The sequence below is a fragment of the Pseudomonas sp. Ost2 genome, assembly GCF_018326065.1.
In the GTDB taxonomy this organism is placed as follows: domain Bacteria; phylum Pseudomonadota; class Gammaproteobacteria; order Pseudomonadales; family Pseudomonadaceae; genus Aquipseudomonas; species Aquipseudomonas gingeri.
The window spans coordinates 130,001-591,373 of the sequence record NZ_AP021904.1; the positions used below are offsets into that span (position 1 = coordinate 130,001).

382 protein-coding genes, 3 tRNA genes, 3 rRNA genes, 9 pseudogenes and 1 riboswitch (2 of these 398 only partly in view) are annotated in these 461,373 nt (G+C 63.2%); of the genes and pseudogenes, 217 read left to right on the forward strand and 180 right to left on the reverse strand.

From position 1 onward, the window contains the following. From KI243_RS00615 to KI243_RS00630, 4 genes are all read left to right on the forward strand, one after another. Positions 1 to 579 (forward strand): 23S ribosomal RNA (locus tag KI243_RS00615) (it extends 2,313 nt beyond the left edge of the window). Between the two features lie 169 nt (positions 580 to 748). Continuing rightward, positions 749 to 864, forward strand: a 5S ribosomal RNA gene (gene rrf, locus KI243_RS00620). Positions 865 to 975: 111 nt separating this feature from the next. Next, a 5S ribosomal RNA gene (rrf, locus tag KI243_RS00625) occupies positions 976 to 1,091 on the forward strand. Positions 1,092 to 1,318: 227 nt separating this feature from the next. Continuing rightward, entirely contained in the window at positions 1,319 to 3,199 is a 1,881-nt protein-coding gene (locus tag KI243_RS00630; RefSeq protein ID WP_177083809.1) for a methyl-accepting chemotaxis protein, read from the forward strand. Between the two features lie 92 nt (positions 3,200 to 3,291). Here KI243_RS00630 and KI243_RS00635 read toward each other — a convergent pair whose 3' ends face one another. From KI243_RS00635 to KI243_RS00650, 4 genes are read right to left on the reverse strand one after another with little or no spacing between them, the layout of a single operon-like run. Then, positions 3,292 to 3,759: an SRPBCC family protein gene (locus KI243_RS00635; protein ID WP_212810328.1), complete on the reverse strand. Its 468-nt coding sequence runs from the start codon at positions 3,757 to 3,759 to the stop codon at positions 3,292 to 3,294. A gap of 26 nt (positions 3,760 to 3,785) precedes the next feature. Then, positions 3,786 to 7,220, reverse strand: coding sequence for an amino acid adenylation domain-containing protein (locus KI243_RS00640; RefSeq protein WP_212810329.1), 3,435 nt, complete (start codon positions 7,218 to 7,220; stop codon positions 3,786 to 3,788). Between the two features lie 14 nt (positions 7,221 to 7,234). Next, positions 7,235 to 8,164 (reverse strand): diiron oxygenase, encoded by a 930-nt coding sequence (locus KI243_RS00645; protein WP_177083803.1) that lies wholly within the window; start codon positions 8,162 to 8,164, stop codon positions 7,235 to 7,237. Beyond that, a complete protein-coding gene (locus KI243_RS00650) occupies positions 8,161 to 8,937 on the reverse strand; it encodes a DUF3050 domain-containing protein (protein WP_177083801.1) in 777 nt (258 codons plus the stop codon). Before KI243_RS00650 ends, KI243_RS00645 begins: the two co-directional genes overlap by 4 nt. A gap of 145 nt (positions 8,938 to 9,082) precedes the next feature. On the opposite strand from KI243_RS00650, the gene KI243_RS00655 reads away from it, so the two are divergent. Further along, a complete protein-coding gene (locus tag KI243_RS00655) occupies positions 9,083 to 9,295 on the forward strand; it encodes a hypothetical protein (RefSeq protein WP_146049261.1) in 213 nt (70 codons plus the stop codon). Between the two features lie 408 nt (positions 9,296 to 9,703). Here KI243_RS00655 and KI243_RS00660 read toward each other — a convergent pair whose 3' ends face one another. Beyond that, entirely contained in the window at positions 9,704 to 10,387 is a 684-nt protein-coding gene (locus KI243_RS00660) for a GntR family transcriptional regulator (RefSeq protein ID WP_178991136.1), read from the reverse strand. Positions 10,388 to 10,856: 469 nt separating this feature from the next. Here KI243_RS00660 and KI243_RS00665 point away from each other — a divergent pair, with 469 nt between their 5' ends. From KI243_RS00665 to KI243_RS00680, 4 genes are read left to right on the forward strand one after another with little or no spacing between them, the layout of a single operon-like run. Beyond that, positions 10,857 to 11,753, forward strand: coding sequence for a TauD/TfdA family dioxygenase (locus KI243_RS00665; protein ID WP_178991138.1), 897 nt, complete (start codon positions 10,857 to 10,859; stop codon positions 11,751 to 11,753). A 25-nt stretch (positions 11,754 to 11,778) separates the two neighbouring features. Beyond that, positions 11,779 to 12,816 carry an ABC transporter substrate-binding protein gene (locus KI243_RS00670; RefSeq protein WP_212810330.1) on the forward strand — a complete coding sequence of 346 codons (1,038 nt, stop codon included), beginning with the start codon at positions 11,779 to 11,781 and terminating at the stop codon, positions 12,814 to 12,816. Between the two features lie 5 nt (positions 12,817 to 12,821). Continuing rightward, positions 12,822 to 13,676, forward strand: a complete 855-nt coding sequence (locus tag KI243_RS00675) for an ABC transporter ATP-binding protein (RefSeq protein WP_177083797.1) — start codon at positions 12,822 to 12,824, stop codon at positions 13,674 to 13,676. Positions 13,677 to 13,695: 19 nt separating this feature from the next. Then, positions 13,696 to 14,562, forward strand: a complete 867-nt coding sequence (locus KI243_RS00680; protein ID WP_212810331.1) for an ABC transporter permease — start codon at positions 13,696 to 13,698, stop codon at positions 14,560 to 14,562. Positions 14,563 to 14,674: 112 nt separating this feature from the next. Here KI243_RS00680 and KI243_RS00685 read toward each other — a convergent pair whose 3' ends face one another. Then, the gene (locus KI243_RS00685; protein WP_212810332.1) at positions 14,675 to 15,388 is read right to left on the reverse strand and encodes a DUF3142 domain-containing protein; all 714 of its coding nucleotides are present in this window, start codon (positions 15,386 to 15,388) and stop codon (positions 14,675 to 14,677) included. Between the two features lie 6 nt (positions 15,389 to 15,394). Further along, entirely contained in the window at positions 15,395 to 17,572 is a 2,178-nt protein-coding gene (locus KI243_RS00690; protein ID WP_177083791.1) for an outer membrane assembly lipoprotein YfiO, read from the reverse strand. A 213-nt stretch (positions 17,573 to 17,785) separates the two neighbouring features. Here KI243_RS00690 and KI243_RS00695 point away from each other — a divergent pair, with 213 nt between their 5' ends. Genes KI243_RS00695 through KI243_RS00710 form a run of 4 tightly spaced genes read left to right on the forward strand, consistent with a single transcriptional unit; the run spans position 17,786 to position 22,507 of the window. Next, positions 17,786 to 18,568, forward strand: a complete 783-nt coding sequence (locus tag KI243_RS00695) for an efflux RND transporter periplasmic adaptor subunit (protein WP_017124787.1) — start codon at positions 17,786 to 17,788, stop codon at positions 18,566 to 18,568. Further along, positions 18,565 to 19,887: an HlyD family efflux transporter periplasmic adaptor subunit gene (locus KI243_RS00700; RefSeq protein ID WP_177083790.1), complete on the forward strand. Its 1,323-nt coding sequence runs from the start codon at positions 18,565 to 18,567 to the stop codon at positions 19,885 to 19,887. The genes KI243_RS00695 and KI243_RS00700 overlap by 4 nt, the downstream gene beginning before the upstream one ends. Further along, positions 19,887 to 21,983: a biotin/lipoyl-binding protein gene (locus KI243_RS00705; protein ID WP_177083788.1), complete on the forward strand. Its 2,097-nt coding sequence runs from the start codon at positions 19,887 to 19,889 to the stop codon at positions 21,981 to 21,983. The genes KI243_RS00700 and KI243_RS00705 overlap by 1 nt, the downstream gene beginning before the upstream one ends. Positions 21,984 to 22,012: 29 nt before the next feature. After that, entirely contained in the window at positions 22,013 to 22,507 is a 495-nt protein-coding gene (locus KI243_RS00710) for a GNAT family N-acetyltransferase (RefSeq protein ID WP_177083786.1), read from the forward strand. On the opposite strand, the gene KI243_RS00715 is transcribed toward KI243_RS00710, so the two are convergent. Together KI243_RS00715 and KI243_RS00720 are read right to left on the reverse strand one after the other, a co-directional pair. Beyond that, positions 22,500 to 22,811 (reverse strand): hypothetical protein, encoded by a 312-nt coding sequence (locus KI243_RS00715; RefSeq protein ID WP_017124782.1) that lies wholly within the window; start codon positions 22,809 to 22,811, stop codon positions 22,500 to 22,502. The genes KI243_RS00710 and KI243_RS00715 overlap by 8 nt on opposite strands. 134 nt (positions 22,812 to 22,945) lie before the next feature. Beyond that, complete coding sequence (locus KI243_RS00720; protein WP_177083784.1) at positions 22,946 to 23,536, reverse strand: tail fiber protein; 591 nt, start codon at positions 23,534 to 23,536, stop codon at positions 22,946 to 22,948. Between the two features lie 222 nt (positions 23,537 to 23,758). On the opposite strand from KI243_RS00720, the gene KI243_RS00725 reads away from it, so the two are divergent. From KI243_RS00725 to KI243_RS00755, 7 genes are all read left to right on the forward strand, one after another. Further along, positions 23,759 to 25,345, forward strand: coding sequence for a glycosyltransferase family 39 protein (locus tag KI243_RS00725; protein ID WP_212810333.1), 1,587 nt, complete (start codon positions 23,759 to 23,761; stop codon positions 25,343 to 25,345). Positions 25,346 to 25,511: 166 nt separating this feature from the next. Continuing rightward, complete coding sequence (locus tag KI243_RS00730) at positions 25,512 to 26,357, forward strand: sulfotransferase (RefSeq protein WP_177083780.1); 846 nt, start codon at positions 25,512 to 25,514, stop codon at positions 26,355 to 26,357. Between the two features lie 48 nt (positions 26,358 to 26,405). Continuing rightward, positions 26,406 to 32,453, forward strand: coding sequence for an Ig-like domain-containing protein (locus KI243_RS00735; RefSeq protein ID WP_212810334.1), 6,048 nt, complete (start codon positions 26,406 to 26,408; stop codon positions 32,451 to 32,453). Positions 32,454 to 32,549: 96 nt separating this feature from the next. Continuing rightward, positions 32,550 to 34,046 carry a TolC family protein gene (locus KI243_RS00740; RefSeq protein ID WP_177106878.1) on the forward strand — a complete coding sequence of 499 codons (1,497 nt, stop codon included), beginning with the start codon at positions 32,550 to 32,552 and terminating at the stop codon, positions 34,044 to 34,046. After that, a complete protein-coding gene (gene cysC / locus KI243_RS00745) occupies positions 34,030 to 34,629 on the forward strand; it encodes an adenylyl-sulfate kinase (RefSeq protein ID WP_177128047.1) in 600 nt (199 codons plus the stop codon). The genes KI243_RS00740 and cysC (KI243_RS00745) overlap by 17 nt, the downstream gene beginning before the upstream one ends. Next, entirely contained in the window at positions 34,626 to 35,414 is a 789-nt protein-coding gene (locus KI243_RS00750) for an aspartyl/asparaginyl beta-hydroxylase domain-containing protein (RefSeq protein WP_042934754.1), read from the forward strand. Before cysC (KI243_RS00745) ends, KI243_RS00750 begins: the two co-directional genes overlap by 4 nt. After that, complete coding sequence (locus KI243_RS00755) at positions 35,402 to 36,334, forward strand: sulfotransferase family protein (protein ID WP_212810335.1); 933 nt, start codon at positions 35,402 to 35,404, stop codon at positions 36,332 to 36,334. Before KI243_RS00750 ends, KI243_RS00755 begins: the two co-directional genes overlap by 13 nt. Before the next feature lie 4 nt (positions 36,335 to 36,338). Here the strand turns inward: KI243_RS00755 and KI243_RS00760 are convergent, their stop codons facing one another. Then, on the reverse strand, positions 36,339 to 37,052 hold the full coding sequence (locus KI243_RS00760) for a slipin family protein (RefSeq protein ID WP_244861878.1): 714 nt from the start codon (positions 37,050 to 37,052) through the stop codon (positions 36,339 to 36,341). A gap of 50 nt (positions 37,053 to 37,102) precedes the next feature. Next, positions 37,103 to 37,588 carry an NfeD family protein gene (locus tag KI243_RS32775; protein ID WP_017124772.1) on the reverse strand — a complete coding sequence of 162 codons (486 nt, stop codon included), beginning with the start codon at positions 37,586 to 37,588 and terminating at the stop codon, positions 37,103 to 37,105. A gap of 216 nt (positions 37,589 to 37,804) precedes the next feature. Here KI243_RS32775 and KI243_RS00770 point away from each other — a divergent pair, with 216 nt between their 5' ends. The 10 genes from KI243_RS00770 (at position 37,805) to KI243_RS00815 (ending at position 47,218) form a co-directional block, all read left to right on the forward strand. Continuing rightward, a complete protein-coding gene (locus KI243_RS00770) occupies positions 37,805 to 38,266 on the forward strand; it encodes a YbaK/EbsC family protein (protein WP_017124771.1) in 462 nt (153 codons plus the stop codon). A 181-nt stretch (positions 38,267 to 38,447) separates the two neighbouring features. Further along, a complete protein-coding gene (locus KI243_RS00775; RefSeq protein ID WP_017124770.1) occupies positions 38,448 to 38,693 on the forward strand; it encodes a DUF2789 domain-containing protein in 246 nt (81 codons plus the stop codon). A gap of 153 nt (positions 38,694 to 38,846) precedes the next feature. Further along, positions 38,847 to 39,305: a MarR family transcriptional regulator gene (locus KI243_RS00780; protein WP_017124769.1), complete on the forward strand. Its 459-nt coding sequence runs from the start codon at positions 38,847 to 38,849 to the stop codon at positions 39,303 to 39,305. Next, a complete protein-coding gene (locus tag KI243_RS00785) occupies positions 39,302 to 41,395 on the forward strand; it encodes an FUSC family protein (RefSeq protein ID WP_212810336.1) in 2,094 nt (697 codons plus the stop codon). The genes KI243_RS00780 and KI243_RS00785 overlap by 4 nt, the downstream gene beginning before the upstream one ends. Next, positions 41,392 to 41,601, forward strand: coding sequence for a DUF1656 domain-containing protein (locus KI243_RS00790; RefSeq protein WP_017124767.1), 210 nt, complete (start codon positions 41,392 to 41,394; stop codon positions 41,599 to 41,601). The genes KI243_RS00785 and KI243_RS00790 overlap by 4 nt, the downstream gene beginning before the upstream one ends. After that, positions 41,598 to 42,497, forward strand: coding sequence for an HlyD family secretion protein (locus KI243_RS00795; RefSeq protein ID WP_042934751.1), 900 nt, complete (start codon positions 41,598 to 41,600; stop codon positions 42,495 to 42,497). Before KI243_RS00790 ends, KI243_RS00795 begins: the two co-directional genes overlap by 4 nt. Next, positions 42,494 to 43,930 (forward strand): efflux transporter outer membrane subunit, encoded by a 1,437-nt coding sequence (locus KI243_RS00800; protein ID WP_017124765.1) that lies wholly within the window; start codon positions 42,494 to 42,496, stop codon positions 43,928 to 43,930. Before KI243_RS00795 ends, KI243_RS00800 begins: the two co-directional genes overlap by 4 nt. Before the next feature lie 68 nt (positions 43,931 to 43,998). Next, positions 43,999 to 44,649: a hypothetical protein gene (locus KI243_RS00805; protein ID WP_212810337.1), complete on the forward strand. Its 651-nt coding sequence runs from the start codon at positions 43,999 to 44,001 to the stop codon at positions 44,647 to 44,649. 165 nt (positions 44,650 to 44,814) lie between these two features. Then, positions 44,815 to 45,450, forward strand: coding sequence for a hypothetical protein (locus tag KI243_RS00810; RefSeq protein ID WP_042934750.1), 636 nt, complete (start codon positions 44,815 to 44,817; stop codon positions 45,448 to 45,450). A gap of 256 nt (positions 45,451 to 45,706) precedes the next feature. Next, entirely contained in the window at positions 45,707 to 47,218 is a 1,512-nt protein-coding gene (locus KI243_RS00815) for a YdgA family protein (protein ID WP_177119442.1), read from the forward strand. A 106-nt stretch (positions 47,219 to 47,324) separates the two neighbouring features. Here KI243_RS00815 and KI243_RS00820 read toward each other — a convergent pair whose 3' ends face one another. Next, positions 47,325 to 48,044 carry a response regulator transcription factor gene (locus KI243_RS00820; RefSeq protein WP_177083759.1) on the reverse strand — a complete coding sequence of 240 codons (720 nt, stop codon included), beginning with the start codon at positions 48,042 to 48,044 and terminating at the stop codon, positions 47,325 to 47,327. Positions 48,045 to 48,240: 196 nt separating this feature from the next. Here KI243_RS00820 and KI243_RS00825 point away from each other — a divergent pair, with 196 nt between their 5' ends. The 8 genes from KI243_RS00825 (at position 48,241) to KI243_RS00860 (ending at position 64,062) form a co-directional block, all read left to right on the forward strand. After that, positions 48,241 to 48,510 carry a hypothetical protein gene (locus tag KI243_RS00825; protein ID WP_017124761.1) on the forward strand — a complete coding sequence of 90 codons (270 nt, stop codon included), beginning with the start codon at positions 48,241 to 48,243 and terminating at the stop codon, positions 48,508 to 48,510. Between the two features lie 306 nt (positions 48,511 to 48,816). Next, on the forward strand, positions 48,817 to 49,830 hold the full coding sequence (locus KI243_RS00830) for a FecR domain-containing protein (protein ID WP_017124760.1): 1,014 nt from the start codon (positions 48,817 to 48,819) through the stop codon (positions 49,828 to 49,830). A gap of 35 nt (positions 49,831 to 49,865) precedes the next feature. Continuing rightward, positions 49,866 to 52,181: a CHASE2 domain-containing protein gene (locus tag KI243_RS00835; RefSeq protein WP_212810338.1), complete on the forward strand. Its 2,316-nt coding sequence runs from the start codon at positions 49,866 to 49,868 to the stop codon at positions 52,179 to 52,181. 169 nt (positions 52,182 to 52,350) lie between these two features. Further along, a complete protein-coding gene (pgaA, locus tag KI243_RS00840; protein WP_177119438.1) occupies positions 52,351 to 54,834 on the forward strand; it encodes a poly-beta-1,6 N-acetyl-D-glucosamine export porin PgaA in 2,484 nt (827 codons plus the stop codon). 12 nt (positions 54,835 to 54,846) lie between these two features. Next, entirely contained in the window at positions 54,847 to 56,844 is a 1,998-nt protein-coding gene (pgaB, locus tag KI243_RS00845) for a poly-beta-1,6-N-acetyl-D-glucosamine N-deacetylase PgaB (protein ID WP_042934774.1), read from the forward strand. Between the two features lie 3 nt (positions 56,845 to 56,847). Continuing rightward, positions 56,848 to 58,200 carry a poly-beta-1,6-N-acetyl-D-glucosamine synthase gene (gene pgaC / locus KI243_RS00850; RefSeq protein ID WP_212810339.1) on the forward strand — a complete coding sequence of 451 codons (1,353 nt, stop codon included), beginning with the start codon at positions 56,848 to 56,850 and terminating at the stop codon, positions 58,198 to 58,200. Further along, a complete protein-coding gene (pgaD, locus tag KI243_RS00855; protein WP_017124755.1) occupies positions 58,197 to 58,709 on the forward strand; it encodes a poly-beta-1,6-N-acetyl-D-glucosamine biosynthesis protein PgaD in 513 nt (170 codons plus the stop codon). The genes pgaC and pgaD overlap by 4 nt, the downstream gene beginning before the upstream one ends. A gap of 106 nt (positions 58,710 to 58,815) precedes the next feature. Further along, a complete protein-coding gene (locus KI243_RS00860; protein ID WP_212810340.1) occupies positions 58,816 to 64,062 on the forward strand; it encodes a DUF6543 domain-containing protein in 5,247 nt (1,748 codons plus the stop codon). 99 nt (positions 64,063 to 64,161) lie between these two features. Here KI243_RS00860 and KI243_RS00865 read toward each other — a convergent pair. Next, positions 64,162 to 64,238 (reverse strand) — tRNA-Arg (locus KI243_RS00865). 253 nt (positions 64,239 to 64,491) lie between these two features. Between KI243_RS00865 and KI243_RS00870 the strand changes: the two genes are divergently transcribed. From KI243_RS00870 to KI243_RS00885, 4 genes are all read left to right on the forward strand, one after another. After that, positions 64,492 to 64,806 carry a RebB family R body protein gene (locus tag KI243_RS00870; protein WP_212810341.1) on the forward strand — a complete coding sequence of 105 codons (315 nt, stop codon included), beginning with the start codon at positions 64,492 to 64,494 and terminating at the stop codon, positions 64,804 to 64,806. A gap of 313 nt (positions 64,807 to 65,119) precedes the next feature. After that, positions 65,120 to 66,562 (forward strand): NADP-dependent succinate-semialdehyde dehydrogenase, encoded by a 1,443-nt coding sequence (gabD, locus tag KI243_RS00875; protein ID WP_177083741.1) that lies wholly within the window; start codon positions 65,120 to 65,122, stop codon positions 66,560 to 66,562. A gap of 183 nt (positions 66,563 to 66,745) precedes the next feature. Beyond that, the gene (gabT, locus tag KI243_RS00880; RefSeq protein WP_177083740.1) at positions 66,746 to 68,026 is read left to right on the forward strand and encodes a 4-aminobutyrate--2-oxoglutarate transaminase; all 1,281 of its coding nucleotides are present in this window, start codon (positions 66,746 to 66,748) and stop codon (positions 68,024 to 68,026) included. Between the two features lie 132 nt (positions 68,027 to 68,158). Beyond that, positions 68,159 to 69,370, forward strand: coding sequence for a response regulator (locus tag KI243_RS00885; protein ID WP_212810342.1), 1,212 nt, complete (start codon positions 68,159 to 68,161; stop codon positions 69,368 to 69,370). Positions 69,371 to 69,389: 19 nt separating this feature from the next. Here the strand turns inward: KI243_RS00885 and KI243_RS00890 are convergent, their stop codons facing one another. Beyond that, positions 69,390 to 70,379: a sensor domain-containing diguanylate cyclase gene (locus tag KI243_RS00890; protein ID WP_212810343.1), complete on the reverse strand. Its 990-nt coding sequence runs from the start codon at positions 70,377 to 70,379 to the stop codon at positions 69,390 to 69,392. A 149-nt stretch (positions 70,380 to 70,528) separates the two neighbouring features. Beyond that, positions 70,529 to 71,713, reverse strand: a complete 1,185-nt coding sequence (gene desA, locus KI243_RS00895) for a delta-9 fatty acid desaturase DesA (protein WP_017124748.1) — start codon at positions 71,711 to 71,713, stop codon at positions 70,529 to 70,531. Positions 71,714 to 71,880: 167 nt separating this feature from the next. On the opposite strand from desA, the gene dibA reads away from it, so the two are divergent. The 6 genes from dibA (at position 71,881) to KI243_RS00925 (ending at position 78,219) form a co-directional block, all read left to right on the forward strand. Then, the gene (gene dibA / locus KI243_RS00900; protein WP_212810344.1) at positions 71,881 to 73,800 is read left to right on the forward strand and encodes a phosphodiesterase DibA; all 1,920 of its coding nucleotides are present in this window, start codon (positions 71,881 to 71,883) and stop codon (positions 73,798 to 73,800) included. Between the two features lie 288 nt (positions 73,801 to 74,088). Next, positions 74,089 to 74,271 (forward strand): sulfur starvation response protein OscA, encoded by a 183-nt coding sequence (oscA, locus tag KI243_RS00905; RefSeq protein ID WP_007945260.1) that lies wholly within the window; start codon positions 74,089 to 74,091, stop codon positions 74,269 to 74,271. 158 nt (positions 74,272 to 74,429) lie between these two features. Beyond that, positions 74,430 to 75,440 (forward strand): sulfate ABC transporter substrate-binding protein, encoded by a 1,011-nt coding sequence (locus KI243_RS00910; protein WP_017124746.1) that lies wholly within the window; start codon positions 74,430 to 74,432, stop codon positions 75,438 to 75,440. A gap of 82 nt (positions 75,441 to 75,522) precedes the next feature. Beyond that, on the forward strand, positions 75,523 to 76,341 hold the full coding sequence (gene cysT, locus KI243_RS00915) for a sulfate ABC transporter permease subunit CysT (protein WP_017124745.1): 819 nt from the start codon (positions 75,523 to 75,525) through the stop codon (positions 76,339 to 76,341). A 12-nt stretch (positions 76,342 to 76,353) separates the two neighbouring features. Continuing rightward, on the forward strand, positions 76,354 to 77,226 hold the full coding sequence (gene cysW, locus KI243_RS00920; protein ID WP_017124744.1) for a sulfate ABC transporter permease subunit CysW: 873 nt from the start codon (positions 76,354 to 76,356) through the stop codon (positions 77,224 to 77,226). Between the two features lie 3 nt (positions 77,227 to 77,229). Continuing rightward, positions 77,230 to 78,219, forward strand: a complete 990-nt coding sequence (locus tag KI243_RS00925) for a sulfate ABC transporter ATP-binding protein (RefSeq protein ID WP_017124743.1) — start codon at positions 77,230 to 77,232, stop codon at positions 78,217 to 78,219. A 159-nt stretch (positions 78,220 to 78,378) separates the two neighbouring features. Here the strand turns inward: KI243_RS00925 and KI243_RS00930 are convergent, their stop codons facing one another. Next, on the reverse strand, positions 78,379 to 78,903 hold the full coding sequence (locus KI243_RS00930; protein ID WP_212810345.1) for an Mpo1-like protein: 525 nt from the start codon (positions 78,901 to 78,903) through the stop codon (positions 78,379 to 78,381). An 86-nt stretch (positions 78,904 to 78,989) separates the two neighbouring features. On the opposite strand from KI243_RS00930, the gene KI243_RS00935 reads away from it, so the two are divergent. Next, positions 78,990 to 79,676: a Crp/Fnr family transcriptional regulator gene (locus tag KI243_RS00935; RefSeq protein WP_017124741.1), complete on the forward strand. Its 687-nt coding sequence runs from the start codon at positions 78,990 to 78,992 to the stop codon at positions 79,674 to 79,676. A 295-nt stretch (positions 79,677 to 79,971) separates the two neighbouring features. Here KI243_RS00935 and KI243_RS00940 read toward each other — a convergent pair whose 3' ends face one another. Then, the gene (locus KI243_RS00940; RefSeq protein ID WP_017124740.1) at positions 79,972 to 80,976 is read right to left on the reverse strand and encodes an AraC family transcriptional regulator; all 1,005 of its coding nucleotides are present in this window, start codon (positions 80,974 to 80,976) and stop codon (positions 79,972 to 79,974) included. 96 nt (positions 80,977 to 81,072) lie between these two features. On the opposite strand from KI243_RS00940, the gene KI243_RS00945 reads away from it, so the two are divergent. After that, positions 81,073 to 82,146: a fatty acid desaturase gene (locus KI243_RS00945; protein ID WP_042934744.1), complete on the forward strand. Its 1,074-nt coding sequence runs from the start codon at positions 81,073 to 81,075 to the stop codon at positions 82,144 to 82,146. Between the two features lie 149 nt (positions 82,147 to 82,295). On the opposite strand, the gene KI243_RS00950 is transcribed toward KI243_RS00945, so the two are convergent. Genes KI243_RS00950 through KI243_RS00960 form a run of 3 tightly spaced genes read right to left on the reverse strand, consistent with a single transcriptional unit; the run spans position 82,296 to position 86,330 of the window. Next, the gene (locus KI243_RS00950; RefSeq protein WP_017124737.1) at positions 82,296 to 83,906 is read right to left on the reverse strand and encodes an arylsulfatase; all 1,611 of its coding nucleotides are present in this window, start codon (positions 83,904 to 83,906) and stop codon (positions 82,296 to 82,298) included. Between the two features lie 13 nt (positions 83,907 to 83,919). Next, on the reverse strand, positions 83,920 to 84,735 hold the full coding sequence (locus KI243_RS00955) for an ABC transporter ATP-binding protein (protein ID WP_212810346.1): 816 nt from the start codon (positions 84,733 to 84,735) through the stop codon (positions 83,920 to 83,922). Then, entirely contained in the window at positions 84,732 to 86,330 is a 1,599-nt protein-coding gene (locus KI243_RS00960) for an ABC transporter permease (protein WP_212810347.1), read from the reverse strand. Before KI243_RS00960 ends, KI243_RS00955 begins: the two co-directional genes overlap by 4 nt. 322 nt (positions 86,331 to 86,652) lie before the next feature. Between KI243_RS00960 and KI243_RS00965 the strand changes: the two genes are divergently transcribed. Beyond that, a complete protein-coding gene (locus tag KI243_RS00965) occupies positions 86,653 to 87,678 on the forward strand; it encodes an ABC transporter substrate-binding protein (RefSeq protein ID WP_212810348.1) in 1,026 nt (341 codons plus the stop codon). A 35-nt stretch (positions 87,679 to 87,713) separates the two neighbouring features. Here KI243_RS00965 and KI243_RS00970 read toward each other — a convergent pair whose 3' ends face one another. Further along, a complete protein-coding gene (locus KI243_RS00970; RefSeq protein WP_103032478.1) occupies positions 87,714 to 88,634 on the reverse strand; it encodes a LysR family transcriptional regulator in 921 nt (306 codons plus the stop codon). A 183-nt stretch (positions 88,635 to 88,817) separates the two neighbouring features. Between KI243_RS00970 and KI243_RS00975 the strand changes: the two genes are divergently transcribed. Continuing rightward, positions 88,818 to 89,723 (forward strand): TauD/TfdA family dioxygenase, encoded by a 906-nt coding sequence (locus tag KI243_RS00975; protein WP_042934737.1) that lies wholly within the window; start codon positions 88,818 to 88,820, stop codon positions 89,721 to 89,723. 60 nt (positions 89,724 to 89,783) lie between these two features. On the opposite strand, the gene KI243_RS00980 is transcribed toward KI243_RS00975, so the two are convergent. After that, the gene (locus KI243_RS00980) at positions 89,784 to 91,388 is read right to left on the reverse strand and encodes an alkaline phosphatase family protein (protein WP_212810349.1); all 1,605 of its coding nucleotides are present in this window, start codon (positions 91,386 to 91,388) and stop codon (positions 89,784 to 89,786) included. A gap of 210 nt (positions 91,389 to 91,598) precedes the next feature. After that, positions 91,599 to 92,546 carry a LysR family transcriptional regulator gene (locus KI243_RS00985; RefSeq protein WP_017124732.1) on the reverse strand — a complete coding sequence of 316 codons (948 nt, stop codon included), beginning with the start codon at positions 92,544 to 92,546 and terminating at the stop codon, positions 91,599 to 91,601. Positions 92,547 to 92,699: 153 nt separating this feature from the next. On the opposite strand from KI243_RS00985, the gene KI243_RS00990 reads away from it, so the two are divergent. The 8 genes from KI243_RS00990 (at position 92,700) to KI243_RS01025 (ending at position 102,162) form a co-directional block, all read left to right on the forward strand. Further along, positions 92,700 to 95,072: a TonB-dependent receptor gene (locus KI243_RS00990; RefSeq protein WP_212810350.1), complete on the forward strand. Its 2,373-nt coding sequence runs from the start codon at positions 92,700 to 92,702 to the stop codon at positions 95,070 to 95,072. Between the two features lie 209 nt (positions 95,073 to 95,281). Further along, the gene (locus KI243_RS00995; protein WP_017124730.1) at positions 95,282 to 95,605 is read left to right on the forward strand and encodes a hypothetical protein; all 324 of its coding nucleotides are present in this window, start codon (positions 95,282 to 95,284) and stop codon (positions 95,603 to 95,605) included. A 486-nt stretch (positions 95,606 to 96,091) separates the two neighbouring features. After that, complete coding sequence (locus KI243_RS01000; RefSeq protein ID WP_212810351.1) at positions 96,092 to 96,910, forward strand: energy transducer TonB; 819 nt, start codon at positions 96,092 to 96,094, stop codon at positions 96,908 to 96,910. A gap of 43 nt (positions 96,911 to 96,953) precedes the next feature. Further along, positions 96,954 to 97,679 (forward strand): MotA/TolQ/ExbB proton channel family protein, encoded by a 726-nt coding sequence (locus KI243_RS01005; protein WP_017124729.1) that lies wholly within the window; start codon positions 96,954 to 96,956, stop codon positions 97,677 to 97,679. 1 nt (position 97,680) lies between these two features. Further along, positions 97,681 to 98,082, forward strand: a complete 402-nt coding sequence (locus KI243_RS01010; RefSeq protein ID WP_017124728.1) for a biopolymer transporter ExbD — start codon at positions 97,681 to 97,683, stop codon at positions 98,080 to 98,082. A gap of 1,441 nt (positions 98,083 to 99,523) precedes the next feature. Then, on the forward strand, positions 99,524 to 100,105 hold the full coding sequence (locus tag KI243_RS01015) for an alpha/beta hydrolase (protein ID WP_103033142.1): 582 nt from the start codon (positions 99,524 to 99,526) through the stop codon (positions 100,103 to 100,105). A 56-nt stretch (positions 100,106 to 100,161) separates the two neighbouring features. After that, positions 100,162 to 101,058, forward strand: a complete 897-nt coding sequence (locus KI243_RS01020; RefSeq protein WP_212810352.1) for a sigma 54-interacting transcriptional regulator — start codon at positions 100,162 to 100,164, stop codon at positions 101,056 to 101,058. Positions 101,059 to 101,379: 321 nt separating this feature from the next. Further along, a complete protein-coding gene (locus KI243_RS01025; RefSeq protein WP_177083713.1) occupies positions 101,380 to 102,162 on the forward strand; it encodes a MetQ/NlpA family ABC transporter substrate-binding protein in 783 nt (260 codons plus the stop codon). Between the two features lie 467 nt (positions 102,163 to 102,629). On the opposite strand, the gene KI243_RS01030 is transcribed toward KI243_RS01025, so the two are convergent. After that, positions 102,630 to 103,790, reverse strand: a complete 1,161-nt coding sequence (locus tag KI243_RS01030; RefSeq protein WP_017125372.1) for an AAA family ATPase — start codon at positions 103,788 to 103,790, stop codon at positions 102,630 to 102,632. 151 nt (positions 103,791 to 103,941) lie between these two features. Between KI243_RS01030 and KI243_RS01035 the strand changes: the two genes are divergently transcribed. From KI243_RS01035 to KI243_RS01045, 3 genes are read left to right on the forward strand one after another with little or no spacing between them, the layout of a single operon-like run. After that, complete coding sequence (locus KI243_RS01035) at positions 103,942 to 105,042, forward strand: efflux RND transporter periplasmic adaptor subunit (protein ID WP_212810353.1); 1,101 nt, start codon at positions 103,942 to 103,944, stop codon at positions 105,040 to 105,042. Next, the gene (locus KI243_RS01040; RefSeq protein ID WP_177107912.1) at positions 105,039 to 106,121 is read left to right on the forward strand and encodes an efflux RND transporter periplasmic adaptor subunit; all 1,083 of its coding nucleotides are present in this window, start codon (positions 105,039 to 105,041) and stop codon (positions 106,119 to 106,121) included. Before KI243_RS01035 ends, KI243_RS01040 begins: the two co-directional genes overlap by 4 nt. Beyond that, the gene (locus tag KI243_RS01045) at positions 106,118 to 109,171 is read left to right on the forward strand and encodes an efflux RND transporter permease subunit (RefSeq protein ID WP_017125369.1); all 3,054 of its coding nucleotides are present in this window, start codon (positions 106,118 to 106,120) and stop codon (positions 109,169 to 109,171) included. Before KI243_RS01040 ends, KI243_RS01045 begins: the two co-directional genes overlap by 4 nt. A 152-nt stretch (positions 109,172 to 109,323) precedes the next feature. Here the strand turns inward: KI243_RS01045 and mgrA are convergent, their stop codons facing one another. Both mgrA and KI243_RS01055 read right to left on the reverse strand, forming a co-directional pair. Further along, a complete protein-coding gene (gene mgrA, locus KI243_RS01050; RefSeq protein WP_212810354.1) occupies positions 109,324 to 110,361 on the reverse strand; it encodes an L-glyceraldehyde 3-phosphate reductase in 1,038 nt (345 codons plus the stop codon). Positions 110,362 to 110,807: 446 nt separating this feature from the next. Continuing rightward, positions 110,808 to 111,698, reverse strand: coding sequence for a LysR family transcriptional regulator (locus KI243_RS01055; protein ID WP_177083703.1), 891 nt, complete (start codon positions 111,696 to 111,698; stop codon positions 110,808 to 110,810). A 127-nt stretch (positions 111,699 to 111,825) separates the two neighbouring features. On the opposite strand from KI243_RS01055, the gene KI243_RS01060 reads away from it, so the two are divergent. From KI243_RS01060 to KI243_RS01070, 3 genes are all read left to right on the forward strand, one after another. Next, positions 111,826 to 112,566 (forward strand): SDR family oxidoreductase, encoded by a 741-nt coding sequence (locus KI243_RS01060; RefSeq protein ID WP_212810355.1) that lies wholly within the window; start codon positions 111,826 to 111,828, stop codon positions 112,564 to 112,566. Between the two features lie 106 nt (positions 112,567 to 112,672). Next, on the forward strand, positions 112,673 to 113,569 hold the full coding sequence (locus KI243_RS01065) for an SDR family oxidoreductase (RefSeq protein ID WP_177107915.1): 897 nt from the start codon (positions 112,673 to 112,675) through the stop codon (positions 113,567 to 113,569). 128 nt (positions 113,570 to 113,697) lie between these two features. Then, on the forward strand, positions 113,698 to 113,955 hold the full coding sequence (locus tag KI243_RS01070) for a hypothetical protein (RefSeq protein ID WP_017125364.1): 258 nt from the start codon (positions 113,698 to 113,700) through the stop codon (positions 113,953 to 113,955). Between the two features lie 176 nt (positions 113,956 to 114,131). On the opposite strand, the gene betT is transcribed toward KI243_RS01070, so the two are convergent. Both betT and epsC read right to left on the reverse strand, forming a co-directional pair. Next, positions 114,132 to 116,093 carry a choline transporter BetT gene (betT, locus tag KI243_RS01075; RefSeq protein ID WP_017125363.1) on the reverse strand — a complete coding sequence of 654 codons (1,962 nt, stop codon included), beginning with the start codon at positions 116,091 to 116,093 and terminating at the stop codon, positions 114,132 to 114,134. Positions 116,094 to 116,551: 458 nt separating this feature from the next. Then, positions 116,552 to 117,481 carry a serine O-acetyltransferase EpsC gene (gene epsC, locus KI243_RS01080; RefSeq protein WP_212810356.1) on the reverse strand — a complete coding sequence of 310 codons (930 nt, stop codon included), beginning with the start codon at positions 117,479 to 117,481 and terminating at the stop codon, positions 116,552 to 116,554. A 190-nt stretch (positions 117,482 to 117,671) separates the two neighbouring features. On the opposite strand from epsC, the gene KI243_RS01085 reads away from it, so the two are divergent. From KI243_RS01085 to KI243_RS01140, 12 genes and pseudogenes are all read left to right on the forward strand, one after another. Then, positions 117,672 to 118,667, forward strand: coding sequence for a D-cysteine desulfhydrase (locus tag KI243_RS01085; RefSeq protein ID WP_177146818.1), 996 nt, complete (start codon positions 117,672 to 117,674; stop codon positions 118,665 to 118,667). 308 nt (positions 118,668 to 118,975) lie between these two features. Next, positions 118,976 to 119,770 carry a cystine ABC transporter substrate-binding protein gene (gene tcyJ / locus KI243_RS01090; protein ID WP_177083695.1) on the forward strand — a complete coding sequence of 265 codons (795 nt, stop codon included), beginning with the start codon at positions 118,976 to 118,978 and terminating at the stop codon, positions 119,768 to 119,770. Beyond that, on the forward strand, positions 119,770 to 120,435 hold the full coding sequence (tcyL, locus tag KI243_RS01095; RefSeq protein WP_017125359.1) for a cystine ABC transporter permease: 666 nt from the start codon (positions 119,770 to 119,772) through the stop codon (positions 120,433 to 120,435). The genes tcyJ and tcyL overlap by 1 nt, the downstream gene beginning before the upstream one ends. A gap of 3 nt (positions 120,436 to 120,438) precedes the next feature. Next, the gene (gene tcyN, locus KI243_RS01100; protein ID WP_212810357.1) at positions 120,439 to 121,188 is read left to right on the forward strand and encodes an L-cystine ABC transporter ATP-binding protein TcyN; all 750 of its coding nucleotides are present in this window, start codon (positions 120,439 to 120,441) and stop codon (positions 121,186 to 121,188) included. Between the two features lie 489 nt (positions 121,189 to 121,677). Continuing rightward, positions 121,678 to 122,432 (forward strand): annotated as a pseudogene (locus KI243_RS01105) (hypothetical protein). Between the two features lie 209 nt (positions 122,433 to 122,641). After that, on the forward strand, positions 122,642 to 123,883 hold the full coding sequence (locus KI243_RS01110; protein WP_177083691.1) for an SfnB family sulfur acquisition oxidoreductase: 1,242 nt from the start codon (positions 122,642 to 122,644) through the stop codon (positions 123,881 to 123,883). Between the two features lie 20 nt (positions 123,884 to 123,903). Further along, a complete protein-coding gene (locus KI243_RS01115; RefSeq protein ID WP_103032816.1) occupies positions 123,904 to 125,100 on the forward strand; it encodes an SfnB family sulfur acquisition oxidoreductase in 1,197 nt (398 codons plus the stop codon). Next, entirely contained in the window at positions 125,100 to 126,470 is a 1,371-nt protein-coding gene (locus tag KI243_RS01120) for an LLM class flavin-dependent oxidoreductase (protein WP_212810358.1), read from the forward strand. Before KI243_RS01115 ends, KI243_RS01120 begins: the two co-directional genes overlap by 1 nt. Before the next feature lie 109 nt (positions 126,471 to 126,579). After that, the gene (locus KI243_RS01125) at positions 126,580 to 127,389 is read left to right on the forward strand and encodes a MetQ/NlpA family ABC transporter substrate-binding protein (RefSeq protein WP_017125353.1); all 810 of its coding nucleotides are present in this window, start codon (positions 126,580 to 126,582) and stop codon (positions 127,387 to 127,389) included. Between the two features lies 1 nt (position 127,390). Next, entirely contained in the window at positions 127,391 to 128,512 is a 1,122-nt protein-coding gene (locus KI243_RS01130; protein ID WP_212810359.1) for an ATP-binding cassette domain-containing protein, read from the forward strand. Beyond that, positions 128,502 to 129,146, forward strand: coding sequence for a methionine ABC transporter permease (locus KI243_RS01135; protein WP_177083680.1), 645 nt, complete (start codon positions 128,502 to 128,504; stop codon positions 129,144 to 129,146). Before KI243_RS01130 ends, KI243_RS01135 begins: the two co-directional genes overlap by 11 nt. A gap of 283 nt (positions 129,147 to 129,429) precedes the next feature. Continuing rightward, on the forward strand, positions 129,430 to 130,059 hold the full coding sequence (locus KI243_RS01140) for a class I SAM-dependent methyltransferase (RefSeq protein ID WP_017125350.1): 630 nt from the start codon (positions 129,430 to 129,432) through the stop codon (positions 130,057 to 130,059). Positions 130,060 to 130,275: 216 nt separating this feature from the next. Here KI243_RS01140 and KI243_RS01145 read toward each other — a convergent pair whose 3' ends face one another. Next, positions 130,276 to 131,718 (reverse strand): MFS transporter, encoded by a 1,443-nt coding sequence (locus tag KI243_RS01145; protein WP_212810360.1) that lies wholly within the window; start codon positions 131,716 to 131,718, stop codon positions 130,276 to 130,278. A 129-nt stretch (positions 131,719 to 131,847) separates the two neighbouring features. Here KI243_RS01145 and KI243_RS01150 point away from each other — a divergent pair, with 129 nt between their 5' ends. Further along, the gene (locus tag KI243_RS01150) at positions 131,848 to 132,477 is read left to right on the forward strand and encodes a metalloregulator ArsR/SmtB family transcription factor (protein ID WP_017125348.1); all 630 of its coding nucleotides are present in this window, start codon (positions 131,848 to 131,850) and stop codon (positions 132,475 to 132,477) included. Between the two features lie 369 nt (positions 132,478 to 132,846). On the opposite strand, the gene KI243_RS01155 is transcribed toward KI243_RS01150, so the two are convergent. The 8 genes from KI243_RS01155 to KI243_RS01190 form a co-directional block, all read right to left on the reverse strand. Beyond that, entirely contained in the window at positions 132,847 to 133,062 is a 216-nt protein-coding gene (locus tag KI243_RS01155; RefSeq protein WP_017125347.1) for a TOBE domain-containing protein, read from the reverse strand. A 41-nt stretch (positions 133,063 to 133,103) separates the two neighbouring features. Beyond that, positions 133,104 to 133,910, reverse strand: coding sequence for an aliphatic sulfonates ABC transporter ATP-binding protein (ssuB, locus tag KI243_RS01160; protein ID WP_177083674.1), 807 nt, complete (start codon positions 133,908 to 133,910; stop codon positions 133,104 to 133,106). Further along, positions 133,907 to 134,698, reverse strand: coding sequence for an aliphatic sulfonate ABC transporter permease SsuC (gene ssuC / locus KI243_RS01165; protein ID WP_017125345.1), 792 nt, complete (start codon positions 134,696 to 134,698; stop codon positions 133,907 to 133,909). The genes ssuB and ssuC overlap by 4 nt, the downstream gene beginning before the upstream one ends. A 9-nt stretch (positions 134,699 to 134,707) precedes the next feature. Continuing rightward, positions 134,708 to 135,856 (reverse strand): FMNH2-dependent alkanesulfonate monooxygenase, encoded by a 1,149-nt coding sequence (gene ssuD, locus KI243_RS01170; protein WP_017125344.1) that lies wholly within the window; start codon positions 135,854 to 135,856, stop codon positions 134,708 to 134,710. Between the two features lie 25 nt (positions 135,857 to 135,881). Next, entirely contained in the window at positions 135,882 to 136,847 is a 966-nt protein-coding gene (locus KI243_RS01175; protein WP_212810361.1) for a sulfonate ABC transporter substrate-binding protein, read from the reverse strand. A gap of 92 nt (positions 136,848 to 136,939) precedes the next feature. Next, a complete protein-coding gene (gene ssuE, locus KI243_RS01180; RefSeq protein WP_042935066.1) occupies positions 136,940 to 137,533 on the reverse strand; it encodes an NADPH-dependent FMN reductase in 594 nt (197 codons plus the stop codon). A gap of 287 nt (positions 137,534 to 137,820) precedes the next feature. Then, positions 137,821 to 138,459, reverse strand: a complete 639-nt coding sequence (locus KI243_RS01185; RefSeq protein ID WP_017125341.1) for a peroxiredoxin — start codon at positions 138,457 to 138,459, stop codon at positions 137,821 to 137,823. 321 nt (positions 138,460 to 138,780) lie between these two features. Continuing rightward, positions 138,781 to 140,175, reverse strand: a complete 1,395-nt coding sequence (locus KI243_RS01190) for an OprD family porin (RefSeq protein WP_177083670.1) — start codon at positions 140,173 to 140,175, stop codon at positions 138,781 to 138,783. A 682-nt stretch (positions 140,176 to 140,857) separates the two neighbouring features. Here KI243_RS01190 and tauA point away from each other — a divergent pair. The 4 genes from tauA (at position 140,858) to tauD (ending at position 144,417) form a co-directional block, all read left to right on the forward strand. Next, positions 140,858 to 141,835, forward strand: a complete 978-nt coding sequence (tauA, locus tag KI243_RS01195) for a taurine ABC transporter substrate-binding protein (protein WP_017125340.1) — start codon at positions 140,858 to 140,860, stop codon at positions 141,833 to 141,835. Between the two features lie 44 nt (positions 141,836 to 141,879). Continuing rightward, a complete protein-coding gene (gene tauB / locus KI243_RS01200; protein WP_103032818.1) occupies positions 141,880 to 142,674 on the forward strand; it encodes a taurine ABC transporter ATP-binding subunit in 795 nt (264 codons plus the stop codon). Next, positions 142,671 to 143,501 (forward strand): taurine ABC transporter permease TauC, encoded by an 831-nt coding sequence (tauC, locus tag KI243_RS01205; protein WP_017125339.1) that lies wholly within the window; start codon positions 142,671 to 142,673, stop codon positions 143,499 to 143,501. Before tauB ends, tauC begins: the two co-directional genes overlap by 4 nt. Positions 143,502 to 143,583: 82 nt before the next feature. Continuing rightward, positions 143,584 to 144,417 (forward strand): taurine dioxygenase, encoded by an 834-nt coding sequence (gene tauD, locus KI243_RS01210; protein ID WP_017125338.1) that lies wholly within the window; start codon positions 143,584 to 143,586, stop codon positions 144,415 to 144,417. 249 nt (positions 144,418 to 144,666) lie between these two features. On the opposite strand, the gene KI243_RS01215 is transcribed toward tauD, so the two are convergent. After that, on the reverse strand, positions 144,667 to 145,305 hold the full coding sequence (locus tag KI243_RS01215) for a TetR/AcrR family transcriptional regulator (protein WP_017125337.1): 639 nt from the start codon (positions 145,303 to 145,305) through the stop codon (positions 144,667 to 144,669). Between the two features lie 287 nt (positions 145,306 to 145,592). After that, positions 145,593 to 146,969, reverse strand: a complete 1,377-nt coding sequence (locus tag KI243_RS01220) for a glutamine synthetase family protein (RefSeq protein ID WP_042935063.1) — start codon at positions 146,967 to 146,969, stop codon at positions 145,593 to 145,595. A gap of 278 nt (positions 146,970 to 147,247) precedes the next feature. Between KI243_RS01220 and KI243_RS01225 the strand changes: the two genes are divergently transcribed. The 9 genes and pseudogenes from KI243_RS01225 to KI243_RS01265 all read left to right on the forward strand — a co-directional run bounded on the left by KI243_RS01225 (position 147,248) and on the right by KI243_RS01265 (position 156,498). After that, on the forward strand, positions 147,248 to 148,024 hold the full coding sequence (locus KI243_RS01225; RefSeq protein ID WP_017125335.1) for a gamma-glutamyl-gamma-aminobutyrate hydrolase family protein: 777 nt from the start codon (positions 147,248 to 147,250) through the stop codon (positions 148,022 to 148,024). Positions 148,025 to 148,065: 41 nt separating this feature from the next. Next, positions 148,066 to 149,423 (forward strand): annotated as a pseudogene (locus tag KI243_RS01230) (glutamine synthetase family protein). Between the two features lie 55 nt (positions 149,424 to 149,478). Then, positions 149,479 to 150,843, forward strand: a complete 1,365-nt coding sequence (locus tag KI243_RS01235) for an aspartate aminotransferase family protein (protein WP_017125334.1) — start codon at positions 149,479 to 149,481, stop codon at positions 150,841 to 150,843. 188 nt (positions 150,844 to 151,031) lie between these two features. Beyond that, positions 151,032 to 152,123, forward strand: coding sequence for a polyamine ABC transporter substrate-binding protein (locus KI243_RS01240; protein ID WP_017125333.1), 1,092 nt, complete (start codon positions 151,032 to 151,034; stop codon positions 152,121 to 152,123). Between the two features lie 40 nt (positions 152,124 to 152,163). Then, positions 152,164 to 152,337, forward strand: a complete 174-nt coding sequence (locus KI243_RS01245) for a hypothetical protein (RefSeq protein ID WP_017125332.1) — start codon at positions 152,164 to 152,166, stop codon at positions 152,335 to 152,337. A 39-nt stretch (positions 152,338 to 152,376) separates the two neighbouring features. After that, positions 152,377 to 153,471 carry a polyamine ABC transporter substrate-binding protein gene (locus tag KI243_RS01250; RefSeq protein WP_042935057.1) on the forward strand — a complete coding sequence of 365 codons (1,095 nt, stop codon included), beginning with the start codon at positions 152,377 to 152,379 and terminating at the stop codon, positions 153,469 to 153,471. An 80-nt stretch (positions 153,472 to 153,551) separates the two neighbouring features. Continuing rightward, complete coding sequence (gene potA, locus KI243_RS01255) at positions 153,552 to 154,694, forward strand: polyamine ABC transporter ATP-binding protein (RefSeq protein ID WP_017125330.1); 1,143 nt, start codon at positions 153,552 to 153,554, stop codon at positions 154,692 to 154,694. Continuing rightward, complete coding sequence (locus KI243_RS01260) at positions 154,691 to 155,611, forward strand: ABC transporter permease subunit (protein ID WP_017125329.1); 921 nt, start codon at positions 154,691 to 154,693, stop codon at positions 155,609 to 155,611. Before potA ends, KI243_RS01260 begins: the two co-directional genes overlap by 4 nt. Beyond that, positions 155,608 to 156,498: an ABC transporter permease subunit gene (locus KI243_RS01265; protein ID WP_017125328.1), complete on the forward strand. Its 891-nt coding sequence runs from the start codon at positions 155,608 to 155,610 to the stop codon at positions 156,496 to 156,498. The genes KI243_RS01260 and KI243_RS01265 overlap by 4 nt, the downstream gene beginning before the upstream one ends. A gap of 247 nt (positions 156,499 to 156,745) precedes the next feature. Here the strand turns inward: KI243_RS01265 and KI243_RS01270 are convergent, their stop codons facing one another. Then, positions 156,746 to 157,387 (reverse strand): HD domain-containing protein, encoded by a 642-nt coding sequence (locus KI243_RS01270; RefSeq protein ID WP_017127071.1) that lies wholly within the window; start codon positions 157,385 to 157,387, stop codon positions 156,746 to 156,748. Between the two features lie 205 nt (positions 157,388 to 157,592). Further along, entirely contained in the window at positions 157,593 to 158,279 is a 687-nt protein-coding gene (locus KI243_RS01275) for a M24 family metallopeptidase (RefSeq protein ID WP_042935674.1), read from the reverse strand. 251 nt (positions 158,280 to 158,530) lie between these two features. On the opposite strand from KI243_RS01275, the gene KI243_RS01280 reads away from it, so the two are divergent. After that, the gene (locus tag KI243_RS01280; protein ID WP_017127069.1) at positions 158,531 to 159,496 is read left to right on the forward strand and encodes a DJ-1/PfpI family protein; all 966 of its coding nucleotides are present in this window, start codon (positions 158,531 to 158,533) and stop codon (positions 159,494 to 159,496) included. Between the two features lie 372 nt (positions 159,497 to 159,868). Here KI243_RS01280 and KI243_RS01285 read toward each other — a convergent pair whose 3' ends face one another. Next, positions 159,869 to 160,210, reverse strand: coding sequence for a carboxymuconolactone decarboxylase family protein (locus tag KI243_RS01285; RefSeq protein ID WP_017127068.1), 342 nt, complete (start codon positions 160,208 to 160,210; stop codon positions 159,869 to 159,871). A gap of 114 nt (positions 160,211 to 160,324) precedes the next feature. Between KI243_RS01285 and KI243_RS01290 the strand changes: the two genes are divergently transcribed. Then, positions 160,325 to 161,233, forward strand: a complete 909-nt coding sequence (locus KI243_RS01290; RefSeq protein ID WP_212810362.1) for an AraC family transcriptional regulator — start codon at positions 160,325 to 160,327, stop codon at positions 161,231 to 161,233. A gap of 226 nt (positions 161,234 to 161,459) precedes the next feature. Here the strand turns inward: KI243_RS01290 and KI243_RS01295 are convergent, their stop codons facing one another. After that, positions 161,460 to 163,826, reverse strand: a complete 2,367-nt coding sequence (locus tag KI243_RS01295) for a penicillin acylase family protein (protein ID WP_212810363.1) — start codon at positions 163,824 to 163,826, stop codon at positions 161,460 to 161,462. A gap of 119 nt (positions 163,827 to 163,945) precedes the next feature. Next, a complete protein-coding gene (locus tag KI243_RS01300) occupies positions 163,946 to 164,560 on the reverse strand; it encodes a DUF6436 domain-containing protein (RefSeq protein WP_177128013.1) in 615 nt (204 codons plus the stop codon). A 75-nt stretch (positions 164,561 to 164,635) separates the two neighbouring features. Between KI243_RS01300 and KI243_RS01305 the strand changes: the two genes are divergently transcribed. After that, entirely contained in the window at positions 164,636 to 165,574 is a 939-nt protein-coding gene (locus KI243_RS01305) for an alpha/beta hydrolase (protein ID WP_177083652.1), read from the forward strand. 26 nt (positions 165,575 to 165,600) lie between these two features. Continuing rightward, a complete protein-coding gene (locus tag KI243_RS01310; RefSeq protein WP_017127063.1) occupies positions 165,601 to 166,029 on the forward strand; it encodes a thioesterase family protein in 429 nt (142 codons plus the stop codon). Here the strand turns inward: KI243_RS01310 and KI243_RS01315 are convergent. From KI243_RS01315 to KI243_RS01400, 18 genes and pseudogenes are all read right to left on the reverse strand, one after another. Then, on the reverse strand, positions 166,014 to 166,670 hold the full coding sequence (locus KI243_RS01315) for a response regulator transcription factor (protein WP_042935672.1): 657 nt from the start codon (positions 166,668 to 166,670) through the stop codon (positions 166,014 to 166,016). The two genes, KI243_RS01310 and KI243_RS01315, sit on opposite strands and share 16 nt — an antisense overlap. Before the next feature lie 160 nt (positions 166,671 to 166,830). Next, positions 166,831 to 167,886 carry a chemotaxis response regulator protein-glutamate methylesterase gene (locus KI243_RS01320; protein ID WP_017127061.1) on the reverse strand — a complete coding sequence of 352 codons (1,056 nt, stop codon included), beginning with the start codon at positions 167,884 to 167,886 and terminating at the stop codon, positions 166,831 to 166,833. Next, a complete protein-coding gene (locus tag KI243_RS01325; RefSeq protein WP_017127060.1) occupies positions 167,883 to 168,374 on the reverse strand; it encodes a chemotaxis protein CheD in 492 nt (163 codons plus the stop codon). The genes KI243_RS01320 and KI243_RS01325 overlap by 4 nt, the downstream gene beginning before the upstream one ends. Next, complete coding sequence (locus KI243_RS01330) at positions 168,371 to 169,183, reverse strand: protein-glutamate O-methyltransferase CheR (protein ID WP_017127059.1); 813 nt, start codon at positions 169,181 to 169,183, stop codon at positions 168,371 to 168,373. The genes KI243_RS01325 and KI243_RS01330 overlap by 4 nt, the downstream gene beginning before the upstream one ends. A gap of 1 nt (position 169,184) precedes the next feature. Then, a complete protein-coding gene (locus tag KI243_RS01335; protein WP_177083648.1) occupies positions 169,185 to 169,712 on the reverse strand; it encodes a chemotaxis protein CheW in 528 nt (175 codons plus the stop codon). A 10-nt stretch (positions 169,713 to 169,722) separates the two neighbouring features. Then, positions 169,723 to 171,360, reverse strand: a complete 1,638-nt coding sequence (locus KI243_RS01340; protein WP_177083646.1) for a methyl-accepting chemotaxis protein — start codon at positions 171,358 to 171,360, stop codon at positions 169,723 to 169,725. A gap of 67 nt (positions 171,361 to 171,427) precedes the next feature. Beyond that, positions 171,428 to 173,392 (reverse strand): annotated as a pseudogene (locus tag KI243_RS01345) (chemotaxis protein CheA); the annotation flags it as partial. Between the two features lie 3 nt (positions 173,393 to 173,395). Next, positions 173,396 to 173,713 carry an STAS domain-containing protein gene (locus KI243_RS01350; RefSeq protein ID WP_017127055.1) on the reverse strand — a complete coding sequence of 106 codons (318 nt, stop codon included), beginning with the start codon at positions 173,711 to 173,713 and terminating at the stop codon, positions 173,396 to 173,398. 7 nt (positions 173,714 to 173,720) lie between these two features. Beyond that, the gene (locus tag KI243_RS01355; protein ID WP_017127054.1) at positions 173,721 to 174,086 is read right to left on the reverse strand and encodes a response regulator; all 366 of its coding nucleotides are present in this window, start codon (positions 174,084 to 174,086) and stop codon (positions 173,721 to 173,723) included. Between the two features lie 35 nt (positions 174,087 to 174,121). After that, the gene (locus tag KI243_RS01360) at positions 174,122 to 175,210 is read right to left on the reverse strand and encodes a methyl-accepting chemotaxis protein (protein ID WP_042935669.1); all 1,089 of its coding nucleotides are present in this window, start codon (positions 175,208 to 175,210) and stop codon (positions 174,122 to 174,124) included. Positions 175,211 to 175,658: 448 nt separating this feature from the next. Further along, the gene (locus KI243_RS01365; protein ID WP_017127052.1) at positions 175,659 to 176,570 is read right to left on the reverse strand and encodes a hypothetical protein; all 912 of its coding nucleotides are present in this window, start codon (positions 176,568 to 176,570) and stop codon (positions 175,659 to 175,661) included. 237 nt (positions 176,571 to 176,807) lie between these two features. Next, the gene (locus tag KI243_RS01370) at positions 176,808 to 177,278 is read right to left on the reverse strand and encodes a YMGG-like glycine zipper-containing protein (RefSeq protein ID WP_103032674.1); all 471 of its coding nucleotides are present in this window, start codon (positions 177,276 to 177,278) and stop codon (positions 176,808 to 176,810) included. Between the two features lie 207 nt (positions 177,279 to 177,485). After that, positions 177,486 to 178,568, reverse strand: coding sequence for an NAD(P)/FAD-dependent oxidoreductase (locus KI243_RS01375; RefSeq protein ID WP_212810364.1), 1,083 nt, complete (start codon positions 178,566 to 178,568; stop codon positions 177,486 to 177,488). Next, positions 178,569 to 180,593, reverse strand: coding sequence for a LodA/GoxA family CTQ-dependent oxidase (locus KI243_RS01380; protein ID WP_212810365.1), 2,025 nt, complete (start codon positions 180,591 to 180,593; stop codon positions 178,569 to 178,571). It lies immediately after the preceding gene. 488 nt (positions 180,594 to 181,081) lie between these two features. Beyond that, positions 181,082 to 182,791: an ATP-binding protein gene (locus tag KI243_RS01385; RefSeq protein ID WP_244861879.1), complete on the reverse strand. Its 1,710-nt coding sequence runs from the start codon at positions 182,789 to 182,791 to the stop codon at positions 181,082 to 181,084. 208 nt (positions 182,792 to 182,999) lie between these two features. Then, the gene (locus tag KI243_RS01390) at positions 183,000 to 185,348 is read right to left on the reverse strand and encodes an FdhF/YdeP family oxidoreductase (protein WP_017127046.1); all 2,349 of its coding nucleotides are present in this window, start codon (positions 185,346 to 185,348) and stop codon (positions 183,000 to 183,002) included. Further along, the gene (gene fdhD / locus KI243_RS01395; RefSeq protein ID WP_212810366.1) at positions 185,345 to 186,184 is read right to left on the reverse strand and encodes a formate dehydrogenase accessory sulfurtransferase FdhD; all 840 of its coding nucleotides are present in this window, start codon (positions 186,182 to 186,184) and stop codon (positions 185,345 to 185,347) included. The genes KI243_RS01390 and fdhD overlap by 4 nt, the downstream gene beginning before the upstream one ends. A 95-nt stretch (positions 186,185 to 186,279) precedes the next feature. Further along, entirely contained in the window at positions 186,280 to 187,167 is an 888-nt protein-coding gene (locus KI243_RS01400; protein WP_017127044.1) for a LysR family transcriptional regulator, read from the reverse strand. A gap of 137 nt (positions 187,168 to 187,304) precedes the next feature. Here KI243_RS01400 and lysM point away from each other — a divergent pair, with 137 nt between their 5' ends. Continuing rightward, on the forward strand, positions 187,305 to 187,745 hold the full coding sequence (gene lysM / locus KI243_RS01405) for a peptidoglycan-binding protein LysM (protein WP_177083631.1): 441 nt from the start codon (positions 187,305 to 187,307) through the stop codon (positions 187,743 to 187,745). 136 nt (positions 187,746 to 187,881) lie between these two features. On the opposite strand, the gene yrfG is transcribed toward lysM, so the two are convergent. Further along, positions 187,882 to 188,544: a GMP/IMP nucleotidase gene (gene yrfG, locus KI243_RS01410; RefSeq protein WP_103032670.1), complete on the reverse strand. Its 663-nt coding sequence runs from the start codon at positions 188,542 to 188,544 to the stop codon at positions 187,882 to 187,884. Positions 188,545 to 188,775: 231 nt separating this feature from the next. Here yrfG and nudE point away from each other — a divergent pair, with 231 nt between their 5' ends. Next, positions 188,776 to 189,342, forward strand: coding sequence for an ADP compounds hydrolase NudE (gene nudE / locus KI243_RS01415; RefSeq protein WP_017127042.1), 567 nt, complete (start codon positions 188,776 to 188,778; stop codon positions 189,340 to 189,342). An 11-nt stretch (positions 189,343 to 189,353) separates the two neighbouring features. Further along, on the forward strand, positions 189,354 to 190,181 hold the full coding sequence (gene cysQ, locus KI243_RS01420; RefSeq protein WP_212811159.1) for a 3'(2'),5'-bisphosphate nucleotidase CysQ: 828 nt from the start codon (positions 189,354 to 189,356) through the stop codon (positions 190,179 to 190,181). Between the two features lie 37 nt (positions 190,182 to 190,218). Here cysQ and KI243_RS01425 read toward each other — a convergent pair whose 3' ends face one another. Genes KI243_RS01425 through rfbB form a run of 7 tightly spaced genes read right to left on the reverse strand, consistent with a single transcriptional unit; the run spans position 190,219 to position 197,311 of the window. Further along, a complete protein-coding gene (locus KI243_RS01425) occupies positions 190,219 to 190,674 on the reverse strand; it encodes a YiiD C-terminal domain-containing protein (protein ID WP_212810367.1) in 456 nt (151 codons plus the stop codon). 22 nt (positions 190,675 to 190,696) lie between these two features. Next, positions 190,697 to 192,088: a sigma-54 dependent transcriptional regulator gene (locus KI243_RS01430; RefSeq protein ID WP_212810368.1), complete on the reverse strand. Its 1,392-nt coding sequence runs from the start codon at positions 192,086 to 192,088 to the stop codon at positions 190,697 to 190,699. Then, a complete protein-coding gene (locus tag KI243_RS01435; RefSeq protein WP_177083629.1) occupies positions 192,085 to 193,899 on the reverse strand; it encodes an ATP-binding protein in 1,815 nt (604 codons plus the stop codon). Before KI243_RS01435 ends, KI243_RS01430 begins: the two co-directional genes overlap by 4 nt. A 37-nt stretch (positions 193,900 to 193,936) precedes the next feature. After that, positions 193,937 to 194,821, reverse strand: a complete 885-nt coding sequence (gene rfbD / locus KI243_RS01440; RefSeq protein WP_177119740.1) for a dTDP-4-dehydrorhamnose reductase — start codon at positions 194,819 to 194,821, stop codon at positions 193,937 to 193,939. Continuing rightward, complete coding sequence (gene rfbC / locus KI243_RS01445; RefSeq protein ID WP_017127036.1) at positions 194,818 to 195,363, reverse strand: dTDP-4-dehydrorhamnose 3,5-epimerase; 546 nt, start codon at positions 195,361 to 195,363, stop codon at positions 194,818 to 194,820. The genes rfbD and rfbC overlap by 4 nt, the downstream gene beginning before the upstream one ends. Further along, positions 195,360 to 196,232 (reverse strand): glucose-1-phosphate thymidylyltransferase RfbA, encoded by an 873-nt coding sequence (gene rfbA, locus KI243_RS01450; protein ID WP_017127035.1) that lies wholly within the window; start codon positions 196,230 to 196,232, stop codon positions 195,360 to 195,362. Before rfbA ends, rfbC begins: the two co-directional genes overlap by 4 nt. Further along, a complete protein-coding gene (gene rfbB, locus KI243_RS01455; RefSeq protein ID WP_212810369.1) occupies positions 196,229 to 197,311 on the reverse strand; it encodes a dTDP-glucose 4,6-dehydratase in 1,083 nt (360 codons plus the stop codon). The genes rfbA and rfbB overlap by 4 nt, the downstream gene beginning before the upstream one ends. 185 nt (positions 197,312 to 197,496) lie before the next feature. Here rfbB and KI243_RS01460 point away from each other — a divergent pair, with 185 nt between their 5' ends. The 4 genes from KI243_RS01460 (at position 197,497) to KI243_RS01475 (ending at position 203,060) form a co-directional block, all read left to right on the forward strand. After that, positions 197,497 to 200,409: an aminotransferase gene (locus tag KI243_RS01460; RefSeq protein ID WP_212810370.1), complete on the forward strand. Its 2,913-nt coding sequence runs from the start codon at positions 197,497 to 197,499 to the stop codon at positions 200,407 to 200,409. Positions 200,410 to 200,622: 213 nt separating this feature from the next. Further along, positions 200,623 to 201,501, forward strand: a complete 879-nt coding sequence (gene aguB / locus KI243_RS01465) for an N-carbamoylputrescine amidase (protein ID WP_177118519.1) — start codon at positions 200,623 to 200,625, stop codon at positions 201,499 to 201,501. Positions 201,502 to 201,506: 5 nt separating this feature from the next. After that, complete coding sequence (gene aguA, locus KI243_RS01470; RefSeq protein ID WP_017127030.1) at positions 201,507 to 202,613, forward strand: agmatine deiminase; 1,107 nt, start codon at positions 201,507 to 201,509, stop codon at positions 202,611 to 202,613. Positions 202,614 to 202,859: 246 nt separating this feature from the next. Then, entirely contained in the window at positions 202,860 to 203,060 is a 201-nt protein-coding gene (locus KI243_RS01475; protein WP_042935701.1) for a hypothetical protein, read from the forward strand. Positions 203,061 to 203,122: 62 nt separating this feature from the next. On the opposite strand, the gene KI243_RS01480 is transcribed toward KI243_RS01475, so the two are convergent. Continuing rightward, positions 203,123 to 205,216 carry a TonB-dependent siderophore receptor gene (locus KI243_RS01480; RefSeq protein WP_212810371.1) on the reverse strand — a complete coding sequence of 698 codons (2,094 nt, stop codon included), beginning with the start codon at positions 205,214 to 205,216 and terminating at the stop codon, positions 203,123 to 203,125. A gap of 450 nt (positions 205,217 to 205,666) precedes the next feature. Between KI243_RS01480 and KI243_RS01485 the strand changes: the two genes are divergently transcribed. From KI243_RS01485 to KI243_RS01495, 3 genes are all read left to right on the forward strand, one after another. Beyond that, the gene (locus KI243_RS01485) at positions 205,667 to 206,953 is read left to right on the forward strand and encodes an OprD family porin (RefSeq protein ID WP_017127027.1); all 1,287 of its coding nucleotides are present in this window, start codon (positions 205,667 to 205,669) and stop codon (positions 206,951 to 206,953) included. A 142-nt stretch (positions 206,954 to 207,095) separates the two neighbouring features. Beyond that, positions 207,096 to 207,998, forward strand: a complete 903-nt coding sequence (locus KI243_RS01490) for an alpha/beta fold hydrolase (RefSeq protein ID WP_017127026.1) — start codon at positions 207,096 to 207,098, stop codon at positions 207,996 to 207,998. 174 nt (positions 207,999 to 208,172) lie between these two features. After that, entirely contained in the window at positions 208,173 to 210,236 is a 2,064-nt protein-coding gene (locus KI243_RS01495) for a multicopper oxidase family protein (RefSeq protein ID WP_212810372.1), read from the forward strand. 368 nt (positions 210,237 to 210,604) lie between these two features. Here KI243_RS01495 and KI243_RS01500 read toward each other — a convergent pair whose 3' ends face one another. From KI243_RS01500 to KI243_RS01530, 7 genes are all read right to left on the reverse strand, one after another. Next, positions 210,605 to 211,378: a hypothetical protein gene (locus KI243_RS01500; RefSeq protein ID WP_017127024.1), complete on the reverse strand. Its 774-nt coding sequence runs from the start codon at positions 211,376 to 211,378 to the stop codon at positions 210,605 to 210,607. 13 nt (positions 211,379 to 211,391) lie between these two features. Then, positions 211,392 to 212,207 carry a phosphatase PAP2 family protein gene (locus KI243_RS01505; RefSeq protein ID WP_177108100.1) on the reverse strand — a complete coding sequence of 272 codons (816 nt, stop codon included), beginning with the start codon at positions 212,205 to 212,207 and terminating at the stop codon, positions 211,392 to 211,394. Between the two features lie 35 nt (positions 212,208 to 212,242). Continuing rightward, complete coding sequence (locus KI243_RS01510; RefSeq protein WP_177065136.1) at positions 212,243 to 213,088, reverse strand: MipA/OmpV family protein; 846 nt, start codon at positions 213,086 to 213,088, stop codon at positions 212,243 to 212,245. 105 nt (positions 213,089 to 213,193) lie between these two features. After that, entirely contained in the window at positions 213,194 to 214,228 is a 1,035-nt protein-coding gene (locus KI243_RS01515; protein WP_212810373.1) for a DUF1254 domain-containing protein, read from the reverse strand. Positions 214,229 to 214,393: 165 nt separating this feature from the next. Beyond that, the gene (locus KI243_RS01520) at positions 214,394 to 215,377 is read right to left on the reverse strand and encodes an AraC family transcriptional regulator (RefSeq protein WP_212810374.1); all 984 of its coding nucleotides are present in this window, start codon (positions 215,375 to 215,377) and stop codon (positions 214,394 to 214,396) included. A gap of 274 nt (positions 215,378 to 215,651) precedes the next feature. Further along, a complete protein-coding gene (locus KI243_RS01525; RefSeq protein WP_212810375.1) occupies positions 215,652 to 216,665 on the reverse strand; it encodes a hypothetical protein in 1,014 nt (337 codons plus the stop codon). 657 nt (positions 216,666 to 217,322) lie between these two features. Further along, a complete protein-coding gene (locus KI243_RS01530) occupies positions 217,323 to 217,730 on the reverse strand; it encodes a hypothetical protein (protein ID WP_177108104.1) in 408 nt (135 codons plus the stop codon). A 405-nt stretch (positions 217,731 to 218,135) separates the two neighbouring features. Here KI243_RS01530 and KI243_RS33145 point away from each other — a divergent pair. From KI243_RS33145 to KI243_RS01550, 4 genes and pseudogenes are all read left to right on the forward strand, one after another. Next, positions 218,136 to 218,289 (forward strand): annotated as a pseudogene (locus tag KI243_RS33145) (toxin-antitoxin system HicB family antitoxin); the annotation flags it as partial. Between the two features lie 699 nt (positions 218,290 to 218,988). After that, on the forward strand, positions 218,989 to 220,206 hold the full coding sequence (locus KI243_RS01540) for a DUF262 domain-containing protein (protein ID WP_212810376.1): 1,218 nt from the start codon (positions 218,989 to 218,991) through the stop codon (positions 220,204 to 220,206). Beyond that, the gene (locus KI243_RS01545; RefSeq protein WP_212810377.1) at positions 220,206 to 220,982 is read left to right on the forward strand and encodes a HEPN domain-containing protein; all 777 of its coding nucleotides are present in this window, start codon (positions 220,206 to 220,208) and stop codon (positions 220,980 to 220,982) included. The genes KI243_RS01540 and KI243_RS01545 overlap by 1 nt, the downstream gene beginning before the upstream one ends. Before the next feature lie 826 nt (positions 220,983 to 221,808). Then, positions 221,809 to 222,915, forward strand: coding sequence for a hypothetical protein (locus tag KI243_RS01550; RefSeq protein ID WP_212810378.1), 1,107 nt, complete (start codon positions 221,809 to 221,811; stop codon positions 222,913 to 222,915). 495 nt (positions 222,916 to 223,410) lie between these two features. Here KI243_RS01550 and KI243_RS01555 read toward each other — a convergent pair whose 3' ends face one another. The 4 genes and pseudogenes from KI243_RS01555 to KI243_RS01570 all read right to left on the reverse strand — a co-directional run. Beyond that, on the reverse strand, positions 223,411 to 224,169 hold the full coding sequence (locus KI243_RS01555; protein ID WP_212810379.1) for a hypothetical protein: 759 nt from the start codon (positions 224,167 to 224,169) through the stop codon (positions 223,411 to 223,413). Positions 224,170 to 224,321: 152 nt separating this feature from the next. After that, entirely contained in the window at positions 224,322 to 225,476 is a 1,155-nt protein-coding gene (locus KI243_RS01560; protein WP_212810380.1) for a PIN domain-containing protein, read from the reverse strand. 66 nt (positions 225,477 to 225,542) lie between these two features. Then, positions 225,543 to 225,884, reverse strand: a pseudogene (locus KI243_RS01565) (integrase); the annotation flags it as partial. A gap of 2 nt (positions 225,885 to 225,886) precedes the next feature. Beyond that, positions 225,887 to 226,103, reverse strand: a pseudogene (locus KI243_RS01570) (IS21 family transposase); the annotation flags it as partial. 104 nt (positions 226,104 to 226,207) lie between these two features. On the opposite strand from KI243_RS01570, the pseudogene KI243_RS01575 reads away from it, so the two are divergent. Continuing rightward, positions 226,208 to 226,741 (forward strand): annotated as a pseudogene (locus KI243_RS01575) (phage portal protein); the annotation flags it as partial. On the opposite strand, the gene KI243_RS01580 reads toward KI243_RS01575, so the two are convergent. Further along, positions 226,701 to 227,615, reverse strand: a complete 915-nt coding sequence (locus tag KI243_RS01580; RefSeq protein ID WP_177108108.1) for a DUF5677 domain-containing protein — start codon at positions 227,613 to 227,615, stop codon at positions 226,701 to 226,703. The pseudogene KI243_RS01575 and the gene KI243_RS01580 sit on opposite strands and share 41 nt — an antisense overlap. A gap of 52 nt (positions 227,616 to 227,667) precedes the next feature. Here KI243_RS01580 and KI243_RS32790 point away from each other — a divergent pair. Next, positions 227,668 to 227,799, forward strand: a pseudogene (locus KI243_RS32790) (Presumed portal vertex protein); the annotation flags it as partial. Positions 227,800 to 227,896: 97 nt separating this feature from the next. Beyond that, positions 227,897 to 228,481, forward strand: a pseudogene (locus KI243_RS01585) (ImmA/IrrE family metallo-endopeptidase); the annotation flags it as partial. 98 nt (positions 228,482 to 228,579) lie between these two features. On the opposite strand, the gene KI243_RS01590 reads toward KI243_RS01585, so the two are convergent. The 6 genes from KI243_RS01590 to KI243_RS01615 all read right to left on the reverse strand — a co-directional run bounded on the left by KI243_RS01590 (position 228,580) and on the right by KI243_RS01615 (position 233,982). Further along, positions 228,580 to 230,220, reverse strand: coding sequence for an anti-phage dCTP deaminase (locus KI243_RS01590; RefSeq protein ID WP_212810381.1), 1,641 nt, complete (start codon positions 230,218 to 230,220; stop codon positions 228,580 to 228,582). Positions 230,221 to 230,252: 32 nt separating this feature from the next. After that, positions 230,253 to 230,426: a hypothetical protein gene (locus KI243_RS01595; protein ID WP_212810382.1), complete on the reverse strand. Its 174-nt coding sequence runs from the start codon at positions 230,424 to 230,426 to the stop codon at positions 230,253 to 230,255. 834 nt (positions 230,427 to 231,260) lie between these two features. Next, positions 231,261 to 231,614 carry a hypothetical protein gene (locus KI243_RS01600; RefSeq protein WP_177083580.1) on the reverse strand — a complete coding sequence of 118 codons (354 nt, stop codon included), beginning with the start codon at positions 231,612 to 231,614 and terminating at the stop codon, positions 231,261 to 231,263. Further along, complete coding sequence (locus tag KI243_RS01605; protein WP_178992177.1) at positions 231,614 to 232,120, reverse strand: type II toxin-antitoxin system antitoxin SocA domain-containing protein; 507 nt, start codon at positions 232,118 to 232,120, stop codon at positions 231,614 to 231,616. The genes KI243_RS01600 and KI243_RS01605 overlap by 1 nt, the downstream gene beginning before the upstream one ends. A gap of 263 nt (positions 232,121 to 232,383) precedes the next feature. Continuing rightward, a tRNA-Thr gene (locus KI243_RS01610) sits at positions 232,384 to 232,459 on the reverse strand. An 83-nt stretch (positions 232,460 to 232,542) separates the two neighbouring features. Beyond that, positions 232,543 to 233,982: a PLP-dependent aminotransferase family protein gene (locus tag KI243_RS01615; protein ID WP_212810383.1), complete on the reverse strand. Its 1,440-nt coding sequence runs from the start codon at positions 233,980 to 233,982 to the stop codon at positions 232,543 to 232,545. 165 nt (positions 233,983 to 234,147) lie between these two features. On the opposite strand from KI243_RS01615, the gene KI243_RS01620 reads away from it, so the two are divergent. Both KI243_RS01620 and KI243_RS01625 read left to right on the forward strand, forming a co-directional pair. Then, positions 234,148 to 234,624, forward strand: a complete 477-nt coding sequence (locus tag KI243_RS01620; protein WP_177108112.1) for a carboxymuconolactone decarboxylase family protein — start codon at positions 234,148 to 234,150, stop codon at positions 234,622 to 234,624. Next, on the forward strand, positions 234,614 to 235,066 hold the full coding sequence (locus KI243_RS01625) for a GNAT family N-acetyltransferase (RefSeq protein ID WP_177083572.1): 453 nt from the start codon (positions 234,614 to 234,616) through the stop codon (positions 235,064 to 235,066). The genes KI243_RS01620 and KI243_RS01625 overlap by 11 nt, the downstream gene beginning before the upstream one ends. Positions 235,067 to 235,372: 306 nt before the next feature. On the opposite strand, the gene KI243_RS01630 is transcribed toward KI243_RS01625, so the two are convergent. The 5 genes from KI243_RS01630 to KI243_RS01650 all read right to left on the reverse strand — a co-directional run bounded on the left by KI243_RS01630 (position 235,373) and on the right by KI243_RS01650 (position 239,761). Next, positions 235,373 to 236,584, reverse strand: coding sequence for a methyltransferase (locus tag KI243_RS01630; protein ID WP_212810384.1), 1,212 nt, complete (start codon positions 236,582 to 236,584; stop codon positions 235,373 to 235,375). A 192-nt stretch (positions 236,585 to 236,776) separates the two neighbouring features. After that, the gene (locus KI243_RS01635; RefSeq protein ID WP_178989933.1) at positions 236,777 to 237,466 is read right to left on the reverse strand and encodes an ABC transporter permease; all 690 of its coding nucleotides are present in this window, start codon (positions 237,464 to 237,466) and stop codon (positions 236,777 to 236,779) included. After that, complete coding sequence (locus KI243_RS01640; RefSeq protein WP_017127000.1) at positions 237,466 to 238,158, reverse strand: ABC transporter permease subunit; 693 nt, start codon at positions 238,156 to 238,158, stop codon at positions 237,466 to 237,468. Before KI243_RS01640 ends, KI243_RS01635 begins: the two co-directional genes overlap by 1 nt. A 66-nt stretch (positions 238,159 to 238,224) precedes the next feature. Next, positions 238,225 to 238,974: an ABC transporter substrate-binding protein gene (locus tag KI243_RS01645; protein ID WP_017126999.1), complete on the reverse strand. Its 750-nt coding sequence runs from the start codon at positions 238,972 to 238,974 to the stop codon at positions 238,225 to 238,227. Positions 238,975 to 238,987: 13 nt separating this feature from the next. Then, positions 238,988 to 239,761, reverse strand: a complete 774-nt coding sequence (locus KI243_RS01650; protein WP_177106402.1) for an ABC transporter ATP-binding protein — start codon at positions 239,759 to 239,761, stop codon at positions 238,988 to 238,990. Positions 239,762 to 240,295: 534 nt separating this feature from the next. Here KI243_RS01650 and gabP point away from each other — a divergent pair. Further along, entirely contained in the window at positions 240,296 to 241,687 is a 1,392-nt protein-coding gene (gabP, locus tag KI243_RS01655) for a GABA permease (RefSeq protein WP_178989932.1), read from the forward strand. A gap of 198 nt (positions 241,688 to 241,885) precedes the next feature. Here gabP and KI243_RS01660 read toward each other — a convergent pair whose 3' ends face one another. The 6 genes from KI243_RS01660 to KI243_RS01685 form a co-directional block, all read right to left on the reverse strand. Continuing rightward, a complete protein-coding gene (locus KI243_RS01660) occupies positions 241,886 to 242,290 on the reverse strand; it encodes a hypothetical protein (RefSeq protein ID WP_017126996.1) in 405 nt (134 codons plus the stop codon). Between the two features lie 132 nt (positions 242,291 to 242,422). Beyond that, a complete protein-coding gene (locus KI243_RS01665) occupies positions 242,423 to 243,361 on the reverse strand; it encodes an alpha/beta fold hydrolase (protein ID WP_177118541.1) in 939 nt (312 codons plus the stop codon). Between the two features lie 156 nt (positions 243,362 to 243,517). Beyond that, positions 243,518 to 243,593 (reverse strand) — tRNA-Phe (locus KI243_RS01670). Positions 243,594 to 243,696: 103 nt separating this feature from the next. After that, positions 243,697 to 243,969, reverse strand: a complete 273-nt coding sequence (locus tag KI243_RS01675) for an oxidative damage protection protein (protein ID WP_017126994.1) — start codon at positions 243,967 to 243,969, stop codon at positions 243,697 to 243,699. After that, positions 243,966 to 245,033, reverse strand: coding sequence for an A/G-specific adenine glycosylase (mutY, locus tag KI243_RS01680; protein WP_177118542.1), 1,068 nt, complete (start codon positions 245,031 to 245,033; stop codon positions 243,966 to 243,968). The genes KI243_RS01675 and mutY overlap by 4 nt, the downstream gene beginning before the upstream one ends. Continuing rightward, positions 245,030 to 247,252 (reverse strand): AsmA family protein, encoded by a 2,223-nt coding sequence (locus KI243_RS01685; RefSeq protein WP_177118543.1) that lies wholly within the window; start codon positions 247,250 to 247,252, stop codon positions 245,030 to 245,032. Before KI243_RS01685 ends, mutY begins: the two co-directional genes overlap by 4 nt. A 525-nt stretch (positions 247,253 to 247,777) precedes the next feature. Here KI243_RS01685 and KI243_RS01690 point away from each other — a divergent pair. From KI243_RS01690 to KI243_RS01720, 7 genes are all read left to right on the forward strand, one after another. Continuing rightward, entirely contained in the window at positions 247,778 to 249,439 is a 1,662-nt protein-coding gene (locus KI243_RS01690) for an OFA family MFS transporter (RefSeq protein WP_017126991.1), read from the forward strand. A gap of 280 nt (positions 249,440 to 249,719) precedes the next feature. Continuing rightward, positions 249,720 to 250,313 carry an imidazoleglycerol-phosphate dehydratase HisB gene (hisB, locus tag KI243_RS01695; protein WP_007909204.1) on the forward strand — a complete coding sequence of 198 codons (594 nt, stop codon included), beginning with the start codon at positions 249,720 to 249,722 and terminating at the stop codon, positions 250,311 to 250,313. Next, positions 250,313 to 250,951 carry an imidazole glycerol phosphate synthase subunit HisH gene (hisH, locus tag KI243_RS01700; RefSeq protein WP_017126990.1) on the forward strand — a complete coding sequence of 213 codons (639 nt, stop codon included), beginning with the start codon at positions 250,313 to 250,315 and terminating at the stop codon, positions 250,949 to 250,951. The genes hisB and hisH overlap by 1 nt, the downstream gene beginning before the upstream one ends. Then, a complete protein-coding gene (locus tag KI243_RS01705) occupies positions 250,952 to 251,212 on the forward strand; it encodes a DUF2164 domain-containing protein (protein ID WP_017126989.1) in 261 nt (86 codons plus the stop codon). A 41-nt stretch (positions 251,213 to 251,253) separates the two neighbouring features. Then, positions 251,254 to 251,991 (forward strand): 1-(5-phosphoribosyl)-5-[(5-phosphoribosylamino)methylideneamino]imidazole-4-carboxamide isomerase, encoded by a 738-nt coding sequence (hisA, locus tag KI243_RS01710; RefSeq protein ID WP_017126988.1) that lies wholly within the window; start codon positions 251,254 to 251,256, stop codon positions 251,989 to 251,991. A 9-nt stretch (positions 251,992 to 252,000) separates the two neighbouring features. Continuing rightward, positions 252,001 to 252,771, forward strand: a complete 771-nt coding sequence (gene hisF / locus KI243_RS01715; protein WP_017126987.1) for an imidazole glycerol phosphate synthase subunit HisF — start codon at positions 252,001 to 252,003, stop codon at positions 252,769 to 252,771. Positions 252,772 to 252,844: 73 nt separating this feature from the next. Continuing rightward, entirely contained in the window at positions 252,845 to 253,600 is a 756-nt protein-coding gene (locus KI243_RS01720) for an ABC transporter substrate-binding protein (protein WP_177118544.1), read from the forward strand. A 17-nt stretch (positions 253,601 to 253,617) separates the two neighbouring features. Here KI243_RS01720 and KI243_RS01725 read toward each other — a convergent pair whose 3' ends face one another. From KI243_RS01725 to gpmI, 4 genes are all read right to left on the reverse strand, one after another. Further along, positions 253,618 to 254,409 (reverse strand): divergent polysaccharide deacetylase family protein, encoded by a 792-nt coding sequence (locus KI243_RS01725; protein ID WP_017126985.1) that lies wholly within the window; start codon positions 254,407 to 254,409, stop codon positions 253,618 to 253,620. Between the two features lies 1 nt (position 254,410). Then, positions 254,411 to 255,733 (reverse strand): S41 family peptidase, encoded by a 1,323-nt coding sequence (locus KI243_RS01730; protein ID WP_177058134.1) that lies wholly within the window; start codon positions 255,731 to 255,733, stop codon positions 254,411 to 254,413. 31 nt (positions 255,734 to 255,764) lie between these two features. After that, positions 255,765 to 257,060 (reverse strand): murein hydrolase activator EnvC, encoded by a 1,296-nt coding sequence (locus KI243_RS01735; RefSeq protein ID WP_017126983.1) that lies wholly within the window; start codon positions 257,058 to 257,060, stop codon positions 255,765 to 255,767. A gap of 139 nt (positions 257,061 to 257,199) precedes the next feature. Then, positions 257,200 to 258,735, reverse strand: coding sequence for a 2,3-bisphosphoglycerate-independent phosphoglycerate mutase (gene gpmI / locus KI243_RS01740; RefSeq protein ID WP_042935650.1), 1,536 nt, complete (start codon positions 258,733 to 258,735; stop codon positions 257,200 to 257,202). Between the two features lie 148 nt (positions 258,736 to 258,883). On the opposite strand from gpmI, the gene KI243_RS01745 reads away from it, so the two are divergent. The 3 genes from KI243_RS01745 to secB are packed head-to-tail and all read left to right on the forward strand — an operon-like array spanning position 258,884 to position 260,077. After that, entirely contained in the window at positions 258,884 to 259,297 is a 414-nt protein-coding gene (locus tag KI243_RS01745; protein ID WP_017126981.1) for a rhodanese-like domain-containing protein, read from the forward strand. A gap of 1 nt (position 259,298) precedes the next feature. Further along, on the forward strand, positions 259,299 to 259,553 hold the full coding sequence (gene grxC / locus KI243_RS01750) for a glutaredoxin 3 (RefSeq protein ID WP_017126980.1): 255 nt from the start codon (positions 259,299 to 259,301) through the stop codon (positions 259,551 to 259,553). A gap of 41 nt (positions 259,554 to 259,594) precedes the next feature. Next, positions 259,595 to 260,077 (forward strand): protein-export chaperone SecB, encoded by a 483-nt coding sequence (secB, locus tag KI243_RS01755; RefSeq protein WP_017126979.1) that lies wholly within the window; start codon positions 259,595 to 259,597, stop codon positions 260,075 to 260,077. 160 nt (positions 260,078 to 260,237) lie between these two features. On the opposite strand, the gene KI243_RS01760 is transcribed toward secB, so the two are convergent. Beyond that, a complete protein-coding gene (locus KI243_RS01760; RefSeq protein WP_017126978.1) occupies positions 260,238 to 260,693 on the reverse strand; it encodes a tRNA (cytidine(34)-2'-O)-methyltransferase in 456 nt (151 codons plus the stop codon). Here KI243_RS01760 and KI243_RS01765 point away from each other — a divergent pair. Next, positions 260,692 to 261,132, forward strand: a complete 441-nt coding sequence (locus KI243_RS01765; RefSeq protein ID WP_177083550.1) for a hypothetical protein — start codon at positions 260,692 to 260,694, stop codon at positions 261,130 to 261,132. The two genes, KI243_RS01760 and KI243_RS01765, sit on opposite strands and share 2 nt — an antisense overlap. A 754-nt stretch (positions 261,133 to 261,886) precedes the next feature. On the opposite strand, the gene ntrC is transcribed toward KI243_RS01765, so the two are convergent. The 7 genes from ntrC to glnA form a co-directional block, all read right to left on the reverse strand. After that, a complete protein-coding gene (gene ntrC, locus KI243_RS01770; protein ID WP_017126976.1) occupies positions 261,887 to 263,323 on the reverse strand; it encodes a nitrogen regulation protein NR(I) in 1,437 nt (478 codons plus the stop codon). Next, positions 263,320 to 264,405, reverse strand: a complete 1,086-nt coding sequence (gene glnL, locus KI243_RS01775; RefSeq protein ID WP_017126975.1) for a nitrogen regulation protein NR(II) — start codon at positions 264,403 to 264,405, stop codon at positions 263,320 to 263,322. The genes ntrC and glnL overlap by 4 nt, the downstream gene beginning before the upstream one ends. A 251-nt stretch (positions 264,406 to 264,656) precedes the next feature. Further along, positions 264,657 to 265,310, reverse strand: a complete 654-nt coding sequence (locus KI243_RS01780) for a DUF4124 domain-containing protein (RefSeq protein WP_212810385.1) — start codon at positions 265,308 to 265,310, stop codon at positions 264,657 to 264,659. A 7-nt stretch (positions 265,311 to 265,317) separates the two neighbouring features. After that, positions 265,318 to 265,845: a DUF4124 domain-containing protein gene (locus KI243_RS01785; RefSeq protein WP_177127975.1), complete on the reverse strand. Its 528-nt coding sequence runs from the start codon at positions 265,843 to 265,845 to the stop codon at positions 265,318 to 265,320. A gap of 83 nt (positions 265,846 to 265,928) precedes the next feature. Next, on the reverse strand, positions 265,929 to 266,495 hold the full coding sequence (locus KI243_RS01790) for a chorismate mutase (RefSeq protein ID WP_017126972.1): 567 nt from the start codon (positions 266,493 to 266,495) through the stop codon (positions 265,929 to 265,931). 142 nt (positions 266,496 to 266,637) lie between these two features. After that, the gene (locus KI243_RS01795) at positions 266,638 to 267,054 is read right to left on the reverse strand and encodes a cupin domain-containing protein (protein WP_017126971.1); all 417 of its coding nucleotides are present in this window, start codon (positions 267,052 to 267,054) and stop codon (positions 266,638 to 266,640) included. 246 nt (positions 267,055 to 267,300) lie between these two features. Then, the gene (gene glnA, locus KI243_RS01800; RefSeq protein WP_017126970.1) at positions 267,301 to 268,707 is read right to left on the reverse strand and encodes a type I glutamate--ammonia ligase; all 1,407 of its coding nucleotides are present in this window, start codon (positions 268,705 to 268,707) and stop codon (positions 267,301 to 267,303) included. Positions 268,708 to 269,038: 331 nt separating this feature from the next. Between glnA and thiI the strand changes: the two genes are divergently transcribed. Continuing rightward, entirely contained in the window at positions 269,039 to 270,493 is a 1,455-nt protein-coding gene (thiI, locus tag KI243_RS01805; RefSeq protein WP_103032930.1) for a tRNA uracil 4-sulfurtransferase ThiI, read from the forward strand. Positions 270,494 to 270,631: 138 nt separating this feature from the next. Next, positions 270,632 to 272,452: a translational GTPase TypA gene (gene typA / locus KI243_RS01810; protein ID WP_017126969.1), complete on the forward strand. Its 1,821-nt coding sequence runs from the start codon at positions 270,632 to 270,634 to the stop codon at positions 272,450 to 272,452. A 254-nt stretch (positions 272,453 to 272,706) separates the two neighbouring features. Here the strand turns inward: typA and KI243_RS01815 are convergent, their stop codons facing one another. Next, positions 272,707 to 273,141, reverse strand: a complete 435-nt coding sequence (locus KI243_RS01815) for a YkgJ family cysteine cluster protein (RefSeq protein WP_017126968.1) — start codon at positions 273,139 to 273,141, stop codon at positions 272,707 to 272,709. A gap of 265 nt (positions 273,142 to 273,406) precedes the next feature. Between KI243_RS01815 and KI243_RS01820 the strand changes: the two genes are divergently transcribed. The 5 genes from KI243_RS01820 to KI243_RS01840 all read left to right on the forward strand — a co-directional run bounded on the left by KI243_RS01820 (position 273,407) and on the right by KI243_RS01840 (position 282,883). Then, positions 273,407 to 275,857, forward strand: coding sequence for a glycogen/starch/alpha-glucan phosphorylase (locus KI243_RS01820; RefSeq protein WP_042935647.1), 2,451 nt, complete (start codon positions 273,407 to 273,409; stop codon positions 275,855 to 275,857). Positions 275,858 to 275,976: 119 nt separating this feature from the next. Continuing rightward, complete coding sequence (locus KI243_RS01825; RefSeq protein ID WP_017126966.1) at positions 275,977 to 279,609, forward strand: DUF2339 domain-containing protein; 3,633 nt, start codon at positions 275,977 to 275,979, stop codon at positions 279,607 to 279,609. Continuing rightward, positions 279,606 to 280,967 (forward strand): DUF3999 domain-containing protein, encoded by a 1,362-nt coding sequence (locus tag KI243_RS01830; RefSeq protein WP_103032932.1) that lies wholly within the window; start codon positions 279,606 to 279,608, stop codon positions 280,965 to 280,967. Before KI243_RS01825 ends, KI243_RS01830 begins: the two co-directional genes overlap by 4 nt. 298 nt (positions 280,968 to 281,265) lie before the next feature. Next, positions 281,266 to 282,276: a class 1 fructose-bisphosphatase gene (locus KI243_RS01835; protein ID WP_017126964.1), complete on the forward strand. Its 1,011-nt coding sequence runs from the start codon at positions 281,266 to 281,268 to the stop codon at positions 282,274 to 282,276. Positions 282,277 to 282,280: 4 nt separating this feature from the next. Continuing rightward, entirely contained in the window at positions 282,281 to 282,883 is a 603-nt protein-coding gene (locus KI243_RS01840; RefSeq protein ID WP_017126963.1) for a DUF924 family protein, read from the forward strand. A gap of 187 nt (positions 282,884 to 283,070) precedes the next feature. Here the strand turns inward: KI243_RS01840 and KI243_RS01845 are convergent, their stop codons facing one another. Then, positions 283,071 to 284,963 (reverse strand): methyl-accepting chemotaxis protein, encoded by a 1,893-nt coding sequence (locus KI243_RS01845; protein ID WP_017126962.1) that lies wholly within the window; start codon positions 284,961 to 284,963, stop codon positions 283,071 to 283,073. A 273-nt stretch (positions 284,964 to 285,236) separates the two neighbouring features. Between KI243_RS01845 and bamE the strand changes: the two genes are divergently transcribed. Both bamE and KI243_RS01855 read left to right on the forward strand, forming a co-directional pair. Continuing rightward, on the forward strand, positions 285,237 to 285,491 hold the full coding sequence (bamE, locus tag KI243_RS01850) for an outer membrane protein assembly factor BamE (RefSeq protein ID WP_017126961.1): 255 nt from the start codon (positions 285,237 to 285,239) through the stop codon (positions 285,489 to 285,491). Positions 285,492 to 285,521: 30 nt separating this feature from the next. Continuing rightward, a complete protein-coding gene (locus KI243_RS01855) occupies positions 285,522 to 286,079 on the forward strand; it encodes a lipocalin family protein (RefSeq protein WP_042935645.1) in 558 nt (185 codons plus the stop codon). Positions 286,080 to 286,223: 144 nt separating this feature from the next. Here the strand turns inward: KI243_RS01855 and KI243_RS01860 are convergent, their stop codons facing one another. Then, positions 286,224 to 287,588 carry a formimidoylglutamate deiminase gene (locus tag KI243_RS01860; RefSeq protein WP_212810386.1) on the reverse strand — a complete coding sequence of 455 codons (1,365 nt, stop codon included), beginning with the start codon at positions 287,586 to 287,588 and terminating at the stop codon, positions 286,224 to 286,226. A 145-nt stretch (positions 287,589 to 287,733) separates the two neighbouring features. On the opposite strand from KI243_RS01860, the gene hutC reads away from it, so the two are divergent. From hutC to hutG, 12 genes are all read left to right on the forward strand, one after another. After that, positions 287,734 to 288,444 (forward strand): histidine utilization repressor, encoded by a 711-nt coding sequence (hutC, locus tag KI243_RS01865; RefSeq protein ID WP_177083827.1) that lies wholly within the window; start codon positions 287,734 to 287,736, stop codon positions 288,442 to 288,444. Next, positions 288,441 to 289,019, forward strand: a complete 579-nt coding sequence (locus tag KI243_RS01870; protein ID WP_017126957.1) for a HutD family protein — start codon at positions 288,441 to 288,443, stop codon at positions 289,017 to 289,019. Before hutC ends, KI243_RS01870 begins: the two co-directional genes overlap by 4 nt. 479 nt (positions 289,020 to 289,498) lie before the next feature. After that, on the forward strand, positions 289,499 to 291,199 hold the full coding sequence (gene hutU, locus KI243_RS01875) for a urocanate hydratase (protein ID WP_017126956.1): 1,701 nt from the start codon (positions 289,499 to 289,501) through the stop codon (positions 291,197 to 291,199). A 120-nt stretch (positions 291,200 to 291,319) separates the two neighbouring features. Continuing rightward, on the forward strand, positions 291,320 to 292,789 hold the full coding sequence (locus KI243_RS01880; RefSeq protein ID WP_103032933.1) for a cytosine permease: 1,470 nt from the start codon (positions 291,320 to 291,322) through the stop codon (positions 292,787 to 292,789). A 118-nt stretch (positions 292,790 to 292,907) separates the two neighbouring features. Beyond that, positions 292,908 to 293,876 carry an ABC transporter substrate-binding protein gene (locus KI243_RS01885; RefSeq protein WP_017126955.1) on the forward strand — a complete coding sequence of 323 codons (969 nt, stop codon included), beginning with the start codon at positions 292,908 to 292,910 and terminating at the stop codon, positions 293,874 to 293,876. Between the two features lie 71 nt (positions 293,877 to 293,947). After that, positions 293,948 to 294,799, forward strand: coding sequence for a proline/glycine betaine ABC transporter permease (locus tag KI243_RS01890; RefSeq protein WP_017126954.1), 852 nt, complete (start codon positions 293,948 to 293,950; stop codon positions 294,797 to 294,799). Further along, entirely contained in the window at positions 294,796 to 295,626 is an 831-nt protein-coding gene (locus KI243_RS01895; RefSeq protein ID WP_017126953.1) for a glycine betaine/L-proline ABC transporter ATP-binding protein, read from the forward strand. The genes KI243_RS01890 and KI243_RS01895 overlap by 4 nt, the downstream gene beginning before the upstream one ends. A gap of 113 nt (positions 295,627 to 295,739) precedes the next feature. Next, positions 295,740 to 297,263 carry a histidine ammonia-lyase gene (hutH, locus tag KI243_RS01900; protein WP_212810387.1) on the forward strand — a complete coding sequence of 508 codons (1,524 nt, stop codon included), beginning with the start codon at positions 295,740 to 295,742 and terminating at the stop codon, positions 297,261 to 297,263. Between the two features lie 108 nt (positions 297,264 to 297,371). After that, on the forward strand, positions 297,372 to 298,910 hold the full coding sequence (gene hutH / locus KI243_RS01905; RefSeq protein ID WP_177083532.1) for a histidine ammonia-lyase: 1,539 nt from the start codon (positions 297,372 to 297,374) through the stop codon (positions 298,908 to 298,910). 350 nt (positions 298,911 to 299,260) lie between these two features. Continuing rightward, on the forward strand, positions 299,261 to 300,670 hold the full coding sequence (locus tag KI243_RS01910) for an amino acid permease (RefSeq protein WP_177083530.1): 1,410 nt from the start codon (positions 299,261 to 299,263) through the stop codon (positions 300,668 to 300,670). 16 nt (positions 300,671 to 300,686) lie between these two features. Next, positions 300,687 to 301,892: an imidazolonepropionase gene (gene hutI / locus KI243_RS01915; protein ID WP_103032934.1), complete on the forward strand. Its 1,206-nt coding sequence runs from the start codon at positions 300,687 to 300,689 to the stop codon at positions 301,890 to 301,892. Positions 301,893 to 301,902: 10 nt separating this feature from the next. Then, positions 301,903 to 302,706, forward strand: coding sequence for an N-formylglutamate deformylase (gene hutG / locus KI243_RS01920; protein WP_212810388.1), 804 nt, complete (start codon positions 301,903 to 301,905; stop codon positions 302,704 to 302,706). Positions 302,707 to 302,807: 101 nt separating this feature from the next. On the opposite strand, the gene KI243_RS01925 is transcribed toward hutG, so the two are convergent. Continuing rightward, a complete protein-coding gene (locus KI243_RS01925) occupies positions 302,808 to 303,728 on the reverse strand; it encodes a hypothetical protein (RefSeq protein WP_212810389.1) in 921 nt (306 codons plus the stop codon). Between the two features lie 250 nt (positions 303,729 to 303,978). Between KI243_RS01925 and pip the strand changes: the two genes are divergently transcribed. From pip to KI243_RS01950, 5 genes are all read left to right on the forward strand, one after another. After that, the gene (pip, locus tag KI243_RS01930) at positions 303,979 to 304,950 is read left to right on the forward strand and encodes a prolyl aminopeptidase (RefSeq protein WP_177063455.1); all 972 of its coding nucleotides are present in this window, start codon (positions 303,979 to 303,981) and stop codon (positions 304,948 to 304,950) included. Next, on the forward strand, positions 304,947 to 305,384 hold the full coding sequence (gene dtd, locus KI243_RS01935) for a D-aminoacyl-tRNA deacylase (protein WP_177083525.1): 438 nt from the start codon (positions 304,947 to 304,949) through the stop codon (positions 305,382 to 305,384). The genes pip and dtd overlap by 4 nt, the downstream gene beginning before the upstream one ends. Before the next feature lie 266 nt (positions 305,385 to 305,650). Then, on the forward strand, positions 305,651 to 307,456 hold the full coding sequence (locus tag KI243_RS01940; protein WP_280529436.1) for a glucan biosynthesis protein G: 1,806 nt from the start codon (positions 305,651 to 305,653) through the stop codon (positions 307,454 to 307,456). Next, the gene (gene mdoH / locus KI243_RS01945) at positions 307,449 to 310,019 is read left to right on the forward strand and encodes a glucans biosynthesis glucosyltransferase MdoH (RefSeq protein ID WP_017126942.1); all 2,571 of its coding nucleotides are present in this window, start codon (positions 307,449 to 307,451) and stop codon (positions 310,017 to 310,019) included. The genes KI243_RS01940 and mdoH overlap by 8 nt, the downstream gene beginning before the upstream one ends. Positions 310,020 to 310,282: 263 nt before the next feature. Then, positions 310,283 to 311,083 carry a transporter substrate-binding domain-containing protein gene (locus KI243_RS01950; protein ID WP_017126941.1) on the forward strand — a complete coding sequence of 267 codons (801 nt, stop codon included), beginning with the start codon at positions 310,283 to 310,285 and terminating at the stop codon, positions 311,081 to 311,083. Positions 311,084 to 311,086: 3 nt separating this feature from the next. Here KI243_RS01950 and KI243_RS01955 read toward each other — a convergent pair whose 3' ends face one another. From KI243_RS01955 to ubiE, 11 genes are all read right to left on the reverse strand, one after another. Next, entirely contained in the window at positions 311,087 to 313,042 is a 1,956-nt protein-coding gene (locus tag KI243_RS01955; RefSeq protein ID WP_017126940.1) for a methyl-accepting chemotaxis protein, read from the reverse strand. Positions 313,043 to 313,213: 171 nt separating this feature from the next. Next, positions 313,214 to 315,130, reverse strand: coding sequence for a methyl-accepting chemotaxis protein (locus KI243_RS01960; protein WP_103032935.1), 1,917 nt, complete (start codon positions 315,128 to 315,130; stop codon positions 313,214 to 313,216). A 107-nt stretch (positions 315,131 to 315,237) separates the two neighbouring features. Further along, a complete protein-coding gene (locus KI243_RS01965; protein ID WP_017126939.1) occupies positions 315,238 to 315,945 on the reverse strand; it encodes a 16S rRNA (uracil(1498)-N(3))-methyltransferase in 708 nt (235 codons plus the stop codon). Then, positions 315,942 to 316,733, reverse strand: coding sequence for a twin-arginine translocase subunit TatC (gene tatC, locus KI243_RS01970; RefSeq protein WP_017126938.1), 792 nt, complete (start codon positions 316,731 to 316,733; stop codon positions 315,942 to 315,944). Before tatC ends, KI243_RS01965 begins: the two co-directional genes overlap by 4 nt. After that, a complete protein-coding gene (tatB, locus tag KI243_RS01975) occupies positions 316,730 to 317,221 on the reverse strand; it encodes a Sec-independent protein translocase protein TatB (protein ID WP_017126937.1) in 492 nt (163 codons plus the stop codon). The genes tatC and tatB overlap by 4 nt, the downstream gene beginning before the upstream one ends. Before the next feature lie 10 nt (positions 317,222 to 317,231). Further along, entirely contained in the window at positions 317,232 to 317,525 is a 294-nt protein-coding gene (locus KI243_RS01980) for a twin-arginine translocase TatA/TatE family subunit (RefSeq protein ID WP_017126936.1), read from the reverse strand. Positions 317,526 to 317,550: 25 nt separating this feature from the next. After that, a complete protein-coding gene (locus tag KI243_RS01985) occupies positions 317,551 to 317,883 on the reverse strand; it encodes a phosphoribosyl-ATP diphosphatase (protein WP_017126935.1) in 333 nt (110 codons plus the stop codon). 2 nt (positions 317,884 to 317,885) lie between these two features. Continuing rightward, on the reverse strand, positions 317,886 to 318,278 hold the full coding sequence (gene hisI / locus KI243_RS01990) for a phosphoribosyl-AMP cyclohydrolase (RefSeq protein WP_017126934.1): 393 nt from the start codon (positions 318,276 to 318,278) through the stop codon (positions 317,886 to 317,888). Between the two features lie 80 nt (positions 318,279 to 318,358). Then, positions 318,359 to 319,963: a ubiquinone biosynthesis regulatory protein kinase UbiB gene (gene ubiB, locus KI243_RS01995; RefSeq protein WP_017126933.1), complete on the reverse strand. Its 1,605-nt coding sequence runs from the start codon at positions 319,961 to 319,963 to the stop codon at positions 318,359 to 318,361. Further along, complete coding sequence (locus tag KI243_RS02000) at positions 319,960 to 320,577, reverse strand: SCP2 sterol-binding domain-containing protein (RefSeq protein ID WP_212810391.1); 618 nt, start codon at positions 320,575 to 320,577, stop codon at positions 319,960 to 319,962. Before KI243_RS02000 ends, ubiB begins: the two co-directional genes overlap by 4 nt. Beyond that, on the reverse strand, positions 320,577 to 321,347 hold the full coding sequence (gene ubiE, locus KI243_RS02005; RefSeq protein ID WP_017126931.1) for a bifunctional demethylmenaquinone methyltransferase/2-methoxy-6-polyprenyl-1,4-benzoquinol methylase UbiE: 771 nt from the start codon (positions 321,345 to 321,347) through the stop codon (positions 320,577 to 320,579). The genes KI243_RS02000 and ubiE overlap by 1 nt, the downstream gene beginning before the upstream one ends. Before the next feature lie 157 nt (positions 321,348 to 321,504). On the opposite strand from ubiE, the gene KI243_RS02010 reads away from it, so the two are divergent. The 3 genes from KI243_RS02010 to KI243_RS02020 all read left to right on the forward strand — a co-directional run bounded on the left by KI243_RS02010 (position 321,505) and on the right by KI243_RS02020 (position 323,292). Next, positions 321,505 to 321,780, forward strand: coding sequence for a polyhydroxyalkanoic acid system family protein (locus KI243_RS02010; RefSeq protein WP_017126930.1), 276 nt, complete (start codon positions 321,505 to 321,507; stop codon positions 321,778 to 321,780). A 161-nt stretch (positions 321,781 to 321,941) separates the two neighbouring features. Beyond that, positions 321,942 to 322,364, forward strand: a complete 423-nt coding sequence (locus KI243_RS02015; RefSeq protein WP_017126929.1) for a phasin family protein — start codon at positions 321,942 to 321,944, stop codon at positions 322,362 to 322,364. Positions 322,365 to 322,374: 10 nt separating this feature from the next. Continuing rightward, positions 322,375 to 323,292 carry a phasin family protein gene (locus tag KI243_RS02020; RefSeq protein ID WP_212811160.1) on the forward strand — a complete coding sequence of 306 codons (918 nt, stop codon included), beginning with the start codon at positions 322,375 to 322,377 and terminating at the stop codon, positions 323,290 to 323,292. Between the two features lie 121 nt (positions 323,293 to 323,413). Here KI243_RS02020 and KI243_RS02025 read toward each other — a convergent pair whose 3' ends face one another. The 10 genes from KI243_RS02025 to KI243_RS02070 all read right to left on the reverse strand — a co-directional run bounded on the left by KI243_RS02025 (position 323,414) and on the right by KI243_RS02070 (position 336,413). After that, positions 323,414 to 324,034, reverse strand: a complete 621-nt coding sequence (locus KI243_RS02025; RefSeq protein WP_017126926.1) for a TetR/AcrR family transcriptional regulator — start codon at positions 324,032 to 324,034, stop codon at positions 323,414 to 323,416. Between the two features lie 63 nt (positions 324,035 to 324,097). Then, positions 324,098 to 325,780 carry a class II poly(R)-hydroxyalkanoic acid synthase gene (gene phaC / locus KI243_RS02030; RefSeq protein ID WP_177083503.1) on the reverse strand — a complete coding sequence of 561 codons (1,683 nt, stop codon included), beginning with the start codon at positions 325,778 to 325,780 and terminating at the stop codon, positions 324,098 to 324,100. 219 nt (positions 325,781 to 325,999) lie between these two features. Beyond that, entirely contained in the window at positions 326,000 to 326,857 is an 858-nt protein-coding gene (phaZ, locus tag KI243_RS02035; protein WP_103032937.1) for a poly(3-hydroxyalkanoate) depolymerase, read from the reverse strand. Between the two features lie 151 nt (positions 326,858 to 327,008). After that, positions 327,009 to 328,688: a class II poly(R)-hydroxyalkanoic acid synthase gene (gene phaC, locus KI243_RS02040; protein ID WP_017126924.1), complete on the reverse strand. Its 1,680-nt coding sequence runs from the start codon at positions 328,686 to 328,688 to the stop codon at positions 327,009 to 327,011. 242 nt (positions 328,689 to 328,930) lie between these two features. Then, entirely contained in the window at positions 328,931 to 329,311 is a 381-nt protein-coding gene (locus tag KI243_RS02045; RefSeq protein ID WP_017126923.1) for a DUF971 domain-containing protein, read from the reverse strand. A 109-nt stretch (positions 329,312 to 329,420) separates the two neighbouring features. Then, complete coding sequence (gene hslU, locus KI243_RS02050; protein ID WP_212810392.1) at positions 329,421 to 330,758, reverse strand: ATP-dependent protease ATPase subunit HslU; 1,338 nt, start codon at positions 330,756 to 330,758, stop codon at positions 329,421 to 329,423. A 56-nt stretch (positions 330,759 to 330,814) separates the two neighbouring features. Then, positions 330,815 to 331,345, reverse strand: a complete 531-nt coding sequence (gene hslV / locus KI243_RS02055; protein ID WP_042935626.1) for an ATP-dependent protease subunit HslV — start codon at positions 331,343 to 331,345, stop codon at positions 330,815 to 330,817. A 175-nt stretch (positions 331,346 to 331,520) separates the two neighbouring features. Then, positions 331,521 to 332,231, reverse strand: a complete 711-nt coding sequence (locus tag KI243_RS02060) for an SPOR domain-containing protein (RefSeq protein ID WP_177083501.1) — start codon at positions 332,229 to 332,231, stop codon at positions 331,521 to 331,523. A gap of 1 nt (position 332,232) precedes the next feature. Then, a complete protein-coding gene (gene argS / locus KI243_RS02065) occupies positions 332,233 to 333,969 on the reverse strand; it encodes an arginine--tRNA ligase (RefSeq protein ID WP_103032939.1) in 1,737 nt (578 codons plus the stop codon). Positions 333,970 to 334,193: 224 nt separating this feature from the next. Further along, positions 334,194 to 336,413 carry a primosomal protein N' gene (locus KI243_RS02070; protein WP_103032940.1) on the reverse strand — a complete coding sequence of 740 codons (2,220 nt, stop codon included), beginning with the start codon at positions 336,411 to 336,413 and terminating at the stop codon, positions 334,194 to 334,196. A gap of 164 nt (positions 336,414 to 336,577) precedes the next feature. Between KI243_RS02070 and rpmE the strand changes: the two genes are divergently transcribed. The 3 genes from rpmE (at position 336,578) to KI243_RS02085 (ending at position 339,086) form a co-directional block, all read left to right on the forward strand. Then, entirely contained in the window at positions 336,578 to 336,796 is a 219-nt protein-coding gene (gene rpmE / locus KI243_RS02075; RefSeq protein WP_007925855.1) for a 50S ribosomal protein L31, read from the forward strand. Between the two features lie 49 nt (positions 336,797 to 336,845). Then, positions 336,846 to 337,634 carry a thermonuclease family protein gene (locus tag KI243_RS02080; RefSeq protein ID WP_212810393.1) on the forward strand — a complete coding sequence of 263 codons (789 nt, stop codon included), beginning with the start codon at positions 336,846 to 336,848 and terminating at the stop codon, positions 337,632 to 337,634. Positions 337,635 to 337,817: 183 nt separating this feature from the next. Further along, positions 337,818 to 339,086 carry a malic enzyme-like NAD(P)-binding protein gene (locus KI243_RS02085; protein ID WP_017126917.1) on the forward strand — a complete coding sequence of 423 codons (1,269 nt, stop codon included), beginning with the start codon at positions 337,818 to 337,820 and terminating at the stop codon, positions 339,084 to 339,086. A 92-nt stretch (positions 339,087 to 339,178) separates the two neighbouring features. Here the strand turns inward: KI243_RS02085 and KI243_RS02090 are convergent, their stop codons facing one another. Beyond that, the gene (locus KI243_RS02090; RefSeq protein ID WP_178990538.1) at positions 339,179 to 341,614 is read right to left on the reverse strand and encodes a penicillin-binding protein 1A; all 2,436 of its coding nucleotides are present in this window, start codon (positions 341,612 to 341,614) and stop codon (positions 339,179 to 339,181) included. 203 nt (positions 341,615 to 341,817) lie between these two features. On the opposite strand from KI243_RS02090, the gene KI243_RS02095 reads away from it, so the two are divergent. The 23 genes from KI243_RS02095 (at position 341,818) to gspM (ending at position 369,116) form a co-directional block, all read left to right on the forward strand. After that, a complete protein-coding gene (locus KI243_RS02095; protein WP_017126915.1) occupies positions 341,818 to 342,882 on the forward strand; it encodes a pilus assembly protein PilM in 1,065 nt (354 codons plus the stop codon). Next, positions 342,882 to 343,448 (forward strand): PilN domain-containing protein, encoded by a 567-nt coding sequence (locus tag KI243_RS02100; protein WP_178990540.1) that lies wholly within the window; start codon positions 342,882 to 342,884, stop codon positions 343,446 to 343,448. The genes KI243_RS02095 and KI243_RS02100 overlap by 1 nt, the downstream gene beginning before the upstream one ends. Next, positions 343,445 to 344,068, forward strand: coding sequence for a type 4a pilus biogenesis protein PilO (pilO, locus tag KI243_RS02105; protein ID WP_017126913.1), 624 nt, complete (start codon positions 343,445 to 343,447; stop codon positions 344,066 to 344,068). The genes KI243_RS02100 and pilO overlap by 4 nt, the downstream gene beginning before the upstream one ends. Continuing rightward, positions 344,065 to 344,592, forward strand: a complete 528-nt coding sequence (locus tag KI243_RS02110) for a pilus assembly protein PilP (RefSeq protein ID WP_042935612.1) — start codon at positions 344,065 to 344,067, stop codon at positions 344,590 to 344,592. Before pilO ends, KI243_RS02110 begins: the two co-directional genes overlap by 4 nt. A gap of 11 nt (positions 344,593 to 344,603) precedes the next feature. Then, positions 344,604 to 346,682, forward strand: a complete 2,079-nt coding sequence (gene pilQ, locus KI243_RS02115) for a type IV pilus secretin PilQ (protein WP_178990542.1) — start codon at positions 344,604 to 344,606, stop codon at positions 346,680 to 346,682. Positions 346,683 to 346,686: 4 nt separating this feature from the next. After that, on the forward strand, positions 346,687 to 347,205 hold the full coding sequence (gene aroK, locus KI243_RS02120) for a shikimate kinase AroK (protein WP_042935610.1): 519 nt from the start codon (positions 346,687 to 346,689) through the stop codon (positions 347,203 to 347,205). A 149-nt stretch (positions 347,206 to 347,354) separates the two neighbouring features. After that, positions 347,355 to 348,455 (forward strand): 3-dehydroquinate synthase, encoded by a 1,101-nt coding sequence (gene aroB / locus KI243_RS02125; protein ID WP_017126909.1) that lies wholly within the window; start codon positions 347,355 to 347,357, stop codon positions 348,453 to 348,455. 10 nt (positions 348,456 to 348,465) lie between these two features. Next, on the forward strand, positions 348,466 to 350,064 hold the full coding sequence (locus KI243_RS02130; protein WP_212810394.1) for an AAA family ATPase: 1,599 nt from the start codon (positions 348,466 to 348,468) through the stop codon (positions 350,062 to 350,064). A 347-nt stretch (positions 350,065 to 350,411) separates the two neighbouring features. After that, a complete protein-coding gene (gene gltB, locus KI243_RS02135; protein WP_212810395.1) occupies positions 350,412 to 354,860 on the forward strand; it encodes a glutamate synthase large subunit in 4,449 nt (1,482 codons plus the stop codon). A gap of 31 nt (positions 354,861 to 354,891) precedes the next feature. Continuing rightward, entirely contained in the window at positions 354,892 to 356,310 is a 1,419-nt protein-coding gene (locus tag KI243_RS02140; protein WP_017126906.1) for an FAD-dependent oxidoreductase, read from the forward strand. Between the two features lie 238 nt (positions 356,311 to 356,548). Next, positions 356,549 to 357,616: a uroporphyrinogen decarboxylase gene (hemE, locus tag KI243_RS02145; RefSeq protein WP_017126905.1), complete on the forward strand. Its 1,068-nt coding sequence runs from the start codon at positions 356,549 to 356,551 to the stop codon at positions 357,614 to 357,616. A 457-nt stretch (positions 357,617 to 358,073) separates the two neighbouring features. Then, the gene (locus tag KI243_RS02150) at positions 358,074 to 359,522 is read left to right on the forward strand and encodes a lytic polysaccharide monooxygenase (protein WP_244861803.1); all 1,449 of its coding nucleotides are present in this window, start codon (positions 358,074 to 358,076) and stop codon (positions 359,520 to 359,522) included. Positions 359,523 to 359,768: 246 nt separating this feature from the next. Next, a complete protein-coding gene (locus KI243_RS02155; protein ID WP_348529730.1) occupies positions 359,769 to 360,290 on the forward strand; it encodes a type II secretion system protein N in 522 nt (173 codons plus the stop codon). Beyond that, the gene (gene gspD, locus KI243_RS02160; RefSeq protein WP_212810396.1) at positions 360,291 to 362,201 is read left to right on the forward strand and encodes a type II secretion system secretin GspD; all 1,911 of its coding nucleotides are present in this window, start codon (positions 360,291 to 360,293) and stop codon (positions 362,199 to 362,201) included. Beyond that, positions 362,198 to 363,661, forward strand: coding sequence for a type II secretion system ATPase GspE (gspE, locus tag KI243_RS02165; protein WP_212810397.1), 1,464 nt, complete (start codon positions 362,198 to 362,200; stop codon positions 363,659 to 363,661). Before gspD ends, gspE begins: the two co-directional genes overlap by 4 nt. A 2-nt stretch (positions 363,662 to 363,663) precedes the next feature. After that, complete coding sequence (gene gspF, locus KI243_RS02170; RefSeq protein ID WP_177119061.1) at positions 363,664 to 364,875, forward strand: type II secretion system inner membrane protein GspF; 1,212 nt, start codon at positions 363,664 to 363,666, stop codon at positions 364,873 to 364,875. A 3-nt stretch (positions 364,876 to 364,878) separates the two neighbouring features. Continuing rightward, entirely contained in the window at positions 364,879 to 365,319 is a 441-nt protein-coding gene (gspG, locus tag KI243_RS02175) for a type II secretion system major pseudopilin GspG (RefSeq protein WP_177119062.1), read from the forward strand. A 3-nt stretch (positions 365,320 to 365,322) separates the two neighbouring features. Then, complete coding sequence (gene gspH, locus KI243_RS02180) at positions 365,323 to 365,793, forward strand: type II secretion system minor pseudopilin GspH (protein ID WP_177119063.1); 471 nt, start codon at positions 365,323 to 365,325, stop codon at positions 365,791 to 365,793. Then, positions 365,783 to 366,163, forward strand: a complete 381-nt coding sequence (gspI, locus tag KI243_RS02185; protein ID WP_177083477.1) for a type II secretion system minor pseudopilin GspI — start codon at positions 365,783 to 365,785, stop codon at positions 366,161 to 366,163. The genes gspH and gspI overlap by 11 nt, the downstream gene beginning before the upstream one ends. Beyond that, positions 366,156 to 366,701: a type II secretion system minor pseudopilin GspJ gene (gene gspJ, locus KI243_RS02190; RefSeq protein ID WP_177119064.1), complete on the forward strand. Its 546-nt coding sequence runs from the start codon at positions 366,156 to 366,158 to the stop codon at positions 366,699 to 366,701. Before gspI ends, gspJ begins: the two co-directional genes overlap by 8 nt. Beyond that, on the forward strand, positions 366,701 to 367,558 hold the full coding sequence (locus KI243_RS02195; RefSeq protein ID WP_177119065.1) for a type II secretion system protein GspK: 858 nt from the start codon (positions 366,701 to 366,703) through the stop codon (positions 367,556 to 367,558). Before gspJ ends, KI243_RS02195 begins: the two co-directional genes overlap by 1 nt. After that, a complete protein-coding gene (gene gspL / locus KI243_RS02200; protein ID WP_177119066.1) occupies positions 367,555 to 368,649 on the forward strand; it encodes a type II secretion system protein GspL in 1,095 nt (364 codons plus the stop codon). The genes KI243_RS02195 and gspL overlap by 4 nt, the downstream gene beginning before the upstream one ends. Beyond that, positions 368,646 to 369,116 carry a type II secretion system protein GspM gene (gene gspM / locus KI243_RS02205; protein ID WP_017126894.1) on the forward strand — a complete coding sequence of 157 codons (471 nt, stop codon included), beginning with the start codon at positions 368,646 to 368,648 and terminating at the stop codon, positions 369,114 to 369,116. Before gspL ends, gspM begins: the two co-directional genes overlap by 4 nt. A gap of 16 nt (positions 369,117 to 369,132) precedes the next feature. Here gspM and KI243_RS02210 read toward each other — a convergent pair whose 3' ends face one another. Then, on the reverse strand, positions 369,133 to 370,410 hold the full coding sequence (locus KI243_RS02210; RefSeq protein WP_017126893.1) for an MFS transporter: 1,278 nt from the start codon (positions 370,408 to 370,410) through the stop codon (positions 369,133 to 369,135). Positions 370,411 to 370,528: 118 nt separating this feature from the next. On the opposite strand from KI243_RS02210, the gene KI243_RS02215 reads away from it, so the two are divergent. Continuing rightward, the gene (locus KI243_RS02215; RefSeq protein WP_017126892.1) at positions 370,529 to 371,428 is read left to right on the forward strand and encodes a LysR family transcriptional regulator; all 900 of its coding nucleotides are present in this window, start codon (positions 370,529 to 370,531) and stop codon (positions 371,426 to 371,428) included. Positions 371,429 to 371,531: 103 nt separating this feature from the next. Here the strand turns inward: KI243_RS02215 and KI243_RS02220 are convergent, their stop codons facing one another. From KI243_RS02220 to KI243_RS02325, 22 genes are all read right to left on the reverse strand, one after another. Further along, on the reverse strand, positions 371,532 to 371,978 hold the full coding sequence (locus KI243_RS02220; protein WP_017126891.1) for a hypothetical protein: 447 nt from the start codon (positions 371,976 to 371,978) through the stop codon (positions 371,532 to 371,534). A 36-nt stretch (positions 371,979 to 372,014) separates the two neighbouring features. Continuing rightward, a complete protein-coding gene (locus KI243_RS02225) occupies positions 372,015 to 372,458 on the reverse strand; it encodes a hypothetical protein (protein WP_017126890.1) in 444 nt (147 codons plus the stop codon). A 28-nt stretch (positions 372,459 to 372,486) separates the two neighbouring features. Next, on the reverse strand, positions 372,487 to 373,713 hold the full coding sequence (locus tag KI243_RS02230) for a beta-ketoacyl-ACP synthase (protein ID WP_017126889.1): 1,227 nt from the start codon (positions 373,711 to 373,713) through the stop codon (positions 372,487 to 372,489). Next, the gene (locus KI243_RS02235) at positions 373,713 to 374,441 is read right to left on the reverse strand and encodes a 3-ketoacyl-ACP reductase FabG2 (protein ID WP_017126888.1); all 729 of its coding nucleotides are present in this window, start codon (positions 374,439 to 374,441) and stop codon (positions 373,713 to 373,715) included. Before KI243_RS02235 ends, KI243_RS02230 begins: the two co-directional genes overlap by 1 nt. Next, entirely contained in the window at positions 374,434 to 374,898 is a 465-nt protein-coding gene (locus tag KI243_RS02240) for a hotdog family protein (RefSeq protein WP_017126887.1), read from the reverse strand. Before KI243_RS02240 ends, KI243_RS02235 begins: the two co-directional genes overlap by 8 nt. Then, complete coding sequence (locus KI243_RS02245) at positions 374,895 to 376,091, reverse strand: beta-ketoacyl-[acyl-carrier-protein] synthase family protein (protein WP_177117846.1); 1,197 nt, start codon at positions 376,089 to 376,091, stop codon at positions 374,895 to 374,897. Before KI243_RS02245 ends, KI243_RS02240 begins: the two co-directional genes overlap by 4 nt. Continuing rightward, the gene (locus KI243_RS02250; RefSeq protein WP_017126885.1) at positions 376,088 to 376,570 is read right to left on the reverse strand and encodes a DUF3261 domain-containing protein; all 483 of its coding nucleotides are present in this window, start codon (positions 376,568 to 376,570) and stop codon (positions 376,088 to 376,090) included. The genes KI243_RS02245 and KI243_RS02250 overlap by 4 nt, the downstream gene beginning before the upstream one ends. Next, complete coding sequence (locus tag KI243_RS02255) at positions 376,567 to 377,301, reverse strand: class I SAM-dependent methyltransferase (RefSeq protein WP_017126884.1); 735 nt, start codon at positions 377,299 to 377,301, stop codon at positions 376,567 to 376,569. Before KI243_RS02255 ends, KI243_RS02250 begins: the two co-directional genes overlap by 4 nt. Beyond that, positions 377,298 to 378,545: an NAD(P)/FAD-dependent oxidoreductase gene (locus KI243_RS02260; RefSeq protein ID WP_212810398.1), complete on the reverse strand. Its 1,248-nt coding sequence runs from the start codon at positions 378,543 to 378,545 to the stop codon at positions 377,298 to 377,300. The genes KI243_RS02255 and KI243_RS02260 overlap by 4 nt, the downstream gene beginning before the upstream one ends. Next, positions 378,536 to 379,693 carry a sodium:proton antiporter gene (locus tag KI243_RS02265; RefSeq protein ID WP_212810399.1) on the reverse strand — a complete coding sequence of 386 codons (1,158 nt, stop codon included), beginning with the start codon at positions 379,691 to 379,693 and terminating at the stop codon, positions 378,536 to 378,538. Before KI243_RS02265 ends, KI243_RS02260 begins: the two co-directional genes overlap by 10 nt. Beyond that, complete coding sequence (locus KI243_RS02270; protein WP_212810400.1) at positions 379,690 to 382,029, reverse strand: MMPL family transporter; 2,340 nt, start codon at positions 382,027 to 382,029, stop codon at positions 379,690 to 379,692. The genes KI243_RS02265 and KI243_RS02270 overlap by 4 nt, the downstream gene beginning before the upstream one ends. Continuing rightward, positions 382,013 to 382,609 (reverse strand): outer membrane lipoprotein carrier protein LolA, encoded by a 597-nt coding sequence (locus KI243_RS02275; protein WP_244861804.1) that lies wholly within the window; start codon positions 382,607 to 382,609, stop codon positions 382,013 to 382,015. The genes KI243_RS02270 and KI243_RS02275 overlap by 17 nt, the downstream gene beginning before the upstream one ends. Positions 382,610 to 382,716: 107 nt before the next feature. Then, positions 382,717 to 383,142, reverse strand: coding sequence for an acyl-CoA thioesterase (locus KI243_RS02280; RefSeq protein WP_017126879.1), 426 nt, complete (start codon positions 383,140 to 383,142; stop codon positions 382,717 to 382,719). Next, positions 383,135 to 384,679 carry an aromatic amino acid ammonia-lyase gene (locus KI243_RS02285; protein WP_212810402.1) on the reverse strand — a complete coding sequence of 515 codons (1,545 nt, stop codon included), beginning with the start codon at positions 384,677 to 384,679 and terminating at the stop codon, positions 383,135 to 383,137. Before KI243_RS02285 ends, KI243_RS02280 begins: the two co-directional genes overlap by 8 nt. After that, on the reverse strand, positions 384,660 to 385,598 hold the full coding sequence (locus KI243_RS02290) for a glycosyl transferase (RefSeq protein WP_177109766.1): 939 nt from the start codon (positions 385,596 to 385,598) through the stop codon (positions 384,660 to 384,662). Before KI243_RS02290 ends, KI243_RS02285 begins: the two co-directional genes overlap by 20 nt. Then, positions 385,595 to 386,329 (reverse strand): glycosyltransferase family 2 protein, encoded by a 735-nt coding sequence (locus KI243_RS02295; RefSeq protein WP_212811163.1) that lies wholly within the window; start codon positions 386,327 to 386,329, stop codon positions 385,595 to 385,597. Before KI243_RS02295 ends, KI243_RS02290 begins: the two co-directional genes overlap by 4 nt. Before the next feature lie 103 nt (positions 386,330 to 386,432). Then, positions 386,433 to 388,103 (reverse strand): AMP-binding protein, encoded by a 1,671-nt coding sequence (locus KI243_RS02300; protein WP_212810403.1) that lies wholly within the window; start codon positions 388,101 to 388,103, stop codon positions 386,433 to 386,435. Continuing rightward, the gene (locus tag KI243_RS02305) at positions 388,100 to 388,645 is read right to left on the reverse strand and encodes a membrane protein (protein WP_017126874.1); all 546 of its coding nucleotides are present in this window, start codon (positions 388,643 to 388,645) and stop codon (positions 388,100 to 388,102) included. Before KI243_RS02305 ends, KI243_RS02300 begins: the two co-directional genes overlap by 4 nt. Further along, positions 388,642 to 388,896 carry an acyl carrier protein gene (locus KI243_RS02310; protein ID WP_010453727.1) on the reverse strand — a complete coding sequence of 85 codons (255 nt, stop codon included), beginning with the start codon at positions 388,894 to 388,896 and terminating at the stop codon, positions 388,642 to 388,644. Before KI243_RS02310 ends, KI243_RS02305 begins: the two co-directional genes overlap by 4 nt. Before the next feature lie 9 nt (positions 388,897 to 388,905). Continuing rightward, positions 388,906 to 389,178, reverse strand: coding sequence for a phosphopantetheine-binding protein (locus KI243_RS02315; protein WP_010453729.1), 273 nt, complete (start codon positions 389,176 to 389,178; stop codon positions 388,906 to 388,908). Next, complete coding sequence (locus KI243_RS02320; RefSeq protein WP_177083450.1) at positions 389,147 to 389,965, reverse strand: lysophospholipid acyltransferase family protein; 819 nt, start codon at positions 389,963 to 389,965, stop codon at positions 389,147 to 389,149. The genes KI243_RS02315 and KI243_RS02320 overlap by 32 nt, the downstream gene beginning before the upstream one ends. After that, complete coding sequence (locus KI243_RS02325) at positions 389,941 to 390,660, reverse strand: beta-ketoacyl synthase chain length factor (RefSeq protein ID WP_177083448.1); 720 nt, start codon at positions 390,658 to 390,660, stop codon at positions 389,941 to 389,943. Before KI243_RS02325 ends, KI243_RS02320 begins: the two co-directional genes overlap by 25 nt. Positions 390,661 to 391,022: 362 nt before the next feature. On the opposite strand from KI243_RS02325, the gene KI243_RS02330 reads away from it, so the two are divergent. Continuing rightward, positions 391,023 to 391,796, forward strand: a complete 774-nt coding sequence (locus KI243_RS02330) for a ParA family protein (RefSeq protein WP_177117839.1) — start codon at positions 391,023 to 391,025, stop codon at positions 391,794 to 391,796. Here KI243_RS02330 and trxC read toward each other — a convergent pair. Further along, the gene (gene trxC, locus KI243_RS02335; protein ID WP_177117838.1) at positions 391,793 to 392,233 is read right to left on the reverse strand and encodes a thioredoxin TrxC; all 441 of its coding nucleotides are present in this window, start codon (positions 392,231 to 392,233) and stop codon (positions 391,793 to 391,795) included. The two genes, KI243_RS02330 and trxC, sit on opposite strands and share 4 nt — an antisense overlap. Positions 392,234 to 392,258: 25 nt before the next feature. Between trxC and KI243_RS02340 the strand changes: the two genes are divergently transcribed. Continuing rightward, positions 392,259 to 392,618, forward strand: coding sequence for a transcriptional regulator (locus KI243_RS02340; protein WP_244861805.1), 360 nt, complete (start codon positions 392,259 to 392,261; stop codon positions 392,616 to 392,618). A 21-nt stretch (positions 392,619 to 392,639) separates the two neighbouring features. Here KI243_RS02340 and selO read toward each other — a convergent pair whose 3' ends face one another. From selO to KI243_RS02360, 4 genes are all read right to left on the reverse strand, one after another. Beyond that, positions 392,640 to 394,103 carry a protein adenylyltransferase SelO gene (gene selO, locus KI243_RS02345; protein ID WP_177117837.1) on the reverse strand — a complete coding sequence of 488 codons (1,464 nt, stop codon included), beginning with the start codon at positions 394,101 to 394,103 and terminating at the stop codon, positions 392,640 to 392,642. A gap of 53 nt (positions 394,104 to 394,156) precedes the next feature. Further along, on the reverse strand, positions 394,157 to 397,507 hold the full coding sequence (gene mscK / locus KI243_RS02350) for a mechanosensitive channel MscK (RefSeq protein ID WP_177083446.1): 3,351 nt from the start codon (positions 397,505 to 397,507) through the stop codon (positions 394,157 to 394,159). Positions 397,508 to 397,543: 36 nt separating this feature from the next. After that, the gene (locus KI243_RS02355) at positions 397,544 to 399,286 is read right to left on the reverse strand and encodes a potassium/proton antiporter (protein ID WP_017126865.1); all 1,743 of its coding nucleotides are present in this window, start codon (positions 399,284 to 399,286) and stop codon (positions 397,544 to 397,546) included. 102 nt (positions 399,287 to 399,388) lie between these two features. Then, positions 399,389 to 401,191: an acyl-CoA dehydrogenase gene (locus tag KI243_RS02360; protein ID WP_212810404.1), complete on the reverse strand. Its 1,803-nt coding sequence runs from the start codon at positions 401,189 to 401,191 to the stop codon at positions 399,389 to 399,391. Between the two features lie 222 nt (positions 401,192 to 401,413). Here KI243_RS02360 and KI243_RS02365 point away from each other — a divergent pair, with 222 nt between their 5' ends. Next, positions 401,414 to 402,496 carry an anthrax toxin-like adenylyl cyclase domain-containing protein gene (locus KI243_RS02365; RefSeq protein ID WP_212810405.1) on the forward strand — a complete coding sequence of 361 codons (1,083 nt, stop codon included), beginning with the start codon at positions 401,414 to 401,416 and terminating at the stop codon, positions 402,494 to 402,496. Positions 402,497 to 402,546: 50 nt separating this feature from the next. On the opposite strand, the gene putA is transcribed toward KI243_RS02365, so the two are convergent. Then, positions 402,547 to 406,500, reverse strand: coding sequence for a trifunctional transcriptional regulator/proline dehydrogenase/L-glutamate gamma-semialdehyde dehydrogenase (gene putA / locus KI243_RS02370; protein ID WP_177127935.1), 3,954 nt, complete (start codon positions 406,498 to 406,500; stop codon positions 402,547 to 402,549). Between the two features lie 458 nt (positions 406,501 to 406,958). On the opposite strand from putA, the gene putP reads away from it, so the two are divergent. Continuing rightward, positions 406,959 to 408,443 carry a sodium/proline symporter PutP gene (gene putP / locus KI243_RS02375; protein WP_017126861.1) on the forward strand — a complete coding sequence of 495 codons (1,485 nt, stop codon included), beginning with the start codon at positions 406,959 to 406,961 and terminating at the stop codon, positions 408,441 to 408,443. A gap of 61 nt (positions 408,444 to 408,504) precedes the next feature. On the opposite strand, the gene KI243_RS02380 is transcribed toward putP, so the two are convergent. Both KI243_RS02380 and KI243_RS02385 read right to left on the reverse strand, forming a co-directional pair. Next, the gene (locus tag KI243_RS02380) at positions 408,505 to 409,773 is read right to left on the reverse strand and encodes an aminotransferase class V-fold PLP-dependent enzyme (RefSeq protein WP_017126860.1); all 1,269 of its coding nucleotides are present in this window, start codon (positions 409,771 to 409,773) and stop codon (positions 408,505 to 408,507) included. 171 nt (positions 409,774 to 409,944) lie between these two features. Next, complete coding sequence (locus KI243_RS02385; RefSeq protein WP_017126859.1) at positions 409,945 to 410,439, reverse strand: DUF2165 domain-containing protein; 495 nt, start codon at positions 410,437 to 410,439, stop codon at positions 409,945 to 409,947. A gap of 147 nt (positions 410,440 to 410,586) precedes the next feature. Between KI243_RS02385 and rlmJ the strand changes: the two genes are divergently transcribed. Then, positions 410,587 to 411,423: a 23S rRNA (adenine(2030)-N(6))-methyltransferase RlmJ gene (gene rlmJ, locus KI243_RS02390; RefSeq protein WP_177083438.1), complete on the forward strand. Its 837-nt coding sequence runs from the start codon at positions 410,587 to 410,589 to the stop codon at positions 411,421 to 411,423. A 164-nt stretch (positions 411,424 to 411,587) separates the two neighbouring features. On the opposite strand, the gene msrA is transcribed toward rlmJ, so the two are convergent. The 4 genes from msrA to aceE all read right to left on the reverse strand — a co-directional run bounded on the left by msrA (position 411,588) and on the right by aceE (position 419,943). Further along, positions 411,588 to 412,235, reverse strand: a complete 648-nt coding sequence (gene msrA / locus KI243_RS02395) for a peptide-methionine (S)-S-oxide reductase MsrA (protein ID WP_017126857.1) — start codon at positions 412,233 to 412,235, stop codon at positions 411,588 to 411,590. A gap of 79 nt (positions 412,236 to 412,314) precedes the next feature. Continuing rightward, entirely contained in the window at positions 412,315 to 415,008 is a 2,694-nt protein-coding gene (locus KI243_RS02400) for a GGDEF and EAL domain-containing protein (protein WP_212810406.1), read from the reverse strand. A 328-nt stretch (positions 415,009 to 415,336) separates the two neighbouring features. Beyond that, a complete protein-coding gene (aceF, locus tag KI243_RS02405; RefSeq protein WP_212810407.1) occupies positions 415,337 to 417,286 on the reverse strand; it encodes a dihydrolipoyllysine-residue acetyltransferase in 1,950 nt (649 codons plus the stop codon). 11 nt (positions 417,287 to 417,297) lie between these two features. Continuing rightward, a complete protein-coding gene (gene aceE, locus KI243_RS02410; protein ID WP_017125128.1) occupies positions 417,298 to 419,943 on the reverse strand; it encodes a pyruvate dehydrogenase (acetyl-transferring), homodimeric type in 2,646 nt (881 codons plus the stop codon). Between the two features lie 384 nt (positions 419,944 to 420,327). On the opposite strand from aceE, the gene glnE reads away from it, so the two are divergent. The 16 genes from glnE to KI243_RS02490 all read left to right on the forward strand — a co-directional run bounded on the left by glnE (position 420,328) and on the right by KI243_RS02490 (position 439,243). Beyond that, positions 420,328 to 423,267, forward strand: a complete 2,940-nt coding sequence (glnE, locus tag KI243_RS02415) for a bifunctional [glutamate--ammonia ligase]-adenylyl-L-tyrosine phosphorylase/[glutamate--ammonia-ligase] adenylyltransferase (RefSeq protein WP_017125127.1) — start codon at positions 420,328 to 420,330, stop codon at positions 423,265 to 423,267. A 60-nt stretch (positions 423,268 to 423,327) separates the two neighbouring features. Then, a complete protein-coding gene (gene waaF, locus KI243_RS02420; RefSeq protein WP_017125126.1) occupies positions 423,328 to 424,362 on the forward strand; it encodes a lipopolysaccharide heptosyltransferase II in 1,035 nt (344 codons plus the stop codon). 1 nt (position 424,363) lies between these two features. Then, complete coding sequence (gene rfaC, locus KI243_RS02425) at positions 424,364 to 425,428, forward strand: lipopolysaccharide heptosyltransferase RfaC (protein ID WP_177108395.1); 1,065 nt, start codon at positions 424,364 to 424,366, stop codon at positions 425,426 to 425,428. Continuing rightward, entirely contained in the window at positions 425,428 to 426,552 is a 1,125-nt protein-coding gene (locus tag KI243_RS02430; RefSeq protein WP_212810408.1) for a glycosyltransferase family 4 protein, read from the forward strand. Before rfaC ends, KI243_RS02430 begins: the two co-directional genes overlap by 1 nt. Further along, complete coding sequence (gene rfaP / locus KI243_RS02435) at positions 426,549 to 427,355, forward strand: lipopolysaccharide core heptose(I) kinase RfaP (protein ID WP_212810409.1); 807 nt, start codon at positions 426,549 to 426,551, stop codon at positions 427,353 to 427,355. Before KI243_RS02430 ends, rfaP begins: the two co-directional genes overlap by 4 nt. After that, positions 427,355 to 428,089 carry a lipopolysaccharide kinase InaA family protein gene (locus tag KI243_RS02440; RefSeq protein ID WP_017125122.1) on the forward strand — a complete coding sequence of 245 codons (735 nt, stop codon included), beginning with the start codon at positions 427,355 to 427,357 and terminating at the stop codon, positions 428,087 to 428,089. The genes rfaP and KI243_RS02440 overlap by 1 nt, the downstream gene beginning before the upstream one ends. Continuing rightward, positions 428,086 to 428,838, forward strand: a complete 753-nt coding sequence (locus tag KI243_RS02445; protein ID WP_212810410.1) for a lipopolysaccharide kinase InaA family protein — start codon at positions 428,086 to 428,088, stop codon at positions 428,836 to 428,838. The genes KI243_RS02440 and KI243_RS02445 overlap by 4 nt, the downstream gene beginning before the upstream one ends. Then, on the forward strand, positions 428,838 to 430,289 hold the full coding sequence (locus KI243_RS02450) for a lipopolysaccharide kinase InaA family protein (protein WP_212810411.1): 1,452 nt from the start codon (positions 428,838 to 428,840) through the stop codon (positions 430,287 to 430,289). The genes KI243_RS02445 and KI243_RS02450 overlap by 1 nt, the downstream gene beginning before the upstream one ends. Before the next feature lie 168 nt (positions 430,290 to 430,457). Then, positions 430,458 to 432,215 (forward strand): carbamoyltransferase, encoded by a 1,758-nt coding sequence (locus KI243_RS02455; protein WP_017125119.1) that lies wholly within the window; start codon positions 430,458 to 430,460, stop codon positions 432,213 to 432,215. Further along, complete coding sequence (locus tag KI243_RS02460) at positions 432,199 to 433,329, forward strand: glycosyltransferase (RefSeq protein ID WP_178990775.1); 1,131 nt, start codon at positions 432,199 to 432,201, stop codon at positions 433,327 to 433,329. Before KI243_RS02455 ends, KI243_RS02460 begins: the two co-directional genes overlap by 17 nt. After that, the gene (locus tag KI243_RS02465) at positions 433,329 to 434,225 is read left to right on the forward strand and encodes an antimicrobial resistance protein Mig-14 (RefSeq protein ID WP_177083424.1); all 897 of its coding nucleotides are present in this window, start codon (positions 433,329 to 433,331) and stop codon (positions 434,223 to 434,225) included. The genes KI243_RS02460 and KI243_RS02465 overlap by 1 nt, the downstream gene beginning before the upstream one ends. Next, positions 434,222 to 435,634 carry a PIG-L family deacetylase gene (locus KI243_RS02470; protein ID WP_177083422.1) on the forward strand — a complete coding sequence of 471 codons (1,413 nt, stop codon included), beginning with the start codon at positions 434,222 to 434,224 and terminating at the stop codon, positions 435,632 to 435,634. The genes KI243_RS02465 and KI243_RS02470 overlap by 4 nt, the downstream gene beginning before the upstream one ends. A gap of 57 nt (positions 435,635 to 435,691) precedes the next feature. Then, on the forward strand, positions 435,692 to 436,576 hold the full coding sequence (locus KI243_RS02475; RefSeq protein WP_177127929.1) for a DUF6625 family protein: 885 nt from the start codon (positions 435,692 to 435,694) through the stop codon (positions 436,574 to 436,576). Then, positions 436,573 to 437,727, forward strand: coding sequence for a glycosyltransferase family 4 protein (locus KI243_RS02480; RefSeq protein ID WP_177127928.1), 1,155 nt, complete (start codon positions 436,573 to 436,575; stop codon positions 437,725 to 437,727). The genes KI243_RS02475 and KI243_RS02480 overlap by 4 nt, the downstream gene beginning before the upstream one ends. Then, positions 437,724 to 438,608 (forward strand): glycosyltransferase, encoded by an 885-nt coding sequence (locus KI243_RS02485; RefSeq protein WP_017125113.1) that lies wholly within the window; start codon positions 437,724 to 437,726, stop codon positions 438,606 to 438,608. The genes KI243_RS02480 and KI243_RS02485 overlap by 4 nt, the downstream gene beginning before the upstream one ends. A 14-nt stretch (positions 438,609 to 438,622) precedes the next feature. Beyond that, positions 438,623 to 439,243, forward strand: coding sequence for a CatB-related O-acetyltransferase (locus tag KI243_RS02490; RefSeq protein ID WP_017125112.1), 621 nt, complete (start codon positions 438,623 to 438,625; stop codon positions 439,241 to 439,243). Between the two features lie 48 nt (positions 439,244 to 439,291). On the opposite strand, the gene KI243_RS02495 is transcribed toward KI243_RS02490, so the two are convergent. Further along, entirely contained in the window at positions 439,292 to 441,151 is a 1,860-nt protein-coding gene (locus KI243_RS02495) for a bifunctional O-antigen ligase/aminoglycoside phosphotransferase family protein (RefSeq protein ID WP_017125111.1), read from the reverse strand. Positions 441,152 to 441,308: 157 nt separating this feature from the next. Here KI243_RS02495 and msbA point away from each other — a divergent pair, with 157 nt between their 5' ends. The 4 genes from msbA to hldE all read left to right on the forward strand — a co-directional run bounded on the left by msbA (position 441,309) and on the right by hldE (position 446,134). Next, complete coding sequence (msbA, locus tag KI243_RS02500; protein WP_042934910.1) at positions 441,309 to 443,114, forward strand: lipid A export permease/ATP-binding protein MsbA; 1,806 nt, start codon at positions 441,309 to 441,311, stop codon at positions 443,112 to 443,114. Positions 443,115 to 443,300: 186 nt separating this feature from the next. Continuing rightward, positions 443,301 to 444,005 carry a sulfotransferase family 2 domain-containing protein gene (locus KI243_RS02505; protein ID WP_042934909.1) on the forward strand — a complete coding sequence of 235 codons (705 nt, stop codon included), beginning with the start codon at positions 443,301 to 443,303 and terminating at the stop codon, positions 444,003 to 444,005. Then, positions 443,998 to 444,648 carry an adenylyl-sulfate kinase gene (cysC, locus tag KI243_RS02510; RefSeq protein ID WP_017125108.1) on the forward strand — a complete coding sequence of 217 codons (651 nt, stop codon included), beginning with the start codon at positions 443,998 to 444,000 and terminating at the stop codon, positions 444,646 to 444,648. The genes KI243_RS02505 and cysC (KI243_RS02510) overlap by 8 nt, the downstream gene beginning before the upstream one ends. A gap of 64 nt (positions 444,649 to 444,712) precedes the next feature. Continuing rightward, entirely contained in the window at positions 444,713 to 446,134 is a 1,422-nt protein-coding gene (gene hldE, locus KI243_RS02515; protein ID WP_042934908.1) for a bifunctional D-glycero-beta-D-manno-heptose-7-phosphate kinase/D-glycero-beta-D-manno-heptose 1-phosphate adenylyltransferase HldE, read from the forward strand. Between the two features lie 90 nt (positions 446,135 to 446,224). Here the strand turns inward: hldE and KI243_RS02520 are convergent, their stop codons facing one another. From KI243_RS02520 to KI243_RS02535, 4 genes are all read right to left on the reverse strand, one after another. Further along, positions 446,225 to 447,190 (reverse strand): hypothetical protein, encoded by a 966-nt coding sequence (locus KI243_RS02520; protein ID WP_017125106.1) that lies wholly within the window; start codon positions 447,188 to 447,190, stop codon positions 446,225 to 446,227. 41 nt (positions 447,191 to 447,231) lie between these two features. After that, on the reverse strand, positions 447,232 to 448,044 hold the full coding sequence (locus KI243_RS02525) for an aldo/keto reductase (RefSeq protein ID WP_017125105.1): 813 nt from the start codon (positions 448,042 to 448,044) through the stop codon (positions 447,232 to 447,234). After that, on the reverse strand, positions 448,041 to 449,216 hold the full coding sequence (locus KI243_RS02530; protein ID WP_212810412.1) for an FAD-dependent oxidoreductase: 1,176 nt from the start codon (positions 449,214 to 449,216) through the stop codon (positions 448,041 to 448,043). Before KI243_RS02530 ends, KI243_RS02525 begins: the two co-directional genes overlap by 4 nt. Before the next feature lie 70 nt (positions 449,217 to 449,286). Then, positions 449,287 to 449,619: a multidrug efflux SMR transporter gene (locus tag KI243_RS02535; RefSeq protein WP_017125103.1), complete on the reverse strand. Its 333-nt coding sequence runs from the start codon at positions 449,617 to 449,619 to the stop codon at positions 449,287 to 449,289. Positions 449,620 to 449,727: 108 nt separating this feature from the next. Between KI243_RS02535 and KI243_RS02540 the strand changes: the two genes are divergently transcribed. Then, the gene (locus KI243_RS02540) at positions 449,728 to 450,612 is read left to right on the forward strand and encodes a LysR family transcriptional regulator (RefSeq protein WP_177083402.1); all 885 of its coding nucleotides are present in this window, start codon (positions 449,728 to 449,730) and stop codon (positions 450,610 to 450,612) included. A 22-nt stretch (positions 450,613 to 450,634) separates the two neighbouring features. Then, positions 450,635 to 451,912 carry a lipid IV(A) 3-deoxy-D-manno-octulosonic acid transferase gene (gene waaA, locus KI243_RS02545; protein ID WP_212810413.1) on the forward strand — a complete coding sequence of 426 codons (1,278 nt, stop codon included), beginning with the start codon at positions 450,635 to 450,637 and terminating at the stop codon, positions 451,910 to 451,912. 94 nt (positions 451,913 to 452,006) lie between these two features. Here waaA and KI243_RS02550 read toward each other — a convergent pair whose 3' ends face one another. Next, positions 452,007 to 453,446 (reverse strand): TolC family outer membrane protein, encoded by a 1,440-nt coding sequence (locus KI243_RS02550; protein WP_212810414.1) that lies wholly within the window; start codon positions 453,444 to 453,446, stop codon positions 452,007 to 452,009. A gap of 188 nt (positions 453,447 to 453,634) precedes the next feature. Beyond that, a riboswitch (TPP riboswitch) is annotated at positions 453,635 to 453,740 on the forward strand. Positions 453,741 to 453,886: 146 nt separating this feature from the next. Between KI243_RS02550 and thiC the strand changes: the two genes are divergently transcribed. Continuing rightward, positions 453,887 to 455,776 (forward strand): phosphomethylpyrimidine synthase ThiC, encoded by a 1,890-nt coding sequence (thiC, locus tag KI243_RS02555; protein ID WP_017125099.1) that lies wholly within the window; start codon positions 453,887 to 453,889, stop codon positions 455,774 to 455,776. A gap of 183 nt (positions 455,777 to 455,959) precedes the next feature. Then, on the forward strand, positions 455,960 to 457,252 hold the full coding sequence (cytX, locus tag KI243_RS02560; protein WP_017125098.1) for a putative hydroxymethylpyrimidine transporter CytX: 1,293 nt from the start codon (positions 455,960 to 455,962) through the stop codon (positions 457,250 to 457,252). Here cytX and KI243_RS02565 read toward each other — a convergent pair. Next, positions 457,221 to 457,961: an RsiV family protein gene (locus KI243_RS02565; protein ID WP_017125097.1), complete on the reverse strand. Its 741-nt coding sequence runs from the start codon at positions 457,959 to 457,961 to the stop codon at positions 457,221 to 457,223. The genes cytX and KI243_RS02565 overlap by 32 nt on opposite strands. 210 nt (positions 457,962 to 458,171) lie before the next feature. Here KI243_RS02565 and KI243_RS02570 point away from each other — a divergent pair, with 210 nt between their 5' ends. From KI243_RS02570 to parE, 5 genes are all read left to right on the forward strand, one after another. Further along, positions 458,172 to 458,792: an NUDIX domain-containing protein gene (locus KI243_RS02570; RefSeq protein ID WP_177083394.1), complete on the forward strand. Its 621-nt coding sequence runs from the start codon at positions 458,172 to 458,174 to the stop codon at positions 458,790 to 458,792. Then, the gene (locus KI243_RS02575; RefSeq protein ID WP_017125095.1) at positions 458,783 to 459,238 is read left to right on the forward strand and encodes a DUF1249 domain-containing protein; all 456 of its coding nucleotides are present in this window, start codon (positions 458,783 to 458,785) and stop codon (positions 459,236 to 459,238) included. The genes KI243_RS02570 and KI243_RS02575 overlap by 10 nt, the downstream gene beginning before the upstream one ends. Positions 459,239 to 459,376: 138 nt before the next feature. Continuing rightward, the gene (gene cpdA, locus KI243_RS02580) at positions 459,377 to 460,195 is read left to right on the forward strand and encodes a 3',5'-cyclic-AMP phosphodiesterase (protein ID WP_017125094.1); all 819 of its coding nucleotides are present in this window, start codon (positions 459,377 to 459,379) and stop codon (positions 460,193 to 460,195) included. 175 nt (positions 460,196 to 460,370) lie between these two features. Continuing rightward, positions 460,371 to 460,979 (forward strand): YqiA/YcfP family alpha/beta fold hydrolase, encoded by a 609-nt coding sequence (locus KI243_RS02585; RefSeq protein ID WP_042934918.1) that lies wholly within the window; start codon positions 460,371 to 460,373, stop codon positions 460,977 to 460,979. A 39-nt stretch (positions 460,980 to 461,018) separates the two neighbouring features. Beyond that, positions 461,019 to 461,373 carry the 5' end (the start) of a DNA topoisomerase IV subunit B gene (gene parE, locus KI243_RS02590; RefSeq protein WP_103033103.1) on the forward strand. 1,550 nt of this gene lie beyond the right edge of the window, so only the first 355 of its 1,905 coding nucleotides appear in the window; it begins with the start codon at positions 461,019 to 461,021; its stop codon lies beyond the right edge, outside the window.

The window sequence follows — 461,373 nt, forward strand, 5'->3', positions numbered from 1 at the left end:
TAAAGGCAAAAGCGCGCTTGACTGCGAGACAGACACGTCGAGCAGGTACGAAAGTAGGTCTTAGTGATCCGGTGGTTCTGTATGGAAGGGCCATCGCTCAACGGATAAAAGGTACTCCGGGGATAACAGGCTGATACCGCCCAAGAGTTCATATCGACGGCGGTGTTTGGCACCTCGATGTCGGCTCATCACATCCTGGGGCTGAAGCCGGTCCCAAGGGTATGGCTGTTCGCCATTTAAAGTGGTACGCGAGCTGGGTTTAGAACGTCGTGAGACAGTTCGGTCCCTATCTGCCGTGGACGTTTGAGATTTGAGAGGGGCTGCTCCTAGTACGAGAGGACCGGAGTGGACGAACCTCTGGTGTTCCGGTTGTCACGCCAGTGGCATTGCCGGGTAGCTATGTTCGGAAAAGATAACCGCTGAAAGCATCTAAGCGGGAAACTTGCCTCAAGATGAGATCTCACTGGAACCTTGAGTTCCCTGAAGGGCCGTCGAAGACTACGACGTTGATAGGCAGGGTGTGTAAGCGCTGTGAGGCGTTGAGCTAACCTGTACTAATTGCCCGTGAGGCTTGACCATATAACACCCAAGCAATCTGCTGCTTTGAGCCCAAGGGCGAAAGAGACCAGATTGCGGTGTATGAAGACGAAACGAACCGAAAGTTTGCGGCTCACAAAACACCGAATATCGATCACATACCCGATTTGCTGAAGCGCGGCCTCAAGGCCACGACTCGGTACCCGAATTTCTTGACGACCATAGAGCATTGGAACCACCTGATCCCATCCCGAACTCAGCAGTGAAACGATGCATCGCCGATGGTAGTGTGGGGTTTCCCCATGTGAGAGTAGGTCATCGTCAAGATTAAATTCCGAAACCCCAATTGCGAAAGCAGTTGGGGTTTTGTTTTTCTATAGATAGAAGTTCCTCATTTTGCTGGCACGTCGCACAAGCGACGGACCGGCCACAGAATTTCTTGACGACCATAGAGTATTGGAACCACCTGATCCCATCCCGAACTCAGTAGTGAAACGATGCATCGCCGATGGTAGTGTGGGGTTTCCCCATGTGAGAGTAGGTCATCGTCAAGATTGAATTCCGAAACCCCCGTCTGCTAACGCAGACGGGGGTTTTTGTTTGGGGCGAGCAAAAAGCCATCATCCGCTTGCCGAAATGAGTTAAGTTTTCGCTCCATGGTGCCGACAGCATGGTGAGCAATGCGTGCACCAAAGTGGAGCAGTCATAGAACGCTGCCTACGCCGTACAAGGAATGTCCCTTTTGCACGCATCCCCACCTTCGGCATAAGAAGTCTATGAAATGAACCTTAAATTCAGCCATAAAATCCTTTTGGCCGCTTCCGGTGTCGTGGTTCTCGCCTTCGCGCTGTTCACGCTGTACAACGATTACCTACAGCGCAGCACTATCCGGCAGAACCTCGAATCGTCGGTCCAGCAGGCCGGTGAGCTGACCGCCAGCAGTGTGCAGAACTGGCTGAGCGGGCGGATCCTGGTCCTGGAAAACCTCGCGCAGGACGTCGCGCACCAAGGCAGCAAAGCGGACTATCCCGGCCTGGTCGACCAGCCGGCATTCACCTCCAACTTCCAGTTCACCTATGTCGGCCAGACGGACGGCACCTTCACCCAGCGCCCCGACGCGAAGATGCCGGACGGCTATGACCCGCGTCAGCGCCCCTGGTACAAATCCGCCGTGGCAGCCGACAAGACCATGCTCACCCCGCCGTACATGGCCTCGGTCGGTGGACTGGTGGTGACCATCGCCATGCCGGTGAAAAGCGGCGGGCAGCTGCTCGGCGTGGTCGGTGGCGACCTGAGCCTGGAAACCCTGGTGAGGATCATCAACTCGGTGGACTTCGGTGGTATCGGCCAGGCGTTCCTCGTCAGCGGTGACGGCCAGGTGATCGTCAGCCCGGACAAGGATCAGGTGATGAGAAACCTCAAGGACATCTACCCGGGCTCGGCGGTACGCATCACCAAGGGTATCCAGGAAGTCACCCTGAACAACCAGCAGCGAATCCTGTCCTTCACGCCGGTGGTGGGCTTGCCCTCGGCGGACTGGTACATCGGCCTGTCCATCGACAAGAACAAGGCCTATGCCCCCCTGAGCAAATTCCGCACTTCGGCGCTGATCGCGATGTTTATCGCGGTGGCCGCCATCGCGGTGCTGCTGACCCTGCTGATCCAGGTACTGATGCGTCCCCTGACCACCATGGGCCGCGCCATGCAGGACATCGCCCAGGGCGAGGGCGACCTGACCCGGCGCCTGACCATCGAGAACAAGGACGAGTTCGGTGAACTGGCCAGCTCCTTCAACCAGTTCGTCGAGCGGATTCATGCGTCGATCTCCGAGGTGTCCTCGGCCACTCGCCAGGTGCACGACCTCTCCCAGCGGGTGATGAGTTCTTCCAACGCCTCGATCATCGGTTCCGATGAGCAAAGCGCGCGGACCAACAGCGTCGCGGCGGCGATCAACCAGTTGGGCGCGGCCACCCAGGAAATCGCCCGCAATGCCGCCGATGCCTCGCAACACGCCAGTGGCGCCAGCGAGCAGGCCGATGACGGTCGCCAGGTGGTGGAACGAACCATCCTGGCGATGACCGAGCTGTCGCAGAAGATCAGCCTGTCCTGCACCCAGATCGAGACCCTGAACGCCAGCACCGACAACATCGGGCACATTCTCGATGTGATCAAGGGCATCTCCCAGCAGACCAACCTCCTGGCGCTCAACGCTGCCATCGAGGCGGCGCGGGCAGGCGAGGCGGGCCGCGGTTTTGCCGTGGTGGCGGACGAGGTACGCAATCTGGCCCACCGTACCCAGGAGTCGGCGGAAGAGATCCACAAGATGATCACCTCGCTGCAGGTCGGTTCCCGTGAAGCGGTGACGACCATGAATGCCAGCCAGGTTTCCAGCGAAGAGAGCGTCGAAGTCGCCAACCAGGCCGGTGCCCGACTGATCAGCGTGACCCAGCGGATCGGCGAGATCGACGGCATGAACCAGTCGGTGGCGGCGGCGACCGAAGAGCAGACGGCGGTGGTGGAAACCCTCAATGTCGACATCAATCAGATCAACCTGCTGAACCAGCAGGGCGTCGCCAACCTCAACGAAACGTTGAAGGATTGCGATGCCCTGTCACAGCAGGCCAGCCGTTTGAAGCAACTGGTGGACAGCTTCAGGATCTGATGTCACTGCAAGGCGCTGCCTGGGACCTGCCTGGTCTCGGCAGCGCCTGTGCCTGCGAAGCTTGTGATAACCCTGAATTCAATCGGAATGTCTCAGGCCAACAGGCTGCGCACATTCCCCATCGCCTCATCGGCGAACGCCTGGATGAAATGACGAAAGCCCGGCAGGTCCTCGGGATCGTCACCCAGCGGTTCGGCGATGATGGTCCAGGTCGCGCGACAGCGGTCCGCCGCCAGAGCCTCGACCCGCATCGCCGCCCAGAGCTGGCCGACGCCGAGGGTGTTGTAGAGCGTGGTCCAGGTCATGCACATCGCCGTCGGGTCGTGGCTGTTGAGTTGTTCGACCACCACGTGGCCGTCCTTGAACAGCTTCTTGCGCAGCGCGCCGGTGCCCTCGCCGATCATCTCGATATGCGCGAGCGCCGGAACGAAGGCCGCAAAGCCGGCAAAATCGCCGACCACGGTCCAGGCGCTGGCGGCGTCGCGGGGAATCTCGACCGAGGACACCACGGGCTGGCCTTGCGGGTTGCGGATCAGGGTATCGGGTTGCAGGGTATTCATGGAGTGCTCCAGGTGGTTGTGGGGAATCAGATGAACCGGATCTGCCGGAGGTAGTCGCAGCCCTTGCGCAGCAACGCCGGGGACTTGCACGGATAGGCTTCGCCCATGCGCCGGATGCCGGCTGCGGCATGGTCATGCTCGATGGCCGAGATATCGCCGATGTCCTCTTCGAAACCGTTGAGATAGAAACCCAGCACCTCGAACAACGCGTTATGACGGTCGACCCGTTGCAACTGGCGCTGCCAGTCGGCGACGCTGACCAACTGGAAGGCATGGCCGGCTTCGCGAAACGCCGCGACGTAGTCGTTCCAGCTCAGCGGCTGCGGGTTATGCAGGTTGAATACGCCAGGATTGTCGGGCACGCGCCGGCTTTGCGAGGCGATGAAGCGGGCGAGGAAGTCCACCGGCATCAGGTCGAAATTCAGCGCCAGGGCGGGCACCTGACCCAGTTGCAGCGAACCCTTGAGCATCAGCAGCAGGCGGTTGCGGTGTGGCTGGCAGACGCCGTTGCGGCTGTTGAAGGCGATGTTCCCGGGGCGGTAGAGATTGACCCAGACGCCCTGTTCGCGCGCCCGTTGCAGAATCCGTTCGCCGACCCACTTGGACAGGTTGTAGCCGTTGCGGATGTAGATCGGCGGCGTGTCTGCCGGCGGCTGCTCCAGCACCCGCCCGTCCTCGGCGATACGGCTGCAGGCCGACAGGCTGGAGATGAAATTGAAGACCTTCTTGCTGCGGCCCTCGCACAGCCGCAGGCACTCGAACAGCGGATCGACGTTGTCGGCGGCCAGGGCTTCGTAGTCGAGCACATGATTGACGTGGGCGGCGTTGTGGATCAGCACGCCGAACTCGCGGTCGATCCGCTCATGCACCTGCTCTGTCAGCCCCAGGCGGGGAAGGCGGATATCAGCCGGATAGACCCGCACGCGACTCAGGTCCAGATGCTCCAGGCGGTTGTCGCGCAACGCCTGGGCGAAACGCTCGGCCGCCGGGGCCGCCGTGCTGTCGCGCACCAGGCAGGCGATCTCGCTCACGCCGTCGGCCAGCAGGGCTTCGACGATATGCACGCCGACAAAGCTGTTGGCGCCAGTCAGCACCACCTTGCCAGGGTCGCCCGCGTGTACCGCCGCAAGCGCCTGGAAATCCGGTTCGCGCACGGCGTCGATGAATACCCGCGGGCTCACCGCCTCCCGGGTCGACTCGCCCCTGACCAGTATCGCCAGCCGACACAGTGTCGGCTCCTCGATAAAGCGGTTGATGGAGATGCCATGTCCGTAGTGTTCGCGAATTCCCAGCAGCAGCTTCGACAGCAGGATCGAATGACCGCCCAGGTTGAAAAAGCTCTCGTCGGTGGAAATCTCGTCGACCGGCAGTTCCAGCAACTGCGCCCAGAGTCCGCGCAACCAGGCTTCATCGGCATTGTCGGGCAAGCGCAGGTGAGGCGCGCCGGGCAGGTGCACGGGCAGCTCCAGCAGCGCCCGGCGGTCGACCTTGCCGTTGCCGGCGGACGGCAGCCCGGCCAGCTCGACATAGACGGCCGGGTGCATGTAGTCCGGCAGGCAGTGCTCGACGTGTTGCCGCAAGGCCTCGCGGCCGCGGCCGGGCGTGACCGGCTGTGCCAGGTACGCCAGTATCCGGCGGCGGCTGTCGATGACCACGGCCACCTGGCGATACAACCGGCTGTTGCGCAGGCAATGCTCGATTTCCTCGGGCTCGACGCGGAAGCCGCGAATCTTCACCTGATGGTCGCGACGGCCGCAGAGCGTTATGCCTTCGTCGGTCCACTTCGCCAGATCGCCGGTGCGATAGACCCGTCGTATCGAGCCGTCGCCTATATCCAGGGATACATAACATTCGGCGCTCTTCCCCGGATTGTTCAGGTAGCCCAGGGTCACCCCCGGCCCGGCGATATAGAGCTCGCCGACCGTCTGTTCGACTACCGGCCGCCCGTGCTCGTCGAGAATGAACACCCGGCTGTTGGCGATCGGCCGTCCCAGGTTGCGATTGCCGGTTCCCGCGTGGAACTGCCGAGCGGTGACCAGCACCGTCGCCTCGGTAGGTCCGTAGAGGTTGTAGAAACGGGTCTGGCGCGTGAGCTGTTCGATGACCCAGGGTTCGCAGACATCGCCGCCGGTCGTCACATGGCTCAGCCCCAGCGGCGGATCGAGGGGCAGGATGCCGAGCAGCATGGGCGGCAGGAAGGCATGGCTGATGCGCTGTCGGCGGATCAGCGCGGCCAGTTGCAAGGGATCACGTCGCTGGTCGTCGCTGGCGACCACCAGTTCGGCGCCCTGGACCAGGCTGGGGAAGATATCGATCAGCGAGGCGTCGACGCTCAGGGCCGAGAACTGCAGGACCCGGCTGTGTTCGCTGAGCTGCACCTGCTCGGCGTACCAGGCGGTGAAATGTGCCAGATTGGCCTGGCTGAGCAGCACCCCCTTGGGCTGGCCGCTGGTGCCCGAGGTGTAGAGCGCGATGCAGGGCGCGTCAGGGGTCGATGCCTGGCGCAACAGGGATGAGCCGTCCGGGGCCGCGTGGTCGATCTGCACCGCGCTGATATCCAGGGAGGGCAGGTGATCGTCGAGGGGATGGCGCCCCGCGTGCAGCAGCAGGACCGCCCCGGCGTCCTCCAGGATGGATTGCTGGCGCTGGACTGGATGAGCCGGGTCCAGCGGCAGATAGATCGCACCGCAGCCGAGGATGGCCAGGAGCGCCGCGTACAGGGCTGCGGTCTTGTCCAGGCAGACACCGACCACCGGCGCCTCGTTGCGAGTATCCCGCCCGGCGAGCGCCGTCAGCAGGCACTCCTGGATGGCCAGGCCGTGGGCGTGCAACTGGCGATAATTTGCTGAGTCGCCATTGAAGGTCAGGGCCGGGCGCGCGGCGAACCGGCGCAGGCTGTCTTCGATACGGCGGAGCACCGGCACCGTCGCCAGGGCCAGCAGATCGGGGCGGGCGGTGTGGTTGAAGCGATGTTCGAAGGCCAGCGACTCCAACATCGACAGGGGATGTTGCGCGTCGCATGGCAAGGCCGCCACGGGCGGGATGTCGAGGAAGCAGTCGCTGTCGCGGGCAAAGCGGCTGACCAGCAGCGTGCACAACTCCAGCAAGGCCTCGCTCGCCGCCAGTCGCAGCGCCTGGCCGTTGCCGGAACCATCCTGGTCGACCGCTTGGCGCTCGATCAGGCGGCCGTCCTGCCAGCAGCGCAGGGCCAGTGCCGGCAGGCCGGCGCTGGTCAACGGGCCGTACTCCAGGCGCAAGCCCAGGCGGACGGCACCGTCGATATGGGCGGGCAGCGCCAGGCTGCCATCCTCGATCAGCAGGTCCGTTGCCGGCGGCAGGCCCGCGGCGACGGCCTGGGGGTTATCCAGACGCCGGACAGGATGACCCTGCTGCTCCAGCTCCTGCATCAGCTCATCGAGCACCTGGCTGCTTCCGACGAGCAGAATCTCGAGACGTCTCATGATGATCTCCTTGGCTAGAGCAGGTAGTCGCCCAGGGCGTCGCGGACGGCGGGCGAATCCAGCAGCGAGCTGTTGCGCAGGAACCGCACGATATTGAGGACCAGCGGATGGTGGCGGTTGATCGGATAGGCCAGGCCCAGGGCTTCGCGCCTGAGCGCCTGGCGGACCGGCTCGTCGACCGGCAGGTGCTCGATCACGGTGAAATCGAAGGTCTTCTGGAGGTCGTTGGTCAGGTAATGAACGATGAACACCGGCAGGATCCCGGCGATCAATTCGTGATCGGCCTCGCTTGCGTCCTGCCAGTAGAGCCGCACCAGGCGCGTCCAGAACACGGCGTGCCGGCCTTCGTCGAGCAGGTGGTCGGCCATCAGCCCCTTGACCGAGGCCTTGACCGTGTCGTCCTTGGCAAAGGCCGCGACATCGTTGGTCACGGTGTTTTCCGCGATCGCCACGCAGATCAGCTCGACAGCGCCCTGCAGGTGTTCCGGCGCCATGCCCAGGGCCGCCGGTATGGCGCGGCTCAACTCGATCTCGTCGGGCAGGGCAATCGGCTCGACGCCGGTCAGGGCGATGGTCTGCTGCAGGAAGTCCATGGCCGCCAGGGCGTGATAGTCCTCGTCCACCACCACGGTCATGGCGTCATAGCGACAGGCGAACGGAAAGCGGATCGCAAAGCGGTCCTTGGCGATGCGGCGGGCGGTGCGGTCGACGATCTCGGTCTCGAAAATCACCACATCGTTGATGAACTTGTACAGGCTCTGGATCAGTACGAAGTCGCGCTGCCCGGGGCACCCGGCAAGAAACGCCGCCGTGTTGACGAGCGGCTGGCGGCTGAGGGGATAGATCAGCCGATCATCGTTCTCCAGCAGGCGCCGCGGACGGGTACGGATGCTCGCGCGGCTTTCCCAGGCCTCGGCGCAGGAGCTGTAGTCGCCGGCGTTCATACGGCGACCCCGCGAGTTGCGGTGCGCAGTTTCTGTCGGACGTCGTCCCAGAGCGCGAGGCGGCTTTCCACGGCCAGCAGGGCGGCGGCACAGGCTTCGTGCTCGCGTTGCGGATCAGCATCCACCAGGCGCTCCAGCAGGCGCGCGGCAGCCGGGCCGTGGTCGCCGGCATCCACCTCGATATGCCGGTGCAGGTAGTAGTGCAGGGTCGGCACCTGGGTGCGGTCGATGCCCCACTGTTCGAGCAGCCGCTGGAACATCCCCGGGACCAGGCTTTCCCGGCCATGCAGGAAGACCGCGGCAACGCAATGCGGCGCCGCGTTCAAGGCGATATCGAGGGTCTGCCGGACAAAGCGGGCGGCGCCCGGGTCGACACCGGCCTGTTGCAGGGCATCGTCGACGGCGACACCCTCGCGCAGCCGCTGGATAAAACCTTCGATGACCCGCGTATCGGCACCGATCTCGCGCATGGCCTCCAGATACAGCTCGAAATGGCTGCAATGGCCTTCTCCGTGGCGCGTGTCCGACTCCTCGCCGAGCACGATCTCGTTGATCATTCGGGCTGCCCGTGGGTCCCTGGGGGGCAGCCAGGGCAGATCGACGCTGGTCAGTTCCTGTTGCAAGCGCTTGGTCAGCGACATGAAGTCCCATACCGCGAAGACATGCACTTCCATAAAGCGCCTGAGTAATGGCAGTGAATGTATTTCGCGGAAAACAGAATGTTCGCTCAGTTGGGTTTTTCGGTGTTCCAGATATTCTTTACAAGTATTCATTAGCCACCTTTTCGGTTGGTAAATGGAGTAACGGCAAACACCGCCTCGCGGTTGTTTGTCATGTTGTGTCGTGGCCGTCGATAAATGACGGACGAGCGAAGTCCTTGATCAGGAGTTCGCAAACTCAAGAGCTTGAACCAACGGCATGCCTGCCATTGTCATCGTGTCTGCTGGTTATGTCAGCGTGTTCTGTCTGGCTCTGCCGGGGCGGCGTCTCCACACTGTGGGCCATCGCCGGCGGGCGCATTCTCGCGGTTATTCAAAACTAGTACAGAAAACAAATGCCGATCAAGTTGTTTTTAAAATAATAAAAACTTCCTTTTTACCAGGGTTGAACAATGCCGATAAAACAATTTGAAGTTGTTTTATTTGGATGAGAGCGGCTCTTCCGCTCGATAATGAGCAGAATAAGGGTATTGAGTGAATGCCTCACTCGAGCACTCTTGAACGGGATGGCCGGTTGTTTGATAGACGAGGTCGAGGCACGGTTCTTCCGGCCCCAGGCCTGTGGCAAAGCTCTCCTTCAGATCTGTCTCTTGTCCGGGCCTCACGCGCGAGTTGCGCCGCGTTCCGCTCGTGCTGCCTGGATTGACCAGAGTGTGCCCAAATGCACGGCTCGACTATCGCCAGGGGATGTGAAGCGCGTCCGACGCTTCGAACAGGCTCGGTTATCCCGCCCTGAGCCAAGGCGGTACGGCTACGTTCAGCAGCGGGCTACGGGGGCGTTGTGCTCAAGACGCGGGCATGGCGTGTGTCGACGGGTTGTTCAAGACTTGCCCAGGTAGCGCTGGATGACCTCGATACCGCGTTGCAAGTGGTGGCGCAAGTGCTCCACGCACACATCGACCTGGCCGTCACGGGCGGCCTGGAGCAGCTCCCGGTGATCGTCCTGGGACAGTTTGCCCAGGCCCATGGCCGAGAGGTTGAAACGCAGGAAGCGTTCCTCCCCCACCAGGCCCTGGTCGATCAGGGCCAGCAGTTTGTGGTTGGGTGCCTTGCGGTAGAGGCTCATGTGGAACAGACGGTTGAGCCGGCCGACCTGGGTGTAGTCGGTCTCCGTTTCCAGCTGGTCGATATAGGCAGCGCTTTCGGCGAAGTCGTCCTCGGTGAGCAGGGGCACCGACAGGCGCAGGGCTTCCGATTCCAGCAGGATGCGCAGGTTGTAGTTTTCGGTCGAGGTATCGTCGATCAGCGGCGCGACCACGGCGCCCTTGTGCTGGACGACGTGCAGCAGCCCCTGCGACTCGAGTTGACGCAAGGCCTCGCGGACCGGCATGCGACTGACGCCGAACAGCGTTGCCAACTCCTGTTGGCGCACCGCCATGCCGCAAGGCAGTCGCCCATCCAGAATGGCGCCACGCAAGGATTCCTCGATTACCGCCCGCGCGAGGTGGGCGGGAATCGGACCGTTGACGAGGATGCTGCTCAAAGGGTTCGGTTTTTCTGCCACGCTGAAACTACCTGCTGCTCGAGAACAGAATTCAAATTGGATCCAATGGCACGCTAGGAGCTGCCCGGGTGCTTGTCAAACCGGCCCGTGCTCATGATCGAGATCGAGCCTGCTCAACTGCGGTGATCGCAAGGTGCCATTTTCTTCCAGGGCCCCCCGCTTAACCATCAATCGTTTCCTAAATGAACGTAGGGGGCGGTCATTTTTGTGAGTACGTATTACTTGTCATCGATGGGGTGGTTTTGCACACGGATCTGAAACGGCGGGGGCCGGTGATGCCGTTGTCCTCTTGTCCGTCCTATGCATATTCCGAAATAGTATTTAAATTATTTTTCTTATGACTATATGGTCGTCCTCCTGCGTACCCACCGACCAATCGGTGCGCCGCACGAACTGAACGAACACGGGACCACCGTGAGTTTCTGATCGAGGCGCGCACTGAAAGCGTGCTCTGCGTGGGAGTGAATGTATGTCTTCGGCTTCAGCGGTTTCCCCGGCGTCCGTGGTGGCGTCCCAATCCTTCGAGATTCGTCCCTTCGTCGGCGCGGTCGGTGCCGAAATCGTCGGCCTGGACTTGCGCCAGCCGGTCAATGAAGAGGATTTCGCCCGCATCCATCGCGCGCACCTGGACTATCACGTGGTGGTCTTTCGCGACCAGCGCATCAGTCCCGAGCAACAGATCGCCTTCAGTCGTCGTTTCGGCGTGTTGCAGATTCACGTTCTTAAACAATTTCTCCTGGCCGGCCACCCGGAAATCCTGATCGTCTCCAACATCATCGAGAACGGTCAGAATATCGGCCTGGGCGACGCCGGAAAGTTCTGGCACTCGGACCTTTCCTATAAGGAACTGCCGAGCCTGGGCTCGATGCTGCACGCCCAGGAGTTGCCGGCCGAAGGCGGCGACACCCTGTTCGCCGACCAGCACAAGGCCTGGGACACCCTGCCCGAGGCCCTGCGCCAGGCGGTTGAAGGCCGTTCGGCAGCGCACTCGTATACGGCCCGCTACAGCGAAAGCAAATTCGAAGGCAACTGGCGGCCGACCCTCACCCCGGAACAACTGGCCCAGGTCGCCGAAGTGGTGCACCCCATCGTCCGCACCCACCCGGAAACCGGGCGCAAGGCACTGTTCGTCAGCGAGGGTTTCACCACCCGGATCGTCGGCCTGCCGGAAGACGAAAGCCGCCAGTTGTTGAGCGAGCTGTACGCCCACAGCGTGCGCCCGGAAAACGTCTACCGCCATCAATGGCAGCCCCACGACCTGGTGTTCTGGGACAACCGTTCGCTGGTGCACCTGGCCGTCGGTTGCCCGAGCCACCTGCGGCGCAAGCTCTACCGCACCACCATCCAGGGCGATGCCCCGTTCTGACCTGATCGCTTCAAGGAGCATCCCCATGCCTGCACCCTTTGCGCTATTGCCGAAACTCGGCCGCCTCACCACGTCCATCGGCCTGGGCTTGAGCCTGTTGGCCGGCAGCCTGTTGGCACCGGCCACCGCCCAGGCGGAAGGCCAGATCCGCGTCGCCGAACAGTTCGGCATTGTCTACCTGCTGCTCAACGTGGTGCGCGACCAGCACCTGATCGAGAAATACGGCCAGGCCGAAGGCATCGATATCAAGGTCGACTGGACCCAGCTGTCCGGTGGCGCCGCGATCAATGACGCCCTGCTATCCGGCTCGGTGGATATCGCCGGTGCCGGCGTCGGACCGCTGCTGACCATCTGGGACCGCACCTACGGCAAGCAGAACGTCAAGGCCGTGGCTTCCCTGGGCAACTTCCCGTACTACCTGGTGAGCAACAATCCGAAGGTCAAGACCATTGCCGACTTCACCGACCAGGACCGCATCGCCTTGCCGGCGGTGGGGGTGTCCGTGCAGTCGCGCTTCCTGCAATACGCGGCGGCCAGGCAGTGGGGCGACAAGGAGTTCAATCGCCTGGACAAGTACACCGTCGCCGTCCCCCATCCGGATGCCACGGCCGCGTTGATCGCCGGCGGCACCGAGCTGACCGGGCACTTCTCCAATCCGCCGTTCCAGGAACAGGCGCTGGAAAACCCCAACGTCCACGTGGTGCTCAACAGCTACGACCTGCTCGGGCCGAACTCGCCGACCGTGCTGTTCGCCACCGAGAAATTCCGCAACGACAACCCGAAAACCTACAAGGCCTTCGTCGACGCCCTGGCCGAAGCGGCCGACTTCGCGCAGAAGGACAAAGGCGCGGCGGCGGACACCTATCTACGGGTGACCAAGGCCAAGATCGACCGCGCGGTCCTGCTGAAAATCATCGACAACCCGCAGTTCGAATTCAGCGTGACGCCGAAGAACACCTACCCGCTGGCTGAGTTCCTCTACCGTGTGGGCGCCATCAAGCACAAGCCGGAATCGTGGAAGGACTACTTCTTCGAGGACGCCAAGCTGCTGCAGGGGAGCTGATCGACATGAATGCCCCCTTGCAAGGCCACACGGCCAGCAACCCGACCGTCGCCGCTTCAGCGTTGCTGGCGGTCGACCAGGTCAGCCTGGAATACCGCACCCCGGCGCGAGTGGTGCGGGCGACGCACCAGGTCAGTTTCGAGGTCGACCGCGAGGACCGTTTTGTCCTGCTCGGGCCTTCCGGGTGTGGCAAGTCGACCCTGCTCAAGGCCGTGGCCGGGTTTATCCGTCCCTGCGAAGGCGAGATCCGCCTGCAGGGCCAGGTAGTCAATGAGCCGGGTCCGGACCGGATCGTGGTGTTCCAGGAATTCGACCAGTTGCCGCCCTGGAAAACCGTGAAGCAGAACGTCATGTTTCCGCTGCTGGCGTCCGGCACCCTCAAGCGCCGGGAAGCCGAAGAGCGGGCGTTGCATTACCTGGACAAGGTCGGCCTGGCCGCCTTTGCCGATGCCTACCCGCACACCTTGTCCGGTGGCATGAAAGCCCGGGTGGCGATTGCCCGGGCCCTGGCGATGCAGCCCAAGGTCCTGCTGATGGACGAACCCTTCGCCGCCCTCGATGCCCTGACCCGACGCAAGATGCAGGAAGAACTGCTGCAGCTCTGGGAGGAGGTGCGCTTCACGTTGCTGTTCGTCACCCACTCGATCGAAGAAGCGCTGGTGGTGGGCAACCGCATCCTCCTGCTGTCGCCCCATCCGGGGCGGGTGCGGGCGGAAATCCACAGCCATCAGTACGACTTGCACAGCCTCGGTGGCGCCGCGTTCCAGGCGTCGGCACGACGGATCCACCGGCTGCTGTTCGACGAAACCCCGCAGGCTGAAACCGAACTGGATTTCGCCGATATCCGCATCGCCTATTGAGCGGCTGGAGCAATGCCCGATGAGCCTTTCATCCCCTGTGCGTAAAGAATACGAAGTGACCCTGGAGCCGCTGCTCGCCGTCCCGCTGGAGCGCGAATTGCCGCTGGCGCAACGGCTGTGGCAGCAGGGCTGGTTGCGCAAGAGCCTGATCCTGATCCTGCTGGCGATTCTCTGGGAAGTCGTGGCGCGTTATCAGAACAACGACCTGCTGCTGCCGAGCTTCCTGCAGACGGCCAGTGCATTGTACGACGGCCTGCTCAGCGGCGAGCTGCTGGGCAAGGTCGGGATCTCCCTGGTGGTGCTGCTCAAGGGCTATGCGCTGGGGATTGTCCTGGCATTCGCCTTGACCACCCTGGCGGTATCGACCCAGTTCGGCCGTGACCTGCTCAGCACCCTGACCTCGATGTTCAACCCGCTGCCGGCGATTGCCCTGCTGCCGCTGGCGTTGTTGTGGTTCGGGCTGGGGCAGAACAGCCTGATCTTCGTGCTGGTGCACTCGGTGCTGTGGGCATTGGCGCTGAACACCTATGCCGGCTTTCTCGGCGTCTCGGAAACCCTGCGCATGGCAGGCCGCAACTACGGCCTGAAGGGGTTGCGCTTCGTGCTGTTCATCCTTATTCCCGCGGCGCTGCCGTCGATTCTCGCCGGGCTGAAGATCGGCTGGGCATTTGCCTGGCGCACCCTGATCGCGGCGGAACTGGTGTTCGGCGCCACCAGCGGCAAGGGCGGGCTGGGCTGGTACATCTTCCAGAACCGCAACGAGCTGTATACCGACAAGGTCTTCGCCGGCCTGGCCGTGGTGATCCTGATCGGCCTGCTGGTGGAGAACCTGGTGTTCGACACCCTGGAGCGGGTGACGGTGAAACGCTGGGGCATGCAGCGGTAAGCGGTGTTGTTCGGGCTGACGCTTTCGCGGGCAAGCCCGCTCCCACAGTGGTTGGCATGGTCTTGTGGGAGCGGGCTTGCCCGCGAAGGCGCAGGCCCAGGCGCCGCCTGCCTCAGCGATTCTGCAAAAACACCACATACCCGCGAAACCACTCGCTGCCCTTCAGGTAGCCCGGCTCCTGCCACTCGCCGCCCTGGATCAGGCCGATCTTGAACGGCAGCCCCAACCGGTTCATCCGGGGCAGGTAGGCGGCGTAGTCGGGAATGCTGTGGCGACCCTGATAGGTCTGCACCACCACTTCATCCACCACGCCCTTGAGCTGGGCGATGGCCGCCGGATCGGCGTTGCTGCTCCAGTCCATCAGCCCGGTGATGCTCAGGCGCAGCTCCGGCGGCAGGCGCTGGCGCAGGTCGCGCAGGAAGGCGGTGTATTCGTCGAGATAACGGGTGCGGGCGTCGAAGTCGATCTGGATGCCCGCCACCGGATTGCCCGCCTGTTGCCAGCGTTTCACCTGGCCGAGCAACTGGCGATAGACCGGCTCCGGCCAGCGCAGGGTGTGGGCGCGGTAGACCACCCAGACTTCGCCCCGGGTCAGGCGCGGGATCGCGATGCCCTGGGCGATGAAGCTGACCCCGCGCTGTGGGGCGCGACGTGACTGGCTGATCTGTCCCTGCAGGATATACAGGCTACGGGCCTGGGCCAGCACCGGCTGCGGGGAGACGCCGCTCCACAGCCAGAAGGCGTCATGGTCCCGCGCATCGACCGCCGCCAGCCCACTGCCGGCGCCCAGCCAGCCGGCCAGCAACAGCCAGCGCCAGCGGCTCATCGCGGCTTACCAGTAATACTGCGCCGACTTGCCCCACTGGGTGTCGGCGAAGCCGCTCTTCAATTGCTTGAACCAGGCCTTGCGTTGCGCCGGCTCGACTTCCTTCCCACCGCAACTGTTGTAGCCGGCCGGGGCGTAGCAGTTGATCGCCCGGAACAGCGCGTAGCCCTTGTCCGCATGGGACGCCTTGGGGTTGGCGATCACACTCTGGTAGCCGTCGAGGCGCGAGTACAGCGGGCCCTTGAACAGCGACGGAGTGCCGCCCAGCTCGTCCTTGTTGCGCTGGCTGTCCAGCGGCATGCCGTCGAGGCTGTTGCGCAGGATGAATTCACCCAGGCAGTTCAGCGCCACCGGGGCGTTCTGGTCGGCTTGCAGGGTCGCGACGGTTTCGCCGATGGCCGGGCACGCGTAGCCCGATTCGGCCTTGGCGCCCGTCCAGCGGAACAGCCGCAGCGACTGCCCGCCGCTGTAGGTGTAGCCGATGCTGGTGCCCAGGCGGCTGTCGGCCGGTTCGGCGGGCAGTTGCTTGAGGTCTTCGGCGAAGTCCGGGTAATGGCCCAGGCGCAGGTCCTTGTAGAGCAGCACGAACAGGGCCGTGTCACGCTCGGTGGCATCCGCGCCCTGGTTGACCTGCTGGCGCAGCAGCCCGGCATCGGCGATATGGCGCAGGAGGATGGCGCGGACCTGGGGCGTCTTGATCGGCGAATCGGCGGCGAAGACGTTGGCCACCCGCTGGCTGCGCTCGTAGTTGTTGGCCAGGGCCAGCTCGAGGGTTTCCCGTTGCAGCGGCTGCTTCACCTGCGCTAGCAGCTGCAACCACAGCGCCTCGGCGCCGTTCCAGTCCTGCCGGGCTTCCAGCGCCAGGCCACGCAGTGCCTGTTGGCTGAAGGCGACATAGTCGAGCTTCGCCGGGATCTCGGTGGGCAGGCTCTTGAGGGCCAGTTCCGGGTTCTTTTCCACATACAGGTGGAACGCCGCCAGCAGGTAGTCATGCAGCGCCGGTTGCGCGGCGAAAGTCGCTTTCTGCGCCTGCAAGGTCTCCAGGGTCAGCCGTGGCGAGCGGTTGTCGTCATTCGGCGGCCGCATGCCCAGCAAGTCGTTGACCGCCTGGAACAGCGGCTGGTTGACCTTGCCGGTACCGAACAGCAGCTTGTTGTCGATTTCCTGCACCAGGTCATCCGAGGAGACATTGCGCAACGCATCTTCGGGCTGGCTCAGTTGCCAGAGGTATTCGGCCGCCTGCTTGTCGGAATCGCCTGCCAGCCAGTAGACCCGGCGCAGCAGGCCGCGGGCGGAAACCGCATACGGGCCCTGCGGGTAGCTTTTCAGGTAGGCGTTGAAACCGTCTTCGGCCTGTTTCAACTGCGCCGGGTCGGCCTCGCCCTCGGTGGGCATGCCGTCGGCATCGAAGGTGTTCTGCTGGGCAATGTTCAGGGCGGTGCGCGCCTGCATGTACAGCGCGGTTTCCTTCAGCCACGGCTGGCTGCTCTGGCTCAAGGTGGCGAACCCGCCGGCCGCCTCGCTGAAACGCCCGCTGTAGAAGTCGCTGGCGGCGCGCAGGTAGGCGGCAAACGCCTGGGCCGGGGCGGACGCGAGGGTGCCGGGCACCAGCGCCGCCTGCTGCGCCGGGTCCCAGGTGCAGGCCGCGAGCATCTGCACCCGCGAGTTGGCCAGGGCCTGGCGCTCGGCGGCGGACAGTTCGCCAGTGCCGACCAGGGCGTTGATAAAGGCGCTGGCGCTGTCGTCCGAGTTGCTGCGGCAGCGGCTGCCTTCGCCCGAGAGGAAGGCGTCGCCGGCAGGCGTCTCGCTTTCACGCTTGATCCCGAGCTTCTCCAGGGTTTCTTCCAGGCTGGCGGTGGTGGAGTCGTCCGGCTCGTCGGTGACATCCGGCGAGTTGGCCGGGTCCAGGCGCGTATTGGGGAACGGCACCGGGCCGTAGCCTTCGGCGAGGTCGTCCTCGCTCAGTTCGTTGGGCGTCAGCGCCACGCTGCCCTGGTCGGCCAGCAACAGGCGCAGGTTGACCCGGCTGTCGTTGCTCGGATTGAGGAAGGCCAGGTTGCTGCAACGGTCGAGGTCGTACTGGACCATCGACCAGCGCGGGTAGCAGAAATTATCGGAACTGGCCTGGGCCATGGAGGAGAAGGCGACGCCCAGCGCCAGGGATGACAGAAGACCGATACGCATGAATTGTCCTTAATCCTGTAACGTGCGGCGCCAAGGGCCGGAGGGGACGCCATCATACCGAACCCCGGCATCTGCACCTATGCTTGTTCAGGCTGGGGCGTCGCAGGCTGTGACCTGCCGCACATCGATGGTGTTGATCAGGATGATGGCAATTTGCTTGACGCTTGACCTGACTGTCGTAGACTCGCGATTGTCCGACAAGGAGTCACTGTTATGCAGCGTTTGTGGGGTTGGGTTTTCGGATTGTCCTGTGTGGCGTGCCTGACTCAGGCGCAAGCGGCCAGCGAGGGTGATCCGCTGTTGGACAATGCCGCGCCGGGAGCCCATGCGACCTCGGCCAGCGAGGCCCGTGGCGTGTTGCGCGCGCGGGACCAGGCGATGCTCGCCAGTGAATTGTCGGGGCGGATCATCGAGCTGCCCTTCAGCGAAGGCGAGACCTTCAACAAGGGCGATACCCTGGCACGCTTCGACTGCTCGGCCTACCAGGCCCAGCTCAATGCGGCCCAGGCCGCCGGTCGAGGCGCCAATGAAGAACTGGCCCACAACCGCCAGCTCGCTTCGCTCAACTCGGTGGGCCGCTTCGAGGTGGCCCGCGCCGAAGCCAAGGTCGCCGAAACCCAGGCCCAGGCCCAGGTCTACCAGGTCCAGGTCAAGCGTTGCAGCGTGATCGCGCCTTATGACGGGCAAATCGTGCAGCGCAAGGTCCAGCGCTACGAAAGTGTCTCGGCCGGTGCGCCGATGCTGGAGATCGTCGACAACCGTACCCTGGAAATCCACCTGCTGGTGCCCTCGCGCTGGATGGGCAAGCTCAAGCCCGGACAGACCTTCAGTTTTGTCCCCGATGAAACCGGCCAGCCGCTGACCGCGACCATCAAGCGCCTCGGTGCGCGTATCGATGAAGGCAGCCAGACCCTGTTGCTGGTGGCCAGCCTGCCCAAGGCCGACGGGTTGCTGGCGGGCATGAGCGGCACGGCGCATTTCGCGGAGCTCAAGTGAACGCGCCGGTCGCGGGGGCGGCGGAGCGGGTCTTTGCCCAGTTCCTCGATCTTGAACGCCTGACCCGCGCGTCCCGGACCACCGAGCAACTGGCCTACAGCCTGGTCAACGACGGCCAGGCGCTGTTCGGCTTCCGCCATGCCGCGTTGTTGATCGCCGGCAAAGTGCGGGCGGTGACCGGGGTCAGCTCGGTGGAACCAAATGCGCCGTTTGTCGCCTTTGTCGAACAGGCCGTGGCGCAGATTTTCAAGCTGGAACGGGCCAAGCCCGCGACCGTGGTCCCGATGGACGCCTTCAGCGCCTCGGTCCGCGAGGACTGGCAGAGCCTGTCCGCGACGCAGGTGTTCTGGTTGCCGTTGCTCGATCACAAAGGCGAGGTCTTCGGCGGCATCTGGTTCGCCCGCGATAATCCCTGGAACCCTTCCGAGCAGGTCCTGCTGGCCCAGTTGGGCGACACCTACAGCCATGCCTGGCTGGCGTTGCAGCCGCGTCGACCCTGGCGTTTGCGGTTGACGCGCAAGCGCCAGGTCCTGCTGGTGGCGCTGGCGTTGCTGAGCCTGCTGATCCCGGTGCGCCAATCGGTGCTGGCGCCGGCGGAAGTCGTGCCGCTGGCCGGCCGGGTGGTGGCGGCACCGCTGGACGGCGTGGTGGCCGAGTTCCTGGTCAAACCCAACCAGGCGGTGAAGACCGGCGACCTGCTGGTGCGTTTCGAAAGCACCACCCTCAAGGCCCAGGCCGATGTGGCCCAGCGCACCCTGGGGGTGGCCGAAGCTGAATTGAAGGCCAATGCCCAGCGTGCCTTCGCCGATGCCGAGTCGAGTTCGAAGATCGACTTGCTGGCCGCGCGGGTCGAGCAGAAGCGTGCCGAACGTGATTACGCCGCCGAACTGCTCAAGCGTAGCGAAGTGCGCGCCGAGCGCGATGGCATCGCGGTCTTCGCCGACGCCGAGCGCTGGACCGGCAAGCCGGTGCAGACCGGCGAGCGGCTCATGGAAATCGCCGACCCGAGCCAGGCCGAGCTGCGCATCGAACTGGCGGTGGGCGACGCCATTGCCCTGGAGCCGGACGCCGAGGTGGCACTGTTCCTCGACAGCGACCCGTTGCAGCGCCACTCGGCCAGACTGGAACGGGTGGCCTATGAGGCGCAATCGACGGCGGCCGGGCAACTGGCCTATCGGCTCGACGCCGGGTTTACCGACTCGCCGCCACCGCGCATCGGCCTGCGCGGCACCGCGAAAATCTTCGGCCAGCGCGCGCCGCTGGCCTTGTACCTGTTGCGCCGGCCGCTGGCCGGGCTGCGCCAGAGCGTCGGCCTGTAATGAACCTGCCCAGCCTGCGGGCGGACCTGCAACTGACGCCCGCGTCGACGGCACTGGACGGCTCGCCACGCTGGACCCTGGCCGATCCGGTGCGCGGGCGCTACTTCAAGCTCGGCGCCCAGGCCATCCGCCTGCTGCGTCATTGGTCGCTGGGCGATCCGGCGCAAGTGCTGCAGGCCGCCAACCGCGAGCCGGGCCTGCCCCTGGGCGAGACCGAGGTGGAAGAGCTGCTGGCCTTTCTCCGGGCCCATGACCTGATTGCCGCGCTCGATCCCGAACAGCGCGCCAGTTATGCCTGGAAGGCCGCCTCCGCACGCCAGAGCCTGTGGCAGATGGCACTGCACCAATACCTGTTTTTTCGCATCCCGCTATGGCGCCCGGATGCCTTTCTCAATCGCGCCTGGCCCTGGCTGCAGCGTTTCGGCCCGAACCTGCTGCGCTACGGCCTGCCGCTGACCCTCGGGCTCGGCGTGTTCCTGGTATCGCGGGACTGGGAGCGCTTTCTCTCGACCTTCCCGCACCTGTTCAGCCTCGGCGGGGCCCTGGCCTTTGGCGTGGCGCTGTTCTTCGCCAAGCTCTGCCATGAGTTCGGCCATGCCTTCATGGCCAAGCGTGCCGGTTGTCGGGTACAGAGCATGGGGGTGGCGTTCATGGTCCTGCTGCCGCTGTTCTACACCGATGTCAGCGATGCCTGGCGGGTCAACGACCGCAAGGCGCGGCTGCTGATCGGTGCCGGCGGGGTCATGGCCGAACTGGTGCTGGCCTGTATCGCCCTGCTGGCGTGGTCGCTGCTGCCTGACGGACCGGCGCGCACGGCGGCGTTCATGCTTGCCAGCGCCACCTGGCTGACCACCCTGGCGGTCAACCTCAACCCGTTCATGCGCTTCGATGGTTATTTTCTGCTCAGCGATCTGTGGGAAGTCGACAACCTCCAGGGCCGGGCCTTCGCCCTGTGCCGCTGGCGCTTGCGCGAAACCCTGTTCGGCTACGACGAGCCGGCGCCCGAGCCCTGGTCACCGGCCATGCAGCGGCGTTTGCTGTGGTGGGGCTTCCTCTCCTGGCTGTGGCGCGCGGCGTTGTTCTTCGGTATCGCCCTGGCGGTCTATCACCTGTTTTTCAAATTGCTGGGTATCTTCCTGATGCTGGTGGAACTGGGCTGGTTCATCTTTCTGCCGATTTTCAAGGAAACCCGTGAGTGGTGGTCGCGGCGCGAGCAGGCGCATACCCCGCGGGTGCTGCTCAGCGGCCTGGGGCTGCTGGCGCTGCTGTTGCTGGTGGCGGTGCCGTGGCGCAGCAGCGTGGAAGTGCCGGCGATGCTCGAGGCCGGCCGGGTCACCGCGTTGCATGCGCCGGTGGCGGCACGGGTCAAGCAGGTCAATGTGCACGATGGCCAGGTGGTCGAGCAGGGCGCGGTACTGGTGGAGCTGGAATCGCCGGATGTCGATTCGCGGCTGATCATCGTCCGTCGTGAAATCGACATCCTGCAATTGCAGATGCGTCGCCAGGCCGGGCGCAGCGAAACGGCAGCGGACGTCGGCGTGCTCGAACAGCGCCTGGCGGAGTCGGTGGCCGAGTACCGCGGTCTGCTGGCCCGGCGCGAGCGCCTGTTGCTGCGGGCGCCCCAGGCCGGCCAGGTGCGCGACCTGATGCGGCAACTGGTCGCCGGGCGCTGGGTCTCGATCAAGGAGCCGCTGTTGCGCATCGTCGAGGAAGGCACCCGCCTGCGTGGTTACCTGGCCGAAGAAGACCTGTGGCGCGTGGCACCGGGGGCCAGTGGGCGCTTTGTCGCCGACGATCCGATGCGCCCGGCCTGGCCGGTGGAACTGCTGGATGTCGACGCCAATGGCGTGGCGGCCATCGACCAGGAGGCACTGACCTCCGATCACCATGGCCCGATTGCCGTGCGGCGCGATGAAAATCGTCGTCCGGAGCCGGTGCAGGCGCAATACGGGGTGCGCCTGAAGTTGCTGGAGGAAGTGCCGACGCCGAGCCATCCGCTACGCGGCGTGGCCGTGCTGCAAGGGCGCAACGAGTCCTTGCTGGGCACGGCCTGGCGGCGCATGGCCGCGCTGGGTGTGCGGGAGAGTGGTTTCTAGTCATTACAACGGTTCAGGGAGTACAGCCGATGTTGAACAGTTCGTCCGCCGCAGGCTTGTCCATGCGGCCATCGCGGGCCACCGACGGGCCTTTTCTGCAAAGCCTCTACCAGTCGGCGCGACCCGAGTTGCAGTGGATCGATGCCGAGCCCGAGCTGATCGAGCAGGTGATCGCCCATCAGTTCCAGGTGCAGGAACAGGGGATCGGCGAGCACTTCCCCGATGCCATGCATTATGTGGTGGAAAAGCTCGACACCCCGATTGGCGTGCTCAGTGCCGATTTCGGTCCCAACGAAATCCGCGTGCTCTACCTGGCATTCATTCCGGGGGCCCGTGGCAAGGGTTTCGGGCGTACCGTGCTGCAAGGGGTGCAGAAGGCCGCCGAGCAGGTGCGCTGCCCGGTGGCGACGGTGGTCTGGGCCAGTAATCCCCAGGCGCGCCAGCATTACCTGGCGCTGGGGTTCCGGGTCGAGGAAAGTTCACCGGCCGCCGAGCGGCTGGTGTGGTATCCGGGCGTCAGTTGAAGACGATATTGAAGTAGCCCAGGGCCGGATCACGGCCCAGCGGCGGCTCGCGGGAGACGAACACCGCATCGAGACGCCCCACTTGTGGCAACTCCAGGGCGCACAGGCCGTCGACGAAGTCCGTCGGCCCGAGGCTGCGCAGCATCACGTTGAAAGGCACGCGCGAACTCTCCGGCAGTTGCGATTGCGGGCGCAGGCGGATCGACTCGACCTGCACCGGCAGCAGGCTGCCGTCGGGCAGGTGCAGGGGGCAGGGCTGGTCCACCAGTGGCTGGAAATGTTCGTTGGAAACCTGTTGCAGCATCGATGTTCTCCATAGGGCACGGTCGGTGGGGACCCTTGTGGGAGCCGGCTTGATGGCGATGAGGCCGACAAGTCTTGCATCGACCTTACGGACGCCATCGTTGGCAAACCCGCCCCCACAAGTTTTGCAGCCGATCAGTTACGTGACGGGAAGATTCCTTCCAGGGCGATGCTGAAGTTCACCACCAGGAACGGGTTCATCGTCCCCAGCGGCAGGTTGCCACCCGGTATGGTCAGGTTGCCGGCGATGGTGCTGGCGGCACCTTTCAGGGCGACTGGCGATGAACCTTGAGCGTCGGAAAAGATACCCGCCGAGGGTGGGCCCGACGGAGCGGATGCGCCGATGTAGGAGTTGGTGGCGGTCGGGGCGGTGACCGCGTTGCTCGGGGCGCTCGCCAGGTTGATCGTGGTGTTGACGGTCAGGCTGGCGGTCGGAACCACCTGGGTGGGCAGGTTGCTGCTCAGGATCGACACATTTTCCGTGCCGCTGACTTCGCCCATGACCCGTGGCGTCAGGCCCGGCCCGTTACCCTGGCAGACCGGCAGCCGGCTTTGCAGGTTGGGCAGGCCGAAGGTCTGCTGGCCATTGCCGCCATAGGTCGTGCCCATCACCGCGAACAGTGCCTGGTATTGCGAGAGGGCCAGCAGTTGTCCGCTGCAGAGCGCCCAGCCCCTGGGGGCGAAGTTGAAGCCGAACATCTGGATGGTGCCGAGAAATACTTCCATGGATCCTTTTCCTTCAGCCGTGTTGGGAGAGGTGCGGTACCCGTTGTGCCCGGGCTTTTTGTGCACCGACCCAAAGCGTAGACGCTGGCTTGGCACCTGCCGGTTTTTTTGCGGGGTAGAGGTCGCGATTGGAACAGTCGGGCAAGCCGATGACGTTCTAGCCTACAATCACCGGGTCATGCTTCCCGAGTGGGGGCAGTGGTTGATTTCCAGAGGGTGGTGATGGGCGTTCCGAGTAATGATGAAGCGACAACGCGACTTTACGGTCGGTCTGTCACGCACCCGCAACCTCTTGTACAGCTGCTTCGCGAACCCTGGCTGGTACCGCTCCTGGTGCTGGCCGTGGCGTTGCGCCTGCACCAACTGACGGCGGCGGCGATCTGGGGCGACGAAGGCTCCAGCCTGCTGCTGGCCCAGTACCCGCTGTCCGGCCTGTGGGTGCATGCGGCCCACGATGTCCATCCGCCGCTGTACTTTGCGCTGCTGCATGGCTGGATCGGCCTGTTCGGCGACTCCATCCTGTCGATCCGCCTGATGAGCGCGCTGCCCGGGGTGATCACGGTCTTCCTCGGCACCTGGCTGACCTGGCTGATCGCCGGCCGTCGGGCGACGCTCCTGGCCTGCCTGCTGCTGGCGCTGCTGCCCACGGCGGTGCGCTACAGCCAGGAAATACGCATGTATTCGCTGATGGGCGTATGGCTGCTGGGGGCGACGGTGGCGCTGGTGTACTGGGTTCGCGCGCCCGAGCGCAAGCGCTACCTGGTGATCTATGCGCTGCTGATGGCGGCCGGGTTCTACACCCACTACTTTTCCGCGCTGTGCGTGCTGTCGCACTGGCTCTATCTGCTGGTGATCCGCCGTCAGCCCGGCAGCGCGCACCGCTATATCGCCCGCCGCGAGTGGTGGCTGGCCAACGTGGCGATCGTCGTGCTGTTCCTGCCGTGGCTGCCAGGCCTGATCGACCTGGTGCTGCACATGGATGACCTCAAGGTCGGCGGCGACGTCGGCTGGGAACCGGCGGTTACCTGGCGTTCGCTGCCCTCGATGATCTGGCAACTGATGGCCCAGGACGACGGTGAAACCATGCCGCTGTGGCTGTTCGTCAGCCTGCCGGCCTTCATGGCGGTGGTGCTGGGGTACATGGCCTGGAGCGATCGCAGTCGCTATCACTTCGACACGATGCTGGTGATCTACAGTGCGTTGCCGCTGGTGCTGGTCTTCGCGGTCTCGTTTGTCTCGCCGGTGTTCATCGAACGCTACCTGACCGTGCCGGCGCTGGCCCTGCCGATCATCCTGGCGCTGTTCATCGACCGGCTGGCGCGGCGTTTCAAGGTCCTGGCCGGGCTGTTGCTGGTGACGATCCTGGTGGTGGAGGGCGTGGGCCTGAAGAACAACTACACCGTGGACGCCGACGACCAGTTCAGCAATATGGTCGAGTACATGGACCAGCACCGGGCCGTGGGCGACCAGGTGGTCCTGGGCGACATGTTCTGGTACCTGACCTGGTGGTACTACGACAAGAGTGCGACGGCGCCCCGCCTCTATACCCGACCCACCGCCCAGGGTGTGTCGACCCGGCCCAACAGCTACGGCTTCGGCACCCTGGTCGATGAAAATGCCGGGGTCTATCTCGATCACCTGGAGGACCTGCCGGCGGGTAACGGCCGCGTCTGGCTGGTGATGAGCCGGGTGGCGCCGGACGAGTTCCCGACGATTCCGACCGGCTGGCGGAAAATCGACCAGCACGCGGGGGGCGACACCCAGGCGGTTTTATATGAGACCTGTCATCCCTCATGTAGCGGACACTAACCGCCAGAGGCTTGATATAGAGCCATCAGACAGCGGAAAAGGCCCATGAACACCCGTGTTTATGGGCCTTTTCCGACTTAAAGTCCCTACGATTGATGTCAAAATACTACTAGTCCGCAACAATTCCTTACGCTACGCTTTGTCCTACAAATGGACTTACGTCACGGTGAATGGATTGCGCAGTTTTCACTTTATCTCCGGATTACCGCGCTCAGGGTCCACCCTGCTCTCCGCCATTCTCCTGCAGAACCCCCGTTTTCATGCCGGCATGACCAGTCCGGTCGGGTCGCTGTTCGCCAGCGTGCTGGGCCAATGCAGTGCCGGCAGCGAGTTCGGTTCGGTGATCGACACCGACATGCGCCGTCGCCTGCTCGCCGGGCTGTTCGATTCCTACTACGCCGACAAGAGCGACAAGTCGGTGATCTTCGACACCAATCGCCAGTGGTCCGCGCGCCTGCCCGCGCTGATGGACCTGTTCCCCCAGTCCAAGGTCATCGCCTGTGTGCGCAATGTCGCCTGGGTCATGGACAGCATCGAACGCCTGTATCGCGCCAATCCGTTCGAGAACACCAAGCTGTTCAACGATGACGGCGAACGCAACACCGTCTACAGCCGGGTCGAGACCCTGGCCCAGCGCAATCGCCTGGTGGGCTTCGCCTGGGCCGCGCTCAAGGAAGCCTATTACGGCGAACACGCCGACTCCCTGCTGGTGATCGACTACGACCTGCTGAGCCAGGCGCCGGACATGGTCATGCGGCTGGTCTACGACTTTATCGGCGAACCCTGGTTCGAGCACGATTTCGACAACCTGGCCTACGATGCCCCGGAGTTCGACCATTCACTGGGCATGGCCGGGCTGCACAAGGTCAAGCGCAAGGTCGCCTTGCAGTCGCGGCGCACCATCCTGCCGCCGGACCTGTTCGAACAGTATTCCAAGCTGTCCTTCTGGCTTGATGGAAGCGCCAGTACAGCCAATGTCATTCGCGTGAAAAACACGGCCGCGATCAATTGATCGCGGCTTTCATTTGAGTCCAAGAACGTTCGATCCCTGGTGAGCAGCATGTGGTGGAGCAAACAGAAGTCGCGGGCGGTAAAGCGGACAATCCAAGGCGCCAAGTCCCTGGGCACACCCATGATCATGTCGCTGGAGCCGCGCATGCTGTTCGACGGCGCGGTCGCGGCCACCGTGGCCACGGCGGCGGACAGTCATCCGACGGCGGATGCGGCCAAGGCGCCGACCGCTGACCAGGCGCCGGCCAGCAAGGACACCCACGCCCAGGCGGATGCCACCCCGACGCCCGCACCTGCTGCCGTTCCCGGCCAGACCGTGGTGTTCGTCGACTCGCGCGTCAAGGACTTCGACAGCCTGCTCAAGGGCATCGCCCCCGGTACTCAGGTGGTGATGCTCGACGGCAGCAAGGACGGCCTGCAACAGATCGCCGATTACCTGGATACCCACCAGGGTGTGAGTTCCGTGCAACTGATCGCCCATGGCAATGCCGGCGACCTGTGGCTGGGCAACACCTACCTGTCGGCCGACAACGTCGCGGCCCGGGCCGATGTGCTGGCCGAAATCGGCAAGGACATGAATGCCGGCGGCGATATCCTGATCTATGCCTGCTACACGGCCGAAGGGCAGCGCGGCGTCAGTTTCGTCGACTCCCTGGCCGAACTCACCGGGCGCGATGTCGCGGCCTCGACCAATCGTACCGGGGTCGGCGGCGACTGGACCCTGGAGATTGCCACCGGCAGCATCGAAAGTGTCAATGTGCTGTCGCAGCAATCCATGTCCGCCTACCAGTGGGGCCTGGCGACCTGGACCGCGACCAACGGCAACGATTCGGGCGTCGGCTCCCTGCGCGCTGCGCTGGCGTCGTCGCAGAACGGCGATATCGTCACCTTCAACAGCGCCATGACCGTGGTGCTGAACAGTCAGTTGGTGGTCACCAAGAACATCACCCTCGACGGTGACCTGAACAATGACGGCGCCGCCGATGTGACCCTGGACGGGCAGTACAGGACCAGTGTGATCCAGGTCAACAGCGGCACCACCGTGACCTTCGACGGCCTGGTGATCACCCGCGGCCTGATCGCCGGAAACGGCGGCAATGGCGGCAGCGGCACCAGCGCGGCCAATTCGCTGGGGGCGGGGATCAGCAACTTCGGCGACCTGACGCTGAAGAATGTCAGCGTGACGGCGAACGCGGCCTCGGGCGGCGGTGGCGGTGGCGGTGTCACCGGTGGCGCGGTCGGTGGCGCCGGTGGTGGTGGCGGTGCATTGGGCAACGGCATCGGCGGGCATGGCGGCAGCACCGGCAGCGGCACTGGCAACTATGCCGGCAGCGCTGGCTCGGCCAACCAAGGCGGCACGGGAGGCGGTTATAACCTGGTGGTGATGGGCGGCAAGGGCGGCTCGGGCAGCGCCGGCGCCGGCTCGACCAACCCCTATGGCTACTCCAACGGCAGTGCCGGCGGCACAGCGGCCGTCGGCGGAATATCGATCGGTGGCGGTGGTGGCGGTGCCGGCTGGAACGCCATTGGCGGCAAGGGCGGTGGCGCGGCGGGCGGTATCTACAACGCCACTGGCGCCAAATTGACCATCGTCGGCAACTCGGCGATTACCGGTAACATCGGTGCCGGCGGCGGTGGTGGCGGTGGCGGTTCCCTGAACAGCGGCAGCACCGCCAATGGCGGCGACGGCGGCCTGGGCGTCGGTGCGATCTGGAACAAGGGTACGGTGCTGATCACCGCAGCCAACTTCGCGAGCCTGGGCGGCAGCGCCAACTCGGGCGCCAGCGGCAACGGCGGCCTGGCCAGTGCCGGCACGGCCGGTAACAAGCCGACGGCAGTCAATGGCCTGTTCAACGATGTTGGTGGTACGTCGGACAATGCCTATGTCCCGGCGCCAACCGCGACCATCGTGGTCGCGACCCCTGCCCAGCATATCGGCAGCACTTCGCAGGTAACCATTACCTTCAGCGAAGCGGTGAACGGTTTCACCCTGGCCGACCTGACGGTTGCCAACGGCAGCCTCAGCAATTTGCTCACCAGCGATAGTGGCAAGACCTGGACCGCTACCTTCACCCCTGACGCGAACGTTGCCAGCAGCTCCGGCCAGATCATCCTGGACAACACCGGTGTCACCAGCCAGTCGCTGGGTCTGGCCGGCGTCGGCACCACCGCGTCCAACAGCTACACCGTCGACACCGCGCGCCCGACCGCGACCATCCAGGTCGACAGTCCGGCATTGAACGTCGGTGGCTCGTCCCAGGTGCACATCACCTTCAGCGAGGCGGTGAGCGGTTTCAGCCTGTCGGACATGACGGCGTCCAACGGAACCCTGAGCAACCTGAGTACCAGCGACAATATCCACTGGACCGCAACCCTGACACCGGCTACCGGCAACAACAGCAGCGGCAACGTCATCACCCTGGACAACACGCTCTATACCGATACCGCAACCAACGCCGGCAGTGGCACGAGCACGTCCAACGCCTATGTGATCGATACCGTGCGGCCGACGGCAAGCATCGTGGTGTCCAACACCGCGCTGAACATCGGCGGTTCGTCCCAGGTGACCATCACTTTCAGCGAAACGGTCAACGACCTGAGTCTGGCCGACCTGACGGCGTCCAACGGCAGCCTGAGCAACCTGGTCCAGGTCGATGGCACCCACTGGACGGCAGTTCTCACACCGACCGCCGGGGTCAGCCACAGCGGTGATTTCATCACCCTGAACAACACCGCGATCAGCGATGGCGCGGGCAACGCCGGCAGCGGCAGCACCAACTCCAACACCTACGCCGTCGACACCCAGCGACCCACCGCGAGCATCGTGTTCGGCAACACCAACCTGGGCATCGGCCAGACCTCGCCGGTAACCATCACCTTCAGCGAAGCGGTGACCGGGTTCACCCTGGCCGACCTGACGGTGAGCAACGGCGTTCTGAGCAACCTGACCACCAGCGACAACATTACCTGGACCGCGACCTTCACCCCGACCGCGGCTATCGTCAGCGCGAGCAACCACATCACCCTGGACAATACCGGGGTCCAGGATGCGGCGGGCAACGCCGGCAGTGGCAGCACCACGTCGAACAACGTCGCCATCGATGGCGTGCGCCCGACCGCCACCGTGGTGATCGCCAACGACTCGCTGAAGATCGGCGATACCTCGCTGGTGACCATTACCTTCTCGGAAGCCGTGGTCGGATTCAGCAACGCCGACCTGAGCATCGCCAACGGCACGCTGAGCGCGGTGAGTAGCCTCGACGGTGGCATCACCTGGACCGCGACCTTCACCCCGAGCGCGAGCACGACCGATACCACCAACCTCATCACCCTGGACAATACCGCCTACAGCGACACCAGCGGCAATATCGGCACCGGCTCCACCGTTTCCAACAACTACAGCATCGACACCCAGCGGCCGACCGCGACCATAGTCGTCGCCGATCCGGTGCTCACCGCCGGGGAAACCTCGCTGGTGACCATCACCTTCAGCGAAGCGGTGACCGGTTTCACCCTGGCCGACCTGAGTACCAGCCATGGCAGCCTGAGCGGCTTGAGCAGCGCCGACGGCATTACCTGGACCGCGACCTTCACGCCAGGCACGAACACCAACAGCGCGACCAACGCCATCACCCTGGCCAATACCGGTATCGCCGACCTCGCCGGCAACGCGGGCACGGGCAGCACCAACTCGGCCAACTTCACCATCGACACCGTGCTGCCCACGGCGAGCATCGTGGTGGCTAGCCCGGCGTTGAATATCGGTGGCACGTCCCTGGTGACCATCACCTTCAACGAGGCGGTCACCGGCTTCAGCAATGCCGACCTGACCATTACCAACGGTACCCTGAGCGCGGTGAACACCAACGATGGTGGCATCACCTGGACCGCCACCTTTACGCCGAGCACCAATCTCACCGACGCCACCAACCAGATCACCCTGGACAACAGCGGGGTCCAGGCAGTGGTTTCGGGCAATGTCGGCATCGGCTCCTCCGCATCGAACAACTTTGCCATCGACACCCAGCGTCCGACCGCCACTGTCGTGGTGACGACCGACCACCTGGGCATCGGCGGTACGTCCGTGGTGACCATCACCTTCAGCGAGGCGGTGACCGGGCTCAGCCTGGCCGACCTGACCACCGACAACGGCACCCTGAGCAACCTGAGCACCAGCGACAACATCACCTATACCGCGACCCTTACGCCGGTGGCGGGCATCACTCAGAACAACAATCACATCGTCCTGGACAACACCGGCGTGGTCGACATCGCCGGCAACAGCGGTTCCGGAACCAGCGAATCCAACAGCTACGCCATCGACAGCCAGCGGCCGACCGCGACTATCGTGATGGCCGATCCGGTGCTCACGGCGGGCGAAACCTCGCAGGTGACCATCACCTTCAGCGAGGCGGTGACCGGTTTCGACAACAGCGACCTGACCGTGCCCAATGGCACGTTGAGCGCGATGACCAGCAGCGATGGTGGCATCACCTGGACCGCGACCTTCACCCCGACCAGCAACATCAACGACACCACCAACCTCATCAGCCTGAACAACGCCGGCTACACGGACCTGGCGGGCAACGCCGGCACGGGCTCCACCTCCTCGGCCAACTTCACCATCGATACGGTACGGCCGACCGCGACCATCGTCGTGGCGGACAACGCCCTCAAGGTCGGCGAGACCTCGACGGTGACCATTACCTTCAGCGAGGCCGTCAGCGGTTTCGACGCCACCGACCTGAGCGTGGCCAGTGGCACCTTGAGCAACCTCACCAGCGGCGACGGCGGTATCACCTGGACGGCGACACTGACCCCGACCAGCAATATCACCGATACCAGCAACGTTATCGTCCTGAATAACAGCGGCGTGGCGAACGCCTCGGGCAACACCGGCCTGGGTACCACCAGTTCCAACAACTACAGCGTCGACACCCAGTCGCCGACCGCGACCATTTCGGTGGCCAACGACCACATCGGCATCGGTCAGACCACCACGGTGACCATCACCTTCAGCGAGGTGGTCAGCGGCTTCGACCTGTCGGATCTGAGCGTGGCCAACGGCACCCTATCCAACCTGGCCAGCAGCGATGGCGGCAAGACCTGGACCGCGACCCTGACCCCGACCGTGGGCGTCACCGACGCGACCAACCTGATCGTGCTCGATACCAGCCTGGTCAGCGATGGTGCCGGCAACACGGGCGCGGGGATCGCCATCTCCAACAACTTCGGGGTCGACGCCGACCTGCCGACGGCCACCATCGTGGTCGCCAACCCGAACCTGACCGCCGGCCAGACCACCACCGTGACCTTCACCTTCAGCGAGAAAGTCACCGGTTTCGACCTGTCGGACCTGAGCGTGGCCAACGGTGTGCTGTCCAACCTGGCCTCCAGCGACGGCGGCAAGACCTGGACCGCGACCCTGACCCCGACGGCGAACATCACCGACCCGAGCAATTTCATCACCCTCGACACCAGCCTGGTCACCGACCTGGCGGGCAACGCCGGCACGGGTTACGCCAACTCCAACAACTACGGGATCACCACGGTGTCCCTGGGCGGCGACCCGCAGTTCCGGATCACCGATCCGGCACCGCCAGCGGACCTACCGAACGTACCGTTGCAACCGGTCGTCTTTGGTCCACCGAATGGCAACCTCGGCTCGCCCATCGGCTTCCCGCCGCTGTTCGAACAGCGCGATGTCGGCGGTGGCCTGCCACCGATCGGCAATATCTTCATCAGGAACGGTGCCCTGGCCCCGAGCTTCATCGCCCAGGTGTTCAGCACCGACAGCGGTGGCGACGGCAGTGGCAGCGGCTTCCTCGGCTTTGGCGGCGGCGATGGCGGGGTGTTTGGCAGCAGCACCCTGTCAGGGTTGTTCAACCGCGAGTCGAACAGCGACAGCGCGGGCTTCAAGGCCTTCGAGCGCCAGGGCAGCAAGAGCCTGGGCGATCCGTCCCAGGGCCTGCGCGGGATTTTCGGTGCGCCGACCCTCGGCCAGCAATTGCAGCAGCTCAAAGATTCCGAGCAGAAACAGTTGCATGAACTAGCCTGGGCTCTGGAACAGGTCGGCGTCAGCGAAATGCCGGCCTGAACAATTAACTGAGATCTGCGCCGACCGTTGTCGGCGCCTATAAAAATAGAGAGCGGTAGTCAGGGGCGGTGCCAGGGAATGAGAAGAAGTCAGAAGTTGTTCAGCGTCAGCTTGCTGGCGCTGGTAGTCAGCGGTTGTGCCGTCACCAGCCAGCCGATCGATCGCAGTGTCAGTGAACAACGCGCCAAAACCGATCTGCAGAGCATGTACAGGGATCAGGAACCCCTCAGTGGTCCGCTGACCCTGCACGAAGCCATGGCCCGTGCGGTGAAATACAACCTCGAGGGGCGCCTGAAGATCATGGAGGAGGCGCTGTCCAAGCGTCAGCTGGACCTCGCCAGCTTCGACATGCTGCCGCGCATGGCACTCTCGGCCGGTTATGCCGGGCGTAACAATGTCAGCGGTTCCAGTAGCGAAAGCGTGGAGACTCATACCCAGTCCCTGGAACCCTCGACCTCCCAGGACAAGAACCGTCGTGTCGCCGACCTGACCATGGTCTGGAACGTGCTCGACTTCGGCGTCAGTTATATCAGCGCCAAGCAGCAGGGTGACCAGCGCCTGATCGTCCAGGAACGTCGGCGCAAGGTGATCAACACCATCGTCCAGGACGTGCGCTCGGCCTATTGGCGGGCAGTGGCGGCCGAACGCCTGCTCAAGCAGATCGACAGCCTGATGGCGCGGGTCGAGGCGGCGCAGGGCAACAGCCAGAAGATGAGCGAACAGCGCATCGGCGACCCGATCCAGGCCCTGAGTTACCAGCGTTCGCTGATCGAGGCGACCCGCCAGCTGGAAGAACAGCGCAAGGCGCTGTCCCTGGCCAAGACCGAGCTGGCGACCCTGATCAACCTGCCCCTGGGCACCGACCTGACCCTGGCGACGCCGGATGATTACGCGATTCCGGAGCTCAAGGTCGATATGGCCCAGCTGGAACACGAGGCCCTGGCCAGCCGTCCGGAACTGCGCGAGCAGGACTACCAGAGCCGTATCAGCTCCGCCGAAACCCGCAAGGCCATGCTGCGCCTGCTGCCGGGCCTGGAATTCTCGGCCGGTGGTCACTACGACAGCAACTCGTTCCTGGTCAATGACAAGTGGGCGGACTTCGGCGTCAAGGTCACCTGGAACCTGTTCAACGTGATCTCCGCCCCGGCGGCCATCGATGTGGCCAAGGCCGGTGAGGAAGTGGCGACCGCGCGCCGCCAGGCGATGTCGATCGCCGTGCTGGCGCAGCTCTACGTGGCCAACGCCAACTACCGCGAGGCGTTGCGCCAGTTCAAGACCAGCCAGCAACTGTCGAATATCGACGGGCAGATCGTCGGCCAGCTGCGCAACCGTTACCAGGCTGCCGGGCTGGGTGAACTGGACCTGATCCAGGGCGAACTCAACACCCTGCAAGCCGACCTGCGCCGCGACCTGGCCTATGCCGACCTGCGCAACGCCTATGGCCAGATCTTCGCCAGCGCCGGGCTGGATCCGTTGCCGGCGGAAGTCTCGTCGACCAAGGTGGCGTCGATTGCCGGGGCCATGGCGACGCGCGAGTCGCAGTGGGCGGCCGGCAATATCAGCGTGCCTGTGACCCATGCCGAAGGACAGTAACCTGCTGGCGCCGCGGGCAAGTATCAGCCGCGGCCAGCGCGAGGCCCGCAACGGTCATCGCGGCACGGCGATCCTGCTGACCGGCTTGCCGGCGGCGGGCAAGTCGACCGTGGCCCAGGCACTGCAGGCCGCGTTGTTCGAGCGGGGACTGCAATGCCTGGTGCTGGACGGCGACGTCTTGCGTGGCGGTTTGAATCGCGACCTGGGGTTTGCCGAGCGTGATCGCCAGGAGAATATCCGTCGTGCCAGCGAGCTGGCCGGACTGCTGGTGGACAACGGCCAGATCGTGATCCTGGCGATGATCGCGCCCCAGGCCGATCTGCGTGAACTGTTCGCCCGGCGCCTGGGTGAGGATTATCGTGAAGTCTGGTGCAGCGCGTCATTGCAGGTCTGCGAAGGGCGCGATCCGAAAGGGCACTACGCCCGCGCCCGGCGCGGTGAGTTGGCGAGTTTCACTGGGATTTCCGCGCCTTATGACGTGCCGCACGCACCTGATCTGATCCTCGATACCGGGCTTCTTTCGGTGCAGGCCTGCGTCGAGCAACTGCTGGACCACCTGCAGTCATCCGGGGTGATTCCCTGAGCCTGCCGGCCTTTTCCCGTTTGCCTGTGGTGGTGGCTTTGCCGCTGCTGCTGCAGGCCCTTTCTCGTATCGCCGGACCGGCCTGGAAAGCCCACTTCAATGCCGATTACTACGACGGTGACTGGAGTGGCGTCGCGCTGATTTCGGCGGCGGATGCCTTGAGCGAGCTGGCGCCCGGGGCCGGTGCGCCGACCGAGCGCGAGCCCTGGTTGCTGGATGCGACCTGGGCGGCGGCCCTGGACCTACCCCTGGAGATACGTTCGGCGCGGTTGCTGCGCCTGGGGCCGGGCGGGCGGATTCACGAGCATCGCGACTACGACCTGGGTGCGCCGGACGCGGACCGACGACTGCACATTCCCCTGCTCAGCCCGCCGGATGTGGACTTCATGCTCGATGGGCAACGTATTCCGATGCAGGCCGGTGAGTGCTGGTTTCTCGATCTGTCGCGGCCCCACGGCGTCGATAACTGGGGCGAGGACGAGCGGATTCACCTGGTGCTCGATTGTCGTCCCAACCGCTGGCTGGAGCAGCAGATCGCCAATGGCCTGGCGACGACGCCGGCGCCGGGTATCGGCCGGGCCGCCGCGGACTTGGCGCGGTTTCGGACCTTGCTGGAGAACGATCCGGCGTTATGCCAGGCCTTGCAGGTTCTGGAGGACAGCGAAGCCTTTATCGCCCGTACCCTGCAATTGGCGGGCGAGCGCGGCCTGCGCTTCGGCCGTGAAGATATCCGTTCGGCGATGCGCCAGGGCCGCAGCCGCTGGAGCCAGCAATGGATGGCCTGAAGGACTGGCTGCCGATCCGCCTCTGGCAGCAGGCCGGCGAGTGGCGGGTGGACTGGTGCTGGTTCGGTGCGCGCCCGCTCGACCAGCCGTTTTTTCGCGAAGCGGTGGACGACACGCTACGCCTGCCGTTCAACCAGGCATTCCGTCGTGAAACGTCCCTGGCGGCACTCAGCGAGTGGCGTGCCCCGGCAGTGGCCCCGACGGCCTTTATCTACCACGCCTCGCGTTGCGGTTCGACCTTGCTCGGCCAGATGCTGGCGCAACTCGACGAGGCTATCGTCATCTCCGAACCTCCGGCGCTGGATACCCTGTTGCGCGGGACATTCGAGCCGCGAGAGCGACAGGCAGCGTTGCGTGGCCTGCTGGCGGCCTACGGCCAATTGCGGCGTGGTGGTGAACGCAAACTGGTGATCAAGCTCGACGCCTGGAATATCGGTGAGCTGCCGTTGCTGCGCGAATGCTTTCCCGCCACGCCCTGGTTGTTCGTATACCGTGACCCGCTGGAAATCGCCGTGTCCCATTGGCGTCGGGCGGGCATGCACATGGTCCCGGGGATGATCGGCGCCAGTTCGCTGGATACCGCGGGGCAGGACGACTCGCGGGAAGACTATATCGCCCGGCGGCTGGGACGGATTTTCCGGCAGGGGCTGGAGCATTGCCGGGCGTCGGGTGGCGTGCCGGTGAACTACAGCGAATTGCCGGCGGCCATGGACGGGCATCTGGCGGATTTGTTTGCCCTGGATGCCGGGCAGCGACAGCGGGTTTTCGCGTCGGTCGGACAACACGCCAAACAGCCCGCCCAGGTGTTTGTGCCCGACAGCCAGGACAAGCACCGCGAGGCCTCCGCACAGCTCCGGGAGCGGGTGTCAGCCTGGGCCCAGGCGCCCTATGAGGCGCTGGAACGCCTGCGTTGCCCCTGACCTTTCAGGATTTCGACGACAGATCCGCCATGCCCTTGAGCAACTCGATCGGCAACGGGAAGACGATGGTCGAGGTCTTGTCCCCGGCAATCGCCCCCAGTGTCTGCATATAGCGCAGTTGCATGGCGCCCGGCTGGCGTCCGAGCATCTCGGCCGCCTGCATGAGTTTCTCCGAGGCCTGCAATTCACCTTCGGCGTGGATCACCTTGGCCCGCCGTTCACGCTCGGCCTCGGCTTGCCGGGCGATGGCGCGGATCATCGACTCGTTGAGGTCGACGTGCTTGATCTCGACATTCGCCACCTTGATCCCCCAGGCATCGGTCTGCGCATCGAGCACGTGCTGGATATCGGTGTTCAGGCGCTCGCGTTCGGCCAGCAGTTCATCCAGCTCATGCTTGCCCAGCACCGCACGCAAGGTCGTCTGTGCCAGCTGGCTGGTGGCGGCGAGAAAATCCTCGACCTGGATAATCGCCTTCTGCGGGTCGAGCACGCGGAAATACAGCACCGCGTTGACCTTGACCGAGACGTTGTCGCGGGTGATCACATCCTGGGGCGGTATATCCAGCACCACGGTGCGCAGGTCCACCCGGACCATCTGCTGCACCAGCGGGATCAGCAGGATCAGCCCCGGTCCCTTGACCTGCCAGAAGCGCCCGAGCTGGAATACCACCCCACGTTCGTATTCACGCAGGATGCGAAAGGTCGAGGCCGCCAGCATCAGCAGCAGGAGCACCAGCAGCGCCCCGGAACCCAGTTGCAGGACCATGATCAATCTCCTCGCCTTGGCGGGTCGTCAGCGGCTTGCACTTCCAGCAGCAGGCCCTTGCGCGCGATCACCCGCACCCGTTGTCCGGGCTGCAGCGGTGTCGGGCTCAGTACCTGCCAGTTTTCCCCTTGCAGCTGGACCCAGCCGCCATAGACCCGGCCGTGATGGACATCGCCGGTTTGCAGCGCTGTGATGCAGGTGAGGCTGCCTTCCAGGCCGGCGTCGCCACTGACCACCTGGCGCTGGCGCGCCTTCACGGCCGCGGCGATCAGCGCCACCAGCAACAGGGCAGCGCTTATCGCCAGCAGAATGATCCAGGGCAGGGGAATCGCGTAGCCGGGCCATTGGCTGTCGATCAGGATCAGCAGCCCGACCACGAACGTGACAAGACCGCCGAAACCGATCAGGCCGAAGGTCGGCAGAAAGGTCTCGGCCAGCATGAATGCGATACCCAGGAGGATCAGCGCCACACTGGGGTGGATGGTCATGCTCACAGGTGTGCTCCGCGAGTTCGTCACCCCCTCTTGAAGTCTAGTCGAGGGGCGGCGGCCGCGTTTAGCGCCAAGTCGACTATCCAGGCCCGGCGATAGCGATAACGGTGCTTGAGCCGGGCCGACGACTGGCGCCGTACTGCCTAGACTCATACCCATGGATTGCCGTAGACCCATCGCCCCGGGGCATTCTGCGGGGCTCGGAGGTGCATCATGCGTATGGCCAAGACCGTGCAGAGCAGCCTGGAAAAGGCGAGCTGCGAATTCGATATCATCCATCACCCGCATTCGGCCAGCAGCCTGGAGACCGCCCGCCTGGCGGGGATTCCGGCGGAACGCATGGCCAAGTCGGTGATCCTCGACGACCAGCATGGGCATTACCTGATGGCCGTCTTGCCCGCCAGCCGGCACCTGGACCTGAGCAAGGTGCGGGGCGCCTCGACCTGGCAGATCACCCGGGAAAGCACCCTGGCGTATCTGTTCCAGGACTGCGAGCGCGGCGCCGTGCCGGCCCTGGGCGAATCCTATGGCCTGCGCATGGTGGTCGACCCGCTGCTGACCCGCGAGAAGGACATCTACCTGGAAGCCGGTAACCACCACAACCTGGTGCATATGGAAATGGGCGAGTACCTGCGCATGGTGCCCCATGCCGAAGTGTGCGAGGTCTGCCACTGAACCTTTGACCCGCCCGCGCCCTCCATTGCAGGACAACTGAGCATTCCCACGCCCTGCGTGGGCATGCTGCCCGTGACGCTCTGCGCCACCCGAGCGGACGCGGAGCGTCCAGAGAGGCGTTACCACGCAGAGCGTGGGAACGATCCCGGCACCGATATTTCACTGATCACCGGAGAATCCAATGGAATCACCTACCCACAGCCTGCCGTCCCTGTTCAAGCAACTGGGCCTGCCCAACGATGCGAAGAGCATCGACCAGTTCGTCGCCGCCCACTCGCCGCTCAAGCCGGAGCTGCACCTGGCCGACGCGTTTTTCTGGAGCAAGAGCCAGGCGGATTTCCTGCGCAGCGAAGTGCTCGAGGATGCGGACTGGGCCGAAGTGGTGGACCAGCTGGATGTGTTGTTGCGCAAGGGGAGGCAGGGCTGAGATCAAGCCCCCCATGAGCTACGCTCAACCCAACGGTCATGGTTCCTCTGTGCCTGACCGAACCGACAAGAACAAATTGTTTCAAGACTTGACGAAATCCTGGTCGATACGCGATATTGATAGTTAGCAAACTAACATTGTGCGAATCCTCTTGTGTCCAAGCATCTCGAACAGCTCCAGCAGAGCATCAGTACCGGCATGGTGCTCGCGTCGCGTCATTGGCGGCGGGCCTGCCAGACCACGCTGGCCAACTATGGCATCTCCGAAGCCTGCGCCATGCCGTTGCTGATCATCGGGCGCATGGGGCCGGGGGTGCGCCAGGTCACGGTGGCCCAGGTCGCCGGGATGGAGAGCCCGTCGCTGGTGCGCCTGCTCGATCAGTTGTGCAATGCCGGCTATGTGCAGCGTACCGAGGACGCCAGTGATCGCCGCGCCAAGACCCTGGGCCTGACCGAAACCGGCCATGGCCTGTTCCACGACATCGAAACCCAGTTGGTGCGCTTGCGCCGCGAGGTGCTGGAAGGTATCGCGCCGGCCGACCTGGAAGCAGCACTGCGGGTGATCCGCGCCTTCGAGGCCGCCGGGCAGGCATCGGGAGTAGCCGATTCTTGAACGGTTTCTGGACAGGCATGCCGCCGGCCCGCGACTGGTTCTATGGCGTGCGCACTTTCGCGGCCTCGATGATCGCGTTGTATATCGCGCTGCTGATGGAGCTGCCGCGTCCCTACTGGGCGATGGCGACCGTGTACATCGTGTCCAGTCCCTTTGTCGGCCCCACCAGTTCCAAGGCGCTGTATCGGGCGGTTGGCACCTTCCTCGGTGCTTCGGCGGCGGTGCTGTTCGTGCCGCTGTTCGTCCAGACACCGTTCCTGCTGGTGGTGGCGGTGGCGCTGTGGACCGGCATCCTGCTGTTTCTCTCGCTGCACTTGCGGACCGCCAACAGCTACGCGCTGATGCTGGCCGGCTACACCATGCCGATGATCGCCCTGCCGGTGGTGGACAATCCGCTGAACGTGTTCGATATCGCCGTGTCGCGGACCGAGGAAATCTTTCTCGGCATCGCCGTCGCCGCAGTGGTCGGCAGTATGTTCTGGCCCCGGCGCCTGGCGCCGGTGTTTATCGATGCGGCGGGCAAGTGGTTCGCCGATGCCTCGACCTACAGCTTGCGGTTCCTCTCGCGCAATGTGCAGGCCGATGAAGTCAGCGGCCTGCGTTCGGCGATGGTGGCGACCTTCAACAGTCTCGAACTGATGATCGGCCAGTTGCCCCACGAAGGTGCCCGGCCCCAGACCGTGCGCAACACCAAGGAGCTGCGTGGACGGATGATTCACCTGCTGCCGGTGGTCGACGCCCTGGACGACGCCTTGTATGCCATGGCGCGGCGCACGCCGGAGCTGGTGGAGCGCTTCGAGCCGTTGCTCGTCGCCACCCGCGAATGGCTGGAAAGCACCGCCGGGGAAGCGCCGGTCGAGCGCTGGCAGGCCCTGCGCGAGCAGGTCGACAGCCTGCAGCCGAGCCCGGTCGAGCTGGATGAGCTGGATGAGCGCCGCCAGTTGCTGTTCTCCAACGCCCTCTATCGCCTGGGGGAATGGATCGACCTGTGGCAGGACCTGCGCAGCCTGCAATACGCCATCCAGTGCGAAAGCCAGGACAACTGGCGCGCGGTCTACCGCCATTGGCGCCTGAGCCGCCTGACCCCCTTTCTCGACCGTGGCCTGATGCTGTATTCAGCGGGCTCCACGGTCCTGGCGATCATTGTCGCTTCGGTGCTGTGGATCCTGCTCGGCTGGACCGACGGCGCCAGCGCGGTGATCCTCGCGGCGGTGGCCTGCAGCTTTTTCGCGGCGATGGACGACCCGGCGCCGCAGATCTACCGGTTCTTTTTCTGGACCGCGATGTCGGTGATCTTCGCCAGCCTCTACCTGTTCGTGGTACTGCCCAACCTGCATGATTTCCCGATGCTGGTGCTGGCGTTCGCCGTGCCGTTCATCTGCGTCGGCACCCTTACCGTGCAGCCGCGCTTCTACCTGGGCACCTTGCTGACCATCGTCAACACCTCGTCCTTCATCAGCATTTCGGGCGCCTATGACGCCGACTTCCTGAACTTCACCAACGCCAACCTGGCCGGCCCCGTGGGCCTGTTGTTCGCCTTTATCTGGACCCTGGTGGCACGGCCTTTCGGCGCCGAGCTGGCGGCCAAGCGCCTGACCCGTTTCAGCTGGCGCGACATCGTCAGCCTGACCGAGCCGGCGACCCTGGCCGAGCACCGGCACATGGGCGCGCAAATGCTCGACCGCCTGATGCAGCACCTGCCGCGCCTGGCCATGACCGGCCAGGATACCGGCGCGGCGCTGCGCGAGTTGCGGGTCGCGCTGAACCTGCTCGACCTGCTGGCCTATACCCCGCGCGTGCTGGGGGTGGCCAACGTGTTGCTCAAGCAGGTGGTGGAAGAGGTCGGCGCTTACTTCCGCGCCTGCCTCAAGGCCCGCGAGCGGCTGCCGGCCCCGGCACCCTTGCTGATGACCCTGGACCGCACGCGCCGGGCCCTCGGCTCCCAGGGCCTGGACGACGGCGAAACCCGCCTGCATCTGCTGCACGCCTTGAGCGGCCTGCGTCTGGCGCTGTTGCCCGGGGTCGAGTTCGTCGACCTGGGCGAGCAGCCGGAGAGCGTGCCGTATGGGATCAACGGAGTGCCTTTATGATCGGTGACGTGGATATCAGCGGGGTGTTCCTGCCCACGCTGCTGGTGCTGATGGGGATTACCTACGCGCTGTACCTGGTGGTGCACGGGCTGTTGACGCGCTTCCACTTCTATCGCCTGGTCTGGCACCGGGCATTGTTCAACGTCGGTCTCTACGCTTTGCTGCTGGGCGTTGTGGATTCGTTCAGTCGATACCTGATGACATGAAAAAACCTATCTTGACCATTGGCCGTGTGGTCCTGACCTTGCTGGTGGTGATCTTCGCCTGCCTCGTGGTCTGGCGCATGGTGATGTACTACATGTTCGCGCCCTGGACCCGGGACGGGCATATCCGTGCCGATATCGTGCAGATCGCCCCGGACGTGTCCGGGCTGATCCAGCAGGTGCAGGTGCGTGACAACCAGTTGGTCAGTCGCGGCCAGGTGCTGTTCAGCATCGACCAGGACCGCTTCAAGCTGGCGCTGCGCCAGGCCAGGGCCGCCGTGGCCGATCGCCAGGAAACCCTGGCCCAGGCCCAGCGCGAGAACAAGCGCAACCGTGGCCTGGGTAACCTGGTGGCCGGCGAGCAGCTGGAGGAAAGCCAGTCGAAAGTCGCCCGTGCCGAGTCGGCCCTGGCCGAGGCCCAGGTGACGGTGGACGCCGCGCAACTGAACCTCGACCGGTCGGTGATCCGCAGCCCGGTGGACGGCTATGTCAACGACCGTGCGCCGCGTGAGCAGGAATTCGTCACGGCGGGCCGGCCGGTGCTGTCGGTGGTGGACAGCGGCTCGTTCCATATCGACGGTTATTTCGAAGAGACCAAGCTCGACGGTATCCATGTCGGCCAGAGCGTGGATATCCGCGTGATTGGCGACAAGGCCCGCCTGCGTGGCCGGGTGGAAAGCATCGTCGCCGGGATCGAGGACCGTGACCGTACCAGCGGCTTGAACCTGTTGCCCAACGTCAACCCGGCCTTCAGCTGGGTGCGCCTGGCCCAGCGGATTCCGGTGCGGATCGCCTTTATCGACGTACCGGAAGATTTCCGCATGATCGCCGGGCGCACGGCGACCGTTTCGATCATCGATGACGCCGGGGACGTCGCGAAGAAAGAGGCCGCGAAATGAAACCGCTGGTGAAAGTCACCACGTTCGGCCTTGGCCTGTTGCTGTCGGCCTGTTCCATGGTCGGCCCGGATTACCAGCTGCCGGGCGACTCGGCCATGCAGCGCAAGGACCTGCAGGGCGAGTTCGCCGGCAGTGGCGACAATGTCGTCTCGGCGCCGGTCCCGACTGACTGGTGGCGGCTGTACCAGGACCCGCGCCTGGATGAACTGGTGCGCCAGGCACTGGCTTCCAACACCGACCTGCGGGTCGCGGCGGCAAGCCTCTCGCGGGCCCGGGCCCAGGTGGACGAGGCCGAGGCGGCCGGTGGCTTCAGTGCCGGGGTGAAGGCTGGCGCGCAACGCTTGCAGGAGTCCGGCCAGGCGTTCCTGCTGCCGGAAAAGGTGCCGGTGGCGAATGTCGGGGATATTTCGCTTTCCGCGTCCTATCAGTTCGACCTGTGGGGCACCTTGCAGCGCGGCATCGAGGCGGCCAAGGCCAACGCCGACGCGACCCAGGCGGCGGCCGATGTCGCCCGTATCACCCTGGTGGCGGATGTGGTGCGCTCCTACACCCAGGTCTGCGCCGCCAACGAGGAGCGCGAAATCGCCGAGCAGTCCCTCGACCTGCAATCCCAGAGCACCGAGCTGACCAAGCGCCTGCGCGACGCCGGGCGTGGCGATGAAACCCAGGTCACCCGTTCCCAGACCCAGTTCAAATCCCTGCGTGCCGAGTTGCCGCGCTATACGGCGGCGCGCCAGGCCGGGTTGTACCGTCTGTCGATGTTGCTGGCCAAGCCGCTGGATCAACTGCCCGCCGGGGTGGCCGATTGCGCCGCGCTGCCGCATATCGCCCAGTTGCTGCCGGTAGGCGACGGTGCCGAGCTGCTCAAGCGCCGTCCGGATATCCGCCAGGCCGAGCGCCGGTTGGCGGCGGCGACGGCCGGCATCGGTGTCGCCACGGGCGAGCTGTACCCGAATATCAGCATCGGCGCGACGGTCGGTACGGTCGGCTTCCTCAAGGACCTGGGCGATCCGTCGACCAACCGCTGGGGCTTCGGCCCGGCGATCAGCTGGACCGTGCCGACCAACGGTGCGCGGGCGCGGATCCGTGAAGCCGAGGCCACCACCCAGGGTGTCCTGGCGCACTTCGACGGCGTGGTGCTCAACGCGATTCGCGAGACCCAGACCAGCCTGGCCCAGTACACCGCGCAGCTCGACCGCCGCGATGCCCTGGCCGATGCCGAACAGTCGGCCAGCCTCGCGGCGGACCAGACGCACCGCTTCTTCAAGGCCGGTCGCGCCTCGTTCCTCGCCGACCTGCAAGCCACCCGCACCTACACCGACGTGCGTGCCCAACTGGCCTCGGCCAACACCCAGGTGGCGATGAGTCAGATCGATCTGTTCCTGGCGCTGGGCGGTGGTTGGGAAAGCACTTCCGGAGCTGCTGGCAAATAACGCTGGAGGGGGGCGCTCGCACCGTATAATCGGCGTTTGCCCAGCCTCTGCGAGTAAGTCACGACACCATGGATTCCAATACGCTCACAATCATCTGTACCGTCTTCGGCATCATCGCTTCCGGGGTTCTTGCCTGGGCTGTCTATGCCATCCAGAAACGTGATAGTGAAATGAAGGAGGCGATCTCGGCGTTGGACAGCCAGAGGATCGAACAGGGCCTGGAACTCCAGAAAATGATCTCCTTGCGCACCGCATTGCTGAGAGATCAGCAGGATATGCAGACCAGGATGCTCGACCTGCAGGAATGGTTGGCTCATCACATCAAGGAGCAGGTGGAGGACCTGCTGATGACCGAGCGCCACCCCGGGTTTTTTGTTTCCAGCAATGCGGTGAACCTGCCCCTGCCAGCCCCCTCCGTCTCATCGGACACTCCCCGCTTGGGTGAGCTGCGTTTCGATTCGCCGGCAATCGCCGCCGGCCAGACGCTCGGAGTTCTGTTCCGGGTCGACGATGACGGGCTCAACTTCCCGGTTCCTCACGGTGTCACAGTCCGGTTGGGGAAGCAGGTGATTTCGGTTGAAAAAACGTCCGCCAAATACATGCACTGCCAGGTGCCGATCCCCGCCGATGGCGGTCATGACCATGAGCTGGAGTTTGTCATGACGGACATGGCGAACAATCGGCACACCCAGAGAATTGCCATTCCCGTATGTGCATGAGCCTACTCCTTGGCGGATCGCAGAACTTCGGACGAACGTGCTCGGGTCGTCCGTCGAAACCCTGAGTCCGTTGCTATGCTCTGAACTATCGGCTGGCCGTCGTTGGTTCGGGGCTTCGGGTGAATCCTCACGCGCGGTCGGCGTGGCTTGATGGGGATTCTAATAATGAAAAACCCTTATGCTCCCGGCTTCTGGTGTGCGGTGGTGGCCCTGGTGCTGCTCTCGGCGACGTATTTCTACGGCGTGATGCTCGCCCATCAGATCGACAAGGCGCTGGTGTTCCTCGACAGCGCCAGTGCCCTGATCGCAGTGATGTCCATCGTGGTGGTGGCCTGGGCCAGCTACCAGAGCCAGCAGGTGAAGAAGCGCCAGCTCTCCCAGAGCAAGACCCTGGTCCTGGTCTGGGACACCAAGGTCGCCCTGCGCCGCGTCGAAACCGTGTTCGACCGCTATTTCTGGGGCAGCTACTGGCAACCGGGCCGGACCTTCCAGGAAGTCATGGGCGAACTGACCGGCACGCCCCTGGAAAAAAGCCTCGAAACCCTCAAGAGCCAATGCCTGAAGCTCGACCGCGAGGTGGCCCACGAAGAGCGCCACTGGCTGAGCAACGCCCGCGAGCTGGCGGACGTCGCCATCGCCATGGCCCGCGAGCGTTATCAGCTGGACGTCTGCGACCCGCGCAACGACTCGCCGGATGGCGTGGTGATCAACCGTGATTTCGAGGTGCTGGTGTACACCTGGACGGCGCGACTGAAGACCTTCGACCATCAGCTGGACGAGATGGAGCTGCAGTATTCGTGAGTTGCCGGGCCTGACCCGAACTTAATGCCGACCCTGACGTCAATGCAATGCAACCCGGTGGTCTTGCCGGGTGCCCGCGCGCGTTCTTCCTGTGCATTTTGCTGCCTTCGTCACATGCCGATACCGGGGTGACAGGTGCGCCCGTCTTCGTGCAAATGCTACTCTTCGTCCTTTCGGGCGCCGTCGAGCCGAACCCGACCAAGGGTTCAGGGAAGACCAGCATTTTCAACACAACGGACATTGATCGGGTCAATTCATGAATAAATCAGCAGGCGTATTGTTGGGGTTTGTCGTGGTGGTGGGTGCCGTGAGCACCGCCGGCGCGTGGTACACCGGCAATCAGCTGGAAGGGGTGTTGAACACTTCGATCCAGGAAGCCAACGCACAATTGAAGACGGCCCTGAGCAGTGGTGGCGGCAACGCGAGCATCGAGCTGGTGTCGCTGGACCGCAACCTGTTTACCAGCACCGCGCATTACCGGCTCAAGCTGCAGAACCTGCAGCTCGGTGAAGATAACAAGGACGTCGACCTGCTGTTCGTCGACCATATCGAGCACGGGCCATTGCCGTTGTCGCGCCTGAAGGCGTTGAAGCTGACGCCGGTGATGGTCAACAGCAACTACGAGCTGGAAAAGAACGACGTGACTGCCAAGTGGTTCGACGCCGCCAAGGGCGCCGCGCCGCTCAAGGGCGTGGTTGCGCTGGGCTACAACAACTCGATCGACGGCAACGTCGAGTTGATCCCGCTGGACTTCGCGCCGGACGACAAGAGCTCGGTGAAATTTTCCGGGCTGAACCTGAACCTCACCGGCAGCGACCGTGGGGCGAAGATCAAGCTCAACGGCTACATGGACAGCCTGAAGATTGCCGCCCAGTCCGCCGAGGACGGGCCGGTATCGGTCGAGCTGGGTGGCCTGACCCTGGTCAGCGACCTGGCCAAGAGCGACTTCGGCTTCTACCTGGGCGGCAACACCCTGGAACTGAGCAACGCCAAGGTGACCTACGGTCTGACCCCGGCAACAGTGACGGTCAAGGACTTCGAGCAGAAGGACTCCCTGGACGCGACCGGCAATATCCTCGCCGGACGCCTGGCCTACACCGTCGGCGATATCGGCTACAACGGCAAATCGGTGGGCAGCGCGCAGATGAGCCTGGCCGCGAAGAACCTCGATATCCCGGCGGTGCGCTCCCTGACCCAGATCTACCAGAGCGAGCTGCAGGCCATGCAGCAAGCGGCCGCGCAGGGTGAGGAAACCCCGGCGGTGCCGGAGCTGACCGCCGAGCAGCAACTCAAGGCCCAGGCCGACATCCGCCAGCTGCTGGCCGGCAAGCCGCAGATCGCCGTGGAAAACCTGTCGTTCAAGACCGCCAATGGCGAAAGCCGTTTCAGCCTGTTGCTGGACCTGACCAACCCGTCGTCCACCCAGTTGCCGCCGCTGGAACTGGGCAAGCAACTGATCGCGCAACTGGACGCCAAGCTGTCGCTGTCCAAGCCGATGATCGCCGATCTTGCCGGCGTGCAGGCGCAGGTCGAGGGCCAGACCGATCCGAAGGCCATCGCCCAGTACGCGTCGATGAGCAGCGAAATGGCCGGTACCATGGCGGTATCTACCGAGATGGCGACCATCGAGGGCACGGATATCGTCTCCAAGCTGCACTACGCCGCCGGCCAGGTGGATTTCAACGGGCAGAAGATGCCGGTGGAAGACTTCATCGCGCTGATGATGTCCAAGGTCGGTGGCCTGAGCGGCGCCGAAGCCGCCGAGTAAGCACCCGCCATGTGCGAGCGGGCTTGTCGGGACGCCGCACCGCCGCGAAGCTTTTAGCGGCCTGAAGGGGCTTTTCGTGAGTAAGCCCGGCTGCGGGTAGCCGGGCTTACTTCGTTTCTGACGTGACGCTTTCCAGCCGATAGCCGTAACCGTATACGGTCTGCAATTGCCAGCCGCGCTCGGCGGTCAGCCCGAGCTTGTTGCGCAGGCGATAGATATGGGTGTCGAGGGGCCGCGAGGAAAGCACTTCCTCGTGGGGCCAGAAGCGCTCGTAGAGGTACTCGCGCGACAGCGGCCGGCCGAGGTTGGCGAACAGGCAACGAGCCAGGCGGTACTCGCGCTCCGTCAGGCCGATGGGCTGGCCGTCGCGGCTGACGAGCAGTTCCGCATCGTCGAAGCTCAGGTCATTGAAGGTCGCGGTTTCGCCGCCGGCGTTGCGCTGCACGCCATGCCGGCGCAGCACCGCGTTGATCCGCGCCTTGAGTTCATTGGCGCGAAACGGCTTGCTCACATAATCGTCGGCACCGCTGCCCAGGGCCAGGACGATATCGTTCTCGGCGTCGCGACTGGTGAGCATGATGGCCGGTGGCGGGGCTTCCATGTGCTCGCGGGTCCAGCGCAGGAGCGCCAGGCCACTGAGGTCCGGCAACTGCCAGTCGAGGATCAGCAGGTCGAAGGTTTCGCGACGCAACCGGCGCAGCAGGTCCTCGCCGCGCTCGAAGCTATGCACGGTCCAGGGCGGTTCGCCCGCCTGGGACATTTGCCCCAGGGTCTGCTCGAGCCGACGCAGCTCGGCGGGTTCGTCGTCGAGTATGGCGACACGCATGGCCTCGTCCTTTCTCCTTGCCTGATGAGCTCGATTCTGACGGATCGGTGCCGGCAAAATCTGAACAATTCTGGCGAATCCCTCAAGCGTCGGCGCCGGCTGGTTAGGCTTGATATCAAATTGCCGGTGCCTGCTGTGCGGGGCTCAAGTCGCCTGATTGCAGGGTACCGGTTCGCTGGTACAAGGAGAAGGAACAATGGGCAGTCCCTTTCGCGTCATGCGCTGGCAACCCTGGACAGTCGTGTCGCTGATCACCGGGCTGGTTTTGTGCCTGGGGCTCGGTTTCACCGTCGGCATGTGCTACTCGATCCCGCGTACGACGGCTATCGTCTCCATGCGCCTGTCCCTGCCCGTGGCCGGCGATCTGGTCATGCCCGCCGAATGGCCGGGCTCGCGCAGCCTGGAGCTGGCGCAGTGGATCAAGGAACAGGCGGTGCGGCAGGAGCAGCAGCGTTGGATATTCTGAAGCCGGCAATTCTGAACAATTCTTGCAGATTGTCCGCCAAGGACGGATTTGCCCATAGAGTAGGCCCAGTAGCACAGGGGCACTTTGGAGCAAGTCCGACCCACGGAGGGGTAGCGATTCGGATCCACACGAATCGTTGTCGAGGGAAGGTTGGGATGCCTTCCCTTGGCCATTTTTTCCGTGGCACTCCTTTCATATCAAGACATACAGTGTGGTCCGGTGGCCGCGGGGCGCTGTGGCATGATTGAGAAACCTGGCTCAGTGCCGTAGTCCTTATCCCTGCTCCCTGTCCGAGCGACCGAGCCGATGACCGAGTTTGCCTCTTCTTCCTTTTCCCTGCTTCGCAGCCCGTTGTTTCGAAGCGGCCTGTTTCAACGCATCGTTCCCTGGCTGATCGGTGTCGTTGTCGGCCTGCCTGGCCTTGGCGTATCGGCGGCGCCCGCGCTGTCCCGCGCGCCCTATCTCGATCGTGAACAGCAATGCCGTCCGCAACCGTTGCCGGCGGTCGTCCTGCACCTGGCCGGCGAGGCCTGGAAGCTCGATGCCAGGGGGCAGGAGAGCCGCCTGGAAGAGGGCATGCGCGTGGATGAGCAGGAGGCCGTGCGAACGGCGGCCGATGCCTTTGTCAGCCTCGGCCTGGGGGATGGCTCGCGGATCGTCCTGCCGTCCAACTCCCAGGTACGCCTGCAACTGGATGAAGTGCTGGCGGTGCCCCAGGTGATCCTGGAGCAGGGGCAGGTCGAGTCCTACGTGATCAAGCGCGCCAGTGATCACGACCGCTTCCGGATCCAGACCCCGGTGGGTGTGCTCGGTGTGCGCGGTACGCATTTCCGCACCCGTGGCGAAGACGGCCAGGTGCTGGTCGAAGTGCTGGACGGCCAGGTCGCGGTCAGGCGTATCCCCGCCCAGGCGGAGCCGGGCAAGGTCGGGGCGAAGCGCCTGGCGGTGGCCGAGGCCGCGGTACCGGTGAATGCCCGGCAGGGCCTGAAGATCCGCGGCAGCGGCGAGCTGAAACCCACCGACCTGCTACCGGCGCCGCGCCTGCTGGGCCAGGACGGCCAACGGGGCGACAAGCCGGTCTGGCAACTGTTTCTCCAGCCGCTGGAGGGGGCCCGGCGCTATCGCGCGCAGGTCGCCACCGATGTCGGCTTCCTCGATATCAAGCAGGAAGGTTTTTCCAGCACGCCGCAGATCCAGTTCAGCGACTTGCAGGCGGCCTTCTACCACGTGCGGCTGTCGGCATTCGACGAACAGGGACTTGAGGGCCAGACTGGGGTCTACGATATCTACTACTGGCCCAGGACGTTGCATGCCCAATAGCCGCGGTGTTTCACCTTCATGAGCGTTTCGCCTCCATGAGGTTCTGGCGGCGGCGCGAGGCACGCGAACCGACGCAGGCGCAACGGCTGTTCCGTGGTCTGCTGCGTGAATGGCTGCTGGTGGGATTGCTGTTGCTGCCGCTGACCGCCGTGCTGTCCCTGAACCAGAATCTGGCGTTCAGTCATTTTCTCTATGATCGCCTGAGCCGGTTGAATCCGCTGCCGGTCGATCCGCGCATCCTGCTGGTCACCATCGATGACCGCAGTCTCGAGGCCCTCGGCCGTTGGCCCTGGCCCCGCGACGTGCATGCCCGATTGCTGGATCGCCTGGCCGCGGCGCAGCCCCGGGGCGTGCTGTTCGATGTGATCTTCAGTGAACCGGAACGTCCCGGCGATGGCGATGAACACCTGGCCGAGGCCCTGTGTCGCGCCGGTAACGTGGTCCTGCCGCTGTTGCGCGAAGGTGTGCCGCGGTTTGCCACGCCGTTGCGGGAAATCGAGCCGATCGAGCCGTTGCGGCGCTGTGCCCGGGCCGTCGGCCATATCAACGTCGAGGCGGATAACGACGGCGTGGTGCGCGGGCTTTTCCTGCGCGAGGGCCCGGCCGGGCAAACCCGTGAGCAACTGGCCTGGCTGGCGTACCAGATGGCGCTGCCGGCGGACGGGCAACCCGCGATGCCGGGTGCCGGGGACGGGGACCTTGCCGAAGCCCGGGACTGGCAACGCCGCAACGCCATCCTGCTGCCCTTTGTCGCCGGTGCCGGCGGCTTTCCCAGCGTGCCCTATATCAGCGTCCTGCGCGGTGAGGTGCCGCCGCAGTTGTTGCGTGACCGGTTGATCCTGGTCGGTGCCACCGCGCCGGGCCTGGGCGACCGTTATGTCACGCCGGTCTCCGAGCAGGCCGGGACCACCGCCGGGGTGGAGATCCAGGCCAACCTGCTCAACGGCCTGTTGCAACAGCGCAGTATTGTCGCGTTGTCACCGTTGCCGAGCCTGCTGCTGTCCGTCTCGACGGTGGCCCTGTTGCTGGGCGGCCTGTTGCTGCGCGCGCGGCATGCCCTGTGGCTGACGCTCGCCGGCATGATTGCGCTGCTGGCCGGCGCCTGGGGCCTGCTGCGCCTTGGCCTGTGGTGGTCGCCGGCGGCGAGCCTGAGCGGCTTTCTGCTGGCCTACCTGATCTGGAGCTGGCGGCGCCTGAGCGCGGTGCTGGCCTACTTCGGCTGGGAGCTGGCCCGGTTGAACGACGAGCCCAGGGTGCTGCCCGAGCGTCGCCGGCCGATCGTCCCCGGCGGCGATGTCCTGCAAGGTCGTATCGCCGCCCTGGAACAGGCCCTCGGGCGCACTCGCGATACCCGGCGATTCATGGCCGATGGCCTGGAGTGCCTGCCTGTCGCCACGCTGATAACCGACACTCAAGGCCAGGTGCTGCTCGCCAATCGCAGCGCCCGCGAACTGCTGGGCGCGACGCTGGTGGGCGAGAACTGGCTCGAGGTGCTGGCGCGCCTGGGCTTTCCCGACCTGCACGGGGGCGCACGCCCGGCATTGTCCGCACTGACCCGCCAGGAGTTTCGCGACAGCCGCCAGCGCACCCTGCGCCTGGACCTCGCACCGCTGCTGTCGGCGGAAGATGAAGTCGCCGTCGGCTGGCTGTTCAGCCTTGCGGACCTGAGCCAGGAGCGCGAAGCCGAGCAGCAGCGGGCGGCCTTGTTGCGCTTTCTGTCCCATGACCTGCGCGCGCCGCATTCGGCGATCCTGGCGCTGCTGGATGTGCAGCGCGAGCAACACGAGGATGCGCCGCTGCATCGGCAGATCGAACAACAGGTCCGCCGGGCCCTGGGCCTGACCGAGGCGTTTGTGCACCTGGCCAAGGCCGAGTCGGAGGCCTACCGGTTCCAGCCGGTGCTGTTCGCCATGCTGGTACTGGATGCCTTCGACCAGGTGGCGCCATTGGCGCAGCTCAAGGGCATCGCACTGCGTCATGAGCTCGACGAGGCCGATGAAAGCCTGGTCCGCGCCGATGCCGCGCTGCTGACCCGGGCGCTGTTCAACCTGCTGGAAAATGCCATCAAGTACAGCCCTTCCGGCACCTGCGTCAGCCTCGCCGTGACGGTGGCGGACAACCGGCTGGCCTGCCGCATCAGCGACCAGGGCCGAGGCATCGACGCTGTCGAGCTGCCGCGACTTTTCGACCCCTACACGCGTTTTGCCTCGGCCCACGACAGCGAAGGGCTGGGCCTGGGGCTGGCGATGGTGAAGGCCGTGATCGACCGGCATGGCGGCCTGATCCGCTGCCAGAGTGTCGTTGGCCAGGGTACGACGTTCATCCTCGAATTGGCGGTTCTGCACGAGTGACCCGGCAATCATCCTCGTCGGTGCCCGGCGAAATCTGAATAATTATTGCATGTTGTTTTTTGGTCTAACCTTGCGTGAAAGACTCTTGATCAGATAGCCAATGCGCATCATCCAAGAACGGCTTTCTGGACGCGACGGGCTTTAGTTGCCACGTAAGGAAGTTGACGAGATGCCGCGTACCGCGATTGCTTTTGCTCGTGTTGATCTTCGCCTGCTCATTCAGATGGCCTTGTGCGGCCAGCTGTTCTGGAGTGGCCTGGCCTGCGCCGACGCGTCCTACGACCAACTGATCCGCCAGGCCCGGAACGGTGACTATGCCCCCGCACTGAGCCAACTGCGCCAGCTGCCTGCCGGGCAACAGACCACCGGCCAGGTCAGCGACCACTTGCAGATTGCGGGCTGGGCGGGCCTGGACAGCGAGGTGGTGACGGTCTACGAGTCCAGTGGCGCGCACCGTACGCTGCCGGTTCCGGCCCTGACAGCCACGGCAAGGGCGTATCGCAACCTCAAGCGCTGGGATGACGCCGAACGCGTGTATCGCCTGGCGCTGACCCGTGAACCGCAGAGCCTCGATGCGCAACTGGGCCTGGCCGTGACCCAGGCCGATGGCGGTGACCCGCAAGAGGCCGTGCGCCGTGCCCGCGAGCTGGTGGCCCGGCAGCCCGATGATCCTTCGCGGCGCCTGGCATTGGGCTACGCGCTGACCCGGGCGGGCGACCGTTATGGCGCGTTGTTCGAGTACGACCAGGCGTTTCTCCGGGCATCGGACAACCCCGAGGTGGCTCGCGAATACCTCTTTGCCCTCGAACGTGCGCGCCTGCCCGAGCCGGCATTGCGCCTGGCCCGCAACCATCCGCAACTGATCGGGCCGCTGCCCGTGGCGCGCCTCGAAGGCGAGCTGGCGGCCGAGCGCGTGCGTCTGGCGGAGTTCGCCTCGCGCAGTGAACGCGAGCGTTTCGTCGTCGCCGACCGGGCGCTGGCCGACTATGAGCAACTGCTCGCCAATTGGGCCTCCAATCCCGATGCGCGCGATGACGTGGTGCGCTGGCGCATCGACCGTATGGGCGCGCTCAAGGCCCGGGCGCGCAGTGCCGAGGTGCTGGTCGAATACCAGAAACTGATCGATGAAGGCGTGACGATCCCGACCTATGCCCTGCGCTGGGTGGCGGCGTCCTACCTCGATGTGCGCCAGCCCGAGACGGCCACGCAACTGTATCGCCAGGTGCTGTCGGCGCCGGACGCGGACCCCGCCGACCGGGTCGATGACACCACGGCCCTGTTCTATGCCCTGCTCGAAAGCGACAAGCCGCAAGAAGCCCGTGAAGTGGCGCAGACGCTGGCAAAAAACGAGTCGCCCCGCGTCGAACTCAAGGGGTTGCCCATCGGCAACCCCAGCGATTCGTGGATGGATGCCCAGCAATTGAATGCCCAGGTCGGGCTCTACGACAACGCCGTGCCGGACAGCGAGCAAGGCCTGGAGGCATTGTTCGAGCAGGTGCCGGGCAACATCGGGCTGCGCGTGGCCATGGCGCAGATGTACCTGGCCCGTGACTGGCCGCGTCGCGCCGAATACCTGAACAAGGAAACCGAAGCCCTGGCCCCCAGGGACCGCGGACTGGAAGTGGCCCAGGGCTACACGGCGCTCGATCTGCAGGAGTGGCGCCAGCTCGATGCGCTGACCGACGACCTGGTCGAACGCTTTCCGGAAAACCGCCAGGTACAGCGCCTGCAACGCCTGCGCGACGTCCATGACATGGCTGAGCTGCGGGTCGAGGCCTATACCGGCAAGAGCTTCGGCGGTGGCTCGGACAGCGAGCCCGGGGCGGTCACCGGTAGCCGTGACTACGGTCTCGAGACGGTGCTGTACAGCCCGCCGATCAATGAGGACTGGCGACTGTTCGCCGGTGCCGGGTATGCCTTCGGCAAGTTCACCGAAGGCGACGCCCAGCGCCGCTGGCAGCGGCTCGGGGTGGAGCGGCGGACCCGCGACATGACCCTGGAAGCCGAGGTGTCCAACCAGTCCTACGGCGAGGGCAACAAGATAGGGGCGCGCCTGGCCGCCGCCCTCGACATCGACGATCACTGGCAATACGGCGGCAGTCTCGAGCGCCTGTCCGCGGCCACGCCGTTGCGCGCGCTGAAGAACGGTATCAGCGCCAACTCGGCGAGCGCGTTCCTGCGCTGGCGGGCCAATGAAAGCCGCGAATGGAAGCTGGCGGTGACCCCGTCGCGTTTCAGCGACGGCAACCGCCGCATCGAAACCGTGCTCACCGGCCGCGAAGGTCTCTATAGCGCGCCCCATGTGCAAGTGGACCTGGGCCTGGAAGTCAGTACCAGCCACAACACCAAAAGTGACGACGTCCCCTATTTCAACCCCAAGTCCGACTTCAGTGTGTTGCCGACCGTGAACGTCAACCACATCCTTTACCACCGCTACGAAACCGTATGGAGCCAGCAGTTCCAGGTAGGTGCGGGGAGTTACAGCCAGCGCGATCATTCCACCGGCGCCATGGCCCTGTTGGGCTACGGCCAGCGCGTGAGCTGGAACGATGTCCTTGACGCCGGTGCGCTGGTGAGTTGGCTCAGCCGACCGTACGACGGGGATCGGGAACGCGATCTTCGTCTGACCGTCGACCTTACTTATCGCTTCTAGAAGAGATGGATGATGCCTTTGATCATGCGTTGCCTGCTTCTCCTGGGAGCGTTGCTGCTCGGCGCCTGCGCCCAGACTCCCGCGACCTTCACCGCGCCGGCGCAGCGCCCGCTGCCGGCCAATGAGGCGCCCTGGCCGAAGAACCATGTGCTGGGCATCGCTTATCACGATGTCGAGGACCGTGACCCGGATCAGGCGGTGGTGGCCGTGCGCACCGAGCGATTGCTCGAGCAATTGGCGTGGTTGCGGGAAAACGGCTATCGGCCGGTCAGCGTCGACCAGATCCTCGCGGCGCGCGGTGGCGGACCGGAGCTGCCCGCCAAGGCGGTGCTTTTGAGCTTCGACGACGGCTACGCGAGTTTCTACACCCGCGTGATGCCGGTCCTGCGCAGCTACCGCTGGCCGGCGTTGCTGGCACCGGTGGGGACCTGGATCGACACGCCGGCGGGCCAGCCGGTGAACTTCGCCGGCGAGCTGCGTCCGCGTTCGCAGTTCCTGACCTGGGCCCAGATCAAGGAGATTTCCGCCTCGGGGCTGGTCGAGATCGCCGCCCATACGGACGCCAGCCACCTGGGCATCGTCGCCAACCCGCAAGGCAACCAGCAACCGGCGGCGGCCACGCGGCGCTACGATGCCAGCACCGGTCGGTATGAAAGCGAAGCCGACTTCCAGGCCCGCATGCGCGCTGACGTGGTGGCGATTTCGAACAAGATTCGTGCGGTCACCGGCTACGCCCCACGGGTCTGGGTCTGGCCCTACGGTGTCGCCGACGGTACGGCGCTGAAGGTGATCGACGGCCAGGGCTACAAGATGGCGCTGACCCTGGATGACGGGCTCGACAGCGTCGACAGGCTGATGAGCAGTCCGCGGTTCCTGGTGGCCTCGGATCCCGATGGCGAGCACTACGCCAGCAGCCTCGTCGCGGTGCAGACGCGCTCGCCCAAGCGCGTGGTGCATGTCGACCTGGATAACGTCTATGACGCGGATCCCGTCCGTCAGGAAATCAACCTCGACAAGCTGGTCCAGCGCATTTCCGACATCGGCGCCAATACCGTCTTTCTGCAAGCCTTCGCCGACCCCGAGGGCGATGGCCTGGCGCGCGAGCTGTATTTTCCCAACCGGCACCTGCCGGTCCGCGCGGATATCTTCGACCGTGTCGCCTGGCAGTTGCGTACCCGCGCCCATGTCGAGGTGTTCGCCTGGATGCCGGTGCTCAGCTTCGCACTGGACTCCAGGCTGCCCCGGGTGACCCGCTGGGACCCGGCGACCGGCCACGTGGCCCCGGATCCCGAGCAGTACCGGCGCCTGTCGCCCTTCGACCCCGAGGTGCGCCGCCTGATCGGCGAGATCTACGAGGACCTGGCGCGGCTGACCTCGGTCGATGGCGTCCTCTATCACGACGACGCCGTGCTCTCCGATTTCGAGGACGCCAGCCCCCAGGCGCTGCGCGCCTATGCGGCCAACGGCCTGCCGGGCAGCGTCGAGGCCTTGCGCGGCGACCCGGCGACACTCCAGCGCTGGACCCGTTTCAAGAGCCGTTACCTGATCGATTTCACCCACGAACTGACCGCCAGGGTCCGTGCCATCCGCGGGCCGCAGGTGCAGACCGCGCGCAATCTGTTCGCCGAGCCGGTGATCGACCCGCAGAGCGAGACCTGGTTCGCCCAGAACCTCGATGACTTCCTCACCAGTTACGACTGGACCGCGCCGATGGCCATGCCGTTGATGGAAGGCCAGAGCGAGAGCCATTCGGGCGACTGGCTGGAAAGGCTGGTCGAGCGGATCGGGCAACGTCCGGGCGCCCTGGATCGCACCGTGTTCGAGTTGCAGGCCCGCGACTGGCGGCAGAAACCGGCGACGGACATCGACGGCGAGCAACTGGCGGACTGGATGGCACGGATCAAGCGCAAGGGCGCGACCAGTTTCGGTTACTACCCGGACAATTTCCTCGAAAACAGTCCGGACCTGAAAACCGTGCGCCCCGCACTTTCCAACAAGTGGAATCCTTAGATCATGATGGATCGCATCCTGGCACTGATCGTCCTGGCGCTCGTCCTGGGGTTTCCCCTGGGCGTGATTTTCCTGGTCACCGGGCAATTCCTGATGGACTTCGTGTTCTTCTACCCGTTGTTCATGTCGGGGTTGTGGATGGCCGGCGGCTTGTACTTCTGGCTGCACTGGGAGCGGCGCTGGCCCTGGGAAGCCGACACCCTGCCGCCGCCGCTGCCCGGCGAGCCGCTGATCTCGATCCTGATCCCCTGCTTCAACGAAGGTGACAACGTCGGCGAGACCATCGAGGCGGCGCTGGCCCAGCACTACCCGAATATCGAAGTGATCGCCATCAATGACGGTTCCAGCGACAACACCGGGCAGTTGCTCGATGGCCTGGCGCAGCAGGACCCACGCCTGCGGGTGATCCACCTGGCGCAGAACCAGGGCAAGGCGGTGGCCTTGAGCATGGGCGCGGTGGCGGCCCGCAGCGAGTACCTGGTGTGCATCGATGGCGATGCCCTGCTGGCGCCGCACACGGCGGCCTACCTGGTGGCGCCGCTGCTGCATAACGCCCGCCTGGGGGCGGTCACCGGCAACCCGCGGATCCGTACCCGCTCGACCCTGATCGGCCGGGTCCAGGTCGGCGAGTTCTCCTCGATCATCGGTTTGATCAAGCGTACGCAGCGGGTCTTCGGGCGGATCTTCACCGTCTCCGGCGTGGTCTGTGCCTTCCGTCGCACGGCGCTGGACCGGGTGGGCTACTGGAGCCCGGATATGATCACCGAAGACATCGACATCAGCTGGAAGCTGCAACTGGATCACTGGAGCGTTTTCTACGAGCCCCGGGCGCTGTGCTGGATCCTCATGCCGGAGACCCTGCGCGGGCTGTGGACGCAGCGGCTGCGCTGGGCCCAGGGCGGCGCGGAGGTGCTGTTCAAGAATATCCGCGGCATCTGGCAGTGGCGTCACCGTTACCTGTGGCCGCTGTTGTTCGAATACTGCCTGTCGACCGGCTGGGCGTTTACCTTCCTGCTGTCGATCATCTTCTATTGCATGGGCCTGTTTATCGAGATGCCGGCCCCGATCGCCGTGCATCGTATCCTGCCACCATCCTTTACCGGGCTGTTGCTGGCGATGGTCTGCCTGGGGCAGTTCGCGGTCAGCGTGCTGATTGACCGCCGCTATGAACGGGACCTGTGGAAAGTCATGTTCTGGGTGGTCTGGTACCCGCTGGTGTTCTGGTTCATCAGCTTCTTCACCACCCTGGTCAGCTTTCCCCGGGTGTTGTTCGGCCAGGGCGGCAGGCGAGCCCGCTGGGTCAGTCCGGACCGGGGGATCAAGCCCGTCGACGACGAGCAGAAGGTGCGCTCATGAAAATCCTCCGAACCCGCCAGCGGCCTTTCATGATGATCGTCGACGCGGTGCTGACCCTGCTGGCCTGGATCGGCCTGCTGTACCTGCTGATCCAGGGCTTGTGGCCGTTGCTCGACGGGCATGCCGGGCCGCGGATCGACATTTCGTTCTTCGAAGCACTGAACACCTTGCAGATCTATCTGTGGATCGGCCTGTTGAACGCGGCGGTGCTGATCGCCTGGGCGCGTTATCAGCAGCGCAAGAGCCGTGGCTATGCCCAGCGTCGCCTGGCTCCGCCGGTGGTGGGGGACGAGGGCTTGAGTCGTAGCTTCAAGCTGAGCGGCGAGAACTTCGCCCGGATGCGCCAGTCGGCGACGATGATCGTGCACAACGACGAACATGGCGGGGTCAGCGAAGTGATCACGCACCTGTACCGGGTCGAGCCGCAGGAGCAACCGCCGCCACTGGCGCCGCCGGCCCATCCGCGGGTGATCCGCCTGCCGTCGGACGATGATGGCAAGGCCGAGTGAAAACGTTCCAGGCCGCGATCACCGCTGGTGGTTAATTATCTAGTGCCTGGGCATGCCGGGCCGGGCTCTAGGCTTTCTCCTTTTTCCATGGAAAAGGGGAATGCCCATGAACACGGTCTTACAGGAACCGGCCAACGGGGTTGAAGCACCGCTCCTGTCCGCCCCCGAGGCGGCGCTGGAGCACTTCGGCAAGCAACTCGCCGAGCGTCTCGCCCTGTCGAAACGCCCCAGTCTGCTGCTCAACCGGCTCCAGGCGGCGCTGGTGCGCGGACTCGACAGCCAGTATCGGCTCAAGCGGCTTTTCGAGCGGGCGCCACGGATCGGCGACGTGCTCCAGCGGCTCCTGAGGGAAGCCTTCGGGCATGATCCGCATCGGCTCCTGTTCATCCCGCCACTGCGTTGTGGCGACGGGCAGTTGGCGCGGACCCTGGCACAGGTCGCCATGTCGCTGTTGCGCAATCCGTTCCTGTCCCTGGGCTCGGGCCTTGGCGTGCGCCTGGGCCTGGTCGGCGAACCGGACAATGCCCTGCAACTGGACCCCGGGCAGGTGCTGGCGCACCTGAAGTCCCTGGGGCTGTCTTCCCGTATCGATACGGCCCTGCGCAGCTACTGGGAGCAGCCGGCGTATGACAGCAACCTGTCGCGCCGGGAACGCCTGATCGAACTGCACAAGCTGTTGTTTCACGACAAGGTCCTGTTGGCCTATGGCCTCGGCGGTTTGTCCGCTGGCGCGGTCAATATGCTGATGGGGCTGCTGGATGCCCCGACCCCCGAGGCGCGGACGCTGGCCGGCGACCGCTGGGCGCGGCTCATGGTCTCGGAGCTGGTCTGGCCGGCGGAAGGCCAGGCGACGCTGGCCCTGAGCGGCAGCCTGCACCTGCACGGGACCGGCAGTGTCCGGCGGGGCAGGCAGGTGGTCTTCGTGCCCGGTGCGCCCGTGGAGTTCTTCGAGTTCGCCGACCCGGCTGAAATGCACCGCCGGCTTCCGGAAGTGCTCAATGCCCCGGGCAATTACCGGCCCTGGCAGTTGCTGGCGTTGCAGGAGCGCCATCGCCTGTTTCCCCAGGGCGCGCGACCGGCCCTGCCTTACCATTTCCAGGACAGCCCGGCGCTCGCCGGCGATGCCTTCGCCCACAGCGCCCTGAGCCGGCTGGAGACCCAACTGGCCAACGAATGGGCCGCCGCCTTGCTGCTCAATAGCGCGTATATGTTGCCCGAGGGCCTGGCCGATGCCGCGCGCCTGACGCCACTGCAGGCGGTGGAAGCCATGCAGGAATCGCGCACCGCCCTGACCGGTCTGCCAGCGGTGAGGACGGCGCTGGCGCAACGGCTGCTGCGCGACGAGCACCGCCGGATGCTCGAGATCACCTTCGGCAGCCTGGCCATGGACCTTCCCGTGCGCCTGCGCCAGAGCAAGCTGCGCCAGCAGGAGCGTGGACTCCTAAAGCTGCTGGATGAACCGGGCCCCGGGCGCGACAGTCCGGCCTATAACGAGCTGCTGGGGGATCACGAGCGCTGGCGACAACAGGCGACCGACCTCCAGGCGCTGCTGCGGGACCGGCAGGACTGGTCGCGAGCCGGGTTCTGGCAGGCGGACGGGAAGGGCAACGCTCTTGGCGAAAAATGGCTCAAGGGGCGCTGCCAGGCACTGTTGTACGAGGCACGGATTCAACACCGGCTCGGACTGCTTGATCAGAAGGAACTGGAGCGGATCCTCGATGTGCTGCCGCAAGCGCCGCCCGGGCGGGTGACCAGCGATACACGGATCGTCGGTATCGCCGTGGGGCCCGACGATTCGCCCTGGCTGCTGACGGGGGCCTGCGTCATCAGTACCCGCCAGGCCCTGGCGGATCGGCGCGTGAGCACCTCGGCGCTGCTGTTCGTGCCGGGACGCCAGGGTGGTCTGCAACGCTTCATCAGCCTGGACAGCCTGGCGCAACGGCTGGGCATCACCCTGCTCAGTCCGGAATGTGACAGCCTCTGGCCGCTGATTGCCCGGGACCAGCGTGGCGATGCGCGGCGCTGGGTACGCAGCCTGCCGGCCGGCGAGCGGCTGGCCGTGCATTACCCGCCCATTGCCGCGGATGCCTTGCAGCACGGACTCCAGCAACAGATCCAGGCTTACCTGCGGGTCTGCCGGGCGGTCGAGGGCGGCCTGCGGCCTTTTTCGCAAGTCGCCGATGCGCCCGGCTCCCTGCAATGGCTGGCCGATGAGCTGGCGCAGAACCTTGCGGTGCCCGGCCACGACGCCCGGGAGCGGGCGCTGGACAATCTGGCCGCACTGCAACTCGGCGCGGTGCAGGCGCAGGGCCTGCCCGCCTGGTTGTCCGGGGCGTCCCGGTCGACGCGCCAGCAGTATGCGCGGCGGCTGGCGCGCTACCAGAACAGCGTGCAGGCCCTGGAGCTCAAGCTGGAACGGCAACTGCCGGACCTGGATGACTTCGCCCGGGGAAAACTCATCGAGCGGCTCAGGCAGGACGGCTGGTATCCGGGGCTGGATATCGACAAACCGCTGTTCGATCTTCCCGACAGCGTCGAGCGGGTGTGGGCCGGTCACCCCGAGCGCGTAGTGGGCGAGTCGGGCCCGAAGACCGTGGTCAGCGACACGCGACATACCTACAGCCTGCTGCGCCTGGCCCTGGAGAACCTCGATCCGCAATCCATGGGTAGCCGCCGGCGCCTGCAACACGGGCGGCTCCTGGACCCCGCCTGGCAGCAGCGCCTGACCCCCGATTACCTGATCGCGACGATTTCCGCCCTCGACCTTGGCGGTCAGTACGACAGCCTGATCCAGCGGGCCTTCTACGGCGTGGAGGATCCCCGGCGCGAACAGCCCCGGGCATTCGACCGCGCGCTGTTGTACCGCCTGGTCAGGCAACGCGCCGCGATGGAGTTGTTCAGTGCCCGGCAACAAGGGCTCGGCGACTGGGCGACCGAGGCCTTCGAGGTGGCCCTGAACGCCGAGTTCGCCGTGGACTTGCGGACCGCGCGCCTGGACCTCGAATTGCATCGGGTCACCTTCGCCGGTCGGGCGTTTGCCCGAGCGCGGCATGTGGGCAACGCGGTGGCGATCCATGACAGGATTTCCGGGAAAACCCTGGTCTACCTGCCGGGGGCTCCCCATGAGCAGGTGCTGACCGAACACGCCGATCTGGCGGCGGCGCAACGGGCGCTGGTCAAGACCGAGCAGGCGTCGCAGCGGGTGGCGGATATCGTGCAGCGCCTGGCGGCGGGCTGGGACCGGGAGGTGGTCGAGGGTTATCCGGCGGAACAGGAGGCGTATTCGCCGCGACTGGCCTCCCTGCGGGGTGACGGGACTGCGCTGGTCCTGCAATCCGCGGCAGCCACGCCGGTTGTCGCGGCCAGGTCCACCACGTTGCTCAAGGTCATCAGGAGCTGGTGGACGAGCGAGCCGGAATCCCCCGTTCCGGATTCCGCCGCGCTGGAAAAGGAGGTACGGCGCGAGATCGCGGAAAATCCCGGGCACTGGTTGCGGCTGGTGAAAACCGAGCGTTGCGATCTGTCGCTGCTCCTGGCGCATGCCTTTGTCCTGCGGGCGCAGCAACGTGCCCGGTCGGTCTCGAACTCCAATCGGCAACTGGCGCAGTTGCGCGAGTTGCGTGAACGCGAAGAGCGCTCGGCCTACTGGCGCCGGGTGTTGTCGGTGGTGCCCGTGGTCAGTGTCGCGGTCAATGCCTACGAGACGGCCGTGGCCTTGCGCCGGTTTCATCGCAGCGGCGATCCACGCGATGCCCTGGAGCTGTTCAAGGCCGCGCACATGACGTTGGTCGACGCCGCCCTGACGTTCTTTCCCGCCGGCCTGGCCACCCGGCCGGCGAGGGTCGGCCAGGGGCTCTGGCCGCGCGCGGCGCTGAAGAGCCTGTCCCAGCGCCAGGCCCTTTCCCACAAGGGCGCGATGGCCCTGAAAAAACTCGACCGTTCTGCCAGGCCCCGGCCGATGCTGCCGGGATACGAAGCGAACATCGCCGGGGATGACGTCGTGGCCCTGCACGGCCCGACCAATGCCGGCAGCTACGTGAAGAACGGGGTGCAGTTCATCACCGATGGCAGCAAGCGCTACGAGGTCTACCAGGCCAAGGGCGAAAGCAGCCTGCGCCTGAAGAAAACCGCCACGCAGGACAATGAACTGATCCTGCACATCCACGAACCGGGTGAATACCTGTTGCGTGCCGATGTGCCCGAGCCGCAGCCGGGTCCCAGTCGCGCGATGTGGCAACCCTGGACACCGCCCGCGCCGTCGCAACCTGCCGCCGCCCCGGTGCTGCAACTGGAGTGGATGACCCGTCGACCGGCCTTGTTACCCGCGGATTGGGCGACACGGGGATTGCTCCTGGAAAACGAACAGCTTGTGGAGCTGTCGGCGAGCCGGGGGATCTATACGAGACGGGGGGCCGACATGGGGCGCCTGCTGAAACTGGACGGGCGCTATTTCGAGCTGCTGCCCGACGGTTCGCAAGTTCATCCCGATATCGTCTTCCTGAAGCGCCCCGGCCCGTCGGCCGCTCTGGCCCGAATCGATTTCAGCCACTGGTGGAGCCATCTGGACGAGCAGCCGATACCGGCCACGTTTGACCCGCCCAGCCAAACCTGGACGGTACGTACCGCCCTGTTCGGCGAACCGATGGAACAGTCCCTGGCGCAGCCGCTGCGGGGTATGACGCCGATCAGCCTGCAGAGGACGATCAACCGACTGATCGAGCGCAGCGATGTCGCCTACAGGTCGGTCACGGCGAGCCGCATGGTCGCGCTCAAGCGCACGCAGGAAGCCTGGAGCCTGCGGGGCGTGCACATGGACGTGCTGTTGCGCGAGCTCGATGCCCAGGCCCTGGGGCGGACCCACTTTTCCATCGGTCGCGCGACCGACTCGGTGGGGTTTTCCCGCCTGGACTTCGAACCGCCCCAGGCCGTCGATCCACGGTTGTTCGACGCCCGGGGGCCGGCGCGCATTGCCGAGCTGGCCTCGAACAGCGAGACCGCCGTCATCGGCATCCTGCGCCGTCATGGCTTTGTCGTGAACGAGATCCCGAAATCCCAGTCCTTCAATACGGTCAACCTGTATTGTACCCACTCCGGCTCCAACCACCTCTACTACGTCATGCTCAAATGGACCGACAAGCGCTCGGTGCCCCTGACCCGCTACCAGGCGGGGCCCCGGCAATTGTCGGATGACTGGTTCAACCGCCATTTCGAGTTCAGGCCCCTGGGTCAGCGCGCGGTGCTCAAGCCGGTGAAGGAAGCGATGAACGAGGGGCGCCTGGTGAAAATCATCGCGGGCTTGCAGCGCTCGACGGACACCGGGTTGGTCACGGTGTTTTTTACTCGGGCGGTCTAGGGAGGTGGGTGATGGTTGTGGCTCGTAGCGCCTGATCGTGGACCAGACCCAAAAACAAAAATGCCCCGGATCAACGATCCGGGGCATTTTATTTGCAGATGGTGCACCAGGCGGGATTCGAACCCACGACCCCTGCCTTCGGAGGGCAGTACTCTATCCAGCTGAGCTACTGGTGCTTATGCGGGCGACATCATACCCATGTCGGCTCGGGGCGTCCATTCGGGTTTTGTCGGGAAATTCCCTTTGTGGGGTTTCACTTGCGTACACCCCGGCCTGTCTCGCTCCGCGCAGTCCGTCAGGCAGGCATTGACGCTCCACGGATCCGGGATCACCCTCGGGTGACGCCGGTTGCGCGTGCCGATCCGGCGCCTGGTCTTCGCTTGTCCCCCGAACCCGGCACGTATTCGTACTGACAAAGGAAGTTAAGGTATGGCTACCGTCAATGAGCAAATCACCGATGCCGTGACCCAGAGCAACGTCAAGGTCGTCGGCGAAGCCCCCGCCGCCGCGCTGGGCAATCTCTATCAAACCGCGGCCCACTCCACCGGCATCGTGTTCGAAAACGCCGTCGAGGATCAGCAACAGCAGAACGCTGAAGCCCAGGCCGCCACCAACCAGGGGGTGATGCAGATCTACAGCGAGGATACCGCCTCCAGCGCGCAGGCCACCGAGAAAGTGGCGCAAGGCGGGGGGGCGGACAATCTCACCAGCCTGCTGACGGTGCTCAATTCGTTCAAGTCCTGAGCGACGCTTGCCACTTCGCGATGTCGAACGGCATCGCGAAGCCCCAAGGTCTACGTTGATCAGAAAAACCCCGCAAACGCGGCATTTTCGTTCTTTTTTTCGAACAGACTATTGTCCTTTACCCCCATTGATCCTAGGATTCGTTTGAGATTTCAAACGCTCTTGTCTGGGTGCTGAACCGCACATCCATCTCATGTGCGCTATTTATGTGCTTCGGCCCGGTGAATGAATTTCCTGACGGCAGCCACCAAGGCGCCTTTCTACAATCAATAATTCGCTCCGCGCATGCGCGGTGCTGTTAAGGAAAGCCTACATGCAGCTCAAAGACAGCCAGTTGTTCCGCCAGCAAGCCTTTATCGATGGGGCTTGGGTCGACGCGGACAATGGTCAGACGATCAAGGTCAACAACCCGGCCACGGGCGAAATCCTGGGCACCGTGCCGAAAATGGGCGCTGCCGAAACCCGTCGCGCTATCGAAGCCGCTGACAAGGCCCTGCCGGCCTGGCGTGCCCTGACCGCCAAGGAGCGTTCGAACAAACTGCGTCGCTGGTTCGAACTGATGATCGAGAACCAGGACGACCTGGCTCGCCTGATGACCCTCGAACAAGGCAAGCCATTGGCCGAAGCCAAGGGCGAAATCGTCTATGCCGCGTCGTTCATCGAGTGGTTCGCCGAAGAAGCCAAGCGTGTCTATGGCGATGTGATCCCGGGCCACCAGCCGGACAAGCGCCTGATCGTGATCAAGCAGCCGATCGGCGTGACCGCCGCCATCACCCCGTGGAACTTCCCGGCCGCGATGATCACCCGTAAAGCCGGCCCGGCCCTGGCCGCCGGTTGCACCATGGTGCTCAAGCCCGCTTCGCAGACCCCGTTCTCGGCCTTCGCCCTGGCGGAACTGGCCCAGCGCGCCGGCATTCCGAAAGGCGTGTTCAGCGTGGTGTCCGGCAGCGCCGGCGATATCGGCAGCGAGCTGACCAGCAACCCGATCGTGCGCAAGCTATCCTTCACCGGTTCGACCGAGATCGGTCGCCAGCTGATGGCCGAGTGCGCCAAGGACATCAAGAAAGTCTCCCTGGAGCTGGGCGGCAACGCCCCGTTCATCGTGTTCGACGACGCTGACCTGGACAAGGCCGTCGAAGGCGCGATCATTTCCAAGTACCGCAACAACGGCCAGACCTGCGTCTGCGCCAACCGCCTGTACATCCAGGACGCGGTCTACGACGCGTTCGCCGAGAAGCTGAAAGTGGCCGTCGCCAAGCTCAAGATCGGCAACGGTCTGGAAGAAGGCACCACCACCGGTCCGCTGATCGACGAGAAAGCCGTGGCCAAGGTCCAGGAACATATCGCCGACGCCCTGAGCAAAGGCGCGACCCTGCTGGCCGGCGGCAAGTCCATCGAAGGCAACTTCTTCGAGCCGACCATCCTGGTCAATGTCTCCAAGGATGCCGCCGTGGCCAAGGAAGAAACCTTCGGTCCTCTGGCGCCGCTGTTCCGCTTCAAGGACGAAGCCGAAGTCATCGCGATGTCCAACGACACCGAGTTCGGCCTGGCTTCGTACTTCTATGCCCGTGACCTGGGCCGTGTGTTCCGTGTGGCCGAGGCCCTGGAATACGGCATGGTCGGCGTCAACACCGGGCTGATCTCCAACGAAGTCGCGCCGTTCGGCGGCATCAAGGCGTCGGGCCTGGGCCGTGAAGGCTCCAAGTACGGCATCGAAGACTACCTGGAAATCAAATACCTCTGCCTGGGCATCTGAGCCCGGTCGGGGATCGCTTCAAACACAAGGGGCACGAGAGCGCTGTCCCCTTGTGTGCTTCAAACGGAATTTTCTCTGTGGCCGGGAAAGCTGTGGCAGTCGATCATCGCATGCTGCCGTAGTTGCCTCCCCGCCATGCATTCCTTGAACCACGCCGCCCGATGAGCGGTGAATGAGGACACCATGAGCAAGACCAACGAATCCTTGATGCAACGCCGCCAGGCCGCTGTTCCACGCGGCGTCGGCCAGATCCACCCGATCTTCGCCGAGTCGGCGAAGAATGCCACCGTGACCGACGTCGAAGGTCGTGAGTTCATCGACTTCGCCGGCGGTATCGCCGTGCTGAACACCGGCCACGTGCATCCGAAAATCATCGCCGCCGTGACCGCACAGTTGAACAAGCTGACCCACACCTGCTTCCAGGTCCTGGCCTACGAACCCTACGTAGAACTGTGCGAGAAAGTGAACGCCAAGGTCCCGGGTGATTTCGCCAAGAAAACCCTGCTGGTCACCACCGGTTCCGAAGCGGTCGAGAACGCCGTGAAGATCGCCCGTGCCGCCACCGGCCGTGCCGGCGTGATCGCCTTCACCGGCGCCTACCACGGTCGCACCATGATGACCCTGGGCCTGACCGGCAAAGTCGTGCCTTACTCGGCCGGCATGGGCCTGATGCCAGGCGGCATCTTCCGCGCGCTGTACCCGAACGAGCTGCACGGCGTGAGCATCGACGACTCCATCGCCAGCATCGAGCGCATCTTCAAGAACGACGCCGAGCCCCGTGATATCGCCGCGATCATCATCGAGCCGGTACAGGGCGAAGGCGGTTTCTACGTCGCGCCAAAAGAATTCATGAAGCGCCTGCGCGCCCTGTGCGACCAGCACGGCATCCTGCTGATCGCCGACGAAGTGCAGACCGGCGCCGGTCGTACCGGGACCTTCTTCGCCATGGAACAGATGGGCGTCGCGGCCGACCTGACCACCTTCGCCAAGTCCATCGCCGGTGGTTTCCCGCTGGCCGGTGTCTGCGGCAAGGCCGAATACATGGACGCCATCGCTCCAGGCGGCCTGGGCGGCACCTACGCCGGTAGCCCGATCGCTTGTGCCGCGGCCCTTGCCGTGATGGAAGTGTTCGAGGAAGAGCATCTGCTGGATCGCTGCAAAGCGGTCGGCGAGCGCCTGGTAACCGGTCTGAAGGCGATTCAGGCCAAATACCCGGTGATCGGCGAAGTGCGTGCCCTGGGCGCGATGATCGCGGTCGAGCTGTTCGAAGGCGGCGACAGCCACAAGCCGAACGCGGCCGCTGTGGCCCAGGTCGTGGCCAAGGCCCGTGACAAGGGGCTGATCCTGCTGTCCTGCGGCACCTACGGCAACGTCCTGCGCGTGCTGGTCCCGCTGACCTCGCCGGATGAGCAACTGGACAAAGGCCTGGCGATCATCGAAGAGTGCTTCGCCGAACTCGCTTGAGTTGTGACGCGATAGACAAAAAGACCCGCTTCGGCGGGTTTTTTTGTGTCAAGGAAAGGCAATGGTGGCGTTTAGCTGTATGCCTGGGCCAGCATTGACTAAGGTGCTAGGAATGCCCTCGGAGAGTGCTTGATGACTGCTGTGGATTTACCCGCTGTACCCCGTGTGTTGATTGCCGAGGCGGATCCTTGGTCACGGGACCTGCTCAAGCAGGTGTTGTTGAACGTGCGTTGCGACGCCCGCCTGACGCTGTGTGCCGACGGCCAGGAAGCCTTGCAGTTGCTCAACGACCAACCCTTCGACCTGGTGATCGCCGACTGGGAGCTGCCCGGTATCGACGGCTTGAGTCTGCTCTACGGTATGCGCCAGAAGAAACGCCGTCCGCTGTTGCCGTTCATCCTGCTGAGTTCGCGCAGCGACAGCGCCAGCGTGCGTGAAGCCGTGGCGCTGCAACCGACGGCCTACCTGACCAAACCCCTGAACATGGAAAGCCTGACCCAGCGCCTGCAGGATCTGCTGCTGGATGGCGGGCAGAGTGTGTCCTGCGAGATTCCGGCCCTGGCGCCGGGCATGGACCTGAAAACCTTCCTCGAACGCCGTCGCGAAGAATCCGAGGGCGCACCGCTGATGGCCGATGTGCAGGTCGCGGTCAAACGCAGCCTCAATCCCAATGGCCTCGACCTGAAGGTACTGGAGCAGGAAATCCGCACCGACCCGCAGATCACCGCGGTGCTGATCGCCGCCGCCAACAGTGCGGCGCAGCATCATGGCAGCACGGTGCAGACCCTGGCCCAGGCCCTGCACCGCCTGGGCGCGGCGCAAAGCATGAACCTGATCCTTGGCCTGAGCCTCAAGCGCAGCGCCAGGCTCAGCGATGCCGCGCTGGCCGACTACGCCGAGCGCTACTGGGAGTTGTCGCTGCATACCGCCGAATACGGCCGGACCCTGGCGCGCCTGCTCGACCTCGACCAGGAGCGCTGTTACTGCGCGGGCCTGCTGCACCGCCTGGGCGACCTGGCGCTGCTGCGCTGCATGCAGGAATGGCAACAGGCGGGTGGTGAGCTGGATGACGAACTGATCGGCGAGTCGCTCTACGCATTCGGTGCCGGCTACGGTTCCGCGTTGCGCACACGCTGGCGTCTGCCGCTGGAGCTGCGGGAGCTGATCGCGGCGGTCTATCAGCTCGGTGGCGGGGTGTATTCCCGCGAGGCCCTGGTGATGAACCTGTCGGCCCAGCTGGCGCGCCTGACGCCCAACGAGGGCGTCGAGGAGCTGGCGAAGAGCCGCACGGCGCGACTACTGCGGATCGGCTTGCCGGAGTTGATGCGGCTGCGCAAGAACTGAGAGCCGAAACCCCGGCTCTTCACGCCAACACGATCTGATTCTTGCCCTGGCGCTTGGCCTGGTACATCGCGCCGTCTGCGCGGGCGAAGAGGCTGTCGAGTAGCTCGTCCTCGGGGGTCAGGCTGGTCAGGCCCTGGCTGACGGTGATGCCGAACTGTTCGCCGTCATGGCTGAACGCCAGGCGCTGGATCTCCCGTTGCAGGCGCTCGGCAATCTGTCGTGCCATGTCCGGCGCGCAGCCGGGCAGCAGCGCGGCGAATTCTTCGCCGCCGATACGGCCGAACAGATCGCCGCTGCGCAATGCCGAACGGCCTGTCTCGGCGATTTTCTGCAGGACCACGTCACCTTCCGGGTGCCCGTAGGTGTCATTGATCAGCTTGAAGTCATCGATATCCAGCAGCAGGAAGGCCAGCGGCGAGTCCTGCAGGCGGGCTTGCTCGAACTCGCGGTGGGCGCATTCGAAGAAATGCCGGCGGTTGCTGCTGCGGGTCAGCACGTCGGTGGTCGCCAGGCGCTGCAATTCGTCTTCCAGGGCTTTCTTTTCGGTGATGTCTTCGGCGATGCCGACCACGATCACCCGCTGCCCCGGCTCGGCATGGCGGCTGATGAAACATTTGTCGCTGAGCCAGCGGATCTCGCCGTCGGCGCTGATGATGCGGTACTCGCGATCTTCCACCGCGCCCTTTTCCAGCACTTCGGCCAGGCTGCGCTCGGCGTAGTCGAGGTCGTCGGGGTAGATGCTGTCGCGCCACTCGTTGTAGTCGGCCAGCAGCAGGCCGGCGGAACGGCCGAAGATGCGTTCGTAGGCCGGGCTGACATAGAGCATCTGCCGGGCTTCCCAGTCGAAAGCCCACAACACGGCGTTGACGCTCACCAGCAGCGAGCTGAACAGCTGTTCGCGTTCGCTCAGGCGTGCGACTTCACCTTGCGCGTGCATCAGGGCGAGCAGGGTTTCAGCGGCTTCGGGCCACTGTTGGAAGGAAGGCGGTCTCGGATTTTTATTGACCATCGGCACACATCTCACAGGGTGTGTCACGTTCGTATCAGGCGTGGCGACACCGACAACCCGCCGGGATGGCGAAGTGCATTTTGAGATAAGGGAATGGCCGCTAAGTTCCGAACGGCGCGCCTCGGGGCGAGGCGCGCCGATCAACGGTGTCAGGCGACGGATGGACGCAGCGAGTAGGTTTTCAGCTGGTTGGCGAACTCACGCAGCGACTGGATGCCGCTGGCCTCGGCTTCGTGGACCCAGTCCTTGATCGCCGCGAGCATGTCGTGGCCATTCGAGCTGGTCTTGACCCAGATCTGTTGCAGGGCCAGGCGTTTCTCGTAAATTACCTTGAGCGCCTGGCTGTGTGCCAGCATGGTTTCGATGCGCACCTGGTGTTTGTCGCTGAGCAGGCTGGTTTCCCGCGACAGCAGGCGCTTGGCCCGGTGGAACTGGTGGCGGACCGAATGATCGACCTTGGCCAGCTCCTGTTTCACCAGCGGGGCGATCACCAGCTTGCGGTACTGGGCCATGATCTGGAAGCGGTTGTTGAGGATCGCCATGGCGGTGTCCATGTCCAGGTGACCCTTGCCTTCGACCCGGTGGGCGATGGGCGCGACGCGTTGCACCCTGGCCAGGCGCAGGAAGCTGAAGACCTTGATCCACGCCCAGCCCAGGTCGAATTCCCATTTCTTGACCGAGAGCTTGGCCGAGTTGGGGTAGGTGTGGTGGTTGTTGTGCAGTTCTTCGCCGCCGATCAGGATGCCCCAGGGCACCAGGTTGGTGGCCGCGTCACGGCATTCGAAGTTGCGATAGCCGACCGCGTGGCCTAGGCCGTTGATCACGCCGGCGGCCCAGAACGGGATCCACATCATCTGGATCGCCCAGATGGTGATGCCGATGGCGCCGAACAGCAGCAGGTCGATCACCGCCATCAGGCTGATGCCGAGCATCTTGTAGCGCGAGTAGAGGTTGCGTTCGAGCCAGTCTTCCGGGCAGTTCTTGCCGTAGATGCGCAGGGTCTCGGCATTGCCGGCCTCGGCGCGGTACAGCTCGGCGCCGGTGCGCAGGACGGTGGACAGGCCGAGGATCACCGGGCTGTGGGGATCGTCGACGGTTTCACATTTTGCGTGATGTTTACGGTGGATGGCGGTCCACTCGCGGGTATTCTGGGCCGTGGTCAGCCACAGCCAGAAACGGAAGAAGTGCTTGAGGCCGGCATTCAGCTCCAGGGAGCGATGGGCCGAGTAGCGGTGCAGATAGACCGTGACGCCGACAATGGTCACGTGGGTCATCAACAGAGTGACCGCCACCAGTTGCCAGGCTGACAGGTCAAGGAAGCCGTTGTACCACATAGGCTGTATGGCCCTCGATAAAGTAAAGAACAGCCAGCGCATTATCACCGAGCCACCAGAGAAAACCAGTCGCTGTTTCAGATAAGAGTGGCCGGATGTTTCTTACTCTATAATTCCGGCCGATTTGTAGGGCAATTTGGCATTTCTAGAGGGAATTAGCATCGTTTATGGCAACTTCATACCGCAATGCTCTGAAGGCGGGCGTGTTGTATCTGCTGCTGTCGATCCTCTGGATCCAGCTCAGCCAACAGCTGTTGAGCAGTTTTTTCGATGAGCCCGAGCAATTGGCCCACTGGCAGATCATTCGCGGTTACCTGTGGGTCAGCGTCAGCACGGTGCTGATTTTCCTGATCCATGCCCGTTACCAGCGTTTTGCCCATGCCGCCGCCGAGCGCGACTCCACGGCCGGCGACCGGGAACGCCTGCGCCAGGCCGCCGCGGTCTTCGACTGTACCCGCGAGGGCGTGCTGGTCACCGACAGGGACGGTCTGATCGTCCACGTCAACCGGGCGTTCGTCGCCATTACCGGTTACCAGGAAGCCGAGGTGCTGGGGGAACGGCCGAACCTGTTCAAGTCCGGCCGGCATTCGGGGGACTTCTACCAGAAGGTCTACCAGGCGCTGGAAGGGAGCGGCGAGTGGAGCGGCGAGATCTGGAACCGGCGCAAGAGCGGCGAGATCTACCCGCAATGGCAGACGATCCGCGCGATCCGCGACGACCAGGGCCAGCTCAGCCACTATGTCGCGGTATTTTCCGACATCAGTGCGATCAAGGATTCCCAGTACGAATTGAGCCAGCTGGCGCACTACGACCCGCTGACCGGCCTGCCCAATCGCCTGCTGTTCTCCGACCGCGCCGCCCAGGCGCTGGCGTCGGCGCAGGTGCACAAGCGCGGCTGTGCCTTGCTGCTGATCGACCTCGACCATTTCAAGATCATCAATGACAGCCTGGGCCACAATATCGGCGACCAGTTGCTCAAGGCGGTGGGCGAGCGCCTGCAAGGCCTGTTCGGCGGCGGCATCACCCTGGCGCGGCTGGGCGGCGACGAATTCGCGGTACTGGCCGAGAACTGCCCGCAGGTGGTCCAGGCGGCGGCCCTGGCCCAGCGGGTGATCGAGGGCCTGAAGGAGCCGTTCCAGCTCGACGAGCACCAGCTGTTCATCAACGCCAGCATCGGCATCAGCCTGTTTCCCAGCGATGCGTTGAACGCCGAACAGTTGCTGCGCAATGCCGACTCGGCCCTGTTCAAGGCCAAGAGTGCCGGACGGGAAGGCTACGCCCTGTACACCGAGGAACTGACGGCCCACGCCCAGCACCGGGTGGAAATGGCCAGCGAGTTGCGTCGGGCCCTGGAGCAGGACGAGCTGCGGGTCTATTACCAGCCGGTGCACGAGCTCGGCAGCAGCCGGCTGATCGGGGTCGAGGCCCTGGTGCGCTGGGAGCACCCGCAGCGCGGGCTGGTGTCGCCCGGCGAGTTCATTCCGATTGCCGAGCGCACCGGGCTGATCGCCGAGATCGATGCCTGGGTCATGGAGCAGGCCTGCCGGCAGATGTGCCAGTGGCTGCGCGAGGGGGTGGCGCTGTCGTTTATCGCGGTCAACGTTTCCAGCCGGCTGTTTGCCCGTCGCGAGCTGTACCAGCAGGTGGCGAAGGTGCTGGACGACACCGGCCTGGACCCGGCGCTGCTGGAGCTGGAAGTCACGGAGAGCGCGGTGATGGAGGACCCCGAGGTGGCGCTGGAGCAGTTGCATCGCCTGCGCGAGCTGGGGGTGAGCCTGGCGATCGACGATTTCGGCACCGGTTACTCTTCGTTGCTGCGGCTCAAGCGCCTGCCGGTGCAGAAACTCAAGATCGACCAGGGCTTTGTCGCCGGCTTGCCGTGGGACGAGGACGATGCGGCGATTGTCCGCGTGGTCATCGCCCTGGCGCAGAGCATGGGTATGCAGGTGCATGCCGAGGGCATCGAACAGCAGGAACAGGCGCGGTTCCTGCTCGACCAGGGTTGCGATCTGGGGCAGGGCTACTGGTTCGGTCGACCGATGCCGGCCAGGCAGCTGGATTGGCTGCGGGCGCCGGCAATCGCCTGACCGCTTGGGTGCTGCGTCGTCTGTCCGGACGTCATCGCCAGCAAGCCGGCTCCCACGGGGCAGTGGTGTCTGCCACAGGTGCCGTGTGCGAGACCATTTCCGGTAGGAGCCGGCTTGCTGGCGATCCGACGCGCAGCGGCGGCCATTCCCGAATCCTCTGATAAAGTTTTGGTTATATTAAAATTCTTAAATAGTATTTTTAAGAATAACTTCGCCTGTCTAATATTGCCTCCACGCCATAAGCAGTCCCGCCACTGCCGGGGCAACCCTTATTTCAGGAGCACGACCATGAGCGCATCTCTGCGTAGCGTTGACGGCCAGGACGAAGCAACCATCCTGCGTGAGATCCAGAGCGCCTTGCGCGACCTGCGTTTTGGTGCGGTGGAAATCACCGTCCATAACGCTCAGGTGGTACAGATCGAACGCAAGGAAAAGTTCCGTCTGCAAAACCCCAGCAACAAACCCAGCTGAATCCCGCATCACCCTCTGAGTTCGTCAGAGGCCCGACTGGTCAACCGGAGGGCGTCATTCATGCCCCCCAGAAAAAACTGCAGCGTTCAAGCACGAATGCGGGCTTGAAGCGCCATAAGAAAAAGCCAACACACCAAAAAATTTTCGGGAGCTTCACCATGTCGTCGATTCGCCGTTACGCCCTGGCCGCGCTCGCCAGTGCCGTGTTTGCCGGTTCCGCTGTTGCCAAGGATTATGAACTGCTCAACGTGTCCTACGATCCGACCCGTGAGCTGTACCAGGACTACAACGCCGAGTTCACCAGCTTCTGGAAGCAGGCTCATCCCGGCGACAACGTGAAGATCCAGCAATCCCACGGTGGTTCCGGCAAGCAGGGCCGTGCCGTGATCGACGGCCTGCGTGCCGACGTGGTGACCCTGGCCCTGGCCGGCGACATCGACGAAATCGCCAAGCTCGGCAAGACCCTGCCCGAGGACTGGCAGAAGCGCCTGCCGGACGCCAGCACCCCCTACACCTCGACCATTGTGTTCCTGGTGCGCAAGGGTAATCCCAAGGGCATCAAGGACTGGAACGACCTGATCAAGAAAGACGTCTCGGTCATCACCCCGAATCCGAAAACCTCCGGCGGCGCCCGCTGGAACTTCCTCGCCGCCTGGGCCTACGGCCTGAAAGCCGGCGGCAGCGAAGCCAAGGCCCAGGAATACGTGAAAGAACTGTTCAAGCACGTGCCGATCCTCGACACCGGTGCTCGCGGCTCGACCATCACCTTCGTCAACAACGGTCAGGGCGACGTGTTGCTGGCCTGGGAAAACGAAGCATTCCTGGCCCTCAAGGAAGACGGCGGCGCCGACAAGTTCGATATCGTCGTGCCTTCCCTGTCGATCCTCGCCGAACCGCCGGTGGCCGTGGTCGACAAGAACGCCGAGAAGAAAGGCAATACCGAGATCGCCACCGAGTACCTCAAGCACCTGTACAGCCCGGCCGGCCAGGAAATCGCCGCGAAGAACTTCTACCGTCCACGTGACGAGAAGGTCGCCGCCAAGTACGAGAAGCAATTCCCGAAACTTGACCTGGTGACCATCGACAAGGACTTTGGCGGCTGGAAATCGGCGCAACCGAAATTCTTCAATGACGGTGGCGTGTTCGACCAGATCTACCAGGCCCAGTAACTGAAACGGTAACCTACAGTAAGCCAAGCTCGGAGCCCCGGATTTCATTCGGGGCTTTTGTGCGTCACAACCAAGGACTTTTATGTCACGTCGTATCTCCCCCGTCATACCCGGCTTCGGGCTGACGCTGGGCTACACCTTGGTGTACCTCAGCCTGATTGTGCTCATACCGCTGGCGGCGATGTTCGTGCACGCCGCCCAACTCACCTGGGAGCAGTTCTGGGCGATCATTTCGGCGCCCCGGGTGGTCGCGGCCCTGAAGCTGAGCTTCGGCACCGCGCTGTATGCGGCAATCATCAACGGCATTATCGGTACGTTGCTGGCCTGGGTGCTGGTGCGCTACACCTTCCCGGGACGCAAGATCATCGATGCGATGATCGACCTGCCGTTCGCCCTGCCCACCGCCGTCGCCGGCATCGCCCTGACCGCGCTGTACACGCCGACCGGCCTGGTCGGGCAGTTCGCCGCCGACCTGGGCTTCAAGATCGCCTACACCCCGCTGGGCATCACCCTGGCACTGACCTTCGTGACCCTGCCGTTCGTGGTTCGCACGGTGCAGCCGGTGCTCGCCGACATTCCCCGTGAAGTCGAGGAAGCCGCGGCCTGCCTGGGCGCCAAGCCCTTGCAGGTGTTCCGCCACATCCTCGTCCCGGCGCTGCTGCCCGCCTGGCTGACGGGCTTCGCCCTGGCCTTTGCCCGTGGCGTCGGCGAGTACGGCTCGGTGATCTTCATCGCCGGCAACATGCCGATGAAGACCGAGATCCTGCCGCTGCTGATCATGGTCAAGCTCGACCAGTACGACTACACCGGCGCGACCTCCATCGGCGTGATGATGCTGGTGGTTTCCTTTGTCCTGTTGCTGCTGATCAACTTGCTGCAGCGGCGTATCGAAACCCCATAAGGAGGCGCGAACATGTCCCAATCGTCCATAAGCGCCGCTTCCTCGGCCAACGCTGCCCGCCGCGGCAGTGCCGTCTCGCGACAGCTCCTGATCGGCCTCGGCTGGCTGATCTTCGCGCTGTTCCTGCTGTTGCCGCTGTTTATCGTGGTGTCCCAGGGCCTCAAGCTCGGCCTCGGCGCGTTCTTCACCGCGATCTTCGAGCCGGACGCACTGTCGGCGCTGAAATTGACGGTGATCGCCGTGCTGATCTCGGTGCCGCTGAACCTGGTGTTCGGCGTCAGCGCCGCCTGGTGCGTGAGCAAGTACAGCTTTCGCGGCAAGAGCATGCTGGTCACGCTGATCGACCTGCCGTTCTCGGTCTCGCCGGTGATCGCCGGTCTCGTCTACGTGCTGATGTTCGGCGCCCAGGGCCTGTTCGGCCCCTGGCTGGCGGACCACGATATCCAGATCGTCTTCGCCTTGCCGGGCATCGTCCTGGCGACGATCTTCGTCACCGTGCCCTTCGTCGCCCGTGAACTGATCCCGCTGATGCAGGAGCAGGGCACCCAGGAAGAAGAGGCGGCGCGACTGCTGGGCGCCAACGGCTGGCAGATGTTCTGGCATGTCACCGTGCCGAACATCAAGTGGGGCCTGATCTACGGCGTGGTGCTCTGCACGGCGCGGGCGATGGGCGAGTTTGGCGCGGTGTCGGTGGTTTCCGGGCACATTCGCGGGGTGACCAACACCCTGCCGCTGCACGTCGAGATCCTCTACAACGAATACAACCACGTGGCCGCGTTCGCCGTGGCGAGCCTGTTGCTGATCCTGGCGCTCTTCATCCTGCTGCTCAAGCAGTGGAGCGAAAACCGAATCAACCGCCTGCGCGCCAGCGCCGCGGAGGAATAAGTCATGTCGATCGAAGTCCGTAATGTCAGCAAGAACTTCAACGCCTTCAAGGCCCTGAACAGCATCAACCTGGACATCCAGAGCGGCGAGCTGGTGGCGTTGCTCGGCCCGTCCGGCTGCGGCAAGACCACCCTGCTGCGGATCATCGCCGGTCTGGAAACCCCGGATGACGGCAGCATCGTGTTCCACGGCGAAGACGTGTCCGGTCACGACGTGCGCGATCGCAACGTCGGTTTCGTGTTCCAGCACTACGCGCTGTTCCGCCATATGACCGTGTTCGACAACGTTGCCTTCGGCCTGCGCATGAAGCCGAAGAACCAGCGTCCGAGCGAAAGCCAGATCGCGACCAAGGTCCATGAACTGCTGAACATGGTGCAGCTGGACTGGCTGTCCGACCGTTATCCGGAACAGCTGTCCGGCGGCCAGCGCCAGCGCATTGCCCTGGCCCGGGCCCTGGCGGTGGAACCCAAGGTGCTGCTGCTGGACGAGCCGTTCGGGGCCCTGGATGCCAAGGTGCGCAAGGAGCTGCGGCGCTGGCTGGCGCGCCTGCATGAAGATATCAACCTGACCTCGGTGTTCGTGACCCACGACCAGGAAGAAGCGATGGAAGTCGCCGACCGCATTGTGGTGATGAACAAGGGCGTGATCGAGCAGATCGGCTCACCGGGCGAGGTCTACGAGAATCCGGCCAGCGATTTCGTCTACCACTTCCTCGGCGACTCCAACCGCCTGCACCTGGGGGAGGACAACCATGTGCTGTTCCGTCCCCACGAGGTGTCGTTGTCGCGTCACGAACTGGAAGACCACCATGCGGCCGAAGTGCGCGATATCCGTCCGCTGGGCGCGACCACTCGGGTGACGCTGAAGGTCGAGGGCCAGAGCGAACTGATCGAGGCTGAAGTGGTGAAGGACCACGACAGCCTGATCGGCCTGGCGCGGGGTGAGACGCTGTTCTTCAAACCCAAGGTCTGGCAGAAACTGGCCAATATCTGAAGCTGGCGGCGCTTGTGCTGGTCTGACTCGTCGGAATGCTGCCCAGACCAAGCCCGCTCCCACAGGTTCTCGTTCGTCCACAAGACTCAGGTACGACGCGGACAGTGTGGGAGCGGGCTTGCCCGCGAAGAGACCGAAGAGGCCCTTTCAGGCCCCCCCTCAAACGGCCGCCCGCTTCTCCCGCAACTGCACCACCCCCGCCCGCGCTTCGATCTCATGCTTGAGCGCCTTGCGCAGTCCCAGCAGGAACGCCAGTTCCGCCACCACGAACAGCGGTCCGACGATCAATCCGCTCAGGTCGTCGACAAACGCCGGCTTGCGCCCTTCGTAGTAATGCCCGACGAACTGGATCGCCCAGCCGAGCACGAACAGGCCGACGCCGCTGCTCAACCAGACCATCGTGCTCTGTGCGGCCAGTATCTGGCCTAGCCAAACGGATAGGCCGAGCAGCACCGTCATCAGCAGTCCGAGGGCCACTTCCAGGCGCAGGTAGAACCACGCCGAGACCACCGCCAAAAGTACCGCCGGGGTCAGCCAGAGCCCGGCCACCGGCCATCCTGGCCGTGACAGCAAGACGGCGACGGCGACCACGATCAGCGGAATCCCGATGAAGTGACTGGCGATATTGCGCGGATCACGGTGGTATGCCGCGTATTGACTGAGATGCTCGACGAGGTTTTTCATTGTTATTCCTCCTGTGGGGTGATGGGATCATGCCCCAACCGGAAAATTTGCACTGTCGGCTAGACGACAATCGTTTTGGAGATCTCATGGACGTATCTGCCTGGCGCTCGCGCCTGCTGACGGGCCACTGGTTCAGCAATCTGCCTGCACACTTGCAGGATAGCTTGCTGGCCGCGGCCAAGGGGCGGCGCCTGACGCCGGGTCAGCGCCTGTTCAAGCGCGGCGATCCGCCGTGCGGCCTGTATGCGGTTCTCGAAGGTTCGGTACGGGTTGGTGCCGTCAGCGAAAAAGGCAAGGAAGCGCTGCTCAGCCTGATCGAACTGCCGTACTGGTTCGGCGAGATTTCCCTGTTCGACGGCCTGCCCCGGACCCACGATGCCTATGCCGTTGGCCATACGATTCTTCTGCAAGTGCCGCAGAGTGTCCTGCTGGAACTGCTGGAAGAGCACCCGGAATACTGGCGGCAGTTCGCGTTGCTGATGAGCCAGAAGCTGCGCCTGACCTTTATCGGCCTGGAGCAGTTGAGCCTGATGCCAGCCCCGGCGCGCCTGGCGCATCGGCTGTTGCAGATCGCCGAAGGCTACGGCGAGCTCAATCACTCGCGGCAACTGATCCCGTTGGCCCAGGACCAACTGGCGTCGATGCTGTCGCTATCACGCCAGACCACCAACCAGATTCTCCAGGGCCTGCAGGACGAGGGCATCGTCCACCTCAACTACGGGGAAATCGAGATTCTCGACCTGGAACGCCTGCGGGCGGCGGCCAGCAACTGACCGGCTCCTACAAGTTGCCGGTCGTGCACAGGCGTCATGTACGCCCCGAACCGTGGGAGCCGGCTTGCTGGCGATACCATCGCAGCGGTGTGTCTGATAAACCGAGGTGCTCGGATCGCCAGCAAGCCGGCTCCTACAAGCTATCGGTCGTGCACAGGCTTTGTGTACGCCCCGAACCGTGGGAGCCGGCTTGCTGGCGATAGCATCGCAGCGGAGTGTCTGATGGACCGAGATGCTTGGATCGCCAGCAAGCCGGCTCCTACAGCGTCCCGTGTGTTCGTTCCTTCAGGGGCCTTCAGCGCAGTCCGTCGCGGAACTGCCCCGGGGTGATGCCGGTCCAGCGCTTGAACGCCCGGCTGAAGCTGCTGGTGTCGGCAAAACCGAGCAGGTAGCTGACCTCGCTCAATGAGCACTGCGGGTCGCGCAGATGCAGCAGCGCCAGGTTTTCCCGGCATTCGTTGAGCAGCGTGTCGTAGCGGCAACCCTCGTCGGCCAGGTGCCGTTGCAGGCTGCGCAGGCTCAGGTGCAGGGCCTGGGCGATGCGTTCGGCCGACGGTTCGCCTTCCGGCAACTGCGCCTCGATGGCCTGGCGTACCTTGCGCTCCCAGGTCAGCGGCTTGAGTTGTGCCAGGGTGCGATTGAGCACCGCTTCGTTGTGCTCGGCCAGTTCCGGGTTGGCGTCGTCCAGATGGCTGTCGAAGTCGGCGCAGGCGAACTCCAGGCGATCTTCCGCGGCGGCGAAGAACACCGGCGCGCGGAACACCGTGTGCCAGGGTTTCGGATCGGCCGGCTCGGGCCGCCGCAAGTACACCGCCAGCGGCGCGTATTCGCGGCCCAGGCGGTTGCGGCAGGTGCGCACGTAGATCGCGGCGAAGGCGTCGATGGCCTCTGGCGCCGGTGCCGGGCTGTCCTTGGGCACCTGCAGGCGAAAACGGTAGCGCTCGCCCTCGCGGCTCAGTTCCAGCTCGAGGGCATCGCTGACCACCTGGTGATAGCGCACGATCCGTTCGAACACCTCGCGCAGGCTGCCACTGGCGACCAGGGCATAACCGAGGGCGTGGAAGGTGGTCGGGCTGACGAAACGCGAGACCCGCAGGCCGATCGCCGGGTCGCCGCTGGCCGTCACCGCCAGTTGCCACAGGCGCGTGGTGGCCGACAACGGGTAGCGGGCGTTGGGATCGTCCATCAACTGCGGGTCGAGCCCGGCCTCGCGGCACAGGGCGGCGCTGTCGAGGCCGAGGGCGTCGAGCTGCTTGCGCAGGGCGCGGGTCCAGCTGGAAAGCGAAGTCGGTTCGGGCATGTTGGCGCATCCGGTCAACAGGTTGGCGTTCGCGGCTACTACGTTGGGCGACGGCGCGGCGCAGGATGCGAACATCAATAACCAGAGGATGGAATCATGGATGGTGTTTGCGCAAGTCCCGAGCGCCTGAATGCACAACAACGCAGCGCGCATATTCGTGAAGTGGTCATGGCCCGGGGCGTCGAACTGCGCCGGCGCTACCCGCTGCTGAACCACCAGGACGCCCTTGGCGCGGGCATCCTGGCCTTTGCCCTGGCCGGCATGGTCGGCTCGGCGGCGCTCTACATGGAGGGTTACCTGGCCTGGTGGGCATGCCTGTTGCTGAACGCGTTCCTGGCCTCACTGACCCATGAGCTGGAGCACGACCTGATCCACAGCATGTACTTCCGCAAGCAGCGGCTGCCCCACAATCTGATGCTGGCGCTGGTCTGGCTGGCGCGGCCGAGCACCATCAACCCGTGGGTCCGCCGGCACCTGCACCTCAACCACCACAAGGTGTCCGGCACCGAGGCCGACATGGAAGAGCGGGCGATCACCAATGGCGAGCCCTGGGGACTGGCGCGGCTGCTGATGGTGGGCGACAACATGATGTCGGCGCTGATCCGCATGTCCCGGGCGAAGACCTGGGCCCATCGGCGCAGCATTCTCAAGCGGGTGTTCCTGGTCTATGCACCGCTGGCCTTGCTGCACTGGGGGGCCTGGTATGTATTCCTCGGCTTCCACGGCGCCAATGGCCTCGCCGGCCTGCTGGGAGCGTCGATCGACTGGTCGGCCGATACCCTGGCGGTGATGCGGGTGATCGATATCGCGGTGGTGGTGCTGATCGGGCCGAACGTATTGCGCACCTTCTGCCTGCATTTCATCAGCTCGAACATGCACTACTACGGCGACGTCGAGCCGGGCAACGTGATCCAGCAGACCCAGGTGCTCAATCCCTGGTGGCTGTGGCCGTTGCAGGCGTTCTGCTTCAATTTCGGCAGCACCCATGGGATTCATCATTTTGTGGTCAAGGAGCCCTTCTATATCCGCCAGATGACCGCGCCGGTGGCGCACAGGGTGATGGCCGAGATGGGCGTGCGCTTCAACGATTTCGGCACGTTCGGCCGGGCGAACCGGTTTGCCGCGCAGGAACGGCGGAGCCCGCAGGCGGCGCGTACGGCACAGGGGTAGGCAACGCCGATCGTCCCCACGCTCGGCGTGGAAATGCAGCCCGTGATGCTCTGCGCCACAAAAAGCGGACGCAGAGCGTCCAGTGAGGCGTTCCCACGCGGAGCGTGGGAACGATCATCGGGCGGGCTCCTGGAGGTTTTGCTCTTGTCTCAATCCGGCTGGAACGGCGACGCACTGAGGATCACCCCGGTTTCCTCGACATAGCGCTGCCAATGCCCGATCAGGGCGTCGAGCTTGTCCGGCAGGGCCTGGGCCAGGTCATGAATTTCCCCGGGGTCGACGCTCAGGTCATACAGTTGCCAGGTCGCCGGCCCCACGGGGCCGGGGATATACACCGCCTTCCAGTGTCCCTGGCGAATCGCCCGCCGGCCGAACAGCTCCCAGCCGGTGACCGTGTGTTCGTCATGCACCTGCGCCGTCTCGCCCGAGAGGAAGCCCAGCCACGACTTGCCGCGCAACGGCGCCACGTCCTTGCCGCGCCAGCGCTTGCCCGGATGGCGCACGCCGGCCAGGTCGAGAATGGTCGGGGTGATATCCATCACCGTCGAAAAGCCATGGCTGATCTGCCCCGGCCGGGTCAGCGCCGGATAGTGCAGCAGCGCCGGCACGCGGATCCCGCCTTCGGTGGTAAAGGCCTTGAACAGCCGGGACGGCGCCGTCGCCGCCTGGGCCCAGGCCGGGCCGTACCAGACGTAGGAATTGGCCCGGCCGATATTCGCCAGGCTGTTGTCGTAGTGCTGGTTCAGGTAGCTCAGCAGTTCCGGGCCGAACTTGGGAAAGGCCTCCAGCAGCGCACCCTCGGCGCCGTTATCGGACATGAACAGGATAAAGGTGTTGTCCAGCAGGCCCTGGTTGCGCAGGTAATTCACCACCCGGCCGATATTCCAGTCCATCCGCTCGACCATCGCCGCATAGACCTCCATGGCCCGTGCGGACACCTGGCGCTGTTCCTCGCTCAGGGCCGCCCATTCGGTGTTCAGGCCCAGCAGCGGATGCGGCTCCACCTCCGTGTCGATCAGCCCCAGTTGCCTGAGCTTTTCCAGGCGTTCCAGGCGCAGCACCTCTGGCCCGGCGTCATAGCGGCCCTTGTACCGGGCGACCACTTCGGCCGGTGCCTGCAACGGCCAGTGCGGCGCGGAAAACGGCAGGTAGGCGAAGAACGGCCGGGTCTGGTCGCGCTCCTTGAGGTATTGCAGCAGCTTGTCGCCAAAGGCGTCGGAGGAATAGAAGTCCTCTGGCAGTTGCTCGACGAAACGGTCGTCCTCGATGTACAGCGCCGGAGTCGACTTGAGCAGTCCCGGCGTGCGGTCGTCGTAGCTCGGCTCGAAGCCGTAATGGTTGGCGGCGCCGGGCAACAGCGAGAAAGAACGCTCGAAACCACGGGCATGGGGCGCCAGCTCGGCGGTCAGGCCCAGGTGCCATTTGCCGCTCATCAGGGTCTGGTAGCCGGCGTCGCGCAGCAGTTCGGGCAAGGCCACCACGCGGTCGTTGAGATAGCCCTCGTAGCCCGGCTTGCCGATCAGCTCCGGGGTCAGCGCCTCGGCCATGGTGCCGATCCCGGCGATATGGTGATCGGTGCCGGTCAGCAGCATCGAACGGGTCGGCGAACAGGTCGGTGCGGTGTGAAAATCGGTCAGGCGCAGGCCGCCATGGGCCAGTGCGTCGAGGTTCGGCGTGGCGATCTCGCCGCCGAAGGCACCGATATCGGAGAAGCCGAGGTCGTCGGCCAGGATCACCAGGAAATTCGGGCGTTGCGCCATGTCGGGGTTCCTCTCAGCAGGCAATGAAGGTCAGGGGCAGGTCGCGTATCTGCTCGGGAGCCGGCGGCTGGTAGTGGTCGTCGCTGGTGAGCTCGTGAAGCAGTTCCTCGCGCAGTTGGTGAAAGTCGAAGCTGCTGCGCTGGCGCGGATGGGGCAGGGCGACTTCGACCACCTGCTTGATCCGTCCAGGACGCGGTTCCATCACCACCACCCGGTCGGCCAGGAAAATCGCTTCCTCGACATCGTGGGTGACCAGCAGCGTGGTGATCTTCGCCCGGGCACGGATGGCCAGCAGCTCGTCCTGCATCTGCTGGCGGGTCAGGGCGTCGAGGGCACCGAAAGGCTCGTCCAGCAGCAGGATGCGCGGGCTGGCCACCAGGCCGCGGGCAATCGCCACGCGCTGGGCCATGCCGCCGGAGAGCTGGTGCGGATAGGCGCGGGTGAAATCGCCGAGCCCCACCAGCTGGATGAAATCGTCGATGCGGCGTTGGCGCTCGGCGCTGCCCAGCGGCTCGTTGACGAGGCCCAGGCCGATGTTTTCCGCGACCGTCAGCCAGGGAAACAGCCGGTGCTCCTGGAACACGATGCCGCGTTCGCTGCCGATGCCTGCGATTGCCTGGCCGTCGACGCGGATCTCGCCGCGAAAGGCCGTGTCCAGGCCGATCAGCAGGCGCAGCAAGGTGGATTTGCCGCAACCGCTGGAGCCGACGATGGCGACGAATTCGCCTTCGGCGATATCCAGGCTGAATTCATCGATGGCCTGCAGTTCGGCGCCGTCGACGTCGAAGGATTTGCCGACCTGGTTGAAGCTGACAATCGGTGCGTTCATGCGTGTCTCCAGCGGGTGGCGCGGGTTTCGAGGCGTTGGCCGAGCAGGTTGATCAGGGCGCCGGTGAGACCGACCAGGAGCATGCCGGCCATGATCACGTCCATGCGCAGCAGCTGTTGGGCACCGATCATCACCGCGCCGATACCGCCGTTGGACGGCATGAAGTATTCGGCGCCGAGGGTGCCGAGCCAGGCGTAGATCAGGCTCAGGCGCAGCCCGGCGAAAATCCCCGGGGCGGCACCGGGCAACACCAGCTTGCGCAGGCGTTGCCAGAGGTTCAGGCGCAGGACCTGGGCGGCTTCGCTCAGTTGCGGCGACAGGTTGGCGACGCTGCGCTGTGTGGCGATAAACAACGGGAAGAAGGCGGCCAGGGCGACGAACACCGCCTTGGCCAGTTCGCCCAGGCCGAACCAGGCGGTGAGCAGCGGCACCCAGGCGAAAATCGCGATCTGGCGCAGGGCCGACAGGCTCGGGCCGAGCAGGCGCTCGCCGGTTTTCGACAGACCTAGCAGCAAGCCGAGGCCAAAGCCCAGGGACCCGCCGAGGAGCAGGCCGGCCAGGGTGCGTTTCAGGCTCAGGCCCAGGCTGGCGGGCAGGCTGTTGTCGAGTATCCCGCTCCAGAGGCTGTGCAGCACCGCCAAGGGGCTGACCAGGATGTTCGCGTCGATCCACTGCTGGTCGCTCGCGCCTTGCCAGAGCACCAGCAGCATCAGCGGCAGTGCCCAGGGTTGCAGGCGTTGCCAGCCCTGATACCGCGGGCCACGGGGAATCTGGGCGGTGGCCGGGTGCGGCCAGTGCACCAGGCGCCGGTCGAGCAGGGCGATGCCCCGGTCCATCAGCACGCCGAGCACACCGATGACCAGGATGCAGACAAAGACGATATCCAGCATGAACAGTTGCCGGGCATAGACCATCAGGTAGCCGATACCCTCGCTGGAGGCCAGCAGTTCCACGGCCAGCAGCGAGGTCCAGCCGGCGGCCAGCGCCAGGCGCAGGCCGGCCATGAACGCCGGCAGCGCGGCGGGCAGGATCAGCCGGCGGACCAGCAGGTACGGCGGCAGGCGCAGGACCGCCGCGGCCTCGCGCAGCCTCGGCTGGGCATCGCGTACACCGACCAGGGTATGCAGGGTCACCGGCACCACGACGGCCTTGATCAGCACCACCAGCTTGAGCATTTCGCCGATGCCGAAAAACACCATGAACAGCGGAATCCAGGCCAGGGTCGGGATCTGCGCGAGGGCGCTGAAGGTGGGGAACACCCAGCGCTCGGCGCGCCGGCTGAACCCCAGCAAGCCACCCAGCAGGGCGCCGATACCGACCCCGGTGAGCAGACCGCGCAGCAGGCGCTGCAGGCTGATCCACAGGTGGCTCCACAATTCGCCGCCGGCCAGGTCCAGGGCGCTTTGCCAGACCAGCGACGGCGGCGGCAGGATCTGCTCGCTCATCCACCGCTCACGGCTGGCGATCCACCACAGGGCCGCCAGCGTCAGGGGCAGCAGCCAGGGCAATGCCCGCGGGCCGAGGCCGGGCCATGACCGCCGGTGCCCGGCGGGCGGGAGTGTCAGCGGCAGACTGAGGAGAGAAACACGGGCCATGGCAGACCTCCGTTGTCGGTGTTCCGGGCGATGCACGGCGCTGATTTGAATAAGCTTGTTTGTATATGCTTATTGGGTCTATAAAAAATCTTATCGATTCTATTGGGAGATAAGAAAAAGCCATTTAAGGCCCGTACAAGGCAAGCATCCAATGCATTCGAAGAATATTTTCGATGCACTGCATGCATGGCGCGGAGGGAGCGGTGTTTCAGTGCTTATATTCTTTAAAGTTACTAAAATGTGAATTATTAGTATTTTATTGTTGATCAAGGCTGTGTCTACCTTCAGCGCCTCGAAGCCTGTCGCAAAGGAGCACCACCCCATGAAAACCCTGTTCAAAGGCGGCGTCGTCCGCCTGTTCGCCACCACCGCCCTGGCCGGCGTGCTGTGCTACCTGCCGCTCTCGGCCGAGGCGGCCGAGCTCAAGGAAATCCGCATTGCCGTGCCCGACCTGAGCGCCGGCACCGAACACAGCGGCGGCGGTGTGGTGGATGTGCTGCGCAGCCGGCAGATCTACGAAAAGGCCTTCGCCGACCAGGGCATCAAGGTGCAGTGGAATTTCTTCAAGGGCGCCGGCCCGGTGATCAATGAAGCCTTCGCCAACGGTCAGGTGGACTTCGCTTACCTGGGCGACCTGGCGGCGATCATCGGCAAGTCGAACGGGCTGGATACGCGGTTGCTGAGTGCCTCGGCGCGAGGGGTCAAGCAGTACCTGGGCGTGGTGCCCGGCTCGGGGATCAAGACCCTGGAAGACCTCAAAGGCAAGCGCGTGGCGGTATTCCGTGGCACCGCCAGCCAGCTTTCTTTCGATGCCGCGCTGGCCAGCCAGGGCTTGAGCGAGAAGGACTTCAAGGTCATCAACCTGGATTTCAGCGCGGCGGTGGCGGCCTTGGCGGCGAAGCAGATCGATGCGTCGTGGGGCAGTTCGAACCTGACGGCATTGCAGGCCAAGGGCCTGGCCGAATTGCCGGTGAACACCAAGGCGCTGGGCGGGGCCGGCAGCATCCAGAGCGTGCTGGTGGGTTCCGGGGCCTTTGTCGATGCCCACCCGGATGTGGTCGACAAGTTGCTCAAGGCCCAGCAGCAAGCCGTGGAATGGCTGACCGAGGATGGCAACAAGGATGCCTACGTCCAACTCGTCTCGGGACTGGCCAGTTATCCACCGGTGATTCTCCAGCAGGACCTGAAGGACGAGAAACTCAGCGAGATTTTCCCTTCGCAACTGGACCCGGTGTTCCTTGGCAAACTGCAGGATTCGGTGGATCTGGCGGTCCGGCAGAAGCTGATCCGCAAGCCGTTCAAGGTGACCGACTGGGTGGCGCCGAACCTGGCGGCGGCAGGGTTGTGATCCGTAGTGCCTGAGGGCTTGCCCGCGAAGAGGTCCTAAACGGCGACGCGATCTTCCTGGCTGTCCACCGCCACCAGCGTCTCGATCATCGCCCGCGCCGCCGGCGACAGCCGGAAGCCGGTGCGGCTGACGATCCCGCAGCGGGCGTTCATGCTCTCGATGTTCTGCGGCAGGTTGCGCCAGTGCAGCAGTACCAGCGAGCCTTGGGCCACATCTTCGACGAACGCCTCATGGGTGCCGACGCCGATCGCATTGGACTGGCGGACGATCTTCACCAGCGCCGGGAAATGCTCGGTCTCGATATTCGGCGAAAAATCCGTTCGCCCGCTGAGGTTCGCCAGCAGCTTGCGGATGCCCGGCGGGATCAGCGTGGTCGCCAGCGGATAGTCGAACATGTCGTTGGTCGACAGGCTTTCCTTGGCCAGCAACGGATGCCCGGGGCGGCAGAAGAATACGCCGCGCCTGGGCGTCAGTGCCTGGGTCTGGAAGTTCGGGTCGGCCTCGAAATGGCGGATGTCGGCGATAAAGAATTCGATCTCCTCGCGGCTCAGGCTGCGACTGAGCTTTTCCCAGTTATCCACCTGGAACCGGGTGCGCACTTTCGGGTGGGCGTTGATAAATCGCGCCACCGCTTCCGGCACCAGTTTCACCGCCGGCGCGGGGCCGCAACCGAAGCGCAGTTCGCCGGCGTCGAGCTTGGTCATCTGGGTCACTTCAGCGCTCAGCAGCGCCGCGCCCTGGACCAGGGTCAGGGCATGTTGCAACACCACCTGGCCTTCGGGCGTCGGGCGCAGGTCCTTGTTGCCGCGGTCCACCAGCACACAGCCGAACTCCTGTTCCAGCCCCTGGATACTGCGGCTGAAGGCTGGCTGGGTGATGCCCATGGCGTCTGCCGCGCGGACAAAACTGCGGTGTTCGTTGAGGGCGATGAAATAGCGCAGTTGGCGAAGATCCATATGCTTTCCCGGCATCCGAAAAATAGCTCGAAGGCATTTGCGACGAGTGAGGCTTGAGGTTTTAAATGCAAGCTCTTATTCCGTCAACGAAGCATGTGAATATCTATTAGACCTAAATTGAATATAGATAGAGCGTTGTTTCGCTGCGGCTCAAACCGTAAGCAGTCCGACGAGGGTTCACCCATGAGCAATGCCGCACTTGCTGTAAAACCCGCTGTGCACACCCTGGAGATCCATCCGGTGGCCGGTCGTATCGGCGCCGAGATCCGTGGCGTAGAGCTTTCCGGCGCCCTGGAGGCGGACGTCATCGAGGCGATCCAGCAGGCACTGGTGCAGTACAAGGTGATTTTCTTCCGCGGCCAGACCCACCTCGATGACCAGAGTCAGGAGGCCTTTTCGCACTTGCTCGGCGAGCCGGTGGCGCATCCGACGGTGCCGGTGCGCGACGGCACGCGTTACCTGCTGGAGCTGGACGGCGCGCAGGGCCAGCGGGCCAACTCCTGGCACACCGACGTGACCTTCGTCGACGCCTATCCGAAGGCCTCGATCCTGCGCTCGGTGCTGGCGCCGACCTCCGGTGGCGACACCGTGTGGGCGAATACGGCGGCGGCCTACGAGGAGTTGCCGGCGGAGCTGCGCGAGCTGGCGGACAAGCTCTGGGCGGTGCACAGCAACGAATACGACTACGCCGGCTCGCGGCCGAATGTCTCGGCGGAAAAGCTCGAGCGCTACCGCCAGGTCTTCACCTCGACGGTGTACGAGACCGAGCATCCGGTGGTGCGGGTGCACCCCATCAGCGGCGAGAGGAGCCTGTTGCTGGGGCACTTCGTCAAGCGCATCAAGGGCTATTCGCTGGCGGATTCGGCGCACCTGTTCAACCTGTTGCAGAGCCATGTGACCCGCCTGGAAAACACGGTGCGCTGGCGCTGGCAGAGCGGCGATGTGGCGATCTGGGACAACCGTTCGACCCAGCATTACGCGGTGGACGACTATGGCACCCAGGAACGGATCGTGCGGCGGGTGACGCTCAGGGGTGAAGTGCCGGTGGGTGTGCATGGGCAGCGCAGCCAGACGCTCAAGGGGGCTTGAGTATCGCGGTGACAGGACCGCCGCCTTCGCGGGCTTGCCCGCGAAGAGGCCCTGGAAGTTTTACCAGACGCCGATCTGCACCACCTTTTCCGCTTCCGGTTCGCCATACCGAAAGCGCTGGCCGCGCAGGTCGATCTCCTCGTGGCTGATGGTGGTCCGGCGCTTCAGGCCGCGCAGCCAGTCGAGCAGATAGCCCAGGTGCTCTTCACGCACCGTCGCGAATGCCGGATCGGCCCCCAGGTCGCGCAGTTCCTGGGGGTCTTCCTGGAGGTCGAACAACTGCGGTCGGAAGCCGTCATACGCCAGGTACTTCCAGCGCTCGCTGCGCACCATGGTCATCCGGCAACGATCGATCGCCTGCCCCAGGCGTTCCCGCGCCGGGGCCTGGAACGCGTAGTCGTATTCGGCGATGGCATAGTGGCGCCAGTGCGGTTGTCCGCCATGCAGCAACGGCACCAGCGAGCGGCCTTCCAGCCGGTGTTCCGCCGTCGGCAGGCCCAGCGCGTCGAGAAAGGTCGGCAGCGCGTCGATGGTTTCCACCAGGCGTGCATCCACCGTGCCGCGCGTGCTATCCGCCGCTGTCCGTGGGTCGCGCACGATCAGTGGCACGCCGACCGCTTGCTCCAGCAGGAACTCCTTTTCCCCGAGAAAATGATCGCCGAGAAAATCGCCGTGATCGCTGGTGAACACGATCAGCGTGTCATCCCAGCGGCCGCTGCTTTCGAGCACGTCGAACAGTCGCCCGAGCTGGTCATCCACCTGTCTGATCAGGCCCATGTAGGTCGGCACCACATTCAACCGCACTTCGTCCCGGGAGAAATTCAGGCTTTCCTCGTGCTGGCGGAAAGCGTTGTAGACCGGGTGATCACTGGCCTCGCCCGGCTCGGCACGCACCGCCGGCACCACCTGCTCGCGCCCGTACAGGGCGTGATAGGGCGCGGGGGCGAGGTAGGGCCAATGCGGCTTGATATACGACAGGTGCAGGCACCACGGCTGTTCGCCCTGCTGGTTGATGAAGTCGATGGCGCGGTCGGTGGTGTACACCGTCTCCGAGTGCTGCTGCGGGATCCGTGCGGGCAGATGGGCGTGGCGCATTTTCCAGCCGCTGAGGATTTCGCCGTCGCTGCCTTCGGCGGCATTGGCCCAGTCATGCCAGGGGTTGCTGCCGCCATAACCGAGGTCGCGCAGGTAGTGGGTGTAGGGGGCCGACTCGCGCTTGTCGGCGAACAGCGGGCTGTCGGGGTAGATGCCGTCGTGACGCATCCAGGCTTCGAAGCCGACTTCGTTCAGCGGCTCGGCCCGGGCGCTGTCGGGGTCGATGGCCAGCCGCTGCAGGGCGTCGAGATTGGGCGTGGCGTGGGTCTTGCCGACCAGGGCGGTGCGGATGCCGTGGGGACGCAGGTAGTCGCCGATGGTCAGCTCTTCCAGAGGCAGCGGCACGGCGTTCCAGGCCACCTGGTGGCTGCTGACATAGCGTCCGGTATAGGCCGACATCCGCGACGGTCCGCAGATGGTGCCCTGGGTATAGGCGCGGCTGAAGCGCACGCCGGCGGCGGCCAGGCGGTCGATGTTCGGCGTCTGCAGATGGGGGTGGCCGTAGCAGGACAGGTAGTCGCGACGCAGCTGGTCGCACATGATGTAGAGCACGTTGCGCACATGGGGCATGGGAGTTCACCGCAGAGGAAGACAGATGAAGGATTTCGCGTTGCGGCGCGGCTTTCGGCAAGCGCATTTGGCGACTGTTTCCGATGCATGCCGTGCATGGGGGGCGGTTTGCGCTGATCTTCCGGGCCTCTTCGCGGGCAAGCCCGCTCCCACGAAGGGGGCGAGCCCCGCGGGCATTGTGGGGGCGGGCTTGCCCGCGAAAGGGTGGGTTCAGACAGCAACCTGCTCCAGGTTGCACACCTCATCCGCTTCCAGAGCATCCTCGCTCCTGATCTGCTCGATCATCGCTTCGGCCAGCGGCGATAAGCGATACCCGGCCCGGCTGACGATGCCGTAGCGGGTGTACAGCTCCTCCAGGTCATCCGCCAGCCCGTCGATCTTCAGTCGCACGAGATCGCCCCGGGCGTATTCCCAGGCATCGCTGTTCTCCCCGCAGATGCCGATGGCATCCGAACGCAACACCACGCCCAGCAGGCTGAACGCGCTTTCGCACTCCACCTGCGGGGTGAAATCCGGGCGGCCGCTGAGATCGACGATCACCTTGCGCAGGTTCGGCGGGCGAATCGTCGAGGCCAGCGGATAACTCAGCAACTGCTCGGCCGTGACACTCGCCTGCGCCGCCAGCGGATGCCCGGCCCGACAGCAGAAATGCCATCTGCGCGGGCGCAGGCGCTGGGTCAGGTAGTCCGGGTTGGCCTCGAAGCTGCGGGTGTCGGCGACAAAGAATTCGAACTCCTCGTTCAGCAGGCGCTTGCTCAGGCTCTGCCAGTCATCCACCTGGAACTGTACCCGGGCTTTCGGGTAGCGCCCGATGAAATGGCCGATGGCGCGGGGGATCAGTCCCGAGGCCGGTGCCGGCCCGCAACCGAAACGCAACTCCCCGGCCTCCAGGCCGTTGAACTGGCTGATTTCATTGGCCAGTTGCTGGGCCCCGCTGACCAGTCGCCGGGCATGTTCGAGCAATACCTGGCCCTGTTTGGTCGGGGCCAGGTCCTTGCGTCCGCGATCCACCAACTGGCAGCCGGCACTGTGTTCCAGGGCCTGGATGCTGCGGCTGAACGCCGACTGCGACAGGTTCACCGCGAGGGCGGCGGCGACAAAACTGCGCTGCTCGGCGAGGGCGATGAAGTGGCGGAGTTGGCGCAGATCGATATGCATTTTTCACATAAAAAATATCGGGGAAATGCATTGGCTATGCATTAGGTCAACTCCTTATAAAGGCAATCTCTTATGCAGTAAATCTTTGTAAAAACATAAATAAATAACTTTAAAGAATATACGTCTTGTGTATTTTTTGACCAGGAGCCGCCCATGAGTTCGTTCAATCTTGCTGTGCATCACCCTTCGCGGCGGCTCAAGCGCTTGCCCCTGGCCCTGTTGCTGGCGGGGAGCGCCAGCTGGTCGCTGGGCCATGCCGCCGAAAGCGAAATCCCTGTGGAGACGGCCCCCGTCACCGCCAGCAGCAAACCCAAGGCCGACAGCGGCCGGCTGGAAACCGTGACCGTCACCGCCCGGCGCCGTGAGGAAAGCTCCCAGAGCGTGCCCACGCCCATCAGCGTGATCGGCGGCCAGGCCCTGGAAAGCCAGCGGGTCTATCGCATCCAGGATCTGCAGCAGCTGGTGCCCAGCGTCAACGTCGCCTACATGCATGCGCGCCAGTCCAGCGTGTCGATTCGCGGGCTGGGCAACAACCCGGCCAGCGACGGCCTCGAAGGCAGCGTCGGGCTGTATATCGACAACGTCTACCTGGGGCGTCCGGGCATGGCGGTTTTCGATCTGATGGACATCGAGCAACTGGAAGTCCTGCGCGGTCCCCAGGGCACGCTCTTCGGCAAGAACACCACCGCCGGGGTGATCAATATCAACACCCGGGCGCCGAGCTTCACCCCGGAGCGCAGTATCGAAAGCTCGGTCGGCGAGGACGGTTATTTCCAGACCAAGGGCACGATTTCGGGCCCGCTCAACGATCAGTTGGCCGGGCGCCTGTCGGCCTATCGCACCCGCAGCGACGGCGATATCAAGAACGAATACGACGGCCACGAGTTGAACGGCGGCTCCCGGGATGGCTTTCGCGCGCAACTGCTGTACAAGCCCAACGAGAACTTCAACCTGCGCTGGATCGGCGACTACAACGAAGAGGACTCCAGTGCCGGGACCCGCGTGTTGTACAGCACCGGCCCGACCATCAATGGCGTCAACCTCTACCAGTCCCGGGCCAATGCCGCCGGGGCAACCCTTGCCAACGGCCCCCATCGCGAGGTGAATCTCGATGGCCAGCAGCATGTCACGGTGTTCCAGGGTGGCAGCTCCCTGGAGGCCAACTGGACCCTGCCCAACGATTTCACCCTGACCTCCGTCAGTTCCTATCGCTGGTGGAACTTCACCCCGCGCAACGACGATGGCCTCAATGTGCCGGCGGCCTACAACGCCGGGGTTTCGGTGGAAGACAAGCAGTGGTCACAGGAGTTTCGCCTGGCCTCGCCCACGGGTGGTTTCTTCGACTATGTGCTGGGCGCGTACTACTTCGGCTCCAAGCTCGACAACAAGAGTTTCAGCTACTACGGGCCCCAGGCCGACATCTGGAACGGCACCCCCACCGGCGCGCTGAACAACGTCACCAGCATCGGCAACGGGCATATCGATACCGACAGTTTCGCGCTCTTCGCCCAGGGTACCTGGCATTTGACCGAACGCCTGGATTTCACCGCCGGCCTGCGCGGCAGCTACGAGGAAAAAAGCGCCTGGGTGACCCGCGATGCGCCGCTCGGTGGCGCTGCCGTGACCGGTGCCGCGGCCACGGCCCGCCGCGGTCGTGCCGGTATCTATGACTCCGGCAACCTCAGCCAGTACAGCACCAGTCCGTCCGGCCTGTTGAACCTGAGTTATCGCTTCACCGACGAGCTGCTGGGTTACGCCACCTTGTCCCACGGGGAAAAGTCCGGTGGCGTGAACCTCGCGGTGGGCTCGGCGCCGACGGCGGGCGCCGATTCGCTGCTGATCGGCACCGAGCGCGCCAACAACGCCGAGCTGGGTTTCAAGAGCACACTGTGGGACAAGCGCCTGCAACTCAACGCCAACCTGTTCTGGACCCAGGTCAACGGTTACCAGACCAACGCCTATGATGCCGACAACCGCGTGCAGTACCTGACCAATGCCGGCTCGGTGCGCTCACGCGGGGTGGAAGTCGAGAGCACGCTGATTCCCCTGCGCGGCCTGACGCTCAACCTCAACGGCTCCTATAACGATGTCCGCTACCTGTCCTACAAGGATGCGCCGTGCCCGCCGGAGGTCAGCCTGCAGCCGGGAGCACCGGCCTCCTGCGACCTCAGCGGACACCAGGTGGTCGGTGCGTCGAAATGGATCGGCAACGCCAATGGCGAGTACAAATGGAACCTGGATAACGGCTGGGAAGAATATGTCACCGCCAGTTATGCCTTCCGCTCCAAGGCCGTCGGCACCGTCGAGGATTCGACCTACGGGCAGATTCCCAGTTATGCCGTGGTCAACCTGTCCACCGGCCTGCGTGGCGACTTCAACCAGGGCCAGTGGGACGTCTCGCTATGGCTGAAGAACGCTTTCGACAAGACCTACTACACCACCCTCTGGACCGGTGGTAACGGCGGTTATGAGGGCTTGCTCGGCACACCACGGACCCTGGGGGTCACCGGGCGCTATGACTTCTGATCCGCGCTGATGGGATAGCGGCTGTAATAAGACCGGTGCCGGATATAAGTTATTCACAACCTTCATGGTGCATATAGCCAATCAATTGATAAATACCGGGCGGGCCGGTTGGACAGAACTTGGAAGTCCTACCATTCTGCAAGTCGTGAGTTTCAGGAGAGACCCACTTTCAGCGGAAGAGTGTATTAACGACATAAGGAGAACGCATCATGTCGAGCATCAATGGAACTTATCTGAATAACAACGCCGACGCCAAGTTGGTGGTCACCGATGGCAACGATTCGAATGGTACCTTCAATGGGCAGATCACCCAGGCAGGGGTGAACTACAGCGTCACCGGCCACTACCACTTCCAGAACAGCACCGGCAATCCCACCACCATTTCCTTTATCGGCACCAACAGCGACAAGGGTTACGTGGCGTTTACCGCCTACTCCCCGGACCATATCTACGTGAAACTGCGCGCCAGCGGATCACGGACCGGCTTTGATGGCCAGGTGGTCGGCCTGGGCGGCGAATTCGTCAAACAGTAACAGCAAAGGCAATACCGACATACTGCCAGGCCAACGAAAGGACAAGTGCACTTCTGCACTTGTCCGATTGAAGTTCTGGCGGTATGTATGTTGTGCCCGTCAATAAATAAAAGTCTGTTTGCGCACTTTGTATTATAACTTTCCCGTCATTCATTTCTCTTTTCTTGTCTGTTATCCGTACGCTCATGGCGGGGCGAAAGTTGCCGTGTGTTCGCCAACCCGGTGGATATGGAGGTTTTCCGGCCCTGAAAGCATGCCTTCAGGGAATATTTTCAATGCCTGAAAAGCATCGATTTTTCAGCGCTGGGCTGGAGCCCTTGAAACACGGGGCTTTACGCGGATCGTCAGAATCTAATATTCATTTTTGATCTATCTATAACTTCAAAGATTACTTTAAGGACTAAGCAAGGTCCGTGGATCATCGGCACCTCGACGTCGCCATGGGCGCCTCGACGATTTTTTGCTGAAGACCGCAGGAGTTATTCAATGGGCAATGTCCAGACCGCTGCCAGTGCACATGAGGTGCGCAGGCCTCAGGCACCGGGTGGCGAGTTGGTCGATCTCGGCCGGCCCCATCGCGCGCCGCTGGGGCAGTTGCGTCTGCAGAAAGTGCCCAAGGGCATCCTCAGCCGGCGCGAGGCGATCTTGCTCGGGGTGTTTGCGCTGGTGCTGCATGGCGCGGTGATCTACTGGCTGAGCCAGAAACAGACCCCGGTGCTGCCGGTGGTGCCGCCGGAAATCCCGCCGATGACCATCGAATTTTCCCAGCCGGCACCGCCCGTGGTCGAACCGCCGCCGCCCGTGCCGCCACCACCGCCGCCACCGGTAGTCGAGCCGCCACCGCCGGTGGTCGACGAACTGGCGGTGAAACCGCCACCGCAGCCCAAGCCCAAACCCGTACCGAAGCCCAAGCCGGTACCCAAGCCTGAGCCCAAGCCCGCGCCGAAGCCGGTCGAACAGCCGCCGGCTCCGCCACAACCGGCGGCACCGGCCGCGCCACCGGCTCCGCCCAGCCCGGCTCCGGTGACCCCGGCTTCGGCCAGCGCCGCGTACCTGAAGAACCCGGCGCCGGAGTATCCGTCGCTGGCCCAGCGTCGCGGCTGGGAAGGCACGGTGCTGTTGCGGGTCCAGGTGCTGGCCAGCGGTAGACCGGGCGAGATCCAGATTCAGAAAAGCAGTGGTCGCGAGCAACTCGACGAGGCCGCCCTGGCAGCGGTGAAGCGTTGGAGCTTTGTCCCGGCCAAACAGGGCGATGTCGCCCAGGTCGGCTGGGTCAGCGTACCCATCGACTTCAAGATCCACTGATCGGCAATCCACGCGCTGAACGCTTTTACAGAGGGAACACATCATGACGTTACTGGCATCTCCACTCCAATCCATCGAAAGCGCGGTGATCTGGCTGCTGGTGGTCTTTTCCGTCGCCACCTGGGGCCTGGCCCTGCTCAAGGCCGTACAGTTCGGCCGCCTGAAAGGCCAGGATCGCAAGTTCCACAAGCAGTTCTGGGCGGCCTCCAGCCTCGACTCGGCGGCCGAGCTGAGCGAAACCCAGCCCGGTGCCGCCGCTCGCGTGGCCCAGGCCGGCTATGCCGCGATCCAGGTCGGCGAGGCGCCACATGCTGCCGACCTGAGCCAGGCGATCAATCACCAGGACCGTCTGGAACGAGCCCTGCGCCAGCAGATCGTGCGTGAACGCCGGTCCCTGGAAACCGGTCTGGCGGTGGTCGCCAGTATCGGCAGTACCTCGCCGTTCATTGGCCTGTTCGGCACCGTCTGGGGGATCATGGAAGCCCTGAAAGGCATCAGCGCCGCCGGCTCCGCGAGCCTCGAAACCGTGGCCGGGCCGATCGGCGCCGCGCTGGTCGCGACCGGGGTGGGGATCGCCGTCGCCGTGCCCGCGGTGCTGGTCTACAACTACTTCCTGCGTCGCCTGAAACTCACCGCCGCCGACCTCGACGACTTCGCCCACGACTTCTACAGCCTGGCGCAGAAGAGCTCCTTCCGGGTCCTGATCCACCCGACGGCGAACAAGGGCGCCGGTCAGGGTTCCGCGCAGAAAGTGAAGGAGGCGTCCTGACATGGCCTTTTCCACCCAAGACAGCGATGAGGTACTGAGCGAGATCAACGTCACGCCGCTGGTGGACGTGATGCTGGTGCTGCTGGTGGTGTTCATCGTCACCGCGCCGCTGCTGACCAACGCGATTCCGATCAACCTGCCCAAGACCGAAGCCGTGGCGCCGGTGGAGCAGAAGGACCCGCTGGTGGTGAGCATCGACGGGACCGGCAAGCTGTTTCTCAACAAGGACGAAATCAAGCCCGAGCTGCTGGAGTTCAATCTCCAGGCGGCCAAGGCCAAGGACCCGGATCTGCGGGTGCAGCTGCAGGCCGACAATGGCGTGAACTACGGTGAAGTGGCGAGGGCCATGGCCTCCATCGAGCGGGCCGGGATCACCAAGTTGTCGGTGATCACCGCCCGCTGAACGCAACCGATCCTCGAGTTTCTCGGGCCGTCTCCTTGGCAGGGTGCGGCCCTTTTTTTATTTCCACACAAGGGCAGGTGGACGCGGACCCTGTGGGAGCCGGCTTGCCGGCGATGAGGCCAGTGAGTCTTGCATCGCCTGATCGGCCGCCATCGCCAGCAAGCCGGCTCCTACAAGGGTTGTGTCAGCAGGGACTGAATCGTCGGTTCTTATTTTTTTATTTCCACGCAATGGCAGATTGACGCGGAACCTGTGGGAGCCGGCTTGCCGGCGATGAGGCCAGTGAGTCTTGCATCGCCCGATCGGCCGTCATCGCCAGCAAGCCGGCTCCTACAAGGGGTTGCGTCAGCAGGGAGTGACTCGTCGGTTCTTATTTTTTTATTTCCACGCAAGGGCAGGTTGACGCGGAACCTGTGGGAGCCGGCTTGCCGGCGATGAGGCCAGTGAGTCTTGCATCGCCTGATCGGCCGTCATCGCCAGCAAGCCGGCTCCTACAAGGGGTTGTGTCAGCAGGGAGTGACTCGTCGGTTCTTATTTTTTTATTTCCACGCAAGGGCAGGTTGACGCGGAACCTGTGGGAGCCGGCTTGCCGGCGATGAGGCCAGTGAGTCTTGCATCGCCCGATCGGCCGTCATCGCCAGCAAGCCGGCTCCTACAAGGGGTTGCGTCAGCAGGGACTGACTCGTCGGCTCTTATTTTTTTATTTCCACGCAATGGCAGGTTGACGCGGAACCTGTGGGAGCCGGCTTGCCGGCGATGAGGCCAGTGAGTCTTGCATCGCCCGATCGGCCGTCATCGCCAGCAAGCCGGCTCCTACAAGGGGTTGTGTCAGCAGGGAGTGACTCGTCGGTTCTTATTTTTTTATTTCCACGCAATGGCAGGTTGACGCGGAACCTGTGGGAGCCGGCTTGCCGGCGATGAGGCCAGTGAGTCTTGCATCGCCTGATCGGCCGCCATCGCCAGCAAGCCGGCTCCTGCAAGGGGTTGCGTCAGCAGGGACTGACTCGTCGGTTCTTATTTTTTTATTTCCACGCAAGGGCAGGTTGACGCGGAACCGGTGGGAGCCGGCTTGCCGGCGATGAAGCCAGTGAGTCTTGCATCGCCTGATCGGCCGCCATCGCTAGCAAGCCGGCTCCTGCAAGGGGTTGCGTCAGCAGGGACTGACTCGTCGGCTCTTATTTTTTTATTTCCACGCAATGGCAGGTTGACGCGGAACCTGTGGGAGCCGGCTTGCCGGCGATGAGGCCAGTGAGTCTTGCATCGCCCGATCGGCCGTCATTGCCAGCAAGCCGGCTCCTACAAGGGGTTGTGTCAGCAGGGACTGACTCATCGGTTCTTATATTTCTTTGTGATCTTAATAAATAGCTTCTTATTCCTTAACGAATATAACTCTGCTCCCTATACTCGATCCGGAACGCAAACGCTGGAGGAGGTGTACCCCATGCGCAACGAGTCGATTCGTTATCTGATCGTGCCGGGCTGGCAAGGATCGCCAGAAGATCATTGGCAAACCCATTGGCAGAACAGCCTGCCCAACAGTGCGCGGGTGGAGCAGGCCGACTGGCTGACGCCCCGTCGTGAAGACTGGGTCGCGGCCCTGGCCGAAGCCATTGCCGCCGACAGCACGCCGGTGATCCTGATTGCCCACAGCCTGGGATGCATCACCGTCGCCCACTGGGCGCAAACCGCGCCGCTGCACCTGTTGCGGCAGGTCCACGGTGCCTTGCTGGTGGCCCCGGCCGATGTCGAACGGCCTGCCTGCGCCCCGGCCTTGCGCAATTTTGCGCCGATCCCGGGCGATCTGCTGCCGTTCCCGAGCCAGGTCGTCGCCTCCGACAACGATGCCGCCGTCAGCGCCCCGCGCGCCCTCGAACTGGCCCGTCGCTGGGGCGCCGAAGCCGGCATCATCAGTGGCGCCGGGCATATCAATGTGAAGTCCGGCCACCAGCGCTGGGAGCAGGGTTTTGCCTACCTGTACCGCCTGCAGACCCGCATGGAACAGCATTCCCTGCGCCGCGCCTGATTTTTTCCCTTGCTTGAACGTCCCCCGCCGCAAGGCGGTCGGGGCGGGAGTCCGCCATGAGCCTGCATGAAACCTTCGGCCAGCCTTTGCTGACCTTTCCCGATGCGGAAAAAAGCCCGCTGAGCATCCGCGCCAAGGCGCTGGTGTTCGTCGACCCACGTTCGCGCCAGTTGCGCGAAGAACTCGAACAACTGGCGCCCAAGGCGCTGCCGGTGCTGATCCGCGGCGAAACCGGCAGCGGCAAGGAACTGCTGGCCCGGCATATCCACCGCGCCAGCGACCGTACCGGGCTGTTTGTCTCGGTCAACTGCGGCGCCATCAGCCCCACTTACGCTGACGCCGAGCTGTTCGGTTATGCGGCGGGGGCCCACAGCAGCTCGGTGAGCAGCCGGGCCGGCTGGTTCGGTTCGGCCAATGGCGGGACCCTGTACCTGGACGAGATCGGCGACCTGCCGCTGCCGATCCAGATCAAGCTGCTGGCGGCCCTGGAAAACCACGAGGTGACCCGTGTCGGCGCGCAGCAGCCCAGCCCGGTGGACGTACGCCTGGTGGCGGCGACCAGCATCGACCTGGCCCAGGCGGTGGCGGCGGGGAAATTCCACGAGCGCCTCTATCACTACCTCAGCGAAGGCCGGCTGGAGCTGCCGGCGTTGCGTGAGCGGGTCGGCGATATCCTGTCCCTGGCCGAGTATTTCCTCGGCATCTACAGCCAGCGCCTGAGCCTGCCGGTGCCGTTGATCAGCGACAGCGCCCAGCGCGCGCTGGAACGTCACAGCTGGCCGGGCAATACCCGCGAGCTGGAAAACGTCATCCACTTTGCCTTGCTGGTGAGCAGCGGCGACGAGATCCTGCCGGAGCATCTGAACCTGCCCGAGCCGTTGGGGTTGATCGAACAATTCATCCTCGGCAGTTCTCCCGAGGAGCTGGCAGCGTTCAAGCGCCTGTTGGGCTGAGCGGATTCAGACGAGTGCCTTTTGCAGGAGCCGGCTTGCCGATGTAGCACCTGTGGGAGCGGGCTTGCCCGCGAAGGGGCCAGTGAAAGCGCCGGAAGCTTCGCGGGCAAGCCCGCTCCCACATGAGGCCTCGCCCACAAAAACAGCGCTTTTGCAGAGAAGTAGGACAGTGAACAAAATGGAATATGAAGATGAATAAAAGATATTGTTCTGGAATAAAAAATATCGGTATCTTCTGCTCCACGCCAGCGATATCACTTTGCTGGCACCTCTCTCAAGGCTGTCGTCGATGACGACCGTGATTCTCGATAAGGACACTGCATGAAAAAGGTTCTGTTGTTTACCGCATTGGCGGCTGCTCTGACTGCGGGTCTGGCCCAGGCCGGCGAGAAACTGGTGGTGGCGGCCACGCCGATTCCCCACGCCGAGATCCTCGAGCTGATCAAGCCAACCCTGAAAAAGGAAGGCGTGGACCTGGAGATCAAGGTCTTCACCGACTACGTACAACCGAACACCCAGGTCGCCGAGAAGCACCTGGACGCCAACTATTTCCAGACCAAGCCTTACCTGGATAACTTCAACAAGGGCAAGGGCACCAACCTGGTCACCGTGATCGGTGTCCACGTCGAACCTTTCGGCGGCTACTCGAAGAAGGTCAAGAGCCTGGACGAGCTGAAGAATGGCGCGACCATCGCGATTCCGAACGAAGGCAGCAACGCCGGTCGTGCCCTGTTGCTGCTGCAGAGCAAAGGCCTGATCGAACTCAAGGATCCGAAAAACGCCCTGTCGACGCCGAAAGACATCGCCAAGAACCCGCACAACTTCAAGTTCAAGGAACTGGAATCGGCCCTGCTGCCGCGGGTCCTGGACCAGGTCGACCTGGACCTGATCAACACCAACTATGCGCTGGAAGCCGGCCTGAACCCGGCCAAGGACGCCCTGCTGATCGAAGGTGCCGATTCACCTTACGTGAACTTCCTGGTCGCCCGTCCTGACAACAAGGACAGCGACGCGATCCAGAAACTGGCCAAGGCCCTGACCAGCCCGGAAGTGAAGGCCTTCATCGATTCGAAGTACAAGGGCGCGGTACTGCCGGCGTTCTGATTCGCGAATAACCCCTTCAAGGTTTGAACGCCGACGAGCAACCAGCGTCGGCGTTTTTTATTGTGTGCCCTGCCCGGATTCCCTTGTTCGATGCAGACCCTGTAGGAGCCGGCTTGCCGGCGATGACGTCGGCGGGCGCGGTGCAAGCCTCAGGGACTTCGTCGCTGCGAGGCGTCGTCCCGACAAGCCGGCACCTACAAGAGCGGTTTGGCGGTGCGTCCGATTGATTGGCCTTTGACGGCCCGGCGCAAGGCCACCAGCAGTTTCACGATGTCCTGCGGATCGAGCTTTTCCGGCGCTTTTGCCTGGTCCATATCATCTTCCCTGTTATCGGTCGGCCGTTGGGCGAGCTGTTTTCGTCCGTGCTTGGAGCGTCCATCGGCACAAAAGATCCGTGTCGCGATGAAAAGCAAGGTAGCCCTCTGCCGGGCATCCGGCAAATCCGTCGGACGAGTTGGCGCACAGCGTCAATCCGGCCAGTTCCAGGCCGGTTCGTCGAGCATGCCCTGGCCGACGATCCCGGTCTGGCCAAGGGTTTTCTCCAGGACGATGGAGTTGCAACCGGGGTCCTGCTGCAACGCCGCGATCAGGCGGCTGGCATGGGACACCACCCACACCTGGCAACGCTCGGACGCACGGATGATCAGGCGCGCCAGTGCCGGCAGCAGGTCCGGATGCAGGCTGGTTTCCGGTTCGTTGAGCACCATCAGGGTCGGCGGCCTGGGGGTGAGCAGCGCAGCCACCAGCAGCAGATAGCGCAAGGTGCCGTCCGACAGCTCGGCGGCGGACAGCGGTCGCAGCAGCCCTTCCTGATAGAACTCGATGGTGAAGCGCGCGCCCGGCAGCGCCTCGATCTGCAGCCGTGAGCCGGGAAAGGCGTCGCTGATCGCCGCCTGCAGGGCCTGGGGATCGCCGATCTCGATAATGGTCCGCAGTGCCGCCGCGAGGTCGCGACCGTCGTGATGCAGTACCGGCGTGCGGGTGCCCAGTTGCGGCTGGCGCACAGGTGCCTCGGCGTCACTGCGAAAATGATCGTAGAAGCGCCAGCCGCGAATGCTCTCGCGCAACAACAGCACTTCCGGCGAGCTGCGCAGGTTGCCGACCTGGTCGAACAGGCTGTCGAAGGCCGGGGTGTGCTGCGCCAGCACTTCCCAGGCGCGACCTTCACGGGCCTTGACCATGGGGCCCGAACGGCCCACCAGCAGGCTGGCGGGACGATACAGCGGGCCGGCCCAGATGCATTCGCGCTTGATCTCCGGGTCCAGGGAAAACTGCGAGGAACTCGGTTCCGGCAAGCCGAGGGAAATGGCGTAGCTGAAGTCTTCCCCGGCGAACCCCAGGCGCAGGCGTTTCGCGCCCTGGCGGACCAGGCCTTGCACCGCCACCTCGCCGTTGCGCATGCGCCGGCTGATGGCCTCCGGCCCGGCCCAGAAGGTCGAATCCAGCCCGCCTTCGCGGGCCAGCGCATTGACCACGCCACCCTGGGCCGTTTCCGCCAGCAGGCGCAAGGCCCGGTACAGGTTGGACTTGCCGCTGCCATTGGGGCCGGTGATCAGGTTCAAGCGGTCGAGCGGCACCACCAGTTTGTTGATGGAGCGGTAGTTGGCCACCGCGAGGGTCTTGAGCATCCGCGACTGTTTCCTGGTGGAGGGCGCTTGCGCCGGTTCGCGCCAGTATAGAAAGGCGCCTCGGGAATAAGGAACCCTGCAGATAAGGAACCCTGTTCTACGCTAACAGTCGTAACGACACGGCGAGTAAGCATTACGCGAAGGAGTGTGTATGAAAGGGCATCTAGTTAGGTGGGAAATGGCCCTGGTACTGGTGGCGCTCCTCAGCGGCTGCGGTCATGAAAAACCCCCTGAGCCCGAGCGGCCCCGGGTCTTTGTCGAGCAGGTGCAGCGCCAGGACTTCGGCGCCGCCGTGACCCTGACCGGCGATATCCAGGCCCGGGTGCAGACCGACCTGTCATTTCGCGTCGGCGGCAAGATCATCCAGCGCAGTGTCGATGTCGGGGCGCGGATCTCCGCCCGCCAGGTGCTCGCCAAGCTCGATCCGAAGGATCTGCAGACCAATGTCGACACCGCCCAGGCCGAGGTCAACGCCGAGCAGGCGCGGGTGCAGCAGACCAGCGCGGCGTTTGTCCGGCAGCAGAAGCTGCTGCCCAAGGGCTATACCAGCCGCAGCGAATATGACGCCGCCCAGGCCGGCGTGCTCAGTGCCAGGAGCGCCCTGACGGCGGCCCAGGCGCAGCTCGCCAATGCCCGCGAGCAGTTGGGCTACACCTCGCTGATCGCCGAAGCCCCGGGGGTGATCACCGCTCGCCAGGCCGAGGTCGGGCAAGTGGTGCAGGCGACCATGCCGATCTTCAGCCTGGCCCGCGATGGCGAGCGCGATGCGGTGTTCAATGTCTACGAGTCGTTGCTGGTGGAGCCACCGGATGACCAGCCGATCACCGTGACCTTGCTCGACAACCCGGCGATCAAGGCCGTGGGCAAGGTGCGCGAAGTGACGCCGGCGGTCTCGGCCCAGAGCGGTACGGTACAGGTCAAGGTGGCCCTGGGCGAGCTGCCGGCGGGCATGGACCTGGGGTCGGTGGTCAGCGCCACCGCCACGGCGCCGGCCAGATCGAGTATCGAATTGCCCTGGTCGGCCCTGACCAAGGATGTCAGCGACCCGGCCGTGTGGCTGGTGGACGCCGACGGCAAGGTCAGCCTGCACCGGGTCAAGGTCGGGCGTTACCTGACCGGTCACGTGATGATCAGCGAAGGCCTGGAGGGCGGCGAGAAAGTCGTGGTCGCCGGCGGTCAACTGCTGCATCCGGGCATGCGGGTGGAAATCGCCACGCCGAGCCCGGCAACCGCCTCGGGAGCCCAGCCATGAAGCGCCTGTCGCTGGTCCTGCTGGGTGGCCTGCTGGTCGCCGGGTGTTCGAAGGAGGAACCGCCACCGGAGCCGGTGCGGCCGGTGCTGTTTGTCGAGGTCACGCCGGAATCGGTCCAGCAACTCGGGCGTTTTGCCGGCAGCATCCAGGCGCGTTATGAAAGCACCCTGGGTTTCCGCGTTTCGGGGCGGATCGCCCGGCGTTATGTCGACGTCGGCAGCGAAGTGGCCCAGGGTGCCTTGCTGGCGAGCCTCGACCCCACCGATCAGCAGAACCAGTTGCGCGCGGCCCAGGGCGACCTGTCGCGGATCCAGGCGCAGTGGATCAACGCCCAGGCCAATGCCCGCCGCCAGCAGGAACTGTTCGACCGCGGCGTCGGTGCCCAGGCCCAGCTGGATGTGGCGCAGACCGACCTGAAGACCACCGGCGCGTCCCTCGAACAGGCCCGTGCCTCGCTCAGCCAGGCCAACGATCAGTTGGGCTACACCGAGCTGCATACCGATCACGCCGCGGTGGTGACCGACTGGAAAGTCGAGGCCGGCCAGGTGGTCAGTGCCGGCCAGGAAGTGGTCACCCTGGCGCGCCCGGATATCAAGGAAGCGGTGATCGACCTGCCGGCGGTATTGGCCGATCAGCTCAGCGAGGGTGTCGAGTTCCGTGTCGCCGGCCAGCTCGATCCGAGCGTCAACACCACCGCGCGGCTGCGGGAAATCGAGCCCCAGGCCGACAGCGCCACCCGCACCCGGCGGGCTCGCCTGACCCTGGCCGAGACGCCTGCGGCGTTCCGTCTGGGGACCTCCATCAGCGTCACCCTGAGTTCGGCCATCGAGCCGCGTACCCAGTTGCCGCTGTCGGCCCTGCGGGAAGAGCAGGGCAAGACGCAGATCTGGATCATCGACCCGCAGACCCACACCGTCTCGCCCCGTGATGTCCAGGTGCTGGCTCGCGAGGGCGAGACGATGCTGCTGGGTGCGGACGCCAAGGGTGGGGTCCGGGCCGGCGAGAAAGTGGTGAGCGCCGGGGTGAACAGCCTGAAGCCCGGGCAGAAAGTCAAAATCGACGAGGAACACCCACGATGAAAGGGAGCTTCAACCTGTCCGAGTGGGCCCTCAAGCACCAGTCATTCGTCTGGTACCTGATGTTCGTCGCGTTGTTGATGGGGGTGTTTTCCTATATCAACCTGGGGCGCGAGGAAGACCCGTCCTTCACCATCAAGACCATGATCATCCAGACCACCTGGCCGGGCGCCACGGTGGATGAAACCCTGGAGCAGGTCACCGACCGCATCGAGAAAAAACTCGAGGAACTGGACTCCCTCGACTATGTGAAAAGCTACACCCGTCCTGGCGAGTCGACGGTGTTCGTGTTCCTGCGCGACACCACCAGCGGCAAGGACATCCCGCAGATCTGGTACCAGGTGCGCAAGAAGATCGACGATATCCGTGGCGACTTCCCCCAGGGTATCCAGGGGCCGGGGTTCAACGACGAATTCGGCGATGTGTTCGGTTCGGTCTACGCCTTTACCAGCGACGGCCTGAGCATGCGCCAGCTGCGCGACTACGTGGAGCAGGTGCGCGCGCAGATCCGCGATGTGCCGGGGCTGGGCAAGATCGAGATGATCGGCGAGCAGAACGAAGTGCTCTACCTGAACTTCTCCACCCGCAAGCTGGCGGCCCTGGGCATCGACCAGCGCCAGGTGGTGCAGAGCCTGCAGGCGCAGAATGCGGTGACCCCGGCCGGGGTGATCGAGGCCGGACCCGAGCGGATCTCGGTGCGCGCTTCCGGGCAATACGCCTCGGAGAAGGACCTGGAAGCGGTCAATCTCAAGCTCAACGATCGTTTCTACCGGCTGGCGGATATCGCCGAGATCAGCCGTGGCTACGCCGACCCGCCGACCCCGCTGTTCCGCTACAACGGGCAGACGGCCATCGGCCTGGCGATTGCCATGAAGAAGGGCGGCAATATCCAGGACTTCGGCAAGAGCCTGCACGAGCGCATGGACAGCCTGACCGCCGAACTGCCGGTGGGCGTCGGCGTGCACAAGGTCTCCGACCAGGCCGAGGTGGTGGAAAAGGCCGTCGGCGGCTTCACCAGCGCGCTGTTCGAGGCGGTGATCATCGTGCTGGTGGTGAGTTTTGTCGCCCTCGGCCTGCGCGCCGGCCTGGTGGTGGCCTGCTCGATCCCGCTGGTGCTGGCGATGGTCTTCGTGTTCATGGAGTACAGCGGCATCACCATGCAGCGGATTTCCCTCGGGGCGCTGATCATCGCCCTCGGCCTGCTGGTGGACGATGCGATGATCACCGTGGAAATGATGGTCACGCGGCTGGAGAAGGGTGACAGCAAGGAGCAGGCGGCGACCTTCGCCTACACCTCCACGGCCTTCCCGATGCTCACCGGGACCCTGGTCACCGTGGCCGGCTTCGTGCCCATCGGCCTCAATGCCAGCTCGGCGGGGGAATACACCTTCACCCTGTTCGCGGTGATCGCGGTGGCGATGCTGGTGTCGTGGATCGTCGCGGTGCTGTTCGCGCCGGTGATCGGCGTGCATATCCTCACTGAAAAGGTGAAGGGCCATGATACGGAGGCGGGGCGCGTGGCCCGGGCCTTCAATGCCGGGCTGCTGTGGTCGCTGCGCAACCGCTGGTGGGCCATCGGCCTCACGGTGCTGATCTTCGCCCTGTCGGTGTTCTGCATGCGCTTCGTGCAGAACCAGTTCTTCCCGTCCTCGGACCGCCCGGAAATCCTCGTCGACCTCAACCTGCCGCAGAACGCTTCGATCAACGAGACGCGCAAGGCAGTGGACAAGCTCGAGGCCAGTCTCAAGGACGATCCGGATATCCTGCGCTGGAGCACCTATATCGGCGAAGGCGCGATCCGGTTCTACCTGCCCCTCGACCAGCAATTGCAGAATCCCTACTACGCCCAGCTGATCATCGTCAGCAAGAGCCTGGAACAACGGGCGGCGCTGATGGACCGCCTGAACAAGCGCCTGCGGGACGATTTCGTCGGCATCGGCAGCTTCGTCCAGACCCTGGAAATGGGCCCGCCGGTGGGCCGGCCATTGCAGTACCGGGTCAGCGGCAAGGACATCGACCAGGTGCGCAAGCACGCCATCGAACTGGCGACCATCCTCGACAGGAACCGCAATGTCGGCGAGACCATCTATGACTGGAACGAGCCGGGCAAGGTGCTGCGCATCGATATCGCCCAGGACAAGGCGCGTCAGTTCGGCCTGTCCTCCGAGGATGTGGCGAAGCTGATGAACAGCATTGTCAGCGGCTCGCCGGTGACCCAGGTCAAGGACGATATCTACCTGATCAACGTGGTCGGGCGCGCGGTGGACAGCGAGCGTGGCACCCCGGAAACCCTGCAGAACCTGCAGATCGTCACGCCCGGCGGCACCTCGATTCCGCTGCTGGCGTTCGCCACGGTGCGTTATGAACTGGAGCAGCCGCTGGTCTGGCGGCGCGATCGCCTGCCGACCATCACCCTCAAGGCCGGGGTCCGCGGCGGTATCCAACCGACGGACCTGGTCCGGCAGCTGCAGCCCGAGATCGGCAAGTTCGCCGCCGGCTTGCCGGCGGGCTACAAGGTGGTCACCGGCGGTACGGTGGAAGAGAGCGGTAAGGCCCAGGGACCGATCGCCAAGGTGGTGCCGCTGATGCTGTTCCTGATGGCGACCTTCCTGATGATCCAGTTGCACAGCGTGCAGAAGATGTTCCTGGTGGCCAGTGTCGCGCCGCTGGGGCTGATCGGCGTGGTCCTGGCGCTGGTGCCGACGGGGACGCCGATGGGCTTCGTGGCGATTCTCGGCATCCTCGCGCTGATCGGCATCATCATCCGCAACTCGGTGATCCTGGTGACCCAGATCGACGAATACGAGCGCAACGGTTATGAGCCCTGGGATGCGGTGGTGGAAGCGACGGAGCATCGGCGCCGGCCGATCCTGCTGACGGCCGCGGCGGCGAGCCTGGGGATGATCCCGATTGCCCGGGAAGTGTTCTGGGGGCCGATGGCCTACGCGATGATCGGCGGGATCGTGGTGGCGACGGTGCTGACGCTGATGTTCCTGCCGGCGCTGTATGTGGCCTGGTACCGGATTCGCGAGCCGAAGCGGGACGCCGCTTAGCAGGGGTTTTGGGGGCGGCTCCCACAGGTTTTTTGATCGTTCCCACGCTCCGCGTGGGAACTCAGCCCGTGACGCTCTGCGTCACCAGAGCGGCTGCAGAGTGTCCAGAGAGGCATTCCCACGCTGGAGCGTGGGAACGAGGGTCGAACGGGTTATTCCGCCGTGGACGGCTTCTCCCACAGGTTGATCCCGCCTTCCTGGGCAAACCGGTCGATTTCCGCCAGTTCTTCCTGGGTAAAGCTCAGGTTCTTCAGCGCGCCGACGTTCTCGATGATCTGCTCCGGCCGGCTGGCGCCGATCAGCGCCGAGGTCACCCGTGGATCACGCAGGGTCCAGGCCAGGGCCAGTTGCGCCAGGCTCTGGCCGCGACGCCGGGCGATCTCGTTCAAGGCGCGTACGTGGGCGATATTCGCTTCGGACAGGTGCGAGGCCTGCAACGAACCGCCGCCCGGACGATTGACCCGCGCATCCTTCGGCACGCCGTTGAGGTACTTGTCGGTCAGCAAGCCCTGGGCCAGCGGCGTAAAGGCGATCACGCCGGTACCCAGCTCTTCGACGGTGTCCAGCAGGTCCTTTTCCACCCAGCGGTTGAGCAGGTTGTAGGCCGGTTGGTGGATCAGCAGCGGCACTTTCCATTCCTGCAGCAGGGCCGCGATCTCGCGGGTTTTCACCCCGGAATACGACGAGATACCGATGTACAGCGCCTTGCCTTGCTGCACGGCGGTGGCCAGGGCGCTGGCGGTTTCTTCCAGCGGGGTGTCCGGGTCGAAGCGGTGCGAATAGAAGATATCCACATAGTCCAGGCCCAGGCGCTGCAGGCTCTGGTCGAGGCTGGCGAGCACGTATTTGCGCGAGCCGCCGCCCTGGCCATACGGGCCGGGCCACATGTCCCAGCCGGCCTTGCTGGAGATGATCAGTTCGTCGCGGTAGTGCTTGAAGTCTTCGCGCAGCAGGCGCCCGAAGTTGATCTCGGCGCTGCCGTAGGGCGGGCCGTAGTTGTTCGCCAGGTCGAAATGGTTGATGCCCAGGTCGAAGGCGGTGCGCAGCAGGGCGCGCTGGGTATCGATCGGCGTGCTGTCGCCGAAGTTGTGCCACAGGCCCAGGGACAGGGCCGGCAGCACCAGGCCACTGCGGCCGACGCGGCGGTAGGGAATGGAGTCGTAGCGGTTTTCGGCAGCTTGGTAAGTCATCGAATCCTCTCTCATTGGGGTGTGACATCTTCGCGGACAGGCCCGCTTCCCCCTGGCGTGGCATCGCTCTGACGGGGGCGAAGTCACCCAGCATACGCCCAAGAATGACCAAGCCAACCCCGTGTTCGAACCTTTGCTGAAACGTTTCACATTCTCGGGGATTCGTCCCCGGGCTTTCCCGGCAAACCTGATGACATCCGGGTTGAATGATCAGCGACTCTCCTGCCGACCAGCGATTGACAATCGCCGGACCTCTTGTTCCTGATTTTTTATCAGTATGAATGGGTACATATCTCCCTACTTTTCCCATAAACCGAATAACAGGTTTTCACTCAGTAAAATATGGGTATTCATGAATCAATGAGTTAGTACACGTAATACGTAGTATGGGTTTGTACGGATCAAGGCATTCCAATAGGGAGTTTTGCCGAGGAAGGCGCACTGGATCAGTGTGCTTTTGCAAAAACCTCGCTTATCCAGTCGACGAACACCCGTACCCTCGGCGACATATGCCGGTTCTGTGGATAAAGCACGGAAACCGGCATGGGCGGCGGCGGATGGTCCGGCAGGACTTCCTTGAGCAGCCCCTGGCCGATCTGCTCTGCCACCCGGTAATGCGGCACCTGGATCAGACCCAGCCCGGCCACGGCCGAGGCGGCGTAGATCTCGGCGCCGAACACCGAGACCTTGCCCGCCAGCGGCACTTCGCGCAGCTCGCCGTTTTCGGTGAATTCGAACGGAAACAGCTTGCCGGTGGCCCGTGACACGTAGTTCACGCCCTGGTGCCGGCCGAGGTCGTCGAGGTTCTGCGGTTCGCCATGCTTGCGCAGGTACGCCGGACTGGCACAGGTCACCTGGCGCAGGTTGGCGACTCGCCGGCCGATCAGCGACGAGTCGCCGAGATTGCCCGAGCGCAGTACGCAGTCGACGCCTTCGGCGATCAGGTCGATAAAGTGGCTGGCCTCGCTGATCGAGACTTCGATCTCCGGGTAGCGTTCGAGAAACGCCGGCAGGGCCGGGACCACGAAGTACTTTGCCAGGGTCCCCTGCAGGTCCACGCGCAAGCGCCCCTTGGGCTCCACCGTACGAAAGGCCAGCTCGGCTTCTTCCAGCTGCGCCAGCAACTGCACGCAGCGCTGGTAATAGGCTTCGCCATCGAGGGTCGGGCGCACGCGCCGCGTACTACGCTCCAGGAGCCGGGTACCGAGCCAGGCCTCGAACTGATTCAGGGTATGGGTCAGGGTGGCGCGAGGCAGGTTGAGGTCTTCGGCCGCCAGGGTGAAGCTGCTGCGTTCGTAGATCCGTACAAAAACCTTCATGGCCTTGACCTGGTCCATGGGGGTGCTCCGTTGTGATTGATTGTTGGCGATTATTGAACAGTCAAGGCAACTCTCGCGCATTTATCGCCCTGGGTAAACATGTGAAATTGGCTTCACACCCACTCAGCACCCCAGGAGATTCGACATGACTACCCAGACCCCGAAAGTTGCCATCGTTACCGGCGCCTCGCGTGGCATCGGCGCGGTAATCGCCCGCCAACTGGCCGCGGACGGTTTTGCCATCGCCATCAACTACGCCAGCAGCGCCACCGAAGCCTCGGCACTGGTGGTCGAACTGCGCCAGGCCGGTCACCAGGCCATAGCGATCAAGGCCGATGTCGCCAATTCCGCCGATGTCAGCCGCTTGTTCGACGAAACCGAACAGCAACTGGGCAAGGTCGATGTGCTGATCAACAACGCCGGTATCCTCAAGGTCCTGCCGCTGGCCCAGCACAGCGACGAACTGTTCGACCAGACGTTCGCCATCAACACCCGCGGCACCTTCAACACCCTGCGCGCGGCGGCCACCCGGATGAACGATGGCGGTCGTATCGTCAACTTCTCCAGCAGCACCGTGGCCCTGAACATGCCCGGCTACGCGGTGTACATCGCCAGCAAGGCGGCGGTGGAGTCCTTCACCCACGTGTTCTCCAAGGAACTGCGTGGCCGCCAGATCACCGTCAACGCCGTCGCCCCCGGCCCGGTAGCGACTGAACTGTTCCTGCATGGCAAGAGCGAAGAGCAGATCCAGACCTTCGCCAAGATGCCGCCGCTGGAGCGTCTCGGTCAGCCGGAAGACATCGCCAACGTGGTGTCCTTCCTGGTGAGCCCGGCCGCCGGCTGGGTCAATGGGCAAGTCCTGCGCGCCAATGGCGGCCTGGTCTGATCGACCTGCCGTTGCCTGAGTGATCGCCCGGTTCGCGGGCGGTCTGCTCGCCTGCGCATCCCGCTCCGGCGAGTCCCTTTATTCTCCGAGCTCGAGGTGAAACCCCATGAAATCCGTGATCCTGATTACCGGCGCCTCCAGCGGGTTTGGTGCCCTGACCGCCCGCGCCCTGGCCGATGCCGGCCATACCGTCTACGCCAGCATGCGTGAAACCCTGGGCCGTAACGCGCCGCAGGTGGCCGAGGTCCAGCGTTATGCCAGCGAGCATGCGGTGGACCTGCGCAGCGTCGAGCTGGACGTGGCCTCCGGCGCTTCGGTCGAGGCCGGCGTGGCCCGGATCATCGCCGACTGCGGGCGGCTGGATGTGGTTATCCACAACGCCGGGCATATGTCCTTCGGCCCCACCGAAGCCTTCACTCCGGAGCAGTTCGCCCAGCTCTACGACATCAATGTGTTGAGCACCCAGCGGGTCAACCGCGCCGCCTTGCCGCAGTTGCGCAAGCAGGGCAGGGGCCTGGTGCTGTGGGTCTCCTCCAGTAGCGCCCGTGGCGGCACCCCGCCGTTCCTCGCTCCGTACTTCGCGGCCAAGGCGGCGATGGATTCCCTGGCGGTGTCCTATGCCAGCGAGCTGGTGCGCTGGGGCATCGAGACCTCGATCGTGGTTCCGGGGGCGTTCACCAAGGGCACCAACCACTTCGTGCATTCCGGTTCGCCGGCTGACAAGGCGCGTGCCCTGGAATACACCGAGGGGCCATACGCCGGGGTGGCGGCCCAGGCGCTGGAAGGGCTGGCGGCGCTCGAGCCGGCGGATGCGGATGTCGTCGAGGTGGCCCGGGCGATTGTCGAGATTGTCGAGCTGCCCCACGGCAGCCGGCCGTTCCGATGCCATATCGATCCATCCGAGGACGGTGCCGAGGTGGTCAACGGCATGGCCGACCGGGTGCGCGCGGAGATGTTCCGGCGCATCGGCCTGGAAGATCTGCTGCGCGTCGGCAGCCGTTGAGGGGACGGGTTTCGATCTACAGTGATAGGTAGGGAGGTCGGGGCGGTACTTCCTGATGTCGCACCACTCATGATCGTTCCCACGCGGAGCATGGGAACGATCGGATACAGCTTGCGGAGGATATCCCCATGCACACCGCCATCATCCTCACCGTCGGCCTGCTTCTGCTGGGTTGTACGCTGTTCTTCGGCCAGCGCCTGGGCATCAGCCGGCAGACCCTGGGCTTCGGTTTTCTCGGCATGTGGCTGCTGGCGACCATCGTCAATGGCGCCATAGGCGTGGTCATCGCTCACCAGCCGCTGATTTCCGAATTGTTGATCGCCCTGGCCGTCTTCGGCCTGCCGGCCATCGCCATGGCCTTGTTCATGCTGCTGGACAAGGCCTAGTGGCTTGTGTGGTCAGTTCGGTCAGCCAGCTTCGGCGCCTGCCTCGCAGTGACTCGCCATGGCGGGCCATGACTCGTCGCAGCGCCCTGGCCGGGAACTTCCGGCAGCCGAATCCGAGCTGGTGAACCCGCCGCGCAGGCCACCAGGCTCGGTACGAAAATTCGCCGGCTGTCGCGTCAGCGCACCAGGTGCAGGAACTGCATGTGCCGTTCGTACTGGTCGAGGATGTCGTTGATGATCTGGTCCTTGCTGTAGCCCATCAGGTCATAGTCCTGGCTGCCTTCGCTCAGGTGCACTTCGGCGCGGTAGTAGCGGCGGTTGCGCAGTTCCTTGGGACCCATGCCGCCACGGGCGAAGGACGGTGTGAAGTAACCGCGCATCTGTACCTGGTAGACGAACGGATGCTGGTCGCCATGACCGATTTCCAGGCTGACGCTGTCGTTGGCCGGATCGGGCTGGGTGATCACGTTCAGGCCCTTCTCGACAAACACCGCGCTGACTTCCTCGATGGCCGGTCGCACGGTCTGGTCGAGGAACCGATAGACCTCGTCCCGCGACGGGAAATGCACCGCCTGGCTGAGGCGCTGGCGCCAACCACCCTTGCCGCGTCGTGAACCGGAGACCGGCGCCAGCGAATGCAGTTGGGCAATGCGTTTCTGCGACTCCAGGTGGAAAGCCTTGTGCAGCCCCCACATCATCAGCAGCAGGATCAGCGAGAACGGCAGCGAGGTGAGCACCACCGCCGATTTCAGCGCGTCGATACTGCCGGAGAACAGCAGCGCGCTGGTGACCAGCGCGGTCATCGCGCCCCAGAACACCCGCAGCCATTTCGGCCCGTCTTCGTCGGCGCTGCCGCCCCGTGCCGAGAGTGTCGAGAGCACCACGGTGCCGGAATCGGCCGAGGTGACGAAGAACACGAAGCTGATGAACACCGTGACGGCGATCACCGTCTTGCTCCAGGGGTAGGTTTCCAGCAGCAGGTACAGGGTTCGCGACGGATCGTCGATGGCCGACTGGCCGAGGGCGACCATGCCGTGGTTGAGCACCTGGTCGATGGCGCTGTTGCCGAAGATCGACATCCACGCCAGGGTGAAGCCGAGCGGGATCAGCAACACGCCGAAGACGAACTCGCGGATGGTCCGGCCGCGGGAAATCCGCGCGATGAACAGGCCCACGAACGGCGACCAGGCAATCCACCAGGCCCAGTAGAACACCGTCCAGCCGCCGAGCCAGTCGCTGGGTTTGTCGTAGGCGTAAAGGTCGAAGCTCTTGGTCGGCAGGGCGCCGAGGTAGTCGCCGAGGTTCTGGATCAGGGTGTTGAGCAGGTGCTGGGTGGGCCCGGCGAACAGCACGAACAGCAGCAGCGCGCAGGCCAGCAGCATGTTGATGTCGGACATCACCCGCACGCCCTTGTCGACGCCGGCCACGGCCACCAGGATCGCCGCGCCCATCATCAGGGTGATCAGTCCGACCTGGATCCACTGGGTGTGGGGCACGTTGAACAGATAGTCCAGGCCGGAGTTGAGGTGCAGGACGCCGAAGCCCATGTCGGCCCCCAGGCCGAACACCGTGGCGATGATGCCGAAGCCATCCACCGCGTAGCCGATGGGGCCGTTGATGCGCTTGCCGATCAGCGGATAGAGCGCCGAACGCAGGGCCAGCGGCAGGTTATGCCGGTAGGCGAAGTAGGCCAGGGCCATGCCGACGAAGGCGAACACGCCCCAGCCGTGCAGGCCCCAGTGCAGGAACAGGATCTGCATGGCCTGGCGCGCGGCCGCCTGGCCACCGGCTTCGCCCTGGGGCGGCTGGAGCATGTGGGTCAGCGGTTCGGAGACGCAGAAGAAGAACAGGGTGATGCTGATTCCGGCGGCGAACAGCATGCCGGCCCAGGACAGGTAGCTGAACTCGGGCTCGTCGTGGTCGGCACCGAGCTTGATCTTGCCGTAGCCGGACAAGGCGGTGACCACCACGAAGACCAGGTACAGGGTCATCGCCAGCAGGTAATACCAGCCGACCGTATTGGCCGCCCAGTTCTGCGCGGCCAGCAGCCATTGGCCGGCGGCTTCGGGAAGGCTGATGACCACCAGGCCGAACAGCAGGATGAAGGTCGCGGCGAAGTAGAACACCGGCGGGTTCATGCGGACCAGGCCGCTTGACGGGGTCGCGGAGGTACTCATGCGGCGGGCACCTCGAAGGGATGAAACATGGCTGGACATCTCGGACTCAGCAAAGGCAAGCCTCCTGTTGTGAGCGGGCAGCGAACTGCCGGTTTAACTTGAACGAACAGTCAAGTTAAACACGGATAGGGCTTTCGGGACTAATCGCAGGGCTGGGCGGTACTGTTCTTACATGAGCTTCAGGTAGGGGTATGACGGTTGTCATGGGTGAATCGTTCCGGCCTCTTCGCGGGCAAGCCCGCTCCCACAAGGCCTGCATCCTGTGCGGATACTGCGAGCGACGCCGAACACTGTAGGAGCGGGCAAGCCCGCTCCTACAAGGCCTGCGTCCTGTGCGGATACTGCGAGCGATGCCGGACACTGTGGGAGCGGGCTTGCCCGCGAAGAGGGACTGACAGGTAACACAGATGTGACAGGCCTCAGCGCTGGATCTCGTTCTCGTGCTGCTGCAGGTTAGCCTGGGTCAGGTTGCAGCCCGCCGGCACGCTGCGGGTCAGCCAGACGTTGCCGCCGATGGTGGCGCCCTTGCCGATGGTGATCCGCCCGAGGATGGTGGCCCCGGCATAGATGACCACGTCGTCCTCGACGATCGGATGGCGTGGGTGACCCTTCTGCAACTGGCCGTCCTCGTCCGCCGGGAAGCGCTTGGCGCCCAGGGTCACCGCCTGGTAGATCCTGACCCGCTCGCCGATGATCGCGGTTTCGCCGATCACCACGCCGGTGCCATGGTCGATAAAGAAACTGCCGCCGATCTGCGCGCCGGGGTGGATGTCGATGCCGGTGGCCGAGTGGGCGATTTCCGCGCTGATCCGGGCCAGCAGCGGCAAGCCGGCGCGATATAGGTGGTGGGCCAGGCGATGGTGGATCACCGCGAGAATCCCCGGGTAGCACAGCAGCACTTCATCGACGCTGCGGGCCGCCGGGTCGCCGTGGTAGGCGGCGAGGACATCGGTGTCGAGCAGCCGGCGCAGCTCCGGCAGGGCCATGGCGAAGGCCTGGATCAACTGCACCGCCCTGGCATTGACCTCGGCGTCCGATTCGCCGCCGTGCCGCGCCACGTAGCGCAGTTCCAGGCGGGCCTGGGCCAGCAGGGCATTGAGGGCGGCATCGAGGGTGTGGCCGACGTAGAAGTCCTCGCTTTCCTCGCGCAGGTCCACCGGCCCCAGGCGCATGGGGAACAGCGCGCCGCACAGCGCTTCGAGAATCTCGGCCATGGCCTGGCGCGATGGCAGTTCGCGCCCGCCCTGTTCGTCGCTGACCCGGCCGTTGCGACTGCGCCACTCATCCCGGGCGCTGCGCAACTGGCTGACGATGGTCTGTAGTTGCCAATGGCTGGAACGCTCGCTCACGATCAAATCTCCGACCTGGCGACCGGACAATCGGGTCGCCTGAATGGCTTTCACTTTACGGCACCGCCCTGAACGGGAATTAAGAACTAATAGTGCTTTGCTCAGAACTTTCCGACATAAGCGCAAGGCGGTTGCCTGGGGAAAAGTGCCTGCCTATAGTCGAGGCATTTCCTACCGTCAGTTCGGACCCATGATCAAACAACAGCTCGCCCGCTTTAACCGCCTGGAACTCCTGGCCCAGGCCACGCCCCTGGAAAAACTCGAACGCCTGTCGGCCTGGGTGGGGCGCGATATCTACATCAAGCGCGATGACCTGACGCCCCTGGCCCTGGGTGGCAACAAGCTGCGCAAGCTCGAATACCTTGGCGCCGATGCGTTGGCGGCGGGGGCCGACACCCTGGTCACCGCCGGCGCGATCCAGTCCAACCACGTGCGCCAGACCGCCGCGCTGGCCGCGCGCCTGGGCCTGGGCTGCGTCGCCCTGGTGGAAAACCCCATCGGCACCGAGGACGGCAATTACCTGCGCAACGGCAACCGGCTGCTGGTGGACCTGTTCGATGCCAAGGTCGAGCTGGTGGACAACCTGGACAATGCCGACGAGCAGTTGCAGGCCCTGGCCGAGCGCCTGCGCAACAACGGCCGCAGACCCTATGTGGTGCCGATCGGCGGCTCCAACCCCCTCGGTGCCCTGGGTTATGTGCGCGCCGGGCTGGAACTGGCGGCGCAGATCGAGGCGACGGGGCTGGAGTTCGCCGCCGTGGTGCTGGCTTCCGGCAGCGCCGGGACCCACAGCGGCCTGGGCCTGGCGTTGAGCGAGGTGCTGCCGAAGCTGCCGGTGGTGGGCGTGACGGTATCGCGCACCGACGAGGCGCAACGGCCGAAAGTGCAGGGCCTGGCCGAACGTACCGCCGAACTGCTGGGCGTGGAGTTGCCGGCCAGCTTCAGGGTCGAGCTCTGGGACGAGTATTTTGCCCCGCGCTACGGCGAGCCGAATGCCGGGACCCTGGCGGCGGTCAAGCTGCTGGCGAGCCAGGAAGGCATCCTGCTCGATCCGGTGTACACCGGCAAGGCGATGGCCGGCTTGCTCGACGGCATCGGCCTGCAGCGTTTCGACGAAGGGCCTATCATCTTCTTGCACACCGGTGGGGCGCCGGCGTTGTTTGCCTACAATTCGGCATTCGACTGAGCGTTGCCAGATCCCTGGCTGCAGGCTCCTGTGTGGGAGCGGGCTTGCCCGCGAAGGAAGCGGCGCGATGCGTCAGACGCACCGCGTCATCGTGCTTAGTGGGCGTGCCCACTCCCACAAGGTTTAAAGATAAAATGGAATAATAAAATTCTTTTATATTATTTAAAATTATAAAAGAGTCGTTTTATAGTTTCGCCTCAGGCGAATTTGATACGAGACGCCAACCCTGCTTTGAGGCAGGATTGGCGCTTGTCATCAAAGTGTCAGGTTTGCCTTCCTTTCCCATAAGAAAACACACGGGGCTCTTCATGAATATTTCTGCATTTCGCAAGCGTCTGCTGGTTGGCAGCCTGGGTCTGGTGCTTGGCGCCGGTCTGCTGGGCCAGGCCGTTGCCGGTGAACAACTGAACACGATCAAGAAAGCCGGCGAGATCAAGATCGGCCTGGAAGGCACCTACCCGCCGTTCAGCTTCGTCGATGAAAGCGGCAAGCTCAGCGGTTTCGAGGTCGAGCTGTCCGAGGCGCTGGCCAAGGAACTGGGCGTCAAGGTCAAGCTGCAGGCCACGCCGTGGGACGGTATTCTCGCCGCCCTGGAGTCCAAGCGCCTGGACGCGGTGGTCAACCAGGTCACCATCTCCGAAGAGCGCAAGAAGAAGTACAACTTCTCCACGCCCTACACCGTCTCCGGTATCCAGGCACTGGTCCTGAAAAAGAACGTCGACGCCATCAAGAAGGCCGACGACCTGGCCGGCAAGAAAGTCGGCGTGGGCCTGGGCACCAACTACGAACAATGGCTCAAGGACAACCAGCCTAAAGCCATCATCAAGACCTACAACGACGATCCGACCAAGTTCCAGGACCTGCGCATCGGCCGTATCGACGCCATCCTGATCGACCGCCTGGCGGCCCTGGAATACGCCAAGAAAGCCCCGGACACCGCCACTGCCGGCGACGCCTTCTCCCGTCAGGAAGCCGGTATCGCCCTGCGCAAGGACGAGCCTGAACTGCTCGACGCGGTGAACAAGGCCCTCGACAAGCTGCGCGCCGATGGCACCTTGAAGAAGCTGTCCGTGAAGTACTTCAACGCTGACGTCACTCAATAATGGAAGCAGGTTTCCAACTCGCGCTGGACTCCGCGCCCTTTCTGCTCAAGGGCGCGTACTACACGGTGATTCTCAGCCTTGGCGGGATGTTCTTCGGCCTGGTACTGGGCTTCGGGCTGGCCCTGATGCGCCTGTCGCGCTTCAAGCTGCTCAGCTGGATCGCCCGGGTCTACGTGTCGTTCTTTCGCGGCACGCCGTTGCTGGTGCAGCTGTTCCTGATCTACTACGGCTTGCCGCAAGTGGGCATCGAGCTGGATCCGATCCCGGCGGCCATGATCGGCTTTTCGCTGAACATGGCCGCCTACGCCTGTGAAATCCTGCGTGCCGCCATTGCCTCCATCGAGCGTGGTCAGTGGGAAGCCGCCGCCAGTATCGGCATGACCCGTGCGCAAACCCTGCGCCGGGCCATCCTGCCGCAGGCGATGCGCACTGCCCTGCCGCCCTTGGGCAACAGCTTCATTTCGCTGGTCAAGGACACGGCGCTGGCGGCCACGATCCAGGTACCGGAGCTGTTCCGCCAGGCACAACTGGTGTCGGCGCGCACTTTTGAGATTTTCACCATGTATCTGTCCGCCGCCCTGATCTACTGGGTACTGGCAAGCATCCTGGCGCATTTTCAAAATCGTCTGGAAGACCGGGTCAACCGGCATGACCTGGAGTCTTGAAGCATGATCGTGGTTGAAAAACTGACCAAACAATTCAAGGGTCAGGTGGTGCTCAACGGTATCGACCTCGAGGTCAAGGAAGGCGAAGTCGTCGCCATCATCGGCCCCAGCGGTTCCGGCAAGACCACCCTCCTGCGTTGCCTGAACTTCCTCGAAGAACCTTCCAGCGGCCGGATCAAGGTCGGCGACATCGAGATCGATGGCAGCCGCTCGCTGAACCAGCAGCAGGGCCTGGTGCGCAAGCTGCGCCAGCAGGTGGGCTTCGTGTTCCAGAACTTCAACCTGTTTCCCCATCGCACGGCGCTGGAGAACGTCATCGAAGGCCCGCTGGTGGTCAAGAAGACCCCGCGTGACCAGGCCGAGGCCCTGGGCCGCAAGCTGCTGGCCAAGGTCGGCCTGGCGGGCAAGGAAGACGCCTATCCGCGCCGGCTGTCCGGTGGCCAGCAGCAACGGGTGGCGATTGCCCGGGCCCTGGCAATGGAGCCGCAGGTGATCCTGTTCGACGAGCCGACTTCGGCCCTCGATCCGGAGCTGGTGGGTGAAGTGCTGGCGACCATTCGGGGCCTGGCGGAAGAACGGCGCACCATGGTCATCGTGACCCACGAGATGAGTTTTGCCCGCGACGTAGCCAACCGCGTGATCTTCTTCGACAAGGGCGTGATCGTCGAACAAGGTGAAGCCAAGGCGCTGTTCGCCCATCCAAAAGAAGAACGTACCCGCCAGTTTCTCAGTAAGTTTCTGGGCAATACGTAGGAATGTTCTTTAGTTGATATAACGTACTCAGGGAATGAGTACGGTATTCAAGGCGTGACCGTTTAAACAGGCTTTGGGTCATCTTATTATATTACCTGCCTGATCTTCGGAAAAATCCATCCTGAAACTATAAGCCGGTCTTGTCGGGACAACGAATCGTTACTGTCCGTGGCACCTGGTTTCCAACCCGTCCCGCAGGGCTCCGTGGATAAAGGCGGGCGAAGTAGGACGCGTCCGATTAGCAGCGCGATAATAATCATTATCGATTAACGCCTTGACACTCGCGCTGCAAAACTTTTAGCTGCCTTTAACAACTTGCGCGGTGTTTTGCGGAGTGCACTCAAGTTTCGCTGAGGACTTCCGGTATTCTCGCGGCATGATCTTTCGGCTGTAAGGACACGGCGAAAGCGCCAGTGGCGGTATGTATCCGGAAGGATCCGGCCGCCTCTTGCAAGTTGCACTTTCGGCAACTATCAAAAGGACGATTTCATGAGCTATCCCCTGGAGCATTCCCGACTCGCGCCGCCCGCGGTTCCCCAGGCCAGCCGGCGCGGCATCGGTCGCGTGGCCGCTGAGCAGTTGTCGATCACGATCCCGGTCTATCCCGGTATGGACGAAGGGGATCTGGTCGAGTTGTTCTGGGACGGTTGCTACGTGACGTCCAGGCAGGTCCTCGCCGGTGAGGTCGGCCAGCCGATCAGCCTGCGGGTCCCGGAAAGCTTCATCCTCGAAGGGCTGGCGCGGATTCATTACCGCGTGATGCACATCGGCTGCATGGCCCTGGCCTCGCCGGTACTCAAGTTGCCGGTCAAGCTGGCCTGTCCCGGCGGCCTGCCGATCGGCGAGGAGAACCAGGGCCTGGCGCCGCTGATCGTCCCCGGGCCCATCGGTCGTTATGGGGTCAATCCGCGGCAGATGAAGCGCGGCGTGCCGCTGACCCTGGCGCCCTATCTGAACATGGCGGTCGAGGACGAAATCACCCTGCTCTGGGGCGATGTGCGGCTCGACCTGCCGAAGCTGGCTCCAGCGGATATCGGCAAGCCGGTCCCGGTGTTCGTCCCCCCGGGGTGATCCAGGAAGCCGGGGAGGATCGCGGGCTGGACATCACCTATTGCGTGATCGACCGGGTCGGCAACAACTCCCGCTGGGCACCGGCGCGAAGGTTGCGGGTCGGGACCTCGCGGCACTTTATCCGCACCGGCAAACCGCCATTCAAACTCGCCGCCCAACGCCGCCGGGAGTGAGGGGCGGACCTTCTATGCATATTCCTATAAGTTAGTTTATTTAATATTTATACGCGCTTAGGGTATATGAACCGGACCACCGGACCCGTTTGATTTCGCCTGCATCGCCGTTGCGATGCGTCCAGAGAGAGATGAGGTAGGTATGGTCAGGAACACAATCACCCTCGTGCAGATCGCCAGGGCATTGCGCGCGCCACGGAGTGGCGTTGATGTCTAACTTGAACGAGGCACAGGTCCAGAGCGACCAGGATATCGCCCCTTTGTTGTTGCCGGCCCGGGTGCTGCGCAATGATGCCGAAGCCCTGCAGGCGGCCCGCGAGCTGGCTGAGGTCGCCCGCCTGCAAGCGGCGCGGCGCGACCGCCAGCGCAAGTTGCCCTGGGCCGAGATCGAGCAGTTCACCCGCAGCGGCCTGGGCAGCATCGCCATTCCCCGCGAATACGGCGGCCCCCAGGTGTCTTTCGTGACCGTGGCCGAAGTCTTCGCGATCATTTCCGCCGCCGACCCGGCCCTGGGGCAGATCCCGCAGAACCAGTTCGGCATTCTCCAGCTGCTGCTCGGCACGGCCACCGAACGGCAGAAAAAACACCTGTTCCAGAGCGTGCTCGATGGCTGGCGGATCGGCAATGCCGGGCCCGAGCGCGGCACCCGCAATACCCTGGAACTCAAGACCCGGATCAGCGCCGACGGTGACGGTTATGTCATCAGCGGCCAGAAGTTCTATTCCACCGGTGCGCTGTTCGCCCACTGGGTAGCGGTCAAGGCGATCAACGACGAAGGTCGCCAGGTCATGGCCTTTGTCCGCCGTGGCACGCCGGGGCTGCGAGTGGTGGATGACTGGTCCGGTTTCGGCCAGCGCACCACCGCCAGCGGTACGGTGCTGCTGAACAACGTGCGGGTCGAGGCGGAAAACGTCGTCGAGAACTGGCGCCAGGGCGATACCCCGAATATCCAGGGCGCCGTGTCGCAACTGATCCAGGCCGCCATCGACGCCGGGATCGCCCGCGCGGCCATCGACGACAGCATTGCCTTTGTCCGTGAGCGTTCGCGGCCCTGGATCGATGCCAAGGTCGAACGCGCCAGCGACGATCTCTATGTGATCGCCGATATCGGCAAGCTGAAAATCGAACTGCACGCCGCCGAGGCGCTGTTGCGCAAGGCCGCGCAGGTGCTGGACCAGGTCAACGCCGGGCCGGTGGATGTGGCCGCCGCCGCCCGGGCCTCGATTGCCGTGGCCGAGGCCAAGGTGCTCACCACCGAAATCTCCCTGCTGGCCAGCGAAAAGCTGTTCGAGCTGGCCGGCAGCCGCGCGACCCTGGCCGAGTTCAATCTCGACCGGCACTGGCGCAACGCCCGGGTGCATACCCTGCACGACCCGGTGCGCTGGAAGTACCACGCCGTTGGCGCCTATCACCTGAACGGCACCTTGCCGGCTCGCCATTCCTGGATCTGACCAGACCTCTGGAGACACCCATGTCACAGCTTTCCCAACACGTCGCGGTCATTTCCAGCGACGAGCAAGCCCTGATCGTGGCCAGCGACCTGGCCGAGGATTTCAAGCGCGACAGCCTGCTGCGCGACCGTGAACGGCGCCTGCCGCTGCCCGAGCTGGAAGTGTTTTCCCGCTCCGGCCTGTGGGGCATCAGCGTGCCGAAGGAGTACGGGGGGGCCGGTGTATCGAACGTCACCCTGGCCAGGGTCACGCAACTGATTTCCGAGGCCGATGCGTCCCTCGGGCAGATTCCGCAGAACCATTTCTATGCGCTGGAAGTCCTGCGGGTCAATGGCAGCGAGGCGCAGAAAAAACGCCTGTACGCCGAGGTCCTGGCCGGCCGCCGCTTCGGTAACGCGCTGGCCGAACTGGGTACGAAGACCGCCCACGACCGGGTCACCCACCTGCGTCGCGATGGCGAGGGCTATCGCATCAACGGCCGCAAGTTCTACTCGACGGGCTCGCTCTACGCCCAGCGGATTCCCACTTCGGTGGTGGACGAGCAGGGTGTCCAGCAACTGGCCTTTGTCCCCCGCGAGAGTGCCGGCCTGACGGTGATCGATGACTGGACCGGCTTCGGCCAGCGCACCACCGGCAGCGGCTCGGTGGTGTTCGAGGATGTGTTTGTCGCGGCCGAGGACGTGATCCCTTTCCAGAGCGCCTTCGAACGGCCGACCCCGGTCGGTCCGCTGGCGCAGATTCTCCATGCGGCCATCGACACCGGCATTGCCCGCGCCGCCTATGAAGACACCCTGCATTTCGTCCGTACCCGCACCCGGCCGTGGATCGATTCGGGCAATGACAAGGCCAGCGAAGATCCGCTGACCCTGAAAAGCGTCGGGCACCTGAGCATTCGCCTGCACGCCGCCGAAGCCCTGCTGGAGCGCGCCGGCGAATTCCTCGACCGGGCCCAGGCCGACACCACTGCCGACACAGTGGCGGCGGCCTCCATCGCCGTGGCCGAAGCCCGGGCGATCAGCACGGAAATCTCCCTGGCCGCCGGCAGCACGCTGTTCGAACTGGCCGGCAGCCAGGCGACCCTGGCCGAACACGGCCTGGATCGCCACTGGCGCAATGCGCGGGTGCACACCCTGCACGACCCGGTGCGCTGGAAGTATCACGCCGTGGGCAACTACTACCTCAATGCGGAAAATCCGCCGCTGCGGGGCACGATCTGATGGCCGGTTCTCCAGGAGCAAAGAAGAAGATCCTGCTCAATGCCTTCAACATGAACTGCATCGGGCATATCAACCACGGCCTGTGGACCCATCCGCGGGACAACTCGACCCAGTACAAGACCCTCGAATACTGGACCGAACTGGCACAGTTGCTGGAGCGCGGGCTGTTCGACGGTCTGTTTATCGCCGACATCGTCGGCGTCTACGACGTCTACCAGCAGTCGGTGGCGGTGCCTCTGCGGGAGTCGATCCAGTTGCCGGTCAACGACCCGCTACTGCTGGTGTCGGCCATGGCCGCGGTGACGAAAAACCTCGGCTTCGGCCTGACCGCCAACCTGACCTATGAGGCGCCGTACCTGTTCGCCCGGCGTCTGTCGACCCTCGATCACCTCACTCGCGGCCGGGTCGGCTGGAACATCGTCACCGGCTACCTCGACAGCGCCGCCAAGGCCATGGGCCTCGATGCCCAGGCCGAGCATGACCGGCGCTACGACCAGGCCGACGAATACCTGGAGGTGCTCTACAAACTCTGGGAAGGCAGTTGGGAAAACGACGCGGTGCTCAACGATCCGGTGCGGCGGATCTACGCCCAGCCGGACAAGGTCCACAAGGTGCGGCACAAGGGCGAGTTCTACCAGGTCGAGGGTTATCACCTCTGCGAGCCGTCGCCGCAACGCACCCCGGTGCTGTTCCAGGCCGGCAGTTCCGAGCGCGGCCTGGTGTTCGCCGGGCGGCATGCCGAGTGCGTGTTCATCAGCGGGCAGAACAAGGCCGCGACCAGGGCCCAGGTGGACAAGGTGCGTGCCAGCGCGGTGGCGGCAGGAAGGGATCCTGAAGGCATCAAGGTGTTCATGGGCCTGAACGTGATCGTCGGCGCGACCGAGGAGGAGGCCTGGGCAAAGCATGCCGAGTACCTCGGTTATGCCAGTGCCGAGGCCGGCGTGGCGCATTTCTCGGCCTCCACGGCCATCGATTTTTCCGAGTACGAACTGGACGAACCGATCCAGTACGTGAAGAGCAACGCGATCCAGTCGGCGACAAAGAATCTGCAGAACAACGACTGGACCCGGCGCAAGTTGCTCGACCAGCACGCGTTGGGCGGACGCTATTTCACCGTGGTCGGCTCGCCGGCGCAGGTGGCCGACGAGCTGGAGTCGTGGATTGCCGAGACCGGCCTGGACGGCTTCAACCTGACCCGTATCGTCACCCCGGAAAGCTATGTGGACTTTATCGAACTGGTGATCCCCGAGTTGCAGCGACGCGGTTCGTACAAGACCGCCTATGACCACGGGACCTTGCGCGAAAAGCTGTTCCACGATGCCGCGCATCTGCCCGGACAGCATGCCGGGGCGGCCTATCGCTCGCTCTGAAAGCTTCGCGGGCAAGCCCCTCCCACAGTCAAAAAGCGAATCCCACTGTGGGAGCGGGCTTGCCCGCGAAGAGACCAGACACCCCAACCCTCACGACTGGAAATCCATCATGAAAACAACACGCCTCACCCAACCAGTCAAAGCACTGGCCCTTGCTCTCGGACTCTTCGGCGCCGTGGCCCACGCCGCCGATGCCCCGCTCAAGGTCGGCACCACCGCCGCCTTCGCCATCCCGCTGGAGGCCGCCGTCGAAGAGGCCGGCAAACAGGGGCTCAAGGTCGAGCTGGTGGAGTTCACCGACTGGATCGCGCCCAATGTCAGCCTCGCCGCCGGCGATATCGACGTGAACTACTTCCAGCACATCCCGTTCCTGGAAAACGCCAAGGCCGCCGCCGGTTTCGACCTGGTGCCCTTCGCCCCGGGGATCATCAACAACGTCGGTCTCTACTCGAAGAAATACAAGAGCTTCGACGAGCTGCCGCAAGGCGCCACCGTGGCTATCGCCAACGACCCGATCAACAGCGGACGCGGCCTGCAACTGCTGGCCAAGGCCGGGCTGATCACCCTCAAGCCCGGCGTCGGCTACAAGGCCACCGAAGACGATATCGTCAGCAACCCGAAGAAGATCAAGATCCTCCAGGTCGAGGCCGTGCAACTGGTGCGTGCCTACGATGATGCCGACCTGGTCCAGGGCTACCCGGCCTATATCCGCCTGGCGAAGACTTTCGACGCCGGTTCCGCGTTGCTGTTCGACGGCCTCGATCACAAGGAATACGTGATCCAGTTCGTGATCCAGCCGAAGGAGAAAAACGATCCGCGGCTGATCAAGTTCGTCGATATCTACCAGCATTCGCCAGCCGTGCGCGCTGCCCTGGATAAAGCCCATGGCAAGCTGTACCAGGCCGGCTGGGAAGGCTGATATGAGTGTCGCCAATCTTCAGCGTCCGCCGCACGCGGCGCAAAGCGAGGCCGAGCAGACCGAGCTGCACCCCGGACTCAATCGCGCCCATGTGCGTTTTATCGGCGTGGGCAAGACCTACGAAGGCAGCCAGGGGCCGGTGCACGCCTTGCAGGGCATCGACCTGGCGATCCAGCGTGGCGAAGTGTTCGGCATCATCGGTCGCAGCGGTGCCGGCAAGTCCTCGTTGATCCGTACCATCAACCGCCTGGAGCAACCGAGTTCCGGGCGGGTGCTGATCGACCAGGTGGATATCGGTGAGTTCGATGAAGACCGCCTGGTGGAACTGCGCCGGCGCATCGGCATGATCTTCCAGCACTTCAACCTGATGTCGGCCAAGACCGTCTGGCAGAACGTCGAGCTGCCATTGAAAGTGGCCGGCGTGCCGAAGCTGCAACGCGAGCAGAAGGTCCGTGAACTGCTGGAGCTGGTGGGCCTGCGGGACAAGCACAAGGCCTATCCGGCGCAGTTGTCCGGTGGCCAGAAACAGCGGGTCGGGATTGCCCGGGCGCTGGTTCACGATCCGGCGATCCTGCTGTGTGACGAAGCGACCTCGGCGCTGGACCCGGAGACCACGCAGTCGATCCTCGGCCTGCTGCGCGAGATCAACCGGCGGTTGGGCCTGACCATCGTCCTGATCACTCACGAGATGGCGGTGATCCGCGATATCTGCGACCGCGTGGTGGTGCTGGAGCATGGTCGGGTCGTCGAGCAGGGGCCGGTCTGGCAGGTGTTCGGCAATCCGCAGCATGAGGTCAGCCAGACCTTGCTCGCGCCCTTGCAACATGGGTTGCCCGAAGAGCTGCAAGGGCGCCTGCAGGCCGATCCGCCATCGCCCTCGGCGGCAGTGGTGCTGCGCCTGCGGTTCACCGGCAGCGCCACCGACGAACCGGACCTGGCGGCCCTGTTCAACGCCCTGGGCGGAAGGGTGCGCCTGCTGCAGGGCGGTGTCGAACGCATCCAGGGGCATGCCCTGGGTCAATTGCTGCTGGCGGTGACCGCGTCCTCGCTGGGCGCCGAGGAACTGCGGCAACGCGCGGCCCGGTGGGCACAACAGGTGGAGGTACTGGGTTATGTGGCTTGATCGGTTGTGGCAGGGGGTGATCGACACGTTCCTGATGGTCGGCGTGTCCTCGCTGATCGCCTTGCTGCTGGGCATTCCGCTGGCGGTGATCCTGGTCACTAGCCACAAGGGCGGTATCTATGAAGCGCCGGCGCTGAATCGGACACTGGGGGCGTTCGTAAACCTGTTCCGTTCGATTCCGTTCCTGATCCTGATGGTCGCCCTGATTCCCTTTACCCGGTTGATCGTCGGTACCACCTACGGCGTCTGGGCCGCCGTGGTGCCGCTGACCATCGCCGCCACGCCGTTCTTCGCGCGGATCGCCGAGGTGAGCCTGCGCGAGGTCGATCACGGCCTGATCGAAGCGGCCCAGGCCATGGGTTGCCGGCGCTGGCATATCGTCTGGCATGTGCTGTTGCCCGAAGCGTTGCCGGGGATTGTCGGCGGCTTCACCATCACCCTGGTGACCATGATCAACTCCTCGGCCATGGCCGGTGCCATCGGCGCGGGCGGGTTGGGAGACATCGCCTATCGCTATGGCTACCAGCGCTTCGACAGCCAGGTGATGCTGACGGTGATCGTATTGCTGGTGATTCTGGTGGCGGTGATCCAGCTCGGTGGCGATCGCCTGGCGCGGGTGCTGAACAAGCGCTGAGAGTGGCGACCCCTTCGCGGGCAAGCCCGCTCCCACAGGTTTTGCGCTCACCCGGTGCCTTGTGGGAGTGGGCCGGCCCACGAAGAGGCGTTCCCACAGATTTTGGGTTCACCTCGGTCCCTTGTGGGAGCGGGCCTGCCTGCGAAGGGGCCGCTCCCACAGGTTTTGGGTTCACCCCGGTCTCTTGTGGGAGCGGGCTTGCCCGCGAAGGGGCCTTTGCAGCCACAGCAAAACCCGCCTGGTGATATATTCGCGTCATCCCCCCCCAAAACGCAGACCTGCGATGAAAACCCTCGGCCCCAACGACCTCGAACAGATCGCTTCCACCACCCTCGGTCACTACAACCGCAGTGCCGAGGGTTTCCGCGAAGGCACCCGCGACCACGATGTGAGCCAGAACATCGACGCGCTGCTGCGGCATATCCAGGGCACGGCGCCGTTTACCGTGCTGGACTTCGGCTGCGGTCCCGGGCGGGACCTGCAGACATTTACCCGCATGGGCCACGTCGCCGTTGGTCTCGACGGCTCCGAGCGCTTTGCGCAGATGGCCCGCGACGACAGCGGGTGCGAAGTGCTGCAACAGAATTTCCTCGAACTCGAACTGCCGTCGGAACGCTTCGACGGGATCTTCGCCAACGCCGTGCTGTTCCATATCCCGCGCCAGGAACTACCGCGGGTGCTCGGGCAGCTGCATGCCACGCTGAAACTGGGCGGCGTGCTGTTCAGCTCCAATCCGCGCGGGGACAACCAGGAGGGCTGGAACGGCGAGCGCTATGGTTCTTACCACGACCTGGAGGCCTGGCGCGAACTGCTGACGGCGGCGGGTTTTGTCGAACTGGAACACTACTATCGCCCCACCGGCCTGCCGCGTGAGCAGCAGCCGTGGTTGGCGAGCGTGTGGCGCAAGGCCTGACACCTTCCCTTGTGGGAGCCGGCTTGCCGGCGATGACGTTCGGCAGATCGATGCAAGACTCACTGGCCCCATCGCTGGCAAGCCAGCTCCCACAGGGTTTGCGCCATGCGCAGATCCTGTGTCCGACACCGTTCCTTGTAGGAGCCGGCTTGCTGGCGATGGCGTCCGTATGAGCAGCGCAAGACTGGCGGGCCTCTCCGCCAGCAGGCCGGGCTGCTACAGGGTTTGTGCCGCCTCGTTTCCAGGCGCCGCCTCTGCGGGTCGGCCGCGGGTTGAGCGTACCGCCGTCACGATCGCCAGCAGCGGCGCCAGGGTGAATACGGCGAACAACCAGCGCGCCGCACTGGCAGTGCCTTCTGTGCCCGTCACCTCGTTGATACCGGCCATATTGGCGATCACCCCCGCCAGCGCCGCGCCGAGCGCCATGGCGAACAGTTGCACGGTGGTGATCGACGAGGCCGCGGCGTCCTGGTCCTGCGCCGAGGCCATCTGCAGCAGGCGGGTCAGCAGGTGTGGCCAACCCACGCCGATGCCGAAACCGACCAGGGTCAGTCCAAGGCAGATCGCCGCCAGCAATGTCCAGTTGCCCAGGTCGATCAGGGGGGTGGTCAATGCCAGGATCACAAGGCCGGCGAGAACAATCACCGGTCCGCTGATGATCGCCCGCTGCACATTGCGCCCGGTCCAGCCGGAACTGCCGATTTCCGCCACGGTCCAGCCCGCCGCCATCAGCGCGGTCATGTAGCCGGCAATCAAGGGCGACTGGCCGTGCAGGTGCTGCAGGAAGTAGGGCATGAAAATATCGCTGCTCATGCCGATCACCAGCAGGCTGGTGGTGGCGTAGAGCGCGCAGAGCGGTGTCCCGAGATGAAACGCCCCTTCGGGCAGCAGGCGGATCTCGGCGGTGGATTCAACGCGGATCAGCACGGCCACCAGGATCATGCAGGCGACGATACCCAGCAGGTTCCAACCCGGCAGCGTCGAGACGCTGCCGGCACAGACCGCCAGCACGGCGGCGGCCAGCAGGGTCAACTGCGGCATGGGCAGACGCACGGGAGCCGGGCGGCTGGCCTCGCGCCGGGGCAGCACGTTGCTGGTGAGCACGATGTACGCCAGGCACACGGGCACCATCGAACCGAAGGCGAAACGCCAGGCGTCCATTTGCGCGAACACTCCGCCCACGGCCGGCCCGACCAGCGTCGCCACGCCCCACATCCCGGAGATCAGCGCCATTGCCCGGGGCCAGAGGCGTTCTTCGAAAATCAGCTGGATCATCGAGTAGCACAGGGCGAGCAGCAGGCCGCCGCCCAGGCCCTGTATCGCCCGGCCCGCGAGCATCACCGGCATGCTCGGCGCCAGGGCACAGATCAGCCCGCCGAGCATGAACACCAGCGCCGCCGTGGCGTAGGCCAGGCGCGGCCCGGTGCTGCGCAGGAGCTTGGCGGTCAGGGCCGAGCCGAGGATCGAGGCGACCACGTACAGTGTGGTGTTCCAGGCGTAGAGCCCCAGGCCACCGATTTCCGTGACCACCGACGGCAGGATGGTGGTGGCGATGTAAGTGTTGGTCGCATACAGCGCGATACCGCCGGAAAGGGCGATGGAGCGGGCGGCGTTCTTGCCGGAGAGGAGTTCTCCCCAACTGCTTTCCTGGGTGTGCATGGACGGTTCCCTGTGAATGCCGTCGCCGCACGGAAGTCGGCGAATTGCGTCGGCGTCACGCTTGAGTTAATTTGCCAAGTAGATGCTTTGAATATTGTGGCGAGGCGACTTGGTTTGTCAAGAAATGACTTGGAATACTCGGCGGCGTCTCCGGCGGATCGCCTGTTGCACCTGCTCAAGACCCGTGGGCCGCAGTTGGCCGGCGAGGCGGGGGCGATCCTCGGCACCACGGGCGAGGCGGTGCGGCAACAGTGTGTGAAGCTGGCGGCGAGCGGGCTGGTGGAAGCGCGTTCCGAAGCCCGTGGCGTGGGGCGGCCGACCCAGGTCTGGCAACTGACGGCGGCCGGCCATGCACGGTTTCCCGATACTCATTCGGAACTGACGGTGCAGTTGCTGCAGACCGTGCGCGAAACGTTCGGCGAGGAAGCCATCGAGCGCCTGATCGGAGTTCGCGAGCAGCAGACCCTGGCGCTGTACCAGCGCGAGATGGATGGCGCCCCGGACCTCAAGGCACGCGTCGAACGCCTGGTGGCGTTGCGGGTGCGCGAGGGCTACATGGCCGAGTACAGCGAGCAGCCCGATGGTGCCCTGGTGCTGGTGGAAAACCATTGCCCGATCTGCGCGGCGGCCACGGCCTGCCAGGGCTTCTGCCGGGCCGAATTGCAAGTGTTCGAGCAGGTGCTGCGGGCCAGGGTCGAGCGGGTCGAGCACATCCTGCTGGGGGCACGGCGCTGCGCTTATCGCGTTACTGCCGTTTGAGGCGGGGATTGATGAGGTGTTGGCCGGGACTCGATTGCTGCATGTTTTTGCGTGTCATCGTTCACGTCACGGTGAACACCGCACACTGTAGGAGCCGGCTTGCCGGCGATGGCGCCCGGCAGATCGATGCAAGACTCACTGGCCTCATCGCTGGCAAGCCAGCTCCTACAGGGGTTTGCGCCATACGCAGATCCTGTGTCCGACACCTTCCCTTGTAGGAGCCGGCTTGCCGGCGATGGCGTCCGACAGGTCGATACAAGATTCACTGGCCCCATCGCTGGCAAGCCAGCTCCTACAGGGGGTTTCGCCCTGCGCAGATAAGAAAACCCCGAAGGGCCAGGCCCTCCGGGGTCGTGTGTCGCCATCGCCTTACAGCTTGGCGATGGACACCTCGGTGGATTTCACGAAGGCGATCACTTCGCTGCCGATCTGCAGTTCCAGTTCCTTTACCGAACGGGTGGTGATCACCGAGGTGACGATCCCCGAAGCGGTCTGGACGTCGATTTCCGACAGCACGTCGCCGGTGACGATTTCCTTGATGGTGCCCTTGAACTGGTTGCGAACGTTGATGGCTTTGATGGTCATGGCGTTGATTCCTGTCATTGATTGAGTAGGCAAGGCATGGATTACAGCGCCCAACGCAACTGCGTGGGCAAGGGTGAAACAGGTTCCGGCTCGGGCGGTACGCCAGGCAGCGACAGCACCCGGTTCAACACTTCGGTCTCCAGCGCCGCCAGGCGATGGGAGCCCCGCACCCGAGGGCGCGGCAGTTCGACGTGGAGGTCGAGGCCGATCTCGCCGTCTTCGATCAGGATCACCCGATCGGCGATGGCCACGGCTTCGCTGACGTCGTGGGTCACCAGCAACACGGTGAAACCATGCTGCTGCCAGAGACGCTCGATCAGTTGCTGCATTTCGATCCGGGTCAGGGCATCCAGCGCCCCCAGCGGTTCGTCGAGCAGCAGCAGGCGAGGTTGGTGAATCAGGGCGCGGGCCAGGGCCACGCGCTGCTTCTGACCACCGGACAAGGCCGCCGGCCATTCATGGGCGCGGTCCGCCAGGCCGACCGCTTCCAGGGCTTGCAGGGCCTGTGGCCGCCAGTCGCCCTTGAGGCCGAGGCCGACGTTGTCGATGACTTTTTTCCAGGGCAGCAGGCGCGCCTCCTGGAACATCAGCCGGGTGTCCTCGCGGGCTTCGCTCAGCGCCGCGGAACCGGCGAGCAACTCGCCGCCGGTGGGTTGGTCGAGACCGGCCAGCAAGCGCAGCAGGGTGCTCTTGCCGCAGCCGCTGCGACCGACCACGGCGACAAACTGCCCGGCCGGAATATGCAGGTCGATCTCGCGCAGTACCTGGCGCTCACCGAAGGTCTTTTGCAGCTTGCGCACCGCCAGCGGAATACCGCGCAGCAGGCGTGGCGGTTGTTGAGCAGTCATGCCGCACCTCCCTTGGCCACCTGGTACGCCGGGTGCCAGCGCAACCAGACGCGTTCCAGGCCGCGCGCCGCCAGGTCGGCCAGCTTGCCGAGCACGGCGTAGAGCACGATGGCCAGGACCACCACGTCGGTTTGCAGGAACTCCCGGGCGTTCATCGCCAGGTAGCCGATACCGGAGCTGGCCGAGATGGTTTCGGCGACGATCAGCGTCAGCCACATGAAGCCCAGGGCGAAGCGCACGCCCACCAGGATCGACGGCAGCGCGCCCGGCAGGATCACCTGGCGGAACAGGCCGAAGCCGGACAGGCCGTAGCTGCGGGCCATTTCCACCAGGGCCGGATCGACGTTGCGGATGCCGTGGTAGGTGTTGAGGTAGATCGGGAACAGGGTGCCCAGGGCCACCAGGAAAATCTTCGCCGACTCGTCGATGCCGAACCACAGGATCACCAGCGGGATCAACGCCAGATGCGGCACGTTGCGGATCATCTGTACCGAGCTGTCGAGCAGGCGCTCACCCCATTTCGACAGGCCGGTGATAAAGCCCAGGGCCAGGCCGATGCCGCCGCCGATGGCAAAGCCGATGCCGGCGCGCCAGCCACTGATGGCCAGGTGTTTCCAGATATCGCCGCTCTGCACCAGGGCAACGCCGGCTTCGATCACGGCGCTTGGCGCGGGCAGGATCCGGGTCGACAGCCAGCCGGCCGAGACCGACAGTTGCCACACTGCCAGCAACAGTACCGGCAGGGCCCAGGGCGCAAGTCTGTGGGTGATTTTGGTCAGGGTCGTCATGGCGCGGCCTCAGCTCTGGGACGCTGCTTTGGGCAGGATGTCGTTGGCGACCATCTCACCGAAAGGGCTGACGTAGCCGGCGCTTTTCGGCAGTTCCGGGCGTTCGATATCCAGGTGCGGGAACAGCAGCTCGGCAACCCGGTACGACTCTTCCAGGTGGGGATAACCGGAGAAGATGAAGGTGTCGATGCCCAGGTCCGCGTATTCCCTGACCCGTGCCGCCACGGTCGGACCGTCGCCGACCAGCGCGGTACCGGCACCGCCACGCACCAGGCCGACACCGGCCCAGAGGTTCGGGCTGACTTCCAGGTTGTCGCGGCTGCCACCGTGCAGCGCGGCCATGCGTTGCTGGCCGACGGAGTCGAAGCGCGCCAGGGATTTCTGCGCACGGGCGATGGTTTCGTCGTCCAGGTGCGAAATGAGTTTGTCGGCGGCCTGCCAGGCTTCGGCATTGGTTTCGCGAACGATCACATGCAGGCGGATGCCGAAGCGCACGGTGCGCCCGAGCTTGGCGGCCTTGGCCCGGACCTGTTCGATCTTCTCGGCGACGGCGGCCGGCGGTTCGCCCCAGGTCAGGACCATTTCCACCTGTTCGGCGGCGAGGTCCTGGGCGGCTTCCGAGGAGCCGCCGAAGTACAGCGGCGGGCGCGGTTGCTGGATCGGCGGATAGAGCAGCTTGGCGCCTTTGACGCTGATGTGCTGGCCATCGTAGTCGACGGTCTCGCCTTCCAGCACACGACGCCAGATACGGGTGAACTCCACCGAGGCCTGATAACGCTCCTCGTGACTGAGGAACAGACCGTCACCGGCCAGTTCGTCCGGGTCGCCGCCGGTCACCAGGTTGAACAGTGCGCGGCCGCCGGACAGTCGATCCAGGGTCGCGGCCTGGCGTGCCGCCACCGTCGGGGAAATGATCCCGGGGCGCAGGGCAACGAGGAATTTCAGGCGCTGGGTCACCGGGATCAGCGAAGCGGCCACCAGCCAGGAGTCCTCGCAGGAACGTCCGGTGGGGATCAGCACGCCGCCGAAACCGAGGCGGTCGGCCGCCTGGGCCACTTGCTGCAGATAACCGTGATCGACGGCGCGAGCGCCTTCGGCGGTGCCAAGGTAATGGCCGTCGCCGTGGGTAGGCAGGAACCAGAAAATGTTGAGGCTCATGGAGTTGTCTCCTAAGGAATACGGTTCAAGGTGCGGTGGCAACGGCGGCCGGTGGTGTCCAGATCACGTCCTTGATGCTCAGCGGCTTGGGAATCAGCTTGAGCTGGTAGAAGCTGTCGGCGATTTTCTGTTGGGCGGCGATCACTTCGGGCGTGAGGAACTGCGCGCCGTAGCCCTGGCGTTTCACCGAGATCAGGGTGATGTCGGCGGGCAGGCCGAGCAGCGGCGCCACCTGGGCGGTGACTTCCTCGGGATTGGCCTTGGACCAGTCGCCGACGGCGCGGACTTCCTCCACCAGGGTCTTGATCACTTGCGGGTGTTTCTCTGCGTAGGGCTTGGTCGCCAGGTAGAACTGGTTGTTGTCCACCAGGCCGGTGCCGTTACGCAGGGTGCGGGCCTTGAGCTGTTGTTCGGCGGCGGCCTGGTACGGGTCCCAGATCACCCAGGCGTCGACGCTGCCACGCTCGAAGGCGGCGCGGGCATCGGCCGGCGGCAGGTAGACGGTCTCGATATCGCTGTACTTGAGGCCGGCGTCTTCCAGGGCGCGGACCAGCAGGTAGTGGACGTTGGAGCCTTTGTTGAGGGCGACTTTCTTGCCCTTGAGCTCCTGCACCGATCTGATCGACGAGTCCTTGGGTACCAGGATCGCTTCGCTGGTCGGCGCCGGCGGCTCCGAGGCGACATAGAGCAGGTCGGCACCAGCGGCCTGGGCGAAGACCGGCGGGGTTTCGCCGGTGACGCCGAAGTCGATGGAGCCGACGTTCAGCCCTTCGAGCAGTTGCGGGCCCCCGGGGAACTCGGTCCATTGCACCTGGACGCCCTGGGCGGCGAGGCGTTTTTCCAGGGTGCCCTTGGCCTTGAGCAGCACCAGGGTGCCGTATTTCTGATAACCGATCCGGATCGACTCGGCCTGAGCTTGAGTAATGGCGCCGAAGGTGACAGCCGCAGCAAACAGAGCGACCAGACCGCGACGCAAAATGACAGTGCGCATGGCGCTCTCCTTTTTGCAGTGAGGGTTTTGGCTGCACCTGCTTGCCCGTTGGCGGGCGAGTAAGGCCAGTACATCAATGTCGGTGAAACGGCCTAGATGCTCCAGCGAGCACTCAGCAGGCGATCATTCAGCAGTGTCGGGTCCAGGGGCTTGGGACGGCGCGCCAGGGCGCTGTGGAACTGCTCCAGGGCCTCGCTCAGGCGTTGTTCCAGGACCGGCACCAGTTGCGCTTGGGCGCTGCCTTCGCCATAGGCGATCTGGCTGTCCTCGGCAAAAATACCGTGGAGCATTTCCTGCGCCTTCAACGCCGCCAGGACCGGCTTGAGCGCATAGTCCACGGCGAGCATGTGGGCGATGCTGCCGCCGGTGGCCATGGGCAGCACCACCTTGTGGCTCAGGGCGCGCTCGGGCAGCAGGTCGAGCAGGGTCTTCAAGGCGCCGGAGAACGAGGCCTTGTACACCGGCGTGGCGATCACCAGGCCATCGGCGTTTTCAATCTGTTGCAGCAGGTCGACGATCTGCGGGCTGCCAAAGCGTGCATGGAGCAGGTCTTCGGCGTTGAAGTCGCGGATCTGGTAACTCACGACTTCGATGCCCTGCTGGTTGAGCCAGCGTTTGGCGTAGTCCAGCAATACCCCGGAGCGCGATCGCTGGCTGGGGCTTCCTCCGAGTGTCACGACCAGCATGAAGGTCTTTCCTCAAACGTATGGCGGCGATTCGCGGCGTGCGATCTCGCTGAAGTTGGACAGACCTTACCAGTCAATTTATATATCCATAAATCTTATTTATTCATTTGTTTATTCTTTAAATGCATATGAGGTCAAGATTATTCCGGGCAAAAAAATAGGCCGTCGAAACGGCCTTAAAACCCCTGCTTTGTGATTCGGTAAGAGCTGCCAGAGCGGGACGCGGAGCGTCCAGGGAGGCATTCCCACGCGGAGCATGGGAACGATCAAGCCCCTCGGCGGGCCTTTCAGCGGTTGGGCTGCGGCGTCAGGCGCAGGTAGGGTTTTACCGCGCGATAGCCTTTCGGGAAGCGTTTCTTGATTTCGTCTTCGTCCTTGAGGGACGGCACGATCACCACTTCGTCGCCGTCCTGCCAGTTGGCGGGCGTGGCGACCTTGTAGTTGTCGGTCAGCTGCAACGAGTCGATCACCCGCAGGATCTCGTGGAAATTGCGCCCGGTGCTCGCCGGGTAGGTGATGGTCAACCGGATCTTCTTGTTCGGATCGATCACGAACAGCGAGCGGACGGTGAGGGTGTCGTTGGCATTCGGGTGGATCAGGTCATACAGGTCCGAAACCTTGCGGTCGGCATCGGCCAGGATCGGGAAATTGACGACAGTGTTCTGGGTCTCGTTGATGTCTTCGATCCACTTGTGGTGCGAGTCCACCGGGTCCACGGACAGGGCGATGGCCTTGACCCCACGCTGGGCGAATTCGTCCTTGAGCTTGGCGGTGAAGCCCAGCTCGGTGGTGCACACCGGAGTGAAGTCCGCCGGGTGGGAAAACAGCACGCCCCAGCTGTCGCCGAGCCACTCGTGGAAACGAATCCTGCCGGCGCTGGAATCCTGTTCGAAGTCGGGGGCGATGTCGCCGAGTCTGAGGCTCATGTGCTGCTCCTTGGGTGAAGGTCTGATGGCCTTACTGTGCCTGCTGGTGAATTTATTTAAAAAGAATAAATATCGATTTGTTTAGAAGATTAGGAAATATTAAAAAGATCTTCATTGGACGCCGGGCACGCGCAGGAGCACTCTTATCCACAGCTTGTGAGAGGGCTAAGGGGATGTAAATCAGTGGAGTGCCGAACGCCGGGATGTTGCTGGATGGCGTGAAGGCCGAAGCTGAAAAGGTAGTTGTATGCAAGACGTGAAGCACTCAGCCCGGCATTGCGCCGGGCTGAGTGTGGATCTTGGATCTAGACGATCACGCGCTTACAGCAGCGGGATCGAGTAGCTGACGATCAGGCGGTTTTCGTCCTGGTCGCGCTGACCTGGAATGTCGTTACGCCACATGGCGTTTTTCCAGGCGAAACCCAGGTTCTTGAAGGTGCCTTGCGGTACCACGTAAGCCAGGGTCAGGTCGCGTTCCCACTCGGTGCCACCGGTGCCCAGGGTACGGGTTTGAGCGGCGCCGACGTTACCTGCGGTGTCGATGTTGTTGCCGCGCAGGTAGATGATACCGGCGGTCAGGCCAGGTACACCGACCTTGGCGAAGTCATAAGCGTAGCGAGCTTGCCAGGTACGCTCGCCGGCACGGGCGAACTTCTGGATCTGCATGTCGGTGATGGTGCTGTTCGACGAACCGTCACCCTGGTTCAGCCAAGGGAAATCGCTGTCGCCCTTGCTGTACTGGTAACCGGCACCGAAGGTGTGGCCTTCAACCGAGTACAGGGCCAGGTAGCTGTACAGATCGTTGTCGACTTTGCCCTTGGTGTTAGTGGCAAAGCTCTTGTCGTCGTAGTAGCCGCTGGTGAAGTACGCCGAGGTGTCGCCGTTCGCGCCGTTGTCGCGGCTGCGGTAGTAGCGCAGGTCGCTTTTCAGCACGCCAGGACCGATGGACCAGTTGTGTACCAGGCCCAGGAAGTTCTGCGAGTAGAAATCTTTCAGCTCACCGTAGTAGTACGAAGCGACCAGATCCTTGGTGATCTTGTAGTCGGCACCGCCGTAGTAGAACTTGTTGCTGCGGCGACCAGTTGCAGTCGGGCTGTTCGCACCGGCAATGGACAGGCCTTCGGTGTTGCTGGAGTTACGACCCTTGGCGTGCTCGATCTGACCGGCAGTCAGGGTCAGGTCCTTGATTTCGTTCGAGGTGATCTGGCCGCCCTGGAAGGTTTGTGGCAGCAGACGACCATCGTTGTACTTGATGACCGGGTTGTTGGGTTGCAGGGTACCGATCTTCAGTTCGGTCTGCGAAACCTTGACCTTGCCGGTCAGGCCCAGGCTGGAGAAGTCGTTGACGGCTTTGCCGTTCGACTCGCTCGGGAACACGGTGCCGCCGTAGGAAGTCGAGGTCGCGCCGTTGGTGCCGCGACCGGAGTCCAGGCGTACGCCCAACAGGCCGATGGCATCGATACCGAAGCCGACGGTACCTTGGGTGTAGCCGGAGATGAAGCGCAGGTCGAAGCCTTGGCCCCATTCTTCGTTCTTGCTCTGAACGCCGGTGGCCTTGACCTTGGCGGTGCCAGCGTCGGAATCACGGTTGTCAGTGTTGATGTAGTAGTTACGCAGACCCAGAGTGGCCTTGCTGTCTTCGATAAAACCTGCGGCGCTTGCCTGCTGCGCCAGAACCCCTACGGCCACAGCCAGGGCCAAAGTGGACTTCTTCATTGGTCTTGCTCCTCTCATTTCTAATTTTTGTAGGTCTAGGCTCGGGATCTACGCCCCTTTTGCGCCACAGATTGCGCGATTAGCGCCAGATCGTGACTGGCAAGTCAATCGTAACAAGCCATGTCTACGACTTTGGTCTAACCGCTGTTGTTTGGTCCTTGCAGGGTAATGGCTTTGCCATAAACCCAAAAAGAATTGTTTCGTCCTTTTTCAGACGATTCAGGAATATCGTGTTTCATCGAACACTGTCGCCTGGGGTTCTTATCGACCGCTGGGCTCATTCCTGAAAAGTATTTTCTGCCTCTTTTTTAGAACCCTTGACGTGAGGAAAGGCCTCCGTACGTCACTGGCGATCAAAAAGGCGACGCAATCATGGCTAAACGCTGCCACTCCCGTCAATTTATTACAGTGTTTGTCAGATGAAGATTGCCATGCGGCTGTCATATTCCGACGTTCGGTTCAACTCATGACCGATAAGACGAACCGATAACCCTAGACCATGAAATGCACTATTGCCGATTCGATTGTATCGGGGATCAGGCGCGGGCCCTCGTTTCGCGTGGATTTGCCCCTGTATTTCCCCTCATAAGCTAATGCAAATAAGTTATTTATTTTAAGATTCTTAGATCATTTAGTCTTCTCGACACGCCGACTCCCGGCCACTCGTTGAGGAGCTTCTCCCATGAAACTGCATTCCCCACTCCGCCTCCTGGCGGCGTTGTCCCTGGCCGGGGCGAGCTTGTTTGCGCAGGCTGCCGACGTCACCGTGGCCTACCAGACCACCGTTGACCCGGCGAAAGTCGCCCAGGCCGACGGCTCTTATGAAAAAGCCACCCACGCCAAGATCGACTGGCGAAAATTCGATAATGGTGCCGACATCATTGCCGCCATCGCCTCGGGCGACGTGCAGATCGGCTACCTCGGTTCCAGCCCGCTGACGGCGGCCATCACCCGCAAGGTGCCGGTCGAGACCTTCCTGATCGCCACCCAGATCGGCGCCGCCGAGGCGCTGGTGGCCCGTGACGGTTCCGGGATCAATTCGCCTCAGGATCTGATCGGCAAGAAAGTCGCCGTGCCTTTTGTCTCCACCGGACACTACAGCCTGCTGGCCGCGCTGAAGCACTGGAATATCGACCCGTCGAAAGTACAGATTCTCAACCTCGCGCCGCCGGCCATCATCGCGGCCTGGAAGCGCGGTGATATCGACGCCACCTACGTCTGGGACCCGGCCCTGGGTGTCGCCAAGGAAAACGGCAAGGTGCTGATCACTTCCGGCGAGCTGGCCAAGTTCGGCGCGCCGACCTTCGACGCCTGGATCGTGCGCAAGGATTTCGCCGAGAAGCACCCGGAAATCGTCAAGGCGTTCGCCAAGGTGACGCTGGATGCCTATGCGCAATATCGCAAGGACCCGCAGGCCTGGCTGGCTGACAAGGGCAACGTCGACAAGCTGGTGAAACTCTCGGGCGCCAAGGCTTCGGATATTCCGCTGCTGTTGCAAGGCAACGTCTACCCGCTGGCGGCCGACCAGGTCACCGTGCTGGGCAAGCCGACCGCCCAGGCGATTACCGATACGGCGGCCTTCCTGAAAGAGCAGGGCAAGGTCGAGGCCGTGCTGCCGGACTACGCCCCGTATGTCAGCGCCAAGTTCATTACCAACTGATCGACCTGATTCTGAAGCAGCCCACGACCGAGGAGCCCATCGCCATGGCCTTGTTACAGCTGGAGCGCATCAGCGCACAGTATCCCGGTGCGGCCGAGCCGGTGCTGTCGGATATTTCCCTCAGCCTGGGACCGCAGCAACTGCTGGTGGCCCTGGGTCCGTCGGGTAGCGGCAAGACGTCTCTGCTGAACCTGATCGCCGGGTTCGTCGAACCCAGCGCGGGCCGCATCACCCTCGACGGTGTTGCCGTCAAGGGCCCGAGCGCCGAGCGCGGCGTGGTGTTCCAGGACGATGCGTTGCTGCCCTGGCAGGACGTGCTGGCCAACGTCGGTTTCGGCCTGGAACTGGCGGGTGTACCGCGGGCGCAGCGGGAAGTCCGGGCCCGGGAAATGCTCGCCCTGGTTGATCTGGCAGGCTTCGACAGCCGGCGGATCTGGCAGCTTTCCGGCGGCCAGAAACAGCGCGTCGGCCTTGCCCGCGCGCTGGCGGCGGACCCTCGGGTGCTGCTGATGGACGAGCCGTTCGGCGCCCTCGATGCCTTCACCCGCGAACAGATGCAGGAGCTGTTGCTGCAAGTCTGGCAGCGCACCGCCAAGCCGGTGTTCCTGATTACCCACGATATTGAAGAAGCGGTTTTTCTCGCCACCGACCTGATTCTGCTGGCGCCCAATCCGGGACAGATCGTCGAACGCCTGAGCCTGGATTTCGGCCGGCGCTACAGCGCCGGCGAGTCCGCCCGGGCGATCAAGTCCGATCCGCGTTTTATCGAAACCCGCGAGCATGTGCTGGCCCGTGTGTTCTCCCAACGCAGCGCCGCGTCGCGGCAGGAGTTCGTATGAGCAGCTATGAATTGCCGGTGGCCGTGACCGCCAAGCCGAACGCACCCGTGGTGCGGCGCAGCCTGAGCACCCGCTGGATCAGCGTGCTGACCCTGGTGACCCTGGTTGTGCTGTGGTGGGCCGTGACGGCGGCCGGTGTGATCGAGCCGCTGTTCCTGCCGCCGCCTTCGGCGGTGCTGGAAAAAGGCTGGTTGCTGGCGACCAGGGGCTATATGGATTCGACCCTGTGGCAGCACCTCGGTGCCAGCCTCGGACGGATCGGCGTGGCCCTGGGGGTTGCCGTGCTGACGGCGATCCCGGTGGGTATCGCCATCGGCCACAACCGGATTGCCCGGGGCATTCTCGATCCGCTGATCGAGTTCTACCGACCGATCCCGCCGCTGGCCTACCTGCCGTTGATCGTGATCTGGTGCGGCATCGGCGAGCTGTCGAAAGTGCTGCTGATCTACCTGGCGATCTTTGCCCCGATCGCCATCGCGACGGCCACCGGTGTGCGCACCGTGGATCCGGCCAAGCTCCGCGCGGCGCTGTCCCTGGGGGCGACCAGGGCCCAACTGATCCGCCATGTGATCCTGCCCAGCGCCTTGCCGGACATTCTCACCGGTGTGCGCATCGGCCTGGGTGTCGGCTGGTCGACGCTGGTCGCCGCCGAGCTGATCGCCGCCACCAGCGGCCTGGGTTTCATGGTCCAGTCGGCGGCACAGTTCCTGGTGACCGATGTGGTGGTGCTGGGGATCCTGGTGATCGCCTTTATCGCCTTCGCCATGGAGATGGGCCTGCGCGCCCTGCAGCGCAAGCTGGTGCCGTGGCACGGCCAGGCGCACTGACAGACCGCGACGTATTGAGCGGCTTCCCGAGCTGCGTACTGAAACACGCCGACTGCCCGGCACGTATTTGAAGAGATCGACCATGAGCCTGACCATTACTCCCCTGAGTGCCGCCCTCGGTGCGCAGATCGACGGTGTCGAACTGAACCGGCCGTTGAGCATCGAGCAGCGCGACGCTATCGAACAGGCGTTGCTCAAGTACCAGGTGCTGTTCTTTCGCAACCAGCCGCTGAACCCACAATTGCAGGCGGCGTTCGCGGCAAATTTCGGTGACCTGCATGTGCATCCGATCTACCCGAATGTGCCGGAGCAGCCCGAGGTGATGGTCCTCGATACCGCGTTGACCGATGTGCGCGACAACGCGATCTGGCATACCGACGTGACTTTCCTGCCGACCCCGGCGCTGGGCGCGGTACTCAGTGCCAAGCAGTTGCCGGCCTATGGTGGCGATACGTTGTGGGCCAGCGGGATTGCCGCCTTCGAGGCCTTGTCGGCGCCTTTGCAGAAGCTGTTGGACGGATTGACGGCGACCCACGATTTCACCAAGTCGTTCCCTCTGGAGCGCTTCGGCAGCACCGCCGAAGACCTGGCGCGCTGGGAGGAAACCCGCAGGAAGAACCCGCCGCTGTCCCATCCGGTGATTCGTACGCACCCGGTGAGCGGGCGCAAGGCGCTGTTCGTCAACGAAGGATTCACCACCCGGATCAACGAGCTGGAAGAAGCGGAAAGCGCGGCGATTCTCAAGCTGCTGTTCGCCCACGCCACTCGCCCGGAATTCACTATCCGTTGGCGCTGGCAGGAAAATGACGTGGCATTCTGGGATAACCGGGTGACCCAGCATTATGCCGTTGACGATTACCGGCCCAACCGGCGGGTGATGCACCGGGCGACGATTCTCGGTGACGCGCCGTTCTGAGTGCCTTGACCCGGGCCCTGTAGGAGCCGGCTTGCTGGCGATGAACGATAATGCGGTGTGCCTGAAACACCGCGTCGCCTGAATCGCCAGCAAGCCGGCTCCCACAAGGGGGGGATTCGCAGGGCCGGATCCCGATCGTTCCTACGCTCCGCGTGGGCATGCAGCCGGTGACGCTCCGCGTCACAAGAGCGGACGCGGAGCGTCCAGTGAGGCATTCCCACGCAGGAGCGTGGGAACGATCAATGTCCGTCAGAGCGGGATTTCGCGCTTGGGCAGGTACGGCGGCAGGTAAAGTCCCAGATACGCATCGAACACCCGCATGCCTTCCTCGGCCATGCGCGGGGTGATCTGGTCGTGCAACTGCACCGACCGTGCATAGACCCGATCGCCCAACTCCATCGCCAGCGCAAACACATCGACATCGCCCGGCAGGGTCGGCAGCTCGAAGTGACGGATAAACAGCTTGTGCATCAGGTCCCCCAGCTCGATATCGTGCTGGCGGTCGGCCTGGGTGACTTCGGTCAGGCCGTGCTGGGCGAGGATCAACTGGCGTGCCGCGGCGTCCTCGCTGTAGATGCTCAACATCCGTTGTTCCACCAACCGTGACAGATCGCGCCAGCCGCCCAGGCCGGCGTGGTCGATCGGTGCTTCCAGGCAGGCGCGGAACGCCGCGTGGACATCGGCGGTGAGGGCTTCGAGCAGCGCCGGGACGCTGGCGAAGAAGTGATAGACCGAAGACGGTGGAATCTCCGCGCGCTCGGCCACGCTATAGATCGACAGGCTGGCCACGCCTTCGGCGGCAAGCAGGGTGCGGGCGGCGTCGAGGATCGAATCGATCCGCGCCTGGCTGCGAGCACGGGGTTTGCGAGCGGTGGCGGGGCGGGTCATGGAGTTCTCCGGCAGGGGCAGCGCGCATTGTACGCGAGGTTCTGCGGTGTCTGTGAGGACGCCATCGCCAGCAAGCCGGCTCCCACAGGGTTTGTGTCGTGCCGAATGTAGCGTGCACCGCTGTGTAGGCGCCGGCTTGCTGCTGATCCGCGCGCCGCCTCGCCACGGCCCCTCGTCTGGCCTGGGATCTTGTGGGAGCCGGCTTGCTGGCGATTCGCCGACAGGCGCGCAAAAAAAACGCCGCGGGCCCAAAGGCCGGCGGCGTTCTTCTTTATTACCGCAACCGCTTACACGGTATGCAGGTACCAGTTGTACTCGAGGTCGGAGATGGAGTGTTCGAACTCCTCCAGCTCGCTCTCTTTACAGGCCACGAAGATATCGATGTATTTCGGATCGATGTACTTGGCCATGATCTCGCTGTCGTCCAGCTCGCGCAGGGCATCACGCAGGTTGTTCGGCAGGCTCTGCTCGTTCTGCTCGTAGCTGTTGCCTTCGACCGGGGCGCCTGGCTCGACCTTGTTGGTCAGGCCGTGGTGCACGCCTGCCAGGACCGAAGCCATCAGCAGGTACGGGTTGGCATCGGCACCGGCGACGCGGTGTTCGATACGCACGGCATCGGCCGAACCGGTCGGCACGCGAATCGCCACGGTACGGTTGTCCAGGCCCCAGCACGGCGAGTTCGGCACGTAGAACTGTGCGCCGAAACGGCGGTAGGAGTTGACGTTCGGGCAGAGGAAGGCCATCTGCGCCGGTAGGGTCTCGAGCACACCGCCGATCGCGTGACGCAGCGCGGCGTTCTGCTCGGGATCCTCACTGGCGAAGATGTTCTTGCCTTCCTTGTCGAGTACCGAGATATGGACGTGCAGCCCGTTGCCCGCCTGGCCCGGGTAAGGCTTGGCCATGAAGGTGGTGTCCATCTCATGGTCGTAGGCGATGTTCTTGATCAGGCGCTTGAGCAGGACCGCGTAGTCGCAGGCCTTGATCGGGTCGGCCACGTGGTGCAGGTTCACTTCGAACTGCGCCGGGGCACTTTCCTTGACGATGGCGTCGGCCGGGATGCCTTGCTCTTTCGCACCTTCCAGGATGTCCTGGAGGCAGTCGACGTATTCGTCGAGGTCGTCGATCAGGTAGACCTGTGTCGAATGCGGGCGTTTGCCGGAGATCGGCGAGCGGGGTGGTTGTGGGCGGCCGTTCACGTTCTCCTGGTCGATCAGGTAGAACTCGAGTTCGAAGGCGGCGCAGATGGTCAGACCGAGGTCGTCAAATTTGCTTACAACTTGGCGGAGCACTTCGCGAGGGTCGGCGAAGAATGGTTCACCTTCGAGTTCGTGCATGGTCATCAGCAGTTGCGCGGTAGGGCGCTTTTGCCAGGGCTCATTGCACAGGGTGTCAGGGATCGGATAACAGATTCGGTCAGCATCACCGATGTCCAGGCCCAGGCCGGTGCTTTCCACCGTAGAGCCATTGATATCCAAGGCAAATAATGAGGCCGGCAGGTTGATGCCTTTCTCGTAAACCTTGTGGAGGCTGGTGCGTTCGATGCGCTTGCCGCGCACCACACCATTCATATCCGCAATTAGAAGGTCTACGTACAGAACCTCAGGATGATCCTTAAGGAACGCGTTCGCTTCGTTAAGCTGAACGGCACGCGGGGGTACCGACATGATGCAACACCTTTGTTGTTAAAAATATCAATCATTGATCTTTTCTGGTTTCAGTCAACCCGAACGGCATGCCGAAGTCAAGCGAGGCATTTTTTGCCCTGAAAAAGCGCTCGAAGGCCTTTTTTGGGGCATTTTGGGGCGTTTTTTGCCCCTCTGTCCCCTTGGGCACCGCAGGCTTGAGCGGGCCGTGTTGTATTTTTTACGGGGGTGTTGTGTAAAAAAATGAACAAGGCTAAGCTCGATTAAAACCCATAACAGCAATAATACCGGGGTGCTTCATGTCTCGCCTGCCGTTAATCGGCGTCACCGCCTGCTCCAAACAGGTCGGTTTGCATGCTTATCACATCAGTGGCGATAAGTACGTCCGCGCAGTCGCTGTCGCTGCCAGGGGCTTGCCGCTGATCCTTCCGTCATTGGCGGATCTGTTCGAACCGTCCGATATTCTGGACGGTATCGACGGCCTTCTTTTTACCGGCTCTCCTTCCAACGTGGAACCCCATTTGTATGGCGGTCCGGCCAGCGCGCCAGGCACTGCTCATGATTCTGCACGGGACCGCGTCACCCTCCCGCTGATTCGCGCCGCCGTGGCGGCGGGCATCCCGGTGCTCGGCATCTGCCGCGGTTTCCAGGAAATGAATGTGGCGTTCGGTGGCAGCCTGCATCAGAAGGTTCATGAAGTGGGAACCTTCATGGATCATCGTGAGGACGAGAGTCAGCCGCTGGAGGTCCAGTACGGCCCCGCGCATTCGATGCAGGTCGAGCCCGGTGGTGTCCTGGCGGGCCTGGGTCTGCCGCCGGAGTTCCAGGTCAATTCGATCCACAGCCAGGGCGTCGACCGCCTGGCGCCGGGCCTGCGGGTCGAGGCACGGGCCCCGGACGGCCTGATCGAGGCGGTCTCGGTGACAGGAGGCAAGGCTTTTGCTTTAGGTGTGCAATGGCACCCGGAATGGCAGGTCCTGTCCAACCCGGTCTACCTGGCGATTTTCCAGGCATTTGGCGATGCCTGTCGAAAGCGGGCAATACAACGCGACGCGGATGCGTCAACGAACGCCTGACCTCTATTATGCAGGTCAGGAAACCCAGCCCAGAGGCATTTATGAGTAACAACCTCGACCAGCTCACCGATTGGTTGAAAGACCACAAGATCACAGAAGTCGAATGCATGATTGGCGATCTGACCGGGATCACCCGGGGCAAGATCTCGCCGACCAACAAGTTCATTGCCGAAAAAGGCATGCGCCTGCCCGAGAGCGTTCTGTTGCAGACCGTGACCGGCGACTATGTCGAAGACGACATCTATTACGAACTGCTCGACCCGGCGGACATCGACATGATCTGCCGCCCCGACAGCAACGCGGTGTACCTGGTGCCCTGGGCCATCGAACCCACCGCCCAGGTGATCCACGACACCTACGACAAGCAGGGCAACCCCATCGAGCTGTCGCCGCGCAACGTGCTCAAGAAGGTCCTGAAACTCTATGCCGACAAGGGCTGGCAGCCGATCGTGGCGCCGGAAATGGAGTTTTACCTGACCAAGCGCTGCGAAGACCCGGACTTCCCGCTGCAGCCGCCGATCGGCCGCTCCGGTCGCCCGGAAACCGGTCGCCAGTCCTTTTCCATCGAGGCGGCCAACGAATTCGACCCGCTGTTCGAAGACGTCTACGACTGGTGCGAACTGCAGGAACTGGATCTCGACACACTGATCCATGAAGACGGCACGGCGCAGATGGAAATCAACTTCCGTCACGGCGATGCCCTGTCCCTGGCCGACCAGATCCTGGTGTTCAAGCGGACCATGCGCGAGGCGGCGCTCAAGCACGACGTGGCCGCGACCTTCATGGCCAAGCCGATGACCGGTGAGCCGGGCAGTGCCATGCACCTGCACCAGAGCATCATCGACATCGAGACCGGCAAGAACATCTTCTCCAATGAAGACGGGACCAAGAGCGACCTGTTCCTCAATCATATCGGCGGCCTGCAGAAGCTGATCCCCGAGCTGTTGCCGCTGTTCGCGCCGAACGTCAATTCGTTCCGCCGCTTCCTGCCGGATACCTCGGCACCGGTGAACGTGGAGTGGGGCGAAGAGAACCGTACCGTGGGCCTGCGGGTCCCGGATGCCGGCCCGCAGAACCGTCGGGTGGAAAACCGCCTGCCGGGGCCGACGCCAACCCGTACCTGGCCATCGCCGCCAGCCTGCTGTGTGGCTACATCGGCATGGTCGAAGGCATGACGCCGAGCGCGCCGGTGGTCGGTCGCGGCTACGAGCGTCGCAACCTGCGCCTGCCGCTGACCATCGAAGACGCCCTGGAGCGGATGGAAAACAGCAAGACCATCGAGAAATATCTGGGCAAGAAATTCATCACGGGCTACGTCGCGGTCAAGCGGGCCGAGCATGAAAACTTCAAGCGCGTCATCAGTTCGTGGGAGCGGGAATTCCTGCTCTTTGCCGTCTGATGCGCCGGGCGCGGCGGTTCATAGCCGCGCCCTCACTGTTATCCAGGAGAACCGTATGACCAGCAACAACCCGCAAACCCGCGAGTGGCAAGCCCTCAGCAGCGATCACCACCTGGCCCCCTTCAGCGACTTCAAGCAGTTGAAAGAGAAAGGCCCGCGCATCATCACCAACGCCAAGGGCGTTTACCTCTGGGACAGCGAAGGCAACAAGATCCTCGACGGCATGGCCGGCCTCTGGTGCGTGGCCATCGGTTACGGGCGCGACGAGCTGGCCGACGCCGCCAGCAAGCAGATGCGCGAGCTGCCTTATTACAACCTGTTCTTCCAGACCGCCCACCCGCCGGTACTGGAGCTGGCCAAGGCCATCGCCGATATCGCCCCCGAAGGCATGAACCACGTGTTCTTCACCGGTTCCGGCTCGGAAGGCAACGACACCATGCTGCGCATGGTCCGCCACTACTGGGCGATCAAGGGCCAGCCGAAAAAGAAAACCATCATCAGCCGCAAGAACGGTTATCACGGTTCCACCGTGGCCGGCGCGAGCCTGGGTGGCATGACCTACATGCACGAACAGGGCGATCTGCCGATTCCGGGCATCGTCCATATCCCGCAGCCCTACTGGTTCGGTGAGGGCGGCGACATGAGCCCGGAAGAGTTCGGCATCTGGGCGGCCAACCAGCTTGAAGAAAAGATTCTCGAACTCGGCGTGGACACCGTCGGGGCCTTTATCGCCGAGCCGATCCAGGGTGCCGGCGGCGTGATCGTGCCGCCGGACAGCTACTGGCCACGGGTCAAGGAAATCCTTGCCAAGTACGACATCCTGTTTGTCGCCGACGAGGTGATTTGTGGCTTCGGGCGCACCGGTGAGTGGTTCGGTACCGATTTCTACGGCCTCAAGCCGCACATGATGACCATCGCCAAGGGCCTGACCTCCGGCTATATCCCCATGGGTGGCCTGATCGTGCGTGACGACGTGGTCGCGGTCCTCAACGAAGGCGGCGACTTCAACCACGGTTTCACCTACTCCGGTCACCCGGTGGCGGCGGCGGTGGCGCTGGAAAACATCCGCATCATGCGCGATGAAAAAATTATCGAGAACGTCCATGCCGAAACGGCACCCTATTTGCAGAAACGTCTGCGGGAACTGAACGATCACCCGCTGGTGGGTGAAGTTCGCGGTGTGGGTCTGCTGGGGGCCATCGAACTGGTCAAGGACAAGGCCACCCGTGCGCGGTACGAAGGGAAGGGCGTCGGCATGATCTGCCGGCAGTTCTGCTTCAACAATGGCCTGATCATGCGTGCCGTCGGCGACACCATGATCATTGCCCCGCCACTGGTGATCAGCAAGGCCGAGATCGACGAGCTGGTGGCCAAGGCGCGTCAGTGCCTGGATCTGACCCTGAGTGCGTTGCAGGGCTAAGTGCTAGGCTTTGAGCGCAAGTGCGTTGTGGGCACTTGCGCTCGGAGCGATCAGAAAGGCGGGTCTTTCCTTGAAAGCCCACCTGGGATCTTGCCAGACTACCCCACTGTTCCGAGTTGCCCGGGAATCGGCCGCCGAACAGCTGGTTAAAAAGAAAAATTGGAGCATGACGCATGAAGGCATTAGGTTTGAAGAACGCTGGCAAGACTCTCCTTGCCCTGTCTTTGCTGGGCGCGATGGGTGCCGCCCAGGCCGATGACAAGGTGCTGCACGTCTATAACTGGTCCGACTACATCGCCCCGGACACCATCGCGAACTTTGAAAAAGAGTCCGGGATCAAGGTGGTCTACGACGTATTCGACAGCAACGAAACCCTGGAAGCCAAGTTGCTGGCCGGCAAGTCCGGTTACGACATCGTGGTGCCGTCCAACAACTTCCTGGCCAAGCAGATCAAGGCAGGCGTCTATCAGGAGCTGGACCGGTCCAAGCTGTCCAACTACGACAACCTCAACAAGGATCTGCTGAAGGCGGTTTCGGTCAGCGACCCGGGCAACAAGCACGCATTCCCGTACATGTGGGGCTCGATCGGCATCGGCTACAACCCGGAGAAGGTCAAGGCAGCGCTGGGCGTGGACAAGATCGATTCGTGGGATGTCCTGCTCAAGCCGGAAAACATTGCCAAGCTCAAGAGCTGTGGCGTGAGCTTCCTCGATTCGCCGACCGAGATGTTGCCGGTAGCCCTGCACTACCTGGGCCTGCCGACCGACAGCCAGAAGAAGGAAGACATCAAGAAGGCCGAGGATCTGTTCCTGAAGATTCGTCCTTCGATCACCTACTTCCACTCGTCCAAGTACATTTCCGACCTGGCCAACGGCAACATCTGCGTCGCCGTGGGTTACTCGGGTGATATCCAGCAGGCCAAGTCCCGTGCCGCCGAAGCCGGCGACAAGGTCAAGGTCGCCTACGACATTCCGAAGGAAGGCGCAGGCAGCTTCTACGACATGGTCGCGATTCCCAAGGACGCGGAAAACATCGACGGTGCCTACAAGTTCATGAACTACCTGCTCAAGCCGGAAGTCATGGCCGCGATCACCGACAGCGTGCGTTTCCCGAACGGTAACGCCAAGGCCACCGCCCTGGTCGACAAGAGCATCACCAGCGACCCGGGCATCTATCCGCCTGCGGACGTACAGGCCAAGCTCTACGCTATCGCCGACCTGCCGGCCGCGACCCAGCGTGAGCTGACCCGCAGCTGGACCAAGATCAAGTCGGGTAAATAATCCGCTTGATGTAACACCGCTCCAACCGTAGGAGCCGGGCTTGCCCGCGAATCGCAAGAGCGCTGTGGTGCCTCAGGCACAGCGCGTCACTGTTCTTCGCGGGCAGCCCGACCCCGACAAGCTCCACGCCCATCGACAGAAAACTTTGCTGGATCGGTTTATCGAGGGTAAGTTGCGCGCCGGTTTTGTCACCGGGCGGTTTGACGCCATGTGACCCGGGCAACTCAGGCCCAACTATTGAGAGGACCTCCGAGTGTCTATTTCTTTGTTTCGCAAAGCCATGCTGGTCGGTGCCGGCCTGACGTTGACCGTCAGTATCCAGGCCGCCCCCACCGTGCATATTTATAACTGGTCCGATTATATCGGCGAGAGCACCCTGGCCGACTTCGAGAAGGCCACCGGTATCAAGCCGGTCTATGACGTCTTCGATTCCAATGAAACCCTGGAAGGCAAGTTACTGGCCGGGCACACCGGCTATGACGTGGTCGTGCCGTCCAACCACTTCCTCGGCAAGCAGATCAAGGCCGGCGCCTTCCAGAAGCTCGACAAGTCGCAGTTGCCCAACTTCGCCAACCTCGACCCGCTGCTGATGAAGCGCCTGGAGAAGAACGATCCGGGCAACCAGTACGCCGTGCCGTACCTGTGGGGCACCAATGGCATCGGCTACAACGTCGAGAAGGTCAAGGCGGTGCTGGGCGTCGACAAGATCGACTCCTGGGCGGTGCTGTTCGAGCCGGAGAACATCAAGAAGCTTTCCAGCTGTGGCGTGGCGTTCCTCGATTCGGCCGATGAAATGCTGCCGGCGGTGCTGAACTACATGGGCCTGAGCCCCAACAGCACCAATGAAAAGGATTACAAGCTGGCTGAAGAGAAGTTGCTGAAGGTGCGTCCGTACATCACCTACTTCAACTCGTCCAAGTACATCTCGGATCTGGCCAACGGCGAGATCTGCGTGGCCGCCGGGTTCTCCGGCGACATCTTCCAGGCCCGCAAGCGCGCCGAAGAAGCGAAGAAAGGCGTGGACATCGCCTACGTGATTCCCAAGGAAGGCGGCAACCTCTGGTTCGACATGCTGGCGATTCCCAAGGACGCCGGCAACGTCAAGGAGGCCCACGCCTTCATCAATTATCTGCTGCAACCTGAAGCGATCGCCCAGGTCAGCGATTATGTCGGCTATGCCAACCCGAACCCAAAGGCTGGCGAACTGATGGATCAGTCTGTGCGCACCGACGAAGCGGTTTACCCACCGCAAGCTGTAGTGGACAAGCTTTATGTCAACTCTGAACTACCCCCGAAAATCCAACGTTTGATGACCCGCAGCTGGACCAAGGTGAAGTCGGGCAAGTAGCCCGAAGGGACCCTCGGGTCAAACTATCCAACGCCGGGCCGTCTTGGCCCCGCGGTTAAATTTTGTTGGGAGTTTTGCAAATGGCTGTTGCCTCCGGCGCCTATAAGAAAGCCCTCGAGGGCGACCAATCACCCAAGCAGGTGTTGGTCAAGATCGACCGGGTCACGAAGAAGTTCGACGAGACGATTGCCGTGGACGATGTGTCCCTGGAAATCAAGAAGGGCGAGATCTTCGCCCTGCTCGGCGGCTCGGGTTCGGGTAAATCCACCTTGCTGCGCATGCTCGCGGGTTTTGAACGGCCGACCGAAGGCCGGATCTACCTCGATGGCGTGGACATCACCGAGATGCCGCCCTACGAGCGGCCGATCAACATGATGTTCCAGTCCTATGCGTTGTTCCCGCACATGACCGTGGCCCAGAACATCGCCTTCGGCCTGCAGCAGGACAAGATCCCGAAAGCCGAGATCGATGCCCGCGTGGCCGAAATGCTCAAGCTGGTGCAGATGAGCCAGTACGCCAAGCGCAAGCCGCACCAGCTCTCCGGTGGTCAGCGCCAGCGCGTGGCCCTGGCCCGTTCCCTGGCCAAGCGGCCGAAGCTGTTGCTGCTCGACGAGCCCATGGGTGCTCTGGACAAGAAGCTGCGTTCGCAGATGCAGCTTGAGCTTGTCGAGATCATCGAGCGCGTCGGCGTGACCTGCGTCATGGTGACCCACGACCAGGAAGAGGCCATGACCATGGCCGAGCGGATCGCGATCATGCACCTGGGCTGGATCGCCCAGATCGGCAGCCCGATCGACATCTACGAAACCCCGACCAGCCGCCTGGTCTGTGAGTTCATCGGCAACGTCAATATCTTCGAAGGTTCGGTGGTCGAGGATGCCGAAGGTTATGCGCGGATCACCAGCCCCGAGCTGGAACGCAGCATCTACGTCGGCCACGGCGTGACCACGTCGGTCCAGGACAAGAGCGTGACCTACGCGATCCGTCCGGAGAAGCTGCTGGTCACCACGACCCAGCCGCAGTGCGAGTACAACTGGTCGCGCGGCAAGGTGCACGATATCGCCTACCTCGGCGGTCACTCGGTGTTCTACGTCGAGCTGCCGAGCGGCAAGCTGGTGCAGTCCTTCGTCGCCAACGCCGAGCGCCAGGGCGCGCGGCCGACCTGGGGTGACGAAGTGTACGTCTGGTGGGAAGACGACAGCGGCGTGGTACTGCGCTCATGAACATGCGAAAGCTCAAGCGCCAACTGCAGCGAATAACCCCCTCCGGCCGCCATGCGGTCATCGGGATCCCTTTCCTCTGGCTGTTCCTGTTCTTCATGCTGCCGTTCTTCATCGTCCTGAAGATCAGCTTTGCTGAAGCGGATGTGGCGATTCCGCCGTATACCGAGATCTACACCTTCGTCGAACAGAAGCTGCAACTGGTCCTCAACCTCGGCAACTATTCGATGCTGGGCGACGATGACCTGTACCTGGCGGCCTACCTCGGCTCGCTGAAGATGGCCTTCTTCAGCACGCTGCTGTGCCTGCTGATCGGCTACCCGATGGCCTATGCCATCGCCAGCGCGCGCAAGGAATTGCAGACCGTGCTGGTGCTGCTGATCATGATGCCGACCTGGACCGCGATCCTGATCCGCGTCTATGCCTGGATGGGCATCCTCAGCAACAACGGGCTGCTCAACGCGTTCCTGATGTGGACCGGGCTGATCAGCGAACCGCTGCAGATCCTCAATACCAACCTGGCGGTGTATATCGGCGTTGTGTATTCCTATCTGCCGTTCATGATCCTGCCGCTCTACGCCAACCTCGTGAAGCACGACAACAGCCTGCTGGAGGCCGCGTCCGACTTGGGTTCGAGCCGCTTCAACAGCTTCTGGAAGATCACCGTGCCGCTGTCGAAGAACGGCATCATCGCCGGCTGCATGCTGGTGTTCATCCCGGTGGTGGGCGAGTTCGTGATCCCCGAGCTGCTCGGCGGTCCGGAAACCCTGATGATCGGTAAAGTGCTGTGGCAAGAGTTCTTCAACAACCGTGACTGGCCGGTGGCGTCCGCGCTCGCCGTGGTGATGCTGGCGATCCTGATCGTGCCGATCATTCTGTTCAACCGCAGTCAGGCTAAAGAAATGGAGGGCAAGGAATGAAGCGCTTCAGTTTTTCAAACCTGATGCTGGTGCTGGGCCTGTTGTTCATCTACCTGCCGATGCTGATCCTGGTGATCTACTCGTTCAACGCCTCCAAGCTGGTGACGGTCTGGGGCGGCTGGTCGGTGAAGTGGTACGTCGGCCTGCTGGACAACACCCAACTGATGGGCTCGGTTGCCCGCTCGCTGGAAATCGCCTGCTACACCGCCGTCGCGGCGGTGGCGCTGGGCACCCTGGCGGCGTTCGTGCTGACCCGTATCACCCGCTTCAAGGGGCGTACCCTGTTCGGTGGCCTGGTCACGGCGCCACTGGTGATGCCGGAAGTGATCACCGGCCTGTCGCTGTTGCTGCTGTTCGTGGCCATGGCGCAGATGATCGGCTGGCCCCAGGAGCGTGGCATCGTCACGATCTGGATCGCCCACACGACGTTCTGTGCGGCCTATGTGGCGGTGGTGGTCTCGGCACGCCTGCGCGAGCTGGACCTGTCCATCGAAGAGGCGGCCATGGACCTCGGTGCGCGGCCGTGGAAGGTGTTCTTCCTGATCACCATCCCGATGATCGCGCCGTCGCTGGCGGCGGGCGGCATGATGTCGTTCGCCTTGTCCCTGGATGACCTAGTGCTGGCCAGCTTCGTTTCGGGTCCGGGTTCCACCACCTTGCCGATGGAGGTTTTCTCGGCGGTGCGCCTGGGCGTGAAGCCGGAAATCAACGCGGTGGCGAGCCTGATCCTGCTGGCGGTGTCGCTGGTGACCTTCCTGGTCTGGTACTTCAGCCGCCAGGCCGAAGAGCGCCGCAAGAAAGCCATCCAGCAAGCCATCGAGGAAGGCGCGGCGGATTCGTGGAAGCAACCGGACGTGCGTCGCGCGCCGGCGGCCGAGACCGCGTAGCGTTCAAAAAGCTTCGCGGGCAAGCCCGCTCCCACAGGTTCTGGGCGTACATGGATTTTGTGTACGACTGGAGCCCCTTGTGAGAGCTGGCTTGCCAGCGAAGAGGCCCTCGGAATGCCGCAATGCGGACAAGCCCGCTCCCACAGGTTCTGGGCGTACATGGATTTTGTGTACGACTGGAGCCCCTTGTGGGAGCTGGCTTGCCAGCGATGAGGCCCTCAAGACCACCGACACATCCGCAGGTGAGTCACTCGGCCCACGGCGAACGCCGGATCACCTCGACGAAGTTCATCGGCTTGAAGCTCGGGTCCTTGTCCTTCAGCACGTCGGTCTTGACGTTGCCGAAGGTGGTCAGCGGACGATGGCGCAGCCCATCGGCAAACGCGCAGATGATGCACTCCTTGAACCCTTCCCCACGTGGATGCGCATGCACCACGGCTTCGCGCTGCGCGGCAGGGAACGCGGCATACTCCATCCCCAGCACGTCCATCTCCACGCCCGCGGTCACCAGCGCCACGGTCGGGCGCAGGTACTGGGGCACGCCCGGCGTGGTGTGCAGGGCAATCGACAGCCAGACCTGCTCGATATCGTCATCCGACAGCCCGTAGGGCTTCATGAACGCCTTGGCGGCGTTGGCGCCGTCCACTTCGAAGCGATCGTCGTCGCTGCGATGGCCTTCCACCAGGCCGAGGTCGTGGAACATCGCGCCGACATAGAGCAGTTCGGGGTTGTAGGGTAGTTGCTTGCGTTCGCCGCTGAGGGCGCCGAACAGGAACACCCGGCGCGAGTGGTTGTACAGCAGGTCGCTTTCCACATCGCGGATGTATTCGGTGGTGGCCCTGGCCAGCGCGCTGTCGGGGATCCTGATACCGGCAATGGTGTTGCTCATGGTCATGACTCCTGGGGGGCGAGCGCCGGGTTGGCGCCGATGGAATCAGTCTGGCGGGGTAGAAGGTTGGCCGCTATCGACACAAGGTGGCGATTACGGCCATTCGGGGCGGGTTTCGCGCCAGCGCCGATTCCCTGCAGGAGCCGAGCCGGCTCGCGATCAGCCGGCAGGCCGAACGTGCAGGGGCGGCCACGGGCGGGCGGGTTCAAACGTAGTAGGCGTCATCCAGCAGCATGTCTTCGAAGAAGGCCCCGAAGCGTTTCTGCGGGTCACGGATATGGATCTCGAGGATCCAGCGCATGGCCGAAGGGCTCAGCTCGAACTCGGCCAGGGAGCCGGTGTGGAGGGTCGCATGGGGGAAGTCCGAGACCCGGTGGCCCGGCAGGTCGAAGTTCAGTTCCCAGCCCATGGAGCGGGCGATACGGTCGGCATGATCGTACAGTGCCCGTCCGCTGAGCTTGTCGCGGGTCCAGATTTCCCGCACTTCATGGAACAGGTTCTCGGCGTCACGGGCGCAACGCTCGTATTCCTTGTGCTGGCCGACCACGAATGTCGCGCCGCCATCGCCTTCCCAGGCTTCGACGCGCGGTGCCAGGTCGATAAAGAAAATATCGTTGTCGCGCAGCACGATGCCGGGCTCCGACGACTGCTTCATCGCCTTGGTGGTGTTGCTGCCAAAGCGCACCCGGGTCGGGTGCCAGCTCAGTTGCAGGCCGCTGCCGACCAGGACCTGCTTGGCCATCTCGACCGCGTCTTCCTCGACCATGCCCGGCTCCACGCGCTCGGCGATACGGGCAATCACTTCACGGGTTTTCTGGCGGGCCAGCAGCATGCCGTCGACCGAGAAGGCCGGGCCGACTCGTTCGGCGTTTACAACAACGGGGGTACTCATGGTGTGTATCGCTCCGGTCAGCGACGTGGCGCAAGTGCCGCGTCAACGCCGGCTATTATCAGGATCGGCCGGGAGGCTCCGTAGCCGCGCGAGGGGCGCAATCCGGACAGCCTGGCGGGTTTTCCGGCCGGGTTCGCGGCGGGCGTCGCAATCGTGCCAAGCAGCGGGCTTTTCCGGCCAGCGGCGAGGTCCGCCTCGCATCGCGACGGGGGTTTGGTTACCGTAGGGCTGATCTGAATGAGGCTTGTTCCATGACCCGCACCGTCGCCGTTGTCGTGTTCTCCGGCGTCCAGTCCCTGGATGTCACGGGGCCGATGGATGTCTTTGCCGAAGCCAACCGCTTCCTGCTGCCCGACGCCCAGTATCACCTTGAAGTGATCGGTGTCGAACGCGGCTGGGTGCCCTGTTCCAATGGTCTGGCGATCCAGGCGCATCGGCATTTCAGCGAAGCCCTGGCGAGCTACGACCTGTTGTTGTGTGCCGGCGGACCGAGCCTGCCGGGGCAGGATTTCGGCGAAGAATTCCATGCCTGGCTGCGGGCTGCCAGCGGCCGTGCCGGCTTCTTCGGTTCGATCTGCAACGGCGCGTTCATGCTTGCCCGGGCCGGCTTGCTGGAGGGACGCACGGTGACCACCCACTGGAACGACTCGCAGGCCCTGGCGGCGCTGTGCCCGACCACCCGGGTCGAGGCCGATCGCCTGTATGTCCAGGACGAGAAGCTGTTCACTTCGGCGGGGGTGACGGCGGGCATCGATCTGTCGTTGTACCTGCTGTCCCGCGACCAGGGCGCGGAAGTGGCCCTCAACGTGGCCAAGCGGCTGGTGGTGTTTACCCAGCGTTCGGGCGGCCAGTCGCAGTTCAGTCCCTATCTGACACCCTATGCCGAGGCGTCCTCGCCGGTGGCCCAGGTCCAGCAGTATGTGCTGGCCCACCTGACCGGCGACCTGAGCATCGCCGAGCTGGCCAAGGCGACCAACATGAGCGCGCGTAATTTCTCCCGGGTGTTTGTTCGCGAGACCCGGGTGACCCCGGCGGAGTTTGTCGAGAGTGCGCGGGTGGACGCGGCGCGGGTGATGCTCGAAAGCGGCAACTCGCCATTGAAAACCGTTGCCTACGAATGCGGGTTTCGCGACGCGCACCATATGCGCAGTGTGTTCCAGCGACGCTTGGGAGTGACGCCGCAGCAGTTTCGCCAGCATTTTGCCGGATTGGCTTGAGCCTTGGGGTGGCTGCGGTGGCCCTTTCGTGGGCAAGCCCACTCCCACAAGGTTTCAGAACTGTGGGAGTGGGCTTGCCCACGAAGAGGCCATGGCCATCCGCGCAAGGCTCCGCTCGTGCTCAATTGCCAGAGCAGCCGCAGCCAGGGCGTGAAGGAAAACGGCAGGGTGTTTCTTTGAACTTCAGTGGTTAACAAGTCGGGTTTGTCCTGAAGTTTCGCAAGTTGCTGTTCCTGTTCGCTGTGCTCAACTTTCCACGTATTCGTTTCAGCTGTTCCTGGCGAAATAGTCGAATAAATAAAAAAGGGCCCGGGACAACAAAGTGTCCGGGCCCGAAAGGGGAGAGAGAAGCATAACCGCGTTGACGATCACTCAGGATTTCAGGCTGTCGTAAGCCTCCAGGGCATGCAGCGAGTAGATATAGGCGGCCCCGGCATTCAGCGAAATGGCGGTGGCCAGGGCGGCGGCGACTTCCTCGCGGGTCGCACCGGCCTTGATCGCGGCGTCGGTATGGGCACCGATACAGCCGTCGCAACGGGTGGAAATCGCCACGGCGATGGAAATCAGTTCACGGGTCTTGGCGTCCAGCACATTGTTTTCCGCCGCCGCCTCGCCCAACTTCATATAGGCCTGGACCATCTTCGGATTGGACTTGCTCAATGCACCGAATGCATTCTTGATGGTAGGCAGTAGTTCGGACCAGTTGAGAAACATGATGGTAACTCCTGAATAAGTAAGGGTAGACTGCTCAAGCAACGAGCCTAGTGTTCCCTATCTGGTGTAGACACTTTTGTCCGATTCACTCAACCCTTTGTCCGATATGCGCAAATGAACTCGATCGACAAGCTCATCGTGCTGGCCGGGGTCCGTGGCCGCCTGGACCTGCGCTGCCAGTTGCAGGGCGACTGGGCGCTGGATCATGAGCAGGAAAGCGTCGGTATCGCGCCGTATCACATCGTCCTGGACGGTGATTGCCAGGTCGAATTGCCGGGCGGTCGGGCGGTGCGGTTGCAGACCGGGGATATCTTTGTGCTGCCGGGCGGCGGTACGCATCTGTTGCGCAGCCCCGGGCAGCGGGTGGCGCCGGCCACGCCACGGATCAGCCAGGGCGGCCTGCTGCCGGTGCATCGGTTCGGCGGCGGGCGCGTCGAACTGGACCTGTTGTGCGGGCGTTTCCATTACCAGCGCGAGTCGATGCTGTTCGCGGCCCTGCCGGAATACCTGGTGGTGTCCAGCCGCGACCTGCCGGCCAGCGGGCAGCTGGCAGCGCTGGTGGGGTTGTTGCGGGTGGAGGCCGACGGTGACCAGGCCGGTGCGCGGTTCCTGGTGGATGCCTTGTCGTCGGCGTTGTTCACGCTGATCCTGCGGGTCTACCTGCAACAGCAGGCGCAGGCCAGTGGCACCCTCGCACTGCTGGCGGACAAGCGCCTGAGCCGGGCCTGGCAGGGCATGCTCGAAGACCCGGCCCACGAGTGGACCATCGACGGCCTGGCCGCGCTGGCGAACATGTCGCGGGCGAGCTTCATGCGCACGTTCGTGAAGGTCGCGGGGGAGTCGCCGTGGGTGTTGCTGACGCGGGTGCGAATGGAACTGGCTTATGGCCTGTTGAGCAATTCACACCTGGGCCTGAGCGATATCGCCGCCCAGGTCGGCTATCAGTCGCAGGCGGCCTTCAGCAAGAAATTCAAGGAGATCTATGGCGAGGCGCCGGGGCGTCTTCGCCGGGCGGGTGGCTAGAGTTGTGGGAGCCGGCTTGCTGGCGATTCAGGCGACGCGGTGTTTCAGACACGCCGCGTTATCGTTCATCGCCAGCAAGCCGGCTCCCACAGAGAAACCTGTGTTTTGATGATCGTTCCCACGCTCTGCGTGGGAATGCCTCTATGGACGCTCGGCGTCCGCTTTGTGACGCGCAGCGTCACGGGCTGCATTCCCACGCGGAGCGTGGGAACGATCAGTGGGATGGTCACTTGGCCGGCATCAGCTTGAGCACGCTGCGGGTGTTGGCCGAGACTTCGACCTCGTTCATATGCACCTGCTCGTACCCGCCTTCGATATAGGTTTCGGCCTGGTCGCTGTAGTGCTTGTCGAACAGCACGCCGCTCTGTCCCACCGGGTTGATGGTCAGGCCGTGGTCCGGGTCGGCGAAGTCGATCAGCCGCCGGGTCGACGGGCCATAGGTCACCGGCCAGGGCGCCGGGCCGATCTTCGCCGAGAGGTTGTTCGGCACTTCGTGGGTGCCCGGCGCATCGAAGGGCCCAACATTGAACAGCCGGTCCAGCGGCTTCTGCCGTCCCAGCGGATGGCCGTGGGTCAGGGTATGGGCCTTGCCCCACACCCAGGCACCCGGATCGTCGCCGTAGGTGGCCTTGAGATGGGCCAGCGTTGCCTGCCAGGCGCGTTTCACCGTGTCGGCGCGGTTGCCGTTCCACCAGGGTGAATGTTCATCGGCGGCCAGGCGCGGCAACGCGGCGTCCACCACCCGGGTGCTGAGCAGGGTGTTGAAGTAGTCGTCGCCGAGCTTGTCATGCATCGCCGCGCGGGCCAGTTCGTAGAGGAACTGGTTGAACAGCGTGGCGCTGGTGGAACTCATCGGATAATCGCCCTTCCACATCGCCAACTGCTCCACCAGCTTCAGCTCGGCCGGGTCCCTCGCCGCTTCGCGCAGGGCCGGCAGCAGCGGCCGGAGCAGTCGCGGCCCGTAGTCGGTGGTGGTGCCCAGTTGCAGTTTCTGGCTGTTCTCCAGGCTCCAGCGCACGCTGGTATCGGCCAGTTGCCGGTTCAGTTGCTGGCCGCGATCGGCGAGGTTGTAGTAGCCGGGAATGACCATGCCGGTGGGCGAGGCCGGCTGGGCGTTGGCCGAGACGATATAGCCCCGTGCCGGGTTCTCTTCCTGGGGATTGGCGCTGAAGGGGTAGAAGCCGTCCTTGTCCGCGTCGCCGGTGCTGCCGTCGAGAATGAACGCCGGGTTGACCCCCTCCGGACGCTTGGGCAGCAACGCCGCGGCCCACCAGCCGATATCCCCCTTGGCATTGGCCCACATCAGGTTGAGGCCGGGCGCCTGGATCTTGCCGGCCGCCTCGCGCACCTTGTCCAGGGTGTCGGCACGGTTGAGTTCGTAGAAGCCCTGGAGAATCGGGTTCGGGGTTTCGAGAAAGGCCCACCACATGGCAATCGGCCTGGCCCCTGCATTGGCGCCGATCACATCGTTGACGATCGGCCCGTGGGGCGACTGGAGCAGGGTGAAGGTCACCGGCGGCTGGCCCTTGACCGCGATCTGCTGTTCGCTGCGGGTCATCTCGACCCACTGGCCGTGGTACCAGACCTGGTTGGGGTTCTCCGGGTTGGTCTTCTCGGCGATCAGGTCCAGGTCGTCGTTCTGGAACATGGTCAGGCTCCAGCCGAATGCCGTGTTGTTGCCGAGAAAGGCGAACGGCACCAGGGCCTGGTGATAACCGTACAACTCGAAATCCGGTGCCGACAACTGCGCCTCGTACCACACCGCCGGGGTCGAGAAGGCGATATGCGGGTCGCCCGCCAGCAGCGGCTTGCCGCTTTTGGTCCGGCTGCCGGACACCGCCCAGGCGTTGCTGCCCTCGAACTGCGGCACGCCGGCATCGCGCAGGGCTTCGTCGCTGAGCCGGGCCAGGGCGCCGAGGCCTTTCCAGTCGCTATCGGCCAGTGGTGTCGGCGAGCCGAGCATGCCCTGGGGACGCCACTCCAGGTCGAACACCTTCAGGTAGTCGGCGCCGAGCTTGTCCCGCACATAGGTCAGCAGCGGCTCGGTGCGGAAGGCGGCGGCGAAGCTGTAGGCCATGTAGCCGGCGATGCTGATGGTGTCTTCGGCGGTAAAGGGCCTGCGCTCGATGCCCAGCACGTCGAACTCCACCGGCCTGGCGTGAGTGGCCTGGTACTGGTTGATGCCGTCCAGATAGGCCTGCAGGGCCTTCCAGGCGGGGGATTGCTTGTCCAGCTCGGCGACGTAACGGTCGGCGCGGTCACGAATGCGCAGGCTGCGGAACAGCTTGTCGGTTTCCAGGGTCTTGGGCCCGAGGATCTCGGACAGTTCGCCACGGGCCAGGCGCCGGACGATTTCCATCTGGAACAGGCGGTCCTGGGCATGCACGTAACCCAGGGCGCGATACAGGTCGGTGTCGTTCTCGGCACGGATATGCGGCACGCCACGCTCGTCGTAGCGCACGGTGACCGGTCCTTGCAGGTTGTCCAGCGTGACCTGGCCCTGGCGCGTCGGCAGTTTGCCCTGGACGTACCAGGTCCCCGCGCCGGCCAGGGCGACGATCAGGACGGCGAGAACGGTCATGCTGCGTTTCATGCGGGGTTCCTTGTTCGTGTCAGGGCTACCGGTGCCGAGCCGCTAAGGTTTAGCACAGGCGGGCAGGTGGATACATCGCACAAACTAGTCTTTACCTCAAAAAGTCCGGTTCGCCTTGTTCATTTGCCAACCCCGTCCCACGGGCAGTAACAGCCCACCGCCATGTTGTGGGTGGCATTGACCGTGCGCCCTTCGCTCAGGGCCTGCAGGATCGGCTCGATAAAGCTGTTGCTGGAATTGCAGGTAGCGCCCTGGCTGTAGGGACCGAAGTAGGCGAGCCGACCGTCGCGGTCCCAGATCGCCACCGCCGGGCTGACCGTCAGGTGCTCGGCGCCGGGGAGGCTCGCCAGCGGGCGGATGGCGCCCAGGGTGGCGGGGAGTTGGCCGTGGGTGCCGGGTTTCTGCACCGAGTAGAAGTCCACGCCCAGCGGCGCGAAATGCGCGATCAGTTCGCCCAGGTGCTGCTGGTTGCCGACATTGCACGGACAGGCCGGGTCCCAGAAATGCACCAGGCGGATCCGGCCGGGGCCGGCCAGGTCTGCCGGCAGGCTGAGGCGATCACCGGCGAACAACGCGGTCTGGTCGCTGAAGGCACGAATATAACGGCCCTGGAACCAGTCGTAGGCCAGCCACAGGCCCGCCGCGCAAACCACGGCGAGCAGGCCGGCGAGTAATGTCTTGTGACGAGTCTGGGGCATGGCGATTCGGTCCTCGAAGGTCGGGTAGCTTGCCATGCCCGCCCTGACAGAAGAATATCGCAGATCAGTAAAACGCCTCGACGTTGCCGCACCCTTGCCTGGAAGCCCCTTATGCCTGCCACCTTCGACCCCGATTCCCTGCGCGCCAGCCTGCGACCCCTGGCCGCCGCGCAGCCCTTGTCGGCATCGGCGCAGGCCTACCAGCGCTTCTATGGCCTGGACCTGGCCCACCGCACCTCGCCCTTCAGCAGCCGCCTCGGTGGTTTCCGCAGCGGCGGCTTCGACCTGGTCAGCCAGCTCTGGCTGCCGCGGGACCCCGTGGCGACGCTGTTCCTGTTCCACGGTTTCTACGATCACATGGGGCTGTACCGCAATGTGATCGACTGGGCGCTGGACCGCGGCTTCGCGGTGATCGCCTGTGACCTGCCGGGCCATGGCCTGTCCAGTGGCGAGCGGGCCAGTATCGATGACTTCGCCGAGTATCAACGGGCGCTGGAGGGGTTGTTCGACGAGGCCCGGTCCCTTGACCTGCCGCAGCCCTGGCACCTGTTCGGCCAGAGCACGGGGGGCGCCATCGTCGTCGACCACCTGCTCCGGCATGGCCTCGACAGCCCGGCCCAGGGCAAGGTGGTGCTGCTGTCGCCGCTGGTGCGGCCACGGGCCTGGGGCTGGTCGAAGCTCAGTTACTACCTGCTCAAGCCATTCGTCAAAGGCATTGCCCGGCGTTTCAGCGAGAACACCCATGACCCGGCGTTCATGCCGTTCCTGCAGGCCGATCCGCTGCAACCGCAACGTCTGCCGACCGCCTGGGTCGGCGCCCTGGCGCGCTGGATCCCGGGTATCGAAGGCGCGGCGAAAAGCCCGCGGCGGCCGTTGATCGTCCAGGGTGATGGCGACATGACCGTCGACTGGCAGCACAACCTGACGGTGCTGCGCAGCAAGTTCGACCAGCCCGAAGTGTTGATGCTGGCCGAGGCCCGGCATCACCTGGCGAACGAACTCCCGGAGTACCGCGAGCGCTATTTCAGCTTTCTCGGCGCCCATTTCTGACTGCTCGTTTCCGAGCCGAGGCCCCCATGACCGACCGCCTGCCACACCGTGCCGACTACCGGCATTTCCAGCCGATCATCACCCGCTGGCACGACAACGATGTCTACGGCCATGTGAACAACGTCACCTACTACAGCTTTTTCGACACGGCGGTGAACACCTACCTGATCGAGCAGGGCGGGCTGGATATCCACGATGGCGAAGTCGTCGGCTTCGTGGTCAGTTCCGCCTGCGATTACTTCGCTTCGGTGGCCTTCCCCGAACGCATCGAGATCGGCCTGCGGGTCGGCAAGCTCGGCAACAGCTCGGTGCAATACGAACTGGCGGTGTTCAAGGCCGGCGAAGACGAGGCCTGCGCCGCGGGGCGCTTCGTCCATGTGTTCGTCGATCGCGCGAGCAACCAGCCGGTGTCGATCCCCGGCGGCCTGCGCGATGCCCTTCAGTCGTTGATCTGAATGATCCCTTCGCGCACGGCGAACAGCACCAGGCCGGCGATGTCGTGAATCCGCAGGCGGTGCATGATCTGCGAGCGATGGGCTTCCACGGTCTTGACGCTGAGGCCGAGGCCGACGGCAATGGAGCGGGTCGACTCGCCGCGGGCGATCAGCCGGAGGATTTCCAGCTGGCGGGCGGTCAGCGCGACCTGACTGGCCTTGATCGGCTGCTCATGGCTCTGGCGCACCGCCTGGTTGACCACCAGTGGCACCACCGCCGAGGACAGGTACTGGCCACCGTGGCGCAGGGCCTTGAGGGCCAGTTCCAGTTCCAGCACCGTCGCGGTCTTCAGCAGGTAGCCATGGGCGCCCAGTTGCAGGCACTTCATCACGAAGTGCGTGTCGGTGTGCATCGACAGCATCAGCACCTTGCTGCGCGGCGCCCGCAGTGACAGTTCCTTGAGCGCCGCGACGCTGTTCATACGCTCCATCGACATATCCAGCAGGACGATGTCCGGCTTGAGACTGGAGGCCAGTTCGATCGCTGCCTGGCCATCGCCCGCTTCACCGACGATTTCGTATTCTTGTTGTTTTTCCAGCAATGCCCGCATACCCGCGCGAAACAGCGGGTAATCGTCGGCAAGCAGTATTCGACAAAGCATAAGCTCTAGCCCATGGCGCAAAGGGAAGGGCGCAGCCGCCGCGTGGACGTGCTGCGGTTTTTTGTGTCTGGATTCCAACCCAGGGTCTACACAGATTCAGGCACGGGCCCGCCCGCATGCCGGGCAGGAGCGGGCTCGCCACACGCTTATCGGGTTCAGGTCAACCGTGGCGGCCACTGTCGCCAAAGTGCTGGATCAGTTTCGGCAGCTTCGCCAGGGGCTCGACCGACTGCGCGGCGCCCAGGCGGATAGCCTCCTTGGGCATGCCGAACACCACGCAACTGGCCTCGTCCTGGGCAACGGTACTGGCGCCGTTTTCACGCATGGCGAGCAGCCCGCGGGCACCGTCGTCACCCATTCCGGTCATGATAATCCCCAATGTATTGGCTCCGGCCTGTCGAGCCACTGAACGGAACAACACGTCCACCGACGGCTTGTGCCGGTTGACCGGAGGGCCGTCGAGTACCTCTACCTGATAGTGCGCACCACTGCGTTTGAGCTGCATGTGCAAGCCTCCGGGAGCCAGCAATGCCAGGCCGCTGTGGACGCGATCCAGGTGTCTGGCCTCGCGAACTTCGATCTGGCAGAGCTTGTCCAGGCGCCGGGCAAAATCGGCGGTGAACTTCTCCGGCATGTGTTGAACGATGACAATCCCCGGGCAGTCACGCGGCAACTGCCGAAGGATGAATTCCAGCGCCTGGGTACCGCCCGTGGAACAGCCCAGGGCAACCACCCGGTCCGTGGTCCTGAGCACACCGGCAACGGCTGGCGTCGTGGGACCGGATTCTGCGGCAGGGGGACTGTGGCGAAGGGCCATCGGCCGCGCCCGGGCGCTTTCCTCGACCTTGCGGATCAGTTCGGCGGAGAGCTGTTCCAGGCTCTGCCTGAGGCCCAGGCGGGCCTTGGTGAACACCCCGACGGCCCCGGCGGCGAGCGCCTCGACGCTGACCGCCGAGCCCTGTTCGGTAAGGGTCGAGCAGATCAGCGTGGGCGTCGGGCGCTCGGCCATGATCTGGCGCAGGAAGGTCAGGCCATCCATGCGTGGCATCTCGATATCGAGGATCAGCACGTCCGGCCAGTCCCGCCGCAGCTTGTCGATGGCATACAGCGGGTCGGCCGCCTGGCCGATCACCTTGATGTTCGGATGGCTTTCCAGGCATTGGGTCAGCACCTGGCGGACCAGGGCCGAGTCGTCGACGATAAACACCCGGATCATCGCGCTCGTTTCCCCAGCAGCAGCGGTTGCACGCTGTTGCGCTGGCAGTCGATCACGCCGCTGCTGCCGTCGATATGCAGCCGGCGGTAGTGCTGGCCGTTGAGGTCGCAGTGGTCCACCGCCCAGTTGCGCAGGCTGAACTGTTCGCGGGCAAAGGCGCTGTTGCTGTGGCCGATCTTGCGGGTCGGCGTGCCTTCGAAACGCACCAGGCTGCCACCGCCGAAAATGCCTTTGCGGTACTCGTTGGGATGGGTGCCGTGGCGGCGCATATCGGCCTGGATCCGCTGGAACACGCCTTCGCCGTAGCGGGTGTCGAGGCCGTTGCGTGCGCTCGGGTCGTTCGGCAGCAGGTAGTGCGAGACCGCCAGCAGGCGCCAGCGCGGGTGCCAGAGAATGATCGACACGCAACTGCCGAGCAGGGTGGTGACCGTGCCTTCGTGCTGGCCGAAGAAGTAGTCGCCGGGGCGCAGGAATAACGGCGGATTCATAGGCGTTCGTAGACCGACGGATTGAGCAGTCGCACCGGCAGGTCGAAGCCGTGGATGCTTTCCGCGTGACCGATGAAGAGCAGGCCGCCGGGGCGCAACTGGCTGACCAGGCGTTGGACGATGCGTTGCTTTTCTTCGTTGTTGAAATAGATCAGCACATTGCGCAGGAAGATCACGTCGAACAGGCCGAGCCCGTCGGGCAGCGGCTGGACGATATTGATCTCGCGCAGGCTGACCCGCTCGCGCAGGGCCGCCTGGACGCGGAAGCGCCCGCTCATGTCGCCGACGCCGCTCAGGCAATGGCGCTGCAGCCAGCCCTGGGGGAAATACTTGGCCTGGGCCATGTCGTAGATCCCTTCGGCGGCCTTTTCCAGCATGCTCAGGCTGAGGTCGCTGGCGAGGATCGACCAGTCGCCGCCGCGCAGGTGTTCCTGGATCACCATGGCCATGCTGTAGGGCTCTTCGCCGGAAGAGCAGGCGGCACTCCAGAATTTCAGCGGGCCTTTCTGGCGAGCCAGCCAGGTGCCGAGAAAGTCGAAGTGCGGGTGTTCGCGAAAGAAGTAGGTTTCGTTGGTGGTCAACAGGTCCACCACCAGCCGTCGCTCCTTGAGGTACGCCGGCTGGTCGAGCATCTGCAGGTACTCGGCGTAGTTGTCGAGCTGGTAATGACGCAGGCGTTTCATCAGCCGTCCGGCCACCAGCGGGCGCTTGTTCGGCGCCAGGACGATGCCCGAGGCTTCGGCCATCAGCGCCTGCAGGCGGCGGAATTCACTGTCACCCAGGGTCGGCAGCTTGAGGTAGCTCGACATCTCAGCTTCCCTGGGTCGCGGCGAGGCTGAGCTGGCGGATGTCGTCGAGGGACAACACCTGCGGGATGTTCAGGATGATGGTGAAGCCCTCTTCGCCACGGGCCATGCCGGCGATGAAATCGGTGCGGATCCCGGCGCCGAACGTCGGCGCGGCGACCACCTGCTGCGGGTCGATATCGAGCACCGCGTCCACTGCGTCGACCACCAGGCCGATGCGCTGGCTGAAGTCATCCAGTTCCAGTTCGATGATCACGATGCAGGTGCGCTTGCCGGCGGCGGTCAGTTCGAAACCGAAGCGCGCGGCCAGGTCCAGCACCGGCACCACGTTGCCGCGCAGATTGATTACGCCATGGATGAACGCCGGCATCATCGGCACGGCGGTCACGTCGCCGTACTCGATGATCTCGCGCACCAGGTCGATGGGCACCGCATAGGCCGCCTGCCGCACGCGGAACGACAGGTGCTGGATGCTCAGCGCCACGGGCGCGTCGGGCAGGGCCTGGAGCTGGCGGCTGAGGTTCGCAGTCATGATCCGGCCCTCAATTGAAGCTCACGAATTGGCCTTCATCGACCGTCGCGCGGCTCTTGAAACCGTCACGCGGGCCGTTGAAGGCATAACTGTCCTGGCTGCGCGGTTGCGGCCGGTGGGTCGCTCCCGACTCTTCTTCGAAGCGGAAGAAACCGATCAGCTCCTGCAACTGCCCGGCCTGGGCGTTCATCTCCTCGGCGGTGGCGGCCAGTTCCTCGGAGGCGGAGGCGTTCTGCTGGGTGATCTGGTTCATCTGGCCCATGGCGATATTGATCTGCCCGGCGGCGCCGCTCTGCTCCTGGGACGCGGCGGTGATTTCCTGGACCAGGTCGGAGGTCTTCTGGATGTTCGGCACGATTTCGTTGAGCAGGCGTCCGGCCTGTTCGGCCAGTTGCACGCTGCTGGAGGCGACCTGGCCGATTTCCTGGGCGGCGACCTGGCTGCGTTCGGCGAGCTTGCGCACTTCGGCGGCGACCACCGCGAAGCCCTTGCCGTGGTCGCCGGCACGGGCGGCCTCGATGGCGGCGTTGAGGGCCAGCAGGTTGGTCTGGTAGGCGATGTCGTCGATGATGCTGATCTTGTCGGCGATCTGTTTCATCGCCAGTACCGTGTCGCCCACCGCGCCGCCGCCCTGCACGGCGTCATTGGCGGCCTTGCCGGCGATGCCGTCGGTGATCTTCGCGCTTTCGGTGTTCTGGGCGATGGAGGCCGACATCTGCTCCACCGAGGCGCTGGTCTGCTCGACGCTGGCGGCCTGTTCGTTGGCGGCCTGGCTCAGGGACTGGGAGGTCGAGCTGACCTGTTCCGAGGCCGAGGACAACGAGTCGGCGGCGCTGCGCACATCGCCGAGAATGCTGCGCAGGCGCACGGTCATGTTCTGCATGGCGGCCAGCAACTGGCCGGTTTCATCCTTGCTGATCACCGGCAGGTCCTGGCTCAGGTCGCCGGCGGCCATGCGGTTGGCGGCTTCCACGGCGCCGTTGAGCGGACGGGTGATGCTGCGCGTGACCAGCACGCCGATCAGCATGCCCATCAGGGTCGCGGCGATCACCAGGGCGATCATCTGGGTCTGCGAACTGGTGGCGATATCATTGATCTGCTGGTTGGCTTCGGCGGCGCGATCCTGCTTGCCACGGGTGACCTGGCCGATCAGCTTGTCGACCACGTCGCCGCTGGTCACGGCCTTGGGCAGCAGGTCGGTGACGTCGCTGGTTTCCTGCAACTGGTTGGATTGCTGGTGAGTGCTCAGCACCTGGTGGATCAGATTCTCGTAGTCCTTGAGCGGTGCGTCGATCTGGTCGATCTGGGCCTGGCCTTCCTTGGTGATAAAGGCCTTGCGCGCGTCGGCGATCAACTTGCGGGTCTGTTCCAGGGCCGCCCGCGCCTGATTGGCGGCCTGTTCGCGACCGGCCTGGCTGGTGGCGAGCAGGCTGTGGCGCATCGAGCGCCCGGCGACGATCAGCTGGATATTGGCTTCCTGCATCAGGCTCATGCCGGTGACATCGAGGTCGTACATGCGGTCCGACAGGTCGTTGACCTGGGACAGGTTGCGGATGCCGATCACGCCGATGATGGCGGTCAGCACCACCACCAGCAGGAAGCCCGCGGTCAGCCGGATGCCTATCTTCATGTTCCTGATGAATTGCATGATAATTCTCCTGAAAGGCTGGGCAAGGGGTATGAATCGGGTGGGCCACGGGTTCGGTGGTGGCCTGCAACTGGCGGAACAGACTGGCGATATCGAGGATCAGCGCCACCTGGCCGGAGCCGAGGATGGTCGAGCCGCTGATGCCGCGCAGGTGCTGGAACATCTGGCCGAGGGGCTTGATCACGGTCTGCAGTTCGCCAAGCAACTGGTCGACGATCAGCCCGGCCTGCTGCCGGCCCTGGCTGACCACGACTATGTTGCGGCGCCGGGCACTGCTTGGTGTCAGGCCGAAATGCCGGTCGAGGGCGATGCACGGCAGGGGCTTGCCCCGCAGGTTGAGATAGCCCTGGCCCTGGCTCAGCCACTCGGGGCCGGCCTCCATGCATTCGGTGACCATGTCCAGCGGGATGACGAAATTGTCCTGGCCGACGCCGACCTGGAAGCCGTCGATGATCGCCAGGGTCAGCGGCAGGCGGATGCGGAAGGTGCAGCCCTGGCCGGCCACCGAGTCGATCTCGATCACCCCGCGCAACTGGTCGATGGCACTGCGCACCACATCCATGCCGACGCCGCGGCCGGAGAGGTTGGAGACCTGTTCGGCGGTGGAGAACCCCGCTTCGAAAATCAGCAGGTGGATATCCGGATCGCTGAGCTGCGCGTCCGGGTCCACCAGGCCCTTGTCGATGGCCTTGGCCAGGATCCGCGCGGTGTTCAGGCCACGGCCGTCGTCGCTGACTTCGAGGACGATCATGCCGGAGTCGTGATAGGCATTGAGGCGCAGGTTGCCTTCGGCGGGCTTGCCGACGGCCAGGCGCTCGGCAGCCGACTCGATGCCGTGGTCGATGGCGTTGCGCACCAAGTGGGTCAGCGGATCGGCGATCTTGTCGATCACCGACTTGTCCAGCTCGGTCTCGCCGCCGACCAGGCTCAGCTGGATATTCTTGTCCAGTTCCTGGCTGACATCACGGACCACCCGATGGAAGCGATTGAAAGTCTCGCCGACTTCCACCATGCGCAGTTTCAACGCCGCTTCGCGGATCTGCTCGACGTGCTGGTGCACGGCCTGGGTGGTTTCCATGCAACCGCTGTCGGCACTGCGCCGCGCCTGCATCTGCGCCCCGGCGGTACTGATCACCAGTTCGCCGACGAGGTTGATCAGTTCGTCGAGCTTGTGCGCGGCGACCTTGACCATCGTCGTGTCGAGGCTGCGGCGGTCACGGCTGGTCGTGGTCTTTGCCGGGGGCGTATCGAGGGCCGGCGACGGCTCGATGACGGGCGCCATCACGGCCATGGCGGGCGGCTCGACAGGACTGAGGCGGAGCTCGCAGAAGTCCTGGATAAACTCGAAGACTTCCTCGATTTCCGTCTGGCTGGCGGCGGTCAGCAACTGGAATTCAAAGCCCAGGTGGCAGGTTTCCGGGTCCAGATGATCGAGGGCCGGCAGGGCCTCGCTGCGGGTTCGCAGGGCGATGATTGCGCCCAGGCGCTTGAGGTAGCGCAGGAACGCCGCGGGGTCGAAGCCGTTGCGAAACAGCTCCTCGGAAAAGCTGATGGAAACCTGCCAGGTGATCGAGTCCGCCGCCCCTGGAGGGGCGTCTTGCGGCTCAACCGGAGCCGACTCCGCGGGCGCTTGCCCCTGGGCCTCGAACAGCGCCGCGAGCAGGGGCGCCTGGCGGGCCTCGTCGGCGTCCAGCAGGCCGCTGTCGGGGTCGACGCGCTCGATCATCGCGCTCAGCTCGTCCATGCAGTTGAGCATCAGCGAGGTCAGGGCCGGGGTCAGTGCGCGCTGGCCGTCGCGCACCGACATCAGCAGGCTTTCCAGGTGGTGGGTGAGGTTGACCAGTGGCGTCAGCGAGAAGATCCCGGCAGAACCCTTGAGGGTATGCACGGCGCGGAACAGGCTGTTGACCGCGTCCTGGTCGGCGGGGCTGGTCTCAAGGCGTAGCAGGCTGTCCTCGGCGTCCTTGAGCAGGTCGCGACCTTCGCTGAGAAAGCCCAGCAACAGCTGGTTCCATTGTTCGCCACTGAGCATGGGTCAGTCCTCGGTCTGGACGGCGGGGTACAGGGATTCCAGGTTCAGGAGTGTCAGCAGTTCCCGGGCGGTGTCGGAGACCTGGCTCACGGTGGCGGGATGATCGATGGAGGACAGCGCCCGCTGGATCGCCAGGAGCAACTGGGCACCGGCGCTGTCGAGTTCGCTCAGGCCGCTCAGGTCCAGCTGCCAGGGGCCCGGTGGCAGCGGCAGCAGGCCGAGCAACTGTTCGCGGGCCATACTGACTTCGTAGAGGGTCAGGTCGCCCTTGAGGCGCAATTGCGCGGGCGTGCCATCGACAGCGGGTGTCAGCGAGAACATGGTGTGTTCACCCCAGGAGCTTTTCGACAGCTGCCAGCAGTTGCTGGGGCTGGAACGGCTTGACGATCCAGGCCTTGGCCCCGGCGGCCTGGCCCTCGGCTTTCTTCGACTGCTCGCTTTCGGTGGTGAGCATGATGATCGGTGTGAAGCGGTATTCGTTGCGGGCCTTGACCGCCTTCACCAGCCCGATGCCGTCGAGGTTGGGCATGTTCACGTCGCTGATGATCAGGTTGATCTTCTGCCCGGTCAGCTTGGTCAGTGCGTCGCGGCCGTCGCAGGCTTCGATGACCTGGTGACCGGCGGCGGTCAGGCTCATTTTCACCAGTTGGCGCATCGACAGGGAGTCGTCGACGATCAGGATGGTCTTGGCCATGTTCATCACTCTTGCAAAGGGAAAAGCGGGAGAAACTAGAAGAAGGTCACGTCGCTGCTGGCCGCCGCCTGGGGCCGACCCTGTCGCTCTTCGTCGGTGGTGAAGCGCTGGCGCAGGCGTTCGAGCCAGGCGGGCGGGTCATTGAGACTGCTGTCCTGGCTGGCAATGGCTTCGAGCAAGTGGGTGAGGTCGGCCTGGACATGGTCGAGCATCTGGTCGGTGCGGTCCTGGAACTGCAGGTTGACCATGATGGCCTGGATGTCGGCCTGGGTGTCCCGGGCGTCCTGTTGCAGGGCGCGGGAGGCATCGGTCAGCTCGTCGAGGTTGTCCCCCAGGCGTGCCATGACCTGGGTCACCGAGCGGTTGAGGAAGTCCAGGTTGGCCTGTTCGCTGGTGCCCAGTTCGGCGGCGGCGCTGATGGTGGTCTGGATCGCATGGTTGATTTCGCCGACCTTGGCATCCATGCCCTGGCCGGTTTCGGCGGACAGGGTGGAGAGCTTGCGCACTTCGTCGGCGACCACCGAGAAGCCCCGGCCGTATTCGCCGGCGCGAGCTGCCTCGATGGCGGCGTTGAGCGCCAGCAGGTTGGTCTGGCTGGCGATTTCCTGCACCCGCTTGGCCATCTGCTGCAACTGGCTTGCGTAGTCGCCCAGGTGGCTGATGGTGCCGAGCAGTTCGTGCTGGCGCTGGCTGCTGGTTTCGAAGGACTGGGTCACTTCATGCAGGCGGTCGTTGGCATCGCGCAGGCTTTCGCCGACACCGCCGCTGCCGAGGATGCTTTCGGAGTTGTGCAGGCCGCCTTCCAGGCGTGTGGCGATATTGGCGAAACGCTGGAACAGCTCGCTGATATTGGACTGCAGCAGTTCGCGGCTCTGGCCGATGCTGTCGCTCCAGCTCGGCGCGACGGCCGGCAGCAGGACATGCAGTTCGGTGGCAGGGGGGGCGGTATCGGGGTGTGGCGTAAGGGAGGTGGCGAGCGCGGCGTTCGGCGCCTTGGTGACACGCAGGCCTATGACGGCGGCGGCGATAAGCACGAGGCCGGCACCATTGAGGAGGGGGTGGGCGAGAAACAGCCCGACAGCACTAAGCGCGATCCCTAACCAGACTCCAAGATAGATCCGCATCTCCTGCTTCCATTGCATAGCTCAAGGTCGGCGGATCATATCGGTAGCATATTGATATCAGTATCGGGATAACCCTTAATCCGACTGACCGGACAGCTTGTGTTTTCGCGTGTGCAATTGGTTTTTAAATTGACCGCTCGGACAGATATTTCGACCATCATCCAGTAACGGCAAAGGCTCCTGGGAAGATGGTGCAAAGGCTCTAACGTGCGGCCTCTAGGAATTCGGCTTAAGGCATCGGCGAGCGAGAGATGTAATGGAATGTAACGCATCTCCCCTGGCCATGGACTACGGGCGGGGCGGATTAAGCGTAACGCTTACAAGCGCGGCGACCCTCGGGAGAGGGCCGCCGCCGGTACATCAGTGCACGAACAGCGCGATCAGGATAATGACCGGGATGGGTACACCCAGGAAGAACAGTAGAAGTGAGCGCATGTTGATTCTCCTATTAACGCAGGGTCACGGCTTCGGTGGTGTGGTATTCGCCGGCTTCCAGGTAGGTCACGCCATCGCGCTGGCGACCGCCGAACGTGGCGGCGAGGCTGGCGAAGAAGGCACCGATGAGCAGCGCGATAAACATCCACAGGGTTGACCAGGCGGCGGCCTTGGCAGCGCGATCGGCAGCCTGGCGGGCGTCGTCTACGGCCTGGCGGGCCTGGCCGTAGACCTGGTCCACACGTGCTTCGGCCTGGGCCTGGCTGAGATTGGTACGCTGACTGACCAGCTGCGCCAGGTAGGCGCGGTCGTCAGCGCTCAACTGACTGTTGCCCAGGCTGCGGGCGAAGATCCGCGTGACCACGGCGTGGGCGGCGTCTTCGCTGACGGCCACCGGGCGGTTATCGCGAAACAGCAGGTCGATGAAGTAGTCGGAGTTGCCCGCGGTGTTCTGCGTGGCGGTGCTGGCGAGGCTGCTCGTGGCCCCGGAGGCGACCGTCGCCCCCGCCTTGACGCCGCCGCCGACCAGACCGCTGACGGAGCCGGCTACCACGGTGACGGTCAGCAGGGTTGCCACGGCCCAGGCCAGAAAACCATGGGCGGTATCGCGGAAGTAGACCTCATCGCTGTGCATGCGGGTCCACTTCACCCGCAGGCGCCCGGCGAGATAACCGCCCATGCCCGAGGCGAGGATCTGTGTCACGGCCAGCCAGACGATCGCCGAGATGCCAAGTCCCTTGGCACTGACGCCTTCGCCCGCCCAAGGCGAGACGGCGGAAAAGCCCAGCCCGGCACCGAGCATGAGCAGCAGGAGAGAAAGTGCGGCCGCGGCGGCGGCTCCGGCAAAGATCGCCGCCCAGGAAACTCCTGAGTGATTCGACGAGTCGTGCACTGCGCCAGGGTAGGTTTCGGCGTTCCCGATCATTGTTGTTGTGCTCCATAAGTGAGAGACATGCAGCCTTCACTCAGGAGATAGCAGCGGACGTGCCAAACCCTCGATTGAAAAAATCAGTATTTATTTCAGTGGGTTGCAGGCAAGGCTGGGTCTGAGGCCCATGCAATCTGCATGGTCGATGGATTTGCCGACGGGCTTTATGCATGGGGGAGCGAGGGGGCGTGCCCAAGCCAAGGGAATGCCTGGGTGGCATTCCCTTGCGCTGACTCAGTCGCGCCAGTGACGACCGTGCTTGCGATGGCCATAGGCGTGGCCACGGCCACGGTGGTCACCGCGATAGTCGCGACGGTCATCCCGGTAACGGCGATCTTCGCGATCGCTGGAGTTGCCCATGTAGTTACCCAATGCACCGCCGGCGCCACCGCCCGCCGCAGCGCCGATCAGGCTGCCGGTGCTGCCGCCCATGCTGCGGCCGACCACGTTGCCACCGGCCGCGCCGAGGGCCCCGCCGATGGCGGCTTCGCCACGGCTGCGCCGGTCGGCACCCACCGCACTACCGCCCGCGCCGCCCAGGGCCGCGCCGATGGTCGAACCGGTGTTACCGCCCAGCGACTGGCCGACGGCGGAGCCGAGCACGCCGCCCAATGCGCCACCAATACCGGCTTCGGTGGTACCGCCAGCCGACGCGAGGCCACTGGCCAGGCTCAGGGACAACAAGAGAATCGACGAGAACTTCATGTGAGAGGAGCCTCAAAGGGATGACGGCGCGATCCTGAGGCTTGTGACGGAGTCGTTACAATGGAAATCCGACGAATAGCACGGGTTGTATACAAAATCATAACTTACTGTTTTTACTGGGGAACTTAGTCGAAAAAAGACAGTCCTAGATCACTTCAACCCTGCCGTTTCGCGCGTCCTGCGCATCGTCAACGCGCTTTTTCGACGCTAGCGCCGACTCCAGAAAAGCGACTCGCTCCAGCGTTTTTCCATCCCGTAGAACTGCTTCCGGTTAATCAGGTAGGCGGCGTAGATCCGTGCCAGCAGATCGGCATAGGCCGGTAGCGCCTTGTCGTCGCCCTGCAGCGAGGCATGCACGGCCTGGGCACAGTGAATGCCGCAGTAAAGCGCGGTGGCGATGCCTTGCGAGGACAGCGGGTCGAAGGACAGCGCCGCATCGCCGACGGCCGCCCAATGCTCGCCATGGAACACGGAAAGCCGCCCGCTGCCGGCATCCATGCCGTGGACCGAGGTGCCGGGCAGGTAGCCATGTTGCTGGCACAGGTCGCGGAGCAAGTGCGTCTGTTGCAGCAGTCGCCAGAGGCCCTGGCTGTTCAGCAACTGCTGGCGGTCGAGCAGGTCGAGATCGCTGAGGTAGGTCACCAGCCGCTCTCCCGAGGGCAGCAGTACGCTGTACCACCAGCCGTTCTCGGCCGCCTCGACCAGGGTCCGGCCGTCCCGGTCGGTGCCCCGGGGGCTGTGCAGCAACAGGTAGAACGCCACCAGCCGATCATTTTCCAGGCGCTGTGCCCCTTGCTGGCGGGCGAACACGGCCGGGCGGCCACCGGCGTCGATCAGCCAGCGGCTGCGGACCCGGTGTTCGTGACCGTCGCGGGCGAGGCGCAGGCAGAAACCGTCCTCGTCGGGTGTCTGGCTCAAGCGCGTAGATTCGTGAAGCGCCACCCCGGCCTGGCGGGCGGCGGCACGCAGGTGACGATCGAAAGCGGCACGGTCCAGTTGGAAGCCCTGGCCGTGGGTACGAAAGATGAAGTCATCGGTGTGTGGCTCATCCGAGCCCCACATCGAGACATTGCCGTAGCTGGGGCGATGCCCGGCGGCGAGAAAGCCGTCGAGCACCCCCAGGTCGGCGAGCAGCGAACGGGCCGAAGGCGGAAAACCCTCGCCCACCCGAAAACGCCCGGCAGGCGCCGAATCGGCCAGCAGCACCCGCCAGCCCTGGCGAGCCAGGGTGATGGCGGTCGCCGAACCGGCCGGACCGCCACCGACGATGGCGACGTCGTAGTCTTCCATCTAGGTCGGACGGTTTCCGGGGTTGACGGCGCGTGGTGCCTCCCGGGCCTCTTCCTGACTGCTGAAGTTGGCCCCCTTGGGTGGCCGTGGTCCCGCGGCGCCGGGACTGCCCGCCGCCGCAAAATCGGCCGCCAACTGCGCACTGGCAAAGGTCTGCGCCTGGGTAATGGCCGGGCCGTAGCTGGCGACCATCATCGTGTCCGGGTAGACGGCGCTGCCGGAGATGCCCTTGCGTACTTCCAGCAGGCCCATGGAGCCGAAGATATCGACCATGGTCTTCATCTGTACCGCGGTCGGGGTCTTTTCCGGATAGTTGATATCCAGCGGCGCGTTCCAGTTGCTGCGCTCGACAAAGGCGACGAGGCGCTGCTCCGGCGGCACCGAAGGGTCGGTGACCAGGGCGTAATCGGCATCGCTGAGCACTTGGTTGGGGACGCGGGCGGGCCAGAATGTCGAGGTGAACGGGTTGTAGGCCGGGTCGTAGCCGCCACGGCAATAGGCCGTGTCCGCCTGCCAGGGCAGGCCCATCCAGCGGTTCAGGTCACCGGGCCCCTGGCCGTACAGCGGGCCGCCGACGGCCAGTGCCTGGGCCTGGTTCAGGGTTTTGCCGTAGTCGGGTTGCGAGCTGCCGGCCGGACGCTGGCGAATGCGCCAGGGCTTGGCATACAGCGGCAGGTGACGCATCGGCCAGGTCAGTTCGCAGCCGGGATGGAAGGCATCGGCCAGGCAGAAGTCCAGGGCTGCACGGTCGAGCATCGCCGGTTGCTCGGCCAGGGGGACCGAGTCGAGGTGCTCGGGCAGCGGATCGCCGGCCCAGTCGGATTCGAAGGTGCCAGCGGCCCAGAGGCTGAGCGCCTGGTACTGGGTCTGGGTAATCGCGGCGTTCTGCCGTGGGCTCGGGTTGGGTATCGAGGTCATGGCATCGCCATAGATCCATGGCCAGGGCAGGACGTTGCCATCGACCGGGTCGGGCTGGCGGAAACTGTTGAAGATCTGCCGGCGGGTTTCACCGAACACATCATAGTTGTCCGACGTCGGCTTGCTCGCCAGTTGGGCGATGAAGGCCGGGTCTTCGAAGTTGTAGCGGCCGTTATGGCCGAACTGGGTGGCGAAGCCCTGGTTGACCCATTGCAGGCCTGACAGGCGTTGCAGGATCGGATAGACATCATGCCGGAACGATACCGAGGTGCTCGGCTTCAGCCAGCCGGCCCCGATGAACAGGTCATAGGTCAGGTCGTACAGGGTGCGTATGGCTTTTACCTGCGGTGCGTAGTTCGGCGGCGCGGTGACGACCCAGGCCGGCTCCACCGGGATCGAGCGACCGCCGATACTGACCTGGGCGCTGACCGGGCCATCGCTGGTATCGTCGTACCAGCCGTCGGCGTTGATAAAGCTGTTGTCGTCTGTCGGGTTGAAGATCGGTGTGCCTTTGGGCGAGGCGGAGACGCCGCGACCGCCGAGGAACAGCAACCGACCCTGGGCGTCCGTGCGCAATTCGCCGAGGTAGACCGGCGTGCCCTGGAACGTCCCGTTGAACTCGACTCCCGATGCCAGGGTGCCGCTGATATGTTGCAGGCCGCCGTCAATGGTCAGTTCGCCGCGGGCCTTGGCGTCGGTGACTGTCGCATTGCGCAGGGGCAGTACCACCTTGGCGGCTTCGGGGATGTCCATCGCCAGTTGCCACTGGTACCACTGCGCCTTGCTGTTGGCGACATGGGCCGACCAGGTGATATCGGCGTTTTCCGTGGTCAGCTCGGCGACCACTTCGCCGGCCAGGTTATAGCCGTAGATCCGGAATTCGGCGGCCTGGCGCTTCAGGGCGCCCTGGGCATCGCGATAAAACCCGAGGGGTTCGGGCCGGGGTTCCGTGACCTGGGGGCCGACAAAATATTCCGCCTCGCTGTTACCGACCCGCGCGACGCCGATGGCCGGGTGGATCGCGGCGCTGACGATGCGGTTGTCCTTGCTGGGGGAGGTTGGGGTGTCGCCGTGGTGGTGCGTGGTGTGACCGGGCGTGATCGACATGAGTACTCTCCGCAATCCGTGCTAAAGAGGAAGTTGCCCGACCTGCGGGCAGGATCCCTGGGCGGGTGCCGACCATCACATTCGAATGGATGAAGAGCACCGCCCGGAGACTCTAGTAAAGGGCCATCAGTTTGTCGAATGGCCTTTTGCTATTACCTCGGCGATGATCCTCGGCTGCGGTTATCAAGGCATCCGAAACGAGCGTCGATCAGCTTGCACGGATCATGATCAGGCTGGCCTCACTGACTGTTTCTGTCCCGGCGAGGGGCCTGGCACTATTCCTCGTTCCACCAGCCAAAGACGACCGGCCTCGGTTGTCCGATAGGCCTGTTGCGGATGATTGACCACTTCGGCATGGGTGTACTCCAGAAAGCCTGCCTTGCTGCGCAGCGGGTTGATATGCCCAGTCTTCAGCGGCCCCATCTGCCTGTTTAATTGCCTGGCCAGTTGATCTGCACTGTGTGGGCGGAGCGAGCAGAGCCAAAGGATTAGTGGCCACAGCTTTTCCTTGCGCGCCTTGGGTGAGAGCGTCTCAATGGCGGCAAGCAGTGTGGAGGGTAACTCCCTCGTATTCGAGATGAGGTCATCCGTATTTGGGACGAGGTCATCCTCGGGATGAGGTCACCCGTATTCGGGACTTCAGTTACGCCGGATGCGATGATCGAGGAGGGGCGCTGGCTGTCGAAAGGCGAAAGCGTGGGTAGTTCGGCGAGTTGATAATAGGTTGAGGGGCCACCACCGCCTTTTACCAACAAGCCACGATCATGATGCAGTCGTCGCAAGATCTGGCTGGCTGCCAGCGTATCGAGCCCACTGATATCGCGCAGGGCCGCATTATCAACCGCTCCGGTTTCCGCGGCCAGAATCAAGGCCTTGGCTTCATCATCGGTCAAATGCAGGTGGCTGAATTGTTGAAGCCAATGGAGCTGTTCCTCGCCCAGCAATTGATGGAGCAGGTAGTGAGCCGTGAACTGGTTCTCCAGTTGATGGCTGCTGAATACCGGGGCCGTCAATCCCAGTTCCTGCAGCAGACGGCGCATGGTGCGGATACCGGTGCCCTTGGTTTCGGCGAAGTCCAGATCGTAAAGCACACTGGCAATGATCGGATTGCGCAGTAGCGAGCCCATTTCCCCGAGCATCGTCGCGGGTTTCAGTGAATAGCCCGCGTTGCGGATCTCCAGCCGGTTGCTGTAACGCACCACGAGTGTTGGTTGGTTGACCTGATAGTCCCGGTGCATGAGGGCATTCACCACCGCCTCACGAATCACTTTCTGAGGCAGCAGAGGCTGGTCGGAACGTTGTGTTTCTCCCTCACGCAAACGAAAGTGCCGGGGCATGTCATCAAGAATCGTGGCTTCCAGTCGCGCTATCAACCGGATCAACGGCTCGCGAAAATCCAGGGTAGTCGCGAAACGTTGTGCCGGGTCCTGTACCCACTGCACACCCTGGATGCGCACGTAGTCCACTCGTACGGCGGGTAACAGGCGACGAAGCGCCAGAGGTTTGCCCAGCAATAGTAGCCCGGCAATGTTAGGCCGCACGCGTCCGTTGACCTGTCTGACCAGATTGAGCGCACGTAGCATTTCTTCGTCGTCAGCCAGTAACTCCTCGGCCTGTGGACGCACCCTCGCGCGTAAGTGGCGATAGAGGGAAATTGTTCCCTCATCCAGGTCTTCCCACCCTGCATCCGGGAGTACGACTTGCTCGAAACTCAGTCCTGACTTGGCCAGTAACAGCGGCTCGAGTTCTTGCTGAGAACATTCGTAGTCGCCGTTGAGGCCGCGTCGCCAGACGCCTGTCCTGCGTTTGTTCTTACTGTCGAATCTGCCCTTGAATACACAGGGCTTTGCCGCCGCATCCAACTCCGGCACATAGACTGCGATGATTCGTTTGTCTTCCAGTAGTGCGGCTTCGCATTGCACGGGAATGGGGGCTTCGAATTGCTCACGGCAGTTGACCTGAATGTCACTCAGGAGCTTGTCGATATCTGCTATGCCATAGAGCCAGAACCTGTCGTGCAACTCGTCCGGTTCGCTGACGCCCAGCAACAGATACCCACCGCCCAATCCCGGTTCGTTGGCGAAGGCACAGATGGTCTGCATGATTGAACTGCCAACTTGTTCCGCACGCTTGGCCTCGATGCGTGGGTGTTCATCGAGGAGATAAAGTTCATCAAGAAGAGATTCGACCGATTGCATCAGCACATTTACCTCCGCCCTTTGTTTGTACCTGCGCAGGTTGGCGGCGCTGAGGCATGGGCGTCAGAGGCTGATCATTGATCACCGGGGTCAAGAGGTGGGTGCTAAAAGATCTCTTTTACTTGACTGAATTTTCCTAAAAAGACCAAGACATTACGCCTTCTTGATGTTTGGCAGAGCGCCATTGCAGCGCCCTGCCATTTGTCGATCAGCTCGCCTTGGCCATGATCAGGCCGGTTTCGCTGGCCATTTCCAGGCGGATCGCGACGAACTTGGAGGTCGGTGTGTGGCTGCCGTCGCCGACGCTTTCCAGGGGCACCAGCGGGTTCACTTCCGGGTAGTAGGCGGCGGCCTGCCCGGCGGGAATGTCGAAGGCCAGCAGGGTGAAGCCCTTGACCCGGCGCTCGCGGCCGTCTTCCCAGAGCGACACGATATCGGCCTTCTGCCCCGGCTTGAAGCCCAGGCGGATGATGTCCGCTTCGTTGACGAACAGCACGTCGCGCTGGCCCTTGACCCCACGGTAGCGGTCATCGAGGCCGTAGATGGTGGTGTTGTACTGGTCGTGGGAACGCATCGACTGCATGATCAGGTCCGGCACCTTGCCGGTGGCGTGGGTGCGTTCGTGGATCAGGTCGGCCGGCAGGATGTTCGAGCGGAAGTTCGCCCGGCCCGATGGGGTGTTCCAGCGCCGGGCGCCGGCGGCGTTGCCCAGGTAGAAACCGCCCGGGAGTTCGAGGCGCTGGTTGAAGTCCTTGAAGCCGGGAATGGTATCGGCGATCAGGTCGCGGATGCGTCCGTAGTCGGCCACCAGCCAGTTCCAGTCCACCGGGTGGGTGCCGAGGGTCGCGGCGGCGATGCCGGCGATGATCGACGGTTCCGAGCGCATCTGCCTGGACAGCGGCTGCAACTGGCCGTTGGAGGCGTGGACCATGCTGAACGAGTCTTCCACGGTGACGGCCTGTGCGCCTTCGGTCTGCAGGTCGATATCGGTGCGGCCCAGGCACGGCAGGATCAGCGCTTCCTTGCCGTGGGTCAGGTGGCTGCGGTTGAGCTTGGTGCTGATCTGCACGGTCAGGTCGCAGTTGCGCAGCGCTTCGAAGGTGCGCGGGCTGTCCGGGGTGGCCTGGGCGAAGTTGCCGCCAAGGCCGATGAAGACCTTGGAGCGGCCGTCGAGCATCGCGTGGATGGCTTCGACCACGTTATGGCCGTTGCTGCGCGGTACCTTGAACTGGAAGCGGCGCTCCAGGGCATCGAGGAAGGCCACCGGTGGGCGTTCGTTGATGCCCATGGTGCGGTCGCCCTGCACGTTGCTGTGGCCGCGTACCGGGCACAGGCCCGCGCCCGGGCGGCCGATATTGCCGCGCAGCAGCATCAGGTTGGCGATTTCCTGGATGGTCGGCACCGAGTGCTTGTGCTGGGTGATACCCATGGCCCAGCACATGATGACGTTCTTGCCCTTGAGGTACATCCGCGCCGACTGCTCGATCTCCACCAGGGTCAGGCCCGACTGCGAGACGATCTGCTCCCAGGGGGTGTCGTCGATGGCGGCCAGGTAGTCGAGGACATTGGCGGTGTGCTCGTTGAGGAAGTCGTGGTCGAACACTGACGGTTCGTTCGCCGCCTGGGCATCGCGTTCCCATTGCAGCAGGAACTTGGCCATGCCGCGCAGCAGGGCCATGTCGCCACCCAGCGCGGGGCGGAAATAGGCGGTGTTGGTCGGCTTGTCGCCGTTGGTGAGCATCTCGATCGGGTGCTGCGGATGCTGGAAGCGTTCCAGGCCGCGCTCCTTGAGCGGGTTGATGCAGACGACCTGGGCGCCGCGTTTCACCGCTTCACGCAGGGGTTCGAGCATCCGCGGGTGGTTGGTGCCGGGGTTCTGGCCCCAGACGAAAATCGCGTCGGCGTGTTCGAAGTCGTCGAAGGTCACGGTGCCCTTGCCGACCCCGACACTTTGCGCCAGGGCCACGCCGCTGGCTTCGTGGCACATGTTCGAGCAATCGGGAAAGTTGTTGGTGCCGAAGGCCCGGACAAACAGCTGGTACAGGTACGCCGCCTCGTTGCTGGCCCGGCCCGAGGTGTAGAACTCGGCCTGGTCGGGGCTGGACAGGTTCAGCAGGTGCTTGGCGATCAGCGCGTAGGCGGCTTCCCAGCTGATGGGCTTGTAGCGGTCGGTCGTCGGGTCGTAGCTCATCGGCTCGGTCAGGCGACCCTGGTATTCGAGCCAGTAGTCGGACTGTTCGAACAGTGCGCTGACGCTGTGCTTGGCGAAGAACGCGGCATCCACCCGGCGCTTGGTGGCTTCCCAGTTGACCGCCTTGGCGCCGTTTTCACAGAACTTGACCATGCCGCTTTCCGGCGAGTCGCCCCAGGCGCAACCCGGGCAGTCGAAGCCGCCGTTCTGGTTGGTCTTGAGCATCATGCGCAGGTTCTTCAAGGCGTTGTCGCTGGTCAGCCAGGCCTGTGCCACGCTGATCAGGGCACCCCAGCCGCCGGCCGCGCCCTTGTAGGGCTTGTAGCGTGGAGTCGGGATCTGGTCGGCTTGTTGATGATTGCTCACGCTTGGTTCTCCATCGCAGGGCTGTAGACCCGCGGCGCACTTTTCTGCGGCAGGTGGATGAGATTGAGGTTGTGCCGGCGGGCCCATTGCAGGGCCAGGCCGGTGGGGGACGACAGGCTGACCAGGGTCTGGATGCCGGCCCGCAGGACTTTCTGGATCAGTTCGAGGCTGCAACGGCTGGTGACGATGGCCAGGCCGCCGGCGGTCGGGATCTGCTGGCGGACCAGCGCGCCGATCAATTTGTCGAGGGCGTTGTGCCGGCCGATATCCTCGCGGCCCAGCAGCAGTTCGCCCTGGTCGTTCATGAACAGCGCCGCGTGCACCGCGCCGGAGTACTGGCCCAGGGGCTGGAAGGCGCTGATACGCTGACGCAGGTTGTCCAGCCAGGCGGCCGGCGGCAGGGGCGCGCCGGGCAGCACAGCCAGTTCGGGCAATGCCTGTTCCACCGCTTCCACGCCACACAGGCCGCAGCCGCTGGTGCCGGCCAGTTGGCGGCGTTGTTCCTTGAGGTTCCAGAACGCGCGGCTGGAGATCTCCACCTCGGCATGTTGCGCCGAGCCGCTGCCGCTGAGCTTCAGGTCATAGAGTTCGGAGGCGTCATGGATAATCCCGCTGCCGATGCTGAAGCCGACGATAAAGTCTTCCAGGTCGGTGGGCGTGACCAGCATCACCGCCTGGCTGATGCCGTTGTAGGCAATGGCCAGCGCCACCTCTTCGGCCAGCGCGCTTTCGGCGGCCGCGCTGTGATCGAGGTTGCAGTACTGGTAACTCTGACTGGCGGCGGGCGCGGGTGCTGCCGGGGCAGGGATCGCGCAGGCCTCTGGCTTGGCGTTCATGAGGGCATTACCGGTGGAATATCCAGTATCAAGACTAAGCGCGGCAAAAGGTCGCGTCTAATTGCTAGTACTGATCCACCGATAGATGCCGTCGATCAAGACTCGCTCTGCAATTTCTGATAGAGCGCGAAACAGGCTTCCGCCAGGGCTGAGCGCGGGGCCCCGCGGCGCATGATCAGGCCCAGCCGGGCCAGGGTCTGGGCGTTTTCGATCGGTTGCAGGCGCAGGTGGTCGGTCAGGGCCTCGAAACCGCCATGCAGCGGCATGATCGCGCAGCACAGGCCGCCGTGTACGGCTTGCAGCAACTGATGAACGGCATCGGTCTGCAGCAGCGGTTGCGGGCTCAGGCCGCGGCTGTGGAAGTTGTGGTCGATGGACTGGCGAAAGTGCATGCCGCTGGTGAGCATGCCCAGGGGCAGCTCGATCAGCGCCTCCCAGCTCAGGGGCTGCTCGCCGAAGTCGAAGAAACGCTGGTCGTAGAGCAGGCCCATGGCGGTTTCACTCAGCGCCAGGGCTTCGAAGCGGTCGGTGTCCAGGCGTTCGAGATAGGACACCCCGAGGTCGAGGCGATTGCTCGCCAGCTGTTCGAGGATCTGCTCGGAACTGAGGGACGACAGCTCGAAGCGCAGGCTCGGGTGTTCGCCGTGCAGGCGCTGCATCAGGTGCAAGGGGTCGAAGCTCGACAACGGCACCACGCCCAGGCGCAGGGTCCCGACCAGGTTGCCGCGACAGGCGGCGGCTTCCGCCTGCAGCCCGTCGTAGGCCGCCAGCACGGTACGGGCCCAGGCCAGCACCCGTTCGCCGGGGGCGGTGAAACCTTCGAAGCGCTGGCCGCGATTGACCAGTTGCAGCTCGAGTTCTTCTTCCAGGCTGCGCAGGCGCATGGACAGGGTCGGCTGGGTGATATGGCAGCGCGCCGCCGCCTGGCCGAAGTGGCGGGTCTCGTCCAGGGCAATCAGGAATTTCAGCTGTTTGATGTCCATCGTCGCTCCAGGCGCGGTCCAGGCCGGGATTCTAGCGCGGTTGGACTACGCTGAGTCATTGGTCGGTCCGGAACCTGTCGCAGACGTCGCCGGTCTAGTCTTTCGCGTCTGGACATCACTCTTGAGGAGAAAGAACCATGAGTATCTTGAGCTTTGTGAAAGAGGCGGGCGAGAAACTGATCGACCTGCTGACGCCGGGCAACGCCCATGCCGGCGAGCAACTCAAAGACCATATCGCCAAGGTCGGCCTCGGCAATCCCAATGTCCAGGCCACGGTGGACGGCGACAAGGTCACGGTGACGGGGCAAGTGGCGAGCCAGGAGGAGAAGGAAAAAGTCCTGCTGGCGCTGGGCAATATCGCCGGGGTCGGCAGCGTCGACGACCAGATCACCGTCAGCGGGCCTGTACTGAAGGCCGCGCGGTTTGTCGTAGTGAAGAAGGGCGACACGCTCAGCGCGATTTCCCTGGCGGTCTATGGCAGCGCCAATCAGTACAACAAGATCTTCGAGGCGAACAAGCCGCTTTTGTCACATCCTGACAAGATTTATCCGGGGCAAACCCTGCGGATTCCCGACTGATTCATACGTAAACGGATCGTTCCCACGCCTGGCGTGGGAACGCCTCTCTGCACGCTGCGCGTTTGCTCTCCAGGTGACGCGGAGCGTCACGGGCTGCATGCCCACGCGGAGCGTGGGAACGATCAGGCACTCCGGATCAAAGGCCTTTGATCAACTCACGGTAGTCGCCGACCGCGGCAAACTCCTCGGTGTCCTTGGGGCCCTTGCGGCTGTCCGGTTCGCTCACCGCCAGCAGGTGCGCGACGCCGAAACGCCCGGCACTGCGCAGGATCGGCAGGGTGTCGTCGATAAACAGGCTGCGCGCCGGATCAAAGCCGATATCGGCCTGCAGCGCATCCCAGAACTGCGGGTCTTCCTTGGCGAAGCCGTAGTCATGGGAACTGATCAGCCGTTCGAAATACGCCGCCAGTTCGATTCGCTCCAGCTTCAGCGACAACGAGTCGCGATGGGCATTGGTGATCAGGATCACCCGTTTGCCCGCCTGCCTGATCGCCGCCAGAAAGGTATCGGCATCCGGGCGCAGGGCGATCAGGTCGGCGGTCTCGCGCTTCAACTCACGCACCGGCAGCTTCAGTTCGGCGCTCCAGAAGTCCAGGCAGTACCATTTCAGCTGGCCGGCATGGTCCTTGAACAACGGCCCCAGCTCCGCCTCGGCCAGGGCCAGGCTGACGCCGTGCAGTTCGGCATAACGCCGGGGCAGGTGCTCCATCCAGAAGTGGTTGTCGTAATGCAGGTCGAGCAGGGTGCCGTCCATATCCAGCAGAACGGTATCGATGTCTCGCCAGGGTAATGAGGGCATGGAAAACTTCTCGAACGGTAAAGAGTTATCCGACACAGACAATCGGAAAAGCCACGGTATATAGCCTCTTTGAAAGCGTCGCGAGCGAAGATGAGACAAGACGAAAACAGGCGAGGACGGTGAGTTTACCGCTGTAAATGATCCATCCGAGCCTGTTTTCAACGCAGTATCATCGAGCGCAGCAGCTTGCAAAGAGGCTGTATAGTAACGCGTTAATGTAAAGGAGCCTCCATGCGCCAGAAACCTACGGTACTTGCCCGAGAAATCGTCGCCAGCAGCCGCCTGTTCCGTGTCGAACAGGTGCAGTTGCGTTTTTCCAACGGTGTCGAGCGCACCTACGAACGGTTGGTGGGCAAGGGCGCGGGTTATGGGGCCGTGATGATCGTGGCGATGATCGATGCCGAACATGCGCTGCTGGTCGAGGAGTATTGCGGCGGCACCGACGAATACGAGCTGTCGTTGCCCAAGGGCCTGATCGAACCGGGCGAGGATGTACTGGCGGCGGCCGAGCGTGAGCTGAAGGAAGAGGCCGGTTATGGCGCCCGGCAACTGGAGCACCTGACCGAGCTGTCCCTGTCACCGGGTTACATGAGCCAGAAGATCCAGGTGGTCCTGGCCAGCGACCTTTATGAAGAACGCCTGGAGGGTGACGAGCCGGAGCCGATGCGGGTCGACCGGGTGAACCTGCGCGAGCTGTCCAGCCTGGTGCTGAACCCGCAGTTCAGCGAGGGGCGTGCCCTGGCGGCGTTGTACCTGGCCCGGGACCTGCTGACCCAGCGTGGAGTGTTTCAACCATGAGTGATCTGTTCGTGAATCTGCCACACCCGTACCTGGCCCCGGTGATCGAACTGGCGCGCCAGGCCGGTGAGGCGATCCTGCCGTTCTGGCGCGCCGATGTCGAAGTGATGGACAAGGCCGATGCCTCGCCGGTGACGGCGGCGGACCTGGCGGCCCATCACCTGATCCTGGCCGGCCTGACCGCCCTGGATCCGGGCATTCCGGTGCTGTCCGAAGAGGACGCCGATATCCCGCAGGCGGTGCGCGCCGGTTGGCAGCGCTGGTGGCTGGTGGACCCGTTGGACGGCACCAAGGAATTCATTTCCGGCAGTGAAGAGTTCACCGTGAATATCGCCCTGATCGAGCAGGGCCGGGTGGTGTTCGGCGTGGTGTCGATGCCGACCAATGGCCGCGTCTACTTCGGTGGCTCGGGCCTGGGCGCCTGGCGCGCGGATGCCGGCCTGGCGCCGGAGCCGATCCGGGTGCGTGAGCTGCCGCCGGCCGGTGCCGCGTTTACCGTGGTTGCCAGTCGTCGGCATTCGAGCCCCGAGCAGGAGCAGTTGCTGGCCGGGTTGAGCTCCAGCCTGGGTGAACTGGAACTGGCGAATATCGGCAGCTCGCTGAAGTTCTGCCTGTTGGCCGAAGGGGCGGCGGACTTCTATCCGCGCCTGGCGCCGACGTCCCAGTGGGACACGGCGGCGGCACAAGGGGTGCTGGAGGGCGCCGGTGGCGAGGTGCTGGAGTTGAGCGGCGAGCGCTTCAGCTACCCGGCGCGGCCATCGTTGCTCAACGGGTTTTTCCTGGCCTTGCCGGCCAAGGCGCAGTGGCGTGGGCAGTTGCCGGACCTGCTGCGCGACTGAAAACGCCGTGCCCTACAGGTGCCGGCTCCCACAAAGATCAGCGGTGCAGCACGTACTGCCCGCTGAAACTCACCGCTTCGTCCTCGCTGCCGGCATTCATCACCTGGGTCTCCAGGGTCAGCCGCGCCCGCCCGTAGCGCTGGTAGGTCGCGAGGAATTTCTTCCAGGTCTTTTCATCCGGTGCCGCGCAGCGTGCCTCGGCATCGCCGGTGACCGGCAGCGGATAGCTGATCCGGCCTTCCTGGATGACGATATGCCCATCGCCGATCCCCGCCTCGCGCAGGCTCAGGTGCAACCAGCCCCAGCCGGCCAGCACCGCGCCGCAGTACAGGCTGCCGCCGAACATGGTGCTCTTGTGGTTGACGTTCGGTTCCAGCGGCAATTGCAGGCGCAGTTGCCCGGCGTCCCAGCCACCGACCTTGAGACCCATCTCGCGGGTCAGGGGAATGTCGTGATGGAGGATGGACTCCAGGTAGCGACTGTCGCGGTTCATGCAGTGACCTCTGTGGCGTGATTCATTCGAGTTCGTCGCTGGCACTGTTGCTGCCGCTGTCGAAGCTCAGCCCGTGCTTGCGCAGCTTGTCGTGGAGGGTCTTGCGCGGGATGCCCAGGGCCTCGGCCAGGCTGCGCAAGGAGCTGTGGGAGCGTGCCAGCTCGGCGGCGATCAGGGATTTCTCGAAGTGCTCGACCTGCTCGCTGAGACCGCCCTCGATCACGCCGGCGATGCTGACGTCGAGACTCGCCGACGCGCTGTTGTCCAGTGCCAGTTCCAGGCCGAGGGCAAAGCGTTCGGCGGCGTTCTGCAGTTCGCGCACATTGCCCGGCCAGGTATGGCGCAGCAACAGCGCCCGCTGCGCCGGTTGCAGGCTGTGGGGCGGCAGGCCATGGCGAGCGCTGGCTTCGTCGGCGAAATGCTGGAACAGGATCAGCGCATCTTCGCCGCGTTCGCGCAGGGGCGGAATCCGCAGTGGCGCGACATTCAGCCGGTAGTACAGGTCAGCGCGGAAGCGGCCCTGGTCGGCGGATTGACGCAGGTCTTCCTTGGTCGCGGCGATGATACGGATATCCAGCGGGATCAGCTGGTTGCCGCCCAGGCGCTCGACCACCCGTTCCTGCAACAGGCGCAGCAGCTTGACCTGGACGTCCAGGCTCATGCTTTCGATTTCATCGAGGAACAGGGTGCCGCCGTTGGCGAATTCGAACTTGCCTATACGGCGTTTCTGCGCGCCGGTGAAGGCGCCCGGCTCGTGGCCGAACAGTTCGCTTTCCACCACCGACTCGGCCAGCGCCCCGGCATTGATCGCCACGAACGGGCCGTTGCGCCGGCTCGACAGGTCGTGCAGGGCGCGGGCGACCACTTCCTTGCCGGCCCCGGTTTCACCGAGGATCAGCACGTCGGCCTTGGTCGCCGCCAGGGCGCCGATCTGTTCCCGCAGGCGCAGCATCTGCGGCGAGTGGCCGACCAGGCGCGCGCTGAGTTGCTGGCGATCGCTCAGGGCCAGGCGCAGGCTGCGGTTGTCCAGCACCAGGCGGCGCAGGGCCAGGGCCCGGCGCACGCTGTCGAGCAGGGCGTCGCTGGCGAAGGGTTTCTCCAGGAAGTCATAGGCCCCGGCGCGCATCGCCTGGACGGCGAGGGGCACGTCGCCGTGACCGGTGATCAGCAACACCGGCAGTTCCGGGTCCTGGGCATGCAGTTCGTTCAGCAGGTCGAGGCCGTCCATGCCCGGCATGCGGATATCGCTGACGATCACCCCCGGCCAGTCGCGTTCGATGCGCCCGGCCAGGCCCTGGGCCTCGGCCAGCGGGAGGATCTTCAGGCCGGCGAGATCGAGTGTCTGGCTCAGGGCCTGGCGCAGGTGGGGATCGTCGTCGATCAGTACCACCTGGATGTGGTGGTCGATATTCATACAATCGAGTCCTCGGCAGGTTGCAGGCTGACCCCCGGCGCGCCGGCGCGCAGCCGCAGGGTAATCAGGGCGCCGCCTTCACGGTGGTTGGCGAACAGCAGTTCGCCGCCGAAGGCGCGCATCAGGGAATCACAGATCGCCAGGCCGAGGCCGAGGCCCTGGGTGCGCGTCTTGGTGGTGTAGAACGGCTCGCCGGCGCGGCCCAGGGCTTCGAGACAGAATCCCGGACCGTTGTCGCGAATGGTCAGGGTGACGCCTTCCGGCGACGACTGGGCGCTCAGCCAGAGTTTGCGCGGCGGGCCCTTTTCGGTCAGGGCATCGAGGGCGTTCGCCAGCAGGTTGCCGAGGACCTGGCGCAGGCGGGTTTCCCCGGCCTCGACCCACAAGGCGGCGGCCGGCAGATCGCGGATCAACTCGACCTCCATGGCCCGGCGGCGCTTGGCCAGCAGCGCCAGGGCATCGTCGAGCGCCGGTTGCAGGGCCACGCTTTCCGGGGCATGCCGGTCGCGGCGGGCAAAGGCGCGCAAGTGGGCGATGATCGAGGCCATGCGTCCGGTCAGTTCGCTGATCAGCTTGAGGTTGCCGCGGGCATCGTCGGTGCGTTCGTGGTCGAGCAGTACCTCGGCGTTTTCCGCATAGCTGCGGATCGCCGCCAGCGGCTGGTTGAGTTCGTGGCTGATGCTCGCCGACATGGTGCCGAGGGCCGAAAGCTTGCCGGCCTGGACCAGGTCGTCCTGGGCGCGGACCAGTTCCTGCTGGGCGTGTTCGCGCTCCAGTACTTCCTGCTTGAGCCGGCGGTTGAGGCCTTCCAGGTCGCTGGTCCGTTCGGCCACGCGCATTTCCAGTTCGCGGCGGGCCTTGGCCTCGAAGGCGATCCGCTCCAGGTAGTGGCGTCGGCGCTGCATCATCAGGCCGAGCAGCAGCATCAGCACCAGCAGGGTGGCGCCACCGACCGCGACCACGGTGCGTACCGGGCGGTCGATCAGGGTGCGCGGGGCGAGGATGCTGACGCTCCAGCCGGTTTCTTCGATCTGCTGGGTCTGGGTCAGCCAGGCCTTGGGATTGATGTTCAGCGGCTGCGGATTGCGGGTCGGATAGGGCTGGATGGCGGTGATGGCATCGCGTTCCGTATCGCTCAGGGTGCGGGTGGCACGAAAGCGCCATTCCGGCCGCGAGGTGAGGATCACCACGCCGTTGTGGTCGGTCATCAGCAGCTGTTCGGGCGTCTTGCCCCAGAGGCTTTCGGTGTGGTCCAGGTCGACCTTGACCACCAGCACGCCGATGACTTTCTCGCCATCGCGAACGGCGGCGGCGAAGAAGTAGCCGCGTTTGCCCGAGGTGGTGCCGAGGCCGAAGAAGCGTCCCAGGCGCCCGGCCATGGCTTCGCTGAAGTAGGGGCGGAAGGCGAAATTACGCCCGACGAAGCTGTCGTGTTTGTCCCAGTTGGAGGCGGCCAGGGTCTTGCCGCTGGTGTCCATCAGGTACATGACTTCGGCACCGGTCTGGCTGCAGATGTCGCGCAGCAGGCTGTTGGCGCTTTCTATGCGCGGGTTCTGCTCCGGTTCGGCGAGGGCGGCGCGCAGGGCCGGCAGGTCGCCGAGGATCTGCGGCAGGACTTCGTAGCGATGCAGGGTGCCCAGCAGGTTGGCGACGTACAGGTCGAGGGTCTGGCGATTCTGGCCCACCAGCTCGCTGCGGTAGTAACGTTCGGCGAGGTGTTCCAGCGGCCACAGCAAGGGCGCCAGGCACAGGAACAGCAGGGCCAGGCTGCGCCAGCGGGGTCTGCGGGGAATGGGTGGGGTCGTGATCATCGAGAACATGCGCCGGTGGAGTCCGACGCATTATGTCTCAGCCCTGCTCCGCAAGACACTCGCGTAATGCGGTATGCCAGTCGGGCTGGCTCACGTGCCATTCGCGCAACAGGCGGCTGCAGTCCAGGCGCGAGTTCAGCGGGCGGGTGGCGGGGGTCGGGTAGGCGCTCGACGGGATGGCTTCGAGGATCGCACAAGGCTTGTCCAGGGCCAGCAATTGCTCGCCGATGGCCTGGGCAAAGCCGAACCATGAGGTTTCGCCGCTGGCGGTCAGGTGGTAGGTGCCCCAGGCGCCGGCCTGGCCCGCCTGCCAGCGTTCGATCAGGGCGCGGGTGCTGTTGGCGATGGTCCCGGCCCAGGTCGGCGCGCCCACCTGGTCGGCGACGATGCGCAGTTCCGGTTTCTCCTGCAGCAGCCGCTGCATGGTCAGCAGGAAGTTGCGCCCGTGGCTGGAGTAGACCCAGCTGGTGCGCAGGATCAGGTGCTGGCCGTGGGCCGCGGCGATGGCCCGTTCGCCGGTCAGCTTGCTTTCGCCGTAGACGCTCAGCGGGTTGGTCGCGTCGTCTTCGTTGTAGGGTTCGGCCTTGCTGCCGTCGAACACGTAGTCGGTGGAGTAGTGAATCAACGGGACGCCCAGGTCGGCGGCTTCCTGGGCCAGGATGCCGGGCGCGGTGGCGTTGATCGCGAAGGCCAGTTCCGGCTCGGATTCGGCCTGGTCGACGGCGGTATGGGCGGCGGCGTTGATGATCAGGTCGGGGCGATGGGCGCGGACCTGCTGGCGGATCTGCTCCGGGTGCGCCAGGTCGAGCTGGTCACGCCCCAGCACCAGCAGTTGGCCGAGGTCGCCCAGGCGCTTCTGCAACTCGCGGGAAACCTGGCCATGCTGGCCGCTGATCAGGATTTTCAGGGGAGATGGGCTCATTCGAACAGATCGGCCTCGTGCAGGGATTTACCGTTCTGATCCTTGGCCGAGAGTTGTGGAACCCCTTCGAATTCCCAATCGATGGCCAGGGTCGGGTCGTCCCAGCGGATGCTGCGCTCGGCGCTGGGGGTGTAGTAGTCGGTGGTCTTGTAGAGGAACTCGGCGTAGTCGCTGAGCACCACGAAACCGTGGGCGAAGCCTTCGGGCACCCAGAGTTGACGATGGTTCTCGCCGGACAGGCGCACGCCGACCCATTGGCCGAAATGCGCCGAGCTGCGGCGGATATCCACGGCTACGTCGAGGACCTCGCCGGCAATGACCCGGACCAGTTTGCCCTGGGTGTTTTCCAGCTGGTAGTGCAGGCCGCGCAACACGCCTTTTTGCGAGCGCGAGTGGTTGTCCTGGACGAACTCCAGATCCAGTCCGGTGGCCTCCTGGAAGGCGCGGGCATTGAAGCTTTCGTAGAAGAAGCCACGCTCGTCGCCAAACACCTTGGGCTCAAGGATCAGCACGCCCGGCAGGCGTGTCGGTGTTGCCTTCATCGTTGCTCTCCGGCGAGGGTGAACAGGTACTGACCGTAGCCGGTCTTGCCGAAATAGCGGGCGCGTTCAAGCAGGTGTTCACGATCGATCCAGCCATTCTGGTAGGCAATCTCCTCCAGGCAGGCGACTTTCAGCCCCTGGCGGTGCTCGATGGTCTGTACGTACTGCGAGGCTTCCAGCAGGCTGTCGTGGGTGCCGGTATCGAGCCAGGCGAAGCCTCGGCCGAAACGCTCGACGTGAAGATCGCCACGCTTGAGGTAGGCATTGTTGACGTCGGTGATCTCCAGTTCGCCCCGAGGCGAGGGCTTGACCGCCTTGGCGATCTCGATCACGTCGTTGTCGTAGAAATACAGGCCGGTCACCGCATAGCTGGATTTCGGCCTGGCGGGTTTCTCTTCGATGGACAGTGCGCGACCTTCGCTGTCGAAGTCGATCACGCCGAAGCGTTCCGGGTCCTTGACCCAGTAGCCGAAGACCGTTGCACCCTTGGGCTGCCTGGCGGCGCTTTTCAGTTGGGTGCTGAAAGACTGCCCGTGGAAGATGTTGTCACCCAGGATCAGGCATACCGGGTCATTGCCGATGAACGCCTCGCCGATCAGGAATGCCTGGGCCAGGCCATCAGGGGACGGCTGTTCTGCATAGCTGAAGTGCACGCCGAACTGGCTGCCGTCGCCCAGCAGGTTGCGGTACTGCGGCAGGTCCTGCGGCGTGGAAATCACCAGGATCTCGCGGATGCCGGCCAGCATCAGCACCGAGATCGGGTAGTAGATCATCGGCTTGTCGTAGATCGGCAACAGTTGCTTGGATACCCCGAGGGTGATCGGGTGAAGACGGGTGCCGGAACCCCCGGCCAGGACGATACCTTTCATGCCAACAATTCCTTGTGATCGAGGGAGCCCAGGCGTTCGCCCTGATAGCTGCCGTCCTGGACCCGGCGGCACCATTCCAGGTTGGCCAGGTACCACTGCACGGTCTTGCGCAGACCGCTTTCGAAGGTTTCTTCAGGTGTCCAGCCCAGCTCGCGCTCGATCTTGCCGGCGTCGATGGCGTAGCGCAGGTCGTGGCCCGGGCGATCCTTGACGAAGGTGATCAGGTCGCTGAACCGCTCGACGCCGACCGGGCGTGCCGGAGCCAGTTCTTCCAGCAGGGCACAGATGCCACGGACCACATCGATGTTCTTCTGCTCGTTATGACCGCCGATATTGTAGGTCTCGCCCACCGCGCCGTCGGTCACCACCTTGAACAGCGCGCGGGCATGGTCCTCGACAAACAGCCAGTCGCGCACCTGCAGGCCGTCGCCGTACACCGGCAGCGGCTTGCCGGCCAGGGCATTGAGGATCACCAGCGGGATCAGTTTTTCCGGGAAGTGGAACGGGCCGTAGTTGTTCGAGCAGTTGGTCAGCAGTACCGGCAGGCCGTAGGTACGGTGCCAGGCGCGGACCAGGTGGTCGGACGCGGCCTTGCTCGCGGAATATGGCGAACTGGGGGCATACGGTGTGGTTTCGGTGAACAGGTCGTCGACGCCATGCAGGTCGCCATAGACTTCGTCGGTGGAGATATGGTGGAAGCGGAAGGCGCTTCTTGCCGGCTCGGCAAGCTTCGACCAGTAGCCGCGAGCGGCTTCCAGGAGGCTGTAGGTCCCGACGATATTGGTCTGGATAAAATCCGACGGACCGTCGATGGAGCGGTCCACATGGGACTCGGCGGCCAGGTGCATGATGGCATCGGGCTCGAAGCGCGCCAGGACTGCGCTGACGGTCGCCTGGTCGACGATATCGGCCAGGACGAACTCATAGCGGGTATCGGTCGCGATGCTGGTCAGCGACTCGAGGTTACCGGCATAGGTCAGCTTGTCGAGGTTGAGGACTTCATGTTCAGTGTTCCGGATCAGGTGCCGAATCAGGGCGGAGCCGATAAAACCGGCGCCGCCGGTGACGAGAATACGCATGTCGGTGTGCCTTTTCCTTAGACAGACATTTAAGCAATGAAGCATAGCTTGTGGGTAGGCGCAGAGCGGTGCAAGTACGATTGCTCCTGTATCGGTGCCGATTCTGCCTACTTTACTTCCTGCTTGCGTATTGACGGCACCAATGGCGATATAGACAGCCAATAAAAACTTCAGGGAGTCGTTACATGTTGCTCGCCACGTTGATCCGCCGCGCCAGTCTGCCAGGCCCGAATGTCTCGCCAGCGCAGGCGCTGCAACTGCTCGAGGAGCATTACGGACTCACTGGCACGTTGCAGGCGCTGGGCAGCCAGCAGGACCTCAACTATCGGGTCGACAGCGCCGCAGGCCGGTTCGTTCTGAAAATCTGCCACGGCGATTACGCCACCGTCGAATTGCAGGCCCAGCACGCGGGGCTGGCGCACCTGGCGGGTCGCGACGGCCTGCGGGTGCCGCGGGTGATTGCCGCGAACGACGGCCAGGACCTGCTGTCCCTCGAACTCGGCGGGCAGCCGGTGCACGTGCGCCTGCTCGAATACATCGAAGGCCAGTCGCTGACCCACCTCAAACACCTGGGTCGCGACCTGGTGGTCGGCCTGGGCCGGCTGTGCGGCGAAATGGACCTGGCCCTGGCGGACTTCCAGCACCCGGGCCTGGAGCGCACCCTGCAATGGGATGCCCGGCATGCCAGCGCGCTGATCAATCACCTGCTGCCGGTGATCAGGGACCCGCAGCAGCAGTCGGTCATTCGCGAAGCCGCCGCCCAGGCCGGGCGTCGCCTGCAACCGCTGGTGGAAAAACTGCCGGTACAGGCCATTCACCTCGATATCACCGACGACAATGTGGTCTGGCGCCGTGATGCACAGCGACACTGGCAACTGCAGGGCGTGATCGACTTCGGCGACCTGATCCGGACCTGGCGCATTGCCGACCTGTCGGTGACCTGCGCGGCCTTGCTGCACCACGCCGAGGACGACCCCTTTGTGATCCTGCCGGCGATCCAGGCCTATCACGCAGTCAATCCGTTGCAACGCGAAGAACTGCTGGCCCTGTGGCCGCTGATCGTCGCCCGCGCGGCGGTGCTGGTGCTCAGCGGCGAGCAGCAGGTCAGTATCGATCCGGACAACCACTACAGCCGCGACAACCTGGCCCATGAATGGGAGATCTTCGAAGTGGCGACCTCGGTGCCCTTCGAACTGATGGAAGCGGCGATTCTCACCGCGCTCGACCAGCCCCTGGAGCCGATCGGCAGCGAAGGCTTTGCGCCGCTGCTGCCGGGCCTGGTGGGACACGAGTTCGCGCTGATCGACCTGGGTGTGCTCAGCCCGCATTTCGAGGCCGGCAACTGGGAACAGCACGGCATCGACCAGCGCCTGTTGGCCGACGCGGCGGCGGTGCATGGCCTGGCGGCCAGCCGCTACGGCCAGTACCGCCTGTCCCGCACCCGGCCGGACAGCGCGGTGGAGCCTGACACGTGTCCCTTGCATGTCGACTTGCAAGTCCCGGCCGGCACCACCGTGGAGTCGCCTTTTGCCGGGACCCTGCATGCCCTGGCCGACGGCGGCGTGCAGTTGGTCGGGCATCCCTTGAGCCTGCGCCTGTGGGGCCTGCAGGCGTCCCTCAGATCCGGCGCCGCGGTGCTCAAGGGGCAAGTCCTGGGTGAGACGGGCGGCGCGTTGCGGGTCCAGCTTTGCCGGCATGCCGAACTCGATCCGCCGTTGTTCTGCACACCGTCGCGTACGGCCGCCTGGCAGGCCCTGTGCCCGTCGCCGGCGGCGTTGCTGGGGCTGGCCTGCGACGCCGAGCCGGAGCTGGATGCGGCCGACCTGCTGGCCCGTCGCGCCGCCAGTTTTGCCCGTACGCAGAAGCACTACTACGTCGACCCGCCGCGTATCGAGCGGGGCTGGCGCAATCACCTGATCGACATGCAGGGCCGTTCCTACCTGGACATGCTCAACAATGTCGCGGTGCTCGGCCATGGTCATCCGCGGATGGCCGCCGAGGCGGCGCGGCAGTGGTCGCTGCTCAATACCAACTCGCGGTTCCACTACGCCGCCGTCGCGGAGTTCTCCGAGCGTCTGCTGGCCCTGGCGCCGGACTCCATGGACCGGGTGTTCCTGGTCAACAGCGGCACCGAGGCCAACGACCTGGCGATCCGCCTGGCCTGGGCCTACAGCGGCGGGCGCGACATGCTCAGCGTCCTGGAGGCCTACCACGGCTGGTCGGTGGCGGCCGATGCGGTGTCCACCTCGATTGCCGACAACCCCAAGGCCCTCGACAGTCGCCCGGACTGGGTGCACCCGGTCACCGCGCCCAACACCTATCGCGGCGCTTTCCGCGGCAGCGCCAGTGCGCCGGACTACGTGCGCAGCGTCGAGCACAACCTGGCGAAGCTGGCCGAGAAAAACCGCCAGCTGGCCGGCTTTATCTGCGAGCCGGTGTATGGCAACGCCGGCGGGATTTCCTTGCCGCCCGGCTACCTGCAGCAGGTGTATGCGCTGGTGCGGGCCCAGGGTGGCGTGTGTATCGCCGACGAGGTGCAGGTCGGCTACGGGCGCATGGGCAAGTTCTTCTGGGGCTTCGAGGAACAGGGCGTGGTGCCGGACATCATCACCATGGCCAAGGGCATGGGCAACGGCCAGCCGCTGGGCGCGGTGATCACCCGCCGGGAAATCGCCGAGGCGCTGGAAGCCGAGGGGTATTTCTTCTCGTCGTCGGGTGGCAGCCCGGTCAGTTGCCGCATCGGTATCGCGGTGCTGGATGTGATGGCCGAGGAAAAACTCTGGGAAAACGCCCAGGTGGTCGGCGGCTATTTCAAGCAGCGCCTGGAAGCCCTGATCGATCGACATCCGCTGATGGGCGCGGTGCACGGCTCCGGTTTCTACCTGGGCGCCGAACTGATCCGCAATCGCGAAACCCTGGAGCCGGCGACCGAGGAAACCGCGCTGCTGTGCGATCGGCTGCGGGAGCTGGGGATCTTCATGCAACCCACCGGCGATTACCTGAACATCCTCAAGATCAAGCCACCGATGTGCACCACGCGCCAGAGCGTGGATTTCTTTGTCGACATGCTGTCGAAGGTGTTGGACGAGGGGCTCTGAGATCGTTGAGTGCCTGGTGCTCTGAATATCGATTCTTATCGATAAAATAAACGCTGAAAATATCAATTTTCAGTTTTTATGCTTTTAAAGCCGATTTTTATCGGTTATAAAGTCGCCACTGCCTTCGCGTGGCGCTGTAGCGCCCGGCTGCTCTCAATCTGTCATCGGTCGACCCATAGAATCGACCCTCTGCAACCGTTCAGGAGATGATTCATGAGCCGTATCGTTACCGTCGCCGCCACCCAGATGGCCTGCTCCTGGGACCTCGAAGCCAATATCGAGACCGCCGAGAAGCTGGTGCGCGAGGCGGCCGCCAAGGGCGCGCAGATCATCCTGATCCAGGAGCTGTTCGAAACCCCGTACTTCTGCCAGAAGCCCAACCCGGACTACCTGCAGTTGGCCACCCCGGTGGAAGACAACGTCGCGATCAGGCATTTCCAGAAGGTTGCCCGCGAGTTGCAGGTGGTGCTGCCGATCAGCTTCTTCGAACTGGCCGGCCGTGCCCGCTTCAACAGCATCGCGATCATCGATGCCGACGGCGCCAACCTCGGGATTTATCGGAAAAGCCATATCCCGGACGGTCCCGGCTACCACGAGAAGTATTACTTCAACCCGGGCGACACCGGCTTCAAGGTCTGGAACACCCGCTACGCGAAGATCGGCGTGGGCATCTGCTGGGACCAGTGGTTCCCCGAGTGTGCCCGCAGCATGGCCCTGCAAGGCGCGGAGATCCTGTTCTACCCGACCGCCATCGGCAGCGAGCCGCATGACAAGACCATCTCCTCCCGCGATCACTGGCAGCGCGTGCAGCAGGGCCATGCCGGTGCCAACCTGATGCCGCTGGTTGCCAGCAACCGCATCGGCAACGAAGAGCAGGACGGTTACGACATCACCTTCTACGGCTCGTCATTCATCGCCAACCAGTTCGGCGAAAAAGTCGAAGAACTCGATGAGACCGGGGAAGGCATCCTGGTCCACAGCTTCGACCTCGATGAACTGGAACATATTCGCAGCGCCTGGGGTTCGTTCCGCGACCGCCGTCCGAACCTGTACAGCGCCCTGAAAACCCTCGACGGTTCCCTGGAGTCCTGATCCCCATGACTATCTTGCATAGCACCCCACGCGCCGACGGCTTCCATATGCCCGCCGAATGGGCGCCCCAGACCCAGGCCTGGATGATCTGGCCCGAGCGTCCGGACAACTGGCGCCTGGGCGGCAAGCCGGCGCAGGCGGCCCATGCCGCGGTGGCCAAGGCCATCGCCCGGTTCGAGCCGGTGACGGTTGCCGTCTCCGCCGGCCAGTATGAAAACGCCCGGGCCCGCCTGGACGTACCGAATATCCGCGTGGTGGAAATGTCCAGCGACGACGCCTGGGTGCGCGACAGCGGGCCGACCTTCGTCATCAACAACCAGGGCGAAGTCCGTGGCGTGCACTGGGGCTTCAATGCCTGGGGCGGCTTCGACGGCGGCCTCTACGCCCCATGGAACCGCGACGAGCAGGTCGGCGGCAAGATCCTCGATATCGAGCGCTGCCAGGAATACCGCACCGAAGGTTTCGTGCTCGAAGGCGGCTCGATCCATGTCGATGGCGAAGGCACGGTGATCACCACCGAGGAATGCCTGCTCAATCGCAACCGCAACCCGCACCTGACCCGCGAGGAGATTGAAAAGGTGCTGTCCGAGCACCTGGCGGTGGACAAGGTCATCTGGCTGCCGGACGGTCTGTTCAACGACGAGACCGACGGCCATGTGGATAACTTCTGCTGCTACGTGCGTCCGGGCGAGGTGTTGCTGGCCTGGACCGACGATCCGCAGAACCCCAACTACAACCGTTGCCAGGCAGCCATGCAGGTCCTGGAAAACAGCCGGGATGCCAAGGGCCGCGCCTTCGTGGTGCACAAGATGCCGATTCCCGGCCCGCTGTACGCCACCGAAGAAGAGTGCGCCGGCGTCGATGCGGTCGCCGGCAGCCAGGAGCGCAACCCTTCGGTGCGCCTGGCCGGTTCCTATGTGAATTTCCTGATCGTCAACGGCGGGATTATCGCGCCGAGTTTCGATGATCCGATGGACGGCGTTGCCAAGGACATCCTGCAGAAGCTCTTCCCGCAGCATGAGGTGGTGATGGTGCCGGGTCGGGAGTTGTTACTGGGTGGGGGAAATATTCATTGCCTTACACAACAACAACCTGCGCCGCACCATGGTTGAGTGGGGCTGTAACAAATAGTGGCACGGCTCCAAATAGTGGCACTTTTGCATCATGGTAAATATTTCTTCATCTAACCCGCGGCCCTGATGGGTCGCGGGTTTTTTTATGTGTCGTGGTCGACAAAACTGGCACTTTGGCATAGCTCTTGTATCAGCTTCCGCTATAGGCGAAGCGTCTTTTAGATTGCGACGTTCTGTCATAAACCTTGAGTAAGTTAGCCGCTCATGAACCAGGAGAGCGTCGAGATGAACGTAGCCAGCGAGCGAGTTTCGCATCCCCTGTCGGTGACGAGCGAGTCGCTTCAAGTTCTGGCCCAGTGGTTGAAAAGCAACGGAACGCGTACCACCCGAGGTCAGGATCCTCGTCGGATTATTATCGACCGCTATCCCGCGGGACTGTTCAGCGAAGCTGAACTGGAAGCCTTGCTAGGGGTTTTGCAGGGTTAAAAAGGACTGAAAAAAAACGCCGCTGCCCGGAGCGATCCGGACAGCGGCGTTTTTTATCGTCCTCAGAAACTGTAGGTGCCGGTGACCACCAGGTTGCGCGGGGCGCCCGGCTGGATCTGGAAGGCACTGGTGGCCGAGGTGTAGTAGGTGCGGTCGCTGATGTTGTTCAGGGCAGCGCGCACGTCCCAATCGCGGGTGCGCAAGCCTACCAGCGCATCCCAGCTGCCGTAGCCCGGCAGGACCACGGTATTGGCGTTGTCGGCATAACGGTCGCCGACCAGGGTCAGGCCGGTCTCGGCGTACCAGCCCATTTCCGGCTTCCAGGTCAGGAACAGGCTGGCGTTGCGCTTGGCGACGTTGCTGACGCGCTTGCCCTCGAAGCCGTTGTTGTCCTTGACGATGGTTGCATCCTGAAGGCCGAGGCCACCGCGCAGGTACCAGTTGCCGACGATCTTGCCGGTGCCGGTCAATTCGACGCCCCGTGAGCGTTGCAGGCCGCTGAGCAGGGTGATTCCCGGGTTCAGCGGGTCGCTGGTGCGGCGGTTGTAGAGTTCCAGTTCATACACCGCCAGGGTGGTGCTCAGGTGCTCGCCGAGCCAGTCGCTTTTCACCCCGACTTCTTTCTGGCGGGTCATCTCCGGGCTCAGATCGTTGCCGTTGCCGGCGGCATTCGGGGTAATGCCGATCAGGCCGCCACCCACGGGCGAGAAGCTCTTGCTCCAGGAGGCATAGAAGGAGTGATCCTGCAGGGGCGTCCAGACCACCCCGACCCGCGGGCTGGTGCTGTGGCTGTCGCGGCTGTCCCTGACGCGGGTCAGGTTGTTGGTGGTCTCGACATCGAAGCTGTCGTAGCGCAGGCCGCCGAGCAACTGCCATTGATCATTGAGACGCAATTGATCCTGGACGTAGATCGCCCGGCTCTCGACTTCGGTGTGGTTGTCGCTGGAGGGCACCATGGGGCCGGTGTGGCTCAGGTTGCGGTTGGGGTTGAACAGGTCCAGGGAGGGCACCGCCTGGCCGCCGCGGTTGGCGGCGAGGGACGTGTAGAGCTTCGGATCGCGGCGCTGGCTGCCCAGCTCCACGCCGGCCAGCAGACGGTGTTCGAGGCCGAAGGTATCGAAGCTGCCTTCGGCTTCCAGGTTGCTGTAGATATTGCGGGTGTTGAGGTCCTGCTGCCAGCGCTGACGCGTGACCTTGCGGGTCGCGGCGGTGTAGCCGGTCAGGTAGGTGTTGTCGAAATCGCTGTCGAGCTTGAACACGCCGAGGGTATGGCGCAGTTGCCAGTTGTCGTTGAGGGCGTAGGTCAGCTTCGAGCGCAGTGATTGCGCCTTGTCGTCGATGTAGTCCCGCGGATCGCCATAGCTGGTGCCGCGCCCGACATCGGCCGGGCGGCCGTTGATCCCCGGTACGCCGCGATCCGGCGTGCGGTTGTAGCGGCTGTATTCGTACTGCACCAGCCAGTTCAGGTCCGGGGTCAGTTGCCAGCTCATCGATGGCGCGAACAACTGGCGGTTGGCGCTGACGCCGTCGCGGAAGCTGTTGGCGTCCTCATTGCCCATGTTCAGGCGCAGGCTGAGGTTTTCCGTGGGATCGGCGCTGAGGTCGGTGTACAGGCTGCGCAGGTCTTCGCTGCCGCCCTGCACCTCGACCGTGGAGCGCCGGCCGAACTGCGGCAGCTTGCTCACCCGGTTGACGATCCCGCCCTGGCTGCCACGGCCGTAGAGCACCGCCGCCGGCCCCTTGAGCACATCGATGCGCTCGATATTGTGCAGGTCGCGCACGTACTGGCTGTCGTCGCGGATACCGTCCAGGTAGAAGTCGTTGCTGGCGTCGAAACCCCGGATCCGCAGGCTGTCGAAACGGGTGTCCGCGCCGCTGCTGACGTTGGGAATGCCACTCAGCGCCTTGCCCAGGTCATTAGTGCCGTAATCGAGCACATTCGCGGTTTTCAGCGAGTCGATCGCCTGGGGCACATAACGCACCGGCGTGGCGGTACGGGTCGCGGTGCTGACCTCCTTGACCCGCGGATCGTCCGGGTCGGCATCGGCACTGATCGACAGTTCCGGCAGGGTGGTGGTCGCGGCGCAGGCAGATCCGGCGGACAGCAGAACGCAAAGCCCGAGGGTAACGGGCGTCAGGCGATAAGGGGCAGGCATGGAGAGGGTGTATCCGTCAGGGTGTGAGAGGGAGGGATATGACGGCGTTAATAATAACGATTGTTATTAACCACTGATAATGATTGTCAGTAACGAGCGCTCGGAGTTTGTGTCTAAATGTGTCGCTGCTGTTACAGGGGCGGCGCTCGTTACAAAAGTCGGGATGACGGGCATGCCTGCGAATCTGCCGCGTCGTTGGCTGATATGCCATTTTTGGAGGTTGACCGAGAAATCTTGTCTAATTGCCGAGGATTCACGAAATTGACACTTTAGTCGTGTCGCAGATACGATTCGCGTCACGCCTGTGGCTATAAGCCATATAACAAAATAAATAAAAGGCCCGCCGCAGACACCCGCGGCGGGCCTTTTTGTTTCTGCGTGAAACCGCCAACACACAGGTTCAGCTCGGAGCCGCAGGGCGTTTTATCCAGCAATAAGGAAAATAATATTATGTTGAACAAACGGATCGGTCTGCTCGCACTGGGCATCCTCAGCGCTACTCAGGCCATGGCAAGCGAACAATCGGACGCCAAGGGTTTTGTCGAAGACAGCCACCTGAACATTCTGCTGCGTAACGCCTACATCAACCGTGACTACAAAAGCGGCAACCCGGACAAGATCGAGTGGGGCCAGGCCGCCATCGGCACCTTCAAGTCCGGCTTCACCCAGGGCACCGTGGGCGTCGGCGTCGATGCCTTCGGCCTGTACGCCCTGCGCCTGGACGGCGGCCGTGGCGAAACCGGTGCACAAGGCATCGACTTCTTCGCCAAGGACAACAAGGGTGACCCGGCCCGTGATATCGCCAAGGCCGGCGCCGCGGTGAAATTCCGCCTGTCCAACACCGTGCTGACCTACGGCGACCAGATGCCGTCCCTGCCGGTACTGAACTACGACAACTCGCGCCTGCTGCCGGAAAGCTACACCGGTACCCTGATCACCTCCAAGGAGATCAAGGGCCTGCAACTGGACGCCGGTCACTTCACCGAAGAGTCGCGCAAGAGCGACGAAGGTCGTGACAGCGGTGGCCTGAAAAGCATCAACGTGCTGGGCGGCAGCTACCAGTTCACCGACAACTTCAAGGCCGCGCTGTACGGTTCCGACGTCGAAGACGTGCTGAAGAAGCAGTACGTGAACCTGAACTACGTGTTCCCGGTGGCCAAGGATCAGTCCCTGACCCTGGACTTCAACGGCTACCGTACCAAGCTGGACAGTGACTACGCGGCCAAGGCCGGCGCCGGCGGCGAAGACAACAAGATCTGGAGCCTGGCGGCCACCTACGCCCTGGGTGCCCATTCCTTCACCATCGCCCACCAGCGCAGCACCGGCGACAGCCTGCTGGGCTACCCGTACGGCGGTTACCAGCGTGGCCAGGGTCGTGTCGGTGATGGCGGCAACACCATCTACCTGGCCAACTCCTACTGGTCCGACTTCAACGCCTCGGACGAGCGCTCCTGGCAGCTGGGCTACGGCCTGGACTTCGGCGCCTTCGGCGTACCGGGCCTGACCTACAACGTCGCCTATGTACGGGGTGACAACATCACCACCTCCACCAGCACCGGCGGTACCGAGCGGGAAATCTTCAACCAGGTCAAATACGTGGTCCAGAGCGGCCCGGCCAAGGACCTGAGCGTCAAGCTGCGTAGCTCGATCCTGCGTGTGTCGGAGAAATCCAGCGAGTACAACGTCAGCGGTAACGAAGTGCGCGTGTACGTCGACTACCCGATCAACGTATTCTGATCGGCGCGACAAGGCAGTAGCAACCTGATGCCAGGTTGAACAAACGCCCCGACTGGTTCGGGGCGTTTTTGTTTGTGCCGGTTGCGAGTAATCTGTGGACCTTGTGAGCCGACGCTATCCCTGAGACCGAGACCCGGGCGCCATGACCGTCAGAACCTTTATCGCCCGTCGCCGCTGGTTGTCCCTGGGCTTGCTCGCGGTGTTCCTTGCCGTCGGCCTGCCCTACGGCTGTTCGCGACTGGCCTACAAGGAGCGCGAGCTGCTGTTCAATATCCAGCCGGGCACCGCGAGCTGGTTCAGCGGCATTCCGGCGGGGGTCAGGGAACTGCAGATCCCAGTCAGCGACGGGCTGGTCGGTTCCGACTACCTGCATGCCTGGTGGTGGCCGTCGAGCCGGGCCAACGCGCCGGCCATCCTCTACCTGCATGGCACCCGCTGGAACCTGACGGCGCAGGTCGGGCGCATCACTCAACTGCGCGACCTCGGCTTCTCGGTGCTGGCCATCGACTATCGCGGCTTCGGCGACAGCCCCGGCGACCTGCCTTCCGAACGCAGCGTGTACCAGGACGCCGGCAATGCCTGGAAACGCCTGGTGCAACTGCAACCCGACGCGCGCAAACGCTATATCTACGGCCACTCCCTGGGCGGTGCGGTGGCGGTGGACCTGGCCGAGCGCCTGGCCAGCGGCAAGGAGGCACCGAAGGCGGCCGGCCTGATCGTCGAATCGACCTTTACCGATCTGGGTGATGCCGCCCGCGCGGCGATCCCGACGTCGCTGCCGGTCAGCTGGATCCTCTCGGAGAAATTCGACTCCATCGACAAGATCAACCAGATCGACATCCCGGTGCTGATCGTCCACGGCACCGACGACCCCTACGTACCATCGCGCTTCAGCAAGGCCCTGTATGAAGCCGCCGTGCAACCCAAGCAACTGCTGTTGATCAAGGGCGGCAACCATATCAACAGCATGACCCTCGGCAGCCGCGAATATGCCAAGGCCCTGCGTCAGGCCTTCGAAGGATTTGCCGCACCGGTGGCTCGCTGACTTTGCGAGCCAAAACATTGGCAAACCCCAATAAACATTGCACTGCGCCGATAACGAACTAGCTTTATGCCAGCACGGATGGCTGTGGTCGGAAACGGATACTGCGTGTCTGCCTTTGCCTATCGCTACCGTGCCGACTCTCGATGTTCACGGTTGATTTGCAGGAGCAGTACCATGAAAGGATTGCACAAGGACAAAGCTCGCCATGCCCTGGGCCTGCTCGCCCTGGCAGTGATGGGCCACGGCGGCACGGCACTCGCGGTAGAACCTTCCCGGCTGTTCTACAACCCGCCGGGCCTGCAGCAGGAGGCGCCCAAGCCGAAGACCGGGACCCTGTTGCTCAAGTCCACCCAGGCCCCCGAGGCGGCGCCCGGTCACGCCGGCACCGAGCGGCGCCTGGACCTGACGATCAAATACACCAGGAATCATATCTACGACCCGGCTACCCGGCAGGATGTCCCGGTCTTGCTGCGCAGCTATGTCGGCACCGATGTCGACCCGGCGGCACCGTTCGTGGCGCCGACCATCAATGCCACCCCCGGCGACACGGTGCGCATCAGCCTCAACAACACGCTGCCGGCAGACCCCAGTTGCACCCAGCCGCAGACCAATCCGGATGCGCCGCACTGCTTCAACGGCACCAACCTGCACTCCCATGGCCTGTGGGTCAGCCCGTCGGGCAACAGCGACAACGTGCTGCTGTCGATCAACCCGGGCATCAGCTTCCAGTATGAATACAACATCCCCGCCGACCATCCGGCGGGCACCTTCTGGTACCACCCGCATCGCCATGGCTCGACTGCGATCCAGGTCGCCAGCGGCATGGCCGGCGCGCTGGTCATCCATGGCGATCGCCTGCCCGGCAAGGACGTCAACGGCGATATCGACACCTTGCTCAAGGATGAACAGGGCCAGGCGTTTCCCGAGCGCCTGCTGGTGTTCCAGCAGATCCCCTATGCGTGCAAGGGCGCGGACGGTAACTTCCGCTACAACATCGTCAAGGACAAGGACGGCAAGGACAAGAAAGTCCTCGACTGGACCTGCAAGGACGGCGAAACGGGGGTAGTCGAGTCGTTCGACCAGCTCCAGCCTTCCAGTTGGGGCGACTCGGGGCGCTACACCAGCGTCAACGGCCAGGTACAGCCGATCTTCGATGGCGCAAAGCCCGGGCAGGTCGAGCGCTGGCGGCTGGTGCACGCGGGGATTCGCGACACCATCAAGCTGAAGTTTCTCCGGCTGCAAGACAGCGCCAAGCCTGCCAGCAACCTGGGCATCGCGGCGTCGGAGTCGGCGCAGTTCATCGACAAGCAATGCACCGGCAAACCGGTGGAATACCACGTCATCGCAGCCGATGGCCTGACCATGAAAGAGGCGCAGAAGCGCGACATGGTGACCTTGCAGCCGGGTTATCGGAACGACCTGCTGCTGACCTTCCCCGAGTCCGGGCGCTACTGCGTGATCGACGAACAGGCCAGTGCGGCGGGCAACGTCGACCAGGCGGCCAGCAGCCGGCAATTGCTCGGCTTTGTCGATGTCGGCGCCGGCGAAAAGGTGCCGGACACCACCGCGCACCTGACCAAGGTACTGGTCGCGGCGGCCAGGCACTATATGCCCGATGATGTCCGCGACACCGTGGTCAAGGACCTGGAAAAAGGCCTGCACCTGGACAAGTTCATCCCGCACCCGGACATCGCCGAGAGCGAGCTCAAGGGCAAGGGCCAGACCCTGGTCTTCCTGATCGACACCAGCGATCCGGAGAACACCAAGTTCGCCGTGGGCAATACCTTGGCGGATGCCGTGCCCTACAAGCCGGGGACGATCAATCGCAAGCTGCAACTGGGCACGGCGGAGCAGTGGGTCCTGCAATCGGCGCGGGCGAGTCATCCGTTCCATATCCACGTCAACCCGTTCCAGATCGACAAGATCATCGGCCCGGACGGCACTGACCTGAGCGTGCCCGGATCGGTGGATAAAACCGACAAGGGCGACAACGAATACGCCGGCTTGAAAGGCGTGTGGAAAGACACCCTGTTCGTGAAAAGCCGCTCCAATCCGACGGTATTCCCGAAGGGTGAAGGGGTCTACACGCTGTACGTGCGCACCCGGTACGAGCGCTATATCGGCGAGTTCGTGCTGCACTGCCACATCCTCGATCACGAGGACCAGGGGATGATGCAGAACGTGAGCATTGGCCTGTCGGATGGCTCCGGGGGGATTTCGGAGGGGGCGCATCATTGAGACAGGTTTGAGGCAACAGGCAGAGGCTCGCCGTTGGGCGGGCCTTTGTTTTTTGGGAAGCTTGCCAGGGAGTGGGTGGAACTATGCGCAATTATGTTGAAAAACATAATTATGGAATTTTGCATAATTGGGCATAAACCAGGATCCCAACCCGTATTGAACAGGCGGGAGTTATTCCGTGAACGTGATGAATTACCAGGGTCAGGCTGCACGCATCTGGCCGTCAAGGCGCAGTTGGCTCACAAAAGTATCGATCAGTGGATTACGCTCCCAGAAGCGTTGGGACACCCGGATAACTGTGCGCTGTGCATTCAATCGGGTGACGTGGAACCGGATTCCCCAATGGGTGCCCAGGTCCATGCGCCACTTCAGAATCTTCCACTGATACCCAGCAAGGGCCCCTTCTGGACAATGTCGTAGACGAACCCATCGTGACGATAATTCACCCCCATGGCCCGGTAGCCGGCCACCGCCGAAAAGCCGGGCCAGAACTCCCAGCCCGCCAGCGCTGCCAGGTCCCAGTCTTCCCGGGACTGCCCGGCTCCCGCCATCCCCCAGGATGACAACCAGAACCGGTCATTCACGGCATAGTGCCCGCGCAGTCCCGCCATGGCGTCCGCCCAGGTCGCGTTGTCCGAGCCCGATAGGCCACCCGCGGGCCCACCGTGCAGACTGATGGTGGTGCCGCTGTACCAGACACGCACGCCGCCCGCGACATCCAACCGATGGTTGTCATCACCCAGCACCGTGTAGCCGCCCCCGAGGAATCCGGAGGCGGTCTTGCTTTCCACCTCGAGCTTGGACGCCGGGGCGCCCGCCGGCAGACGGTTGCGGGTGTCGGTGTCGATATACATCAGGTCGGCGAGTACGCTGTATGGACCCCGCCGCGCCTCGCCCATGAGCATCACCGACATATCGACGGTACGCGCGATATCGGAGAAGTCGGATTTTATAAACTGGGTGCCGGTGCTGCGATGGCCAACGTGTCCTCGGATACCGGCGCCCCACACGTAAGGGCCGCCGTTGAACTGCCACTCGTCGCTGTCTGCCGCCATGGCCACGGTTGGCAGGCTGGCTGTGGCAAGGGCGCCAGCCAGCAGCGCCAGGCAGGTCGGCCTGCGCCGGTTGTCACTGTGCATCATGGTTTTTCTCCGGTCAGTGCTGGGTCAGCGAGAGCGCCACGCCTTCGGCCGCACAGTCCTCTGTGGGTTTCAAGCCTGCTTTTTGCGCCGCCTTGACCTCTTCCTTCGCGGCCGCGAGGTCCGCGAGGAACGCCGGGTTGTCATGCAGGCTCGCCACCGTGGCGGCCCCCATGATGCGGCCGGCATCCACGTCGCTCTGCCAGTGTGCATCGCAGATGACCCGGCTCTGGCCGAATGACAAGCCGCGGGTCATCAGTTCAGTGGCGCGCGCCGGCTGAATCTCGGCCAGCACCAGCCCCCAGGCCCAGCCAGCCGCGGAGTGGCCGGACGGCCAGGAACCGTCCGTGCGCAGCAGCGGTTCCATGTCCTTGCGGCATGTCCCTTCGTCATGCGCCACGAAGGGGCGGGTTCGGTTGTAGGCATTCTTCCCGGCGTAGGTGGAGCCACCTGCGTCCGTCAGGGTGCGTTGCATCAACGTATAAAGGTGCGGCGTGTTTTTCTCGGTGATCGGCGTGCCCATCGCGCAGGAGAATGCTTGCGCCGGGCCTGGAAATGACAGCTCCGCATCCTTGGCCGCGAGTCTCTCCCGGGCCGTGCCCCGCAGCGACAGCGCCGCCCAGCGTGCTTCCTCATCCCGCGCAAAGGCAGCAGTGTCCGGCTTGGGTGGAGCGCCAAGCAACGCCAGGCGCACTGGCAGGTCTGCCGGGTCAAGATAGCCTGGGGCCAGCTTGAAGTGAGGGTCCGTGACCTTGGTGGTCGCATCGTCAGCCAGCACCAGTCCTGACCAGAGCAGGCCAGCCAGCCCCAACTGCTTGTATAGGTTGTTCATCGATTGTTCCTTTATCCAGCCCGGTTGCCGGTCGATCAAAACCGGTACAGGGCATTCAGATAGGCGCCCGCGCCGACCTTCTCATCCGTCAGCGGGCTGTTGCGGGCATCGGAGACCAGGGCATAGGTCTTGATGCCGCCTTCCAGTGCCAGCTGTGGCTGCCATTGCCAGGTGAGGCCCAGTTTCAAGGTCACGTCGCGCATCCCGCCGCCTGGGTGGTATTCGTCGAACCGGGTGCGCGCGGCTTGTTGGGCCGTGACGCCGAAGCGGGCCATCATGTCGTTCTCGTTGCTCCAGGTGCCGTACAGCGTCGAGTCCAGGGTCAATGTCGACGACAGTGGATACGCCGTGGCGACCCCGGCTTCCAGGTAAGCCGTACGGCCCAGGCTTTCGCCACCGTAATCGCGGTTCTGGCTCGATTGCAGGCCACGAACAAACAGGCGCCCGGCCGGCAGGATCCAGTACGCTTCCGCCCCGACCAGGGCCGTGCTGTCCAGGTTGCCCATGCCCCTCAGGTAATCGTCACGACCGCCCAGGGTCTGGATTCTTTCCTTGCGCCCCTGGTCGTAGCCGATCAGCAGGGCCACCCCGAAAGGAGCCAGCCCCGGCAAGTCCCAACGCAGCCCCTCCGGGAAGGCCGCGGTAAACGTGCCCCAGCTTTCGGTCGGCAGGACCGCCTTGAGTTTCAGTGACGGGAACGCGGCGTACCGTGAAGAGCCTTCGTACAAAGGACCCACGGCGACGCCGCCGCCTGCCGTCACGGAGGGCGTCCTGCTTGAATCGTCCGCATGGGCGGGCAGTGCCATCGCCAATGCGAGGGTCGCGCCTATAAAGGCCATCCCCTGATATCTGGAAAAGTGTGAATTAACCGGGCGTGTCATTGCTTCTTTCCCCTGATGTAAAACTCTGTAGTTCAGAGAAGTCCCTGACGTGTCAGCTCTTGCGCTTGTTTATAAGCGTCGAAACTTTTTAGTTGATGTACTTGATTAGAGTTTGACGGGCTGCGGCTGTGGAAAACGCCATTGGCCATTGAGTATCTGGTAACTTGGCTGATAGAGCCTGACCGTATAGTTCCAGCCGGGAGGGGTAGGCAGGCAGTTGGCAATCTTGCCGTCACAGCCGCCGAACTGGATGACGATCGAGCCATCGTCACTTTTCCTGGCCGTGAGGTTATTCAACGAGTAGGCGTCATACGGGTTTTTCTGGAAGTAGCCGTCTGCGTTGTAAACACTCACAGACCAGAAACTGTTGACCGGGACATCTCCTACTTTGAGCCGGTAAACGGTTTTCCCATCGTTCTTCGGTATGGCGCTGCCAAGGTAGATCGCGTCCCTGGCCGGGTTTCCGCCCCAACCCGTCGCGGTTCCGATCAGGTGATGGATCGGATTGACCTTGCCCTTGGGACCAAAGGATTGGTTGTAGTCGGGAATCGTCGAGCCCAGAACAGCCAGGGCATCGCGTATCTTTTTCTGGCTCGCCTGATCCCACTTCGGCACCACGAACTCCCCGCTTTGGGCCTGGCTGACCTTGATTGCATCCTGCAGCGCATGCACCTGCTCAAGGTCCTGGCGATCCGTGGGATCGAAGAACAGGCGGACAGCGACAAAGACATAGCGTGTGCCGACAGCCTCTTTCGTCAGCATATGGTCGCCGGCTTCGTAGAGGACGGCGGGTACGTATTGATCTTCGTTGACCACTTGCATCGACATGAAGCGCTTGCCGGCCTCGGGCAACGTGATCGTCACGGGGCCGGCATCGAGATCGAACACCGCCGAGGAGTAAAGCGTGTCCCGGTTCATGCGGATGACATTCTGAGCGTCGATGGGCACCGGTTCGCGGCTATGCACAAACTGACCAAAACCCCCACTCGCCACCATTTTTCCCATGTAGAGATCGGACTCGGCACGGACAAAGTTATCCACACCAACCGGTATCGCCGCATCTGAGGATGACTGGGCGTTCGCACCTGCAAAAGTTGCCAGCGTCAGGGCAAGGATGCAGGCCAGGGATGAATGGGACATTGAAACCTCGTGGTCTTATAAGTTGGCGTTACCTTTTTGACTCTATAAGAACGTCCTGGTGGAAACTTGCCATTTGGTGCCAAAAGCGAAGCGGGCGCGTACCGGTAGGGCAGCGCCTGAAGGAGGGGAATGCTCGGGAGGAGGGTGATGGGGCAGGCGAGGATGTCAGCTATCGTGTTGCAGGACCGCGCGATAGCGCGATGGCGGGCTCCCGGTCCAGCGCTTGAAGGCACGAGTGAAGTGTGCCGGATCGCTGTAGCCGACCATATAGGCAATTTCCGTGGCGGTGTATTTACCGCTGGCGATTAACTGAAAGGCCTCGTTGCGACGGGTTTCATCACGTAATGCGTCGAAGTCGATGCCACAATATTCGAGGCGACGCTGCAACGTTCGAGGCGACATTCCCATCTTTCTTGAAATGCTGGCGAGCCTGGATTGTTCCTGGTCGGATATCTGCCTGGCGAGCACATCGGCCGCCCGAGCGGTGGAGCTCAAGGCGCGGGTGGTCTTCCAGGCATCATCGCGGGTGTTTTGCAGGGGAATCTCGAGCAACTCACGATCGAATTCGATCATGTTGTACTCGGCGTTCATTTCGAGGTTCGCGCCCAGGTATTCTTCGAGCGCCTCGTCTCCTCGCTCCCTCGGGTTTTTCAGATGTATGCGTATGGCGCCAGGCTCGCCGGACATGAGAGGCACTTTTCTCAGCACCGCGAGGGTGCCGAGAATGACCTGCTTGGGATCAGCCCCGTGCTGTCCGGTAAATTGCTGGATCAGCCTCGTCGTACGGCCCTCGGTGATGATTTTTACTTCCCCGCCCTGATGCAGCAATTTCGTATGGACCGCCGCCGCCGCACAAGCCTGGGCGAGGTTGGTCGAGCCCAATATCAATTCGCCCCAGGCACCGAGGGAGCCCACTTCGATCAGGTGTCCCACGCAGGCCCCGGCGAAGGGATCCTGGGTGATCGCCGCCATTTCATTGGCGATATGAAAGCAGGCCGCTCGCGGTACCCAGGCATCAGGGTTCTGAAACACATGAGGGGAAATATCAAAACGCCGAAAGAACTCCAGCGGTGACACCCCCCGCATGCCCAGATAGGGAGCTATCGGCCGAAGGGTGCTGAGTTTGATGGAGGGCGTGGCATTCGTCATGGGCGTCTACACCGGTATCATCGCTTGTTCGACATTCGCACCGTACCGTCGCCAATGCATTTCAAGGCGCAAGCCGTTTCAAAAAGCATAAGGCAGCATAGGCGAGATTCGCCAGCGCTCACCGCAACCCATACGAGTAAACCCCCACATCATTGCTGTCATACCCGTTCCCCGTGGCGGATGCAGCCGGTGCTGGCTGGGGGGGATGCCGGAGAATGGCAGGTTGACCGGTTGAGCACTATCACTCAAGTAAAATGTTGCAGCGGTATCGCGGTCATTTATTGTTTGTTGAAGTTGTCGGTGTGACAAATTCTGCGTCATTACTCGTTTGGATGGTCGTTGAAGGGGTGAACCATTTTTTGTTTGATTCCAGTTTTGCAAAATCAATCCATCCATTAGATAGCTTGGGCATGTTTTTCTTGTTTTTCACCGCGCTCTCTATTTCTGAAAATTTGAGGTGTAGTATTTCGCTCTTCGCATCGCTGTCGCAGAACATGAAGGAGTGAAAGGATTCGGCGAACCAGATTTCATTTTTTCCTGAGCTGGCGACACCGTAGAACTGCACGATGGGGTCTTCCTTGAAGCCAGTCAGGTTGCAGATATCAAACATCAGGATCTGTAACACCCCTTGGGGCAGATGCTTCTTTCTATTATCGATTTCTGTTCTTATCGTCCTCTCGACATTTGTTTCCAGCTGATCTTGCATCTGGATCGGCTTGTCAAGCAGGTCAAGGAAATCTATCATTTTACTTTGCGGGGTTTTCAGTTCAATCGCAAAGATTTGTTGGTTTTTGCTTACGTAGTAGTCTGGAAATGTCCCGGCAAAACTGCCCTTGTCGCTCCTCACGTCGTTAAGTCCAATCGCATAATGATTAAACAAAAAGCTCTTGGTTTTTGCCTGGCCATTCAAGAATCCGGGCTCTTCGACTACGCTGGTGCTGATGTTTTTACCGCGAAGCGCTTTGTTGTGCTTTACAAAAGTCATGGCTCTGGAGAAGAACAGGTAGCCTTTGGCATCCAGCATTTCATATATTTTTTCTTGTGATACAGACTCGCCAACCATGTATTTCGTTTTTTTATCCGTATGCTCAAGCTCTTCCTCCATTTTGGTTTTTATTTCGAATGGCTCTGCTATCAAGCTATGTTCGCGTTTGTTTTTCGCGATTTTTTCTTTTTTTTCTTCCTCGACTTGTATGAACGTGCTTGTTGCAATGTCAGTATTTGATGAGGGTACGGGTGAGGGAGTTGTGGGTTTCTTGGGGGGCAGGGCAAACGGATTGGGTTTCACCGCTTTTACCAGAAATATTCCCGGGTTCTGTATTGATTTGGATATGGGGTTCCCACATGTCCCACACTTGTATTTGTACCATAAGTCAGGACTTATCTCTTTTTCCGATCTTGAGGGCTGTTTGCAGTTGATATTCGAGCACTCATAAAAATGTGGCATGTATGCCCCCTGGGTTTGATGTCTGTAGCGGGTACGGTTCCACCAAACTGAAATACCCATCTGAAGCAGAAAGGATCATCAGCACATCGTTCAAGTAGAGTCAGGCTAGTGTAGAAGAGGATTTCTATTCGGCAAGGCCGAGACCAGGGCTCTAAATGGGTCCCCTGGACGGCCACCGTTTCCGAGTGCTCCTGGCCGTTTTCGTGACACGCAGGCGCCCGAGAAAACCGGTCAGTAATCGTCCCCAAACACCGGCCTTGACTCAGCAGGAATTGAGCGCCCGCAGGTGGCGCAGCTCCAGCACCTGCTCGATCACATTGCGCAGCGGCTGGAAGTACACCTCCCCGAACACCATGAGCTCCAGTGCGGCACCATTCAGGGCCTGGCTGGTGTGGAAAGCGGTTCAGGTGGGCGGGCGCGGTAGTTGGGGGACTGCGGGCTGGGACGTCTAAGCAGCATCGGCAACCGCCGAACCGGGCGGCTGCCGAAAGGCCGGGTTCAGCTCGACAGCTGCGGGTTGGCCCCTGCAAGCAGAGAGTCCACCACCGTCCGCGACAGCTCCAGCGCATGCATCACGCCCCTGAACAGATCGCGATCAACGCCGTGCAGATGAGGACCGATTTCATCGGCATTCAACTCGGCGACTTTGAGCAAATCCGAGACATGGGTCAACGCGACCATGGCGGTGATTCCTGGTTGTACGGAAAACAGCGGTGACCTATGGGCGCAGTCGGGAGGGGCAGTGTTGAAAGCGGTGGTGGTGAGGGTATCGAGCAGCAGGCACGGCGGTGGATCTGCATTTATCTGTTCTAAAGCGCCGTACACGACACCGCATAGAAAGTCGCTCTTTTCAGAAAGACTGGAAGTGCGGCAAGGAGGTGGATCGGGGGTGATTTTCTTAGCCATGGTGAATCTCCAACAGGTTAAGGAGATCTCCACTCTCGCTGCGAAACAAGGGTGGCGAACTGTACGCAGGTTCGCAGACCGGTCTGTTGGAACACCGGCAGGCATAAGCCTCCTGCGCACAGCCCGCCATAACGCAGACATGAAAAAGCCGCTTACGCGGCGCTGTGCGCCAACAGAAACCGCCGGGCTGCGAAACCCGCATCGCTGAATTTGCAGCGACCCTCGGAATGTAGACCCAGCAGTAAGCGCACACAACATTCTCCCACGTCCAAAATGCGTAGGAAATATGAGTTTTTTTGGAAAGCCATTTCTGCTCATTACAAGACACCGGGGTGGAGCTCAACCAATCCCGTACCTGGAATAGACCCGACGTTGTGTGAACAGCTCGTTGGTCCGACCGCGTAGCTCGGTCGTGCTCCACGGAAGCTCTACTCCGGTAATTTGAGCGTGCGACGGGTTCCGGCTCTTCATGCCACAGTGGTAGTCAAGGCGTAGTCGGCTCACAAGAGCATCAATCTATGGGGGGGGCGATGTCCTGGATGGCGAAGTCCACGCCTGATCCTTCTCAATCCAGGCGGTCTCATCAGAGCGGGCTTTTGATTTTAAATGGAGGCACCAGACGAACGGTTGTTGGCCGTGAGGGCACGGTTTTCGCGGGACTGGGACTTGGTGGATTTTTTGACGTACCTCATACGGTATCTATAAACAAATCAGCTAGTTATGGCTTTCTGTGGAATCGAACCGGGAATTTTTGGCATCTTTTGACTGACGCTATGGGAGAGGATGTCTGGTACTGGAGAGATTTTGAAAGCTTTAGTGAGATTTTAGACCACCAGTTCTGAATGCCAGGCAGGAATGGATACACAATGTCTGGAAGCAGCCATTTACAAACGGCCGCTATCGACCCAGGCTAGGAAAACCTTCCGAACAGTCAAGCTGTTCAAAAAACAGCCTAAAAATCGTGCTCTTATGCGTATTCTTGGTTAGTGGAGCAGCCAAGCTTTTCCAGATTTTGCGTAGGAACGCGATCTTGGAAATTCAGTTGAGGTTTTCACATAGCCTGGGCCCGCCAAGGCCTGCATTAGACGTAGAGCAGACGTTCGCGCCGGCATCCCGCTATGCATTTGTGAGACTCCAAGGTAAAAACCACCGACACCTAAAGTAGAGCGGGTTTTTGACGGGCTCATAGGAGTAGACATAGTGGTGATAATGTTTTTTCTGACGTAACATGAACGAATCTATACTAAGGAATAATAAGATGCCCATCGAACCACGTGACGTTGTAGACGACATTGACGAGGATGAGGAATTGGTCGATGCCGAGGAGTTAGATGAGTCCTCAGATTCGATCATTGATGAAGATATGGGGAGCCAACCTTTCAGGGTGGTTTACCAAACTAACAATTTTTTCTTACCTCAGATTCGTGATCTTATTACAGATGGCGAAGACTTCAATCTGCGTCCTGAATATCAGCGTCGGCTCCGTTGGTCGAACCAACAAAAGTCTCTCCTGATTGAATCTTTGCTACTGAACGTTCCCATTCCGTCAGTTTTTCTATACGAAAATGACCTTGCCCGATACGAGGTAATGGATGGGCAGCAAAGACTAAACGCGATCAAAGAATTTTTGAGTAATGATTTTTCGCTTCGCGGTCTGCAAATAGTTCCGTCACTGAACGGTAAGACTTACAACAAGTTACCCCCTAAAGTTAAACGGAGCTTGGATCGTGCATCGATTTCCGCTATTGTTTTGCTGCAGGAGTCCCAAGGGAAAATTCGTAAGGCGGGTGCTTCGAGGTTTTATGAACTGCGCCGTTTTGTTTTTGAGCGTTTGAATACAGGCGGGAAGAGGCTTAGCGCGCAGGAAATTCGAAATGCAATCTACGGTGGCGGATTTAATGAGTTAATTGTCAAGCTGTCCCGTGATGTTGTTTTTACCAGAATTTGGGGCATACCACCTTATACAAACTCAGATCCAAATGAATACTATGAGGATGAGGCGCGGCAGAAAAATACCTTGTACAAAACCATGGGTGACTGCCAGTTAGTGTTGCGGTTCTTCGCTCTCCGAGATGAGTCATTTATCCAAGGGTCAATGAAGTCAATGCTGGATAAATGCATGCAGCGATACATTGATTGCTCCATTAATGATGCGACGGAGCTGGGGAAAAGGTTTTTGTCTGTATTGCATTTAGCGGACGAGTTGTTTGACGGCCATCCCTTCTGCTTAACTCTCCCGCGCCGGGGAGTAGCTTATCGTCCAGTGGCTGGAATTTACGACGGTGTGATGATTGCGCTTGACGAAATCTTGAACTCTCGCGATAAACTTTTGCTTAATCAGAAGATTATTAAAGCAGATTACACCAAGTTAGTTGCCAGTTATGGCGAAGGCGTTCTTACTGGTTCGGCGAACACTGCTGCTGATATAAAAAATCGAATCGATATTTTCCGTAAGTTTTTTGGTGGTTACCTTTAATGCCACAGGCAGACCTCGATGGGCCGTTGCAAGATTTCAAGGAGCGGACCAAGCAAATTCGTGAAGTAGTTGCGGCTGTGGAAGCGGTAGGTAAAACTCCAGCAGCAGTTAGTACAGCTAGGCCATTGGTGAATTTTAATAACATCGGAGCGCAAACGAGCAACACAGCCAACTCCATGGCATTGATTTTTCTGGCGTCCACTTTTGAAGAGTTTGTCAGAGAAATAACTGTCCAATGCGCCAATGAGCTAATGGATAAATATTCCTCCTTTCCGGACGCACGTAAGCACAGTGTTCGCGAGGCGTATTGGAAAGCATCGCGCGAACAACTGAAATATGCAAGCATACTTTCAAGTAAGGTTCCGGATGCTACGCTCATAGCAAAGTTGCGAAGTGCTTTAGAGGCGCAGCAAGGGTTCGTTATTGGAAACGACCCAGCAAAACTTGCTGTGCAGGTATTTCCCCATCACTCCAATAATTTCAAGCCCGGAGTCGTTGTTGAGATAATGGCCAGGCTTGGTATGAGTAAGGTCATTGAAACAATGGCGGAGTACGCTAGGCTAAAAACTTATTTTGGAGTCACAAAAAAAGAAGATTGCTGCTCAAGAATAAAAACAAAATGGATCGAGTTCTATGATCGACGAAACGAGACAGTACATTCCCTGGGGGGCACAACTGGTTTCGCGATCGAAGTTATTTTCGATTACATTGAATTTCTGGAATTGGTGGCGGAAGCAATGAAAGCAACTGTGGGGCGTGCTATTTCGGCATGGTAGTTCGTTAAGATGGTCAGTAATTCTGGTTCGAAGGCAGTCTTGAAACGAAAACCGCTGGAGGCGGGGAGTAGCAGTTGGTTGATTTTGGCCAATTGCTGCTCTTTGTGAAAGACAGCTTAGGGGCGATTGCGGTCTGTTGTAACTATCAAAGACAGATCCTCGCTTAGTACTTTAAGTCCCATTGCCTTTCTAAACGACGTGCTATCAGCCGCACTGTCAGCAGGTAGTAATATCGAGTCGCCTCGCATCGCCTAGGTAGTCGTTGGTCAAGAAACCAAGCAACGTGTTTTTTCTTCCAAGCCCAAGGTGCTTGGAGCTGCCAACGTTCAGATATCTCAGCGCGCGGAGAAAAGGGGACAAAAAAGGGGACCAACCGGCGATGTACCCGCGGATGCCTGGGCTGCCAATACTCTATTGGCGAATAAAGCCGGATCACAGATCGCTCTGGGCTGTAACACTTTCGTCGCTCAGCCGAACGGGTGGGATCAGATGGTTGAGCGGCAGAGAGCGTCTGAAAATGATGGGCTTTGCCTCGGACTGGATGCGGCCAACCTTGCGGAGGCGTTCAGTGCCGGAAATGCCGTTGTTGCGCAGGTGGCGGGGAAAGTTGATTCGTGAAGTCTAAATGTGCAGCCAAGGATACAATTTTGTCTACCATTACGTGTTGAGCCGCATTGCCGAGAATAGCTGATCCACTTCTTAAATCTCGACTTCCAAAGCTCCTCCAGGTGGTAAGAGATTTCTGAGAGGCCCCCCTCTTTACGCTATCAAAGTAACATCGAGAGGAGTAGATTTGCAATCTGGAGAGACTGGAGGGACCCAAGCTATGTCATATGAAAATTTTGAAAGCGAAATAGAGAAGACTGGGTTTGTTTTAGAGCATTTAGCATCCACAGTCTTTCGAAAAAATGGCTGGACGATTATCAGCAATAAATATTACATTGATGATCATCAAGATGTTGTTCGCGAAATTGACTTGGTTGCATACAAAACAAAAAATGTCGGGGATTTTGTAGTCTATACCGCACTTATTATAAGCTGCAAAAAAGACGAGTCTAACGTTTGGGCCTTACTTTCAAGAGAGCTGGATCTTCGAGACCCTAATCGAAATTTTGAACCACTTCATGTTTGGAGTAACAATAAAGCACTAAGGTATCAAACTCAAGATGCAGGTTTTTCAAAGAGTTATTATGAGAGTTCTAGAGGCTTAAAAATAAAAGCATTAGAAAGCCCTGGCGTAGATATTTTCGCTTTTCAAGAGATGAATAAAATCTCAGGAACACCTAAAAATGATAAAAATATTTTTGCTTCTATAACATCTCTTATGAAAGCTCAGTCGTACGAACTCGACTCACTTCCCTCTAGAAAAAAACTACCTTGCGTTTATCACTTTTCATTATTATCCATTGTAGATTCTGAAATAATAAAAATACTATTCGATGAAAACACAAAAACTGCAAGCAGTATAAACTCAGAAACTTATATAGCTACATATATAATAAAAAGAACTGCGCAGTCATCCAGAATTAGATTTATTCGATTCAATTATTTGGAAGACGTCATGGCAGAATACAGCGAGCTTCATGATTTTAATTGTGGTTATTTTTCGAGAGCTAATGAAGAGTTTTATAAGGATGCTGTTCGAAATAGAAAAAAGCAAGATATTCTTCTTAAGGATTTTTCTGAGGAAGTCTCCAGGCATCTTAAGTGGCGAATTCATAGACTATTTCGGCAGTTAATTAATTTTGGTGACCTGAGCCTTTATTGGAACAAGGCATCGGAGAGACTTGAAATTGGGCTTCCAAATCTTAAGCAAGAGGAAATCGACAAATTAAACTCAGATCAAGAAAGCATTGACATTGTCAGTAAAAGCCTTTTGGTAATTTACAGGTATAAGGGAGCATGGATTTTTGAGGTAGATATACCATTCTGACACCAAGGGGCTCCCCATAGCTCGCCCCTTACTGCCGGGCGCACAGTTTAAAGTGTTTAAGGGGTAGGGGATATAAATTACAGTTTAGTGAAGACTATGTAGGTAAGGTTGTAGATCGAACCCTTGAAATCGAGTGTTTCGATGTTCAGCTGACTCAGAATCGTGATTGTCCAGAAAAAATATTTTAGCGGCTCTGGTTGTTTTAAATTTCAGAAAGACGGAAGCCTTATTCTGAAAATGTATGACCCTACAAAGAAGAGCAGCCCTTATGATATTTTTTGAATCGCTTCTCAATCGGCCAGTGGGGATTTATTCCTGAAACAGACTATTATTCACTGAGGGCAGTAGATGTGCAAAAAAGGGGACAGATTTATTTTCCTAAAAATAAATCTGTCCCCTTTTACGTGTGTCCCCTTTTACGTGTTACGCGCTGACCAGCGGTAGGTCGCATGATTCGCAGGCTCTCCACGACTTGTTACGTAGGGATGCGATGATTCACCAGAAGTGAGCAATCTCAAGTAATTCTGGTTTGGGTATGTTTTCAAGACCTAAAAGCCTAAAAAGTTGTTGGCCGGTGGTGCTCACGAAGGCAGATTTAGGAATGATGATACCCGCCTCGATGATAACGTCGGTTCGTTTTTCGTTCCAACTCACCAGTAGCTGCCGTTGGTACAAGTAAACCGCTTGTTGCGAAATATCGCGGGACTCGTTGCTGAGACCACCGCTTGGCCATCTCTGATCTCGAACGATGAATTTTTCAAGTTGATTGGCCAAACTCAGTATGCAGAGCTGCCTATACGTCAGCACTTCGGCAATGGTCAGCAGATAATTCGCTTCCGCACGCTTCACATCGGAGGCGAAAGCGAGATTCGTATAGAAGTTAGCGAGGTAGGGAAGCTTGAGCTGTTCGTGCTCCTGCTTGGCGCTTAACAGAACCCCTTCGAAAAGCTCTTCCGCTGGCGATGGTGCGTCATCTTCTCTGTCAAAAAATCCATCGTCTCTTCGTGGCGTGAAAAGGAGTCGATCTCGGATTCCGTCGATGGCGAGAGCTGCTACGTCTGCGACGCGCTGCTCTTCACGCGGTGATAGGTATCTTTGAGCCAGATCATCTAGTACCACTGTGCAAGCTTCTCTAAGCGCAGCACTAATGGCGGTCCCTCCCGGTCCTAATGGGCCCGCAAGTACCTCAATAGCACCGCCGACTGCTGCTGCTCCAATCTTGCTGCCGTGACTCAAAAGCTTTAGGTACTTCATTTATAGTGTTATCTTCCGATAAAGCCGATTCAGTTAGCCGACTTGTACTCAAGGCATCCTACAAGTGGCCTGCTTAGGAGTCTTATGGTAGGAGTTCTCAAAATCTATCACCGTCAGGTCAATGACCCACCATGTATTTTGGGGGGCAGCGCCTATTCTTCCCAAGGAAATGCATTCACTTCCCCCACATCTACGGTGTACTCTCCATCAGCTATCTCCACTTCTACATTCCAGTCCATTGGCGCTGAACCGGCCTGCACATTTGAGCAGGTTAGAAATGCTGTAACTTCAATATCTTCTGCGCTGCTGATGTCATCGGGTGCGATCTCCACTTCATCGCGATCGATTGGATCCCAAAAGAAAACCGTTGCATAGATGTCTACGTCAACCCTGATAGATCCAGTCACCTCAATTAACCACTTTGCTGGATCTTCTTCGTCATTCCAAATGGCGATACCGTCAATTGATATTCCTTGGTTATCTATTTTAACATCTGATACTTCGCCCTCAACACGGGACCCAGTATTTGTGTAAATTTCTCCTACTTGCCATTCGGAGCTTCCAATATGCTCTGAAAGGGCGTCGTTTAATTGAGCGCGCAGTGGTGATAAAGGGTCTTCAATAGCTATTAGGATCGCTTCCTGAATCTGAGAAGGCACCTCTCCGGTGGCCTTAAACAGTGTAGTAAGCTCGTCTAGAGATTTCACGCAATAAAGGTATTCAGATTGAGATGCGAACGCCTGCCAGCCGCCATCAACCGACACAACTATCCCCATAGTGCTGTTGTCTACAGCGTAACCTTCAAGTACTAAAAGCGCTGCAGCATCGGGGAACTCCGATTTTTTCGTTGTTTTCAATCCAAATGGTGCGTCCACCGCAAAATATCTGCGGAACAGTTCACCCAAGATGCCGTCCCCTTCCGTGGCTAGGATTCCACCACGGCATATTTGCGTATAATCTTCTACTCGTTTTTGGAAGTATGCTCGGGACGACTCTGCTGGTGTAAGTTCGTTGAACAGATTACTTACGCGATCCATTGGAAGATCGGTTTTTCGCTTAAGATTGGCGGCTGCACTTTTAAGCTCTTGGATGGATTTTAGTATGGGTTCCATCAAGTGGTTGATCACTTCGTTGAATACTACCTCTGTTAATTGTAGCTCCATACTGGAAGGTAGTTGCCTGTGGAGCTGGTTAAGGGCGCCTGCCTCGAAATTGTACCCGGCTGCTTGAATGATATCAGTGTCGATTGAAAAGAAACGGATCTCTTCATTCCATAGTTGTTCCGGGGTTGGCATTCCGTTTGGCATATTGCTGCTCCTGGTTGATGCTCCATACGATAATAGTAGCGTTTCGCTATGCTTTTTGCTCGTGATTTAATCTGCCGAAGGAGACACGGTCGGCACACTTTGATCATAAATATCCATCACCTTAGGGTCCCGATGCCCACTCGCTTCTTGCTTATCCGCCCGAGTATCAGTGGTATCAGTAATCCCTCGCCGTTTCAGATCATGGAGGGCGAACCTCTGTTCCGGAGTGATGATTTCGTCAGCAAGCGCCAGGGTGATGAACCGCTGCCAGGCTGTGTCGAGGCTGGACTTGCGAAGCGGGCCGCCATGGCTGGCGACAATGATGTTTCGACGTGACGGTGCAATCGGTACAGCCGTTTTGCGTTTTGCCCACACCTTGGCTCGATAGGCTTTCGCGTTGTCCCCTTTTTCTTGGCAGCCGAGAGGCGGTAATGCTCGCAGAACCAACTGTACTGGAAGCATTGTGGGTGAGCGAGGTTGATACTCTTGCCAAAGCAGGGCCCGAGTTGGGTCGGGGCGGCGCAACTCGGGGTGGACATGAGCCCAGTCCGGCGTCGGACATTGATCGCTTGGTGCAGGCACTGTGGGCGGAAAAAGGCTCCGATTCAGTTCAGCATCGGAAATCGACCATTCTCAAGGCGCGCACGATGTTCCTGGAAACGAAAAAAGGGGACAAACGAAAAAAGGGGACAGATTTATTTTTAGGAAAATAAATCTGTCCCCTTTTTTTCGATATCAACCAGGAGGTCTACGGCCTGCCGGAGTGGCTGGCGTCTTTGCAGAGCGCCCTGCTCAACGAGTCGGCCACGCTATTCCGCCGCAAGTATTACCAGAACGGCTCGCACGCGGGGTTCATCCTGTACATGACCGACGCGGCACAGAACGAGGATTTCGTCACTGACCTGCGCGACGCGATGAAGAGCAGCAAGGGGCCTGGCAACTTCCGCAACCTATTCATGTACGCCCCGGGCGGCAAGAAGGATGGTATGCAGTTGATCCCGATCAGCGAGGTGGCGGCCAAGGACAACTTCGCCTCGATCAAGAACATCAGCCGCGATGACCTGCTAGCGGCGCTGCGCATCCCGCCCCAGCTCATGGGTATCGTGCCGCAGAACGCGGGCGGGTTCGGGTCGATCCGCGATGCCGCCCAGGTGTGGGCGCTCAACGAGCTGGAGCCGGTTCAGGCTCGACTGGCGCAGATCAATGATTGGCTGGGGGAGGAGGTTATTCGCTTCCGGCCTTATGAGCTCCCGGGTCAAGTTTAGGCTCTTGAAGATCTAGATGGTCATAAATATGGGCCATGGTTTCAGCCCTGATGTGCCATTTCGTCGCCAGTTCGATTGCCTCGCCGGATTGATCGAACACTGCCTTGGCCGCGGGAAACAGACCTGCGTAGAAGTGGGCGAAGTGCCCGATCATAACTATGCACATTTGGAGCGTGGCGATGCCCAGATCGTAGTGAGCTTGCAGACTAATCGCTGATCCGATTTGTAAGCAGCTTATGAAGTCGGTGTGCGTATACCCACTGAGATAAGGGTAGATTGAGGTGAAGTAGACTCGATGGAACCCTGCTTTCACCGCCAACTCATTCCAGTTGGTTCCCGCACTCCAGTCGCCTTTTCGTAGCTTGGTCTGCTCTCCTTTGGAATAAAGTGCGTAGAAAGGCGAGGCTTCGATCCAGGCCCAGTGTTCCGTGACGAGTTCTATAGCCTCCCGATGGCTCTGTAATACTTCGTCGATTGTGGGAATGAGCTTCGACCTTTTCTTCCATCCGGAGTACATCCAGACCATATGCCGAAACTCTCGAAGTGCTTGGTCATCCTCACTGTGTAGCCAATACATCACTAGGTAATTTTCGATAGCAGTTCGAGTCAGGGCTGCAACCGATGAGTGATCAATGTAGCCAAAGCGCGGGAGTGTCTGTGTACCAAAAGGGCAGGCCTCTAGAAGCGTTCGCACGGAGCATAGGTGTTTGAACATCTTCATCGACAGCACATGTAAGTGAACTGACCAATCTGGCGGATTGGCCGGACTGTTGGCCATCGCCTGCGCGGTAATCATGTCCGACATTAGCCGGATCAATATCTCGAACTCGCTTTCGATATTCTCGTTTCGCTCATACATAAACGGGCTGTTCATTTCTTGATACCCTCTGCCTAGTCGCGCTCATTCTGCACCCGGCGCGTGTTCGTCGCCCCGCGACGTCGCCCAGGTATGGGCGCTTAACGAGCTGGAGACGGTGCCGGCTCGACTTGCGCAGGTTAACGATTGGCAGGGGGAAGGGGTAGTGAAGTTCAAGCCGTTTGAGCTTGGGGTGGGGGAAAAGGACGAAAAAGGGGACGGATTTATTTTCCTAAAAATAAATCCGCCCCCTTTTTCCCGTCCCCTTTTTCCCCTTTTTCCGTCCCCTTTTTCCCTCAAATCTCTCCGATGCTGATGACCGCGTAGACGCGTTTTCGCTTTACAATAAGCGCCCTGTTGTTCGCAACATTGCGAAGGAGAGCCCTTGCCGGCTTCGGTTTGACCTCGCGCATGAACTTGGCCATCTGGTTATGCATCAAGGAATAGAAACGGGCTGCCGACTAACTGAAGATCAGGCGAACCAGTTCGCAAGCGCTTTGTTAATGCCACGCTCCAGTTTTGCCGGCGAGTTTCCTCAAATGCGTGGCCAATATCTCAACTGGGCTGCATTGAAAGAGCTAAAGCTGCGTTGGAGGGTCAGTTTCAAGGCGTTGATTTATCGCGCAGAGACACTACAGCTGATTACGGATTCCCAAGCGAAATCGGGTTTTACGTACCTAAATAGAAATGGATATACACGACGCGAAGAGTTGGATGACCAGATTGAGAGGGAGTACCCCAGCCTAGTTCAAAAGGCCATCGATCTTCTGGATTATGCCTCTTGGCGGGGTGTTCTTAAAGGATCTGGCTTGACTGACGACTTCATCCGCGAGAAATTCATGCTCAGGGTACCGATAGCACCGCTGGCTCTAGTTAAGCCTTAGATAAGATAGGCTTTGCCTGCTATATTTCGCGAGCATCAAGCAGAGAGATTTTGCGCAGTGTGATACACGTACTACGCTTAGTTTCGAATCCTACGATTTTAAGCAGCACCCGGGCCTGGAGTTGGATCAGGATCATTAGCTGGCGCGACCGGAGGTAATGGTCTCTGTTGACCACTTGCTAGAGGTGGGGCGGTCAAATCGCCAACTTTAGATTGCAAGTCCTGAACAACCTTGCTTTCAATGGTCTCATAGGGGTCTAAATACTGAACTCCAATATGGCGAGCGTCTGTTTTTATGATATCTATTGCTTGGCCTAACTGATTCTTTTTGTCGCCTTTGGACATGAAGAAGGCTGCATATTTGCTAGGTGAAACACCAGCGAAAGTCTCAAATAGAGTTTTTCCAAGCGTGCCGGAATCTGTGGTGATAGCATCTTCATGCAGGTCGAGAGCTAAGCTTTTTTCATATGGCTCGATATATACTACTCGCTTGATTCCAGCTGCAATAATGTGTCGCGCACAATTGTGGCAAGGGAATGTTGTAGTATAAAGAACGCAAGAGTCTGTGGAGTTACCTTGTGATCGCGCCAGCCCCAATATCGCTTCCATCTCTGCGTGAATTGCGCGAGAGAATTCGATAATAGATCCGGCTCTTGTCTCTTTTTGGATGAGTCTAGCTAATTCGTTCTTGGTTTCTTGCGTGACTTCAACTTTTGCGCTGATGATGCTTACAATGTCATCAATAAGGTGAGTTTTGTGTATGTCGTTGTAACATTTCGCGCCGTGGTATATGCATCTTTGATCGTTAGCTATGTCAGACGTATATAAGCCACCACCAAATTTTGGTACGTCGTTCCAGCCCAAAGATATTACATTACCTTCTTTATTAACGATTGCCGCCCCGACCTGCCTGCTTAGGCAAGCAGACTTCAATGAGGCCGAGTAAGCGGCATACATTCCCGACTCATCTGTAGTAGGAGTGATGCCATTTTTTCCATGCACAAGGGCTGCAAAACGTTGGCAAGGGGCTGCGAGATTAGAAACAGAATCCTGATTGTTGCGTATGAAGTAATCAGCTCTCTGAAGAGTCTTTTCTAGTTTTTGTCCATGGCTTGCATTCAATTCATTTCGATCACGCTCTATCAAATACTGTGCATCATGTTTTGATATCCGCTCCGTGCGTGTAAGATAATTGAAGCGAATTTTTTCGGGGCTAAGGACGCCAATCAGGTAAAAAATTTCGCCGTAGACTAGTTTGAATAGCTCGACCTCTTCAGGGTGTTTAAGCTGATCGATAATATAAACCGTCTTAGGGGCCTTGGCTTCTGCTCCTTTGGAAATTGTACGGTGCACAGCAATTTCTTGCATTGCCAGAGCAGCAAGAATTGGAGGGTCGTACTTTTTTCTGAGTTCATTTCCTAAATCTTGAAGCGTTGTGTAACGCTTCATTCCAGACAAAACATCTAGAGGAGATTCTGAAAACTCTGGTGGGAGTCCGTACGCTTTGAAGTGTTTACGGATTATGTCGCTGACTTTAATGTGTTCAGTTACATATCCATATTCTTCAAACTGTGCACGCGTGGAACGAATGACGTCTGCAAGATTGCATCCGACGGGTCCACAAAAAGCGATGATGATTTCATCAACGCGTCTGCCCTCAATACGCTGTCGAATAGTGATTGAAGACGATTTTGTATCACCAGGTGTACCCAGTCGTTCCTTCGAAACCGCTGCTGACATCTTCAAATCCCTGAAGCGTTGAGGTTTTCTAGTTACCAGTCAGCCTTCTGGGCGTTAGCCACGACAAGCTGAAGCGCTTTTCGATATTCATCGACGACCTGTCGTTCCTTATACTGGGCAAAACCGATCACGTTCGAGGTCTTATCCGAGCTGCCTTGCGCAAGCTTTGCTTGCTTCTGCGCATCCGCTCCCTCAGTTCTCTTCATCACGGCTGCTTCCCCTAGTCGTTGGCTGGTCGAAAATAGGCCGGGATTCTACAGATACCGACCGTCAATTTGAACCTCCATTCGGAGATTAGAATAGTACCGTAAGCCCAAGCGACAAGCGGTGAAAGTGAAATTTTTTTGCATGATTTTACGCATGCGTATCGCTAGTTGATCGTTCGCGTTCGCTCCTACGCCTATGGATGCATTCAGCGGAATACTGTCCAGACGTACGCGTTGTGCCCCTCCGGGCGGGATCGATCGCCTCAGGAGATTCTTCGAGCGCTATCTCACCTACTCAAATCTTCGATTTTTCCCACGTCATCCCGCCAAGAATGTTGAGTGTTATCAGGGATCAAGGCCCCTGCTACCTGTGGGGATGTCCTCTACGCGGGACTGGCGGCTCCTTACGTCCGGGAGCAAGGGCATCTCATGATCTGGCCCCCTGAGCACCGTTACCGATGGGCGGCTGGAGGTTGCACAGGCTAACGAAACCGGCGCCGCGAGATCCTGAGCCGGGTGAAAGCAGCAATGCGGTGACCGGTGCATGCCTGACTGTCAGTCAGGTACAGTCCATTCCCTGGTCTGCGGCACCATCATCTGCATCGCTGTTGCTGGTGGTATTGGAGTTTGTGACGCCGCTTGTCATGAGGGGAATGCCGCACAGCCTTGCACAAGTTGGGCTGCAGCAGCTTCGTACATTGATCGCTTGGTGCAGGCACTGTCGGCGGAAAAAGGCACCGATTCAGTTCAGCAGCGGAAATCGACCATTCTCAAGGCGCGCACGATGTTCCTGGAAGCAGGTCGCAGTGTTGAGTCGAGGGCACTGCGTGGCGATCACTTCTTGGTGGCGGAGCCGAACACGAAGCCGAGGGCTGATGTTGTAAGTCCATACAGCCATTTTCTGGCTTCATTGAGCTCGGGAGATTCTTGCATGAAGAAGCTGCCAACGATGAGAAGGGCCGAAATGGCAATCACGAAACCGGCAATGTTGGTGGGGGCTGCGCGGTCAGTCGCTCCCCAGAATTTACCCAGCCAACCGAGGTTCTGTTGATTGTGTTGCAGGCGAAAATGCTGTTGGCCGTTGGCGAAAAATGCATTTTCATCGTTGCCTGAGCCGTTGAGCACCGGTGTAGCGGCTTCAGCGGCAGGATCAATAGGCAGTGAGCCCAGGCTTTTGGTCTGGTTCATCAGGCCTGGACCGCCGCCTGACCATTCTGAGCTTTCTGGGTCGCCTCCTTGAAGTGAGCTGCGATCATCGGGAACGGAATGTCTACACCACGTACCCCTTTTGCCGCAGACCAGGTCATATCCCAGGGAGTGCCAGAGGCATGGGTCATTTCGGAGAGTCGAATGCCGGAGTAACGACCATAACTGTTATAGACGTTTTGCAGGAAGGTCCGAATCTCAGGATCGGCTGGAACGGCCGCTTCTCTGACGCCCAGGGCGTCATACTCGAATGCCTTGCCCGCGATCTCGCCTGAGCCGAAGCGCTTGAATTCGTGATACAGCGAGGGAATTACGGGGCCGTACTGCCAGGCTTCGACTGCTTCGTTGATCAGCGGTTGGTCGGTGTAGCCGGCATACCAGCCATGGGCGTAATAAACGAGTTTCTGCAGTTTCATGGGGCTAATGGACTCGCCTCTGGCAGCGGCCAGTTCGAGAAAGTAATTAGCTATCGACTTTGCATTGAACACGTTTTCCCTCCTTCAGCGACCTCGGCAACCTGGCTACCGGAACGCTCCGGCCCCTCGCAGATCCAGCCAATACAGCTCCTTCGGAGGCTAGTATGGCACAGCAATTCCGGGTCCCATCATAGATAGCTATAGGCTAAACGCAAGGATAAAACTGTATCTATATACAGTTGTTTGTGACTGCCTGATAACAAGCCTTGTTACGTGTCTATTGCGGGTGCAGAAACAACAAAGCCCTCACATTTCTGCGAGGGCTTCGTTTTGTATGGTGCCGGCACCAGGAGTCGAACCCGGGACCTACTGATTACAAGTCAGTTGCTCTACCAACTGAGCTATACCGGCGTGTCAGGGCGACGATTATAGCGATTGGCGGGGTTCTGTAAACCCCTGATATCTGACTATTTTTGCCGGGCCGGCATTCTCTCTCACGGCTCCTGTCGGCAACCCCGGGCTTCGTCCCCATGGGGCGAGCGTGTCGCATCGATCACCGCCAGCAGTCGGCGCGCCGTTGCCGTCGCCTGTTCGGCCGATATCACGTTGGTAAAACCCATCAACAAACCACCTTCTTCCCCGGCGATCAACTGCCAGCGCGACAGTGGCTCGATGGCCAATCCCGCCGCTCGTGCCTGGTCGGCGATGCGGGTGTCCGGTACATCGATCAGCAGGCGCACCAGCAGGTTGATGCCGCCAGCCTGGGGGTCGACCTTCAGGATGCCGTCGCATACATCTTCCAGGGCGTCGACCAGCAAGGTCCGGCGCGCGCTGTATAGCTGGCGCATTTTCTTCAGGTGGCGGGTGAAGTGGCCCTGGCTCAGGAAGTCGCTGACGGTCGCCTGCAACAGTTCCGGGCAGCGGTTGCGCAGCAGGCGGGTGACACGTTCAAAGGGTTCGACCTGTCCTCGCGGCACCACCAGGTATGCCAGTCGCAGCCCAGGAAACAGCATCTTGCTGAAGGTCCCGGCATACAGCACGCGGTCATGCAGGTCCTGGCTCTTGAGGGCCGGCAGTGGTCGGCCGCGGTAGCGGAACTCGCTGTCGTAGTCGTCTTCCAGGACCCAGCTTGAGTGCCGCTGTGCCCAGTCGAGCAGCGCCCGCCGCCGTTGCGGGCTCAGGGCCACGCCCAGCGGGCTCTGGTGCGCCGGTGTTACCACGGCGAGCCGGGCCGTGGGGGTCAGGCTGATGGCGTGTTCCACCTGCAGGCCATCGCTGTCCACCGGCACCGGCAGCAGCTGTACCCCGCGATTGAGCAGGATCTGGCGCGCATGCAGGTAGCCGGGTTCTTCGAACCAGCAGGTCTGGCCGGCCATTTCCAGGCTTTCGCAGATCAGTTCGAGCACGGCGTTGTAGCCGGTGCAGATAAATACCTGGTCCGGTGTGCACTGCACGCCCCGGTACAGCCCCAGGTACGTGGCGATGGCCGAGCGCAGGGGCGCATGGCCGCGTGGATCGCTGAAGCCCAGGCTGGCGATATCGGTTTGCCGGGCGCGCTGGGTGATGAGCCGCGCCCAGAGTTTGCGCGGAAAGGCATCCAGCGCCGGCATGCCCAGTTGCAGGGGCAACGGTTGATCCTGTGGGGTTGGCGCGCTGTCTTCCAGTGGGCTGGCGGGGGCCGCGGCGACGGGCAGATCGAGGGCGATGATGGTCCCGGCCTGGCCGCGTGCCGTCAGGTAGCCCTCGCTGATCAGCAGTTCATAGGCCGCTTCGACGGTGCCCCGTGCCAGGTTCAGTTCGGTTGCCAGGGCACGGACCGAGGGCACGCGGTTGCCGGGGCGCAGTTGACCATCGTCGATAGCGCCGCGAATACGTCGATAGACCACCAGGTATTTGGGCAGGCCCGGTTCGGCGGCTGGGCTGGCAATGGGCATGGCAGTTTCCGTGGTCATGCGGGACGGTCGAGTTTAAACCCATGGGGCGCCGGATTCAGCAGGGTCATGTCTCAAGCGGCTTGCTCGATCTTGGCCCTGTCGAGCGGTTGGCGTGGGCAGCAGACTGGAGGCCGTTACTTCACCGACCTCATGGGAGAACCGGGCATGACCCAACGTCTCAACTATTTCGATGCCGCGCCCCAGGGCTACAAAGCGCTGGGCGGCGTAAAGAGCTATGTGCAGGGCTGCGGGCTGGCGCCGGAGCTGATCGACCTGGTGTACCTGCGGGTGTCGCAGATCAACGGCTGCGCCTACTGCATCAACCAGCACTCCCGCGACCTGATCAAGCTCGGTGTGAGCCAGGACAAGGTACAGCTGGTGCCCGTCTGGCGCGAAGCCGAAGCGCTGTTCGATGTCCGTGAACGTGCCGCCCTGGCCTGGGCCGAGACCGTCACCCTGGTGCATCAGACGCAGATTCCGGACGAGGACTACAAGGCCGTGGCAGCGGTCTTCGCTGACAAGGAACTGGCCGACCTGACCCTGGCCATCGGCCTGATGAATGCCCTGAACCGGGTCGGTGTCGGTTTTCGCCTGGTGCCGCCGGGTGTGCGCGAGCATGAGGAGGCGTGTCGTGGACAATAACCTCGTCTATACCCTGATCGAAACCGAAGCCGCGTGCCGCGAGTGTTTTGCGGTGATGCGCGAACTGCGTCCGCATCTGACCGACGAGCAGTTCTTTGTCGAGCAGGTCTTCCGTCAGGGTGAGCAGGGCTACCGCTTGCTGGCTTTGCGTGAGCGCGGGCAGGTGATCGGCCTGGCGGGGTTCCGGGTGACGGAGAACACCCTGTATGGACGCTTCATTTATGTCGATGACCTGGTGGTGACGGCCGCGCAGCAGCGTCGCGAGCTGGGGGCCGCGTTGCTGGAGGAGGTGCGTCGTCATACCCGGGCCCTGGGTTATCGCTACCTGGTGCTCGACACCGGCCTGCATATGCCCTTGGCGCAACGCTTCTATTTCCGCCAGGGAATGCTGGCCAAGGGCATGCACTTCGTCCAGGACCTGCGGTTGGGGCCGGCGACATGAGCCGTGCCCTGTTGCTGAATGTCAGCCTCTATGGCAAGGCGGTCCGGGGCCTTCAGGGCCGGGGAAAACACTGCGTTATGTCCATTGGCTAGAGCGCTTATGCACAAGTGGTTGGTCGCTGGCGGGCCGGGAAAGCGAATTTGTGGACTCGTTCTCATCACGGTGCAACTCCCTGTTTTTTCGGTGCTTTATTTTATGAACAAAAAATGACCAGGCAGGCTTTGACGCTACAGGCTTTGTTTTTCGCGGTTGTCTAGCAAAAGCATCAACAGAGTTATCCACAGGCTGGACATGGCAATGTGACAGTTAGCTGCGTTCCGCCAGGAGCATCAGGTTGCGCGGCGTCAGCGGGCTTTCGCAGAACTGGCCGAGGCGAACGCGGTAACCCTGTTCTTCGAGGAACAGCGCACGGTCGAGCACCAGCCAGAGTTCCAGTGGACGGCGGAACAGGCCGCGCAGCAGTTCCAGGTTGCGGACCTCGGCCAGTCGTTGCCAGCCTGCTGCTTCCAGCTGTGTCCAGTCCTGATCCCCCACTGTGGATAACTCCTTGAGCGCGGCCAGGTCGCGGCAATAGTCGGCGAACGGCTTGTCGAGCCAGGCGCTGGGCAGCGAGGGGGTCGGCAGGTAGTCGTCGCTCTGGCGCAGTCGGCGTTGCAACAGGTCGAAGGCCAGGCGGCGGGCCATGGAGGTGTCGCGCTGGCGCCGCACCCGGGCACCGGCGGTCACGGTTTCGCTCAGGGGCAGGGCCAGGTCGTCCAGCGACAGGTGCAGTGCCGAGGCCTGGGCGGCGACGGACAGGGCCTGGTAGTGGTCACTGCCGATGCGGTTGTAGCAGCACGGAGCGATCGCCAGTTGCCGACAGCCGGCGCGGCTGGCGAGCTGCATCAGGCGTACATGCAGGTCGCCGCAGGCGTGCAGGGCCACCGGCGTGTGCCCGGCGTTCAGGCGTGAACCGGCATCCGCCGCCATGACGTCTTGCTGGACGTGCCGGGCGGGCAGGTGATGATGCCGGCTCAATTGCTCGCCGCTGGCGACCAGGGCCGGATCGTATTCCAGGCAGGTCAGTTGCTGGCCGGGTTGCAGCAGGCGGCGGCCGAGATGGCCCTTGCCGGAGCACCAGTCGAGCCAGTGCTCGGGCGAACGGGCGAAGTCGAGGCGGCCGGCGAAGGCTTCGATTTGCTGCCATTTGCGGCCGGGGACATCGACGTTCAGGCGGTGATTGGCGGGCGGCAGGGCGCTGGCGTGGAGGGTGCCGACAGCGGCCAGTGCGCCGGATTCGGCTGCCAAGGCCGGAAACGGCGCCGGGGCGGCAAGCTGCTCCGGATGGTTGTGGCTGGTTTCGGCGTCGTCGAGGCTGCGCTGGCGTAGCCAGGTGGCGAGTTGCGGATGCTGGTTTTCCCACGGCAGGTACAGGTGGGTGAAGGGCCGTGGGCGCCAGAGGTGCTGATGCGCCGAGAGAAATGTATCCAGGGCCTTGAAGCGGGTATGCAGGTCGGGGCCTTGGAGGATCAGGGGCATGTCGCGGGCTCCGGGTTGGCGTCTTCGCGGGTGAAAGCCAATTTAAAGCAACCGTGGGACCTGTAGGCGCCGGCTTGCTGGCGATGGCGGTGGTGAATCTTACATCGCCATCGCCAGCAAGCCGGCTCCTATGGGGGATCGCGTTGAGGCTATGGGGTGGCAGGGGATTTTAAGTCCCCTGTGCAAACATCCCTAGCGCCCCTGGCAGGCGTCGACCCGCATCCAGCGTTCCAGCTGCTTGAATGCCTGCACCAGCAGGAAGGAGATCACCAGGTAGAACACCCCGGCAGTGAAGAACATGTCCACCGTGAGGTAGTTGCGCGCAATAATGGTCCGGGTCATGCCGGTCAGTTCCAGCAGGGTCACGGTACTCGCCAGGGAACTGGCCTTGAGCATCAGGATCACTTCGTTGCTGTAGGCCGGCAGGCCGATCCGCGCCGCGCGCGGCAGCATGATGTAGAACAGTGCCTTGGGCCGCGACATGCCCAGCGCCCTGGCCGCTTCGATCTCGCCCGGCGGGATGGCCTGGATGGCCCCGCGGAGGATTTCGGCGATATAGGCGGTGGTATGCAGGGTCATGGTCGCCGCCGCGCACCAGAACGGATCGCGCAGGTAGGGCCACATGAAGCTGGTGCGGATCGAGTCGAACTGTGCCAGGCCGTAATACACCAGGAACAGCTGGACCAGCAGCGGCGTGCCACGGAAGAAGAAGATGTAGCCGTAGGGCAGCGCCCGCACGAACCACAGTCTGGAGGCCCGGGCGATGCCCAGTGGCACGGCCAGGATCAATCCCAGCACCACGGCGATGCCCACCAGTTCCAGGGTCAGCAGCGCCCCCTGGAAAAACTTCGGCAGCCATTTGATGATGACTTCCCATTCCATTATGTGGTCCTCACAAAACCGCGCGCGGCACGTTTTTCCAGGAAGTGCATGCCGATCATGGCGAGGATGGTCAGGCCCAGGTACATGAAGGCCGCCACCAGGTAGAAGGTGAAGGGCAGTCTGGTGAACTGCACGGCGTTCTGCGCCTGGCGCATGATTTCTTCCAGGCTGATGACCGAGACCAGCGCGGTGTCCTTCATCAGGATCATGAACAGGTTGCCCAGCCCCGGCAGGGCGATACGCCACATCTGCGGCAGGATCAGCCGGCTGAAGATCCGCGCCTTGGACATGCCCAGCGCGACTCCCGCCTCGCGGTGCCCCTTGGGGATCGCCAGGATCGCGCCACGAAACACTTCCGTGGCGTAGGCGCCAAAGCACAACCCCAGGGCGATGACTCCGGCGGCGAACGGGTTCAGGGCCAGTTCGGGGTTGCCGAAGACATTGCCCAGGGCGCTCATCAGTCCGACGGTGCCGTAGTACATCAGCAGCACCCAGAGCAGTTCCGGCACGCCACGGACCAGGGTCGAATAAGTGCCCCCCAGCCATTGCAGCGGTTTGTACGGTGAAGTCTTGGCCAATGCACCGAGCAGCCCGAGCACCAGTCCCAGACACAGGGCACAGAGCGCAAGCTTGACGGTCATCAGCGCGCCGGCGGCAAGCGCCGGGCCGAATCCGAAGAGATCAATATTCATGGGCAAGGCAGGCTTTGCTTGGGGACGACCGGCACCTTGCGTCGAGGTGCCGGCCATCGGGGCAGGTCAGAGGATGCTGAACGGGAAGTACTTGTCGTTGATCTTCTTGTAGGTGCCGTCGGCGATGATTTCCTTCAGCGCGGCGTTCAGCTTCTCGCGCAGCGGGTCTTTCTTGCGTACGGCGATACCGATCTTGTCGCTTTCTTCCACCGGGTCGCCCTTGAATTCATAAGCCTTGCCGGCGTCGCTTTTCAGCCATTCGTAGTTGACGTACTTGTCGGCGAGGATGCCGTCCAGGCGACCGGCCTGCAGGTCGAGATAGGCGTTTTCCTGGGTGTCGTACAGCTTGATGCTGATGTCGTCACCGAAGTGGTCTTCCAGGAAGGTGCCGGCCAGGGTCGCACGTTGGGCGCCGATCACTTTGCCTTTGAGCGAGGCCTTGTCGGTCTTGAAGTCGACGTTTTTCGGGGCGATGAATTGCAGCTTGTTGGAATAGTACGGGTCGGTGAAGTCCACGGCGTTCTTGCGATCGGCGGTGATCGACATCGAGGAGATCAGGAAGTCGAACTTATTGGTGTTCAGGGCCGGAATGATGCCGTCCCAGTCCGAGGTCACGACGGTGCATTCGACTTTCATCTTGGCGCACAGGGCGTCGCCGATGTCCTTGTCGAAGCCCACGACCTGGCCGCTGGCGTCCTTGTTGTTGAACGGCGGGTAAGCGGCCTCGATGCCCATTTTCAGGGTCTCGGCGAAGGCACTGGCGCTGAAGGCCATGGAGACGGCAGCGGCCAGGAGGATTTTCTTGTAGGTCTGCATTCGGGTTGCTCCGTTAGCGGTTGCTGGACATGAATTGTTTGCAGCGTGCCGAAAGCGGGTTCTCGAAAACCTGCTGTGGCGTTCCTTGCTCTTCGACCAGGCCCTGGTGCAGGAATACCACTTCACTGGAGACCTGGCGGGCGAAGCCCATTTCATGGGTGACCAGCAGCATGGTACGGCCTTCTTCGGCCAGGGCGCGGATCACGTTGAGGACTTCCTGGACCATCTCGGGGTCGAGGGCCGAGGTCGGCTCGTCGAACAGGATGACCTTGGGTTGCATGGCCAGCGTGCGGGCGATGGCCGCGCGTTGTTGCTGACCACCGGAAAGCTGGGCGGGGTAGGCGTGGCGCTTGTCGGCGATGCCGACCTTGGCCAGCAGGGCCTCGGCGACTTCGATGGCCTCGCGCTTGCTCTGGCCGAGGACGCGGCGCGGGGCCTCGATGATGTTGTCGAGGATGCTCATGTGCGGCCAGAGGTTGAAGTTCTGGAACACGAAGCCGATTTCGCTGCGCAGGCGGTTGATCTGCCGGCCGTCGGCGGCCACCAGTTCGCCGTTTTTCGCGGCCTTGAGCTTGAGTTCTTCACCGTTGACCAGGATCTGGCCCTGGTGCGGGTTTTCCAGCAGGTTGATGCAACGAAGGAACGTGGACTTGCCGGAACCGGAGGAACCGAGGATCGAGATCACATCACCGTCGCGGGCAGTCAGCGAGATACCCTTGAGTACCTCCAGCTCACCGTAGCGTTTGTGCAAGTTGCGGATTTCAAGCGCGGGCGTGGCCTCAGCCATGTGCGTTCCTCATTGTTCTGTTGCGCTCCTGCTGTTGGCGGCCTTCCTGGCGAGCGCCAAGCTAGCATAGGGTTCGGACGGGAGAGGGCGGTGCCGTGGCAGGTTGTCGCATCGGCACAGCTGACTGTCGCCCCATCAACAACCGAACACCCGTTTGACCTGTCTTCAGCGCGGCAGTCGCGTCAAAAAGGGCGCGATGTTGCCAGCTTTGGCCGAGGGTTGGAAGGGTAAACCGGCTCTACGGGCATTGGCTCGCCCTTAAAAGGGGCGTAACGATTGTTTTTGCCTGTTTCCGGTGCATTCAGGTGAGGGCTGATCTGGGTGGCTCGGTAACGCTCTGGCGAATTGCCATTAATCTCAATGACTTGCGATTTCCCTTCGGTCGGATGTGTGGGCCCCGGCAGCCGGGAGCTTGTAACATTTTGGCGCAAATCTTGCGTAAAAAATAAAATACGCCCCCGTTGAGTTCCTTTTACAAGGTTGCCAGTGACGAGGGGCGGAATGAATAGCTCTTCATTGCATAGGTAGTCCTCAATGAGCGGTACGCATAATTCCAACAATCTGGAGCAAGGGCTCAAGCCCCGGCATGTGACAATGTTGTCGATTGCCGGGGTGATCGGTGCCGGGCTGTTCGTCGGCTCCGGGCACGCGATTGCCGAGGCCGGTCCCGCCGTGCTGCTGGCATACGCCGCGGCCGGTACGCTGGTGGTACTGGTGATGCGCATGCTGGCCGAAATGGCCGTGGCGTCGCCGGATACCGGTTCTTTCTCGACTTACGCAGACCGTGCCATCGGGCATTGGGCCGGTTTCACCATCGGCTGGCTGTACTGGTGGTTCTGGGTCCTGGTGATCCCGCTGGAGGCCAACGCCGCGGCGACCATCCTGCATGCCTGGTTCCCCGGTGTGGCGATCTGGGCCTTTACCCTGGTCATCACCCTGCTGCTGACCGCGACCAACCTGTTCAGCGTGAAGAACTACGGCGAGTTCGAGTTCTGGTTCGCGCTGATCAAGGTGATCGCGATCATCGGCTTCGTGGTCCTCGGCCTGCTGGCTATCTTCGGCCTGTTGCCGACCAGCCAGGTCAGCGGCGTGTCGCATCTGGTGGATACCGTGGGCTTCATGCCGAACGGCATGGGCGCGGTGCTGGCGGCGATGCTGACCACCATGTTCTCGTTCATGGGGACCGAGATCGTGACCATCGCCGCGGCCGAGTCGAAAGATCCGGGCAAGCAGATCTCCAAGGCCACCAACTCGGTGATCTGGCGGATCGGCCTGTTCTACCTGGTGTCGATCTTTATCGTGGTGTCGCTGGTGCCGTGGAATGATCCGACCCTGGCGGCTGTCGGTTCCTACCAGATCGTGCTGGACCGCATGGGCATTCCGAACGCCAAGCTGATCGTCGACCTGGTGGTGCTGGTGGCGGTGACCAGTTGCCTGAACTCGGCGCTGTATACCGCTTCGCGGATGCTCTTCTCCCTGGGCAAGCGCGGTGACGCCCCGGCGGTGTCGAGGCGTACCAACGCCAGCGGCACGCCTTACTGGGCGGTGATGCTGTCGACGGCCGCGGCATTCCTGGCGGTCTTCGCCAACTACGTTGCGCCGGCGGCGGTGTTCGAATTCCTGCTGGCCAGCTCTGGCGCCATTGCGTTGCTGGTGTACCTGGTGATCGCGGTATCGCAACTGCGCATGCGCCGTCAGCGCATGGCGGAAGGCGAGAAGATCGACTTCAAGATGTGGCTGTTCCCGGGCCTGACCTGGGCGGTGATCGGGTTTATCGTCGTGGTGCTGACGGTGATGCTGTTCCAGGAGGCCCATCGCATCGAAATCCTCGCCACGGGCTTGCTCAGCGTGCTGGTGGTCGCGGCCGGCCTGCTGGTGGCGCGTCGTCGGCGGCTTGAGAAAGCCGGGCGGGTGGTGATGAGCTGATCGGGCTGGCGTGGTTTGTCAGTGGGGCTTTCGTGGGTCATGAAGGCCTCATCGCCAGCAAGCCGGCTCCCACAAGGTTGGTGTCATGCATCGGCAAGCCGGCTCTCACAAGATTGGTGTCATGCACCAGGTTGTGGGAGCCGGCTTGCCAGCGATGATCGTGAACGATGATGCGGGGTATCCGATACCCCGACATTGCTAGTCGGCGGCTTTCTGCAAGGCTTGCGAGGCGGCGACATAGTCGGCCTGGAAGGCCGGGCTCTCGATCCAGGCCAGCGCGGCTTCTTCGCTGGCTTCGGTGGCCCACTGGCGATACTCAATCAGGGCGGACAGGATGAAATCCGTCGCCCCTTCCTCGCCTTCCTGCTCCAGTACCAGTTCCAGCAGCGGGTCTTCCAGGAAGACGCCGCACATGGCCTGCTGGCTGGTGGCTTCGGCGTTGCGCATGCGTTTGAAGAGGTCGGTCAGGTCGACCGATTCGAAATCGATCCGATCATCGTCCACCGGCAGCGACTCGGCCGGCTCGGCGCGACGGGTACGGTTCTGCTTGGCCTTGGCTTTCGCCCGCTGCGCGCGTTTGTGTTGCTTGTTCTCGGATGCCATGGGCTCTGGTGCTTTCGGGAAGAGGTAAGTGGGGAATTATCCCTGTGAACCGGCGCAATGCCAAAGCGCATTTTTTCCCGGCCCCAGGACGATAGCGAGCCCGGTTCAACCCGTGACGTGGTGCCTCGCGCTTCAACGCGCAACGATCTGCCCTGGCGTCTGCGCCATCAGCTCTCCCTTCCTCAGCCAGTGCAGCGCAATCGGCCAAAGCTTTTCCTGGTACTGGCTACGAAAGAACGCGAAATGCCCCACTTCGGTTTCGGCAATCTCCTCAGGGGCGATTCGCAGGTGGGTCCGTTCGCTGCTGGTGAAGTAACCCAGGAGGCGCTCTATGGCCGCTATCGTGCCGAAAGGATCGTCTGTGAGGCTGATGGCGAGGATTTTCGCCTGTACGCGGGAAAACGGCAGGGCGGCGAGCTTTCGTGCGCTGGGGCGTTTCTCGTAGGCCGCCGTTGGGGTGCTCCAGTCCGCCACCACGCCGGCGGGGGTGTCTTCCAGCCAGCCGAGGCGCTTGCCCGGGAAGTAGCCGTAGAGGCGGGTCAGCAGCGGCATCGCCACGTGCCACTTGGCGAACATCTTCCAGCGGGAGGCGGATGCGTAGTCGCGCCAGTAGGCGAATTGCGCGCCGACGGTCACCAGGTGCCGGATCAGTTGTCCCGATGCCGCCAGCCCCGCGCCGCAGCCGCCGAAGCTGTGGGCGACGACATCGATCGGCTGGCCGGGGAATTCGCGACTGGCCCGCAGCAGCATCGATTCGAAATCCAGCGCGCCCCAATCGGTCCAGGACGCGTCGAGCCCGCGCATGGAGGCGGGGCGCGATTCGCCGATGCCGCGATAGTCGTAGGTGATCACGTCGAAGTCATTGGCGAACAGATAGTCGGCAAAGCGCGAGTAGTAGCGGCAGCGCAACGAGGTGGCGGCGCTGATGATGACCACCGGGCGCCCGGCCTTGTGCTCGCCGTGGCGCCAGGTGAAACCACCCAGTACAAAGCCATCGACCGCGGCCTCGATAAAGGGCGCGGCAATGCAGTCGGCGGGGGAAAGGGCGGATGGGCACTCGGAGGTGGTCATTGGGCAGGTTCCTTGCGTTTGCAGCGAGGCTTGCAGGCATGCCTCGTCACCGCTTTTATCAGAACCTGACGCTACCAAATTCCAGGCAATAAAAAACCCGCGCTTGGCGGGTTTTTCAGTTTTCAGATGACTTTGACACCACCTGAAAGTAATTAGTGGTGCCCAGAGACGGAATCGAACCGCCGACACGGGGATTTTCAATCCCCTGCTCTACCGACTGAGCTATCTGGGCAACGGGGCGCATTAAAAGGGTTTTTCGAGGAGTCGTCAAGCACGATTTCAAAAAAAATTTAATTATTACCGTCGCTTACGACTCCAACCGCGAAAACACAGGGTCATTCGGCCGGTGGAACGTAGCCTTCGGCCTTGGCGTATTCCTCGCCGGAAAAGAACTTGTCCATCTCGCCCTGGATGTATTTGCGGTCTTCGGCATTCATCATGTTCAGGCGCTTTTCGTTGATCAGCAGGGTCTGGTGCTTCAACCAGTCGCCCCAGGCCTTCTGGGACACGTGATCGTAGATATCCTGGCCCTTGGCGCCCGGATACGGAGGGCGCTCCAGGCCCGGCAGTTCTTCCTGGTACTTGCGGCACATCACGGTGCGGGTCATTGCAACTCTCCTGCATTCAATACGTCGGCTGCGCGTTTGAGCAGCTTTTTCACCGGGGCGGCAAGGCCCAGGCGCGGCGGGGTGGCGAGGTTATACCAGAGCCAGTCGGCCTCGGCCACGTGATGGGCCGACTCTTCGACCCGCACCAGCCACGGCTCGATGGCCAGTTGGAAGTGGCTGAAGGTGTGCGTCAGGCTCGGCAGTTCCTGCTGGCGCCCCAGTTCCAGCGAGTGTTGCAGGGCAAGATGCGGCAGGTCGTCGAGGCCATCCAGCTCCGGCAGGCTCCACAAACCGCCCCAGAGACCGCTGGAAGGCCTGCGGTAAAGCAGGATGGCGCCTTCGCGGTTGGCCAGCAGTGGCATCAGCGTGCGCTTCTGCGGCACGCTCTTGCGCGGCTTGGGAATCGGGTAGCGGGTCTCCAGGCCATGCTTGTGCGCTTCGCAGCCGCTTTCCAGCGGGCACAGCAGGCAACTGGGCTTGCTGCGGGTGCAGAGCGTCGCCCCCAGGTCCATCATCGCCTGGGTGTAGTTGTTCACCCGGGCGTGGGGCGTGAAGCGCTCGGCGTTGGCCCAGAGCTGTCTGGCGACCTTCGGCTCGCCGGGGTAGCCCTCCTGGGCGGTATAACGCGCCAGCACCCGCTTGACGTTACCGTCGAGGATCGGTGCGCGCAGGCCCATGCTGATGCTGGCGATGGCGCCGGCGGTGGACAGGCCGATGCCCGGCAGTTCGGTGAGCTTCTCGACATCCTGCGGGAATTCGCCGCCGTATTCGGCGACGACGATCTTCGCGGTCTTCTGCAGATTGCGCGCGCGGGTGTAGTAGCCCAGGCCGGTCCACAGGTGCAGCACTTCGTCTTCCGGTGCGGCGGCCAGGGCTTCGACCGTCGGCAGGGACGCCATGAACCGGTCGAAATAGTTCAGCACGGTACTGACCTGGGTCTGCTGCAACATGATTTCCGAGACCCACACCCGGTATGGCGTGATGCCCTGTTGCCAGGGCAGGTCGTGGCGGCCGTGACGGTCATACCAATCCAGTACCGCCGTTGAAAACTGTTCGGCTCTCATCGCTTGAACAGCCCCTTGAGTGCGTTTTTCAGTTCCGGGCTGACCTTGTCGCCGAGCTTTTCGTCGATCTTTTCACTCAGCTTGTTGCCGGCCATGCGCGCGGCCACCTGGCCGAGGCCGTCCTTGTCGATACGGCAGGCCTTGGCCCCGAGTTCCAGGGGACCGCGGCAGCGCAGCGGCCATTCGATCCCGGCGAAGTTCTCGCCGACCTGGCAGGCCGGGTCCGGCATGTCGCTCTTGTCGCCTTCGACGACGATACCCAGGCGGTAGTCCATGCCCAGCACGCGCAGGTCGATATCGCCATTGCCGTTGGCGGTGAGGCCGGGAATGCGCACCTTCATGTCCGGGTTGCTGGCGACGCCGTTGCGGATCGTCAGGCTGCCCTTGAGCTCCTGGAACGGGGTGTCCTTGCCACGCGGCTCGCTGCTCAGGGTCTTGCGGTTGAGCAGGGCGATGCCGGTGCAGAGCTGTTGTTCCAGGTTGGCATTGAGCAGCACGCCGTCATTGAGGACGAAGCTGGCGGTGCCGTTGAGGCTGTCGATCAGGGCTTTTTCGCTGTTGCCGGTGCCGCTCAGGTCGCTGGTGAGGGTCAGCGCGCCCTTGACCGGTGGCTTCTGTCCCTGGGCCTGCAGTACGCGCTCGACCGGCACCTTGTTCAATCGGGTCTGCAGGTTCAGGCGTGGCTGGTCGTTGCGTACGTCGAGGCTGCCCTTGGTGTCGAAACTGCCGTTGTAGAGATCGCCACGCAGGCTGGCGAGGGTCAGCAGGCCGCCCTGGCCGGTGGCCTTGATGGCGGCGTTGTCGATCGGCAGCTTTTTCAGGATCAACTGGTCGAAGTTCAGGTCGGCGTCCACGTCCAGGCTGCGCAGGCGTTCGATGGGCAACAGCTTGTCATTGCTCCAGGCGCCCTTGGTCGGCGCGTCGGGCAGCGGCGTGGTACCGGCGACGGCATTGGCTTCGCTGCTCATGACTTCGGCCTGGCGGACTTTCGAGGCGCTGTCGGCATCCGCCGACTTGGGCGGCAGGTAGCGATCGGCGTCGAACTTGTCGGCCTTGAGCTGGACGCGCAGGGACTGCTTGGCGAAGTCCTCGACGGCGATCCGCCCGCTGATGCTGCTGTCGTCGAGTTTCAGGTTGATGTTGTCCAGTGCGAGGCTGGTCGGCGTACCGCTCAGGCGGGTCACCAGCTCGACCTTGCTCAGGCTGCCGTCGGCCACCGGTGGCAGCGGCTGGCCGACGCTGTCGAGGAATTTCATCAGGTCGAACTGGGCAATCGACAGGCCGCCGTTGATCTGGGGCGTCTTGTCGAGGTCGTTGGCCTTCAGCTCGCCAATGGCGCGCAACTGGTTGGCCGACAGCTTGAGGTTGGTCCATTCGGCGACGTTCGCCGCCATATCCACCAGTAGTTGCCCCTGGACCGAGAAGGTCAGGCTCTTGCCCTGCAACGGGTCGCCCGAGGCTTCGCCGGTCAGGCGCATGTCGGCGAGCTGGTAGCGCTTGAGCGCGCGGTCGAAGCGCAGTTCGCCGTTGAGTTCGGTCCTGGCCCGCAGCACCGGCTGGTTGGTGCCGAAGAAGGCGGTCAGCTTGACCGAGATGTCCTTGCCTTCATGAACGGCGCCGGTACTCAGCTGGATGCTTTCCGAGGTGATCTGGCGTCCGGTCTTTTCATCGCTGAATTCGACCCGGGCGTTGTTCACGGTCAGGCTGTCGATATCCAGGCGGATCGGCTGTGAAGGTTTTTCCGCTTCGGCGTTGCCGGCCACCTCGGGCGTACCCGAGGCCTGGCCGGTTGCCCCGGCCGGTGTGGCGCCCGGCAGTGGGCGACCGATGTCTTCCCAGTTGCCGTGGCCGTCCTTGTCGCGGTTGAGCATCAGGTTCAGGCCTTCGACGCGCACGTCGCTCATCTGCACTTCGCGGCGCAGCAGCGGCAGCACGCGGACCGACAGGCCGAGCATCTGCAGGTCGGCAAAGGGCTTGGTCGGATTGGCCAGGGTCGCGACGCTGGCGTCGTGCAGCTCCAGGCCCAGCCATGGGAACAGACTCCAGCCGATGTCGCCATTGAGCGTCAGCTCAATGTGGGCCTTGTCGCGGGCCATCTGGCGAATCTCGTTTTTATAGTCGTTGGGATCGAACCAGTGGGTGAGGGCGAAGCCCAGTGCCACGATGATCAGCAACAACCCGAGAAGTACCAGACCCAGGATTTTGCCGAACGCTTTCATGGGCGAGTCCTTGTAGTCAGTCGAATATGAAGTTAGCCCGCAAGTATAACGCCGCGGGGCAGATGGCAGAGCATGGATACTACCTGCAGCGTCCGCGCAGGCAAATGAAGCCTGGTTGCCGGCACCCGGTTCCCGAGATGGCCTGCCTGCGTGGCCCGACGCCCGGTGGTTAGGGGCGCTGGCGAATTTTCTGTCACAGGCTGCTCCGCTACGTCGGGGCTCAGGGTAAATTTTCGCACGCACAATTCAGATGGCTGCCAAACATCCGCCTGCCGTTCCGGGGCGTCGCGCCCACGGGGCCCGGCAGGCGCTCTGCACGCTTTCAATGCAGTTGGATTACAAAAGACGATATCAGTTTGGTTTTTCTGTCACGAGCAAATGGTAATCTTCCGACGTTCGCCAGCCCTTCTGCGACGTATTGTCGCGTTTCTGAGCTTTACTCGATAAAACGACCATGCCTGTGTGCACCAAAAGGTCGGAGTGAAGTGTTGCTGTCGAACCATTATTCCAATGGGGGAAACACCAATGAGCACTAGCACCACGGCTGGCAGCCTCGCCACCGAGCCAGCGTTCCTGTCAAAAGAACGCATCATCGCCAAGCCAGGCTTCAATCGCTGGCTGGTCCCACCGGCCGCCCTGGCCATCCACCTGTGCATCGGCATGGCCTACGGCTTCTCGGTGTTCTGGTTGCCGCTGTCCAAGGCCCTGGGCATTACCGCACCGGTCGCCTGCGCGCCGGACATGAGCTTCATCGCACAAGTGTTCTCGTCGCAATGTGACTGGCCGATCTCGATGCTCGGCTGGATCTACACCCTGTTCTTCATCTTCCTCGGCTGCTCGGCAGCGATCTGGGGCGGCTGGCTGGAACACGCCGGGCCGCGCAAGGCCGGTGTGGTGTCTGCACTGTGCTGGTGCGGTGGCCTGCTGATTTCGGCACTGGGGGTCTATACCCACCAGATCTGGCTGATGTGGATCGGTTCCGGCGTGATCGGTGGTATCGGGCTGGGCCTGGGCTATATCTCGCCGGTGTCGACCCTGATCAAGTGGTTCCCGGACAAGCGCGGCATGGCGACCGGCATGGCGATCATGGGCTTCGGTGGTGGCGCGATGGTCGGTGCTCCGCTGGCGGCGGCGCTGATGGGCCACTTCGCTTCGCCGACCAGTGTCGGCGTATGGCAGAGCTTCGTGGTGATGGCGGTGATCTACTTCATCTTCATGATCGGTGGCGCGCTGTCGTACCGCGTACCGCCGACCGGCTGGAAGCCTGAAGGCTGGACCGCGCCGGTGAAGAAGGCGACCAACGCGATGATTACCCATCGTCACGTGCATGTGAACGTGGCCTGGAAGACCCCGCAGTTCCGCCTGGTGTGGCTGGTGCTGTGCCTGAACGTTTCCGCCGGTATCGGTATCCTCGGCATGGCTTCGCCGCTGCTGCAGGAAGTCTTCGCCGGCAAGTTGCTCGGCAACGGCCTGACCTTCGGTCAGCTGGACGCCGGTCAGTTGGGCCAGATCGCCGCCATCGCGGCCGGCTTCACCGGTCTGCTGAGCCTGTTCAACATCGGTGGCCGCTTCTTCTGGGCCTCGTTCTCCGACTATATCGGCCGCAAGGCGACCTACTTCGTGTTCTTCGCCCTGGGCTTCGCGCTCTATGCGTCGGTACCGAGCCTCGGTCACCTGGGCAGCATCGCCCTGTTCGTGGCGGCGTTCTGCGTGATCCTGTCGATGTACGGCGGCGGCTTCGCCACGGTCCCAGCCTACCTGGCGGACCTGTTCGGTACACAGATGGTCGGTGCAATCCACGGTCGCCTGCTGACCGCCTGGGCCGCGGCCGGCGTGCTCGGTCCGGTGCTGGTGAACTACCTGCGTGAGTATCAGCTGAGCATCGGCGTGGAACGCGCCGCGGCCTATGACATCACCCTGTACATCCTCGCCGGCCTGCTGGTGCTGGGTTTCATCTGCAACCTGCTGGTGCGTCCGGTGGCCGACAAGTACTTCATGACCGACGCCGAACTGGCCGCCGAACAGGCGCTGGGTCATGACAAGGGCGCCGACAGCACCACCGTGCTGGAGTGGAAAGCTTCCCCTGGCAGCAAGCCGATGGCGATCGCCGCCTGGCTGGTCGTGGGCATTCCTCTGGCGTGGGGTGTGTGGGTCACGCTGCAAAAGACTGCTGTGCTGTTCCACTGATCATCGTCTCGCAGGAGCTGGCTGGCTGGCGATGGCGGTGTGTCAGGCGACGAACAGGTCGCTTGTCCAATCGCCATCGCCAGCAAGCCGGCTCCTACACAGCGGTACAGTGCCAAGGTATTGCGATTCTCTTCGGACAACGTTTCTGCTTGTCCTGACAGGTACATCCCTGGCGGTGCTGGTTCCAGCCCGTCAGGGAGTTCACCTTCCGTGTTTCTGTTTGCCGTCCGCGCCCCTATAATGGTTGCCTTTTTCGCCCAATGATTTTGCGGAGCTGGTGATGGCCGAACGTAAGGCGTCCGTCGAGCGCGACACTCTGGAAACCCAGATCAAAGCCTCGATCAACCTGGATGGCACCGGAAAGGCCCGATTTGATATCGGAGTCCCTTTTCTTGAACACATGCTCGACCAGATCGCCCGTCACGGGCTGATCGACCTGGATATCGAGTGCAAGGGCGACCTGCATATCGACGACCACCACACCGTGGAAGACGTCGGTATCACCCTGGGCCAGGCCTTCGCCAAAGCCATCGGCGACAAGAAGGGCATCCGTCGCTACGGCCACGCCTATGTGCCGCTCGATGAAGCGCTGTCGCGCGTGGTCATCGACTTCTCCGGCCGTCCTGGCCTGCAGATGCACGTGCCCTATACCCGCGCCACCGTCGGCGGCTTCGACGTCGACCTGTTCCAGGAATTCTTCCAGGGCTTCGTCAACCACGCGCTGGTCAGCCTGCACATCGACAACCTGCGTGGCACCAACACCCACCACCAGATCGAAACCGTGTTCAAGGCCTTCGGTCGTGCCCTGCGCATGGCCGTCGAACTGGATGAGCGCATGGCCGGGCAGATGCCGTCGACCAAGGGCGTCCTGTAATGCAGACGGTCGCGGTTATCGATTACGGCATGGGCAACCTGCACTCGGTGGCGAAAGCCCTCGAGCACGTCGGTGCCGGCAAGGTGCTGATCACCAGCGATGCCGCGGTGATTCGCGAAGCGGACCGGGTGGTGTTCCCCGGTGTTGGCGCGATTCGCGACTGCATGGCGGAGATTCGTCGCCTGGGCTTCGACTCGCTGGTGCGTGAAGTCAGCCAGGATCGTCCGTTCCTCGGCATCTGCGTGGGCATGCAGGCCTTGCTCGAACGCAGCGAAGAGAATGACGGCGTCGACTGCATCGGCCTGTTCCCCGGCCAGGTGAAGTTCTTCGGCAAGGACCTGCACGAGGCGGGCGAGCACCTGAAAGTGCCGCACATGGGCTGGAACGAAGTGAAGCAGGCGGTGGACCACCCGCTGTGGCACAACATCCCGGACCTGGCGCGTTTCTACTTCGTGCACAGCTACTACATCACCGCCGGCAATCCGCGGCAGGTGGTGGGCAACGGTCACTACGGCGTCGACTTCGCCGCGGCGCTGGCCGAGGGCTCGCGCTTCGCCGTGCAGTTCCACCCGGAGAAGAGCCATACCCACGGCCTGCAACTGCTGCAGAATTTCGCCGCCTGGGACGGGCGCTGGTAAATGGCCGCGAAGAAGAGCAAGCCGCCGATCCTGACCCTCACTCCCGAACAGGAGAGCGAGGCCAATCACAAGATCAAGCGCTTCATGGAAGATCGCTTCGAACTGAACCTGGGTTCGTTCGAAGCGGCTGAAATCCTCGACCTGTTTACCCGCGAAATTGCTCCGCACTATTACAACAGGGCGATTTTCGATGTGCAGACGCACCTTAAGGAAAGGTTCGAGAGCATCGAAAGCGACCTGTGGGCGCTCGAGAAAAACTGATTTCCGAGTGAAGCTGAAAAAACGACTTTAAGGTTTGCCAGATGCTGATTATTCCCGCTATCGATCTCAAAGACGGTGCCTGCGTACGTCTGCGCCAGGGCCGCATGGAAGATTCCACGGTGTTCTCCGAAGACCCGGTGAGCATGGCTGCCAAGTGGGTAGAGGGCGGCTGCCGCCGTCTGCATCTGGTCGACCTCAATGGCGCCTTCGAAGGCCAGCCGGTCAACGGCGAAGTGGTCACCGCGATCGCCAGGCGCTACCCGAACCTGCCGATCCAGATCGGCGGCGGCATCCGTTCGCTGGAAACCATCGAGCACTACGTCAAGGCGGGCGTGAGCTACGTGATCATCGGCACCAAAGCCGTGAAAGATCCGGCGTTCGTCGCTGAAGCCTGCCGTGCGTTCCCGGGCAAGATCATCGTCGGTCTGGATGCCAAGGACGGGTTCGTCGCCACCGATGGCTGGGCTGAAATCAGCACCGTGCAGGTCATCGACCTGGCCAGGCAGTTTGAAGCCGACGGCGTGTCCTCGATCGTTTATACCGACATCGCCAAGGACGGCATGATGCAGGGCTGCAACGTGCCTTTCACCGCCGCCCTGGCCGCTGCGACGAAGATTCCGGTGATCGCTTCCGGCGGCATCCACAACCTGGGTGACATCAAGTCGCTGCTCGACGCCAAGGCGCCGGGCATCATCGGCGCAATCACTGGCCGGGCGATCTACGAAGGCACTCTCGACGTCGCCGAGGCGCAAGCCTTCTGCGATTCGTACACAGGCTGAGGACTGACCATGGCGCTGGCCAAACGCATCATCCCTTGCCTGGACGTCGACAACGGTCGCGTGGTCAAGGGCGTCAAGTTCGAGAATATCCGCGATGCCGGCGACCCGGTGGAAATCGCCCGGCGCTACGATGAGCAGGGTGCCGACGAGATCACCTTCCTGGATATCACCGCCAGCGTCGATGGCCGTGACACCACGCTGCATACCGTCGAACGCATGGCCAGCCAGGTCTTCATCCCGTTGACCGTGGGCGGTGGCGTGCGCACCGTGCAGGACATCCGCAACCTGCTCAATGCCGGTGCCGACAAGGTCTCGATCAACACCGCGGCGGTGTTCAATCCCGAGTTCGTCGGCGAAGCGGCGCAGCACTTCGGTTCGCAGTGCATCGTGGTTGCCATCGATGCGAAGAAGGTTTCGCTGCCGGGCGAAACCCCGCGCTGGGAAATCTTCACCCACGGCGGCCGCAAGCCTACCGGGCTGGATGCGGTGGAGTGGGCGAAGAAGATGGAAGGCCTGGGGGCCGGCGAGATACTGCTGACCAGCATGGACCAGGACGGCATGAAGAACGGTTTCGACCTCGGCGTCACCCGCGCCATCAGCGATGCCCTGGGCATTCCGGTGATCGCCTCCGGCGGTGTCGGCAATCTCCAGCACCTGGCCGACGGGATCCTCGAAGGCCATGCCAGCGCCGTGCTCGCGGCGAGCATCTTCCACTTCGGCGAGTACACCGTGCCGGAAGCCAAGGCCTACATGGCCGCGCGCGGTATCGTGGTGCGCTGAGCCCAACAGACCGCTGGACAGCATGACGGCCCCAAGTCACTCTTGAGGCCGCTATGGATTCCGGTTACCCACTATGTCTAAACGCTTTTTCCTCGCGCTTTCCTGCCTGATCGGGCTGTTCTCGGGCGCGGCAGTCGCCGCGGACACCGCCGATGGCGGAATTGTCCTGCTGACGGAAAACTTCCCGCCCTACAACATGGCGAAAAACGGCAAGAACTTCGCCCAGGACGAGAATATCGAAGGCATCGCCGCCGATATCGTGCGCGAAACCTTCAAGCGTGCCGGCATCCCCTACAGCCTGACCCTGCGCTTCCCCTGGGAGCGGATCTACAAGCTTGCCCTGGAAAAGCCCGGTTATGGCGTATTCGTCATGGCCCGCCTGCCCGAGCGCGAAACGCTGTTCAAGTGGGTCGGTCCCATCGGTCCGGACGATTGGGTGCTGCTGGCCAAGGGTGACAGCAAGATCGCCCTGGCCGGTGTCGAGCAGGCTCACCGCTACAGGATCGGCGCCTACAAGGGCGACGCCATCGCCGAGTACCTGGAGCAGCACGGCTTCAACCCGGTGATCGCCCTGCGTGACCAGGATAACGCGAGGAAGCTGATGGACGGCCAGATCGACCTGTGGGCCTCGGGCGATCCCGCCGGGCGCTACCTGGCGCGGCAGGAGGGGGTTTCCGGGCTCAAGACGGTCCTGCGCTTCAACAGCGCGTCGCTCTACCTGGCCCTCAACAAGGACGTCCCCGATGCCGTCGTCGCCCGCTTGCAGGCCGCCCTCGACCAACTGCGCCGCGAAGGTGGCGTGGATCTGATCTTCGCTCGCTACCTGTAGGGGCGTTCAGCCGGGGATTAGTGGTACACGCCCTGCTTGCCATGGGCTTCGGTCGCCTGGTTGCCGCGCAGGGCGATCATCGACCTGATATCGATCCACTCGATGCCCTGTTCCTTGAGCCGCGGCAGCTCGCGTTCCAGGACCGCCAGGGTCTGCGGGTACGGGTGGCCGATGACCACGACCGTGCCCTGCTTGCGTGCCAGCCTGATCGCCGTTTCCAGCTGGGCGGTGATGGCCGGCTCGGTGCGCTCGTTGTCGAGGAATACGTCCCGCGAGACGCTCGCCAGGCCGATCTTCTGTGCTTCGGAGGCGGCGACGGTGCGGGCGCTGGTGCGGCTGTCGACAAAGAACTTGTTGCGTCGTTGCAGTTCGCCCATCAGCCAGGCCATGGCCACCGGTTCGGCGGTCATGCGGCTGCCTTCGTGGTTGTTCACGCCACTGGTATAGGGCACCGCCTTGAACGCCGCGGCGAGGCGCTTCTGCAACTCGTCCAGGGGCAGTTCGGGATGCCAGGCGAAGGGGCCGGTTGCCGGGTCCATGGGCATGTGCAGCATGACGATCTTGCCGGCCTTGTGCGCCTCGCGGGCAAACTCGGCGGCGTGCGGGGTGTCGGGCATGATCGATGGCGTGGCCGGGCCGGGCAGGGCAAGCACGCGACGGTCCCGGGGCAGGTTCTGCCCCAGGTCGTCGATGATCAGCGTGAGATAGGCTTTCGGCGGCTTGGGCGCGTCGACCGGCGTTGCGTGGGCAACGCCGATCAGGCAGGCGAACAGCCATCCGAACAGAGCAGGCAGTGACCAGCGCGGCATCTCAATTGCCGCGCGTGACGCTCAGGCCCTTGAGCAGGCTCAGGGCCTGCCCCAGTTGGTAGTCGTCGTCCTGCAGGCGAGCCTTGCCCTTGACCGGCTTGACGCTCGGCTTGTCGGCGCCGCCGTTGCCATTGCCCAGGTGGCCCTGCAGATCGGCTTCCTTGAAGGTTTCGTCATCCTGGGCGCCGGTGACCTTGGCCTGGCGCACTTCGATGTCCGGAACGATGCCCTGGGCCTGGATCGAGCGGCCGTTCGGCGTGAAGTACAGCGCCGTGGTGATCTTCAGCGCGCGATCATTGCTCAGCGGCAGCACGGTCTGGACCGAGCCCTTGCCGAAACTGGTGGTGCCCATCAGCACGGCACGTTTCTGGTCCTGCAGGGCGCCGGCGACGATTTCCGATGCCGAGGCGCTGCCGCCGTTGATCAGCGTCACCATCGGCACGCCGTCGCTTTCGTCGTGGCCGGTGGCCGAGAAGCGCAGCTCGGAGTTGGCGATGCGGCCCTTGGTGTAGACGATCAGGCCCTTGGTGATGAAGTGGTCGACCACTTCCACCGCCGCCTGCAGCACGCCGCCCGGGTTGTTGCGCAGGTCGAGGACGATGCCGTTGAGCTTCTTGCCGTTTTCCTTGCGCAGGGCCGCGAGGGCCTTGGAGACCTCTTCGCCGGTCTTGACCTGGAACTGGGTGATGCGGATATAGCCGTAGCCGTTTTCCAGCAACTGGCTGCGCACGCTCTTGGTGCGGATGATCGCCCGGGTCAGGGTCACGTCGAACGGCGCGCCGCCGTTGCGTACGAGGGTCAGGGTGATCTTCTGCCCGACCTTGCCGCGCATCTTGTCGACGGCTTCGGTCATGGTCTGGCCGCGGGTCGGCTGGCCGTTGATCTTGACGATCAGGTCACCGGCTTCGATGCCGGCCTTGGATGCCGGTGTGTCATCGATCGGCGAGACAACCTTGACGATACCTTCCTCGCCGGCACCGACTTCGATGCCCAGGCCGCCGAACTCGCCGCTGGTGTCTTCCTGCAACTGGGCGAAATCTTCCGGCCCCAGGTAGGCGGAGTGCGGGTCGAGGTTGCTGAGCATGCCCTTGATGGCATTCTCCAGCAGGGTCTTGTCGTCCACGGGTTCGACATAGGCGGCTTTGATCCGGTCCATGACCTCGGCGAAGGTGCGCAGCTCGTCGAGCGGCAGCGGAGCCTTGGCGGTGACGGCAGGAGCGGCCGCCGGTGCGGGCTGGGCAGGTTGCGCAGCGAACGCGTGGGGCGCGCCGATCACAAGGGCGATCGTCAGGGCCAGCGAGGTGAGGCGGGACAAATGCAGCATGTCGAACGAACTCCTAAATAAGGTACGGCGCCTATCCTTGCGCGCGACACCATTGTGCTGGATCACTCGGGTGACCCTGCTGACGTATAGCGAAATACAACGCTGGTGCGTCCTGACCGCCACTGTTGCCTACAGTAGAGATCGACTCACCGGCTTTTACCACATCGCCCGCTGATTTGAGCAGCGTCTGGTTGTGGCCGTACAAACTCAGGTAGCCGTTGCCGTGATCGAGAATCACCAGCAGGCCGGCCCCCCGCAACCAGTCGGCGAACACCACGCGGCCACCGTGCACGGCGTGCACCTGGCTGCCGGCGGCGGCGCTGATCATCACGCCGTCCCACTTGGTTCGGGCGTCATCACCACGGGTTTCTCCGAAGCGCGCAAGCAATCGACCATCAACTGGCCATGGAAGTTTGCCGCGCGCTGAAGCAAAAGGGCCGCCGAAGGATTCTCCTGCGCTGGAAACCAAGGGGCCGGGCGCGGATCTGGGCGGTTTGCGCGGGCTGTCATCGCCTTTGCTGGCCAGGGCCTCGGCCTCACGCTGGCGCTTTTTTTCCGCTTCCTGCTGGGCGAGCAGCGCTTTCTGGCGCGCCTCTTCCGCCTCGCGGGCCTGGCGTGCCAGGGTTTCTTCGATGGTTTTCAGGACTTTCGACAGATCGGCCTGGTCCTGTTCGCGGGCGGCGAGCTTCTGGTCGCGGGCCTTCACGTCTTCGTTGAGCTTGGCGAGGGCGGCCTGGCGTTCCTTGCGGACCTTGTCCAGTTCGTCGCGCTGGCTGTCGAGGCTGCTTTTCTGCACCAGCAACTGGGCTTGCTGCAGATTGATGTCGTTTTCGACATTGGCCAGCTGGCGCAGGGTTTCGTTGAAGTTCTTCAGCTGTTCCAGGCGGGCCTGGCTCAGATAGTCGTAATAGGTGAGGGTGCGGGCGAATTTTTCCGGGTTCTGCTGGTTGAGCAGCAGCTTGAGGTATTCCTGGCGACCGCTCTGGTAGGCGGCGCGGGCCTGGATGGCGATCAGTCGCTGTTGTTCAGTGCGCGCGCTCTGGAGTTTTTTTTTCTCTCCATCGAGCCGCTGCAGTTCGCTTTCGCTCTTTTTCAGCTCTTTCTGCAGGGTTTCGACCTGCTTCTCCAGCTTGCCCATCTCGGTTTCGGTGCCGCGCAGGTCTTTCTGCACGCCGGACTTTTCTTCCTGCAGCTTGCCCAGCAGCTTCTTCAGTTCGGCAATGTCCTGACGCGTAGCGTCCAACTGTTGTTGGGTTTGCGCGCGCTCGTCGGCAAAGGCCGGTTGGAGCAGGCAGATCAGAGCTAGGGCGATAAGGGCGCGAAGCATGGGGCGGGCGACACCTGGGAACGGGACGGCCTAGTATGCCCGCCACGCGCTGCAAAAAAAACGTCCAAAAGCGGTTGCTTTCAGGCGTTTCCGATAAAGAGGTAGGCCGACAACCCGCTGTCGGCCTGATTTTTGGCTTTTAGCGGTCCGTCAGGATCGATGTGCCGGTCATCTCTTCGGGCTGCTTCAGGCCCAGAAGCTTGAGCATGGTCGGTGCGACGTCGGCCAATACCCCGCCTTCACGGACTTTCAGCTCGCGCTTGCCGACGTAGATGAACGGTACCGGCTCGGTGGTGTGGGCGGTATGGGCCTGGCCGGTGGATTCGTCTTCCATCTGCTCGACGTTGCCATGGTCGGCGGTGATCAGTGCTTCGCCGCCGACCTTGTCCAGGGCCTCGACGATACGTCCTACACACAAATCCAGGCATTCCACGGCCTTGACGGCCGCGTCGAACACGCCGCTGTGGCCGACCATGTCGCCGTTGGCGTAGTTGACCACGATCACGTCATAGCGCTGGTGCTCGATGGCGTCGACGATCCTGTCCGTGACTTCCGGGGCGCTCATCTCCGGTTGCAGGTCGTAGGTGGCGACTTTTGGCGACGGGATCAGGATGCGTTCCTCGCCCGGGAAGGGTTCTTCCCGGCCGCCGGAGAAGAAAAAGGTCACGTGGGCGTATTTTTCGGTCTCGGCGATACGTAGCTGGGTCTTGCCGTTTTTCGCCAGGTAGTCGCCCAGCACGTTTTCCAGGCTGCCCGGGGCGAAGGCCGACGGTGCGGGAATGCTGGCGGCGTACTGGGTCAGCATGATGAAGCCGGCCAGTTTCGGCTGGCGGGCGCGCTCGAAGTCCTTGAAGTCGTCTTCGACGAACACGCGGGTCAGTTCGCGGGCGCGGTCGGCGCGGAAGTTCATGAAGACCACGGCGTCGCCGTCTTCGACCCGGACTTTTTCGCCGATGCTGGTGGCCTTGACGAATTCATCGCTTTCGCCGCGCTCGTAGGCGGCCTGCAGGCCGTCCTGGGCGGTGGCGGCCTGGAATTCGGCCTGGCCGTCGACGATCAGGTTGTAGGCCTGGGCCACGCGGTCCCAGCGGTTGTCACGGTCCATGGCGAAATAACGCCCCACCAGGCTGGCGATACGGCCCTTGCCCAGGGTGCGGAAGGTTTCGTCCAGCAGCTCGATGGACGACTGCGCGCTTTTCGGCGGGGTGTCGCGACCGTCGAGGAAGGCGTGCAGGTAGATCTTCTGCGCGCCGCGCTTGAATGCCAGCTCGGCCATGGCGACCAGGTGGTCCTGGTGGCTGTGCACGCCACCGTCGGACAGCAGGCCAAGGATATGTACCGCCTTGTCGGCGGCCACGGCCTTGTCCACGGCGGCGCAGATGGTCGGGTTTTCGAAGAATTCGCCGTCACGGATGGCCTTGGTGACGCGGGTGAAGTCCTGGTACACCACCCGGCCGGCGCCGAGGTTCATGTGACCGACTTCCGAGTTGCCCATCTGCCCGTCCGGCAGGCCGACATCCATGCCGGAGCCCGAGATCAGGCCGTTGGGCATGGTCGCGGTGAGGCGGTCGAGTACCGGCTTGCTGGCCGAATAGACGGCGTTGTAGTCATGGCTCTCACTGTGACCGAAGCCATCCAGGATGATCAGGACCAAAGGTTTAGGCGTGGTAGTCATGGATGGCTCTCGCGGCGGGATTGAAAGGACATGGAAAAAAGAGTCGCAGTTTAAAGCCAAGTTCAAACGCAGTCACCGCCGGGCGGGGTTTGGCCCACCTTGACGGCTGTGTATACTGGCCGACATTTTAACGCCCTGGAACCTCCTGATGGTTGCTCACCTGATTGAATTTGCCTCTAGCCACTATTTGTTAGCCGGTGCCTTCGTGCTGCTGCTGGCATTGCTGATCGCTCATGAAATGAGCCGTGGGGGCGCGAGCCTCAGCACGGGCCAGCTGACCGCGCTGGTCAACAAAGACCAGGGCGTGGTCATCGACCTGCGTCCGAGCAAGGATTTTGCTGCCGGTCACATCGTCGGCGCGCTGAACATTCCCCAGGACAAGCTGATGGCTCGTGTCGGCGAACTGGAAAAACACAAGGCCAAGACCCTGATTCTGGTCGACGCCCAGGGCCAGCACTCCGGGACCCACGCCCGCGAACTGCTCAAGTCCGGCTTCACCGCGGCCAAGCTGTCCGGTGGTATTTCCAGCTGGAAAGCCGACAATCTGCCATTGGTGAAGTGATATGACCCAGGTTGTCGTCTACTCCAGCGATTATTGCCCGTACTGCTCGCGCGCCAAGCATCTGCTGGCGAGCAAGCAGATTGCCTTCGAAGAGATCAAGGTCGATGGCAAGCCGCAAGTGCGTGCTGAAATGGCTCACAAGGCCGGGCGTACGTCCGTGCCGCAGATCTGGATCGGCAGCAAGCACATCGGTGGTTGCGACGACCTGTTCGCTCTCGAGCGCGCCGGTAAACTGGACGCACTGCTCAACGTCTGACTCTGAAACCCTAAAGACCTGAAGATCAAGAAGGATCTGCGATGACTGACCAACAGAACACAGCTGCCGGCGACGAAGAAAGCCAACCGCAATTCTCCCTGCAGCGCATCTATGTGCGTGACCTGTCCTTCGAAGCTCCGAAAAGCCCGGCGATCTTCCGCCAGCAGTGGGAGCCAAGCGTCGGCCTGGACCTCAATACCCGCCAGAAAGCCCTGGAAGGCGACTTCCACGAAGTGGTGCTGACCCTGTCGGTTACCGTCAAGAACGGTGAAGAAGTTGCCTTTATCGCCGAAGTTCAACAGGCAGGCATCTTCCTGATCAAGAACCTCGACGCGGCTTCCATGAGCCACACCCTGGGCGCGTTCTGCCCGAACATCCTGTTCCCGTACGCCCGCGAGACCCTGGACAGCCTGGTGACCCGTGGTTCGTTCCCGGCGCTGATGCTGGCTCCGGTGAACTTCGATGCCCTGTACGCGCAAGAGCTGCAGCGCCTGCAGGAAGAAGGTTCGCAGACCGTTCAGTAATGCTGAACCTGTAGGAGCTGGCTTGCCAGCGAAGGGGCCCTCAAGAACGCCAAGAGCTTCGCGGGCAAGCCCGGCTCCCACGAGGCACCCAGGCTCTGATGGAGTGTGCAAACGCTCCAGGCTCCTGTAAAAAAAGCGCCGTCACCGGCGCTTTTTTTATTCAGGCGAAACCCAGCTGGCGCCAGCCCTCGTAGACTGCCACCGCTACCGTATTCGACAGGTTCAAGCTCCGGCAGCCTTCGCGCATCGGCAGGCGCAGGCGTTGCTCGCCGGGCAGCGCGTCCAGCACCTCGGCCGGCAGTCCACGGCTTTCCGGGCCGAAGAGAAAGGCATCGCCCTCGGCGAACCGGGCATCGTGGAACAAGCGCGAGCCCTTTGTGGTGAAGGCAAACAGCCGTGGATGGCCCAGGCTTTCCAGGCAACTGGCGAGGTCCGGGTGGGTCTTGAGCGTGGCGTACTCGTGATAGTCGAGACCGGCCCGGCGCAGGCGCTTGTCGTCCAGTTCAAAGCCGATGGGTTCGATCAAATGCAGGTGGCAGCCGCTGTTGGCGCACAGCCTGATAACGTTGCCGGTATTCGGCGGAATTTCTGGTTGAAAAAGGATGACGTGAAACATGCACGGCTCCGAAGATGAAGATGGGCAGCATTCTACCCCCGAAGAGGACCCGCGACCGAAGCTATTGCCGCGGGTGCTGGGATCCCTGGCGATTGTCGGCCTGATGGTGGGCCTGATGATCGGTCGCCTGACCGCGCCCGAGCCCTTGCTGTTGCAGCAGGTCGAGGCGGCGCCGGATACGCTGGTGCTGTGGTTCAGTGCCGAGCCGAAGATCCATGGCGAGCAGGTCGATGGCACCGTGGCGCTGTTGATCGATGCCGAGGGCAAGGCGCAGAACGGTCGCCTGACGGTGGCCGGCAGGGACGCCAACTGGCGGGTGCGCCTGAGTGACAAGGGGTTGTTGGTGACGCTGCTGGCCGCGCGTCCCCTGCAGGGCGAGTGGGCCGGTGCGGAGGTCGATGGGCGCTGGAGATTGGTGGTCAATCTCCGTGAGGAATAAAAGAGGGAATCTCCGGCCTGCCTGTACCAAAGCTCCCAAAACGGTATCGGACTCGTCGCTTCGAGCGGTGTGAGTCGCGGCTGTAAAGAAGGGGATTCCCGGCCTGCCTGTACCAAGGTCCCCAAAACGGTTTGGGATTCGTCGCTGTGAGCGGTATGAATCCCGGCTGTTAAAGAGGGAATCCCCGGCCTGCCTGTACCAAGGTTCCCGAAACGGTTTTGGACTCGTCGCTGTGAGCGGTATGAGTCCCGGATGTAAAGAAGGGGATTCCCGGCCTGCCTGTACCAAGGTCCCCAAAACGGTTTGGAACTCGTCGCTGTGAGCGGTATGAGTTCCGGGTGTAAAGAAGGGGATTCCCCGGCCTGCCTGTACCAAGGTCCCCAAAACTGGGTTGTACCAGGGGTATTGCAGGGGGCGTGCCAGCTTTTGCAAAGCGCCAATGCCTGGCTCAATAATTTCCAGGATCCAGCTGAAAGCCCCGGAATACGGGCGGTTCCCGGTGGGGCAGGCAAAAGCGGGTGACGCTGGCGCCACCCGGATTCCTGCCCGATAGCGGTTCAATGTGCATTGTCGTGGTGCATGCCTCTCCCTTGCAGGAGCCGGCTTGCGGGCGATGAGGCCAGTAAGTCCTGCATCGACCTTGCCGACGTCATCGCCAGCAAGCCGGCTCCTACAGGGGGGCACGTATCTGTCTGCCGGGCAATAAAAAACCCCCTGCAACCGGGCTGCAGGGGGTTTGGCTTGAGGCGGGGGGTCAGCCCTCGTCGCTTTCGTCGTCGTCCGCGCCATCGACCTTCATGCCCAGCTCCTTGATCTTGCGGGTCAAGGTGTTGCGGCCCCAGCCCAGCAGCACGGCGGCGTCGCGACGGCGGCCGGCGGTGTGCTTGAGGGCGGTCTCGATCATGATCCGCTCGAAACTCGGCACGGCGCTGTCCAGCAGGCTCGATTGGCCACGGGCGAGGGCCTGGTCCGCCCACTGGCGCAGGGCCTGCTCCCAGTTGGTCACCGGGGCCGAGTCCTGCGGCAGGTTCAACAGCTCCGGCGGCAGGTCGCTGATATGCACTTCGCGACCGGAGGCCATGACCGTGATCCAGCGGCAGGTGTTTTCCAACTGGCGCACGTTGCCGGGCCACGGCAGGTTCTTCAGGTATTCCTCGGTTTCCGACTTCAGCAGCTTCGGCTCGACCGACAGTTCCTGTGCCGCACGGGCGAGGAAGTGCTTGGCCAGGGTCGGGATGTCTTCGCGACGGTCCGACATCCGCGGGATATGGATGCGGATCACGTTCAGGCGATGGAACAGGTCTTCGCGGAATTTGCCGGCGTGGACCAGGGTTTCCAGGTTCTGGTGGGTCGCCGCAATGATCCGCACATCGACCTTGACCGGCGTATGGCCGCCGACCCGGTAGAACTCGCCATCGGCCAGCACCCGCAGCAGGCGGGTCTGGGTGTCGGCCGGCATATCGCCGATTTCGTCGAGGAACAGGGTTCCGCCGTCGGCCTGTTCGAAGCGTCCACGGCGCAGGTTGGCCGCGCCGGTGAAGGCGCCTTTCTCATGGCCGAACAGCTCCGACTCCATCAGGTCCTTGGGGATCGCCGCCATGTTCAGCGCGATGAACGGCGAAGCCGCGCGTGGGCTGTGGCGGTGCAGGGCGTGGGCCACCAGTTCCTTGCCGGTACCGGACTCGCCGTTGATCAGCACGGTGATATTGGAGTGGCTCAGGCGCCCGATGGCGCGAAACACTTCCTGCATCGCCGGCGCTTCGCCGATGATTTCCGGGGTGCGGGTCAGCGTCGGCGGCACGTCCAGGCCTTGCTGTTCCTGGGCGTGCTGGTTAGCGCGCTTGACCAGCGATACCGCTTCGTCGACGTCGAACGGCTTGGGCAGGTACTCGAAGGCACCGCCCTGGTACGACGCCACGGCGCTGTCGAGGTCGGAATGGGCGGTCATGATGATCACCGGCAGGCGCGGGTGCTGCTCGCGAATCCGCGCCAGCAGGTCCAGGCCACTGGCGCCGGGCATGCGGATATCGGAAATGATCACGTCCGGCTGCTGACGGGCCAGGCGGCTCATCACGCCGTCGGCACTGTCGAAGCTCTGGGTGGTCATGCCTTCCTGTTGCAGGGCTTTTTCCAGGACCCAGCGGATAGAACGGTCGTCATCGACGATCCACACGGTTTCACTACGGCTCATGTCGATGCGGCTCCTTGTTCCAGGGGCAGGAAGATCGAGAAGGTGGTATGGCCAGGATGGCTCTCACACTCGATCAGGCCCTGGTGCTGGCTGATGATGTTCTGGGTAATGGCCAGGCCCAGTCCGGTACCGTCCGGACGACCACTGACCATTGGATAGAAGATGGTTTCCTGAAGTTCGGCAGGAATGCCCGGACCGTTGTCGATGATCTCGATCTTGGTCACCAGGCGGTGGCGGACGTGGCCGATGGTGAACTGGCGGATGGCCCGGGTGCGCAGGCTGATGCGGCCCAGGCGCAACTCGTTCTGGCTGCTGATGGCCTGCATGGCGTTGCGCACGATATTGAGCACGGCCTGGATCATCTGTTCACGGTCGATCAAAACGTCGGGGATGCTCGGGTCGTAGTCGCGCACCAGGGTGATGCAGCCCTGGCTTTCCGCTTCCACCAGGCTGCTGACCCGCTCCAGGACTTCATGGACGTTGGTCATGGACAGCGATGGCAACTTGTTCGAGCCGAGCATGCGGTCCACCAGGTTTCGCAGGCGGTCGGCTTCCTCGATGATGACGTTGGTGTAGTCCTTGAGGCTTTCTTCCGGCAGTTCGCGGGCCAGCAACTGGGCGGCGCCGCGAATCCCGCCGAGGGGGTTCTTGATCTCGTGGGCCAGGCCGCGCACCAGCATCTTGGTGGTTTCCTGCTTGGACAGCTGGGCCTCTTCCTTGGTGATGCGCAGCAGGCGATCACGGGGATGGACTTCCAGCAGCAGCATGGTTTCACCCTGGCTGAGAATCGGTGTCACGGCGTAGTCGACGGTCAGGGTCTGGCCGGTCAGCGCCGTCAGCATGGCTTCGCGCTTGGTGAACGGGTGCGCCTGCTCGACGGCCTGGCGCAGGGAGTTCAGGGCCTCGGTCGATTCGGTGAACAGCTCGCTGATGAACTGACCATGGCTGCGCTGGCCGCTGATGGCGAGCAACATTTCGGCCGCCGGATTCATGTACTCAAGGCGCAGTTCGGCATTGAGCAGGATGGTCGCGGTGGTCAGGTTGTCGAGTAGCAGTCTGTGCAGGGCGTCGCTGATGGTCATGGGGACCTCTTTTGGAGCATGGCAAACGGGGCCGGTCCCGATTTGCGCGCGCGAACAAGGCGCCGATACGGGGAAAATGCAAAAACCAAACCAAGGCTCCGAAAAGAAGCGCGAATTGCCTGAAATGGGCGTTTCAGGCTCGATTGAGTGGCGTTCTGCCAGTTCCGGCGGGTACTTTCGAACCAAAATGGGCTTCGGTTCGGGTAGGTGTGCAGTTTAGTGCACCAGCATGGTGCTTTTGTGTCGCGAGGCTACAGAAACGGCAGGAAGCTGCTTTTTTCTTCCTTGGGCTTGTCCGCCAGCGGGCATTCCGGCCGCTGGCCGTAGTCGGCGAGCTGGCAGGGTTGTGCCTGGCGCTTCTGGCTGAGGGACATGCGCACCATATGGAACGGCTGGTTGGCGGTACGCTCGGCGATGCGCCCCTGTTCGTCGAGGATTTCCACGGCGAGCTGGTGGCTGCCGCGATCGATGTTGTTCAATGCGAACACCGGGCTGGGGCCGGGAGCGCCGGTGGGCTGGCCGTCCAGCAGCAGGCGGTAGCCATGGCCGGGCTGCAGGCCCGGTTCGCTGGTGACGCTGACGATCAGGTCGCCCTCGGTGCTGCGGACCGTGGCATCCGGATCGGGCACCAGGATGCGCACCATCTGGTAGTGGAAGATCGGTTTCGGCTTGGCCTTGGCCGTGCTGCTGGCGGGCGTCGGCGTCGGGCTGCCGGGGTTGGCCGACATGCGGTTGCTCGGCGCCAGCGGCACTCGCTGGGCACCCTTGCGGGGCTGGTCGGTGAAGACCCGGTTACCCTGGTTGTCGATATAGGTGTAGACCTCGGCCAGCGCCGGCAGGGCCAGCAGTGGCAGGGCCAGCAGTGGCAGGGCCAGGCATAGCGCCCGTGGGAACAATCGAATCATGAACAGCTCAAGGTTTATGCACCCGTTGGACGGTGAACGGCACGGTAGGGCTTTGCTGAACCACCTGCTCGCCGGCGAGGGCTTGCACGCTGAGGGTGTGATCGCCACGGTCGACGTTCACCAGTTGCAGGCGCGGGACATTGCCGGGCTGGCCATAGGGATTGCCGTCGAGTACCAGTCGCAGCAGATGCTGGCGCTGTAGCCGTGGCTCCATCTTCACGCCGACGGTAAAGGTCCCGTTGTTGGCGCGCAGGGCTTCCTGGGTGGGAATGTCGGTCAGTTCGAACACGCTGTAGGGCGCGATATCTGCCGCGGCTTTCGTCGGCTGCGCGGTTGCCGGCTGGACAGCGGCCGGTTGGCTCGGCTTCTGTATCTCGACGCTGTTGAGCGGCGGCAGCTCCACGGCCTGGGCGGCGGTGCCGTCGGGCGGCTGGTTGCTGTAGGCGGTATTGCCGTTGGCATCGGTGTATTTGTAGATCTGCGCCGATACGGGCAGCGCCAAGGCCAGCAGCAGGTAAAGCAGAGGTCGACCCATGGAGACTCCCGGTGATGGTCCTGGCTGGGGCGCGTCGTTCAACGGCGTCCCGCTGTCAGCATAGAGCACAATCCCGGGGCTTTTCACTGTGGCTTCAGGCACAGCTCGCCCGTGGCGCGGATCAGCGCCAGGTCGTGGACGGTGTCCGAGGCCAGGGCGTCGCGGGTCTGGCTCAGCCAGGCCGGGCATTGCGGGTCCTGCCGGTAAGGGGCGAAGGCCGCATAGTGTTGCAACAGCCGGGTCTGCAACTGATCCAGCGCCGGGCGGATCTGCGTGACGAGGTCGGGCCTGGGGATGACCGGGGCCTTGTCGGCCGCTCGCCATTCGGCCAGCAGCGCGTACTGGACCAGCTTGTTGGCTTCGATCTGCGCCGCGACGAACTCGCCGATGTCTTCGGTCTGGAGCTTGTAGGTTGCCGCCTGCTGCCGGGCATTGGCGATCACCTGCTGTTCGCGCGGGGTATCCTGGATCGGCTTGCCGCTGTCCCATTTGGTCAGGGCCACCTGGTCGGCGATGCTCAGGCGCTCGCTGATGGCCTGCAGCAGGGGCGCCAGGGCATCGGGAGCTTTCGCGGGGGCAGGGGCGGCGAGGACGTTGGCACTCAGAAGGCTGGCAAGCAGCAGGCTCACAATACGGTTGTTCGGCAGCATGGCGGGCTTCGACTTTTTCGGTGGCGGATGCAGGCCCAGAGTTAACGTCACAAGGCCCTGCGAGCGCCAGCGCATTTTCATGAAAAAGCGTATTCCCACGGCTGTCGTATCCAGCCGTGGGGCGCGCGCCATCCATGTCGGGTCAGTCCGGCCCGGTCGCCTCCGACAGCGCCATGCCTTCGCTGCCGGCATAGAACACCATCAGGTCCACCGGGACGGCCCCGGTCCTGGCGCGATGCTCGACATTGACCACGGCGGCGATCGTATCGCCGGATTTCAGCAGGGTCTGCTTGTTGCCTTGCCGCGTCTCGACCAGCACTTCACCGGAGATGATGTAGGCGGCGCTGGGGATGGGGTGGATATGCCAGTTCAGTTCGGTATCGGCGGGGATGTTGATCCTCAGCAGGGTCAGTTCCGGCGGTCCGGCGGGATAGGCTTCATAGGGGGTGCCGTCCCAGCCGCTGCTGGCGCGCAGCAGGACTTCGGCGGTCGGGGTGGCGGGTGTCTTCGGTTCGCTGCTGTCGAGCTGTTCGGCAATGGTGCTTGAAGGAAACGTCATGGGTTAACTCTCCGTGTCGGGTTGCATTCGCCGTCCGTGCGTGGCGGTTTCCGTAGGATTTGGATCCAATCCCGGAGAGGATAGTCAACGCTGGTCTGAACGCCTTGGCTAGTGCCTAAACATTGCAAGAAATCTCGAATCGCCCCGTCGTCGGCCCCGAAAAACCTCGCCCATGAAAAATGCCCCGTACCTTTCGATACGGGGCATTTTCTGAAAGCAGCGCCTGCTCGTGCAGGCGCAACCGGATCAGCAGCTGTAGTACAGCTCGTATTCCAGTGGGTGTACGAAGGTACGGACCTTGATTTCTTCTTCGCTTTTCAGCTCGATGTAGGCATCGATGAAGTCGTCGCTGAAAACGCCGCCCTTGGTCAGGAACGCACGACCTTTGTCCAGCTCTTCCAGGGCTTCTTTCAGGCTGCCGCAAACTTGTGGGATCTCTTTGGCCTCTTCAGGCGGCAGGTCGTACAGGTTCTTGTCGGCAGCATCGCCAGGGTGGATCTTGTTCTGGATACCGTCCAGGCCGGCCATCATCAGTGCGGCGAAGGCCAGGTAAGGGTTGGCAGCCGGATCCGGGAAGCGGGCTTCGATACGACGGGCTTTTGGGCTGTTGACGTAAGGAATACGGATCGAGGCGGAACGGTTGCGAGCCGAGTAGGCCAGCATTACCGGAGCTTCGAAACCTGGGACCAGACGCTTGTAGGAGTTGGTCGACGGGTTGGTGAAGCCGTTCAGGGCCTTACCGTGCTTGATGATACCGCCGATGAAGTACAGGGCGGTGTCGGACAGGCCGGCATAACCTTCGCCGGCGAAGGTGTTCTTGCCATCCTTGGAGATGGACATGTGAACGTGCATACCCGAGCCGTTGTCGCCGTACAGCGGTTTTGGCATGAAGGTAGCGGTACGGCCGTAGGCATCAGCCACGTTGTGTACGCAGTACTTCAGGGTCTGGACTTCGTCAGCCTTGGCAACCAGGGTGTTGAACTTCACGCCGATTTCGTTCTGGCCGGCAGTCGCCACTTCGTGGTGGTGAACTTCGACGGTCTGGCCCATCTCTTCCAGCGCGTTGCACATGGAAGTACGGATTTCGTGGTCGTGGTCGAACGGAGGAACCGGGAAGTAGCCGCCCTTGATACCTGGACGGTGGCCCTTGTTGCCGCCTTCCACGTCCTGGTCGGACATCCACGAACCTTGTTCGGAGAAGATCTTGAACATGGAGCCGGAGATGTCGGACTTGAACTTGACCGAATCGAAGATGAAGAACTCGGGCTCTGGACCGAAGAAAGCGGTGTCGCCGATACCGGTGGACTTCAGGTACTCCTCGGCGCGACGGGCGATTGCACGTGGGTCGCGGTCGTAGCCTTGCATGGTCGACGGCTCGATCACGTCGCAGACCAGGATCAGGGTCGGCTCTTCGGTGAACGGGTCGAGCACGGCAGTGCTGTCGTCCGGCATCAGGATCATGTCGGAAGCTTCGATGCCTTTCCAGCCGGAGATGGAGGAACCGTCGAACATCTTGCCGATTTCGAAGAATTCGTCGTCCAGCGCATCGCGAGCCGGCATGGTCACGTGGTGCTGAGTACCTTTGGTGTCCGTGAAGCGCAGATCAATCCACTTAACGTCATGATCTTTGATGAGTTGAACCGACTTCGACATGGTGTCCTCCGGGTGGCTTCGGGCTGGGTAGTGGAGTTAGCCCTGAAATAGTGGTGATGCCGGCGCGAATACTCGGCCAAGGCAACCTGCCTCACAAGGGAGCAAATTGCATGCCAGTGCCCCGTGATGGGTTTTTTGCCCCAATCTCAAGCGTTCCAGCCAGCATAGGAGAATTTCGGTGCATGGAATGCACCTTTATGGTGCTGAAAAATGCATTGGCGGTCTTTTTTGGTGCGATAAAACCGTCTGTACAATAACTGGTTAAACCTTGAGCAATTTCCGCTATAATCCGCGCCCCCCTTTTTCGGCCGGCCCTTCGCGCGCTGTTTTCATGAAACTAATCGTAAAAGTCTTCCCCGAAATCACCATTAAGAGCCGCCCTGTCCGGATGCGTTTCATCCGCCAGCTGGCCAAGAACATCCGTGCCGTGCTCCGTGACCTGGACCCGGCCGTGGTGGTGAATGGCGTGTGGGACAACCTCGAGCTGCAAACCGCGCTGACCGACCCGAAGGCCCTGCACGAGCTGACCGCGCGCTTGTGCAATACCCCGGGGATCGCCCATTTGCTGCAGGTCGACGAGTACCCGCTGGGCGACTTCGACGACATCACCGCCAAGTGCCGCCAGCACTACGGCGACGTGTTGCCGGGCAAGGTCTTTTCCGTGCGCTGCAAGCGCGCCGGCAAGCACGTCTTTACCTCGATGGAGGTGGAGAAATACGTCGGCAGCCAGCTGCGCCGCCAGTGCAACGCCGCCGGGATTTCCCTGAAAGAGCCGGAAATCGAAGTGCGGATGGAAATTCGCGACCAACGGTTGTTTGTCATCCACAGCCAGCACGACGGCCTCGGCGGTTACCCGCTGGGTTCGGTCGAGCAGACCCTGGTGCTGATGTCCGGCGGCTTCGACTCCACCGTTGCCGCCTACCAGATGATGCGTCGCGGCCTGATCAGCCATTTCTGCTTCTTCAACCTCGGCGGGCGCGCCCACGAACTGGGGGTGATGGAAGTCGCCCATTACCTGTGGAAGAAGTACGGCAGCTCGCATCGGGTGCTGTTCATCAGCGTGCCGTTCGAGGAAGTTCTGGGAGAAATTCTCGGAAAAGTCGATAACAGTCATATGGGCGTAGTATTGAAGCGTATGATGTTGCGCGCGGCCGAAGTCATGGCCGATCGGTTGCACATCGATGCGCTGGTCACCGGCGAGGCGATTTCCCAGGTTTCCAGCCAGACGCTGCCGAACCTGTCGGTGATCGACTGCGTGACCGAGAAGCTGGTGATCCGCCCGCTGATCGCCAGCCACAAGCAGGACATCATCGACCTGGCGACCCGGATCGGCACGGCCGACTTCGCCAAGCACATGCCCGAATACTGCGGGGTGATTTCGGTCAACCCCAAGACCCACGCCAAGCGCGGTCGCGTGGAACACGAAGAGAAAGAGTTCGACATGGCGATCCTCGAGCGTGCGCTCGAGCGAGCCAAACTGGTGCCGATCGATCGGGTGATCGACGAATTGGGCCAGGACTTGCAGATCGAAGAAGTCAGCGAAGCGCTGGCGGGTCATATCGTGATCGACATCCGGCATCCGGATGCCGTGGACGATGAGCCGCTGGAACTCGCTGGCATCGAGGTACAAGCGATGCCGTTTTATGCACTGAACGCTCGTTTCAAGGAACTGGACCCTACTCGCCAGTACCTGCTGTATTGCGACAAAGGCGTGATGAGTCGCCTGCATGCCCACCATTTGCTCAGTGAGGGGCATGCCAATGTGCGCGTTTATCGACCGAGCTAAGTGCCCGGGGCTGTTTGCCTGTGGCCTGCGTCACCGGCCCCCGACGCCGCCGTCAAGCTGTAACGGCCACGCCGGACACTACTGTCAATCGCTGCCAAGACTTGTCAGCACACCGAATCCTCTGATCGAGATACACAAGTGATCGAAAATCTACGCAACATCGCCATCATTGCTCACGTTGACCATGGCAAGACCACCCTGGTAGACAAACTCCTGCGTCAATCCGGCACCCTGGAGCGCAACGAGCTCAACGACGAGCGCGTGATGGACTCCAACGACCAGGAAAAAGAGCGCGGTATTACCATCCTGGCGAAAAACACCGCCATCAACTGGAACGGCTACCACATCAACATCGTGGACACCCCGGGCCACGCCGACTTCGGCGGCGAAGTAGAACGCGTGATGTCGATGGTCGACTCCGTTCTGCTGCTGGTTGACGCTCAGGACGGCCCTATGCCGCAAACCCGTTTCGTGACCAAGAAGGCTTTCGAAGCCGGCCTGCGTCCGATCGTGGTAATCAACAAGGTCGACCGTCCGGGCGCGCGTCCGGACTGGGTTCTGGACCAGATCTTCGATCTGTTCGACAACCTGGGCGCCACCGAAGAACAGCTGGACTTCCAGGTCGTCTACGCCTCGGCCCTGAACGGCATTGCCGGTCTGGACCACACCGAAATGGCGGAAGACATGACCCCGCTGTACCAGGCGGTCGTCGATCACGTTCCGGCGCCGAAAGTCGACCGTGACGGTCCGTTCCAGATGCAGATTTCCGCACTGGACTACAACAGCTTCCTGGGTGTGATCGGCGTTGGCCGTATCGCTCGTGGTCGCGTCAAGCCGAACACTCCGGTCGTCGCCATCGACGCCGACGGCAAGCGCCGCAACGGTCGTATCCTGAAGCTGATGGGTCACCACGGCCTGCACCGCGTCGACGTTGAAGAAGCTTCTGCCGGCGACATCGTCTGCATCAGCGGCTTCGACCAGCTGTTCATCTCCGACACTCTGTGCGACCCACTGAACGTCGAAGCGATGAAGCCGCTGACCGTTGACGAACCGACCGTATCCATGACCTTCCAGGTCAACGATTCGCCGTTCTGCGGTAAAGAAGGCAAGTTCGTGACTTCCCGTAACATCAAGGAACGTCTGGACAAAGAGCTGCTGTACAACGTGGCACTGCGCGTTGAAGAAGGCGACTCGGCCGACAAGTTCAAGGTTTCCGGCCGTGGTGAGCTGCACCTCTCGGTTCTGATCGAAACCATGCGTCGCGAAGGCTTCGAAATGGGCGTTGGCCGTCCGGAAGTGATCATCCGCATGGTAGACGGCGTGAAGCACGAACCGTACGAGAACGTCACCATCGACCTGCCGGAAGAGTCGCAGGGCGCAATCATGGAGCAGATGGGTCTGCGCAAGGGCGACCTGACCAACATGGTTCCGGATGGCAAGGGCCGTGTGCGCCTTGAGTACAACATCCCTGCCCGTGGCCTGATCGGCTTCCGTAACGAGTTCCTGACCCTGACTTCCGGTGCTGGCATCCTGACTTCGATCTTCGATCGTTACGACGTGATGAAGTCCGGCGACATGTCCGGCCGTCAGAACGGCGTACTGGTTTCGGTCGAAACCGGCAAGGCGCTGACCTACTCGCTGGAAACCCTGCAGGCGCGTGGCAAGCTGTTCGTCGAACACGGCCAGGAAATCTACAACGGTCAGATCGTTGGTCTGAACAGCCGTGACAACGACCTGGGCGTCAACCCTACCAAGGGCAAGAAGCTCGACAACATGCGTGCTTCGGGTAAAGACGAAACCATCGCCCTGGTTCCACCTGTTCGCTTCACCCTGGAACAGGCTCTGGAATTCATCCAGGACGACGAGCTGTGCGAAGTCACTCCGAAGTCCATCCGTCTTCGCAAGAAGATCCTGGACGAAAGCGAGCGTACCCGCGCTGCCAAGAAAGCCAAGGCTTGATCATCTAGCCCCGGCTGAATGAAAAACGCCCCCGACCGCAAGGTCGGGGGCGTTTTTGTTTGTCTGGCCGAAATGCTGATGCAACCCCTGGCTCAAGACTGTCGCAAAACCTGTAGGAGCCGGCTTGCTGGCGATGAGGCCAGTGAGCTTTGCATCGCCTGATCGGCCGTCATCGCCAGCAAGCCGGCTCCCACAAAGAGGCGCCCCGCAGTCTGGCGCCCTCTGTGGGAGCGGGCTTGCCCGCGAATGGCCGGTCAGAACCGTTCCAGCGTCCTGATCGGTGCCTGGGGCGCGGCGGGTTTTGGCTTGTAGGCGCAATACCCCGGGCGTGGCCCGATTTTTGGATGGTTACGGCAGGTGTCCGGACGTTTTTCGTAGATGGTGCACAGCCGTGACTTGCGATCCAGGTACAGGCAATCGTTGTTGCTCATGCGCTGCAGGGTGAAGATCTCGCTCTTCTGGTTGTAGCGCTCGACGATCCCTTCCTTCTGCAGGCGCTTGGCGATGTTCTTCGGCGGGTCGCCGCGCTCGAACTCGTCGACGATGCCGATGCGGATCAGGTCCTTGATCTTCACCTCGACGGGCAGGGTGCAGCAGCTGGACATGCAGCCTCCGCACATATGGCTGGAGTATTTCTGCCAGGTTTCGAGGCGGTCGAGTTCCGCGGCGGCGATCAGGGTGGGTTTCATCCGGCTGTTGTCCAGGGTGTATCAGGGCGCGCGATGATACCGGGGCTGGTGGATTTGTGAACAACCTTTTGAAGGTTTTTCCCACAACCGCACGTTTGAAGGGAGTTTGCCGCATGGTTGCATCTTTTTGGAGCATTCCGGATTTATCGGGCCTTTCCCGCGATGCTCGGAAAAAAGCCCGAACCAGAGCCATCGCTCTGTGTCGAACCGACTAGGCTCAGACAACTCGCCTTTTAAATCGTCCATCTCGCTAGAGGTCGCATCGATGTCTCAGGAACCGCTTGTCCGTGACGCTGAGGTGGCTGCCTTTCGTGCCGCCGTCCTTGCCAAACTCACCTACGCGGTGGGTAAAGATCCCGACCACGCGTTCGATCACGACTGGTTCGAGGCGATTGCCCTGGCCGCACGCGACCATATGGTCGAACACTGGATGGATCACACGCGACAGATCTATCGCAAGGGCCAGAAGCGCGTCTATTACCTCTCCCTGGAATTCCTGATCGGCCGGCTGCTGTACGACAGCCTGAGCAACCTCGGCCTGCTGGATATCGCCCGCGAGGCGCTGGTGGATCTCGGCGTGGACCTGGAGCGCATCCGCCTGCTGGAGCCCGACGCGGCCCTGGGCAACGGTGGCCTGGGGCGTCTGGCGGCGTGTTTCATGGAGAGCATGTCGACCTTGGGCATCGCCGGCCATGGTTATGGCATTCGCTATGAGCACGGTCTGTTCCGCCAGGCCATCGTCGACGGCTGGCAGCAGGAGCAGACCGAGAACTGGCTGGACTTCGGCAACCCCTGGGAGTTCGAGCGCGCCGAAGTGATCTACCCGGTGGGCTTCGGCGGCAGCGTCGAAACCGTGCAGGACGAGACCGGCCTGAGCCGGCAGGTCTGGTGGCCGGCGGAAACCGTGCGGGCGGTGGCCTACGATACGCCAGTGGTCGGCTGGCGCGGCGCCAGCGTCAACACCCTGCGGCTGTGGCGGGCACGGGCAACGGAAGAGCTGCACCTGGAGCGCTTCAATGCCGGTGACCACCTGGGAGCGGTGGCCGAAGTGGCCAGGGCCGAAAGCATCTCCCGCGTGCTCTACCCGGCGGACAGCACCGAGGCCGGCCAGGAACTGCGGCTGCGCCAGGAATACTTCTTTGTCTCCGCGTCCCTGCAGGACCTGCTGCGCCGGCACAAGAACATGCATGACTCGGTGCTCAGCCTCGGCGAGCACGCGGCGATCCAGCTCAATGACACCCACCCGTCGATTGCCGTCGCCGAGCTGATGCGGCAACTGGTCGACCTGCACGGCGTGACCTGGGATGCGGCCTGGCAGGTCACGGTCGAGACGCTGTCCTACACCAACCACACCCTGCTGCCCGAGGCCCTGGAAACCTGGCCGGTGGGGCTGATGGAACGCATGCTGCCGCGGCATATGCAGATCATCTATCTGATCAACGCCCAGCATATCGACGCGCTGCGGTCCAAGGGCATCCACGATTTCGACGTGCTGCGCGCGGTATCGCTGATCGAGGAAGACAACGGGCGTCGGGTACGCATGGGCAACCTGGCGTTCCTCGGCTCCCACAGCGTCAACGGCGTGTCCGGCCTGCACACGCAACTGATGCGCAGCACGGTGTTCTCCGAGCTGCACAAGCTCTACCCGGAGCGGATCAATAACAAGACCAACGGCATCACCTTCCGCCGCTGGCTGTACCAGGCCAACCCGAAACTCACCGAGATGATGGTCGATGCCCTTGGCCCGGAACTGCTCGACAATCCCGAGGAGCTGTTGCTGGGATTGGAGCCGTTCGCCGAGAAGGCGGGCTTTCGCAAGCAGTTCGCCGAGCAGCGCCTGCACAGCAAGCGGGCCCTGGCGGCGCTGATCCAGGATCGCCTGGGGATCGCGATCAACCCGGCGGCGATGTTCGATGTGCAGGTCAAGCGGATCCACGAGTACAAGCGCCAGTTGCTCAACCTGCTGCATACCGTGGCCCTGTACCAGGCGATCCGTGCCGAGCCGGAAACCGACTGGGTGCCGCGGGTGAAGATCTTCGCCGGCAAGGCCGCCGCCAGCTATCACCAGGCCAAGCTGATCATCAAGCTGACCAACGATATCGCCCGCACCGTCAACAACGACCCGACCGTGCGCGGCCTGCTCAAGGTGGTGTTCCTGCCCAACTACAACGTCAGCCTGGCGGAAAGCATCATCCCGGCGGCCGACCTGTCGGAGCAGATCTCCACCGCCGGCTTCGAGGCCTCGGGTACCAGCAACATGAAGTTCGGCCTCAACGGCGCGCTGACCATCGGCACCCTGGACGGGGCCAACGTGGAGATGTGCGAGCGGGTGGGCCAGGAGCACATGTTCATCTTCGGTCTCAGCGCCCAGCAGGTGGAGTCGCGCAAGCGCAACGGCGAGTTCAGCGCGGCGCCGGATGTGGCCGCCTCCCATCGTCTCAACGATGTGCTGCAGGCCATTCGTGGCGGTGTGTTCTCCCCGGACGATCCGGCCCGTTATGTCGGCCTGATCGATTCGCTGATCGACTACGACCGCTTCCTGGTCTGCGCCGACTTCGATGCCTACTGGGCCGCCCAGGCCCGGGTCGAGGCGCACTGGCATGACAGCAAGGAATGGTGGCGTTCTGCCGTACTTAACAGCGCGCGCATGGGCTGGTTTTCTTCGGACCGGACCATCCGCGAATACGCCACCGATATCTGGAAAGCGCTGGAGTAATCTTTTGCAATAAGTTGTGAGGCCGACCCCACTCCCGTGGGGCCGGATCGATATACTACGCGGCAGATCGGCCGGGGCATCAGTTCCCGGCCCCGTCACGCCGCTTAGGGATATCGCGCATGCAATGGATTCTGATGCTGGTCGGATTGGCGTTGGGCTGGATGGTCGACGAGGCCGTTGCCGACGCCCTGATCGGTGCGCTGCTCGGACTGGGAATCGGCCAGGCGTTTCGCCTGGCCAGCCTGGGTCGGCAGGCGGCCGAGCAGTTGAGCCAGTTGCAAGGGGCGAAAACCGCCCTGGCGAATGTCGAGGCGCGTGTGCGCCAGCTCGAAATCTCCGGCACGAGGGCGCCCGAAGAAGCCCCAGCGGCATCCGCCGCCGTCGAACCTTCACCGCAGATGGTCGAGCAGGCACCAGCTCCGGCCCAGACCGCCGAGCCGATTGCGCAGCCGGTTCCCGAGGCGCTGCGCGCCGTCCCCGAACTGATCTGGGAACTGCCCCCCGAGCTTCACGAGCCTGTGCGGCGCGATGAACCGCAAGCCCTGCGCCCCGAAGTGGAGGCCTGGGCACCGGAACCGATGCAGGCCGAGGCACGCCAACCGGCCCCGCCGCGGGTTCCGCGTGAGCCCAACCTGATCGAACGTGCCCTGGCAGGTGCGCGCAACTGGCTGTTTGGCGGCAACACCGTGTTGCGGGTCGGCGTGCTGCTGCTGTTCCTCGGCCTGGCGTTCCTGCTGCGCTACGCCACCGAGGGCATGGTGGTGCCGATCGAAGTGCGCTACGCCGGGGTGGCCGCCTGTGCCCTCGGCCTGCTGGGCCTGGGCTGGTGGCTGCGCCTGCGCAACAGCAACTATGGCCTGATGCTGCAAGGCACCGGGATCGCGGTGCTGTACCTGACGGTCTTTGCCGCGATGCGCCTGCACCCGTTGCTCGATCCTTCCGCCGCGCTGGGCCTGCTGGTGGCGGTCACGGTGTTCTCGGCGATTCTCGCGGTAACCCAGGACGCCCTCGGCCTGGCCGCCGCTGCCGCCCTGGGCGGCTTCGCGGCACCGATCCTGACATCCACCGGCTCCGGCAACCATGTCGCGTTGTTCAGTTATTTCGCCCTGTTGAATGCCGGGATCCTCGCCATCGCCTGGTTCAAGGCCTGGCGCCTGCTCAACCTGATCGGTTTCGTCGGCACCTTCGGCATCGGGTTCGCCTGGGGCCTGCGTTCCTATCAACCGCAATTGCTGTGGAGCACCGAGCCGTTCCTGGTGCTGTTCTTCCTGATGTACCTGGCGATCGGCCTGTTGTTCGCCCGACGCAAACTCCGTGAACTGGCGGTCGGACCGCAGGACGACAGTCGCGAGGGGCTGCTGCGCTGGTCGGCGCGCCAGGGCGACTATGTCGATGGCACGATGCTGTTCGGGCCGCCGCTGGTGGGCTTCGGCCTGCAGTTCGCATTGGTCCAGCACCTCGAGTTCGCGGCGGCGTTCAGCGCCCTGGCGCTGGGTATCGTCTATATGGGCCTGGCCCGTCTGCTGGTGGGTGGCCGCGCCTTGCTGCTGGGCGAGACCTGCCTGGCGCTGGGCGTGATCTTCGCCAGCCTGGCGATTCCCTTGGGCCTCGACGCCCGCTGGACCGCCGCGGCGTGGGCGGTGGAGGGCGCGGGCATTTTCTGGCTCGGCCTGCGCCAGCAACGGCCGTTCGCCCGGGCCTTTGCCTTGCTGCTGCAAGTGGGGTCGGCGCTGGCGTTCCTCGATACCCTGCAAGGCGGTGAGACCAGCCTGCTCGATGGCGCGCCGCTGGGGGCCTTGTTGTTGGGACTGGCGCTGCTGTTCAGCTTCCAGCAGTTGCGCCAGGCCCCGGCGGACCAGACGGAGGCCTGGGAGCGCCGGACGATTCCGTTGCTGGCCTGCCTCGGCCTGACCTGCCTTTATCTGCTGGCCCCGCTGTTTTTCTTCACCCAGGGCACGGCCATCAGTTGGGCGCTGGCCGGACTGGTGACTCTGTTCGTGGGGCTGCGCCTGCAATCGCGCAGTTTCCTGTTCAGTGCCTTTGCCGTGCAGTTGCTCGGCGGCGCCTTGTTCCTGTTGCGCCTCAAGGGCGCCGAAGGAGACTCGACGGCCGTCTTCAGCGCGGGCTGGAATGGCCTGATGAGCGCTTCGCTGATCGGCCTGTCGCTGATTGCCGGGATGTTGCTGGCGGCGCGGGACGAGATGGTCCGCGGCGATACGCGCCTGTTGCGGGCATTGTCGGTGATCCTGCTGGCGGGCCTGGCGCTGATCAACCTGGCGGTGCTGTTTGTCCTGCCCTGGGCCACGGCCAGCGGCGTGTGGGCGGCCAGCGGCCTGCTGATCATCTGGCTGAGCCTGTATCTGCAACAGCGCCTGAGTTTTGTCTTCGGCCTAGTGTTGCAGGTGGTGGGTGGCACGGCCTTTCTGCTGGCGGATCGGCCGCATCCCGGTTCCCTGGAGGAGAGCGCCTTGCCGCTGCTGGCCAATAGCGGTTTCTGGACGCCGATGGTCCTCGGCATCGTGGCCTTGATCGGCGCCTGGCGCCTGCAAGCGGGCAAGACCGCGACGGCGTTCGATGGCTTGCACCTGCGGCGCCTCTCGCAAGTGCTGCTGACCTGGGGCGCGCTCTGGTGGTTTGGCGCCCTGTGGTATGAAGTGATGCGGGCGACCGGGAATGACGGCTGGCAATTCTGGATGTTGCTGGTGCCGGCCGGCAGCGTTGCGCTCTGGAGCGTGTTGGCCGCGCGCCTGCGCTGGCCGGACATGGCCCTGCTCTGCACGGTGCTGGTGCCCGCCTCGGCACTGGTGCTGCTGATGAGCTGGTCGAGCCGCTACCACCCGGCGGCGAACTTCGGCTGGCTCGCCTGGCTGGCGGTGTTCGTCGTGCATCTGCTGTCCTTGCGCAAGCTGGCGCCGCAACTGCCGGCCCGTGCCTTGAGCATCGCCCATGTGCTGGGCTGCTGGTTGATCCTCGGCGTGCTGGCGCTGGAACTGCGCTACGGCCTGCTGCTGTTGTCCGAACACTACAACGCCTGGCGCTGGCTGGGTTACGCGGTGTTGCCGAGCCTGTACCTGGTGCTGATGGCGGCGCCGCGCAACGGGCCATGGCCGATTGCCGCCCATCCGCGCGAATACCGTCTGTACGCGGCCCTGCCACTGGCGTTGCTGATGCTTGCCTGGTTCTGGCTGGCCAACACCTTCAGTGATGGCAGTGCCGAGCCACTGCCCTATGTGCCGCTGCTCAACCCGCTGGAACTGGGGCTGCTGTTCGCCCTGATGGGGATCTATATCTGGTCGCGCAGCGCGGTGCCGCAGTTCGGTATCCGCGCCGGCCAAGCCGAATGGGCGACCCAGGCGGTGGCGGGGCTGTCGTTGTTCGCCTTCGTCACCGCGCTGGTCATGCGGGCCGCGCACCATTGGGGCGGCGTGCCGTTCCAGCTCGATGCGCTGCTGGAGTCGATGCTGGTGCAGGCCGGGCTGTCGATTGCCTGGAGCCTGATCGCCCTGAGCCTGATGATCGGCGGGCACCTGCGTCATCGTCGCGAAGTCTGGCTGATCGGTGCGGTGTTGATCGCGCTGGTGGTGGCCAAGTTGTTCTTTGTCGAGCTGAGCAACCGTGGCGGACTGGCGCGGATCGTCTCGTTCATCGGCGTGGGCGTGCTGATGCTGGTGGTCGGGTATTTCGCCCCGCTGCCGCCGAAGCGCCCGGATGTCGAACCGCCGCAAGTGCCAAATGAAGGAGTGTCATCTTGATTCGTAAGCTGAGCCCGGGCTGCCTGGGCATTCTGCTGCTGTGCGTCGGCGCGTCGTTGGCGGCCCAGGAAAAACCGGCCGACTACGCCACGCTGGTGCCCCTGACCCTCGGCGGCGAAGGGCCCTGGTATCGCGTGGAGCTGCCATTGACCTTGCAGGCGCAATCGCGCCAGCCCGAGCTGAACGATGTGCGGGTATTCAACGCCGCGGGCGAAGCCCAGGCCTATGCCTTGCTCAAGGAGCAGGCGCAGTCGACGGAACAGCGCCATCAGGTCGATGTGAAGTGGTTCCCGCTCTACAGCTCGGCCGACGCGCCCCAGGCGACGCCCAGCGTGCGCGTGCAATCGACCACCAGCGGCACCCTGGTCGAAGTGACCCCGTCCAGCCAGCTGGAAGTCGGCGAGGAAGTGCTGCGTGGCTGGTTGCTCGATGCCAGTGCGATCAAGGCGCCGTTGCAGCAACTGATCCTCGACTGGACCAGCGAGCGCGACGGCTTCCAGCGTTTCAGCATCGAAGCCAGTGACGATTTGCAGCACTGGCAGTCCTGGGGCGATGGACAGGTCGCACGGCTGTCGTTCGCCGACGAACGGATCGAGCAGCGCGAAGTGACCCTGCCCGGTCAGTCGGCGCGTTACCTGCGCCTGTTGTGGCAGGCGCCGCAGTCGGCGCCGGTACTGAATGCCGCGCAACTGGTGAGCAGCACCAGCAGCCTGTCGTTGCCGCTGGCCTGGTCGCAACCGCTGGCGGGCAGCAGTGCCAAGGCCGGCGAGTACACCTGGACCGTGCCGGCCGGACTGAACCTGGAACAGGTGCGGATCGACCTCGCCCAGCCCAACAGCCTGGCGCCGGTGCGCCTGTATGGGCGGCGCAACGCCAATGAGGCCTGGCAGGCGCTGACCAGCGGCCTGCTCTATCGCCTGACGCAGAATGGCCAGGACGTGGTGCAGGACAGACTCGAGCTGTCCGGTTACGCGGTGGCGCAATTGAAACTGGTGGTCGACGAACGTGGTGGCGGTCTCGGTGCGACGGCGCCGGCCCTGAGTTATGCGGTACGACCGACGCAACTGGTGTTTCTGGCGCGCGGCAATGCGCCGTTCTCCCTGGCGCTGGGCAATGCGACGGTCGCCGCGGCGAACCTGCCGCTGTCGACGCTGATTCCGGATTACAGCCCGCAACGCCTGGCCGGGTTGGGCAAGGCGACACCGGGTTCGGCGGTGGTGGTCGCGGCGCAACCGCCGGCGGTCGTGGCGCCGCCGGGCACCGACTGGAAGAAGATCGGCTTGTGGGCGGTCCTGCTGCTGGGCGTGGCGGCGCTGGCGGGGATGGCCTTCAGCCTGTTGCGCAAGCCACAGGCCTGAAGACTGCCCCAGCTTGCTGCGTCCCCTGTGGGAGCCGGCTTGCCGGCGATGAGGCTCTTGAGAGCTGCCTCGCCCCTGCGACCGCCATCGCCGGCAAGCCGGCTCCTACAGGTGGGGGCGTCAGTGCTGGCCGACCACCGGGTCTTGTCTGCCCTGGGCGCCTGGCGGTGCTTTTGGGCTACGCTGAATCCGACCTGTGAACTCTCTGTGCGCCATCCGAGTCTGATCAGGAGGATTTGCAACGCAACTCGCGTTAAACTGCGCGGGTTTTCAGACCCCCCTTTCTCCGGAGCCATCCATGTCCCGCGTTACCCTGAGTCGCTATTTGATTGAGCAGACCCGCAGCAACAACACGCCTGCCGATCTGCGTTTCCTGATCGAAGTGGTCGCGCGTGCCTGCAAGGAAATCAGCCATGCCGTCTCCAAGGGCGCGCTGGGTGGGGTGCTGGGCAGCATGGGCACCGAGAACGTGCAGGGCGAAGTGCAGAAGAAGCTCGACGTGCTTTCCAACGAGATCCTGCTAGAAGCCAACGAATGGGGCGGTCACCTGGCCGGCATGGCGTCCGAGGAAATGGACAATGCCTACCAGATCCCCGGCAAATATCCGAAAGGCGCCTACCTGCTGGTATTCGACCCGCTGGACGGTTCGTCGAACATCGATATCAACGCCCCGGTCGGTACGATCTTCTCGGTGCTGCGCTGCCCGAACGAATACCTGAGCCAGAACGAAGCCCTGAACGAAAAGGCCTTCCTGCAGCCAGGCACCCAGCAGGTTGCCGCCGGTTATGCCATCTACGGCCCGCAGACCATGCTGGTGCTGACCCTGGGCGATGGCGTGAAAGGCTTCACCCTTGACCGTGAAATGGGCAGCTTCGTGCTGACCCACGAAGACATCACGATCCCGGCTTCCACCCAGGAATTCGCGATCAACATGTCCAACCAGCGTCACTGGGAAGCGCCGGTACAACGCTATGTCGGCGAATTGCTGGCCGGCGAAGAAGGCCCGTTGAAAAAGAACTACAACATGCGCTGGGTCGCCGCGATGGTTGCGGACGTGCACCGCATCCTGACCCGGGGTGGCCTGTTCATGTACCCGCGCGACAGCCGCGAGCCGTCCAAGCCGGGCAAGCTGCGTCTGATGTACGAAGCCAACCCGATGTCGTTCCTGGTGGAGCAGGCGGGCGGTGCGTCCACCGACGGCCACCAGCGCATCCTCGATATCCAGCCCGAAGGCCTGCACCAGCGTGTGGCCGTGTTCCTCGGCTCGAAGGAAGAAGTGGCCCGGGTCACCGGCTACCACAAGGAGTAAATCCATGTCCGCGCCCTGGCAGCCGTTACTCGATTGGTGGTTCGGTTCTGCCGGGACGCCGGTCGCGATAGTGGCCGACAAGGGACGGTTGTGGTTCGGCAAGCGTGACAGCCAGGACCTCGAGGCGCGCGAGCGTTTCGGGGACCAGGTCGAGCAGGCCCTGGCCGGCGGACTGGTCGAGTGGACGCAATGTCCCGAAGGCTGGCTGGCCGTGGTACTCCTGCTCGATCAGTTGCCACGGATGATCTTTCGCGATACCCCGCACGCTTTCTCCGGAGACGCTCGCGCCCAGGCGCTGGTGGCCCAGGGCATTGCCGCGGATTTCGACCGGCAACTGCCGGCGATGCAGCGGGTGTTTATCTACCTGGTGTTCGAACACTGCGAGAACCTGGCCGTGCAGAACGAAGCGGTGTCGCGCTTTGCGGCGTTGCTCAGGGAGCAGCCGGCGGAGCAACAGGCGGTGTTTGCCGACAACCTGGACTATGCCGAACGGCATCAGCAAGTGATTGCCCGGTTCGGGCGCTTTCCCCATCGCAATGCCATTCTCGGCCGTGAGTCCACGGATGAGGAAGTGGCGTTTTTGCGGGAGCCCGGTTCACGGTTCTAAGAGGTGCTGTACGGCGGATGGCCCTTTCGCGGGCAAGCCCGCTCCCACGGTACGGCATCTTGTGTACGACCCAAACCTGTAGGAGCCGGCTTGCCGGCGATAAGGCCGGTACATCCCCGCCGCATCATCTGCGTCAGGGATATCGCCATCGCCAGCCAGCCGGCTCCCACGGGTTTTGCGCTGCGCTTCAGATCCGGAAACTGCCGACCAACTGCTTCAAGCGTGCCGCCTGCTGTTCCAGGTCCGCGCAGGCGCGCAAGGTCGACTGCAGGTTTTCCACGCCTTCCTGGTTCAGCGTATTGATCTCGGTGATATCGACGTTGATCGATTCCACCACCGCGGTCTGTTCCTCGGTCGCGGTCGCCACCGACTGGTTCATGCCGTCGATCTCGCCGATCCGCTGGGTCACGCTGCCCAGCCGTTCGCCGGCCTGGTTGGCGATGCCGACGCTGCTTTCGCTCTGACGCTGGCTGTCGGTCATGATGCTCACCGCTTCCCGGGCGCCGACCTGCAACTCTTCGATCATCTTCTGCACTTGCTGCGCCGAGTCCTGGGTGCGGTGCGCCAGGTTGCGCACTTCGTCGGCCACCACGGCAAAGCCGCGACCGGCTTCACCTGCCCGTGCCGCTTCGATGGCGGCGTTGAGCGCCAGCAGGTTGGTCTGCTGGGAAATGCTGGTGATCACTTCGAGAATCTGCCCGATATTCACGGTGTTGCTGTTCAGGGTCTCGATATTGCCGCAGGAATCGCTGATCTTCGCCGACAACTGCTGCATCGCGACGATGGTCTTGTCCACCACTTGCTGGCCGTCTTCCGCGAGGCTGCGGGCATCGCTGGAATGCTGCGAGGCGAGGGCGGCGTTCTGGGCGATTTCCTGGGCCGCGGCGCCGAGCTGGTTGATCGCCGCCGCGACGCTGCTGGTGCGGCTGGCCTGCTGGTCGGAATTGAGCATCGACGAGTTGGAGGCGCTGACCACCCGCAGGGCGACCTCGTTGACCTGGCCGGTGGCCGACGCCACTTCGCGGATCGAGGTGTGGATACGCTCCACGAAACGGTTGAACGACATGCCCAGGGTGCCGAACTCGTCATGGCCGTGGATGGTCAGGCGCTTGGTCAGGTCGCCTTCACCTTCGGCGATATCGTGCATGGCCCGGCCCATCAGGTGCAGCGGCTGCATCAGCACGCGGATCAGCATGCCCAGCAGGGCGATGATGATGACCACGGCGATCACCATGGCGATGATCGCCGAGGTGCGGAATTCGCTGAGCATCGAGAACGCGGTGTCCTGGTCGAGCACCAGCGCCACGTACCAGTCGGCCGAAGGCAGGCCGTTGACATGGGTGAAGGAGATGAACTGGGTCTTGCCGTCCACCGCGACTTCCTTCAGGCCGGCGCTGATCTTCGGCGTGTCGTTCGGATAGGCCTCGGCGAGGTTCTTGAGAATCAGCTTGCTGTCCGGGTGCACCAGGATCTTGCCGTCGGCGCTGACGATAAAGGCGTGGCCGTGGCCGCCGAAATTCAGCGAGTTGATGATCGCGCTGACGCTGCCCAGGTCGATGTCCGCGCCGGTCACGCCGATGAACTTGCCGTCGTGCTGCACCGGGGTTGCCAGGGTGATCACCAGCTTGCCCGAGGAGGCGGCGATGTAGGGTTCGGTGACGATGGTCTGCTGGGCGGCGGTGGCAGCTTTGTACCAGCCACGGGCGCGCGGGTCGTAGTCGGCGGCGCGGTTGCCCGCCGGGACCGAGAACATCACGCCTTCCTGGCTGCCGAAATAGCTCAGCTGGAAGTTGCCGGTGTAGGCGGGCAGGCCGACGGCGCGCTTGAGGCTGTCGGCGGAATTGCCGTCCACGGCGATCTGCTGCGACAGCGACTGCAACAGCTGGATACGGCTTTCCACCCAGGTCTGGATGTTGCTGGTGGTCAGGCTGCCCAGTTCCTGCATCGAGGCTTCGGTGCTGCTGCGCAGGGCTTCGCGCTGGCGATAGTCGTTGAACAGGATAAAGCAGGCGAACGCCACCGCGACCACCAGGGCCGCAGCCAGGAGGATCTTGTGACTGAACTTGAAGTTTTTGGTCATCGAATGGCTGTCCGCAAGAGGCTGGTCAACGAGGGGGCGACAATTTGCCACGTTTGATGGCATGACGCCTCTATATCTCGACACAGTCTTGTTAAATATTAGTTTCTTGACGGTAAAGCCGACGAAATGCCGGTTTTCCTCGCAAAAGCGCTGATCTGCAACGGAAAGTGCCGTAAGAAAAGGTCGTAGGGTCGGGAACCAGATGGCTCTTTTCTCTTCTAAGCTTGCGGTAGGCCCCCGTGCCGACCTTTCCGTCCCCAGGAGTTTCCCCCCATGTCGTTGCGCTCTCTCGCTCTGCTGTCGTTTTGCGTGTTGTTGGTCGCTTGCAGCAAGGTCAACCAGGAAAACTACTCGAAGCTGTCCACGGGCATGCCCAAGGCCGAAGTCGAGTCGTTGCTCGGCAGTCCCTCTGACTGTTCTGGCGCGCTGGGCATGTCCAGTTGTACCTGGGGTAACAAGAACAGCTTTATCAGCGTGCAGTACGCCGGTGACAAAGTCCTGATGTTTTCCGGGCAAGGCCTGAAGTAAACCGGGGCGCAAGCCCTCGGGAGAAGAATAATGTTGCGTTTAGTGGTCACTCTTTTGGCCGGCCTGTTGCTGGCTGGTTGCGCTACGTCGGGCGATGACCTGGCGCCTAAAACCGCAGGTCATGTCGACCTCAAGCGTTACCAGGGCACCTGGTACGAGCTGGCGCGAATGCCGATGTATTTCCAGCGCAACTGCGTCCAGTCCGAGGCCCGCTACAGCCTGATGCCCGACGGCAGGATGGCGGTATTCAATCGCTGCCTGACCGAGCAGTGGAAGTGGGAGGAGGCCAAGGGGACGGCGACGCCGCAAGTGCCGGGGCAGACCGACAAGCTGTGGGTACGCTTCGACAACTGGTTCACCGCCTTGCTGCCGGGCCTGGCCAAGGGCAACTACTGGGTGCTGTATGTCAGCGATGACTACCACACCGCGATTGTCGGTGATCCGAGCCGACGCTACCTGTGGCTGCTGTCACGCTCGACCAAGGTCAATGCGGACGTGCGCGAGGACCTGCTGAGCCGGGCGCGCCAGCAGGGTTATGACACCACACGGCTGATCTGGCGTACGCCGGACTCGAAGATGCCGCACTGATTCAGGCTGACCGGCGTTGATGATCGTGCCCACGCTCTGCGTCCGCTCTTGAGGGTGACGCGGAGCGTCACGGGATGCATTCCCACGCGGAGCGTGGGAACGATCGTGGGGTAGTTCCTACAGGTTTGTGGCGGGCTTGTCCGCTCAGTTCAGCAGAGCACGCAAGACCTGGGTAAATGCCTGCGCGCTTTCTTCTTCGCCCGCATGCCGTCCACCCCGTACCGCCCACTGACCGTTGACCATGACGTCACGGACCTGACGGTCGCCGCCGGCGAACAGCCAGCGATTGAGAATGCCATCGTCCTGGGCGGTTGCCAGGTACGGGTCGCTGCCGTCGAGCACCAGCCAGTCGGCGCGCTTGCCTGCTTCCAGCTTGCCGATCGATTGCCCGAGCGCCTGGGCGCCACCGTCCAGCGCCGCGTCATAGAGAGTGCGACCGACCATCGGCTGGTCGGCGCGATACAGGCGGTTACGCCGCTGATCGCGCAGGCGCTGGCCGTATTCCAGCCAGCGCAGTTCCTCGACCACGCTCAGTGATACATGGCTGTCGGAACCGATGCCCATGCGGCCGCCCTGGGCGAGGAAGTCCACCGCCGGGAAGATCCCGTCGCCCAGATTCGCTTCGGTGGTCAGGCACAGCCCGGCGATCGCCCGGCTGCGGGCCATGCGCGTGACTTCTCCGGCGTCGGCGTGGGTCGCGTGCACCAGGCACCAGCGCTCGTCCACCTCGACATTGTCGTACAGCCATTGCAGCGGCCGCTTGCCGCTCCAGGTCAGGCAGTCGTCGACTTCCTTCTGCTGCTCGGCGATATGGATGTGCACCGGGCACTGCCGGTCGCTGGCGGCCAGCACTTCGCTGATCTGCCCGGGCGTCACCGCCCGCAGCGAGTGGAAGCACAGGCCCAGGGCCTGGGCCGGTTGCCGGGCCAGCAGCGGTTGCAGGCGGGCTTGCAGTTTCAGGTAATTCTCGGTGCTGTTGATAAAGCGCCGCTGGCCGTCATTCGGGGTCTGGCCGCCAAAGCCGGAGTGGCTGTAGAGCACCGGCAACAGGGTCAGGCCGATGCCCGCGTCCGTGGCCGCCTGGCTGATGCGCAAGCCCAGCTCCGCCGGATCGGCGTAGGGCTGGCCATTGGTGTCATGGTGCACGTAGTGGAATTCGGCCACCGAGGTGTAACCGGCCTTGAGCATCTCGATATAGAGCTGGCGGGCGATGACGCCCATCTGCTCCGGGCTGATCTTGCCCACCAGCCGGTACATCAGGTCGCGCCAGGTCCAGAAGCTGTCGTTCGGATTGCCGGCCACTTCCGCCAGGCCGCCCATCGCCCGCTGGAAGGCGTGGGAATGCAGGTTCGGCATGCCCGGCAACAGCGGGCCGCTCAGCCGTTCGGCGCCTTCTGCATGGGAATCGGCCTGGACCTGGGTCAGCACGCCCGCGGCGTTGACCTCAAGGCGTACGTTTTTGGCCCATCCACTAGGCAGCAGCGCGCGTTCGGCAAAGAAGGCGGACATGGTTCAGCACCCCATCGTGTGTTATTTGTATATACATATACAGACGTTTGCCTGCCCGGTAAACTCCGGCAAGCTAGCAACCTTTAAAATCGAACAAGGATTTCCTGTGCCGACTCCGCCTGCCAACAACCCGCTGGCTGCCCACATGGGTGACAGTCCGGCGCCGTTATATGCCCGCGTCAAGCAGATGATCACCCAGCAGATCGACAGCGGAAACTGGCCGCCGCATTACCGCGTGCCGTCCGAAAGCGAGCTGGTGGAACAACTGGGCTACAGCCGCATGACCATCAACCGTGCCCTGCGGGAAATGACCGCCGAAGGCCTGCTGGTGCGCATGCAGGGCGTCGGCACCTTTGTCGCCGAGCCCAAGAGCCAGTCGGCGCTGTTCGAGGTGCACAACATTGCCGATGAGATCGCCTCGCGCGGCCATCGCCACACCTGCCAGATCATCACCCTGGGCGAAGAAGCCGCCGGCTCCGAACGCGCCGTGGCCCTGGACATGCGTGAAGGGCAGAAGGTCTTCCACTCGCTGATCGTGCATTTCGAGAACGATATCCCGGTGCAGATCGAAGACCGCTTCGTCAATGCACTGGTGGCGCCGGACTACCTCAAGCAGGATTTCACCCTGCAGACGCCGTACGCCTACCTGTCCCAGGTCGCGCCGCTGACCGAAGGCGAGCATGTGGTCGAAGCCATCCTCGCCGACGCCACCGAATGCAAGCTGCTGCAGATCGAGCCGGGCGAGCCGTGCCTGATGATCCGTCGCCGCACCTGGTCCGGTCGCCAGCCGGTGACCGCCGCCCGTCTGATCCACCCCGGTTCCCGTCATCGCCTGGAAGGACGCTTTACCAAATGAGTTCACTGAAAGTCTTGCGCGCGGCGGATTACCCGCGCATGCCGTGGAAAAACGGCGGCGGCAGCACCGAGGAAATCACCCGCGACGCCGGCGAGGGCCTGGACGGTTTCGGCTGGCGCCTGTCGATTGCCGATATCGGCGAGTCGGGTGGCTTTTCCAGCTTCGCCGGCTACGAACGGATCATCACCGTGCTGCAGGGCGCGGGCATGACCCTGCAGGTCGACGGCGAGCGCACCCGCGCGCTGCTGCCGCTGGACCCGTTTGCCTTCAGTGGCGCGAGCCAGGTCAGTTGCACCCTGCTCGACGGGCCGATCCGCGACTTCAACCTGATCTATGCCCCGGATCGCTACAACGCCCGCCTGCAATGGCTGGATGCTGCGCAGCCGAAGCGTTTCTTCAGCTCGGCGGCGGTGCTGCTGATCTTCAGTGTCAGCGATCAACTGCATGTCGGCCTGGGCAGTACCGGCTACGAAGTCCTGGGCCGCCACGACTGCCTGCAACTGGACAGCAACGAGCAGTTGCTGGAAGTGTCGGTGACCGGCCGTTGCTGTGTGATCGAACTGACGCCCGCCTGACCCGGTGAGTGGGCGCGCCCACTCATTGATCGTTCCCACTCTCTGCGTGGTAACGCCTCACTGGACGCTCCGCGTCCGCTTTGTGACGCAGAGCGTCACGGGCTGCATGCCCACGCAGAGCGTGGGAACGATCAGCCCTTTCGCGCACCAACTTGTTACCGAACGCCCCAGCATGGCGCAAAACCTTCTTCCGGTAACAGCTTCCTACCCGCAGTTTCTCTTCGTCCTACAATTTCATTTTCCGCTCCAAGCCCCGTCCCACGGCGTTCGCCGACTATTCTGAAAAATTCTTCAGCACCTGGTTCTCAAGTTGGCCGCTTGATTGCATATGCTTGTATGTACAAGTAAAGATGTGTGCGTATGAGTCACCAGGGACAGTGATGCGCCACCCTAATTTTTCCGCTTGTGAGGGCCTCGCCCGCACAAGCTCGCTTGCCCACTGCCTGGGCGGGTTTGGACGATCGCAGAGGAGTTTTTTCGTGACTGAGAATACCCAGAAACCTACCGCCACTTTTACCAAGCGCCGTGACGTCGAAATCCGTGCCGCCCGTGGCAACAAGCTGACCGCCAAGAGCTGGCTGACCGAAGCGCCACTGCGGATGCTGATGAACAACCTCGACCCGCAAGTGGCCGAGAACCCCAAGGAGCTGGTGGTCTACGGCGGTATCGGCCGGGCCGCGCGGAACTGGGAGTGCTACGACAAGATCGTCGAGAGCCTGACCAACCTGAATGACGACGAAACCCTGCTGGTGCAATCCGGCAAGCCGGTCGGCGTGTTCAAGACCCACAGCAACGCGCCGCGCGTACTGATCGCCAACTCCAACCTGGTGCCGCACTGGGCCACCTGGGAACATTTCAACGAACTGGATGCCAAGGGCCTGGCCATGTACGGCCAGATGACCGCCGGCAGCTGGATCTATATCGGCAGCCAGGGCATCGTCCAGGGCACCTATGAAACCTTCGTCGAAGCCGGTCGCCAGCACTATGACAACAACCTGAAAGGTCGTTGGGTGCTGACCGCGGGCCTGGGCGGCATGGGCGGTGCACAACCCCTGGCGGCCACCCTCGCCGGCGCCTGCTCGCTGAACATCGAATGCCAGCAGGTCAGCATCGATTTCCGCCTGAACAGCCGTTATGTCGATGAACAGGCCACCGACCTCGACGACGCCCTGGCGCGTATCGCCAAGTACACCAAGGAAGGCAAGGCGATCTCGATTGCCCTGCTCGGCAACGCGGCGGAAATCCTCCCGGAACTGGTCAAGCGCGGCGTGCGCCCGGACATGGTCACCGACCAGACCAGCGCCCACGACCCGCTCAACGGCTACCTGCCGGCCGGCTGGACCTGGGAAGAGTACCGCGCCCGCGCCCTCACCGAACCTGCAGTGGTGGTGAAGGCCGCCAAGGCCTCCATGGCCGTGCACGTCAAGGCGATGCTCGACTTCCAGAAGCAAGGCATCCCGACCTTCGACTATGGCAACAACATCCGCCAGATGGCCCAGGAAGAAGGCGTCGAGAACGCGTTCGACTTCCCCGGCTTCGTCCCGGCCTATATCCGTCCGCTGTTCTGCCGCGGCATCGGTCCGTTCCGCTGGGCCGCGCTGTCGGGCGATCCGCAGGACATCTACAAGACCGACGCCAAGGTCAAGGAACTGATCCCGGACGACGCCCACCTGCACAACTGGCTGGACATGGCCCGCGAGCGCATCAGCTTCCAGGGCCTGCCGGCGCGTATCTGCTGGGTTGGCCTGGGCCTGCGCGCCAAGCTGGGCCTGGCCTTCAACGAAATGGTCCGCAGCGGCGAGCTGTCGGCACCGATCGTGATCGGCCGTGACCACCTGGATTCCGGTTCCGTATCCAGCCCGAACCGCGAAACCGAATCGATGCAGGACGGTTCCGATGCCGTGTCCGACTGGCCACTGCTGAATGCCCTGCTCAACACCGCCAGCGGCGCGACCTGGGTTTCCCTGCACCACGGCGGCGGCGTCGGCATGGGCTTCTCCCAGCACTCGGGCATGGTGATCGTCTGCGACGGTACCGACGAAGCGGCCGAGCGTATCGCCCGCGTGCTGCACAACGACCCGGCGACCGGTGTCATGCGCCACGCCGATGCCGGTTACCAGATCGCCATCGACTGCGCAAAAGAACAGGGCCTGAACCTGCCCATGATTACCGGCAAATAAGCGGTTGCAGGCAACTCTTGTGGGGGCCGGCTTGCCGGCTCCTGCAAGCGCAGTGTTTCACCTGGAGCAGGTTTCACCAACGCTGTACCCCTAACGGAAACAATCCATAGAGGTTGAACAATGGCTGGGTCACATGATCGTGCAAGCAACAAACCGTTGATCGAAAGGCGTTCGATCGACTACATCCCGGAAGCGGAAAGACACGGTCGTCTACTCAGTCAGTTCACCCTGTGGTTGGGTGCCAACCTGCAGATCACGGCAATTGTCACCGGCGCGTTGGCGGTGGTGCTCGGCGGTGATGTGTACTGGTCGCTGGTCGGCCTGCTGCTCGGGCAATTGCTCGGCGGCGGGGTGATGGCGCTGCATGCCGCGCAAGGCCCGCAACTGGGCCTGCCGCAGATGATCTCCAGTCGCGTGCAGTTCGGTGTCTACGGTGCGGTGATTCCGCTGGTGCTGGTGTGCCTGATGTACATCGGCTTCTCGGCCAGCGGCTCGCTGCTGGCCGGGCAGGCGGTGGCGCAGTTGCTCCATGTCGAAGACTGGGTCGGCATCGTGCTGTTCGCCGCCTCCATCATGGTCTTCACCATCTTCGGCTACCGGGTGATCCACGGCATCGGCCGTATCGCCAGTGTGCTGGGGGTGATCGCCTTCATCTACCTGTTCTACAAATTGCTGGCCGGCAACGATATTTCCGCGCTGCTGGGCAACAAGCATTTCTCCCTGGCGAGTTTCCTGCTGGCGGTGTCGTTGTCGGCATCCTGGCAGATCGCGTTCGGGCCCTACGTGGCGGACTACTCGCGTTACCTGCCGCGCAGCACCTCGGCCTCGAAAACCTTCTGGGCCGTGGGCCTGGGTTCGGTGATCGGCGCCCAGGCCTCGATGGTCTTCGGCGTGTTCGCGGCGGCCCTGGCCGGCTCGCAATTCGCCCACCACGAGGTTTCGTTCATCGTCAGTCTCGGCGGTACCGGGATTGTCGCGGCGGCGCTGTACTTCGCCGTGGCCTTCGGCAAGGTCACCGTGACCACGCTGAACGCCTATGGCAGCTTCATGTCGATCGCCACCATCATCAGCGGTTTCCGTGGCAGCCGGCATATCTCCAGCGGCGTGCGCCTGCTGTACATCTTCATCATGGTGAGTATCGCCGCCGCCCTGGCGCTGCTCGGCAAGGACTCGTTCCTCAAGGACTTCTCCGCGTTCATCCTGTTCCTGCTGGCGTTCTTCACGCCCTGGAGCGCGATCAACCTGGTGGACTTCTACTGCATCACCAAGGAACGCTACGACATCCCTGCGTTGTCCGATCCCGACGCCCGCTACGGTCGCTGGAACATCATGGGCATCAGCATCTATGTGTTCGGCGTGCTGATCCAGATGCCGTTCATTTCCACGCACTTCTACACCGGTCCCCTGGTGGCGAGCCTGGGCGATACCGATATCTCCTGGATCATCGGCCTGGTGGTTCCGGCGGCGCTGTATTACTTCGCCGCGAAGAAGTGGCATGGCGCGGTTCCTGATCGCCTGATCCTGCCGGTAGAGCAGGGCGACGTTGCAGCACAAAAGGTGGGTGCCCGGGTCCAACCGTCGGCTGTCTAGCCGTCGGCCCCACCCGGTACCTGCATTGGAATACGTGGACAGGGCCTGCTTGCAGGCCAACCCGGGCCGGATGCCTCTTGACTGCCGTTAACCCATTCATGATTAGGAGCGTCACATAATGAAAATGACAAAGACCCTGCTGACCACGGCGTTATCCCTCGGCCTGTTGGCAGCTGCCGGCGCAAGCCAGGCCGCCGGCTGGTGCGAGTCCGGTAAGCCGGTGAAGTTCGCAGGCCTCAACTGGGAAAGCGGCATGTTGCTGACCGACGTCCTGCAGTTCGTCCTGGAAAAAGGCTACGACTGCAAGACCGACAGCCTGCCAGGCAACTCCATCACCATGGAGAACGCCCTGAGCAGCAACGATATCCAGGTCTTCGCCGAGGAGTGGGTCGGCCGCAGTGAAGTCTGGAACAAGGCCGAGAAAGCCGGGAAGGTCGTCGGTGTCGGTGCTCCGGTGGTCGGTGCCATCGAAGGCTGGTACGTGCCGCGTTATGTGGTCGAAGGCGATGCCAAGCGCAAGATCGAAGCCAAGGCGCCCAACCTGAAGAAGATCTCCGACCTGGCGCAATACGCCTCGGTGTTCAAGGATCAGGAAGAGCCGAGCAAGGGTCGCTTCTACAACTGCCCGGCCGGCTGGACCTGCGAGCTGGACAACAGCGAGATGCTGAAAAGCTACGGTCTGGAAAGCACCTACACCAACTTCCGACCTGGCACCGGGCCGGCTCTGGATGCCGCGGTGCTGTCGAGCTACAAGCGTGGCGAACCGATTCTGTTCTACTACTGGTCGCCGACGCCGCTGATGGGCCAGGTGGACCTGGTCAAGCTGGAAGAAAAACCGGGTGTCGACAAGAGCGTGAGCATCAAGGTCGGTCTGTCCAAGACGTTCCACGACGAAGCACCTGAATTGGTCGCCGTGCTGGAAAAGGCTAATCTGCCGATCGATCTGCTCAACCAGAACCTGGGACGCATGACCAAGGAACGGATCGAATCGCCAAAGCTGGCGAAAATCTTCCTCAAGGAACACCCTGAGGTCTGGCAGGCTTGGGTCAGCGCTGACGCTGCCAAGAAAATCAACGCGGCTCTGTAGGTCGACTACCTCCCGGCTAACCGGAAGGCTGGCCGGGACGTTCGCTACATCCACTTGATCGAGAGTTTCCAATGTTTCCCGAGAATTTCACGTTTTCCATCGCCGACTGGGTCAACGGTTGGGTTGATTCGCTGGTGACCAACTACGGCGATGTGTTCCGGCACATCTCCGACACCCTGCTGTGGGCCATCGTCAATCTGGAAGGCCTGCTGCGCCTGGCGCCCTGGTGGTTGATGCTGGCCATCGTCGGCGGTATCGCCTGGCACGCCACCCGCAAGGTGGTGACAACCGCGGTGATCGTCGGCCTGCTGTTCCTGGTGGGCGCGGTCGGCCTGTGGGACAAGCTGATGCAGACCCTGGCACTGATGCTGGTGGCGACGCTGATCTCGGTACTGATCGGGATTCCCCTGGGCATTCTGTCGGCGCGCAGCAATCGCCTGCGTTCGGTGCTGATGCCGCTGCTGGATATCATGCAGACCATGCCCAGCTTCGTGTACCTGATCCCGGTACTGATGCTGTTCGGCCTGGGCAAGGTCCCGGCGATCTTCGCCACGGTGATCTATGCCGCGCCGCCGCTGATCCGCCTGACCGACCTGGGTATCCGCCAGGTGGACGGCGAAGTGATGGAAGCGATCAACGCCTTCGGTGCCAACCGCTGGCAGCAGCTGTTCGGCGTGCAACTGCCGCTGGCCCTGCCGAGCATCATGGCCGGGATCAACCAGACCACCATGATGGCCCTGTCGATGGTGGTGATCGCCTCGATGATCGGTGCCCGTGGCCTGGGCGAAGATGTACTGGTCGGGATCCAGACCCTGAACGTCGGGCGCGGTCTCGAAGCGGGGCTGGCCATCGTGATTCTCGCCGTGGTCATCGACCGCATTACCCAGGCCTATGGTCGTCCGCGCCATGAGGTGAGCAAATGACTGATTCCATCGTCAGCAAGATCGAAGTCAAGAACGTCTTCAAGATTTTCGGGGCGCGTTCCAATGACGCGCTGAACATGATCCGCCAGGGCAAGACCAAGGACCAGGTGCTGGCCGAGACCGGCTGCGTGGTCGGGGTCAACGACCTGTCGCTGACCATCGGCACCGGCGAGATCTTCGTGATCATGGGCCTGTCGGGTTCCGGCAAGTCGACCCTGGTCCGCCACTTCAACCGCCTGATCGACCCGACCAGCGGCGCGATCCTGGTGGACGGCGTGGACATCCTCCAGCACGACATGGAAGCCCTGCGCGAATTCCGCCGGCACAAGATCAGCATGGTGTTCCAGAGCTTCGGCCTGCTGCCCCACAAGACCGTGCAGGAAAACGTCGCCTATGGCCTCAAGGTCCGTGGCGAGAGCAAGGAAATGTGCGTCGAGCGCTCGCTGCACTGGATCAACACAGTGGGCCTCAAGGGCTACGAGAACAAGTACCCGCACCAGCTGTCGGGCGGCATGCGCCAGCGCGTCGGCCTGGCTAGGGCCTTGGCGGCGGACACCGACATCATCCTGATGGACGAGGCGTTCAGTGCGCTCGACCCGCTGATCCGCGCCGAGATGCAGGACCAGTTGCTGGAGCTGCAGAAGACGTTGCACAAGACCATCGTGTTCATTACCCACGACCTCGACGAGGCCGTGCGCATCGGCAACCGCATCGCGATTCTCAAGGACGGCAAGCTGATCCAGGTCGGGACGCCGAAGGAAATCCTCCATTCGCCGGCCGATGAATATGTCGACCGCTTCGTGCAGCGGCGTGCGGCGACGGTTTAAGGCGCAAGAGGTGTGGTGCCGGTGCGGGCCCCTTCGCGGGCAAGCCCGCTCCCACGGGGTTCGGGGGGCGGTGAAGTTGTATCAATATTCAGGTTGTAAGGATGAGGTTGAAGATGTCCCAGGCTGAAAAAATCGTTATCGCCGATGCGCCGTTGCGCTGGCAGGATGTGGTCGCGGTGGCCCGGCACGGCGCGCGGCTCGAACTGGCGCCACAGACCTGGGCGCGGATCGACAACGCCCAGGCCATCGTCCAGCGGATCGTCGTCAGCGGCGAGCGCGCCTATGGCGTGAACACCGGCCTGGGCGGCCTTTCCAACGTGTCGCTGTCCGGCGAGCAACTCAGCCAGTTGTCCCGCAACACCCTGCTCAGCCATGCCTGTGGCGTCGGTGCGCCGTTGGCCGACGAACAGACCCGGGCGATCATCTGCGCCGCCATCATCAACTACAGCCATGGCAAGTCCGGCCTGCACCGCCAGGTGGTCGAAGCCCTGCTGGCGCTGCTCAATCACGGTATCACCCCGCAGGTGCCCTCCCAGGGGTCGGTCGGTTACCTGACCCATATGGCCCATATCGGCGTGGCCCTGCTCGGCGTCGGCCAGGTCAGCTACCGCGGGCAGATCGTTGCCGCGCAGCAGGCCCTGGCCGAGGAAGGCCTGCAACCGGTGCGACTGGGGGCCAAGGACGGACTGTGCCTGGTCAACGGCACGCCGTGCATGAGTGGCCTGAGCTGCCTGGCCCTGGCCGATGCTCATCGTCTGGTGCAATGGTCCGACGTCACCGCGGCGATGAGCTTCGAGGCCCAGCGCGGGCAGATCGCCGCGTTCGACGCCGAGATCATCGCCCTCAAGCCGCATCCCGGCATGCAGCAGGTCGGCAGCAACCTGCGCAGCCTGCTCGAAGGCAGCGAAGTGATCGCCGCGAGCAAGGGCATTCGTACCCAGGACGCCCTGAGTATCCGCTCGATCCCGCAGGTCCACGGCGCCGCCCGCGATCAACTGGCCCATGCCACCCGGCAGATCGAGACCGAACTCAACGGTTGCACCGACAACCCGCTGTTGCTGGGCACGCCGGACAACTTCCGGGTGATGTCCCAGGCCAACCCCCACGGCCAGTCGGTGGCCCTCGCGGCGGATCTGCTGGCGATTGCCATGGCGGAAATCGGCTCGATTGCCGAGCGCCGCCTCGATCGCCTGATCAACCCGCACGTCAGTGGCTTGCCGGCGTTCCTGGTCAGCCAGCCGGGCGTCAACTCGGGGATGATGATCGTGCAGTACGTCGCCGCGTCCCTCTGTGCGCAGAATCGCCAGTTGGCGCAACCGGCGGTGCTCGACAACTACGTCACCTCCGCGCTGCAGGAAGATCACCTGAGCATGGGCACCAACGCCGCGCTCAAGCTGCACCAGGTCCTGGAGAACTGCACCCAGGTCCTCGCCATCGAGTACCTGCTGGCGGCCCAGGCCTTCGAATTCCTCAAGGCGCAGCGTTTCGGCGCCGGCACCGACGCCGCCTGGAAACTGCTGCGCGAGCGTGTGCCGGCTTATGAGCAGGACCGCTGGCTGGCGCCGGACATCGCCAGTGCGGCGGCGATCCTCAAGGACGCCACGCTCTTGCACGACAGGTTGCCGAACCTGCATTGATTCCACGATGACCAGCGTGCCAAGGCGCCATCCGCTCAAAAAGCGGACAGCGACGGATAACGGAAGCTTCCGGAGCGACTGGTAGTTAATAAAACTCTCAAAAGGAGCATGAATGTGACTGCGTTAAACCTGATTCCCGGCCAACTGACCCTGGCGCAACTGCGCGCGGTCTACCAGCAGCCCGTCAAACTGACCCTCGACAACAGCGCATCGGCGCAGATCGAGGCCAGCGTCGCCTGCGTCGAGCAGATCCTCGCGGAAAACCGCACCGCCTACGGCATCAACACCGGTTTCGGTCTGCTGGCCTCGACCCGTATCGCCAGCGAAGACCTGGAAAACCTCCAGCGCTCCCTGGTGCTGTCCCACGCGGCCGGCGTTGGCGCGCCGATCAGCGATGCGCTGGTACGCCTGATCATGGTGCTCAAGGTCAACAGCCTGAGCCGGGGTTTCTCCGGTATCCGTCGCCAGGTGATCGACGCGCTGATCGCGCTGATCAATGCCGAGGTTTATCCGCACATTCCGCTCAAAGGCTCGGTCGGTGCCTCCGGTGACCTGGCGCCATTGGCCCATATGTCGCTGGTGCTGCTGGGCGAAGGCAAGGCGCGCTACAAGGGCGAGTGGCTGGACGCGCCGACCGCGCTGAAGCAGGCCGGCCTGCAACCGCTGACCCTGGCCGCGAAAGAAGGCCTGGCGCTGCTCAACGGCACCCAGGTGTCCACCGCCTTTGCCCTGCGCGGGCTGTTCGAAGGCGAAGACCTGTTTGCCGGTGCCCTGGTCGCCGGCGGCCTGACCGTCGAGGCGGTGCTGGGTTCGCGTTCGCCGTTCGACGCCCGGATCCATGAAGCCCGTGGCCAGCGCGGCCAGATCGACGCGGCAGCGAGCTATCGCCATCTGCTGGGCGAGCGCAGTGAAGTGTCCGACTCCCACGAGAACTGCGAGAAGGTCCAGGATCCATACTCCCTGCGCTGCCAGCCGCAGGTCATGGGTGCCTGCCTGACCCAGTTCCGCCAGGCGGCCGAAGTGCTGGTGGTCGAAGCCAACGCCGTATCGGACAACCCGCTGGTGTTCGCGGCGGAAGGCGACGTGATTTCCGGCGGCAACTTCCACGCCGAACCGGTGGCCATGGCCGCCGACAACATGGCCCTGGCGATTGCCGAGATCGGTTCCCTGAGCGAGCGCCGTATCTCGCTGATGATGGACAAGCACATGTCGCAGTTGCCGCCGTTCCTGGTGGCCAATGGCGGCGTCAACTCCGGCTTCATGATCGCCCAGGTCACCGCGGCGGCCCTGGCCAGCGAGAACAAGGCCCTGGCGCACCCGCACAGTGTCGACAGCCTGCCGACTTCGGCGAACCAGGAAGACCATGTGTCGATGGCGCCGGCTGCCGGCAAGCGCCTGTGGGAAATGGCCGAGAACACCCGCGGGATTCTCGCGGTCGAATGGTTGGCAGCCTGCCAGGGCCTGGACCTGCGCAACGGCCTGAAAACCTCGCCGACCCTGGAGACTGCCCGCGCGACCCTGCGTGAAAAGGTCGCCTACTACGACAAGGACCGTTTCTTCGCCCCGGATATCGAAGCGGCCAGCGAGCTGCTGGCGTCCCGTTGCCTGACCCCGCTGGTCCCGGCGAAGTTGCTGCCAAGCCTGTAAGCGTTGCCAGGAACAGACTTGGGGTGATGCGTGAAGGGTTTCCCTTGTGGGAGCGGGCTTGCCCGCGAAAGCGTCGGCCCGGGCACCGCAGTCGTCCGGGGAACCGTGTTGGCTGTTTCGCGGGCAAGCCCGGCTCCCACAGGGTGAGCTGTGTTGGTTCCTTTGCGGGTAAGCCCGGCTCCCACAAGGTGGGGGTGGCCTCCAGACCCGCCACCCGGCAGATGCTTTTTGCCTGGGCGGGTCGGGTTGGGTACTCTGCGACCCCTTTTTGCGGCCGGGTGGTCGCAAGACCTTCGCCACAAGTCTGATTCTCATCGATCTGTACCGATAAGAATAATTAAGGACGAGTCATGCAACAGCCAGTCAAAGGTTTGAAACGCGGGCTTTCCGCCCGACATATTCGCTTCATGGCCCTGGGTTCCGCCATCGGCACAGGGTTGTTCTACGGTTCCGCCTCGGCCATCCAGATGGCCGGCCCGGCCGTACTGCTGGCCTACCTGATCGGTGGCGCCGCGGTGTTCATGGTGATGCGCGCGCTTGGTGAAATGGCGGTGCACAACCCGGTGTCCGGCTCCTTTGGCCAGTACGCCAGTACCTACGTCGGCCCGATGTCCGGCTTTATCCTCGGCTGGACCTACGCCTTCGAGATGGTCATCGTCGGCCTGGCCGATGTCACCGCCTTCGGCATCTATATGGGCTTCTGGTTTCCGGAGGTCGACCGCTGGGTCTGGGTCCTGGGCATCGTGTTCTTTATCGGCGCGCTGAACCTGTGCGCGGTGAAGGTCTTCGGGGAAATGGAGTTCTGGCTGTCGCTGCTCAAGGTCGGCGCCATTGTCGCGATGATCCTCGGCGGTTTCGGCATCATGTTCTTCGGCATCAGCACGGCCACGCCGGGTGCTGAAGTCGGTATCGGCAATCTCTGGGCCCATGGCGGCTTCATGCCCAACGGCGCGGCCGGGATGATCGCCTCGTTCGCGGTGGTGATGTTCGCCTTCGGCGGTATCGAGATCATCGGCGTCACCGCCGGCGAAGCCAAGGACCCGCAGCGGGTGATCCCCAAGGCGATCAATGCGGTGCCGGTGCGCATCCTGCTGTTCTACGTGCTGACCCTGTTCGTGCTGATGTCCATCTACCCGTGGCCGCAGATCGGCAGCCAGGGCAGCCCGTTCGTGCAGATCTTCCAGAACCTGGGCATCGGCTCGGCGGCGACCATCCTCAATATCGTGGTGATCTCGGCGGCCGTGTCGGCGATCAACAGCGACATCTTCGGCGCCGGGCGCATGATGTACGGCCTGGCCCAGCAGGGGCAGGCGCCCCAGGCCTTTGCCCGATTGTCCCGGGCCGGTGTGCCGTGGATGACCGTGGTGGTCATGGGCGCGGCCCTGCTGGGTGGCGTGGTCCTGAATTACCTGATCCCGGAAAACGTTTTCCTGCTGATCGCCTCGATCGCGACCTTCGCCACCGTCTGGGTATGGATCATGATCCTGATCACCCAGGTCGCCATGCGTCGCTCGATGAGCCGTGAAGAAGCGGCCCAACTGAAATTCCCCGTGCCGTTCTGGCCCTATGCACCGATGGCGGCCATCGCCTTCATGGTCTTTATCTTCGGCGTGCTGGGCTGGTTCCCGGACAGCCGTCCGGCGCTGATCGTCGGTGCGGTATGGATCGGCCTGCTGGTGCTGGCCTACCTGATCTGGGTCAAGCCGGCCGCCGCCCAGGCGGCGCGGGTCGTGCAAGATCCTTCCCTGTCTCATCGATAGCCCACGGAGGCCCCGGATGAAAACCCTTTGGCAGAACTGTCACGTTGCAAGCATGGCGCAAGGCACCTACTCGATCATCGAGGACGCCGCCATCGTGACCGTGGCGTCGAAGATCGAGTGGATCGGCCCGCGTGCCGAACTGCCGGTTGCGGATTATCCACAGGTCAATGATCTGGAAGGGGCCTGGGTGACACCGGGGCTGATCGATTGCCATACCCACACGGTGTTCGGCGGTAACCGCAGCGGTGAGTTCGAGCAGCGCCTGCAAGGCGTGAGCTACGCCGAGATCGCGGCTGCCGGTGGGGGTATCGCCAGCACCGTGCGGGCGACCCGTGCCGCCAGTGAGGACGAGCTGTTCGCCAGCGCCCGGCAACGCCTGAGCTGCCTGCTGCGCGACGGCGTGACCAGTGTCGAGATCAAGTCCGGCTATGGCCTGGACCTGGACAGCGAGCGCAAGATCCTCAAGGTGATCCGCCGTCTGGGCGCCGAACTGCCGGTGACCGTGCGCAGCACCTGCCTGGCGGCCCACGCGTTGCCGCCGGAGTACAAGGATCGCGCCGATGACTACATCGAGCATATCTGCACCGAGATGCTCCCGGCCCTGGCGGCCGAAGGCCTGGTGGACGCGGTCGATGCATTCTGCGAGTACCTGGCGTTTTCCCCGGCCCAGGTCGAGCGGGTGTTCAAGGTCGCCCGGCAACTGGGCCTGCCGGTGAAACTGCACGCCGAGCAATTGTCGTCGCTGCACGGTTCGAGCCTGGCGGCGCGTTATCAGGCGCTGTCGGCGGATCACCTGGAGTTCATGACCGAAGAGGACGCCATCGCCATGGCGGCCGCCGGTACCGTAGCGGTGCTGCTGCCCGGCGCCTTCTATTTCCTGCGCGAAACCCAGCTGCCACCGATGGATGCCCTGCGCCGGCACGGGGTGAAGATCGCGGTCGCCAGCGACCTCAATCCGGGGACTTCGCCGGCTCTGTCGCTGCGCCTGATGTTGAACATGGCCTGCACGCTGTTCCGCATGACCCCGGAAGAAGCCCTGGCCGGGGTCACCCTGCACGCCGCCACGGCGCTGGGCATGGGCGACAGCCACGGTTCCCTGGAAGCCGGCAAGGTGGCGGATTTCGTCGCCTGGCAGATCGAGCGTCCGGCGGACCTGGCCTACTGGCTGGGCGGTGACCTGAGCAAACGCGTGGTGCGCCACGGCATTGAAGTACTGATCTAGGAGAATGGTTGTGGATAACGTCCTGAGCTTCAAACAAGGCCGCGTGCCGTTGCTGATCAGCATGCCCCACGCCGGGTTGAAACTGACCCCGGCGGTCAGGGACGGGCTGATTCCCGAGGCCCGCAGCCTGCCGGATACCGACTGGCATATTCCACGGCTGTATGACTTCGCCGAAGAACTGGGTGCCAGCACCCTGGCGGCCGAGTATTCGCGGTTTGTCATCGACCTCAACCGCCCGTCCGACGACAAGCCGTTGTATGTCGGTGCCACCACCGGCCTCTACCCGGCGACGCTGTTCGACGGCGTGCCGCTGTTCCAGGACGGCCAGGTGCCGTCCGCCGAGGAGCGGACGACCTACCTGGAACAGGTGTGGACGCCGTATCACCGCACCCTGCGGGATGAACTGGCGCGGCTCAAGGCCGAGTTCGGCTATGCGCTGCTGTTCGATGCCCACTCGATCCGCTCGGTGATCCCGCACCTGTTCGAGGGCAAACTGCCGGACTTCAACCTCGGCACGTTCAATGGCGCGGCCTGCGATCCACAACTGGCGTCGCGCCTGGAAGCGATCTGTGCCGGCCATCCGGCCTACAGCCATGTGCTCAACGGGCGTTTCAAGGGCGGTCATATCACCCGTCACTACGGGCATCCCGCCGAGCACATCCATGCCGTGCAACTGGAACTGGGCCAGTGCACCTATATGGAAGAGTTCGAACCGTTCAACTACCGCAGCGACCTGGCCGAGCCGACGCGGGTCGTGCTCAGGGAACTGCTGCAAGGGTTGCTGGCCTGGGGACGCGAGCGTTACGGCCGCTGACAGCCACGGCTCGTGAAACCCTGGTAGGGGCCGGCTTGCCGGCGATGGCATCCGCTCAGGCGGTGCAAGACTCACCGGCCTCTTCGCCGGCAAGCCGGCTCCTACAAGGGGAGCACCTCGACCCCGGGGCTGAGAAAGTCGATGTGATAGCCGCTGGCCCCATCCCCGATGGCCACGTGGACACCCCTGATGCCTTCGTTCATCGGCGAGTTGTGGCTGTAGTTGATGTTCGGTCCGATGGCGTCATTGACCCCGATGGCAAATTCGCTGAGCAGCAGCCCGCGCTTGCCGGCGGCCCGGCGCAACAGGTCGACGTACTCCCGGCCCGCGACCTTGAGCGAGAGCACCCGATTGCGCTCGACCTGCAGCCAGGCATCGTGGCGGGCGACGTTGGCGGCCAGCGTCTGCATGTCGACCACCAGCTCGTGCGGCAGCGACTGGGCCCGGCTGCCCCGGGACATCAACAGGCCGCTGACATGCAGCACGCCGCTGACCTGGAACAGATCGGGGCCGTCCGGGTTCATATGGGCATAGTGCACCTCGAACAGCTCGGTGACCGACAGCACGAAGTTGCTGCCGATCTCGTCGCGGGTCATGGCATAGGGCGTTGAATGGTGGTCGAGCCAGACCTCGGCCCGGCTGCTGGCACTGTTCAGGCGCAACCGTTGCTGGCCACTCAACAGCCTCAGGGTGTCCTGTTGGCGTTGCAGGCAATCGGCAAAGTTGCTGCGCAACAACAGCATCAGGCTGTAAAGGGCGTTTTCCAGGCTGGGCTCGAAGACATGCAGCGGGCATAGCAGCGTCTGCTTGTGGCCGGTTCGCGCCGCGCGCTGGTAGAACTGCCGGGCGCCCTGGCTGGAAAAGGAAAAGCCCAGGCTGTGGGCGGGCAGTTGTTCCAGCGATCCCAGCAGGCTGGCTTCCAGCCCCAGTTCGCAGAGGCCACGGATAAACATTTCGTTGTCGGCGACGATAATGGCTTTTTCCGGGTAGGAAAGCAGGTCGGGCAAGCGGTACTGGCACATTCGAAACTCCCTTTCATGTCTGGCTCTGATAGCCCGGTGGAGCAGCTCCTGCCGCTCGGTTTTACCCTGGGTATTGAAACGTTTATTGAACCGATTTGAACACTGACCGAACGGCTAGGCGCCTGGGGAGGGGTTGCGCGGCGGCGCTTTTGACAAGGGCATGCCGTTTCGGCAATTCGGGTTTATGATGCCGGACGGCAGAATAATAGAAGTCCCCCCAGGGATGACCTCGACCCTTACGGAGCGCGTGATGCAGACTTTGTACCCGCAGATCAAACCCTACGCCCGGCACGATCTGGCCGTGGATGAGCCGCATGTGCTGTACGTCGACGAAAGCGGCTCGCCCGAGGGCTTGCCGGTGGTATTCATTCACGGCGGCCCGGGTGCCGGCTGTGATGCCCAGAGTCGTCGCTACTTCGACCCCAACCTGTACCGTATCGTCACGTTCGACCAGCGTGGCTGTGGCCGTTCGACTCCCCACGCCAGCCTGGAAAACAACACCACCTGGGATCTGGTGGCGGACCTGGAGCGGATTCGCGAGCACCTGGGGATCGACAAATGGGTGCTGTTCGGCGGCTCCTGGGGCTCGACCCTGGCCCTGGCCTACGCCCAGACCCATCCGGAGCGGGTCCATGGCCTGATCCTGCGGGGCATCTTTCTGTGTCGTCCGCAGGAAATCGAGTGGTTCTACCAGGCCGGCGCCAGTCGCCTGTTCCCGGACTACTGGCAGGATTACCTGGCGCCGATCCCGCTGGACGAGCGCGGCGACCTGCTGACCGCCTTCCACAAACGCCTGACCGGCAACGACCAGATCGCCCAGATGCATGCCGCCAAGGCCTGGTCGACCTGGGAAGGCCGCACCGCGACCCTGCGCCCCAACCCGCTGGTGGTCGATCGCTTCTCCGAACCGCAGCGTGCCCTGTCGATTGCCCGGATCGAGTGCCACTACTTCACCAACAATGCGTTCCTTGAACCCAACCAGCTGATTCGCGACATGGACAAGATCGCCCATCTGCCGGGTGTGATCGTGCATGGCCGCTACGATGTGATCTGCCCGCTGGACAACGCCTGGGAGTTGCATCAGGCCTGGCCCAACAGCGAGCTGCAGGTAATCCGCGATGCCGGTCACGCCGCGTCGGAGCCGGGGATCACCGATGCGCTGGTGCGCGCCGCCAGCCAGATGGCCCGGCGCCTGCTCGATCTGCCTCCCGAAGAAGCATGAAGGCCCTGCTGCAGCGTGTCAGTGGCGCGCGGGTCGAGGTCGCGGGGGAGGTGGTCGGTGCCATCGACCAGGGGTTGCTGGTGCTGCTGGCCGTCGAGCCCGACGACACCCGTGCCTGTGCCGACAAACTTCTGAAGAAGCTGCTTAACTATCGGGTGTTCAGCGATCCCCAGGGCAAGATGAACCTTTCCCTGGCGGACATCGGTGGCGGGCTGCTGCTGGTATCGCAGTTCACCCTGGCTGCCGATACCGGCAGCGGATTGCGCCCGAGCTTCTCCATGGCGGCGCCTCCGGCGGTCGCCGAGGCACTTTTCGACTATGTAGTGGCACAGGCGCAACGATTGCATGGCCAAGTGGCGACGGGGCGTTTCGGGGCGGATATGAAGGTGCATCTGGTCAATGATGGCCCGGTAACCTTCCTGTTACAGACCTGAAAGCACCAAAAACGACGTATCGGGCTGAAAACAGGGGGTTTTGTCGATAAATACTTTGTTTCGCCTGATGCGTTGTAACGCGGCCTACTAGATAATCGCGCGCTATGGGGATCAGCGTTCGTTGGTCCATTTTGACTTAGGTAGAGACTTGTCCGACACCGTTTGGGGAATCATTTTGCCCCAGGGGAGTCGGAACAATGCTCGCCAACCTGGCATATAGATAGCTAGCCGTTGGTTTTTTGATCTGTTTTCGGCGAGGGTTGCTCGTGATTGTTAGTCCCTGTAATGCACCAAAATTGACTGCCAAAGGGTTACGAAAAGCACTGGTGACGGGTTCCGCACTGCTTTGCCTGCTCAGTGCCGGCCAACTCTTTGCATTCAATCTGGACGATGTGGCGGCCAAGGCGAAGACCCTGGCCGGGCAGAAGTACGAAGCTCCGCGCAGCAATCTGCCGAACGAATTTCGTGAGATGAAGTTTGCGGACTATCAGAAAATCCGCTTCCTGACCGACAAGGCCGAATGGGCCGATCAGAAGACCCCGTTCAAGCTGTCGTTCTATCACCAGGGCATGCATTTCGACACACCGGTGAAAATCAACGAAATCACCGCCAACGATGTCTCGGAGATCAAGTACGACCCGAGCCGTTTCGATTTCGGCGACATGAAGTTCGATCCTAAAACCACCGAACAACTGGGTTATGCCGGTTTCCGCGTGCTTTACCCGATCAACAAGGCCGACAAGCAGGACGAAATCATGACCATGCTCGGCGCGAGTTACTTCCGCGTCGTCGGCAAGGGCCACACCTATGGCCTGTCCGCCCGTGGCATGGCGATCGATACCGCATTGCCGTCCGGCGAGGAATTCCCGCGTTTCACCGAGTTCTGGATCCAGCAGCCCAAGCCGACCGACAAGCACCTGGTGATCTTCGCCCTGCTCGATTCGCCACGGGCCACCGGTGCCTACCGGCTGATCCTGCGTCCGGGCAGCGACACCATCGTCGACGTGAAGGCGCAGATGTTCCTGCGTGACAAGGTCGGCAAGCTGGGCGTGGCCCCGCTGACCAGCATGTTCCTGTTCGGTGCCAACCAGCCGTCGAAAGTCCTCAACTACCGTCGCGAGCTGCACGATTCCAGCGGCCTGTCGATCCATGCCGGCAATGGCGAATGGCTGTGGCGTCCGCTGAACAACCCGAAACACCTGGCGGTGAGCAACTTCTCCGTGGAGAACCCGCGTGGTTTCGGCCTGCTGCAACGGGGTCGTGACTTCAGCCACTACGAAGACCTCGACGACCGCTACGACAAGCGCCCGAGCGCCTGGATCGAGCCGAAGGGCGATTGGGGCAAGGGCACCGTCGATCTGGTCGAGATCCCGACCGCCGACGAAACCAACGACAACATCGTGGCTTTCTGGAACCCGGAAAAGCTCGCCCAGCCGGGTGAAGCGATGAACTTCGCCTATCGCATGCACTGGACCCAGGACGAAGCCGCCCTGCACTCGCCGGACAGCGCCTGGGTCAAGCAGACCCTGAAGTCCACCGGTGACGTCAAGCAATCGAACCTGATCCGCCAGCCGGACGGCAGCGTTGCCTACCTGGTGGACTTCGAGGGGCCTTCCCTCAAGGCCTTGCCGGAAGATGCGCCGGTACGCAGCCAGGTCAGCGTCGGCGACAACGCCGAAGTGGTGGAAAACAGCCTGCGCTACAACCCGGAAACCCAGGGCTGGCGCCTGACCCTGCGCCTGAAGATCAAGGATCCGGGCAAGTCCACCGAGATGCGTGCGGCCCTGGTCAAGGACATCGTCGCGCCTGAGCCGGCCAAGGCTTCGTCCCAGGTGGTCAAGGCCGACAAGGTTGCGGCCAAGACCCAGGAAAAGGAGGCCAAGGCTCAAGAGAAAGAAGCCAAGGCCCAGGACAAAGACGCGGCCAAGGGCGCGGATAACAAGGCCAAGGACAAGAAAGAGCATGACGCCCCGGCGCCGGCTCCCGAGGCTGCCCCTACCAACCCGGAACCGGTGAAGACTGAACAAGTCCTGACCGAGACCTGGAGCTACCAGTTGCCTGCCGATGAGTAATTCAATCGCCCAGCCAGAGACTCTCTCCGAGTACCTGGCGCACCTGCCGCTGAGCGCCGAGCAACGCGCCGAGCTGGCGAGCTGCGGCTCGTTCGCCGAGCTGCATGAGCGCCTCAGCGCCCATCCGTCCGTCGACTCCGCCGAGGCCGCGCAAGCCTCGGTGGGGCGCCGCCTGACCCTCAACTCGGCCGCCGAGCTGGAAGACGCCGAGATGCTCGTGGTCGATGCCAGTGGCCGGGTCTGCCTCAAGGCCACGCCGCCGATTCGCCGGACCCGGGTCGTCCCTGAGCCCTGGCGCACCAATATCCTGGTGCGTGGCTGGCGCCGCCTGACCGGGCGCAGCAACCCGCCGGCACCCAAGGATGACAAGCGCGACCTGCCCCATGCGCGCTGGCGCACCGTCGGCTCGATCCGTCGCTACATCCTCTTGGTGCTGATGCTGGGCCAGACCATCGTCGCCGGCTGGTACATGAAAGGCATCATGCCGTACCAGGGCTGGTCCTTCGTCGATCTCAACGAAGTGATGCGCCAACCGCTGCTGCAGACGGCCCAGCAAGTGCTGCCGTATGCCCTGCAGACCAGCATCCTGGTGCTCTTCGGGATTCTGTTCTGCTGGGTCTCGGCGGGCTTCTGGACGGCCCTGATGGGCTTCCTCGAACTCCTGACCGGGCACGACAAGTACCGCATCTCGGGGGCCAGCGCCGGCAGCGAGCCGATTGCCCAGGACGCGCGGACCGCCATCGTCATGCCGATCTGCAACGAGGACGTGCCACGGGTCTTTGCCGGCCTGCGGGCGACCTTCGAGTCGGTCGCGGCCACCGGTGACCTGGATCGCTTCGACTTCTTTGTCCTCAGCGACAGTAACGACACCGATATCTGCGTCGCCGAGCAACAGGCCTGGCTGGATGTCTGTCGCGAAGCCTCGGGCTTCGGCCGGATCTTCTACCGCCGTCGCCGTCGCCGGGTAAAACGCAAGAGCGGCAACCTGGACGACTTCTGCCGTCGCTGGGGTGGCGACTACAAGTACATGGTGGTGCTCGACGCCGACAGCGTCATGAGCGGCGAATGCCTGACCAGCCTGGTGCGCCTGATGGAAGCCACGCCGGACGCCGGGATCATCCAGACCGCGCCGCGGGCGTCGGGCATGGACACCCTCTACGCACGCATGCAGCAGTTCGCGACCCGCGTCTACGGCCCGCTGTTCACCGCCGGCCTGCACTTCTGGCAGTTGGGCGAGTCCCACTACTGGGGCCACAACGCGATCATCCGCATGAAGCCGTTCATCGAGCACTGCGCCCTGGCGCCGTTGCCCGGCAAAGGCGCGTTCGCCGGTGCGATCCTCTCCCACGACTTCGTCGAAGCCGCGCTGATGCGCCGCGCCGGCTGGGGCGTGTGGATCGCCTACGACCTGCCCGGCAGCTATGAAGAACTGCCGCCGAACCTGCTGGACGAGCTCAAGCGCGACCGCCGCTGGTGCCACGGCAACCTGATGAACTTCCGGCTGTTCCTGGTCAAGGGCATGCACCCGGTGCACCGCGCGGTGTTCCTCACCGGCGTGATGTCCTACCTGTCGGCGCCGCTGTGGTTCTTCTTCCTGGTGCTGTCGACGGCCCTGCTGGCGGTCAACACGCTGATGGAGCCGCAGTACTTCATGGAGCCGCGCCAGCTTTATCCGCTGTGGCCGCAATGGCATCCGGACAAGGCGGTGGCGCTGTTCTCCACCACCATCGTGCTGCTGTTCCTGCCCAAGCTGTTGAGCATCATCCTGATCTGGGCCAAGGGCGCGAAAGAGTTCGGCGGCAAGTTCAAGGTGACCCTGTCGATGCTGCTGGAGATGCTGTTCTCCATGCTGCTGGCGCCGGTGCGGATGATTTTCCACACCCGCTTCGTCCTGGCCGCGTTCCTCGGCTGGGCGGCGACCTGGAATTCGCCGCAGCGTGACGACGACTCCACACCGTGGAGCGAGGCGGTTCGCCGCCACGGTCCGCAGACCGTGCTGGGGGCGCTCTGGGCCCTGCTGGTGGTCTGGCTCAACCCGAGCTTCCTCTGGTGGCTGGTGCCGATCGTCGGTTCGCTGATGCTGTCGATCCCGGTGTCGGTGATCTCCAGCCGGGTCAACCTGGGCCTGCGTTCGAAGGACGAGAGCCTGTTCCTCATCCCCGAGGAATACAACCCGCCCCAGGCGCTGCTGGCCACGGACGAGTACACCCATGAAAACCGCTGGCATGCGCTGAACGACGGTTTTGTCCGGGCCGTGGTCGATCCGCAGCAGAACGCCCTGGCGTGCGCCCTGGCGACTGCCCGCCACGGTCAGGCCGAGCCGATCGAATGGCTGCGTATCGAGCGCGTGCGGCATGCGTTGAAGGTCGGTCCGGCGGCGCTGGACAACCACTCGCGCCTGCAACTGCTGAGCGATCCGGTGGCCCTGGCCCGCCTGCATGCGCAGGTCTGGAGCGAAGGCCATGCCGAGTGGCTGGCGGCCTGGCGTGATTCGGTCAAGGCCGATCCCCATGCGCCGTTGTTGCCACTGCAACCGGCCTCGGTGGCCGGTCAGCCGGCCTGATCCATCCCGCCTGAATCCATCCCCCGAGGCCGTCGGCCCAGGGGGGATGCAGGCTCATCGTTACCGCGTATTTCCCCTCCCGCACCTCCCCGCATCTATTGTCATTTGGTAACAAAAGACCCGCCCGGCGCCGTATGGCAGCGTGATCGAGTACGTTAGGATCGCGCCCCGAAATCGTGCCGGCCAGGCCTGCTGGCGACTGTGGTTGTGCACAGCGTGCCAGGAGCGGCTGGCATCATCGGGAAATGGACCAAGGAATCTTCATGACGAAAAGGTATCTGTCGATACTGTTGCTGGGCGCTGTCACGCTCTTCCACGCCTGCTGGCTCCAGGCGGGCGCCATCGACGAGGCGGTCAGGCGCGGAAGCCTCAAGGTTGGTACCAACCCGACCTATATGCCGTTCCAGATGACGGACAGGCAGGGGCGGGTCGTGGGCTTCGAAATCGACCTGTTGCATGAGATGAGCAAGTCCCTGGGGGTGAAGCTGGAGTTGTTGCCCAGCGGCTACCCGGAACTGATCCCCAATCTGCTGGCGGGCAAGACCGATCTGGTCGCCAGCGGCATGACCCTGACCCAGGAGCGCAACCTGCGGTTGAACTTCAGCGATCCCTTTATCGTGGTCGGACAGACGCTGTTGATCCCCCTGGCGCTGGCGAACAAGGTGCAGAGCTTCGAGGACCTGAACGAACCCGGCTACCGCCTGCGGGTCAAGGCCGGCACCACCGGTGAGATAGTCGCCAGGCGAATGATCGGCAAGGCCCAGCTGGTCAGCTACGCCACCGAGGAGGAGGGCGTGCAGGACGTGATCGACGGCAAGGCCGATGCCTTTATCCATGATGCGCCCTACAACCTGGTGGCGGTGAACAAGCTGGGCCAGGGCAAACTGCTCTGCCTGGAGCAGCCCTTCACCTACGAGCCCCTGGCCTTCGGCCTGAAGAAGGGCGATCACGACAGCCTGAACTGGATCAACCACTTCCTCCACCAGATCGCCGAAGACGGCACCTATGATCGGATCCATGACAAGTGGTTCAAGGAAACCGCCTGGCTGGCCGAGATCGACTGAGGTTCACACCTTGAAGCGCTCCACCAGGCGCTGCAACTGAGCCCCGAGCTGGCTCAGTTGCAGGCTGGCGGCGGCGGTCTCGTCGCAGGTGTGGGCGGTCTGCTGGGACATGTCCCGCACCTGCAGCACGCTGCGACTGATCTGTTCGGCGACGATGCTCTGCTGTTCGCCGGCGGCGGCAATCTGCTCGTTCATCCCGAGGATCTGCGACACGCTGCGGCTGATGCCCGTCAGCTTGCTGCCGCTGCGTCGGCTGGACTCGACGCTGCTGCGGCTCAGGCCGCGGCTTTTGTCCAGGCGCTGCGCCACTTGCTGGGTACCGTTCTGCAAGGCGCTGACCAGGCCTTCGATCTCCTCGGTCGAGTCCTGGGTGCGTTGCGCCAGGCTGCGGACTTCGTCGGCGACCACCGCAAACCCCCGCCCGGCCTCGCCGGCCCTGGCCGCCTCGATCGTGGCGTTGAGTGCCAGCAGGTTGGTTTGCAGCGAGACCGACTTGATCACATCCAGCACGCCGCCGATCTTCTCGCTTTCCTGCTTGAGGGTGGTCATCGCCGCGGTGCACTGCTGCATTTCCTGCTCCAGCTGGACGATCTGCCCGATGCTCTCGGCCACCGCCCGGTCGCCGTCCCTGGCCTGCTGCTCGGCCTGGTTGGCAGCCAGGGACGCGGCCTCGGCATGCTGCGCGACTTCCCGGGCGGTGGCGGTCATCTGTTTCATCGCCGTGGCGATCTGGTCGATTTCGTCACGCTGCCGGCCAATGCGGGTGCTGGTCTGCTCGGTGCTGCCGGACAACTGGCGGGCAGCCCCGGCCACGCGGGCGGTGCCCTGGCCGATACCGCCGACCAGTTCGCGCAGGCCCTGGCTCATGCGTTGCAGGGCTTGCTGCAACTGGCCCATTTCGTCGCCGCGTTCGACCCGGATATCGCGGCTCAGGTCGCCGGCGGCGATGTGCTCGGCGACCTTGAGGCTGCGCTTGAGGGGGACCAGGATCTGGGTGCTGATGACCCAGGCGGACAAGGCACCGATCAGCAGGGCCAGCGCGGCAACGGCGATCAGCACCCTGTTCGAGCGGCGGGTGTCGCGGTCGCGCTTTTCTGTCTGGCCCAGGCTCAGGGCGTCATTTCCGTCGAGCAACAGCCCTCCCAGGGTTTCCATGCGCTCATGCAGGGTGGCGGTTTGCGTCTGTGCCTCGCGAAACTGCATAAGGCTGGCCTGGTAGGTGGTGAGGGTCGCGACGAGGGCTACCGGGTCGCCGATGACCGTCGCCGGCAGGCTGCCGATACGTTGCCTGATCTGTTGCAGTATCTCGTCGAGCCGTTCGATGGCCTGGAGCGCCTGCTGTGAATAGTCTTGCGGCGAGGCGAAGGTGTAGGCCGGGGTTTCCACGCTGTCGTGGCTGTGCTCGATCTGTTGGCGCAACTGCTCAATAGCGGCGACCAGTGGCTGCCACTCGATACCTGTACCGAAGGTGCCGCTGGCCACCAGGACACTGGCCTGGGTCCTGGCCACGGTCAGGCTGGCCTGTTCCAGGTCTGCGGCCAGTTGCGAGCGCAGGCGTTCGCGGTCGTCGACCGTCCGGCCCAGCTCGTCGAGGGCATCCTGGAAGGCGGCGAGGCTGCCGCGCTGTCTTTCCAGCAGGTCCTGGTAGGCGGGGTCCTCGATGCGTTCACGCAGCGCGCCCAGGTGCTGGTTGATCTCGGCCAGCTGGCGCCTGACATTGTCCTGGCTCCGGGTGTCGTTCAGGACCCGAAAGGCAATGCGGTCGGCGCGCATGCCCTTGGTGATATGGCTGAGCCGGGCAATGATCGACAGTTGGTGCGAATGCTCGATGGTGTGTTGCAGGGCGTACCAGCCGGTGGCGGTGATGACGAGTGTCAGTTGCAGCACCAGGCCGAAACCCAGGGACAGCTTGAAGCGGACGCTGCGGTCGATTAATGCATGGGCAAACCGAGGAAACATGGTGGATCTCCTGCCAGGCGGATAAGTGGTCGAGCCCGGCGCATGAATGCGTCGGGCGATGTCCTCTCATCGGCTTTCCGGCGGGAGACCTGACCTGATCAGGCTGTAGGGGAATTCCCTTGTGTTTGAAGGAGTTGGGAGGCCTGGTCGGCCTCCCCGCCCTATGGGGCGTTACAGGCGGAAATGGCTGACCAGCACCTGCAGGTGATTGCCCAGGCGCGCCAACTCGATGCTGGAGGCGGCCGTTTCTTCACTGGCCGACGAGGTCTGCTCGGAAACGTCCCGTACATTCAGCACGCTGCGGTTGATCTCTTCCGCGGTGGCGCTCTGCTGTTCGGCGGCGGCGGCGATCTGCTGGTTCATCGCCTGGATCGCCGACACGGTGCGGGTGATGCTTTCCAGCGAGCCGCCGGCGCGACGGGTCAGTTCGACGCTGCTGTCGGTCAGGCCGCGACTGTTGTCCATGATGTTCGCCACCTGCTGGGTGCCGCTTTGCAGGCCGACGATCAGTTCCTCGATCTCTTCGGTGGACTTCTGCGTACGCAGGGCCAGGCTGCGCACTTCATCGGCGACCACGGCGAAACCGCGCCCGGCCTCACCGGCGCGGGCCGCCTCGATGGCGGCGTTGAGGGCCAGCAGGTTGGTCTGCTGGGCCACCGACTTGATCACGTCGAGCACGCTGCCGATCTTGTCGCTTTCGGCCTTGAGATGGCTCATGGCCGCGGTGGAGTTGCCGACTTCGGTCGCCAGGCGCTCGATCTGGGCGATGGCCTCGCCAACCACCCTGTCGCCTTCGCGGGCCTGCTGGTCCGCCGCGGCGGCGGCTTCCGAGGCTTCCTCGGCGTTGCGCGCGACTTCCTGCACGGTGGCGGTCATCTCGTGCATGGCCGTGGCGACCTGGTCGGTCTCGACCTTCTGGCTGTTGACCCCGGCACTGGTCTGCTCGGTGACGGCGGACAGTTGCTCGGCGGCGCTGGCGATCTGGGTGACGCCGTCGCTGATACCGCCGATCAGCTTGCGCAGGCTGACGGTCATGCTGTGCATGGCCCGCTGCAACTGGCCGAGTTCGTCGCGGCGGCTGGTTTCCAGGTCCTGGCTCAGATCGCCCGCGGCCACGCGCTCGACGACCTTGAGGGTCTGTTGCAGCGGAATCACGATCTGGCGGGTGATGGCCCAGGCGGCAATCACGCCGAACAGCAGGGCCAGGACGGTGGCGATGCCGAGCATGTTTTTCGCGTTGGCCGCGTCGCTGTCACGGCGGCCGGTCTGCAACTCGGTCAACTGGTCGCTGAGTCCCAGCAGTTTGTTGCCTTGCTCTTCCATGCGCTTGAGCGCCTGGGCGCTGGCGACCTGGGAGTCGCGGAAGGCGCCGACGGCGGCCCGGTAGGCCTTGAAGGACTCGCCCGCCTGCTGGAGGTTGGCCTGGTGCTGTTCCGGCAATTTGGCCGGCAGGCTGGCGAGGGTGCCCAGGGCGCTGTCGATGGCCTCCAGGGCCGGTTGTTCGGCATCGCTTTTGCCGCTGTAGGTGTAGCCGCGGACCTGGTAGCGGGACTGCTGCAGTTGCTTGCTGAGGTCGACCACGCTGTTGAACTGGGCGACGCTGTCGCCCTGCAGCATGGATTTCTCCACCTCGGCGACCTTGGCGACGGCATTGTCGGCGTTGGCCCCGAGCGCGCTGCGAGCGCTCTCGCGATTCTGCATGGCCTGGATCATATCGGCGAAGGCCCGCTTGTATTCCGTGAGGGCCGCCAGTTGCTGGTCGATCAGGGTGATGCTTTCCGGGGTTTCCACCTGCTTGCGGGCACTCTGCAGGCCGCTTTCCAGCTTGCCCAGCAGGTCGCTGACCACGCCGGGGCCCTGTTCGCCCTTGCGCATTTCATAGTCCAGGCGGGCGATGCGCAGGTCCTTGGTCAACAGGTTGAGGCTGGAGATATAGCCCAGCTTGTCGCCGCGACTGATCACCGAACTCAGGCCGGTCCAACCGGTGAAGGTGATCACGACTGTCAACAGCAGCACCAGGCTGAAGCCGATGCCGAGTTTCAGATTGACGCTCACATTACCCAGGTTCTGGGCTAACCAACGGTACATGGGACGGACTCCTGACAGGTGCTCGTAAGCCTGGCGGCAGATTTTTTTTAGTAGTGCCGGTATATCGGCCCGTGCCCCTGAAACTGAAGCGGGCGCGGGACGGCTGGTCAGAACAGACGGGCGAGCAGGGCGGTGACGGCGGTCTCGACCCGCAGGATGCGCTCGCCGAGCTGTACCGGTTGCAGGCCGGACCTGGCCAGCAGGTCGATTTCGTAGGGGATCCAGCCGCCTTCCGGGCCGATGGCCAGTGTCACCGGCTCATCCAGTCCGCGCGGGCAGGGCGGGTAGTTGCCGGGATGGCCGACCAGCCCCAGGGTGCCTGCGCTGATGGCGGGCAGGCGGTCTTCGACGAATGGCTTGAAGCGTTTCTCGATGATCACTTCGGGCAGCACAGTATCGCGGGTCTGCTCCAGTCCGAGAACCAGTTGCTCGCGAATCGCCTCGGGTTCGAGGAAGGGGGTCTGCCAGAAGCTCTTTTCCACGCGGTAGCTGTTGACCAGCACCACCTTGGGCACGCCCATGGTGGCGATGGTCTGGAACACCCGGCGGAGCATCTTCGGGCGTGGCAGGGCGAGGACCAGGGTCAATGGCAGCTTGGCCGGTGGCGGCTGGTCGAGGCTGACCCGCAACTGCGCTTCGCCGGCCTCCAGGCGCACGACTTCGGCATTGCCCATCAGGCCACCGATGCGTCCCACCCGCAGGTTGTCGCCCAGCGCCACCCGGTGGACTTCCTGCATATGGGTCAGGCGCCGATCACGCAGCACCACCTGGTCGGCCGCGATGAAGTCGGCCTCTTCCAGTAGCAGCAGGTTCACGCTTGCGGCGCTGGCGGTTGGGCGTCGTTGTCGCTGGGGGCGTCCTGCGGGTGCTCGCCACGCTTGCTGACCAGGCTGCCGAACAGGATGCCGATCTCGAACAGCAGCCACATCGGTACCGCCAGCAGTGTCTGGGAGAATACGTCCGGCGGAGTCAGGATCATGCCGACCACGAAGCAGCCGATGACCACGTACGGACGGATTTTCTTCAGGTACTTGACGTCGACCACGCCGATCCACACCAGCAGCACCACGGCCACCGGGATTTCAAAGGCCACGCCGAAGGCGAAGAACAGCGTCATGACGAAGTCGAGGTAGCTGGTGATGTCGGTCATCATTTCCACGCCGGCCGGGGTGGCGGCGGCGAAGAACTTGAAGATCAGCGGAAACACCAGGTAGTAGGCGAACGCCATGCCGGTGTAGAACAGCGCGATGCTCGACACCAGCAACGGCACGGCGATGCGCTTTTCATGCTTGTACAGGCCGGGGGCGATAAACCCCCAGATCTGGTGCAGGATCACCGGGATCGCCAGGAACAGCGAAACCATCATGGTCAGCTTGAGCGGCGTCAGGAAGGGCGATGAGACGTCGGTGGCGATCATCGTCGCCCCGGTCGGCAGGTACTGGCGCAACGGCGTGGAGACGAAGGTGTAGATCTGCTGGGTAAAGGAGAACAACCCGGCAAAGATCAGGAAGATCGCCGCGACGCAACGCAGCAGGCGGGTGCGCAACTCGGTGAGGTGCGAAACCAGCGGCATGTGCTGGTCGTTTTCCGGAATATCGCTCATGGGGCTCGCGGCGGCAAAGTAGGGTCATGAGAAGCTGGCGCACTGGGCGTCGGCGCGGGAACAACGGCTTCGGTCGGCGTCGCCACGTGCGGGGCCGGTTCGACGGCACCGAGTACCGGCACCGCTTCGCTGGCCGGCACGGTGGTCGGCGGCAGATCGCCTGGTACTGGTTCGCCCGGCAGGCCTGGCGCGGCCACAGGGTGAATCGTCTGTTCGGCGACCGGCGGAGTCGTCGGTTCCTGGACCGGCGACAGGATCTTGCGGGCTTCCTGCTCCAGGGACAGGATGTGTTCGTTGTGCAGTTGCCGACGAATCTCGTCGGCACCGATTTCCCGTTCCACTTCCTGCTTGATCGCGTTGAAGCTGCGTTTCAGGCGCCCGACCCACAGGCCCGCCGTGCGCGCGGCGCCCGGCAGGCGCTCGGGGCCGAGGACCAGCAGGGCCACGAGGCCGACGAGCAGCAGTTCACTGAAGCTGATACCGAACATTAGTCAGCACTCACGAATGATTGCGGGGCTCTTTGTTTACGAGCTCTTCCACTTTCTGCGCCTGCACGTCGATGGTGTGCGGCGTGTTCTGCTGGGCAGCGGCCTGTGGCTGTACCGGTGGGGCCGGCTGTGCGACTGGCGGTACGCCCGGCTCGGCAGGTTTTTCGTCGTCGTTCATGGCCTTGCGAAAGCCCTTGATCGACTCGCCGACATCGGTGCCGAGGTTCTTGAGTTTCTTGGTGCCAAACACCAGCACGACAACAACCAGGATGACGATCCAGTGTTTCCAGTCAAAAATGCCCATGGTGCTGCTCCTCTCTAAAAGTTGTTCAGGCGGACGGGCGCGAGGCTTTCTCGACGTGTCCGGACAATCCGAAGCGACGGTCCAACTCATCCAGCACGGCCTGTGGATGCTGCCCCAGTTGGGCGAGCATGACCAGGCTGTGGAACCACAAATCGGCGGTTTCGTAGATCACATCGCTGCAATCGCCGCTGATGGCGGCGTCCTTGGCGGCAATGATGGTCTCGACCGACTCTTCGCCGACCTTCTCCAGAATCTTGTTCAGGCCCTTGTGGTACAGGCTGGCGACGTACGAGCTGTCGGCGGCGGCGCCTTTGCGCTCTTCCAGCACCTGGGCCAGGCGGGTCAGGGTGTCAGTCATGTTCAGTGTCCTGCTGCGTAGATGCTGTGCGGGTCCTTGAGGACCGGATCGACCGTCTTCCAGCCGTCGTTTTCATAAACGCGGTAGAAGCAGCTCTGGCGGCCGGTGTGGCAGGCGATATCGCCGACCTGCTCGACCATCAGGATGATCACGTCGGCGTCACAGTCCAGGCGCATTTCGTGCAGGTGCTGTACATGCCCGGACTCCTCGCCCTTGCGCCACAGTCTGCCACGCGAGCGCGACCAGTAGATGGCGCGGTTTTCGCGGGCGGTCAGTTGCAATGCCTCGCGGTTCATCCAGGCCATCATCAGCACGCGCCCGGTCTTGTGATCCTGGGCAATGGCCGGCACCAGGCCGTCGCTGTCCCATTTGATCTCGTCCAGCCAGTCTTTCATCTTCGACTCCGACAACCGGGCCCGACCTGCGTGGTGGGGCCTCGGCGAATGGACAGTTTGCCAGCCGGCGGCCTCACTGGCTATCGGCGCACGACCAGATACAAACCGATGGCCACCATGATCGCCGCCGGCCAGTGCCCCAGCTCGTGCAGCGGTCCGCCGGCGGCAAGGAACGCGCCGCCACCCAGGTGCAGCGAACCGAGCAGGCGCAGCAGCCAGTCGTCCTTGCGTTTTTTCCATTTCGGTTCGGGATCGGCGGCATGGGGCTGCGACAGGCGTTCGAGCAGGTCGCGGGTCATGTCGGCCAGGTGCGGCAGTTGTTCGACCTGGCTGTGCAGGTTGCCCAGCAGGGTTTTCGGGCTGACCCGCTCGCGCATCCAGCGTTCGAGGAACGGCTGGGCGGTGCTCCACAGGTCCAGGTCCGGGTACAGCTGGCGGCCCAGGCCCTCGATATTGAGCAGGGTCTTCTGCAGCAGCACCAGTTGCGGCTGGACCTCCATGTTGAAGCGCCGTGCGGTCTGGAACAGGCGCATCAACACCTGGCCGAAGGAGATGTCCTTCAGCGGTTTTTCGAAGATCGGCTCGCAGACGGTGCGGATCGCCGCCTCGAATTCGTTGAGCTTGGTGTGCGCCGGCACCCAGCCCGAATCGATGTGCAACTGGGCGACGCGCCGGTAGTCACGCTTGAAGAAGGCGAACAGGTTGCGTGCCAGGTAATCCTGGTCCTGCGGGGTCAGGCTGCCGACGATGCCGCAGTCGATGGCGATGTACTGCGGGCTCCACGGATTGACGGTGCTGACGAAGATGTTGCCGGGGTGCATGTCGGCGTGGAAGAAGCTGTCGCGGAACACCTGGGTGAAGAAGATCTCCACGCCGCGCTCGGCGAGCATCTTCATGTCGGTGCGCTGGTCGGCGAGGGTCGCCAGGTCCGTGACCTGGATGCCGTAGATGCGCTCCATCACCAGCACTTTCGGCCGGCACCAGTCCCAGTAGACCTGGGGCACGTACATCATCTCAGAGCCTTCGAAGTTGCGGCGCAACTGGCTGGCGTTGGCCGCCTCGCGCAGCAGGTCGAGCTCGTCGTAGATGGTCTTCTCGTAGTCGCTGACCACGTCCACCGGGTGCAGCAGGCGCGCGTCGGACGAGACCCGTTCGGCGGCGCGGGCGAGGATGAACAGCCACGCCAGGTCCTGGGCGATGATCGGCTTGAGCCCCGGGCGGATGACCTTCACCACTACTTCCTCGCCGCTTTTCAGCTGGGCGGCGTGGACCTGGGCCACCGAGGCCGAGGCCAGCGGTTCGATGTCGAAACGGCTGAAGACCTCGCTGATCTTCTTGCCCAGTTGCGACTCGATCAGGTCCACGGCCTTTTGCGAGTCGAACGGCGGTACGCGGTCCTGCAGCAGCATCAGTTCGTCGGCGATGTCCTCGGGCAGCAGGTCGCGGCGGGTCGAGAGAATCTGCCCGAACTTGATGAAGATCGGCCCCAGGTCCTGCAACGCCAGGCGCAGCCGCGCGCCACGGCTCAGTTCCAGCGGCTTGCGCGGGAACCAGCGCCACGGCAGGGCAAAGCGCAGGGCCAGGAGAAACCAGGGCAGGGGCAGCTCGAACAGCAGGTCATCGAGACGGTAGCGGATCACGACGCGCTGGATGCGCAACAGACGGCGGACGGCAAGCAGCTTCATGCGTTATCGCTGGAGTTGAGGGATCGGGAGAGGCGTTCGAAGCGCGCCTCGAGTCGTTCTAAATCTAGCTTGATCCGGTCGAGTTCGGCGAAACGGGCTTCGGCCTCGTGCTTGCCGACCAATGCCCGGGATTCTTCGCTGAGGTATTCGGCCAGGTTCTGGTTGAGGCTGGCGAACCCCTGGCGATACCAGCCGGCGCGGCTGCGCAGGTGGCCGCTGATCAGTTGCGTGGCCACCGGGCCGAGCCAGCGCGAGAGTTGGTACTCCCAGTCCAGCTCCAGGTCCTGCAGCACGGCGGCGAGGTCCAGCAGCACCGCGCTGTCGCCTTCCAGGTGCACATCCGGGCCGTGCAGGATCGCTGTCTTGTCCTTGCTCAGGGCCAGGTTCAGCAGGCTGGTGGTCGGCGCGCGGAGAATGCAGTCGGCGCCAGCGGCCCAGTGGGCGGCCAGCATCAGGCCGTCATCGCCGGGCAGGATGAACAGCTTCAAGGCCGGACTGTCGACCTCGATGACCTTGCCGCTCAGGTGCGCGAGGCGGCCCAGGGCGGTGCTGTCGAGACGCAGCACCCGGTTGAGGCCGTGTTCGACACCGGCGAGCAGGCCGCTGAGCACCATCAGGGCTTGATGCCGCGGTGCAGGGCGACGATGCCCGCGGTCATGTTGTGATAGGTCACGCGGTCGAAACCGGCGTCCACCATCATCGACTTCAGGGTTTCCTGGTTCGGGTGCATGCGGATCGATTCGGCCAGGTAGCGATAGCTTTCCGAGTCATTGGTGATCAGCTTGCCGGCCAGGGGCATGAAGGCGAACGAATAGGCGTCGTAGACCTTGGACATCAGCTTGTTGGTCGGCTTGGAGAACTCCAGCACCAGCAGGCGCCCGCCCGGCTTGAGTACCCGCAGCATGGAGCGCAGGGCGTCTTCCTTGTGGGTGACGTTGCGCAGGCCGAAGGCGATGGTCACGCAGTCGAAATGGTTGTCCGGGAACGGCAGCTTCTCCGCATCGGCCTGGACGAACTCGACGTTGCCGGCCACGCCCAGGTCCAGCAGGCGGTCACGGCCGACCTTGAGCATGGAAGCGTTGATGTCGGCCAGCACCACCTGGCCGGTGGGGCCTACCAGGTGCGAGAACTTTTTGGTCAGGTCGCCGGTACCGCCGGCGATATCCAGCACCCGGTTACCGGCGCGCACGCCCGACAGCTCGATGGTGAAGCGCTTCCACAGGCGGTGCATGCCGCCGGAGAGCACGTCGTTCATCAGGTCGTACTTGGCCGCGACCGAGTGGAAAACCTCAGCGACTTTTTCCGCCTTTTGGCTTTCCGGCACGTTCTTGAAGCCGAAGTGGGTGGTGGGTTCGGCATCGCTGCCTTTGCGCTGATCAGTCATATCGCTGTCACCAGAAGAGAATGCGGGCCATTCTAATCCCGGTGGCCGGCTTTGTCTTGGCAAAGGCGGAATGTAAGTATAGTGGGTGACCGGGGCCGATTGACGCAGCGTGGTTCAAGGCCGGCCCGGCGTATCTCTATAGAACAGGAGTCAATCGATGGCCCGGATTAGTGTCGAGCGTGCCCACCACCTTGGTCTGGCAGGCGCTCGTGAGAAAGCCGAAGTGCTGGTGCGCAAACTGGCCGAGCAGTACGGCCTGGCGCCGCGCTGGTCGGGCGATACCGTGAGTCTCAAGCGTTCCGGTGTCAGCGGCGAAGTGCAGATCGCCGAGGATCGGATCAAGGTGGATGTCGAGTTGGGCATGCTGATGTCGGCCATGAGCGGCACCATCAAGGCCGAGATCGAGAAGGCGCTGGACAAGGCCCTGGCCTGACCCGCTCCCGCCCGGGTCCTGCGCCTGAGCCCGATTGCCACGGGCAAGGGCGACGGGGCATCGTGCGGTTAGGGTGCCCATTCTAATTTTTGTCATTACTTTGTGCATGAGCCCCAATTCCTGCGGGCAGTTCCTCCAACCGTTCTCGCGTGAGGTGCACCATGGCCAAAGTCAGTCTGAAGAAAAAATCCGACGTTCAGTCCACCGCCCTGGCTGACGTGAAAGTCTATGCCCGCAAGATCTGGTTGGCGGGCCTGGGGGCCTATACCAAGGTCGGCAAGGAAGGCAGCGAGTACTTCAACGAGCTCGTCAAAGCCGGCCAAGGCGTTGAAAAAGAAGGCAAAAAGGTTGTTGATGCGAAGCTTGAAGCCGCCAACAGCCAGATCGACAACGTGAAGAACGATGTCAGCAGCCTCAGGGGCAAGGTCGAAGTGCAACTGGACAGGGTCGAGAAAGCTTTCGACAACCGTGTCGCCAGTGCCTTGAATCGCATCGGGATTCCGTCTAAACATGACGTAGAGACACTGTCTGCTAAGCTCGATGAGTTGACGGCGTTGCTCGAACGTGTCGCGCGTAAACATTAAGGAGAACGGGATGGCTGGCAAAAAGAATACTGAGAAAGAAGGCAGCTCGTGGATCGGGAAGGTTGAAGAGTATTCCCGCAAAATCTGGCTTGCTGGTTTAGGCGTGTACTCGAAGATCGACAGTGACGGCAGCAAGCTCTTCGAGACCCTGGTAAAGGACGGCGAAAAGGCCGAGAAACTGACCAAGAGTGCCGTCGGTAAAACCGTCGAGGCCGCCAAGGACTCCGCCGGTTCGGCCAAGTCGCGCATCAGCGGTGTCAAGGATCGCGCACTGGGCAAGTGGGACGAACTGGAAGGGGCTTTCGACAAGCGCCTGAACAGCGCCATTTCGCGCCTGGGCGTGCCCAGCCGCAATGAAGTGAAGGCGCTGCACAGCAAGGTCGATACCCTGACCAAGCAGATCGAGAAGCTGACCGGTCGCTCGGTGACTCCGGCCTCGACGAAACCCGCCGCTGCCAAGCCTGCGGCGAAACCGGCGGCCAAGCCACTGGTCAAGGCCGCGGCGAAACCTGCCGCCAAGCCTGCGGCGAAAACCGCGGCAGCGAAACCGGCAGCCAAAGCCGCCGCCAAGCCGGTGGCGAAACCTGCCGCCAAGCCTGCTGCCAAGACCGCAGCCGCCAAGCCTGCCGCAAAACCGGCGGCCAAGCCTGTAGCGGCCAAGCCTGCTGCCAAACCGGCAGTGAAACCCGCGGCCAAACCCGCGGCGGCGAAACCTGCAGCCAAGCCGGCGGCCAAGCCCGCGGCAAAACCAGCCGCCAAGCCGGCCGCGGCGAAGAAGCCTGCGGCGGCCAAACCGGCGGCGCCGAAGCCTGCGGCTCCCGCTGCGGCCAAGCCGGCTGTCGCACCGACCACCAATTCGGTGGCCCCGGCGACTCCAGCGACTCCAGCTGTTGCACCAGCCCCGGCGGCCTCCACGCCTCAGTCCTGAGTCGTGCACCGCTGAACGAAAACGCCCGGCCTGTGAAGGTCGGGCGTTTTTGTTTGGGTCTCAGGAGCTGTGTCGCCCGTTCCTGCGAAGGGAGTGGAACAGGCGCCGCAATACTCAGCTGTCAGTCGTGATCTTCGAGATACCGCAACGCCATCTGCTCCGTCACCACCCGCGCCGGGGGCAGCAGGTGAGGCGCCACCAGCATCATGATCTGGTACACCACCAGGCGCACTTCGCCCTCGCGCCCGATGATCCGCTGATAATCCAGCGAGAACAGCAGCGTCAGGGTGATCTGTTCCACCAACTGCCCCAGTGCCTGGGTTTCACTGACCAGAAAACCCTGGGCCTTCAGGCGCGCCAGCAGGGAGGCGAGGGTCCGCTTGAGGGCGTTGAGCAGGTTGCGGATGCCCTTGGCGAGCCTGGGCAGGCGGCCGGCGAGGTTGGACAGGTCCTGGAACAGGAAACGGTAGTGAGCCAGGCGCTCGACGATCAGGTGCAGGAAAAACCAGTAGTCCTCGGGCGCCAGTTCGACATCCGCCGGCGGGTCCAGCAGTGGCGTCAGTTCTTCCTGGAAGCGCTCGAACAGGCCGAGCACCAACGGCTCCTTGCCATGGAAGTGATAGTAGAGATTGCCTGGGCTGATTCCCATTTCATTGGCAATTTCCATGGTCGAAACATTGGGTTCGCCCTTCTGGTTGAACAGTTGCAGCGCACATTCAAGAATCCGATCGCGGGTTTTCATCCAGTCTTCTTAGGTCGATCCGGCAGTTCGTCACGGCTGCCGGGCAGCCGTGTCCGGTGATAGTCAACGCACTCGCACATAGGTGCCGGGTGCTGCCTCCATGGGTGGGTAGTTCGCATTGCCCAATGTCATCCGGGTTTCTTCCAGGGCGCCGGAGCGGGCCTGGATCCACTCCAGCCACTGCGTCCACCAACTGCCCGCCACCTGCTTGCCGTCGTAGTACCAGGCCCGTGGGTCGCTGCTGAGCTTGGGGTTGTCGATGTAGTTGGCCTTGGGGTTGTCCGGCGGATTGAGGATGCTCTGCACATGGCCGCTGTTGGACAGCACGAAGCGGCGTTCGCCACCCAGCAGCAGGGTCGAGCGATAGACCGCATCCCAGGGCGTGATGTGATCGTTGATGCCGCCGACGCTGAAACTGTCGACCGTGACCTTCTGCAGGTCGATGGGCGTGCCGCAGACTTCCAGGCCGCCGGGATGACTCAGCGGGTTGTGCTTGAAGAAATCCAGCAGGTCGCCGTGCAGCGCCGCCGGCAGGCGGGTGTTGTCGTTGTTCCAGTAGAGGATGTCGAAGGCCGGCGGTTCCTTGCCCAGCAGGTAGTTGTTGATCCAGTAGTTCCAGATCAGGTCGTTGGGCCGCATCCAGGCGAAGACCTTGGCCATGTCCCGGCCATCGAGCACGCCTTGCTGGTAGGAGCGGCGCTTGGCGGCCTCGAGGGTCTGCTCGTCGGCGAACAGGGTCGCCGGGCTGTCCAGCTGGCTGTCGAGCAGGCTGACCAGGTAGGTGGCGCTGGAGACCCGGCGCAACTGGCGCTTGGCTTGCAGATGGCCTTGCAGGGCGGCGATGGTCAGGCCGCCGGCGCAGGCGCCCATCAGGTTGACCTCGCGAGCGGCGGTGATCGCCCGGCAGACGTTCAAGGCCTCCTCCACCGCCTCGACATAGGTCGACAGGCCCCACTCGCGATGCCGTACGTCCGGGTTACGCCAACTGACCACGAAGACCTGCAGGCTGTTCTTCAGGGCGTACTGGACAAAGCTGTTGCCGGGGCTGAGGTCGAAGATGTAGTACTTGTTGATCTGCGGCGGCACGATCAGCAGCGGTTTCGCATACTGCTTCTCGCTCATCGGTCGGTACTGGATCAGTTCCAGCAGTTCATTGCGAAACACCACCGAACCCTGGGTGGTGGCCACGGTCTTGCCGACTTCGAAGGAGTGCTTGGTGACCTGGCTGGGCAGCCCGTTGTTGTGCAGCAGGTCGTTCACCAGGTGGCTGATGCCGCGCACGATGCTGTTGCCGCCGGAGTTGAACAGTTCCTTGACCGCCAGCGGGTTGAGCAGGGTGTTGGACGGTGCCACCGCATCGTTGAGCAGGGCGAAGATAAAGTGCGCCCGGGCCCGGTCGTCCTGGCTCATCTGGCTGTCGTCGATCCAGTGCCGGACCTGGTTCTGCCAGGCCAGGTAGGCTTGCAGGCTGCGTCGGTAGAACGGGTTCAGGCTCCACGCCGGATCGGCGAAGCGCTGGTCCTGGGGGTTGGGCTTGTGCGGCGTTTCGCCAAGCAGCACCTTGCCCAACTGGCCACCCAGGGCCAGCGCGTGTCGCGCGGTATGCAGCGGATTGCGCAGGCCGTGGGTGGCGACGCTGCGCAGGGTGGAAAACAGATCCCGGCCGCGCAGACCGGTAATCGCACTTTGCGCGTTGATGAACGCGGCGGGGGTGGGCATCGAACCCGTCGCTGGTTTGTCTCGCATGAGTCAACACTCCTTCGTCATCAAGCTATCAACCAATACATCGCACCAGGTGGACGAGATCGTCGGCCCTGGCCTCTGTTGCACTCTGCCGGCGTCCTGCCGGAAGGCTTACTGCTAATTGAAGCTCCTGGGCTCTGTACGAAAACTGCCTGCGCACTGACCATGCTGCGTTGAAAGCAGGCTCGCCTGATCACCGCTTGGCGAGGTCCCGTACGGACCCTAGGTACTCTTGAAGGGCGCCGGCTGCGGGTGCATGACCGCCCGCAGACGTTCTTCCTCGAGAAATTTCATGATGATGGGAGCCACGGCTTCGGCCCGGGTGATCAGGAATAAATGACCATCATCGATTATGTGTAGCTGGGCATTGGGAATACGCCAGGCCAGCAGGCGCATATTGATCAGCGGAATCAGCGGATCGTCGTCGCCGGCCAGCACCAGGGTCGGCTGGTGGATCTTGTGCAGCCAGTGAATGCTGGTCCAGCCGAGGCCGGCGAACAGTTGCCAGTAGTAGCCCAGCTTGCCCGCCGAGCGCACCTTGGCGGCGTGTTCGGCGGCCAGGTTCGGGTCACGCCGGAACGCGCCGCCATAGATGGTCGGGGCGATGCGAATGACATGGGACGGCTGGATGTAGCGGCGCGGGCTGGCCATGTTCCACAGCACCTTGGGCTTGCCCGGGACCATGAACGCGCCGGCGGCGGTGGCGGCGAGGATCAGCTTCTTGCAGCGCTCCGGGTAGTCGTAGGCGAACTGCTGGGCCAGGGCGCCGCCCCAGGACACGCCGACCGCGTTGACCTGGCCATAGTCCAGGTAATCGAGCATGCGTGCACTGAGCTTGGCCAGGCCGGGAAAGCGATAGGGGCGGTTCGGCGTGGAAGAGCCGCCGACGCCAGGGACGTCGAAGGCAATCACTTCCAGGTCCGGGTCCAGCGCCTGGACGAACGGAAACACCAGCTCCAGGTTGGCGCCGATGCCGTTGAAGATCAGCAAGGGCGTCAGATGAGGCTTGCCGGGGCGAACCGCAGTACGGATGGTCTGGCCATCCAGGTCGATGGTTCGGAAGATGAACGGTTGCGGCATGCTTGAAGCCCTGTGATCGGATCGGTTTTCTGCTTCGACGCTGTTCTTGTGGGAGCCGGGTTGCTGGCGATTGCGGCCTGTCGGTCAGCGAGTCCGCCGCCTGACACACCGCTATCGCCAGCAAGCCGGCTCCCACGGGAGGGACATGGATCTAGCGTTCGTGCACGTAGGTCCCCGGTGCCGCCTCGGCCGATGGGTAGGCCTTGCTACCCAGGCTGGTCGGCGACTTCTTCAGCTTGCCCGAGCGCTCGGCCAGCCAGGTCTGCCAGTACAGCCACCAGGAGTCGGTGTGCTTGGTGGAGTTTTCCTGCCAGTCCTCGGCCTTGGCCGGCATCTCGTCGCTGGTCATGTAGCGCGACTTCGGATTGCCCGGCGGGTTGAGGATGCTCTGGATGTGCCCGCTGCTCGAGAGCACGAACTCGACCTTGCCGCCGAACAGCTGGGCCGACTTGTAGCAGGACTTCCAGGGGGTGATGTGGTCGTTGGTGCCGGCCAGGGAGAAGATGTCGGCGGTGACTTTCTTCAGGTCGATCGGCGTGCCGCACACTTCCAGGGCATCGGCGCGTACCAGCGGGTTGTTCTTGAACATCTCGATCAGGTCGCCGTGGAACGCGGCCGGCAGGCGGGTGGTGTCGTTGTTCCAGAAGAGGATATCGAACACCGGCGGCTCGTTGCCGAGCAGGTAGTTGTTGACCCAGTAGTTCCAGATCAGGTCGTTGGGACGCATCCAGGCGAAGACTTTCGCCATGTCGCTGCCCTCCAGCACGCCGGCCTGGTAGGAGTGGCGCTTGGCGGCTTCCAGGGTCTGTTCGTCGACGAACAGCGCCACCTGGGTGTCGAGGGTGGTGTCGAGCACGCTGACCAGCAGGGTCAGGGAGTTGACCTTCTTCTCGCCGAGGGCGGCGTAATGGCCGAGCAGGGCGGTGCAGGTGATGCCCCCGGAGCAGGCGCCGAGCATGTTGACGTCCTTGCTGCCGGTGATGGCGGTGACCACGTCGACGGCTTCCTTCAGCGCCTCGATATAGGTCGACAGGCCCCACTCGCGCTGGGCCTTGGTCGGGTTGCGCCAGCTGACGATAAAGGTCTGCTGGTGGCTGCGCAGGCAGAAACGCGCCAGGCTCTTGTCCGGGCTGAGGTCGAAGACGTAGAACTTGTTGATCTGCGGCGGCACCACCAGCAGCGGGCGCTCGTGCACCTGTTCGGTGATCGGCCCGTACTGGATCAGTTCCAGCACGTCGTTGCGAAACACCACCGCGCCTTCTGTGGTGCCCAGGCTCTTGCCGACCTCGAAGGCGCCCATGTTCACCTGGCTGGGCATGCCGCCGTTGTGCACCAGGTCCTTGGCCAGGTTCGACAGGCCGTCGAGCAGGCTCTTGCCGCCGGTCTCGAAGAAGCGCTTGACCGCCGCCGGGTTGGCCGCGGTGTTGGTCGGCGCCATGGCCTCGGTCATCAGGTTGATGACGAAGTGCCCGCGGCTGATGTCCTGGGGCGAGAGTGAACTGTCACCGATCCAGTCATGGAGCTCCTTGCGCCAGGCCAGATAGGTTTGCAGGTAGCGTTTGTAGAGCGGGTTCTGGCTCCAGGCCGGGTCGCAGAAGCGACGGTCGTCGCTTTCCGGTTGCAGGCTCGATTTGCCGAGCAGCACATTCTTCAGTTCGACGCCGAAATGGGCGACGTGCTTGACGCTGTGGATAGGTTGCTTGATGGCTTGGGCCAATACCATTCGTGCAGAAGTCAGAAGGTCCTTTCTACGCAAGCCGACGACGGGGTTCAGGCCCAGGGTGTTTTCCGAGGCTTGAAGCTTGAGGTCATCGCTATTCTTGTCACTCATCTACGACGCTCCATTGTCCTGAGACGAGTACCGGGTAAGGCTGTGCGACTGGGCACAACGAATGCCAAGTACTGCTGCTCGGGTGACCGGTTGATTGCGCATCGTTAAATGCACGGAACTTGCCAGCTCCATTGGTTACCCGAGTTTAATTTTTTTCGCAAGCGGACCGAACGTCAGCCCTGCCGCCGGGTATTGGATCAGAACAAATTAGAAAATACGCCCCAAACGACAAGATGCCCGTTCTAGAGCATCAGGCGGACGATCGACTCGGATGGGTCGCGGGATTTTCCGGCGGCCTTGAGTTCGGCAAGATAATCGGCCCACAAGTCATCCTGACGACAGGCCAGCTGGTAGAGGTAGTCCCAGGTGAACAGTCCGCTGTCATGACCGTCGTCGAAGGTCAGTTTCAGGGCGTACTGGCCAGCGGGCTCGATCTTGCTCAGGCCGACACCGAGCTTGCCGAATTGCAGGATCGGCTTGCCGTGGCCCTGGACCTCGGCGGAGGGGGAGTGCACCCGCAGGAACTCGGCGGGCAGGTGGTATTCCTCGCCCGGACCGTAGCTGAGGGTCAGGGTTTTCGAGGCCTTGTGCAGGTTGATGGCGGTGGGTATCGGGGTGCTCATTGAACGCTAACCTGTGTGCAGGAGCCTCCTGGAGGAGCTGGCAAGCCGGCTCCTGCAGGGGCCGTGTTCGGCCATGAAAGCAGCGTTCCCATAAGGAACGGCGTATTCCCTAGAGGATATACCGCGACAGGTCTTCGTTCTGCGCCAATTCACCGAGGTGGCTGTTGACGTAGGCGGCGTCGATGCGAATCGGCTCGGCACCCTGGGCGCCCGCCAGGTCGCCGGCGCTGAACGAGACTTCCTCCAGCAGGCGCTCGAGCAGGGTATGCAGGCGACGGGCACCGATGTTCTCGGTCTTCTCGTTGACCTGCCAGGCGATTTCCGCGAGACGCTTGATACCGTCGGGCTGGAACTCGATGCTCAGGCCTTCGGTTTTCAGCAGTTCGCGATACTGCTCGGTCAGCGAGGCGTGGGGCTCGCTGAGAATGCGCTCGAAATCTTCCGGGCTCAGGGCCTTGAGTTCGACACGGATCGGCAGGCGGCCTTGCAGCTCCGGCACCAGGTCGCTCGGCTTGCTCAGGTGGAACGCGCCGGAAGCGATGAACAGGATGTGGTCGGTCTTGACCATGCCCAGCTTGGTGTTGACGGTGCAGCCTTCGATCAGCGGCAGCAGGTCGCGCTGCACGCCTTCACGGGAGATGTCGGCGCCGCCGACATTGCCGCGCTTGGCGACCTTGTCGATTTCGTCGATGAAGACGATGCCGTGCTGCTCGACCGCTTCCAGGGCCTTGGCCTTCAACTCTTCGTCGTTGACCAGGCGCCCGGCCTCTTCGTCGCGGACCAGCTTGAGCGCTTCCTTGACCTTGAGCTTGCGGTTCTTGCGCTTGCCCTTGCCCATGTTGGCGAACAGGCTCTGCAACTGGTTGGTCATTTCCTCCATGCCCGGTGGCGCGGAGATATCGACGCCGGCGTGTTCCGCGACCTCGATTTCAATCTCCTTGTCATCCAGCTGGCCTTCACGCAGGCGCTTGCGGAACAGCTGGCGGGTATTGGAGTCCTGGCTCGGCGCGGCGTCTTCATTGAAGCCCATGCGTGCCGGTGGCAGCAGGGCGTCGAGAATGCGCTCCTCGGCGGCGTCTTCGGCGCGGTGGCGGACCTTGACGATCTCCTGCTCGCGCAGGAGCTTGATCGCGGCGTCCGCCAGGTCGCGGATGATCGATTCGACATCACGGCCGACATAGCCGACTTCGGTGAACTTGGTCGCTTCGACCTTGATGAACGGGGCGTTGGCCAGCTTGGCCAGGCGCCGGGCGATTTCGGTCTTGCCGACACCGGTCGGGCCGATCATCAGGATGTTCTTGGGGGTTACTTCGACGCGCAGCTCTTCGGGCAACTGCATCCGGCGCCAGCGGTTACGCAGCGCAATGGCAACGGCGCGCTTGGCATCGTCCTGGCCGATGATATGGCGATTGAGTTCGTGGACGATTTCGCGGGGAGTCATGGACATGATATGTGGGGTCCTCAAGCGGTAGTGATCAGCGTAGACACAGGTCTGGCACTGCTTTATTCCGCGAGGTCCTGCTCCTCAATAGTGAAGTTGTGATTGGTGAATACGCAAATATCACCGGCGATCCCGAGGGCGGTCTCGACGATTTCCCGGGCCGACAGTTCGGTCTTCTTCAGCAGCGCGCTGGCCGCGGCCTGGGCATAGCCACCGCCGGAGCCCATGGCGATCAGGCCGTGTTCCGGTTCGACGACATCGCCGTTGCCGGTGATGATCAGCGAAGCGTCCTTGTTGGCGACCGCCAGCATGGCTTCCAGGCGGCTCAGGGAGCGATCGGTACGCCACTCCTTGGCCAGTTCGACGGCGGCCCGGACCAGATGGCCCTGGTGTTTTTCCAGCTGGCCTTCAAAACGCTCGAACAGGGTGAAGGCATCGGCGGTGGCCCCGGCGAAACCGGCGAGCACCTGGCCATGGTAGAGGCGACGGACTTTTTTCGCGTTGCCCTTCATGACGGTGTTGCCCAGGGAAACCTGGCCGTCGCCGCCCATGACGACTTTGCCGTGGCGACGAACTGAAACGATGGTGGTCAAGGGAGAGTCTCCACGCAGCGGGGCGAAAATGCCTGATGGAAACTGATATGGGGATGGTGCCGGGATTTTCAACCGGAAGTAGGGCGGAGGGACGAATGGTGTAGGAAGGAGGGATGGATCTCGTCGTGCAATTCAACCGCGGGAGCCGGTTTGTCGGCTCCCGCGGGTTCGGCTTTCAGCGACTCTGGCGCTGTTGTAACAATAGGTTGCTGAAACCGCTGCCGGCCAGCTGTTTCTGCGCGGTGGTCAATTGTTCGCGGTTGCTGAACGGGCCGACCAGTACCCGGTACCAGGTCTCTTCCTTGACGGTGCCGGACTCGACCGACACCGCCTGGCCGAGCAGGATGATCTGCGCGCGGACCTTGTCGGCATCGGCTTCCTTGCGGAACGAGCCAGCCTGCAGGAAGAACTGCGTCACCGCGGCCGGTGCCGGCTTGGCCACGGGTGGCGGCGGTGGCGGGGTGATCCCGGCCAGGGCCGCCTGGGCGCGCGCGGTGTCGATCTTGGCCGCTTCGGCCGGGGTCACCGGCGTGGTCGGCGTCGGCACGGTCTGCGGCGTCGGCAGGGTCTTCTCCGGCACGGCTTCCGGCGGCACGATGACTTCCGACTCCGGCAGCAGGGTGTAGAAGTCGTACTTCGGCTTCACCGGCTGGGTCGGGCTCGGCGGGGTCTTGTTGGCCTCGGCGATCTTGGTCGCTTTCTGCTGTTCCTGCTTGACCCGCTTGACGTCATCGCCCTTGCCCGGCTCGAGTTTCATCAGAAACACGATAAAGGCGCCCACGCCCAGCCCGATGGCCAGCCACAACCAGCCCGGGATCGGCTTCTTCGCAGGAGCTTGGTAACGGCTGGCGCCACGTTTGGGTGCGGGTTTTTTCTTGGCAGCCAACTTACATACGCTCCAGAGTTTCCAGGCCCAGCAGCTCCAGGCCTTGCTTGAGGGTGCGGCCGGTCAGCGCGGCGAGACGCAGGCGGCTCTGCATCCGCGCCGGGGTATCGGCGGTCAGGATCGGGCAGTTCTCGTAGAAGCTGGAGAACAGGCCGGCGACATCGTACAGGTAGGTGCAGAGGATGTGCGGCGTGCCTTTGTCGGCGACGCTGTTGAGGACTTCGCCGAATTGCGCCAGCCTGGCCGCCAGTTCCTGCTCATGGGCGGCTTCGAGCACGATCTGGCCGTCGACTTCGCTGAAGTCCTTGCCCAGCTTGCGGAACACACCGGCCACTCGGGTGTAGGCGTACAGCAGGTACGGCGCGGTGTTGCCTTCGAAGTTGAGCATCAGGTCGAAGTTGAAGCTGTAGTCGCTGGTGCGGTGTTTGGACAGGTCGGCGTACTTCACCGCGCCGATCCCGACGACCCTGGCGATGTCGCGCAGGTCGTTCTCCGGCAGATCCGGGTTCTTTTCCCTGACCAGGTTGTAGGCGCGCTCGCGGGCTTCGGTCAGCAGGTCGATCAGCTTCACGGTGCCGCCGTCGCGGGTCTTGAACGGCCGGCCGTCGGCGCCGTTCATGGTGCCGAAGCCCATGTGCTCCATTTCCATCGGATGGCCCACGAAGCCGGCCTTGCGTGCCACGGCGAACACTTGCTGGAAGTGCAGGGCCTGGCGCTGGTCGACGAAATACAGCGCGCGGTCGGCCTTCAGCACATTGCTGCGGTAGCGCACGGCGGCCAGGTCGGTGGTGGCGTAGAGATAGCCGCCGTCGGCCTTGACGATGATCACCGGCAGTGGCTCGCCGTCGGCGTTCTTGAACTCGTCGAGGAACACGCACTGGGCGCCGTTGCTCTCGACCAGCATGCCCTTGGCCTTGAGGTCGTTGACCACGTTGACCAGGTCATCGTTGTAGGCGCTTTCGCCCATGACATCGGCCATGGTCAGCTTGACGTTGAGCAGTTCGTAGATTTTCTGGCAGTGGGACAGCGAGATGTCCTTGAAGCGGGTCCACAGCGCCAGGCAATCCGCATCACCGGCCTGCAGCTTGACCACCAGGCCACGGGCGCGGTCGGCGAACTCGCTGGACTCGTCGAAGCGCTGCTTGGCGGCACGGTAGAAGTTCTCCAGGTCCGACAGCTCGTCGCTGGTGATCGGGTTTTCCTGCAGGTAGGCCATCAGCATGCCGAACTGGGTGCCCCAGTCGCCGACGTGGTTCTGGCGGATCACGGTGTCGCCGAGGAACTCCAGGACCCGCGCCACGCCATCGCCGATGATGGTCGAACGCAGGTGGCCGACGTGCATTTCCTTGGCGAGGTTGGGTGCCGACAGGTCGACCACGGTGCGCTGCGCCGGGCCGGCCTTGCGCACGCCGACACTGGCGTCGGCCAGTGCGGCATCGAGGCGCGCGGCCAGGGCCTGGGTGTTCTGGAAGAAGTTGATGAAGCCCGGGCCGGCGATTTCCGCCTTGCTGACGTTTTCATCGGCCGGCAGTGCGGCGATCAGCTTTTCCGCCAGGTCGCGCGGCTTCAGGCCGGCGGGTTTGGCCAGCATCATGGCGATGTTGCTGGCGAAGTCGCCGTGGGTCTTGTCCCGGGTATTTTCGACCTGGATCGCCGGCGTCAGGCCATCAGGCAACACACCTTCGTTGACGAGTTGGGTGAGGGCTTGCTGGATCAGCTGGCGAATGGTGTCTTTCATGGTCTTCTCTTTCGACCGCAAGCGCGGCGGCGCTTCGATGCGCAGGTGGAAAAACTGGGCATTATCCGTTGCCAGGGCGAGCTTGCCAACCGGTTGCGGACTTGTGGTGGTACGCAGGCCTCCCTTCGCGGGCAAGCCCGCTCCCACAAATTCGTGTCATACACAAGATTTATACTCAAGCCTGACCTGTGGCAGCGGGCTTGCCCGCGAAGAGGCCATCCCGTTCAGTACAAGTCCACCGGATCGACATCCAGCGACCAGCGCACCTGGCGTCCGCTGGGCATCTGTTCCAGCGCCAGCAGCCAACTGCTCAGCAAGCGGTGCAGCGGCGCCCGGGCATTGGCCTGCAGCAGCAATTGCGCCCGATAGCGTCCGGCCCGGCGCTCCATCGGCGCCGGCACCGGCCCCAGCAGCTCGATGCCGCCCAGGCTCATGTCCGCCAGCAGGCGTTCGGCCTCGCTGCAGGCTTCATCGAGGAAACCTTCGGCCTGCCCGGGCTTATGGGCTTCGGCGCGCAGCAGTGCCAGGTGGGCGAAGGGTGGCAGGCCGGCGGCGCGGCGCTCGCTCAAGGCCTGTTCGGCAAAGGCGAAGTAACCCTGCTCGGTGAGCTGGATCAACAGCGGATGGTCCGCCAGGTGGGTCTGGATAATGACCTTGCCCGGCTCCTCCGCGCGTCCGGCCCGGCCGGCCACCTGGACGATCAGTTGCGCCATGCGCTCGCTGGCGCGGAAATCGCCGGAAAACAGCCCGCCATCGGCATCGAGGATCGAAACCAGGGTCACCCGCGGGAAGTGGTGCCCCTTGGCAAGCATCTGCGTGCCCACCAGGATGCAGGGCTGGCCTTTCTGGATCGTCGCGAAGAGCTGGTTCATCGCGTCCTTGCGCGAGGTGCTGTCACGGTCGACCCGCAGTACCGGGTAATCGGGGAACAGGATGCCCAGCCGCTCTTCGGCGCGCTCGGTGCCGGCGCCCACCGGGCGCAGGTCGACCTTGCCGCATTGCGGGCAGTTGCGCGGGACGCGTTCAACATGGCCGCAGTGGTGGCAGCGCAGTTCGCCATAACGCTGGTGCACCGTCATGCGCGCATCGCAGCGCTCGCACTCGGACATCCAGCCGCAATCGTGGCACAGCAGGGTCGGGGCGAAGCCGCGGCGGTTGAGAAACACCAGGACTTGCTGGCCTGCCGCCAGGGTCTGGCCGATGGCTTGCTGCATCGGTCCGGAAATGCCGCTGTCCAGCGGGCGACTTTTCACGTCCAGGCGCAAAAAGCGCGGCTGCCTGGCGCCGCCGGCCCGCTCGTTCAGGCGCAGCAGGCCGTAGCGACCGATATAGGCGTTGTGCAGGCTTTCCAGGGACGGGGTGGCCGAGCCCAGGACGATCGGGATGTTTTCCTGCCGGGCGCGCACCAGCGCCAGGTCGCGGGCGTGATAGCGCAGGCCTTCCTGCTGCTTATAGGAGCCGTCGTGCTCTTCATCGATGATGATCAGCCCGGGATTCTTCATCGGCGTGAACAGCGCCGAGCGGGTGCCGATGATGATATCGGCCTCGCCGTCCCGTGCCGCGAGCCAGGCATCCAGGCGCTCGCGATCATTGACCGCCGAGTGCAGCAGGGCGATCCGCGCGTTGAAGCGTTGTTCGAAGCGCGCCAGGGTCTGGGGGCCGAGGTTGATCTCGGGGATCAGCACCAGGGCCTGTTTGCCGGCTTCGAGGGTTTCGCGGATCAGTTGCAGGTAGACCTCGGTCTTGCCGCTGCCGGTGACGCCGGCCAGGAGAAAGGCGTGGAAACTGTCGAAGCCGGCGCGGATCGCCGTGCAGGCGGCGCGTTGTTCGTCATTGAGCGGCAGCTCCGGTTGCGCCAGCCAGTGTTCGTGGCGCTCGCCGGGGGCATGGCGGCGGATCTCCACCTGCACCAGGTCCTTGGCCAGCAACAGGTCGAGGCTGTCCTTGCTCAGCATCAGTTTGCTCAGTAGCTGATGAGCGACGCCGTGTGGGTGCTGGGCCAGCGTGGCCAGGGCTTCGCGCTGGCGCGGTGCGCGGGCGATGCGCGGGTCGTCGAGCCTGGCGCCGGGTGCGATCGACCAGAACCGTTCCTGGCGCGCCTCGGCCGGTTCGCCCTGGCGCAGCAGCACCGGCAGGGCCCAGCTCAGGGTGTCGCCGAGGCTGTGCTGGTAATACTGGGCCGTCCACAGGCACAGCTTGAACAGCGCGGGCGGCAGCGGGGGCGTGGCATCGAGCAGGGCCAGCGCCGGCTTGAGCTTTTCCACCGGCACTTCGCTGTGGTCGGTGACTTCCACCAGGATGCCGATCATTTCCCGGCGGCCGAACGGCACCCGCAGGCGCATGCCGGGATGCAACTCACTGCGCAGCACGCCCTGGGGCGCGCGGTAATCGAACAGGCGGCGCAGGGGGGAAGGCAGGGCAAGGCGCAGAATGGCGTCGGGCACGCGGTTTTCTCGGGTGGTGTAATGAAGAAGGGCGGGAGCCTAGCAGACGGCCGGTGTGCGTGACAGCTTGCTTCATTTTGCAGGGCTGGTATTATCGCCGGCCAAATTACGTGCGGTGTTCAACAATAGTGTTGGGCGGCGGCACGCTAGCCGAGGAAGTCCCCATGAAAGCTGATATCCATCCAGAATACCCAGCAGTTGCCGTTACTTGCAGCTGCGGCAACAAGTTCGAAACCCGTTCGACTTTCGCCAAGCCACTGGCAATCGACGTGTGCAACGAGTGCCACCCGTTCTACACCGGTAAGCAGAAGACCCTGGACACCGGCGGCCGCGTTCAGAAGTTCGCCGATCGTTTCGGTGCATTCGGTGCGAAGAAGGCCTAAGGCTCTTTTTCCTGGACGGCCTGCTGGGCTGCTCCACGCTGAGAGCTTCATGCTGCAAAAAAAGGCGCTCCTTGTGGGCGCTTTTTTTATGGGCGCGATTTGGCAGGCGCAGGCTCAGGCGTTCTGTCCTGCAGTGCCAGGCGCTGCGCGGGTCGAGGTACAGCGGGTCATCGACGGTGACACCGTGCGTCTGAAAGATGGTCGTAGCGTGCGCCTGGTCGGCATCAATGCACCGGAACTGGGGCGCAAGGGGCGGGCCGCCGAACCCTTTGCCGAGGCGGCCCGCCAGCGTCTCCAGGGCCTGGTGAAGGAAAGCGGCAGCCAGGTCGGGTGGGTGGCAGGTCGCGAGCGCCGCGACCGCTATGGCCGCATCCTGGCGCATCTGTATGGTCGCGACGGCATGAATCTCGAAGCGCGGCTGCTCGCCGAGGGCTTGGCTTACCAGGTGGCCGTCGCGCCCGACGACGATTTGTTCGAATGCCAGCAGCTCGCCGAGCGCCAGGCCCGGCAGCTCGGGCTTGGGCTGTGGAAACGTCCCTCTGTACTGAAGGCGGATCAGATCAGGAAGCCCGGTTTTGCCCTGCTCAAGGGGCGTGTGAGCAATATCCGACGCAATCGTGGCGGGTTATGGATCGAATTGCAGGGGGCAGTTGTACTGCATGTCGCACCCGATCGGCTGGAGCGATTCGACTCCGTCTCGCTCGAGGCGCTCAAGGGCAGGCAGATCGAGGCCCGTGGCTGGCTGGTCGAGCGTGGTGGTCGAGGCGCGCCGCGCCAGCGGGGTGCGCGCTGGTTGTTATCGCTGAATCATCCCGGAATGCTTCAGGTAGCCCGTTGAGAAAAAATTGTAGACATTTTTATTGTCGATTGTGAACAGTTTGGCCCTTGTGTTACGCGGCTCTTGGGCCAAAGTCGTAGGGTGCGGCCCTTGACACCTGTGACTGGTCAGTCTTGTGAGGACTTTGCGACACGCGTATCCTCGGCGGTCCGTCAGTCCCACAGTAAAAAGCGGAATGCCCACATGTCAGATTTGAAAACTGCCGCTCTCGAATATCACGCCAATCCTCGTCCGGGGAAGCTGAGCGTCGAGCTCACCAAAGCCACTGCCACCGCCCGCGACCTGTCGCTGGCCTACAGCCCTGGCGTCGCCGAACCAGTGCGTGAAATCGCCCGCGATCCTGAGCTGGCCTACAAGTACACTGGCAAGGGCAACCTGGTTGCAGTCATTTCCGATGGCACCGCGATTCTCGGCCTGGGTAACCTCGGCCCATTGGCCTCCAAGCCGGTAATGGAAGGCAAGGGCGTGCTGTTCAAGCGTTTCGCCGGTATCGACGTGTTCGACATCGAAGTCGACTCGGAAAGCCCGCAAGCCTTCATCGACACCGTCAAGCGTATCTCCATCACCTTCGGTGGCATCAACCTGGAAGACATCAAGGCACCTGAGTGCTTCGAGATCGAACGTGCCCTGATCGAGCAGTGCGATATCCCGGTGTTCCACGATGACCAGCACGGTACCGCGATCGTGACCGCCGCCGGCATGATCAACGCCCTGGAAATCGCTGGCAAAACCCTGCCTGAAGCGAAGATCGTCTGCCTGGGCGCCGGTGCCGCCGCCATCTCCTGCATGAAATTGCTGGTGAGCATGGGCGCCAAGATCGAGAACATCTTCATGGTTGACCGTACTGGCGTGATCCACGCCGGCCGTGACGACCTGAACCAGTACAAGGCGGTATTCGCCCACGCGACCGACAAGCGCAGCCTGGCTGACGCCCTGAAGGGCGCTGACGTGTTCGTCGGCCTGTCCGGTCCGAACCTGCTGGACGCCGAAGGCCTGCTGTCCATGGCGGCCAACCCGATCGTGTTCGCCTGCTCGAACCCGGATCCGGAAATCTCCCCGGAGCTGGCCCACGCCACCCGTAGCGACGTGATCATGGCCACCGGCCGTTCGGACTACCCGAACCAGGTCAACAACGTCCTGGGCTTCCCGTTCATCTTCCGTGGTGCCCTGGACGTTCGCGCCAAGCGCATCAACGAGGAAATGAAAGTGGCCGCGGCCAACGCCCTGCGTGAACTGGCCAAGCTGCCGGTGCCTCAGGAAGTGTGCGACGCCTACGGCGGCATCAAGCTGGAATTCGGTCGTGAATACATCATTCCGAAGCCGATGGATGCCCGTCTGATCACCTTGATCTCCGACGCCGTGGCCAAGGCCGCGATCGAGACCGGTGTGGCGACCCTGCCGTATCCGAAGAACTACCCGCTGAAAAGCGTGGATGACGTGTTCAACGGCTAAGCCGTCGTAGCGTCAAACAAAAAGCCCCGGCTCGAGAGAACCGGGGCTTTTTTGTGGGTGGCGTTCGGGCGGTGGTGAGCCGCCCGGCAGGATCAGAACAGGTCGATCGGTGCCGCCTCGTCCGCCGGCAGCGGGCTGCCCGGGGCGCTGCCGCCATTGCCCAGCTCATTGACCGATGGCGGCGTGTCTTCGCTCTTGAACAGCTCGAAGTAGGCATTGGGCGTGCCCGGTGTGGCCGCGCGGCCGCTGACCGGATCGACCCGCAGGCTGAGGATGCCTTCCGGCTCCGCCTGGGTGTGCGGCGGCATGCCCTTGAGCGCCGCGCCCATGTAGTCCATCCAGATCGGCAGTGCCACCGTGCCGCCGAACTCGCGGCGACCGAGGCTCTCGGGCTGGTCGAAGCCGGTCCAGACGGTGGTGATGTAGTCGGCGTTGTAGCCGGTGAACCAGGCGTCCTTGGATTCGTTGGTGGTACCGGTCTTGCCCGCCAGGTCGCTGCGGCCCAGGGCCAGGGCGCGACGGCCGGTGCCGAGCTTGATCACGTCCTCGAGCATGCTGTTGAGGATGTAGGTGGTGCGCCCGTCGATGATGCGTTCGGCGACGGCCGGAGCCTGGGCCGCGGGAGCAGGTGCCTCGCCGGTGCTGTTGACGGTAAACGTCGGCTGGCTCGGTGCCGCGATGCCGCTGCTGGCCGCTTCGCCGGTCGGTACGCTTGGCGGGTTGGCGACGAACAGGGTATCGCCGTTGCGGCTTTCGATCTTGTCGATCAGGTACGGCGTGATCTTGTAGCCGCCATTGGCGAAGGTGCTCCAGCCGGTGGCGATTTCCATCGGCGTCAGGGTCGCGGTACCCAGGGCCAGGGACAGGTTGCGTGGCAGGTCCTGCTTGTTGAAGCCGAACTTGGCGATGTAGTCGATGGTCTTGTCGACGCCCAGGCTTTGCAGCAGGCGAATCGAGACCAGGTTGCGCGACTTGTACAGCGCCTCGCGCATGCGGATCGGGCCGAGGAAGGTGTTGGTGTCGTTCTTCGGCCGCCAGACCTTGTCCAGGTACTCGTCGACGAACACGATCGGGGCATCGTTGACCAGGCTGGCCGGGGTGTAGCCGTTGTCCAGCGCCGCGCTGTAGATGAACGGCTTGAAGCTCGATCCCGGCTGGCGCTTGGCCTGCATGGCGCGGTTGTAGTTGCTCTGCTCGAAGGCGAAGCCACCGACCAGGGCGCGAATCGCGCCGTTTTGCGGGTCAAGGGAGACCAGCGCGCTCTGGGCTGCCGGCATCTGGCTGAATTTCAGGCTGTTGTCGGCCTGGCGCTGGACGCGGATCAGGTCGCCGACCTGGGCGACATCGGACGGCTGCTTCGGTGCCGCACCCAGGCTGTTGGTGTTGAGGTACGGACGCGCCCATTTCATGCTGTCCCAGGCGACGAGTTCCGGACCGTTGCGGGTCAGGACGTGCAGCATGTTCTTGTCCACCTGGGTGACGATCGCCGGTTCCAGGCCGCTGATGGGGCGCTGCTTGCCCAGCTCCGCGATCCAGGCGTCGCGGGTCTTGCCCGGCAGGCGCGACTCGGGGCCACGGTAGCCGTGGCGCTGGTCATAGGTGATCAGGCCTTCCTGGACGGCATGGTTGGCCAGTTCCTGGAGGTTGCTGGGCACCGTGGTGGTGACGCGGAAACCTTCGGTGTAGGCCTCGCTGCCATAGCGGCCGACCATTTCGGCGCGGGCCATTTCGGCGATGTACGGCGCGTTCACTTCCGGCGTCGGCACGTGGTAGCTGGCGTTGATCGGCTCGACGATGGCGGCCTGGTAGGCGGCTTCGTCGATCTTGCCGAGCTTGTACATGCGTCCCAGGATCCAGTCGCGACGCTCCTTGGCGCGGACCGGGTTGGCCAGCGGGTTGAAGCGCGACGGAGCCTTGGGCAGGCCGGCGATCATCGCCATCTGGGCCAGGGTGATGTCCCGGATCGATTTACCGTAATACACCTGTGATGCGGCTTCGATACCGTAGGCGCGGTTGCCCAGGTAGATCTTGTTCACGTACAGCTCGAGGATTTCATCCTTGGTCAGCTGGCGTTCGATCTGCAGGGCAAGAAGAATCTCGTTGGTCTTGCGCGAGAAGCTACGCTCGCTGGACAGGAAGAAGTTTTTCGCCACCTGCATGGTGATGGTACTGCCGCCGGACTGGATGTGCCCGCTCTTGACCAACTGGGTCGCGGCACGCATCAGGCTGCTGGGGTCGACGCCGTAGTGGTTGGCGAAGTTGTCGTCTTCGGCGCTGAGCAGGGCATTGATGAAATTCGGTGGGATGTCGGCGAAGCGAATGGGTGAACGGCGCATCTCGCCGAATTCGGCGATCAGCTTGCCATCGCTGGTGTAGACCCGGAGCGGAATCTGCAACTGGATGCTTCTCAGCGTCTCCACGGACGGCAAGCCCGGACTAAGATAGAGAAATGCACCGCTCAGGACGAGCAACAGGCCGCAGAACACGGCGACGAAAGACCACCCGAAAAACTTCAGCAGACGAATCAAGGCTTGTGGATTTCCAGATAAAAGAATGGGTTAGGCGTCAGGCTAAATTCACAGCAAGCGCTGGTTCGACGGCTCGGAGAAAAACGTGGGCATTATAAGCATTTTTTGGTGTTGAGCGTCATTTGCGCTTATGTCAAGACTGCTATTAAATGCCCATTATCATAAAGGGTCCGTAAGTCGCGGATAGTAATAGGGAATCGGTAGTGCTTGGACTCTTTGGCAAAAAAGCGCATTCGCTCCTGGGGATCGACATCAGTTCCACCTCGGTAAAACTCCTCGAATTGAGCCGTTCAGGCAATCGATATCGGGTCGAGTCCTACGCCGTGGAACCGCTGCCGCCTAACGCCGTGGTCGAGAAGAACATCGCCGAGCTCGAAGGCGTCGGGCAGGCCCTGGCACGGGTGCTGCTCAAGGCCAAGACCAGCGCGCGCCACGTCGCGGTCGCCGTGGCCGGTTCCGCGGTGATCACCAAGACCATCGAGATGGATGCCGGGCTTTCCGATGACGACATGGAAAGCCAACTGAAGATAGAAGCCGACCAGTACATTCCCTATCCCCTCGAAGAAGTGGCCATCGACTTTGAAGTCCAGGGTTATTCGGCGCGCAATCCCGAGCGCGTCGAAGTACTGCTGGCCGCCTGTCGGAAAGAAAACGTCGAGGTGCGCGAGGCGGCCCTGGCCCTGGCCGGGCTCGATGCCAAGGTGGTGGATGTCGAGGCCTATGCCCTGGAGCGCTCCTTTGGCCTGCTCGCGGCACAGCTGGCCAGCGATCACGACCGCTTGACGGTGGCGGTGGTCGACATCGGCGCGACCATGACCACCCTCAGCGTCCTGCACAACGGCCGGATCATCTACACCCGCGAACAATTGTTCGGCGGTCGCCAGCTCACCGAGGAAATCCAGCGGCGCTACGGCCTGTCCAACGAAGAGGCGGGCCTGGCGAAGAAGCAGGGCGGCCTGCCCGACGACTATGTCGCCGAGGTCCTGCAGCCCTTCAAGGATGCCGTGGTCCAGCAGGTGTCGCGTTCCCTGCAGTTCTTCTTCGCCTCGGGCCAGTACAACGATGTCGACTACATCCTGCTTGCCGGTGGCACCGCCTCGATTGCCGGCCTCGATCACCTGATCCAGCAGCGGCTCGGTACGCCGACCCTGGTGGCCAACCCTTTCGCCGACATGGCGTTGAGCAGCAAGGTCAATGCCGGGGCCCTGGCCAGTGACGCGCCGGCCCTGATGATCGCCTGCGGTCTGGCGTTGAGGAGTTTCGACTGATGGCGCGGATCAACCTTCTCCCCTGGCGCGAGCAACTGCGTGAAGAACGGCGCAAGCGCTTCCTGACGGCCCTGGTCGGTGTGCTGGTGGCGGCTGTCGGCCTGGTCCTGATGACTGACCAGTACATCAGCAATTCCATCGATCACCAGACCGCGCGCAATGCCTACATGAACAAGGAGATCGCCCAGCTCGATGCGCGCATCAAGCAGATCAGCGAACTCAAGGCGCGTCGCCAGCAATTGATCGAGCGGATGAAAATCATCCAGGACCTGCAAGGCAACCGGCCGATCAGCGGGCGGATCTTCGATCAGCTGGCGCGAACCCTGCCTGATGGCGTGTATTTCACTGAAGTGAAGATGACCGGCAAGACCATTGCGCTTACCGGCGCGGCGGAGTCCAACAACCGGGTCTCGGACCTGATGCGCAACCTCGACGCTTCCGACTGGCTCGAGGCGCCGAGCCTGACCGAGGTCAAGGCGACGACGGCCGGCGCGGTCGACCAGGCGAACGTGTTCCAGCTGAGCGTGCGCCAGACCCAGCCACCGGTTCCGGGGGCTGGCAAATGAATGTTTCCGAATGGCTGGAAAACCTGCGCAAGATCGACCTCGCCGATCTCGACATGCAGAACATCGGCTCCTGGCCCGCGGCGGTCAAGGGCGCCTGTGGCGTCATCGTCGCCGTGCTGGTGCTGACGCTGGGCTACAACTTCTATATCAAGGACCTGACCGACCAGCTGGATCAGCAGCGGGCCACGGAAGTCACCTTGAAGGAGCAGTTCGCGACCAAGGCGCACCTGGCGGCGAACCTGGAAGCCTACACCCAGCAGATGCTCGACATGGAGGCGTCCTTCGGCGCGCTGCTCAAGCAACTGCCCAGCGATACCGAGGTGCCCGGGCTGCTGGAAGACATCACCCGGACCGGGCTTGGCAGCGGACTGGAGTTCGAAGAGATCAAGCTGTTGCCCGAGGTGGCGCAGCAGTTCTATATCGAGCTGCCGATCCAGATCACCGTGACCGGCGCCTACCATGACCTGGCGACCTTTGTCAGTGGCGTGGCCAGCTTGCCGCGAATCGTCACCCTGCACGATTTCGAGATCAAGCCGGTCGCCGCGAACAATGGCAACAAGCTGCGCATGAGCATTCTCGCCAAGACCTATCGCTACAACGACAAGGGGCTGCAGAAATGAGCGGCTTGCGTGGGTTGTGCGTAGCGATGGTCGCGGTGCTGCTGGCCGGCTGTGGCAACAGCAATGACTTCAGTGACCTGGACGCCTACATGCGTGAAGTACGCGCGCGTCCGGCCGGCAATATCGAACCGACACCGAAGTTCATTTCCTACGAGGCGTTCACCTACAACGCCTCGTCGCTGCGCAGTCCGTTCCAGCCGCCGGTCAAGATCGACCTGGTGAACCGCCAGAAAGGTTCCCACGAGGTCAAGCCGGATCCGAACCGGACCAAGCAGTTTCTCGAAGGCTTCAATATCGAGCAGTTCGAGATGGTCGGCACGCTTTCCAATGCCAGCGGTACCTACGCCCTGTTGCGCGGGGCCGGTGGCGTCCATCGTTTGAAAGTGGGTGATTACCTGGGGCGCAACGAGGGCCGGATCGTGGCCATCACCGACTCCCAGGTCGAGGTGATCGAAATCGTTCCGGACGGTGAAGGCACCTGGCTGGAACGGCCGCGCACCATCCCTTTGAAAGAGCACTCATAGTGGAACTCGATATGAACAGGATTATTTCCACCTTCGGCATTTCGCTATGGATGGCGCTGGTGTCGCCGATGGTGCTGGCCGCCAACCTCAAGACCCTCGACGTGGCGGCGCTGCCGGGAGATCGGGTTGAGCTCAGGCTCGCCTTCGACAGCGCCCCCGCCGCGCCCCATGGCTATACCACCGATCAGCCGGCGCGGATTGCCCTGGACCTGACCGGGGTGACCAGCCAGTTGGCGACCAGGACCCGTGACCTGGGCGTGGGCAATGCACGCAGCGTGACCGTGGTGGAAGCCAAGGATCGTACCCGGCTGATCATCAACCTGACCAAGCTGGTGCCCTACAGCACCCGTATCGAGGGTAACAACCTGTTCGTGGTGGTCGGCCAGGGCGCGGCAGCCGCCGTGCCGGGCCAGGCCAGTGCGGCCCGGCCGGTGGCTGCCGCGGTGGCGCAACCCGCGCGTGCGGCGCCCAAGCCGTACGTACCGGCGGGCAAGGCCATTCGCAATATCGACTTCCAGCGCGGCGAGCAGGGCGAAGGCAATGTGGTCATCGAGCTCTCCGACCCGTCCATCAGCCCGGATATCCAGGAAAAAGGCGGCAAGATCAGCGTGGAGTTCCCTCGCACCCAACTGCCCGACCCCCTGCGTGTGCGCCTGGACGTGAAGGATTTCGCCACGCCGGTGCAATTCGTCAATGCCACGGCGTCCGCCGACCGGGCGAGCATTTCCATCGAGCCGAGCGGGGCCTTCGACTACTCGACGTACCAGACCGACAACAAGCTGACCATCAGTGTCCGTCCGCTGACCGTCGACGACCTGCAGCGGCGTAATGCCGAGCGTTTTGTCTACAGCGGCGAAAAGCTCTCGCTGAACTTCCAGGACATCGATGTGCGTTCGGTGCTGCAACTGATCGCCGACTTCACCAACCTGAACCTGGTGGCCAGCGACACGGTGCAGGGCGGGATTACCCTGCGCCTGCAGAACGTGCCGTGGGACCAGGCGCTGGACCTGGTGCTCAAGACCAAGGGCCTGGACAAGCGCAAGATCGGCAACGTCCTGCTGGTGGCGCCGGCGGACGAGATCGCGGCGCGTGAGCGTCAGGAGCTGGAGTCGCAGAAGCAGATCGCCGAACTGGCCCCGCTGCGCCGCGAGCTGCTGCAGGTCAACTACGCGAAGGCGGCGGACATCGCCAAGCTGTTCCAGTCGGTGACCAGCGCCGAGGCCAAGGGTGACGAGCGGGGTTCGATCACCGTGGATGACCGCACCAACAACATCATTGCCTACCAGACCCAGGACCGCCTCGACGAGCTGCGGCGGATCGTGGCGCAACTGGATATCCCGGTGCGCCAGGTGATGATCGAGGCGCGCATCGTCGAAGCCAACGTCGGTTATGACAAGCAACTGGGCGCCCGTTGGGGTGGCAGCATTTCCGGCGGCAACTGGAAGGGCAGCGGCGGTTCGCCGACCCTGTCGAAGCTGACCGGCCAGAGCGCCAGTACACCGTTCGTCGACCTGGGGGCCACCACGGCGACCTCCGGTATCGGCATCGGCTTCGTGACCGACAACACGATCCTCGACCTCGAACTGAGCGCGATGGAGAAGACCGGTAACGGTGAAGTCGTGTCGCAGCCCAAGGTGGTCACCTCCGACAAGGAGACCGCGAAGATCCTCAAGGGCACGGAGATTCCGTACCAGGAGTCCAGCTCCAGCGGGGCCACCTCGGTGTCCTTCAAGGAAGCGTCGCTGTCCCTCGAGGTCACGCCGCAGATCACCCCGGACAACCGCATCATCATGGAAGTGAAGGTCACCAAGGATGAGCCGGACTACCAGAACGTGCTCAACAACGTACCGCCGATCAAGAAGAACGAAGTCAACGCCAAGGTACTGGTCAACGACGGTGAAACCGTGGTGATCGGTGGCGTGTTCTCCAATACTCAGAGCAAAACCGAAGAGAAGGTGCCATTTCTTGGCGATGTGCCGTATGTTGGCCGCCTTTTCCGCCGAGACATTGTCTCGGAAGCAAAATCCGAGCTGCTGGTATTCCTGACTCCGCGTATCATGAATAACCAGGCGATTGCTGTGAGTCGTTGATTCTGTGCGAAATTTGATTCTTGTTGGGCCTATGGGGGCTGGAAAGAGCACCATAGGCCGCTTGCTGGCCAAAGAGCTGCGCCTGCCTTTCAAAGATTCCGATAAGGAAATTGAACTGCGCACGGGCGCCAATATCCCGTGGATCTTCGATAAGGAAGGCGAACCGGGCTTTCGCGATCGCGAGCAGGCGATGATTGCCGAGCTGTGCGCAGCCGACGGTGTGGTCCTGGCCACGGGCGGCGGTGCGGTCATGCGCGATGAAAATCGCCAGGCCCTGCATGCCGGTGGGCGGGTGGTCTATCTGCATGCTTCGGTGGAGCAGCAGGTGGGGCGTACCGCGCGCGATCGCAACCGTCCGCTGTTGCGTACCGCCGACCCGGCAAAAACGCTGCGGGACCTGCTGGCGATCCGTGATCCGCTTTATCGGGAAATCGCCGATCTGGTGGTGGAAACCGATGAACGGCCGCCGCGCATGGTGGTACTGGATATTCTTGAACGCTTGCAGCAGCTGCCTCCCCGTTAAAGCGCAGGGCGAAATGCGCTATCCTCGACGCCCGCCATGCTCGGTGTCGGTCATGGCTCAAGGCCATTGGGGGGCGCCGGAAACGGACGCCGCCAACAATCGTTAATCCTGAGACTGGACGCCCGCGTCCATCTTCACTGTGGGGACACATGCAGACACTTAAGGTCGATCTTGGCGAGCGTAGCTACCCGATTCATATTGGCGAAGGGCTGCTGGACAAGCCTGAGCTACTGACGCCGCACATTGCCGGTCGGCAAGTCGCAATCATCTCCAATGCAACCGTCGCACCGCTCTATCTCGAACGCCTGACCCGCAGCCTGGCGGGCTACTCGGTGATCTCGGTGGTACTGCCCGACGGCGAGGCCTTCAAGACCTGGGAAACCCTGCAGCTGATTTTCGACGGCCTGCTGAGCGCCCGCCACGATCGCCGGACCACGGTCATCGCCCTGGGCGGCGGCGTTATCGGCGACATGGCCGGTTTTGCCGCCGCCTGTTATCAGCGCGGAGTGGACTTTATCCAGGTTCCGACTACCTTGTTGTCTCAGGTCGATTCGTCGGTGGGCGGCAAGACCGGCATCAACCATCCGCTGGGCAAGAACATGGTCGGTGCCTTCTATCAGCCCAATGTGGTGCTGATCGATACCGCGACCCTCAACACACTGCCCGCCCGCGAGCTGTCGGCGGGCCTGGCCGAAGTCATCAAGTACGGCCTGATCTGCGACGAGCCTTTCCTGACCTGGCTGGAAGAGCACGTCGACGCCTTGCGCGGCCTCGACCAGGCAGCCCTGACCGAGGCCATCGAGCGTTCCTGCGCGGCCAAGGCGGCCGTGGTCGGTGCCGATGAGCGCGAGTCCGGGGTGCGCGCCACCCTCAACCTCGGGCATACCTTTGGCCATGCCATCGAAACCCATATGGGCTACGGTGTCTGGCTGCATGGTGAGGCCGTGGCGGCGGGGACGGTGATGGCGCTGGAGATGTCCGCGCGCCTGGGCTGGATCACCGACGCCGAACGCGATCGCGGTATCCGCCTGTTCCAGCGCGCGGGATTGCCGGTCATTCCTCCGGAGGAGATGACCGAGGCCGATTTTCTCGAACACATGGCAATTGACAAGAAAGTGATCGACGGTCGTTTACGTCTGGTGTTGTTGCGCCGCATGGGCGAAGCCGTGGTGACCGACGATTATCCGAAAGAGGTTCTACAGGCCACGCTGGGGGCGGACTACCGCGCCCTGGCTCAGCTTAAAGGTTGATAAGATTCCGATGACTAGTTTGCATGCCGACGAGGCTTTCCTCGGCCATTATCAGTTGAGTCACGACCCTTTTGCTCCACGGGTGCCTGGCTTCAAGTTCTTCCCGGCCCAGCGCAAACCGGTGCTGGGGCAGTTGCATCACCTGGCCCGCTACAGCCAGTTGCTGCTGGTGGTGACCGGCCCGCAGGGCAGCGGCAAGACCCTGCTGCGCCAGGCACTGGTGGCGAGCACCAACAAGCAGTCGGTGCAGAGCGTGGTGGTGTCGGCCCGTGGCGCCGGCGACGCGGCGGGTGTGCTGCGCCAGATCGCCCAGGCGCTGAATGTGGCTCAGGCCGATATCGGTTCGATCCTGGCACAGGTGGTGCAATTGGCGCTGACCGGCCAGGAAGTCTACCTGCTGGTGGACGACGCCGAACAACTGGACGATTCCGCGATCGAAGCCTTGCTGGCACTGGCTGCAGGCGCGCCGGAAGGCCGTCCGCATGTCTTCCTGTTCGGCGAGTCGTCGATGATTGCCGGGCTGGAGCAGCAGGGCACGGAGGAAGAGCGCTTCCACGTGATCGAACTGCAGCCGTACACCGAAGAAGAGACACGCGAATACCTGGCCCAGCGTCTTGAAGGCGCGGGCCAGGGAATCGAACTTTTTTCCGCTGAGCAGATCACTGAGATTCACGAAAGCGCCGAGGGCTGGCCTGGCAACATCAACCAGGTCGCTCGTGACGCCATGATCGAAGCCATGATTGCCAGCCGCTCCGCGGTCAAGCGACCAAGTATGGGGTTCAAGATGTCGAAGAAATACGTGTTGGCATTGTCTGGGGTGGTGGTGGTCGCTATCGCCGCGGCCTGGATGAGTTCCGGCCGCAGCAAGGCGCCGGTGACCGCTGGCGCGCCAGCCAGCGAGCAGGCCCAGTTGCCGCTGGGGCAGACACCGAAGCCGAATGCCACGGGTGGTCCGGCGGTCGAGTTCGCCGGTAATTCGCAACCGATGCCACTGCCGTTGGTCGGCCAGTCGCAGCCGGTGATGCGCGGTCCGCTCGCGGAAGCCGCGGGTGGCATGAGCGAAGGCGATGATGGCGGTGCACCAGCGGTTGACGGTGGTGTTGCCCAGCCGCCGACCGTGACCACCACTGCGCCACCGCTGGGCGTGCCTGCCGGCCCGACTCCGGCACGTCCTACCCAGGCTCCGGCCCAAGTCGCCACGGCCAAGCCGGCGGCACCGGTTGCCAAGCCCGCGCAAACCCCGGTCCCGGTTCCCGCCAAGCCGGTGGCCAAGGTCGAGAAGCCGGTCGAGAAGCCCGCAGCGGCAGCCAAGCCTGCCGCCGGTGGCAGCTGGTACGCCGGCCAGGCGCCGAGCCACTACGTGGTGCAGATCCTCGGCACCAGTTCGGAAGCCACGGCCCAGAACTTCGTCAAGGAGCAGGGCGGCGAGTACCGTTATTTCAAGAAAGTGCTCAACGGCAAGCCACTCTACGTGATCACTTATGGCAGCTTCCCGAGCCGCGATGCAGCGGTTACTGCTATCAAGGCCTTGCCAGCGAAGGTTCAGGCTGGTAAACCTTGGCCTCGCACTGTCGCCAGCGTCCAACAGGACCTCGCCACAACTCGCTGATGATTCGGCGGCCTTACCCAGGCCGCCCTCCCGGCACCTCAAAATTTCCACCTGAGCGCGCAGCTTCAAAGCTGCGTGCCTTGTGGTGTCTGCGTCACGGTAGATTTGAGTCGTAGCGGTCAGAATTCAAAAATGTTTTGACTAGCACGAGATATCGCTTTAAACCTTTCATAAATGCGACATAGATTTGCGACATTTCGTCGCTAAATTTGTGAGCGTCTGTGTCGGTGTGTACAATGACCTCCCTTTTGCCCCTGCAAAGCCGGCGTACGTTCGGCGTGGATGGTAAGTGGTTGAATTGAAAAGAAATTTGCCTCGGTAAGAGGCAGCCTGGTGAGAAAGTGTCTATGAAAGCAGGTCTGTACCAACCAGATGAATTCAAGGATAACTGCGGTTTCGGCCTGATTGCTCACATGCAAGGCGAGCCCAGTCATCACCTGTTGCAGACGGCCATTGAGGCCCTGACCTGCATGACCCACCGCGGTGGGATCAACGCCGACGGCAAGACCGGTGACGGTTGCGGCCTTCTGATTCAGAAGCCGGACCAGTTCCTGCGCGCCGTCGCCAAATCGACATTCGGTAGCGATCTGCCCAAGCAGTATGCGGTGGGCATGGTGTTCTTCAACCAGGACCCGGTCAAAGCCGAAGCCGCCCGCGAACACATGAATCGCGAAATCCTCGCGGCCGGCCTGCAACTGGTGGGCTGGCGCAAGGTGCCGATCGATACCAGCGTCCTCGGCCGCCTGGCCCTGGAGCGCCTGCCGCAGATCGAGCAGGTATTCATCGGCGGCGAAGGCCTGAGTGACCAGGCCTTCGCCATCAAGCTGTTCAGTGCCCGTCGTCGTTCGTCGGTGGCCAACGCCGCCGATACCGACCACTACATCTGCAGCTTTTCGCACAAGACCATCATCTATAAGGGCCTGATGATGCCGGCGGACCTGACCGCCTTCTATCCGGACCTCAACGATCCGACGCTCAAGACCGCCATCTGCGTGTTCCACCAGCGTTTCTCCACCAACACCCTGCCGAAATGGCCGTTGGCGCAACCGTTCCGCTTCCTGGCGCACAACGGCGAGATCAACACCATCACCGGCAACCGCAACTGGGCCCAGGCCCGTCGCACCAAGTTCGCCAACGACCTGATCCCCGATCTCGACGAACTGGGCCCGCTGGTCAACCGCGTCGGTTCCGACTCCTCGAGCATGGACAACATGCTGGAGCTGATGGTGACCGGCGGTATCGATCTGTTCCGTGGCGTGCGCATGCTGATTCCGCCGGCGTGGCAGAACGTCGAGACCATGGACGCCGACCTGCGCGCGTTCTATGAATTCAACTCGATGCACATGGAGCCGTGGGACGGTCCGGCTGGCGTGGTGATGACCGAAGGTCGCCACGCGGTCTGCCTGCTCGACCGTAACGGCCTGCGCCCGGCGCGCTGGGTGACCACCAAGAACGGCTATATCACCCTGGCGTCGGAAATCGGCGTATGGAACTACCAGCCGGAAGATGTCATCGCCAAGGGCCGTGTAGGTCCCGGGCAGATCTTTGCCGTGGACACCGAGACCGGCCAGATCCTCGACACCGATTCCATCGACAACCGCCTGAAGTCGCGTCATCCGTACAAGCAGTGGCTGCGCAAGAACGCCCTGCGTATCCAGGCGACCATGGAAGACAACGACCATGGTTCGGCGTTCTACAACGTCGAGCAACTCAAGCAGTACATGAAGATGTACCAGGTCACGTTCGAAGAGCGCGACCAGGTGCTGCGGCCGTTGGGCGAGCAGGGCTACGAGGCGGTCGGCTCCATGGGCGACGACACGCCGATGGCGGTGCTGTCCCAGCGCGTGCGCACGCCGTACGACTACTTCCGTCAGCAGTTCGCCCAGGTGACCAACCCACCGATCGACCCGCTGCGTGAAGCCATCGTCATGTCGCTGGAGATCTGCCTCGGTGCCGAGCGCAACATCTTCGAAGAGTCGCCGGAACACGCCTCGCGGGTGATCCTCAGCTCGCCGGTGATTTCCCCGGCCAAGTGGCGCTCGTTGATGAACCTCGAGCGTCCGGGCTTCGAGCGCCAGATCATCGACCTGAACTACGACGAGAGCGTCGGCCTGGAAGCGGCCGTGCGCAACATCGCCGACCAGGCCGAGGAAGCCGTGCGCTCCGGGCGGACCCAGATCGTCCTCAGCGACCGTCATATCGCGCCGGGCAAGCTGCCGGTGCACGCGTCCCTGGCGACCGGTGCCGTGCACCACCGCCTGACCGAAAAGGGCCTGCGTTGCGACAGCAACATCCTGGTGGAAACCGCCACCGCCCGCGACCCGCATCACTTCGCGGTGCTGATCGGCTTCGGTGCGTCGGCGGTCTATCCGTTCCTCGCCTATGAAGTGTTGGGCGACCTGATCCGTACCGGCGAAGTGCTGGGCGATCTGTATGAAGTCTTCAAGAACTACCGCAAGGGCATCACCAAGGGCCTGCTGAAGATCCTCTCGAAAATGGGGATCTCCACCATTGCCTCGTACCGCGGTGCGCAATTGTTCGAGGCCATCGGCCTGTCCGAGGAAGTGGTCGGCCTGAGCTTCCGTGGCGTGCCGAGCCGGATCAAGGGTGCCCGTTTCGTCGACCTCGAAGCCGAGCAGAAGCTGCTGGCGACCGAAGCCTGGAGTGCGCGCAAGCCGATCCAGCAAGGTGGCCTGCTGAAGTTCGTCTACGGCGGCGAATACCACGCCTACAACCCGGATGTGGTCAGCACCCTGCAAGCCGCCGTGCAGCAGGGCGACTACGCCAAGTTCAAGGAATACACCGCGCTGGTGGACAACCGTCCGGTGTCGATGATCCGTGACCTGTTCAAGGTGAAGACCCTGGACACGCCGCTCGCGATCGACGACATCGAGCCGCTGGAGTCGATCCTCAAGCGTTTCGACTCGGCCGGTATCTCCCTCGGTGCGTTGTCGCCGGAGGCCCATGAAGCCCTGGCCGAAGCCATGAACCGCCTGGGCGCACGCTCCAACTCCGGTGAGGGCGGCGAAGACCCGGCGCGCTACGGCACGATCAAGAGCTCGAAGATCAAGCAGGTCGCGACCGGCCGTTTCGGCGTGACCCCCGAGTACCTGGTCAACGCCGAAGTGCTGCAGATCAAGGTGGCCCAGGGCGCCAAGCCCGGTGAAGGCGGCCAGTTGCCTGGCGGCAAGGTCAACGGCCTGATCGCCAAGCTGCGCTACGCGGTTCCGGGCGTGACCCTGATCTCGCCACCGCCGCACCACGACATCTACTCCATCGAGGACTTGTCGCAGCTGATCTTCGACCTCAAGCAGGTCAACCCGCAGGCACTGGTCTCGGTCAAGCTGGTGGCGGAAGCCGGCGTCGGCACCATCGCGGCTGGCGTGGCCAAGGCCTATGCCGACCTGATCACCATCTCCGGCTACGACGGCGGCACCGGCGCATCGCCGCTGACCTCGATCAAGTACGCTGGTGCGCCGTGGGAACTGGGCCTCGCCGAAACCCACCAGACCCTGCGCGGCAACGACCTGCGCGGCAAGGTCCGGGTACAGACCGACGGTGGCCTGAAAACCGGCCTCGACGTGATCAAGGCGGCCATCCTCGGCGCCGAGAGCTTCGGCTTCGGCACCGCGCCGATGATCGCCCTGGGCTGCAAGTACCTGCGTATCTGCCACCTGAACAACTGCGCCACCGGCGTGGCGACCCAGAACGAGAAACTGCGCAAGGATCACTACATCGGTACCGTCGACATGGTGGTGAACTTCTTCACCTACGTCGCCGAGGAAACCCGTGAGTGGCTGGCCAGGCTCGGCGTGCGCAGCCTCGAAGAGCTGATCGGGCGTACCGACCTGCTGGAAATCCTCCAGGGCGAAACCGCCAAGCAGAACCATCTGGACCTGACCCCGCTGCTCGGCAGCGATCACATTCCGGTGGACAAGCCGCAGTTCTGCCAGGTTGACCGCAACCCGCCGTTCGACAAGGGCCTGCTGGCCGAGAAGATGGTCGAGATGGCCAAGCCTGCGATCAACGACCTGAGCGGTGCCGATTTCTCCCTGGATATCTGCAACTGCGACCGTTCCATCGGTGCGCGGATCTCCGGCGAAATCGCCCGTGTCCACGGCAACCAGGGCATGGCCAAGGCGCCGATCACCTTCCGCTTCAAGGGCACGGCCGGCCAGAGCTTCGGCGTGTGGAACGCCGGCGGCCTGAACCTGTACCTCGAAGGCGATGCCAACGACTACGTGGGCAAGGGCATGACCGGCGGCAAGCTGGTGATCGTTCCGCCCAAGGGCAGTGCCTACAAGACCCAGGACAGTGCCATTATCGGCAACACCTGCCTGTACGGCGCAACCGGTGGCAAGCTGTTCGCCGCCGGTACCGCGGGCGAGCGTTTCGCGGTGCGCAACTCCGGCGCCCACACGGTCGTGGAAGGCACCGGCGATCACTGCTGCGAGTACATGACCGGTGGTTTTGTCTGCGTACTGGGCAAGACCGGCTACAACTTCGGTTCGGGCATGACCGGCGGTTTCGCCTACGTGCTGGACCAGGACAATACCTTTGTCGACAAGGTGAACCACGAGTTGGTGGAGATCCAGCGGATCAGCGGCGAAGCGATGGAAGCCTATCGCAGCCACCTGCAACGCGTGCTGGACGAGTATGTCGAGGAGACCGACAGCGAATGGGGTCGTAACCTCGCCGAGAACCTGGACGACTATCTGCGGCGCTTCTGGCTGGTCAAGCCGAAGGCGGCCACGCTGAAGTCGTTGCTTTCCAGCACCCGTGCCAACCCGCAGTGATGCGCCTGAAGAGTTTGATGAGGTTTTTGTAATGGCTGAACGTCTGAGTAACGACTTCCAGTTCATCGATGTCGGGCGCAAGGATCCGAAGAAGAAACTGTTGCGTCAGCGCAAGAAAGAGTTCGTGGAAATCTACGAGCCCTTCAAACCCCAGCAGTCGGCCGACCAGGCCCACCGCTGCCTGGGTTGCGGTAACCCGTATTGCGAATGGAAGTGCCCGGTGCACAACTTCATTCCCAACTGGCTGAAGCTGGTGGCCGAGGGCAATATCCTCGCCGCCGCCGAGCTGTCCCACCAGACCAACACCCTGCCGGAAGTCTGCGGCCGGGTGTGCCCGCAGGACCGCCTGTGCGAGGGTGCCTGCACCCTCAACGACGGCTTCGGCGCGGTTACCATCGGTTCGGTGGAGAAGTACATCACCGATACCGCCTTTGCCATGGGCTGGCGTCCGGACATGTCCAAGGTCAAGCCGACCGGCAAGCGCGTTGCGATCATCGGTGCCGGGCCTGCGGGCCTGGGTTGTGCCGACGTGCTGGTGCGCGGCGGGGTGACCCCGGTGGTGTTCGACAAGAACCCGGAAATCGGTGGCCTGCTGACCTTCGGTATCCCCGAGTTCAAGCTGGAAAAGACCGTGCTGAGCAATCGTCGCGAAGTCTTCAGCGGCATGGGCATCGAGTTCCGCCTCAATACCGAGGTGGGCAAGGACGTGACCATGGAAGAGCTGCTTGCCGAATACGATGCGGTGTTCATGGGCATGGGCACCTACACCTACATGAAGGGCGGCTTTGCCGGCGAGGACCTGCCGGGCGTGTACGACGCCCTGGATTTCCTCATTGCCAACGTCAACCGCAACCTGGGCTTTGAAAAGTCGCCGGAAGATTTCGTCGACATGAAGGGCAAGAAGGTCGTGGTGCTCGGTGGTGGCGACACGGCGATGGACTGCAACCGCACCTCGATCCGCCAGGGCGCCAAGTCGGTGACCTGTGCCTATCGTCGTGACGAGGCGAACATGCCCGGCTCGCGCAAAGAGGTGAAGAACGCCAAGGAAGAAGGCGTGAAGTTCCTCTATAACCGCCAGCCGATCGCGATTGTCGGTGAAGACAAGGTCGAGGGCGTGAAGGTGGTCGAGACCCGTCTCGGCGAGCCGGATGCCCGCGGTCGCCGCAGCCCCGAGCCGATCCCGGGTTCCGAAGAGATCATCCCGGCGGATGCCGTGGTCATCGCTTTCGGTTTCCGCCCGAGCCCGGCGCCGTGGTTCGAGCAGTTCAGCATCCAGACCGACAGCCAGGGCCGTGTGGTGGCTCCGGAGCAGGGTCAGTTCAAGCACCAGACCAGCAATCCGAAAATCTTTGCCGGTGGCGATATGGTGCGTGGTTCGGACCTGGTGGTGACGGCGATCTTCGAGGGGCGCAATGCCGCCGAGGGGATCCTCGATTACCTGGGCGTTTGACCCGCATTCCAATATTGGACTGCTGTACCTGTGGGAGCTGGCTTGCCAGCGGTGAATGATAACGCGGTGTACCTGATACACCGTGTCGCCTGAATCGCCAGCAAGCCGGCTCCTGCACAGGTCGTGTCGCTCTCGATACCCGCGACAAATTGACCCGATAGACAAAAGGCACGGCTCTTGCCGTGCCTTTTGCGTCGCGCTCTGAGAAAATGCCCGCACTTTTTTTCCGGATGCCGACATGACTGCCCTGAAGAACGACCGTTTCCTGCGCGCCCTGCTCAAGCAACCCGTAGACGTCACTCCCGTGTGGATGATGCGTCAGGCCGGCCGCTACCTGCCTGAATACCGCGCCAGTCGCGCCAAGGCCGGCGACTTCATGAGCCTGTGCATGAACCCGTCGTTCGCCTGCGAAGTCACCCTGCAGCCCCTGGACCGCTACCCGGGCCTGGATGCCGCCATCCTGTTCTCCGACATCCTGACCATCCCCGATGCCATGGGCCAGGGCCTGTATTTCGAGACCGGCGAAGGCCCGCGCTTCAAGAAAGTCGTCAGCACCCTGGCGGATATCGAAGCCCTGCCGATCCCCGATCCACAGAAGGACCTGGGTTATGTCATGGACGCGGTCAGCACCATTCGCCGTGAACTCAATGGCCGGGTGCCGCTGATCGGCTTCTCGGGCAGCCCCTGGACCCTGGCGACCTACATGGTCGAAGGCGGCTCGTCGAAAGACTTCCGCAAGACCAAGGCCATGCTCTACGACAACCCGCAGGCCCTGCACCTGCTGCTGGACAAGCTGGCCCAGTCGGTGACCTCGTACCTCAACGGGCAGATCCTGGCCGGTGCCCAGGCCGTGCAGATCTTCGACACCTGGGGCGGCAACCTGTCGGCGGCGGCCTATCAGGAGTTTTCCCTGGCCTACATGCGCAAGATCGTCAGCGGGCTGATCCGCGAGCATGAAGGGCGCAAGGTGCCGGTGATCCTGTTCACCAAGAACGGCGGCCTGTGGCTGGAAAGCATTGCCGAGGCGGGCGCCGATGCCCTGGGCCTGGACTGGACCTGTGACCTGGGCGAAGCCCGTCGTCGGGTGGGCGGCAAGGTCGCGTTGCAAGGCAACATGGACCCTACCGTGCTTTATGCCAAACCCGAGGCGATCCGTGCCGAAGTGGCGCGGATCCTCGGCAGCTACGGCGAGGGTTCGGGCCACGTGTTCAACCTGGGCCATGGCATCACCCCGGAAGTCGATCCGGAACATGCCGGCGCCTTTATCAACGCCGTGCACGAGTTTTCCGCGCAGTACCATCGCTGACCCCTCGGCCAAAGCCCCGCCCCGGCGGGGCTTGCGGCCTGTCTCGCTTTATCCCGCCTTGTCTCTTCTTTCTCCTGGAATACGGGTTTTCCAGGGGTTGATGCCTGATTGCTGACCGATCCTTCCTCATAGTCGGAGTTATCCGACAGCTAAAAAACTAAATATTCGTACAATACAAAGCCTGATTCTTATTCGGAAAGTTACAGCGGCGCATCTCTCGATAACTTTGCTGTAGGACTATTTGTTTTCGCTTGTACGAACAATGAGAAGTTTTTCTCCGGACTTCTGATGTTCGAACGTCTTGTATCTTTCAGGTTCGCATAGTTTCGAATAGATGAGGTTGGTCATCATGAACATGATGTTCGTGATAATTAAAAGTGGCATCGATAAGGAAGCGGCGTGCTTCGCACAGGGAGAGTGCGTGGCCTCGTCAAATATGACTCTGGAGTTGGATTGCATGATAAAAAGACGTTCAAGTTCGGTATCGGGAGGGGCTTCTTCCCTGGCCATGCTGGCGGCGCTGATCGCTTCGCAACAGGTGGCGGCCCATGGTTACCTGAGTGATCCACCTTCACGGGCCTATGCCTGTCAGCAAGGCCTCAACAAGGATTGTGGAGGCGCGCAGTACGAGCCGCAAAGCGTCGGCGAGACATTCAAGGGATTCCCTGCGGGGGCGGGCGGCAACCCGTTGCAAGGTCCCGTCGATGGCCGGATCGCCAGTGGCGGCGCGGCCAATTTCTCCGCGCTGGACGCCCAGAGCGCGACGCGTTGGCACCTGACCGAAATCAAGGACCGCGAGATCCAGTTCGCCTGGCAGTACACGGCGGCGCACCCGGCGACCCGGCACGAGTATTTCATTACCCGCTCCGGCTGGAACCCCAACCTGCCACTGAGCCGTGCCTCGTTTGACGGCACGCCCTTCTGCACGGTCGATGGCGGCAACGCGCTGCCGGTTTCCGGCGCCCGGCATGCCTGTGTCATTCCGCCGGACAAGAGCGGCCAGCACGTCATCCTGGGCGTATGGACGGTCGGCGATACCGATGCGGCCTTCTACAACGTGGCCGATGTGAACATCCTGGCCGAGGCGGTCGCGCCGGACGGCTGGAACACCGTCGGCCACATCACCCCGGCGCCGGCGGCCTTGCTGGTGGGGGACGCGGTCAAGGCCCGGGCCTTTGGCGCCGATGGCGAGATCAACGAGCGGCGTGTCGGGATCAGCATCGATACCGCCGAGGAAGGCCGACCGGAAAACTGGTCGTTCAAGCTGGCCGAGCAGATCAACCGCACCCAGGAACTGGTCCGCGCCGGCGTGCGTGACGAGGACGGCAACATCCATCCGATCAAGGGGGCGAACAAGGTCTTTGCCAAGGCCGAAAGTGGCGTCAGGCGCTACGAATTGCAGATGGAGTTGAAGGAAGATGCCGACGCCGACCTGCGCATCTCGGCAATCAGCAACGACTACGCGCTGGACAAGGGGCGGGTGAGCCTGCCGGTGCCGATCCTTGGCAACCGTGCGATGAATGTCGAGGTCACGGTCTTCGACGCCGGCAACAAGCCCGTGGGTTCCGTCACGCAGCAGGTGGAAGCCGGTTCGACCTGGCTGAACGTGGATGTGCGCAGTGCGCCGGGCACTCACCAGCTCAAGCTGGTCGGCACGACCGTCGATGGACGGACCACGCGCCAGGACCTGGTATCCATCGAGCTGGGCGGCGAAGGCAGCGATCAGGAATACGACGCGGTCTATCCGCAGGGCATTGCCGACTACAAGCCCGGTACCACGGTATTGCAGGGTGACAAGGTCTACGAGTGCAAGCCTTTTCCCGCCGGAGATTGGTGCAAGATCAATAGTCACCACTATGTACCCGGACATGGTTCCAACTGGCAGGATGCCTGGATAGCCAGATAACCCGAGTATCAGGAATCTGAGGCAACGTCTGGATAAGTTGCTTCAGATTCGTGTGATCGTTTTTTAACTTGTTATTGATTTTTTATTGTTCTGTTTTTTTGTTCGTGATGTTTTAAGTGATTTTTAAGTGGCTTTTAAATGACTGTTTTTTGGATGAGTGGTTTATATAAGTAATGAATATTTATCTTTGGTCAGGGTGCCGGTACTTGTGAATACAAAGAATTCGATTCTCTGGCGCATGGTCTGGTGAATATCCAGATGGGGCGGTACGCCACGATTCTGCTGCGTGTCCTGTTGTGCCTGGCGCCGCTGGTGTATGGCGGCTGGCTGGGCTGGCGCGAGTGGGTCTTTCGCCAGGACCTGCCGGCGGCTCCGGTCTTCAACTTCATTTCGACGGCCCCGGCGCCCCGGCCCGAGCCCCTCGACCCGGTAGCAGTGGCTACGGTGCTTGGCCTGTCGCCCACCGATGCGCTGGTCCGTAGCGCCGAGGCGCTGCAACTGCGCGCCAGTTTCGTCGCCAGTTCAGGGGCGTCACGGGCGTTGCTGGGCGGGGCGCAGGGCCAGCGAATCTATCAGGTCGGCGATCGCCTGCCCGGCGGTAGTGTCCTGCGCCGGGTCGAGGTCGGGCGCGTGGTGCTCTGGCGCAACGGACGCGAGGAGTCGCTGGCCCTGGAGCAGCCTGCGAGGCTGCTGCTGGCGGCCGGCGGGAGTGCCGCTGCCGGGTCTTCCCTTTACCTGCGGCCAACGGCCCAGCATCAGAGTGAGTGAATGAAGCCGTCCGCCGCAACCGCTGCGTGGTGCCTGATGGTCCCCGGCCTGCTCTTGTCGATGCTGCTCCTGGTCACCGCGGCGGGCGCCGAGGAGCCGCAATGGCAACTGGCGATGAACGATGCCGAGCTGCGCGACGTGGTCCGGGAAATGTCCTCGATACTCGGCACCACGGTGGTCCTCGACCCACGGGTGCAGGGGCGTGTCACCGTGCTCTCGGAGCAGGCCCTGGACCGTGAGGGTGTGCGGCGGCTGTTCTATTCGGTACTGGATGCCCACAACTTCACGGTCATCGATGAAGGCGATCGTATCCTGGTCACGCCGGTGGCGGATGCGCGCACCCGTGCCAGTGGTATCGACAACGCTGCGGCCGGGACCGGGCAGTTCGTCACCGAAGTGGTGGCCTTGAACAACAGCGTGGCCACGGATATCGCCGCACTGGTGCGCCCGCTGGTGTCGGTCAATGGCTATGTCGGTCCCTCGGCCTCGGCCAATGCGCTGGTGATCACCGATGGTGCGGCCAATGTCCGGCGAGTCGCGAAGATCGTCCGGCAACTGGACGCGGGCCACAAGAACACCCACGGCGTCGTGCAACTGAAGCACGGTCTGGCGGCTGACCTGGCCCGCGTGATGGAGCAATCCCTGGGCAAGCAGGGTGCCGAGTCGGGCAGCCAGGTGATTGCCGATACCCGCAACAATCGCCTGCTGCTGATCGGCCCCGAAGTCGTGCGCAGGCGCCTGGGCGAAATGGCCCGTTCACTCGACACTCCGGCGCCGGTGCTCGCGGACAACGCCCGGGTGATCCGCCTGCGGCACAGCGATGCCAGGCAGTTGGCCGAAGTGTTGGATGCCATGGGGCAGGGGCTCGGCCAGGATGCCGGTGGCGGCGCCAGCCGGGACGCGTCGTCGGGCAAGGCCGTGGTCAAGGCCGACGAGAGCCAGAACGCACTGGTGTTGATTGCCGAACCGGCCCAGGTGCGAACCCTGGAGAGCATCGTGCGCCAGCTGGACCAGCCGCGTTCGCAAGTGCTGATCCACGCGGCGATTGTCGAGATTTCCGGGGATATCAACGAGGCCCTGGGGGTGCAGTGGGGCGGCAGATCCGGCAGTGTCCGGGGCAGCATCGCCTTTCCCGGTACGGACATCACCCTGCCGGCTTTCGCCGCCGGCACCCTGCCGCGCGAAGGCGGTGCCGTGTTACGCATCGGCAGTGATCGTTTCGGCATGCTGGTGTCCGCCCTGGCCAGCAATACCCGCAACAATGTGCTGTCCACCCCCAGCCTGCTGACCCTGGACAACCAGGAAGCGGAGATCCTGGTGGGCCAGAACGTGCCCTTCAAGAGCGGCTCCTACCAGCCCTCCGACGACGGCAACGGCAAGCCCTACAACACGGTCACGCGCCATGATATCGGGATCAAGCTGAAGATCCGCCCGCATATCAACGAAGGCTCGACCCTGCGGCTGCAGGTCGAGCAGGAAAACTCCGAGCTGACCAAGAGCACGGAGATCACCGATGACCTGATCACCAACAAGCGTACCCTGAAGAGCACCATCCTTGCCGACGATGGCGAAATCATCGTGATCGGCGGCCTGATCAAGGACAGCATCCGCACCCAGGAAAGCGGCGTGCCGCTGCTGCGTGATATCCCGTACCTGGGCGCACTGTTTCGCTGGAACAGTGAAAAGCACGAAAAAACCAACCTCATGGTATTCCTCCGGCCGAGCATCGTGCGCGGCAAGGAAGACCTGGTCGAGGTCAGTGCCCAGCGCTACGACCGATTGCGCGAACTCAGCCGGCCTTCGGTACGCCAGGGCAATTCGCTGCTGCTGCCCAGCGACCCGCAGCAACTGTTCGAGGGGCGCGACGAGGCGGCGATCGATCTGCGCCGCAATCAGGCGGACGCACCATGAGGCAACGGTTGCCGTTCGGTTTTGCCCGGCGTTCTGGCGTGTTGCTGGAGCCGCAGGGCGAGACAGCGCTCCTGTCGATACGCGAGGACACGCCGCTGACCGCCTTGTCCGAGGCCCGGCGAATGCTCGGCCGGGACTGGCCTGTGCAGGTGCTCGACGGACCGACGTTCGCCGTTCGCCTGGCCGCCGCCTACAGCGATGGCCAGAGCGCCGCCGAGCAGGTCGCCCAGGGCCTGGACGACGAACTGGACCTGATCAGCCTGGCCGATCGACTGCCGCAGACCGCCGACCTGCTGGAGCAGGAAGGCGATGCGCCGATCATCCGCCTGATCAATGCCCTGCTCAGCGAGGCCGTGCGCGAGAAGGCCTCGGACGTGCATCTGGAGACCTTCGAGCACAGCGTCTCGGTCCGCCTGCGGATCGACGGCCAGTTGCGCGAAGTGCTCAGGCCCCGGCGGGAACTGGCCACCCTGCTGGTGTCGCGGATCAAGGTCATGGCGCGGCTGGATATCGCCGAGAAACGCGTGCCCCAGGACGGCCGCATGGCCTTGCGGCTGGCCGGGCATGAGGTCGACGTGCGGGTTTCCACCCTGCCTTCGGCCCATGGCGAGCGGGTGGTGTTGCGCCTGCTCGACAAGCAGGCCGGACGTCTCGAGCTTGAAAGCCTGGGCATGCCGGCGCAAACCCTGGAACGGTTCCGGCGAATCCTCGGCAAGCCCCACGGGATCTTCCTGGTCACCGGGCCGACCGGCTCCGGCAAGACCACCAGCCTCTACGCGGCGCTGAGTCATCTCAACGACCAGACGCGCAACATCCTCACGGTCGAAGACCCCATCGAGTACCACCTGCCGGGCATCGGCCAGACCCCGGTCAATCCCAAGGTCGAGATGACCTTTGCCCGCGGCTTGCGGGCGATCCTGCGCCAGGATCCGGACGTGGTGATGGTCGGCGAGATACGCGACCGGGAAACCGCCGCCATTGCCGTGCAGGCGTCCCTGACCGGGCACCTGGTGCTCTCGACCCTGCACACCAACAGCGCGGCGGGGGCGGTGACACGCTTGCTGGACATGGGCGTCGACGCGTACCTGCTGGCGTCATCGCTGGTCGGCGTCCTGGCCCAGCGCCTGGTACGTACCCTGTGTCCCGCGTGCAAGCTGCCCGAGGTCGCGGACCTGGCGGCCCGCCAGCGTCTCGGCCTGGAGCCGTGGGCCACGGCGACGCTGTTCCGCGCCGTGGGCTGCGAGCATTGCCAGCAGGGTTATCGCGGGCGCACCGCGATCCATGAACTGATCGGCATCACCCCGGACCTGGCCGGTTTGATCCACCACGGTGCCGGCGAACCGGAACTGGCACGCCAGGCCCGGTGTGTCGCGCCGAGCCTGTTCCAGGACGGCCAACGGCTGGTCCTGGAAGGTCGCACCAGCCTCGATGAACTGCTGCGCGTCACGCAGGAAGACTGAGGATGCCGACCTTCGATTATCACGCCCAGGACGTTCACGGCCGCCGTTGCCGTGGTCAACAGCAGGCCGAGAGCGCCCGGCATGCGCGGCAGTTGTTACGCGAGCGTGGCCTGTTGCCGACCGGACTGAAAGCGACCCGGAGCCCGTCCGTCGCGTTCGCCGGCCATGGCGCCGATACGCGCCTGAGCGCTGCCGAGCTGGCGCTGCTGACCCTGCAATTGTCGACCCTGATCCAGGCCGGGTTGCCGCTGGAAGAAGCCCTGCTGGCCGTGGCGGCGCAGAGCGGGAAGCGCCGGGCCGGCAACCTGTTGACGGCGGTTCGCGGCCGGGTCATGGAGGGCTATGCGCTGTCCTCGGCGCTGGCCGGTTTCCCCAGGGCCTTCCCCCAGCTGTTCCGCGCCACCCTGGCGGCCGGCGAGCGCTCGGGGCACCTGGGGCAGGTACTGGAGCAACTGGCGCACTACACCGAAGCCCGCCAGCAATCACGGCAGAAGATCCAGCTGGCGCTGGTCTACCCGCTGATCCTGCTGCTGGCATCGATGGGCATCGTCGGCTTTCTACTGGGCTATGTGGTGCCGGATGTGGTGCGGATCTTTATCGACGGCGGCCGCGAGTTGCCGTTGCTTACCCGTGGCCTGATCGGCCTCAGCGACGGCCTGCGCGCCTACGCGGTGCCGATCCTGGTCGGAGTGTCCGGCCTGGGCCTGCTCCTGCGGTTGGCCTTGAGCCGCCAGCGGATGCGCCTGCGCTGGCATGCCTGGCTGTTGCGCGCGCCGCTGGCCGGCGGGGTGTTTCGTGCGGTGGAAGCGGCGCGCTTTGCCAGCACCCTGGCGATTCTCTGCAAGAGCGCCGTGCCCCTGGTGGATGCCCTGGAAATCTCCGCCACGGTGATCGGCAACCTGGCGATTCGCGCACGCATGCTCGAGGTCGCCCGCTCGGTGCGCGAAGGCGGCACCCTGACCCGGGGGCTGGAGCAGAGCGGCGATATCCCGCCGCTGATGCTGCACATGATCGCCAGCGGCGAGCGCGCGGGCGAACTGGACAGCATGCTGGCGCGGGCCGCCGAGCAACAGGAGAAAACCCTCGCGGCCCGCATTGCGCTGGTCGTGAGTCTGTTCGAGCCGGCAATGCTGGTGGTGATGGGCGGCGTCGTGCTGCTGATCGTCATGGCGATCCTGCTGCCGATTCTCAGCCTCAACCAAATGGTGAATTGACCCATGAAAACTTCTCGAACCTCTGTGCAACGCGGCTTCACCCTGATTGAAATCATGGTCGTGGTGGTGATCATCGGCGTGCTGGGCGCGCTGGTGGTGCCTCAGTTCATGGGCCGCACGGACCAGGCCAGGGTCACGGCCGCCCGCACCGATATCCAGGCCATCGGCACCGCGTTGGAGATGTACCGTCTCGACAACTTCAACTATCCCTCGACGCAGCAGGGGCTGGAGGCCCTGGTGCGCAAACCGCTGGGCACGCCGGAACCAGGGAACTGGAATCCCCACGGCTACCTGAAGCACCTGCCGGTCGATCCCTGGGGCACGCCCTACCAGTACCTGAGCCCGGGCACCCGCGCCAAGGGCTACGACCTCTACTCCTTCGGCGCCGACGGTGTGTCCGGCGGCGAGGAATTGGCCGCCGATATCGGCAACTGGGGCAGTTGACCGATGCACGGGCGTTCGCGTGGCTTCACCCTGCTGGAGTTGCTGGTGGTCGTGGTGATCATGGGCGTGGTGGTCGGCCTGATCGGCTTCTCCATGAAACCCAGCCCGGCCCGCCAGGCCCGTGATGAAGCCGGCGCGCTGGTGCAACTGTTGCAGCAACTGCGCGAGCAGGCCGTGCTCGATGGCCAGGAGTTCGGCCTGCGGATCAATGCCAGTGGTTATCAGGTGGTGGTCTTCGAGCGTCCCGACTGGCGTGCGGCGGGGGCGCCTTATCGGCTGCCCGATGGGCTGTACTTTCGCCTGGAACTCGAAGGGCGACCGCTGAAGCTCGGCGACCGCCTGAACCAGCCGCAATTGCTGGTACTCAGCAGCGATGAAATGAGTGCCTTCACCCTGCACTATGAAACCGCGCAACGGCGCTGGCTGAGTGTCTCGGGGGACGGCCTTGGCGATCCGGCCATCGATGAAGGCTGAGCGCGGTTTTACCTTGCTGGAAGTCATGCTCGCCCTGGCGATCTTCGGCCTGCTCGCCGCCGCGGTGCTGTCGGCCAGCCAGTATGTGCTGCGCCAGGCCGGCACGCTGCAGGAGCGTCTTTTCGCCAGTTGGCTGGCGGATAACCAATTGGCCGAGCTGCGCCTGCAATCCTCGTTGGCGCCGGGGCGGCAGGAGCTGGTCCGGCACTTCGACCGACGTGAGTGGCGTTTGAGCCAGCGCCTGACGCCGGCGTTCGACAAGCGCCTGATCAAGGTCGAACTGGACGTCCGCCTCGGCGACCGCCCGCAGGTGCTGCATCGCGGCACGGGCTGGCTGCCGGTCGCGGATGGGGTGTCGCGTGATGAGTAGGCAGGCCGGCTTTACCCTGCTGGAGCTGGTCATCGCCCTGGCGATCTTCAGCCTGCTGAGCCTCGGCTGCTGGCGCCTGTATGACGGGCTGGTGCGGGTCCAGGGCCAGGTGTCCCTGTATGAACAGGCATTGCGCAAGCTGCAACGGGCGATCGGCGTGGTGGAGCGGGATGTCCTGCAGGTCGTGGTGTCCGGGGACACTGCGTCGTTGGTGTTGCGCGAGGGTGTGCTGAGCCTGCAACGGGCTAACTGGCGCAACCCGCTGGACCAGCCGCGCAGCGAGCGCCAGGAGATCAGCTACCGCCTCAAGGATGGCTTGTTGTGGCGAGACAGTCGCAGTCCCGAGCTGGCGACGGTCCAGCGCCAGGCTCTGCTGGCGGATGTCCGGCGGTTGCAGTGGCGATTCTACGACGCCAAGGTCGGCTGGCGCGCTGACTGGCCGAGCCCGACCAGTCGGCCCCGGGCCCTTGAGGTGACCTTGTCCGCCGGGCGCTTCGAACACATCCGTCGGGTCATCCCGTTGCCGGAGGGCCCGTGATGCCGGGACCACAGCGTGGGGTGGCGCTGATCACCGTGCTATTGATCATGGCCCTGGCGCTGTTGCTGACCGCCAGCCTGCTGCGCAGCCACCGCCTGACTTTGCACAGCAGCGCCCAGCATATCCATCAGGTGCAGCTGCGACAGTGGGCATTTGCCCTGGAGGACTGGGCCGGGCAGTTGCTGCAGAATGCCGAAATGACGGCATCGGAGAACGTCAACCTGGCCCAGGAGTGGGCGCGGCGGCCGGTGGATTTCGCGCTTGCCGATGCCGACGTGCAGCTGGAGATCGAGGATCTGGCCGGGCGTTTCAACCTGACTCCGTTGCTCCGGCCCGGCAAGGCGGATGAGCTGGTCCTCGGCCGTTGGTCGCGGCTGCTGGCGTTACTGGAGATTGCGCCCATCGACCTCGCGCCGCTGCGGGGCATCGGGATCAGCGATCCGAGCCAGTTGCGGCTGCTTCCCGGCGTGGATGGGGCGAGCCTGCACCGCCTGCTGCCGCGAGTGGCCTTGTTGCCGGGCGATGCCACCCTGAACGTCAACACCGCCGGCGCGCTGCTGCTGGCGACCCTGGAAGGCCTGTCCGCCACCGAGGCACAGGCTCTGGTCCAGCAACGTCCGGCCGGGGGGTATCCCGATGCGGGCGCCTTCGCCCTGGCCTCCGGTCTGCAGGGCCGGGGCATTGCCAGCCACGGCCTGGGTGTCGGCAGCCGCTGGTTCCGGGTCACCGTCGACGTGAGCGCCGGGAGCAGTCGCCTGCGGCTGGTCAGCGACCTTGAGCGTGATGCGAAAACCCGGCGTGTGCGTGTTGTACAACGCCGTTTCCCGGCCCCGACCCACAGTGAACCGCCGTCATGAACCACTGGCTTTACCTTTATCCCGCCGGGCTCGATGTGCCGGGCGCCGACTGGCCGGTTGCCTGCTGGCAGGACGCCGGCGAACCACGCGACATCAGCCTGGCCGAAGCCGCCCGTGCATGGGCGGGGCAGTCCGTACGGGTGATCCTGCCGATGGAGGCATGCAGCTGGCTGCGCAGCGAATCGTGGCCCGGACGCCGGCAGCCGACCACCCAGGCACTGGCCTTTGCCATCGAGGAGCAGTTGGCGGATGACCTGGAAAACCTGCACATCGCCGTGGGTACGGCTGATCAGGCACGTCGCTACCCCTTGCTGGTGATCGACAAGGCGCGTCTGCGCGGCATTATCGATGTGTTGCGGGAGTCGGGCCTGCAACTCGCCAGTGTCCAGGTCGATGCCGACTTGCTGCCTGCCGATCGGGCATACGGGGTCTGGTGGGCCGGCCGCTGGTTGCTGGGCGGGGCACTGGAGGCGCGCCTGGCGTTGTCGGAGCCGGCCTTGCAATGCCTGCGGCCGCGACTGCCGGCCGAGCTCTGCTGGCTTGATCGGCAGCCAAACTCGGCGGTCGGCGCGTTGCTGGGTTCGGGGCAGGGCACGGACTTGCTCCAGGGGGCATTCCGCCGCACCGCCGGACATCGGCCCTGGCCGCTGTTGGTGGCTTCGGCGCTGGCGCTGTTCGCCCTGTCCTGGGGGTTTACCCAGGCCCGCAGCCGGCATCTCGAAGACAGTGCCTCGCAGTTGTATGAACAGAGTGTCCGGCATTTCCAGGCGCTCTATCCGGAGCAGACCCGCATTGTCGACCTGTCGGCCCAGCTCAAGGCCCTGGGCGCCGCCGATGCCCAGCCGCCACGGCAGATGGTGCGTCTGGTGCAACTGGTCGAACAGGTGATCGGCGGTAGCAGTGTCGAGGTGCAGCGCATCGAGTATCGGGTTGGTACGGGCTGGACGGTGGTGCTGGCGGCGAACAGCTTCATCGAGTTGGAGCAACTGCGTGAACGCGGGCGGCAAAGCGCGCTGCCGATCCAGCTGGGCAATGCGAGCAAGGACCGCAAGCGCGTGCAGGCGGTGCTGACCCTGGGGGAGAACGGATGATCAGGCGTGTGCCTATCGCTGTCGCGCCGGCGCTGGTCGAGCGCTGGCAACGCCTGGCCCGGCGAGAGCGCCAACTGTTGGCCGGGCTGGGTGTCTTCCTGCTGGCGGCGACGCTGTTCAGCGGCCTCTGGCAGCCGGCACAACAGCGCCTGGAGCAGGCCCGGCGCCTGTATCAGCAGCGCTGGGCCCTGGCTGCCGAAGTGCAGCGTGCCCGGCCGGCAACCGTGCAGGCGACCTCCACGCAACCGCTGTCGACCCGTCTCGGCGAAAGCGCGTTGGCCGCCGGGCTTGAGTTGCAGCAACTGGACCAGGACGGACAGTCGCTGCGGCTGACGATCTCGGGAGAGGCCCTGGCCCTGCTCGGCTGGCTGGACCAGATCGAACAGGGCGGAGCCTTGTTGCAGACCCTCAGCCTGGAAAAACGCGACAAGCAGCTGGAGGCGAGGGTGGTGTGGACGAGCCCCTGACTCGGCTGGCCAGGGCTCAGGCTGACTGGTTGCCCGCCAGCACCGGCAGCCGCGCCAGCTTCAGCGCTACCAGCAGGGCCAGTACCAGCAGCCCACCGATAAACAGGCCGATGCCGTTCCAGGCCGCGTAGTGCCAGGCCACACCGCCCAGGGTGCCGGCGACGCTGGAACCGACGTAGTAGCAGAACAGGTACAGTGACGATGCCTGACCCTTGGCTTTCAGGGCCCGGCGACCGATCCAACTGCTGGCCACCGAGTGCGCGCCGAAGAAACCGAAGGTGAACAGCAGGACACCCACGATCACCACCGGCAGCGGCATGGCCATCGTCAGCGCGATCCCCACCAGCATGATCAGGATCATCGCCCACAGCACCTTGCGCCGGCCCAGTTTGTCGGCCAGGGAACCGATCTGCGCGGAGCTGTAGATCCCCGACAGGTAGACGATCGACAGCAGGCCGACAAAGGCCTGGCTCAGGCCGTAGGGTTCGGCCAGCAGGCGATAGCCGATGTAGTTGAACAGGGTCACGAAGGCCCCCATCAGCAGGAAGCCTTCGACAAACAGCCATGGCAGGCCGGCGTCGCGAAAATGGATGGTGAAGCCGTTGAGCAGGCTGCGGGTATTGAGTTTGCTCGGGCGGAAGTTGCGTGATTCCGGGAGGATCTTCCAGAACACGGTCGCCGCGATCAGCGCCAGGCCGCCGATCACCAGCAGGGCGGTGTGCCAACTGACGAAGTCGATCAGCACGCCGATGATCAGTCGCCCGCTCATCCCGCCGATGGCGTTGCCGCCGATATACAGGCCCATCGCCAGGCCGATGTGCTGGGGATGGATTTCCTCGCTCAGGTAGGTCATGCCGACCGCCGCCAGGCCGCTCAGTGACAGCCCCACCAGCGCCCGCATCAGCAGCACGCCCTGCCAGTTGGGCATGAACGCCCCGAGGATGGTGAACAGCGCCGCGCCGAACAGGGCCACCACCATCACCGGCTTGCGCCCGAGGCTGTCGGAAATCGGTCCGGTGATCAGCAGGCCGATGGCGAGCATCGCGGTCGCCACCGACAGGATCAGGCTGCTCTGGGCCGCGTTGATGCCGTATTCCCTGGACAGCACCGGCATCATCGGCTGCACGCAGTACAGCAGGGCGAAGGTGGCGAAGCCGCCGGAGAACAGCGCCAGGACCGTGCGCATGAACGCCGGGGTGCCTTTTTCGATATAGGTATCGTTGAGTTGGGCGACAACATCGTCCAGCGCACTGGGGGGGATTTCGTGGGCGAGTGGAGCGACAGCAGTTTTCACGGGGGACCTCGGGAGGAGCAGCCGGTCAGGCAATGGAAAAAGCATATAGCTGGCTAACTATTCTTTCCAATATATTGTTCGACCTGTTTGATAGGTTTTACGACTCAATGAGGTGTCTATGGAATTGCGGCATTTGCGCTACTTCATCGCCGTGGCCGAGGAACTGCATTTTGGCCGTGCCGCGGAGCTGCTGGGGATCTCCCAGCCACCGTTGAGCCAGCAGATCCAGGCGCTGGAGCAGGAGCTCGGGGCGCGGCTGTTCGAGCGGACCAATCGTCGGGTCGAGCTCAGCGAGGCCGGTCGGCTGTTCCTCGAAGAGGCGCGGCTGGTGCTGGCGCAGGTCGACAAGGCGGCGGATGTGGCCCGGCGCGCGCAGTTGGGGGAACTGGGGGAACTGAAGATCGGCTTCACTTCGTCGGCGCCGTTCAACTCGACGATTCCCCAGGTACTCTTTGCGTTCCGCCAGTCCTTTCCGGCGGTGCATCTGAACCTGCGGGAAATGAGCAGCAAGATGGTCGCCGACGGGCTGATGGACGAGTCGATCGAGGTCGGCCTGATGCGCCCGTTGCCCTTGCCCGAGGCGCTGGATGTCGTCGAGCTGATGCATGAGCCGCTGGTGGCGGTGCTCAATTCCAAGCATCCGCTGGCAACGGGCAGCGAGGCGGGCTTGCACCTATCGGAGCTGGCGCTGGAGCCCTTTGTATTTTTCCCGCGCAGCTATGGCAGCGGTTTGTACGCGCAACTGATGACCCTGGCGCGACAGGCCGGTTTCAGTCCGCACTTTGCCCAGGAAGCCGGCGAGGCGATGACCATCATCGGCCTGGTGGCGGCGGGTCTGGGCGTCTCGGTGCTGCCGGCGTCCTACCAGCGGATCCGCATCGACGGCGTGGTCTATCGCCCCCTGCTCGATCCGGACGCGGTGTCGGCGGTGTGGCTGGTGCAACGCAAGGACCAGAAGTCGCCGATGGCCAAGGCGTTTGTCGAGTTGCTGACCAGGCGGACGGTGCCCCAGGCCTGAGATTTTTGATCGTTCCCACGCAGCAGGTGGGAACGAATGATGGAGGTCGCGCAGGCTTGCTCAGGCCGATTGAAGCCCCCCGGCTCCACCGGCCATTTCCGGCTTACTGCACTTTCGCCAGGTCACCCTTCAACGCGACGCCGCCGATAAACGCACCGGCGTGGCACTCATAGGTGCTCGTGCTCCGGGTCTCGTTGCGCTTGTAGTAGCTGACGATGTTGGTCACGGCGTTGGCGCCGACTTTCTTCGCCGCGTCGTTGAGGGTGATCAACGCCGATTGCAGGGCCCAGGCGCAGGCTTCTTCGTCGCTCTTGTTGAAGGCATTGGTCTTCTTGTTGGTGACGGCATCCGGGCTGACCACGGTGATCTTGCCCTTGGGGGCGTTGCCTGCCAGGTAGAACTTCACGCTGCCGTCGATCTTGCCGGTACTCACCGCTTCGGCCACCACCTTGTCGAAAGGCAGGTTCAGCACGGTATCGCGGGCCTGGCTCAGGCCCGGCAGGCTGCACAACATCAATGTGACGGCCGCGGCCCAGGTTTTTGCTTTCATGGTCAACTCCTTGTTTGATGCAGGGAAGAAACGCGGTTACTGGCTGATCGGTTGCGGCTCGCCCACGCCAATGGCACGGGCGGTGCTCTCGGCGTCGTGGTCGCGCAACTCGCGCAGGATGCCCTTGTCCAGCAGGCGCACCCAGCGGATGTAGTTCTTGTGGATCTTGCCGTCCTTGTAGTCCATGCCGCTGCTGTCGCGGTAGGCGATGCTGTAGCCGCTGGCGCTGTAGTTGATGTCGATCTCGACGTGGAATTGCTCACGCACGGTGATCTCGGCCTGGATCTGTGTCGGGTTGACCCGCTGCACGCTCCACTTGCGCTTGACCAGGGTGGTGAGGATCGCCTGTTTCATCTGTTCCTGGCTGGCCTGGATCTGTGGCGCGACGGTGCGCGTCGGGGTGATGATTTTCTTGCTGGTACAGCCGGCGGTGACGAACAGGGCCAGGGCGATCAGTGCAACGCGAAGCAGGGAAGACATTCCATTTTCTCCAGGAGAGGTTAAAAAATCAGGACCAGCGCCGGAACACCAGCGAGGTGTTCACGCCGCCAAAGGCAAAGTTGTTGTTCATCACATACTCGTTGCTCATCTGCCGGAACTCGCCGCGCAGGTAGTCCAGCTCGCCGCATTGCGGGTCGATCTGGTCGAGGTTCAGGGTATGGACGTAGCTGTCGCGGTTCATCATCTCGATGCTGAACCAGGATTCCAGGGCACCGCAGGCACCCAGGGTGTGGCCGAAGAAGCTCTTCTGCGAACTGATGGGCATGCGGCTGCCGAACAGGCTCTGGGTCGCCAGGGTCTCGGCGATATCGCCTTGCTCGGTGGCGGTGCCGTGGCCGTTCACGTAGCCGATGGCATCCGGCGCGAGGCCGGCGTCCTCCAGCGCCAGCTCCATGGCCCGGCGCATGGTGACCTGCTCCGGCCGGGTCGCGTGCTGGCCGTCGGCATTGCTGCCGAAGCCGACGATTTCCGCATGGATATGGGCGCCCCGGGCCAGCGCGTGCTCCAGCTCTTCGAGCACCAGCATGCCGCCGCCTTCACCGATCACCAGGCCATCGCGGCCGCTGTCGTAGGGGCGCGGGCTGGTGTGCGGGGCATCGTTTTTCAGGCTGGTGGCGTAGAGCGCGTCGAACACCATGGCTTCGGTCGGGCACAGCTCTTCGGCACCACCGGCGAGCATCAGCGGCAGGCGGCCGAACTTGATCGCCTCGTAGGCGTAGCCGATGCCCTGGCTGCCGCTGGTGCAGGCGCTGGAGGTGGGGATCAGGCGTCCGGTGAGGCCGAAGAAGATGCTGATATTGGCCGCCGTGGTGTGGGGCATCATGCGCACGTAGGAGTTGGCGTTCAGTCCTTCGGCCACGGAGTTGATCAGCATCATGCCGAAGGCCTTGATCTCGTCGGTGCTGCCGGTGGACGAACCGCAGGCCACGCCCATGCGCCCGTCGCGGATGATCGGATTGTCCAGCAGGCCGGCATCGGCCAGGGCCATCTCCGCGGCGCCGACGGCGAAGCGCGAGACCCGGCCCATGCTGCGCAGCTGCTTGCGGGTCCAGTGCGACGGCACCGCGTAGTCATCGATGGGCCCCGCCAGGCGGGTGTTCAGTTCGGTGAAGCGGTTCCACTCATCCATGCGCCGGATACCGCTGCGGTTGGCGCGGAAGTTGGCTTCGATGCTGGCCCAGCCACTGCCCAGCGAAGTGATGCCGGCCATGCCGGTGACGACGACGCGCTTCATCAGCACAGGCCTCCGTTGACGGCCAGAACCTGCCGGGTGATATAGGCCGCTTCCGCGGACATCAGGAAGTTCACGGCACCGGCGACTTCTTCCGGCGTGCCCATGCGCTGGGCCGGGATCATTTTCAGCAACTCTTCCACCGGCACGTTTTCGTCGAGCATGGCGGTGTCGATCAGCCCCGGCGCGACGCAGTTGACGGTAATCCTGCGCTTGCCCAACTCGATGGCCAGGGCCTTGGCGGCGCCGATCAGGCCGGCCTTCGAGGCGCTGTAGTTGACCTGGCCACGGTTGCCGATCAGCCCGGAGACCGAGGTGATACAGACGATCCGCCCGGGGGCGCGGCGCCGGATCATCGGCATCATCACCGGATGCAGGACGTTGTAGAAGCCGTCGAGGTTGGTCCGCAGCACCTGGTCCCAGTCTTCTTCGGACAGCGCCGGGAAGGCGCCGTCGCGGGTCAGGCCGGCATTGAGCACCACGCCGTAGTAGGCACCGTTGGCCTCGACGTCGGCCTCGAGGATTTCCCGGCAGGCCGCGCGGTCGGCGACATCGAATTGCAGCACCCGGGCATTGCGGCCCAGGGCCTGGATTTCGGCCTGCACCGCGTCGGCTTCGGCGCGGCCGCTGCGGCAATGCAGCACCAGGTCATGGCCGGCCCGGGCCAGGCGCAGGGCGATAGCGCGGCCGATACCACGGCTGGAGCCGGTGACCAGGATGGATTCAGTCATGGCTGGATTCCTGTGATTCGTTGAGATAGGCGGCGGCCTGTGGCGGACGGAACACGTTCAGGCGGGCCGTGGCGTGGATGTCGGGACCGGTCAGGTGGCATTCGAACACCCCCATGCCGTTGTCGTCTTCCAGGGAGCGTTGGGCGTGGATGGTCAGCTCGCTGCCCGCGGGAAAATGTTCCACATTGCACTCGAACCTGCGGGTCCCGAGCAGGAACCCCAGCTCCACCGGCTGGCCGGCGCCACGGGCGCGACAGCCGGCGTAGGCGGCGACGCTCTGGGCCATCAGTTCGATCCCGACCCAGGCCGGCAGGCTGCCGTCGGCGTGGTTGAACAGGCCGCCGGGGCGCACGGTGAGCCGGGTATGGATCTGTTCTTCATCGAACGCCAGGACCTGATCGATCAGGATCATGTCACCGGCGTGGGGCAGCAATTCGGCGAGCGGCCAATCGATCATGGGGCGTCTCCGATAATCAGGCTGACGTTGTTGCCGCCGAAGGCAAACGAGTTGCTCATCAGGCGGCGCGGGGTGGTGGGGTCGAGACTCGCGTCTTTGCCGACCCAGCGAAGCGGCGGTAACGCCGGGTCGGGCTGGCCGTCCCAGATATGCGGTGGTAGCGCCCCGGTGGGGTTGTCGGCACTCAGGCTCAACCAGCAGAACGCCGCTTCCAGTGCCCCGGCGGCGCCGAGGGTGTGGCCGGTCATGGGCTTGGTCGAGGAGCAGGGGACGCCGGCGAGAAACAGCCCGGCCACCGCCAGGCTTTCCATGGCGTCGTTGTGCTGGGTCGCGGTGCCGTGCAGGTTCAGGTAGGCGATCTGGTCCGGTCGCAGGCCGGCTTGGTGCAAGGCCTTGACCATGGCTTGCGTCGCTCCCCGGCCACTCGGTTCCGGGGCGGAGATATGGTACGCATCGCTGCTGGCCCCGGCACCCAGCAGGGCGAGTGGCTGGGGGCCGGTGGCCTGCCTGCTCATCAGGAACAGCACGGCGGCTTCGCCGATATTGATGCCGTTGCGGTTCACCGAGAACGGGTTGCAGCGTTGTCCCGACACCGCTTCCAGCGAGGTGAAGCCGTTGAGGGTCAGCTTGCACAGGCTGTCGACCCCGCCGCACAGCACCGCGTCGCACAGCCCGAGGTCGAGCAGGCGCTGGGCGCTCATCAGCGCGCGGGCGCTGGAGGTGCAGGCGGTGGAAATCACATAGGCGGGGCCGCTCAGTTGCAGCCAGTCGGCGAGAAAGTTGGCCGGGGCGCCCAGTTCCTGCTGGCGGTAGTCGTAGTCGTCGGGGAACTGCCGGTCACGCAGGTAACTGGCAATGCCGCGGCTGGCTTCGTCGATGCCCGAGGTGCTGGTGCCCAGGACGATGCCGATACGCTCGCGGCCATAGGTGTCGATGGCGCGCTGGATCGGCTCGGCGATCTGCACGGTGGCTTCCATCAGCAGCTGGTTGTTGCGGCTGCTCTGCCCGTCGAGCTCGGCCGGAATCGCTGCCAGCTCGCCACGCACGGCGGCGACCGGCAAGACCCGCCCGGGGACCCAGCCGCTTTCGTCGCGCAGGCCCGAGCAGTCGCCAGCGAACAGGTTGCGCGCGACTTCGCGCTTGTCGCGGCCGAGGGCGCAGATCAGCCCGAGTGCGTTCAGGTAGGCGGTCATGGCGTGCCCTCGTTCAGCGGGCTGATGCGGTAATGCAGACCTTGCGGCAGGTCGAGGCTGAAATCCAGCGGTTGGCGATAGCGGACCTGCCACTGCTCGCCGAGGCTGCGCTGAGCCGGTTGCTGGCGGGCAGCCGGATAGTTGGCGGGCAATTCGGCTTGCGGTGTCAGCGCGAACAGCAGTGCGGCGAACAGTTCGCGGGCCTGCGGGTTGGGCGGCAACAGGCCGTCGGCCTGCCAGTCGCCGTCCTGCAGGCGCTGGCGTGCCAGGGGAATCCCCAGCGGGTCCATCAGCGACCAGCGCAGGCCATCGGCTTCGCGCTGGATCACCAGCAGCCAGTCCTGCCGGGCGCCGTCCTGCTCGCGCTGGATATGCAATTGCAGGGGCAGGACCAGGGTCGGGGTATGTGCGGGCAGCGGCAGCCGGCTGGCGCAGGCGCTCAGCAGCAGAAGACCGCCCAGCAGCAGTGCGCGAATCATTCGGTGTGACCTGCGAGCGGCTTGCGCGCGACCACGTTGACCAGCGTTTCCTCGCGCTGGCCGACCGGCGGCGGGTTTTTCAGGCGCAGGCGTTCGAGCAGGCCGAAGTCCTTGGCGCGGCTCCACCACAGGTACGGGTAGGAGACGTTGCGGGCCTCGAACTCGAAGCCCTGGTCGCGGATCATGTCGAGGTACTGCGCGGCACTTTTCTGCACGTGCATCGGGTGGCGGAACAGCCATCGGATCACCCAGGTATCGATATAGGCCTCGGTGGACTCGGCGAACAGCAGGTAGCCGCCCGGCTTGAGCACGCGGTAGAACTCGGCCAGGGCGCGATCCTGCTGGACCAGGTGATGGAAGGTCTGGTGGCAGAACAGGATATCGACGCTGTCGGAAGCCACGTCCAGCGTCGCGCAGTCGCTGCCGATCAGCTCGATCGCGATATCGCGTCGTCGGGCTTCTTCACCGCTCAGCTTGAGGCTGTGCGGGTCGGCGTCGAGGCCTATCAGGCGCTGCGGCGAGAACACCTGCTGCAGATACTGGAAAGACTTGCCCTGGCCGCAACCGGCATCCAGCACCACCGGGTTTTCCGGCGGAGCTTCACTGAACAGGCCGCGCAGGTCGTTGATCGCCACGCGCAGCACGTGGTGCTGCCAGGTATGGCTGCGCAGGAACCAGAAGCCGAAGCGGGTTTCCTCGACGTAGGTATCGCTCAGGTATTGATTGTTCATGCCGGCGTGCTCGCACAGATTTCGGAGAGCATGCGCAGGCGGCGCTTGGGCTCACTGACAAACGGATTGCGCTCGTCCCAGGCATAGCCGGCGAGGATCGAGCTGATCATCGCGCGGATTTCCGGCGAGCTGCCAGGGTGAAAGATCACATCCTGGAAGGTCCCGGCGTACCAGCCTTCGACGTAGCAGCGGAAGGTGTCGACACCGCGTTTCAACGGTTCGGCGAACTGGCTTTGCCAGTCGACGCTTTCGCCCTGCAACTGGCGGTGCAGAAGGCCGGCGGCCATGCTCGCCGAGCGCATGGCGATGGTCACGCCCGAGGAGAACACCGGGTCGAGGAATTCTGCGGCATTGCCCAGCAGGGCGAAGCCCGGGCCGTGCAGGCGCTTGACGTTGGCCGAGTAGCCGCCGATGGTCCGTGCCGGGGTGTCCCACACGGCGTTTGCCAGCACCCGTTGCAGGCTGGGCGTCTCGGCGATGAAGCCCTTCAGGCTGGCGTCGAGGTCGTCGCCGCGACCGGCGAAGTGCCCGGCGGCGGCGACCACGCCGATGGAACAGCGGCCGTTGCTGAAGGGAATGGTCCAGAACCAGATGTCGCGCTGCTCGGGATGGGTGGTGATGAGGATCTTTTCCCGTTCGAAACCTGGCGCGTCGATCCGGTCCTCGACATGGGTGAAGATGGCCTGGCGCACCGGGAAGTTCGACGGTGCCTCAAGGTCCAGCAGGCGTGGCAGGACGCGGCCGTAACCGCTGGCATCGAGAACGAACCCGGCCTCGATCAGGTACTCGCTGCCATCCTCGCGCCGGGCCCGCAGTTGCGGTTGCGGGCGCTCGAAGTCGGCGCTGACGATTTCCTCGCCGTAGCGGATTTCCACGCCCTGCAGGGCGGCCTGGTCGGCCAGCAGCTTGTCGAAATCGGCGCGCTGGACCTGGAAGGTGGTCGGCTTGCCCTGGCTGAAGGTCTGGCCGAAATCGAAGGCACTGTAGCGCTCGCCCCAGGCGAAGGCCGCGCCGTTCTTCAACTGGAAGCCGGCGGCGTTCACGGCGTCGAGCATGCCGGCTTCCTCGACGAAGTCCAGGCAATGGGACAGCAGGCTTTCACCGATGGAGAACCGCGGGAAGTGCTGGCGTTCGACGATCAGCACGTCGTGGCCATTGCGCTTGAGCAACGCGGCGGCGATCGCACCGGAAGGGCCGGCGCCTATCACCACGACTTCGCGGCGTTGCGTTTCAACTATTGGCACACAGGCTCCTTGCCGGTCTCGGCGCTATTGAAGGGGATTCGGTTCATGCCCGCCAGGGCCGGCAGCAGCGTGGCGAGCAGGCCCATCAGCATCAGCGCGAAGTACAGCGCCGGGCTGATCAGCCGTTGTTGCAGCAGCAGGTTGAGGAAGACGATTTCACTCAGGCCGCGAATATTCAGCAGCAGGCTTTCCTTCCACAGGCTGGCGCCCGGGAACGAACGGCTGGCCCAACGCAGGCCGAGCCAGTTGCCGAGCAGCTTGCTCGCCACCGGGAACAGCAGCAGCGCGGCGAACTGCACGGCGCTCAGGCTGCTCATGGCGCTGTGCACGTCGATCTGCACGATGCCGAAGGTCAGGATCAACGGGATCGCCAGGCCGGTCTGCAGACGGTTCATCCACACGGCCGGCAATGGCAGTACCAGCGGCACCTTGAGCCAGGCCATGCAGAACAGGTAGCCGATGCCGAAGATCAGCGCGTTGAGCTTGTAGTGCTCGGCCACCACCAGCAGGCCGAAGAACATCAGGCTGTAGGTCAGTGGCTTGCGCATCCGGCACAGGTGCAGGAGCAGCGGCAGCAGGGCGCCCGCCAGGGGCAACAGCAGGCTGCTCAGGTGCAGGCTGCCCTGGGCCAGGCCGAACAGGGTCCAGCAGCTCAGGTCGATGAGGATCGCGGTCTGCACCAGGCGGCGGGTGGCGGCGGGCGGATAGCCGATGTGCTTGAGGTACAGGTACAGCACCGGGATCGCAGTGATGGCGAACACCAGCCCGATGGCCAGGGAACTGAGCCAGTGCTGTTCCGGCAGCAGCCAGACGGCGCAGGCCAGCCCGCAGGCGAACGGCACGCAGAAACTCGGCAGGGCGATCTTCAGGCTCTGGCGGTCCATCTTCAGTTCGATCACGTCGCTGAGGATATGCCCCAGGACCAGCGCGAAGGCAAAACCGTAGGCGGTCCTCAGCCAGTCGGGAGCGACCAGCGCGGCCCCGCTCAATTGCCAGTGCGGTTCGATCCAGAACAGCATCAGCAATGGCAGGCCGAAGGTGGCCAGGAGCAACTGGCTGACGATCGGGATCAGGCCGAACTGTCGACCGATGCGCGTCGCCACGGCGAAGGCGACCAGGGCCATGCCCCAGAACAGGAGGATCATCATGGCGCGGGCTCCGTCACCGCGGTGACATGGGGTTGGCGACCGGCCCAGGGCGCGAGCAGGAAGCTGAAGGCCAGGCCGAGGCTGACCGACAGGCCGAAGTTGCTGACCGCCGGGGTGCTGGAAATCGCCAGCAGGCCAAACGACAACCAGGTGGTCAGCGCCGCCAGCAGGGTGCCAAGCAGGCTGACGGCGGCGCCACCGATCTGCTCGCGCATCAGGATCGCGTAGTCGACGCTGATGGCCGTGACCAGCAGCAAGCCGAACAGGCTGAACAGGGTCAGTGGCTGGCCCAGCCAGCCGAGGCTGGCGAGACTGCACAGCGCCGCCAGCAGCGGCAGCGCGACGATGCGCAAGGCGCCGCCGAGACCGAACGGCAGGATCAGCAGCAGAACGATCAGCACGCAGGAGGCGAGCTTCAGTTCCGCCGCACTGATCTGCGTCGCGGCGAACACCTTGTTCAGGTCGCCGAGACGATCCACCAGTTGTACCCCCGGCAGGTCCATGGCCTGGACGCGCAGCAGGTCGGCGTTGTTCAGGCCCTGCAGGCTGACCATGCCCGCCACGCCGTCGGCATTGGGGCCGAGCCAGAGCGCGCGCCAGGGCTCGGCCAGGGGGCCGACCAGGGCGCTGTCGATATCCTGGATCGGCAGGGCCTGCAACTGGCTCAGTTCGCCCTGCAAGGCCGCCAGCGGCACGCCGAGGTCGAGCAGCGGTTGCCAGTACCCTGGCAGTTGCCTGAGCGAGTCACGCAGGCGTTGCTGTTCACTGGGCAGGCTCACCAGCTGGTTCAGCGACAGGTAGCCTTGCAGCTTCTCCAGGCTGACCAGTTGCTCGAGGCGCTTGCCCAGCGCTGCCGAACGCTCCAGCAGTTGCTGTTGATCGGCGGCGCGGACGAGGAAGAACTGGCTGGTCGGCTGGTAGCCGGTGATCCGCGCAATGGCCTGGGCCTCGGCCTGCAATTGTGGCGGTGCACCGACCCATTGGCGGATGTCGTTCTTGCTGTTCAGCTGCCACAGGCCGGCGCCACAGAACAGCAACAACAGGACCAGCAGCAGCGGGCTGCCAAGCTTCTTCAAGAGCTGTTCGCGCAGGGCCAGCAAACCTTTGCAGATCCGCAGCGGCCACTGCGCGGGACGCAGGTCGGCGCCCTTGAGCAGCGCCGGCAACAGGCATACCGCGCTGAGGTAGGCGCCGAGCAGGCCGGCGGCGGAGAACACCGCGATCTGGGTCAGGGCCGGGAACGGCGTCCAGGCCAGTGCCAGGTAGCCGATGCAACTGGTCGCCAGGCTCAGGGTCAGGCCGGGCAGGGTGATGCGCAGGGCCGGCCAACTGTGCCAGGGTTTCAGGCTCCAGCTCTTGGACAGGTAATGCAGCGGGTAATCCACCGCGACGCCGATCAGGCTGGAGCCGAGCACCAGCGTCATCACATGCATATGGCCGAACAGCGCCACGCAGGCCACGGCACCGAACAGCATGCCCACCAGCACCGGGACAAACGCCAGCAACACGCGCAAGCGACGGAAAGCCAGCAACAACAGCAGGAGAATGCCCAGGGTGGCGCCACCGCCGACCCAGGTGATTTCCCGGGTCGCCTGCTGCTGGCCATTGGCGGCGTACAGCAGGCCGCTGGCGGCCAGCAGTTGTACATCGGCCCGGCTCGCTTCCTGGCGGCTTTGCCGGAGCAGTTCGGCCACTTGCAGCGGCAGTTTCATATCGAAGGCATTGCCGGTGGTGCGCGCCCGCAGCAATACCCAGCTCTTGCCGTCGGCATCGGCCACCAGGGCGCCACTGCCGATGTCCAGTTGCACCGCGCCACGCTGCGGCTGGCTGTTCTGGATCCGTCCGGTCAGGCCTAGCCAGTCATCCTGGCTCGGCACCAGGCTGAAGCCGGTGAAGGGGTCATACAGCGCCTGCAGCCGTTGCTGGATAAAGGCCGCCGGATCGTCGATCAACTGCCGGCGATCCTTCGCGGCGAGCATGGCCAGGCGGCCGTTCAGCAGTTGCTGGCGCAAGGCGGGCAGATCGGCCTGCAGGTCCCACTGGACCTTTTCGAACAGCCCGCTGGCCTGCCATTGCTCACCCAGTTGGCGGGCCATGGCGATGGCTTTCTGGCGATCGGCCTGGCCGACCAGGACCAGCATTTCCCGGTTCAGTGGTTCCTGCATGCGCTGTTCGGCCTTGAGGTCCAGGGCATCGGGCGAGGAGCCCGGCACCAGTTCCATCAGGTTGGCCGACAGCGGCGCGCCGTGCCGCCATTGCCAGCCGGCGAGCGCCAGCACCGCCAGCAGCAGGATCAGGAACAGGCGCGGCAGCAGGCGTTCACTCGGCAAAGTCATGCCGCTCCGCGTCGCTCAATGGCAGGTTCGCCGTGCTGTCCTGCATGCGCAGGACGGTGCTGTCGCCCTGGGTTTCCAGCAGCTCGATACGCTGTACCAGCTCGCCGCCGTCGATATTGATGCGGGTGAAGATCTGCTTGAGCAGCACGGAGCGTGGGATCAGCACCAGTTGCCAGGCCTTGGCGTCGCCTTGCAGTTGCAGTTCGAAGTCCCGTTGCAGGCCGCTGCTGTCGCCTTGCAGCACGGCAATGAACAAGCGGTTCTGTTCGGCGCCGGCGCTTTTGTTCGGGACCATCTGCCAGCCGCCGGCATCGCGCCGGGCAATGCCCTTGGCGCTGATGCGGTAGTTCTGTTGCAGCGGGGTCTTGAGCAGCCAGAGCAGGCCATGGTCCCTGGCCAGGACAAAAGTGCCCTTGCTGGTCAGCGGTTTCGGCAGGGCCCGCAGGTGCTTTTCCTGGATGAAGCTACCGTGGATCACGGTCGGCTTCGCCAACTGATCGCTCAGTTGCTGCAGATCGAAAGCCGCTGCGTGGGCGGACAGGCCCAGGCAGAGCATCAGCAGCAGGCCGCGCACGGTCATTGTGGGAGCCGGCTTGCCGGCGATGAGGCCTTTGAGTCTCGCGATGACTTTGCTGATGCTATCGCCGGCAAGCCGGCTCCTGCAGTTTGTGTGGCGTACCTGAATGTTCATGCCAGCACCTTCTCGACCGCGTCGACAAACACCCGGGGTGAGGCCAGGAGCATCTCGCGGCTGTTGATATCCACGGCGACCTGCACCGTGCTGGCGCGGGTCAGGCGTTCACCGCTGGCGAGGTCGGTGATCAGGTAATTGACCTTCAGGCGGTTTTCCCACTCCACCAGGTCGGCCCGCACGTTGATCTTCTGACCGAACACCGCACCGCGCACGTAGCGCAGTTGCAGGTCGATCACCGGCCAGGCGTAGCCCGATTCGAGCATCTGCGCGTAGTTGTGGCCGATATGGTCCAGCAGCGCGCAACGGGCCACTTCCAGGTACTTCACGTAATGGCCGTGCCAGACCACGTTCATGGTGTCGACGTCGAAGAACGGCACGAGGATTTCCGTATCGACCTGCAGCACGCCGCGGCTACGCATGCAGCCTCCAGTGTTGCTCGGCAATGCGTTGCAGGCACAGGCGCAGCTCGGCTTCCAGGGCGCGGTCCTCGATCACCGGCGGGAAGTCCCGGGCCAGCTCTTCGCGCATGGCCGCCAGGGCCGGTGGCAGCGGGCGGGCGTCGGCTTCGCGGCTGCGCAGCCAGACCCCCTGGTTGGCGGCCAGCAGGGTGGCGGCGGCGACCTGCTCGGTCAACTCCAGCACCCGGATCGCGTCGCGGGCGGCGATGGTGCCCATGCTCACCTTGTCCTGGTTGTGGCATTCGGTGGAACGCGAGAACACGCTGGCCGGCATGGTGTTTTTCAAGGCTTCGGCGGTCCAGGCGCTGGTGCCGATCTGCACGGCCTTGAAACCGTGGTTGAGCATCGCCCGATCGGCCTCGGAGCCGGACAGGTTGCTCGGCAGGCCGTGGTTGTAGCGTACGTCCACCAGCAGGGCGAGCTGGCGGTCGAGCAGGTCGGCGACGTTGGCCACCAGGGTCTTGAGGCTGTCCATGGCAAAGGCGATATGCCCGCCATAGAAATGCCCGCCGTGGAGCACGCGCTCTTCCTCGGCGTCGATGATCGGGTTGTCGTTGGCGCTGTTCAGTTCGGTCTCGATAAAGCCGCGCAGCCAGCCCAGGCTGTCGGCCAGCACGCCGAGGACGTGGGGCGCGCAACGCAGCGAGTAGCGGTCCTGCAGGCGGTGCAGCGGCGCGGTCGGGGCATCGATGGCCAGGTCCTTGCGCAGCCAGGCGGCGACCTGCATCTGCCCCGGGTGTGGCTTGGCGGCGAACAGGCGCTCGTCGAAATGCTCCGGATTGCCCTGCAGCGCCACGACGTTCAGCGCGGTGATACGGGTCGCCAGTTGCAGCAGGTAGTCGGCGCGGGCGAAGGCCAGGCAGGCCAGGCCGGTCATCACGGCAGTGCCGTTCATCAGCGCCAGGGCTTCCTTGGGTCGCAGGACCAGTGGGTCCCAGCCGAGTTCGCGGTGCACGTCGCAGGCCTGGCGGCGTTCACCACGGAACAGCACTTCACGTTCGCCCGACAGGGTCGCGGCCACATAGGACAGCGGCGTCAGGTCGCCGCTGGCGCCCACCGAACCCTCTTCGGGGATCAGCGGCAGGATGTCCTGGTCGAGAAACGCCTGCAGGCGTTCCAGCAGTTCCACGCGCACCCCGGAGACACCGTGGCACAGCGACTGCAGACGGGCCGCGAGCACGGCGCGGGTGGCCTGCGGATCGAGCAGCTTGCCCAGGCCGCAACCGTGGAAGGTGTAGAGATGACGGGGCAGGGCCTCGACATGCTGCAAGGGCACCGCGACCACGCAGGAGTCGCCGTAGCCGGTGGTGACGCCGTAGATCACGCCTTCCTTGTCCAGCAGCGAATCAAGGAACTGCGCGCCCTTGGCGATGCGCTGGCGGTAGGCCGGATCGTTTTGCAGTTGCGTCGGCACCTGACGGTTGGCCAGGGCCAGCACGTCTTCGATGCGCAGCGGGAGTTCGCCGAAGGTTACCGGCTCAAGCGGATGCGTCGTCATCGGTCTTCCAGAAAGGGTAGAAATTGAACCATTGTTGGGGCGCTTGCAGGCAGTACTGGCCCAGGCGCTCGGCATAGCGGGCGGTCCAGTGGGCGATGACCTGTTCGCGGTCGCTGCGCTTCCATTGCACGGCGTCGGTGAAGGGTTCGAGGGTGATGCGGTAGCGGCCCTGGAGCTTCAGGCAGAACAGCAGGTTGACCGGGCATTTGAGCAGCCCGGCGAGCAGCCAGGGGCCCTGGGGGAACGCCGCCGGGTGACCGAGGAAGTCCACCCGCACGTTGCGCCCGCCATGCAGCGGAACGCGGTCGCCGGCAATCGCCAGCCACTCGCCACGGTCCAGGCGCTGGCTCAGTTGCAGCATGATCGCCGGGTCCAGCTCGCTGACCTGGATCAGGCGCAGGTTGGTCGCGCCGGCCTCGCCCAGCAGGCGGTTGAAGCGTTCGGCGTGCTTGGTGTGCACCAGCACGTTCATCGTGACCTTTTCCCCCAGCTCGGCGAGGGCGCGGCAGACTTCCAGGTTGCCCAGGTGGGCGCCCACCAGCATCTGCCCGCGTTCGCCGCGCAGCTGATTGCGCAGCAGCGCCGGGTCGACGATTTCGATCTGCTCGAGGCTCAGCTTGCCGTTCCAGACGTCGAGCTTGTCCAGCAGCGCGTCGGCAAAGGCCATGAACTGGCGGAAGACGTTCAGGCGCGTCGGCTGCAGAGCCTTCTGCCCGCTCCAGGCCGCCAGGCGCTGCTGGTATTGCCAGGCGCTGCGGCGGGCGGTGCGACCGAACAGGAAGAAGTACAGGACGATGCCGTGCAGCACCGGGCTGAGCAGGCGCCGGCCCAGGACCCTGACGCCGAAGGCGGTGAGCTTCATCAGCCAGAAGCTGCCGCGCTCCTGGCGGTCGGCCCAGTGTTTCTGCGTATCGCTCATGCCCGCCACCGTCGCCAGAGGATGCCGGGCAGGCGCAGCAGCATGCCGAAGAACAACCGGGTGTGCATCCCGGAAATCAGCGCGTTGTCGTGGAACAGGCGGAAATGCGACAGGCCGTCCTGCGGGTAATGGACCCGGGTCGGCAGCCAGCGCATGGGCTGGTTGCGCCAGGCCAGGCGTACGAGGATTTCCGGGTCGAAGTCCATGCGCTTGCCGAGCCGGGTACTGTTGATCAGGGCCAGCACCGGCGGTAGCGGATAGACCCGGAAACCGCACATGGAGTCGGGGATCTGCAGCGACAGGCTGTTGATCCAGACCCAGACGTGGGTCAGGTAGCGGGCGTAGAGGCGACCCTTGGGCACGCTCTCATCGTATTGCGGATAGCCGCAGATCAACGCCCCGGGATGGCTGCGGGAGGCGTCGAGAAAGGTCGCGACATCGTGCAGGTCGTGCTGGCCGTCGGCGTCCACCTGCAGGGCGTGGCTGAAGCCCAGGCGCGAGGCTTCCCGCAACCCGGCCATGACCGCGCCGCCCTTGCCCTGGTTGACCGGCAGCCTGACCAGGAAGATCCGCTCGTGTCCGGCCAGTTGTTCCAGCACCTTGGCACAGGCCGGGCTGCTGGCGTCGTCGACCAGCACGCAGGGCAGGCCGGCGGCCAGCAGCGCTTCGACCACGGCGGGCACGGCGGTCTCATGGTTGTAGACCGGGATCACGGCACATGGCTTGTGCAGGCGGTCGGGCTGCCTTTGCGGGGCTTGCGCAAACACCGTGTCATCGTTGTTCGCGGGCAAGCCCGCGTCCACAGGGGCAACCCTGTCATCAGGAAGGTCGAGCTCAGTCATGCGCGGCCTCCAGCACGATCCGGCCGCTGGAGCAGGCGGCGCTGGCGTTGCGAAAGGCGAAGTGCAGTTTGCTGCGTTCCGGGTCGAAGCGCAGGCTCAGTTCGATCCGGTCGCCGGGGCGCACCAGTTGCTGGAACTTCAGCACTTCCATGCCGGCGAATTTCGCCGGCAGTTCAAGCCGTTCGCGACCCAGTTCGAGCGCCCAATCCACTTGCACCACACCCGGCAGCACCGGTGTGGCCGGGAAGTGGCCGCTGAAGTAGGCGAGGTCCGGCGGCACGGCGAGGTGCAGCAGCCATTCGCCATCCGTCTCGTTCTGCGCCAGGACCTCCGGCCCCTTGGGGCGCGGGGCTTGCAGCAGCGCCTGGACTTCGGCTTGCGGCAGCTTGCCCTGGGCGTTGAGCGGCAGTTGCCGCAGCAGGCGCCAGCGCCGTGGCAGCGCCAGGGCTTCGCAATGTTTCAGCAGGTGTCGGCGCAGGGTTTCGGTCAGCGTCCGCCGACCCTGGTTGCGCAGGGCGTGCAGGCCTTGTTCGGAGAGCACCAGCAGCGCCCCGAGGTAGGCCCGGTTTTCCTGGACCACACCCAGTCGTGCCTCGTCGACCCAGGTGTGTTCCACCAGGGCCTGTTCGAGCATCGGCAGGGAGATGCGTTTTTCCTCCAGCTTGACGATGCGATCCAGCCGACCGAGCAGCTCGAAGCGGCCATCGGCCTCGAAGCGCACGGCATCCGCCGTCTGCTCGACATGCCCGGCCGGCAGGTAGGGTGAGGCCACCCGCAAGGCGCCATCGGCGTCCTGGTCCAGTTGTACATCGGCGAAGGGCTGCCACAGCCGGGCACCCTGGCGCCAGGCGATACCGCCGGTCTCCGAGCTGCCGAGGATTTCGGTCGGCCATTGCTGCAAGCGTTGTCGCAGGCTGTCGGCGGCGTCTTCCGGCAAGGCGCCGCCGGAGGAGAATACCCGGCGTACCTGGCTCAGGGCCGGCCAGTCGAGGTTGTCGCCCATGCGCTTGAGCAGGGCCGGGCTTGCGACCCAGGCGAACTGCGGATGCTGGCGACTGGCGCGTTGCAGGTCCTCGGGGAAGGCCAGTTGCGTGCGCACGAAGGGGCGGCCTGCACACAGGGGCCAGAGCACGCGGAACAACAAGCCATAGATATGCTGGGTGGCGACACTGCCGATGATGCAGGCCTGGCCGAGGTCGGCGCCCCAGAGTTGTTCCAGGGCCCGCACTTCATTGGCCAGTTGCCGCAGGCTTTTTTCGATGCGCTTGGGTTCACCGCTGGAGCCGGAGGTGCATAGGCTCAGGCGGCAGGCATCGAGATCGAGCGCGGCCGGGGCCAGGGCCTCGGCACGCAGCTCGGCGAGGGCGCTGCTGTCGGTCAGCCACAGGTCGACATCGGCGGCCCAGCGCCGGCGCGTCTGCTCCTGCAGGTCGGCCACCAGCAAGACGGCGACCCCGGCGCGCCAGGCGCCGAACAGGGCGATCGCCAGTTCCCCGGCGTCCTCCAGGTGCAGGGCCATGCGCTCCACGCCACGGGCCCGCAGCCCGGCGGCCAGGCCCAGGGCCTGCTGGCACAGGTCGGCATGGTCCAGGGGCGGGTCCATCGTCACGGCACGTGCGGCGTGCGTCTCGAGCAGCAGTTGCTCAAGGTTTATCCAATTCATGCGCGGCCTCTTACGCGTTGTCGTATCAGCCATTCAATGGCAAACAGCAGGCCCATCAGCCCGTAGGCGATCAGGCCGTTGTACAACGTCCACCAGCTCAGCGGCGCCCACAGGGTCAGCGCGGCCGCGAGCAGGCCGTTACAGAGAAAAAACAGGCTCCAGGCCTGGGTCACCCGACGTGTGTAGCTGATCGCCACCTCCGGCAGGTCCGGCTCGCTCAGGCGCGCCAGGCGCTCCGCTACCGGTGGTCCGAACTTCAGGCTCAGGCCGAACAGGCCGAGCATGAAGCCGCTGATCAGCACCGGGTACCAGCGCAGCAACGACGGGTTGTTCAGCAACGCCAGCAAGCCGCAGAACGCCATGGCGCACAGGGCCATCCACAGGCTGCCGGGCTTGCGTTCGCCGGTCAGGGCCCGGGCCAGCCACAGGCTGCCGAGCAACAGCCCGAACTGCCAGGGCGCGAAATGCTCCATGCCGAAATACACCGCGAAGGGGTACAGCAGGCCGGCCAGCAGCAGGCCCAGGCCGATCAGTCGGCTCATGCGGCCGGCTGGACCAGGCGGAACACGGCTTCGACCACGTCGTTGACGGTGCGTACCGACTTGAACTCCTCGGCGGCGATTTTCTTGCCGGTCTGACGCTTGATGTGGTCGATCAGGTCGACGGCGTCGATGCTGTCGATTTCCAGGTCCTGGTACAGGTTGCTGTCCAGGGTGACGCGTTCGGGTTCGAGTTCGAAGAGTTCGACCAGGGCATCGCGCAGGGTATTGAAGATGTCTTCACGGGTTTGCATGGTGGTGTCTCACGCTGCCTGTTTTGCCGTGACGAAAGCCGCAAGGCTGGCCACGCTGGAGAAATGGTCGCGGGTGTCCTTGGCGTCGGCATCGATCTTGATGCCGTAGCGTTTCTGGATCGCCAGGCCGAGCTCGAGGGCGTCCACCGAGTCCAGGCCCAGGCCTTCGCCAAACAGCGTTTGCTCGTTGCCGATGTCCTGGGCGCTGATGTCTTCGAGGCCGAGGGCGTCGATGATCAGTTCCTTGATCTCAAGGTGCAGGGCGCTTGTTGGATCGCTCATCTGTGGCGAGCTCCTTAATGAAGTAATGGTGCAGAAAGTCGTTGAGCTTGCGCGAAGCCTGGGGCGCTGGGCCCTGGCTGGCGAAGGTCTGTGGGTCTATATCGGCCCCGACGCGAAAACTGAAGTGCACGCGGCGCCCGGGGATGCGATACCAGGGTTCGGCCTTGGTCAGGGTGGTGGGGCTGACCTTGATCACGACCGGGGTGATGATTCTCGCACCTCGCAGGGCAATCGCGGCTGCGCCGCGATGAAAGGCCGGCGCCTCTCCCGGGGACGTGCGCGTGCCTTCGGGAAAAATGATCAGGGTCTGGCCGCCTTGCAGCGCGGCGGCGGCCGCGTCGAGCATTTCCATGCTGCCGTCGTTGCTGATGTATTCGGTCGAGCGTACCGGTCCGCGAGTGAACGGGTTCTGCCAGAGGCTCTGCTTGACGACACAGTTGGCGTTGCGCACCAGGCCGATGAGGAACACCACGTCGATCAGCGACGGGTGGTTGGCGATGATCATCTGTCCGGCGCGGCCGAGTCGTTCCGCGCCCTCGACTTCATAGGTCAGCACGCCGGTACGCGCCATGAACCGGATAAACAGCCAGAACAGGCGGCTGACCGTTTGTCGTGCACGCAGGCGCTGGCGTTGCGCATCGCCGGGCAGGCAACCGAGCAGGGGGAAGATCACCAGGCGCAGGCACAGGCCGCCCAAGCCGAACAGGGCGAAGCTGGCAGCGGTGGCCAGCAGGCGCCAGTAGTAGGCGTCACGGGGCTTGTTCACGCTCGGCGTTGCCAGTTCCATGCCCGGTTCTTCCATGTGTGTTGGCAGGTGGTGTCCGGGCCGAGCAGGGTCCGTACCAGATTGAGGGCATGGGGCCACCGGGTTCTGCTGCCATCGTCCGGGCAACGAGCGAGGGACAGTTGCCATTCATCGCCCGGGGTCAGCAACAGACCGACGGCATAGGGGAACGGCACATCGTCGATCCAGTGGCTGTAGGCCGCGGGCGGTTGTTCTTCGGTGATCACCAGCAGTACCGCCGGGGCGCCTTCGCCGAGCAGCGCGGCGGCCTCCAGCATGCCGTGCTCCAGGCCGTCGCCATTGGCGGCCAGTGCGGTCATTTCGCTGGTTTCGCCGCGCATGATCGACCACAGGCCGATGATGGCGTTATGTACCGAAAGGCTGAACTGCGTGGGCGAGAGCGGCTGGTCGGCCGCCAGGTCGCTGAGGATTTCCAGGGTCCGCGGGGTCTCGCCATGCCGGGAGATGAACACCAATGGCAGGGCTTCGCGACCTTGCGCCAGCGGCCAGCCGACGCTGAAGGCCATGCGCGCCAGGCGGCTGAGACGGCGGCGCTGCATGGCCGGCAGGAACGACACGTCGGGAGCGGCATCGCTCGGCGCAAGCACCGTGGGCTGGCGGCTCCAGGCCTGCCAGTCGTCCACGCTCCCGAGGCCCGGGGCCCAGGCGCGCCATTGGGCGATATTGAAGTTGATCACTGAGTGTCTTCCCGCCCCTGCGGGCTTCCTTGAACGCTACGGCTGGTTCCTTGACCGATACCAACCTTGGCGTGGCGCTGTGGCCGAGTGGCGCGCATTATCCCGGTGCGGCGGACTTGTAGCAAACAATTGGCTACATTTTGCACGATAAAATTTACAAATGACGAACGTGCTGTGTGTCATATGGCCATTATCGATGTTTTCGGTGATACGTCTGTCAGTCGTTTCCCCGCTTTGAGTGGAATGATCGAGGGTTTGCGCAGCTATTGCTGATGATGGAGTAGTACTTGTCTCTCCGAGGTGGCGAAGCAGCGGCCAAGCCCTCTACACTCGGTCATTCATTGATACACGGAGGTCTTGTCATGCGGCGTGTGGTGTTCAATCAGAAGGGTGGGGTCGGCAAGTCGAGTATTGCCTGCAACCTGGCGGCGGTCAGCGCCAGCGAGGGCTATCGGACCCTGTTGGTGGACCTCGATGCCCAGGCCAACTCCACGCAGTACCTGACCGGGCTCACCGGTGAGGACATTCCCATGGGGATTGCCGATTTTTTCAAGCAGACCCTCTCGTCCGGGCCGTTCTCGAAGAAGGGCCAGGTGGACATCTACGAAACCCCCTTCGACAACCTGCATGTGATCACTGCGACTGCCGAGCTGGCCGACCTGCAACCCAAGCTCGAGGCGAAACACAAGATCAACAAGCTGCGCAAACTGCTGGACGAGCTGGCCGAGGATTACGACCGGATCTACCTGGATACCCCGCCGGCGCTGAATTTCTATGCGGTTTCAGCGCTGATCGCCGCTGATCGCGTACTGATTCCCTTCGACTGCGACAGTTTTTCCCGGCAGGCGCTGTATGGCCTGCTGGCGGAAATCGAAGAGCTGAAGGAAGACCACAACGAAGGCCTGCAAGTGGAAGGGATCGTGGTCAACCAGTTCCAGCCGCGGGCCAGCCTGCCGCAGCAGATGCTCGATGAACTGATCGCCGAAGGGCTGCCGGTGCTGTCGGTGTACCTCAACAGTTCGGTGAAGATGCGCGAGTCCCACGAAGCCAGCAAGCCGCTGATTCACTTCGACCCGCGCCACAAGCTGACCCAGCAGTTCATCGACCTGCACAACCTGCTGGAAGACAACGCTTAAGCGGCAATGCCCTGGCTGCGCAGCCACGCCAGTAGTTGCGGCAACGGAAATGCCCCGCTCTGCCGCGCGACTTCCCGGCCGTTCCTGAACAGGATCAGGCTGGGAATCGAGCGAATCCCCAGTTGTGCGGAGAGTTGCTGGTTGGCTTCACTGTCGAGCTTGGCCAGCCGGCATTTGCCCGCCAGTTGACCTGCCGCCTGCTCGAACACCGGTGCAAAGGATTTGCACGGCCCGCACCAATCCGCCCAGACATCCACCAGCAACGGCAGGTCGCCCTTGATCTGGCTGGCGTAGTCGCCCTGTTTCAACTCGAAAGGTTTGTCCAGCAGGACCCCGGCCTTGCAGCGCCCGCATTTTGGCTGGTCGCCCAGGCGGTCGGCAGGGATGCGGTTGAGGCCGTTGCAGTGGGGGCAGGGGATCAACAGGGGTTCGGACATCAGAAGGGCTCCGGATAAGTGGCCAATGGTTCTCTATCTGGAGTCGTGGGCGGGTTTTATCAAGGCTTCAGGGGCTTGCGGCATGCTCGATGAACTGCTTGAGGTGATTGGCGAGGACGACTCGAGCCCGCTCATGAGCCTGATGGATATCCTCAGTGACCATATCGAGGCGTATGACCAGGAGCATCGGCCGATGCCGGTGGCCAGTGGGGCCGATGTGTTACGGGAAATGAGGCGTGAGCACGGCCTGAACCAGAGCGACCTGCCCGGCGTGGGGCCGCAATCGGTGGTTTCCGAGATTCTCAGTGGCAAGCGCCAGCTCAACCTGCGCCAGATCCGCTGGTTGGCTGAACGCTTCGGGGTGCGTGAACAGATCTTTATCTGAAGGAGACGCACGTCTTGTACCTCAAGACGAGCAGCTGATCTCCAGGTGCTTGCCCCACTCCGGTGGCCGCTCGGCGTAGGCCTCCATGCCGGGCTGCTCCTCGAACGGTCGGCTCAGCACCGTGTGTAGTTGCCTTGTTTCGGCGTAGTCGCCTTTTTCCGCCGCCTCGATGGCCCGTTGTGCCAGGTAGTTACGCAGGATGTACAGTGGATTGACCGCATGCATGCGCGCCTTGCGTTGTGCTTCATCCTGATCCGGTTCGCGGGCGACGCGCGCCAGATAGCGCTCGGCCCAGGCATCGAAGCCCCTCAGGTCGATGAAGTCGTCGCGCAGGCGCGCCACCGCCAGGTGGGCCGGCTGGTCGCCCAGGCGACGGAAGAACAGGGTGTAGTCGACGCCGCCGACCTGCATCCGTTGCAGCAGGTCTTCCACCAGTTGCTGGTCGCTGTCTTCCGCCGTGGTCAGGCCGAGGCGGCGGCGCATCAGGTCCAGGTAGTGGGCCTGGTACAGCGGCAGGAACAATCCCAGGGTTTCGCGCAGGGCCTCGACCGTGATGAAGGGCGTCAGCGCCTGGGCCAGCGCGCTGAGATTCCACTGGCCGATCGGCACCTGGTTGCTGAAGGAGTAGCGCCCCTGGTCATCGGAGTGGTTGCAGATGAAATGGGCGTCGAAATCGTCGAGGAAGGCGAAGGGCCCGAAATCGAAGGTGATGCCGAGGATCGACATGTTGTCGGTGTTCATCACGCCATGGCAGAAACCATAGGCCTGCCATTTGGCGATCAGCTCGGCGTTGCGCTCGACGATCTCCTTGAACATCGCCAGGTACGGCTCCGGCTGTTCCAGGCATGCGGGGAAGTGCTGCGCCAGCACATGCTCGCCGAGTTGCTTGTGCTGCTCGGTCTGCTGGGTGTAGTAGAAATATTCGAAATGACCGAAGCGGATATGGCTCGGTGCCAGGCGCAGGACCATCGCCGCGCGCTCCTGCTTTTCCCGCCAGACCGGGGTGTTGGAGCCGATCACGCAGAGTGCCCGGCTGCTGGGGATACCCAGTGCCTGCAGGGCTTCGGAGGCGAGAAACTCACGGATCGACGAGCGCAGCACCGCGCGGCCATCGCCCATGCGCGAATAGGGGGTCTGGCCGGCACCCTTGAGATGCAGGTCCCAGTGTTCGCCCGCCTGGTTGTAGACCTCGCCCAGCAGCAATCCGCGACCGTCGCCCAGGCGTGGGTTGTAGGAGCCGAACTGGTGACCCGAATAGACCATCGCCCGTGGTTCGGCTTCGGCCCATAGCTTGTGGCCGCCAAACAGCTGGGCAAACACCGGCTCTTCGGCGACCGCCGGGTCGAGGTCGAGCAGGGCCATGGCCGCCGGGCTCGCGACGACCAGGCGCGGGTTGTCGATGGGCTCGGGCAGCACATGGGTGGAAAAACCGTCGCCCAGGCGGGCGAAGCGGTTGTCGAAGGTCAGTTCGTCGAGGGCTTTCAACGGCCATCTCCAGCAGAATGTCCGAGCATTCTGCTGGGATCAGGCGCCTGATGCTAGTCGAGCTTGCTCAGCGGCGATGGCTGATCAGGCTCGGCAGGGGGCTTGGGCACCAGGCCGTCCGCTTCGCCTTCGACCGGCACCAGCTTGTATTCCTGGCCGTGCAGGTTCTTGAGGTAGACCTCCATCTGCCGGAACGAGATGTTGATGTGCTCTTTCTTGAACTCGCGGTTGATGAAGCGGTTGACCTCGTCGATCACCGGGTTGCGGTCGCCCAGGTCACGCACGTGCATGCGCAGTTCGTGGTCCAGGGTGCTTTCGCCGAAGTTGAGGAAATACACATGGGGCTCGGGCTCCTTGAGCACCCGCGGGTTGTCGCGGGCTGCCTTGAGCAGCAGTTCCTTGACCCGGTCCAGGTCGGAGCCGTAGTCCACGCCGAGCTTGAGGGTCACGCGGGTGACGGTATCGGTCAGCGACCAGTTGATCAGTTGCCCGGTGATGAAGGTCTTGTTCGGGACAATGATGTCCTTGCGGTCGAAGTCGGTGATGGTGGTCGCGCGGATGCGGATCTTGCTGACCGTGCCCGACAGTGTGCCGATGGTAATGGTGTCGCCGATCCGCACCGGACGTTCGAACAGGATCATGATGCCGGAGATGAAGTTGGCGAAGATTTCCTGCATGCCGAAACCCAGGCCTACCGACAGGGCGGCCACCAGCCACTGCAGCTTGTCCCAGCTCACGCCCAGGGTCGAGAGGGTCGACACGAAGCCGATGCCGGCGATGACATAGGACAGCAGGGTGGTGGTGGCGTAGGCGCTGCCCTGGGCCAGTTCGAGCTTGGACAGCACCAGCACTTCCAGCAGGCCGGGCAGGTTGCGCGCCAGGGCGAAGGTGATGCCGACGATCGCCAGGGCACCGATGACGTTGCCGATGGTGATCGGCACCATGCTCATGGCGGCGCCGGTGCCGCTGGTGTACTCGTAGAGGGTGATGTTGTCCAGGTACGAGAACACCGTGATCAGGTCCGACCAGACCCAGTACAGCGCGGCGACGAAGCCGCCGAGCAGGGCCAGGCGGATCAGGCGCAGGGATTGCTGGTTGACCTGCTCGATATCCAGGGTCGGCTCTTCGAGCACCGGCTCGCCATCGCCCGCCTCCTTGGCCGCCTGGCGCTTGCTCAGGGCGCGCTGGTAGGCCAGGCGCCGTGCCGCCACCGCCAGGCCGCGGACGAAGGTGGCTTCGATCACCAGCCAGAACATCAGCAGGTAGAGCGTGTTGATCAGTCGGTCGCTGAGCTTCAGGGCGGTGTAGTAGTAGCCGAAGCAGACCGCGACGAACAGCGCGATGGGCAGCGCGGTGAACACTACCCCCACCAGTTTGCGGAACAGCGAGGCATTGTGGTGGTTCGGGCTGCCCAGCAGCAGGCGACTGAGCAGCCAGGCCATCAGTGCGTAGCAGGTCAGGACCACGGCGATGCCGAGCACGTCGTCGGCCAGCGAGGCCGGCTGGTGTTCGGCCACCGCCACCACGGCCACCAGTGCCATGACCACGAAACCGAGGCGTCGCACCCAGCCCTGGAGAAACTCGACCTGGGGTTTTTCCCAGTGGAAATGCAGCTCGGCCACGCCGCCCGGGGCGAGGATCCGATAGGCGGTGTAGAACACCAGCCAGGCCTGGGACATCTGCAGCAACGCGGCGCCGAGGTTGGCGTTCTGGCCCCGGGCGTCGATCTGCAGGGCGTAGCCGCAAAGCGCCAGGGCCAGGGCGATCGGCATTGCCAGCAGGACGTTGACCAGGATCGCCAGCGGCGTATGCCATTGACTGTCGCGCTTGAAGTGGCCGATGTCCTTGTGGACCTTGGTCAGTCGCTCATACAGGTAGTTGCGTTTCCACAACAACGCACCGATCAGCAACAGCAGGGGCAGGAACAGCAGCGGCCGTTGCAGCAGGCCGTCGGTCAGCTCGCTGAGGCTGGAGAGCCAGGGCAGGGTATTGACCTGCTTCTGCAGGCGGTTGGGCACGCCTTCCAGCCATTCCAGGTCCAGCGGCTTGTTGCTGGGGATCCAGAACATCTGCTCGTCCAGGGTCGAGCGCAGGCTCTGGGCGGTGCTGAGCAGCTGTTTCTGGTTCAGTTGCAGGGTGATGGATTCGTTGAGCAGCGCGCTCAGTTCGCGGTTCAGGCGTTCCAGCAGGTCGCTGCGGGTGACGGCGAGGTCGAGCAGGGTGCGGCGCAACTGTGGGTTGACCTGTTCCGGTGGCTGGGTCGCCAGCAGGTTATCCACGTAGGTGGACGGACTGCTGATCAGCTCGCGCTGCTGGTTGACCTCGAACTGGTACAGGCGGATATCGGCGATCTCGTCCGCCAGGTCCTTGTCCACCTGCAGGCGCGGCAGGGCCTGCTTCTGCTTGTAGAGAATCTTCGACAGCAACAGGCTGCCCTTGAGCACGCTGATCTGTTCGTCCAGGGCCTGGTCGCTCTGGGTCACGCTGTCGAGCTGCTGCTTGGTCTGCAGGTTCTGCTGGGTCAGTTCGTTGAGGCGGTCGGTGCTTTTCAGCAGGTAGTCGGAAAGCTTGAGGTTGGTCGCGCTCTCGGTCGCCAGCAGGCTGCTGTCACCGGCTTTCTGGGCTTCGATGGATTGCTGGGTGACGGTCTGCTGGGACTGGGCCAGGCGCTTCTGGTTGATCAGCGTCTGCATGTCCTGGATTTCCTGCTCCAGGCGCGCGGTCTTCTCCATCAGCAGGTCGTGCTGGCTGTTGCCCAGGTCCTGCAGTTGGCTGTTGCCGGCCAGCTCCTGGCGGCGCAGCAGGATCAGGGCGTTGATCGAGGCCAGCTCGGCGTTCAGCTGATTGCGCTGGTCGCTGCTCAGGGTCTTGCCGTTGTCCTTGCCCAGCTTGAGGAGGGTGTTGATCTGCTGGATGCGGGTCTGGCTGCTGCTGATTTCCGACTGTGCCCGTTCGGGGCGGGTCTGGGCGGTGATGATCAGGCTGTTGGCATCGGCCAGGGCCTTTTGCAGATCGCCCTGCTGGGTGGTGCGCTCGGCCAGCAGTTGCTCGAGCTGCGGCACCGATTGGCTGGCATAGCGCTGGGCGACCGGGACCACCTTGGTGACTTTCAGGCGGGCCAGTTCGCGCTGGTTTTCGCTGGTCTGGCGCGGCGCTTCGGCGACTTGCTGCTTGGTCGCGGTCAGGCGCTTGTCGTAGTCGTCGGCGCTCGACAGCCAGGTCAGGGTCTGTTGCAGCACCAGTTGCAGGGCTTTCTGATCGGCGTCAGGCAGCTTGCGGTCGGCGATCTTGTCCAGGCTCTGCTGGACCGACTCGCTGGTGGGCGGCTCGGCGGCTTGCAGCGCGCCGACGGAAAGACTCAGGCCCAGCAGGGCCGTAACGAAAAGAGAGCGCAAGAAGGACATAGGTACCGGTCGAGCAAGGTGAAGAGAGTGGGCAGTTTAGAGGAAGAGTCCCGGCCCTGGGCGACTTCCTTCGGGGAATCTGACGCCCACTTTGCCGATCTTGTTCCCGTCCATGACCGCGACGGTCCAGATCGTGTTGTTCCACTCCACCTGGTCGCCGACGATCGGGGCGCCACCGACCTTGTGGGCGATGAAGTTGCCCAGTGGGGTATTCGGGTCGACCCCTTCGAGTTTCAGGCCATAGAGGGCCGAGACCGCGCCCAGCTGGGCGTCGCCCTCGAGGACGAAGTCGCCGAAGAAGCGCAAATCCAGGCCGCGTTGCGGTGCCTGGCTGAACAGTTTGCCGAGGGCTGGCAGGTTGTGTTCGTGGCCGATGACACACAGCAGGTCGCCGACCTCCAGGGTCGTACTACCCGACGGATGGAGCAGTTGCTGGCCGCGGAACAGCGCGGCGATCCGCGTGCCCTCGGGCATCTTCAGCTCGCGCAGGGCGGCACCGATGCACCACTTCTCGGCACCCAGGCGGTAGACGAACAGTTCCCACTCGCTGGTGACATGGACTTCCAGGGCGGCCCGGGAGATCGGCGCCGGCTCCGGCGGTACCGTGACCTTGAGCAGCTTGGCGACCCACGGCAGGCTGGTGCCCTGCACCAGCAGCGATACCAGCACGATAAAGAACGCCAGGTTGAAGTACAGCTGCGCATGGGGCAGACCGGCCATCAGCGGGAACACCGCGAGAATGATCGGCACCGCGCCGCGCAGGCCGACCCAGGAAATAAAGGCTTTTTCCCGGCCATGGAAGGCCTTGAACGGCAGCAGGCCGACCACCACCGAGAGCGGCCGGGCGAACAGGATCATCCACAGCGCCAGGCCCAGGGCCGGCAGGGCGATGGGCAGCAGGTCGTGTGGCGTGACCAGCAGGCCCAGCACCAGGAACATGCCGATCTGCGCCAGCCAGGCCATGCCGTCGAGCATGTGCAGGATGCCGTGGCGGCTGCGTACCGGACGGTTGCCGATCACCAGGCCGCACAGGTAGACCGCGAGGAAACCGCTGCCGTGCAGGGCGTTGGTCAGGGCGAAGACCACCAGGCCGCCGGCAATCACCAGGATCGGGTACAGGCCGTTGGCCAGGTTGATCCGGTTGACCAGTTGCAGCATCAGCCAGCCGCCACCGAGGCCGATGATGCCGCCGATGCCGAACTCGCGAAGCAGGTGGCCGAGCAGGCTCCAGTGCAGGCCGGTCTGGCCGCTGGCAAGCATGTCGATCAGGGTCACGGTGAGGAACACCGCCATCGGGTCGTTGCTGCCGGATTCGATTTCCAGGCTGGCGGTCACCCGTTCGTTCAGGCCCTTGCCGCCGAGCAGGGAAAACACCGCGGCGGCGTCGGTCGAGCCGACGATGGCGCCGATCAACAGGCCCTGGATGATGTTCAGGTCGAACAGCCAGGCGGCGGCCATGCCGGTCAGCCCGGTGGTGATCAGCACGCCCACGGTGGCCAGCGACAGCGCCGGCCAGAGGGCTACGCGGAAACTCGCGACCCGCGTACGCAGGCCGCCGTCGAGCAGGATCACGGCGAGGGCGAGGTTGCCCACCAGGTAGGCGGTCGGATAGTTGTCGAAGATGATGCCGCCGCCGTCAACGCCGGCGGTCATGCCCACGGCCAGGATGATCACCAGGATCGGGATGCCGAGACGCGAGGACAGGGAGCTCACCAGGATACTTGCGCCTACCAGCAACGCGCCGATCAAGAACAGGCTGTTGATGGTCGTCGCATTCAAAGGCAGTACTCCAGGAAAGCTAGAAAGGCGGTGCGCAGACTGACCATGCAGTCTGCGTGCCAGCGATTCTAACCTGTTGAAATGTACTGCTGTCAAAAAGCTTTAGAACCAATCGTCCTGCATGGCCAGGCAGGTATCGTCCCGTGCTTCGAGAATCGTCAGCTCATGATGGCAGCCGGGGACTTCCCAGGTCAGGAAGTAGCGGGCAGCCTGCAACTTGCCCTTGTAGAACGCCCGGTCCGCCGGGTTGCCCCTGGCCAGGCCTTCTTCGGCCCGGACCGCCTGTTCCAGCCAGCGCCAGCCGATCACCGTGTGGCCGAACGCTTTCAGGTACAGCGCCGAATTGGCGAGGCTGCCGCTGACCTTGCCCTGGGCCAGGTCGGTCAGCAGGCCGATGGTCACCGCCTGCAGGCGGGCGACCAGTTGCTCCAGCGGTTCGCGCAGGGCGTCCAGCGAGGTGTGCGCGGTTGCCCGTCGGGCCGTGTCGGCGATCAGCCGGATCAGTTGCTTGAGCCCGGCACCGCCATTCTGCGCCAGCTTGCGGCCCAGCAGGTCCAGCGACTGGATGCCGTGGGTGCCTTCGTGGATCGGGTTGAGGCGGTTGTCGCGGTAATACTGTTCCACCGGGTATTCGCGGGTATAGCCGTGGCCGCCGAGGATCTGGATCGCCAGCTCGTTGGCCTTCAGGCAGAACTCCGAGGGCCAGGACTTGACGATCGGGGTCAGCAGGTCGAGCAGTTCATGGGCCTGGCGCCGTTCGACTTCCGAGGCCAGGGTCGTGGTGTCGTCGAACAGCCGGGCGGCGTACAGGCCGAGGTCGAACGAGCCTTCGACATAGGCCTTCTGGGTCAGCAGCATGCGCTTGACGTCGGCATGCTGGATGATCGCCACCGGCGCGGTGCCCGGGTCCTTGCTGTCGGGCAGACGGCCTTGCGGGCGTTCCCGCGCATATTCCAGGGAGTACAGGTAGCCGGCATAACCGAGCATCACCGCGCCCATGCCGACGCCGATGCGTGCCTCGTTCATCATCTGGAACATATAGCTCAGGCCATGGTGCGGCTTGCCCACCAGATAGCCGACGCAACTACCGTTATCGCCGAAGTTCAGCGCGGTGGAGGTGGTGCCCCGCCAGCCCATCTTGTGGAACAGCCCGGCCAGCAGCACATCGTTGCGCGGGCCGAGGCTGCCATCGTCGTTGACCAGGAACTTGGGCACGATAAACAGCGAAATCCCCTTCACTCCGGGCGGTGCGTCCGGCAGCTTGGCGAGGACCATGTGCACGATGTTTTCCGACAGCGGGTGATCGCCGCCGGAAATGAAGATCTTGTTGCCCTTGAGGCGATAGCTGCCGTCGGACGCCGGTTCGGCGCGGGTACGGATATCGGCCAGCGACGAGCCGGCATGGGGTTCGGTCAGCGCCATGGTGCCGAAGAAGCGTCCGTCGATCATCGGCTGCAGGAAGCGTCGCTTCTGCTCATCGCTGCCGAAACTCTCGATCAGGTTCGCCGCGCCCATGGTCAGGAACGGATAGGAGGTCGAGGCGGCGTTGGCCGACTGGAAATGCGCGAAGCAGGCTTGCGACAGCAGCGTCGGCAATTGCATGCCGCCTGCCTCGAAGCTGCGCGCGGCGTTGAGGAATCCGGCTTCGAGGAAGGCATCCACCGCCGGCTTCACTTCCGGGATCAGGATCGCCTCGCCGTTTTCATAGCGCGGCTCGTTTTCATCGTTCTTGCGGTTGTGCGGGGCGAAGAACTTTTCGGCGATGGTGCGGGCGGTGCCGAGGGCGGCGTCGAAGGTTTCCCGTGAGTGCTCGGCAAACCGCTCGCGCTGGGTCAGGCCTTCGGCATCGAGGACTTCATACAGCTCGAAAGCCAGATTACGGGAACTGAGCAGCGTCTCGGACATGGCGGCCTACCTTTGATGGGATGGACCGAGTCTAGGTGGCTGAATGGGCAGTGCCTAGCAAGATTGATCTGGGTGATGGAGGGTCAAAGCAGTGACAGGGGCGTCGCTTGGGTTTGTAGTATTTGTCGGCGCGAGAGAGTGCCGTGTAGGGGTTTTTTCTGATATTTGAACGAATCGGTTGCCGTCAAAGTGGTCCTTCGAGTTTTTTTGATGGAGCACTCCATGCTGGAAAAACTGTCAACCACCCCGTCTCTCAGCGTCGGGCCTTTGAGGGATGCCTTGCCTTCGGTCTTGTCCGAGTCGCTGAAAGCGGTCGCGAACAGCCCCCAGGCGTTTCAGAAAATCCCGGCGCAATCCGTATCGTCCGCTGCCGGCCCCGGATTGTTGTATGCCGAAGCGATTCAGGCCGTGGCGGACCGCTACGGCGTCGTGCTCGGCATTCGTGCGCCCAACCCCCTGAGTGCGAGCCTGCTCAGGGAAGGGTTTTCCTCGAAGAATTTTCACGTCAAGGCCAAATCCAGCAGCACCGGGCCGACAGCCGGTTTTATCCCGTTGAATCCTGCCTACTCGAAGGTGGCTCCAGGGCAAGTCGCCAGGCAGCAGCGCAGTATCGAGGGGGCATTGGCCGGCGGGGCGAAGGCAGTGAACCTGCTGTTGTCCCCGGCACGCATTGACGAGTTGCTGGCGACCGGGCACATGGCGGCGCGGGGTTCAGGCTATCGGGCCGAGTACCCGTCAGGTGCATCCGCCCATTTCAGCATCGACGCGAAAGGCCAGGTCTTCGACGAGGCGGGGCCGGTGAAGGTGTTGAGCAATCCGGGCAGCGACAGGGCGATCACGGCGGACTATGACCTGTTTTCGATTTATCCGCGCAGGGCCCAGGGTGACAACGTACGGCCGCTGCGGGTTGCACCGATGTTCGTGGGGAACGCCTGTGAGGAACTGAGACAGAGGGCCAGGCCGCTGCTCACCGGGCGGCCCGCCTTCGAGGGGGCGCAGGAGCATGTGGATATGGGCAATATCCATCGTTTCGGCATCGCTATCGTGCAAGCGCTGAACCGGGAAATTGCCGGGGCGGGTTACACCGGTGGCAACCTGGTCTGGCACAACGATGAGACCGGCAATCCCTTTTCCCCCGGATTCGATGCGCGGGATGCGCCGATTTTCTTTTTTCCCAGGGATCGCGGGAGTGGAGAGACGCCTCGGCCTCGACAGGTGTCATCCAGGGAGGAGTTGCTGGCGCTGCAGGGGCAGTTGAGGGAGGCGGGGTTTCAGGTTGAATACAGTCCCCGGTTCGGGTTCTGAGCGAGAGTGGAAACAGGCGCCCGTTGCGGGCGCCTGGTCTTTCAGGTGGTTCAGCCGATGGTCATCAGGCTGGCGTTACCGCCCGCGGCGGCGGTGTTGACGCTCAATGCCCGCTCGATCACCAGGCGTTCCAGGGCAATCCCGGTTTCGCCCTGGGACAGGCCCTGCACGCCGACAATCGCTCCGGCCCGTTTGGCCACCTGTTGGCAGACCGCCTGCAACTGGTCGGAATGACCGTGATGCAGCACGGCATCGAAGATCACCTCGTCCTTCTGCCAGTCGGCTACCCGCTGGATGCGCGCCTGTACTTCTTTGGGCAGGCGCGCATACAGCGCCTTGCCCGGCTCACCCTCCGGCCATACCGCCGAACTGCCCACCGCCAGCACCGCGGCGAGCTGGGTCAGCAGGTCGGTTTCGAGGTCCGCCAGGCACAGCACGTGTTCGCGGGGCAGGATGGCATAGGTGTTGCGCTCGCCGGTCGGGCCGACCAGAGGGCGGGTGATGCCGCTTTGCGATTGCGTAGCGAAGCGCGCGCACAGCTCTGCCAGATCGGCCTGCTGGTTGGCGCCTGCCCAGGTTTGCAGTGCGGTCAGCGGCTTGCTCATGGCATCGCGCAAACGCACATCCGGCGCATTCAGGGCATCGACCCGCACGAACGATTGCTCGATGGCATCGCTTGGCCGGGTTGCCAGCAGGCGATACAGGTACAGCGGACCGCCGGCTTTCGGACCGGTGCCCGACAGGCCTTCGCCGCCGAACGGCTGCACGCCGACCACGGCACCGACGATGTTGCGGTTGACGTAGACGTTGCCGGCATTGACGTTGTCGATGACCTTGGCGATGGTTTCGTCGATCCGGGTGTGCACGCCCAGGGTCAGGCCGTATCCCGAGGCGTTGATCTGGGCGATCAGCTGGTCGATTTCCTTGCGCTTGTAGCGCACCACGTGCAGCACCGGGCCGAAGATCTCCCGCTGCAGTTCGTCGAAGCTTTCCAGTTCGATCAGGGTCGGCATGACGAAAGTGCCGCGCTTGCATTCCTCGCTGTCGGCGATGGCGACCTGGTAGACGCTGCGGCCTTTGTCGCGCATGGCCTGGATATGTTTCTCGATGCCGGCCTTGGCCTCGGCGTCGATCACCGGGCCGATATCCACGGACAGGCGTTCCGGGTTGCCGAGGCGGCATTCGGCCATGGCCCCCTTGAGCATTTCGATCACGCGGTCGGCGGAGTCTTCCTGCAGGCACAGCACGCGCAGGGCCGAGCAACGTTGGCCGGCGCTGTCGAAAGCCGAGGAGACGACGTCGATGACCACTTGTTCGGTCAGTGCCGAGGAGTCGACGATCATCGCGTTCTGCCCGCCGGTTTCGGCGATCAGGGGAATTGGTCGGCCCAGGTTGTCCAGGCGCCCGGCGACATTGCGCTGCAGCAGGCGGGCGACTTCGGTGGAGCCGGTGAACATCACGCCCTTGACGCGATCGTCGCCGACCAGGCGGGCACCGACGGTTTCACCGCGACCCGGCAGCAGTTGCACCACGCCTTCCGGAATCCCGGCTTCGAGCAACAGGCGCACGGCCTGGGCCGCGATCAGCGGGGTCTGTTCGGCCGGCTTGGCCAGCACCGGGTTGCCGGCGGCCAGCGCGGCAGCCACCTGGCCGCTGAAGATGGCCAGCGGGAAGTTCCACGGGCTGATGCAGACCACGGGGCCCAATGGGCGGTGGGCATCGTTACTGAAATCATTGCGTGCCTGCACCGCGTAGTAGCGCAGGAAATCCACGGCCTCGCGGACTTCGGCAATGGCGTTGGCGAAGGTCTTGCCGGCCTCGCGGACCAGCAGGCCCATCAGCGGCTGGATCTCGCCTTCCATCAGATCGGCGGCACGCTCCAGGATCGCGGCGCGCTCGGCCGGTGGAGTGGCCTGCCAGATCGGCGCGGCGTTCAGGGCGCACTGGACGGCGTTGTCGACATCTTCGACCGTGGCCTCCTGGACATGGCCGACCTGGTCACGGTGATCCGATGGGTTCAGTACCGGCGCCGCGGTTTCGTTGCTGGACTCGCAGCCCAGCATCGGCACGGCTTTCCAGTGGTTGTGGGCGCTGGCCAGCAATGCGCAGGACAGCGAGGCCAGGCGATGTTCGTTGGCCATGTCGATGCCCGCCGAGTTGGCGCGCTCCGGGCCGTACAGCTCGCGCGGCAAGGCAATGCGCGGATGTGGCAGGCCGAAGCCGCCTTCCTGCAGGGCCATCTGCTCGATGCTGCTGACCGGGTCGGCGACCAGTTCCTGGATGGAAATGGACTGGTCGGCGATGCGGTTGACGAAGGAGGTATTGGCCCCGTTCTCCAGCAGCCGGCGAACCAGGTAGGCCAGCAGGGTTTCATGGGTGCCGACCGGGGCGTAGACGCGGCACGGACGGTTCAGCTTGCCCTCGGCGACCTTGCCCACGACCTGTTCGTAGAGCGGCTCGCCCATACCGTGCAGACACTGGAATTCGTACTGGCCCGGGTAATAGTTCTGCCCGGCGATATGGTAGATGGCCGACAGGGTGTGGGCATTATGGGTGGCGAACTGCGGGTAGATGACTTCCGGCACCGACAGCAGCTTGCGTGCGCAGGCAATATAGGAAACGTCGGTGTACACCTTGCGGGTATACACCGGATAGCCTTCCAGGCCTTCGACCTGGGCGCGCTTGATCTCGCTGTCCCAGTAAGCGCCCTTCACCAGGCGGATCATCAGGCGATGACGGCTGCGGCGCGCCAGGTCGATGACGTAGTCGATCACGTACGGGCATCGCTTCTGGTAGGCCTGGATGACGAAACCGATGCCGTTCCAGCCGGTCAGTTGCGGTTCGAAGCACAGGCGTTCGAGCAGGTCCAGGGACAGCTCCAGGCGGTCGGCTTCCTCGGCGTCGATGTTCAGGCCGATATCATATTGCTTGGCCAGCAGGGTCAGCGACAGCAGGCGCGGGTACAACTCGTCCATCACCCGTTCGTATTGGGCGCGACTGTAGCGCGGGTGCAGGGCCGACAGCTTGATGGAGATGCCCGGGCCTTCATAGATGCCGCGGCCGTGGGAAGCCTTGCCGATGGCGTGGATGGCCTGCTCGTAGGACGCCAGGTACTTCTGCGCGTCGTGTTCGGTCAGGGCCGCTTCGCCGAGCATGTCGTAGGAGTAGCGGAAGCCCTTGGCTTCGAAGCGGCTGGCGTTGGCCAGGGCCTCGGCGATGGTCTCGCCGGTGACGAACTGTTCGCCCATCAGGCGCATGGCCATGTCGACGCCCTTGCGGATCATCGGTTCGCCGCTCTTGCCGATGATGCGGCTCAGGGACGAGGTCAGGCCCGCTTCATTGTGGGTGGCGACCAGCTTGCCGGTCAGCAGCAGGCCCCAGGTCGCGGCGTTGACGAACAGCGACGGGCTGTTGCCCAGGTGCGGCTGCCAGTTGCCGGTACTGATCTTGTCGCGGATCAGGGCGTCGCGGGTGCCCTTGTCGGGGATGCGCAGCAGGGCTTCGGCCAGGCACATCAGCGCCACGCCTTCCTGGGACGACAGGGAGAACTCCTGCAGTAGGCCCTGGACGATACCGGCACGGCCGCCGGCGCTCTTCTGGTTGCGCAGCTTCTCGGCGATGCCCGAAGCCAGTTTGTGAGTGGCCTCGGCCATGGCGGCAGGCAGTCGGGCCTGTTCCAGCAGCATCGGCACCACTTCCGGCTCGGGGCGACGGTAGGCGGCGGTAATGGCGGCGCGCAGGACCGATTGCGGGAGGATGCTTTCGGCGAATTCGAGGAAGCACTGGTGAGTGTGGTCGGCCTGGACCTCGCCGGCATCGTCGGTTTCACCCCGGGCCGTGCCGCTGAGTTCGGTCAGGGTTGCACCGCTCTCGAGTTTTTCCAGGTAGTTGAAAATGGCTTGCTTGATCAGCCAGTGGGGAGTGCGATCAATCGAGTGGGCCGCAGCTTTAAGGCGCTCGCGGGTCGGGTCGTCGAGTTTGACCCCAAGGGTGGTCGTAGCCATTTTCTTATCCTCATGGTTGCCACGACGGCGTGGCATCAGCTGGCAGCAAGATTAGCTTCGGGATAGTCAAGGTGCAACCGGGTACAACCCTTTTTTTCGGCGGAAAAAACCGATCGTGATCGGGAAAATTTTTCCGGTTGCCGGCCTTTGCCCTGATTTGAAGCCTTTTAATTATCAGCGCCGGGCTTTTTGCTCCGAAAAGGAGCAAGAAACAGTCGGAAAAGGTGGAAATGTCCAAAGGTGCAACTTAAACGGGCAAAACAGGTTGCACCTTCTTTGTTATGTTTAATAGCATGCGCGACCAAGGTGCAACCTCCTACAAGCGGGGTCATCGGCTGATGGTTTTCCTGGGGAAATATCAGTCATAAATGTCCGGCCCGCTCAGCCGTCTGACAGACAGTCGTCATAAGTGTCGGTCGCGGGCCGCCGCTAAATAAAAACAATGCCAGGGCTTTTGAATGAGTGTAAGCAACCCAACCCTGATCACCTTTGTGATCTATATCGCTGCCATGGTGCTGATCGGTCTGATGGCCTATCGCTCCACCAACAACCTTTCCGACTACATTCTCGGTGGCCGCAGCCTCGGTAGTGTGGTGACCGCGCTTTCGGCCGGTGCTTCCGACATGAGTGGCTGGTTGTTGATGGGCCTGCCGGGCGCCATCTACATGTCCGGTCTGTCGGAAAGCTGGATCGCCATCGGCCTGATCGTCGGGGCCTACCTGAACTGGCTGTTCGTCGCCGGTCGCCTGCGGGTACAGACCGAGCACAACGGCGATGCGCTGACCCTGCCGGATTACTTCTCCAGCCGCTTCGAGGACCACAGCGGCGTGCTGCGGATCATCGCCGCAGTGGTGATCCTGGTGTTCTTCACCATCTACTGCGCCTCGGGCATCGTCGCCGGTGCGCGCCTGTTCGAAAGTACCTTCGGCATGTCCTATGGCACCGCGCTGTGGGCCGGCGCGGCGGCGACCATCGCCTACACCTTCGTCGGTGGTTTCCTGGCGGTGAGCTGGACCGATACCGTGCAGGCCACGCTGATGATCTTCGCGCTGATTCTCACGCCGATCATCGTGTTGCTGGCCACCGGTGGTGTCGATACCACCTTCCTGGCGATCGAAGCCAAGGATCCGGGCAATTTCGACATGCTCAAGAACACCACCTTCATCGGCATCATCTCGCTGATGGGCTGGGGCCTGGGCTACTTCGGCCAGCCGCATATCCTGGCGCGCTTCATGGCGGCGGATTCGGTCAAGTCGATCGCCAACGCCCGTCGCATCTCGATGACCTGGATGATCCTGTGCCTGGGCGGCACGGTGGCCGTGGGCTTCTTCGGTATCGCCTATTTCTCGGCGCATCCCGATGTGGCCGGTCCGGTCAGCGAAAACCATGAGCGGGTGTTTATCGAACTGGCGAAAATCCTCTTCAACCCATGGATCGCCGGTGTACTGCTGTCGGCGATCCTGGCCGCGGTGATGAGTACCCTGAGCTGCCAGTTGCTGGTGTGCTCCAGTGCCCTGACCGAAGACTTCTACAAGACCTTCCTGCGCAAGTCCGCCTCCCAGCGTGAGCTGGTCTGGGTTGGCCGGGCGATGGTACTGCTGGTGGCGGTGATTGCCATCGCGCTGGCGGCGAATCCGGAAAACCGCGTACTGGGCCTGGTGAGTTATGCCTGGGCGGGCTTCGGTGCCGCCTTCGGCCCGGTTGTCCTGATTTCGGTGATCTGGAAGGACATGACCCGTAATGGCGCCCTGGCCGGGATCCTGGTCGGCGCGATCACGGTGATCGTCTGGAAGCACTTCAATCTGCTGGGCCTCTACGAAATCATCCCGGGCTTCCTGTTCGCCAGCATCGCGATCTATATCGTCAGCAAGATGGGCAAGCCTTCGGCGCTGATGTTGCAGCGTTTCGACGCGGCAGAGAAACAGTTCCGCCAGGAACACTGATCGCACTGAACGTTCGCTGATCGGCAAGCGGCCCGTCTCCCTGGAGACGGGCCGTTTTGTTTCAGGCGCGCAATGCCTGTTGCAGGTCTTCGAGGAGATCCTCGATCGCCTCGATGCCGACCGACAGGCGAATCATCTCCGGCTTCACCCCGGCCTTGGCCTGTTCCGCAGCGTTCATTTGCCGGTGGGTGGTGGAGGCCGGGTGGCAGGCCAGGGACTTGGCGTCGCCGATATTCACCAGGCGCTTGAAGATCTGCAGGGCATCGTAGAAGCGCACGCCGGCTTCGTATCCGCCCTTGAGCCCGAACGACAGAATCGCCGAAGGCTTGCCCTTCATGTACTTGAGCGCCAGCTCATGGTGCGGGTGGTCCTGCAGGCCGGCATAGCTGACCCAGGCGACCTGGTCGTGGGCCTTGAGGAATTGCGCCACCTCGAGTGCGTTGTCGGTATGCCGCTCCATGCGCAAGGCGAGGGTTTCCAGGCCCTGCAGCAGCAGGAAGGCGTTCATCGGCGCCAGTGCGGCGCCGGTGTTGCGCAGCGGGACTGTCCGGGCGCGGGCGATAAAGGCCGCCGGGCCGAACTTTTCCGTATAGACCACGCCGTGATAGGCGGCTTCCGGGGTATTGAGGCCGGGGAATTTTTCCGGATGGTCGGCCCAGGGGAAGGTCCCGGCATCGACGATCACCCCGCCCAGGGAGTTGCCATGTCCGCCGACGTACTTGGTCACCGAGTGCACGACGATATCGGCACCGAACTGGATCGGTTTGCACAGGATCGGCGTCGCCACGGTGTTGTCGACCATCAGCGGTACGCCGTGGGCGTGTGCTACCTCGGCGAAGCGTTCGAGATCGACGATATTGCCCGCCGGATTGCCGATGCTTTCGCAATAGACCAGCTTGGTATTCTCGTCGATCAGTTCGGCGATGGCTGCGGCGGAGTCATCGCGGGCGAAACGGACCTCGACGCCGAAGCTCGGCAACAGGTGGGCGAAGAGGGTGTAGGTGCCGCCATACAGCTGTGGCGTGGAAACGATATTGTCGCCGGCCCGGGTCAGGGTCTGGATGGCGTAGTGAATCGCCGCGCTGCCGGCGGACACGGCCAGTCCGGCGATCCCGCCTTCGAGGGCTGCCAGGCGTTGTTCCAGCACATCGTTGGTGGGATTCATGATCCGGGTGTAGATATTGCCCGGTACATCCAGGTTGAACAGGTCGGCGCCGTGCTGGGCGTTATCGAATTCGAAGGCGACGTTCTGGTAGATGGGTACGGCCACGGCCTTGGTGGTCGGGTCCGACTTGAAACCGTGATGGAGCGCAATCGTTGCGTCTTTCATAAAGTCTCGACTCAGTGAAATTCCATTAATGAGCACTGCCAGGCAGTTGCGGTCGCTTAATGGTCTCGTGTGTCTGAGTCGCCAATGACCTCCGGGTCCTGTACCCGTTGTCGGACCGCAAGCCGGTGCGCCAGTGTCCGATACTGGCGCCTGGTCGGCAAGTGACCTGGCTCAAGCCGGCTCGTTGTCCGCCTGATTGACGAAGATCAGTACACCGAGCACGGCCATGTAGAACCTGAAGGCGCCTTCCTGGCCATTCCAGATCTGCGATTGCCACATCAGGAACCATTCGCCGCCGACCACCATGAAACCGAAGAACCAGACCAGGAAACCCACGGTAGCGCCAGCGATGACCCCTTTCTTCGCCCGGTCGAAGCTGGCGGCATCGGCCTTGCGCGCTCGCCACAGGGACAGTGCGCCCGCGGCCAGCAGCACCGCGGTCAGGCCCTCGCCGAAGATGATCAGCCAGTAGGCCGCGTGCCACAGCAGCGGGGTGGTGATCGCACGGTACATCGCGGCATTGTGCGCGAAGGTGGTGTCCATGCTCAGCACATGACTGACGAAGGCGAAGTTGGAGCCATAGTCGGTGACGTTGTTGAAGGTGACCATAAAGGCGAAGGCGGCAAGGGCGAGGCTCAGGACGATCTTGGCGTAGCGGACGGTCATTGTTTTCGGGTCCTTCGTGGGCGGGAAAGGGACGTTAGCACGGCCGATGGCGGGAAATATGTCAGCGCCCGACCCTGCCGTTTGTACGTTGCGACCTGACGGCGGGTGGACCACAAGGTAAACTTCGCCTCCTTCGCAGGAGTCGCCATGAACTACCGTCACGCCTTCCACGCCGGCAATCACGCCGACGTCTTGAAACACCTGGTCCTGACCCGCCTGATCGCCCTGATGGCGCGCAAGGAACAGCCGTTCGCCTACCTCGACAGCCATGCCGGCATCGGCCTGTATGACCTCAAGGGCGACCAGGCCAGCCGCACCGGCGAATACCTGGAGGGGATCGCCCGCTTGTGGGGCGAGCAGGACCTGCCCGCGGTAACCGCCGATTACCTGCGCGTGCTGCACGAGATGAACCCGGATGGCGAGTTGCGCTATTACCCCGGCTCGCCGGAACTGGCGCGGCGCCTGAGCCGGGCCCAGGACCGTGTGCTGCTCAATGAAAAGCACCCGGAAGACGGCAAGCTGCTCAAGGACAACATGAAGGGCGACCGGCGTGTGGCGGTGCACCTGGGCGAAGGCTGGCATGTTGCGCGGGCGCTGTTGCCGGTGCCGGAAAAGCGCGCGGTGCTGCTGATCGATCCGCCGTTCGAGCAACTGGACGAGATGCAGCGTTGTGCCGCGTCGCTGAAGGAAGCCATTGGCCGTATGCGTCAGACCGTGGCGGCGATCTGGTATCCGATCAAGGACCAGCGCGCCCTCAAGCGTTTCTACCAGGACCTGGCCGGCACCGGGGCGCCGAAGTTGCTGCGGGTGGAGCTGCTGGTGCATCCGCTGGATACGCCGGCAAGCCTCAATGGCTCGGGCCTGGCGATCGCCAACCCACCGTGGGGCCTGGAAGAAGAGTTGCGCGAATTGTTGCCATGGCTGGCGCAGAAGCTGGGTCAGACCCAGGGCGACTGGCGGATGGACTGGCTGATTGCCGAGTGAGTGGCGTTTCCGCTCTCGGGTGTTCACCCAAATACTGAAAACACCACCCACCCTGTAGGAGCCGGCTTGCTGGCGATCCGCGCGAAGGCGGTCATCCACCCCGGATTCGGCGATAGCAAGAGCGCTATCGCCGGCAAGGCGGCTCCCACAAGGGAGCGCCGTCATCAGATCGGGCAGGTCACGCCCGTGCCGCGGATCCCGCAATAGCCTTCGGGGTTCTTCGCCAGATACTGCTGGTGATAGGCCTCGGCGTAGAAGAAGGTCGGCGCCTCGTCGATTTCCGTGGTGATGCTGCCGTGGCCGGCCTTGCTCAGTTCGGCCTGGAACACCTGCTTGCTCTTCAGTGCCGCTTCCAGTTGTTCCGGCTTGGTGGCATAGATCACCGAGCGGTATTGGGTGCCGATATCGTTGCCCTGGCGCATGCCCTGGGTCGGATCGTGCAGTTCCCAGAACAGTGCCAGCAGTTCTTCATAGCTGACGATTTCCGGCTCGTAGACCACCAGCACCACCTCGCTGTGGCCGGTCAGGCCCGAGCAGACTTCTTCGTAGGTGGGGTTGGGCGTGTAGCCGCCGGCGTAGCCCACCGACGTGCTGTAGACGCCCGCGCGCTGCCAGAAGCGCCGCTCCGCGCCCCAGAAGCAGCCCAGGCCGAAGATCGCGAATTCCACGTTGCCGGGGAAGGGGCCCAGCAGCGGGTTGCCATTGACGAAATGTTTGTCCGGAACCGCGATAGGGGTTTCGCGGCCAGGCAGAGCTTGTTCTTTGGTAGGGAGCACGTTTTTGTTCACCAGGATTTCCGAGCGCAAGACCATGTCGCAGTCCTCTCAGTCAGGTTGAAATGAGCTGTAACTATGAAATAGACCGACAGTGTGTCCGAGTGTTACAGCGCTGTCAGGTCAGGGGGCCGCGTGGATAGCGTTTGAGCTGGCGCACCAGTTCGACTCCGGGGATCGGCCGGTCGAACAGGTAGCCCTGGCCGACGTCGCAACGGTGGCGGCGCAGGAACGCCAGTTGCTCGGAGGTCTCGATGCCTTCGGCGACCACCTTGAGTTTCAGGTTGTGGGCCATGGCGATCACCGCGGAGGTGATTTCCATGTCGTCCTGGTTGTCCGGGATTTCATGGATGAAGCTGCGGTCGATCTTGATGATGTCGATCGGGAATTTCTTCAGGTAGCTCAAGGACGAGTAGCCGGTGCCGAAATCGTCCATGGCCAGGGTCAGGCCGAGCTTTTTCAACTGGTCGAGTTGCTGGCGGGTGTCTTCGGTGGCTTCCAGCAGCAGGCCTTCGGTCAGTTCCAGCTCCAGCAGCGACGGCGGCAGTTGCTCTTCCTTGAGGATGCTGGCGATGGACGCCACCAGGTCCGGATCGGAGAACTGCTTGGGCGACAGGTTGATCGCCACCTGCAGGTTGCCCAGGCCGCGGGCGGTCAGTTCCTTGCTCATGCGGCAGGCCTGGCGGGCGATCCACTTGCCGATCGGAATGATCAGGCCGGTTTCTTCGGCGACGCTGATGAACTGGTCCGGGCGGATCATGCCTTTTTCCGGATGGTTCCAGCGCAACAGCGCTTCCATCCCCAGCAGGCGCCCGCTGCGCAGGCACAGCTTGGGCTGGTAGAACACGTCCAGTTCGTTCTGGGTCAGGGCGCGGCGCAGGTTGTTCTCGACGAACAGCTTGTAGCTGGCTTCGGCGTTCAGCGCTTCGGTGAACACCTGCACCTGGTGCTTGCCGTTGGCCTTGGCCTTGTGCAGCGCGAGGCCGGCGTTGCGCATCAGGGTCTGCGGGTCGCGGCCGTGCAACGGCGCGCTGGCGAGGCCGACGGAGCCGGTGACGCTGATCAGCTGGTTGTCGACGAACATCGGCTTGTCGAGGGTGGTCAGCAACTGGCTGGCGATCTGCTGGCCGGTTTCCAGGTCGGTATCGTCCAGCAGTACCGCGAATTCGTTGCTGGCAAAGCGCGCCAGGCTGCCGCTCGGGCTCAGGCTGTTGCGCAGGCGCCGGGCCAGGCTGATCAGCAGCTTGTCGCCGGTCTGGTGGCCGAGGCTGTCGTTGATCCGCTTGAAGTTGTCGATATCCACCAGCAGCAGGCTGATGGGCGAGTCGCTGTCGCGGGCGAAGCGCTCGTCGAGGTTGCGGATGAACGCCGGGCGGTTGCCCAGGTTGGTCAGGTTGTCGGTGTAGGCCAGGCGCTCGATGCGTTGTTGGGCGAGCTTGGTCTGGGTGATGTCTTCGTAGATGCCGATGTAGTGGGTCAGTTCGCGGTTGTCACCGTAGACCTTGGAAATCGACAACTGGCCCCAGTAGGGTTCGAGATTCTTGCGCCGGCTCTTGAATTCGCCCTGCCAGCTGTTGCTCTTGGCCAGGCTCGACGGTGCGTCGAACAGCAGCTCGCTGAGGTTTTCCAGGGCCGGCAGCTCGGAGAGTTTCTGGCCGTGGACTTCCTCGGTGCTGTACTGGGTGATGGCGGTGAAGCTCGGGTTGACGTACTCCACCACGCCGTCGCAATTGACCAGCAGGAAGGCGTTGGCGCTCTGCTCTACTGCCCGCTGGAACAGGTGCAGGGCGCTGGTGGCGGTGCGCCGGTTGTGGTTGTTGATGACCTGGGCGAACTGGTCCGCCAGCTCTCCGGCAAAAGCGATTTCATCCGATTGCCAGGCGCGGGTCTGGCCGGTCTGTTCCAGGCACAGCACGCCGACCACCTGGCCGTCGATGCGGATGCTGGCGTCGAGCATGGCGTTGATGTCGCGGGGCCGCAGGCTTTCGGCCATCTCCCGGGTACGCGGGTCGCGAATGGCGTTGTGGGCGTCAATGGCGCGGCTGGTGTGCAGGGCTTCCAGGTAGTCGGGGAAGTTGCTCGCGTCGATCACGTCCGGCAGCACGTATTCCTGGCTGGCACGGTGATAAGCGGAGATCGGCACCAGGCGCTGATCCTCGAGGTTCCAGATGCTCGCACTGTCGATTTCGTAGATGTCGCAGGCGCTGCGGGTGATCAGCTCGGCGGCTTCCTGCAGCGAGTTGTTCAGGCTGTAGCGCTGGCGGGCCAGGCGCAGGATCAGGTCCTGCTGGGCACGCACGCGGTCCAGGTGCAGCAGTTGTTCCTGCTGGGCGCGCTGGTTCAGTTCGAGGGCGATCTGCAGGCGGCTGTTCTGGGTCTCCAGGTCGGCCACGGGCAGTCCCGGCTCCTGGCCGAGCAGCCCTTCGACCACCAGCAGATAGCCGCGCAACAGGTGGCGGTTATGCTGTTTGTAGGCTTCGCCGAGTTCCAGCAGGGTCAGCGGGCCCTGGGCGGTGTGCAGGGTGTAGCGGATCAGGTAATGCGGGCTGTCGACCAGTTGCGTCTGGATCGCGTCATGCAGGCGATAACGCGCTTCCGGCTCCATCAGGCTGGCATAGGGCGAGCCGACGAGGGCGCAGAGTTCGATGGCCGGCAGGCCGAACTGGCGTTCGCAATTGGGATCGAGAAACAACAGCGCCCAGCTTGCTTCATTCAGCCGTTCGAAACGCAGCATGCCGAGCCGCGAGGGCACCGGCAGTTGCGTCACTACCTCGGCCGCCAATCTATTGGCGACATCGGGTTGGCTTTTCATTGAGAGCTCGCTTCAAGAGTACTGATCACGCGGGGTAATGACCCTTTTTCTGGCGCGTTGGGCAAGGTTGCATTAAGCGGGTCGGGCTGACAAGCAGAACAGTGGCTCCGTGCCTTCAATGTATCGGCCGGGGTGTGAAAATCTTCAGAAAAGGGCGATGGGCGGAAGGCGCTTGGCGCTCTGCACCGTACCTTTGCGTGGTGCTTTCGCGTGGCGGAGGGCGGGCAAAAAAAAGCCCCGCCAGTTGGCGGGGTTGAGGTACGAGCGTGGCGCTCGGAAATCGCTACGGCGAACCCGGCTTCCTCGCGAGAGAAAGCCGGGTCGCGGGTTACAGCAGGATAGTACGGATATCCGCCAGCAGGTCGCTCAGGCGCTTGGTGAAGCGCGCCGCCGCGGCACCGTTGATCACACGGTGATCGTAGGACAACGACAGGGGCAGCATCAGCTTCGGCTGGAAGGCCTTGCCATCCCAGACTGGCTGGATGGCGGCCTTGGAAACGCCGAGGATCGCCACTTCCGGTGCGTTGACGATCGGCGTGAAGCCGGTGCCGCCAATGTGCCCGAGGCTGGAGATGGTGAAGCAGGCGCCCTGCATGTCGTCGGCGGAGAGCTTCTTGGTCCGGGCCTTTTCAGCCAGGGAAGCCGCTTCGGCAGCGAGTTGCAGCAGGTTCTTCTGGTCGACGTTCTTGATGACCGGTACCAGCAGGCCATCCGGGGTGTCGACGGCGAAGCCGATGTTGACGTACTTCTTGCGAATGATCGCCTTGCCGCTCGGGGCCAGCGAACTGTTGAAGTCCGGCAGTTCCTTGAGCAGGTGCGCGCAGGTCTTGAGCAGCAGCGGCAGGATGGTCAGCTTGACGCCAGCCTTCTCGGCCACGGCCTTCTGGGCCACGCGGAACGCTTCCAGCTCGGTGATATCCGCCGAGTCGAACTGGGTCACGTGCGGCACGTTCAGCCAGCTGCGGTGCAGGTTGGCGGCGCCAGCCTGCATCAGGCGGGTCATCGGCACTTCTTCGGTTTCGCCGAAGCGGCTGAAGTCCACGACCGGGATCGGCGGGATACCGGCACCACCGGTTGCGCCGGCAGCAGCGGCCGGTGCTTCCTTGGCCTTCTGCATCATGGCCTTGACGTAGACCTGCACGTCTTCCTTGAGGATACGACCGTGCGGGCCGCTTGCGCTCACCGCGTTCAGCTCGACGCCGAATTCGCGGGCCAGCTGGCGTACCGCCGGGCCGGCATGAACCTTGGCGCCGGAATTGGCCGGTGCGACAGCCGGAGCGGCGGCGGGGGCTGCAGCGGCAGGCGCTGGAGCCGCTGCCTGGGCCGGTGCGGCAGGTGCTGCGGCGGGGGCCGGTGCGGCGGCCGGGGCTGCGCCCTTGACCTTCAATTTCAGGATCAGGTCACCGGTACCGACTTCGTCGTCCAGCTTGATCGATACGCTTTCCACGACACCGGCGGCCGGCGACGGGATTTCCATGCTGGCCTTGTCGGATTCGAGGGTGATCAGCGATTGATCGACTTCGACGGTGTCACCGGCCTTGACCGAGACTTCGATGATCTTGGCCTTGCCCGACGAGCCGATATCCGGCACGTGGATGTCCTGGACGCTGTCGGCTGCCGGAGCAGCCGGTGCAGCGGCTGGCGCTGCTGCTGGAGCGGCGGCAGGCGCGGCGGCCTGGGCCGGTGCCGGAGCTGCGGCCGAGGCGGCGCCCGCGACTTTCAGGACCAGGATCAGGTCGCCGGTACCGACTTCGTCGTTGAGCTTGACGCTGATGCTTTCCACGACGCCGGCGGCCGGCGAAGGGATTTCCATGCTGGCCTTGTCGGACTCGAGAGTGATCAGCGACTGATCGGCCTCGATGCTGTCGCCGACCTTGACCGAGATCTCGATGATCTGGGCCTTGCCCGACGAACCGATGTCCGGCACGTGCACTTGCTGGGCCGAAGCCGCGGCAGGTGCGGCGGCGGGAGCGGCAGCCGGTGCCGGCGCAGCGGCTGGAGCCGCCTTGGCAGCAGGCGCAGGAGCTGCCGCTGGGGCGGCGGCGCCTTCGACTTCCAGCTCAAGCAGTTCGTCGCCTTCTTTCAGGCGGTCGCCCAGCTTCACTTTCAGGCTCTTGATGATACCGGCCTTCGGGGCGGGCACTTCCATGCTCGCCTTGTCCGATTCCAGCGTCAGGATGCTCTGGTCGGCTTCGATGCGGTCGCCGACCTTCACAAACAGTTCAATTACTTCACCTTCACCGCTGCCGATGTCAGGTACGCGAATGAGTTCGCTCACAGGGTGTCTCCTCAGCAGTCCAGTGGGTTGCGTTTTTCCGGGTCGATCCCGAACTTGACGATGGCCTCGGCCACCACTTTAGGTTCGATATCGCCACGGTCAGCCAAGGCTTCCAGGGCTGCCAACACCACGAAATGACGGTCGACTTCGAAGAAGTGACGCAGCTTCTTGCGGCTGTCACTGCGGCCGAAACCGTCGGTACCGAGGACTTTGAACTCCTTGGATGGGACCCACTGGCGGATCTGTTCAGCAAACAACTTCATGTAGTCGGTAGAAGCGATCACCGGACCCTTGCGGCCGTTGAGGCATTCCTCGACGTAGCTCAGCTTCGGCTTCTGGCCAGGGTGCAGGCGGTTGCTGCGTTCCACTGCCAGGCCGTCGCGGCGCAGTTCGTTGAAGCTGGTGACGCTCCATACGTCGGCGCCGATGTTGAATTGCTCGCGCAGGATCTTCGCCGCTTCACGCACTTCGCGCAGGATGGTGCCGGAGCCCATCAGTTGCACGTGGTGAGCCGCTTCCTTGGTGTCTTCCTCGAGCAGGTACATGCCCTTGATGATGCCTTCCTCGGCGCCGGCCGGCATGGCTGGCTGCTGGTAGGATTCGTTCATCACGGTGATGTAGTAGAAGATGTCCTGTTGCTCTTCGGTCATCTTCTTCATGCCGTCCTGGATGATCACCGCCAGCTCGTAGCCGTAGGTTGGATCGAAGGTGCGGCAGTTCGGGATGGTGGCGGCCAGGATGTGGCTGTGACCGTCTTCGTGTTGCAGGCCTTCGCCGTTCAGCGTGGTCCGGCCGGCGGTGCCGCCGATCAGGAAGCCACGGGTACGGCTGTCGCCGGCGGCCCAGGCCAGGTCGCCGATACGCTGGAAGCCGAACATCGAGTAGAAGATGTAGAACGGCAGCATTGGCTGGTTGTGGCTGGAGTACGAAGTACCGGCAGCGATGAAGGAGCTCATGGCGCCCGCTTCGTTGATGCCTTCCTCGAGGATCTGGCCCTTCTTGTCTTCCTTGTAGAACATCACCTGGTCTTTATCGACTGGCTCGTAGAGCTGGCCGACGGAGGAGTAGATGCCCAACTGACGGAACATGCCTTCCATACCGAAGGTACGGGCTTCGTCCGGGATGATCGGAACGATGCGCGGGCCGATTTCCTTGTCCTTGACCAGTTGCGCGAGGATCCGCACGAAGGCCATGGTGGTGGAGATTTCACGGTCGCCCGAACCGTCGAGGATCGCCTTGAGGGTATCCAGGGACGGCGTCGGCACGCTGAAGCTCTGGGCGCGACGCTGTGGCACGAAACCGCCCAGTGCGGCACGGCGCTCGCTCAGGTAGCGGGCTTCGGCGCTGTTTGGCTCAGGCTTGAAGAACGGCAGGTTCTCCAGCTCTTCGTCCTTGACCGGGATGTCGAAGCGATCGCGGAACAACTTCAGGCTGTCGACATCGACTTTCTTGGTGTTGTGCGCGGTGTTTTTCGCTTCGCCGGCACCGGTGCCATAACCCTTGATGGTCTTGGCCAGGATGACGGTCGGTTGTTCCTTGTGGTTGACCGCTTCGTGGTACGCCGCGTAGACCTTGTACGGGTCGTGGCCGCCACGGTTGAGCTTCCAGATCTCGTCGTCGGACAGATCGGCAACCATCGCCTTGAGTTCAGGCGTGTTGAAGAAGTGCTCACGGACGAACGCGCCGTCCTTGGCCTTGTAGTTCTGATACTCGCCGTCGATGACTTCGTCCATGCGACGTTGCAGGATACCGTCGACGTCCTTGGCCAGCAGTGGGTCCCAGAAACGGCCCCAGATGACTTTGGTGACGTTCCACTGGGCGCCACGGAACACGCCTTCGAGTTCCTGGATGATCTTGCCGTTGCCGCGAACCGGGCCGTCGAGGCGCTGCAGGTTGCAGTTGATGACGAAGATCAGGTTGTCCAGCTTCTCGCGGCCGGCCAGGGAGATGGCGCCGAGGGATTCCGGCTCGTCGCACTCGCCGTCGCCCAGGAAGCACCAGACTTTCTGCTTGCCTTCCGGAATGAAGCCACGGGCTTCCAGGTACTTCATGAAGCGTGCCTGGTAGATCGCCTGGATCGGGCCCAGACCCATGGATACGGTCGGGAACTGCCAGAAATCAGGCATCAGCCAAGGGTGCGGGTAGGACGACAGGCCCTGACCGTCGACTTCCTGGCGGAAGTTGTTCATGTGTTCTTCGGTGATGCGGCCTTCCATGAACGCACGGGCGTAGACGCCTGGCGAGGTGTGGCCCTGGAAGTAGATCAGGTCGCCGCCGTGTTCGTCGGTCGGGGCCTGGAAGAAGTAGTTGAAACCGATGTCATACAGGGTGGCGCTGGAGGCGAAACTGGAGATGTGACCGCCCAGGTCAGAATCTTTCAAGTTCGTGCGCATTACCATGGCCATCGCGTTCCAGCGCACCAGCGAGCGAATGCGGCGTTCCATGAACAGGTCGCCAGGCATGCGTGCTTCGTGGGTGACGGGGATGGTGTTGCGGTAAGGCGTGGTGATGGCGTAGGGCAGTTGCGAGCCGCTGCGGGTCGCGAGTTCGCCCATACGGGTCATCAGGTAGTGAGCACGGTCTTCGCCTTCTTTGTCGAGAACCGATTCCAGGGCGTCCAGCCATTCCTGGGTTTCGACGGGATCGAGGTCTTGCATGGCTTGCTCCAGGGCGGAAAGGCTTCCAGAATCGGTTGCCTGAGTTTGCGACTGGCCTTGTGGGCAGACGACATAAATTCTTGGATGGTCCGGAGGTTGTTCCGGGGGTTCTGTAGTTTTACTACAAATCGTCAAGCATTTCAGCCTTCCGAATGTATAGACGAGTAGTAAAACTACAGATCAGCGAGCGAAAACTTCCTGTTACGTTGTGAGAATAATCGATATTGTTGGTCGAAAATAAACATTATCAGGTGGGCGCTTGATGTTGGCTGCCAAGAAAAACCGATTATCAGCTATTTCTAACTTTTGTTCGACAGTCCTTTTCAGAGCGTGTTTCTCGCCATCACAGTTTGCGGCTGCTTGTTCGCCGATCAAGGATAGACCATGAGCCTACCTGCACTGGCCGTTTTACCGGCCATTCTCCTGCCTTTTGTCAGCCGCGCCGAGCAGTCGTTCCGCACGGCCGTCGCCGCGCTGGACGACGACCACGGCCTGGCCGGCTGGTCGCCCGAGCGCTGGGCGGACTTCGCCAGGGTCAGCGCCGCCAGCGACTTCTTTATTGAACAATCGGTGCGTGACCCTTTGATGTTGCTGGAACTGGTGCAGTTCGGCGACCTGGATCGCGGCTTCGCTCCGGGAGAAATGTGCGGGCAGATTGCCGCCGCGGTGCAGCAGGCGCAAAGCGAGGATGAGCTGGGGCGCCTGTTGCGGCGCCAGCGGACCCGTCAGCAGGTGCGGATCATCTGGCGCGACCTGACGCGCCAGGCGGACCTGGTACAGACCTGTCGCGATCTCTCGGACATGGCCGATGCCAGCATCGACCAGGCCTACCAGTGGTTGTACCAGCGTCATTGCCAGCAGTTCGGCACGCCCACCGGTCGGCGCAGTGGCGAGCCACAGCAGATGGTCATTCTCGGCATGGGCAAGCTCGGCGCCGTGGAGCTGAACCTGTCCTCCGACATCGACCTGATCTTCGCTTACCCGGAAGGTGGCGAGACTGTCGGGGTAAAACGCCCGCTGGACAACCAGGAATTCTTTATCCGCCTGGGGCAGCGACTGATCAAGGCGCTGGACCCGATCACCGTCGACGGATTCGTCTTCCGTGTCGACATGCGCCTGCGGCCTTATGGTTCGGCGGGTGCGCTGGTGCTGAGCTTCAACGCGCTGGAGCAGTATTACCAGGACCAGGGTCGCGACTGGGAACGCTACGCGATGATCAAGGCGCGGGTGGTGGCCGGCGACCAGGTGGCGGGCGCGCAGTTGCTGGAGATGCTGCGACCATTCGTCTATCGGCGTTACCTGGATTTTTCCGCGATCGAAGCGTTGCGCACCATGAAGCAACTGATCCAGCAGGAAGTCCGCCGCAAGGGCATGGCCGAGAATATCAAGCTGGGCTCCGGTGGTATCCGCGAGGTCGAGTTCATCGCCCAGGCGTTCCAGCTGATTCACGGCGGGCGTGACCTGAGCCTGCAGCAACGGCCGTTGCTGAAGGTCCTGGGCACCCTCGAAGGCCAGGGTTACCTGCCGCCGGCGGTGATCGCCGAGTTGCGCAACGGCTACGAATTCCTGCGCTACACCGAGCATGCGATCCAGGCGATTGCCGATCGCCAGACCCAGATGCTGCCCGATGACGAGAAGGATCAGGCGCGTATCGCCTTCATGCTCGGTTTCGACAACTGGGCGGCGTTCCATGAGCAATTGATGTACTGGCGTGGCCGGGTCGACTGGCACTTCCGTCAGGTCATCGCCGACCCGGACGAGGAAGATGGCGAAGAATGTCAGGTCGCCGTGGGTGGAGAGTGGTTGCCGCTGTGGGAAGAGGCCCAGGATGAAGAGGCCGCCAGTCGCCAGTTGGAAGAGGGCGGGTTCAAGGACGCGCCGAAGGCGCTGAAGCAACTCGCGGCCTTGCGCGGCAGTCCGCAATTGCGCGCCATGCAGCGCCTCGGCCGGGAACGCCTCGATGCCTTTATTCCGCGTCTGCTGGCCCAGGCGGTCGAGCACGCCGATCCGGACCTGGTGCTGGAGCGGGTGCTGCCCCTGGTCGAGGCCGTCGCACGGCGCTCCGCCTATCTGGTGTTGCTCACGGAGAACCCCGGTGCGCTGCGCCAGTTGCTGACCTTGTGCGCCGCCAGTCCGTGGATTGCCGAGCAGATCACCCGTTTCCCGATGTTGCTGGACGAATTGCTCAACGAAGGCCGGCTGTTCAAGCCGCCGTTGGCACCGGAGCTGGCCGCCGAGTTGCGCGAGCGCCTGACGCGGATTCCCGAGGACGACCTCGAGCAGCAGATGGAGGCCTTGCGGCACTTCAAGCTGGCGCACCGGCTGCGGGTTGCCGCCTCGGAAATCTCCGGCAGCCTGCCGCTGATGAAGGTCAGCGATTACCTGACCTGGCTCGCCGAGGCGATCCTCGAACAGGTGCTGGCCCTGGCCTGGCGCCAGACCGTCGGCAAGTACGGCTCGCCGCAACGGGCGGACGGCACCTTGTGCGATCCCGGCTTTATCATTGTCGGTTACGGCAAGGTCGGCGGGATCGAACTCGGGCACGGCTCGGACCTCGACCTGGTGTTCATCCACGACGGCGACCCGAATGCCGAGACCGATGGCGCCAAGCCGATCGACACGGCGCAGTTCTTCACCCGGCTGGGGCAGCGGATCATTCACCTGCTGACCACCCAGACCAACTCCGGCCAGCTCTATGAGGTGGACATGCGCCTGCGGCCATCCGGCGCTTCCGGTCTGCTGGTCAGCTCTCTCGGGGCCTTCGAGCGTTATCAGCAGAACGAGGCCTGGACCTGGGAGCACCAGGCGCTGATCCGCGCCAGGGTACTGGTGGGTTGCAAAGACGTCGGGAGCGCTTTCGAGAAAGTCCGCGCGGCGGTGCTGGGGCGCGAGCGGGATCTGCCGACCCTGCGCCAGGAAGTCAGCGAGATGCGCGCCAAGATGCGCGACAACCTCGGCAGCAAGGCGACTGCCGCCGGCACCGCGGCCAATGCCTTTGATGCCGCGGCGCCGTTCGACCTCAAGCAGGACGCCGGAGGTATCGTCGATATTGAATTTATGGTGCAATACGCGACCTTGGCCTGGTCGAAAGAGCACCCGGCGTTACTGCGCTACACGGATAATATCCGCATTCTCGAGGGGTTGGAGCAGGCCGGGCTGATCCCCGCGACCGATGCCGCCCTGCTGCGCGAGGCTTATAAGGCCTACCGTTCCGCCGCCCATCGCCAGGCCTTGCAGAAGGAAGCCGGCGTCATCGGCGGTGACCAGTTCATGGTCGAGCGGCGCGACGTGATGCGGATCTGGGCTGAACTGGGACTAAGCTAGGACGGCCACACGCAAAGACCGGGGAGGCCACAGGCCTCCCTGATCGTTTCCGGGATATTTATGAAGATTCTCATCGTTGGGCCCAGCTGGGTCGGTGACATGGTGATGGCTCAGACACTCTTCCAGTGCCTGAAACACCGCCACCCGCAGTGCGAGATCGATGTGCTGGCCCCCGAGTGGAGCCGCCCGATCCTCGAACGCATGCCCGAAGTGCGTGCGGCCTTGAGCTTTCCGCTCGGCCACGGTGCCCTGGAGCTGGCCACCCGGCGCCGGATCGGCAAGTCCCTGGCCGGGCAGTATGACCAGGCGATCCTCCTGCCCAACTCGCTGAAGTCGGCGCTGGTGCCGTTTTTTGCCGGCATCCCGAAACGCACCGGCTGGCGCGGTGAGTTCCGCTACGGCCTGCTCAATGATGTGCGCAAGCTGGACAAGGAACGCTATCCGCTGATGATCGAGCGGTTCATGGCCCTGGCCTATGAGCCGGGTGCCGAGCTGCCGACGCCTTATCCGCGGCCGAGCCTGCGGATCGACCCGGCCAGCCGCGAGGCGGCGCTGGGCAAGTTCGAACTGGCCCTGGACCGCCCCGTCCTGGCCTTGTGCCCCGGCGCCGAGTTCGGCGAGTCCAAGCGCTGGCCTTCGGAGCACTACGCCAAAGTCGCCGAGGCGAAGATTCGCGAAGGCTGGCAGGTCTGGCTGTTCGGCTCGAAGAACGATCATGGCGTCGGCGAGGATATTCGCCAGCGGCTGATTCCCGGCCTCCGTGAAGAAGCGGTGAATCTCAGTGGCGCGACCTCGTTGGCCGAGGCCATCGACCTGCTGTCCTGCGCTGATGCCGTGGTGTCCAACGACTCCGGCCTGATGCACGTGGCCGCGGCGCTGAACCGCCCGCTGGTGGCGGTCTATGGTTCGACGTCCCCGGGCTTCACCCCGCCGTTGGCGGACCGGGTGGAAATCGTCCGGCTGGGCCTCGATTGCAGTCCGTGTTTTGACCGTACCTGCCGCTTCGGCCATTACAACTGCCTGCGCCAACTGATGCCGGCCCCCGTGAACGAAGCCTTGCAGCGCTTGCAGGGTGCCCCGGTCGAGGTCGAGTAAGTTGCGAGTATTGCTGGTCAAGACGTCTTCCCTGGGGGACGTGATCCATGCCCTGCCGGCCCTTACCGATGCGGCCCGGGCCATTCCCGGTATCCGTTTCGACTGGGTGGTCGAGGAGGGTTTCGCCGAGATCCCGAGCTGGCATCCGGCGGTGGACAAGGTGATTCCGGTGGCGATCCGGCGCTGGCGCAAGAACCTCTGGCAGACCATCAGGAGCGGCGAGTGGAAGCGTTTCAAGCAAAGCCTGCGCGCAACGAAATATGACCTGGTGATCGATGCCCAGGGCCTGGTGAAAAGTGCGTTCCTGACCCGCTATGCGAAGGCCCCGGTGGCCGGGCTGGACAAGCAGTCGGCCCGCGAACCGCTGGCCAGCCGTTTCTATTCCCGGCGTCTGGCGGTGGCCCGCGGGCAGCACGCGGTCGAACGGGTGCGGCAGCTGTTCGCCGTGGCATTGGGGTATGACTTGCCCAAGGGCCTGGGCGACTACGGCCTGGATGTCGACAAGCTGGTGGCCTTGCCGCGCAGCAAGACGCCATTTGTGCTGTTCCTGCATGGTACCACCTGGGATACCAAGCACTGGCCCGAGGCCTACTGGCGCGAGCTGACCGAGCGCATGGGGCAATTGGGCGTCGAGGTGAAACTGCCCTGGGGCAATCCCGTCGAAAAGGCTCGTGCCGAGCGTATCGCCCGTGGCTTCAGGCATGCGGTGGTCCTGCCGAAGCTGAACCTGGCCGGGGTGGCGAAGGTCCTGGCCGACGCCAGCGCCTGCGTCGCCGTGGATACCGGCCTCGGTCATCTGGCCGCGGCGCTGGATGTGCCGACCCTGTCGCTGTTCGGTCCGACCAATCCGGGCCTGACCGGCGCCTACGGCAAGTCGCAGGTTCATCTGGCGAGCAACTTCCCCTGCGCGCCCTGCCTGCAGAAAAAGTGCACCTATGTGCCGACCCCGGAAGACCAGCAGCGCTTCGATCTGAAACGCGAATGGCCGCTGTGTTTCACGCGGCTCAATCCCGAGCGTGTCGTCAGCCGACTGAGCGCGATGTTACTGGCTGAGGAGCGACACTGATGCAACTGGCTTTTGTCCTGTACAAGTACTTTCCCTTCGGCGGCCTGCAGCGGGATTTCATGCGCATCGCCCTGGAGTGCCAGCAGCGCGGCCATGCCATTCGCGTCTATACGCTGATCTGGGAGGGTGACATTCCGCCCGGCTTCGAAGTGCTGGTGGTGCCGGTCAAGGCGTGGTCCAACCATCGGCGCAACGAGAAGCTCAGCGCCTGGATGGCCGCCGACCTGGTCAGGCGTCCGGTGGATCGCCTGATCGGTTTCAACAAGATGCCCGGCCTGGACGTGTACTACGCCGCCGATGGCTGCTTCGAGGACAAGGCGCAGAACCTGCGCCATTCGCTGTACCGCCGCTGGGGTCGCTACCGACACTTCGCCGAGTACGAAAAAGCGGTGTTCGCCAGGGAGGCGAACACCGAGATCCTGATGATTTCCGAAGTCCAGCAGCCACTGTTCATCAAGCACTACGACACGCCGCTGGAACGCTTTCACCTGCTGCCGCCGGGGATTGCCCAGGACCGCCGGGCACCGGCCAATGCCGCCGAGATCCGTGCGGGGTTTCGCAAGGAATTCAAGCTGGCGGACGACGATTACCTGCTGGTACAGATCGGTTCCGGGTTCAAGACCAAGGGGGTCGATCGCAGCCTCAAGGCCCTGGCCGCCTTGCCATCCGCGTTGAAAAAGCGCACCCGGCTGTTTGTCATCGGCCAGGACGACCCCAAGGTATTCCAGGTGCAGAGTGCCGCGCTGGGCCTGGGCGAGCACGTGCAGTTTCTCAAGGGGCGCAGCGATATCCCGCGCTTCCTGCTGGGCGCCGACCTGTTGATCCACCCGGCCTACAACGAAAACACCGGCACCGTGTTGCTTGAGGCGCTGGTCTCGGGGTTGCCGGTGCTGGTCAGTGCGGTCTGTGGTTATGCCCACTACATTGCCGAGGCCGATGGCGGCCTGGTGCTGGATGAACCTTTCGAGCAGAACCAGCTCAATCAATACCTGAACCGGATGCTGTCCGACGAGACGGCACGCACGGCATGGAGCCGCAACGGCCTGGCCTTCGCCGAGACGGCCGACCTCTATAGCATGCCGCAGCACGCGGCGGATGTGATTCTGGCGGAGCAACACCGATGAAGTTGATCCTTGCCGAGCCCTTCAAGAGCCTGTGGGCCGGACGCGATGCGTTCGCCGAAGTCGAGCAGTTGCAGGGCAAGGTTTACCGTGAGCTGGAGGCTCGCCGGACCTTGCGCACGGAAGTCGCCGGACGTGGCTATTTCGTGAAGATCCACCATGGCATCGGCTGGCGCGAGATCTTCAAGAACCTGCTGACCGCGAAAATGCCGGTGCTGGGTGCCGGCCAGGAGTGGCGGGCGATCCAGTGCCTGCAGAAGGCCGGCGTGCCCACCATGACCGGTGTGGCCTATGGCGAGCGCGGCAGTAATCCGGCCGGCCAGGATTCGTTCATCGTCACCGAAGAGCTGGCGCCGACCATCAGTCTCGAGGACTTCACCCTGCAATGGCCCGTGCAGCCGCCGGAGCCCCGGCTCAAGCGTGCGCTGATCGCCGAAGTGGCGCGCATGACCGGTGGCATGCACAGGGCCGGGCTCAACCATCGTGACTGCTATATCGCCCATTTCCTGCTGCATACCGACAAGCCGGTGACGGCCGATGACCTCAAGCTGTCGGTCATCGACCTGCATCGTGCGCAGGTTCGCCCGAGCATCCCGCGCCGCTGGCGCAACAAGGACCTGGCGGGGCTGTATTTCTCGGTGCTGGACATCGGCCTTACCCGCCGCGACAAACTGCGTTTCCTGCGGGGCTATTTCCGCCAGCCGTTGCGCCAGGTCCTGCGTGACGAGGCGTCGTTGCTGACCTGGTTGGAAAGCAAGGCCGACAAGCTGTACAAGCGCAAGCAGCGCTACGGGGACGCACTCTGATGTCGGGGTGGAAACTGGAGCCCGAGTACGCGGCGCTGGCCGATGATTTCGGCAGCCTCGAGGCGGTGTTCGCCCTGGAAGGCGAGCACCTGACCCGCGATCCGTTGTCCGAGGTCATCCGGGTCAATCGGGATGGCGTCAATTATTACGTCAAGCGCTACACCGGCGCGGGCAAGGGGTTGCGCCAGTATCTCGGCAGGCCCCGGGTGCGATCGGAGTGGCAGAACCTCAAGCGTTTCGCCAAGTGGGGTATCCCCACCGCCGAAGTGGTGGGCTGGGGGCTTGAGCGGCGGGGCGCGGCTTATCATCGCGGGGCGATGATCACCCGTGAGCTGCCGAACACCGAAGACCTCTCGGCCCTGGCGAACCGCGACGATCCCCTGCTCCATGACCGGGCCTGGGTCGACGGTATCAGCCGGCAGCTGGCACGCTATACGCGGACCATGCATGATCAACGGTTTACCCATAACGACCTGAAGTGGCGCAACCTGCTGGTGGACGATCAGGCCCGACTGTTCCTGATCGATTGCCCCAACGGCGAGTTCTGGCGTGGCTTCTGGCTGCGCTACCGGATCACCAAGGACCTGGCCTGCCTGGACAAGGTCGCCAAGTATCACTTGTCGGCTACCCAGCGGTTGCGTTTTTACCTGCAGTATTGCCAGCGCAGCCGGCTGAATGCCGCGGACAAGAAGCGCATCCGGCATGTACTGAGATTTTTCGAGGGGCGGGAATGACCGATTTCCTGGCGGCGACGGACCGCACATTGCTGGAGCGTAACGGCCTCGGCAACTTTGACGCCTTATGGGCGACCGAGCTCGATGCGGTGGATGAGCCCAATACCAGCGGCGGCGGTTGGAGCAGCGTGTTTCGCCTGGAGCTGGAGGGCCAGGGGTTCTACCTCAAGCGCCAGAGCAATTACCTGACGCGGACCTTGCACAGCCCATTGGGCGAACCGACCTTTGCCCGCGAGTTTCGCAATATCAGTCGTTACCAGCAGTTGGGTATTCCGGCCTTGCAGGCGGTGTTCTTCGGTGAGCGCAATGTGCGGGGCGAGCGCCGGGCGATGTTGCTGACCCGCGCACTGGATGGCTGGAACGACCTGGATTCGCTGCTGGAACAATGGGCGCAACTGACGCTGGATCAGCGCCAGGCCATCCTGCGTGCCTGCGGCCAACTGGCCCGGCAGCTGCACGCCTTGCGCCAGGTCCATGGCTGTTTCTATCCCAAGCATATCTTTCTGCAGGCGGCGGCCGACGGTTATCGGGCGCAGTTGATCGACCTGGAGAAAACCCGGCCGTTGCTGTTCGGTCGGCGTGACCGGGTCAAGGATCTGGAGCCCCTGCTGCGTCGCGCGCCGATGTGGAGCGAGAGTGAAGTGCGCACGCTGCTGGCGGCTTATCTCGATCAGCCGGTGGACAGTTCGCTGGTGGACAGTTGGCTTCAGCGCCTGGGCGCGCGTCGCAGCAAAAAAGGAAATCGTTGATGCGTTTGTCCGAGTTGAAGGCCGCCGGGCGTACGCCGGTCCTGCCCTTGAGCATCGAGCTGGCGGACGCCGCCGGCCCCGGGCAGTTGCAACTGCTCAGCCTGTTGCGGGTGCTGCCCGGTCAGCGTTATGTCGGGGCCGGGGTCTGGCGCGGACGCACGGTGCTGGCCAAGCTGCTGGTGGGCAACAAGGCGGCCCGGCACTTTCAGCGGGAACTGCAGGGTGTGCGCGTACTCGCCGAGCAGGGACTGACCACGCCATTGCTGCTGGCCGACGGCTTGCAGGAAGGTGAAGGCGGTTGGTTGCTGTTCGAGTTCCTCGAAGGCGCCGAGAGCCTCGGCGAGGCCTGGAAGCGGGTCGAGTCGCTGCCGGTTCTGGCGGATGAACAGCAGCAGGTGCTAGGTGAGGCATTGAGCGCTATTGCGCAGATGCACGGCAAAGGCGTGTGGCAGGAAGACCTGCATCTGGACAATCTGCTGCGCCATGCCGGAAAACTGTATGTGATCGACGGCGGTGGCATCTGTGTCGAGCAGGCCGGCAAACCCTTGTCGCGGCAGAAGGTGCTGGAAAACCTCGGGGTGTTCTTTGCGCAGTTGCCCAGGTCCTTCGAGCCGTTTATCGAAGAGTTGCTGGTGCATTATCTGCTGAGCAATGCCGAGCACGCCCTGCCGCTGGAGGCCTTGCTCAAGCAGGTCGAGAGGATTCGTGGCTGGCGCCTGAAGGATTTCCTCGCCAAGGTCGGGCGCGAATGCACGCTGTTCAGCGTGCAGCGCGGGCCGTTCGCCCTGCGTGCCATCCGTCGCGAGGAAGAGGCCGCCATGCTGCCGGTACTGGCCCGGGCGGATGCCTTGCTCGACCAGGGGCATCTGTACAAGACCGGCGGCGCGGCCAGTGTCGGCCGGGTCGACGCGGGTGGGCGCACACTGGTGGTCAAGCGCTACAACATCAAGGGCTTCGCCCATTGGCTCAAGCGTTTCTGGCGCCCGAGCCGCGCCTGGCATTCCTGGCGCGAAGGCAATCGCCTGGCGTTCCTCGGGATCGCCACCCCCAGGCCGCTGGCGGTGCTGGAGCGGCGTTTCTGCTGGCTGCGCAGCCGTGCCTACCTGGTGACCGAGTATCTGGCCGGTCCCGATATCATCGAGCGTTTTGCGCCCCATGTGGAGTCCGGCATGGCTCCCGAGGCGGAGCTCCAGGCCCTGGACCAGTTGTTTGCCGAGTTGATCCGCGAGCGCATCAGCCACGGTGACTTCAAGGGCCACAACCTGTTCTGGCATGAGGGGCGCTGGGCCCTGATCGATCTTGACTCTATGCATCAGCACCACTCCGACAGCGGCTTTGCGCCGGCCTATGCCCGGGATCGTGCGCGCTTCATGCGCAACTGGCCCGAGGACAGCGCCTTGTACCAGGCCATCGACGCCCGCCTGCCGAAGACCCCGGTGCCGGCAAACTGAGGGGATGATCGCTGTCGCGCGCGGCGCGGGAGCGATCAGCAGCCGCTAGAGGATTGCCGCTGCTTTTAAGCTATAATCCCGCCCTTTAGCTGTTTCTCGCCCCTTGCGGGAACACATTTTCTCAGGCGCATAGCCGCCTGTATGCAGACTTAAAGAGGCTAGACCCCTGTGGCATTGACGATTCTTGGCCTGTCCGGCGCCCTTAGCCATGATCCTTCCGCAGCCCTGTATATCGACGGCAAGCTGATTGCGGCCGCTGAAGAAGAGCGCTTCGTACGCGATAAACATGCAAAGAACCGCATGCCCTACGAATCGGCGAAGTTCTGTCTGGAACAGGCCGGCATCAAGCCGTCCGACGTCGATGTGGTGGCGATCCCGTTCGCGCCGATCAGTCTGTTCGGCAAGGCCCGCTGGCACTACGCCAAGCGTTACTGGTACGCCCCGGATCGCGCCCTCGACGCGATCCTGATGGGCAACCGGCGCTACAAGCGCTATCGCAACAAGATCGTCTGGTGCCTGGAGCAACTGGGCTTCGATCCGAAGAAGATCAAGATCGAGCCGGTCGAGCATCACCTGGCCCACGCCTCCAGTGCCTATCACTGCTCCGGCTTCAAGGAGAAGACCGCGATCCTCGGGATCGACGGCAAGGGCGAGTACGCCACCACTTTCTTCGGCTACGGCGAAAACGGCAAGATCCACAAGATCAAGGAGTTCTTCGATCCGGATTCCCTGGGTGGCTTGTACGGTGCGATCACCGAGTTCCTCGGCTTCGAAATGCTCGACGGCGAGTTCAAGGTGATGGGCATGGCCCCCTACGGCGACGCCAGCAAGTACGATTTCTCGCGCCTGGCCTCGTTTGAGAACGGCGAGCTGGTGATCAACACCGACTACGCCAACGTGATCGGCCTGCGTCGCTACAAGGAGAAGGGCAAGGGTTTCTACTTCTCGCCGAAACTGATCGAGTGGCTGGGGCCCAAGCGCGAAGGCGATATCGCCGACGAACCGTATATCCATTACGCGGCCAGCATGCAGGCGCTGTTCGAGAAGCTCGCGCTGCAGATGATCGACCACTACCTGGGCGACGTCCTCAAGGAAACCGGCAAGCTGGCCTTCGCCGGCGGCTGTGCGCTGAACGTCAAGCTGAACCAGAAGATCATTGCCCGCGACGACATCAAGGAGCTGTTCGTGCAGCCGGCGTCCGGCGATGCCGGTACGGCGGTCGGCGCCGCGGCCTATGTGTCCCACGCCCGTGGCGTCCCGGTGGAGAAGATGGAACACGTCTATCTCGGCCCGTCCTACAGCAACGAAGACGTGATCGCCGCCTGTGCCCGGCATGCCAATGCGCCGAAGTGGCGCAAGCTGGACAACATGCCTGAACAGATCGCCCGGATCATGGTCGACGGCAACCCGGTGGCCTGGTTCCAGGGGCGCATGGAGTTCGGTCCGCGTGCCCTGGGTGGTCGTTCGATCATCGGTTGCCCGAGCGTCGCCGGCGTGGCGGACCGGATCAACCACCAGATCAAGTTCCGCGAGCGCTGGAGGCCTTTCTGCCCGTCGATGCTCGACACCGTCGCACCGCAGATGATCAAGATCGATCATCCGGCACCGTTCATGACCTTCACTTTCGAAGTGGCGGAGGAGTGGAAGACCCGCGTGCCGGAAGTCGTCCATGAAGACGGTACATCGCGGGCCCAGGTACTCAAGCGTGAGTACAACCCGCGCTATTACGACATGATGAAGGCCCTGGAAGTCCTCACCGGCAACGGCGTGTCCCTGAACACCTCGCTGAACCGTCGCGGCGAACCGATGATCTGCTCGCCGACCGATGCCCTGAACATGTTCTTCGGTTCCGACCTGCAGTACCTGATCATGGAGGACATCCTGGTGGTCAAAGACGGCGCGGATGCTTATGACTCGCTCGGCTGAGCGCCATGTCCTGCAGCTCTGCCACGGTTATGACGGGCCGTTCCTCGACTGTGCCCGTCAGTACGCCAGCCTGTTCAGTGGTACTGGCTATCGGGTGACCACGGTGTTCCTCACCGGTGCTGCCGATGCGGAGGTCGCCGCGGGCTGCGCGTCCGACGAGGTGCTGTTCATGGAGTACAGCTCCAGGGCCATTCGTGGCCTGAAGCTGGGGGCGATCCGCGACCTGCGCAAGATCGCCGCTTCGCGCAACTTCAGTTTCTGCATCGCCCACCGTTTCAAGCCGGTCTATATCGCCCTGCTCGGCACGGCGCTGCCGGTGATCGGCGTGCACCATGCCTTTGGCGACTACGTGCGGGGCAGCCGCCGGCTGTTCGCGCAGCTGTTTCGCCGCCGTCTGAGTCTGCTCGGCGTGTCCGATGCGGTGCGCGACGATATGCGCAAATGCCTGCCGAAGTGGCCGACCGGACGGATCCGCACGCTCTATAACCGGATCGATATCGAGGCTCTGCAAGCCACTCAGGTTACCGTCGCCGAAGCGCGTGAAGCCCTGGGGCTGCCGGTCGATGCCTGGGTGGTCGGCAACGTCGGCCGCCTGCACCCGGACAAGGACCAGGCGACATTGATCCAGGGTTTTGCCCAGGCACTTGAGCACTTGCCGGCCCACAGCCGGCTGGCGATTCTCGGCACCGGGCGCCTGGAGCAGGACCTGAAGGAACTGGCCCGCGAACTCGGGATTGCCGAGCAGGTGCTGTTCCTTGGGCAGGTCCCGGAGGCGCGACGCTATTTCCGTGCCTTCGATGTGTTTGCGCTGAGCTCCGATCACGAGCCGTTCGGCATGGTCCTGCTGGAAGCCATGGCTGCTGGCGTACCGCTGCTGGCCACCTCGTGTGGCGGTGCCAGGGAAGTGGTAGAGGGCGTGGGTATCCTGTTCCCCCTGGGCGATGCCGGGCACCTGGCCCAGGGCCTGCAACACCTGGCCGCCCTCGACGACGAGCAACGCCAGGCCTGTGCCGGGCTGATGCTGGCGCGCCTGCACGAGCGGTTCTCGGACCAGGCGGTCCGCGAGGCGTTCTGGCGTCTGCCGCAAGTCACCGACCTGACCGCGGAGGCCTGATGCTCAACCGATTCCAGGGCTGGCGCGAGCGCGGCTGGTCGGTGGTCGATGCCACGACCTATGCGCAGGTCTGGCAGCGTTTTGGCGGCAGTGTCGCGACGCATCCGCTGGTGGTCGAGCGCCTGGCGCAATTGGCGCAGATCCCGGTTCGTTATCTGGCGTTCGAGCAGGGTGGCGAGCTGAAGGCGGCCGTTGCGACCTGGGGACGTGACCTGGCACTGTCCAAGGATGTGCTCAAGCGCCACGGCAAGAAGGGGCTGTTCGACCTGGGCAACGCCGAGCTGATCCTGCCTGCCGCCGCCGACGCCCAGGCCCCCCTGCGCCATCGCGGGCGTTATCTGTCCGAACTCAACGGTGGCCGTTTCAGTACCCTGCAACCGCAGGCCGAACAGTTGGCCATGGCGCGCGCGCCTGAAGACCTGTCGAAGAAGTTTCGCTACAACCAGCGCCGCGAGCTGCGCCTGCTGGAAGAGGCGGGCGGCGTGGTGCGCCCGGTCGGCGAGTTCTCCAGTGTCGAACTGGCGGCGATCTACTGCGATCTCTTTCAGCGACGCTGGGGCTTTCCGGCCACCGGAGCGGCACGCATGGCCGAGGTCATCGAACTGCTGCGCGAGTTGTTGATCGGCTCGGTGATCTTTCTCGACGATGCGCCGATTGCGGTCCAGTTGGTCTATCGCGTCGAGGCGCCCGAGTGGGTCAGCGTCGAATACATCAATGGCGGTGTCGATCCCGAGACCCGTTCGTTCAGCCCCGGCAGCGTGCTGAGCTTCCTCAATACCCAGGGTGCCTGGGAAGACGCCCGGGCCTTGGGCAAGACCCTGCGCTTTTCGTTTGGGCGTGCGGATCGCGAGTACAAGGATCGTTGGTGCAACCCCGTGCCGGTATTCAAGGTATGAGTCGTAAACAGCAATTGCTCAAACGCCATCGGCGGACCAAGCGCCTGGCGTTGTTGGTCGGCCTGATGCTGCTGATCGCGGTCGGCCTGCTAGTGACCTGGTGGCTGCCGCTGGTGCTGGCGGTGCTGGCCTGGGTCGCCCATGAAGCCTGGTTCGCCGATCATCTGTTCTATTCGCCGGGCGACGATTATCAGTACGCGTTTCCCGAGGATAGCGAACGCCTCGGCGCTCGCCTGGAGGCTGGGGGGCTGAAGCTCGAGGCACCCTTGAGCCTGGTCGGCGATGAAACCCTGGTCCTGGCCGTGCGGCTCAAGAGTCGCTGGCTGGGGCGTTTTTGCGATCCGGCGGTGGAGATCCAGGGGGATGGGTTCGCGGATCGCCAGACGTTCGAGCGCGGAGTCAACGGCCTGCGTTATCTCAATCTCGGCGGGTTCGCATCGGCATTGGCGACGGGCTCGCTGCGCTTGCGTGGACGTTTCTGTCGCCTGCTCGGCGAGCCGGTCCTGTGGGTTTTCCGCCAGCCGGACTTGCGACGCCAGCGGGTCATGGTGATCGCGCCCCATGCCGACGATGCCGAGCTGGCGGCCTATGGCTTGTACAGCCAGGCCGACGAAACCTGGGTGGTGACCCTGACCGCCGGTGAGATCGAAGCCGGGCATTACCAGGCGATGGGCCTGTCCCGCGCCGAGGCGGCGCGGCTCAAGGGGCGCCTGCGCGCCTGGGACAGTATCGCGGTGCCGCGTTGGGCGGGTGTACCCGAGGCGCACTGTGTGCAGCTCGGTTACTTCTGTCTGCAACTGCCGGCCATGCAGGCCGCTCCGGATCAATCGATCGCATCCCGCGAGGCAGAACTGAGCGATATCCGCCTGTTTCGCCAGTTCAACCCGTTTGCGTTACCCGCCGATCGGGACGGTGTTCCCAGTTGGAACAACCTGCTGGCCGACTTGCGTGAGTTATTGACGCGGGCCCGCCCGCAAGTGATCGTCCTGCCGCACCCTTCTCTTGATCCGCACCCGGATCATATCTGTGCCCAGGCGGCGGTCATGGAGGCTCTGCAAGGGCTGGAATGGCAGCCGACGACGCTGCTGGGGTATGCCAACCATCTGCATGACAATGATCGCTGGCCCATGGGCGATTCGGGAGCGGGCATTGCCTTGCCGCCGGTGTTTGATACGGCACAGAGGTTGCAACCCTATTGCCTGCCGCTGTCTCTCGAGCAGCAACGCGACAAGGCAATGGCGTTGGGCATGATGCATGACCTGCAGCCGCGTGCACCTTTCAAGCGCCGGCTGCGGCGGTCGATACAGTGGCTTCTGGCCAGTAGGGTACAATCCCCCTACGGCGAGAATGAGTTCTTTCGTAAAGCGGTCAGACGGCATGAGCTGTTCTGGTTGCTCAAACGTCAGTGACCTCGTCCGGGGACATAGTGTTGTCCCTGAATTCCAGAAGCTTACAGTGAGTTCCAAGTGATCAATCCATCCCCGCGCATTCTCTTTATCATCCCTTATTTCGGGCGTTGGCCATTCTGGATGCCGTTCTTCCTGGAAAGCTGCCGTCACAATCCGGATATCGACTGGTTGTTGTTCAGCGATTGCGGGACTCCGGAAAATCTGCCGCCCAACGTTACCGTCGAGGCGATCGGCTTCGGCGATTACTGCCAGTTGGTGTCGCGCCGGCTGGAGATCGACTTTGCGCCCAAGGCGGCCTACAAGCTCTGCGATATCAAGCCGGCCCTGGGTCATATCCATGTCGACCGTCTCGAAGGTTATGACTTCTGGGCCTTCGGCGATATCGACCTGGTGTTTGGCAATTTGCGCGAATATTTCACCGCCGAACGCCTGGCCGGCTACGATCTGTTCTCCACTCACGAGCGACGGGTTGCCGGGCATCTGTGTCTGATGCGCAATACCGCGCGCAAGCGCGAGTTGTTCATGCGCATCGAGAACTGGCGTGAGCGGTTTACCGATGACCAGCACCACGCCTTGGATGAAGGCGCGTTCAGCCGTATTTTTCTGTGGCGCAAGAATTTTCCCAGGCCGCTGTTCAAGCTGGTTGGCAAATTCAATCCCTGGCGGCGGCGTAGTGAATTCACCGAGTGTTTCAGTACGCCGGGCGGCGTGATCAAATGGCATGACGGAACCTGTAACTTTCCGCGTCACTGGTATTGGCGTGAAGGACGCCTGACCAATGACCGTGACGGTGATCGCGCTTTTCCGTATTTTCACTTCGTGTGCTGGAAGCGCAATGAGTGGTCCAGACTGCCCGAGCCCGAGCCCGAGCAGCTCAAACACCTGGCCCTGGAACCGGCATGGATCATCGATGCGACAGGGTTTCAGCGGGGAGATCTATGAGTCAACGTTTCAAGGTCCTGCAATTGCAGCCGGACTACAACGTCAAGTCGCACGATTTTGCCGATCTGGCCGAACAGATCGTCAAGGCCCTGCCTGTCGAGCGTTTCGAGGTCACGGCCGCGTTTCTGCGTGGGCGGCCCGGACCGGGCGAAGCGGTGAGCCGGGCCGATCACTCGGTGTATTTCGAGTTCTCCGACAAGTCGCTCAAGGGCATGCGTCTCAGGGCCATGTGGCAGTTGTACAAGTTCTGCCGCAAGGAGCAGTTCGATGTGGTGGTGTGCAACCGTTTCAAACCGGTGAACATGCTGCTGCAACTCAACCGCTGGTTGAAGATTCCCCTGTGCATCGGGATCTCCCACGGCTTTGGCGAATATGACCGTTTTTACCGGCGTCGGCAGACACAAGGACTGATCGATAAAAGCTGGCGTTTCGTGGGCGTTTCACCCGCCGTGAAACAGTACCTGCTGGATTGCCGGTGCGGCTTTACCGAGGCCAACACCTATGCCATCACCAACGCGATCGATATCGAGCAGGCCGAAGGCCTGCAGCACTCGCGCGAACGGTCCCGGGAACTGCTCGGATTGTCGCCTTCGACCCGGCTGATCGGCGCCCTGGGGCGCCTGGTGCCGGTCAAGGGGCATACCTATCTGCTCCAGGCCTTTGCCGCGCTCAAGGACAAATACCCGGACACGCAACTGGCAATCATCGGCGCCGGCCGTGAGGAGGGGCGCCTGCAGCAGGAAATCGAGCGTCTCGGCCTGGGCGGTCGTGCCCATCTGCTGGGCTTTCGCGAAAATGCCCTGCAGTACGTCCGGGCTTTCGACATCTGGACCATGCCTTCCCTCGCCGAGGGCCTGGGCCTGGCCTTGCTGGAGGGCATGAGCGGGCACCTGCCGGTCATCGCCTCCAATGTCCCGGCCATGTTGCCGTTGATCCAGGGCGCCGGTGGCCTGGCGGTGGAACCGGCCAATGTCCCGGCCCTGACCGCGGCGCTGGACAACTACCTGGGGCTTGCGGATGACGAACTGCGGGCCAAGGGCGAACAGGCCTACCGCTACCTGCAGGACCAACACGATATCGAGGTGTTCCGTCGGCAATACCTGGATTTGATTGAATCAGGCCTGGCCCAGGCTGGTAAGGAACACCCATGACAGACACCCAGCCCCTGGTGACGGTGATCATCGCCTCGTACAACCACGCTCCCTACATTGAGCAGAGCATTCTCAGTGTGTTGAACCAGACTTACCCGAACATCGAATTGCTGGTGGTCGATGACGGTTCCACCGATGACAGCGTCGAGCGTATCCGTCGACTGCAGGCGGAGCATGGGTTCGATTTCCAGGTCCAGAAGAACCAGGGCCTGACCAATACTCTCAATGGTGCCATTGCTCGTTCGCACGGCAGCCTGATTGCGCCCTTCGGTTCCGATGACATCATGTTGCCGGAGCGTATCGCGGTCCAGGTCGCCTATATGGACGGCAAGCCCGAGGTCGGGATCTGTGCCGGCAATATCGAGCTGATCGACTCCGAGGGCAACCTGTTCCCGGAGAAGCGCCAGCGTCGTGACGTGCCGTTCCGCCGCCTGGATTTCGATGACATGTTCCTCGAGCGCAAGCCTTATCCGCCGGCCCCCACCTTGTTGATTCGACGCGAGGCGCTGGAAAAGGTCGGTGGGTTCGACCCGAAGATCCGCTTGGAAGACCTGCTGATCGAGCTGAAGATTACCCGCGCCGGCTACTTTATCGATGGGCTGGGTGTGCTGATGGCGCGCTATCGCAAGCACGCCACCAACTCCTACAAGAATCACCGGTTCATGATCGACAACATCCTGCGCTCCTATGCGCTGTTCAGCGATCACCCGTTGTATGAGGAAGTGCGTTACAAATTCCTCAACTCGATGTTCCTGAAAACCTCCAATCGCGATCGCAAGCTGGCCCGCGAGCTGCTGGCGCAGATTCCTTTCAAGGCCTGGACGCGGAAAACCTGGCGAGCCCTGGCGCGCTTGTATTTTTCTCCGCTGGAAAAAGACTGAGCGGAGCTCTAAGCATGGGTTGGATTCAGCGTTTTCTCGACAAGCGGGCCAAGCGGGCCATCCGCAAGCTACCGAAAATCGAGCGGGGCGCCGCGCGTTTCAAACAGCGCTATCCCGATTACGGCTTTGGTCGAGGCAGTTACGGATTGCCCCAGGTGCATGACTGGCAGGAAGGTTCGACCCTGAATATCGGCGCCTACTGCTCCATTGCCGAAGGGGTGCAGATTTTTCTCGGCGGTCATCATCGGGCTGACTGGGTGACGACCTTTCCTTTTCCAGCGATGGTTTCCCAGGCCGCGCATATCGGCGGATACAGCGGCACCCACGGTGACGTGACGATCGGCAATGACGTGTGGCTGTGTTCCAACTGCACAGTGCTTTCCGGCGTCACTGTCGGCAGTGGAGCCATCGTGGCGGCAGGTGCCCTGGTGACCCGGGATGTCGAGCCCTATGCGGTGGTGGGTGGCAATCCGGCGCGCTTCCTGCGCTGGCGCTTCCCCGAGGAACAGCGCCAGGCGTTGCTGGCGAGCGCCTGGTGGGACTGGCCCGAAGAAGAGCTGCATGGCCTGGGCGACAGGCTGTGCAGCGACGATATCGAGGGGTTTCTGCAGTACGTTCGACAGCGCCAGGCGTAGCGGCATGACGCCAGGATGCAGCGCCGGTACCGGCGCTGCGCAGGCTCATCAGGCTTTCGCGATCTGGCGCAGGAGCAGGGCTTCCTTGTGCAGGGCCGCGGCCGACTGGTCGGACGCCGCCGAGGCATAGCCCTTCAATAGCGCCGGTAATTGTTCTTCGAACAGCCAGCCACGATCTTCCTGGTAGCGTTGCATGTGGCGCAGGTTGCGCTGGCGCAGCGATTGTCGCAGCGGCGAAGGATAGATCCGCATATCGGCCAGATCGATCAGGCCGAACTCGCCATCATCCATCAGCAGGACATTCCCCAGGTGCAGCGAGCGGAAGTACACGCCACGTTCGTGCAACTGTCCGAGGAATTTGCCGAAGCGCTCGACCAGGGCCTCGCGGACCGCCGGGGCACCCATCGACTGCAGCACCTGGCGCAAGGTCTGGCCGGGAAGCGGCTGGTATTGCACCGAACTGCTGCCATCGTCCAGTTGGTGAAGTCCGAGAATCACCGGTGTCGCAATTCCCAGGGGCCGCAAGCGCTCGCTGTTGATCGCGAAACGTTCCGAGAGCGGGTTGAAAGCACCTGAGCTGTAGCAGTGGCGACGCCGAAACAGTTTTAGAAAGGTGCCGTTTTCCAGGCGCAGGACCTTGGGGCCGAGGCCGTCTTCCTCGATGATCCGGGCGTTGTGTCCCAGCTCGGCGAACCCTGTGCTACTGAGCGACTTTACCGGCTTGTCCAGCAGTTGGTGGGCGCGCCGGGCAACGGTCAGGGCGAGGATCAGGGCAAGGGGGATCCACAGCAGGTACCAGTGTTCTTTCGGACGTGACATTGTCCCGCCACCTTCGGTAAGTCCGGCACCGATCCCGAACACCAGCCAGCTGGAGGCCAGCACGAAGAGTGGCTGGGCCCGTTGCCGCCAACTGCTGAACAGGCCCCAGGCAATCATGAAGACCCAGGGGATGAAACCGATGATACCGGCGTAGAAAAGCACGCCCAGGGCAAAGTTGTGGGGTTCGCTCAGGTTGTAGCCGGTTCCGGGGTCGATGCTCAATTCGGCGTTATAGCCGTGACCGATCCAGGGGTGGAAGGCGATCTGTTCCAGTGTCATGCGCCAGAGCTCGAAGCGGAACGAGTTGCCGCGCTCGAACAGCATTTCGGAGAAAAACGCGAAGACCGCGGCGCCACAGACCAGCATGGCTCCCAGCACCATCAGCGAGCGTCGATTCCAGCAGATGAAACTCAGCCACAGCGCTGCAAGTGTCAATGCTACCAGGGGTGTTCGCGAGCCTGTCGCGATCACCGCGCAGAACATGATGGCCAAGGCCGGCAGGCTCAGCCACAGGATTCGCGGACGCTTGCACGTCATGCTCAGGCTTACCCAGTAGGCGCAGAAGAAACCAAAGGCATGGGAGCTGAGCAGCGGGTTATCGAATGCTCCGGCGCCGATCATCCTCATCTCTGGAGTACGGATCTGCCAGAAATGAATCAGGTTGTACAGGGTAGCGATCAGGGCAATGGTCGCGGCACTGAAGATCAGCGGTTGCAGGCTGTCCGGGCGGTAGCGCACCAGCAGGCTGCAACCGATGAACAGCATCAATGTGTGCAGTGGCGGTTTCGTGTCGCTCAGCGCATCCGGTACGGGCGGGCTCCACAGCAGGCTCAGGATGGTCCAGAGGACAAAGGCCAGGATGCCGATGAAGAGGGGCTCGCGCACCAGTTCCTTCAGCTCGCGAGGGCGAAGCAGGATGGCTATCAGGGCGGGAGCACTGAACAGCGCATAGTAGATCTTGTGGTGCACGCTGCGGCCAGGGAGGAAAAACATGTCACTTAATAGCAGCAGGTAACCCAAGGGCAGCAGCCACAGGCAGATAAAGTCAAAAACTCGATTTGAGGCGGTGTTCAAGCTGCTGAATTGCATGCTGAAAAATTCATTCCATAGAGTGAAAGGCCATACTAACGTACTGGCTACTTAATGTCGTCTGCCGGGCCTGCGGGTACCTTGAACCAAGCGGCTGCCAGTACAGTAGAGAAGCTGTGCTAAAGTCAGCCTCCTTTTTCAATTACCGCCGCGTGATATGACCGACTCCAGTCTCTCCGCAAGCCCGTCAAGCTTGAAAATCTACTTCCGCCTGCTGGGATATGTTCGGCCTTATATCGGTCTGTTCATGCTCAGCATCGTCGGCTTCCTGATTTTCGCTTCGACGCAGCCAATGCTGGGCTACATCCTCAAGTACTTTGTCGATGGCCTGTCCAATCCCGACGCCGCACTGTTTCCCACGGTGCCCTATCTGCGCGACCTGAAGTTGCTGCAGGCAGTGCCGTTGCTGATCATCCTGATCGCCGCCTGGCAGGGCCTGGGTTCCTACCTGGGCAACTACCTGTTGGCCAAGGTCTCCCTCGGCCTGGTCCATGACCTGCGGGTGCAACTGTTCAACAACCTGCTGACCCTGCCCAACCGCTACTTCGACCAGCATAACTCCGGGCACCTGATTTCGCGTATCACCTTCAACGTCACCATGGTCACGGGGGCGGCGACAGATGCGATCAAGGTCGTTATTCGTGAAGGCATGACGGTGATCTTCCTGTTTGCCTCGCTGTTGTTCATGAACTGGCGCCTGACGCTGGTGATGGTCGCCATCCTGCCGTTGATCGCGGTCATGGTCCGCACGGCCAGCAAGAAGTTTCGCAAGCAGAGCAAGAAAATCCAGGTGGCGATGGGCGACGTGACCCATGTGGCCTCGGAAACCATCCAGGGTTATCGCGTCGTGCGCAGCTTCGGTGGTGAAATCTACGAACAGCAACGCTTCCTGAAGGCCAGCCAGAGCAATACCGACAAGCAACTGCGCATGACCCGCACCGGTGCGATCTACACGCCGATGCTGCAGTTGGTGATCTATAGCGCCATGGCGGTGCTGATGTTCCTGGTGCTCTACCTGCGTGGCGATGCATCGGCCGGTGACATGGTGGCCTACATCACCCTGGCGGGCCTCCTGCCCAAGCCGATCCGCCAGTTGTCGGAAGTCAGTTCGACCATCCAGAAAGGCGTGGCCGGTGCCGAAAGCATTTTCGAGCAGCTGGATGTCGAGCCGGAAGTGGATCACGGCACCATCGAGCGGGATGTGGTCAAGGGCCGGCTGGATGTACGTAACCTGAGCTTTACCTACCCGAATACCGAGCGACTGGTACTGGACGACATCTCGTTCAGTGTCGAGCCGGGTCAGATGGTGGCACTGGTGGGGCGCTCCGGTAGCGGCAAGTCGACCCTGGCCAGCCTGATTCCGCGCTTCTATCACCACGAAACCGGTGAGATCCTGCTCGATGGCGTTGAAGTCGAAGACTATCGCCTGCTGAACCTGCGTCGGCATATCGCCCAGGTGACCCAGCATGTGACGCTGTTCAGCGACACGGTGACCAACAACATCGCCTATGGCGACCTGGCGGGAGCGCCGCGCGAAGACATCGAGAAAGCCGTCGCCGACGCCTACGCCAAGGACTTTATCGATCAGTTGCCCAAAGGCCTGGATACCCAGGTCGGCGAGAACGGCGTCCTGCTGTCCGGAGGCCAGCGCCAGCGTCTGGCAATCGCCAGGGCCTTGCTCAAGAACGCACCGTTGCTGATTCTCGACGAGGCTACCTCGGCGCTCGATACCGAGTCCGAGCGGCATATCCAGGCCGCGCTGGACAAGGTCATGAAAGGCCGCACCACGCTGGTGATCGCCCACCGGCTGTCGACGATCGAAAAGGCCGATCTGATTCTGGTCATGGATCAGGGGCGTATCGTGGAGCGTGGCACTCATTCTCAATTGTTGGAAAAGAATGGCTACTACTCTCGCCTGCATGCCATGGGGCTGGATGAGCCGACCTCCGCTGGAACCGCGTGATCCAGGCGCCCGGGAGTGAGTGATTCACTCCCGGGCAGGCCCTGCGTGCAATACGTCAGGGCTTTGTATCGGGATCTTTACACAGCTTGACCATCGCTAAATATTTTCAGACACCTCGATTGTTATGGTTCTGCAACGAACCCTCTATATCAACGGAAGGGCTATCCCTTTCGCGCAGGTACTGGAATGTTGCAGCGCTACCTATGGAAACTCATGCCCAAGCCTCAGCGGGAGTTCCTGCTGGGGCGCTTGTCGGTCGTCGATCGGCAGGTCGTCAACAAGGCGATGTCCGGCAATGTTCAGTTTCCCGAGTTGTTTGTCGAGCGCGCCTGCCTGTTCATCCATGTTCCCAAGTGTGCGGGCAGCAGTGTCTGCGGGGCGTTGTTCGGTGGCTGGCATCCCGGGCATCTGCCGTTGCACTGGTATGAACATCAGTTTCCCGAGCAATACGCCAGCAGTTTCAAGTTCGCTTTCGTGCGTGATCCCCTGGAACGAGCCTACTCGGCCTATGCCTTTCTCAGGGGCAACGAGCCGTGTCGGCGGGATATGGCTGCGCGCCACCTGGTGACTTCGTACCGTGATTTCGACGACTTCGTTCATCGCTGGCTGCACCCCGAGAACGTTCAGAAACAAATGCATTTCGCTCCCCAGACTGACTTTCTCGTGGACTCGCTCGGACATCTGGCCCTGGACTTCATCGGTTACCAGGAGCACCTGGAACAGGATTTCCGCTCTGTCTGCGACCGGATCGGCGTCGACTCAGCATTGCCGCACCTCAATCATTCACGCCAACGACGTCAGGAGCCGGTCAGGGATTTCTGCTCGGTGAGAACCCGTCGACTGGTACGTCGTGTCTACCAACGAGACTATGAGCTACTGGGCTATGAATAGACTGGCAACGATCCCCCTGGAAAAACCGCAGATCCGTCCTTATACCCTGGCGTTGTCGACGGCCCGGCGGGCTGCGATCAAGCATCAGCGACCCTGCTGCATCTGGCTCACGGGGCTCTCGGGTTCCGGCAAGTCGACCTTGGCCAACGAGCTGGAACTGCAACTCAACCGGCGCGGCCTGCACACCTTCCTGCTCGATGGCGACAACGTGCGCAATGGCTTGTGCAGCGACCTGGGAATGTCCGCCAGGGCCCGCAAGGAAAATATCCGCCGGGTGTCCGAGGTGGCGCGGCTGATGGTCGATGCCGGGTTGATCGTGATCGTCTCGGCGATCTCGCCGTTCCGCGCTGACCGTGAGGTCGCCAGGTCGCTGTTCCAGCCCCAGGAGTTCTCCTGCGTCTATGTCAGCACGCCTTTCGATGTCTGCGCCCAGCGTGATCCCAAGGGGCTGTACAAGGCGGCGCTGGCGGGGCGGATCAAGGATTTCACCGGCCTCGACAGTCCTTACGAGGCACCGCTGGATGCCGACTGTGAAATCGATACGACGTCCATGTCCCTGGAGGACTGCACCCAGGCGCTTCTGGCGTTTCTGATCAATAAACGCACAATTTCCGACGGCGAAGCCAGTCACTTGAAGCCATAGAACTAGCCTGCGGCAACCCTGTGTTAATATCGCGCCCCTGTTCATTTTGTATGTGGGTTGCTCCATGAAGTTGTCCATGCCGCGATTCGATCAAGCCCCTGTCTTGGTGGTCGGCGATGTCATGCTCGACCGTTACTGGCATGGTGGTACCTCACGGATTTCCCCTGAGGCACCGGTACCGGTAGTCAAGGTCGAGCAGATCGAAGACCGCCCGGGCGGTGCTGCCAACGTCGCCCTCAACATTGCCGCCCTCGGCGCGCCGGCTTCCCTGGTGGGTGTCACCGGTGACGACGAGGCCGCCGACAGCCTGGCCAACAGCCTCAAGGGCGCGGGCGTGCGGGCGTTGTTCCAGCGCATTGCGCACCAGCCGACCATCGTCAAGCTGCGGGTCATGAGCCGTCACCAGCAACTGCTGCGCATTGATTTCGAGGAGCCGTTCGCCACCGACGCCCTGGCGTTGGGGGCTGAAGTGGATAGCCTGCTCGAAGGCATCAAGGTGCTGGTGCTGTCCGACTACGGCAAGGGTGCGCTGAAAAATCACCAGGCGCTGATCCAGGCGGCGCGTGCCCGGGGTATTCCGGTGCTCGCCGATCCCAAGGGCAAGGACTTCTCGATCTATCGCGGAGCCAGCCTGATCACGCCGAACCTCAGCGAGTTCGAAACCATCGTCGGCGGTTGTGCCGACGAACATGAGCTGGTCGCCAAGGGTGCCAAGCTCATGCAGGACCTGGACCTCGGCGCCTTGCTGGTGACCCGTGGCGAGCACGGCATGACCCTGCTGCGTCCGGATCATCCGGCGCTGCATCTGCCGGCCCGGGCGCGGGAAGTGTTCGATGTGACCGGTGCCGGCGATACCGTGATCTCCACCCTGGCGGCGGCGATCGCCGCGGGCGAGGAGTTGCCGCACGCGGTGGCGCTGGCCAACCTGGCGGCGGGTATCGTGGTCGGCAAGCTGGGCACGGCGGCCATCAGCGCGCCGGAACTGCGCCGCGCTATCCAGCGTGAGGAAGGTTCCGAGCGCGGTGTGCTGGGGCTGGAGCAGTTGTTGCTGGCAGTGGATGACGCTCGGGCACACAACGAGAAAATCGTCTTTACCAATGGCTGCTTCGATATCCTGCATGCCGGACATGTGACCTATCTGGAGCAGGCGCGGGCCCAGGGCGATCGACTGATCGTCGCGGTCAACGACGATGCCTCGGTCAGTCGCCTGAAAGGTCCGGGACGGCCGATCAACAGCGTCGACCGGCGCATGGCGGTTCTGGCCGGCCTTGGCGCGGTGGACTGGGTGATCAGCTTCCCCGAAGGCACTCCGGAAAACCTGCTGACGCAGGTCAAGCCCGATGTGCTGGTCAAGGGGGGAGACTACGGGATCGACCAAGTGGTCGGTGCCGGCATCGTCACGGCCTACGGCGGTACGGTAAAAGTGCTGGGCCTGGTGGAGAACAGCTCGACGACGGCGATTGTCGAGAAGATCCGCAGCAACTGACACGCGCCAGGCCCGTCCGACGGCCCTGTGTCGACGGTCCCGCCTGGCAGGAGCCGGCAAGCCGGCTCCTGCAGGGGACGTTTTTTCCCGTCAGCGCCGGGCCTTGGTCGGTACGATCTTGCGCAGGATCTGCCGGGCCTTGCCGGTCAGTCGCTTGAGTTTCGAGTCCTTCTCCACGGGGGCCAGCCCTTGCTGGCGCACCCAGTCCTTCCAGCGAATCCGTTCGTCGCGCACCAGCCAGCCTTCCTGTTGGGCAAAGCTTTCCGCCAGGTACAGGCCGCGGGTGCTGGCCGGAACCAGCTGGTCCTTCTTCAGGGTGTACAGCTCGGCGCAGGGCTGTCCGTCCTTCAGCGGCATCAGATAGAGGTCTGGACGTCCGCGATCCAGGCGGGCCACCAGTTCATCGTTTTCCAGTCGCTCATCGACATGGAACAGGCTCAGGGACTTGGCTTCCCTGGGCACATCCAGGCGCAGGTCGTAGATCAATTGCAGCGATGCGGTGGGCAGGTGCACATAGGCCCGTGGTCGCTCCATCAGCTGTTGCGCGCCGCAACGCACCGGCAATGCCGAGCCCGACAGCGGCGTCAGGCGAAAGGGCAGGGCCTCGCGGTAATGCAGGGCCGCGGAGTAGGGCGCCGGTAGCCAGGTGTCGTTGAAGCGTCCGCTCAGCCAGCCTTCCGGTGTCTCCAGCAGGCATTCCTCGGCGATTTCCTGGATGGCGGTGTGCAACGGCAGGTTCAGTTCCTGGGCCGGGACATACCCGGAAATCAGCTTGAGCACCACATCGCCACGGTCCTGCCGGCGTTGCCGGACCAGTACCCAGTAGTCGCGGTTCTGCCAGTGCAGGGTGAGGCGTACCGACACGCCGAGGTTGGCCAGTTCCAGGGCGAAACGCTCGGCATCGGCGACGCTCACCGGCTTGCGCTTGTGCAGGGTTTGCGCGAAGTTCAGCGGCATCCCGACGCTCTGGTAGCTCAGGCCTTCGGGCGTCGCCTCGACGAATAACGGCAGGGTCTTGAAGTTGCTGGGGTTCTTTCTTATCAGCGTTCGCGGCATGTCGGCTCCTTCTTGCGTCGGGGTCGGCCGCGTGGGCGGCATCAGTTCTGGCGAATGACCCGGGCTACTGTCGCAACGTTATGGGCGAGGTGCAGCGGGTTGATGGTACCGACAATAGCACTGGCAACGCCGGGCTGCGCAAACAACAATTCGAAGCTGGCCCGTACCGGATCGGTGCCCGGGCTCAGGCAGACGTGACCGCTGGCCAGGGCCTTCTTGACCAGGATCGCCTTGCCGTGGGCCGTCGCATAGTCAATGACCGGCCGCTCGCCCTGTTCGTTCAGATTGTAGGTGATCATGGCGCAATCGCCTTGTTCCAGAGCCTTCAAACCCCCTTCGACGGTTTTTCCGGAAAAGCCGAAGCCGCGGATCTTGCCTTCGCGCTTCAGCTCGGCGAGGGTCTGGTAGACGCCGCTCTGTTCGAGGATCGCCAGGTCGTTGCCGTCGGAATGCACCAGCACCAGGTCGATAAAGTCGGTTTCCAGGCGTTGCAGGCTGCGTTCTACGGACAGGCGGGTGTGCCCGGCGCTGAAGTCGTGGCGCGATTGGCCGGCCTCGAACTCTTCACCGACCTTGCTGACGATCACCCATTCGTGACGCTGCCCGCGCAGCAGCGGGCCGAGGCGTTCTTCGCTGCGGCCATAGGCCGGGGCGGTATCGATCAGGTTGATGCCCAGGTCGCGGGTCAGCTTGAGCAACTGGCGGGCCTCCTGGTCGTCGGGGATCTGGAAGCCGCTGGGGTATTTGACGCCCTGGTCGCGGCCCAGCTTCACGGTGCCCAGGCCCAGTGGCGAAACGCTCAGGCCGGTGCTGCCGAGGGGGCGGTGCAGGTCGTGCAGGGTCGGCAGGCTCATGGCAGCAGTTGCTCCCAGGCGGTTTGCGTCATGGGCGGCCTTGGCAGTTCGGGTAACGCCGGCGGATGGCCGGGTTGGATACCGTTCCGTTGCAGGCTGGCGAGTACCCGGTCGGCGAAGTCCGGCGCCAGGGCCAGCTTGGTCGGCCAGCCCACCAGCAGGCGATCCTGCTCGGCGAGAAAGGCGTTGTCCGGGCGGGTCAGGCCGGACTGCAGGGGTTCGGCGCGATCGACGCGCAGGGTGGCCCATCGGGCCTGGCTCAGGTCGATCCAGGGCAGCAGGTTGCCCAGTTCCTTGCGTGCCGTGGCAATCTGCTCGGCGGGTTCGCGTGCGACGCCTTCGGCTTCGGAAATATCGCCGCCGAGGTACCAGACCCACTGGCCATCGGCCGCCGGGTGGGTGGTCACGGTGATCCGTGGCTTGGGCCCGCCGCCCAGGCAGTGGGCATACAGCGGCTTGAGGCTCGGGCCCTTGACCAGCACCATGTGCAACGGACGCTTCTGCATGGCCGGCTGGCTCAGGCCCAGGGCGTCCAGCAGATCGGCGTTGCCGGCGCCGGCGCTGAGCACGATGCGCTGGGCACGGATCTCGCGCTCGTCGACCCGCAGGCCGACCAGTTGGCCATTGTCCAGCAGTGGTTCGATCTTCTGCCCGGCCAGCAGGCCGTCGCCCGCCAGTTCGGCGAGACGCGCAATCAGGCTGGGAACGTCGATCACCAGTTCGGCCAGGCGATAGACCTTGCCCTTGAACTTCGGGTGCTGCAGGGCCGGTGGCAACTGGTCGCCCTTGACCTGGTCGACCCGTCCGCGCACCGCCTTGCTGGCGAAGAAACTGGTGAGATTGCCGGCGAGGGTGCCGGGGGACCACAGGTAATGGGCATCGGACAGCAGGCGCACGCCGGTCAGGTCGAGCTCGCCGCTGCCGGCCAGGGCCTCGCGCCAGCGGCGGGGCATGTCGGCGATGGCTTCCGAGGCGCCGGTCAGGGCACCGTGCAGCGCGTATTTGGCGCCGCCATGGATGATGCCCTGGGACTTCACGCTTTGCCCGCCGCCGAGGCTGGCGCTCTCCACCAGTACCGTCGAAAAACCCTGGCGACGCAGGCGCGCGTTCAGCCAGAGGCCGGCGACGCCGGCGCCGACAATCAGGACATCGGTGGAAATAGCGGATGGCATGCGGCGACCTCGGTTTTCATGAGCAGGGTCGCAGTATACAGATTCGCGGGAATCGGCGATTTGCCTGCCATCAATGTCCGGCGGTTTTCGAGAACAGCTGGATCACCACCACGCCGAGGACGATCAGCGCCATGCCGAGCATGGCCGGGATATCCAGCTTCTGCCCGTAGAGAAACAGCGCGGCGACGCTGACCATGACGATCCCCATGCCCGCCCACACCGCGTAGGCCACGCCCACCGGTACCGTGCGCACCACCAGGGTCAGCATCCAGAACGCCGTGGCGTAGCCGACGATGATCAGCGTCAGCGGCAGGGGCGTGCTCAGTCCCTTGACCGCTTTCATGGAGACGGTGGCGATGACTTCGGCGCAAATGGCGATGGCGAGGTAGTAGTAAGCATTCATGGAGCGATCTCTCGTGTCTGGGCCTGCTGATGAGATCGGCATTTTAGACATTGCCCAGATGGGGTAAAGTCATTACCTATCTGAGTTTGAGATAGGTTGGGCGTCAGCATGCAATGGAACCTGGAGCAGATGCGCCTGTTTGTCAGCGTTGCCGAGCAGCGTTCGTTTTCCGCGGTGGCCCGTCATCAGCGCAAGGCGCAATCGGCGATCAGTTCGGCGATTGCCTTGCTGGAGGCCGACCTGGGGGTCAGCCTGTTCGAGCGTAGCAGCGGTCGCCAGCCGCGCCTGACCGAAGCCGGCGAGGCGTTGCTGGAGGAAGCCCGTGAAGTCCTGCGCCAGTGCGAACGCCTCAATGGCCGGGCATTGGCGCTGATGCGCGGCGAGGAAGCCAGCCTGCGCCTGGCCCAGGATGAGGCGATGCCCTATCAGCCGGTGATCGACAGCCTGGAGGCGCTGGCCAACCGCTTTCCCAGCCTGGAAGTGCAACTGACCAGCGCCGCCCAGGGCGATGTGGCGCGCAAGCTGGTGGAGCGGCGCGCCGATCTCGGGCTGCTGTTCTATCACGACCAGATCCCCGAGGCCCTCGAACGGCGTGTGCTGGGCAGTATCGAAATGGTCACGGTGTGTGGCATCGGGCACCCATTGGCGGCGACCCGTCGCGTCGACGCCCAGCAACTGGCACGGCACCGGCAATTGCTGATGTCCACGCCCTCGAGTGTGTATCCCGGTGGCGAGGCGGCCAGTCCGCAGGTCTGGCGCGCCGACAGTTTCTACGTCATGGCCGAGTGGCTGGCCCGTGGCCTCGGCTGGGCCTGGTTGCCGCGGCATGTGGTGCAGTACCCGACGTACCAGGGGCAGATGGTCGAGCTGGTCAGCGAATGGACCCCGCCGGCGCTGGTGGTGGAACTGGTCTGGCGGCGTGACGAGCCCCTGGGCCCGGCCGCGCGCTGGCTGGCCGAACGTTTTGCCGAACACCTGCAGGCGATCGGCTGAAAACACAGTAAACTCCGCCGCCATGAATAGAACTCTCTACACCTTGCTGTTTCATCTGGGGCTGCCGCTGGTGGCGTTGCGTCTATGGTTGCGGGCACGCAAGGCTCCGGCCTATGCCCGGCGTATCGGTGAACGTTTTGCCCGTGGCCTGCCACCGATGCACCCGGACGGTATCTGGGTCCACGCGGTGTCGGTGGGCGAGAGCATTGCCGCCGCGCCGATGATCCGCGCGTTGCTGGCGCAGTACCCGCAGGTGCCGATCACCGTGACCTGCATGACTCCCACCGGTTCGGAGCGGATCAAGGCACTGTTCGCCAGTGAGCCGCGTATCCAGCATTGCTACCTGCCCTACGACCTGCCCTGGGCCGCGGCGCGCTTTCTCGATGCGATACGGCCCAGGCTGGCGGTGATCATGGAAACCGAGCTGTGGCCCAACCATATCCATCAGTGCGCCCGGCGCGGGATTCCGGTGGCATTGGCCAATGCGCGGCTGTCGGCGCGCTCGGCCAGGGGATACGCCCGGTTTGCCCGGCTGACCCGGCCGATGCTGGAGGAGATGAGCCTGATCGCGGTGCAGACCGAGGCCGAGGCCGAACGTTTCCGGCAATTGGGCGCGCGTCCGGAATCCGTCGAGGTTACCGGTTCGATCAAGTTCGACCTGAGTATCGATCCGCAATTGCTGGCGCGTGCCGCCGAGCTGCGCGGGCAATGGCAGGCACAGCAGCGGCCGGTGTGGATCGCCGCGAGCACCCACGAGGGCGAGGACGAGGTGGTCCTGGCGGCGCATCGGCAACTGCTGGCCAGTCATCCGGATGCCTTGCTGATCCTGGTGCCCCGGCATCCGGAGCGCTTCAACAGTGTCTTCGAATTGTGCCGGCAGCAGGGTTTCCCCACCGTTCGGCGCTCCACCGCCGAACCGGTCAGCGCACAGGTTTCGGTGCTGCTCGGCGACACCATGGGCGAGCTGCTGTTTCTCTATGCCCTGGCGGACAGCGCCTTTGTCGGCGGCAGCCTGGTGCCCAATGGCGGACACAACCTGCTGGAGCCGGCAGCCTTGTCCAAACCGGTATTGAGCGGGCCGCACCTGTTCAACTTCCTCGAGATCGCCGCGTTGATGCGCGAAGCGGGAGCGTTGCAGGAAGTGGACGATGCCGAAGGGCTGGCGGTGGCGGTGCAGCGCCTGTTCGAACTGCCGCGGGATGCGCAGAAGATGGCGGAGGCGGGGTTGAAGGTGATGCAGGCCAACCAGGGCGCGTTGCAGCGATTGCTGGATGGGTTGGGGCGGTTGTTGTCGCTGTAGGAGCCGGCTTGCCGGCGATGAGGCCCGTGAGTCTTGCGCTGTCTCAGGTGACGCCATCGCCGGCAAGCCGGCTCCTACAGGGTTTGTGGCGCCATCAATAACCCGGATTGGCCTTCAGATTGGCCGCTGCCGCCTTCGCCAGGTCAGGTGGCAGGAAGTCCTTGTCCGGGTTGTAGTCGGCCTTCAGGTAGCGCGCCAGGGCGCTCAGGTCGTCCGGACTCAGGGTCCCGGCCGCCTGCTTCAGGCGCAGGTTGTCGAGGATGTAGTCGTAGCGGGTGTTGTTGTAGTCACGCACCGAGGTGTACAGCTGGCGCTGGGCATCGAGCACGTCGACGATATTGCGCGTGCCCACCTGATAACCGATTTCGGTCGCTTCCAGCGCGCTCTGGTTGGAGATGATCGACTGCTTGCGCGCCTGTACCTGTTCCACATCGGTATTGACCGCGCGATGCAGGTTGCGGGTGTTTTCCACCACCTGCCGACGCAGGGCTTCACGTTGCTGCTCGGTCTGGCTCAGGCGCGAATAGGATTCGCGGACCTGCGAGCTGGTCAGGCCGCCGCTGTAGAGCGGGATGTTCAATTGCAGGCCGACCGTGGTCTGCTTCACCGGGCCGCCATAGTTCTGGCCCAGGGCATTGGGGTTGCTCAGGCCAAAGCCGTCGTTGTCGCCAGCCTGGTACTGGGCCACCGCGTCCAGGGTCGGTGCGTGGCCGGCCTTGCGCTGCTTGAGGGTTTCCTCGGCGGCGCTGACCGCGTAGTTGCTGGCCAGCAGGTTGAGGTTCTGCTTGGCCGCAGTATCGACCCAGGCCTTGGCGTCATTGGGCGTGGGCGCCAGCACCGGCAAGGTATGGACGATACCCTGGATCGAGTTGTACTGGCGGTTGGTCAGGGTGATCAGCGCTTCGAAGGCGTCTTCGACCTGGCGCTGGGCGACGATCCGGTTGGCCCGCGAGGTGTCGTAGCTGGCCTGGGATTGCAGCACATCGGTCTTGTCCGACAGGCCCACGTCGAAGCGTTCGTTGGACTGGTCGAGCTGGCGCTTGAACGCCGCTTCCTCGGCCTTGGTCGAAGCCAGGGTGTCCTGGGCGCGCAACACCGCGAAGTAGCTTTCGGCACTTTGCAGGATCAGGTTCTGCTCGGTGGCCGACAGTTGCAGGGCGGCCTGTTCGTTGACGTCCTTGGCTGCCTGGAACTGGAACCAGCGGTCGGCGCGGAAGAGCGGCTGGCTCAGGGTCGCCTGATAGACATTGGCGCTGCGGTTCATGGTCGCCGACGGCCGATCGATCGAGGTGTGGACGTTGTTGCTGCTGGCGCCCGCCGAAAGGTTCGGCAGCAGGCCGGCGCGGGCCTGGGGCACGATTTCCTTGCGCGCGTCGTAGTCGGCGCGGGCGGCGGCCAGATCGGCGTTGTTGTCGACGGCTTCCTGGTAGACGCTGACCAGGTCGGTCTTGGTCGACAAGGGCGCTTCAGCTGCCCAGACCATTCCGTTGGTCGCACAAGACACGGCCAGGGCCAGTGAGAGTTTGCGCAGCATGTGGCGATCCTTGGAGTAAATATTACGGTGATAATTCGGTGGCCGAGGCTACTGCGCGGTGCGGGCAGCGTCAAGCCGTAGGCGAGTGTAGTTGCCGTGGGGTTTCGCAACAATCCTGCATATCGGCCATTTATCCAGACGAACACGAGGGTGGTGGCGTTATGTCGCAGTCTTGGTCTACACTCGGCCCGTTCTTGTCGGGGTGCCTTGCTATGGGGCTGAGATCGGATAATTCCGGATCCCGTTGAACCTGATCAGGTTAGCGCCTGCGTAGGGAACAAGATTTCTCGTCCCCCGGCGAGTCCTCTTGTGCTCCGTCCGGGATGTTGTTCGACAATCGAACAGCGTTCGCGAGGACAGAGCACAGCACCAGTCCTGGTGCGTCCGTGCCTTTCAGGTTCGTCCCGACAATCCCCCTGGATGCCGTCTGGAGAGCCGTGATGAGTACAAAATTGAGAGATGCCGCGAACCTCAGCGATTCCGCCAAGGTCGACGAGCAATCCGTGCAGCCGTTTACCCGCTCGCAAAAAATCTACGTGCAGGGCTCGCGCCCGGATATCCGCGTGCCGATGCGTGAAATCAGCCTCGACGTGACGCCGACCGACTTCGGCGGCGAGATCAACGCTCCGGTGACCGTCTACGACACCTCGGGCCCCTACACCGATCCCAACGTTGTGATTGACGTGCGCAAGGGCCTGGGCGATGTGCGTTCGGCATGGATCGACGACCGTGGCGACACCGAGCGCCTGAGCGGTCTGAGCTCGAACTTCGGCCAGCAGCGCCTGGCCGATCCCGAGCTGACCAAGCTGCGTTTCGCCCACGTCAACAACCCGCGCCGGGCCAAGGCCGGGGCCAACGTCAGCCAGATGCACTATGCGCGCAAGGGCATCATCACCGCCGAGATGGAATACGTCGCCATCCGCGAAAACATGAAGCTGCAGGAGGCCCGCGCAGCCGGCCTGTTGAAGCAGCAGCACGCCGGCCACAGCTTCGGCGCAAGCATCCCGAAAGAGATCACCGCCGAATTCGTCCGCGAGGAAATCGCCCGCGGCCGCGCGATCATCCCGGCCAACATCAACCACGTGGAGCTTGAGCCGATGATCATCGGCCGCAACTTCCTGGTGAAGATCAACGGCAATATCGGCAACAGTGCCCTGGGTTCTTCCATCGAGGAAGAAGTGGCCAAGCTGACCTGGGGCATCCGCTGGGGTTCGGACACGGTCATGGACCTGTCCACCGGCAAGCACATCCATGAAACCCGCGAGTGGATCATCCGCAACTCGCCGGTGCCGATCGGTACCGTGCCGATCTACCAGGCGCTGGAGAAGGTCAACGGCGTGGCCGAAGACCTGACCTGGGAGCTGTTCCGCGACACCCTGATCGAACAGGCCGAGCAGGGCGTCGACTACTTCACCATCCACGCCGGCGTACTGCTGCGCTACGTGCCGATGACCGCCAAGCGCGTCACCGGGATCGTTTCCCGCGGCGGTTCGATCATGGCCAAGTGGTGCCTGGCGCACCACAAGGAAAACTTCCTCTACACCCATTTCGACGAAATCTGCGAAATCATGAAGGCCTACGACGTCAGCTTCTCGCTGGGCGATGGCCTGCGTCCGGGCTCGATTGCCGATGCCAACGACGAAGCGCAGTTCGGCGAACTGGAAACCCTGGGCGAACTGACCAAGATCGCCTGGAAGCACGATGTGCAGTGCATGATCGAAGGCCCCGGCCACGTGCCGATGCAACTGATCAAGGAGAACATGGACAAGCAGCTGGAGTGCTGCGACGAGGCGCCGTTCTACACCCTCGGTCCGCTGACCACCGACATCGCCCCGGGCTACGATCACATCACCTCCGGCATCGGTGCGGCGATGATCGGCTGGTTCGGTTGCGCCATGCTCTGCTACGTCACGCCCAAGGAACACCTGGGCCTGCCGAACAAGGATGACGTGAAGACCGGGATCATCACCTACAAGATCGCCGCCCATGCGGCCGACCTTGCCAAGGGCCATCCGGGCGCGCAGATCCGTGACAATGCCTTGAGCAAGGCGCGGTTCGAGTTCCGCTGGGAAGACCAGTTCAACCTGGGCTTGGACCCGGATACCGCGCGTTCGTACCACGACGAGACCCTGCCGAAGGACTCGGCCAAGGTCGCGCATTTCTGCTCCATGTGCGGGCCGAAGTTCTGCTCGATGAAGATCACCCAGGAAGTCCGTGAATACGCGGCCAACCAGCGGATCGAGGCGGTCGATGTGGAGGCTGCCCAGGGCATGGCGGAACAGGCGGAGCGCTTCAAGCGCGAAGGCAGCCAGTTGTACCAGAAGGTCTGATCCGATCCGGGATGAGGGGCGCCCGTACGGGCCTCTTCGCGGGCAAGCCCGCTCCTGCGTGGATGTGTCGAACACGGCTTTGCTGTACGACAACCAATCGTGGGAGCGGGCTTGTCCGCGAAGGGGGCCTGACAGACGCCGCTGCATTCACAATAAAAATACTTGTCTTCGAGATACCTTCCCTTGAGCACACCCAGCAGTACCTATTCTCCCGATCTCGCGGTCCCGGCCGGCCAACGTGTGTTCGGTGCGCGCGATCTGTTTTCCCTGTGGTTTTCCCTCGGCATCGGCCTGATGGTCTTGCAGACCGGCGCCTTGCTGGCGCCGGGCCTGGGCCTGTCCGGCTCGCTGCTGGCGATCCTGCTCGGTACGGCGGTGGGCGTGCTGCTGCTGGCCGCCGTCGGCGTGATCGGCAGCGACACCGGCCTGGCCTCGATGGCCGCCCTGAAACTCACCCTCGGCCAGCGCGGCGCGAGCCTGCCGGCGATCCTCAACCTGCTGCAACTGGTGGGCTGGGGTTCGTTCGAGATCATCGTCATGCGCGATGCCGCGAGCCTGCTCGGCACCCGGGCATTCAGCGAAGGCAGCCTGATGGCCAACCCGTTGCTGTGGACCCTGGTCTTCGGCGCACTGGCGACCTTGCTGGCAGTGAGCGGTCCACTGACCTTCGTGCGCAAGATCCTGCGCAAATGGGGCATCTGGCTGTTGCTGGCCGCCTGCCTGTGGCTGACCTGGAACCTCTTTGCCAGGGCCGACCTGGGCGCCTTGTGGGCCCAGGCCGGTGACGGCTCGATGCCATTTGCCGTGGGCTTCGATATCGCGATTGCCATGCCGTTGTCCTGGTTGCCGCTGATCGCCGACTACTCGCGGTTCGGCAAGCGCGCGAAAAGCGTCTTCGGCGGGACGGCGCTGGGCTTTTTTATCGGCAACTTCTGGTTGATGAGCCTGGGCGTGGCCTACACCCTGGCCTTCGCCCCAAGCGGCGAAACCAACGCCCTGCTGTTGGCCCTGGCAGGTGCCGGGCTGGGGATTCCACTGCTGCTGATCCTGCTCGACGAGTCGGAAAACGCCTTTGCCGATATCCACTCGGCGGCGGTCTCCAGTGGCATCCTGTTGCGCCTGAAGGTCGAGCACCTGGCCCTGGGCATCGGCGTGATCTGCACCCTGATCGCCTGCCTCGCGCCGCTGGCGCAGTACCAGAACTTCCTGCTGCTGATCGGCTCGGTGTTCGCACCGTTGTTCGGCGTGGTGCTGGTGGACCACTTCATCCTGCGCCGGCGCAGTGCCCAGGTGGCCTCGTCGCTGCTGCGCTGGCCGGCACTGCTGGCCTGGCTGGGCGGCATCAGCACCTATCACCTGCTGGCCAATCTCTACCCGGACCTGGGCGCAACCCTGCCGTCACTGGTGCTGGCAGGGCTGCTGCAACTGCTGCTGGGCAAGGCCTTCACTTACGGGCGGGAAACCGCTCGGGCCTGAGGATGCCATTGAGGCGCGAATAGTCGATCTTCAGCTCGATCAGGCCTGCCGCGTAAGGGGCAATGGTCATCACGTTGTACTTGAGGATCACGCCATCGCTGGCCAGGGTGACGTTCGGGGTCTTCTGGAAGGGCCAGGCGCGGATGAAGTCCAGGTCCTGGCGGTTGCTGATCTGCCAGTTGTTGTGGGCGACCTTGGCCAGTTTCCAGAAGGCCTCTTCCTGACCCGGCAGCAGCATGTCCTGCAGGGTCAGGGCCTTGTGTTCCTGGCGCGACCAGGTGATGAAGCTGCGTCCCGGCATGCCGTGGGCACCGCCATCATCCAGGTAGCTGGACAATTCGATGATCACCAAGCCGTCATGCTGCTCGCGTACCTTGGCTTGCAAATAGCTGCTGTGGCGGCTGGCCGAGGTGGCGAGGAACTGCTCCCGATAGGCCTTGAGCGAAGGCGGCAACGGCGCGTCGGGCGAGGTGCGGGCCATTTGCAGCAGGCTGCGCTCGATCAGGCCGTCCAGTTGCGGCTCGCTCGGAAAGTGCACGGTATCGATATTCACCAGCGGGCAATCCGGTTCGTTGCAGCCTGGCTTGATCTGTTCGGATGCGTCGCCCTTGAACTCCAGCGGTTTCTGCAGGGCGGGTTGGAACAGGCTCTGGCAGGCACCCAGGGTCAGGGCGATGCAGGTCAGTGAAGCGATTTTTAGAAACGACATGTACGTCCTTCGTCAGCGAAAGAAAGGCCAAAGTGATCGGGCTTCGACTCCCGGCAGCGCACTCGGTTCGCCACTAAGCTGATTAGAGTAGGTTTCAGGGGCGGCCGTCTATCCCGGCGATGGGAAAGGGGCTGCATCGGCAGGTGTCGGCGCGTTAGGATGGCGCGAAGTCGAGGGGGAGCCTCGCCGCTACAGCTAGAGAGGATCAGCATGACCGATACCATCAAGGCCAGTCCGACGACCGTCGAGATCACCCGGCGGGAGAACTGCTTCAAGGGATTCTACCAGCTTGATCGCCTGCATCTGCGCCACGAACTCTTCGCCGGCGGTATGGGCAAGGAGATCACTCGCGAAGTGTTCGTGCGCCATGATGCGGTATGCGTCCTGCCCTACGATGCGCGGCGCGATGAAGTGGTCCTGCTGGAGCAGTTCCGGGTGGGAGCCATGGTGGGCAATGCCGGTAATCCGTGGATGGTCGAACTGGTCGCCGGTCTGATCGACAAGGATGAACAACCGGAAGAGGTTGCTCAGCGCGAGGCGCAGGAGGAAGCTGACCTGAATCTGCAGGCCCTGTGGCCGATCACCCGATACTTTCCGTCGCCGGGTGGCAGCAACGAATTCGTTCACCTGTACCTGGGACGCTGCGAGACCGAGGGGGCTGGCGGCCTGTTTGGCCTGGTGGAGGAGAGTGAAGATATCCGGGCGTCGGTCTGGGCTTTCGAAGATGCCCTGCAGGCCGTGCGTGACGGACGAATTGCCAATGCGGCGTCGATCATTGCCTTGCAATGGCTGGCATTGAATCGCGCCGAAGTGAGGGGGTTATGGTCGTAAGTCTGCTGCGTGAACGTTATCGGGTCGATCTGATCGGGCTGCAGGCGGCCTGCGAGGCGAACTATGCCCGTCTGATGCGCCTGCTGCCGGAGATGCGCGACCAGCAGCAGCGCGCCCGGCGGATCGCCGTGACCCAGGGCGAGCAGATGCTTGGCGTCCTGGCGCTGGAGGTCCTGCAGGACAACCCCTACACCACGACGCTGCTGGTTCGCCAGGAACACAGCCTGCCCTGGTTGCCGGTGCCGGAACTGCAGGTACAGGTCTACCACGATGCGCGCATGGCCGAAGTGATCAGTGCCGAACATGCCCGGCGTTTTCGCAGCATCTACCCGTACCCGAACGCGGCCATGCACCAGCCGGACGAGAAGGCCCAGCTCAACGTGTTCCTCGGGGAGTGGTTGAGTCATTGCCTGGCCTGCGGCCATGAATTCGAGGCAGTGCGTTAGGTTGTATCCGGCTAAATGTGAACTGTGCCCCGTTTCAGCCATTTCCTCTTTCCAGGTTCCCCGACCATAATTGCGCCCAACGCGGTTTTGAACGAAACGGTTCAAAACGGTCCAGCCAGTATTTCCCGGGAGAGCGCCTTGTCGAGCGTAGCCACTCAGTCGACCACCACGGATTCGGTGCTGTTGGTGCAACTGTCCGACAGCCATCTGTTTGCCGAGGCAGACGGTACGCTGTTGGGCATGAACACCCGCGAGAGCCTGCAACGGGTGATTGATTGTGTCCTGGTCGAACAGCCCCGGGTTGACCTGGTGCTGGCCAGTGGCGACCTGTCCCAGGACGGCACACTGGAGTCCTACCAGTGCTTCCGCCAGATGAGCGGGCGCATCCCGGCGCCGGCCCGCTGGTTCCCGGGCAACCATGACGAGTTGCGGGAAATGGCCGAGGCCGCCAGCCACAGCGATCTGCTGGAGGCCGTGGTGGACATCGGCAACTGGCGCGTGACCCTGCTGGACTCCGCCGTGCCGGGTTCGGTGCCGGGGTATCTGCAGGACGAGCAGTTGCAACTGCTGGCACAGTCCCTGAGCGAGGCGCCGCAGCGTCATCACCTGGTCTGCTTCCATCACCATCCGGTGTCCATCGACTGTGCCTGGATGGAGCCGATCGGCCTGCGCAATCCGGAGGCACTGTTCGCCGTGCTGGACCGCTTTCCCCAGGTGCGGGCGCTGTTGTGGGGGCATATCCACCAGGAATTCGACCAGCAGCGCAATGACGTGCGCCTGCTGGCCTCGCCCTCGACCTGCGTACAGTTCGCGCCGGGCAGCGAGGACTTCAAGGTCGACGACAAGGCCCCGGGCTACCGCTGGTTGCGCCTGCATCCGGACGGACGGCTGGATACCGGTGTTTCGCGGGTCCGCGGCTTCGATTTCAAGGTCGACTACGGTGGCACCGGTTACTGAGCTTCTCCAATATCGGTAGGAAATATCTCTGGGCGAGTCATGGCCCCGGACTCAGGCTAAACTGCGCGTCTTTGTCCGTGCGCAGCCTGGCGTCCTAGCCGCCGGGCGACTGCGCAAGGCAGCGGCTGCCTGTGCGGGGCTGCCTATGGATAGCTTACCTATGGAGAGCAGCGACATGTCCGGATCGATCCTCTATATCCACGGTTTCAACAGCTCGCCCGAGTCGCAGAAGGCGAGCCAGCTGATCTCGGTGATGACCCGCCTGGGCCTGGGCGAGCAGCTGCGGGTCCCGGCCCTGCACCATCATCCGCGCCAGGCCATGCCCCAGCTGGAAGCCGCCATTGCCGAACTCGGTCGTCCGCTGCTGGTCGGCAGCTCGCTCGGCGGCTACTATGCGACTCACCTGGCCGAGCGCCATGGCCTGAAGGCCCTGCTGGTCAACCCGGCGGTCAGCCCGCATCGGATGTTCGACGGCCATCTCGGCCCGCAGCAGAATCTCTACAGCGGCGAAACCTGGGAACTGACCCTCGACCACGTGGCGGCCCTGGCCGAACTGGAAGTGCCGGCGCCCCAAGACCCGCAGCGATTTCAGGTATGGTTGCAAACGGCCGATGAAACCCTTGATTATCGTGCGGCGCAACAGTATTACCGGGCGTGTGCCTTGCGTATCCAGGCTGGCGGCGACCACGGTTTCCAGGGCTTTGCCCGACAATTGCCGGCGTTGCTGAGTTTTGCCGGCATCGGTGCCGATAAGTATCAAGCGATCGATTTCTCTGTACTTTGAGAATGACCCCTATTCATAGACGACTGACGACGAGACCCCATGGCCACTCCCAGCGCTAGCTCTTATAACGCAGACGCCATCGAAGTCCTCTCGGGCCTCGACCCGGTGCGCAAACGCCCGGGCATGTACACCGACACCAGTCGGCCGAACCACCTTGCCCAGGAAGTCATCGACAACAGCGTCGACGAAGCCTTGGCCGGGCACGCGAAGTCGGTGCAGGTCATCCTGCACGCCGATCATTCCCTGGAAGTGTCCGACGACGGACGCGGCATGCCGGTGGATATCCACCCGGAAGAGGGCGTGTCCGGTGTCGAGCTGATCCTCACCAAGCTGCACGCGGGCGGCAAGTTCTCCAACAAGAACTACCAGTTCTCCGGCGGCCTGCACGGCGTGG

Coding starts and splice junctions, on each gene's coding strand:
- KI243_RS00630 (WP_177083809.1), top strand. CDS start 1,319: ATGAACCTTAAATTCAGCCATAAAATCCTTTTGGCCGCTTCCGGTGTC.
- KI243_RS00635 (WP_212810328.1), bottom strand. CDS start 3,759: ATGAATACCCTGCAACCCGATACCCTGATCCGCAACCCGCAAGGCCAG.
- KI243_RS00640 (WP_212810329.1), bottom strand. CDS start 7,220: ATGAGACGTCTCGAGATTCTGCTCGTCGGAAGCAGCCAGGTGCTCGAT.
- KI243_RS00645 (WP_177083803.1), bottom strand. CDS start 8,164: ATGAACGCCGGCGACTACAGCTCCTGCGCCGAGGCCTGGGAAAGCCGC.
- KI243_RS00650 (WP_177083801.1), bottom strand. CDS start 8,937: ATGAATACTTGTAAAGAATATCTGGAACACCGAAAAACCCAACTGAGC.
- KI243_RS00655 (WP_146049261.1), top strand. CDS start 9,083: ATGCCTGCCATTGTCATCGTGTCTGCTGGTTATGTCAGCGTGTTCTGT.
- KI243_RS00665 (WP_178991138.1), top strand. CDS start 10,857: ATGTCTTCGGCTTCAGCGGTTTCCCCGGCGTCCGTGGTGGCGTCCCAA.
- KI243_RS00670 (WP_212810330.1), top strand. CDS start 11,779: ATGCCTGCACCCTTTGCGCTATTGCCGAAACTCGGCCGCCTCACCACG.
- KI243_RS00675 (WP_177083797.1), top strand. CDS start 12,822: ATGAATGCCCCCTTGCAAGGCCACACGGCCAGCAACCCGACCGTCGCC.
- KI243_RS00680 (WP_212810331.1), top strand. CDS start 13,696: ATGAGCCTTTCATCCCCTGTGCGTAAAGAATACGAAGTGACCCTGGAG.
- KI243_RS00685 (WP_212810332.1), bottom strand. CDS start 15,388: ATGAGCCGCTGGCGCTGGCTGTTGCTGGCCGGCTGGCTGGGCGCCGGC.
- KI243_RS00690 (WP_177083791.1), bottom strand. CDS start 17,572: ATGCGTATCGGTCTTCTGTCATCCCTGGCGCTGGGCGTCGCCTTCTCC.
- KI243_RS00695 (WP_017124787.1), top strand. CDS start 17,786: ATGCAGCGTTTGTGGGGTTGGGTTTTCGGATTGTCCTGTGTGGCGTGC.
- KI243_RS00705 (WP_177083788.1), top strand. CDS start 19,887: ATGAACCTGCCCAGCCTGCGGGCGGACCTGCAACTGACGCCCGCGTCG.
- KI243_RS00710 (WP_177083786.1), top strand. CDS start 22,013: ATGTTGAACAGTTCGTCCGCCGCAGGCTTGTCCATGCGGCCATCGCGG.
- KI243_RS00715 (WP_017124782.1), bottom strand. CDS start 22,811: ATGCTGCAACAGGTTTCCAACGAACATTTCCAGCCACTGGTGGACCAG.
- KI243_RS00720 (WP_177083784.1), bottom strand. CDS start 23,536: ATGGAAGTATTTCTCGGCACCATCCAGATGTTCGGCTTCAACTTCGCC.
- KI243_RS00725 (WP_212810333.1), top strand. CDS start 23,759: ATGGGCGTTCCGAGTAATGATGAAGCGACAACGCGACTTTACGGTCGG.
- KI243_RS00735 (WP_212810334.1), top strand. CDS start 26,406: ATGTGGTGGAGCAAACAGAAGTCGCGGGCGGTAAAGCGGACAATCCAA.
- cysC (WP_177128047.1), top strand. CDS start 34,030: ATGCCGAAGGACAGTAACCTGCTGGCGCCGCGGGCAAGTATCAGCCGC.
- KI243_RS00755 (WP_212810335.1), top strand. CDS start 35,402: ATGGATGGCCTGAAGGACTGGCTGCCGATCCGCCTCTGGCAGCAGGCC.
- KI243_RS00760 (WP_244861878.1), bottom strand. CDS start 37,052: ATGCTGGCGGCCTCGACCTTTCGCATCCTGCGTGAATACGAACGTGGG.
- KI243_RS32775 (WP_017124772.1), bottom strand. CDS start 37,588: ATGACCATCCACCCCAGTGTGGCGCTGATCCTCCTGGGTATCGCATTC.
- KI243_RS00770 (WP_017124771.1), top strand. CDS start 37,805: ATGCGTATGGCCAAGACCGTGCAGAGCAGCCTGGAAAAGGCGAGCTGC.
- KI243_RS00775 (WP_017124770.1), top strand. CDS start 38,448: ATGGAATCACCTACCCACAGCCTGCCGTCCCTGTTCAAGCAACTGGGC.
- KI243_RS00790 (WP_017124767.1), top strand. CDS start 41,392: ATGATCGGTGACGTGGATATCAGCGGGGTGTTCCTGCCCACGCTGCTG.
- KI243_RS00795 (WP_042934751.1), top strand. CDS start 41,598: ATGAAAAAACCTATCTTGACCATTGGCCGTGTGGTCCTGACCTTGCTG.
- KI243_RS00800 (WP_017124765.1), top strand. CDS start 42,494: ATGAAACCGCTGGTGAAAGTCACCACGTTCGGCCTTGGCCTGTTGCTG.
- KI243_RS00805 (WP_212810337.1), top strand. CDS start 43,999: ATGGATTCCAATACGCTCACAATCATCTGTACCGTCTTCGGCATCATC.
- KI243_RS00810 (WP_042934750.1), top strand. CDS start 44,815: ATGAAAAACCCTTATGCTCCCGGCTTCTGGTGTGCGGTGGTGGCCCTG.
- KI243_RS00815 (WP_177119442.1), top strand. CDS start 45,707: ATGAATAAATCAGCAGGCGTATTGTTGGGGTTTGTCGTGGTGGTGGGT.
- KI243_RS00820 (WP_177083759.1), bottom strand. CDS start 48,044: ATGCGTGTCGCCATACTCGACGACGAACCCGCCGAGCTGCGTCGGCTC.
- KI243_RS00825 (WP_017124761.1), top strand. CDS start 48,241: ATGGGCAGTCCCTTTCGCGTCATGCGCTGGCAACCCTGGACAGTCGTG.
- KI243_RS00830 (WP_017124760.1), top strand. CDS start 48,817: ATGACCGAGTTTGCCTCTTCTTCCTTTTCCCTGCTTCGCAGCCCGTTG.
- KI243_RS00835 (WP_212810338.1), top strand. CDS start 49,866: ATGAGGTTCTGGCGGCGGCGCGAGGCACGCGAACCGACGCAGGCGCAA.
- pgaA (WP_177119438.1), top strand. CDS start 52,351: ATGCCGCGTACCGCGATTGCTTTTGCTCGTGTTGATCTTCGCCTGCTC.
- pgaB (WP_042934774.1), top strand. CDS start 54,847: ATGCCTTTGATCATGCGTTGCCTGCTTCTCCTGGGAGCGTTGCTGCTC.
- pgaC (WP_212810339.1), top strand. CDS start 56,848: ATGATGGATCGCATCCTGGCACTGATCGTCCTGGCGCTCGTCCTGGGG.
- pgaD (WP_017124755.1), top strand. CDS start 58,197: ATGAAAATCCTCCGAACCCGCCAGCGGCCTTTCATGATGATCGTCGAC.
- KI243_RS00860 (WP_212810340.1), top strand. CDS start 58,816: ATGAACACGGTCTTACAGGAACCGGCCAACGGGGTTGAAGCACCGCTC.
- KI243_RS00870 (WP_212810341.1), top strand. CDS start 64,492: ATGGCTACCGTCAATGAGCAAATCACCGATGCCGTGACCCAGAGCAAC.
- gabD (WP_177083741.1), top strand. CDS start 65,120: ATGCAGCTCAAAGACAGCCAGTTGTTCCGCCAGCAAGCCTTTATCGAT.
- gabT (WP_177083740.1), top strand. CDS start 66,746: ATGAGCAAGACCAACGAATCCTTGATGCAACGCCGCCAGGCCGCTGTT.
- KI243_RS00885 (WP_212810342.1), top strand. CDS start 68,159: ATGACTGCTGTGGATTTACCCGCTGTACCCCGTGTGTTGATTGCCGAG.
- KI243_RS00890 (WP_212810343.1), bottom strand. CDS start 70,379: ATGGTCAATAAAAATCCGAGACCGCCTTCCTTCCAACAGTGGCCCGAA.
- desA (WP_017124748.1), bottom strand. CDS start 71,713: ATGTGGTACAACGGCTTCCTTGACCTGTCAGCCTGGCAACTGGTGGCG.
- dibA (WP_212810344.1), top strand. CDS start 71,881: ATGGCAACTTCATACCGCAATGCTCTGAAGGCGGGCGTGTTGTATCTG.
- oscA (WP_007945260.1), top strand. CDS start 74,089: ATGAGCGCATCTCTGCGTAGCGTTGACGGCCAGGACGAAGCAACCATC.
- KI243_RS00910 (WP_017124746.1), top strand. CDS start 74,430: ATGTCGTCGATTCGCCGTTACGCCCTGGCCGCGCTCGCCAGTGCCGTG.
- cysT (WP_017124745.1), top strand. CDS start 75,523: ATGTCACGTCGTATCTCCCCCGTCATACCCGGCTTCGGGCTGACGCTG.
- cysW (WP_017124744.1), top strand. CDS start 76,354: ATGTCCCAATCGTCCATAAGCGCCGCTTCCTCGGCCAACGCTGCCCGC.
- KI243_RS00925 (WP_017124743.1), top strand. CDS start 77,230: ATGTCGATCGAAGTCCGTAATGTCAGCAAGAACTTCAACGCCTTCAAG.
- KI243_RS00930 (WP_212810345.1), bottom strand. CDS start 78,903: ATGAAAAACCTCGTCGAGCATCTCAGTCAATACGCGGCATACCACCGT.
- KI243_RS00935 (WP_017124741.1), top strand. CDS start 78,990: ATGGACGTATCTGCCTGGCGCTCGCGCCTGCTGACGGGCCACTGGTTC.
- KI243_RS00940 (WP_017124740.1), bottom strand. CDS start 80,976: ATGCCCGAACCGACTTCGCTTTCCAGCTGGACCCGCGCCCTGCGCAAG.
- KI243_RS00945 (WP_042934744.1), top strand. CDS start 81,073: ATGGATGGTGTTTGCGCAAGTCCCGAGCGCCTGAATGCACAACAACGC.
- KI243_RS00950 (WP_017124737.1), bottom strand. CDS start 83,906: ATGGCGCAACGCCCGAATTTCCTGGTGATCCTGGCCGACGACCTCGGC.
- KI243_RS00955 (WP_212810346.1), bottom strand. CDS start 84,735: ATGAACGCACCGATTGTCAGCTTCAACCAGGTCGGCAAATCCTTCGAC.
- KI243_RS00960 (WP_212810347.1), bottom strand. CDS start 86,330: ATGGCCCGTGTTTCTCTCCTCAGTCTGCCGCTGACACTCCCGCCCGCC.
- KI243_RS00965 (WP_212810348.1), top strand. CDS start 86,653: ATGAAAACCCTGTTCAAAGGCGGCGTCGTCCGCCTGTTCGCCACCACC.
- KI243_RS00970 (WP_103032478.1), bottom strand. CDS start 88,634: ATGGATCTTCGCCAACTGCGCTATTTCATCGCCCTCAACGAACACCGC.
- KI243_RS00975 (WP_042934737.1), top strand. CDS start 88,818: ATGAGCAATGCCGCACTTGCTGTAAAACCCGCTGTGCACACCCTGGAG.
- KI243_RS00980 (WP_212810349.1), bottom strand. CDS start 91,388: ATGCCCCATGTGCGCAACGTGCTCTACATCATGTGCGACCAGCTGCGT.
- KI243_RS00985 (WP_017124732.1), bottom strand. CDS start 92,546: ATGCATATCGATCTGCGCCAACTCCGCCACTTCATCGCCCTCGCCGAG.
- KI243_RS00990 (WP_212810350.1), top strand. CDS start 92,700: ATGAGTTCGTTCAATCTTGCTGTGCATCACCCTTCGCGGCGGCTCAAG.
- KI243_RS00995 (WP_017124730.1), top strand. CDS start 95,282: ATGTCGAGCATCAATGGAACTTATCTGAATAACAACGCCGACGCCAAG.
- KI243_RS01000 (WP_212810351.1), top strand. CDS start 96,092: ATGGGCAATGTCCAGACCGCTGCCAGTGCACATGAGGTGCGCAGGCCT.
- KI243_RS01005 (WP_017124729.1), top strand. CDS start 96,954: ATGACGTTACTGGCATCTCCACTCCAATCCATCGAAAGCGCGGTGATC.
- KI243_RS01010 (WP_017124728.1), top strand. CDS start 97,681: ATGGCCTTTTCCACCCAAGACAGCGATGAGGTACTGAGCGAGATCAAC.
- KI243_RS01015 (WP_103033142.1), top strand. CDS start 99,524: ATGCGCAACGAGTCGATTCGTTATCTGATCGTGCCGGGCTGGCAAGGA.
- KI243_RS01020 (WP_212810352.1), top strand. CDS start 100,162: ATGAGCCTGCATGAAACCTTCGGCCAGCCTTTGCTGACCTTTCCCGAT.
- KI243_RS01025 (WP_177083713.1), top strand. CDS start 101,380: ATGAAAAAGGTTCTGTTGTTTACCGCATTGGCGGCTGCTCTGACTGCG.
- KI243_RS01030 (WP_017125372.1), bottom strand. CDS start 103,790: ATGCTCAAGACCCTCGCGGTGGCCAACTACCGCTCCATCAACAAACTG.
- KI243_RS01035 (WP_212810353.1), top strand. CDS start 103,942: ATGAAAGGGCATCTAGTTAGGTGGGAAATGGCCCTGGTACTGGTGGCG.
- KI243_RS01040 (WP_177107912.1), top strand. CDS start 105,039: ATGAAGCGCCTGTCGCTGGTCCTGCTGGGTGGCCTGCTGGTCGCCGGG.
- KI243_RS01045 (WP_017125369.1), top strand. CDS start 106,118: ATGAAAGGGAGCTTCAACCTGTCCGAGTGGGCCCTCAAGCACCAGTCA.
- mgrA (WP_212810354.1), bottom strand. CDS start 110,361: ATGACTTACCAAGCTGCCGAAAACCGCTACGACTCCATTCCCTACCGC.
- KI243_RS01055 (WP_177083703.1), bottom strand. CDS start 111,698: ATGGACCAGGTCAAGGCCATGAAGGTTTTTGTACGGATCTACGAACGC.
- KI243_RS01060 (WP_212810355.1), top strand. CDS start 111,826: ATGACTACCCAGACCCCGAAAGTTGCCATCGTTACCGGCGCCTCGCGT.
- KI243_RS01065 (WP_177107915.1), top strand. CDS start 112,673: ATGAAATCCGTGATCCTGATTACCGGCGCCTCCAGCGGGTTTGGTGCC.
- KI243_RS01070 (WP_017125364.1), top strand. CDS start 113,698: ATGCACACCGCCATCATCCTCACCGTCGGCCTGCTTCTGCTGGGTTGT.
- betT (WP_017125363.1), bottom strand. CDS start 116,093: ATGAACCCGCCGGTGTTCTACTTCGCCGCGACCTTCATCCTGCTGTTC.
- KI243_RS01085 (WP_177146818.1), top strand. CDS start 117,672: ATGATCAAACAACAGCTCGCCCGCTTTAACCGCCTGGAACTCCTGGCC.
- tcyJ (WP_177083695.1), top strand. CDS start 118,976: ATGAATATTTCTGCATTTCGCAAGCGTCTGCTGGTTGGCAGCCTGGGT.
- tcyL (WP_017125359.1), top strand. CDS start 119,770: ATGGAAGCAGGTTTCCAACTCGCGCTGGACTCCGCGCCCTTTCTGCTC.
- tcyN (WP_212810357.1), top strand. CDS start 120,439: ATGATCGTGGTTGAAAAACTGACCAAACAATTCAAGGGTCAGGTGGTG.
- KI243_RS01110 (WP_177083691.1), top strand. CDS start 122,642: ATGTCTAACTTGAACGAGGCACAGGTCCAGAGCGACCAGGATATCGCC.
- KI243_RS01115 (WP_103032816.1), top strand. CDS start 123,904: ATGTCACAGCTTTCCCAACACGTCGCGGTCATTTCCAGCGACGAGCAA.
- KI243_RS01120 (WP_212810358.1), top strand. CDS start 125,100: ATGGCCGGTTCTCCAGGAGCAAAGAAGAAGATCCTGCTCAATGCCTTC.
- KI243_RS01125 (WP_017125353.1), top strand. CDS start 126,580: ATGAAAACAACACGCCTCACCCAACCAGTCAAAGCACTGGCCCTTGCT.
- KI243_RS01130 (WP_212810359.1), top strand. CDS start 127,391: ATGAGTGTCGCCAATCTTCAGCGTCCGCCGCACGCGGCGCAAAGCGAG.
- KI243_RS01135 (WP_177083680.1), top strand. CDS start 128,502: ATGTGGCTTGATCGGTTGTGGCAGGGGGTGATCGACACGTTCCTGATG.
- KI243_RS01140 (WP_017125350.1), top strand. CDS start 129,430: ATGAAAACCCTCGGCCCCAACGACCTCGAACAGATCGCTTCCACCACC.
- KI243_RS01145 (WP_212810360.1), bottom strand. CDS start 131,718: ATGCACACCCAGGAAAGCAGTTGGGGAGAACTCCTCTCCGGCAAGAAC.
- KI243_RS01155 (WP_017125347.1), bottom strand. CDS start 133,062: ATGACCATCAAAGCCATCAACGTTCGCAACCAGTTCAAGGGCACCATC.
- ssuB (WP_177083674.1), bottom strand. CDS start 133,910: ATGACTGCTCAACAACCGCCACGCCTGCTGCGCGGTATTCCGCTGGCG.
- ssuC (WP_017125345.1), bottom strand. CDS start 134,698: ATGACGACCCTGACCAAAATCACCCACAGACTTGCGCCCTGGGCCCTG.
- ssuD (WP_017125344.1), bottom strand. CDS start 135,856: ATGAGCCTCAACATTTTCTGGTTCCTGCCTACCCACGGCGACGGCCAT.
- KI243_RS01175 (WP_212810361.1), bottom strand. CDS start 136,847: ATGCGCACTGTCATTTTGCGTCGCGGTCTGGTCGCTCTGTTTGCTGCG.
- ssuE (WP_042935066.1), bottom strand. CDS start 137,533: ATGCTGGTCGTGACACTCGGAGGAAGCCCCAGCCAGCGATCGCGCTCC.
- KI243_RS01185 (WP_017125341.1), bottom strand. CDS start 138,459: ATGAGCCTCAGACTCGGCGACATCGCCCCCGACTTCGAACAGGATTCC.
- KI243_RS01190 (WP_177083670.1), bottom strand. CDS start 140,175: ATGAAGAAGTCCACTTTGGCCCTGGCTGTGGCCGTAGGGGTTCTGGCG.
- tauA (WP_017125340.1), top strand. CDS start 140,858: ATGAAACTGCATTCCCCACTCCGCCTCCTGGCGGCGTTGTCCCTGGCC.
- tauB (WP_103032818.1), top strand. CDS start 141,880: ATGGCCTTGTTACAGCTGGAGCGCATCAGCGCACAGTATCCCGGTGCG.
- tauC (WP_017125339.1), top strand. CDS start 142,671: ATGAGCAGCTATGAATTGCCGGTGGCCGTGACCGCCAAGCCGAACGCA.
- tauD (WP_017125338.1), top strand. CDS start 143,584: ATGAGCCTGACCATTACTCCCCTGAGTGCCGCCCTCGGTGCGCAGATC.
- KI243_RS01215 (WP_017125337.1), bottom strand. CDS start 145,305: ATGACCCGCCCCGCCACCGCTCGCAAACCCCGTGCTCGCAGCCAGGCG.
- KI243_RS01220 (WP_042935063.1), bottom strand. CDS start 146,969: ATGTCGGTACCCCCGCGTGCCGTTCAGCTTAACGAAGCGAACGCGTTC.
- KI243_RS01225 (WP_017125335.1), top strand. CDS start 147,248: ATGTCTCGCCTGCCGTTAATCGGCGTCACCGCCTGCTCCAAACAGGTC.
- KI243_RS01235 (WP_017125334.1), top strand. CDS start 149,479: ATGACCAGCAACAACCCGCAAACCCGCGAGTGGCAAGCCCTCAGCAGC.
- potA (WP_017125330.1), top strand. CDS start 153,552: ATGGCTGTTGCCTCCGGCGCCTATAAGAAAGCCCTCGAGGGCGACCAA.
- KI243_RS01260 (WP_017125329.1), top strand. CDS start 154,691: ATGAACATGCGAAAGCTCAAGCGCCAACTGCAGCGAATAACCCCCTCC.
- KI243_RS01265 (WP_017125328.1), top strand. CDS start 155,608: ATGAAGCGCTTCAGTTTTTCAAACCTGATGCTGGTGCTGGGCCTGTTG.
- KI243_RS01270 (WP_017127071.1), bottom strand. CDS start 157,387: ATGAGCAACACCATTGCCGGTATCAGGATCCCCGACAGCGCGCTGGCC.
- KI243_RS01275 (WP_042935674.1), bottom strand. CDS start 158,279: ATGAGTACCCCCGTTGTTGTAAACGCCGAACGAGTCGGCCCGGCCTTC.
- KI243_RS01280 (WP_017127069.1), top strand. CDS start 158,531: ATGACCCGCACCGTCGCCGTTGTCGTGTTCTCCGGCGTCCAGTCCCTG.
- KI243_RS01285 (WP_017127068.1), bottom strand. CDS start 160,210: ATGTTTCTCAACTGGTCCGAACTACTGCCTACCATCAAGAATGCATTC.
- KI243_RS01290 (WP_212810362.1), top strand. CDS start 160,325: ATGAACTCGATCGACAAGCTCATCGTGCTGGCCGGGGTCCGTGGCCGC.
- KI243_RS01295 (WP_212810363.1), bottom strand. CDS start 163,826: ATGAAACGCAGCATGACCGTTCTCGCCGTCCTGATCGTCGCCCTGGCC.
- KI243_RS01300 (WP_177128013.1), bottom strand. CDS start 164,560: ATGGCAAGCTACCCGACCTTCGAGGACCGAATCGCCATGCCCCAGACT.
- KI243_RS01305 (WP_177083652.1), top strand. CDS start 164,636: ATGCCTGCCACCTTCGACCCCGATTCCCTGCGCGCCAGCCTGCGACCC.
- KI243_RS01310 (WP_017127063.1), top strand. CDS start 165,601: ATGACCGACCGCCTGCCACACCGTGCCGACTACCGGCATTTCCAGCCG.
- KI243_RS01315 (WP_042935672.1), bottom strand. CDS start 166,670: ATGCTTTGTCGAATACTGCTTGCCGACGATTACCCGCTGTTTCGCGCG.
- KI243_RS01320 (WP_017127061.1), bottom strand. CDS start 167,886: ATGATCCGGGTGTTTATCGTCGACGACTCGGCCCTGGTCCGCCAGGTG.
- KI243_RS01325 (WP_017127060.1), bottom strand. CDS start 168,374: ATGAATCCGCCGTTATTCCTGCGCCCCGGCGACTACTTCTTCGGCCAG.
- KI243_RS01330 (WP_017127059.1), bottom strand. CDS start 169,183: ATGTCGAGCTACCTCAAGCTGCCGACCCTGGGTGACAGTGAATTCCGC.
- KI243_RS01335 (WP_177083648.1), bottom strand. CDS start 169,712: ATGACTGCGAACCTCAGCCGCCAGCTCCAGGCCCTGCCCGACGCGCCC.
- KI243_RS01340 (WP_177083646.1), bottom strand. CDS start 171,360: ATGCAATTCATCAGGAACATGAAGATAGGCATCCGGCTGACCGCGGGC.
- KI243_RS01350 (WP_017127055.1), bottom strand. CDS start 173,713: ATGTTCTCGCTGACACCCGCTGTCGATGGCACGCCCGCGCAATTGCGC.
- KI243_RS01355 (WP_017127054.1), bottom strand. CDS start 174,086: ATGGCCAAGACCATCCTGATCGTCGACGACTCCCTGTCGATGCGCCAA.
- KI243_RS01360 (WP_042935669.1), bottom strand. CDS start 175,210: ATGCGGATCTATCTTGGAGTCTGGTTAGGGATCGCGCTTAGTGCTGTC.
- KI243_RS01365 (WP_017127052.1), bottom strand. CDS start 176,570: ATGATCGGGAACGCCGAAACCTACCCTGGCGCAGTGCACGACTCGTCG.
- KI243_RS01370 (WP_103032674.1), bottom strand. CDS start 177,278: ATGAAGTTCTCGTCGATTCTCTTGTTGTCCCTGAGCCTGGCCAGTGGC.
- KI243_RS01375 (WP_212810364.1), bottom strand. CDS start 178,568: ATGGAAGACTACGACGTCGCCATCGTCGGTGGCGGTCCGGCCGGTTCG.
- KI243_RS01380 (WP_212810365.1), bottom strand. CDS start 180,593: ATGTCGATCACGCCCGGTCACACCACGCACCACCACGGCGACACCCCA.
- KI243_RS01385 (WP_244861879.1), bottom strand. CDS start 182,791: ATGCAATCGGTCGAATCTCTTCTTGATGAACTTTATCTCCTCGATGAA.
- fdhD (WP_212810366.1), bottom strand. CDS start 186,184: ATGAACGCCAAGCCAGAGGCCTGCGCGATCCCTGCCCCGGCAGCACCC.
- KI243_RS01400 (WP_017127044.1), bottom strand. CDS start 187,167: ATGGACATCAAACAGCTGAAATTCCTGATTGCCCTGGACGAGACCCGC.
- lysM (WP_177083631.1), top strand. CDS start 187,305: ATGAGTATCTTGAGCTTTGTGAAAGAGGCGGGCGAGAAACTGATCGAC.
- yrfG (WP_103032670.1), bottom strand. CDS start 188,544: ATGCCCTCATTACCCTGGCGAGACATCGATACCGTTCTGCTGGATATG.
- nudE (WP_017127042.1), top strand. CDS start 188,776: ATGCGCCAGAAACCTACGGTACTTGCCCGAGAAATCGTCGCCAGCAGC.
- KI243_RS01425 (WP_212810367.1), bottom strand. CDS start 190,674: ATGAACCGCGACAGTCGCTACCTGGAGTCCATCCTCCATCACGACATT.
- KI243_RS01430 (WP_212810368.1), bottom strand. CDS start 192,088: ATGAATATCGACCACCACATCCAGGTGGTACTGATCGACGACGATCCC.
- KI243_RS01435 (WP_177083629.1), bottom strand. CDS start 193,899: ATGATCACGACCCCACCCATTCCCCGCAGACCCCGCTGGCGCAGCCTG.
- rfbD (WP_177119740.1), bottom strand. CDS start 194,821: ATGAGCCCATCTCCCCTGAAAATCCTGATCAGCGGCCAGCATGGCCAG.
- rfbC (WP_017127036.1), bottom strand. CDS start 195,363: ATGAAGGCAACACCGACACGCCTGCCGGGCGTGCTGATCCTTGAGCCC.
- rfbA (WP_017127035.1), bottom strand. CDS start 196,232: ATGAAAGGTATCGTCCTGGCCGGGGGTTCCGGCACCCGTCTTCACCCG.
- rfbB (WP_212810369.1), bottom strand. CDS start 197,311: ATGCGTATTCTCGTCACCGGCGGCGCCGGTTTTATCGGCTCCGCCCTG.
- KI243_RS01460 (WP_212810370.1), top strand. CDS start 197,497: ATGTTGCTCGCCACGTTGATCCGCCGCGCCAGTCTGCCAGGCCCGAAT.
- aguB (WP_177118519.1), top strand. CDS start 200,623: ATGAGCCGTATCGTTACCGTCGCCGCCACCCAGATGGCCTGCTCCTGG.
- aguA (WP_017127030.1), top strand. CDS start 201,507: ATGACTATCTTGCATAGCACCCCACGCGCCGACGGCTTCCATATGCCC.
- KI243_RS01475 (WP_042935701.1), top strand. CDS start 202,860: ATGAACGTAGCCAGCGAGCGAGTTTCGCATCCCCTGTCGGTGACGAGC.
- KI243_RS01480 (WP_212810371.1), bottom strand. CDS start 205,216: ATGCCTGCCCCTTATCGCCTGACGCCCGTTACCCTCGGGCTTTGCGTT.
- KI243_RS01485 (WP_017127027.1), top strand. CDS start 205,667: ATGTTGAACAAACGGATCGGTCTGCTCGCACTGGGCATCCTCAGCGCT.
- KI243_RS01490 (WP_017127026.1), top strand. CDS start 207,096: ATGACCGTCAGAACCTTTATCGCCCGTCGCCGCTGGTTGTCCCTGGGC.
- KI243_RS01495 (WP_212810372.1), top strand. CDS start 208,173: ATGAAAGGATTGCACAAGGACAAAGCTCGCCATGCCCTGGGCCTGCTC.
- KI243_RS01500 (WP_017127024.1), bottom strand. CDS start 211,378: ATGATGCACAGTGACAACCGGCGCAGGCCGACCTGCCTGGCGCTGCTG.
- KI243_RS01505 (WP_177108100.1), bottom strand. CDS start 212,207: ATGAACAACCTATACAAGCAGTTGGGGCTGGCTGGCCTGCTCTGGTCA.
- KI243_RS01510 (WP_177065136.1), bottom strand. CDS start 213,088: ATGACACGCCCGGTTAATTCACACTTTTCCAGATATCAGGGGATGGCC.
- KI243_RS01515 (WP_212810373.1), bottom strand. CDS start 214,228: ATGTCCCATTCATCCCTGGCCTGCATCCTTGCCCTGACGCTGGCAACT.
- KI243_RS01520 (WP_212810374.1), bottom strand. CDS start 215,377: ATGACGAATGCCACGCCCTCCATCAAACTCAGCACCCTTCGGCCGATA.
- KI243_RS01530 (WP_177108104.1), bottom strand. CDS start 217,730: ATGGCTAAGAAAATCACCCCCGATCCACCTCCTTGCCGCACTTCCAGT.
- KI243_RS01540 (WP_212810376.1), top strand. CDS start 218,989: ATGCCCATCGAACCACGTGACGTTGTAGACGACATTGACGAGGATGAG.
- KI243_RS01545 (WP_212810377.1), top strand. CDS start 220,206: ATGCCACAGGCAGACCTCGATGGGCCGTTGCAAGATTTCAAGGAGCGG.
- KI243_RS01550 (WP_212810378.1), top strand. CDS start 221,809: ATGTCATATGAAAATTTTGAAAGCGAAATAGAGAAGACTGGGTTTGTT.
- KI243_RS01555 (WP_212810379.1), bottom strand. CDS start 224,169: ATGAAGTACCTAAAGCTTTTGAGTCACGGCAGCAAGATTGGAGCAGCA.
- KI243_RS01560 (WP_212810380.1), bottom strand. CDS start 225,476: ATGCCAAACGGAATGCCAACCCCGGAACAACTATGGAATGAAGAGATC.
- KI243_RS01580 (WP_177108108.1), bottom strand. CDS start 227,615: ATGAACAGCCCGTTTATGTATGAGCGAAACGAGAATATCGAAAGCGAG.
- KI243_RS01590 (WP_212810381.1), bottom strand. CDS start 230,220: ATGTCAGCAGCGGTTTCGAAGGAACGACTGGGTACACCTGGTGATACA.
- KI243_RS01595 (WP_212810382.1), bottom strand. CDS start 230,426: ATGAAGAGAACTGAGGGAGCGGATGCGCAGAAGCAAGCAAAGCTTGCG.
- KI243_RS01600 (WP_177083580.1), bottom strand. CDS start 231,614: ATGAACCAGACCAAAAGCCTGGGCTCACTGCCTATTGATCCTGCCGCT.
- KI243_RS01615 (WP_212810383.1), bottom strand. CDS start 233,982: ATGCCCATTGCCAGCCCAGCCGCCGAACCGGGCCTGCCCAAATACCTG.
- KI243_RS01620 (WP_177108112.1), top strand. CDS start 234,148: ATGACCCAACGTCTCAACTATTTCGATGCCGCGCCCCAGGGCTACAAA.
- KI243_RS01630 (WP_212810384.1), bottom strand. CDS start 236,584: ATGCCCCTGATCCTCCAAGGCCCCGACCTGCATACCCGCTTCAAGGCC.
- KI243_RS01635 (WP_178989933.1), bottom strand. CDS start 237,466: ATGGAATGGGAAGTCATCATCAAATGGCTGCCGAAGTTTTTCCAGGGG.
- KI243_RS01640 (WP_017127000.1), bottom strand. CDS start 238,158: ATGAATATTGATCTCTTCGGATTCGGCCCGGCGCTTGCCGCCGGCGCG.
- KI243_RS01645 (WP_017126999.1), bottom strand. CDS start 238,974: ATGCAGACCTACAAGAAAATCCTCCTGGCCGCTGCCGTCTCCATGGCC.
- KI243_RS01650 (WP_177106402.1), bottom strand. CDS start 239,761: ATGGCTGAGGCCACGCCCGCGCTTGAAATCCGCAACTTGCACAAACGC.
- gabP (WP_178989932.1), top strand. CDS start 240,296: ATGAGCGGTACGCATAATTCCAACAATCTGGAGCAAGGGCTCAAGCCC.
- KI243_RS01660 (WP_017126996.1), bottom strand. CDS start 242,290: ATGGCATCCGAGAACAAGCAACACAAACGCGCGCAGCGGGCGAAAGCC.
- KI243_RS01665 (WP_177118541.1), bottom strand. CDS start 243,361: ATGACCACCTCCGAGTGCCCATCCGCCCTTTCCCCCGCCGACTGCATT.
- KI243_RS01675 (WP_017126994.1), bottom strand. CDS start 243,969: ATGACCCGCACCGTGATGTGCCGCAAGTACCAGGAAGAACTGCCGGGC.
- mutY (WP_177118542.1), bottom strand. CDS start 245,033: ATGAGAGCCGAACAGTTTTCAACGGCGGTACTGGATTGGTATGACCGT.
- KI243_RS01685 (WP_177118543.1), bottom strand. CDS start 247,252: ATGAAAGCGTTCGGCAAAATCCTGGGTCTGGTACTTCTCGGGTTGTTG.
- KI243_RS01690 (WP_017126991.1), top strand. CDS start 247,778: ATGAGCACTAGCACCACGGCTGGCAGCCTCGCCACCGAGCCAGCGTTC.
- hisB (WP_007909204.1), top strand. CDS start 249,720: ATGGCCGAACGTAAGGCGTCCGTCGAGCGCGACACTCTGGAAACCCAG.
- hisH (WP_017126990.1), top strand. CDS start 250,313: ATGCAGACGGTCGCGGTTATCGATTACGGCATGGGCAACCTGCACTCG.
- KI243_RS01705 (WP_017126989.1), top strand. CDS start 250,952: ATGGCCGCGAAGAAGAGCAAGCCGCCGATCCTGACCCTCACTCCCGAA.
- hisA (WP_017126988.1), top strand. CDS start 251,254: ATGCTGATTATTCCCGCTATCGATCTCAAAGACGGTGCCTGCGTACGT.
- hisF (WP_017126987.1), top strand. CDS start 252,001: ATGGCGCTGGCCAAACGCATCATCCCTTGCCTGGACGTCGACAACGGT.
- KI243_RS01720 (WP_177118544.1), top strand. CDS start 252,845: ATGTCTAAACGCTTTTTCCTCGCGCTTTCCTGCCTGATCGGGCTGTTC.
- KI243_RS01725 (WP_017126985.1), bottom strand. CDS start 254,409: ATGCCGCGCTGGTCACTGCCTGCTCTGTTCGGATGGCTGTTCGCCTGC.
- KI243_RS01730 (WP_177058134.1), bottom strand. CDS start 255,733: ATGCTGCATTTGTCCCGCCTCACCTCGCTGGCCCTGACGATCGCCCTT.
- KI243_RS01735 (WP_017126983.1), bottom strand. CDS start 257,060: ATGCTTCGCGCCCTTATCGCCCTAGCTCTGATCTGCCTGCTCCAACCG.
- gpmI (WP_042935650.1), bottom strand. CDS start 258,735: ATGACTACCACGCCTAAACCTTTGGTCCTGATCATCCTGGATGGCTTC.
- KI243_RS01745 (WP_017126981.1), top strand. CDS start 258,884: ATGGTTGCTCACCTGATTGAATTTGCCTCTAGCCACTATTTGTTAGCC.
- grxC (WP_017126980.1), top strand. CDS start 259,299: ATGACCCAGGTTGTCGTCTACTCCAGCGATTATTGCCCGTACTGCTCG.
- secB (WP_017126979.1), top strand. CDS start 259,595: ATGACTGACCAACAGAACACAGCTGCCGGCGACGAAGAAAGCCAACCG.
- KI243_RS01765 (WP_177083550.1), top strand. CDS start 260,692: ATGCACGGCTCCGAAGATGAAGATGGGCAGCATTCTACCCCCGAAGAG.
- KI243_RS01760 (WP_017126978.1), bottom strand. CDS start 260,693: ATGTTTCACGTCATCCTTTTTCAACCAGAAATTCCGCCGAATACCGGC.
- ntrC (WP_017126976.1), bottom strand. CDS start 263,323: ATGAGCCGTAGTGAAACCGTGTGGATCGTCGATGACGACCGTTCTATC.
- glnL (WP_017126975.1), bottom strand. CDS start 264,405: ATGACCATCAGCGACGCCCTGCACAGACTGCTACTCGACAACCTGACC.
- KI243_RS01780 (WP_212810385.1), bottom strand. CDS start 265,310: ATGATTCGATTGTTCCCACGGGCGCTATGCCTGGCCCTGCCACTGCTG.
- KI243_RS01785 (WP_177127975.1), bottom strand. CDS start 265,845: ATGGGTCGACCTCTGCTTTACCTGCTGCTGGCCTTGGCGCTGCCCGTA.
- KI243_RS01790 (WP_017126972.1), bottom strand. CDS start 266,495: ATGCTGCCGAACAACCGTATTGTGAGCCTGCTGCTTGCCAGCCTTCTG.
- KI243_RS01795 (WP_017126971.1), bottom strand. CDS start 267,054: ATGACGTTTCCTTCAAGCACCATTGCCGAACAGCTCGACAGCAGCGAA.
- glnA (WP_017126970.1), bottom strand. CDS start 268,707: ATGTCGAAGTCGGTTCAACTCATCAAAGATCATGACGTTAAGTGGATT.
- thiI (WP_103032930.1), top strand. CDS start 269,039: ATGAAACTAATCGTAAAAGTCTTCCCCGAAATCACCATTAAGAGCCGC.
- KI243_RS01815 (WP_017126968.1), bottom strand. CDS start 273,141: ATGAAACCCACCCTGATCGCCGCCGCGGAACTCGACCGCCTCGAAACC.
- KI243_RS01820 (WP_042935647.1), top strand. CDS start 273,407: ATGTCTCAGGAACCGCTTGTCCGTGACGCTGAGGTGGCTGCCTTTCGT.
- KI243_RS01825 (WP_017126966.1), top strand. CDS start 275,977: ATGCAATGGATTCTGATGCTGGTCGGATTGGCGTTGGGCTGGATGGTC.
- KI243_RS01835 (WP_017126964.1), top strand. CDS start 281,266: ATGTCCCGCGTTACCCTGAGTCGCTATTTGATTGAGCAGACCCGCAGC.
- KI243_RS01840 (WP_017126963.1), top strand. CDS start 282,281: ATGTCCGCGCCCTGGCAGCCGTTACTCGATTGGTGGTTCGGTTCTGCC.
- KI243_RS01845 (WP_017126962.1), bottom strand. CDS start 284,963: ATGACCAAAAACTTCAAGTTCAGTCACAAGATCCTCCTGGCTGCGGCC.
- bamE (WP_017126961.1), top strand. CDS start 285,237: ATGTCGTTGCGCTCTCTCGCTCTGCTGTCGTTTTGCGTGTTGTTGGTC.
- KI243_RS01855 (WP_042935645.1), top strand. CDS start 285,522: ATGTTGCGTTTAGTGGTCACTCTTTTGGCCGGCCTGTTGCTGGCTGGT.
- KI243_RS01860 (WP_212810386.1), bottom strand. CDS start 287,588: ATGTCCGCCTTCTTTGCCGAACGCGCGCTGCTGCCTAGTGGATGGGCC.
- hutC (WP_177083827.1), top strand. CDS start 287,734: ATGGGTGACAGTCCGGCGCCGTTATATGCCCGCGTCAAGCAGATGATC.
- KI243_RS01870 (WP_017126957.1), top strand. CDS start 288,441: ATGAGTTCACTGAAAGTCTTGCGCGCGGCGGATTACCCGCGCATGCCG.
- KI243_RS01880 (WP_103032933.1), top strand. CDS start 291,320: ATGGCTGGGTCACATGATCGTGCAAGCAACAAACCGTTGATCGAAAGG.
- KI243_RS01885 (WP_017126955.1), top strand. CDS start 292,908: ATGAAAATGACAAAGACCCTGCTGACCACGGCGTTATCCCTCGGCCTG.
- KI243_RS01890 (WP_017126954.1), top strand. CDS start 293,948: ATGTTTCCCGAGAATTTCACGTTTTCCATCGCCGACTGGGTCAACGGT.
- KI243_RS01895 (WP_017126953.1), top strand. CDS start 294,796: ATGACTGATTCCATCGTCAGCAAGATCGAAGTCAAGAACGTCTTCAAG.
- hutH (WP_212810387.1), top strand. CDS start 295,740: ATGTCCCAGGCTGAAAAAATCGTTATCGCCGATGCGCCGTTGCGCTGG.
- hutH (WP_177083532.1), top strand. CDS start 297,372: ATGAATGTGACTGCGTTAAACCTGATTCCCGGCCAACTGACCCTGGCG.
- KI243_RS01910 (WP_177083530.1), top strand. CDS start 299,261: ATGCAACAGCCAGTCAAAGGTTTGAAACGCGGGCTTTCCGCCCGACAT.
- hutI (WP_103032934.1), top strand. CDS start 300,687: ATGAAAACCCTTTGGCAGAACTGTCACGTTGCAAGCATGGCGCAAGGC.
- KI243_RS01925 (WP_212810389.1), bottom strand. CDS start 303,728: ATGTGCCAGTACCGCTTGCCCGACCTGCTTTCCTACCCGGAAAAAGCC.
- pip (WP_177063455.1), top strand. CDS start 303,979: ATGCAGACTTTGTACCCGCAGATCAAACCCTACGCCCGGCACGATCTG.
- dtd (WP_177083525.1), top strand. CDS start 304,947: ATGAAGGCCCTGCTGCAGCGTGTCAGTGGCGCGCGGGTCGAGGTCGCG.
- mdoH (WP_017126942.1), top strand. CDS start 307,449: ATGAGTAATTCAATCGCCCAGCCAGAGACTCTCTCCGAGTACCTGGCG.
- KI243_RS01950 (WP_017126941.1), top strand. CDS start 310,283: ATGACGAAAAGGTATCTGTCGATACTGTTGCTGGGCGCTGTCACGCTC.
- KI243_RS01955 (WP_017126940.1), bottom strand. CDS start 313,042: ATGTTTCCTCGGTTTGCCCATGCATTAATCGACCGCAGCGTCCGCTTC.
- KI243_RS01960 (WP_103032935.1), bottom strand. CDS start 315,130: ATGTACCGTTGGTTAGCCCAGAACCTGGGTAATGTGAGCGTCAATCTG.
- tatC (WP_017126938.1), bottom strand. CDS start 316,733: ATGAGCGATATTCCGGAAAACGACCAGCACATGCCGCTGGTTTCGCAC.
- tatB (WP_017126937.1), bottom strand. CDS start 317,221: ATGTTCGGTATCAGCTTCAGTGAACTGCTGCTCGTCGGCCTCGTGGCC.
- KI243_RS01980 (WP_017126936.1), bottom strand. CDS start 317,525: ATGGGCATTTTTGACTGGAAACACTGGATCGTCATCCTGGTTGTTGTC.
- KI243_RS01985 (WP_017126935.1), bottom strand. CDS start 317,883: ATGACTGACACCCTGACCCGCCTGGCCCAGGTGCTGGAAGAGCGCAAA.
- hisI (WP_017126934.1), bottom strand. CDS start 318,278: ATGAAAGACTGGCTGGACGAGATCAAATGGGACAGCGACGGCCTGGTG.
- ubiB (WP_017126933.1), bottom strand. CDS start 319,963: ATGAAGCTGCTTGCCGTCCGCCGTCTGTTGCGCATCCAGCGCGTCGTG.
- KI243_RS02000 (WP_212810391.1), bottom strand. CDS start 320,577: ATGGTGCTCAGCGGCCTGCTCGCCGGTGTCGAACACGGCCTCAACCGG.
- ubiE (WP_017126931.1), bottom strand. CDS start 321,347: ATGACTGATCAGCGCAAAGGCAGCGATGCCGAACCCACCACCCACTTC.
- KI243_RS02010 (WP_017126930.1), top strand. CDS start 321,505: ATGGCCCGGATTAGTGTCGAGCGTGCCCACCACCTTGGTCTGGCAGGC.
- KI243_RS02015 (WP_017126929.1), top strand. CDS start 321,942: ATGGCCAAAGTCAGTCTGAAGAAAAAATCCGACGTTCAGTCCACCGCC.
- KI243_RS02020 (WP_212811160.1), top strand. CDS start 322,375: ATGGCTGGCAAAAAGAATACTGAGAAAGAAGGCAGCTCGTGGATCGGG.
- KI243_RS02025 (WP_017126926.1), bottom strand. CDS start 324,034: ATGAAAACCCGCGATCGGATTCTTGAATGTGCGCTGCAACTGTTCAAC.
- phaC (WP_177083503.1), bottom strand. CDS start 325,780: ATGCGAGACAAACCAGCGACGGGTTCGATGCCCACCCCCGCCGCGTTC.
- phaZ (WP_103032937.1), bottom strand. CDS start 326,857: ATGCCGCAACCGTTCATCTTCCGAACCATCGACCTGGATGGCCAGACC.
- phaC (WP_017126924.1), bottom strand. CDS start 328,688: ATGAGTGACAAGAATAGCGATGACCTCAAGCTTCAAGCCTCGGAAAAC.
- KI243_RS02045 (WP_017126923.1), bottom strand. CDS start 329,311: ATGAGCACCCCGATACCCACCGCCATCAACCTGCACAAGGCCTCGAAA.
- hslU (WP_212810392.1), bottom strand. CDS start 330,758: ATGTCCATGACTCCCCGCGAAATCGTCCACGAACTCAATCGCCATATC.
- argS (WP_103032939.1), bottom strand. CDS start 333,969: ATGAAAGACACCATTCGCCAGCTGATCCAGCAAGCCCTCACCCAACTC.
- rpmE (WP_007925855.1), top strand. CDS start 336,578: ATGAAAGCTGATATCCATCCAGAATACCCAGCAGTTGCCGTTACTTGC.
- KI243_RS02080 (WP_212810393.1), top strand. CDS start 336,846: ATGCTGCAAAAAAAGGCGCTCCTTGTGGGCGCTTTTTTTATGGGCGCG.
- KI243_RS02085 (WP_017126917.1), top strand. CDS start 337,818: ATGTCAGATTTGAAAACTGCCGCTCTCGAATATCACGCCAATCCTCGT.
- KI243_RS02100 (WP_178990540.1), top strand. CDS start 342,882: ATGGCGCGGATCAACCTTCTCCCCTGGCGCGAGCAACTGCGTGAAGAA.
- pilO (WP_017126913.1), top strand. CDS start 343,445: ATGAATGTTTCCGAATGGCTGGAAAACCTGCGCAAGATCGACCTCGCC.
- KI243_RS02110 (WP_042935612.1), top strand. CDS start 344,065: ATGAGCGGCTTGCGTGGGTTGTGCGTAGCGATGGTCGCGGTGCTGCTG.
- pilQ (WP_178990542.1), top strand. CDS start 344,604: ATGAACAGGATTATTTCCACCTTCGGCATTTCGCTATGGATGGCGCTG.
- aroB (WP_017126909.1), top strand. CDS start 347,355: ATGCAGACACTTAAGGTCGATCTTGGCGAGCGTAGCTACCCGATTCAT.
- KI243_RS02130 (WP_212810394.1), top strand. CDS start 348,466: ATGACTAGTTTGCATGCCGACGAGGCTTTCCTCGGCCATTATCAGTTG.
- gltB (WP_212810395.1), top strand. CDS start 350,412: ATGAAAGCAGGTCTGTACCAACCAGATGAATTCAAGGATAACTGCGGT.
- KI243_RS02140 (WP_017126906.1), top strand. CDS start 354,892: ATGGCTGAACGTCTGAGTAACGACTTCCAGTTCATCGATGTCGGGCGC.
- hemE (WP_017126905.1), top strand. CDS start 356,549: ATGACTGCCCTGAAGAACGACCGTTTCCTGCGCGCCCTGCTCAAGCAA.
- KI243_RS02150 (WP_244861803.1), top strand. CDS start 358,074: ATGATAAAAAGACGTTCAAGTTCGGTATCGGGAGGGGCTTCTTCCCTG.
- gspD (WP_212810396.1), top strand. CDS start 360,291: ATGAAGCCGTCCGCCGCAACCGCTGCGTGGTGCCTGATGGTCCCCGGC.
- gspE (WP_212810397.1), top strand. CDS start 362,198: ATGAGGCAACGGTTGCCGTTCGGTTTTGCCCGGCGTTCTGGCGTGTTG.
- gspF (WP_177119061.1), top strand. CDS start 363,664: ATGCCGACCTTCGATTATCACGCCCAGGACGTTCACGGCCGCCGTTGC.
- gspG (WP_177119062.1), top strand. CDS start 364,879: ATGAAAACTTCTCGAACCTCTGTGCAACGCGGCTTCACCCTGATTGAA.
- gspH (WP_177119063.1), top strand. CDS start 365,323: ATGCACGGGCGTTCGCGTGGCTTCACCCTGCTGGAGTTGCTGGTGGTC.
- gspI (WP_177083477.1), top strand. CDS start 365,783: ATGAAGGCTGAGCGCGGTTTTACCTTGCTGGAAGTCATGCTCGCCCTG.
- gspJ (WP_177119064.1), top strand. CDS start 366,156: ATGAGTAGGCAGGCCGGCTTTACCCTGCTGGAGCTGGTCATCGCCCTG.
- KI243_RS02195 (WP_177119065.1), top strand. CDS start 366,701: ATGCCGGGACCACAGCGTGGGGTGGCGCTGATCACCGTGCTATTGATC.
- gspL (WP_177119066.1), top strand. CDS start 367,555: ATGAACCACTGGCTTTACCTTTATCCCGCCGGGCTCGATGTGCCGGGC.
- gspM (WP_017126894.1), top strand. CDS start 368,646: ATGATCAGGCGTGTGCCTATCGCTGTCGCGCCGGCGCTGGTCGAGCGC.
- KI243_RS02215 (WP_017126892.1), top strand. CDS start 370,529: ATGGAATTGCGGCATTTGCGCTACTTCATCGCCGTGGCCGAGGAACTG.
- KI243_RS02220 (WP_017126891.1), bottom strand. CDS start 371,978: ATGAAAGCAAAAACCTGGGCCGCGGCCGTCACATTGATGTTGTGCAGC.
- KI243_RS02225 (WP_017126890.1), bottom strand. CDS start 372,458: ATGTCTTCCCTGCTTCGCGTTGCACTGATCGCCCTGGCCCTGTTCGTC.
- KI243_RS02230 (WP_017126889.1), bottom strand. CDS start 373,713: ATGAAGCGCGTCGTCGTCACCGGCATGGCCGGCATCACTTCGCTGGGC.
- KI243_RS02235 (WP_017126888.1), bottom strand. CDS start 374,441: ATGACTGAATCCATCCTGGTCACCGGCTCCAGCCGTGGTATCGGCCGC.
- KI243_RS02240 (WP_017126887.1), bottom strand. CDS start 374,898: ATGATCGATTGGCCGCTCGCCGAATTGCTGCCCCACGCCGGTGACATG.
- KI243_RS02245 (WP_177117846.1), bottom strand. CDS start 376,091: ATGACCGCCTACCTGAACGCACTCGGGCTGATCTGCGCCCTCGGCCGC.
- KI243_RS02250 (WP_017126885.1), bottom strand. CDS start 376,570: ATGATTCGCGCACTGCTGCTGGGCGGTCTTCTGCTGCTGAGCGCCTGC.
- KI243_RS02255 (WP_017126884.1), bottom strand. CDS start 377,301: ATGAACAATCAATACCTGAGCGATACCTACGTCGAGGAAACCCGCTTC.
- KI243_RS02265 (WP_212810399.1), bottom strand. CDS start 379,693: ATGATGATCCTCCTGTTCTGGGGCATGGCCCTGGTCGCCTTCGCCGTG.
- KI243_RS02270 (WP_212810400.1), bottom strand. CDS start 382,029: ATGACTTTGCCGAGTGAACGCCTGCTGCCGCGCCTGTTCCTGATCCTG.
- KI243_RS02275 (WP_244861804.1), bottom strand. CDS start 382,609: ATGACCGTGCGCGGCCTGCTGCTGATGCTCTGCCTGGGCCTGTCCGCC.
- KI243_RS02280 (WP_017126879.1), bottom strand. CDS start 383,142: ATGCGTAGCCGCGGCGTGCTGCAGGTCGATACGGAAATCCTCGTGCCG.
- KI243_RS02285 (WP_212810402.1), bottom strand. CDS start 384,679: ATGACGACGCATCCGCTTGAGCCGGTAACCTTCGGCGAACTCCCGCTG.
- KI243_RS02290 (WP_177109766.1), bottom strand. CDS start 385,598: ATGAGCGATACGCAGAAACACTGGGCCGACCGCCAGGAGCGCGGCAGC.
- KI243_RS02300 (WP_212810403.1), bottom strand. CDS start 388,103: ATGAATTGGATAAACCTTGAGCAACTGCTGCTCGAGACGCACGCCGCA.
- KI243_RS02305 (WP_017126874.1), bottom strand. CDS start 388,645: ATGAGCCGACTGATCGGCCTGGGCCTGCTGCTGGCCGGCCTGCTGTAC.
- KI243_RS02310 (WP_010453727.1), bottom strand. CDS start 388,896: ATGCAAACCCGTGAAGACATCTTCAATACCCTGCGCGATGCCCTGGTC.
- KI243_RS02315 (WP_010453729.1), bottom strand. CDS start 389,178: ATGAGCGATCCAACAAGCGCCCTGCACCTTGAGATCAAGGAACTGATC.
- KI243_RS02320 (WP_177083450.1), bottom strand. CDS start 389,965: ATGGAACTGGCAACGCCGAGCGTGAACAAGCCCCGTGACGCCTACTAC.
- KI243_RS02330 (WP_177117839.1), top strand. CDS start 391,023: ATGCGGCGTGTGGTGTTCAATCAGAAGGGTGGGGTCGGCAAGTCGAGT.
- trxC (WP_177117838.1), bottom strand. CDS start 392,233: ATGTCCGAACCCCTGTTGATCCCCTGCCCCCACTGCAACGGCCTCAAC.
- KI243_RS02340 (WP_244861805.1), top strand. CDS start 392,259: ATGGTTCTCTATCTGGAGTCGTGGGCGGGTTTTATCAAGGCTTCAGGG.
- mscK (WP_177083446.1), bottom strand. CDS start 397,507: ATGTCCTTCTTGCGCTCTCTTTTCGTTACGGCCCTGCTGGGCCTGAGT.
- KI243_RS02360 (WP_212810404.1), bottom strand. CDS start 401,191: ATGTCCGAGACGCTGCTCAGTTCCCGTAATCTGGCTTTCGAGCTGTAT.
- KI243_RS02365 (WP_212810405.1), top strand. CDS start 401,414: ATGCTGGAAAAACTGTCAACCACCCCGTCTCTCAGCGTCGGGCCTTTG.
- putA (WP_177127935.1), bottom strand. CDS start 406,500: ATGGCTACGACCACCCTTGGGGTCAAACTCGACGACCCGACCCGCGAG.
- putP (WP_017126861.1), top strand. CDS start 406,959: ATGAGTGTAAGCAACCCAACCCTGATCACCTTTGTGATCTATATCGCT.
- KI243_RS02380 (WP_017126860.1), bottom strand. CDS start 409,773: ATGAAAGACGCAACGATTGCGCTCCATCACGGTTTCAAGTCGGACCCG.
- KI243_RS02385 (WP_017126859.1), bottom strand. CDS start 410,439: ATGACCGTCCGCTACGCCAAGATCGTCCTGAGCCTCGCCCTTGCCGCC.
- rlmJ (WP_177083438.1), top strand. CDS start 410,587: ATGAACTACCGTCACGCCTTCCACGCCGGCAATCACGCCGACGTCTTG.
- msrA (WP_017126857.1), bottom strand. CDS start 412,235: ATGGTCTTGCGCTCGGAAATCCTGGTGAACAAAAACGTGCTCCCTACC.
- KI243_RS02400 (WP_212810406.1), bottom strand. CDS start 415,008: ATGAAAAGCCAACCCGATGTCGCCAATAGATTGGCGGCCGAGGTAGTG.
- aceE (WP_017125128.1), bottom strand. CDS start 419,943: ATGCAAGACCTCGATCCCGTCGAAACCCAGGAATGGCTGGACGCCCTG.
- glnE (WP_017125127.1), top strand. CDS start 420,328: ATGAGCCTACCTGCACTGGCCGTTTTACCGGCCATTCTCCTGCCTTTT.
- waaF (WP_017125126.1), top strand. CDS start 423,328: ATGAAGATTCTCATCGTTGGGCCCAGCTGGGTCGGTGACATGGTGATG.
- KI243_RS02430 (WP_212810408.1), top strand. CDS start 425,428: ATGCAACTGGCTTTTGTCCTGTACAAGTACTTTCCCTTCGGCGGCCTG.
- rfaP (WP_212810409.1), top strand. CDS start 426,549: ATGAAGTTGATCCTTGCCGAGCCCTTCAAGAGCCTGTGGGCCGGACGC.
- KI243_RS02440 (WP_017125122.1), top strand. CDS start 427,355: ATGTCGGGGTGGAAACTGGAGCCCGAGTACGCGGCGCTGGCCGATGAT.
- KI243_RS02445 (WP_212810410.1), top strand. CDS start 428,086: ATGACCGATTTCCTGGCGGCGACGGACCGCACATTGCTGGAGCGTAAC.
- KI243_RS02450 (WP_212810411.1), top strand. CDS start 428,838: ATGCGTTTGTCCGAGTTGAAGGCCGCCGGGCGTACGCCGGTCCTGCCC.
- KI243_RS02460 (WP_178990775.1), top strand. CDS start 432,199: ATGACTCGCTCGGCTGAGCGCCATGTCCTGCAGCTCTGCCACGGTTAT.
- KI243_RS02465 (WP_177083424.1), top strand. CDS start 433,329: ATGCTCAACCGATTCCAGGGCTGGCGCGAGCGCGGCTGGTCGGTGGTC.
- KI243_RS02470 (WP_177083422.1), top strand. CDS start 434,222: ATGAGTCGTAAACAGCAATTGCTCAAACGCCATCGGCGGACCAAGCGC.
- KI243_RS02480 (WP_177127928.1), top strand. CDS start 436,573: ATGAGTCAACGTTTCAAGGTCCTGCAATTGCAGCCGGACTACAACGTC.
- KI243_RS02485 (WP_017125113.1), top strand. CDS start 437,724: ATGACAGACACCCAGCCCCTGGTGACGGTGATCATCGCCTCGTACAAC.
- KI243_RS02490 (WP_017125112.1), top strand. CDS start 438,623: ATGGGTTGGATTCAGCGTTTTCTCGACAAGCGGGCCAAGCGGGCCATC.
- KI243_RS02495 (WP_017125111.1), bottom strand. CDS start 441,151: ATGCAATTCAGCAGCTTGAACACCGCCTCAAATCGAGTTTTTGACTTT.
- msbA (WP_042934910.1), top strand. CDS start 441,309: ATGACCGACTCCAGTCTCTCCGCAAGCCCGTCAAGCTTGAAAATCTAC.
- KI243_RS02505 (WP_042934909.1), top strand. CDS start 443,301: ATGTTGCAGCGCTACCTATGGAAACTCATGCCCAAGCCTCAGCGGGAG.
- cysC (WP_017125108.1), top strand. CDS start 443,998: ATGAATAGACTGGCAACGATCCCCCTGGAAAAACCGCAGATCCGTCCT.
- hldE (WP_042934908.1), top strand. CDS start 444,713: ATGAAGTTGTCCATGCCGCGATTCGATCAAGCCCCTGTCTTGGTGGTC.
- KI243_RS02520 (WP_017125106.1), bottom strand. CDS start 447,190: ATGCCGCGAACGCTGATAAGAAAGAACCCCAGCAACTTCAAGACCCTG.
- KI243_RS02525 (WP_017125105.1), bottom strand. CDS start 448,044: ATGAGCCTGCCGACCCTGCACGACCTGCACCGCCCCCTCGGCAGCACC.
- KI243_RS02530 (WP_212810412.1), bottom strand. CDS start 449,216: ATGCCATCCGCTATTTCCACCGATGTCCTGATTGTCGGCGCCGGCGTC.
- KI243_RS02535 (WP_017125103.1), bottom strand. CDS start 449,619: ATGAATGCTTACTACTACCTCGCCATCGCCATTTGCGCCGAAGTCATC.
- KI243_RS02540 (WP_177083402.1), top strand. CDS start 449,728: ATGCAATGGAACCTGGAGCAGATGCGCCTGTTTGTCAGCGTTGCCGAG.
- waaA (WP_212810413.1), top strand. CDS start 450,635: ATGAATAGAACTCTCTACACCTTGCTGTTTCATCTGGGGCTGCCGCTG.
- KI243_RS02550 (WP_212810414.1), bottom strand. CDS start 453,446: ATGCTGCGCAAACTCTCACTGGCCCTGGCCGTGTCTTGTGCGACCAAC.
- thiC (WP_017125099.1), top strand. CDS start 453,887: ATGAGTACAAAATTGAGAGATGCCGCGAACCTCAGCGATTCCGCCAAG.
- KI243_RS02565 (WP_017125097.1), bottom strand. CDS start 457,961: ATGTCGTTTCTAAAAATCGCTTCACTGACCTGCATCGCCCTGACCCTG.
- KI243_RS02570 (WP_177083394.1), top strand. CDS start 458,172: ATGACCGATACCATCAAGGCCAGTCCGACGACCGTCGAGATCACCCGG.
- KI243_RS02575 (WP_017125095.1), top strand. CDS start 458,783: ATGGTCGTAAGTCTGCTGCGTGAACGTTATCGGGTCGATCTGATCGGG.
- KI243_RS02585 (WP_042934918.1), top strand. CDS start 460,371: ATGTCCGGATCGATCCTCTATATCCACGGTTTCAACAGCTCGCCCGAG.